This is a genomic window from Agrococcus jejuensis, assembly GCF_007679035.1.
In the GTDB taxonomy this organism is placed as follows: Bacteria; Actinomycetota; Actinomycetes; order Actinomycetales; family Microbacteriaceae; genus Agrococcus; species Agrococcus jejuensis_A.
In genome coordinates, this window is record NZ_VEFR01000001.1 from 679,141 (window position 1) to 1,011,829 (window position 332,689).

The following is a 332,689-nucleotide window of genomic DNA, read 5'->3' on the forward strand; positions in this document are numbered from 1 at the left end:
GGAAGGCCGTCGCGAGCTCGACGACCTCGAGGCCGCGCGCGACCTCGCCGAGCGCATCCGACACGACCTTGCCGTGCTCGCTCGTGATGAGCTCCGCGATCTGCTGCCGGCGAGCGGCGACGAGCTCACGGAACGCGAACATCACCTGCTGGCGCTTCGCGACCGACGTGTCGCGCCACTCGGCCGCCGCGGCCTTCGCCACCGCGACCGCCTCGCCCAGCTCGTCGGCCGTGGCGAGCGGCACCTCGCGGATCTGCCTGCCGAGCGCGGGATCGAACACGGGTGCGGTGCGCCCGCCCGTGGCGATGCGCGGCTCGCCGCCGATCCAGTGCGGGATGGGCTCGATCGTCGTCGTCGACGCCTGCGAGGGAGCGGTCTGGGTCATCGCGGATCCTTCCGTCGGTGCTCGCCAGCGTAGTGGCCGCACCGCGCCCGCGTCAGCGCCCGACGACGCCCGTCAGCGACGGAAGGCGAGCGGCTCGCCGACGAACGGGGCCCACGCGGCGCGCTCCTCGTCGGTGAGACGGCGGGGACGTCCCGACTCGACGTCCACCATCACGAACGTCGACGACGCTCGCACGGCGACGCGGCCGCCCGGCTCGTCGGTCACCTCGTAGCAGAGCTCCACGCTCGAGCCGCCGATGCGCGAGAACCACATGTCGACCTCGAGCGGCGCGCGTCGGTACGGCACGGGCGCGAGGTACTCGATGTGGTGGCTCGCGATCAGCGTGAGCGTGCCCGCGTCGAGGCCCGGATCGAGGATCGCCGTGGCCGGCGCATCCTCGTCGCCCGTGCGGAAGAACGCGCGGACGCGCGCCTCCTCGAGGATCGTGAGCATCGTCGAGTTGTTGACGTGCTGGAACGCATCCTGGTCGCGCCACCGCATCGGCACGGCGACGCGCATGCGCGCGCCGGCGGGCTCGCCCATGTCAGTCGCGCGTGAGCTTGCGGTACGTGGAGCGGTGCGGCTTCGCCGCGTCGGGGCCGAGGCGCTCGACCTTGTTCTCCTCGTACGCCTCGTAGTTGCCCTCGAACCAGTACCAGTTCGACGGGTCCTCGTCCGAGCCCTCGTACGCGAGGATGTGCGTCGCCGTGCGGTCGAGGAACCACCGGTCGTGCGTCACGACCACGGCGCAGCCGGGGAACTCGAGCAGCGCGTTCTCGAGGCTGCCGAGCGTCTCGACGTCGAGGTCGTTGGTCGGCTCGTCGAGCAGCAGGAGGTTGCCGCCCTGCTTGAGCGTGAGCGCGAGGTTCAGGCGGTTGCGCTCGCCACCCGACAGCACGCCGGCCTTCTTCTGCTGGTCGGGGCCCTTGAAGCCGAAGCGCGACACGTAGGCGCGGCTGGGGATCTCGGTCGCGCCGACCTGGATGAAGTCGAGTCCGTCGGAGACGACCTCCCACAGCGTCTTCTGCGGGTCGAGGTTCGTGCGGCCCTGGTCGACGTACGAGATCTTCACGGTCTCGCCGATCTTCAGGTCGCCGCCGTCGAGCGGCTCGAGGCCCACGATCGTCTTGAAGAGCGTGGACTTGCCGACGCCGTTCGGGCCGATGACGCCGACGATGCCGTTGCGCGGCAGCGTGAACGACAGGCCGTCGATGAGGATGCGGTCGTCGAAGCCCTTCTGCAGGCCCTTCGCCTCGAGCACGAGCGAGCCCAGTCGCGGGCCGACGGGGATCTGGATCTCCTCGAAGTCGAGCTTGCGCGTGCGCTCGGCCTCGGCAGCCATCTCCTCGTAGCGCGCGAGACGCGCCTTCGACTTGACCTGGCGGCCCTTGGCGTTGGAGCGCACCCACTCGAGCTCCTCCGAGAGGCGCTTCTGCAGCTTGGCGTCCTTCTTGCCCTGCACCTGCAGGCGCTCCTGCTTCTTCTCGAGGTACGTCGAGTAGTTGCCTTCGTAGGGGTAGAGGCGACCGCGGTCGACCTCGCAGATCCAGGTCGCGACGTGGTCGAGGAAGTACCGGTCGTGCGTGACGGCCATGACGGCGCCGGGGTACTTGGCGAGGTGCTGCTCGAGCCACTGCACGCTCTCGGCGTCGAGGTGGTTCGTGGGCTCGTCGAGCAGCAGGAGGTCGGGCTTCTCGAGCAGCAGCTTGCACAGCGCCACGCGACGGCGCTCACCACCCGAGAGGTTCTCGATCGACCAGTCGCCGGGCGGGCAGCGCAGCGCGTCCATCGCCTGCTCGAGCTGCGAGTCGAGGTCCCACGCGTCGGCGGCGTCGATCTCCTCCTGCAGCGTGCCCATCTCGGTCATGAGCGCGTCGAAGTCGGCGTCGGGGTTCGCCATCTCGGCGGAGATCTCGTTGAAGCGGTCGATCTTGCCGCGCATCTCGCCGAACGCCTCCTGGACGTTCTCGAGCACGGTCTTCGACTCGTCGAGCTCGGGCTCCTGCATGAGGATGCCGACCGAGTAGCCGGCGGAGAGCCTCGCCTCGCCGTTCGAGGGCTGGTCGAGCCCCGCGATGATCTTGAGGATCGTCGACTTTCCCGCACCATTGGGACCCACGACGCCGATCTTCGCGCCCGGCAGGATCGCCGTGGTCACGTCGTCGAGGATCACCTTGTCGCCCACCGTCTTGCGGGCGCGCACCATCGAGAACACGTACTCGGCCATGGTGTCGAGTCTACGGGCCCGCGAGGGGCTCGGATGCCGCGGCGGGCTCGCGCTCGCGTCGGTGGTCCTGGGCCGGGACCGCGCGATCAGGGCGTGAAGGGAGCGACGAGGCAGGTGCCCGTGCCGAGGACGGGCACGATCGTCGTCGTCGGCTCGCCATGGCCGACCTGGCCGAGCAGGCACTCCTGGTCCACGCGCACGGCGACGGTCATGAGCGCGACGGGGTTGCCCTGCACGTCGACGTCGTCGCTGCGCTCGATCGCGGCCTGGTCGAAGCCGGCGGCGACGAGCGCGGCGACGAGCGCCTCGCCGTCGGGGCGGCCTGCGACGTCGTTCGCGGCGAGCACGTCGGCGAACTGCTGCTGCAGGGCCGCAGCGCCCGTGAGCTCCTCGGCCGGCGCCGACTCGCTCGGCGCCGCCGACGCGCTGGGCGACGGGCTCGGTGCGGCGTCGCCGCTGCAGCCCGCGAGCGCGAGCAGCGCGGCCATCCCCGTTGCGAGCAGTGCTGCCTGGCGACGCATCGCGCTCCCCCTGAGTCCCCGTGCACGGTGCGGCATCCCGACGCCGTGCGGTCGCGATGCGACCCGCGCCAGCCTACCGACGCATCGCCACCAGGGCCCGCGCGCCGACGCGCCTGCCACGTCGGCGCGCGGGGGTCAGAAGGGGACGTCGTCGTCGACGCCGGCGAGCACGGGATGGAGGTCGGTCCGCTCGAGGTCGGGGGCCGACGCGGCCGCGCCCGGCGTGGCCCAGCCCTGCGCGTCGACGGCGGGTTCCGGAGCGCCGGTCGCGGACGACGCGGCGGTCGTGCGCTCCGACGCCGCGCGCGACGTGCGCTGGAAGGCCGTGGTGCCCCACCTCAGCGAGTGGCCGATGGCGTCGGCCTCGATCTCGACGGTCGTCGCGGGGCGGTCGTCGTCGCCCCACGTCGTGATGCGGAGCCTGCCCGTGACGAGCACGGGATCGCCCTGCCGGATCGACTGGGCGACGTGCGCCGCGAGGTCGCCCCACACGGCGACGGAGTACCAGTTCGTGCCGGCGTCGGACCACTGGCCCGTCGACGGATCCTGCTTGCGCAGGGTGGATGCGACGCGCAGGTTCGCGACCTGGCGTCCGGACGGGATGGTGCGCAGCTGCGGGCTCGAGCCTGCGGTGCCCTCGATGGTGATGCGATCGGTCATGCGAGCACCATCGCGGTCGGCGCCGACTCTCGTGCCACGGGCATCGCGCTCCTGTGGAGGGGCTTCGCCTGTGGAGCCGCGACCGGCCGGCGATGCTGCGGCCGTGCCGATCGCGACCGACGTCAGCGGTGCGCGACGGCACGCCCGACGCTCGGCGTGTCGGTGGTCGCGCCTACGTTCGAGGCATCCGGGGCCGGCCGGCGATGAAGAGGGAGGCAGGGATGTCCACCACCACCGCGTATCTGCCAGCGCGCTTCGGCATCGCCATGGCGCAGGTCAACGAGTCGATGTGGCGCGTCACGCGCCCGAGCGGCGACGTCGTCGGCCACATCGAGAGGCTCCCCGGCGCAGACGGCGATCGCTTCCGCGCGCGCCGGCTGCTGCCGAGGAGCCATCGATACCTCTCCCTGGGCGAGTTCTGGTCGATCGACGACGCGATCGACTGCTTCCGCCAGGGATGACTCGCCGCAGATCGGCGAGCGAGGGTCTCGCTACTGCTTGACCGCCGAGATCTCGACCTCGACCTTGACGTCGTCGCCCAGCATGAGGCCGCCGGTCTCGAGGGTCGTGTTGAACGAGATGCCGTACTCGTCGCGGCTGATCGTGAACGTGGCGGTGGCGCCCACGCGGGGGTTGCCGAAGCCGTCGACGCCGAAGCCACCGACCTCGAGGGCCAGGGTGATCTCGCGCTCGATGCCGCGCAGCTGGATGATGCCGTCGACGAGGTACTCGCCGTCGACGACGCGTGCGCCCGTCGAGCGGAACGTCCACTGCGGGTGCTCGTCGGTGGCGAAGAAGTCGCCCGAGCGCAGGTGGGCGTCGCGGTCGGCGTTGCGCGTGTTGATCGTCGCGGGGTCGACGGATGCCTCGACGGTCGACGCCGCCGGGTCGTCGGCGAGCACGATGGTGCCCTCGATGTGCTCGATGACGCCGCGCACCTTGGCGACGACGTGGCGCACCGAGAAGCTCACGGTGGAGTGGCTCGCGTCGATGACGTACGTGCCGGCCGTGTAGCCCGGGATCTGCGCAGCGGTGATGGTGTCGGTCATGGGAACTCCTTGAGCGGGGATCGAGGTGGAGCGGTGGCCGGCGCCGAGTGCGCCGCCATCTGCTTCGAATTCGAACAACTCAGAGCATGCCGCATCCATTCCCGATCCGATCGATGGGCCGCACGGCAGGCGTCCCGGGCGTGTCAGACGGGCGTGCCCGACTCCGGGTCGAGGCCCGCCGCGCGGCGCTTGCGGTCGTCGAGCACGCGGCGCAGCACCCACACCACCAGCACGACGACGACGGCGGCGATGACGACCCACTGCAGCACGTCGGCGTACGGCTCGACCGCGTGCCAGTTGCGGCCCAGCGTGAAGCCGGCCATGACGAAGATGGTGTTCCACACGCCCGAGCCGATGGTCGTGAGGGCCAGGAACTTCCAGACCGGCATGCGCTCGATGCCCGCAGGGATCGAGATCAGGCTGCGGAAGATGGGGAGCACGCGCCCGAGGAGCACGGCCTTGCCGCCGTGCTTGCGGAACCACGCCGTCGTCTTGTGCACGTCGTCGGCGCGCACGAGCGGCATCCTCTCGGCGACCCACACGACGCGGTCGTGGCCGAGCAGGCGGCCGACGAGGTAGAGCGCGAGCGCGCCCACGACCGAGCCGACCGTCGTCCAGATGAGCGCCTCGGCGAGCGAGAAGCCGCCCTGCGCGGCCGTGAAGCCGGCGAGCGGCAGGATGACCTCGCTCGGGATGGGCGGGAAGAGGTTCTCGGCGGCGATCGCGACCGCCGCGCCGGGTGCGCCGATGGTCTCCATGAGCCCGACGGCCCATGCGGCGACACCCGTGAGCTCGTCGGATGCGGTGGTCGAGGCGGCGGCCAGCGTCGTGATCAGCACGCGGCAACCCTAGGCGAGCGTCCTATGGAGTGCGCGGAGGGCGCGCAGGCCGCGACGGTGCCGCCCATCGGCGACTCGTAGGATCGACGCATTGCCCCCGTAGCTCAATGGATAGAGCATCGGCCTTCTAATCCGACGGTTGCGCGTTCGAGTCGCGCCGGGGGCGCATGGCACTCAGCGGCGTCTGCTTCGACATGGACGGCACCCTCGTCGACACCGAGCCCGTGTGGCACGCATCCCTCATGGCGATGTGCGCCGCCGAGGGCGTGGCGTGGACGCAGGCCGACTGCGACCGCTCCGTGGGCAAGCCCATGGAGTGGTGGTCGGCCGACATGCGCTCGCGCGGCATGCCGGGCTCCGACGCCGAGCTGCGCGCACGCGCCGTGGGCATGGTGGCGGATGCCGTGGGCGACGACGTGCCCTGGCTTCCGGGCGCGTACGAGCTGCTCGTCGCGCTCGCCGACGCGGGCATCCCGACGGCCCTCGTGACGAACGCCGGGCGGGCGAACGCCGACGCGCTCGTGCGCGCCGCACCCGCGGGGTCGCTGGAGGTCGTCGTGACGAGCGACGACGTGAGCGATCCGAAGCCGCACCCCGAGGCGTACCTCGCCGCGGCGACGCTGCTGGGCGTGGATCCCGAGCGCTCGATCGGCGTCGAGGACTCGGGTCCGGGCTCGCAGGCCGTCGTCGCGGCCGGCATGACCCTGTGGTTCGTGCGCAGCCACTCCCCCGATCCGGGGTTCGCGCCGGCGCACTCGATCGCGTCGCTCGCCGAGGTGACCGTCGACGACGTGCGGGCGGCGTTCGCGGCGCTCGACTGAGGCGCGGCGGCGGACGCCGGCCGCGGTGTCGGTGGTCGCTGCGACGATCCGCGCATGCGCAGCGCACCGAGCCCGTCCGCCGATCGCCCGACGATGCCCGAGGGCTACGGCCTGCCCGACACGACCGAGGGCGTGCTGCCATGGTCGGCCGTCGAGCAGCGCCTCGTCGCGTCGAGGCACTACTGGCTCGCGACCGTGCGGCCCGACGCGACGCCGCACGTCGTGCCTCGCTGGGGCGTGTGGGTCGACGGCGCGTTCTGGTACGACGGCGCTCCCACGACGCGGCACGCGCGCAACGCGGAGGCGAACCCCGCGGTGACGCTCACGCTCGAGTCGGGCACGGAGGTCGTGATCGTGGAGGGTCGATCGACCGCGACGCGCGCGGACGCCGACGGCCTCGGCGCACGGCTGGCCGCCGCCTTCGCGAAGTACCACGACGACGGCTACGCACCCGAGGCGGATGCCTGGTCGGGCGACGACGGCGGTGGCCTGCGCGTCGTGACGCCGCACCGGGCGCTCGCGTGGTTCGACTTCCCGAACGACTGCACGCGGTTCCGGCTGCGATGACCGCGCCCGATGCCGACGACCGCGGCCCCCGACGCGACGGATAGGCTCGACGACGTGCCTGCCGCTGACCGCATCGTCTGGATCGACTGCGAGATGACGGGCCTCGACCCGTCGATCGACGAGCTCGTCGAGGTCGCCGTCCTCGTGACCGACTTCGAGCTCGAGGTCATCGACCCCGGCATCGAGCTCGTCATCAAGGCATCGGATGCCGCCATGGCGAACATGGACGACTTCGTGCGGAACATGCACGCGACGAGCGGGCTCGACCAGCTCATCCCGCACGGCATGGCGCTCGAGGAGGCCGAGACGCAGGTGCTCGAGTACATCCAGCGGTTCGTGCCGCTCGAGCGCTCGGCGCCGCTCGGCGGCAACACGATCGGCACCGACCGCACGTTCCTGGCGCGCTACATGCCGCGCGTCGACAGGCATCTGCACTACCGCTCGATCGACGTGTCGAGCATCAAGGAGCTCTCGCGCCGCTGGTACCCGCGCGCCTACTTCCAGTCGCCCGAGAAGGCAGGCGGCCACCGTGCGCTCGCCGACATCCTCGAGTCGGTGCGCGAGCTGCAGTACTACCGCAAGGCCGTCTTCACGCAGGACGACGTGACGAGCGAGTCGGCGCGCCAGGCCTCGGAGGAGGTCGTCGCATCGTTCGCCGAGGCGCTGTCGTCGAAGGGCTCGGATCTGTCGTAGACTGTCCTGGTTGTTCCCGCGAGGGAGCGACGCATGGTGGGTATAGCTCAGCTGGTAGAGCGCCTGGTTGTGGTCTAGGAGGCCGCGGGTTCAAGCCCCGTTACTCACCCCGAATCGCGAAGGCCGTCCTCGAACGAGGGCGGCCTTCGTCGTCCCCCGTCGACGACCGCCACCCATGCATCCCCCATGCATCGTCGATGGAGTCTGCGTAGGGCATACGCAGTCGCGTACCGTGGAGTCATCGGCTCGGCAAGGATCGGATCGGTGCAACCGACCGGCGGGAGCCCACGGATGACGATCGCACTCGACGGCCTCGGGCCCGTCCGCACGACGAAGGCCAGCGGCGCCGCCCGCGGTCCCTCGACCTTCTCCTCGTTGCGCGCGAGCGTGCAGGACCGCGGCCTGCTGGGACGCACCCGCACGTTCTACGTGCTGCTGTGCGCGGGCCTCGGCCTCGCGCTCGCCGGCCTCGGCGTCGCCTTCGTGCTGCTGGGCGACTCGTGGTGGCAGCTCGCCGTCGCAGCTGCGCTCGGCATCCTGCTCACGCAGTTCGCGTTCCTCGGCCACGAGGCCTCGCACCGCCAGATCCTGGCATCGGGTCCCGCGAACGACCGGCTCGGCCGCATCCTCGCGGTCGGCATCGTCGGCATCAGCTACGCCTGGTGGATGACGAAGCACACGCGCCACCACGCGAACCCCAACCGCCGCGGCCACGACCCCGACGTCGAGTGGGACACCGTCTCGTTCCTGCCGGAGGACGCCGCCCGCCAGACGGGCCTCCTCGCTGCGATCACCCGCCGCCAGGGCGCGCTGTTCTTCCCGCTGCTGACCTTCGAGGGCGCCAACCTGCACTACCGCGGCCTGCGCCTGCTGGTCTCGCGCGAGCAGGTCTCGGGTCGCTGGATCGAGCTCGGCATGATGGCTGCTCGCTGGGCGCTGTACCTCGGTGCGCTCTTCGCGATGCTGCCGATCGGCATGGCGTTCGCGTTCCTCGGCGTGCAGCTGGCCGTCTTCGGCGTCTACATGGGCGCGTCGTTCGCGCCGAACCACAAGGGCATGCCGCTCGTGGGTGCCGACGAGCGCCTCGACTTCCTCACGAAGCAGGTGCGCACGTCCCGCGACATCCGCGGCGGCTGGTGGGCCACCGCCCTGTTCGGCGGCCTCAACCACCAGGTCGTGCACCACCTCTTCCCGAGCATGCCCCGGCCGCACCTCGCGAAGGCGCGCGACCTCGTGCGCGCGCACTGCAAGACGCACGACATCCCGTACACCGAGGCGAGCCTCGTCGCGTCGTACGTCATCGTCATCCGCTACCTCAACGAGGTGGGACTGCAGGCCCGCGACCCGTTCGACTGCCCGCTCGTGCAGAACCTCCGTCGCCGCTGACGCGGCACGCGCCGCAGACGGGTAGCGTGGCCGCGATGCCGATGCCCTCCCCCGTGAGCCCCGACGAGTTCGAGGCGATCGTCACCGACGAGCTCGACGAGCTGCCCGACGACATGGTCGACGGCCTCGACAACGTCGTGTTCCTCGTCGAGGACCGGCACGAGACCGAGGATCTGCTCGGCATCTACGAGGGCGTCGCGATCACCGAGCGCGGGAGCTACGGCTTCGGCGAGCTGCCCGACCGCATCATCGTGTTCCGCGAGGCGCATCTCGAGCGCTGCTCGACGATGGACGAGCTGCGCGACGAGGTGCACACGACGCTCGTGCACGAGATCGCGCACTTCTACGGGATCGACGACGACGAGCTGCATCGGCTCGGCTGGGCCTGACGATCCGGCCGATCGCGTCGGCGATCACATCGTCGAGGCGAGGCGACGGCGCGATCTCCCGACGAGCCCGGCGCCGGCACCTGCCGCGAGGGCACCGAGCACGAGCGCCAGCAGCGCGATCGACGCGCCGAGGCGCGGTAGCGCGGCATCGCTCCCCCCGCCAGCCGGCGCGCCGACGGCACCCGCCGACGGCGACGGGCCGACGGGCACACCGGGCTCGACGCCCGCTGCGAGCGGCATCCGCATGACGAAGACGTCGCCGCTGCCGATGGCGGTCGCCCCCGCGGGCGCCCCGTAGGTCAGGCCCGTGACGAGCATGGTCGGCCGTGCCGCGAGCGGATCCCGCACGGCGAGGAGGTTCGCGTCGTCCCACTCGTCGGAGCCGTCGCGCTGCACCGATCCGACCTGCGTCGCGACGCCCGCCGTCCCCTCGGCGTCGACGGGCAGCACCGCCACGTCGACGCCGCCGATCGGCACGCCCAGGGCGCCGCTCGTGACCGCCACGACGGCGACGCCACCGTCGTCGGTCGCGACGCCCGCGACGCCCCGGTCGTCGCCGCTCGTGCCCACCTGCGTCGTCCACAGCCCAGCCCCGAGCCCGTCGACGGCGAGCACGACCACGTCGTGGTCGCCCGACGAGGATGCCCCGAGCGTGCCGCGCGTGCTGCCGATGCCCACGAGGGATCCGTCCGTCCGTGCCACGACCCCGAGCAGCTGGTCGGTCTCGGGCGTGCCGACCTGCTGCACCCACCGCACCGTGCCATCGGCTTCGAGCAGCAGCAGGAAGCCATCCGAGCCGCCGCCCGCCGACGCAGCGCCGGGCAGCGCCCCGCCGGCGACGCCCGCGACCGCGATCGCACCGTCGGGCGTCATCGCGATGCCGTAGGCCTTGTCCTCGCCGGGACTGCCCACCTGCGCCTGCATGACGACGTCGCCGTCGGCGTCGACGTGCACGACGAGCACGTCCTTGTCGCCCGCGCTCGGCTGCGCGACCGAGCCGCTGGTGTATCCCGTCGCGACCGCGCCGCCCGCCCCGTCCGCGGCCACCGCGTAGAGCCGATCGGCTGCGTCCGCGGCGCCGAGCCGCGTCACCCAGCGCACGTCGCCGTCGGGTCCGATCGCGGCGACGAACGCGTCGTCGCGCTCGAGGGGCGCGCCGGAGCCGCCGAGCTCGCCCCGCGTGGAGCCGGCGACGATGACCCCGCCTGCCCCATCGGGCACGAGGCCGTACGCGCGCTCGTCGGCGGACGTCGCGAGCGACGTCGACCACGCCACGACGCCGGCCGCATCGCGCCGCTGCACGACGACGTCGAGGCCGCCGACGTGCGCGCCTCTGCCGGCGACCGCGTCGGCCGCGGCGAGCGCGACGATCGTGCCGCCGTCGTCGGTCGCGACGATGCCGCCGGCTCGGTCGTCGCCGCTCGATCCGACGAGCTCGGCCTCCCATGCCGTCGGCGGCGAGGTGCGCAGCCGCGCCGCCACGTCCTGCACCCCCTCGGCGAACGCGGGCTCCCACACGTCCCAGTCGTGCCCGCCGTCGAGCACGCGCAGCTCGGCCGTGACGCCGGGGACGCGGCGCGCGGCCGTGTAGAGCGACGCCGCCTCCATCGTGAGGTCGTGGATCGCCTCGGCAGGGTCGGGGTTGGCGTACTCGTCGTCGCCCACCGCGATGAAGAGATGCACCGGAAGGCTCGGATCGACGGCGGCGAGCGCCGTCGGGTACGAGAGCGCCGTGAACCGCTCCTCGTCGAAGAGCGCGTCGCCGACGCCGTAGGCGCCGTAGTCCCGCGCCGAGGAGTCGGCGGGCGGCTGCGGCACGTACACGGCGGGGCTCAGCACGATCGCGGCCGAGAACACGGCCTGGTGGGCGAGCACGAGGCGCACGGCCCCCGCGCCACCCATCGAGTAGCCGCCGACGGCGCGGGCGCCGCGATCCGCCACGGTGCGGTACGCGCCGTCGACGTGCGCGACGAGGTCCTCGACGATGGCCGTCTCGACAGGCAGGCCGGGCCCGGAGGCGGCGTCGCCCGCATAGGCGGAGTCGGCGTACCAGCTGCCGCGGTCGTTCCAGGGCGCATCGGGCATCACGACGATCATCGGCGGGATGGAGCCGTCGGCGATGAGCGCGTCGAGCGTGCCCGCGACGCGCTGCCACGCGCTGAGCGTGTCGCCGCGACCGTGGAGGAGGTACAGGCTCGGATACGCGGCAGCCGACTCGTCGTAGCCGGGCGGCAGGTACACGGCGGCGTCGATGCCCCCGACCTCGGCGGCGGGTGCGACGGTCGACTCGATGCGACTGGGCGAGGCGCTCCCGCTCGCCGCCTCCGCCGGGAGGGCGGGGATCGCGACGAGCGCGACCATCGTGGCGACTGCCGCGGCCGCCGCCGCGACGGCCCTCGAGACTGCGTGCACCATCACGACTCTCCCTCGAATCGATGGAAACGTTTACAACGCTCGATCGTCCACTCTGCCACCGCCCGATCGGCGCGTCAACGGATGCGGACGCCTCCGGCTCACTCGCCCGGCAGCACGACCCCGAGCTGCGCGCGCACGTCGTCCATGATGCGCATGACGCGCAGCGTCTCGCTCCACGGCAGCTCGGGCGTCTCCTGCTCCCCCGCCGCGATCGCCCGGGCGAGCGCGACGGCCTCGTAGCGCAGGCCGTGCTCGCGCTCGTCGGGCTCGAACACGTCGAGCACCTCGCCGTCGGGCGCGACGAGGCGGATGGTCGTGGGCCGGTAGAAGTCGCCGGCGAGCTCGAGCCGCGCCTCGGTGCCCGCGACGACGGCCGTCGTGGGGCTCTTGGCCGACATCGACGCCTGGCACGTCGCGAGCACGCCGCCGGGACCCGCGAGGGTCACGACCTCCTGCTCGTCGACGCCGAGCGGCGTGCGCGCCCCGGTGGCGTGCACGCGATCGACCTTGGGCAGCAGCATGGCCGCGAGGTGGATGGGGTAGACGCCCAGGTCGAGCAGCGCGCCGCCGGCGAGCGACGGCTCGGCGAGCCGCGCTGGTCCCTCGGGCCACAGCAGCTGCCCGTGGTCGGCCGTCACGGAGCGCAGCTCGCCGAGCACGCCCTGCTCGACCGCCTGCCGCACGACGTCGTAGCCGGGCAGGAATCGCGACCACATCGCCTCGGCCACGGCGACGCCGGCGTGCCGTGCCGCCTCGAGCACCTCGACGGCCTCGCCCGCGTTGCGCGTGAACGACTTCTCCACGAGCACGCTGCGCCCGGCGGCGATGGCGGCGAGCGCCTGCTCGTGGTGCGCCGAGTGCGGAGACGCGACGTAGATCGCATCCAGGTCCTGCGCGAGGAGCCAGTCCTGGTCGCCCGAGCCGCCGATGCCGTGCTGCGCCGCGAACGCCGCCGCACGCTCGGCCGAGCGACCGCCGACCGCGACGACCTGCTGGTCGGTGCCCTGCTGCAGCGCCGCGACCATCTCGGCGGCGATGTATCCCGGGCCGAGGATGCCCCAGCGCAGGGAGGGCGCATCGCGCGGGTCGGTCGTGCGGGCCGTCGGCAGTCGTCGCTGAGCCATGTCGCCATCGTGGCACGGCTCGCCCGGACGTCGATGCCCCCGTGCCGGTCGAGGCCGGGTCAGGGACAGCGACGCACCTCGGTCGCCAGCGCCCGCGACCCCTCGCGGGCGTAGAAGACGTCCTCCTGGGCGCGCCAGCCCTCCCACCAGTCGTCGACGCCGTCGCGGGCGAGCGCACGCGCCCGCCGCGTGCGCTCGTCGCACTCGAGCCAGATCGCTCGCTCCGCGACAGCCGCCGCAGCGCGGGACAGGGCGCCGCAGCCCTCGAGCACGAGCCCGGATCCCGCGGGCAGCCGGTGCTGCTCGGCGCGCGCATCCGCTGCCCAGTCCCACCGGCGCCACACGGCGCCCTCGCCGCGCGCCAGCGGCAGCACGATGCGCTCGAGCGCGTAGGCGGAGCCGGCGTCGAGGCCGCCCCAGCCCGGGTAGAGGTCGTCCATGTGCACGACCGTGCCGCCGTGCTCGGCGGCGAGGGCGTCGGCGAGCACGGTCTTGCCGGAGCCCGAGCGCCCGTCGAGCAGCCAGATGCGGCTCATGTGCCCACCAGCCGGAACGCGCCCGTCGCGATCGACGCGCCGAGCGCCGCGACGACGATGAGCACCGCCGAGCCGAGCAGCACGGCGTCGGCGAGACCGAGGCGAGACTCGCGCGCCCACGTGCGCTCGCCGTGGCCGAAGCCGCGCGCCTCCATCGCGGTGGCGAGCCTGCCGCCGCGGCGCACGGCGATGACGAGCACCGTGAACGCCATGCCGAGCCAGCGGCGGATGCGGCCGCCGTCGCCGAGACCCCGGGCTCGGCGGGCGGCGGCCAGCGCATCCCAGTCCTCGCGCAGCACCCCGAACAGGCGGATGCCCGCAAGCGCGGCGAGCACGAAGCGGGCGGGCAGCCGCAGCACCTGCGCGAGCCCGTCGCCGAGCCGCGTCGCGTCGACGCCGGCGAGGATCGCGAGCGTCGGCACGCCGATGGCGAGCACGCGCACGACGATCGCGACGGCGAGGGCGATGGAGTCGTCGCTGATGACGGCGAGCCACACGCGCAGGTGGATGCGCCCGGCGGGCTGCGCGTAGAGCAGCATGCTGATGCCCGACAGCGGCGCCGCGACGAGCACGGGCCACGTGCGGCGCACGATCGTCGCCGGTCGCAGGCCCGCGGCGAAGAGCCCCGCGAGGCCGAGCACGAGCGCGACGGAGGCGCTGACGACGTCGATCGTGACGAGCAGCGGCAGCGAGAGCACGACGGCGGCGAGGAAGGGCGTGACGGGGTTCACGCGGTCGAGGTGCGTCGGCGGTGCGACGCGTCGGGTGCCGATCATGCGGCGTCCAGCCGCACGACGCGATCCGACGGCGTCGACGTGCCGAGCACGCGCACGACGTCGGCGTCGTGGGTCACCGACAGCAGCGCCGCGCCGTCGGCGACGAGGTCGGCCATGAGGGTCACGAGCTCGCGCCACGTGCGACTGTCCTGCCCGAACGTCGGCTCGTCGAGCACGATGACGCGCGGACCGGTCGCGAGCACCGTCGCGACCGACAGCCGACGCTGCTCGCCGCCCGAGAGCGTGAAGGGGTGCGCGTCGGCGAGGCGATCGAGGCGCAGGCGCTGCAGCAGCGCGTCGATGCGTGCGGCGTGCTCGGCGCGGGGCACGCCGACGGCACGCAGCCCGATGCCGAGCTCCTCGCGCACCGTGCGGCCGACGAGCTGGTGCTCGGGCTCCTGGAAGACCGTGCCGATGCGCGTCGCGAGCGCGCTCGAGCGCCACCGCGCCGGGTCGGGCCCGAGCTCGCCCGCGAGGGTCGGCGACGCCGCGAGCGAGCCGCCGAGCCGCGGCAGCAGCGACGCCATCGTGAGCGCGAGCGTCGACTTGCCCGCGCCGTTCGGCCCCGTCACGACCGTCGAGGTGCCGCCGGCGAGCGCGAGGTCCACGGGCGGGCGCACGGGCGCGTCGCGGCCGACGACGAGGCCCGTCGCGCGCAGCAGCTCGTCGCCCGGGGCGACGTCTCGTCGCTCGATCGAGACGGGGTGGCCCGGCACCCACACGCCCCGGTCCGCAAGGTCGTCGCCATGGCGTGCGAACACCGCATCCGCGGGTCCGTCGGCGAGCACGCCGCCGCCAGGGTCGAGCACGACGACGCGGTCGACGACCGGCAGCCACGTGTCGACGCGATGCTCGACGACCACGAGCGTCGCGCCCGTCCCGTCGAGCATGCGCACGACGGCGTCGCGCACCTCGACGACGCCGTCGGGATCGAGGTTGGCCGTCGGCTCGTCGAGGAGCACGAGCCCGGGCCGCATCGCGAGGATGCCGGCGAGCGCGAGCCGCTGCCGTTGGCCGCCCGAGAGGGCAGCCGTGGAGCGGTCGAGGTCGACGTCGAGGCCGACGGCGTCGAGCGCGTCGCGCACGCGCGCCCAGATCTCGGCGCGCGGCACGCGCAGGTTCTCGGGTCCGAAGGCCACGTCGTCGCCCACGCGCGACAGGATCGTGTTGGCCTGCGGATCCTGCAGCACGAGCCCAGCCGTGCCGCGCGTCGTCGCGGGATGCGCGCCGTCGACGGCGAGCGACCCCGTCTCCTCGCCGTCCTCGGCATCGCCGAGCACGCCCGCGAGCCCCGCGAGCAGCGTCGACTTGCCCGCGCCCGAGGGCCCGAGCAGCAGCACGCGCTCCCCCGGCTCGACGCGCAGGTCGAGGCCCGCGACCGCCGGACGGGTGCGCGCCGCGTGGCGCCACCCCCATCCGGCGGCGCGGATCGACGCGGCGGTCACGCGCGCCGCTGCGCCTCGCGCCCGGCCGCGAACCGCGACAGCGCGCCCGTGGCGGCGAGGCCCCGCACGAGGAGCCAGCCGACGAGGCCCGCGAGCACCGCGCCCGACACGACGAGCGTGCCGAGGTAGATGCCCAGGAACTCCGGGCCCTTCGCGAGGTTGCCGGAGAGGAACAGCTCGAGCGTCCAGGCGCCGACGGCGGCACCGGCGCCGGCCGCCATGGCCGCGACGACGCCGAAGCGGCGGTACAGCAGCACGGCGAGCACGAGCTCGGCGCCGATGCCCTGCGCGAGGCCCGAGTACACGGTCTCGATGCCCCACTGGCTGCCCAGCAGCGTCGACACGTTGGCGGCGACGACCTCGACGAAGATCGCCGCGCCGGGCTTGCGGATCACGAGCCCGCCGATGACGCCGCCGAGCAGCCACGGCCCCACGGCGATGCCGCCGAAGCCGGGCGTGAACGCATCCGCGACCGCGAACCAGGCGCCGCCGACGCCGTTCCAGAGCACGAAGAGCAGGCCGCACGCGACGGCGAGCACGGATGCCGTGACGATGTCGACGACGCGCCAGCGGAAGCGCGAGACGGTGGGAGCGCCCGACGGCGCGGTGATGGTGGACATGCTGTGCCTCTCGAGGGAAGGGCACGGGTGAGATCGCTCCCTGCGCCGGCATGACCCGGATCAGGTTCGACGGTCGAAGGCTTCGGCCTTCCTCTCAGCCCGGCGCACCGGACTCCCGTGGTTTGAGGCCCATCGTACGCCCGGCCTAGCCTGGACCCGTGCATGTCTCGAGACTCGTGGCGATCGGCGACTCGTTCACGGAGGGCTACGGCGACGTCGTCGCCGGATCGGATGCCGTGCGCGGCTGGGCCGACCTCGCCGCCGTGGGGCTTGCGACGGCGCAGGGCGAGGCGATCGAGTACGCGAACCTCGCCGTGCGCGGCCGCAAGCTGGCGCCGATCCTCGACGAGCAGCTCGATGCGGCGATCGCGCTGCGCCCGAGCCATCTGTCGATCAACGGCGGCGGCAACGACATCCTGCGCCCACGCGTGACGATCGACTGGGTGAGCGGCCAGCTCGAGGCTGCCGTGCACCGCATCCTCGACGCCGGCATCGTGCCGGTCATGGTCTCGGGTGCGAACCCCTCGGCGGTCATGGCGGGCGGCGCCGTCATGCTGCGCCGCGGCGACGCGCTGCGCGACGCCGTGCGGTCGTGGGCGGATGCGCTCGACGTGCCGTTCGTCGACAACTGGACCGACGTCGAGCTGCAGCACGGTCGCTTCTGGACCGACGACCGCCTGCATCTCAACGCCGCGGGCCACGCACGGGCGGCGACCACCTTCCTGCATGCGCTCGGCTACGACGCGCCGGAGGCGTGGGAGGACCTCGTGCCCGCGACGACGGCGGAGGGACGCCGCGACGCCGTCTACTACCGCACGCACGTGCTGCCGTGGATCGGCCGACGACTCACGGGCCGCTCGTCGGGCGACGGGCGCACGGCGAAGATCGCGCTCCCCGTCGAGGTCGAGCCGCTCGCCTGACCTTCCATCGGATCGTCATCCGGCGCTATCATCGCCGCATGACGATGGATCGGATGCGTGTGGCCACGGTGCTGCACGCGCTGTCGGACCCCGGCCGCATCCGCCTGCTCACGCACCTCATGGAGGGCGAGCACCGCGTGCGCGACCTCACCGACCACCTCCACCTCGCGCAGTCGACCGTGAGCGCGCACCTCGCGTGCCTGCGCGACTGCGGACTCGTGACGTCGAGGCCCGAGGGACGCGCGTCGTGGTACTCGATCGTCGCCCCCGACGAGGTCACGGTGCTGCTCGACGCCGCCGCGGCGCTCGCCGCCCGCGTCGACGGCGACGCCGAGCACCACCACGGAGCCGCCTGATGGGCGCGGGACACGACCACGGCCACGGCCACGGTGCGCAGGGCGCCGTCGCGAACCGCCGTCGTCTCGCGATCGCGTTCGGCATCACGGCGAGCGTGCTCGTCATCCAGGCCGTCGGCGCCGTCGTCACGGGCTCGCTGTCGCTGCTCGTCGACACGGGGCACATGCTCACCGACGTCGGCGGGCTCGCGCTGTCGCTCGTCGCCGCGACCCTCGCGATGCGGCCGCCGACGACGCGACGCACGTGGGGCTTCGCGCGCGCCGAGGTGCTGAGCGCGGCCGCGCAGGCAGGCATCCTGCTCGCGATCGGCGTCTTCGCGCTCATCGAGGGCGTGCGCCGCCTGCTCGACCCGCCCGAGGTCGAGGGCGGCCCGCTGCTCGTCTTCGGCATCCTCGGCCTCGTCGCCAACGTCATCGCGATCCTCGTGCTCGTGTCGGCACGCGACGCCAACCTCAACCTGCGCGCGGCGTTCCTCGAGGTCGTCAACGACGCGCTCGGCTCGGTCGCCGTCATCGTCTCGGCCATCGTCATCGCGCTCACGGGCTTCCTGCAGGCGGATGCGCTCGCCGCGATGGTCGTCGCGTGCCTCATCATCCCCAGGGCGTTCGTGCTGCTGCGCGCCTCGAGCCGCATCCTCCTCGAGGAGACGCCCGAGGCGATCGACCTCGACGCCGTGCGCAGCCACATCCTCGAGCTCGACCACGTGACTGCCGTGCACGACCTGCACGCCTCGCAGATCGCCACGGGCCTGCCGGTGCTCACGGCGCACGTCGTCGTGGCCGACGGCTGCTTCCGCGACGGGCACGGCGCCGCGATCCTCACGCAGGTGCAGACGTGCATCGCCGAGCACTTCGACGTCGAGCACTCGACGATCCAGGTCGAGCCCGTGAGCCACCGGGAGCCCGAGGCGCACGCGTAGCGCGCAGGAGGGTGGGCCGGCGCGCTCCTCGCGATCTGCGCGATCGGCGGCGTCGCGCTCGTGCTCGTCGGACTGCTGTGGCGAGGGCGCGAGCGCCGCTAGGCCTCGCCCGCGTCCACAGGGTCGCGCCGTCGACGCGTCGCGACCACGAACGGCAGCGCGATGGCCTGCAGCACCGACGACGCGACGATCGTGACGCCGTAGCCCTGCAGATCGGCGGCGCGCCCGAACGCCGGCTGCACGAAGCCGCCGACGCTGCCGAGCAGCGAGTCGAACGACAGCACCGTCGCCCGCTGCTGCGACGGGATGCACGCGTTGAGGTAGGCGCGCCGCACGGGCATGAGCGTGGAGAGCGCGAGCCCCCACACGGCGAGGGCCGCGACGGCGATCCAGAACGACGTCGTGAGGCCCGCGACGACGAGCGCGACCGTCGAGACGACGAGCGAGGCGAGCATGAGGCTCGTGCGCAGGTGCACGACACGGCGCAGCGGCGCCGCGAGCATGCCGCCGACGATCTGCGCCGCCGCCACGAGCGCGGCGACGATGCCCGCGAGCGCGAACGCGCGCTCGTCGCCGTACAGCTCGAGCAGGTACGGCTGCGCTGCGTAGAACACGTAGCCCATCGAGCCGCCGACGAACGGGCCGGCGAGCATGAGCCACCGCAGCCTGCCGTCGCGAAGGCCCACGTCGACCGAGACGCGCAGCAGGTCGCGCATCGCGACGCTCGCCCGCGCGCGCATGGGCGCGAAGCCGAGGTCGTGCATCCAGATCGCCGCGACGACGAGGCTCACGACGAGCAGCGCGGAGCGCAGCACGAACGGCAGCCAGAGCCCCGCGACCTGCGCGAGCACGCCGCCGAGCACCGAGCCGACGAGCATCGCCGCGCCCGACGCCGCCTGGGCGCGCCCGAAGACGCCGTCGAGCGAGCCCGCGAACCCGGCGGAGCGGAGCGCATCCACGACCCACGCCTCGATCGCACCCGAGAAGAACGTGTAGCCGAAGCCGAGCAGCAGCGACGCCGCCGCCCAGCCCCAGAACGGCGACTCCCACACCCACAGCAGCACGTAGAGGCCCGTGGATGCGGCGAGCACCGCCGATCCGAGCAGGAACGACAGCCGTCGACCGCGCAGGTCGGCGACGACGCCCGTGGGTATCTCGAACAGCAGCAGCCCCACGGTGTAGAACGCGTTGGCGGCGAACGCCTCGAGGTTCGTCAGCCCCGCGTCGAGCAGGAAGATCGTGTTGATGCCCCAGATCATGCTCGTCGCGAGCGTGGTCGACGCCGTGAGCCCGAGGTAGGTCGCCTGGATCGCGCGGGGCGTCGTCGCGGCTGCTGCGGGCACGGTCACGTGCTCAGCATGCACCCATCCGCGCGCCCTCGTGCCCCGATGGGTCGCGGGCTCGGGTCAGGGGGCGGTGACGAAGTCGATGAGCTCCTCGACGCGCGCGAGCAGCGCGGGCTCGAGGTCGTTCCAGTCGCGCACGCGCGAGAGGATGCGCTGCCAGCCGCGTGCGACGTCCGCCTGGTCGTCATGGGGCAGGCCGAGGCGACGCAGCGTGCCGCGCTTCCAGTCCTCGCTGCGCGGCACGTCGGGCCAGCGCTCGAGGCCGACGCGGGCCGGCTTCACGGCCTGCCACACGTCGATGTACGGATGGCCGACGATGCGCACGTGCCGAGCGTGCGGGCCGCGCTCGACCTCCGCGGCGATGCGCGACTCCTTCGAGCCGGGCACGAGGTGGTCGACGAGGATGCCGAGGCGACGCTCGGCGCTCGGACGGTGCTCGGCGACGAGCGCTGCGAGGTCGTCGATGCCGCCGAGCGGCTCGACGGCGACGCCCTCGACGCGCAGGTCGTGGCCCCACACCCGCTCGACGAGCTCGGCGTCGTGCGTGCCCTCGACGAGGATCCGGCTCGGCAGCGCGACGCGTGCGCGGTGGTCGACGACGGCGCGCGAGCCCGAGGCGGTGCGCGTCGGCGCCTGGCTCGCGGCCGCGCGGGGCTTCACGAGCTCGATCGCCTCCCCGTCGACGAGGAAGCCGAGGCCGAGCGGGAACAGCCGCACCGTGCCGCGGCGATCCTCGAGCTGCACGTGCCCCGCCTCGATGCCGACGACGGCGCCGACGAATCCCTCCCCCGTCTCGACGACGAGGTCGCGATCGGCGGGCACCTGCCGCGGCGCCTTGGGCGCGCGGGCCGCCTTCGCCTCGGCCGAGAGCACGTCGCCGCCCCACGACCCCCAGTCCATCGTCACGAGCGCAGCTCGGCGACGGCCTCGAGCGCGGCGACGTCGCCCTGCACGAGCATGCGCGTGACGACGGTCGACTCCCAGCGCTGCAGGTCGTCGCGCAGCTTCGCCATCGGGCCGACGAGGCCGATCTCCTCGACGAGGCGGGTGGGCACGGCGGCGATGGCGCCGGCCTTGTCACCGGCGAGGTACCGCTCCTGGATGACCTCGCACTCGGCCTCGTAGCCGAGGCGCGCGACGGCGTCGAGGTGGAAGTTCTGCCCCTTGGCGCCCATGCCGCCCACGTAGAGCGCGATCATCGGTCGCACCTGATCGGCGGCGCGCTCGACGTCGTCGTCGACCACGACGGGCACGGGCAGCGAGACCTCGAAGTCGGATGCCGGCGGCAGCGCGGCGTCGCGCTTCGCGAAGCCCTCCGCGAGGTTCGCGCGCGCCTCGCCGTCGAGGGCCGGCGACAGCAGGAACGGCAGCCAGCCGTCGGCGATCTCGGCGGCGAGCGCCGTGTTCCTCGGGCCCTCGGCGGCGAGGTGGATGGGGATGTGCTCGCGCGAGGGATGCAGCGTCGACAGGAGCGGCTTGCCGAGCCCCGTCGTGCCCTCGCCGGTGCGCGGCAGCGGCAGCTGCGGACCGGGTGCCGTCACGGGCGCCTGCCTGGCCATGACGGCGCGCAGGATCGCGACGTACTCGCGCGTGCGGGCGAGCGGCCGCGGATACGGCTGTCCGTACCAGCCCTCGACGACCTGCGGCCCCGAGGCGCCGACGCCCAGGATCACGCGACCGCCCGAGAGATGGTCGAGCGTCATCGCCTGCATCGCCGTCGCCGCCGGGGTGCGCGCCGACAGCTGCGCGATGCCCGTCGCGAGGCGGATCGTCGAGGTGCCCGCGCCCCACCACGCGAGCGGGGTGAACGCATCCGAGCCGTACGCCTCCGCCGTCCACACCGAGTCGAACCCGAGCCGCTCCGCAGCCTGGATCGTCTCGAGAGCCTTGGGCGGCGGTCCTTGGCGCCAGTAGCCGATCGAGTAGCCGAACTCCATCGCTCCAGCGTATGGCCCTCGGCTCGGCGCTCGCGGGGACGCGCTTAGGCTCGAGCGCATGACCCTCCGCATCTTCACCGAACCCCAGCAGGGCGCCTCGTACGACGAGCTGCTCGCCATCGCGCTGCGTGCCGAGTCCGCCGGGTTCGACGCCTTCTTCCGCTCCGACCACTACCTGCGGATGGGCGACGGCGACCCCGGATACGGGCCGACGGATGCGTGGACGAGCCTCGCGGGCCTCGCGCGCGACACCTCCACGATCCGCCTCGGCACGCTCGTGTCGTCGGTGACGTACCGCCTGCCCGGCGTGCTGGCGATCCAGGTGGCGAACGTCGACGCCATGTCGGGCGGCCGCGTCGAGCTCGGGCTCGGCACCGGCTGGTTCGCCGAGGAGCACGCCGCGTACGGCATCCCCTTCCCGAAGCGGCGCTTCGACCTGCTCGAGGAGCAGCTCGCCGTCGTCACGGGCCTCTGGGAGACGCCGACGGGCGAGACGTTCTCGTTCGCGGGCGAGCACTACGCGCTCACCGACTCCCCCGCCCTGCCGAAGCCCGTGCAGTCGCCGGTGCCCGTGCTCGTCGGCGGCCATGGCCCCACGCGCACGCCCGCGATCGCGGCGCGGTACGCGACGGAGTTCAACGTCCCGTTCCCGGAGCTCGACGCCATCGAGGGCGCGTTCGCGCGCGTGCGGGATGCGGTCGCCGAGGCCGAGCGCACGGCGCCCATGACCTACTCGGTCGCGCTCGTGGCGTGCATCGGTCAGACGGAGGAGCAGTTCGTGCGTCGCGCCGCGGCCATCGGCCGCGAGCCCGCCGAGCTGCGCGAGCACGGCATCGCCGGCACGCCCGCCGAGGCCGCCGATCGCCTCGCGCAGGTGCGCGCGATGGGCGCGGAGCGCGTCTACCTGCAGTGCCTCGACATCACGGACCTCGACCATGTCGACGAGCTGGCGGCGCTCGCCTGAGGTGCGCGCATGACGAAGGGGGCCGGCCTCATGGCCGACCCCCTTCGAAGCTCCTGCGTCAGGCGCGCGTCTTGCCGCGGCTGCCGCGCGTGATGAGGCCGTAGATCAGCAGCACGATGATCGCGCCGCCGATGGCCAGCAGCCACGTGGTGATGTCGAAGAAGCCCTCGAGACCGACGCCGAAGACAGCGGATCCGATGAAGCCTCCGAGGAGCGCTCCGACGACGCCCAGCACGAGCGTGATGATCCAGCCACCACCCTGCTTGCCGGGGAGGATCAGCTTCGCGATGGCTCCGGCCACGAGGCCGAGCACGATCCAACCGATGATTCCCATGGTGCGTTCCTTCCGTTGGGGGCCGCGGCCTCATGAGCCGCTCGGGATGCCCCGTCTCGAGAACCTTCGCACCTTGGAGCGCCCTATGACGAAGTCCGCTCCGCCCCTTGACGAACGACGAAGAAGATGGTTCGGAGATCGAAGGAGATGCGGATGGGGCCTCGGCGTGTCGCCGAGACCCCATCGATGCGCTGGACGCGCGGCTCGCTACGACTGCGCTGCGCGCTCGAGCACGATCTCGCGGACGCGCGCGGCATCGGCCTGGCCGCGCATCGCCTTCATGACGGCGCCGATGACGGCGCCGGCGGCCTGCACCTTGCCGTCCTGGATCTTCGCGAGCACGTCCGGCTGCGCCGCGAGCGCCTCGTCGACGGCGGCGACGAGCGCACCCTCGTCGGAGACGACCTGCAGCCCGCGCGCGGCGGCGACCTCCGACGGCGACCCCTCGCCCGCGACGACGCCCTCGAGCGCCTGTCGCGCGAGGCGGTCGGTGAGCGTGCCCTCGTCGACGAGTCGCTGCAGCTCCGCCACGTGCCCCGGCGTCACGAGCGACGCGGCGTCGACGCCGCGCTCGTTGGCGACGCGAGCGAGCTCGCCCGTCCACCACTTGCGGGCCGCAGCCGGTGACGCGCCTGCGGCGACCGTCGCCTCGATCGTGTCGAGCAGGCCGGCGTTGACGACGTCCTGCAGCTCGAGGTCGGTGAAGCCCCAGTCGGACTGCAGCCGGCGCCGGCGCACGGCGGGCTGCTCGGGCAGCGCGGCGCGCAGCTGCTCGACGAGCTCGCGCGTCGGCTCCACGGGCAGCAGGTCGGGCTCGGGGAAGTACCGGTAGTCGTCGGCGTCGGACTTCGGTCGACCGGGGCTGGTCGTGCCGGTGTCCTCGTGCCAGTGGCGCGTCTCCTGGGTGATCGTGCCGCCGCCGGCGAGGATCGCCGCCTGCCGCTGGATCTCGTAGCGCACCGCGCGCTCGACCGAGCGCAGCGAGTTCACGTTCTTCGTCTCGGTGCGCGTGCCGAACCGCTCCTGGCCGCGGGGGCGCAGCGACACGTTGGCGTCGCAGCGCAGGTTGCCGCGCTCCATGCGCGCCTCGGAGATGCCGAGCGACAGCACGATGTCGCGGATCGTGGCGACGTAGGCCTTCGCGATCTCGGGTGCCGAGTGCTCGGCGCCCACGATGGGCTTCGTCACGATCTCGACGAGCGGCACGCCCGCGCGGTTGTAGTCGACGAGCGAGTACTCGGCGCCCTGGATGCGGCCGGTGGCGCCGCCGACGTGCGTGAGCTTGCCGGCGTCCTCCTCCATGTGCGCGCGCTCGATCGGGATGTCGATCCGCCGGCCGTCGGCCAGCTGCACCTCGACGGAGCCCTCGAAGGCGATGGGCTCGTCGTACTGCGAGATCTGGTAGTTCTTCGGCGTGTCCGGGTAGTAGTAGTTCTTGCGCGCGAAGCGGCTCGACTCGGCGATCTCGCAGCCGAGCGCGAGGCCCAGCGAGATCGAGTACCGGATGGCCTCGTCGTTCACGACGGGCAGGCTGCCGGGCAGGCCGAGGCTCAGCGGGTCGATGAGCGTGTTCGGCGCCGCGTCGTGGTGGTCGGGATGCGCCGGGTTGGGCGCGGCCGAGAACATCTTCGTGCGCGTGCCGAGCTCGACGTGCACCTCGAAGCCGAGCACGGGCTCGTAGCGCTCGAGGGCCTCGTCGAAGTCCATGAGGCGGTCCTTCATCGTGCTCCTCCCGTGAGTGCCGGTGCCTTGGTGGCGAGGATGCCGCCCCACTGCTCGGCGAGCAGCGCCTCGATCGTCGCGCCGGCGCGGTAGAGCCGCACGTCCTCGAAGTGCGGCGCGAGCAGCTGCAGCCCCACGGGCAGGCCGTCGTCGCCGAGGCCCATGGGGATCGACATGCCGGGGATGCCCGCGAGGTTCGCGGGGATGGTCGTGATGTCGTTGGCGTACATCGCGAGCGGATCGTCGATCTTCTCGCCGAGCCGGAACGCCGTCGTGGGCGCCGAGGGCGAGACGAGCACGTCGGCCTGCGCGAACGCGGCGTCGAAGTCGCGCTGGATGAGCGTGCGCACCTGCTGGGCCGAGCCGTAGTAGGCGTCGTAGTAGCCGGCGCTCAGCGCGTAGGTGCCGAGGATGATGCGGCGCTTCACCTCGGGGCCGAACCCGGCCTCCCGCGACGCGGCCATGACGTCCTCGACCGTGCCTCCCTGCTCGACGCGCAGGCCGAAGCGCACGGAGTCGAAGCGGGCGAGGTTCGAGGAGGCCTCGGCGGGCAGGATGAGGTAGTAGGCGGCGACGGCGTACTCGACGCTCGGCATCGACACCTCGACGACCTCGCCGCCTGCGCGCTCGATGAGCGCGACGGTCTCGTGGAAGCGCGCCGCAACGTCGGCGGCGATGCCGTCGGTGTCGAGCTCGCGGATGACGCCGACCTTCAGGCCCGCGAGCGAGCCGGATGCGGCGCCCTCGCGCGCGGCGGCGGCGAACGACGGCCACTCGCGCTGCAGCGACGTGGAGTCGTGCGGGTCGTGGCCGCCGATGACGTCGTGGATGAGCGCCGAGTCGAGCACCGTGCGCGACACGGGGCCGACCTGGTCGAGGCTCGAGGCCAGCGCGATGGCGCCGTACCTGCTGACGCCGCCGTACGTGGGCTTGACGCCGACGGAGCCGGTGACCGCCGCCGGCTGACGGATCGAGCCACCGGTGTCGGAGCCGAGGGCGAACGGCGCCTCGAAGGCCGCGACCGCCGCCGCCGAGCCACCGCCGGAGCCGCCGGGGATGCGCTCGAGGTCCCACGGGTTGCGCGTGGGGCCGTACGCCGAGTGCTCGGTCGAGGAGCCCATGGCGAACTCGTCCATGTTCGTCTTGCCGAGCGCGACGAGGCCCGCGGCCTTCAGGCGCGCGACGGGCGTCGCGTCGTAGGGCGGCACCCAGCCCTCGAGGATGCGCGAGCCCGACGTCGACGGCATGCCGATCGTGCACAGCACGTCCTTGATCGCGACGGGCGCGCCCGCGAGCTCGTGCAGCCGCTCGCCTGCGGCACGCCGATCGTCGATGGCGCGCGCCTCGTCGAGGGCGCCGGCGTTGACGTGGAGGAACGCGTGCAGCTCGCCGTCGACGGCCGCGATGCGGTCGAGGTGCGCCTGCGTCGCCTCGACGCTCGAGACGTCGCCGGCGGCGAGGAGGCCTGCGAGCTCGGCGCCGGAGCTGCGGGTGAGGTCCTGCGAGGTCACTGCTCCTCCCCCAGGATCGCGGAGACGCGGAAGCGCTCGCCGTCGTGGCTCGGCGCCCCGGCGAACGCCTCGGCGTGGCTGAGGGTCGCGCCCTCGACGTCGGGGCGCGTCACGTTCGCGAGCGGCACGGGGTGGCTCGTGGCGGGCACGTCGTCGCCGACGGCCTCCGAGACCTTCGCGATGGCGTCGACGATGGCCGAGAGCTCGGTGGTGAGGCTCTCGATCTCCTCGTCGGTGAGGGCGATGCGCGAGAGGCCGGCGAGGTGCTCGACCTGCTCGCGGGTGATGTCGGACATGCGTCTCCAGCTCGGAGGAAGGGATGCGTCCATCCTACGGAGCCGAGCGCATCCGCGGTCGCGGTGCGCTGGTGCGCGTCAGGCGCCGACGACGCGGAGCACCGTGAGCACGAGCAGCGCGGCGAACGGCACGAGCAGCACGCCCACGATCGCGGCGTGCACCCGGAGGTGGTCGCGCAGCAGCGCGACGTACTCGCGCAGCAGCGCGCTCGGCAGGTAGTAGCGGGCCGTGCGCGCACCGCGCGCGTGCCCTCGGATGCCGAGCGTGCGCAGCAGCGTCGCGGCGCGGAACGCGTGGTAGTCGCTCGTCACGACCGTCACGGGGCCGAGCACGCCGCGCTCCTCGAGGAGCGCTCGCGTCCGCTGCAGGTTCTCCTCGGTCGTGGTCGACGCCTCCTCGAGCAGCAGCCGATCGCGTGCGACGCCGAGCGACTCGGCGTGCTCGGCCATGGCCGACGCCTCGCTGCGCGGCTCGTCGGCGCCCTGCCCTCCCGAGAGCACGAGCAGCGTGCGCGGATCCTCGTCGGCGAGCGCGACGCCGCGCGCGACGCGGGCCGCGAGCAACGGCGACACGCGGCCGTCGACGAGCCCGGCGCCGAGCACGACGACCGCCGCGGCGACCGGCGCACGCGCGGCGATGCGCGCGTAGACGAGCGACCACAGCAGGTACGCGAGCAGCACGAGGCCGAGGTAGCCGATGGGCGCGGCGAGCACGAGCACGAGCACGACGACCCCGCCGAGCTCGGCGGCGATCGTGAGCCAGCCGAGCGCGTACAGCGCGAGGATCGCGACGCCGGCGAGGAGCGAGAGCAGATGCGCGGGCGAGCGCCGCTCCCGCAGCAGCATGAGCACGCCGTTCACCACGAGCGCCGAGCCGAGCACGAGGCCCGAGAGCACCGGGATGCCGACGAGCAGCGCCGCCTGCCCGAGCAGGCGCGCCTGGTCGTCGACGCCGAGCACCGCGCCGACGTCGCCGAGCGTCGTGACGAGCGACGACGCGAGGGCCGTGACGAGCGAGGTGACGGCGAGCGTCAGGAGGATGCCGGGTGCGAGGCGGCGCGGGTCGCGTGCTGCGAGGACGACGCCGACGATCGCGAGCGCCAGCGTGAGAGGCCCGGGCATCCCTCCACCCTATGCAGCCGGGCCGCCGGGATCAGCCGACGAGCCCCGCCGTGCGGACGACGCCGACGATCGTCATGGCGACGGCGAGCACGCCGAGCACGAGCAGCGTGCCGCGCGAGGGCCGCACGGTCGCGGCGAGCTCGCGCACGAGGGCGCCGGGTCGGTAGACGGGGCTCGACCACGAGTCGATCGCGTCGCCCTCGATGCCCAGGCGCTGCAGCAGCATCCGCGTGCGGGGCACGTGGTACTCGCTCGTCACGACGAGCCACGGCTCGGCCGCGCCGAGCGCGCGGGTGCGCACGAGGTTCTCCTCGGTCGAGGTCGACCGGTCCTCGAGGTCGATCGCCGCGGCGGGCACGCCGCACGCCTCCACGAGGTGCTCGGCCATCGCCGCCGCCTCGCTGCGGGGCTCGTCGCGGCCCTGCCCGCCGGACGCGACCATCCGCACGCTGGGATCGCCCGCATGCCACAGGGCCGCCGCCCGCTCGACGCGGCGGCGCAGCAAGGGGCCGACGTGCCTGCCCTTGAGCGCCCCACCGAGCACGACGATCGTGCGCGGCGTCATCCCCGGGGAGAGCGGGCGCGAGGTCGCCGCGTGCAGCAGGTACGCCGCGAAGGCGAGCCCGAGGATCCAGGCGGGCCAGCAGCAGTGCAGCAGGCCGGTCGCGAGGTCCGGCCGCGTCGGCGCGAGCACGATCGCGACGACGACGATCGCGGTGGCGACGATGCCGACGCCCGCGATCGCGAGGTCGTGCGGCTTGACCCGCTGCATGCGGCGCATCGCGATCGCATGCGCGAAGCCCGCGACGCCGAGCGTCGGCACCGTCGCGAGCGCCGCGATCCACGCCGCGGCGTCCACGACCCCGCGCCAGCCGTCGCGCACGCCGAACGCGATCGCGAGGGCGACCACGGCGAGTGCGACGGCGGCGCCCCACACCTCGAAGCGTCGCCCCAGCACCCGGTCAGCCTACGCGGCGGCTGCGTGCCGTCGGTCGTGCTGCGGGGCCAGCGCCGACGACAGCGACGCACCGAGCAGCACGGTGCGCAGGGCGCGCTCCGCGCCGTCGGCCACGAGCTCCGCGCCGCGCTCGCATGCCTCCGCGAGGTCCATCGGCGCGGGCAGGATGCCCTGCACGGCGTCGATGCCGATCGCGTGCACGCAGCTCGCGTCCGCGCCGATCGTGCCTGCGAGGGCGAGCACGGGCACGCCGGCCTCCGAGGCACGGCGCGCGACCTCGGCCGGCACCTTGCCACGCGGCGTCTGCCCGTCGATCGAGCCCTCGGCCGTGATGACGAGGTCGGCGTCCGCCATGGCCGCGTCGAGGTCGGTCTGGTCGAGCAGCACGTCGAAGCGCGGTCGCAGCGTCGCGCCGATCGCCGCGAGCCCGGCGCCGAGCCCACCCGACGCACCCGTGCCGAGCCCGTGCCGCAGGTCGATCGCCGCGGCGGCCGGCACGTCGTGCTCGAGCGTGCGCGCCCAGTGCTTCAGCGCACGTGCGAGGCGCTCGACCTGCTTGGGGCTCGCGCCCTTCTGCGGCCCGAAGACGCGGGCGACGCCGCGCGGCCCGGTGAGCACGTTCGTCGGGTTGCACGCGACCGTGATGCCCACGTCGGCCAGTCGCGGATCGAGCTGCGACAGGCCGACGCGGTCGAGGTCGCGCAGCGCCCTGGCGCCGAGGCCGAGCTCGCGACCGCGCTCGTCGAGCAGGCGAGCGCCGAGCGCCTGCAGCGCTCCGGCTCCCCCATCCGACGTGCCCGAGTCGCCGCAGCCGACGAGGATGCGCGTCGCCCCCTCGTCGAGCGCGGCGCGGATGAGCTCGCCGACGCCGTACGTCGTGGTGCGCAGCGGGTTGCGCCGGTCGCGCGGCACGAGCCGCAGCCCTGCGGCGGCAGCCATCTCGACGACGGCGGTCGTGCCGTCGCCGAGCATGCCCAGATGGCTCTTGATCGGCTCGCCGACCGGGCCGACGACCGTGCGACGCACGATGCGGCCGCCCGTCGCGGCGACGAGCGCCGCCGCCGTGCCCTCCCCGCCGTCGACGAGCGGCACGGTGCGCACCGTCGCGTGCGGCAGCACGCGGCGCACGCCCTCGGCGATGGCGTCGGCGACGACGTCGGCGTCGAGCGACTCCTTGAACCCGCTCGGGGCGACGAGCACGGTGGGGGCGGTGGACGTCATGGTGGACTCCTTCATCGGGTGCCGCGCAGGGCGACGGGGGTCTCGAGGGGCACGCCGAGCGCCGGCCACAGCCAGACGGCGGCGAGCAGCACGACGCCGACGACGATCGGGGCGGTGGCGGCGGCGAGCGCGACGAGGCTCGCGCGGTCGAACGTCGCGACGCCGGGCACCGACGCGAACATCGCCACCGGCTTCGCCGACGACGTGAGGGTGAGGCAGAAGCCGGCGGCGGCCGTCGACGCGAGGGCGGCCGACACGGGGTTGATGCCGGCGCCGAGCGCGACGACGAGCACGATGGGCAGCAGCACGGTCGCCCGCGCCGTGCGGGACTGCACCACGAGGTGCGCTGCCGCCGATGCGGCGACGATCGCGACGAGCACGAGCGCGGGATGCGCGCCGCCCAGCGCGCCGAGCGATGCCTGCGCGATGCGGTCCGCGGCACCGGTCGTGACGAGCGCCGTGCCGAGCGCGAGGGTCGCGGCGAGGAAGACGAGCAGCGACCACGGCACCGCCGCGAACGCATCCCGCGGCGTCGTCGTGCCGACGACGGGCAGCACGGCTGCGACGCCCCCGGTCATCGCGACGAGGGCGGGGTGGATGCCGTGCAGCGGCTCCGAGAGCCACAGCGCGATGACGAGGGCGAGCAGCGCGAGGGCTCGCACGCCGGCGGCGGACATCGAGCGGCCGTGCCGGTGGCTCGCGTCGCGCACGGCGGCGGCGACGTGCGCGACCGGGATCGCGCGCTCGGCGCGCGTGAGCCAGCCGAGCAGCACGATCTCCGTCGCTGCGACGCATGTGAGGATCGCGACGGGTGCGCCGAGCAGCAGCCACCAGAGGAACGAGATCGTCGTGCCCGTCGCCGCCTCCACGAGGCTCGCGGCCACGAGGTGCGCGCCGGCGCCGAGGATCGACGCGAACGCCGAGAGCAGGATGACGGCGGGGAAGAGCAACGAGAGCGCGCGCTGGTGCGCCGTCGGCAGCGCGAGGGCGATGCTGCGGAACACGGGCATCGCGAGGGCCGCGCGGCCGCTCGTCGCCGGCACGGCGAAGGTCGTGAGGACGAGCGCGATCGTCGTGCGATGCCACAGTCCGCGCACGGTGCGGGCGCGCCCCACGAGCGCGACGGCGGCGCGCTCGGCGACGCCCGACGACGTGAGCCCGGCCGCGAGCATGCACGATCCGACGAGCAGCCAGATCGTGGGGTCGCCGAGCGCGCCGAACGCCGCGTCGACGGGGATGGCGCCGACGAGCGCGAGCCCGACCATCGCCGCGAGCGCCACGACGGCGTCGTCGACGCGCGTGGCGATCCACGCGATCGTCGCGGCGGCGAGGCCAGCGACGACGAGCCGCTGGTCGAGGGTCCAGCCCGTCGTCGCGGCGAGGGCCCCGAGCCCGGCGGCAGCGACCGCCGCGGCGCGCACGATGCGGCCGACGACGATCCGCGGTGCGGCGGAGGCGATGGCGAGCGAGGTCATGCGCTCCACGGTCGGCGACGCACGCGAGATGCGCGTGAGACCCCGATGAGGGAAGTCTCATCGTCCGCGCGATGCCCTGGCTGCGTGCGCGGCTCGGCGTGGCGGGTTGCGCTGCGTTCGAACGTGTGTTCGAATCGCTGCCATGCGGTGGGAGGCTCAGCAGACGACGCACGTCGACGCCGACGCGCTGCCCGGGCTCGAGGAGCGCGGCGCGACGCTCGAGTCCTGGCCGACGCCCGGGTTCGACGGCATGGCGTTCCTGGAGGTGACGGCGCGCAGCGCCCTCAACCACGTCGCGGGCGGCGGCGTCATGGGCGGCGCGTGGACCATCAACCCGTACCGCGGCTGCCAGCACGCGTGCGTCTACTGCTTCGCTCGCGACACGCACCGATACCTCGACCTCGACGCAGGTCGGGACTTCGACTCGCGCATCGTCGTGAAGGCCAACGTCGTCGAGGTCCTCGAGCGCGAGCTGCGCACGACGCGACGCGACGTCGACCGCGTGCACCTCGGCACCAACACCGACCCGTACCAGCGGGCCGAGGGTCGCTACCGACTCATGCCCGGCATCCTGCGCGCGCTCGCGGAGCACGGCGCATCCATCGCCATCCTCACGAAGGGCACGCTGCTGCGGCGCGACGTGCCGCTGCTCGCCGAGCTCGCGAAGGAGGTGCCGGTCTCGATCGCCATGTCGATCGCGGTGTTCGACGACGCCCTGCAGCAGTCGGTCGAGCCGGGCACGCCGTCGACGGCCGCCCGACTCGCGACCGTGCGGGCCGTGCGCGAGGCGGGCCTCGACTGCGAGGTCTTCCTCATGCCGGTGCTGCCGGGGCTCACCGACACGCGCGCGCACCTCGAGCGGGCGTACGCGGCCATCGCGGAGGCGGGCGCGACGGGCGTCGCCACGTCGTCGCTGCATCTGCGGCCGGGGGCGCGCGAATGGTACCTGCAGTGGCTCGAGGCCGAGCATCCGCACCTCGTCGACCAGTACCGGCGCATCTACGGCGGCGGGGCGTACGCGTGCCACGACTACCGGGACTGGCTGCGTGCGCGCACGACGCCGCTCGCACGCCGGCACGGGCTCCTGCGCTCGCGGGTCGCCGACGGCACGGGCACGAACTTCGTCGCCAACGCACCGCGCCGCGGCGCGCAGCAGCTGCCGTCACGTCCCGTCGAGCCGGTCGACGCGCCCGCTCCCCTGTTCTGAACGGCCGCGCGCAGGTCGGCGCGGGCCGGGCGCCGCGCCGTCAGGCGGCGCGCACCGGCTGCTGCAGCTCGACGATCCAGTCGCCCTGATCGGCGGAGACGGCGCGCACGTACCGCTCCCGTGCGACGCCGCTCGGCACGAGCCCGCGCTCGGCGATCGCGTCGTGCAGCGTGCTCCATGTCGCTCGCACCCCCGCCATGGGTCCACGATGCTCGATCGTCGCCACCTGCTCCTCGGCATCGAGCTCGACGCTCTCGAGCCCCTCGGGCACGAGCATGCCGACGAGGTAGCCCGCCGCGACGCGCATGCGATCGCCCTCGCTCGCGTACGTCGCGATCGGCACGTCCTGGGCGCCCGGCGCGTGACCGAACACCGCCTGCACCTCCTGGAACAGCGCCTCCACGACCCCGGAGACCGCATCGGCGGGCACGACGTCGGTGGCGGCCGCGATGCGCATCGCGGGCAGGGGGCGGATGTCGATGTCGGTCACGCGGGCGCCTTCCGTGGGTGCGGTCAGGCTAGCGAGTCGACGCCGCCTCGCGCGCCAGGCTCTCGTTCGCCCAGCGCCCGAGGTCGTCGAGCACGGGCATGAGCCGCTCGCCCGCGTCGGTCAGCGCGTAGCGCACCGACACGGGAGGCCCGGGCTCGACGACGCGGTCGACGAGCCCCGCACCGACGAGCTCGGCCAGCCGGTCGGCGAGCATCGTGTCGCTGATGCCGGGCACGGCGCGTCGCAGCTCGGCGAACGAGCCCGCACCGAAGCCGAGCACGCGCAGCAGCATGCCGTTCCAGCGCTTGCCCAGCACCGAGAACGCGCGCGTGATCGCGGCGTCGCACACGTGCGGGTCGGCGGTCGGCTCGATCACGCCTCCATCGTACTTCTGCTACGGTCGTCCAAGTCGCTCTGCTTTTCTGAGCGACTACGGATGCGCGAGACGCGCATCCTCGCGATCCAAGGAGCAGCATGTCCCTCTTCCGTCTCGACGCGAGCATCATGCCCGCGACCTCCGCGAGCCGCGCGCTCGGCGACCTCGTCGAGTCCGCCTGGTCGACCGCGCATCCCGCCGGCGAGGTGCGTCGCCGCGACATCGGCACCGCGCCGATCGCCGCCGACCTCTGGGGCGCGGCCATCACCGAGGGCTTCACCGCCGAGTCAGACCGCACCGACCTCCAGCGCGAGGCGCGGCAGCTCGCCGCGACCCTCGCCGACGAGCTGCTCGGCGCCGACGCGATCCTGCTCACGGTGCCGCTGTACAACTACGGCGTCTCGCAGCACGCGAAGACGTGGTTCGACCTCGCCTACGCCGACCCGCGCATCGGACCCGGCGCGACGGGCCTCGCCGGCACGCCCGCGGTGCTCGTGACGGTGCTCGGCGGCTCGTACGCGCCCGGCACGCCCAAGGAGGGCTGGGACCACTCGACCGGCTGGCTCGAGCGCGCGCTGCGCGACGTGTGGGGGCTCGACCTCGAGGTCGTGCAGCGCGACCTGACGCTCGCAGGCGTCAACCCGGCGATGGACGAGCTGCGGCCGCTCGCCGACGAGCGCCGCATCGCCGCCGAGCAGCACGCGACCGCCGCCGGCGCGCGCCTCGCCGGCGCGCTCGCGGCCGCGCGCGGCTGAGCGACGCGTCGCGAACGCACGACGCCCCGCATCCACGCCGGATGCGGGGCGTCGTGCGTCGAGCCGTCGTGCGCCGCTACACGCGTCCCGTCAGGATGCCGTGCCAGTACACCTGCGGCAGCACGTGCCGGTCGAGCACGTACCAGGCACGGTGCGCGCGCAGCTGGTCGCGCGCCCGCACCGGCAGCGACCGCCGCAGCGCGCCGCTGCGGTCGTACTCCGCGAACGAGAGACGGCCCGCGCCGGTCGCGACGGGTGCGACCGTCGAGCCGTCGTACCGCTCGAGCTCCTCGCCGGCTCGCGCATGGCGGATGTTCTCGACGACGATGCGCGTCTGCGAGCGGAGCGCGCCGCCCGTGCGCGCGTCGCCGAGCGCTGCGGCGTCGCCGATGCCCCACACCCGCGGGTGCGCTCGGTGCCGCAGGGTGTCGGGGTCGACGTCGACGAAGCCGCCGGTGCCCGGGGCGTCGAGGCCCGACGCCTGCACGACGGGGGCGGCGACGTAGGGCGGCAGCAGGTGCAGCAGGTCGACGCGACGGCGCTCGTCGCCGCCGGCCCCGGCCAGCACGACGTCGTCGCCCTCGACCGCGGCGACGCGCACGCCCGTGCGCACGTCGACGCCCGCGTCGTCGAGATGGCGCCACCACTCCGCCTCGATCGCCGAGACGGGATGCAGCCGCGCCTCGTCGTGCACGAGGATGACGTCGATCGCGTCGCGCACGCCCTCGCGGCGCCACAGGTCGCAGGCGAGCAGCAGCGGCTTGAGCGCCGTCTCCCTGCCCGACGCCGGCTGTCCGTGGAGCGTGAAGATCGCCGTGCCGCGCTCGAGCGTGCGGATGCGCTCCCACGCGCGCTCGAGCAGCGCGTCGTCGAACGTCGAGATCGCCATGCCGCGCTGCACCGCGTCCGCGGCGCCCGGGATCGCATCCCAGTCGAGCCTCGCGCCCGGCGCGACCACGACGTCGCCGCCTGCGACCTCGGTGCCGTCGGCGCAGGTCACGATGCGCGTGACGGGATCGACCGCGACGGCCGCCGTGCGGTGCCACGTGACGCCGTCGGGGATGAGGTCGGCCTGCGGCCGCGACAGCTCGCGCGCATCGGCGAGCCCGAGCCCCACGTAGTTCTGCAGCGGCTTGTAGACGTGCCGCAGCGACGGCTCGACGAGCCCCACGTCGGCGCAGCCGCGCCTGCGCAACCTCGCCGCCGTCGCGAGTCCGCCGTTGCCGGCGCCGATCACCAGGACGTCGTGCCGATGCGTGGTCATTGGAGCCACGCTACGGCGGCGCCGTCCGCCGTGCTCGGGGTTGACGTCGGTCGTCGCAGACCGCGTGCACGGCGTCCCGTCAGGGCAGCGCGTACCTCGCGGGATCGAGCGTCAGCAGATCCTCGAGGTAGGCGAGGTTCGCCGGCTCCGTCTCGACGCCCTCGGTGAGATGCCACGTGCCCCACTCGAGCAGCATGTACTCGATCGCCGTCGGCCACAGCGCACGCTCGGCGTCGTCGAGCCGCTGGGCGCGCTCGAGGTAGCCGGCGAGGAAGGCGAGCCACTCGTCGCGTGCGAGCGCCCGGCCCGCGCAGCCGGCGTGCTCCAGCGGGAACAGCAGCACCGCGACCGCCAGGTCGAGGATGCGAGGCGCGAGCGCTGCGTTCTCGAGGTCGACGGCGAGCGCGCCCTCGGCGTCGAACAGCAGGTTCGACGCTCGGTGGTCGAGCGAGACGGGCATGTGCGGCAGCCGGGCGGCGCGGACCGTCGCGAGCGTCGCCGGGAAGCGCTCGAGCGCCGCGACCCACGGCTCGGCGTCTGCGCTCGGCCAGTGCTCGGCGGCCGATGCGCGCAGCGCCTCCACGTCGTCCGCGATCGAGTCCGCCGCATCCGAGCCCCACTCGAACGGCGGGAAGCCGTCGATCGCGAGGTCGGCCGAGACCGCGTGCATGGCGCCGAGCAGCCGACCCGCCGAACGGATGTCGTCGACGGAGCCGTCCCACGCGCGTCCGTGCAACCGCGGGTACGCCACCCACGACTCGACTCGCTGCTCGCCGTCGTCGTCGACGACGTCGATCGCGACGGGCGGCAGCAGCGGCTCGACGGTGCGGATGCCGTGCGCCACGAGGGCCCGCTGCCACGCCTCGAGCGCGGGCTGCGCCGATCCCCAGGTGCGCTTCACGACGGCGCGCACGTCGCCGTCCGGCCCGTGCACACGCGCCCACCAGACGAGCGAGTACGGGTGGATCGACTCGGTGCCGTCGATCGTCGCCTGGGCACCGAAGGCCGCGCTGACGCTCGCGTGGACGCTCATGCCCCAAGGCTACGAGCGTCAGCGAGTGGGCCAGTGCCACGCGGGCACGTCGAGCGGTCCCTCGCGGCCTGCGACGAGCGTCTCGCCGTCGTGCTTCTCGAGCTCGATGCGCGCGCCGCCGAGAGCGTCGGCGAGCCGCTGCTGGTGCGTGACGACCACGACCTGCGTCGCCTCCGCCGCCTGCTGCACGAGCGCGGCGAGGGGCTCGACGAGGTCAACGTGCAGGCTGCGCTCGGGCTCGTTGAGCACCACGAGCGTCGGCTTCTCCGCCGAGAGCAGCGCGGCGACGAGCAGCAGGTACTGCAGCGTGCCGTCGGAGAGCTCGGGGGCGGCGAGCGGCCGCAGGAGCCCTGGCTGCTCGAGCGCGACGCTCATGCGGCCGTCAGCCATCGGCAGCAGCAGCCGCGATCCCGGGAACGCGCGATCGACGGCGGCGTGCACCTCGCGGTCCCAGCCCGCCTCGATCGCCGTCTGCAGCACCGCCGCGAGGTTGGCGCCGTCGTCGTCGAGGCGCACGGCACGCGTCGCGACCTGCGGCTGCCGCGCGGGCGCCGACCGGTCGGTGCGCAGCGCGTCGTGGAACCGCCAGCCGCGGAGCATCCGGCGCGCGCCCGCGAGCTCTGCCGCCTCCGCGTGCCCGGCGAGCTCGTCGAGCACCGACGCCCACGGATGCATGCCGGCGGCGAGCTGCTGCCATCCGCCGTCGCCGCGCATGCGCGCGAGCCCGCGCTTGCGGTCCACGAGCACGCCGGCCGGGCGCGGATCGCTGCCCGCGAAGACGTGCTCCTGCTTCATCTCGGGATCGAGGTCGAAGGCGCTGCGCCCCGCGACCGGGATGCCCAGGTCGATCGCGTAGCCCAGCTCGTCGGTCGCGACGCCGAGGCGCAGCGAGACGGGTCCCGAGCGGACCGTGCCCTGCACGGCCCGCCCCTGCGAGGAGCCCTGCTCGGGACCGGCCCAGCGGACGGCATCCAGGCCTCCGACGGCGGCGAGCGATGCGATGACCCGCCCTTCGCCGCAGTCGGCGAGCAGGCGCAGCGACCGGTAGAGGTTCGACTTGCCGCTGCCGTTCGCACCCGTGACGACCGTGGGGGCCTCGAGGTCGACGACGAGGGATCGGATCGACCGGTACCCCTCGATCGCGAGCCTGCGGATCATGCGCCGCTGGGGGTCATGCGCCCAGCAGCCCGCGCACGTACGCCGCCTGGCCCGCGTGCTGGATGTCGTCGTCGGCGACGCTCACGAGTCGCACCGCGAGCGTGACGGGCGGGTCCCACCGCTCGTCGACGACGCGATCGAGGTCGCCGGCGCCGATCGACTCGAGGTAGCCGATCGTGCGCGCGTGCACGGCGGCGAAGTAGCCCAGCAGCGCGTCGACGGACTCGGGGCGCACGGCGGCGACGTCGTCCGCGTCGTGCCCGTAGCCCGTGTCGTCGGCGTCCGGCTCGCGACCGAAGCGGTGCGCCCAGTCGCCCGAGATCCACTCCTGCTCGGCGCCGACGCCGTCCGCGCCCGCGCCGACCTCGCCCATGAGCTCCGAGACGTGGTGGTCCTGCACGCGTGCGAGATGCCACACGAGCCAGCCGATGCTGTTCGCGCCCTCGGCGGGGCGAGCGACGAGCTGCTCGGGCGTCAGCCCTTCGACGGCACGCTGCACCTCCCCCGGGATGCGTCCGTACAGCTCCTGCAGCAGGGCGATGGCGTCCATCAGGCCTCCGTCGTCTCGGTGGTGTCGTCTTCCGCGGTCTCGTCGGCCGCGGCGTCCTCGGGCAGCGCGATGGCGCCCGGTCCCTCGGTGACGAGCAGGTGGAACTGCGCGGCGTCGATGATGCGCACGCCGAGGGCCTCGGCCTTCGTGAGCTTCGATCCCGCCCCGGGGCCGGCGGCGACGTAGTCGGTCTTCTTGGAGACGCTCGAGGCAGCCTTGCCGCCGGCGGCCATGATCGCCTCCTGCGCGCCCTCGCGGGAGTAGCCCTCGAGCGATCCGGTGGCGACGACCGTGAGGCCCGCGAGCACGCCGCCCGCTGCCGCCGCCGCGCCGGGACCGGGGTGGTCGGGCGTCGCGAAGCGCACGCCGTCGGCGCGCCACTGCTCCACGATCTCGCGGTGCCAGTCGACCTCGAGCCAGTCCTTGACGGCGTCGGCGATGATCGGGCCGACGCCCTCGACCTCGGCGAGCTGCTCGCGCGTCGCATCCTCGATCGCCTGCAGCGATCCGAACCATCCAGCGAGCGCCCGCGCGGCCACGGGGCCGACGTGGCGGATGTTGAGGCTGACGAGCTGGCGCCACAGGTCGGTGGTCTTGGCACGCTCGAGCTCTGCGAGCAGCGTCGTCGCCTGCTTCGACGGCTGCGGACCCTCGAGGCCCTCCTTGCGCTCGGCGGCGGTCGGGTTGCGCTGGAACGGCGTGCGGCGCGAGACCTCGTCGGTCTTGGGGTCGCGCTTGGGCTCGCCGGTCTCGCCGTCGCGCACGATGACCTCGATGCCGATGAGGTCGTCGAGCGCGAGGCCGAACAGCCCCGCCTCCGTCACGAGCGGCGGCTGCTCGGGCACCGACGGCTGCGTCAGCGCGGCGGCGGTCACCTCGCCGAGCGCCTCGACGTCGAGCGCGCCGCGGCTGCCGATGTGCTCGACGCGGCCCCGCACCTGCGCGGGGCACGACCGCGCGTTGGGGCACCGCAGGTCGATGTCGCCCTCCTTCATGGGGCGCAGCTCGGTGCCGCAGTCGGGGCAGTCCTTTGGCATGACGAAGGCGCGCTCCGAGCCGTCGCGCAGCTCGGCGACGGGGCCCAGCACCTCGGGGATGACGTCGCCCGCCTTGCGCAGCACGACGATGTCGCCGATGAGCACGCCCTTGGCGACGACGACGTCCTGGTTGTGCAGCGTCGCCTGGCGCACGACCGATCCCGAGACCTTGACGGGCTCCATCATCGCGAACGGCGTCGCGCGACCCGTGCGGCCCACGCTCACGACGATGTCGACGAGCCTCGTGTGCACCTCCTCGGGCGGGTACTTGTACGCGATCGCCCAGCGCGGCGCGCGGCTGGTGGCGCCGAGCTCGTCGTGCAGCGCGAGCTCGTCGACCTTGATGACGATGCCGTCGATCTCGTGCTCGACCGAGTGCCGCTCGCGGCCGTACTGCTCGACGAACTCGACGACGCCATCCACGTCGTCGACGACGCGCAGGTACGGGCTCGTCGGCAGCCCCCAGTCGGCGAGCAGGCCGTAGACCTCCGACTGCGTCGCGACGGGCGGGTCCTGCCACGCGCCGATGCCGTGCACGTAGAGGCGCAGTGCCTGCACGCGCGCGTCGCCCGCCTCGCGGTCGAGGCCGTCCTTCTTGTCGAGCTGCTGCCGCAGGCCGCCGGATGCGGCGTTGCGCGGGTTCGCGAACGCCGGGAAGCGGCGCAGCGCGGAGTCGATGGCCTTCTGCTCGTCGAACTCGCCGCGACTCGCCGCGGGCCGCGACTCCCACCGCTCGCGGGTGAGCTCCAGCTGGCGCGCGCGCAGCCGCTCCTGCAGCTCGTTGAGCGCCTCGAACTCGGCGGACGGGATGAAGACCTCGCCGCGCACCTCGACGAGCGCGGGATGCCCGGAGCCCGAGAGCTCGCGCGGGATGCCCGCGACGCGCAGGGCGTTCTCGGTCACGTCCTCGCCCACGCGGCCGTCGCCGCGCGTCGCGGCCGAGACGAGCACGCCGTGCTCGTAGCGCAGCGCGATGGCGAGGCCGTCGATCTTCAGCTCGCACAGCCACGCGCCCTCGCGGCCCGCCGACGCGACGGTCTTCGCCGCCCACTCGCGCAGCTCCTCGACCGAGAAGACGTTGTCGAGGCTCAGCATGCGCTCGGCGTGCGTGACGGGGTCGAAGAGCGCCGAGACCGTGCCGCCGACGGTCTGCGTCGGCGAGTCCTGGGACTGCAGCTCGGGGTGCTCGGCCTCGAGCGCCTCGAGCTCGTGCACGAGCGCGTCGTAGTCGGCGTCGGAGAGCACCTGGGCGTCCTGCTGGTAGTAGGCGTCGCGTGCCCGCTCGATCTGCTCGCGGAGCTGCTGTGCGCGGTCGTTGGCCGCGTCGAGCGTCGTCGTCATGCCCCCATCCTGCCGCGAACCGCCCACAGGGATCCGGCCCCTTGCCGGATCCGGCGACCGCCCTCGACCATCGACCGGTCGCTCGTGGTGACGACTGGTCGCTCGTGGCGATCGACTGGTCGCCAGTGGCGATCGACTGGTCGCCGGTGGTTGCCACGAGTGACCGATCCCGGCCACGAGCGACCAGTCGGCGATGCCTCAGACGGGCGCGGGCTCCGCGGCGACCGTGCGGTCGATCGTGCACTGGCCGAGCACGCGCGTGCCGAGGTACAGCACGGCCGACTGGCCCGTGGCGACGCCCGAGAGCGGCGCGTCGACGCGCACGACGAGCTCGTCGTCGACGAGGAACGCGGTCGCGGGCACGGGATCGGCGTGCGCGCGGATCTGCACCTCGACCGCGAGGCCCGCATCCGACGTCGCCCCATCCAGGCCCGGGTGCCGCTCCCCCGCCCACGAGACGCGACGGCCGCCGAGCTCGACGACCGCGAGCGCCTCGCGCGGACCCACGACGACCTCGCGCGTCGCCGGCTTGACCTCGAGCACGAAGCGCGGGCGTCCGTCGGGGCTCGGCACGCCGAGGTGCAGGCCGCGGCGCTGCCCGACCGTGAAGCCGTGGGCGCCGGCATGCTCGCCCACGACGGTGCCGTCGCGCTCGACGATCGCACCCGGCGCATCTCCGAGCCGCTCGGCGAGGAACCCGCGGGTGTCGCCGTCGGGGATGAAGCAGATGTCGTGGCTGTCGGGCTTGCTGGCCACGGTGAAGCCGCGGCGCTCGGCCTCGGCGCGCACCTCCGCCTTCGACGGGGTGTCGGCGAGCGGGAACATGCAGTGCGCGAGCTGGTCGGTCGTCAGCACGCCGAGCACGTACGACTGGTCCTTCGCCCAGTCGGCGGCGCGGTGCAGCTCGGGCCCGGATGCCGTGTCGACGACGCGTGCGTAGTGGCCGGTGGCGACGCGGTCGAAGCCGAGGCCGATCGCCCGGTCGAGCAGGGCTGCGAACTTGATGCGCTCGTTGCAGCGCAGGCACGGGTTCGGCGTGCGGCCCGCGGCGTACTCGCCGAGGAAGTCGTCGACGACCTCCTCCTGGAACCGCTCCGAGAAGTCCCACACGTAGAACGGGATGCCGAGCCGGTCGGCGACGCGGCGCGCATCCATCGCGTCCTCGACGGTGCAGCAGCCGCGGGATCCGGTGCGCAGCGTGCCCGCGTTGCGGTTGAGGGCGAGGTGCACGCCGACGACGTCGTGCCCAGCCTCGACGGCGCGCGCAGCGGCGACGGCGGAGTCGACGCCACCCGACATCGCTGCGAGCACCTGCATGCGTCCACGGTACCGAGCCGTGCGCGTCCCTCCGAAGCCGTGACTGGTCGCTCGTGGTCGGGAGTGGTCGCTCGTTGCGACCACCAGTGACCAGTCAGTCGTATCGAGCGACCAGTCGCCGCCACGAGCGACCAGTCATGGATGCGGATGCGCCGCCTACGCCGACGCCGCCCGCGCCGTCGCGATCGCGGCGGGCAGGGCGGCGCAGAGGGCGTCGACGTCGTCGGACGTCGTGGAGCGGCCGAGGGAGACGCGCAGCGGCGCGAGGTGCCCCAGCCCCATGGCGCGCAGCACATGCGACGGCTCCTGCACGCCGGCGGTGCAGGCGGAGCCGTTCGACACGGCGAAGCCGAGGCGGTCGAGCGCGAAGACGACGGTCTCCGCGTCGACGTCGGCGAGGGCGAGATGCGCGATGTGCGGCGCGCGTGCATCCGCGGGCGCCGTCGCCACGACCCCCGGCACTGCCACGCCCGCTGCGAGCACGCGATCGCGCATCCCCGCCAGGCGCGACGACTCCGCCTCCAGCTCCGCCACGGCCTCGGCGATCGCGATCGACGCGAGGTGGGCGCCGAGCACGTCCTGCGTGCCCGAGCGCAGCCCGCGCTGCTGCCCGCCGCCGTGCACGATCGGCGCGATCGGCGCATCCCTGGCCACGAGCAGCACGCCGACGCCCACGGGTCCGCCCACCTTGTGCGCCGAGAGCCCGATCGTCGTCGCTCCCGACGACGACAGCCCCAGCGACCGCGCCGACACCGGCACGTGCCCGAGCGCCTGCACGGCATCCACGTGCATCGGCACGCCGGCCGACCGCGCCGACGCCGCCAGCCCTGCGACGTCCTGCACGGTGCCGATCTCGTTCGACACCCACAGCGCCGTCGCGAGCGCCGCCCCGTCGAGCGCGGCGGCGAAGGCGTCGGCATCCACCACGGCGGTCGACGAGATCGGCACCCAGCGCACCTCGCGTCCGGCAGCCGCGAGCGCCTCGGCGGTGTCGAGCGTCGCGTGGTGCTCGCCATCGGGCACGACGAGCGCTCCGGGGCGCACGCGCGCGATGCCCTGCAGGGCGAGGTTCGTCGACTCCGTGCCGCCCGACGTGAGCACGACCTCCGTCGGGTGCGCGTCGAGCGCGTCGGCGATGCGCTCGCGAGCCTCCTCGAGCAGGGCCGCGGCCCGCTGCCCCGCGCGATGCGTGGAGGCGGGATTCGCGAGCGCCGGCGCGTCGGCCATGGCTGCCAGCACCGACGGCCGCAGAGGCGTCGTGGCAGCGTGGTCGAGGTACCGCATGGCGTCGCCTAGCCTATGGAGCATGGATCGGTTCGTCGGAGACCTCGGTCTCCGGCAGACCGATCGGGGCCACGGCCTGCGCGTGTGGTCGCGCAGCGCGACCGCCATGGAGCTGCGCCTCTTCGACGCGCACGACCTCGACCGCGTCACCGACCGCGTCCCCATGACCAAGGGCGACGACGACGTGTGGAGCGTGGAGTCCGACCTGCTGCAGCCGGGCGTCGCCTACGCGATCGGCGTCGACGGCCCCACCGGGCCGACGCATCGCTTCGACGCGAGCCGGCACGCCCTCCCGCCGCATGCGAAGGGCATCCAGCGCACGCGCTCCGGCGACCATCGCGCGACGGTCATCGACTCGACCTTCGACTGGGGGGACTCGAGGCGCCCGGGGACGCCGCTGGACGAGACCGTCGTGTACGAGGCGCACGTCAAGGGCCTCACGCAGCTGTCGCCGCACATGCCCGAGGAGCTGCGCGGCACGTACGCGGGCCTCGCGCATCCCAGCACCATCGCGTACCTCAAGGACCTCGGGGTGACGGCGGTGCAGCTGCTGCCCATCCACTACTTCCTCTCCGAGCAGCGACTGCTCGGCCAGGGTCGCGTCAACTACTGGGGCTACAACACGCTCTCGTGGCTCACGCCGCACAGCGACTACGCGTCGCGCGCCAACCGCCTCGACGGCACGGGCGGCGTGCTGCGCGAGGTCAAGGGCATGGTGCGCCTGCTGCACGAGGCGGGCCTCGAGGTGTACCTCGACGTCGTCTACAACCACACGGCCGAGGAGGGCCCGGGCGGCCCCGCGCAGAGCCTGCGCCTCATCGACGACGCCTCGTACTACCGGCAGACCGACGAGGGCCACTACATCGACGTCACCGGCTGCGGCAACACCGTCGACTACTCGCTGCCGGCGGCGCAGGCGCTCGTGCTCGACAGCCTGCGCTACTGGGCGCACGACGTGCAGATCGACGGCTTCCGCTTCGACCTCGCGGTCACGCTGGGGCGCGGCGAGGATGCGTCGTTCTCACCCGACCATCCGCTGCTGCGCGCGATCGCGACGGATCCGACGCTGCGCGGCGTGAAGATGATCGCCGAGCCGTGGGACGTGGGCATGGGCGGCTGGCAGGTGGGCCAGTTCGGCGACGGCTGGAGCGAGTGGAACGACGGGTACCGCGACCGCGTGCGGGAGTTCTGGCTCGCCGACCACCGCCGGCTGCGACACGGCGAGGCGGCGAGCACGTCGGTCGGCCCGATCGCGCACGCGATCTCGGGCAGCCAGGGATCGTTCACGGGTCGCCGCGGTCCGCTCGCGAGCGTCAACCTCGTCACGGCGCACGACGGCTTCACGCTCACGGACCTCGTGCGCTACGACGAGAAGCACAACCTCGCCAACGGCGAGGACAACCGCGACGGCACGAACGACAACCGCTCCTACAACCACGGCGTCGAGGGCCGCACCGAGGACGTGGACGTGCAGCTCGACCGGCGTCGGTCGATGCGCAACGTGCTCGGCACCCTGCTGGTGTCGGCGGGCATCCCCATGCTCACCGCCGGCGACGAGTTCGGGCGTACGCAGCGCGGCAACAACAACGCCTACTGCATCGACTCGGCGCTCACGTGGATGCCGTGGATGCGCAAGCCGTGGCAGGACGAGTTCCTCGAGCAGACGCGCAGGCTCATCCGCCTGCGCCGCGAGCATCCCGCGCTGCGCCCCCTCGAGTTCGGTCGCGACGACTACCGCGTCGCCGGCTCGAGCCGGATGGAGTGGTTCAACGCGTTCGGCGCGCCCATGACGATCGAGGACTGGGAGCACGCGCACGACCGCACGGTGCAGTACATGGCGGAGTCGACGCCGATCGACGAGCCGTACTCGCGCGTGCTCGTGATGCTGCACGGCTCGACGCGCGACGCGCAGGTCACGCTGCCGAACGCCGACGGCGTCGAGGCCTTCGAGCTGCTGTGGTCGAGCGCCGACGACCGCCACGACGGCGAGGTGCACGTGCCGGGCGACACCGTGACGGTGCAGCCGATGAGCCTGCGCGTCTACCGCGTGGATGGCGTGCCGGAGTCGGGCGAGCCCGAGGCCGAGCTCGTGGTCATGCGCTCGCGCTCGACGCCGCCGCCTCCCCCGCCGCCGACGATCGGCTGACGCGAGCCCGCGGCGAGCCGCGTCACTCCGCCTCGACGCTGCCCCGTGCGCGCAGCCGCACGCCCGCCCAGAGCAGCAGCGCGCCGAAGGCCACAGCGACCGACATGCTCAGCCAGATCGGGACGCTGCGGACGCCGCCGACCTCGCCGAGCCTCCCCTGCAGTCCTGCGAGCAGGAGTCCGCCGACGCCGATGATCGTCAGCAGGCTGCCGACGATGAGGAGGAGCAACGCGCGCGCACGGCGCCGCCGCGGGGTCATGGGTCGGCGATCGATGGGGCCGACGCCCTCGGGGACCATCGGACCTCAGCCCGCGACGGCGACGAGGCCGAGCTCGGCGGGCGACGCCAGCAGGTCGTGCGCCGGCACGACGCGCACGGCGTAGCCGAAGGTGCCCGCGCGCAGCACGGGCAGCGTCGCGGCGAAGCGGTCGGCCGACGCCGAGGCACCCTCGTGCGCCAGGGCGAACGTGCGCGTGTCGTGCAGCTCTCCCCCGTCGGCCATCAGCCCGCCCACGACCTCGACGCGCACGTCGTCGGGCTCCAGCGCGCCCAGCTCGACGTAGGCGCGCACGTCGATCGAGTCGCCCACGACCGGCGGGCTGTCGACGCCGTCGATCTCGACGTGGAGCACGCGCACATCTTGGAAGCCCTCGCGCACGCGCGTCGTCCACGCCGCGAGCTCGCGCGCCGGCGCGTACCCGTCGGCCGACACGGCGCGCTCGGCCAGCGCGGCGGGCGCGTAGAGGTCGCGCACGTACTGCTGCAGCATGCGCTCGGCGCTCAGCTCGGGGCTCAGCGTCTCGAGCGTGTGCCGGATCGACGCGATCCAGTCGCGCGGCAGCCCGCGCTCGTCGCGGAGGTAGAAGCGGGGAGCGACCTGATGCTCGACGAGGTCGTACAGCGCGGTCGCCTCGAGCGCGTCGCGCGTCGCGGCATCCACGCGCTCGTTGGCCGACGGGATCGCCCAGCCGTTCTGCTCGTCGTGGTGCTCGTCCCACCAGCCGTCGAGGATCGACAGGTTGAGCGAGCCGTTCAGCGCCGCCTTCATGCCGCTCGTGCCGCACGCCTCGAGCGGCCGCAGCGGGTTGTTGAGCCAGACGTCGCAGCCCGGGTACAGGGTCTTCGCCATCGAGATGTCGTAGTCCTCGAGGAAGACGATGCGCTCGCGCACCGCGGGATCCTGCGCGAACCGCACGAGCTCCTGGATGAGCTGCTTGCCCTGCTCGTCGGCGGGATGCGACTTGCCCGCGATCACGAGCTGCACGGGGCGCTCGGGATGCGTCAGCAGCGCCCGCAGGCGCTCGCGGTCGTGGAGCATGAGGGTGAGGCGCTTGTACGTCGGCACGCGGCGTGCGAAGCCGATCGTGAGCACGTCGGGGTCGAGCAGGCGGTCGATCCACGCGGGCGCGGCGCCCTGGTTGCGCTCATGCTGGCGCCGGGTGCGCGTGCGCGCCTCCGTCACGAGCTGCTGGCGCATGTCCCGCCGCACGGCCCACAGCATGTCGTCGGCGAGCGCCTCCGAGCCCCAGTCCGCCTTGGTGGTGTCGCTCGCGCCGAGCACCTCGGCCGCGAGGCGCTTGAGGTGCGGCGACGTCCACGTCGCCGCGTGCACGCCGTTCGTCACCGATCCGATCGGCACGTCGTCGGCGTCGAAGCCCGGCCAGAGCGCGCCGAACATCTCGCGCGAGACGCTGCCGTGCAGCCGCGAGACGCCGTTGGCACGCTGCGCGAGCGCGAAGCCGAGATGCGCCATGTTGAACACGCCCTCGGTCTCCTCGGCGCCGAGGGCGAGCACGTCGTCGGCGTCGATGCCCGGCACGAGCTCGCCGGTCGCGAAGTGGGCGCGCACGAGGGAGGCGTCGAAGCGGTCGATGCCGGCGGGCACGGGCGTGTGGGTCGTGAAGACCGTGCCCGCACGCACGACGCGCAGCGCCTCGGCGAACGAGAGGCCCTCGGCGACGAGCGCGCCGATGCGCTCGAGCCCGAGGAAGCCGGCGTGGCCCTCGTTCGAGTGGAAGACCTCGGGCATCTCGCCGCCCGTGCGCTCGGCGTAGGCGGCGAGGGCGCGCACGCCGCCGATGCCCAGCAGCAGCTCCTGCACGAGGCGGTGCTCGCCGCCGCCGCCATAGAGACGGTCGGCGACGCCGCGCAGCTCGGGCGCGTTCTCGCGGACGTTCGTGTCGAGCAGCAGCAGCGGCACGCGGCCGACGCGTGCCTCCCAGATGCGCGCGTGCAGCGTGCGGTCGCCCGGCAGCGCGAGCGTGACGAGCACGGGCACGCCGTCGTCGTCGCGCAGCACCGTGAGCGGCAGGCCGTCGGGGTCGAGCACCGGGTAGGACTCCTGCTGCCAGCCCTCGGCGGAGATCGCCTGGCGGAAGTAGCCCGCCTGGTAGAACAGGCCGACGCCGACGATGGGGATGCCGAGGTCGCTCGCCGCCTTCAGGTGGTCGCCCGCGAGGATGCCGAGGCCGCCCGAGTACTGGGGCAGGGCGCTGGTGATGCCGAACTCGGGCGAGAAGTAGCCGATCGACCGGGGCGCGCCGTCGAGCGACTGGTACCAGCGCGCCTGCGACAGGTAGTCGTCGAGGTCCTGCGCGAGCGCGTGCACGCGTCCGACGAAGCCCTCGTCGGCCGCGAGCTCGGCGATGCGCTCCTGGCCGACGCGGCCGAGCAGCTGGATGGGGTCGTGCCCGGCGCCGCGCCACGCGTCGAGGGAGACCTCGCGGAACAGCTCGCGGGTGGGCTCGTGCCACGACCATCGCAGGTTCGTGGCGAGCGCCTCGAGCGGGCGCAGCGACTCCGGCAGCGACGATCGGACGGTGAACGTGCGGATGGCCTTCACGTGTGCAGCGTAGCGACGCGGAGATAGCACAGGCGATGGCGACCCGCGATCCCCCGAGACGGTGATCGGACGGATGCGCGGCTTCGATAGCGTGGGCTCCGTGGCGAAGGAGAAGCGCCGAGGCGCGTTCAGCAGGAGGAAGCCCGAGGATGCGGCCGTGCCGTCTCGGGCAGCAGCACCCGAGCCCGTGACGGCGCAGGAGCCGCCGGTCGAGCCGCCGGCGCTCGTCGAGCCGCCGAGGCCGTCGCTCGTCGAGCCACCGGCGACGGACGCGGACCCCGCGCCCGCCGACCCGCCCGCGCTCGTCGAGCCGCCGAAGCCCACGCTCGGCCTGCGGCGCCCGGTCTCGGCACCGCGCCCCGCGTCGACGGCGACGACCGCCGCATCGAGCCTGCCTCCGGTGCCCGCCGAGCCCAGCGTCCCCGCCGAGCCGAGCGTGCCCGCCGAGCCGAGCACGCCGCTGCCGCCTGCGCAGCCGGCGACGCCGGCCGCGCCGCCGGCCCCGCCCGCGCCGCAGGCTCCTCCGGCGACCGACGCGACGGCCGTCCCCGCGACGTCCGCGCCCGCGGTCGAGCCCGTCTCGGCTCCGACGCCGCCCGCCTACGCGTCGACGCCGCTGCCGCCGTCGGCACCGCGCCCGGCCGCGAGCGCCACGACCGCGGCCCCCGCCGCCGCGCCCGATCCCCGCACGCAGGTGCACACCGGGCGCATCCCCGTGCGCGATCTCTTCCCCGTCGTGCCCGGCTCGCCGCATCCCGCGAAGGCCGTCGTCGGGGAGGTCGTGCCGTTCTCGGCCACCGTGTTCCGCGAGGGCCACGACCAGATCGGCGCGACCCTCGTGCTCACGGCGCCCTCGGGCGCCGTGCATCGCGAGGCCATGCGCCTCGTCGCCCCCGGCACCGACCGCTACTCGGCGCTCGCCGCGATCGACGAGCAGGGCATGTGGACCTGGCACGTCGAGGGCTGGAGCGACGACTGGGGCACGTGGCTGCACGACGCCGAGATCAAGATCGGCGCCGGCATCGACGTCGAGCTCATGCTCGAGATCGGCGCTCGCCTCATGGAGCGCTCGATCGCCGACGCGGACGGCCCCGCGAGCCTCGCCGAGGTCGCCGCCGCGCTGCGGGACGAGACGCGCACGCCCCAGGACCGCTGGGCCGCCGCGACCACGCCGACGGTGCGCGCGCAGCTGCAGGAGCATCCGCCGCGCGCGCTCGTGTCCACCTCCGACGAGGTGCCGCTGAAGGTCGAGCGCACGAAGGCGCTCGTCGGCTCCTGGTACGAGTTCTTCCCCCGATCCGAGGGCGCTCGCAAGACGGCGGACGGATGGGTGTCCGGCACCTTCCAGACCGCGAAGGAGCGCATCCCGGCCGTCGCCGCCATGGGCTTCGACGTGCTGTACCTGCCGCCGATCCACCCGATCGGCGAGGTGAACCGCAAGGGGCCGAACAACACGCTGACGCCGGCACCGGGCGACCCCGGCAGCCCATGGGCCATCGGCTCGAAGGACGGCGGGCACGACGCCATCCACCCCGACCTCGGCACGATCGACGACCTGAGGGACTTCGTGGCCGAGGCCGGCAGGCACGGCATCGAGGTGGCGCTCGACTTCGCGCTGCAGTGCGCGCCCGACCATCCGTGGGTCACCGAGCACCCCGACTGGTTCACGCAGCTGCCCGACGGCACGATCGCCTTCGCCGAGAACCCGCCGAAGAAGTACCAGGACATCTACCCGATCAACTTCGACCACGACCCCGCGGGCATCGCGCACGAGACCGTGCGGCTGCTCGAGCAGTGGGTCGACTGCGGCGTGCAGATCTTCCGCGTCGACAACCCGCACACGAAGCCCGTGTGGTTCTGGGAGTGGGTCATCGCGACGATGACCGAGCGGCACCCCGACGTGATGTTCCACGCCGAGGCGTTCACGCGCCCCGCGATGATGCAGACGCTCGCGCAGGTCGGCTTCCAGCAGTCGGTGACGTACTACGCCTGGCGCAACACGAAGGACGAGCTCGCCGAGTACCTCGCGGAGGTGTCGGGCGAGCAGGCGGCGTGGTTCCGGCCGAACTTCTGGACGAACACGCCCGACATCCTCACGGAGTTCCTGCAGTTCGGCGGCGTGCCGGCCTACAAGATCCGTGCCGCGATCGCCGCGACGGCCGTGCCGTCGTGGGCGGTCTACGCCGGCTACGAGCTCATCGAGGACGTCGCACGCCCGGGCTCCGAGGAGAACGTCGACAACGAGAAGTACGAGTACAAGGAGCGCGACTGGGCACGGGCCGAGCGCCTGGGCACCTCGATCGCGCCCTACCTCACGCGCCTCAACCGCATCCGCTCCGAGCATCCCGCGCTGCAGCAGCTGCGCAACCTCACGGTGCACTGGAGCGACGACGACGGCGTGCTCGTGTTCTCGAAGCACCTCGACGGTCGCTTCACGCCCTCGGGCGAGCCCGACACCATCGTGGTCGTCGCGAACGTCGACCCGCACTCGGTGCGGCAGACGATGGTGCACCTGGACCTCGCCGCCCTGGGCCTCGAGCCCGGCTCCACGTTCGAGGTCCACGACCTCGTCACCGACCAGGTGTGGGAATGGGGCGACGACGCGTTCGTGCGCCTCGACGCCTTCGTCGAGCCCGTCCACATCCTGCACGTGAGGCACCCATGACGACCATCGACGACGCGACCCTCGACCAGCTGGCGAGCGGCTCGCATCCCGCACCGCACGACCTGCTGGGTGCGCATCCCGACGGCGACGACCACGTCGTGCGCGTCGTGCGTCGCCTGGCGACCACCGTCGAGGCGCTGCCGGAGGGTGCGGATGCCGTGCCGCTGACGCACGTCGCCCACGGCGTCTGGGAGGGCACGGTGCCCGGCCCCGTCGCCGCCTACCGCGTGCGCACGACGTACGACGACGGCGTCGCGCACGAGGCCGAGGATCCGTACCGCTTCCTGCCGACCGTCGGCGAGCTCGACGCGCACCTGTGGCACGAGGGCAGGCACGAGCAGGCGTGGGAGATGCTCGGCAGCCATGTGCGCGAGCACCAGGGCGTCGCGGGCACGTCGTTCGCCGTCTGGGCGCCCAACGCCCGCGCCGTGCGGGTCATCGGCGATGCGAACGGCTGGGACGGCACCGGGCACGCGATGCGCTCGATGGGCGTCAGCGGCATCTGGGAGCTCTTCGTGCCCGGCGTCGGCCCCGGCGACGCGTACAAGTACGAGCTGCTCACCGCCGACGGCTGGGTGCGTCGTGCCGACCCGTTCGCGCGATTCACGGAGGTGCCGCCGGCGACGGCGTCGAAGACGGGCGTCTCGACGTTCGAGTGGAGCGACGACGAGTGGATGCGCGCACGCGCGCAGTCCGACCCGCACACGGGACCCATGTCGGTCTACGAGATGCACTTCGCCTCGTGGCGACCCGGCCTGTCGTACCGCGAGATGGCCGATCCGCTCATCGCCTACCTCGACGAGACGGGCTTCACCCACGTCGAGTTCCTGCCGCTCGCCGAGCACCCGTTCGGCGGCTCGTGGGGCTACCAGGTCACGGGCTACTACGCGCCGACGAGCCGATTCGGGCATCCCGACGACCTCAAGTACCTCATCGATCGCCTGCACGGCGCCGGGTACGGCGTCATCGTCGACTGGGTGCCCGCGCACTTCCCGAAGGACGAGTGGGCGCTCGCGCGCTTCGACGGCACGCCGCTGTTCGAGCACGGCGATCCGCGACGCGGCGAGCAGCTCGACTGGGGCACGAACGTGTTCGACTTCGGCCGCAGCGAGGTGCGCAACTTCCTCGTCGCGAACGCCGTGTTCTGGCTCGAGGAGTTCCACGTCGACGGCCTGCGCGTCGACGCCGTCGCGTCGATGCTCTACCTCGACTACTCGCGCGCCGAGGGCCAATGGCTGCCGAACGAGCACGGCGGTCGCGAGAACCTCGAGGCGATCTCGCTGCTGCAGGAGGTCAACGCCACCGCCTACCGGCGCTGCCCCGGCATCGTCATGATCGCCGAGGAGTCGACGTCGTGGCCCGGCGTCACGCGCCCCACCGACCAGGGCGGCCTCGGCTTCGGCCTGAAGTGGAACATGGGCTGGATGCACGACACGCTCCGGTACATGCAGGTCGACCCCATGTACCGGTCGCACCACCACCACGACATCACGTTCTCGTTCCTCTACGCGTTCTCGGAGGCCTTCACGCTGCCGATCAGCCACGACGAGGTCGTGCACGGCAAGGGCTCGCTGCTGGGCAAGATGCCCGGCGACCACTGGCAGCAGCTCGCGTCGGTGCGCGCCTACCTCACGTTCATGTGGGCGCATCCCGGCAAGCAGCTGCTCTTCATGGGGCAGGAGTTCGGGCAGCCGAGCGAATGGAGCGAGGCGCGCGGGCTCGACTGGTGGATCCTCGACCAGCCGGCCCACCAGGGCCTGCTGCGCCTCGTCGGCCGCCTCAACCGCGTCTACCGCGAGCACGAGGCGCTGTGGGGCCGCGACTCCGAGCCGGCGGGCTTCGAGTGGGTCGACGGCGGCAACTCGTCCGACAACGTCGTCGCGTTCCTGCGGCACGGCCACGACGGCAGGCCCATCGCGGCGATCCACAACTTCTCGGGCAAGCCCGTGCACGACTACCGCATCGGCCTGCCGGAGGCGGGCGCGTGGACGGAGATCGTGAACTCGGACGCGACGGAGTACGGCGGCTCGGGCGTCGGCAACCTCGGCACGGTGCATGCCACCGACGAGCCGTTCGGCGGCCGTCCCGCGTCGGCGACGCTCACGATCCCGCCGCTCGCCGGGCTGCTGTTGACGCCGCAGCGCTGACCCGCGACGACGAAGGCCCCCGACCAGCGGTCGGGGGCCTTCGTCGTGCTCGGGCTCAGTACAGCAGCGTCGTCAGCCGACGGCGAGCCGCGGCGACGCGTGCGTCGTCCGCACCGACGATCTCGAAGAGGTCGACGAGTCGCAGGCGCACGTCCTGCCGCTGCTCCCCCGCCGTGGCTGCCACGAGGTCGAGCAGCCGCGCGAAGGCGTCCTCGACGTGGCCGCCCGAGACGTCGAGGTCGGCGACGAGCATCTGCGCCGCGACGTCGTCGGGCGCCGCCGCGGCCGCCTCACGGATGCCGTCGGCCGTCGTGCCCTGGAGGCGCTCGAGCAGTCGCACGTTCGCGAGCCCGGCGACGGCCTCGCCGTCGCGCGGGTTCGCGACGATCGCACGCTCGTACGCGTCGATCGCGGCGACAAGGTCGCCGCGGTCGAGGGCGTCGTGCGCCTCCTGGTGCAGCGGCGGCAGCGGCGGCTCGACGGGCTCCTGGGGCTCGTCGCCGGCGTCGCCGACGGGCAGGCGTCCCGTGACGCCCTCCTGCGCAGCGAACGCGAGCACCTGCTCGAGCACGTCGGCCACCTGCGCCTCGGGGATCGCGCCCGTGAAGAGCGCTGCGGGGCGGCCGCCGATGACGGCGGCGACGGTCGGGATCGACTGCGCCTGGAAGGCCTGCACGAGCTGCGGGTTCTGGTCGGCGTCGACCTTCGCGAGCACGATGCGGCCGGCGTAGGCCGTCACGAGGCGCTCGAGGATCGGCGTGAGCTGCTTGCACGGGCCGCACCACTCGGCCCAGATGTCGATGACGACGGGCACGGTGCGCGACAGCTCGACGATCTGCGCGAAGTCGGCGTCGCCGACGTCGACGATCACGCCGACGCCGGCCTGCGGCGCCGCGGCACCGTCGACGGGCGCGGGCTGCTGCGATGCCGCCGGACGCGCATGCCGCGCGGCCAGGCCGGACAGGTCGACGGCCCCCGCCATCGACGCGGGCAGACGATCGGTCATCCCTGGACCTCCTGGACGTCGATGAGCGCGTAGGCGTAGCCGAGCAGCACGAGCGGCTGCTCGGTACCGTCGTCGGACTTCGGCGGCACGTAGAAGAGCGCCTGGATCTGGTACGAGGCCGTGAGCCCCGTCGTCGAGCTCTCGACGGGCGACAGCGCCGCCTGGGCGCCCTCGCCGGGACGCACGGTCACGCCGTCCTCGCGCGGGATCGACGTCGTGGACTCGACGAACGAGGTCGCCACGTAGGCGCCGCCGTCCGCGTCGGCCACGAGTGTGACGGGCGCCTGCTCGTCCTCGGCGTCGGCGAAGGTCACGTCGACGGTCTGGCTCGTGTCGGCCGCGAGCGTCTCCTGCTTGTCGTCGTAGCCGACCTGCTGCTGCAGCGAGTCGTTGTCGGCGGGGAACCGCGGCGACCACGACGAGTTCGAGCCGTTGATGAGCACGTCGCCGTAGGCCGACGAGATGAACTCGGGCGCGAGCTCGAGCAGCGGCGTGTTCGCCGGCAGGCCCGGCGCGCCGACGTCGGCGGAGGCGCCGGTGAGCTGATTGCCCGACTCGAGGCGGAACTGGTACACGAGCCGGTAGTCCTCGCGCGGCGCATCCTGCACGAACACGAGCGCCGACTGCGCCTGCGTCTCGTCCTGCCAGCCCACCACGGCCATGACCGACCGCGGCCACACCTCGCTCTGCTGCGGCAGCAGCAGCTGGATGTCGCCGTCGGGGATGCCCGTCGCGGCCGCGATGCTCCCGTCCGCGGCACGCACGGTGTAGTTGACGAGGCGGGCGTCGAGCTGCGGGCCGCCGAGGCGCTCGGCCGCGAGGGTGCCGTCGAGCGTCTCGTCGGCCTGCGCGACGACCTCGCGCGTGTCCTCGAGGATGCGCTCGAACTGGCGCACCGTCACGGCAGCCGGCGGCAGCGTGTCCTCCAGGCTCGTCGGCTCGGGCGAGCCCGACGGCGTCGCCGACGGCTGCGCGAGGTCGGGCCAGTACTGGGGGCCGCAGCCCGTGAGCAGCGCGGCACCCATCGCGATCGGCACCACGAGGCGGATGCGGCGCAGCGTCGCGCGGCGTCGCGGCGTCGCGCGACGCTCGGTGCGGCGGGCGTCGTCGGCGGGCGTCTCGGGCTCGTCGGCCGTCGACGTCCCGTCGGCCGGCGCCGCATCGCCGGCTGGCGCGTCGTCGGGTGCGGGGGCGGAGCCAGGCTCGATCGCCTCCGGCTCCGGTGCGATGGGCAGGCCGCGCCTCGCGCCGCGCTGGATCTCGCGACGCTCTCGACGCGAGGGCGCCGGCGACAGTCGACGCTGCGGGCCGCGGTGCTTGCGGTGCGTGCGCACCGCGAGGAGCAGCAGCAGCAGCGCGAGCGCGGCGAGCACGAACCCGGCGGTCATGAGGGGGCCGAACAGCGGCATCGAGCGCTCGTTCGGCCAGTCGACGCGCACGTCGCTCGGGGCGGCCGCCGTACCGTCGGCGACGATCGCCACCGAGTAGTCGAGCGGCGCGGCGAGCTCGAGCTCGAGCTCGCCGTCGCCCGTGACCTCCTGCACCCAGAGGTCGCTGCCCGCGATGGCGGGCACGGTCGCCTCGCCGCCGGTCGTGACGTCGAGGCCGAGCTGGCCGTCCTCGACCACGACCGTCGAGTGGTCGCCCTCGCCGATCCAGCCGAGCACGTCGCTCGTGCGGCCGACGACGGCCGTGATCGACCCGTCGCCGCTGGCGGTGATCGTCTGTCGGCCGTCGTGCGTCGCGAGCACGTCGCCGCCGAGCACGAGCACGGGGGTCTCCACCGCCTCCTGCAGCTGCTCGGTGATCGTCTGCGGCGGAGCCCAGATCGTGCGCTGCCCGATGGCGAGCGCGAAGCAGGCTACGGCGAGCACGAGGCTGACGGCCGAGAGCAGATATCGCATGCAGGTTCCCTCCGCGCGGCGACGGATTCGTCGAGCCGCGCACGTCCGACCAACCAGGGTACCCGAGCGCCACCGGCGCGTTCCAGTCGGGATGCGCCGAGCACGCGGCATGCGGCACCTATGCTGGCGGAATGAGGGTGAAGGGTGCATTCCAGATCGGCCTGCTCGGCGGGCTCGGCGTGCTGCTGGCGATCGCGATCGCGGGCGCCCTCGGTCAGATCTCCTCGGTGCTCGTGTACGCCTTCGCCGCGATCTTCCTCGCGCTCGGCATCGACCCGATCGTGCAGTTCCTCACGCGGCACCGCTTCCCCAGATGGCTCGCGGTGCTCACGGTCATCGTCGTGATCCTCGGGGCGTTCGTCGGCATCGTGCTCATCGTGGTGCCGCGCATCGTCGACCAGTTCGCGACCCTCGTGCAGGGCATCGTGACGGCCTTCCAGGACGGCCTGCTCGACGACATGCTCGACTGGGCGAAGGCGACGTTCCCAGGCGTCGACTGGCAGGGGATGATCGACGACACGCTGCAGGCGCTGCAGGATCCCGACACCTACGCATCGCTGCCCCCGCAGCTCGGCAGCGTCGTCACGACCGTGATCGGCGCCGTGGGCGCGACGGTCGCCGCGCTCTTCGGCGGCTTCATCGTGCTCGTGCTCATGCTCTACTTCATGGGCTCGCTGCCGGCGCTGAAGTCGGCCATGTACCGCCTCGTGCCGGCCTCGAAGCGCCCCACGTTCATCCGCATCGCCGAGCAGATCATGCTCGCGGTCGGCAAGTTCGTCACGGGCCAGTTCGCGCTCGGCCTCTGCAACGGCATCCTGTCGTTCGTCATGCTGTCGATCGTCGGCTCGGAGCTCGCGGTCGTCTACGCCTTCATCGCCTTCCTCGCATCGACGATCCCGCTCGTCGGCACCATCACGGCCTCGGTCACGATCTCGCTGCTCGTGCTGCTGCTCGACGGCCCGCAGACGGCGCTGCCCGTCGCGATCTACTACGCGGTCTACATGCAGGTCGAGGCGTACGTCATCAGCCCGCAGATCATGAACCGCGCCGTGAAGGTGCCGGGCGTGGTCGTGGTGCTCGCGGCCCTCACGGGCGGCACGCTGCTCGGCATCCTGGGCGCGCTCGTCGCGATCCCCGTCGCCGCCGCGATCCAACTCATCCTCAAGGAAGTGGTCATCCCACGGCAGGACGCGCTCTAGCGCTCCACCGGCCGCTCCCCCGCGCTCCGACGCCGCGTCGTCAGGCGACGCGCCAGCAGGCGCTGTGCCAGTGCCGACGATCCTCGACGGCGCGGTCGCCGAAGATGCTGTCGTCGCGCCACACGACGACGTGGGCAGTGCCCGGCTCGACGAGCTGCGCGCAGCCCGGGCATCGGTAGGCCTTCTGCGCGTTCGTCGCGCTCATGGGCTGCACCTTCCAGGCGAAGCCCATGCGGGTCTCGGTGCGCAGGGCCCCGACCAGGATGCGGTCGACGTCGAGCGGGACGTGCTCGGTCGGTCGGCGCCGTGGCCTGCGCCCGGCCACGGCCTCAGTACCAGCCGACGGACTCGGAATGCGCCCATGCGCCGCAGGGCGTGGAGTAGCGGCCGGCGATGTAGCCGAGGCCCCATGAGATCTGCGTCGCGGGGTTCGACTGCCAGTCGGCGCCCGCCGTGGCCATCTTCGAGCCGGGCAGGGCCTGCGGGATGCCGTAGGCGCCGCTCGAGACGTTGTGGGCGTAGACGTTCCAGCCCGATTCGCGCTGCCACAGGTTGAAGAGGCACGAGTACTGGTCGTCGCCCCATCCGCGGGCCAGCACCATGTCGCGCGCGACGGCCTGCGCCGAGCCCGGGTCGGGCGCAGCCGCGGCAGGCAGGGAGATCGCAGCCGCCGACGACGACGAGGAGCCCGCGGCCGCCGCGGTGGGCGTCGGGGTGGGCGTCGGCGTGGGCGTGGGGCTCTCGACCAGCAGGTCGTCGCGCTGCACGGCGTCGCCGGAGCCCGTGACCTCGCCGATGCCCTGCGCCAGCTGGTTCTCGCTCGCGAGACCGTCGTCCTGGGCGTAGGTCGCGACGTTCGGATCGACGATCGACACGGCGACGAAGGCGCTCGCGGCGACGAGGGCGGCGATCGACACGATGCCGCGCGTCCGCGTGCGTCGCGCAGGGGCATCGGTACGAGAGAACATGGCGGTCGAGACTATCACGACCAGGTAACGACGACCGAGCCCGGCCGTCGCCGACGGTCGCCCGCGAGCGGATCAGCGCACGGCGAGCATGAGCGACACGACGGAGTCGAGCACGAGGTCGACCTGGTCCTCGTCGTAGCCGCCGCGCTGCGCCGTGAACTGCACCGTGCGCACCTCGCGCGGCGTGATCTCCGGGCCATCCTCGAGGTAGTCGGCGAGGCGTGCGGCGAACGCGTCGACCTCGGCGATGCGGTAGCCCTTCGTGAGCGAGCCGACGCGGCGGAATCGCTCGCCATCGACGCGCTGCAGGCGCGCCAGCGTCTCCTCTGCCTGCGTGCGGATGCTCTCGAAGAACGCCGCCTCGCCCTGCGCGGCGATGCCCCGCTCGCGCTCGCGGTTCGCGAACGCCTCCTCGAGGCGCTCGAGCGCCGCGTCGACGTGCGCCGGCGAGTAGCCGGACTTCGCGAGGGCGAACGACGCCTGGCGGATCTGGGAGGAGTCGAGGGCGGTCGGCGAGTCGCTCGCATAGGCGCGGCGTGCGTCCTCGAGGAAGTCCTCGACCTGCTCGATGTCGTAGCCGAGCTGCCCACGGCGGACCTTCGGGAACGTGGCGCTCATGCCTCGCATCCTCTCACGCTCGTCATGCGTCGCCGACGCCCGAGCGCGTCACAGGGCTGCGAGTCGCGCGATCTCGTACAGCGCGTACATGACGACGGCGCTGGGCAGGCTCGAGTCGAGGCGGTCGAGGAAGCCGCCGTGGCCCGGCAGGAACGTGCCGATGTCCTTGATGCCCAGGTCGCGCTTGATGAGCGACTCCGCGAGATCGCCGACCGTCGCGGTCGTGAGGATCGCGAGCCCGATGATGGCGCCGTACCACCAGGGCACGTCGAGCGCGAGGATGCCGTAGCCGATCGCCGCGGCGACCACGAGCACGCCTGCGCCCGCGAAGCCCTCCCACGTCTTGCCAGGGCTGATGCGAGGGGCGAGCTTGGTGCGCCCGAACAGCACGCCCGACGCGAGCGCGCCCGTGTCGTTCACGATGGCGAGCACGAGGAACCCGAGCGTCCACCATTCGCCGTGCTCCTGCTTCGTGAGGAGCACGGAGAAGGCACCGAGCACGCCGCAGTAGGCGATGCAGAAGGCGCTCGCCGAGATGTCGGTCGCGATGGCGCGGGCGCCCGTGCGGGTCGACGGGGCGACCGCGACCTCGACGAGGCGGTAGATGGCGATGACCGCGATCGACAGCAGCGTGCCGTACCAGAGGCCCGCAGCGCCCCAGAACCACGTCGCGCCCTGCAGGCCGACGCCGAGCACGACGAGCGGGATGCGCGGCACGTCGCGCCCGGCGAAGCGCAGCGCGCTCGCGAGCTCGTACAGCGTGAACGCCACGAGCACGCTGCAGAAGACGACGTAGAGCCCCTTGAACAGCAGCAGGCTCGCGAGCAGCAGCACGCCGAGCACGACGCCCAGTCCGATCGCGACCGGCAGGTTGCGTCCGGCGCGCGCGTTGGCGCGCTCGTTCGCAGCCTCGATCTGCTCGCGGGCAGCATGGATCTGCGCCTGGATCTGGGCTTCGATCCGATGCGGGTCGCGCTCTGCCACGCGTGCCTCTCCTGGGTGCGTCGGGTCGCTCAGACCTCGAGCAGCTCGGATTCCTTCTTCTTCAGCGCCTCGTCGATCTGCTCGACCGCCGCCTTCGTCGCCGCGTCGAGCTCCTTCTCGCCGCGGGCGATCTCGTCGTCGCCCACCTCGCCCGTCAGGGCGTCGAGGTCGGTCTTGCCTGCGCGACGCACGTTGCGGATGGCGACGCGAGCGGCCTCGGCCTTGTCGCGCACAATCTTCACGTAGTCCTTGCGGCGCTCGGCCGTGAGCTCCGGCATCGTGACGCGGATGAGCTGGCCGTCGTTGTTCGGGGTCACGCCGAGGTGGGGCGCGGCGACGATGGCCTTCTCGATGTCCTTGAGCGCCGACTTGTCGAACGGCGTGATGACGAGCACGCGCGCCTCGGGCTGCTGGAAGCCCGCGAGCTGCACGAGCGGCGTCGGCGTGCCGTAGTACTCGACGAGCAGCTTCTGGAACAGCGCCGGGTTGGCGCGTCCCGCCGACACCGTCGCGAAGTCATCCTTCGCGACCTCGATCGACTGGGCCATCTTGTCCTTGGCCTCGGTGAGCACGTCGCTGATCATGGCGCCTCCAAGCGTCTCTTGCAGTCTAGGTGTGCGCGGGTCAGCCGTGGACCACGGTGCCGAGGCGCTCGCCACGGATGGCGCGCGCGATGGCGTCGCCCTCCATGCCGAACACGAGCATCGGCATGCCGTTGTCCATGCAGAGGCTGAATGCCGTCGCGTCGACGATCTTGAGGCCGCGCACGAGGGCCTCCTGGTACGTGATGTCGTCGATGCGCGTCGCCGACGGGTCCTTCTTCGGATCCGCCGTGTAGACGCCGTCGACGCCGTTCTTCGCCACGAGCACCTCGTCGGCGCCGATCTCGAGCGCACGCTGCGCCGCGACCGTGTCGGTCGAGAAGTACGGCAGGCCGGCGCCCGCGCCGAAGATCACGACGCGACCCTTCTCCATGTGCCGCTCCGCGCGCAGCGGGATGTACGGCTCGGCGACCTGCGTCATCTGGATCGCCGACTGCACGCGCGTCGCCGCGCCCGCCTGCTCGAGGAAGTCCTGCAGCGCGAGCGCGTTCATGACGGTGCCCAGCATGCCCATGTAGTCGGCGCGGCCGCGATCCATGCCGCGCTGCGACAGCTCGGCACCGCGGAAGAAGTTGCCGCCGCCGACGACGATCGCGATCTCGACGTCCTGCGCCGCGTCGGCGATCTGCGCCGCGACGCCCTGCACGACGTCGGGGTTGACGCCGAGCGAGCCGCCGCCGAACGCCTCGCCCGAGAGCTTCAGCAGGACGCGTCGGCGATTCGTGCGGGGGGCGTCGGTCATGGGTCCTCCGTCGAGTCGTGCGACCCGGCAGGTCATGCCAGGGCCGCCATCGACCCTACCGCGCCCCTGGGTGCTCGGACGCGCTCACGCGACCGGCGGCACCGGCAGCCATGCGGGCGCGTGGACCGACCGCGCGAGCTGCAGCGCGAGCTCGCCATCGATCGACACGTCGACGTGCACGAGGTGCGCGTCGAAGACGACGACGCGCGTGCCGTCGGCCAGTGCGACGATCGCGCCCGTGCCGTCGGTCGTCGAGCCCTGCAGGCGCATGCCGTCGACGCCGGCCGCCGCATCGTCGAGCAGCTGCTCCCGGTCGATGGCTGTCACCTCCTCCCACCACAGCACGCGTTCGTAGCCGCTCGCCTCAGCCGCGTGGCAGATCGTCGCGCCGTCCGACACGGTCGTGACGCCGCTCGAGAGGCTGTGCTGCCACGCCAGGTCGGTGCCCTCGGTGGGCACGGGCAGCATCGCCTCGCAGTGCTCCGTCACGGGCGCGACGGAGGCGAGCGTGCCCGTCACGGCGTTCGGCATCGGCGCGGCGACGTTCGTGGGGGTCCACGGGACGTCGACGTAGACCTCCCACCCCGACCCCACGACCCAGGTCTTCGTGCTGCCATCCGCGAACGGGATCTGCAGCTGCTGCGCCTCCGGGATGCCCGGTACGTCCGTGAGCGCGAGGTCGGTGCCCGGCGGCTGGTGGACCTCCCCCTCGTCGCCGAACGCGGCGAGCTCGGCGAGCCTCGTCTCGGTGCCCGCTGGGTCGAACTCGGAGTAGCCGATGTCGACGGCGACCAGGCCGTCGGCGCTCACGAGCGCGCAGTTGGTCGAGCGGATCGGCGCGACGGCCGACGGATCGACGGAGGCGAACGGCGACGAACCGATGCGCGCGTCGTAGCCGACGAGGTCGAACGGCGCCGCGGCGACGATGTCCTCGACGATCTCGGGAGCGAGCACGCTGAGGCAGTCGACCGAGAGCTCGGTGCGCGTCGCAGGCTCGGGCTCGGGCGGCGCGCTCGGCGAGGGCGTCGTCGGGCTCGGCGACGGCGACGGCTCGGGCGCACCGCCGGCGCAGCCCGCGAGGAGCAGCGCCGCGAGGGCGGCGGGGAGTGCGAGCATGGCGCGGGTACGGGTCACGGAGCCTCCTGGTCGTTCCGTCATGTCCAGCGAGCCCCCATGGTCACACGACGAAGGGGGCCGGATCGCTCCGGCCCCCTTCGAGGTGCTTCGTGGCTCGCGGGTCTGGCTACGCGCCGACCTTGAAGCGCGAGAACGCCGACACCGTCAGACCGGCGGCCTCGAGGACCTTGCCGACCGACTGCTTGTTGTCGCGGGCGTAGTCCTGGTCGACCAGGACGATCTGCTTGAAGAAGCCCGTGAGTCGACCCTCGATGATCTTCGGCAGGGCGGCCTCGGGCTTGCCCTCGCCGAGCGCGATCTCGGTGACGAGCGCGCGCTCCTTCTCGACCTGCTCGGCCGGCACGTCCTCGCGCGTCACGACCGTGGGGTCGAACATCGCGATGTGCTGCGCGACTGCGCGAGCCGTCTCCGCGTCGTCGCCCGAGAAGGCCACGACCACGCCGACCTGCGGGGGCAGGTCCTTGCTCGTGCGGTGCAGGTAGGTGGCGAACGCGTCGCCCGTGAGGGTCGAGACCTTCGCGAGCTCGATCTTCTCGCCGATCGTCGCAGCCTGGTCCTCGATCACCTGCTGCACGGTCGAGCCCTCGGCGGGGGCCGCGAGGGCCTCCTCGAGCGTCGACGCGCCAGCGGCGGCGACCGCGGCCACGACCTTGTCGGCCAGCGCGATGAACTTGTCGTTCTTCGCGACGAAGTCCGTCTCGCACGCGAGCTGGATCATCGTGATCGAGCCCGAGCCCTCGGCGACGGCCACGAGGCCCTCGCTCGTGGTGCGGTCGGCACGCTTCGCGTTGCCCTTCGCACCCTTGAGGCGCAGGATCTCGGTGGCCTTCTCGACGTCGCCGCCGGCCTCCTCGAGCGCTGCCTTGGTGTCGGACATGCCGGTGCCGAGCTGCTCGCGCAGCGCCTTCAGGTCAGCGATGTTGACTGCCATGTGGTGACTGGTCCTTACTGCTTGGCGGACGCGGTGGCGTCCTCGGTCTCGGTGGCTGCAGCGGCGTCGGCGGGCGTCGCCTCGGCGGCGGGCTCCTCGGCTGCAGGCTCCTCGGCGGCGGCCTCGGTGGTCTCGGCAGCAGCCTCGGCCTCCGTCGCGGCCTCCTCGGCGGCGGGCTCGGTCGCGGCGGCCTCAGCCTGCTCCGCGACGGCCTCGGTCGCCTCGGGAGCCGCGGCACCCTCGGAGAGCAGCTCGCGCTCCCACTCGGCCATCGGCTCTGCGGCCTCGTCGTCGGACGAGCCCTGGTGGCGCTCCATGAGGCCCTCGGCTGCGGCGTCGGCGATGATCTTCGTGAGCAGGCCCACCGAGCGGATCGCGTCGTCGTTGCCCGGGATCGGGTACTGCACGTCGTCGGGGTCGCAGTTCGTGTCGAGGATGGCGATGACCGGGATGCCCAGCTTCTTCGCCTCGTCGATCGCGAGGTGCTCCTTGTTCATGTCGACGACCCACAGGGCCGACGGCGTGCGCTGGAGGTTGCGGATGCCGCCGAGCGACTTCTGCAGCTTCGTCAGCTCGCGCTGCTTGAGGAGGAGCTCCTTCTTCGTGAAGCCCGAGCCCGCGACGTTCTCGTAGTCGATCTCCTCGAGCTCCTTCATCACCGCGAGGCGCTTGGAGACCGTCTGGAAGTTCGTGAGGAGGCCACCGAGCCAGCGCTGGTTCACGTAGGGCTGGTTGACGCGGGTCGCCTGCTCGGCGATCTGCTCCTGCGCCTGCTTCTTCGTGCCGACGAAGAGGATCGAGCCGCCGCGCGACACGGTCTCCTTGACGAAGTCGTACGCCTTGTCGATGTAGGCGAGCGACTGCTGGAGGTCGATGATGTAGATGCCCGAGCGCTCCGTGAAGATGAAGCGCTTCATCTTGGGGTTCCAGCGACGGGTCTGGTGCCCGAAGTGGACGCCGCTGTCGAGCAGCTGGCGAGTGGTGACGACGGCCATGAGCCATCTCCTGATCCTGTTGCGGTTGCCGGAGCGGTCGGCGACCGCTCCCCTGGCGTCCTGCGAGAGCCCCGCCGGCAGTGCCGGACCATGTGGAGGCTGTCGCGTTCGCGGACGCGCGAAGTCACCCCCGTTGGGAGGTGCTCCGGCCATGCTACACGCTCGGCAGGCTCGGATGCCCCCGCTCGCGGGCGCGCGGGGCTCGCGACTCCCTCACAGGGCCCCGCCATCCCCAGGTGCATGGACGCGAGCGCGAGCGCATCCGAGCGCCGGGCAGGGTCGACGCATGCCCGACCGCCGCATCCCCGCGCTCCGTCTCGTGCTCGCCGTCGTGTACGCAGCGCTCGTCCTGGGCGCCGGCTCCCCTGCCGCAGCCACCGGCGACCCCGACGGCGGCACGACCGCCGCCGAGGTGCCCGAGGCGCTCGAGGGCTCGCTCGCCTGGCCCGTGCCGCAGGCGACGGTGCTGCGCGCGTTCGCAGCGCCGTCGACGCGGTGGGGCGCCGGACACCGCGGCGTCGACGTCGCTGCGGCGCCCGGCGAGACGGTCGTCGCGGCGACGCCCGGCATCGTGACGTTCGCGGGCACGGTCGTCGACCGGCCCGTCGTGACGGTGCGGATGGACGGCGTGCCGTGGGAGGTGCTCGTGACGGTGGAGCCCGTCGCCCCGCTCGTCGCGACCGGGGACGCCGTCGCGGTCGGCGACCCGATCGGCACGCTCCTCGGCGGGCACCGGCCATGCGGCGCATGCATCCATCTCGGCGTGCGCATCGACGACGCGTACGCGAACCCCATGGTGCTGCTCGGCGCCGAGCGCGCCGTGCTGCTGCCGCTCGAGCGCGGTGCGGGGTGAGCGCCGTGCCGGATGCGCGAGCTACGCGCGCGGATGCGCCGTGCGGTACGACTCGGTGAGCCGCTCGAGCGACACGTGCGTGTAGATCTGCGTCGTGCCGAGGCTCGCGTGCCCGAGCAGCTCCTGCACGGCACGCAGGTCGGCGCCGCCGTCGAGCAGATGCGTCGCAGCGGTGTGGCGCAGCGCGTGCGGCCCCGCGGGCCCGGAGCCCGGCACGTCCTCGAGCAGGCGCGCGACGAGCGCGTGCACCGCGCGCTGCCCCATCCGACCGCCGCGCACGCCCAGCAGCAGCGCGCGCGACTCGCGGCCGGTGGCGAGCGCGGGCCGCCCCATGCGGATCCAGTCGTGCACGGCGTCGAGCGCCGGCACGCCGAACGGCACGACGCGCTCCTTCGCGCCCTTGCCCAGCACGCGCACCGTCAGCCGCTCGAGGTCGACGTCGTCGACGTCGAGCCCGACGAGCTCCGAGACGCGCAGGGCGCTCGCGTAGAGCAGCTCGACGATCGCCAGGTCGCGCCTGGCGATGGGATCGCCGGTCTCGGCGTCGTCCTCGAGCCGCGCGACGATGCCGTCGATCGCGCCCCGCGAGAGCACGCGCGGCAGGTGCGCGTCGCGCTTGGGCGTGCGCAGGCGCGACGCGCCGATCGCGACGCCCTCGCGGTCGAGCCATGCGCCGAGGCCGCGCACGGTCGAGCTGCGGCGCGCGAGCGTCGACTTCGCGAGGCCCTGCTCGCTCGCCGCGTACAGCCAGTCGCGCAGCACCTCGAGGTCGAGGCTGGCGACGTCGTCGATGCCTGCTGCGTCGCAGTGCGCGAGCAGGCTGCGCAGGTCGGCGCCGTACGACCGCACCGTGCGGGGGCTCGCGCCGCGCTCGCGCTCGAGGTGCGCGAGATAGGCGTCGACCGCCTCCTCGACGCGCATCGCCGCGACGGCCACCGGCGTCAGCGCTTCCGACTGAACCGGTCGGTGCGGCCCCGCGCGTCGAGCGCCGCGAGCTGCGCATGCAGGTCGGTGGGCAGCGGCGTGAGCGAGGGATGCGCGCGGCCGGGCACGACCGAGTGCGCGATCGTGCTCGGGTAGACCTCGAGCACGTTCGCCGACTGCGCGGCGTCGACGCCCTGGAAGCCCCTCGGCCCCGCGGCGAGGTCGTCGGCGTACGACGTGGCGTTCGCGAGGATCACGGGGATGCCCGCGAAGGTGCCCGAGCCGTTGACGTGCAGGTGACCCGAGAGGATGGCGCGCACGTCGGAGCCGGCGAGCACCTCGGCGAGGCGCGGCTCGTCGCGGAACTCGAGCACCTGCATGATGCGAGCGCGATACGGCAGCGGCGGGTGGTGCATCACGAGCAGCGTCCCGTGCTCGGCAGGGGTCGCGAGCGCGTCGGCGAGCCACTCCGCCTGCCCGTCGTCGAAGGCACCGTGGTGGAAGCCGGCCAGGCTCGTGTCGAGCGAGACGATGCGGAGCCCCGCGACCTCGTGCACGTGGTCGTAGGGCGCCGCGGACTCGACGTCGTGCAGCGCGCGCCACATCGGCGCTCGCTCGTCGTGGTTGCCCGCGGCGTACACGACGATCGCCCCCATGCGCGCGGCGACGGGCTCGACGAGCTCGCGCAGCAGCGCGTACGCCTCGGGCTCGCCGAGGTCGGTGCAGTCGCCCGAGATCACGAGGGCGTCGGCCGTGGGCGCTGCGAGCTCGAGGCGCGCGAGCGCGTCGCGCAGATGGCCGGCAGTGTCGATGGCGCCGCCGAGCAGCGCCCCTCCGGCGAGCAGATGCGTGTCGCTGAGGTGGGCGACGACGTGCGTCGGCGCGGGATGCTGGCCCAGTCCGTCGTGCATGGCACCAGGCTAGGACGCACCCACCGTCACGCGATCGCGGCTCGCGGTCCTCGGGCCGCCCTGCGATCGCCTTGTCCACAGGTACGGCGCGTTCGCCGAGCATCCCTCAGCGCTTGCCGCACACTGTCCCCATGGGATCTGCACTGACGACCGTCGGCCTGCCGGTCGCGCTCGGCATCATCATGTTCGGGCTCGGCCTCGGCCTCACGCTCGCCGACTTCGCTCGCGTCGCAAAGCATCCGCGCGCCGTCATCGTCGCGCTCGCCTGCCAGCTGCTCGTGCTCCCCGCCATCTGCCTGGGCCTCGTCGCCCTCTTCCAGCTGCCGCCGCTGCTCGCCGTGGGCATGATGATGCTCGCCGCGTCGCCCGGCGGCACGGTCGCGAACCTCTACAGCCACCTGTTCCGCGGCGACGTCGCGCTGAACATCTCGCTCACCGCCATCAACTCGGTGATCGCCGTCGTGTCGCTGCCGCTCATCACGAACCTCGCGATCGCGATCTTCGATCCCTTCGACGACCAGCTGGGGCTGCAGCTGTCGAAGACCGTCGAGGTCTTCCTCGTCGTGCTCGGCCCCGCGGCGCTCGGGATGCTCGTGCGACGCCTCGCGCCGCGGTTCGCCGACCGCATGGACACGCCGGTGCGCGTCGGCTCGTTCGTCGTGCTCGTCGTCGTCATCGCAGGCGCCGTGCTCTCGAACTGGGACATCCTCGTCGCGAACGTCGCGAGCCTCGCGCTCATCACGACGCTCTTCTGCATCCTGAGCCTCGCCATCGGCTTCTTCGTGCCGCGCTGGCTCGGCGTCGGCCGTCGCCAGGCCGTCGCGTCGTCGTTCGAGATCGGCATCCACAACGCAGTGCTCGCCATCGTCATCGCGCAGACGGTGCTCGGGTCGATCGAGGTGAGCCTGCCCGCAGGCGTCTACGGCGTGCTCATGCTCCTCGTCGCCGGCGGCTTCGGCTGGCTCATCCGCGATCGCCGCGCGTCGAGCGACGCCTCGGAGCGCGTCGCGGCCTAGCCGCGCCGAGGCTCGGCGCGCTGCGGCGTCGCGCCGAGCACGTCGACGACGTCCTCGACGACCCGGCACGCGTCGCGGTCGTCGCCCACGTGGAGGCGGACGGCCGCCTGCCGCACGAGACGCTCGAGCAGGGCCGCCTCCTCGCCCGTCGCGCCCTCGAGCAGCGAGCGCTCGCTCGCAGCGACGGCGTCGCGCAGCGTCGCCAGGGTCGTCGCGCCGTGCTCGGTGAGCGCGCAGAGCTGGGCCCGACGATCGCTCGGGTCGACACGGCGCTCGACGAGCCCGGCCTCGACGAGGTCGTCGACGACGTAGGTGAGCACGGTGCGGTCGATGCCGAGGTGCGCTGCGAGCGCGCCCTGCCGCGGCGTCGCACCGTCGAGCGTCTGCAGGATCTGGAAGCCCCGCGGACCGTGCGGCACCGACGCCGTCGCCTCCTGCGCGCGTCGCTGCCACTCGCGGAAGAGCACGCCGAGCGACCACCCGAGCTCGAGGTCGTCCGCCATGCCTCGATGCTATCGGGAATGCGTGGCCATACAGATAGGTTGTCCCACAACACGAATCGAGGAGGCATCCGTGGACTACGGCCACCCGCTGCAGCTGGGCACGTTCATCACCCCGAGCGCTGCGCATCCCGACCGCGTCGTCGCGCTGGCGCAGGCGAGCGAGGACGCCGGGTTCGACATGGTGACGTTCCAGGACCACCCGTACCAGCCGGCCTTCCTCGACACGTGGACGCTGCTGTCGTTCGTCGCCGCCGAGACCGAGCGCGTGCTGCTCTCCCCCAACGTGCTCAACCTGCCGCTGCGGCCGGCGCCCGTGACGGCGCGCGCCGCGGCATCGCTCGACCTGCTCTCCGGCGGTCGGTTCGAGCTCGGCATCGGCGCAGGCGGGTTCTGGGATGCGATCGCGGCGATGGGCGGTCGACGGCTCACGGCGGGTGAGTCCATCGACGCGCTGCGTGAGGGCATCGGCCTCATCCGCGAGCTCTGGGACGCCGAGGCGCGCGGCGGCGTGCGCGGCGGCGAGCACTACGCCGTCGCGGGCGCGAAGCGGGGCCCCGCACCCGCGCACCGCATCCCGATCCACGTCGGCGCGTACAAGCCGCGCATGCTGCGCCTCACGGGCGAGGTCGGCGACGGCTGGCTGCCGTCGCTGCCGTACATGCAGCCCGGCGACCTGGCCGCGGGGAACGCACGCATCGACGCCGCCGCCGAGGCGGTCGGGCGCGATCCGCGCGAGATCCGCCGCCTGCTGAACATCCGCGGCGACGAGCCAGTCGACGAGCTCGTGCGGCTCGCGCTCGAGGACGGCGTCTCGACGTTCATCGTCATGGCGGACGACGAGCGCACGATCCGCGGCTTCGCCGAGGGCACAGGCGCCGCGCTGCGCGACGTCGTCGCCGCGGCGCGCGCCGAGTCGGGCGTGCAGGCGCCGGGCCGGTCGTCGGCGGCGCTCGCCGCGCGGCGCGACGGCATCGGCTACGACGCGCTGCCTGCGTCGCTGCGCGGGCGCGCGGTCGAGCCCGGCGACTTCGCCTACGCGAGCGTGCGGTCGTCAGCGATGCGCGGCGGCTCGCCGGGGCTCGTGCTGCGTCCGAGGTCGGTGGCGGAGGTCGTGGATGCGGTGGGGTTCGCTCGTGCGCATCCCGGCGTGCCGCTCGGCATCCGCTCGGGCGGGCACGGCGTGAGCGGACGATCGACGAACGACGGCGGCATCGTGCTCGACGTCGGCGCGCTCGACGCCATCGAGGTCGTCGACGAGGGGCAGCGCATCGTGCGGCTCGGCCCGGGTGCGACGTGGGTCGACGTCGCGGCGGCGCTCGCGCCGCGCGGCTGGGCGATCTCGAGCGGCGACTACGGCGGCGTCGGCGTCGGCGGGCTCGCGACCGCGGGCGGCGTCGGCCTCCTGGGTCGGGCGCACGGCCTCACGATCGACTCGGTCGTGGGCGCCGAGGTCGTGCTCGCCGACGGCTCCGTCGTGCGCACCTCCGAGACCGAGCGCCCCGAGCTGCTGTGGGCGATCCGCGGCGCGGGCGCGAACGTGGGCGTCGTGACGTCGTTCGACGTGCGCGCCGCCGAGGTGGGCACGATCGGCCATGCGCAGCTCGCGTTCGAGGTCGAGGACGTCGCCGCCTTCGTCGAGGGCTTCGGCCGCACGATGGAGGCGACGCCACGCGACACGACGCTGTTCGTCGTGCTCGGCCGGTCCGGCCGGGAGGGCGTCGCGATGGCGCAGGTCTACGGCGTCGTCGACTCCGACGATCCCGACACGATCGTGGCTCGCCTCAACCCGTTCGCAGCGCTCGCGCCGCTCGTGGGGCAGCGCGTGACCCTCGCGACGTACGACGAGGTCATGACGGCGGGCGATCGGCAGCCGGCCGTCGGCGAGCCGATGTTCCGCTCGGGCCTCGTACGGTCGATCGACGCCGCCTTCGCCCGCCGGGCGGCGGCGCTCGTCGACTCGGGCTCCGCGCCGTGGTTCCAGATCCGTGCCATGGGCGGCGCCACTGAGGACGTCGCCCCCGACGCGACGGCGTTCGCGCACCGCGAGGCGCGGTTCTCGATCACGGCCATCGGCAGGTCCGCCAAGTTCGATGCGCTCTGGCACGCCCTCGAGGAGGTCATGGACGGCCTTTACCTCAGCTTCGATCAGCGCACCGACCCGTCCCTGCTCGAGCGCGCCTTCCCGCCTGCGACGCTCGCGCGTCTGCGTGCGATCAAGGCGGAGGTCGATCCGACGGGGCTGTTCCGCGACAACTTCTTCGTCGGCGTCGAGGCGCAGGCGGCGTCCGACGCTGCCTGAGCGCGCTCACGCCGTCGCCCCGCGACGCACCCAGCCGCTCCCCCGCTGCTCGACGACGCCCGAGAGGTCGAGCAGACCGAGCGTCGCCCGCACCTCGGCGAGCGACATGCCCGCACGGGCCGCGAGGTCGTCGGCGTCGCGAGGCTGGCGGATGCTGAGCGCGTCGAGCACGCGCGTCTCCTCGGCACCCGCACGCGTGTCCAGGCCCGTGGGCGGCGCGTCGCCGTCGACGAGCGCCCGCATCTCGTCGGCACCCTGCACGAGCTGCGCGCCGTAGTCCCGGATGAGCCGATGGCACCCCGCGCTCGCGCCGCTCGTCACGGGGCCGGGCACGGCGCCGAGCGGGCGCCCGAGCGTCGCGGCGTGCCCCGCGGTGTTGATCGAGCCCGATCGTACGCTCGCCTCGACCACGACCGTCGCCTGCGCGAGCGCGGCGATGAGCCGGTTGCGCGCGAGGAACCTCCACTTCGAAGGCGTCGACCCGCACGGCACCTCGGCCACGAGGGCGCCCTCGCGCTCCACGCGGCGCAGCAGGTCGTCGTTGCCCGGCGGGTAGAGCCGGTCGAGCCCACCCGCCATGACCGCGATCGTCGTGCCGCCGACGGCCATCGTCGCGCGGTGCACGCACGCGTCGATGCCGTACGCCGCGCCCGACACCGTCGCGAAGCCGTGCCGCACGAGCCCCTCGACGGCCTCCATCGCGACGTGCTCGCCGTAGCCGCTCGCGGCGCGCGAGCCGACGAGCGCGATCGATCGTCGCACCTCGGCGAGCGCCGGCAGCGATCCGCGCACCCACAAGGCAGCCGGCGCGTGGGGGCCGAGGTCGTCGAGCCCGGCCGGCCACTCCTCGGCGAGGGGCGACAGCAGCGTCTGGCCCCACGCGGCGCCCTGCTCGAGCGCCCGGCGCACGCGCGCGTCGTCGAGCCGCGGACGCCAGCGGTCGACCGCCGCGTCCATGTGGCGCACGAGATCGGGGGCGACGTCGCCCGCCTCGGCGAGCCACCGCGACGGCGCGGCGCCGTCGACGAGCAGCTCGAGCGCCCGCACGTCGCCCAGCGCGTCCCGCGCGGTGCCCGCGACGGCGTCGCCGGGCTCGGGGATGCACGACCACGCGGCGGCGGCGAACAGGCGTGCGGCCGTGTCGTCGTCGAGCTGCGCGAGGCTCGGCGGTGCGACGCCGGCGACGAGCTCGCGGATGGTGGCCTCTGGCAGGCGGAATCGGCTCACGAGGGCACTCCCTGTCGGTAGAAGAGCGCGCGGCCGACGTGCTCGCGCGTCACGGGTGCGTCGTCGAGGTCGGCGACGGTGCAGGCGACGCGCAGCGTGCGGTCGTAGCCGCGCATCGAGATCGCGCCGCGCGCGAGGGCGTCGTCGAGCGGGCCGACGACGGCGGGCGGCAGCGGATGCGTGCGCCGCAGCCACGGCCCGTCCACCTGTCCCATCGCGCGCCACGGCGTGCCGCGCAGACGATGCGCCGCCCGCTCGCGCGCCGCGGCGACGCGCTGCCGAGCGACGGCGGTCGATGTGCGGGGCTCGTCGGCGCGCATCGCGGCCTCGACGGGCTTCACGCGATCGACGGTCACCTGCAGGTCGACGCGGTCGAGCAGGGGCCCGGACAGCCTGCCGAGGTAGCGACGGCGCTGCTGCGGCACGCATCGGCACTGGCCGGTGCCGTGATGCCCGCACGGGCACGGGTTCGCGGCGAGCACGAGCTGGAACGCGGCGGGGAACACGGCGGTCGCCGCCGAGCGGTGGATCTCGATGACGCCCGACTCGAGCGGCTCGCGCAGCCCGTCGAGCACGACGCGCGAGAACTCGGGGCTCTCGTCGAGGAACAGCACGCCGTGCGACGCTCGCGACACGGCTCCGGGCCGGATGAGCGCCCCACCGCCGCCGACGAGCGCGCCGGCGGTCGCCGAATGGTGCGGCGCCTCGAACGGCGGCGTGCGGTCGAGGGAGGCGCAGGCGATGCCCGAGAGCGAGCGCATCGACGCCACGTCGAGGGCCTGGTCGACGTCGAGCTCGGGCAGCAGCCCGGGCAGGCGCGACGCGAGCATGGTCTTGCCGGCACCGGGCGGGCCGAGCATGAGCATGTGGTGCGCGCCCGCGGCGGCGACCTGCAGCGCCTCGACGGCGTGGAGGTTGCCGATGACGTCGGCGAGGTCGGGCACGGCCCGCGTCGTCTCGGGCGGCACGCGGAGCGTGGCCGGCTCGACGGGCACGGGCTCGACGTCGGCGCCGAGGGCGATCGCCGCCTCGCGCAGGCTCGCGACGGCGCGCACGCGCACGCCCTCGACGAGCGATGCCTCGTCGGCGTTCGCGTGCGGCACGAGCACCTCGTCTGCCCCGTCGAGCGCGGCGGCGCGCACGAGCGGCAGCACGCCGCGCAGCGGCTGCAGCCGTCCGTCGAGGCCCAGCTCGCCGAACAGCGCGGCGTCGCGCTCGGGCGGCACGACGCCGATCGCGCGCAGCACCGCGATGGCCATCGGGAGGTCGAGGTGCGTACCGGCCTTCGGCAGCGACGCGGGCGTGAGGTTGATGACGACGCGCGTGCCGGGGAACTCGAACCCCGACGTCTCGATCGCCGACTGCGTGCGGTGCTGCGCCTCGCGGATCGCCGCATCCGGCATCCCCACGACGCGCACGCTCGGCAGGCCGCTCGCCACGTCGACCTCCACGTCGACCCGCCGGCCGGCGAGCCCCTGCAGCGCGACGGTGCGCGCGGCACCGACGACGCGCACGATGGCGGTCATCGGATGCCTCGCACGTGCTCGAGGCGCATGGGCGCGTCGTGCGGGGCGTCGACGGCGATGGCGTCGAGCCGCATGGGGCCGCGCACGTCGTGCGCCTGCATCCAGAGCGTCGCGAGCGTGCGCAGCCTGCGCAGCTTCTCGCGCGTGATGGCCTCGAGCGGATGCCCGTAGCGGCGCCCGCGCCGGGTCTTCACCTCGACGAAGACCCACGTCGCGCCGTCGCGTGCGACGACGTCGAGCTCGCCGTGCCTGCAGCGCCAGTTGCGGTCGACGATGCGCATGCCGGCCCGCGTCAGCAGGTCGGCGGCGGCGTCCTCGCCCGTCCGTCCGAGTCGATCCTTGGGATGCATGCCGAGCATCCCACCGCGTGCTGCCGTCGGCAGGACCCTTGCCGCGGCCCACGTGTGCGCGGGGCGCGAGGATCAGTCGCTGTGGAACCGCGAGTGCCCAGTCCTCTCGTGGAGGAGCGAGCCCTGCGACGCGGGAGCGTCAGCCCTCGATCGCGAGGTCCTTCGGCAGCTCGAGGTCGCGGTCGGAGAGCTCCTCGACGTTGACGTCCTTGAACGTCAGCACCCGCACGTTCTTCACGAAGCGATCGGCGCGGTAGATGTCCCACACCCACACGTCGGTGAGCTCGAGCTCGAAGTAGAAGTCGTTGCCCGCGTCCTGGCGCGTCAGCTGCACGTCGTTCGCGAGGTAGAAGCGGCGCTCCGTCTCGACGACGTAGCGGAACGTGCCGACGACGTCGCGGTACTCGCGGAAGAGCTGCAGCTCGACCTCACGGTCGTAGTCGTCGATGTCCTCTGGCTCCACGGGATCGATCCTACGCGGCGGCGGAGGCGCGCACGGCACCATCGGACTTGAGCCACGTGCGGCGATGGAGGCGCGTCGCCCCGAGCGTGCGGATGGCGTCCATGTGCACGGCGGCGGCGTACCCCTTGTTCGACGCCCACCCGTAGCCGGGGTGCTCGGCGTCGTGCGCGACCATGAGCGCGTCGCGCTCGACCTTCGCGACGCACGCCGCACCCGCGACCGAGCCGCAGTCGCGGTCGGCCTTCGGCCGCAGCGTGATCGCGAGGGGACGGCGCAGGCGCGGGCTCAGCCAGTCGTGCGAGCCGTCGAGCAGCAGCGCGCTCGACACCACGTCGACGCCCGCGGCGTGCAGCTCCTCGAGCGCGCGACGGCCCGCGATCGCCAGCGCCGCCATGATGCCGACGGCGTCGATCTCGGCGGCGGATGCGTGGCCGACGGCTGCGATCCCCCACTCGCGGACGATCGGCGCCGTGCGCTCGCGCGCCTTCGCCGTCATCGCCTTCGAGTCGCGCAGCCCCTCGGGCACGACGTCGCACCGGGTGAGCGCGAACGCGCCGACGCTCACGGGGCCGGCGAGCGCGCCGCGGCCCACCTCGTCCATGCCGATCACGAGCGGGCGCCGATCCCACAGCCCCGTCTCGACCTCGAGGGTCGGGTCGACGGTCATCGGCCGCCCACGGTCACTCGCCGCCCGATCCGACGCCCGAGAACACCTCGTCGTGGTCGTCGATCCACTGCCAGCGGCCCACGGGCCACGACACGACGATCGCGCGACCGACGACGTCGGAGATCGGCACGAAGCCGCCCGTCGGCTCGTCGATGTGGGCGCGCGAGTCCGCCGAGTGGTAGCGGTTGTCGCCGAGCACCCACAGGTGACCCTCGGGCACGACGACGTCGAAGTCGGTGCCCGAGGCGGGCAGCCCCTCCTGGTCGAGCGTGATGTAGTCGGTCTCGTCGATGGGCACGCCGTTGATCGTGATCTGGCCGAAGTCGTTGCAGCAGACGACGTGGTCGCCCGGCAGGCCGATGACGCGCTTGATGAGGTAGCCGTGGCTGTCGTCGGGCGCGAGGCCCACGAAGGTCAGGAACCAGTCGACGGCACCCGCGACGCCCTCGGGCTGGTCGACCTGGGGGTCGGGCAGCCACGCATCCGGGTCCTCGAACACGACGACGTCGCCGCGCTCGAGCTGCACGAGGTCCGGCGTGAGCAGGCTCACGATGACGCGGTCGTCGACCTCGAGCGTCGTCGCCATCGACGGCGACGGGATGTAGAACGGTCGCACGAGGAACGTCTTCACGAGGAACGAGATCAGCAGCGCCGCGAGGAAGATGACCGCGAGGTCTCGAAGGAACAGGACGATCGTCCTGGATCCGCGCCTGTCGGCCGTCGTCGCCATGTCCCGCCCTTCGCCAGCGTCCAAGCCTAGGGCCGCGAACCCTGCACGATCGACGGCGCGACCGTGCTTCCGCCCACTTCGTTGCGCAACCGTGCTGTTCGAGCATCGCTCACGTGTCGTGGCGTCGAGCATGCGCCGCGGACACGACGAAGGGGGCCGGCGAACCGGCCCCCTTCGTGGATGCTGCGTCGACTCAGCGGTCGCGCTTCTCCTTGATCTTCGCTGCCTTGCCGCGCAGCTTGCGCAGGTAGTACAGCTTCGCGCGACGCACGTCGCCCTTGGTGACGACCTCGATCTTGTCGATGACGGGCGAGTGCACGGGGAACGTACGCTCGACGCCGACCTGGAACGACACCTTGCGGACCGTGAAGGTCTCGCCGACGCCGCGGCCCTGGCGCGCGATGACGTGGCCCTGGAACACCTGGACGCGCGAACGCGAGCCCTCGATGATGTTCACGTGCACCTTGACGTTGTCGCCGGGGCGGAAGTCGGGGACGTCGGAGCGCAGCGAGGCCGCGTCGACGTGGTCGAGAATGTGCATGATCGTTCGCAATCCGCGGCCGCCACAGGTCGACCGCTGAAGAGTGTGGATGTCAGTGTGCGCCTGCTCGCTCCCCCGTGGCAGAGGATGCGCATGGCACAAGAGCCCATCTTGCCATACGGCCACGCACCGTCGCCACCTACGCGGTGCCGGTCAGTCGGTCGTGGCGCGCTCGATGCGGATCGTGCGGCCGGCCTGCGGACCGTCGGCGCGCTCGAACGTCGCCTGCTCGAACACCGCGTCCTGCGCGACGATCGGCCGGTGCGCGACCTCGTCGACGTACGCCTGCATGCGCGCACGCGTCTCGAGCAGCAGCATGCGCAGCTGCACGTACGCGATGACGAGGCCGGCGAGCACCACGAGCAGGCCGAGCACGCCGGCGAGCGCGGTGGATGCCGTCAGGGCGCCGTCGCCGACGAGCGCCGTGAGCGCGCTCGCAGCGCCCGCACCCGTGCCGTCGACCACGAGCATGCCGAGCACGACGATCGCGAGCAGCCACGGGCCGATGACGCGCACGTCGTGCCACGTCACGGCCCTCGGGCCGCGCACCTCCTTGCGCGCGAAGGTCAACCCGGCGACGGCGCCGATCTGCACCGCGAGGAGGGGCGTGAGGAGGGCGAGCGGCAGGATCGCCTGCGCGAGCGGGGCGCCGAACAGCGCTCGACCCACGAGCACCCAGACGGGCAGCACGACGACCGAGGCGATCATGATCGGCAGGAACGCGCGGCGCATGGCGCGAGCGTAGCGAGTCGCACGGCGGACGCGCCCGTGCGTTCGCCCTCAGCGGCCGATGAGGCGGCGGCGGCGGGCGCGACGCTCAGGACGCGTCGGCGTCGTCGGCCAGCAGGTCGGGCCGCACGCGCCTGGTGCGCTCGACCGCCTGGGCGTGGCGCCACGCCGCCACCTTGCCGTGGTCGCCCGAGCGCAGCACGTCGGGCACGTCGAGGCCTCGCCACGACGCGGGCTTCGTGTAGATCGGGTACTCGAGCAGGCCGTCGCTGTGGCTCTCCTCGACGATCGACTCCGGGTTGCCGACCATGCCCGGCACGAGGCGCGTGATGGCCTCGAGCATCGCGACGACGGCGACCTCGCCGCCGTTGAGCACGTAGTCGCCGAGGCTCAGCTCGCGCACGGTCGCGCGGGATGCGACGTGCTCGGCGACGCGCGAGTCGATGCCCTCGTAGCGTCCGCACGCGAAGACGAGGTGGGATGCGTCCGCCAGCTCGCGCGCGACGGCCTGCGTGAAGCGCTCGCCGGCGGGCGAGGGGAACACGACGATCGCATCCGACGGCGGCGCGGCCGCGTCGTGCGGCCCGAGCACGCGGTCGAAGGCGTCGCCCCAGGGCTCGGGCTTCATGACCATGCCCGCTCCCCCGCCGTACGGGGTGTCGTCGACGGTGCGGTGCCGGTCGAAGGTGAAGTCGCGCAGGTCGTGCACGTGGGTCTCGACGAGCCCCCGCTGCCGACCGCGGCCCAGCAGCGACACGTCGAGCACCGAGAAGAACTCGGGGAAGATCGTGACGACGTCGATGCGCACGTCAGTCCTTCGCGGGTGCAGCCTCGGATGCGGGCTGCGCCTCGGCATCCGCCTCGGGTGCGGGTGCTGCGGAGTCGGGTGCGTCGCCGTCGGTCGCATCCGCGTCGGCCTGGCTCGCATCCGCGTCGGCCTCCGCCGCGTCCGCGCGACGACCGGCGCCCCTGGGCTCCGGCTCGGCGTCGGCGGGATCCGGGTCCTCGAAGAGGCCGTTCGGCGGCGTGATCTCGACGCGGCCGTTCTGCAGGTCGACCGTGGGCACGAAGGCGCGCACGAACGGCAGCAGCACCTCGGTGTCGCCGTTGGCGATCACGAGCAGGTCCTGCGCCGGCATGGGGTCGATGCGGGCGATGCGGCCCACCATGACGCCGTCGCGCCACACCTCGAGGTTCGCGAGCTGGTGCTGGTACCAGGCGTCGGGCTCGGCGGGCAGCTCGGTCGCATCCTGCTCGACCCAGAGCACGGCCTTCACGAGGGTCTCGGCCTCGGCTCGGTCGTCGATGCCCTCGAAGAATCCGACGGGGTTGCCGTTGAAGACCTTGAAGTCGGTCATCGTCAGCGTCTTGCGGTGCCACTTCGACGACGTGGGCACCTGCAGCGAGAACTCGGCGCCCGCCGTGAAGCGGCGCTCGGGCTCGTCGGTGTAGAGCTCGATCTTCAGCGCACCCTTGAGGCCGTGCGCCTTGACGAGGCGTCCGACGCGCAGCTGGGTCCGCGTGCGCTCAGGAATCGGTGTCCACCACGTCGACACGGACGCGGCGCCCCTGCGCCAGCGCACCGACGACGGTGCGCAGCGCGGTCGCGGTACGGCCTCCACGGCCGATGACGCGGCCGAGGTCCTCGGGGTGCACGCGCACCTCGAGGACCTCGCCGCGCGGGGTCTCGCGCGACGCGACGGCGACCTCGTCAGGGCGATCGACGATGCCCGAGACGAGGTGCTTCAGCGCCGCGGCGAGCATGCGCTACTCGCCCTTGGTCTCGGCGTCGGCGTCGGCCGTCGCCTCGTCGGCGGGAGCCTCCGCGGGCTCCTCGGCGGCGGGCGCCTCGGCCTTCTTCTCGGCCTTGGGCTTGAGGACCGTGGCCTTCTTCTCGTCGGCGACGAAGGCGACCTTGGCCTCCGGCTGCTGCACGGTCGAGACGGCGTTCTCGTCGCCCTGGAACTTGCCCCAGTCGCCCGTGAGCTTGAGGATGGCGGCGACCTGCTCGGTCGGCTGCGCGCCGACGCCGAGCCAGTACTGCGCACGCTCGCCGTCGACCTCGATGCGCGAGGGGTTCTCGGTCGGGTGGTACAGACCGATCTCCTCGATCACGCGGCCGTCGCGCTTGGTGCGCGAGTCGGCCACGACGATGCGGTAGTACGGGGCGCGCATCTTGCCGAGGCGCTTGAGTCGGATCTTGACAGCCACAGTTCTCCTGGTGGTTCTCGTGAGGTGTGTGCACCCCTCGGGCCACGGCGGGGACGTGGGGAGGGAAGGCGGTGGGAGCCTGCCCTTCCGGTAGAGGGTGGAAGGAGCGGACTCGACCCACCATTCTGGCACATCCGGGGCGGACCTTGCGTCGCGTGACGCGCGGCGCGCGTCGCGAGCCGCCCGCGCCCCTACGCTGGCGCCATGGACTTCGCCCCCTCGAAGCGTGGCACCCTCGGCGTCGAGTGGGAGCTGCAGCTCGTCGACCGCACCACGCGCGACCTCGCGCCGGCGGCGCCGGCCGTGCTCGCGCGCATCGACGACGAGCGCGTGAAGGGCGAGTTCCTGCAGAACACCGTCGAGCTCGTCACCGGCATCCACGACTCCACCGAGTCGGCGATCGCCGAGGTCCGCGAGCTGCGCGACCTCGTGCTCGACGCGGCGGACGCCGAGGGCGTCGACGTGATCGGCTCGGGCACGCATCCCACGGCGCAGTGGCGGGGCCAGCCCGTGTCGGACTCCCCCAGGTACCGCAGGCTCATCGAGCACGGCGGCTCGTGGGCCGAGCGACTGCTGATCTTCGGCGTGCACAACCACGTCGGCATGGATCGGCCCGAGCGGCAGGCCATCCCGGTGCTGCACGCGCTGCTCGACCATCTGCCGCTCATCCTCGCCCTGTCGGCGTCGAGCCCGTACTGGGCGGGGCACGACTCCGGCTACGCCTCGCAGCGCGCCATGCTCTTCCAGCAGATCCCGAACGCGGGCCTGCCGCCCGAGATGCCCGACTGGGCGACGTGGGAGCGCGTGGCGCACGACCTCGTGCACGTGGGTGCGGCGGATGGGCTGACGGAGCTGCGCTGGGACGTGCGGCCGTCGCCTCGGCTCGGCACGGTCGAGGCGCGCATCGCCGACGGTGCACCGTCGCTCGCCCACGTCCACGCCGTCACGGCGCTCACCCACTGCCTCGTCGAGGAGCGCATGCGCGCGCTCGACGACGGCACGGCGCCCGAGCGCATCCCGTCGTGGCTCGTGCGCGAGAACCGTTGGCGCACCGCGCGCTTCGGCCTCGACGCCGTGATGATCACGACGGCCGAGGGCGCGACGATGCGGGTCGCCGAGGTGCTGCACTCGACGCTCGAGCGCCTCGAGCCGATCGCCGAGGACCTCGGCGCGACCGAGGGCATCGCGGCGGCCGTGCAGGTGCTCGCCGACGGCGGATCCGCGGCGCAGCAGCGCGAGGCGATGATCTCGGACGGCATGGAGGGCGTGCTCGAGCACCTCGTGGCGACGATGCGGGCATAGCCCTCAGGCCGCGAACGCCGCCGCGAACGCCCGCCCCACCGACGGATCGCCCTCGACGAGCGTGAGCGTGCCGTCGATGGCCGCCGTGCCGGCGAGCGCACGCTGCAGCGCGTGCGTCGCCCGCAGCACCGCGTCCGGCTCGAGGTCGCGCAGCGCGCGCGCCGCGGCGCCGGCCTCGCCGGTCTCCGGTCGCTCGAGCGCGACCGTCGCGACGTCGAGCCGATCGCCCGCCACGCGCACGCGCAGCGCGACGCCGTCGGCGAGCACGTCGGCGACGAACGCCGCGCCGCCCGGCACGAACGCCGCGCGCAGCGCCGTCGCGAGGGCGTCCGACGTGACGACGTCGTCGGCGGCGGGCTCGGCGAGCGACCGCATGCCCCATCGCGCGAGACCCAGCACGATCGGCTCGAGCTCGCGGCCGAGGGCCGTGAGCTCGTAGACGGTGCCCATGCGCTTCACGGGCGTCTTCACGGCGACGCCCGCCTCGACCAGCTCCGCGAGGCGGGTCGCGAGGATGTTCGTGGGGATGCGCGGCAGGCCCGCCCGCAGGTCCCCGTAGCGGCGAGGGCCCACGAGCAGGTCGCGCACGACGAGCAGCGCCCATCGATCGCCGACGAGCTCGAGGGCCCTCGTGACGCCGTCGTGCTGCCCGTAGGAACGGGCGGCCATCAGGAGTCGGCGCCGCCCTCGGCCATGAACGCCTCCGGGCCCTGCTCGGCGGCCTTCGGGTCCATCCACAGGAACTCGAGGATGTTGCCATCGGGGTCCTCGACCTGCTGCTGCACCATGAAGCCGTAGTCCTGCGCGTCGCGCGAGCGCGTGCCGCCCGATGCCACGGCGGCGTCGGCGATCTCGGCGACGGCCTCGCGGGAGTCCCGGCTGATGGCGACGGCGACCGACGCCGTGGTGCTGGGGTCGCCGATGGGCTTCGACGTGAACGTCTGGAAGTACTCGCGGCGCAGGATCATGAACGCGATCGTGTCCGACACGACGACGCACGCGGCGTTCTCGTCGGTGAAGAGCGGGTTGATGCTCCAGCCGAGGCCCTCGTAGAACGCCTTGGCGCGATCGAGGTCGGTGACGGGGAGGTTGACGAACACCATCGTGGACATGGGGGCTCCGATCGAGTCGGCGACCCGTCGTCGGGCCGTCTGGCACGATGCTTGCAAAAAGCAAGTGGATCGTCAAGAGCCTGCTCGGAGGAAGGTGCGCGGATCCGGCCCCTCGCGGCGCTCAGCGCATCGAGGGGCCGGATCCGCGCACGTCTCGCCGGCGACGCGGCGCGTCAGGCGTTCTTCGCGTCGCGCCAGTCGAGGAACGGCTGGATGCCGTCGACGTCGTAGCCGTCGGGACCGTCGTCCCCCGAGATCGAGATCGTGACGAAGCGGGTGCCGAGCTCGTGCAGCGCGTCGAGGCGGTCGAGGCCGCGGCCGCCCACGCCCTGGCGGATGCTGGCGCCGTTCGACACGACCATGCCGGAGATGTCGCGACCGATCTCGTCCGCGTGCCCCTGCAGCACGTCGAGCTTGTGCTGGAGCTCGTCGGGACCCGCGAACGAGTGCCAGATGTCGGCATGCTGCGCGACGATGCGCAGCGTCTTCCGCTCGCCGCCACCGCCGATGAGCACGGGCATGTGGCGCACGGGCGCCGGGTTCAGCCTCGCGAGGCGCGCCTCGATGCGCGGCATGGCCTCGGCGAGCGCGCCGATGCGCGTGCCCGGCGTGCCGAACTCGTAGCCGTACTCGTCGTAGTCGCGCTCGAACCAGCCGGCGCCGATGCCGAGGATGAAGCGGCCGTTCGAGATGTGGTCGAGCGTGCGCGAGACGTCGGCGAGCAGGTCGGGGTTGCGGTACGAGTTGCAGAACACGAGCGGCCCGAGCTCGACGCGCTCGGTCGCCTGCGCCCAGGCAGCGAGCTGCGTCGTGCACTCGAAGTGCTCGCCGTCGGGCTCCCCCGACAGGGGGTAGAAGTGGTCCCAGTTGAACACGGCGTCGACGCCCATGTCCTCGAGGCGACGCACGGCGTCGATCGACTGCTGGAACGTGGCGTGCTGGGGCGAGACCTGCACGCCGATGCGGGTGGGGATGTCGAAGGCGACCATGGCCTCAGCCTAGGCGCGCATCCGCGTCGTGGCTCGGGGCTAGCGCCCGCCTCCGAGCATCTTCTGCAGCGCAGCCTGATCCTCGGGGCTCATGTCCGCGAGGTTCGGCGCCGCCTGGCCGCCGCCGAAGACCGAGCCCTGCTGCGCGGGTGCCTCGATGGGCTGCGCCGCACGCTTCGCCGGGTTGCCCGAGCGCTTGCCCTTCGACACCTGCTGCTTCGGCTGGCGCTTGCCCATGCCGTGCGCGCCGGGCACGGGGCCCATGCCGGGGATGTTCGGCATGCCGCCCTTCGCGACGGTCTTCATCATCTTCGCCGCCTGGTCGAACCGCTGCATGAGCTGGTTGACCTCGGTGACGGTGACGCCGGCGCCGCGCGCGATGCGCAGGCGGCGCGAGCCGTTGAGGATCTTCGACTGCTTCCGCTCGCGCGGCGTCATCGACAGGATGATCGCCTCCGTGCGGGCGAACTCGCCCTCGTCGAAGCCGTCGATCGCCTCGCGCAGGCCCTTCGCGCCCGGCAGCATGCCGAGCATCTGCTTGAAGTTGCCGGCCTTGCGCACCTGCTGCAGCTGCTTCAGGAAGTCCTCGAGCGTGAACGAGTCGGTGAGCATCGCCTCGGCGACGCGGCGCGCCTCCTCCTCGTCGAACGACTTCTGCGCCTGCTCGATGAGGGTGAGGATGTCGCCGAGGTCGAGGATGCGGCTCGCCATGCGGTCGGGGTGGAACGGCTCGAAGTCCTCGAGGCGCTCGCCCGTGGAGGCGAAGAGGATGGGGCGGCCCGTGACGCCACGGATCGACAGCGCGGCGCCACCGCGCGCGTCGCCGTCGAGCTTCGTGAGCACCACGCCCGTGAAGTCGACGCCCTCCTGGAAGGCCTTCGCGGTCGCGACGGCGTCCTGGCCGATCATCGCGTCGATGACGAACAGCACCTCGTCGGGGTCGATCGCCTTGCGGATCTTCGCGGCCTGCTGCATGAGCTCGGCGTCGACGCCGAGACGGCCGGCGGTGTCGACGATGACGATGTCGTGCTGGCGGCTCTTCGCGAGCGCGACGCCGTCGCGGGCGACCTTCACGGGGTCGCCGACGCCGTTGCCGGGCTCGGGCGCGTAGACGGCGACGCCGGCCTGGCCGGCGACGACCTCGAGCTGCGTGACGGCGTTGGGGCGCTGGAGGTCGGCCGCGACGAGGATCGGCGTATGCCCCTCGCCGGCGAGGTGCTTCGCGAGCTTGCCCGCGAGGGTCGTCTTGCCGGCACCCTGCAGGCCCGCGAGCATGATGATCGTCGGCGGCGTCTTCGCGAGCTCGAGGCGACGCTGGTCGCCGCCGAGGATCGCGACGAGCTCCTGGTTGACGATCTGCACCACCTGCTGCGCCGGGTTGAGCGACGACGCGACCTCGGCGCCGAGGGCGCGCTCGCGGATGCGGCCGCAGAAGTCCTTGACGACGTCGAGCGCGACGTCGGCGTCGAGCAGCGCGCGACGGATCTCGCGGACGGTGCCGTCGATGTCCGACGGCGTCAGCTTGCCCTTCGTGCGCAGCTTCGCGAGGGAGTCGGTGAGCCGGGTGGAGAGAGAGCCGAACGCTGCCATGGTGCCTCCGATGGTACCGGCGTCGGCCATGCGCGGTTGCTACCGTGCCCGCATGCCCACGCCCGACTTCATCCTGCGGCTGCGCGAGCACGTCGGCCACGACCTCCTGTGGCTCGCGGGCGCGACCGCCGTCATCCTCGACGACGACCGCGTGCTGCTCGTGCGGCGAGCGGACACCGGCGCGTGGACGCCCGTCACGGGCATCGTCGACCCGGGCGAGCATCCCGCGACGACCGCGGTGCGCGAGGCGCTCGAGGAGGCGGGGGTCGTCGTGGAGGTCGAGGCGCTCGTGCGCGTGCACGTCATCCCGCCGCGCACGTACGTGAACGGCGACAGCGCGCACTACCTCGACCACGTGCTGCGCTGCCGCTACGTCTCGGGCGACGCCCATGTCGCCGACGAGGAGTCGGTCGACGTCGGCTGGTTCTCCCTCGACGCGCTGCCGCCCATGAGCGACCGGATGCTCGCGCGCATCGACGCCGCCGTGTCGTTCGACGGCACCGTCGACCTGGATGGCGCGGAGGGCGTCGCGTCCCCGCGTGCACGCGACGACGTCGCCACGATCCCCCGCGACCACTACCGGCAGCTGCTGCTCGCCGCCGGGCAGGACCTCGCGGGGGCGTCGGCGATCGAGATCGCGACGACGGGTGCATTCGGCGGGCCGGGCCCGTCCACCACGATGCTCGTCGCGGACGCGTTCGCCGTCGAGCCGGTGGCTGCGACCGAGCTCGTCGAGGCGTACCTCGAGACGCTGCGTCATCGCTGCGCCGAGCGCGGCGTGAGCGCGCCGAGCCTCGACGACGTGGTGTCGGGCATCGCTCGCGACCATCACCCTCGATGCCACGCCCGCATCGACGTCGATGCGCTCGCCGAGCACCTGCGCGCCACGGTCGCGCCGCAGACGATCGCCATGCATCCGCGCCACCGCGCAGCGGTGCTCGACGGGTCGAAGACCGTCACGGTGCGCTGGCGCGAGCCGATCGCACCCGGGCCGGCGACGCTGACGTTCGACGGCGACGAGCGGGTCCGGGTTCGTGTGCGCTCCGTCGAGCGCGTGGCGCTCGCCGGTGTCTCCCCCGCAGCCGTGCACGCCGAGCCCGGCACCGACATGCGCGAGTACGTCGACCTGCTGCGCTCGCGGTACTACCCGGGGATGCCCGTCGACGCCATCCTCGACGTCGTCGTCTTCGCGCTCGACGCGGAGCCGTCTCCCTAGCCGACGAGCTGCTCGACGAACACGTGCGGCGTGAAGCCCGTGAGGTCGTCGATGCCCTCGCCCTGGCCGATGAGCTTGATCGGGATGCCCGTGCGCTCCTGCACGGCGAGCACGAAGCCGCCCTTCGCCGAGCCGTCGAGCTTCGTGATGACCAGGCCCGTGACGCCCGCGTGCTCGATGAAGGCCTGCGCCTGGGCGACGCCGTTCTGGCCCGTCGTCGCGTCGAGCACGAGCAGCACCTCCGACACGGGCGCCTGCTTCTCGACGACGCGGCGGATCTTGCCGAGCTCGTCCATGAGGCCGCCCTTCGTCTGCAGGCGGCCGGCGGTGTCGACGATGCACATCGCGATGTTCCCCGTCTTCGCCCGCTCGACCGTCTGGAAGGCGACGGATGCGGGGTCCTGCCCCTCGCGCTCGGGTCGCACGACCTCGACGCCGGCGCGCTGCGCCCACGTCGCGAGCTGCTCGACGGCGGCGGCGCGGAACGTGTCGGCCGCGCCGACGACGACCGACTGGCCGTGGCTCGAGAGCAGGCGGGCGAGCTTGCCGATCGTCGTCGTCTTGCCGACGCCGTTGACGCCGACGACGAGGATGACCGCGGGGCGCTCCTGCAGCGTGAGCGTGGGGTCGTACGCCGCGAAGCGCTCCTCGAGCCGCTCGCGCAGCATGCGCTTGAGCTCGCGCGGGTCGTCGATCATCAGCCGGGCGACGTCGGCGCGCAGCGCCTCGACGACCTCCTCGGCGATGTCGGGTCCGAAGTCGGCGGTGATGAGGGCCGTCTCGAGGTCGTCCCACGTGTCGTCGGTGATCGTCTCCCGCTGGAACATCCCGCGAAGCGCGTTCGAGATCGACCACCGCTGTGCCATGCCTCGATCGTACGGCGTCGCATCCGTGCACGGCGCGCACTGCCGAGCCGCCGACAGCGCTACGATGACCCATGCGAAGGGGAGTATCCCGGATTCGCCGTGAATCGTCAGCACGAGCCCCGGGGGCTCCGGTCACGGCGGCGTGCCTCAGCACGTGGGAGAGACGTTCGCCAGTCGAACGCACCCTCATCGCCTCTCGAAAGGCACTGCAGTGACCCCGTATCAGATCTTCGAGATCGTCTCGCTGACGCTCCTCGTCGCCATCCTCGTCGCCGACCTCCTCATCGTGGTCAAGCGCCCGCACGTGCCGTCGATGAAGGAGGCGACCGGCTGGGTCGTGCTCTACGTGTCGCTCGCGCTCGTGTTCGCGGGCGTGCTGCTGCTCATGGGCGACGCGCAGCACGCGGGCGAGTTCGTGACGGGCTGGCTGCTCGAGTACTCGCTGTCGATCGACAACCTGTTCGTCTTCATCATCATCCTGGCCCGCTTCTCGGTGCCGAAGGAGATGCAGCAGCGGGTGCTGATGATCGGCATCCTCATCGCGATCGTGCTGCGAGGCATCTTCATCCTCGTCGGCGTGCAGCTCGTCGAGCAGCTCTCGTGGGTCTTCTACATCTTCGGCGCCTACCTCGTGTACGTCGCGTACAAGCAGGCCTTCGGCGGCGAGGACGACGCGGGCGAGAAGGACAACCTCGTCACGCGCCTGCTCAAGAAGCGCGTGAACGTCACCGACACGTGGAACGGCGGCAAGGCCACGATCACGCAGAACGGCGTGAAGTACGTCACGCCCTTCCTGCTCGTGATCGTCGCGCTCGGCACGACCGACCTGCTGTTCGCGATCGACTCGATCCCCGCGATCTTCTCGGTGACGACCGATCCGTTCCTCGTCTTCGCGTGCAACATCTTCGCCCTCATGGGCCTGCGCCAGCTGTACTTCCTGCTCGGTGGCCTGCTCGACCGTCTCGTGTACCTGCACTACGGCATCGCGGCCATCCTCGGCTTCATCGGCGTCAAGCTCGTCTTCCACGCCATGGAGGCCAACGAGCTGCCGTTCATCAACGGCGGCGAGCCGATCGAGTGGGTGCCGCACATCGAGACGTGGCACTCGCTGCTCGTCATCCTCGTGTCGATGGTCGTCTCGGTCGTCGCCTCGCTCATCAAGCTCCGCATGGATGCGCGCAAGGGCGGCGACGGCTCGCTGCACCTCGGCCCCTCGGGTGCCGAGCTCGGCGAGGACGGCCACTTCCACATCGTCGACGCGACGGGCTCGTCGTTCGCGCGTCCGCTCACGATCGAGCCGCGCACGCAGGGCCTCATGGTCGTGGATGCCGAGGGCAAGCAGGCGCCCATCACAGACTTCGACCGCGACGTGCTGCGCGAGGCCGCCGTGGCGGACATGCCCGAGCACGCTCGCGACGCGATCCGCGACGACGCCCGAGCGGAGTTCGACGCCAAGGAGCGCGCCGACGGCGCCGCCGCGGCCGAGGCCGTGACCGACGACGGGCCCGACGCCCGTCGATGACGGTGCGCTCGTGACGACGCGGCTCGATCCCGCGCCGATCCTCGCGTGGCTCGCGCCGCGCGCGATCGCCGGGATCGAGCTCGTCGACGCGACGGGCTACCGACGCACCCTGACGACGCCGAGCGGCGTCGCCGTGGCCTCTGCCGCGGTCGACGCCCGCTCGGCGTTCGGCGTCTCGATGGGCGGGGGCGACGCGTCCGAGGCGGCGATGCGTGCGGTCTTCGCCGTCGACGTCGACGCCGCCGAGGCGGATGCGCGGCTCGCCTGGGCATCCGAGCGCCAGGACCTGCCGCTGCTCGCGACGTCGATCGCAGACGCTCCCCTGCTGCGCGCTCCCGGCTGCGCCGACCCGCACGAGATGGTCTTCCGCGCCGTCGTCGGCCAGCAGATCTCCGTCGCTGCGGCGACGGGGCAGCTGCGGCTCCTCGCGACGCTCGGCGACGCGCTGCCCGAGGCGCTCGACGGCCTCGAGCGGGTCTTCCCGACCGATGCGCAGGTCGCCGCGGGTGCCGTCGACGTGCTGCGCGGACCGATCGCGAAGTCGGAGGCCGTCGCCCGGGTGGCGGCGGCGCTCGACGAGGGCTCCGTCGTGGTCGAGCAGGGCGTCGATCTCGAGCGGATGCGCGCGCAGCTCGTCGCGCTCAAGGGCATCGGGCCGTGGACGGCCGGCTACGTCTCGCTGCGGCTCGGCGATCCCGACGTGCTGCTGCTCGGCGACTCGGCGGTGCGCGCAGGCGCTCGTCGGCTCGGCATCGCGGATCTGCCCGCGCTCGCAGCCGACGTCGCGCCGTGGCGCACGCAGCTCATGCTGCACTGCTGGCGCGCGTCGGCCTGACGCGCGGTCCGCGCTCCCCCGCACGAGCCGGGTGACGCTCGCGCCCCCGCTCGCCCGCGGGTACCGTGTCCGCGTGACCGCGCCGATCGACGACCGCCCGCTCTTCCACGGCACCGCCGCGGCGCTGCCGCCCGGCACGATGCTCACCGCCGGCTTCCGCTCGAACTACCGACCCGACGTCGTGATGCGGCACGTGTACGTGACGGCGCAGCGCGACGGCGCGGGCCTCGCGGCCGAGCTCGCGGCAGCGCTCGTAGGCGGCGACGCGACGCCCCACGTCTACGAGGTCGAGCCCACGGGAGCGCTCGAGGACGATCCGAACGTGACGGACAAGCGGTTCCCGGGCAACCCCACGCGGTCGTTCCGCACGACCGAGCCCGTGCGCATCGTGCGAGAGGTCGAGGACTGGACCCGGCTCACGCCCGAGGCGCTGCAGACGTGGCGCGAGCGGATCGTGGCGAAGGCGCCGGAGGATCGCGGCGAGATCCTGAACTGACGCGCGGCGGGGTTCGGGCCCGCGATGCACGCGCGCGGACATGCAGAAGCCCCGGCCGGCTCATGTCCCGGCCGGGACTGCTGCCAGCGTGCCGTGCGGGCGCGACGCGGACGTGGACGGTCGGCGGCGTGTCGGCGAACGCGCGTCAGCGGGCGTCGACGTTCGCGTCGCGACCCGCTGCATCCGCCGCATCCGGCGTGCGCGGACGGTGCACGAGGGTCACGAGCACCACCGAGATGATCATGAGCAGGAACCACGACACCACCTTCTGCGGCGATACCGGCTCCCAGCCGTCGACCTGGTTCGGGTAGGTCCATGCGCCCACGGCGGTGCCGACGTTCTCGGCGATCCAGATGAAGCCCGCGACGCCCAGGAACGGCACGAGCAGCGGCCAGCGCCACACGCGCACGTGCACGCGGAAGTGCATGACGGTGCGCGCCCACAGCACGAGCACCGCCACGACCAGCACCCACCGCGCATCCCAGACGAAGTGGTGCGTGTAGAAGTTCGCGTAGATGGCGGCGCCGAGCACGACGGTCGCCCACAGCGGCGGATAGCGCGTGAAGCGCAGGTCGAACATCCGCATCGAGCGCACCATGTACGACCCGACGGCGGCGTACATGAAGCCCGAGAACAGCGGCACGCCGCCGATGCGCAGGATGCCGTCGGCCGCGTACGTCCACGAGCCCACGTCGGTCTTGAAGAGCTCCATGATCGTGCCGACGACGTGGAACAGCACGACGACCCACAGCTCGCGCACCGTCTCGAGGCGTGCGACGAGCATCCCGACCTGGATGCCCACCGCGATGAGGACGAGCGCGTCGTTCGGGGCGACGGCGGCGTCGGCCGGCCACCACAGGCGCACGGCGACGATCGCGACGAGGATGAGGAAGCCGAAGACGCACGCCCACGCCTGCTTGAGCACGAAGACGACGGCGTCGACCGCCCAGGGGCGCCACCGACCCGAGCCGCGCGCGAGCACGGCGTTGGCTCGATCGTCGATCCACCGCTCGACGGCGGTGAACTCGCGAGCGTCGCCGCGCGCTGCGCGGTCAGGCACGCGTCGAGGCCGTGACCGTGAAGGTGGCGTCGCGGTGCACCTGCCTCGTGGGGCCGACGGCCCGCTCGAGCGCGATGCGGTAGCGCAGGTGCCCGTTCCACACGCACCACAGCTCGCCGCCGGGGCGCAGCACGCGGCCGGCCGCCTCGAACATGCGATGCGCGAGGCCCGTGTGCACGGCCGACTCGGCGTGGAACGGCGGGTTGAGCAGCACGACGTCGATCGACGCGTCGGGCACGGATGCCGCGGCGTCGTCGCGCAGCGTCAGCACCGTCGCTCCGTTGGCGGCGGCGGTCGCCGCCGTCGACCGCACCGCGGCGGCCGAGCGATCCGTCGCCGTGACCGTCGCGTGCGGCTGCGCGAGCGCGACCGCCGTCGCGAGCAGGCCAGAGCCGCAGCCGAGGTCGAGCACGGCATCCGCGCGCGGCAGGTCGCGGATGCGGTCGAGCAGCAGGCGCGTGCCGCGGTCGACCGTCGAGCCGGCGAAGACGCCGCCGTGCGCGACGACCGTGAGCGCGACGTCGTCGTGCCGCACGCTGCGAGGCCAGTCGAGCGCGGGCAGGTCGGGGCGCGGGGCGCTCGCGTGGAGCACGCGCGCCTTGCGGTGCGCGAGCGTCGCCGTGACGTCGCCGAGGTGGCGAGCGAGCACGTCGTTCTGCGTGCGGGTCATGTGCTTGACGCGCCCGCCGGCGACGATGCGCACGTCGGGCGCCGCGTGCCTGGCGACGAGGCCCGCGATCTCGTCGAGCGCGTCGAGCGAACGGGGCAGCTGCAGCAGCACCAGGTGCGCATCCGCCACGAGCGCGGCGTCGAGCCCGTGATGGTCGAAGCCGTGCAGACGCAGGCGGTCGGCGTTGGCGGCGAGCGCGCGCTCACCCGTGATGGGGTCCTGATGCACGCGCACGTGCGCCGCGCCCGCATCGAGCGCCCCGAGGGTGAGCGCGCCGTGCCGGTCGCCGATCACGACGACGTCGCGTGCGGCGAGGCCGCCCGGCAGCGCCGCGGCCTCGGCGAGGATGAGGGCGTCGGCGGCGTCGTGCGCCTGCAGGTCGGGCGACTCGACGTCGGGCCAGCGGCGCAGGGCGTCGAGGTCGAGCATCCCTCCAGCGTAGGCGTCGGGGGTGGGGTCTACCGTCGTCCGCATGGATGAGATCGCGCTCGTCGCAGCGCTGCGAGATCGGATGCGGGGAGCGGTCGTCGGCGCCGCCGACGAGGCCTGGGCCGAGGCGCGCCTGCCGTGGGCTCGCGCCGTCGACCAGCGACCGGCGGCGGTCGCGTCGCCCGTCGACGTCGACGACGTCGCGACGGCGCTCGCCGTCGCACGCGAGCACGGCGCGACGGTGGCGGTGCAGCCGACGGGCCACGGTGCCGTCGACGCACTCGAGGGCGCGATCGTGCTGCGCATGGATGCGTTCGACGCCGTCTCGGTCGACGCAGCCGCCCGCACGGCGCGCGTCGGCGCGGGCGTGCTCGTGGGCGACCTCCTCGCCGCGCTCGACGGCACGGGCCTCGTGGGACCCTCGGGGTCGAGCCGCATCGTCTCGGTCGCCGGGCTCGTGCTCGGCGGTGGTCAGGGCTGGTTCTCGCGCCTCGGCGGGCTCGGCGGCGAGTGGCTCGTGCGCGCGCACGTCGTGCTGCCCGACGGCACGACCGGATGGATCTCCGACGACGACGACGCGCTGCGACTGCTGCGGGGCGGCGCGGGGCTCGTGGCCGTGGCGACGGAGCTCGAGATCGCGCTGCACCCGGTCGTCGACCTGCGCGGCGGCACGATCGACGTCGCCATCGAGCGCTCGGCAGCGATGCTGCGCGCCGCGCGCGAGCTCGTCGACGCCGAGCCAGGCGTCGCGCTCTCGGTCGCGCTGCTCGCGATGCCCGACTCCCCCGTGCTGCCCGAGGCCATCCGCGGCCGCAGCTGGTGCAGCGTGCACGTCGTGCTCGCCGACGTCGACGCCGCCGTGCTCGCGCCGCTGCGCGCCGTCGCCGAGCCGCTGCGCGACGACGTCGGGCCCATCGCGCCCGGGGCGCTGCACACGATCGCGAACGACCCCGAGCAGCCCGGCGCCGGAGCGGGCTGGTCGGCGCTCGTGCCGCGCCTCGACGATGCGACGGTCGACGCGCTCGTCGCCGCCCGCGCCGACGCGGCGCTCGCGCCCGTCGTCGCGATCGAGGTCCGGCTGCTCGGCGGGGCGACGCCCGAGCGCCCGTCGCTCGTGCCGCAGCCGACCGAGCCGTGGATCGTGTCGTCGATCGCGCCGATGCCGCCCGGCGTCGACGGCGAGCCGCAGCGCACCGCGATCGCGAGCCTCGCCGACCGGCTCGCGCCCGTGACGAACGACCGCACGCTGCCGACGTTCCTCGCCGGCGGGCCGCTCTCGCGAGCGCTGCCGCCCGCGGCGATCGCCGAGCTGCACGCATGGCGCGACGCGCACGGGGGCGACGTGCTGCATCCCAGCCGCCTGCCGCGCTGACGCGCGCCGAACGCTCCGCGACGCGGCTGACGAACGAGTCGCGACGACGGTTGTGTCGCGCTCGCGCGACGTCGCGAGCAGGATCGAGCCATGCACCGCACGCTCCCCGTCGCTCGCACTGCAGCGCTGGCGCTCGCGGCGGTGGCGCTTGCTGCGACGAGCGGATGCGCGACGGCTGCGGGAACGCCGCCGTCGGTCACGCCGACCACCTCCCACCCGCCGACCGCGGACCCGGGAGCGTCTGACGCCACGACGGAGCTCGGCGCCGTGCCCCAGCCGCTGCCGGACGGCGAGGTGGCTGGCCAGGGCCTCGTGCTCGACGCGGGCACGCCGATCCTCTGCCTCGGCGACGTGGGGCTGTCCCTCCCGCCCGTGTGCGGCGGCGAGCCCCTCATCGGCTGGGACTGGAGCTCGCTCGACGGCTGGGAGTCGCGGGGCAGCACGCGCTGGGGCTCGTACGCGGTGCAGGGCACCTGGGACGGCGAGTCGCTCACGGTGACGAGCGACCCCATCTCGCTCGCGCTCTTCGACCCGGCGCCGATCGCCCCGCCGGCTCCGACGTCCTGCACGACCTCCGCCGACGAGCTGCAGCGCATCCAGCAGGTCGTGCACGAGGCCCTCGGGGACCGCGTGCTCGCGAGCGGGATCGCCGACGGGTGCCTCGAGGCGACCGTCGTGTTCGACGACGGCGCCGTGCAGCAGCATCTCGACGGCGTCTACGGCCCCGACGTCGTGCACGTCGTGAGCGCACTCCAGCCCATCTCCTGATCGAAGGACACCCCATGCGACGCCCTTCCCTCCTCCACGGCAGCCTCGTCGCCGTCGCCGCGCTCGCGCTCGCCGCGTGCTCGGCGACCTCGGGCGACGGCGCCGGTCAGTCGGCATCCGCCGACCCCGGCGCCGACCTCGGCACGCTGCCCGTCGCCGTGCCGCTCGGCGAGGTGCTCGGGCAGGGCACGGTCCTCGACGACGGCACGGGCCCGGAGCTGTGCCTCGAGGCCGTCGCGGAGTCGGCGCCGCCGCAGTGCGACGGACCGCCGATCGACGGCTGGGACTGGGATGCGTTCGCGGGCTGGACGGACGTGTCGGGGGTGCGCTGGGGCGCCTACGCCGTGCAGGGCACGTTCGACGGCGAGCGGATCGCGGTCACCGCCGATCCGATCGCCCTGGCGCTCTACGACCCGATGCCGATCGAGGACGAGCCGCTGCCTGCCGGCACGACCGACGAGGCCGTGCTCGGCGAGATCCAGGAGGTGCTCGCGGATGCGCTCGGCGAGCGCGCGCTCGGGAGCGGGATCGAGGAAGGCAGGCTCGAGCAGTCGGTGGTCTACGACGACGGCTCGTTGCAGGAGCACCTCGACACCGTCTACGGGCCGAACGTCGTGCACGTCGTGGGCGCGCTGCGCGACGTGGGCGATGCCGAGTCGAGCGCGACGCCGCTGCCCGAGCCCGATCCGACGGTCACGACCGACATGCTGCCTGCGCCCGCGATCCCCGCCGGCGAGGTGACGATCCGCGGCCTGGTCACGGACGACGGCACCGACGTCGGCATGTGCCTCGGCGACGTCGCGGCGGTGCACCCGAGAGCCGTCTGCGACGACCTGCTCGTCGCGGGCTTCGACCGGACGTCCGTCGCGGGAGGCGACGAGCTCGATGGCGTCTGGGCGGAGACCCTCGACCTTCGAGGCACATTCGACGGCACGACGCTCACGCTCACGCAGCCCGCCGCGCTGCCCGACCCCTTGGTTCCGCAGGGCGACGGCGGGCCGCCGCCGATCCTCGGCGCCCCGCCCACCGACGAGCTCATCGCGGTGCAGGACGCGGTCATCGCCGAGCTCGGCGATCGCGCGTTCCTCGTGATGGCGTTCGGCGACGCCGTCGTGGTGACCGTGCTCTACGAGGATGGCTCGCTGCAGGGCTACCTCGATGCGCGGTACGGCGCGGGCGTCGTCGACGTCGGGGGCCTCATGGCCGACGTCGAGGCGTAGCGCCCCGGGCGGTCAGGCGGACTCGCCGCGCCCCGTCTGCCCCTGCAGCCGGTCGATGTGCTCGGAGGCCTCCGCCTTCGTGAGGTCGGCGGAGATCTCCTCGCCTGCCTCGCGCGCGAGCGTGTCGAGGTAGCTGCGCTGCGCCGCGGTCATCGGCTCGTCGCCCGTCGCCCAGTCGCTGGGATCCTTGACGGCCGCATCCTGCGGGTCGGTCGCACCGAGCGTCTCGCCCTGCGTCGCGTCGGTCTCGTTCGTCTGCTCGTCGGTCATGCCTCGACGCTACGGCCGAGCACCCACACGCCGCGGGGGCTTGCGCGGGACCGCTAGGACGCCTGCGCCTGCTCTGCCTCGCGGGTCGTGCGCTGACCGACGACGACCGAGACGCCGTCCTGCTTCATCGAGACGCCGTAGAGTGCGTCGGCGATCTCCATCGTGCGCTTCTGATGGGTGATGACGATGAGCTGGCTCGTCTCGCGCAGCTGCTCGAACACCTGCAGCAGACGGCCGAGGTTGGCGTCGTCGAGCGCCGCCTCGACCTCGTCCATGATGTAGAACGGGCTCGGTCTCGCCTTGAAGATCGCGACCATGAGCGCGACGGCCGCGAGCGAGCGCTCGCCGCCCGACAGCAGCGACAGGCGGTCGATCTTCTTGCCTGCGGGGCGCACCGTGACCTCGATGCCCGTCTCGAGCATGTCCTCGGGGTCCGTGAGCGCGAGGCTGCCCGAGCCGCCCGGGAACAGCACGGGGAAGATCTCGGCGAACGCGGCCTTCGTGTCCTCGAACGCGGCGGCGAAGATGCCCTCCATGCGCTCGTCGAGGTCGGCGATGATCTGCTCGAGGTCCTTGCGGGTCGACGCGAGGTCGGCGAGCTGCTCGGTGAGGAACGCGTGGCGCTGCTCGAGCGCCGCGTACTCCTCGAGCGCGAGCGGATTGACGCGGCCGAGGCGGGCGAGCTTGCGCTCAGCGTCGGCGAGCTGCCGCTGCCACGACGCGCGGTCGAAGTCGTCGTCGGGCCCGTGCTCGGCCACGAGCACGTCCTCGTCGACGCCCAGCTCGGCGGCCGCGCGCTCGATGAGCGACGACAGGTGCAGGCGCTGCTCGTACGTCTCCATCTCGAGGCCGTGCACGCGCTCGGTGAGGGCGTGCAGGCGGTCGCGCAGCTCGGTCTCCTGACGGCGGAGGGTGCCGAGGGCCTCGGAGTTCTCGCGCCGCGACGTCTCGCGCTCCGCGAGCCGCAGGCGCGCCTCGGACAGCGAGCGGTCGACGGCCTCGAGCACCGGCGGCAGCGCACCGGCGACGCGCTCGGCGGCGGCGCGCTGACGCTCGCGGATCACGGCGCGGCGCGCGGCCTCCTCGGCCGCCTGCCGCTGGGCGACCATCTCGCGCTCGAGGGATGCGGCACGCTCGCGCTCGACGCGCACGCGCTCGCGCGCCGTCTCGAGCTCGATGCGCAGCTCGGTCTCCATGCCGCGCTCGGCGTCGAGCTCCTCGACGAGGCCGTCGCGCGCGGACGCGTCGAGGATCGGGCGCGGGGTCTGCTGGAAGTCGGCGAGCCGGCGCTCGGCGGCCTCGAACGCGGTGCCCGCCTCCGCGAGCCCCGCCTGCGCCTCGGCGACGGCCGCCTGCGCACGCTCGCGCTCGGCCGTCGCAGCCTCGAGCCGCGTGCGCACGCGCGAGCGCTCCTGGCCGCGGGCCGCCGACTCGGCGTCGTGGGCGCGCAGCGCCTCGAGGGCCTCCTGCGCGTCGGTGCGGCCGGCTTGCAGCGCCTGGCGCTGCTCCTCGACGACGCCCGCCTCGCGCTCGATCTCGGCGCTGAGCGCCTCGAGGCGTTCGAGGGCGGCGTCGCGGTCTGCGATGAGCTCGAGGCGCGACGCGGCATCCTTCGAGCCGCCCTGCACCCGGTGCTCGGTCATGACGTCGCCGTCGCGCGTCACGACGGTGACCGGGCCGTCGGCGCCGGCGAGGGCGGCGAGGCCGGAGGCCGCGGCCGCGAGGTCGTCGACGATCACGGTGCGCGCGAGGATCCCGAGCACGCCCGCAGGCGCCTCGACGACGTCGACCGCGGGGGTGGCGCCTGCCACGTTCGGCAGTCCGGCAGCATCGCGCGACGCGTCGCCCACGACGACGTCGACGCGGCCGTGGCCGCCGTCGCGCGCATGACCGACGGCGGCGATCGCCGCGTCGCGGCTCGACGCGAGCAGCGCCTCGCCGAGGGTGCCGAGCGCAGCGGCGATCGCGGCCTCGTAGCCGGGGCGCACGCGCACGTGGTCGGTGACGATGCCGTCGACGCCCGCGAGGCCGGCGTTCGCGAGCGCCGCCGAGGCGCTCTGCGCGTCGAGGGCGAGCGACAGCGCCGTCGAGCGAGCAGCGAGCGACTCGCGCTCCCGCTCGCGCGCGTGCAGCGCGTCACGGGCCCGCTCGAGCGCGGCCTGCAGCCCCGACACGGCCTCGTCGGCGGCACGCCAGCGCGCGCCGAGTGTCTCGGCGTCGCCGGCCTCGACGTCGTCGTCGCCCAGTGCGTCCACCGCCTGCTGCGCCTCGACGATGCGCGCCTCGGCGTTGGCGAGCGCCTCGCCGCGCCGCTCGACCTCCGTCGTGCGCGCCGTGCGCGTGGAGGCGGCGACCTCGACGCGCGAGCGGTGCGCCGCGAGCTCGAGGTCGTGCCTCGACACGAGTGCCGACTGCCGGGCGATCTCGTCGTCGAGCGCGTCGAGCGCCGCCCGCGCGAGGGCGACCTTCGCCGCCTGGCTGCCGAGCTCGCGCTCGCTCGTGCCGACGCGCTCGACGAGCGCCTGCGCCTCGGCGCGCACGGCCTCCACCTGGTCGGCGGTCACGAGCCGCGACGCATCCATCGCCTCGACCGGCTCGCCGAGCAGCGCGAGCCGCTGGTGCGCGAGCGTCGACAGGGAGTTGAGGCGCGTGCGCTCGCGCTCGAGGCCGTGCACGACCTGCCTCGCGCGGTCGACGTCGTCGCCGACCATCGTCTCCTCGAGCCGCGTCGCGCGCATGCGCGCCTGGTCGAGCTGCTCCTGCAGCACGATGCGCTCGCTCTTGCGCTCCGACTCGCTCCGCGCCGCCGACGCGAGCGAGTCGCGCAGGCGCACGACCTCGTCGGCGATCAGCCGGCCCTTCGCCTCGCGAACGGCGGCCTGGATCGACTGGGCCTCCTTCGCGATCTCGGCCTGCTGGCCCAGCGGCTTCAGCTGCCTGCGCAGCTCTCCGGCGAGGTCCGACAGGCGCGTGAGGTTCTGCTGCATCGCGTCGAGCTTGCGGAGCGTCTTCTCCTTGCGCCGACGGTGCTTGAGGATGCCGGCGGCCTCCTCGAGGAATCCGCGGCGATCGGTGGGGCTCGCCTGCAGCAGCGCATCCAGCTGCCCCTGTCCGACGATGACGTGCATCTCGCGCCCGAGGCCGGAGTCCGACAGCAGCTCCTGCACGTCGAGCAGACGGCAGGACTCGCCGTTGATGGCGTACTCGCTGCCGCCGTTGCGGAAGAGCGTGCGCGAGATCTGCACCTCGGCGTACTCGATGGGCAGCGCACCGTCGGCGTTGTCGATCGTGAGCTCGACGTGCGCACGCGACAGCGGGCCCGTCGTCGCCGTGCCGGCGAAGATGACGTCCTCCATCTTCCCGCCGCGCAGGGTCTTGGCGCCCTGCTCGCCCATGACCCACGCGAGGGCGTCGACGACGTTCGACTTGCCGGAGCCGTTCGGGCCGACGACCGCCGTGACGCCGGGCTCGAAGCGGAACGTCGTGGACCGCGCGAAGGACTTGAAGCCCTTGACGTCGAGGCTCTTGAGGTACACGCGGCTCCCGGGTGGATGGATCGCTCCCAACCTAGCGCCGACCGGGCATGTTGCCGCGCAGGCGGGCCGCGGCTACGCTGCAAGGCTGCCCTGCGACCGCGGTGCGGCGAGAGGGCACGACCATGACCGTCGAGGTGCGCACCGTCGACCTCCCCGATGCCGCCGACGAGGTCGGCGAGCGCGGCGACCGCTTCCGCCGCCATCACGCGTTCGCGACCCGCGTCTCCGACGCCCGGTACGCGCCCGGCGCCTTCGACCTGCGCCCCGACGAGCGGCTCGCCGCCTGGGCGTCGTCGCCCAGCGAGCGCCACGTGCGGCTCGAGGCCGTCGACGGCGACCGTCTGCTCGGTGCAGCCGACCTGTGGCTGCCGCTGTCGGAGTCGACCGACGTGCTCGACGTCGGCACGGCGTCCGACCCCGAGCTCGAGGCGGCGCAGGCGCGCGACGTGCATCGCGCGCTCGTCGCGCACGTGCTCGCGCTGGCGGATGCGCAGGGCCGCACGGTCGTGATGGGCGGCTCGCCCGGGCTCGCGTCCGCGCCCCCTGGCAGCGCCCTCGTCGCCGCCGCCACGGGCTTCGGCGCCGCCGATCCCTCCGACCCCGAGGCGGCGCCGCTCGTCGAGGCGGGCTTCGCCCTCGAGCAGGTGTACCGCGTCAGCCTCGTCGACCTCGACGCGCTGCCCGACCTGCCCGAACGGCTCGCGGCAGCCCGCGAGCGGTCGGCGGGCTACCGCGTGCTCGCCTGGGAGGGGCCCACGCCGCCCGAGCACCGATCTGCGATCCGCGGCCTGCACGAGCGGATGTCGACGGACGCGCCCGTCGGCGACCTCGCGCTCGAGCCCGAGACGTGGAGCGACGAGCGGCTCGCCGCGTTCGAGGAGCAGAAGGCGCGCGGCGGGCGCACGATCCGCACCGTCGCGGCGGCGACCGCCGACGGCGAGCTCGTGGGCTTCTCGCGCCTCTTCGCCGGCGACAGCGACGTCGCGCGCCAGCACGACACCCTCGTCGTGCGCGAGCATCGCGGCCACGGGCTCGGCATGCTCCTGAAGCTCGCGAACCTCGCCGAGCTCGCCGCGCACCATCCGCACCACCGCCGGGTGAGCACCTGGAACGCCGAGGAGAACCGGCCGATGCTGGCCACGAACGAGGCGGTCGGCTTCGCGCCGATCGCGTACGAGGCCGTCTGGCAGCGACGGCAGCGAGAGGAGCAGCCATGACGATCGAGGTCCGCGAGCTCGCGGTGCCCGCCGCGTACGACGACGGCACGCAAGAGTGGGCGACGTTCGCCGAGATGGTCGAGGTGCGCAACGCCGTGCTCGCGCACCGGTGGGGCGGCGATGCGTCGCACGCCATCACGGCACGCGAGGCGTACGGCACGGCATCGAGCCAGGACGACGAGCGGCTCGTGTACCTGGGCGGCTGGCTCGACGGCAGGCTCGTCGCGCGCGGCTTCGTCGAGCTGTCGCGGCACGAGGCGCTGCACATCGCCGGGGTCGACGTGCTCGTGCGGCCCGACGCCCGACGCCGCGGCGTCGGCACGGCCCTGTGGCGCACGATCGAGGGCATCCTCGACGCCGACGGCCGCACGACCGTGCAGGCGTGGGTCGACCACCGCACGGGCGACGGACCCGTGCTCGAGGCGCCCACGGGCTTCGGCAGCGTGCCGCGCGACGCATCCGAGGTGCGGTTCCTCGAGAACCTCGGCTTCCGCCTCGAGCAGGTCGAGCGCATGAGCGAGCTGCGCCTCGACGAGGCGATCGAGCAGCTCGAGCGCCTGCGCACCCAGGCGCTCCCCCACGCTCGCGGCTACGCCATCCGCACCTGGACGGGGCGCACGCCGCCCGAGCTGCTCGAGCAGCTCGCCGTGCTGCATCAGCGCATGTCGACCGACGCGCCCGCCGCCGGCCTCGATCACGAGGAGGAGGCGTGGGATGCGGGCCGCGTGGAGCGCATCGAGGAGATCGAGGAGCGGCGCGGACGCGAGATGCTGCGCGCCGTCGCGATCCACGAGGCGACCGGACGGCTCGTCGCGTTCACGACGCTCGTCGTCGCGAGCCCCGACCGCCCCGTGTACCAGCACGACACGCTCGTGCACGGCGAGCATCGCGGCCATCGGCTCGGCATGCTCGTGAAGATCGCGAACCTCCTGGCGCTCGCCGAGCGCATCCCGCGGGGCGCGCGCGTCCTCACATGGAACGCCGAGGAGAACCGGCCGATGCTCGGCGTCAACGAGTCGCTCGGCTTCCGCGCGATCGGCTACGAGGGCGCGTGGCAGCTCGTGCGAGCGGACGCGCCGTGACGGTCGAGGTGCGGCTCGACGCAATGGCCGACCTCCACGTGCTCGAGACGGCGGCGCCGCCGCGTGCCGCCGGCGACCGCGTCGCACCGACGCCCGGCGGGACACAGGCTGCACAGGGCGGCGACGCCTAGCATCGTCGCCATGCCGAAGGCTCCCGCTCCTGCCGCGTCATCCGTGTCGCCGACCCTCGCCGCCGACCTGCGCGAGGCCGTGACGAGCGGCCGCACCCGCCCGGCGGCATGGCGTCGCGCCCAGCTCGACGCCCTGGTGCGCATGCTCACGCAGAACCTGTCGCTGTGGGAGCGCGCGCTCGCCCAGGACCTGGGCAAGTCGGCCGACGAGGCGCACGTCAGCGAGGTCGCGCTCGTGCTCGACGAGGCGCGTCACGCACGCGCGAACGTCGCCAGGTGGATGCGCGCCAAGCCCGTGCTCGCGCCGCTCGCGCTGCAGCCGGCGCTCGCGCACGTGCGGTCCGAGCCGCTCGGCGTCGCCCTCGTCATCGCTCCGTGGAACTATCCGCTGCAGCTGCAGCTCGCGCCGGTCGTCGGCGCGCTCGCTGCGGGCGACGCCGTCGTGATGAAGCCGTCGGAGCTCGCGCCGGCGACGGCGCGGCTGCTCGCCGAGCTCGCGCCCGCCTACCTCGACGAGCGCGCCGTGCGCGTCGTCACGGGCGGCGCCGACGTCGCCTCCGCCCTCCTCGAGCAGCGGTGGGACCACGTCTTCTACACGGGCGGCGAGCGCGTGGGCCGCATCGTGGCGCACGCGGCGGCGGAGCACCTCACGCCGGTGGTGCTCGAGCTGGGCGGCGCGTGCCCCGTCTGGGTCGACCGCACCGCCGACCTCGCCGTCGCCGCTCGCCGCATCGTGTGGGCGAAGCTGCTCAACGCCGGCCAGACGTGCGTCGCCCCGAACCACGTCTTCGTCGACGCGTCGGTGCGCGACGCCCTCGTCGCCGAGCTGCGCGCAGCCATCGCCGAGCAGCATCCCGTGCCTCGCACCTCGCCCGACTACTCCCGCATGGTCTCGCAGGCGCACCTCGAGCGCGTCGCCGAGCGCCTCGGCGACGGCACGGCGATCGTCGGCGGCGAGGTCGACGCCGCTGCCCGCTACGTCGCGCCGACGCTGCTGGGCGACGTCGCGCTCGACGCACCAGCGGTCACGGAGGAGACGTTCGGCCCGATCCTGCCGATCGTGCCGCTGGCAGGCGCGGACGCGTTCGTCACGCTGCAGCACGAGCGCCCCAAGCCGCTCGCGCTGTACGCCTTCGGCGACCGCGCCGTGCTCGACCGTCTCGAGCGGGAGACGACGTCGGGTGCGTTCGGCCGCAACGTCGCCGTCGCGCACGTCATGGTGCGCGGCCTGCCGTTCGGCGGCGTCGGTGCGAGCGGCCACGGCTCGTACCACGGGCGCCGCTCGTTCGACCTGTTCAGCCACGCGAAGGCCGTGCTGGCGAAGCCGACGCACCCCGAGACGCTGTCGCTCGTCTTCCCTCCGATCACGGACGGGAAGCGCGAGGTCATCCGCAGGCTGCTGCTGCGCCGATGAGTCGCGCCGGCGATGGCGCTACGGTGGACGTGAGCCCTCCTCACGCATCACGATGATCCAGCACGCCGAGCACCCGCCCGCCACCGCGGCCTCCGCTGCCCCTGTCCGCGCGAGGGCCAAGCAGCGGCACCTGTGGATGGACGGCCTGCGCGGCCTCGCGATCGTGCTGATCGTCGAGCTGCACGCGTCGGCGATCATGCGCATGCACGGCATCAACCCGTCGCCGATCCTCGAGTGGTTCGACGTCGCGGTCTACCCGTTCCGCATCCCGCTGCTCATGCTGCTGTCGGGCATGCTGCTGCAGGCCTCGCTGTCGAAGGGGCCGCGCCGCTACCTCGTGGGCAAGGCGCGCACGATCCTCTGGCCGTACGCCGTGTGGTCGCTGCTGCTCGTGCTCGCGTACGACTTCGTGCCGTGGTCGACGCTGCTCGACGCCATCGTCGCGCCGTCGAGCCACCTCTGGTTCCTGCACGCGCTGCTCATCGCGTACCTCGTCGCGCTCGCCGTGCGCCGCGTGCCCACGTGGATCTCGTCGCTCGGCGCCTTCGCGGCGGCCGGCGTCGTCGCCCTCGTCGACCTGCCGATGTGGGCGATGCACCTGCAGCCCGAGCGCATGCTCATGATGCTCGGCTACTTCCTCGCCGGAGCGGCGCTGCGCGAGCGATGGGACGTCGTCGAGCGGTGGATGCGGCGGACGTGGGTGCTCGTGGCGCTGCTCGCGGCCGCGGCGACGCTCGTCGCGCTCTCGATCGCGCCGACCATCCGCGTCTCGTACACGATGGCCGAGTACGCGCCGCTCGTGCTCGCCGGGGTGCTCGCCCTCGTCGCCGTCGCGATCCGGCTGCGGTGGACGTCGCCGCCCGCGCGAGCGCTGCGCGCCATCGGCCGCGACTCGATCGTCTTCTACGTCACGCACTGGTTCGTGCTCATGGCGCTCGTGTGGCCGCTGTGGCTCGTGCCCGACTTCGTGCCGCTCGACGTGCAGGTGCTCGCCGTCGCGACGTCGCTGCTCGCCGCCGGCGCCCTCGCGTGGCTGTCGCACCGCGTGCGCGCCGTCGGGCTGCTGTTCCGCATCTGACGCGCGCCTCGCGCGATCGTGCGCGTCGGCTCAGGCGAGGCCGCGCGGACGCCGCTGGCACCGCGGGCAGCGGTACGACGAGCGGTTCGACCACGACTCGCGCACGATCGGCGTGCCGCAGCGCGCGCACGGCCGCCCCTCCTGGCCGTACGCCTGCAGGCTGCGCGAGAAGTAGCCCGACTCGCCGTTGACGTTGACGTACTGCGCGTCGAACGACGTGCCGCCCTCGGTGAGCGCACGCTCGAGCACGCCCTGCACCTCGGCGAGCAGCTCGCGCGCCCGGCCCCGCGTGAGGCGCTCCGCAGGCGTCAGGTAGTGCAGGCGGGCGCGCCACAGCGCCTCGTCGGCGTAGATGTTGCCGACGCCCGACACGAGCTGCTGGTCGAGGATCGCCGCCTTCACGCCCTGCCGACGCATGCGCAGCCGGGCGACGACCGCATCCGCGTCGAAGTCGGGATGCAGCGGGTCGAGCGCGATGTGGGTCGCGTGGTCGGGCACGCCGTCGACGAGCGGACGCACCGACATGGAGCCGAAGATGCGCTGGTCGGCGAAGTGCACCGCGAGGGTGCCGTGCAGCGGATGCTCGAGCAGCAGTCGTACGCGCGTATGCCGATCGAGCGGCGCGCCGGGCTCGCGCAGCAGCACCTGGCCGGACATGCCGAGGTGGATCGAGAGGGCGCGGTCGTCGTCGAGCGGCACCCAGAGGAACTTGCCGCGACGCTGCGGCGTCGCCATCGTGCGGCCGAGCAGCGTCGCCTCGAAGTCGCGTGCGCCGGAGTCGTGGCGGGCGACGGAGCGGTCGTCGAGCACCTCGACGCCCGCGACGGTCGCGCCGTCGACCGCGGGGGCGAGGCCGACGCGCACGACCTCGACCTCGGGCAGCTCAGGCACGGCGCACCTCAGGCACGGCGGAGGCCGCTCACGCGTCGACGGCGTCGTGCAGCTGCGTCCACGCCGTGAGCGCCGCGGACATCTCGGCGGCCTTCTTGCTCGTGCCCTCGCCCGTCGCGATCGGCTCGCCATCGAGGCTCACCGTCGCCGTGAACGTGCGGGCGTGGTCGGGGCCGGTCGCGTCGATCGCGTACTCGGGGCTGCCGCGCTCGAGGCGCGCGGCCAGCTCCTGCAGGTGCGTCTTGGGATCGAGTGCCGCGCCCGAGCGCTCGGGGTCGTCGAGCAGCGGTCCGACGAGGCGCAGCACGAGCTGCGCCGACGCCTCGTGGCCGAGGGCCAGGAACGCAGCGCCGAAGATCGCCTCGAGCGCGTCGGCGAGGATCGACGACTTGTCGCGACCGCCCGTCGTCTCCTCGCCACGGCCGAGCAGCAGGTGCTGCCCGAGTCCGATGGTGCGCGCGACGTCGGCGAGCGCGACGGTCGAGACGACGCCGGCGCGACGCTTCGCGAGCTCGCCCTCCGACACGTCGGGGTGCCGGTCGAACAGCTCGATCGTGATCGCCTGCCCGAGGATCGTGTCGCCGAGGAACTCGAGGCGCTCGTTCGTCGGGATGCCGCCGTGCTCGAACGCGTACGAGCGATGCGTCAGCGCCAACGCCAAGAGCTCGGGGTCGATGTCGACCCCGAGCTTGGCGTGCAGATCGGCGTGGGCGTCCACCCGATCAGACGTCATCAGACGTCGGCGACCTTGCGGCCCTTGTACTCCATGAAGAGCGCCGTGCCAGCCGAGTCCTCGACCACGCGTGCGCGGTGCGGGAGGCTGTAGACGGTGCGGCCGTTCTCGACGGTCTTCACGAGCGTGGGGACCGAGGCCTTCCACTGCGAACGGCGCGAGTGCGTGTTGGCACGCGACTTCTTCCGCTTGGGAACTGCCATTGCTACTCCTTCTCGGGCGCGCGCGTCTGCGCGGCCTCATCGTCATCGAGGAGTCCAGCCAGGGCAGCCCATCTCGGGTCGAGCTGCTCGGGCGGGCTCCATTCCGTCCCAGGCGCGAGTCGCTCCCCCGTGATGGGGTCGAGACCTGCGCAGTCAGGCCGGTCGACGGGGTTGAACGGCAGTGCCAGCACCACCGCATCCCGGACGACCTGCTCCAGGTCGATGGCGTCATCGACCACCTGGAACTCGGAATCCTCCGAGCGATCATACGCGAACAGCTCGATGAAGTCGACTTCGACAGGCAGGCGGAATCGCACCAGGCATCGAGAGCACTCGGCATCGGCCGTGACGCTCGCGACCCCGGTGGCGAGGATGCCCTCGTGCACGCTCTCGAGGCGCACGTCGATCGCGACGGTCTCGGAGGTCGCCACGGCGGCGAGCCCCTCTCCGACGCGGTCGTCGAATGCGGCCTCGATCGCGTGCTCGCGCATCTGGCCCGGCTTGCCGACGAGATCGCGGATCCCGATCTGGAAGGGCGTTGCATGTGCGGACACGGTCCCAGCCTACGAGGCCGCGCGCCCTTCCATGTGCACCACGGCAGCGCGTGCGAGGATGCGCGCATGGTGAGGGGCACGGCGTTGCGAGGATCGTCGCTGCGGACCGCGATCCCGGTGGCACTCGTCGGCTGGCTCGTGTGCGTCGAGCTCGTCAGCGGCATGCTGCAGGGCTACTACGTCACGATCTCGACCGAGATCGCCCGCCACCTGTCGATCGCGGATCCCGACCTCAACTGGTTCGAGGCGGGGCAGCTGCTGCTGTCGGCGCTCATGGTGCCGGTGCTCGCGAAGCTCGGCGACATGCACGGCCACAAGAAGGTGCTGCTCGGCTCGACGGTCGTCGTCGCGGGCGCGAGCTGGTGGATGGCGTTCGCCGGCGACTTCTGGAGCTACCTGATCGCGTTCTCGCTGCAGGGCATCTACGCCGTCTGGCTGCCGCTCGAGATCGCCCTGATCTTCGACCGCGGTCGCCGCACGGGTCGTGCGGCGTCGGAGACGCGGCGTGCGGCGGGCCTGCTCGTCGTGGGCCTCGAGACCGGCGCGATCCTCGGCGCGCTCGGCGCGGCGCGCGCGCACGCGGCGTTCGGCGAGGCGATGGTGCCGACGCTGCTCGTCCCCGCGGCGTTCGTGACCCTGCTGCTGCCGGCGATCTGGTTCGGCGTGCCCGAGTCCGAGCCGCTCCCCGACCGCTCGCTCGACGCCGTCGGCTTCTCGCTGCTCGCGCTCTCGCTGCTCACGGTCACGTCGGGCCTCACGTTCCTGCGCCTCATGGGCGCCGGCTCCCCCGTGCCGTGGATCCTCGTCGGCGTGGGCCTGCTGCTCGTGCTGCCGTTCGGCAGGTGGGTGCTGCGTCGCCCCGATCCCGCGATCGACCTCCGCGTGCTGCGACAGCCCGAGATGTGGCCCGTGCAGCTCACCGCCGGCCTCGTGGGCGTGAGCCTGCTCGGGGCGCAGACCCCGCTCGCGACGTACGCGGGCACGGATCCCGACGAGGTCGGCTACGGCCTCGGGCTCGACGCGGGCGGCCGGTCGATCGTCATCGGCGTGTACCTGCTCGCCCTCATCGTCGGCGCGATCCTGCTCGCCGCGCTGTCGCGCCGCATCCGCCCGCGGCTGCTGCTCATCGCGGCGGCAGCCCTCGTCGGCGTCGGCTACCTCGCGCTCGTCGCCTTCCACGGCTCGCTCGTCGAGGTGCTCGCGTGCCTCGTCGTCGCCGGCATCGGGTGCGGTGCGCTCGTCGGCGCCATGCCCGCTGCGGCGGCCGCCGCGGCGCCACGCGGCCAGACCGGCGTCGCGACGGCGCTCACGAACACGACGAAGACCATCGGCGGCTCGTTCGCGTCGTCGATCTTCGCGATCGTGCTCGCCGCAGGCGCCGTGGGCACGGCGGCGTCGATCGGCGGCTACGTGACCGTGTGGATCGTCTGCGGCGTCACGGCGCTCGTCGCGGCCGCAGCGCTCGTGGCCGTGCCGCGGCTCGCCTTCGCGGATCCCGAGCCCGTGCCGGACGCCGCGGAGGAGCCGCCCGCGGCGACGCCTGCGCGCTGACGCGCACGGCTCCTCCGACTACGGCGCGACGACCTCGCGAGCGCGACGCCGCGGGCGGATGCGCGAGATCGTCACGCCGCCGAGGGCGAGGGCGCCGCCGAGGAGCGCGAGCAGCGTCGGCACCTCGCCGAGCACGAGCCAGGCGATGAGCGTCGCGAGCGCGGGCACGACCAGCGTCGTGGCCGCGGCAGGGCCGGCGCCCGAGTGCTGCAGCACGTACGCCCAGGTCGAGAACGCGATGGCCGTCGAGCCGATGCCGAGCGCGAGCGCCGCCACGATCGCTCCCGTCGACGCCGTCTGCAGCTCGACGACCGCCTGCGGCGCGAACGGCAGCGTCGCCAGCAGCCCCGCCGCGCATCCCACCCACGTCGCCGCGACCGGCTCGACGGTGCGCAGCGCGACCTTCTGCGTGAGCACGCCCGCGGCGTAGAGCACGGCGGCGAGCAGCCCCAGCGCGATGCCGAGGCCGTCGATCGTGGGGGCGCCGCGCGAGCCGAGCGCGATGAGCACGACGCCCGCGAACGCCACGACCAGGCCGACGACGAGCGGCCGGGGGAAGCCCTCGCCGAACGTGAACCCGGCGACGACGGCCACGAGGAGCGGTGCGACGTTCACGAGCATCGCCGCCGTGCCGGCGTCGAGGTGATGCTCGGCCCAGTTCAGCACGACCGTGTAGGCCGCGAACCAGAAGACGCCGTAGGCGACCACGAGCACGAGGCCGCGCCCTCGCGGGAAGGCGGGTCGCACGACCGCGGCGATGACGAGCAGCACGGGCAGCGCCGACGCGAGGCGCACGAGCGCGAGCGGGCCGGGCGACAGCTCGTCGCCCACGGCACGGATCGCCACGAACGCGAACGCCCACAGCAGCACCGTCACCGCCGCGGCGACGAGCACGAGCGGGCGACCGGCAGCGGAGGCCGAGGAGGAGGAGGGCGACGTCACCCGCTCATCGTCCCGCGCACCACCGACGCGCGCGGGCATCCACCCGTCAGGACTTGGCCTGCAGCGGCCCCCGGTGCACCATCCACGCGTGCGTCTGCGCGACGGGCTTGATGACGACCTCGTCGATCGAGACGTGGCCGGGCAGCGCGAGCGCGTCGGTCATGACCTGGGCGACGTCGTCGGCCGTCAGCGGATCCTGCACGCCCTCGTAGACGGCGTCGGCCTTCGCCTGGTCGCCCTCGAAGCGCACGAGCGAGAACTCCTCGGTGCGCACCATGCCTGGGCGCACCTCCATCACGCGGATGGGCTCGCCGTGCACCTCGAGGCGCAGCACGTCGACGAGGGCCTTCTCGGCCGCCTTCGCCGCGTTGTAGCCCGAGCCGCCGACGTAGGGCGTCGTCGCGGCGATCGACGTCACGACCTGGATGGAGGCGTACGTGCCGCCCGCGGTCGACGCGCGCAGCTGCGGCAGCAGCCCCGTCAGCACGCGCTTCGTCGACAGCACGTTCATGTCGAACATGCCCTGCCAGTCGTCGAGCGTCGTCGCCGGGATGGGCGCGGACCCGAGCGCGCCGCCCGCGACGTGCACGAGGCCGGTGGCGCCGAAGGCCGTCGCGGCCTCGACGAGGCGCGCGACGTCGTCGTCGCTCGTGAGGTCGGCGACGAGCGTCTCGCAGCCCGTCTCGGCGGCGAGCGTCGCGAGACGCTCCTCGCGGCGCGCGACGCCCAGCACGCGCCAGCCGCGCCGTGCCGCGTGCACGGCCACCGCCCGTCCGATGCCGCTCGATGCTCCCGTGACGACGATCCGCTGCTCCATGACCCCATGCAACCACGGCGTGGCAAGCGGTCGAGCCGACGTCGCGACCGCTGCCAGGATGACTGCGTGACCGACGCCGCCCCTGCGAAGCCCAAGCGACGCGTCCCCTACTGGGACAACGCGAAGTGGCTCGCGATGATGCTCGTCGTCGTGGGGCACACGATCCAGCCGATCGCGCTCGACAACGACCTCGCGCTCGTGCCGTACCTCGTGATCTACGCGTTCCACATGCCGTTCTTCGGCGTCATCTCGGGCTACTTCACGACCGACAAGCCCGGGGCCAAGCAGTACGGCCGCGTCATCGGCGACCTGCTCGTGCCGTACCTCATCTTCGAGACCATCTGGTCGGTCATCGACTCGCTCGTCACGGGCACGCCGTCGTTCAACCCCGTGACGCCGTCGTGGACGCTGTGGTTCCTGCTGGCGCTCGCAGGCTTCCGCGTCGTGCTGCCCGTGCTCGCACGACTGCGCTGGCCGCTGCTGTGGACCGTGCTCCTCGCGATCGTCATCGGCTACTTCGACGACGTCGACCAGACCTTCTCGATGATGCGCGCGATCCAGATGCTGCCGTTCTTCGTGCTCGGCTGGGAGCTGCGCAGGCGCGACGTCATGCGCGGCTGGTTCGACCGGTCGAGCGTCGTCGGCCCGCGCGTCGCCGCCGTCGCGGTGTTCGCGATCGTCGCGGCGGTCGTGGCGCTGCTGCCCGACCTGTGGCGCGAGCTCGCCATCCGCCACTGGCTGTTCCTCGACCGCGCGTACGCCGAGGTGCCCGAGATCGGCGACGGCGGCGTCGCCTGGTACTACGGCACCGTGCGCCTCGCGATCATGGCGGTCACGACGATCCTCATCGCCGCCGCGCTCGTCCTCGTGCCGCGCCGCCGGACGTTCTTCACGGCATGGGGCGCCGCGACGATGTTCATCTACCTGCTGCACACGTTCGTGCTCTACTGGCCGCGCGAGTTCGACTGGCTGCGCGACGTGGCGAACGAGTGGTGGGCGCTGCCTGCGACGCTCGTCGCGGGCTTCGCCATCACGGTGCTGCTCTCGACGAAGCCGGTGCGCGTCGCGACGCGCTGGCTCGTCGAGCCGAACGTGCGGTGGCTCATGCGCAGGCGCGACAAGGACGACGAGGCGACGCGCACCGGCGCGATGCCGACGCAGCGCGCGGCAGCATCCGAGGCGACCGCAGCCCCAGCATCCGCCCCGACTGTGACGGATGGTGACGCGGCGCGTTGAGGCGCCGCGTGCACCATCCCTACGGTCGAAGCACGACGGCACCGAGGAGGCAGCCATGAGCGAGTGGGCATTCGAGACCAAGCAGGTCCACGCGGGCGCCCAGCCCGACCCGACGACCAACGCGCGCATCACGCCGATCTACCGCACGACGTCGTACGTCTTCAACTCCACCGAGCACGCTGCGAGCCTGTTCGGCCTGTCGGAGTTCGGCAACATCTACTCGCGCATCATGAACCCGACGCAGGACGTCGTCGAGCAGCGCGTCGCGGCGCTCGAGGGCGGCACGGCAGCGCTGCTCGTGTCGTCGGGCCAGGCCGCCGAGACGTTCGCGGTGCTGAACATCGCCCAGGCGGGCGACCACATCGTGTCGTCGACGTCGATCTACGGCGGCACGTACAACCTCTTCAAGTACACGCTCGGCAAGCTCGGCATCGAGGTGACCTTCGTCGAGGACCAGGACGACCTCGACGAGTGGCACCGCGCCGTGCGCCCGAACACGAAGCTGTTCTTCGCCGAGACGATCGGCAACCCGCGCATCAACATCCTCGACATCGCCGGCGTCTCGTCGGTCGCGCACGAGGCCGGCGTGCCGCTCATCGTCGACAACACGATCGCGACGCCCTACCTCATCCGTCCCCTCGAGCACGGTGCCGACATCGTCGTGCACTCGGCGACGAAGTTCATCGGCGGCCACGGCGCCGTCATCGGCGGCGTCATCGTCGACGGCGGCCGCTTCAGGTGGTCGGAGTCCGACCGCTTCCCCGGTCTCACCGAGCCCGACCCCAGCTACCACGGCGCCGTCTTCGCGCAGGCGGTGGGCGACGAGATCGCCTACGTCATCAAGGCCCGCGTGCAGCTGCTGCGCGACATCGGCGCATCCATCTCGCCCGACTCCGCGTGGCAGATCCTGCAGGGTCTCGAGACCCTGAGCCTGCGCATCGAGCGCCACGTCGAGAACGCCGAGCGCATCGCCGTCTTCCTCGAGCAGCACCCGGCCGTCGCGAGCGTCAACTACGCGAGCCTCGACTCGAGCCCCTACAAGGGGGCCGCCGACCGCTACGCGCCGAAGGGCGTCGGCGCCGTGCTGTCGTTCGAGCTCGTCGGCGGCGTCGCCGCGGGCCGTGCGTTCGTCGAGTCGCTGCAGCTCTTCAGCCACCTCGCGAACATCGGCGACGTGCGCAGCCTCGTCATCCACCCCGCGTCGACGACGCACTCGCAGCTCACGCCCGAGCAGCAGCTCACGACGGGCGTCACGCCCGGCCTCGTGCGCCTGTCGGTGGGCATCGAGAACGTCGACGACCTGATCGCCGACCTCGCCGCCGGCCTCGAGGCCGTGCAGGCGACGAACCGCGCCGCCGCGTAGCGCCACGACGGATGCCCCGGGCCCACGACGGGCTCGGGGCATCCGTCGTGCGCGCCGCCGACGCTCGTGAGGGATGTCGTAACACGCCCCCGCGACCGGGAAGGATGGATGCATGGACTGGCAGCTGAGCGACGACGTGCAGCCGTCGGCCCGCGTCCCCGCGCATCTGCTGCTCGATCCCACGCCCGTGCCCGTCACCGGCGCGTGGCGGCCGGGCGACGACCCCGGCGAGCGCCGGTTCGCACGCATCGGCGACCTCACGACCGAGCACGGCGCGACCATCCCGTCGACGGTCGTCGCCTACGAGACGTGGGGCAGCCTCAACGAGGCGCGCGACAACGCGATCCTCGTCAACCACGCGCTCACGGGCGACAGCCACGTCGTCGGCGCCGCAGGCCCCGGCCATGCGACGAGCGGCTGGTGGGCGGGCGTCGTCGGCGCCGGCCTGCCGCTCGACACCGATCGCTGGTTCGTCGTGGCCCCGAACATGCTCGGCGGCTGCCAGGGCTCCTCGGGACCGGCGACGATCGGTCCCGACGGTCGCGAGCTCGGCTCGCGCTTCCCCCGGGTCACGATCCGCGACCAGGTGGAGGCGCAGCGCCGCCTCGCCGACCACCTCGGCATCGACCGCTGGCACGCCGTCGTCGGCGGCTCGATGGGCGGCATGCACGTGCTCGAATGGGCGGTGACGCATCCCGAGCGCCTGGGGAAGGCCGCGGTGCTCGCTGCGCCGCCGATCTCGAGCGCCGACCAGATCGCGCTGAACGGCCTGCAGCTCGAGGCCGTGCAGGCCGACCCCCACTGGCTCGGCGGCGACTTCTACGACCAGCCCGACGGCCAGGGCCCGCACAAGGGCCTCGCGCTCGCGCGCCGCATGGCGATGGTGAACTACCGCTCCCCCGACGAGCTCAATCGCCGCTTCGGCCGCGGCTGGCAGTCGTCGGTCGACCCCGACCACGGGGGTCGCTACCAGGTGGAGTCGTACCTCGACGTGCACGGCAACCGCTTCACGCGCCGCTTCGACGCGGGCAGCTACGTGCGGCTCGTGCTCGCGATGTCGTCGCACGACCTCGGTCGCGGCCGCGGCGGCGTCGAGGCTGCGCTCGCCCGCATCACGGCGGAGACGCTCGTGGTCGGCATCGACTCCGACCGCCTCTTCCCCGTCGCCGACCAGCAGCGCATCGCCGCCGGGCTCTCGGCGTCGGTGTCCGGCGCATCGCCGGTCGTGCTCGAGAGCGAGTTCGGCCACGACGGCTTCCTCATCGAGACGGATGCCGTGGGCGCGCTGCTGCGAGCGCTCGTCGGCTGACGCGCCCACCAGCTGGTCGAGGAGCGCGCGAGCCCGTGGGCGAGCACGCGTCACGAGACCACGCGACCGCCGCTCCTGCTCGGCCGCGCGCACGGCCGCGTCGAGCGAGCAGGTCACGTGGCCTCGTGACGGCTGCAGCCTTCGGCTGCGGCCTCCTCGACCAGCTGGGGTCAGCGAGCCGGCGCGACCTGCCGCGGCAGGCGCACCAGGCGCCACGCGGCGAGCGCGAGCAGCACGACGTAGCCCGCGTTGCGCAGCGTGAGCACGAGCAGCCCGATCGCCTCCTGCCCCACGACCTCGCCGTAGAGCCACGGGTAGCAGAGCTGCGTGAGGCCGCACAGCACGACGATGACGGCCACGCCCTCCCACGCGCGGATGCCGACGAGCAGCAGGGCGGGTGCGATGAGCCAGATGGCGAACTGCGGCGAGCCGACGGGGTTCGTCACGATGAGCGCGGCGACCATCGCGGTCGCGAGCCACGCGCCCGCCGCGTCGCGATCGACGCCGCGGCGCACCGCGAGCACGCCGAGCGCCGCGACGAGCAGCGTCACGACGACGAGCACGGGGGTCGCGACGGCTGCGACGGCATCCGCCGCCTCGGTCTGCAGCTCGTACGTCAGCTGCACGTCGTCGTAGCCGAGCGGTGCGCCCGCCCAGTGGAACGGCGTCGCGAGCACGGCCTCAATCTGCAGGCCGCGCTCGCCCTGCCACGTGAGGAACGACAGCACGTTGCCGCCCGAGCCCAGCGCGAGCGCCGTGAGCATGACGACGGCGGTCACGCCCGCACCGACGGCGAGCGTCACGAGACGGCCCGGGCGCACGACGAGCTGCGCGATCCACAGCACGCCGGGCCAGATCTTCGTCCACGCGCCGACGGTGAACGCCAGCGCGGCGAGCGCGTGCCTGCCCGACCACGTCGCGACGACGCCCGCGATCGCGATCGGCATCGTGATCGAGTCGATGCGGCCGACGACGATGGGACCGAGCAGCGCCATGAGCGCGAGCCACGTCCACGCAGGCGCCACGCCCCTCGGATGCCGCAGCAGCAGCCAGAATGCGATGCCGTCGAGCACCGTCACGACGACGAGCCACGTGCCCGGCAGGGCTGCGGCGCCGGCGACCGCCGACGCCGCGATCGGCAGCCACGCGAGGATCGGGTACACCCACGGCTCGTCGATGCCCACGACGTCGCCCTGCTCGGCACGCCACACCCACCAGGGGTAGACGCCGCGCACGTCGCCGAACGCCGTCGACACCTCCGGGTGGTTCAAGGCCGCGACGAGGCCGTGGACCGCCATGAAGGCGGCCCACAGCATCCAGGGCGAGCGCAGCGGCGCGCGGACGGTCAGCTCAACCGCCTCGTGGCGTCGCGGACCTCGCCGACGAGCTCCTCGATGCAGTCCTCGAGGAACAGCACGCCCGTCGTCGCGCCCGACTGGTCGAACGCGCGCGCGACGTGGCTGCCCGACGAGCGCATCCGCTGGATCGCATCCTCGAGCTCGCCGCCCGCGTAGAGCGATGCGAGCTGGCGGATGCGCTTCGCGGGGATCTGCGCCTCGGGGTCGTCGGTCGTCAGCACGTCCTTGAGGTGGATGTAGCCGGTCGGCTCGCCCGCCTCGTCGACGATGACGTAGCGCGAGAAGCCGTGCTCGCGCACCGCCGCCTCCACGTCGTCGGTCGTCGCCTCGTCGCTGAGCGTCACGAGCCCGTCGAGCGGGATCGCGACGTCGCCGACGGTGCGCTCGGTGAACTCGAACATCTTCGAGATCGCGCCCGTCGGGTCGACGAGCAGCCCCTCGCGCTTCGACGTCTCGACGATCGTCTCGACCTCGTCGAGGGTGAACGCGCTCGCCGCCTCGTCCTTCGGCTCGACGCGGAACAGTCGCAGGATGTGGTTCGCGATCCAGTTCATCACCCAGATGACGGGCTTGAAGACGCGCGAGATGAGCACGAGCGGCGGCGCGAGCAGCAGCACGGCCGCCGTCGGCAGCGTGAACGCGGCGTTCTTCGGCACCATCTCGCCGAACACGACGTGCAGGTACGTGACGATGAGGATCGCGAGGCCCAGCGCGATGCCGTCGACGGCGATCTCGGGCAGGCCGACGGCGCCGAGCGGCACGGCGAGCAGGTGGTGGATCGCCGGCTCGCTCACGAGCAGGATGAGCAGCGAGCACACCGTGATGCCCAGCTGGCACATCGCCAGCATGAGCGAGACGTGCTCCATCGCCCACAGCGCCATCTTCGCGGCGCGCGAGCCGCGCTCGGCCCGCGGCTCGACCTGCGAGCGCTTCGCGGAGATGACGGCGAACTCGGCGCCGACGAAGAACGCGTTGACGACGAGCAGCACCACGAGCCAGATCAGGCCCACCCAGTCGGAGCTCATCGGGCCACCTCCTCGGACTCGGTCCGCACGACGTAGCGGATGCGGTCGATCCGTCGGCCGTCGAGGCGCTCGACGCGCAGCACGCCGCCGTCGATCGCGACCTCGTCGCCGACGACGGGCAGGCGGCCGAGCTCGGCGACGACGTAGCCGGCGACCGTCTCGTACGGGCCGTCGTCGGGGATCTCGACCGCGGCGCGCTCGCGCAGCTCGTCGGGTCGCAGCAGGCCGGGGAACGCGACCCATCCGGGCGCGCGCACGATCTCGGGCCGCAGTCGGTCGTGCTCGTCGCTCACCTCGCCGACCATCTCCTCGACGAGGTCCTCGAGCGTCGCGAGGCCGGCGGTGCCGCCGTACTCGTCGACGACGATCGCCATCTGGTAGCCGCGCTCCTTGAGGTCGGCGAGCAGCTGCGGCAGGCCGACGGTCTCGGGCACGCGGTGCGGCTCCTCGGCGATCGCGAGCACGGGCACGTCGGCGCGGCGGTCGCGCGGCACCGAGACGGCCTGCTTGACGTGGGCGATGCCGACGACGCGGTCGAGGTCGTCGTCGATGACGGGGAAGCGCGACAGGCCGGTCGTGCGCGAGAGCTCGAGCACGTCGGCGACCGTGCGCTCGCGGTCGATGGCCTCGACGCGCGGGCGGGGCGTCATGACGTCGCCTGCCGTGAGCTCCGAGAAGCGCAGCGTGCGCGAGAGCAGCGTCGCCTGGTCGGCGTCGAGCAGGCCCTCCATGGCCGAGCGGCGCACGAGCGACGACAGCTCGTCGGCGGTGCGGGCGCCCGAGAGCTCCTCCTTCGGCTCGATGCCGATGGAGCGCAGGATGCCGTTGGCCGAGCCGTTGAGCAGCAGCACGGCGGGCTTCATGACGAACGTGAAGGCCCGCTGGAACGGCGTGACGATCTTCGCGGTCCGCAGCGGCACCGCGAGGGCGAAGTTCTTGGGCACGAGCTCGCCGACGATCATCGACAGGAGCGTCGCGATGACGATGGCGATGGCGAGCGAGATGCCGGGCGCGATCTCGTCGGGGATCCCCCAGCCCTCGAGCACGGGCGCGAGGAGGTGCGAGATCGCCGGCTCCATCGTGTAGCCCGTGAGGAGCGTCGTGAGGGTGATGCCGAGCTGCGCGCTCGAGAGGTGGGTCGACGTCTGCTTGAGGGCCGCGATGACGCCGGGGTGGCTGCCCTCGCCGCGCTCCTGCTGCGCCTCGAGCTCGGAGCGGTCGAGGTTCACGAGCGAGAACTCGCTGGCGACGAAGTACCCGGTGCCGACCGTGAGCACGACGCCGATCAGGATGAAGAGCCAGGGCAGCTGCTCGATCATCGGAGGCGTCCGATGCGCAGCAGGGCATGGTGACAGGGGCTGGGGCGGGTGCCGCGGTGCCGGTCAGGGCTCGGGCCGGTGCCCCAAGGACTATGGTGCTCGTCGCTCACCGCAGCATCGTACAGCCGCGCGGCGCACGGATCGCCGCGCGCTCGCCGTGGGCGATCACCGCGTGGAGGGCACGCCGATCACCACGACACCGGCAGCGCCTTGCCCTCCTCGTAGCCCGCCGCCGACTGCACGCCGACGACGGCGCGCTCCCGGAACTCCGCGATCGACGACGCACCCGCGTACGTGGCCGAGGAGCGCACGCCCGACGTGATCATGTCGAGCAGGTCCTCGACGCTCGGACGGTTCGGGTCGAGCAGGATCGTCGACGACGAGATGCCCTCGGCGAAGAGGGTCTTCGTGGCGAGCTCGAAGGCGGGCAGGTCGCCGAAGCGGCCGCGCACGGCCTTCGTCGACGCCATGCCCCAGGACTCCTTGTAGAGGCGGCCCTGCTCGTCGCGCTGCAGGCGGCCGGGCGCCTCGATCGTGCCGGCGAACCACGAGCCGATCATGACGCTCGACGCGCCGGCGGCGAGCGCGAGCGCGACGTCGCGCGGGTAGCGCACGCCGCCGTCCGCCCAGACGCGTGCGCCGAGGCCGATGGCCTCCTCGGCCGTCTCGAGCACCGCGGAGAGCTGCGGACGACCGACGGCCGTCATCATGCGCGTCGTGCACATGGCGCCGGGGCCGACGCCGACCTTGAGGATGTCGGCGCCCGCCTGCACGAGGTCGCGCACGGCGGACGCCGTGACGACGTTGCCCGCGACGATCGGCACGTCGACGGCGCCGCGCACCGCCTCGATCGCGCGCAGCATGCCGCCCTGGTGACCGTGGGCCGTGTCGATGACGACGACGTCGGCGCCGGCGTCGACGAGCGCGCGCGCCTTCGCGGCAGGGTCGCCGTTGATGCCGACGGCGACGGCGACGCGCAGGCGTCCCTCGGCGTCGAGGGCCGGCTGGTAGAGCGCCGAGCGCAGCGCGGTGCGGGGGCTCACGGTGCCGAGCACGCGGCCGTCGTCGACGACGGCGGCGAAGTCGACGCCGCGCGCGTGCACGGCGTCGAACGCCGTGCGGGCGTCGACGACGTCGGCGGGAGCCAGCGGCTCGATCGTGCCGTGCAGGAGGTCGCCGATGCGGGCGTCCGGCAGCGCGTGCCCGAGTCGCCGCGCGCCGATGGCGCCGACGTAGACGCCGTCGCGCACGACGACGATGCCGTGCCCCTCGACGGCCGGCACGCGCAGCAGCACGTCGGCCACGAGCTCGTCCTCGGTCGCGAGCTGCGCCGACGCGAGGTCGACGGGCTGCTCCTTGACCCACGCGATCGCCGCGATGGTCTCGTCGAGGTCGTGGTCCTGCGTCAGCACCGCGAGGCCGCCTCGGCGCGCGAGCGTCGCCGCGAGCAGCGGGCCCGTGACGGAGTTCATGTTCGCCGCGACGATCGGCAGCGTCGCGCCCGTGCCGTCGTCGGGGGCGAGGTCGACGGCCATGCGGCTGCCGACGTCCGACCGGCTCGGCACGAGGAACACGTCGGAGTAGGTGAGGTCGTGCGGAGGCGGCGGCTGCAGGAAGCGCATGCCTCCACGCTACGCCGCGCGCCGTCGCGCGGCGGCGCATGTCCGCCACGAGCGTGGGAGGTCGGTCGTAGCGTGCACCGCATGGAGCCGTTCACCCTGCACGTGCCCGATGCCGAGCTCGCCGACCTGCATGCGCGGCTGCGCGCGACGCGGCTGCTGCCCGACCAGCAGGGCGCACCGCACGTCGGCATGACGAGCGACTACCTCGCCGAGCTCGTCGCGTCGTGGCTCGAGCTCGACTGGCGCGAGCGCGAGCGGTGGCTCGCCGCGCATCCGCAGGCGATCGCGGAGATCGACGGCGCCCGCATCCACCACGCGCATCTGCGAGCAGCCGACACCGACGCCCCGGCGCTGCTGGTCCTGCACGGCTGGCCGCACACGTTCGCGCTGCAGCTCGACCTCGCCGAGCGGCTGCCCGACATGCACGTCGTCGTGGCGAGCCTGCCCGGCTTCGGCTTCTCGACGCCGTTCGCGGAGGGTCCGATGGGCGAGCAACGGCTCGCCGACGCGATGCACGACCTCATGACGCGCGTGCTCGGCTACCGCACGTTCCTCACCTACGGCGAGGACGTGTCGGCGAACGTGAGCGACCGCATCGCGTCGTCGTACCCGGGCTCGGTCGCCGGCATCGTCGCGACGCACGCGCACTTCCCGACCGAGGCCGAGCGCACCGAGCTCGTCGACCCCGACGCTCGCGCGTTCTTCGAGCGGCTCGCCGCCGACGCACCGTTCGCCAGCGCGTACGCGCACGCGCAGGCGACGCGGCCCGACACGCTCGCGGTCGGGCTCAACGACTCGCCCGCGGGGCTGCTCTCCTGGATCGTCGAGAAGCTCGTCGAGTGGAGCGACACGCCCGCCGGCGATCCGCGGCTCGTCGAGCGACGCATCGCCAGGGAGCGACTGCTCACCGAGGCGTCCATCTACTGGTTCGGGCAGTCGATCGGCACGTCGTTCCGTCCCTACTTCGAGTCGGTCGACGACGGTCCGATCGCGCCGGTCGAGGTACCGGCCGCCGTGCACGTGCAACGCCACGAGGCCGACTACCCCGAGTCCCTGGCACGCGGCTTCTACCGCGACCTTCGCACGTTCGAACGTCTCGAGCAGGGCGGCCACTTCGCGATCGCCGAGGTACCGGATGCGATGGCCGCGCGGTTCCGCGCGTTCGCGATCGCCCTCGGGCTGCTCGCGGCTCAGTCGCCCGCGGAGCCGTAGTCGTCGACGATGCGCGCGTCGACGGGGAACGTGATGGGGAACGAGCCGAAGAGCATGCGACCCGCGCCCGTCGCTGCCGCGCGGATCTCGTCCGCGACCGCCTCCGCGCGCTCGGCGGGGGCGTGCACGATGACCTCGTCGTGGAGGAAGTAGACGAGCTCGCCGCCGCCGGCGCGCAGGCTGCGGCGCAGCAGCGCCATCCAGCACAGCGCCCACTCCGCCGCCGAGCCCTGCACGACGAAGTTGCGCGTGAAGCGGCCCCACGCCCGTTCGCGCGAGACGGCATCGCGGTCGGCGATGCCCGAGCGCGCCGGGGGCATGGGCGCGCTCGTGCGGCCGAGCCACGTGCGCACGACGCCGCCGCGCTCCCCCGTCGTCGCCGCGTCGTCGACGACGCGCATGGCCGTCGGGTACGCCCGCCGCAGCGCGGGCACGAGCCTGCCGGAGTCGCCCGAGGTGCCGCCGTAGAGGGCGCCGAGCATCGCGACCTTCGCCTTGGGGCGCGACTCGACGACCCCGTCGTCGACGAGGCCCTCGTACAGGTCGCCCACGGCGGCCTCGGCGAGGGCCTCGTCGCGCGCCATCGCGGCGAGCACGCGCGGCTCCAGCTGCGCGGCGTCGGCGACGATCAGCCGCCAGCCCGGATCGGCCACGACGGCGCCGCGCACCTGCTTCGCGATCTGCATCGCGCCGCCGCCCGCCGTCGCCCACCGGCCCGTCACGACGCCGGCGGGCACGTACTCCGCGTGGAAGCGCCCGTCGCGCACCCACTCGTCGGCCCACTGCCAGCCGTTCGCCGTCCACAGCCGATAGAGCCGCTTGTAGGCGACGAGCGGCTCGACCACGGGATGGTCGATCTCGCGCAGCTCCCACCGCGACGTCGAGCGCACGTCGAGGCCGGCGCCGCGCAGGGCCCGCAGGAGCTCGGGAGCCGAGTCGATGCTCACGTGCTGGCCGAGGATGCGGTCGACGTCGTCGGCGAGCGCCTGCAGCCGAGCGGGGCGGCCGGCGATGGGTCGAGGCCCCAGCGCGTCGGCGAGCAGCCGGTCGTGCTCGGCCGGCGACCAGGGCAGCCCGACGTGCAGCAGCTCCTCGGCGATGAGGGCGCCCGTCGACTCCGCGGCGAGCAGCATCCGCATCGACGCGTCGTCGCCGACCGCCGCCTCCTGCCGCGCGAGCTCGGCCACGAGCGCATCGACGGGCTCCGGCGCCTCGTCCATCGAGAACAGCGCGCCGTCGGGCGCGCGCAGCCGTCGCAGCCAGCGTGCGTCGAGCGGCATGCGCCCCGCGTCGGCGAGGATGCGGTGGCTCAGCCGCAGGTCGCGGGCGCGCTCGACGGCGACCCCCGCCGCGAGCAGCACGGGCGCGACGCGCGTCGAGTCCTGCCACACCCAGCGCGGGCGCTCGGGCTCGAGCGCCGCGACGGCCTCGGGCAGGGCATCGGTCGCGTGCCGGTCGCGCACGGCGCCGTCGTCGCCGACGACCGCGACCTCCCATGCCTCGCCGACCGGCGCGATCACCGCATCCACGACCCTCACGCTAGGCGGCGCCACCCACGTCTCCCGACCGCCGCGAGGGGACACGCCCGGTGAACACGCCGTGAACGCATCCGCGCAATGCCGTGATTCCGAACCCCGCGTGGTGCACGATGGGGTCAAGGAGGCGCGATGCAGGCCCAGGTGGTGGTGCTGAACGCGACGCTCGAGCCGATCGGCGTCGCTTCCCTGCAGCGCGCTGTCGCCTTCGTGGTGAAGGAGCGCGCGCAGATCATGCTCGCGTCGGAGGGCACGATCCGCTCCGAGAGCTTCGAGATGCCCGTGCCGAAGGTCGTCGTCTTCAACGACTACGTGGCGGTGCCGCACACGCGCATGTACGACCGCATGCCCTGGACGCGGCGCGGCGTGCTCGAGCGCGACCGGCGCCGGTGCGCCTACTGCGGCGGCTCCGGCTCGACGATCGACCACATCCAGCCCGCGTCGCGCGGCGGCGCGTCGACGTGGCTCAACACCATCACCGCATGCGTCGACTGCAACGGCCGCAAGGGCAATCGCACGCCTGCGGAGGCGGCGATGCCGCTGCAGTTCGAGCCGCGCGTCGTCTGGCGCCGCGAGGTCGTGATGCTCGCCGTCGAGGCGGCCGGCGTCGACCTCGTCGCGCTCGGCCTCGCTCGGTGACAGAACGTCCAGAAGGCGTCCAGCGCCATCTTCGGCGCGTAGGATGGACGGCGGTGTCGATGACCGACACGCAAGCATGCCCCCGGTGAGAAGAGGCGAAGGATCCGTGGCAGCCGCGAGCAGCGACTTCGGAGCGAACGAATGGCTGGTGGAGGAGCAGTACGAGCTCTTCAAGCAGGACAGGTCGAAGGTGGCCCAGTCCTGGTGGCCGATCCTGGAGCGCTATGCAGCGCAGCTGGGAGGCGGCACCACCACCGCGACGACCACGGCACCGCCCGTGGCTGAGACGCCCGCAGCGCCACCCGCGCAGCCGGCGACCCCGCCGCCACCGGCCGCACCGTCGGCCCCCACCGCGCCCACGGCAGCACCCGCTGCTCCGGCCAACGCGAGCGAGGCGCCCGCGCAGTCCGCCCCGCCCGCTCCCCCGGCACCGACGAAGCCGGCCCAGCGCCCCGACGGCACCATCGCCGCGCGCACGACGAAGACCCCCGCGAAGCCCGCGCCGGTGCCCGCCGACCGCGACAAGGCCGACGCGAAGGCCGAGGAGTCGAAGGCCGACGAGCCGACCGTCACGCCGCTGCGCGGCATGCCGAAGGCCCTCGCGCACAACATGGACCTCTCGCTGGCCGTGCCGACCGCCACGTCGGTGCGCACGGTGCCCGCGAAGCTCATGATCGACCAGCGCATCGTGATCAACAACCACCTGCGCAGGACGCGCGGCGGCAAGATCTCGTTCACGCACCTCATCGGCTACGCGCTCGTGCAGGCGCTCAAGGCGTTCCCGAGCCAGAACGTGTCGTACGCGGAGGTCGACGGCAAGCCGTCGCTCGTCGCGCACCCGCACGTCAACCTCGGCATCGCGATCGACCTGCCGAAGCCCGACGGCACGCGTGCCCTGCTGGTGCCGAGCATCAAGCAGGCCGACACGATGGACTTCGCGGAGTTCATCGGCGCCTACGAGCAGCTCGTGAAGAAGGCTCGCGCCAACAAGCTCGAGGCCGGCGACTTCGCCGGCACGACGATCTCGCTCACGAACCCCGGCGGCATCGGCACCGTGCACTCCGTGCCGCGCCTCATGCAGGGCCAGGGATGCATCATCGGCGCCGGCGCGCTCGACTACCCGGCCGAGTTCCAGGGTGCGAGCGTCGAGCGGCTCGCGGATGCGGGCATCGGCAAGACGATCACGCTGACGTCGACCTACGACCACCGCGTCATCCAGGGCGCCGGCTCGGGCGAGTACCTGAAGATCGTGCACGGCCTGCTGCAGGGCCAGGACGGGTTCTACGACGGCATCTTCGCCGACCTGCGCATCCCCTACAAGCCGATCGCGTGGGCGCAGGACGTCTCGGTGCACGAGTCCGACGAGCTGTCGAAGCAGACGCGCGTCGCGCAGCTCATCAACTCGTACCGCGTGCGCGGCCACCTCATGGCCGACATCGACCCGCTCGAGTACGTGCAGCGCACGCATCCCGACCTCGAGATCGAGCAGCACGGCCTGTCGTTCTGGGATCTGGACCGCGACTTCGTCACGGGCGGCTTCGGCGGCCGTCGCTCGGCGCAGCTGCGCGACGTGCTCGGCGTGCTGCGCGACACGTACTGCCGCACGATGGGCGTCGAGTACATGCACATCGCCGACCCGGCGCAGCGCAAGTGGTTCCAGGACCACCTCGAGGTGCCGTACGTCAAGCCGACGCACGACGAGCAGATGCGCATCCTGCGCAAGCTCAACGAGGCCGAGGCCTTCGAGACGTTCCTGCAGACCAAGTACGTCGGGCAGAAGCGCTTCTCGCTCGAGGGCTCCGAGTCGATGATCGCCTTCCTCGACGCCCTCATCCAGGGCGCCGCCGAGGCGAGCCTCGAGGAGGTCGTGATCGGCATGCCGCACCGCGGCCGCCTCAACGTGCTCACGAACATCGCCGGCAAGACCTACGGCCAGATCTTCCAGGAGTTCGAGGGCGCCGCCGTCATGCAGGGCTCCGGCGACGTGAAGTACCACCTCGGCACCGAGGGCACCTTCGTGGCTGCCGACGGCTCCGAGATCCCCGTCTACCTCGCCGCCAACCCGTCGCACCTCGAGGCCGTCAACGGCGTGCTCGAGGGCATCGCCCGCGCGAAGCAGGACCGCATTGGCGACGGTCGTCGCTCGGTGCTGCCCGTGCTCGTGCACGGCGACGCCGCGATGGCCGGCCAGGGCGTCGTCTTCGAGACGCTGCAGCTGTCGCAGCTGCGCGGCTACACGACCGGTGGCACGGTGCACCTCGTCGTCAACAACCAGATCGGCTTCACGACCCCGCCGTCGGAGTCGCGCTCGTCGATCTACTCGACCGACATCGCCAAGGCGATCGGCGCCCCCGTGTTCCACGTGAACGGCGACGACCCCGAGGCCGTCGTGCGCGTCGCGGAGCTGGCCTTCCAGTACCGCGAGGAGTTCAAGCGCGACGTCGTCATCGACCTCATCACGTATCGCCGCCGCGGGCACAACGAGGGCGACGACCCCACGATGACGCAGCCGCTCATGTACTCGCTCATCGAGCGCAAGCGCTCGGTGCGCACGCTGTACGCCGAGAACCTCGTGGGCCGCGGCGACATCACCGAGGACGAGTACGAGGAGGCGCAGAAGGACTTCCAGGACCGCCTCGAGCGGGCGTTCATGGAGACCCACGCCGCCGCGACGGGCTCGATGCCCATCCCGACGCAGACGCCCGAGTCGACGATGGTCGGCACGCCTGCCGACACCGGCATCTCGCGCGCCACGATCGAGGCGATCGGCGATGCGCACGCCAACGCTCCCGACGGCTTCACCGTCCACACGAAGGTGCAGCAGGTGCTCAAGAAGCGCCTCGACATGAGCCGCAACGGCGGCATCGACTGGGCGTTCGGCGAGCTGCTGGCGCTGGGCTCGCTGCTCACCGAGGGCACCGCGGTGCGCATGTCCGGCCAGGACACGCGTCGTGGCACGTTCGTGTCGCGGCACGCCGTCATGCACGACAAGGTCAACGGCCAGGAGTGGCTGCCGCTCGCGAACCTCTCCGAGGAGCAGGCGCGCCTGTCGATCTACGACTCCCTGCTGTCGGAGTACGCCGCCATGGCGTTCGAGTACGGCTACTCGGTCGAGCGCTCCGACGCGCTCGTGCTGTGGGAGGCGCAGTTCGGCGACTTCGTGAACGGCGCGCAGATCGTGCTCGACGAGTTCCTCTCGAGCGCCGAGCAGAAGTGGAACCAGTTCTCGTCACTGACGCTGCTGCTGCCGCACGGCTACGAGGGCGCGGGCCCCGACCACTCGTCGGCGCGCATCGAGCGCTTCCTGCAGCTGTCGGCCCAGCAGAACATGATCGTCGCGCGGCCGTCGACGCCGGCGTCGTACTTCCACCTGCTGCGTCGCCAGGCGTACCAGCGCCCGCGTCGTCCGCTCATCGTGTTCACGCCCAAGGCCATGCTGCGTCTGCGCGACGCGGTGAGCCCGGTCGAGGACTTCGAGACCGGCACGTTCCAGCCCGTCATCGACGACGCGAAGGTCGACTCGTCGAAGGTGCGCCGCGTGCTGCTCCACTCGGGCAAGATCCACTACGACATCGCCACCGAGATGGCGAAGCGCGAGATCGACGACGTCGCGCTCGTGCGCCTCGAGCAGCTGTACCCGCTCGACGTCGACGCCATCAACGCGGCGCTCGACCGCTACGACGGCGCCGAGCTCGTGTGGGTGCAGGAGGAGCCGCTCAACCAGGGCGCCTGGCCGTCGGTGCACTACTCGCTGCCGCGCCACCTGCACCACGGTCGCACGATCCGCGCCATCGGCCGCACGGCCTCGGCGAGCCCCGCGACGGGATCCCCGAAGCGCTCGGCTGCCGAGCTCGCGCAGATCCTCGACGAGGCGCTCGGCGCCTGACCGTGCCGCGTCGAGAGCCCGTCGTCACCGCTGGTGACGGCGGGCTCTCGCACGTGCGGGGCACGTTCCATCGCGCGATCGACCCGACGCATCGCGACTCGGCGCTCGCGGGGTCGCGCTCGGCGGGCCGGTACTCGCGCCCCGACGAGCCGACGCTGTACCTGTCGTCCTCGCGCGGGGGCGTCGCGGCGGCCATGGTCGCGCATGCCGACCACCGATCCCCCGCCGACGGCGACGCTCGCCTGAGGTGACCCCGCTCGGCGGTTGCGTCTCGCAGGCGATTCGCCGAGCCAAGGGAAGATTCCCCTCCGGTCGCGAGATCACCTGCGAAACGTGGCCACGGCCGAGTCGGATCTGCGTCTCGCGGACCGCTCCGGTCAGTCGCGCGACGCGAGGAACGTGTAGACCTCGGTCTCGTCGACGCCGGGGAAGGCACCGGGCGGCAGGGCCGCGAGCAGGTGCGAGTGGGCGCGGGCGCTCGGCCACGCCTGGCCGGCCCACGCATCCGCGAGCTCCGTCGGTGGCGTGCGGCAGCACGACGGGTCCGGGCACTGCGACGCCGAGCGCTCCTTCGTGGCCCGGCCGCGGAACCAGCGGGCCTGCGCGAACGGCACGCCGATCGACAGCGAGAACTCCCCCTGCGCGCTGCGCTCGGTCATGGCCGTGCACCAGAACGTGCCCGCAGGCGTCTCGGTGTACTGCTCGAACGCGTTGACCTTGTCGGGCACGTCGAACACCTCGCGGCTCGTCCACCGCTTGCACACCGGCTGGCCCTCGATCGCGCCGGTGTGGTCGGCGGGGAACGTCACGCCGTCGTTCTCGTACGCCTTGTAGATGATCCCCGACTCGTGCACCTTCTGGAAGTGCAGCGGGATGCCGAGGTGCACGGTGGCGAGGTTCGTGAGCCGATGCGCCGCCATCTCGTACGACACGGCGAAGGCATCCCGCAGGTCCTCGACCGCGAGCTGCCGCTCGGCCTTCGCGGCGGAGAGGAACGAGACGGCCGTCGCCTCCGGCATGAGCAGCGCGGCCGCGAAGTAGTTCGTCTCGACGCGCTGCCGCAGGAAGGCCCCGTAGTCGCTCGGCACGTCATGGCCGAGCACGTGGTGCCCGAGCGCCTGCAGCAGCACCGAGCGCGGGTCGTGGTCGCCGCGCGTCGAGCGCGAGAGGTAGATGCGGCGGCGCTTGAGGTCGGTCACCGAACGCGTGGAGTGCGGCAGGTCGCCGACGTGGTGCACCGTGAAGCCGAGGCGCTCGGTGATCGCGGCGATGAGGTGCTGCGACAACGGCCCCTGCACGTAGCCGACGTCGGCGAGGATGCCGGCCGCCTCGCGCTCGATCTCGGGGAAGTGGTTGTCGCGCGCACGCATCTCGCCGCGCAGCTGCGCGTTCGCTCGCCGCGCCTCCTCGGGCGTCGCGATGCGCTCCTCGGCCTGTCGCTCGAGCTCATCGACGAGCGCGAGCATCGTCTCGAGCACGTCGTCGGGCGTGCGCGGCCCGACGCGCATCGTGGGCAGCTGCTTCTGCACCCACAGCGGCGACCGCATGGCGCGCTCGAGCCGCAGCTCGCGCGCGGCGCGCTCGCTCGGCGGCGCCTCGCCGGTGAGCGCGTCGAGCGAGACGCCCAGCAGGCCGGCGAGGCGCTGCAGGGTCTGGAAGCGGATCTCGCGCTTGCCCGTCTCGATCGCCGAGAGCTGCGAGGGCGCGAGCCCGATGGCGTCGTGCACGGCGTCGAGCGTGAGCCCCGCGGCCTTGCGATGGTGGCGGATGGCCTTGCCGAGCTGCAGCGGATCCGTCGCGTCGGCATCCGGCGACTCGGGGGCGCTCGTCGAGCGGTTCCAGGACGACATCGTCATCGCTGCAGCATATGGCAGGAATGCAGAACTTCACACGAGGAATCGAATCCAGGAGTGCGTTCCTGCGGCGAGAGTGGAGCCAGACCCCGATGGAGGAGGCCCCCGATGACCGAGAACCAGCACCAGCAGACTCAGCAGCAGGCAGCCGAGGCACTGCAGCTCGAGTGGGACGCCGACACGCGCTGGAGCGGCGTCGCCCGGGACTACGCCGCGGCCGACGTCGTGCGCCTGCGCGGCTCGGTCGTCGAGGAGCGCACCCTCGCCCGTCGCGGTGCCGAGCGGCTCTTCGAGCGCCTGCAGCAGCCCGAGCCCGTGCGCGCCCTCGGCGCCCTCACCGGCAACCAGGCGGTGCAGCAGGTGAAGGCGGGCCTCGAGGCCATCTACCTCTCGGGCTGGCAGGTCGCCGCCGACGCGAACCTCGCGGGCCAGACCTACCCCGACCAGAGCCTGTACCCGGCGAACTCGGTGCCGAGCGTCGTGCGCCGCATCAACAACGCGCTGCTGCGCGCCGACCAGATCGAGCACGCCGAGGGCACGCGCAGCGTCGACGACTGGCTCGTGCCGATCGTCGCGGACGCCGAGGCCGGCTTCGGCGGCCCGCTCAACGCGTTCGAGCTGCAGCGCGGCATGATCGCCGCCGGCGCGGCGGGCGTGCACTGGGAGGATCAGCTCGCCTCCGAGAAGAAGTGCGGCCACCTCGGTGGCAAGGTGCTCATCCCGACGCAGCAGCACGTGCGCACGCTCAACGCCGCGCGCCTCGCCTCCGACGTCGAGGGCGTGCCGACCGTGATCGTCGCCCGCACCGACGCCGAGGCGGCGACGCTCATCACGAGCGACGTCGACGAGCGCGACCGCCCGTTCCTCACCGGCGACCGCACGGCCGAGGGCTTCTACGAGGTGCGGAACGGCATCGACCCCTGCATCGCGCGCGGCCGTGCCTACGCGCCCTACGCCGACCTGCTGTGGATGGAGACGTCGAAGCCTGACCTCGAGACCGCACGCCGCTTCGCCGAGGGCATCAAGGACGAGTTCCCCGACCAGCTGCTCGCGTACAACTGCTCGCCGTCGTTCAACTGGCGCAAGCACCTCGACGACGCGCAGATCGCATCGTTCCAGCGCGAGCTCGGCGCCATGGGATTCCGGTTCCAGTTCATCACCCTGGCCGGCTTCCACGCCCTCAACCACTCGATGTTCGACCTCGCCAAGGGCTACGCCGAGCAGCACATGACCGCCTACGTCGACCTGCAGGAGCGCGAGCTCGCCGCGGAGTCGCAGGGCTACACCGCCACGCGCCACCAGCGCGAGGTGGGCACCGGATGGTTCGACCTCGTCGCCTCCGCCCTCAACCCCGACTCGGGGACCCTCGCCCTCGCCGGCTCCACCGAGACCGCGCAGTTCCACTGACGTCGCAGGACCGCCTCGGTCCGCCCCACCCGCTTGGAGAGACTCCCATGACCGACCGCATCCGCATCACCGAGCACGCCCCCGACCAGGAGCGCGTGCTCACGCCGCAGGCCCTCGAGTTCCTGCTGTCGCTGCACGACCTCGCCGAGCGGCGCCGCCGCGAGCTGCGCCGCCTGCGCCGCACGCGTCGCGCGGCGCTCGCCGACGGCGCCACGCCCGCCTTCCTGCACGAGACCCGGCACATCCGCGACGACGCCACCTGGCAGGTCGCGCCGCCCGCGCCCGGGCTCGAGGACCGTCGCGTCGAGATCACCGGCCCCATCGAGCGCAAGATGACCATCAACGCGCTCAACTCGGGCGCACGCGTGTGGCTGGCCGACTGCGAGGACGCCTCCTCCCCCACGTGGGAGAACGTCATCGCGAGCCAGGCGAACCTGCAGGACGCCATCCGCGGCACGATCGCGCACACGAGCCCGCAGGGCAAGGAGTACCGCGTCACGGCCGAGCGCACGCCGACGATCGTCGTGCGGCCGCGCGGCTGGCACCTCGACGAGCGGCGCATCCTCGTCGACGGCGAGCCCATGAGCGCATCGCTCGTCGACTTCGGCCTGCACATGCTGCACAACGCCGACGCGCTCATCGCGTCGGGCCGCGGCCCGTACTTCTACCTGCCGAAGCTCGAGAGCCACCTCGAGGCGCGCCTGTGGAACGACGTGTTCGTCGCGGCGCAGGACATGCTGCTCATCCCGCGCGGCACCATCCGTGCCACGGTGCTCATCGAGACGATCTCGGCGGCGTTCGAGATGGAGGAGATCCTCTACGAGCTGCGCGAGCACTCGTCGGGCCTCAACGCCGGCCGCTGGGACTACCTGTTCTCGATCATCCGCGCCTTCCGCTTCCGCGGCCCGGACTTCGTGCTGCCCGACCGCTCGGCGCTCACGATGACGGCGCCGTTCATGCGGGCGTACACCGAGCAGCTCGTGCGCGCATGCCACCGTCGTGGCGCGCACGCCATCGGCGGCATGGCCGCGTTCGTGCCGAGCGCGAAGGATCCGGAGGCGACGCGAGTGGCGCTCGCGCAGGTCGCCGAGGACAAGCGGCGCGAGGCGGCCGACGGCTTCGACGGCTCGTGGGTCGCGCACCCCGGCCTCGTCGCGACGGCGCAGGCCGAGTTCGACGCCGTGCTGGCCGACGCGCCGCACCAGCTGGGCCGCAGCCGCGACGACGTCGTGCCCGACGAGGCCGCGCTCATCGACCTGTCGACGACGCCGGGCGACATCACCGAGGCGGGCCTCAGGCTCAACGTCGAGGTCGGCATCCGCTACATGGAGGCGTGGCTGCGCGGCCAGGGCGCCGTCGCGATCCACTCGCTCATGGAGGATGCGGCGACGGCCGAGATCTCGCGGTCGCAGGTGTGGCAGTGGATCCACGTCGAGGCGCGCACCGCCGAGGGCCACACGATCTCGCGCGACCGGGTGAAGGGCATCGTGCGCGAGCTGTCGGCGTCGTTCGAGCGCTTCGACGGCGACCGCTTCGACGAGGCGATCAGCCTGTTCCACGAGGTGGCGCTCCGCCCGACGTACCCGGCGTTCTTCACGCTCGCCGGCACCGAGCGGTACCTGTCGCCCCTCGCGGAGGAGGCGCCGATCGCGGCGTGATCCGCCGAGCATCGCGCATGGAGAAGGGCCCCGGTGAGCATGAGTCGCCGGGGCCCTTCGCCCCGTCTCCAGCGCCCTGGCCGAGGCCTGGGCCCTTCTGGCGAGGGGCGCCTCCTCAAGGGAGGTTCGATCATCATGGAGGCGAGCCGAGGGGCCCGCAAGCGGTCAGCGCGAAGACGTCTCGACGCTGACGTGAAGGTGGAGGGTTCGCGTGCGTCCGGCGTCAGCCGTGCGTCGCCTGCACGGCGCGCAGGCGCGCGAGCACCTGGTCCTTGAGCTGCTCGGGTGCCGTCTCCTTGCACGCCTGCTTGAGCGCCATCGTCAGCTGCACGCCCACGGTGTGCTCGTCGGCGCAGTCGGTGCAGCCGTCGAGGTGCGCGCGGATGTCCGCCGCATCCTCCTTGCACAGCTCCGCGTGCAGGTACTCCTCGAGCTCGGCCTTGGCCTTGTCGCAACCGCAGTCGCCCATCAGCGCTTCCCCCCTGCCGTCATGCCCTGCTCACGGGCGTAGTCCGCCAGCAGCTCGCGAAGCTGCCGCCTGCCACGGTGCAGGCGACTCATCACGGTGCCGACGGGCGTCTTCATGATCTCCGCCGTCTCGGCGTACGACATGCCCTCGACGTCGACCCAGTAGACGACCATGCGGAAGTCCTCGGGGATCGACTGCAGGGCGTCGCGCACGACGCCCGCGGGCATGCGGTCGATGGCCTCGGCCTCCGCCGACCGCGACCTCGTGGCCGTCGTCGACTCGCCGACGCCGATCTGCCAGTCCTCGAGATCGTCGAGCGGCGCCTCGAAGGGCTGCCGCTGCTTCTTGCGGTACTGGTTGATGTACGTGTTCGTCTGGATGCGGTACAGCCAGGCACGCAGGTTGGTGCCGGGCGTGAAGGAGTCGCGGGCGGCGTACGCCTTCGCGTACGTCTCCTGCACCAGGTCTGCCGCATCCTGCGGGTTGCGCGTCATGCGCATCGCGGCCGCGTACAGCTGGTCGGTGTACTCGAGGGCCTCGTCGATGAACGCGTCGGAGTCGTCTGCCATCGGCGACGATCCTACGCGCGTCAGCACGCTGGTCGTGGTCATGCACCCTCCCCTTCGTAGGATGGAACCGATGACTCAGGCGCCGCATTCCCGCGCGTGGGCGGCTCCGGTGGCCACCGGCCCGCTCGACGCGACCGTGCACCTGCCCGGCTCGAAGTCGCTGACGAACCGCGAGCTCGTGCTCGCGGCGCTCGCCGACGAGCCCGGCCTGCTGCGCGCTCCCCTGCATTCGCGCGACTCCGCGCTCATGGTCGACGCGCTGCGCGCGATGGGCGTGGGCGTGGAGGAGGTGGGCTCCGGACCCTTCGGACCCGACCTGCGCGTGTCCCCGGGCCCGCTCGGCGCGGCATCGGTCGACTGCGGCCTCGCCGGCACCGTCATGCGATTCCTGCCGGTCGTCGCAGCCCTCGCGACGGGCGCGGTCGACTTCGACGGCGACCCGCACGCGCGCAAGCGCCCCAACGCCACGACGATCGACGCGCTCCGCGCGCTCGGCGTGCGCGTGGAGGACGGCGGCACGGGCACGATGCCCTTCACGGTGCACGGCACGGGCTCGGTGCGCGGCGGCGAGCTCGCGATCGATGCGAGCGCGTCGAGCCAGTTCGTGTCGGCGCTGCTGCTCGCGGCGCCGCGCTTCGAGGAGGGGCTCACGCTGCGCCACACGGGCGAGCGCCTGCCGTCGCTGCCCCACATCGACATGACCATCGCGACGCTGCGCGCCCGCGGCGTGGATGCGTCGTCGCCCGAGCCGGGCGTGTGGCACGTCGCGCCGGGTCCCATCGCGGCGCTCGACGTGGCGATCGAGCCCGACCTGTCGAACGCGGCGCCGTTCCTCGCCGCCGCGCTCGTGGCGGGCGGCCGCGTCACCGTGGCCGGCTGGCCCTCGACGACGACGCAGGTCGGCGCCGAGCTGCCCGCCCTGCTCGCACGCCTCGGCGCATCCGTGACGATCGACGGCGACCGCTGCACCGTCGACGGCGGCGCAGGCGTCGCCGCCGCACCGCTCGCGGGCGGCACGATCGACATGGCGCACGCGGGCGAGCTGTCGCCGACGATCGCGGCGCTCGGCGTCTTCGCCGACGCGCCGCTGACGATCGACGGCATCGGCCACATCCGCGGCCATGAGACCGACCGCATCGACGCGCTCGTCGACGACCTCGCCCGCCTCGGCGGCGCCGCGTCGGGCGACGAGGAGTCGATCACCGTGCAGCCCGGCGCGCTGCACGGCGGCGCATGGGCTGCGTACGCCGACCACCGCATCGCGACGGCGGGCGCGCTGCTGGGCCTCGCGGTGCCCGGCATCGAGGTCGACGACATCGCCGCGACCGCCAAGACCATCCCGGAGTTCCCCGAGCTCTGGCAGCGGATGCTGGCGGGCTCCCCGTGACGGACATGCGATGAGCTGGCTGAGCGACGAGCCCGACGACCCGTACGAGGAGTACGGCGACTCGGTGCGCGAGCGTCCGAACCCCAAGGCGAATCGGCCGCGCACGAAGATCCGCCCCGAGCACGCCGACTCGGTCGACGGGTTCGTGACGGCCGTCGACCGCGGCAGGTACACCGTCGTCGTGCGCGACGGTGAGCCCGACGAGGCGATCATCACGACGACGCGCGCCCGCGAGCTGCGCAAGCAGGCGATCGTCGCGGGCGACCGCGTCGACGTCGTCGGCGACACGTCGGGCGACGAGGGCACCCTCTCGCGCATCGTGCGCATCCAACCCCGCACGACGGTGCTGCGGCGCTCGGCCGACGACTCCGACGAGTTCGAGCGCGTCATCGTCGCGAACGCCGACCTCATGCTCATGGTCGTCGCCGCGCGCGACCCCGAGCCGCGTCCCCGCCTCGTGCACCGCTACCTCGTCGCCGCCTACGACGCGGGCATCACGCCCATCCTCGTCGTGACGAAGACCGACCTCGCCGATCCCGCGACGCTGCTGGCGCACTTCGAGGGCCTCGACATCGAGACGTGGCGCTCGCGCTCCGACGACCCTCCCGCCCAGGCGCTGCGCGAGCGGCTCGACGGCCACGTCACGGTCGCCGTCGGCCACTCGGGCGTCGGCAAGTCGACGCTCGTCAACGCGCTCGTGCCCGCCGCGCATCGGGCCGTCGGCCACGTCAACGCCGTCACGGGCCGCGGCCGCCACACGTCGTCGTCGACGCAGTCGTACCGGCTCGGATCCGGATGGGTCATCGACACCCCCGGCGTGCGCTCGTTCGGCCTCGGGCACATCGACGTCGCATCGATCCTCAAGGCGTTCCCCGACATCCAGGCGGCGAGCGACGACTGCCCGCGCGGCTGCACGCACCTCGCCGACGCGCCCGACTGCGCCATCCAGGAGGCCGCCGACCGCGGCGAGCTCGACCGCACGAGGGTGGAGTCGGTGCAGGGCCTGCTGGCGACGCTCACGGTCGAGGACCGCTGGTGACCGAACGGCGTCCGAGCCCCGTCGTCGCGATGATCGCGGCGGCGGGATCGTGGGAGGCACGGCTCACGGCCGCCCTGCGCGACCTGGGCCTCACGACCCGCAGGCTCGGCCTGCTCGCGCATCTCGACGCGCTGCCCGACCTGTCGTTCTCCGAGCTCGCGCGGCGCACGGGCATCACGGTGCAGTCGGCGCACACGGCGGTGCGCCAGCTGGCGACCGACGGGCTCGTCGACGATGCGACGGCCCACGCGGGCGCGCGCTCGACGCTGCGCCTCACCGACCGCGGTCGTGCCGTGCTCGCCGCGGCCCAGGAGCGCGTCGCGGCGCTCGACGCGACGCTCGCAGCGGAGCAGCCGGCCCTGGCGACCGCGCTCGTCGAGCTGCGTCCGCAGATGGCGGACCTGCCGCCGCCCGTCGAGCACTGACCTTCAGGTAGACTGAAGGAATGACCGCCGCCGTGCCCACCGCATCCCGATCCCCGTTCGCCACCCCGCACGCGCTCTACCGCGTCGTCGCCATCGCCGAGGCGATCTCGTGGACGCTGCTGCTGGGCGGCCTGCTGCTGCGAGCCCTCACCGACGTCGGCGTCGGCGTCTCGATCGGTGGCGGCATCCACGGCTTCGTCTTCCTCGCCTACGGTGCGACCGCGGTGCTCATGACGATCCACCAGCGGTGGAGCGCAGGCACCGCGATCGTCGCGATCGTCAGCGCCGTCGTGCCCTACGCGACGATCCCGACCGAGCGCTGGCTGCGACGCAGCGGCCGGCTCGACGGCGCATGGCGCCTCGAGGCCACCGACGACCCCCGCGACCGGCGTCCGCTCGATCGCCTCGTGCGCACCCTGCTGCGCCATCCGGTCGCCTTCGGCCTCGGCGCCGTCGTGGTGGTCGCGATCGTCTTCACCGTGCTGCTCGTCGTCGGCCCTCCCGGCCGCTGACGCGCCCCACGCGCGGGTAGCGTGGATGCCGTGAGCCACGCCGACGACCTCGCCCTCGCCCTCCGCATCGCCGACGCCGCCGACGCGATCTCGATGGATCGCTTCCGCGCCAGCGACCTGCACGTGACGACGAAGCCGGATGCGACGCACGTCACCGACGCCGACCAGGCCGTCGAGGCGCGCATCCGCGAGCTCGTCGAGGCCGAGCGTCCCGGCGACGCGTTCTTCGGCGAGGAGACCGGCACGACCGGCGACAGCCCGCGCCAGTGGATCGTCGACCCCATCGACGGCACCGCGCACTTCCTGCGCGGCGCACCCGTGTGGGCGACGCTCATCGCGCTCGTCGTCGACGGCGAGGTCGTCGTGGGGGTGTGCTCGATGCCGTCGCTCGGGCGTCGCTGGTGGGCGGCGCGCGGCGAGGGCGCGTGGACGTCGCCCGGCGAGCAGCGCCTGCGGGTGTCGGCGCTCGCCACGCTGGCCGACGCCGCGATCTCGTACAACTCCATCCAGGGCTGGGACGGCGCCGGCTACCTCGACGAGCTCGTGGCGCTGCAGCGCGACGTGTGGCGCGCGCGCTCGTATGGCGACGCGTGGAGCTACATGCTGCTGGCCGAGGGCGCGCTCGACGTCGTGGGCGAGTTCGATCTCAAGCCCTACGACATGGCGGCGCTCGTGCCGATCGTCGAGGAGGCGGGCGGCCGCTTCACGTCGATCGACGGGCAGTCCGGCCCATGGCACGGCTCGGCCCTCGCGACGAACGGCGTGCTGCACGACGAGCTGCTCGGGCGTCTGGCGCGCTGACGTGGTGGGCGAGCCTCCCTGTGGGCCCGCGCTCGTCGACGACCTGCTGTCTCGGGAGCGCTCGCGCATCCTCGGGGCGACGTGGGCGATCATCCGCACGCGTGACGATGCCGCGCTGAGCGCCGTCTGGGCGAGGCTCGCCGAGATCGAGGATGCGGTCGACCTGGTCGACCTCGGCGGCATGCTCGCACTCAACGGGCGGCACGTGACGCACGCGGTCGACCGTGTGCGCATGCACTGGCTCGGCGAGTGCCTCTGCCGCGCGTACCTCGACCACGAGATGTACGACCCCGCGAAGGAGGCCGCGTACGGTCACGTGGCGATCGTCGAGGAGATCCCGGTCGTCGTGCACGGGCGCCCGTGGCGACCGCGACGCATCTGCGCATGCGCGGCCTGCGGGCAGCGCTACGACGTCACGGAGGACGAAGGGCACTACGTCTGGTGGCGGTGGCGCAGGGCCAAGGACGTCGAGGCCGAGGCGTCGGCTTCCGTGCCGACGCCGCGGAAGGTCGTCACGAACCCGCGCTCGCCCGCTCGAGCTCGCCGACGTCGATCTTCGCCATCGTCATGAGCGCCTGCGTCACGGCACCCGCGTTCGGGCCGGACATCAGCTGCCCCATCGTCGTCGGCACGATCTGCCACGACAGCCCGAACCGGTCGACGAGCCAGCCGCACTGGCTCTCGCGTCCGCCGCCCTCGAGCAGCGCATCCCACAGCCGGTCGATCTCGGCCTGGCCCTCGACCTCGAGCACGAGCGACACCGCCTCCGACAGCGGGAACTCGGGTCCGCCGTTGAGCAGCGTCACGGCGTGGCCGCCGATCGTCATGTCGACGGTGAGCGCCTGCCCGCCCTTGCCGCCGGGGAACGCCGCGTCGTCGGGATACCTGCTCGTGTGCAGGATCTCGCTGCCCGGCATGAGCGACACGTAGAGCGCCGCCGCCTCCTCGATGCCTCCGTCGAACCACAGGCTCGTCGCGACTCGCGTCATCGTGGACCCCTCTCGCATGCCGAGCGATCGCGCCCGTGCGCTCGCGAGCGTACGCCCGGCGCGCGACGCGCGGCTAGGGTCGAGGCATGCGCGAGATCTCCGTGGACGCCATCGCCGCCGACACCGCCGTGCCCGTCGTCGACGTGCGCGAGCAGGACGAATGGGATGCGGGGCACGTGCCCCACGCCATCCACATCCCGATGGGCGAGATCGTGGAGCGGATCTCGGAGGTGCCCGACGGCGTCGCCGTGATCTGCCACTCGGGCGGACGCTCGGCGCGCGTCGTGCAGTACCTCGAGTCGCAGGGCTACACGGCCGCGAACGTCGTCGGCGGCACGTCGGCGTGGATCGCCGCCGGCCACGACGTCGCCCGCTGAGCGCCGGCCCCGAGCACGACGAAGGGCCCGCGGACCGAGGTCTGCGGGCCCTTCGTGGACTCCTGCGCGTGACACGCACCGACGGTGGTGGAGATGGGGGGAATCGAACCCCCGTCCATCGCTCGGACCGTGCGGCTTCTCCGAGTGCAGTCTGAGCTTGGTCGTTCTGCTCGGCCCCTACCTTTGCCCCAGACATCTAGGTAGACGGGCCCAGTCACAGTGCAAGTCCCACGAGTCCCTGTGACGCAGGCTCGCAGCAATCCCCCTAGATGACGCCGAGGTCCAGGGCGGGGGCAGACCTGGTTCGACGGACTTCAGGCTCGCTTAGGCAGCGAGGGCGAAGTCGGTGCGCTTTGCGTTGGCACCTATGGTTTTCCAGGGATCGTTGACGAGATGACCCTGGGTCCTCGACTCGCTTCCCGCAGCGACTGAGGCGATGTCGAAACCGATCATCCCCGTGCTGCGGTGCGTGTCACGCGCTGTGGAGTTGCCAAGCCGCCTCGTTCCTCGCGGTCCGCGGCAGCCCTCCATGGTACGGCGCTCGCCGCCCGCGGGGCAACGACGGCGTGTCCGCCCTCAGCCGAAGAGCAGCTCGGCCTCGTGGTAGCGCTCCTCGGGCACGACCTTGAGGCCCACGAGGGCGTCGGCGAACGGCACGCGCACGATGTCGGTGCCGCGCAGCGACACCATCTGCCCCCACGCCTGCTGGTGCACGGCCTCGATGGCCGCGAGGCCGAAGCGGGTCGCGAGCACGCGGTCCGCACCCGTCGGGGCGCCGCCGCGCTGGATGTGGCCCAGCACGGTCGAACGCGACTCGATGCCCGTCCTGGCCTCGATCTCGGGCGTGATGAGCTCGGAGATGCCACCGAGGCGCGGCCGGTTGAACGCATCGAGGCCCTTGTGCGAGTGCGCCTCCTCCATGCCCTCGAGGCGGAAGCCCTCCGACACGACGATGAGCGGCGCACGGCGACGGTCGTACACCTGCTGCGCCCAGTCGCAGATCTCGTCGATCGACCGGGGCTGCTCGGGGATGAGGATGGCGTGGGCACCCACGGCCATGCCCGCGTGCAGCGCGATCCAGCCGACATGGCGGCCCATGACCTCCAGCACCATGCAGCGCATGTGCGAGTCGCCCGTCGTGCGCAGGCGGTCGCCCGCCTCGGTCGCGATCTGCACTGCCGTGTCGAAGCCGAACGTGTAGTCGGTGGCGTCGAGGTCGTTGTCGATCGTCTTCGGCACGCCCACGATCGGGATGCCGGCGTCGCTCAGGCGCTTGCCGGCCGCGAGCGTGCCCTCGCCGCCGATCGCGATCACGGCGTCGATGCCGAGCCGCTCCATCGTCGCCGCGATGTTCGCGGGGCCGCCCTGGTCGCCCTCGAAGGGGTTCGTGCGGCTCGTGCCGAGGATCGTGCCGCCGACGCGCGAGATGCCGCGCACCGACGAGCGGTTGAGCACGCGCACGTCACCGGCGACGAGGCCCCGCCAGCCGTCGCGGATGCCCACGAACTCGTGCCCGTGCTGCTTGATGCCGCCGAGCACGGCGGCTCGGATGACGGCGTTGAGACCCGGGCAGTCGCCGCCGGAGGTGAGGATGCCGATGCGCATGGGTCCATCCAACCCTGCGCATGCGAGCGTGTCGAACCGGCGGCGCACGGGCACTTCTCCCCATCGCGTTCGCAGCCGCCCCTGCCTAGCCTGGGAGCGAACATCGGCCGCTCCCACGGCCCTGCACCACGGATGGGACCGCATGGCAGACGATCACGCTCCAGGCCCGAGCCCGGCGTACGACCCCTGGCGCGGCCAGCAGCCACCCGCCCAGGGCGGGCCGGGCGAGGACCGACCCGCGTCGGCGCGGCCGCAGGGGCCGCAGCCCGGCGCACCCGTGCGCAACCCCGACGGCTCGTGGACGGTCGAGGTGCATCCGAGCGACGGATCCGCTCCCGGCGGGGCGTACCCCCAGCCGCGACGGCCGCTGAGCACGCCGTCGCAGCCCATGCCCGTGCAGCCGCCGCCGCCGTGGATGCAGCAGCCGCCCGCCCCGCAGCTCGCTCCGCCGCAGGGCATGCCGCAGACCGGCCAGCGCCGCGGCCCTCGTCTGGGCCTCATCCTCGGCATCTCGATCCCGGTCGCGATGCTCGCGATCGGCGGCGTCGTCGCCGCGCTCGTCGTGCCCGGCGTGCTGCGCGACCGCGATGCGCAGTCGGCAGCCGACGACTACGCGGCGCAGGTCGCCGACTGGGAGTCGGTCTACTCCGACGCGGCGCTGCAGCCGCTCGCCGAGCTCGACACCGCATCCTTCGACGCCGGCCTCGCGACGGCGGCGCCGAGCATGGGCTCGGGCTCGTACGACGACGTCGCCGCCGACGCGAGCGGCGTGCAGGGCGCGTGCGACGCCATGGCGGGCCTCTCGGGCCAGGCCGCGATGCTCACGGCGCCGGCGCCGGCCCTGCGCGTCGTCGAGGGCGGCGAGGGCAACGACGCCTACGCGCAGGCGCTCGCGGCCACGGCCGTCGACGGCCCCCGCTACGAGGCCGCCGCCGGGCTCGCCGACGCCGTCGCGGCGCCGTTCGACGTCATCGGGTCGGCCTGCGCGCTCGTGCTGGCGCAGGCCGACGCCGACGCCGCGTTCGCGACGGCCTACGCCGACTACCTCGCGACCCTCACGCTGCCGCAGGGCGGCACGGAGCGGTACGACGTCGACGCGTCGCGATGGATCGAGTTCACCTGCAACGCGGCGACGGGATGCGCGTCGTTCGTCGACCGGGCCGCACGCGCCACGGCCGCCACGGCGTGGGATGCGGCGTTCGTGACGTACAACCAGTCGATGGCGCAGTCCTACCGCGACCACTGCCCCACGGCCGACCTGCAGTCGACGTGCGACGCGTGGGCGGGGATGCACGACCAGGGCGCGCAGCTCGCCGCCGCGGTGAGCGCCGCGTACCGCGACGAGGACGTGACGGGCGGCGCTGCGTTCGGCGGCGACACGATCCCGGCGCCCGACGCCGCCGCGGCGCTGGACGCCTACGTCACGACCGACGAGTCCGCCTACGCGTCGGCCTCCGCCACGACGGCGACGGCGACGGGCGCGACGACGATGCTCGGGGCCATCAGCGCGCTCGTGCGCGGCGAGGGGCAGACGATTCGCGACGCGGCGTCGGCCGTGCGCGGCTGACGCGAGGGCGGGTCGGCTACTCGTTCATCCGGTTGCGCGTGCGCATGGCGCGGTCGGCCTCGCGCTTGTCCTGCCGCTCGCGCAGCGTCTGGCGCTTGTCGTACTCGCGCTTGCCCTTCGCGACCGCGAGCTCGACCTTCGCCCTGCCGTCGAGGAAGTACAGCGACAGCGGCACGAGCGTGTAGCCGCCCTGCGCCACGGCAGCCTGCAGCTTCTCGATCTGGTGCTTGTGCAGCAGGAGCTTGCGCTTGCGACGGGGCGGGTGGTTCGTCCAGGTGCCCTGGCCGTACTCGGGGATGTGCACGGCGTCGAGCCACGCCTCTCCCCTGTCGACGTAGGCGTAGCCGTCGACGAGCGACGCGCGGCCGGCGCGCAGCGACTTCACCTCGGTGCCGGTGAGCACGAGGCCCGCCTCGTAGCGGTCCTCGATCGTGTAGTCGTGCCGCGCCTTCTTGTTCTGGGCGACGACCTTCTGGCCCTGCTCGCGTGCCATGATCGCCTCCTCGAATCGACTGGTGCGCAGCCGGTCAGCCTAGCACGCGGACGCGCGCTCGCTGCCGGTCAGACCTTGAGGTACCGGCGGATGGCGACGGCTGCCGCGAGGCCGGCGAACAGCACGCCGAACGCCACGAGCCCCGGCGCCACGAGCAGCGCGTCGTCGAGCGAGACGACCGCGACCGTGCGCAGCGTCTGCGCGACGTAGCCCTGCAGCACGCCCTGCACGAGCGCGACGATCGCGCCGGCGGCGAGCAGCGATCCCACGAGCGCTGCGACGACGCCCTCGAGGATGAACGGCGTCTGGATGAAGCGGTTCGATGCACCCACGAGCCGCATGATGCCGAGCTCGCGACGTCTCGAGAACGCCGAGAGGCGGATGGTCGTGGCGATGAGCAGCACGGCGGCGACGAGCATGAGCACGGCGATGCCGACGGCCGCGAGGCTCGCGGTGTTGAGCACCGAGAAGATCGGCTCGAGCAGGGCTCGCTGGTCGCGCACCTCGAGCACGCCGGGCAGCCCCGCCGTCGCCTCGGCGACGACGTCGGCGTCGGCGGGCGTCACGGGGCTCACCCACAGCGCCTCGTTCATCGTGTCGGCCGTCGCGAACTCGGCGGTCGTCGTACCGCCGAACTGCTCCATGAAGCGCGCGTAGGCGGCGTCGCGATCCTCGAACTCCACGCCGTCGACGTACTGCGCGACCGCCGGACCGGCGAGGGCGTCCTCGACGGCCTGGATCTGCTCGGGCGTGGCCGCGGCCTGCGAGCACGTCTCGGTCTGGTCGATGTCGTTGCAGAAGTACACCGCGACCTGGGCCCGGTCGTACCAGAAGCCCTTCATCTGGGTGATCTGCATCTGCAGCAGCACGGCGGCGCCCACGAACGTCAGCGAGATGAACGTGACGAGCACGACGGCGACGGCCATCGACAGGTTGCGACGCAGGCCGGTCCAGACCTCCTGCAGCACGAGCGCGACCCTCATCGTGCGGCTCCCAGGCTCGTGGGCTCGTCGACGACGGGCACGGGCGACGTCGTGGTGTACGAGCCGACGAGCTCGTCGCGCATGACGCGCCCGGCGTCGAGCTCGACGACGCGCTTCTGCATGGCGTCGACGATCGACGAGTCGTGGGTGGCCATCACGACGGTCGTGCCGCTCTCGTTGATGCGGGCGAGCAGCGCCATGATGCCGGCGCTCGTCGCGGGGTCGAGGTTGCCGGTCGGCTCGTCGGCGAGCAGGATCGGCGGCTTGTTCACGACGGCGCGTGCGATGGCGACGCGCTGCTGCTCGCCGCCCGACAGCTCATGCGGCAGGCGCGACGACTTGCCCGCGAGGCCCACGACCTTCAGCACGTCGGGCACGGCCTCCGAGATGAAGCCGCGGCTCTTGCCGAGCACCTGCAGCGTGAAGGCGACGTTCTCGTAGACGGTCTTCGAGCGCAGCAGGCGGAAGTCCTGGAAGACGACGCCGAGGTTGCGGCGGAAGTAGGGCACCTTGCGGCTCGGGATGGAGCGCAGCCGCTGGCCGAGCACGTGGATCTCGCCCTTCGAGGGCTGCTCCTCGCGCAGGACCATGCGGATGAGCGTCGACTTGCCCGACCCGGAGGCGCCGACGAGGAACACGAACTCGCCCTTCGCCACCTCGAGCGAGACGTCGGTGAGCGCCGCCCGCGCAGAGCGGGGGTAGGTCTTGGAGACCGCGTCGAACCGGATCACTCGTCGAGGCTACGACCGGGGATGCGCCGTACCCCGGCACTCCCCCGGCGCGGCGCGGATGCGGTGCGTGAGCACCGCTCAGCCTCGTGCGCGCCAGTGGGCGACGCGACCGGTCGCCTGCGCGAGCCCGAGGATGCCGACGTGCGTGCGCTCGGGCTGGCCCCAATGGCTGCGCTCGTACAGCTCGTGGCGCGCCCCGAAGCCCGTGCCGATCGCATCCCACAGCGCGCCCATCACCGCGAGCCGCTCGTCGGCGTCGGCGCCGCTGGAGCCGCGCAGCAGCGGCGCGAGCTCGGGATGCGCGCCGAGGCCGTCTGCCGGGATGGGGAGGTGGGCGAGGCCCGAGGCGACGGCGGTCTCGAGCGTCACGCGCATGCGGCTGTAGGCATCAGGAGCGTAGGCCGAGAACGCGAGCGCGGGCTCGACGCCGGGACCCCACGCGCGACCGCCAGGCAGGTCCTCGTCGCCCACGGGCGCGGCCTGCTCGATCATGGCGTCGCGCATGCCGGCGACGACGTGGCGGAAGGCGATGGTCTCGCCGAGCGCGGCCTGCACGCTGCGGATCGATGCGGTGCCCATGATCTCGGTGGCGCGCACCGCGAGCCCCGCGATCCACTCGAGCTTCGCCTCGAGTCGCGTGGCGGACTGGAACGCGAGTCGCGCGTTCCAGCCGACGGCGCCGCGGTTGTGGCCGAGCATGGTCTCGGCGTCGCGGATGAGCACGTCCTCCCACGGCACGAGCACGTCGTCGAAGACGACGAGGGCGTCGTGCTCGGCGAAGCGCGTCGCGAGGGGCTGGTCGGCGCGCGTCGGCACCGTGCGGGCGTAGAGGCGCAGGCCCGGCGCACCGACCGGCACGGTGCACGCGATGGCGAAGCCGTCGGTCTGCACCTCGCCGCCGAAGTGGGAGACGAGGAGCCGCTGGGCGGTCGCCGCGCCCGTCACGACCGCCTTGGCGCCGCGCAGCACCAGGCCGTCGCCACTCTCGCGCACGACGTGCAGGAAGACGTCGCCGACCTCGTCGGGCGGCAGGTCGCGGTCGACGGGCGGGTTCACGAGCGCCTGCGCGTAGTGGGTGACGGAGCGCTGATGCGCCGCGAGCGTCGCGCGCACCGCATCCGCCTGCGGCCCGTAGAACGACGCGTGGGCGGCCATCGACGTGAGGACCGAGGCCATCATCTCGGGCGTGCGGCCCAGCCAGCCGTGGGTCTCGCGCTGCCAGGCGCGGATGGCCTCGCGCTGCGCCCGCAGGTCATCCCGCGAGCGCGGGATGGTCGAGAACGCGTGCGTGCGCACGCCCTCGGGCGTCGTCGCGAGCAGCACGTCGGCGTCGGGGCCGTGCAGGCGGTCGTACAGCGACGCGATCGTCGCCGCCGTGCCGGCGAGCGCCGGGTGCTCGGCGACCGCATCCACGCGCTCGCCGTCGAGGATGACCGCACGACCGTCTCCGAGCGACGCGAGGTACTCGGCTCCGGTCTGCGGCCCGCGCGTCACGAGTCGGCCCGCTCCTGCTGCTGCTGCTTGCGCCAGCGGATGCCTGCGGCGATGAACCCGTCGAGGTCGCCGTCGAAGACGTTCGACGGGTTGCCGACCTCGTGCTCCGTGCGCAGGTCCTTGACCATCTGGTACGGCGCGAGCACGTAGGAGCGCATCTGGTCGCCCCACGATGCGGTGATGGTGCCCGCGAGCTCCTTCTTGCGCGCGGCCTCCTCCTCGCGCTGCAGCAGCATGAGGCGCGACTGCAGCACGCGCATGGCGGCGGCGCGATTCTGGATCTGCGACTTCTCGTTCTGCATCGACACGACGAGACCGGTCGGGAGGTGCGTGATGCGAACGGCGGAGTCGGTCGTGTTGACCGACTGGCCGCCGGGGCCCGACGAGCGGAAGACGTCGACGCGGATGTCGCCCTCGGGCACCTCGACCTCGTCGACCTGGTCGAAGAGCGGCACGACCTCGACGGCGGCGAACGACGTCTGGCGCTTGCCCGCCGCGCCGAAGGGGCTCATGCGCACGAGGCGGTGGGTGCCGGCCTCGACCGACAGGTTGCCGAACGCGTAGGGCGCGTCGACCTCGAACGACGCGGACTTGATGCCCGCCTCCTCCGCGTACGACGTGTCGTAGACGCGCACGCTCATGCCGTGCTGCTCGGCGTAGCGCAGGTACATGCGCAGCAGCATCTCGGCGAAGTCGGAGGCGTCGACGCCACCGGCGCCCGCGCGGATGGTGACGACGGCGGGCAGCTCGTCGAACTCGCCGTCGAGCAGGGTGTGCACCTCCATCTCGGAGACGGTCTTCTGCAGGGCGCCGAGCTCCTTGCGGGCCTCTGCCCGCGAGTCCTCGTCGTCCTCCTCGTTGGCGAGCTGCACGAGCACCTCGAGGTCGTCGATGCGGCTCGCGACGTCGCCGATGCGCTTGAGCTGCGACTGGCGGTGGCTGAGCGCGGTCGTGACCTGCTGCGCCTTCGCCGGGTCGTCCCAGATGTCGGGCGCGCCGGCCTGCTCGCTGAGCTCGGCGATCTCGCGCTCGAGGCGCGGGAGGTCGGCGACGGCGGCGATGTCGGAATGGGTGCTGCGCAGATCGGCGATCTCGCCGGCGATGTCGAGGTCGGCCATGATCGTCCAGCCTAGCGAGCCGCGGCCGCATCCGACTCGCGCTGGCACGGGCGTGCGGCCACGGCGGTCGCGCGCACGCGCTCGCGAGGGCACGTGCTCGCCGCCGCGCGTGCGCCGCGCTCGCGCAGATCGTGGAGCGGCGCATCCTGGCACGCGTCGCACCCGCCGTGCGCACATGCGATGGGCAATGCACAGCGCGCTACCATTCGACTCGCATGGACCACCTCATCCGCGACCGCGTCGCCCTCGTCCCGGCCCTCCGGAGCACGTCGGGCGCGTCCGTCGTCGGTGCCACCGCATGACGAACGTCTCGAGCGGGGTCCGCGACACCGCCACCGCCACGGCGCACGCGAAGGCGATCCTCGTCGGCGAGCACTCGGTCGTGCACGGCGCGCCGGCCATCGCGACGCCCCTCGACGCCCTGACGATCACCGCGACCGCATCGCTGGCCGCCGATGGCACGACGACCCTGACGACCGACGACTACACGGGCTCGCTCGACGAGGCGCCCGACGGCCTCGCCCCGACCGTGGCGGCCGTGCGCCTCGCGATGGACCACGTGCACGCCGCGCCGCTCGACGTCGACGTGCGCAACGAGGTGCCGCTGTCGGCAGGGCTCGGCTCGAGCGCGGCGACGGCCGCGGCGATCGTGCGCGCCATCGCCCGCTGCGCCGACGTCGACCTCGACGACGCCACGCTGCAGTCGCTCGTGCACCAGGCCGAGCAGGTGGCGCACGGCCGCCCGTCGGGCCTCGACGCCCGCACCGTCGTGGCCGCCGGCCCCATCTGGTTCCAGTCGGGCGCATCCCGACCGCTGCCCGTCGGCGCACCTGTGACGATCGTCGTCGCCGACTCCGGCTCGCGCGGCTCGACCCGCGAGATGGTCGCGCACGTCGCCGAGCTGCGCCGCACCGATCCCGCACACCTCGACGCCGCGATCGCGACCCTCACGCAGGTCGTGCACGACTTCGCCGACGGCCTCGCCACGGGCGACGTGACGGCGCTCGGCGCCGCGATGTCGACGGCGCACGCCGAGCTGCGCGGCCTGGGCGTGAGCACGCCCCACCTCGATACCCTCGTGGAGGCCGCGATGGCTGCGGGCTCCGCTGGTGCGAAGCTCACGGGCGGAGGCGGTGGCGGATGCGTGCTCGCGCTCGCCCCCACCGTGCACGACGCTCCCGCGATCGCGGCTGCGATGCGCGCCGCCGGTGCGCGCGCGACGTGGACCGCGACCGTGGAGACGACATGACCCAGGCCACGGCCGTCGCACATCCGAACATCGCGCTCGTGAAGTACTGGGGCAAGCGCGACGCGACGATGAACCTGCCCGCGACGGGCAGCCTGTCGATGACGCTCGACGTCTTCCCCACCACGACGACCGTCACGGTCGACGAGACGCTCGCCGCCGACGCGCTCGAGCTCGACGGTCGTGCGCTCGAGGGCACGCCGCTCGATCGCGTCGCCCGCTTCCTCGACCTCGTGCGCGAGCTCGCGGGCGCGAGCGCGCAAGCGCGCGTCGTCACGACCAACGCGGTGCCCACGGGCGCGGGCCTCGCGTCGTCGGCCTCGGGCTTCGCGGCGCTCGCCGTCGCCGCATCGGCCGCGTACGGCCTCGACCTGTCGCCGCGCGAGCTCTCGCGCCTCGCCCGCCGCGGGTCGGGATCCGCATCCCGCTCGATCGTGTCGGGCGTCGCCGTATGGCACGCGGGCGACGACGACGAGACGTCGTTCGCCGAGGCCACCGCCGCCCCCGACATGGCGATGGTCATCGCGACGGTCGAGGAGCGCGAGAAGCCCGTCTCGAGCCGCGTCGCCATGGTGCGTACCGCCGAGACCTCGCCGTTCTACCCCGCATGGGTCTCGAGCACCGCCGAGACGCTCGAGCGCATGGTCGACGCGTGCGCCGCGGGCGACCTCGACCTCGTGGGGCGCATCGCCGAGACGAACGCGCTGCGCATGCACGCGCTCATCCAGTCGTGCGATCCGCCCATCCGCTACCTCACGAGCGCGAGCCTCACGGTGCTCGACCGCATCGAGGCGCTGCGCGCCGACGGCGTGCTCGCCTACGCGACCATCGACGCCGGCCCCAACGTCGTCGTGCTCTGCGATCCCGCCGCGGCGCAGCGCATCGCCGACGACCTCGCGTCCGTCGCCTCGACGGTCGTCGCGCGCCCCGGCCCCGGCGCCCATCTGGTGGAGGCGACCGCGTGATCACGACGCGCGCACCCGGCAAGCTCTTCGTCGCGGGCGAGTACGCGGTGGTGGAGCCCGGGCAGCCGTCGGTGCTCGTCGCCGTCGACCGCTTCCTCACGGTGTCGGTCGACCAGTCGGATGCGTTCGGCCAGGTGCACTCCGAGGCGTACGGCCAGCTGCCCGTGACGTGGACGCGCGACGCGACCGGCGTGCGGATCGACCGCAAGACGCCGTACGACTACGTGCTCGCCACCATCACGCTCGTCGACCGGCTGCGGGCCGAGCTCGGCAGGCGCGACTGCTTCTTCGACCTGCGCATCTCGAGCGAGCTCGACGACCGCGGCGGCCGCAAGTTCGGCCTCGGCTCGTCGGCGGCCGTGACGGTCGCGACGGTCGCGGCGCTCGACGAGTTCTACGACCTGCGCCTCACGGCCATGCAGCGCTTCCGCCTCGCGATGCTCGCGACCGTCTCGGTCGTGCCGACCGCATCGGGTGGCGACCTCGCGGCGTCGACCTTCGGCGGCTGGATCGGCTACTCCTCGCCCGACCGCGCCGCGCTCGTGCGGCGGCTGCGCAGCGGCGCCCCGATCGGCGAGCTGCTCGACGAGCCGTGGGACGGCCTCAGCGTGACGCGCATCGAGCCGCCGGCCTCGATGCGGCTGCTCGTGGGCTGGACGGGCGCGCCCGCCGCGACCGAGCGCCTCGTCGACCGCGTGCTCGTCATGCGCGAGACCGGCGCGCAGGTGCATCGCGACTTCCTCGCCGCGAGCCACGACCAGGTGAGCCTGCTCACCACGGCGCTGCAGACCGACGACGTGCCCGCCGCGCTCGACGCCATCCGCTCCTGCCGCTCCCTGCTGCGCGATCTCGGCGACGCCGCCGGCATCGACATCGAGACCGATCGCCTGCGAGCCCTCTGCGACGCCGCAGAGCGCGCGGGCGCCGCGGCGAAGCCGTCGGGCGCGGGTGGTGGCGACTGCGGCATCGCGCTCGCGCCGCTCGATGCCGACGTGCAGGCGATGCACCGAGCGTGGGAGGCCGACGACGTGCGGCACCTGACGATCTCGGTCACGCCGCCGCGGGATGACGTCGATGGGTGAGCGCAAGGACGACCATGTGCGCATCGCGCTCGAGCACGAGCGCGACCGCCGCGGCAGGCCGAGCGACCTCGACGACGTCGAGCTCGTGCACCACGCGCTCGACGGCATCGACCCGGCGCGGGTGAGCCTCGACGTCGACGTGGCAGGGCTCGCCTGGCGCTCCCCCGTCTACGTCAACGGCATGACGGGCGGCACGGCGCACACGGGCGACGTCAATCGCATCCTCGCGATCGCGGCGCGCGAGGCCGACCTGCCCATCGCGTCCGGCTCGGTGTCGATCGCGCTCGACGACCCGTCGCGTGCGCCGTACTTCCGCGTGCTGCGCGACGAGCACCCGCACGGCTTCGTGCTCGCGAACGTGGGCGCCGACCGCTCGGCCGACGACGCGCGTCGCGCCGTCGCGCTGCTGGATGCGGATGCGCTGCAGGTGCACCTGAACGCCGCGCAGGAGCTCGTGATGCCCGAGGGCTCCACGCGCTTCGACACGTGGGCGTCGTCGATCGCGGCGATCTGCGAGGCCGTCGACGTGCCCGTGATCGTGAAGGAGGTCGGTGCCGGCCTCTCGGGCCGCACCGTCGCACGCCTGCGCGACCTCGGCGTCGACGTCGCCGACGTCGGCGGCACGGGCGGCACCGACTTCGTGCGCGTCGAGAACGACCGCCGTGCCGCGCGCGACTTCGCCTACCTCGGCGGTTGGGGCCTCTCGACGCCCGCGTGCCTGCTCGACGCGCAGGACGCGGGGCTGCCGCTGCTCGCCTCCGGCGGCATCCGGCATCCGCTCGACGTCGTGCGCGCCCTCGCGCTCGGTGCGCGCGCCGTGGGCGTCGCGAGCCGCTTCCTCGCCGTGGCGGTCGAGGGCGGCGAGCAGGCGCTCGTCGACGAGATGCACCTGTGGCGCGACCACGTGCGCGCGATCCTCGCGCTCGTCGGCGCCGAATCACCCGCGGACGCGGTGCACGCCGACGTGCTCGTGCGCGGACGCCTGCGCGAGCTCGCCGAGCTGCGCGGCATCGACGTGACGACCCTGGCGCGCCGCCGCGCCGTCGACGGAAGGCTCCGATGACCGACTTCACGCCCATCCCCACGTCGTGGGTCGGGCCCATCCGCATCTCGGGCAACGCCGTGACCGACGAGGTCACCGTGCCGCTCGCGACGTACGAGTCGCCGCTGTGGCCCTCGGTGGGACGTGGCGCGCGCATCTCCCGGCAGGTCGAGGGCGGCATCCAGGTGACCGTCGTCGACGAGCGCATGACGCGCTCGATCCTGCTGCGCGCCGACGACGCCGCGACCGCCGTCGCCGCGTCGCGCTCGATCAAGGACCGCATCGACGACCTGCGCATGGTCGTGGAGGCGCAGAGCCGGTTCGCGCGGCTGCTCGACGTCGACACCGAGGTCGTGGGCAGCCTGCTGTTCGTGCGCTTCGCGTTCTCGACCGGCGACGCCTCGGGCCACAACATGGCGACCGCGGCGGCGGAGTCGCTCATCGAGGCGATCCTCGCGTTCTCGCCCGAGCTCGAGTACGGCTCGATCTCGGGCAACTGGTGCTCCGACAAGAAGGCCACGGCCGTCAACGGCATCCTCGGCCGCGGCCGCTCGGTCGTCGCCGACATCCTCATCCCCCGCGACCTCGTCGAGACGGGCCTGCGCACGACGCCCGAGCGTCTCGAGGCGCTCAACACGGGCAAGAACCTGGTGGGCTCGACGATCGCGGGCGCGCTGCGCTCGGCGAACGCGCACTACGCGAACATGCTGCTGGGCTTCTACCTCGCGACCGGCCAGGACGCCGCGAACATCGTCGAGGGCTCGCAGGGCATCACCTACGTCGAGGCCCGCGAGGCGGGCGTGTACTTCTCGTGCACGATCCCGAACCTCATCGTCGGCACCGTCGGCAACGGCAAGGGCGGCGGGCTGCCCGTCGTCGAGGACGCGCTGCAGCGCATCGGCTGCCGCTCGGGCGGCGAGCCCGGCGCCGACGCGCGACGCCTCGCCGCGCTGATCGGCGCGACCGTGCTGTGCGGCGAGCTGTCGCTGCTGGCAGCCCAGACCAATCCGGGAGAGCTCATGGCGACGCATCGCGTGCTGGAGCGTGGAGAGCGGAGGACCGCATGAGCGTCGGCATCGACGACATCCAGATCGCGACGGGGCACCATGTGCTCGACATGTCGCTGCTGGCGGAGGCGCGCGGCATCGAGCCCGCGAAGCTGTCCATCGGGCTCGGGCAGCTCGCGATGAGCGTGCTCGCCCCCGACGAGGACATCGTGACGATGGCGGCCGCGGCCGCCGCGCCGATCGTGGAGCGCATCGACGCGTCGCGCATCCGCTCGGTGCTCGTCGCGACGGAGTCGGGCGTCGACCAGTCGAAGGCGGCGGGCGTGTTCGTGCACCGTCTGCTCGACCTGCCGTCGACGACGCGCGTCGTCGAGCTGAAGCAGGCCTGCTACGGCGGCATCGCGGGCGTGCAGCTCGCCGCCGACCAGGTGGCGCGCCGCCCCGACGATCTCGCGCTCGTCATCGCGACCGACGTCGCCCGCTACGACCTCGCCTCGGCGGGCGAGCCCACCCAGGGTGCCGGCGCCGTCGCGATGCTCGTGTCGGCGAACCCCCGCCTCGTCGAGCTCGACGCGGTGAGCGGCCTGCACACGTTCGACGTCGACGACTTCTGGCGTCCGAACGACCGCACGACCGCGCTCGTCGACGGGCACCTGTCGACCTCGGCGTACCTCGACTCGCTCGAGGGCGCGTGGCGCGACCTCGTCGCACGCGGCGGCCGCTCGCTCGCCGACGTCGCGCACCTGCTGTACCACCAGCCGTTCACGAAGATGGCCCGCAAGGCGCACGCGCGCCTGAGCGACCTGCTGGACGGCGAGGTCGGCGCGCTCGACGAGGCCGCGCTCGACGTCGGCGCGCAGCTGGGCAACGCGTACTCGGCGTCGCTGCCGGGCGCGCTCGCGGGCCTGCTCGAGTCGGGCGACCGCTCGGGCGCCGGCGTGGGCATGTTCTCGTACGGCTCCGGCTCGGTCGGCGAGTGGATGACGGGCGTCGTGCGCTCGGATGCGGGCGTGCACGACGCCGGCGTGCGCCGTGCGATCGACGGCCGCGTGCCGATCGACGTCGCGACGTACGAGCGCCTGCACGCGGAGCACTCCGCGTCGAGCGAGGATCGCACGCTGCCGCGCGTCACGACGGGGCCGTTCCGCATGGCGGGCGTCGAGGGCGGCGCGCGTAAGTACGAGCGCGTCTGACCCGCGTCAAGGGGGCTGCGCGGCAGTCATGAGCATCCGTCGAGGAGGCGTAGGATGATGCAGTCACTGCAAGTTCTTCCTTCTCCTTCGAGGTGTGTCCATGAGCGATCAGGTCGTGCAGCAGAGCCAGACGAATGGATCCGTCGACTCCGTGCCCATCGAGGTGCAGCGCATCATGCGCACGGGAACGATCTGGACGGCCGCGGGCATGCTCGCTCCCGTGCTGGGTCTCGGGCCGCTCGTCGCCGCCGGCTGGCGACCCGCCGACCTCGCGGGCGGCATCGAGCTGGTGTTCTGGATCGGCACGCTCGTCGCGACGGCGGGCCTCGGCCTGCTCATGTGGGCGGGCTGCCCCGTCATGGCCTACACGGTCGACCAGGCGTACACGCAGAAGAAGCACTCCATCCGCATCGGCATCTGCATGAACCTCGCGGGCATGGCGCTCGTGGGCCTCGTCCTGCTGCTCTCCCCCGCCGTCGGCTGAGCCGGGTGACGCCGGCGTCGATCGCGCACGCCCTCGCGCAGGGCGTCGCCGCGTGACCGACGCCGAGCGCTTCCCCTTCAAGAAGGTCGCGGTCGCGGCGTACCTGCCGACCGTGCTGTTCGCGATCGGCGAGGGCGCGATCATCCCGTACATCCCCGTGATCGCGGGCGACCTCGGGGCGAGCCTCGCCGTCGCAGGCCTCGTCGCGGCGATGATGGTCGTCGGCGAGCTGCTGGGCAGCGTGCCGGGCGGCATGCTCGTGGGGCGGCTCGGCGAGCGAGCCACGATGATCTACGCCGGGCTCGCGACGATCCTCGCGCTGTCGCTCGCGTGGTTCGCGACCGAGCCGTGGATGCTCGGGCTCGCGATCCTCGTGACGGGCGTCGCGACGGCGATCTTCGCGCTCGCACGGCACGCGTTCATGACGACCTACGTGCCGTACCGGTACCGGGCGCGGGCGCTGTCGGCGCTCGGCGGCACCTTCCGCCTCGGGCTCTTCATCGGCCCGCTGCTCGCCTCCGGCATCATCGCGCTCGGCGCGCCGGTGCAGGTCACGATCTGGCTGTTCGTCGGCGGCTGCCTCGCCGCGGTCGTCGTGCTGCTCTTCCTGCCCGACCCGCAGACGACGTTCGAGTCGGGCAAGGGGCACGAAGGCGCCGAGACCGTGGAGCGCGAGACCGTGCGCCTCGGCGACACGCTGCGCCGCTACGCGAAGACGCTCGGCACGGTCGGCGTCGGGGCCGCGATGCTCGCGCTCGCGCGCAAGGGCCGCGACGTCATCATCCCGCTGTGGGCCGTGTCGATCGGCGTCGACGCCGCGACGACGGGCCTCATCGTGGGCATCGCCGGCGCGGTCGACTTCCTGCTGTTCTTCGTCTCCGGGCTCGTGATGGATCGCTTCGGCCGCCTGTGGGCGGTCGTGCCGTCGCTCATCCTCATGGCTGCCGGGTTCGCGACGCTCGCGGCGACGCACGACGGCTCGGCGGCGCTCGTGGGCCTGCTCGTGGGCGCCGGGCTGCTCGCGGTGGCGAACGGCATGTCGTCGGGCATCCTCATGACGCTGGGCGCCGACCTCGCCGACCGCCTGAACCCGGCACCGTTCCTCGGCGCGTGGCGGCTCACGACGAACGCGGGCGGCGCGATCGCGCCGCTCGGCATCGCGGCGCTCATCCAGGCGTCGTCGATCGTGACGGCCGGCTTCGCGCTCGTGGCGACGTGCGCCGTCGGCGTCGTCGTGCTCGTGAAGACACTGCCGCGCGGCAGACCTGGCGCCTGACCGACGACCGGCCGCTGCGTGCGCACGCGTCGGTCCAGAGGATGCGCCGGTCGCCTCCCAGCACCGTCCAGCCTGATCGGGCAGGCTCCTCGCATGCGTCGAAGCCTCCTGCTCCTCCCCCTCGCCGCGATCGTGGTGCTCTCCGGCTGCGTCATCGCACCGCCTGCCATCCAGGACCCCGACCCGCAGCCGAGCCCCGACGTCTCGACGCAGCCCAGCCCCGACGTGTCGACGCAGCCGAGCCCGTCGCCGACGCAGCAGCAGACCGCCGAGGCACCCGAGCCGAACGACAACCTCGGTCCGATCACGGCAGGTGGCGAGGAGGGGTCGACCGGAAACCCGTTCCCGCCAGGGGCCGACCTGACCGGCGGCGAGTGGTCGGTCGTCGTCTCGGCGGCGAACCTCGACGCCGAGGCCACCGTCGTCGCGGGCGGCGGACTGCCTGCTCCCGACGGCTGGCGGTGGATCAGCACCGTTGTGCGGGTGTCGACGACGGGCGCCGAGTCGTCGACGGGCGACGTGTGGGCGTCGTACGTCGCGCCCGACGGCGACGTCTTCTTCTCGGTGATCGACTCGTCGATCCCGGGCTCGAATCAGGTCGAGGCCATGGTGGCGGGTCAGGAGTACGCGTTCACGGAGTTCCTGCTCGCGCCCGAGGCGACGCTCGAGCAGGGGGTGCTGTCGATCACGACGGCAGGGCTCACGTCGTTCATCCGGCTGCAGTAGCCCTCGGCCGCCTGAGGCTCAGGCGACGAACACCGACCTCGCCGTCACCGTCACGTCGAGCGGGATGCCGTCGGGCAGCAGCAGCGACACGATCGGCGGGCGCCACACGGCCGCGACCGTGACCTCGGCCGTCTGCGTGTCGAGCGACTGCGCGTCGACCAGCTGCACGGCGTCGAGCTGCGTCGGCGACGCCGCGATCCAGCCGGCCGCCGCCCGCTCGACGGCGTCGTCGGCGAGCTGCGGCGACGGCTGCTCGCCGTCGAACGCGATCTGCGACAGCGCGAACGCCTCCGCAGCGTGCAGCGCCGCGCCGTCGGCGAGCGTGAACAGACGCCGCCGCTCGACGAGCAACGCCGTCGCACCCACGACCACGACGATGAGCGCCAGCGCCAGCGCGCCGTAGAAGATCGTGAGCAGCAGCGTCGAGCCCTCCTCGTCCCGGGCGAGCGAGCGCATGCGGGCGCGCACCGATCCGCCGCTCACGGTCGCAGCTCCGACACGGGCTGCGCCGCCTGCGCCGTGATCGGCACCGACAGTCCCACGTCGAGATCGAGCACGGGCGGCACGAGCGGAAGCGGCACCGTCACCTCGACGGCGACCTGCACCGTGCCACCGCGCGTCGTGCAGTCGGACGGCGTCGGTGCGCACGCGACATCGACCGCCGTCGGCTCGAGACCGAGGTCCGCGAGGGCCACCGCGATCGCCGCATCCGCCGCCGCGAGGCCCGCGCCATGCGAGTCGGCCGTGGCGACCATCCGCGCCGCCTGTCGCGCAGCACCCTCGGTCGCGAGCGTCGCCGCCTGCAGCTGCGCCATCGCGAGCACGAGGTACACGAGCGGGATGGTCAGCAGCATGCCGATCGTGAGGAACTCGATCGACGCCGAGCCATCGTCTGCCGCGAGGTCAGTCCAGCGTCTCGAGCGCGGCACTGCCCTGCACCTCCAACGTCGTCGGGCCGATGAGTCCCAGCACGGGCAGCGGCGCCTGCACCGTGAGCTGCAGCGCGGGGTGCCCGGCGACCGTCGTCGTCGCGGCGGTGACCGACTGCGCGTAGTCGCTGCCGATGGCCGTCTCGATGAGCACCTGCGCACGCTCGACACCGGCAGAGGGCGTCGACCCGACGAGCGCGCCGTAGCGCGCACCCTCGGCCGCCGCATCCTGCAGCACGTTGCGCACGTGCAGCCCGAGCGCGAGCTGCATCACCGACAGCACGACGAGCGTGAGGAGACCCACGACCATCGTGAACTCGGCGACCGCCGAGCCACGCTCGTCGCGCAACGACCGCACGGGACGCATCAGAACCCCGTCACGCGCTCCATGGCCTGCTGGAACACCTGCGTGAGCGCGGGCCCCGCGACGCCCCAGATCACGATGACCAGCCCGGCCGTCATGAGCGTGACGAGCACCCAGCCAGGCACGTCGCCGCGCTCCTCCTCCACCAGTCGGCTCCACATGCGGCGCATCGCCGCCTCCTCTCCTCGAACCTCGATCGCGCGGTCGCGCGGTCGTCAGAACCCCACCTGCAGCACATGGATGCCCGGCCACAGCGCGAACGCGACCGTCGTCGGCAGCAGGCCGAAGACGAGCGGCACGAGCATCGCGATCTCCTTCTTGCCCGCGGCCTCCAGCAGGTCGCGGCGAGCGCCGTCACGGGCGTCCTGCGCCTGCGCCTGCAGCGTCTGGGCGAGCGGCGTGCCCCGCTCGAGCGCGCCGCGCATCTGGTCGACGCAGCGCGTGACGCCTGGATGGTCGAGCTCGCCACCGAGACGCTCGAGCGCGTCGGAGAGCGACGTGCCGGATGCGGCGTCGGCGACGACGGTGCCGAGCTCGCGGGCCAGCTCGCCCGTGCCGATGCGTGCGACGCGACGCAGCGCATCCGCGAGTCCTTCTCCTGCGGCGAGGCTGAGCGCGAGGAACTCGAGCACCGTCGGCAGCTCGCTCGAGATGCGCGCCATGCGGCGTCGCACGGCGCGCTGCAGCAGCCAGTCGGCGAGCAGCGCACCGCTCGCCGCGGTCACGACGACGAGCGCGATGGGCACGATCGGCGACGCCCCGCGCACGACGGCGAGGGTGCCGACGAGGCCGCCGACGACTGCTCCGGTCGCGGCCCACACGAGCTGACGGGCGCGGAAGCGCTCCAGCGTGATCGGGCTGCGTGCACGGCGCAGGCGTGCCGCGACGGTCGCGGGCGTGCCGAGCATCGCGTGGACGAGGGGCGCGAGGCGGTCGCTCACGGGTGCCGCGACGACGCCGACGACGCGCGTCGGATCGACCGTGCGGCGGGCGACGAGATCGCGAGCGCCGGCCGAGACGTCGAGCACGTACGGCGCGACGCGATGCAGCAGGCGCGGACGGCGCAGGATGGGCACGAGGCTCACGAGCATCCACAGCCCGAGCCCGAGCGTGGCGCCGAGCACGAGCGACAGGCCGACCTCGCCGGTCATGCGAACCACCGTCCGTCCTCGGGCAGCCGGCCGAGCCGCACCATGGCGCGGTAGGCGACGACCGAGACGACGAGGCCGCCCGCGACGATCACGAGACCGCCGGCCGTGTTGTACGCCGAGGCTGCCTCGGGGCGCGACGACAGGAGCAGCAGCACGAGCCATGGCGCCACGACCCCGAGCCGCGCGGCGCTCACGACCCACGACTGCCGTGCCTCGAGCTCGCTGCGCACCGCGAGGTCCGACCGCAGGTACGCGGCGAGGTCGCGCAGCACGTGCGCGACCTCCGAGCCGCCGACGTCGCGCGCCATGCGCAGGGTCTCGAGGATGCGGTCGGCGACGGGGTCCGCGAGCCGATCCTTGAGGCGGTCGAGCGCGTACGCGAACGAGCCCGTCGCGCGGTGGTCGGCCTCGAACGCGCGGAACGCATCACGGGTCTGCGCCGGGCCCGAGGTCGCGAGCGCGGCGACGGCGTCGGGCAGCGCGAGCCCGCTGCGCACGCCGGAGACGAGATGGTCGACGACGTCGGGCCACACGAGCGATCGCGCGCGTCGGCGGCGTCGCGCACGCCAGGCGACAGCCACGAACGGCGTCGCGAGACCCGCCACCCCGGCGGCGATCGCGATCGGCACGACGGGGCTGACCGCGAGCGCGACGCCCGCGGCGACGACGGCGGCGAGCGCGGCCACGACGACGAGCGCGGCGAGCGGCACCTCGTGCAGCCCCGCCTGCGTGAGCCGATCGCGGACGCGTGACGAGCGCCGCTCCTCCGCGTCGGCGCGCTGCGTGCGCGGCCACAGCCACGGCGACGCGCAGAGCACGAGCGCGAGGCCGAGCAGCGCGCCGAGCACCCACGTCATGCGTCGTCCCTCGCCAGCAGCGCCGGCACGTCGATGCCGGCAGCCTCGTACTTCGCGAGCCGCGACGGATGCCCACCCGTGGGCCGCAGCAGCCCGCCGACGGTGTGGAAGAGCTGCGAGGCCTCGATCACGTGCCCGTGCGTCGTGCCGGTGGGCGCGAGGATCTCGGTGACGCGTCGGTTGCCGCGCGCATCCATCGCGCAGTGCACGACGAGGTCGACGCACGCCGCGACCGTGGGCACGACGAAGCCGGCGTCGATGTTGCGGCCGGCGAGCAGCGGCAGGGTCGTGAGCTTCTGCAGCGCATCCCTCGCCGTGTTCGCGTGGATGGTGCCCGCGCCTGCGACGCCCGAGTTCAGCGCGATGAGCATGTCGAGCGCCTCGGCGCCGCGCACCTCGCCGACGACCAGCCGGTCCGGCCGCATGCGCAGCGACTCCTTCACGAGCTGCCGCAGCGTGATCTCGCCCGTGCCCTCGAGCGACGGCTGCCTGCACTGCAGTGCGACGACGTCGGCGACCTGCGGGTCGAGCTCGAACGTCTCCTCCACCGTCACGACCCGGTCACGGGGTCTCCCGGCACCCATGAGCGCGCCGAGCAGCGTCGTCTTGCCCGAGTGCGTCGCACCCGAGACGAGGATGTTCGCGCCCGCGAGCACCGACCGCTGCAGGAACGTCGCCGCCTGGTGGCTGAGCGTGCCGAGCTCGACGAGGGTCTCGAGGGATGCGAGCCGACGGGAGAACTTACGGATGTTGATGCTCATCGCGCCGCGCGCGACGTCGCCCGACGCGACGTGCAGTCGGGAGCCGTCGGGCAGTGACGCGTCGACGAACGGCATCGACAGGTCGACGCGGCGGCCGGTGGTCGACAGCATCCGCTCCACGAGGTCGCGCGTCTCCTGCGGCGTGAGGCGCACGTCGAGCTCCTCGCTCGCACCGCCGCGTGCGACGAAGACGCGGGTTCCCTGGTTGACCCACAGCTCCTCGATCGCCGGGTCGTCGAGATAGGGCTGCAGCACGCCGAAGCCGGTGATGGCGGCGAGCACCGAGCGCGTCGCCGCCTGCTCGTCGTCGAGCAGCGGATGCGCGCCGCCGAGCGCCCGCTCGGAGTAGTGCCGCACGGCGTCGCGCACGTACCGATCGGCCAGGTCGCCGCACGATCGAAGGTCGACGCCATCGCGTCGCACGCGGTCGCGCACCATCTCGGTGATCGCGACCACGGCTCGACTCATGGCACGAGAGCACAGCACAGCGGCGCCGCACGCGTCACCATCTGTCCACAGGCGGGGCATGACGAAGGGCGGCGACCCGCAGGTCGCCGCCCTCCCTCGAACCGCCGTCGCTACGCGTCGACGCCGGGTGCCTCGTCGCTGACGAACGCGAGCAGTGCCGTGTTGAACTCGTCGGCGTGGCTGGCGTTGAAGCCGTGCGGGGCGTCGTCGATCACGACGAGCTCCGAGTGCGGGATCGCCTCGTGCGTGCGCTTGCCGGAGCCCTCGAAGGGCACCGTGCCGTCGCCGGCGCCGTGGATGACGAGCGTCGGCACCGTGACCTTCTCGAGGTCGGGGCGGAAGTCGGTGGTCGCCCACGCGTCCATCGCGCCCACGGCCGCGGTCTGCGACGACTGCTGGCACAGCTCGACGGCCGCCTTCAGCTCGCCGTCGCCCACCTTCACGTCGTCGCCGACCGAGAAGAAGCCGCGCACGAAGTCCTCGAAGAACGCGTCGCGATCCTCCACGAGGCCGCCGCGCAGCTGCCCGTACAGCTCGTCGTCGAGCGGGCCGTCGGGGTTGTCGTCGGTCTTGTGCATGTACGGCGTCACCGCTGCGGCGAACACGGCCGAGCGGATGCGGCTCTCGCCGTGGCGGGCGATGTAGCGCGCCACCTCGCCGCCACCCATCGAGAATCCGACGAGCGTGACGTCGACGAGGTCGAGGCTCGTGAGCACCGAGTCGAGGTCGTCGGCGAACGTGTCGTAGTCGTAGCCGTCCTCGGGCTTGTCGCTCTGGCCGAAGCCGCGGCGGTCGTAGTCGACGACGCGGTAGCCGGCCGCCGTGAGCGCGCGACGCTGCGCCTGCCAGGACTCGCCCGACAGGGGCCAGCCGTGGATCAGCACGACAGGGCGGCCCTCGCCGCCGGAGTCGGTGATGTGGAGTCGGACATCGGTCATGGTGATGCTCCTTCCGAGAGGGATGGGTCGGTGGTGGTTCGTGCCGCGCAGGCCATGGGTTTGGTCGACCCGGGGGCCTTGACCAGCCGCGGCGGGGCGGATAGGCGTCAGCGGTACTCGGGGTTCTGGAAGCCCCAGCGCGAGCCCTGCTGCCACTCCTCGGGCAGGTTGCCCTCGGCGGGGATGCCGCCCGCGTCGCGCAGGATCGCCGCCAGGTGCATGAGGTTCCACGCCATGAAGGTGATGTTCTTCTTCGTGAAGTCGTTGTCGAAGCCCGCGCGCGAGCCGTCGTCGAGCTCGTCGCCGTACGACGGGCCCGGGCCGGCCTCGCCGATCCACCCCGCCTCGGCGTTCGGCGGGATGGCGACGCCGAGGTGCTGCAGCGCATGCAGGATGACGCCGGTGCAGTGCTTCAGGCCGTCCTCGTTGCCGCCGATGAGCGCGCCGCCGACCTTGCCGTAGAACACGGCCTGGCCCTTGTCGTTCAGCTCGCCCGAGTGCGCGTAGAGCCGCTCGATCGCGAGGCGCGTCTGGCTGGAGTTGTCGCCGAGCCAGATGGGGCCGGCGAGCACGAGGATGTCGGCGGCCTGCACCCGCTGCCAGATCTGCGGCCAGTCGTCGCGCTCGGCGCCGTGCTCGGTCATGTCCGGCTGCACGCCCGGCGCCACGTGATGGTCGACGAGCCGCACGACGTCGACCTCGACGCCCTGCTCGCGCAGCACGTGCGCGCTCGCCTCGATGAGAGTGTCGGTGTGGCTCTCGGCCGGCGAGGGGGTGAGCGTGCCGTTGATGTAGAGGGCCCGCAGGCCGTCGAAGCGTGATGCCATGCCTCCACGCTGGCTGATTCGACGACCACCCCGCGCGGCCTTGACGGATCGCGCGAGATGGTTCGGTCGCGTCAGTCGCGATACGAGTTGATGAGCGAGCCCTGCCACGTGTCGGGCACGAGCTGCAGCCCCTTCGCGATCGCGGCGAAGGCGGCGTTCGAGTGCACGACCGGCTGGTTGCGGCGCAGGCCGCGCACGCCCTTGCGGGCGATGTCGTCGGCGCTCGCCCACATCCAGTCGGGGCCGTCCTCGTCGATGCCCATGCGCTCGTGGAACTCGGTGTGCACGAAGCCCGGGCACAGGGCCGTGGCACGGATGCCGTCGTGCGCGTAGCGGGAGCGGATCGAGCGCGACAGGTTCACGGCGTGGGCCTTCGACGCGGAGTACGAGCCGTACGGGATGAACGCGGCGAACGACGCGACCGTGAGGATCCAGCCGCGACCCCGCTCGCGCATGCCGGGCAGCGCCGCGTGCGCAAGACGCAACGGCACGAACGACAGCAGCTCGTGCAGCCGTCGCTCGTCCTCGATCGACGACTCGTGGAACGGCGCCGCGAGTCCGAAGCCCGCGTTCGACACGAGGATGTCGATCGGCCGATCCGGCAGCGACACGCGCTGCGCGACCGTCTCGAGCCCCTCGTGGGTCAGCAGGTCGGCCGCGAGCACCTCGGTGGCCGTGTCGAGCGACGCCGCGACCTCGCGCAGCCGCGCCTCGTCGCGGGCGACGAGCACGACGTCGACGCCCACGCGGGCGAGCTCTCGAGCGATCGCGAGCCCGATGCCCGACGACGCTCCCGTGACCAAGGCTGTGTAGCGCATCCGCCCATCGAACCAGCCCGATGCCGAGCGCGCGCCGCCATAGGGAAGGCAGAGGGATCGCCGATACGATGAGCCATCACCGCGGGAGTGGTGGAACTGGCAGACACGCAGGATTTAGGTTCCTGTGCCCGCGAGGGCGTGGGGGTTCGAGTCCCCTCTCCCGCACGGGCTGCCGCAGCACCGCCGCTCGCCCCGAGCGCGCGGACACGAAGCGCCAGCATCCAACGTCGAAGGAGTCGGGGTGCATCACCTGCCAGCCAACGCGCTGTTCGACGTCGAGGGCCTCATCACGGGCGCCGGCGGCTGGGCGCTCGTGCTCGTGTGCGCGATCGTCTTCGTCGAGACGGGCCTGCTCGTCGGCTTCCTGCTGCCCGGCGACACCCTGCTCATCATCACGGGCGTGCTGTCGTACTCGGGCGTCATCCACCAGCCCGTGTGGCTGTGCATGCTCGCGATCTGGCTGTGCGCCGTCGCCGGCGATCAGGTGGGCTACTACATCGGCTACAAGGCCGGGCCACCGATCTTCCAACGACGATCGTCGGGCCTCTTCTCGCACAAGACGATCGAACGCACGAACGGCTTCTTCGTGAAGTACGGCCCGTGGGCCGTCATCGTGGCCCGCTTCATCGGCATCGTGCGCACGTTCATGCCCGTCGCGGCAGGCGTCGGGCGCATGCCGTACCGCCGCTTCCTGCGCTACGACATCGTCGGCGGCCTGCTGTGGGGCGCGGGCCTCACGTTCCTCGGCTGGGCGATCGCCCACATCCCCGGCGTGGCCGACGTCGTGACGCAGTACATCGACCTCGTGATCCTCGGCGTGCTGGCGGTGGCGCTGTGCTTCATCGTCGTGCACGCCATCCAGTCGCGTCGCGAGGTGCAGGCGGAGCGTCGCAGCGGCACCGACTCGGGGCACGTGTCGACGCTCGACCTCAGCGACGACGTGCGCGTCGATCCGGCGCGGCGCGAGCGCGACGAGCCCGGCGACCAGCGGGCCTGACGCCCCTCCCACCCGGTCCACAGGCGCCTGCGAGCCGGGCGCTCCAGATGGTCATGCCCGCGTAACACGAGCGACACAGCCACGAGTCACAGTGACTCCATGGTGCGCATCGCCGACGTCGACCCCTTCCTCGGGACCGCGCCCACCGACCTGCCCGCGCCGTCGGGCCTCGCGGCGACGTGGTGGTGGCCGAAGCCGCAGATCGGCAACACCCACCCGGGCGCCACGGCCCCGCTCGGCATGGTGTCGGCGTGCGCCTACTCGGGCGCGTACCCGACCGGCTACGGGCGCTTCGACCTGTCGACCGAGGGCATCCCGCCCGCCATCCGGCCCGACCACGTCGCGAGCGGCTTCACGCACTTCCAGCAGTCCGGCACCGGTGCGATCCGCAAGTACTACAACTACTTCCGCGTCACGCCGCTCACCGAGCCGCTCGACGGCCTCGGCCGGCAGTTCGAGCTGCTCGACGAGCAGGCCTCCCCCGGCCGCTACTCGGCACGCCTCGACAACGGCGTGCTCGCCGAGCTCACCGCAGGGCCGAAGTCCGTCGTGCACCGGTACACGTTCCCCAGGCACAAGGATGCGCGCGTCGTCATCGACTGCTCCATCGGCGGCCTGCAGATCCCCTTCGGCGAGACCGTGCCGCTGCGCGCGCACCTGCAGCTCGTCGCGCCCGGCGTCGCGCAGGGCGAGATCGTGGTCGAGGGCGCGCCGCTCGCGGTGCACGTCGAGGTGCGCAGCCCCCGGTGGCGGCAGCTGCTCTGGTACGACCGCCGCCTCATGCCCGGCGGCTCGCGGCTCGACTTCGACTCCATCCGCCCCACGACGCTGCGGCCGTTCGGCCTGATGTGGGCCGGTCCGACGGAGCAGGGCGACCAGATCGAGGTCGCGATCGGCTTCTCGCTGCGTGGTCCCGAGCAGGCGCGCGCCAACCTCCACGCCGACTGCGGCACGACCCTCGAGGGCCGGTTCGACGAGCGGCTCGCCGCGACGGAGACGCTGTGGTCGGATGCGCTCGGCCGCATCGAGATCGATGCGGGCACGCCGCGGCGCCAGCAGATCTTCGGCACCGCGCTGTACCACTCGCTCGTGAAGCCCGCCTTCGCCGAGGACGAGAACCCGTTCTCGCCGCGCGACGGCGACTTCGTGTTCGACCTGTGCACGATGTGGGACATCTACCGCACGCAGCTGCCGCTGCTCACGGCCCTCGCACCCGACCGCGCCATCGCCCTCGCGAACTCGCTCATCGTCACCGCCGAGGAGGAGGGCAACTTCCCCATCGGCTACCGCATGGCGCGCGGCGCAGACCGCTTCGCGAGGCAGGGCTCGGCGCTCGCGCACACGTTCATCGCCGACCTCGCCCAGCTGGGCCTCGAGGGCGTCGACTGGGAGCTGGCGATCGTGCACATGCTCGCCGACCTGCGCCGCGGCTACGGCGAGGATCTCCTGCGCGGCGGCGTCGCGCATCCCATCACGCACCACCTCGACCTCGCGTTCGGCTACCACTGCACCGCCCGCGTCGCGCGCCTGCGCGGCGACCGTCGCCTCGCGAAGGAGCTCGACGACGTCGCTGCCCGTTGGGTCGACGCGTACGACCCGCAGACGGGGCTCGCCGTCGACTCGACGTACTACGAGGGCGGCAAGTGGAACTACTCGTTCCGCCTCATGCACGACATGGCCGCCCGCATCGCGATCGCCGGCGGCGACGAGCCCTTCGTCGGTCTGCTCGACCGGTTCTTCGGATTCGGTGCGGATGCCGTGCGCCAGCCGGGCGTGGCCCCTGCCGCCGACGAGCTGCTCGCCGGGTACGCGCTCGGTCGCTTCGAGGGCCTCAACAACGAGCCCGACATGGATGCGCCGTGGGCGTACCACTACGCCGGTCGCCCCGACCGCACGGCCGAGGTCGTGCACGCGGCGCTCGAGCACCAGTTCGGCACCGGCCCCGGCGGCCTGCCGGGCAACGACGACTCGGGCGGCATCTCGTCCTGGTACGTGTGGGCGACGCTCGGGCTGCTGCCCGTGGCCGGCCAGAACGTGACGCTGCTGTCGACGCCGTCGGTGCGCGAGGCCACGATGCAGATGCCGGGCGGCGCGCTGCACCTCGAGACCACCGGCTTCGTCGAGCCCACCCGCGACTCCCCCGCGCAGCACGTGCAGTCGGTGCACCTCGACGGGGTCGAGCTGCGCGGCTCGTCGATCTCCACGCGCGCCCTCCACCGCGGTGGTCGGCTGCGCCTCGACCTCGGGCCCGAGCCGAACGGCTGGGGCACCGTGCACCGGCCGCCGTCGAGACCCGACACGGCCTGACCCATCCGCTCGACCCGTCACCCGCACGTCCCGAATCCGCTCCTTCCGACCCACAGGAGGAACCCATGTCGCACCAGACCCACCGCCGCCTCGTCATCGTCGTGCGCGCCGATCCCGTGATCTGCGGCCACTCCGTCGAGGCCCGCAACCTCGCCGAGGCCGCGCTGCAGCGCGGCTTCGACGACGTGCGCATCGTCACGTGGCCCATCGAGCTGCTCGAGTCGGCGGGGCTGCCGCTCAAGCCGCTCGACACGATCTCGCCGTACTCGCCCGGCATCACGGTCGAGCGGCCCGCGCCGATCGGCGACTACAAGATCGTCGACGGCCGCTACACGTCGGGCGTCGTGGGGCGGCTCGTCGAGCTGTTCACGGATGGCGTGCCCACCGTGTGCATGTCGCTGTACCTGTCGCCGCACACGCTGTGCGTCGCCGAGGCCGTGCGCATCGCGCAGTCGACGGGCCTGCCCGTGCGGCTGGCGACGATCGCGGAGGCGGTCGGCAGCGACGTGACGAACGTCGTGCGCGCCGCCGTCGCCGACGACCGCTTCGGCGCCGCGGCGCAGGTGCTGTCGTCGTACCTCTCGCAGGACGTGCCGGTGGCCGTCTCGGAGTACACGCGCGACGTCATCATCGAGGAGGCCGCGGCGGTGGATGCGCGTCACGGCACCGACTTCGCGGACCAGTGCCGCCGCCGCATCTCGATCTCGTACCCGGCGATCGACACGACGTCGTGGCTCGCGCTCGACCCCGCCGAGACCGAGCGCGTGCTCGCGCGCCACGGGCTCACCGCCGGCCGGTACGTGCTGTCGCTCTCGCGCCTCATGCCCGCGAAGGGCATCGACGACCTCATCGCCGGCTTCTCGTCGGCGGAGGCGGCCGCAGGGCTCGACCTGGCGATCGTGGGGCGCGGACCGTCGGAGGCCGACCTGCGGGCCGTCGCGGCCGCGTCGCCGGCGGCGTCGCGCATCCACTTCCTCACCGACGTGTCGGATGCCGAGAAGCCGCACATCATGTCGGCGTCGGCCGCGTACGTGCTCGCGACGAAGCCGACGGAGCAGTTCGTCGAGACGTTCGGCATCACGCTCGTCGAGTCGATGCTCGCCGGTGGCGGACCCGTGATCACGACCGACTGCGGCGGCACGCTCGAGGCCGTGGGCGACACGGCGATCATCGTGGAGGCCGGATCGTCGGCGGCGATCGCGACGGCGCTCGACCAGGCGCTGTCGATGTCGGAGTCCGAGCTGGCGGCGCACGCGGTGCGAGCGCGCGCCTACGCGATGCGCTTCGACCGTCTGGCGGTGTTCGACCACCTGTTCGAGCGGGTGTTGCAGCCGGCGTAGCGGTCTCGAAGGGCCTCCTCGCAGCTGGTCGAGGAGGCCCCGAGCGCAGCGAGGAGCCGTCACGAGACCACGGGACGAGCCCGCTCGACGCGGCCATGCGCGTGGCTGAGCGGGAGCGGCGGTCGCGTGGTCTCGTGACGCGTGCTCGCCCTTCGGGCTCGCGCGCTCCTCGACCAGCTGCTGGGGAACCGACCGAATCCTTCCGTTCGCTTCTCTCCCTCTCGATCGCGCCTCCTCAACCGCTCCTTGCGGTGCGAGCGAAGCGAGCCTCGAAAGGGGCACCGGACCCTCCGCGACCCCGCCCGCGACCGCCGGTTTCGATGTCGGTGGTTGCTGGCAGAGTCAGGTCATGGCGCAGGAGATCGCAGGCACGGGACAGGGTCCCGACGCTGCCGCGCTCGACGCCGTCCAGGCCAACGCGCTCTCCCAGCTCGCCGCGATCCGCACCGGCAGGCAAGCCCTCGAGGCGCACGAGACGCGCGTCCTCGCCGCGCTCGGCCATCTCGCCCTGCACCGAGCCGGCGGCTCCAGCAGCGAGCGCTCCACGATGGAGATGCGCACCGTCGCCGCCGAGATCGGAGCCCAGGCCCAGGTCTCCGACCGCTCGGTCGAACGCCAGATCGGCGACGCGATGATGCTCGTCGACACCTGGCCCGTGCTGCTCGACGCGTTCGCCGAGGGGCGGATCGGTCGAGGCCACGTGCGGGCGATCACCGAGGCCGGCGGAGTCCTCGCGAGCACGGACGTCACCCCCGAGCAGCGGGCTGCGTTCGAGCAGCAGATGGTCGCGCTCGCGGAAACCACGACCCCTGCCCGGGTGTCCAAGGTCGCCCGACGTGAGGCCGACACGCATCTCGCCGAGCCGCTCGTCGTCCGCCATCGCGCGGCACGTGAGCAGCGCCGGGTGACGGTCGAGGACGTCGACGACGGCATGTCCTGGTTCGGCGCGCTCGTGCCGTCCGTGCTCGCGCACGGCATCGACCACCGCCTGCGCGCCGGTGCGCGCGGCAAGTCGAAGGACGACCCGCGCTCGATCCAGCAGTGGCGGGCCGACGCGTTCTGCGAGCTGCTGCTCGCAGGCACCGGCACACCGACGATCGAGCGCACGCCCGGCGGCGCCGAGATCGAGCACGCCGGCCTTCTGTCGACGATCACGCCGATCGTGCAGGTCACGATGCCGGTCACGACGATGACCGGCACCTCCGACGCGCCCGGCTCGCTCGACGGCGCCCAGCCCGTCGACGCGGAGACCGCCCGCATCCTCGCCGGCGCCGCCGCGACCTGGCAGCGGCTGCTGACCGACCCGGTCCGCGGCACGGTGGTCGAGGTCGACACCTACTGCCCCACCGAGGCGCAGCGTCGACTCCTGCGAGCCCGCGACCAGCACTGCCGCTTCCCCGGCTGCGGCGCCAAGGCACGCGACGACGACGCCGACCACACCATCGCCTGGGAGGACGGCGGCACCACGAGCCTGGGCAACCTCGCCCATCTCTGCCGCAGGCACCACACCCTCAAGCACGCCACCGCCTGGTCGGTGACCCAGCCGACACCGGGCGTGCTGCACTGGCGATCCCCACTGGGCGAGGCCTACCTCGACCGACCACCACCCGTCGGGCCGAGATTCATCGAGGTGCACGAGCCGCGACTCGATTCGGCGGCCGACCCACCCGACTCCGAGCTGCCCTTCTGACGCGGACGCCGCTCAGTCGTCGACGTGCTCCCGCGCGCAGGGCTCGGGTGCCGGCTTCGCGCGGTTCGCCGAGATCGCGATCCAGACGATCGACGCGATCGCGCCGCCCATGATCATCGAGACGGGGTCCATGCGGTCGACGCTACGGATGTCGGCGCTCGACCGCCTCCGTCACGCGACGGAAGCCGCCAGCGGGAGCACGAGGATGAGCGTCGGGCCGTCCCAGTCGAGGCCGTCGACCTCGCGCACGGGCAGGAAGCCGCACGAGCGGTAGAACGCCCGCGTCGCGGCGTAGCCATCGTCGTCGAACGACGGCCCGACCGTGTGCACCTCGAGCGACGACGCACCCGCGAAGCCTGCCCAGGTCGCGGCCGCGTCGACGAGTGCGCGACCGATGCCGTCGCCACGGTGGTCGGCGTGCACGGCGATGAGCACGAGCTCTGCCGTCTCCGGCGGGCGGCGCTCGACGAGCGCGACGCCGACGACCTCGCCGTCGATGCGTGCGACGAGCGACGCGTCCGCGATCGCCGTCCGCGCCACGTACGCACGCAGCGCATCCTCGATGCCGAACCACGACGGCAGCGAGCGCAGGATGCGCTCGGTCGCAGCTGCGTCCCGCCCCGCGACGATCTCCACGTCAGCCCTCGTGGTGGTGCGTCGTCTCCTGGCACGGCGCCGACAGCCAGATCGATGCCGCGACGTCGTCGCCCACCGTGTGCTCGGCGCCGTCGACCTCGATCGTGAGCCCGCCCGTGAAGCGGCCACGGCCCACGTAGCGCATGCGCTCGTCGAGCTCGACGCCCTGGTCGGCGAGGAACCGCAGCAGCTCGGGGTCGGCATCCGAGATCCGCACGACCGTGCCCACGTAGCCGTCGTGCGCATCCGCGAGCAGCGTCGCCGACGGCTGGCGGGTCGTGCCGTCGGCGGCCGGGATGGGGTCGCCGTGCGGATCGCGCTCGGGGTCGCCGAGCGCGTGCGCGATCGACTCGACGAGCCGGTCGCTCATGCCGTGCTCGAGCACCTCGGCCTCGTCGTGCACCTCGTCCCACGAGTAGCCGTGCTGCTCGACGAGCCACGTCTCGATGAGGCGGTGCCTGCGCACCTGCCGCAGCGCGAGCGCACGCCCCTCCTCGGTGAGCGCGATCGTGCCGTACGGCCGGTGGTCGACGAGCCCCTGCGCGGCTAGCTTCTTCACCATCTCCGTCACGGTCGACGCCGCGAGGCCGAGGTTCGTCGCGAGTCGCGAGGGCGTGACGGGCTCGGGCTGCCACTCCGTGTAGGCGTAGATCGCCTTCACGTAGTCCTCGACCGCGGTCGTCTGCATGGCGACAGGCTAAGCCTGGGATGCGGCGGGCGCCGCGAGCACGGCCGCGAGCGCGCGGAACGCACGACGGCGGTGGCTCAGCGCATCCTTCTGCTCGGCCGTGAGCTCCGCAGCCGACACGGGCGCGTCGTCGGGCTGGAAGATCGGGTCGTAGCCGAACCCGCCCTCGCCGGCCGCAGCCTCGAGCACCGAGCCCCGCCACACGCCCATCTCGACGAGCTCGCGCTCGCCGTCGACGTACGCGGCAGCGCACACGAAGGCTGCGCCGCGGTCGGCGACGCCCTGCATGTTCGTGAGCAGCAGCTCGAGGTTGTCGCGGTCGTCGCGCGTGCCCGCGTAGCGCGCCGAGAAGATGCCGGGTGCGCCCTGGAGGGCGTCGACGGCGATGCCGGAGTCGTCGGCGATGGCGGGCACGCCCGTCTCCTCGAACGCCTCGCGCGCCTTGATGAGCGCGTTCTCGGCGAACGTCACGCCATCCTCGACCGCCTCGGGGCCCTCGTACGCCTCGAGCACGACGCCCGGGAGGTCCTCGGCGAGGATGCGCTGCAGCTCCGCCACCTTGTGCGCGTTGTGCGTCGCCACGACGACGCGACCCAGCGCCCCGCTCATGCGAGCACCGAGCGCTGGAGGGCAGCGAGCTCGTCGCAGCCGCCCGTGGCGAGGTCGAGCAGCGCACCGAGCTCGGTGCGGTCGAACGGCGCGCCCTCGGCGGTGCCCTGCACCTCGACGAACAGGCCGCGGCCCGTCACGACGACGTTCATGTCGGTCTCGGCCTTCGAGTCCTCGACGTAGGCGAGGTCGAGCATCGGCGTGCCGTCGACGATGCCGACCGAGATCGCCGACACCGAGTCGATGAGCGGGTTCGCGGATGCGGGGATGCGCTTCTGCGCCTTCGCCCACTCGATCGCCTCGGCGAGGGCGACGTACGCACCCGTGATGGAGGCGCAGCGCGTGCCGCCGTCGGCCTGCAGCACGTCGCAGTCGACGACGATCGACAGCTCGCCGAGCGCCTTCATGTCGACGACGGCGCGCAGCGAGCGGCCGACGAGGCGCGAGATCTCGTGCGTGCGACCGCCGATGCGGCCCTTCACCGACTCGCGATCCATGCGCTCGTTCGTCGACCGGGGCAGCATCGAGTACTCGGCGGTGACCCAGCCCTTGCCCTTGCCCGCCATCCAGCGCGGCACGCTCGGCTGCACCGACGCGGTGCACAGCACCTTCGTGCTCCCGACCGAGATGAGCGCGGAGCCCTCGGCCTGCGCGGACCAGCCGCGCTCGATCGTCACGGGGCGCAGCGCGTCCACCGTCCTGCCGTCCTTGCGTGCCATGCGTCAGATCCTCTCCGGGAGCTCGATGACCCCCGTCTGCGTGAACTCGACGTGCGTCACCTCGGGGCCGAGGAAGCGGCGAGCGAGGCGCAGGAACGGCTCCTGCGCCTCGGTCGTCGCCTCGAAGGCGTAGGTCGCCTGCGTCGTCGGCGGGGCGAGCAGCCCCGTGTCGGACAGCCGGCGGTACACGTCGGATGCGGTCTCCTCGGCGCTCGAGATGAGGCGCACGTCGGGTCCCATGACGTAGCCGATCGCTCCTGCGAGCAGCGGGTAGTGGGTGCAGCCGAGCACGAGCGTGTCGATGCCGGCGCTGCGCAGCGGCTCGAGGTGCGTGCGGGCTGCGGCGAGCACGTCGTCGCCGGTCGTGACGCCCGACTCGACGAAGTCGACGAAGGGCGGGCACGCCTCGGCGTCGACGTGGTGGATGCCGGCGGTCGCGAACGCACGCTGGTACGCGTGGCTGCCGATGGTGCCGACCGTGCCGATGACGCCGATCGCGCCGGTGCGCGTCGCACGGATCGCCGCGCGCACGGCCGGCTGGATCACCTCGACGACGGGGATGCCCATCCCCTGCTCGTACCGCTCGTGCGCGACGTCGAACATCGCGGCGGATGCGGTGTTGCAGGCGATGACGAGCATCTTGACGTCCTGCTCGACGAGCGTGTCGAGCGCGGCGAGCGCGAGGCGTCGCACCTCGTCCTGCGACCGCGGACCGTAGGGGCCGTTCGCGGTGTCGCCGATGTAGGTGATCGACTCGTTCGGCAGCTGGTCGATGAGCGCACGGGCCACGGTGAGCCCCCCGAGCCCGCTGTCGAAGACTCCGATCGGGCGCTGCTGCACGTCGTCCAGCCTAGCCGCGGGCCGCGGGCGGCTCGGCTCGCAGCATCCGTCGCATCGGCACGTGGTTCCACGTCGGGCCCGTCGAGTGCTCGTCGCCCCACATCGCGAAGCCGCGGCGCTCGTAGAAGCGACGAGCGCGCTCGTTGCCCGAGATGAGCCACAGCATCGTCGGGGCGTCGTCGAGCACGAGCGTCAGCAGCCGGTCGGCGAGGCCGGATCCGTGCGCCGACGGCGCGACGTACAGGGCGTCGAGCGCGCGCTCGGCGGGTGCGGGCCCGAAGCCGAGCCCCTCCTCCCACGCCATGGGCGACGCCGTCGACGACGCCGCGCCCACGATCGCGCCGTCGCGCCATGCGACGGCGTAGCGGCCGACGCCGGAGGCGAGCTCGGCGCGGATGTCCTCCGCCTCGTCGGCGAGATGCGCGAGCAGGCCCTCGAGGAACCCGTCGTGCACGATGCCCTCGTACGTGCGGGCGCGCTCGATCGCGACGAAGCGGGCCCACGCGGCGGCGTCGGCCGGGTCGAGCGTCACGACGGAGGGGACGGCGTCGGCGGCCGGTGCGGCAGCGTCTGCGGACTCGTGGGGCGGAGCGGAGGATGCGGCGTCCATGACCGATCCAGCCTAGGCATGCATAGGCTGGCTCCGTGACCACGGCACTGCAGACCGACCGGTACGAGCTGACGATGATCGACGCGACCCTCGCCAGCGGGCGGGGGCTGCGGCCCAGCGTCTTCGAGGCGTTCGCGCGCCGCCTGCCAGGAGCACGCCGCTACGGCGTCGTCGCCGGCACGGGCAGGCTGCTGGATGCGATCGAGCGGTTCCGCTTCGACCACGCCGACCTCGCGTTCCTGCGATCCGAGCGGGTCGTGAGCGACGCGACGCTCGACTGGCTCGCCGACTACCGCTTCACGGGCGACGTGCGCGGCTACGGCGAGGGCGAGGCGTACTTCCCCGGCAGCCCGCTGCTCGTCGTCGAGGGCTCGTTCGCGGAGTGCGTCGTGCTCGAGACGGTCGCGCTGTCGGTGCTCAACTACGACTCGGCCGTCGCCAACGCGGCGACGCGCATGGTGCAAGCCGCGAAGGGCCGCCCGCTCTCCGAGATGGGCTCGCGCCGCGCCAACGAGGATGCAGCGATCGCCGCCGCACGCGCCGCGTACATCGCGGGCTTCCGCGCCACGTCGAACCTCGCGGCGGGCGCCGCGTGGGGCATCCCCACCATGGGCACCGCCGCGCACTCGTTCACGCTGCTGCACGACAGCGAGGAGGAGGCGTTCGCGGCGCAGATCGAGGCGCTCGGCGTCGGCACGACGCTGCTCGTCGACACGTACGACATCGAGCAGGGCGTCGAGACGGCCATCCGCGTCGCGGGCACGGGCCTCGGCGGCGTGCGCATCGACTCGGGCGACCTCGTCGAGACGGCGCAGCGCGTGCGTGCGCAGCTCGACGCGCTCGGCGCGAAGGACACGCGCATCACGGTCACGAGCGACCTCGACGAGTACGCCATCGCGGGCCTCGGCGCGAGCCCCGTGGATGCGTACGGCGTCGGCACGAGCGTCGTGACGGGCTCGGGCTCCCCCGCCGCAGGCATGGTCTACAAGCTCGTCGCGCACCAGGCCGACGACGGCTCGTGGGTCGACGTCGCGAAGCGCTCCGACGGCAAGGCGTCGCACGGCGGCGAGAAGACCGCCGTGCGCACGCTCGTCGGCGGCGTCGCCACCGAGGAGACCGTGTTCGTGGGCGGCGAGCCGGATGCGTCGATCGGGCGTGCGCTGCAGATGCCGCTCGTGCAGCAGGGCGCGATCGCCGAGGAGCATCGCGGTGCTGCCGGCGTGGCCGCCGCACGCGAGCGCTGCGCGGCGGCGATCGCCGAGCTGCCGGGCGACGCGACCCGTCTCGCACGAGGCGAGCCGGTCATCCCCACGGTGTTCCGCTGAGGCGGGAGGGCGCCGACGAGCCGTCGGCGTCGGGCGTCAGTCGTCGCCCTTGAGCCCCTCGTAGATCTCCTTGCAGGTGGGGCAGATCGGGAACTTCTCGGGGTCGCGCCCCGGCGTCCACTTCTTGCCGCACAGCGCCCGCACGGCCTTGCCCGTGATGGCCGACTGCAGGATCTTCTCCTTCTTCACGTAGTGCGAGAAGCGGTCGTGGTCGCCGTCGTCCACCTGCTCCTGCCGCAGCAGCTCCTCGAGCTCGCGGTCGAGCACGTCGGTGCCGCCAGGCGTTCCAGGGGTCGAGGGATCGCTCATGTGCTCAGTCTCGCATGGCCGCGGCGAGCACCTCGGGCCCGCGGCGGTCGAGGATCCAGCCGCCGAGCGCGATGCCGACCACGACGACGAGCACGCCGTAGCCCGCGCCCATCCAGCCCCACTGCGCATCCGTCGCCTGCGCGTCGATCGCCTCGAGCACGACGGGAGCGAGGATGGGCGCCGACAGCGCGACCGAGGCGACGAGCGCACCCGCCTGGGTGAGCGGTGCCGTCCACGTCTGCGCCGCGGGAGCCTGGAAGACGCTCGCCTCGGGACCCGAGACGGCGTACGGCCAGCGGGCGCTCACGACCGACGAGACGGCGAGGGCGGAGCCGAGCAGCGCGAGGGCGGCGCCGAGCACGGGAGCGAGCAGCTCGCGGTCGCCGTGCAGCCGGACGCCGACGACGGCGGCGACCGAGACGAGCGCCGCGGCGACCACGGCGAGCGGGAGCACGCGGCCGAGGCGGTCCTGCCAGCCGGGCACGCGTGCGGCGAGGTGCATCCACCATGCCGAGCCGTCGTAGGCGGTGTCGTCGTGGATCGACCAGCCTGCGAACAGCGCGAGCACGGCGACGGGCAGCAGCGTCCACGTCTCGCGCGGCAGCCCGGCGAGCCACAGCGGGATCGCGAGCAGCACGGGCAGCACGACGATGAGCACGGCGTTGGCCCGGTAGCGGCGGTCGCGCGCCCAGCCGGTGACGGTGCGAGCGACGACGACGGCCCACGGCTGCGCCGGCGACGCGCGCAGCAGCCCGAGGTGGTCGCGCAGGCGCGGGCGGCCCACGCGGATCATGCGCCACGCGACGATCGCGAGCCACGCGGCGGCGAGCGCCACGATCGTGCCGAGCGCCACGAGGATGCGCTCGGGCACCAGCAGCCATCCGGTGGCGGCGGCGAAGGGCGACGACGCCAGCACGGCGAGACCGGTGGCGATGCCGCCGAGCAACGGCGCGAGCGCGAGGAGCGCGACGACGACGAGCACGGCGCCCGCCGTCCAGGGCCACGTGTCGCGAGCGGCGCCGACGTCGGCGACGAGCCGCACGAGCGCGACGGTGATCGCGAGGAGCGGCGCGGCGATCGCGGCGAGCCCGGTGCCCTCGTCGATGCCGCACGCGATGCCGACGCCGAGCGCCACGACGGTGAGGGGCGAGACGAGCGCACCGAGCACGGTCCCGAGCGCGACGGCGCCCGGCGTCGCCATGCCGCGGAACGCGCGGGGATCGAGCGCGGCGTCCTTCGCGCCGACGAGGCCGACGCCCGCCGCGACGACGACCATCACGGTCGTCGCGAGCACGGAGGGGAACGTGCTGCGCACGGCGAGCGTGATCGCGGCGGCGGCGAGCACGAGCGCGACGAGCCACGGCAGCACGGCGCGCACGACCCCGCGAGGATCGTGCCGCAGCGCCGCGACGGCGGCGAGCCTCAGTCGAGCGACGGCGAGAGCCACGGCAGCTCCTGATGCGGCGACGCGCCGACGAGTCGGGTGAAGCGGTCCTCGAGGCTCAGGCCGTCGCGCACGTCGTCGATGGGGCCCGAGGCGCGCACGACGCCGTCCTGCAGCACGACCACGTGGTCGCACGCGCGCTCCACGAGCGCCATGTCGTGGCTCGTGAGCACCACGGCCCCGCCGCGACGGCGCAGGTCGCCGAGGATCGACAGGATCGTGTCGGTCGCGACGGGGTCGATCGACTCGAACGGCTCGTCGAGCACGACCACGCGCGGCGCGTGGATGAGCGCGGCGGCGATGCCGACGAGCTGCTGCATGCCGATCGAGTAGTCGGAGACGAGGCGATCGGCGTCGGGCGTGAGGTCGAAGCGCTCGAGCAGCGTCGCAGCGCGCACGATGGCCTCCTTGCGCGGCACGCGACGCAGCAGCGCGGCGTGCACGAGCAGCTGGCGACCCGTGAGGCGGTCGAAGAGGCGCATGCGATCGGGCACGACGCCGAGCTGCGTCTGCACGCCGCGCGAGCGCACGTCGACGCCGCCGACCTCGACCGTGCCCGACGACGGGCGCATGAGACCGCCCGCGAGCGACACGGTCGTCGACTTGCCGGCGCCGTTGGGGCCCACGATGCCGTGGCACTCCCCCGCGCGCACCTCGAGGTGCACGTCGTCGACCGCGAGGGTCGACCCGAACCGACGCGTGACGCCCGCGAGACGCAGCACGACGGCCGGATCGGCGGATGCGGTGCTCGCGGATGCGGGCTCGGAGGCCGGCTGCTCGTCGGCGGCCGACTGCACGCCCACGACCTCGACGGGCTCCTCGGTCGCGTCGTCGTCGATGGCGTGGTCGTCGACTGCGTGGTCCGAGACTGCGTCGTCGGAGACTGCGTCGTCGGAGACGTGGGCCTCGCCGTGCTCGGGCGCAGCGGGCTCCGGCTCGGGCTCGGGCTCCACGACCGGCTCCGGCTCATCGATCTGCTCGGGCTCGGGCTCCGGCTCGGGCTCGGGCTCCGGCTCGGGCTGCACGATCGGCTCGGGCTCGGGCTCGGGCTCGGGTTCGGGCGCGGGCGCCGGCTCCGGCTCGGCGGTCTGCACCTGCTCGACGACGATCTCGGACTCGGAGTCGGACTCGACGCTCGACGCTGCCTCGACGTCCGCCGCCGGCTCGACGGGGGGCTCGACGTGCTCGGGATGCTCGGGCTGGGCCTCGACGGGAGCCGGCGGGGCCTGGGCGGCGGCGTGCGCCTGCGCCTTGGCCTGCGTCGCCTGTCGCGCACGGTTGCGGGCGCGCGTCGCCGCAGCCTTGCGCGCCGCCTCGCGGCGACGTTCCGCCTGCTCCTCCGGACTCAGCTCCGCGAACGGTCGTCTCTGATCTCCGGCACCCACGCCATCCACCGTATGGGGTTCCACCTGGACGCTCGTCGACGCATCGCCGCTGCGCCCCGACACGAGCGACCGCCACGCGCCGCGCAGCCCGCGCGCGGGCGACGCGCCGTGCTGCTGCCCGTCGACCGGCTCCATGGATCGAGCGTACGCAAGGGCCCGCACGAGCGCACGGCTCGATCCACATCCGCGCACCCTGGACCTGCAGAACGAGCGTTTGGTACTCTGGAGGACGGCACAGTGAGGTGTCTCCCAGGTGTGACCTGGGTGAACGTCAGGGGAACAGGCCAGTCTGGTGCTGCCCCACCACCGCATTGGAGAAGGCAATGACCACGCAGATCGTGATCCTCGCAGCAGGCATGGGCTCGCGCCTGGGCCGTTCGCTGCCCAAGAGCCTGACGGTGCTCAACGACGGCCGCACCATCATGCAGCAGCAGGTCGAGAACGTGCGCGCCGCGTTCGACGACGCCCGCATCACGACGGTCGTCGGCTACAAGGCCGACCACATCATCGATGCGTTCCCCGAGAACACGTACGTCTACAACGACGAGTACGACGTCACGAACACGTCGAAGTCGCTGCTGCGCGCGCTGCGCGCCTCGAAGCCCGGCGGCGTGCTGTGGATGAACGGCGACGTCGTCTTCCACCCCGGCCTGCTCGCCCGCGTCGCCGACCGCGTCGTGGCCGACCAGTCGACGGTCGCCGTCGACACCTCGAAGGTCTCCGACGAGGAGGTCAAGTACACGCTCGACGCCCGCGGCGACATCAAGGAGTTGTCGAAGACCGTCAAGGGCGGTCTCGGCGAGGCGATCGGCATCAACTTCATCTCGTCGACCGACAAGGCGACGCTCATCCGTCACCTGCAGCGCTGCGACGCGCAGGACTACTTCGAGCGCGGCATCGAGACCGCGATCGCCGAGGCCGGCATCCGCGTCCAGCCGCTCGACATCTCCGACCTGTTCGCGGTGGAGGTCGACTTCGCCGAGGACCTCGACCGAGCGAACCTCTACGTCTGATCGCATCCGACGCCGGTCGCCGAAGAGGCGACCGGCGTCGCTGCATGTCCGGCGACCTAGGATGACGAGCGTGACCGCTCCGACGCACGCTCGCGACTCCTGGTCGCGGGCTCGTCGATACCGCCACAGCCTCTGGCTGCTCACCTCGCGCGACCTGCGCGTGCGGTACTCGACCTCGTTCCTCGGCTACCTGTGGTCGGTGCTCGATCCGCTCGCGATGAGCGCGATCTACTTCTTCGTCTTCACGATCGTCTTCGAGCGCCAGGTGGGCTTCCACCCGTACATCGTGTTCCTCATCGGCGGGCTCCTGCCGTGGATGTGGCTCAGCGGCGCCGTCTCCGACTCGACCCGGGCCTTCATCAAGGAGGCCAGGCTGATCCGATCGACGAAGGTGCCGCCCACGATCTGGGTCGCCCGCCTCACGCTGGCGAAGGGCATCGAGTTCCTCGCGTCGCTGCCGGTGCTCGCCCTCTTCGCGATCTTCGCCGGCGCGACGCTCGGCTGGGAGGCGCTGCTGTTCCCGCTCGGCATCGTGCTGCAGGCGGCGCTCGTGCTCGGGATCGGGCTCATCGTCGCTCCCCTCACGATGTTCTTCCGCGACCTCGAGCGCGCGGTGAAGCTCATCCTGCGGTTCGCGTTCTACGCGACGCCCATCGTCTACGGCCTCCACGACCTGCCCCCGCAGCTGCAGATCGTGGGCTCCTTCAACCCGATGGCGGGCATCCTCTCGATCTACCGCTCGGCGTTCTTCCCCGAGGCGCTCGACTGGACCGCCGTCGGCATCTCCGCGGGCATGACGGTGCTCGTGCTGGTCGTGGGCGTGCTCGTGTTCCGCAGGAGCATCCGCGCGGTGCTCAAGGAGGTCTGATGGCCGTCATCCAGGTCGACGGGCTCGGCATCCGGTTCAAGCGCACGCGGTCCGCCAGGCGCTCCTTCAAGGACCTCTTCGCAGGGCGCACGCGGCGCACGCGGCCCGGCGAGTTCTGGGCGCTGCGCGACGTGTCGTTCCGCGTCGAGGCGGGCGAGGCGATCGGCGTGGTCGGCCGCAACGGCCAAGGCAAGTCGACGCTGCTCAAGCTCGTGGCAGGCGTCGTGCTGCCCGACGAGGGCACCGTCGACGTGCACGGCGGCGTCGCTCCGCTCATCGAGATCACCGGCGGGTTCGTGCAGGACCTCACGGTGAAGGACAACGTGTACCTCACCGCGGGCCTGCACGGCATGACGAAGGCCGAGATCGATGCGGCCTTCGACGAGATCATCGGCTTCGCCGGCATCGAGGACTTCGTCGGCACGCCCTACAAGCACCTGTCGAGCGGCATGAAGGTGCGCCTGGCGTTCTCGGTCGTGTCGCGCCTCGACGAGCCGATCCTGCTCGTCGACGAGGTGCTCGCGGTCGGCGACAAGGCATTCCGAGAGCAGTGCTACCGACGCATCGAGGCATTGCTGGCCGAAGGCCGTACGCTCTTCCTCGTCTCGCACAACGAACGCGACCTGAAGCGCTTCTGCACCAGGGGGCTGTACCTCGACAAGGGGGGTCTGGTCCTGGACGGCCCCATCGAGGATGTGCTGGAGCGCTACGGACGAGAGCACGGGGGGAAGGCATGACCGAAGGACGCCACCAGGAGCCGCAGGCCCAGCAGGACATGGGATGGCTCGTGAAGACGATCGACGCGGTCGTCGAGAAGCAGCGGCCGCTCGTCGTGAACCACCTGCGCGAGGTGCGCAGGAAGAATCCGCAGCTCTCGCCAGAGCAGCTCATCGCGCGCCTCGAGAAGCAGTACCTCGCCGCCGTGTCGACGTCGGGCGCCGCCGTCGGCGCGACGGCCGTCGCACCGGGCGTCGGCACCGCCGCATCCCTCGGCCTCACGGTCGCCGAGACGGTGGCGTTCCTCGAGGCGAGCGCGTTCTTCGCGCAGGCCGTCACCGAGGTGCACGGCCTCCACGTGCGCGACCCCGAGCGCTCGAAGGCGCTCGTGATGTCGCTCATGCTCGGCTCCGAGGGCTCGTCGCTCGTGCGGCGCGTCACCGAGCAGTCGCTCGGCCGCGGCGCCGCGAACGACGCGTTCTGGGGGCAGCTCATCACGACGACGCTGCCATCGGGCTTCGTCGCGAACACGATCGTCGACTACCTCAAGCGCGCGTTCCTCAAGCGCATGACGGCGCAGACCGGCAGGTCGATGCTGGGCCGAGCCCTGCCGTTCGGCATCGGCGCGGTCGTCGGCGGCGTCGGCAACCACATCCTCGGTCGCCACATCGTGCGCAACGCGCGCGACGCCTTCGGCCCGCCGCCCGCGTGGTTCGACCCCGACCTCGAGCCGCTGCCGAAGGCGCAGCGCCCCAAGCGCCTGCCCCGCGGCGCGCGCGAGCGGATGCAGCAGGGCTACGACGCGAACCAGAGGCCCGGGTTCGGCGGTCGTGCGCTCGAGCGCCTGCGGCGGAAGCCGAAGGACGACGGCGCAGCCGACGGCGAGCAGCCGCAGGACGGCGAGCCCACCACCTAGGCCGCGAGCGGCCGGTCGGCGCTACGGCGTCGGGCCGTCCTCCTCGCCGACCGGCGGCGCGTCGTCGTCGACCTCGACCTCGAACGCGTCGGTGCGGTGGCGCGCGGCATGCTCCGCCCAGATGGCGAGCAGTCGCTCGATGGCGACGTGGAAGCGCGTCGTGGCGCTGCCGTGCGTCGTGTCGCCGAAGTAGTGCGTGCTCCACCGCTCGAGGCGGGCGAGCGCCTCGCCGTCCTCGGCGACGCGGTCGATCTCGGCGAGCGGATCGGCGATGCCGGCCTCGAGCCACTCGCACGCGCCGAGGTAGCCGCGCTCGTCGACGTCGGCCTCCTGGGAGACCGGGCGGGCGATGAGGATGGGCTTGCCGACCGCGAGGCGGTCGTAGACCATCGCCGACACGTCGGTGATGGCGACGTCGGCGTCGGCGAGCTGCCAGCCGAGCTGCGGGCCGTCGTCGTAGACGTGCTGGGCATCGGCGTCGCGGCGGTTCGCCGCCTGGATCATCGCGACGATGCGCTCGTGCGCCGCCTTGTACTCCGGATCGAGCACGCCGGAGCGCGGGTGCGGGCGGTAGACGAGTCGATGGCGCTCGCTCGCGAGCACGGCGGCCGCGAGGTCGAGGCCGTGCGACGCGATCGAGCCGTAGGCGCCTGCCGGTCGGTCGCCCTCCCACGTCGGCGCGTAGAGCACGACTCGGCGGTCGTCGTGCGGGTACGGCACGTCGCCGAGGAAGTGGTCCGCCTGCGGGCGACCGATCTCGAGCGTGCGGCGCTCGAGGTCGTAGTCCCACAGCTTCGCGCCGAGCCGGTCGCGCGCGGCCTGTCCGGCGACGAGCGCGTAGTCGTACGCCTTGAACTGGTTCGTGGTCATGTACATCTTGTCGGACTCGCCGTGGTTGATGAACACGTGCCACATGCGCCCGTAGCGCAGCATCTGGAAGTTCTTGGCGTTCTGGTTCACGTACAGCACGAGCCGCGGCCCGCGGTGCTCGAGGAACCGCTCGATGTCGCTCACCTGCGTCACCGACCACACCGGCAGGTCCGTCTCCTGCCACAGCTCCAGCGCCGCGCCGGGGCTGCGAGCGAGGATGCCGACGGGATGGGTCTTCGCGAGCTCGCGCAGCGGCTCGTACCACTGCCGCAGCTGATAGAGGTTCACGGGGCCGTCGGCGTAGTAGACGACGATCTCGACGTCGCCGGGATGCGTCGTCTCGTGCTGCGCTCGGGTGCGCGCCACCTCCGCCCGGTTCCGTCGGGAGGTGAGCCCGTTCCGGAGGAGTCGGCGGGCAGCGGCGAGGTCGCGGCGCAGCGGCATGGTCTCCAGCCTACGGCGGTCGCGCGCACGGCTTCGCGCGCGACGGTTCTGCCATGCTTGCTCGGTGAGTCTTGAGCATGCGTGGCCCGGCGTCTCCTACGTCATGCCCGTGCTCAACGAGGAGCGCTACCTGGCCGGCGCCGTCGCGACCGTCATGGCGCAGGACTACCCCGGCGAGCGCGAGCTCGTGCTGGCCCTCGGGCCCTCGACCGACGGGACGAACGCGGTCGCCGAGCGGCTCGCGTCCGAGGATGCGCGCATCCGGCTCGTGCCGAATCCGGGCATGGACATCCCCATCGGCCTGAACCTCGCGATCGCCGCGAGCCGCCACGACGTCGTCGTGCGCGTCGACGCGCATACGCAGATCCCGGCCGACTACACGCGGCTCGCGGTGCGCGCGCTCGAGACCTCGGGTGCGGCGAACGTCGGCGGCCTCATGCTCGCGACGGGCGACACGCCCCTGCAGCGCGCCGTGGCGCGCGGCTACCGGTCGCGCATCGGCCTCGGCGGCGGCTCGTACCACCTGGGCGGCGAGGCCGGCCCGACGGACTCGGCGTACCTCGGCGTCTTCCGGCGCGACGCGCTCGAGGCGGTCGGCGGCTACGACGAGTCGCTGCGTCGCGGCGAGGACTGGGAGCTCAACTACCGCCTGCGGCAGGCGGGCCACCTCGTGTGGTTCGATCCTGCGCTGCAGGTGACGTACTGGCCGCGCGAGACGTGGCCGAAGCTCGCGCGCCAGTTCCACTCGACGGGCGTGTGGCGAGGCGAGCTCGTGCGCCGCATCGGTGCGAGCAACGGCGTCCGCTTCTTCGTGCCGCCCGCGCTCGTCGTCGCCGTCGCGCTCTCGGTGCTCGTGGGCCTCGCGACCGCGGTCGTCGCGCTCGTCGCCACGGTGCCGACGTGGCTCGCCGTCGTCTCGGCGCTGCTGGGCCTCGCACCCGCCGCGTACCTCGTGCTGCTCGCCGGCGCCGTCGTCACGACGCCGGGCTCGCTCGGCGAGCGTCTGCGCTTCGCGGGCGTCGTCGCCGTCATGCACCTCGCGTGGGGTGCGGGATTCCTGCAGGGCGTCGTGCGGGGCGCGGGCACGAACCGCGACACGTCGCGCAGCGAGGGCGGGCTGCCCGGCTGACCGACCGGCACGCTGCGTCGGCCTAGAGGATGCCCTCGGCGAGCATCCGCTCGACGACCCGCTCCCCCGCGCGGCCGTCGTCGAGCGGGGCGAACCGCTCGCGCCACGCTCGTCGCCGCTCGTCCCAGCCGTCGCCCGGGCCTGCGGCGAGCACGGCGTCCACGACCTCGTCGAGCGTGCGCGCGAAGGGGCCGGGCGCGATCTCGGCGAGGTCGAACGTGAAGCCGCGCAGGCGGTCGCGGTAGTCGTCGAGGTCGGGCACGGCGAAGACCGTCGGCAGCTCGATGCCCGCGGCGTCGAACATGACCGAGGAGTAGTCGGTCACGAGCACGTCGGCGGCGACGAGCAGCTCGGCGACGTCGGGATACGTCGTGGCGTCGACGACGCCCCGACCTCGCAGCTCGAGCCCGCCGCCCGCGTGGGAGCGCGCGTGACCGCGCACGACGACGCGCCACCCCTCCCCGAGTCGTGCCGCGAGCGCCGCGACGTCGACGTGGTCGACGACGGCGACGCGATCGTCGCGCCACGTCGGCGCGTACAGCGCGACGCGAACGTCGTCGGGCACCCCGAGGCGGGCGCGGATGGCCACGCGGTCGCCTGCACGCAGCACGTCGCCGCGCGGGTAGCCGAGCTCCCAGACGTCGCCGCGGAAGGCGTAGGCCGCGCGCAGGTGCTCCGCCGCGAACGGGTTCTGCGCCAGCAGCACGTCCCACCGCCGTCCCTCCAGCATGGAGGCGATGCGCGTGCGCAGGCCCTGGCCGTCGCGCTCGAGCGCGAGGCGCTTGAGCGGCGTGCCGTGCCAGGTCTGCACGACGCGCTGGTGCGCCATGCGACGGTGCCGCTTGCGCAGCCAGTCGTTCACGACGAGCGCGCGGGCGCCGCCGCGGATGCGCCACCAGGCCTCGGTGCCCTCGACGACGCGCACGGTGCCGTCAGGGATCGGCACGGAGCCGTCGACCGTCGACCAGGCGCGCACGACGTCGGGTGCCAGCGCTGCCAGGGCGCGGTCGATGCCGGCGGGGTTGCAGGACGCCGCGGTGCCGTAGAACGCCTCGAGCATGACGGCGCGCTGCGGCTCGGGGCTGCCGAGATGCTGCCGTTGCAGCGCACGCTGCGCACCGGGCGCGCGCTCGGCGTCGGTGAGCGGCGGCGCGAGCACGATCGCGAGCGATGCCTCGCGCTGCTCGATCGCGATGCGCGCGTCGAGAGCGAGCTCGGGCCGCGGCAGCGACGCCGGCGGGGCGAGCTCGATGCGCGCGCCCGCGGCGTCGAGCACCTCGACGACGTACGCGTCGCTGGGCAGCACGAGCCGCGGACCACCCCAGCGCGAGCGCGTCAGCGGCACGGATGCCTCGACGGCGTCGCCGACGACGAGCTCGCCGTCGATCGTCTCGCGCGCACCGCGCAGGCGCACGCCCACCGGCGTCGTCGACCCGGCGTCGATGCGCAGCCGCATCCGCTCGCCGTCGCGCCACACGGCGACGACCGAGGCGGGTGCCGTCGGCTCCGCGGGCGGCTCGCCGTGGCCGAGCGCGGCGTCGATCGCCTGCAGCACGCGCTGCGTCGAGCCGCCGAACGCCGTCACGTGGTCGGCGACGAGCACGCGCGCGTGCGCGAGACGCTCGTCGCGCGCCGCACCGGGCTCCGCGACGTCGCTCGCCCACGCGAGCAGCGCATCCCACGTGCGCTCGTGCCGACCGCCCGAGAACGTCGCGTAGGCGTCGTAGAGCCCGCGCGAGACCGCGTACGCGGCGACGTCGGGGGCGAGCAGCAGCGTGGGGATGTCGAGGGTCGCGGCGTCGTAGGCGATCGACGAGAAGTCGGTGACGAGCAGGTCGACGCCCGGCAGCGCGGGCGTGACGTCGGCGAGCCGGTCGTGGCCCAGCAGCCCGATCCGGTCGCTCGACGCGGCACCCGCCGCGTAGTCGCCGAGGCCGTGCGGGTGCGAGCGCACCACGAGGCGCGCGTCGTGCGCGTCGAGCCACGTCGCGATGCGCTGCCATTCGTCGACCGTCGGCACGGCGGGGTCGGGCTTGCCGTCGCGCCACGTGGGCGCGTAGAGCACCGTCGCGCGGCCGTGCGCGCCCGAGCGGTCGAGCAGCGCGGTCGCCGCGGCGCGCACGGCGGGCTCGTCGCCGCGCGCGAGCACGTCGACGCGCGCATCCCCGAGCACGCGCACGGTCTCGGCGCCGAGACCCAGCGCCGAGCGCATGCGGCTCGCCGCACGCTCCGAGGCGACGGGCAGCAGCCGGATGCGCGAGGCCGATCGCCGATGCGCCTCGCGCAGCAGCCGGCGGACGGGCGCGACGTCGGGCACGCCCGCGATGCGCAGCCAGCCCGGCGCATCCCGGTGCAGATGCTTGAGCGGGATGCCGTGCCACAGATGCACGACGTAGGCGCCGTGCACGCCGGCCCGCGACACGTCGCCGAACCCGTGGGTGACGACGACGACGCCGGCGCGCAGCGTCGCGACGAAGGCGCCCCAGCCCCGCACCGTGCGGATGCCGTGGGCGGCGGCGTCGGCGGCGTCCCGATCGGTGCGCACGACCCACGCGACGTCGTCGCCGCGGGCCTGCGCTGCGAGCGCGAGCGGCAGCGCCCCCTCGCCGACGCCCGAGCCGCAGCCGACGACCCAGCGGCGTCGGTCCCGCGGGACGACGAGCGAGGCCGCTGCGCCGAGCGCGACGGCCGGCAGGGCGAGCAGCGTGCGCAACGTGCGCCGCGAGACCTGGAGTGCGATGTCGCAAGCATACGAGGACGCGGCGCGTCATCGCCTCAGCGATGACGCGCCGCGTCGTCTCGTGGCGCCGCCCTACGAGAGCGTGCCCAGCGTCACGTCGACGTCCTGCTCGGATCCACCGCGCAGGATCGTGAGGGTGACGGTCGAGCCGCCCGCCTCGGCGCGGATCTGCGCCGTGAGGTCGGTCGCGCTCGTGACGGGCGTGCCGTCGACGGCCGTCACGACGTCGCCGGACTGCAGACCCGCCGAGGCTGCGGCCCCATCCGCCGTGATCTCGGCGAGCTGCGCACCCGTGTGGCCGACGCTCGCATCCGTCACGTCGCTCACCGACGCGCCCAGCAGGCCGTGCGTCGCGGTGCCGGTCGAGACGATCTCGTCGACGACGCGCTGCACGAGCGACGCCTCGATCGCGAAGCCGATGCCGATCGATCCCGCCTGCGAGGACGAGTCGCTCGACGACATCGACGCGATCGCCACGTTGACGCCCATCAGCTGGCCCGCCGCGTTCAGCAGCGCGCCACCGGAGTTGCCCGGGTTGATCGACGCATCCGTCTGGATCACGGGGATCGAGATGGTCTCCTGCGCCGCCTGCGCGCCCTGCTGGCTCCAGAAGCCGAACGGCGACTGCTGCGACTGGGCCGAGTCCTGATCCTGCGTCGCGCTCGACGAGATCTGCAGGCCGCGGTCGACGGCCGACACGATGCCATCGGTCACCGAGTTCGACAGGCCGAGCGGGGCGCCGATCGCGATGGCCGTGTCGCCCACCGACACGGAGTCGGAGTCGGCGAACGTGATGACGGGCAGGTCGGCGTCGACGCGCAGCACCGCGAGGTCCACCGTGGGGTCGGTGCCGACGACCGTGGCCTGCAGCAGCTGGCCGTCGGAGGTCTCGACCGTGATCGTCGCGTCGGAGGCCGCCCCGTCGAGCGTGACGACGTGGTTGTTCGTGACGATGATGCCGCCCTCGCCCACGACGACGCCCGAGCCCGTGCCGGAGCCGGCGGACGAGACGGCCGAGATCGTGACGACCGACTGCGATGCCGTCTGCGCGACGTCGGCGATCGTCTGCGGGTCGGTCGCCGAGGCGCCCGTGATCGTGACGTCGCTCGCAGCCGACGAGGACGACGTGCCGCCGTGCTGCGCGACGAGCGTCGCGGCAGTGGCGCCCGCGGCGCCGCCGAGCACCGTGCCGCCGAGCAGGCCCGCGAGCGCGAGCGCCGCGATGGGGCGGCGGCGCCTGCGGCGCGTGGTCGGTGCCGTGCCGCCCGTGCCGGGCGCGTGTGCGAAGGCAGACGACTGCGGACCCTGGGGGCCGAAGGCGCTGGTGGACGCCGGCTGCTGCCAGGTCGACTGCGGCGCGGTCGGGTGGTGCACCGGCTGGTGCTGCTGCGCGCCGGCCGGGTTCGGCACGTGCTGCCCGGTGGCCTGCTGCGGCGCGGCGGCCGACTGCTGCCACGGGTTCGACGGCTGCTGCGGCGCACGGGGCACCGGCGGCACGGAGGCAGCGGGCTGCGCCGGCTGCTGGGGTGCTGCCGCGGACTGCTGCGCCGGCGGCGGCGGGGGCACCTCGCGCGAGGCCTGCCCCCAGGCGGCCTCCTGCTGAGGCTCGTGCGGCCAACCGGTCGCGTGGTCCGGCGGCACCTGGCCGCGCTCGTCGTTCGTCATGTGCACCATGTCACGCCTCGAGTCAGTGCGATCCCTATGCGGAGTCCAAGACGCGGATTCGGAACCTGGGCGCCGCCTGCACGTCGGCTACCGTGGGGGCATGACCGATGCACCGTGGCGGAGGACGGCGGCAGCCGCAGGGCTGCTGGGATCGACGGGTGAGATCGCGCCGACGATCTTCGCCGAGATGACGGCGCTCGCGACGCGCACGGGCGCGATCAACCTCGGCCAGGGCTTCCCCGACTTCGACGGACCCGCCGTCGTGCTCGATGCGGCGCAGCGCGCCATCCGCGACGGCGTCAACCAGTACTCGCCCGGACGCGGCCACCCCGAGCTGCTCGAGGCCGTCGCCGAGCATCAGCGACGGTGGTACGGGCTCGGCACGACGACGGCCGAGGTGCTCGTGACCGCGGGCGCCACCGAGGCCCTGGCCGCGACGATGCTCGCCTACCTCGAGCCGGGCGACGAGGTCGTCGTCTTCGAGCCGTACTACGACGCCTACGCGGCGATCGCGGGGCTCGCGGGCGCGCGCCTCGTGCCCATCCCTCTCTCGCCGCCGACCTTCGAGCCCGAGATCGATCGGATCGAGCGCGCGTTCACCGCGCGCACGCGCATGGTCATCGTGAACTCGCCCCACAACCCCACCGGCGTCGTCTTCGACGAGGACGTGCTGCGAGAGATCGTGCGCTGCGCCGAGCGCCGCGATGCGCTCATCGTGACGGACGAGGTCTACGAGCACCTCGTGTACGACGGTCGGCACGTGCCCATCGCAGCCATCGAGGGCGCGCGCGACCGGCTCGTGTCCATCGGCTCGGGCGGCAAGACGTTCTCGACGACCGGGTGGAAGGTCGGCTGGCTCGTGTCGACGCCCGAGCGCGTCACGCAGATCCTGTCGGTGAAGCAGTACCTGACGTTCGTGAACGGCGCGCCCTTCCAGCCGGCGATCGCCGCGGGGCTGCGCATGGACGACGAGGCGTTCGACACGCTCGCCGCCACGTTCGCCCGCAAGCGAGACCTGCTGACGCGCGGGCTGCGCTCGGTGGGCTTCACGGTGCCGGACGCGCAGGCCGGGTACTTCGTGCTCGCCGACGGGACGGGCCTCGGATTCGCGAACGCCACCGACCTCGCCAGGCGCCTGCCGGAGCTCGCGGGCGTCGTGGGCGTGCCGCTCGCGCCGTTCGCCCGCGCCTCGCGGCACGACCTGAGGCCGTGGATGCGGTTCGCGTTCTGCAAGCGCGACGAGGTGCTGCGCGACGCCGTCGACCGGCTCGGCGCGCTGCGCGGGCTCGCGCAGGCGCCCTCGTCGTAGCCGGTCGGGTCGTCGGGGCTCAGCCGCCGACGACGCGATGGCGGCGGTTCGCGAGCGACGGGTTGCGTTCGCGCACGCTCGCCGTGCGGGCGGCATCGATGGGCGCCACGGCGATGCCCTCGGCCTCGCCGAGCTGCGCGAGCGCGACGCCCATCGGATCGACGACGAGCGTGCGCCCCGCCCCGATCGGCGGCGCGTGGTCGGCGGCGATCACGTGCACGGTGCTCTCGATCGCGCGCGCCGTCACGAGCGTCACCCAGTGGTGCTCCTTGAGCGGCCCGCGCACCCACTCGGCGGGGATCGCGAGCACGTCGGCGCCCGCATCCACCAGCAGCCTCGACTGCTCGGGGAACCGCACGTCGTAGCAGGTCTGGATGCCGACGCCGTGGCCGTCGACGTCGATCACGGGACGTTGCGCGGGGTCGCCGGGCGTGAGCCAGTCGGACTCGCGTGCGCCGAACGCGTCGTAGAGGTGCACCTTGCGGTACGCGGCGAGCACGCGCTCGCCGTCGACCGCGACGACCGTGTTCGCGACGCGCGGCGTGCCGTCGTCGGCATCGTCGAGGCGCTCGACCATGCCCGCCACCACGACGGCGCCCGCCGTGGCCGCCGCCTCCTGCAGCGTCACGACGAACGGGCCGTCGAGCGGCTCGGCGACCGCCGGCGCGAGGGCCGCCATGTCGGCGTCGAACGCCTGCGAGTACTCCGGCAGCACGACGAGTCGCGCGCCGCGCTGCGCCGCGGCGGCGACGAGCCGCGTCACCTCCGCACGGTTCGCTGCGGGGTCTGCGCCGGGCGCCCACTGGACGGCGGCGGCGAGGAGGATCGACGGCGTGGCCATGCGTCCCAGCCTATGCAGCGCGCGTCCAGCGCTCGCCGCGAGAGGATGAGCGCGAACCAGACGAAGGGAGCGACATGCTCGTCGCATTCTCGGTCGCGCCAGGCACGGCGGGACCCGACGGATCCGTCCACGACGCCGTGGCGAAGGCGGTGCGCATCGTGCGCGAGTCGGGCCTGCCCAACCGCACCGACGCCATGTTCACGACCATCGAGGGCGAGTGGGACGAGGTCATGGCGGTCGTCAAGGCCGCGACCGACGCGATCCTCGAGGCCTCGCCCCGCGCATCGCTGGTGCTGAAGGCCGACATCCGGCCAGGATGGGCCGGAGAGCTCGACGGCAAGGTCGACCGGCTCGAGCAGGCGCTCGAGGAGCCCGCACACGAGGAGGACCGATGAAGAGCGAGCTCTTCGCGCAGGCGTACCACGAGAAGCAGACCCAGGAGCGCTGGGTCAAGCAGTCCGACCGCATGATGCGCGTCAACGTCACGGGCACCGACGTCATCGCCGCCAAGGGCTCGATGGTCGCGTACCAGGGGCAGATCCAGTTCCACCACGAGGGTGCGGGCTCGGTCGAGAAGTTCCTGAAGAAGGCGCTCACGGGCGAGGGCGCGCCGCTCATGCGCATGCAGGGCCAGGGCGAGGTGTTCCTCGCGCGCGACGCGCAGAACATCTTCACCGTCACGCTCGAGAACGAGGGCCTCACGGTCAACGGCGAGAGCCTGCTCGCGTTCGACCATTCGCTGCAATGGGACATCAAGATGCTGCGCGGCGGCGGCTTCATGGCCGGCGGCCTCTTCAACCTCGAGATCGGCGGCAGCGGCACCGTGGCCGTCACGTGCGACGGCGAGCCGCTGCTGCTCGACTGCTCGCAGCAGCCCACGTTCGTCGACCCCCAGGCCGCCGTGTGCTGGTCGGCCAACCTGCAGCCGCAGGTCGTGAACTCGATGAACATGCGCTCGCTGCTGCGCGGCGGCACGGGCGAGGCCTTCCAGCTGGCCTTCCACGGCCCCGGCTTCGTCGTCGTGCAGCCCTCCGAGGGCCGCCCGCAGACGACGGGTCAGAACGGCGGAGGCTCGAGCGGCGTCAGCCTGTTCGGCTGAGTCGACCGAGCACGATCGACGGCCCGTCTCCCCCGCTCACGCGGCGGGAGGCGGGCCGTCGAAGTATCGGTGCCAGTGCAGGGCGCAGCCCGGGTTGAACGGGGCTGCGCAGGCCGGACAGGCCGCTGCGACGCCGTACTCGGCGATCGTCAGCTCGTGCCCGCACACGCCGCACATCGCGCCGCGCTCGTCGCGCGCATCCGCCGGCCATGTCGCGATGCGGTGGCCGGCAGCCTCCTCGTGGCACGCATCGCACGGGTAGTACGCGCCGCAGCACGCGAAGCGCATCGCGACGACGTCGAGCGGCGAAGACCAGTGGATGCAGCGGGTCTCGTCATCGACCGCAGGGCCGAGCACGGGCGGGCGGTGGTCGCTCATCCGCTCCCCCCTTTCGACCGCGATCCGAGACCCACGAGGGTCCCTCCGCCAATGCAGAAGGCCCGCCATCTGGCGGGCCTTCTGATTCACATGGTTGCGGGGACAGGATTTGAACCTGCGACCTCCGGGTTATGAGCCCGGCGAGCTACCGAACTGCTCCACCCCGCGGCACGAGATATGACTCTAGCACGGCTTCGAGGCCCTCTCGAACCACGGGGTGGATGTTCGCCTAGGGCGATGCCTCCTCGCCCTCGGCAGGCAGTCCGGAGAGCTGCTCGATGAGCGAGTTCGCCTCGGTCACGGCCTCCTGCAGCCGCTCGTCGGCCTCCGCGGCGCCGACGAGGTCGTTCTCCGCGTAGGCAGCCTCGCGCTCCTCGAGCGCGGTGGCGGCCTCCTGCAGCGCCGTCTGCAGCTGGGTCTGGAGGTCGCCGGTCGGAGCCGTGCCGCCATCGCCGCCGCCGGTGCCCTCGACGGGCTCGCCCGTCTCGGGATCGATCTCGACCGGGTCGATGCCCGAGTCGCCGGTCTGAGCGCCCGAGTCGCCGCCGAACAGGGCGTCGAGCGCCGCATCCAGCGTCTCCTCGAAGGCGATCTCGTTGCCGAACGACACCAGCACGCGCTGGAGCACCGGGTACGACGTCGATCCCGTCGACTGCAGGTACACCGGCTGCACGTAGAGCATGCCGCCGCCGACCGGCAGGGTCAGCAGGTTGCCGTAGACGACGCGCGACTGGCCCTGCTGCAGGATGTTCAGCAGGTTTCCGACCGTGGCATCCGTGTCGAAGTTGTTCTGCGCCTGGCCCGGGCCGGGGATCTGCTGATCCTCCGGGATGTTCTGCAACGTGAGCTGGCCGTAGTTCTCGGCCACCTCGCCGTCGGTCGATCCCGCGTCGGAGTTCACCGACAGGTACCCGTAGAGCAGCTCGCGATCGCTCGAGGGCGGGATGAACGTCGTGTAGAGCGAGTACGCGGGGTCCTCGCCGTTGACGGCCATCGTGAGGTAGTACGGCGGCTGGTTCGAGTCGTCGCCGTCGCCGTTCGTCGGGTTCTCCGGCGTCGTCCAGACGTCGTTGCCCGAGTAGAAGGCGCTCGCGTTCGTCACGTGGAACTCGCCGAGGATGGCGCGCTGCACCTTGAACAGGTCGGCCGGGTAGCGCACGTGCGCGAGCAGGTCGCCCGACATCTCGCTGATCGGCTGGAGCGTGCCGGGGTAGATCTGGTCGTACGCCTGGAGGATCGGGTCCTCGGGATCCCACGCGTACAGCGTGACCGATCCGTCGAACGCGTTCACGACCGCCTTCACCGAGTTGCGGATGTAGTTGATCGTGTCGCCGGCGCCCTGCGTCGGGTTCGTGTTGGACGAGTCCTGGATCGCCGCCGCCACCGACGTCTGCGACGAGTACGGGAACTGCGCCGTCGTCGTGTAGCCGTCGACGATCCATACGAGGTCGCCGTCGACGACCGTCGGGTAGGGATCCTGGTCGAGCGTCAGGTACGGAGCGACCTGCTGCACGCGATCGAGCGGATTGCGGTTGTAGAGGATCTGCGAGTCGTCGGCGACCGCGTTCGAGAACAGGATCTGCTCGGACTGGAACTTGATCGCGTAGACGAGCCGCGACAGGAATCCGCCGACCTCCGGCCCGCCCTGCCCCTGGTACGGGGTGACGGTGCCGGCGCCGATGTTGCCGTCGGCGCCGTCGGGCGCCTGCGACGCCGCCGGGTCCTCGGTGGCTGCCGGATCCTCCGACGCTGCCGGATCCTCGGACGCGGCAGGGTCCTCGGACGCTGCAGGGTCCTCGGACGCCGCGGCGCCGTCGGACGGCACGGGCTCGTCGGAGGGGATCACGGCCTCCGCCGTCTCGTCCTCCTGCGTGCCGCCACCGACGATCGAGTACTCCGGGCTGTTCTCGCCGAAGTAGATGCGCGGCTCGAAGTCGCCGAGCTCGCCCGTCTGCGGGATGCCCGACTGCAGGAACACCGGTCGCCCGTCCGCCGCACGCTGGTTGCCGTACGCACCCACGAGGCCGTAGCCGTAGGTGTAGATGATGTGCTGGTTGTACCAGTCCTGCTCGCTGAGGAACTCGGGGTTCAGCTCGCGCAGCGCCACGACGGCATCCTGCGTCTCGCCACCGATCTCGTACCGGTCGACGTCGAGCGACTCCTCGAAGGCGTAGTACTGGCGCAGACCCTGCAGCGCCGAGAACGCGACGCCGACGACCTCGGGGTCCTGGAGGCGGATGTTCGCGGTCGTGGCCTGGTCCTGCGCGAGCGCGCCGGCCTCGGGGTTCGTCTCGATGTCGACGTCGACCTCGGTGATCTCGTCGACGCCGTAGGCGAAGCGCGTCGAGTCGATGCTCGCCTGGATGTACGGCTGCTCGAGCGTGCCGGCCGACGGGTCGACCTGGATGCGCTGGATGATCGCCGGGTAGCCGAAGCCGATGATGATCGAGGCGACGACGAGCAGCGCCGTGCCGACGATCGAATGACGCCAGCGACCGATGATCGCCGTCACGACGAAGAAGATCGCGACGAGCGCCGCGATGCCCGCGAGGATCTGCATGCCGGGGATGCCGGCGTTCGCCTCGGTGAAGCCGGGGCCGGTGTAGACCTCGCCGCCGAGCGACGGCGACGTGAGCGTCTGGTACTGGCTGAGCCACTGGCTCACGGCGAAGACCGCCATCCACAGCGCCACGACGACGCCGATCTGGATGCGCGCGCTGCGCGAGATGCGCAGCTCACGGCCCGTGACCCGCACGGCGCCGTAGAGGTACGCCGTGGCGACCGTCGCGAGGCCGCACGCGAAGAGCACCGCGAGCGCGAACGACACGACCTCCTGGTACAGCGGCAGCTCGAACACGTAGAAGCCGGCGTCGAGGCCGAACTGCGCGTCGGTCTCGCCGAACGGCTGCCGGTTGAGCCACAGCAGCGCCGTGTCCCAGCGCGACGCGGCCGCGAGGCCCGCGAAGAGGCCGAACACGGCGGGCACGACCCACATGGCCAGGCGGCGCAGCGGCGCGACGAGCTCCTGGTAGCGGTCGAGCTGGCTCGAGAGCTGCGCGTACATGGGGCGCGAGCGGAACGCGATCTGCATCGCGAGCGCCAGCGGCACCGCCATGGCGAAGAACCCGATGGCGAACATCGTCGCCATCGCGACCCAGCGCACCTGCAGCACCTGCACGAAGCCGAGCTGGTCGAACCAGAGGATGTCGGCGTAGAAGCCGGAGAAGAGCATGAAGCCCACCACGATGGCCGCGACGACCGCGAGCGTGATGATGAGGGGCGAGCGGCGCAGAGCGGTCTGCGCAGGACGAGCGGTGTCGGACACGAGTCTCCAGGGTCGACGGGGGGTCCACGCATCCTACCCGCGAGGGCTATGGCCTCCCCCGGTGCGTCCGCCCACGGCGCATCCGAGTGCGACGCAGGGCCCTCGTCGACCGTGCGGAGCCGGCGTCAGTCGGCCGTGCAGGTGGGCAGCGCGCTCGTGTCGCCGCCGGATGCGACGGTCTCGATGGCCGCCATGGCGTCGTCGAGCGTGTCGACGGCGACCACCTGCAGGCCGTCGGGCACGTTGCCCACGACCTCGCCGCAGTTCTCGACCGGTGCGAGGAACCAGTCGGCCCCCGCGGCGAGGGCGCCGTGCATCTTCTGCTCGATGCCGCCGATCGGACCGACGTCGCCCGTCGCCGAGATCGTGCCGGTGCCCGCCCAGTCGACGCCGCCCGTGAGCGATCCCTCGGTGAGACGGTCGACGATGCCGAGGGCGAACATCATGCCCGCGCTGGGGCCACCGACGTTCGGCAGCTCGATCGACACGTCGATCGGGAAGGTGAACGAGTTCTGCGGCACGATGCCCACGAGGCGCTGCCCCTGCGTCTCGATCGGCTCGACGGCGACCGTCATCGGCTGACCGTCGCGCTCGATGTCGAACGTCGTCTCACCGTCCACCGCGGCGATCGACTCGCGGATCGAGTACACGTCGTAGGCGGGGTCGCCGTTGACGGCGAGGATGCGGTCGCCCTCTTCGAGCACGCCATCGGCGGGGCTGTCGGCGAGCACCTCCGCGATCGTGACCTCCGCGTCGATCTCGTAGCCCTCGTGCAGCAGCGCCGCGGCGATCGCGGCCGCCTGCGACGACTCCATCTCGATGCGCCCGGCCTCGTTCGACTGCTCGATCGTCTCCTCGGGCGCGTACACGCTCTCCATCGGCAGGATCTCGTCGGCGGGGTCGAGGAAGGCGCCCGCGACGTCGACCCACGTGAGCGGGCGCTGCGGGTTGCCCGCGATCGAGACCGTGAGCAGCGTGAGCGAGCCGTCGGCGTCGGGGTGGTCCAGGTCGGCGGGCACGCTGATGAGCGGACCCGCATCGGTCTCGCCGAGGGTGTCGAAGGTCGGACCCGGCTGCTCCACGACGTACGGCGAGGGCAGGAACGCCATGCCCAGCAGCGCCCCGAGTGCCACGAACACGGCCGCCCAGCCGGCGATGGCACCGCGGTCGCGTCGACGTGGGAAGAGCATCGCGTCGTCTCCTGTTCGCCGTCGGCGCAGGCTCCGATGCCCACGATCGGCCCGCCCGGCGCGAGCCCGGCGCTAGCGTAGTCGCATGGCCGATCAGTCCCCCGACCAGGACCCGGACCGCGACGACGACCGCGATCCCGAGGCCGAGCTGCGCGACATGCTGCAGCAGTTCCTCGGCGGGCAGATCGACCCGCAGCAGCTCGGTGCCGCCGCGGGCATCCCCGCCGATCCGGCCCTCCTCCAGCAGCTCATGGCGCAGCTGCAGAGCGCCCTGCAGCGCACGGGCGACGGCATCGACTGGTCCGTCGCACGCCAGCAGGCGCTGCAGGTCATCAGCCGCGACCCCGGCTCGGTCTCGACCGAGGAGCGCGACGCCGTGCAGCAGGCCGCCCGCCTCGGCGCCATCTGGCTCGACGAGGCCACCGACATCGGCACGATCTCCGACATCACGCTCCTCTCCCGGCAGCAGTGGGCCGAGGCGACCATGCCGGTCTGGCAGGAGATGAGCGAGCCAGTCGCGTCGTCGATCGCCGACGCGCTCACCGACGCCATGCGGCAGCAGGCGCCCGAGGAGGCGCAGGAGATGATCGCGGGCGCGAGCAGGCTGCTGCGCAACGTCGGCGGCACGCTCTTCGCCATGCAGCTCGGCCAGGTCGTCGGCCGACTCTCGAGCGAGGTGCTCTCGGGCGGCGACGTGGGCTTCCCGCTGCTCGACGAGCAGGCGGCGATGCTGCCGGTCAACCTCCAGGGCCTCGCCGAGGGACTCGAGATCCCCGCCGACCAGGTGCACATCTGGCTCGCCGTGCGCGAGCTCGGCCACGCGCGCCTCTTCCACCACGCCAAGTGGCTGCGCCTGCACGTGCTGTCGCAGGTGCGCGAGTACGCCGAGGGCATCCGCATCGACGTCGAGCGGCTCGAGGAGCTCGCCGCCGACCTCGACATGTCCGACCTGCAGAACCCCGAGGCTCTGCGCGAGGCGCTGTCGTCGGGCTCGCTCATCCCGCCGAAGACGGAGGAGCAGCTGCAGAGCCTCGCCCGTCTCGAGACGACGATCGCACTCGTCGAGGGATGGGTCGACGCCGTCACGACCGAGGCGACCGCCCGACTCCCGCGACGCGACGCCATCGCCGAGGCCGTGCGCCGTCGCCGTGCGACCGGCGGTCCCGCCGAGCGCGCGTTCGGCACGCTCGTGGGCCTCGAGATCCGTCCGCGCCGTCTCCGCGAGGCATCCGCCTTCTGGCATCGGGTGACGGAGGCCGTGGGCGCCGAGGCACGGGACTCGCTGTGGGCGCACCCCGACCTGCTGCCCACCGGCGACGACATCGACGACCCGTCGCGCGTCATCGCCGCGCTGCAGGGCGGCACGCCCGAGCCCGACGAGGTCGACCGCGCGCTCGAGGACCTGCTCGCCGACGACCGCGACGACCGTCCGCACGAGCGCGAGGACGGCACCGCGAGCTGATCGCAGCCTGCGCGGCTGTGGACAGTCGCGCGCTGCCGCCCTCGGGCGACGGCATCCTCTCGGTCATGCTGCGCCTCGACCCCGCCCTGCCCATCATCTGGACCTCCCCCAGGAGCGTGCGCCTCGGGGCGCAGCGGGCGATCGCGACGCTCGACGACGTCGACGACGACACGGCGGCGCTGCTCGATCGCATGCGACGCGGCGTCGTGCCGACCGAGCCCGCCGTCGTGCTGGGCGACGAGCGCGCGGCGACGCTGCTCGCAGTGCTCGCCCCGGCGCTCGACCACCGCGAGCGCCCGCGGATGCGCGTCGAGGTGCGCGGCGCCGGCCCCGTCGCCGCGACCGTGCGACGCGTGCTCGAGGAGGACGGCCACCGCATGGCGCAGCGCAGCCTCGACGTGTCGGTCTCGGTCGCCGACTGGCGGCTGCCCGACCTCGAGCGCCAGCGCCTGCTGCGACGCGACCGCGTCCACGTGCCCGTGATCGTCGGCGATCAGCGCATCGTCGTCGGTCCGTGGACCGTGCCGGGCGAGGGGGCGTGCCCGCGCTGCGCCGATCTCGCCGAGACCCACGCTGCCGTGCCGCAGGGGCTGCCGCCGATCCGCGAGGTGCCCGCCGCCGCGGTGGCGCAGACCGTCGCGCACGTCGCGGTGCTCGTGAACCTGCACGCGCTCGGCCTGGCCGAGGCGGGCGTCGGCGCGAGCATCGCGCTCGACTCGGGGGCGCTCAGCGTCGAGCGGTGGACGCCGCACCCCGGGTGCGGCTGTCGAGCTCTGCCAGGAACCGCGACGGCGTCCGCGGCATCCGGCCCGACGCGGCAGCGTGCGACAGGTGCAGCGTCGTGCGCGCCCGCGTGATGCCGACGTAGCAGAGGCGTCGCTCCTCGTCGATCGCATCGAGGCTCGTCGCATACGAGATCGGCAGCAGCCCCTCCGAGAGCCCCACCATGTGCACGTGCTCCCACTCGAGGCCCTTGGCGGCGTGCAGCGTCGCGATCGTCACGGCCTCGACGCCCGGCTCGTGGTCGCTCGCCGCACGGCGCGCGAGCTCGCCGGCGAAGCCCGCGGCCGTCGCACCCGCCGGCGCCTCCTCCGCGAGCGTCACGAGCGCGTGCAGCGCATCCCAGCGTGCGCGCTCCTCCCCCTGCGTCGCGGGCGGCTCGTGCGAGTAGCCGATGGGATGCACGACGTCGATGACCGCCTGGAAGAGCGGGCGGCCGTCGTCGGGCGTCTGCTGCAGCATGAGCATCGCCTGCCGCACGGCGGGCAGCTCGAAGAAGCGCTGCGAGCCCGCGAGGCGCACCGAGAGGCCCGCGTCGGCGAGCGCCTGCTCGATGCCGGCCGACTGCGCGTGGAAGCGCACGAGCACCGCCATGTCCGACGCCTTCGCACCGCGCGCGACCAGCGCACGGCACCGCTCGGCGACCGCGCGCGCCTCCGCCGCGTCCGACGGATGCATCGACACCTCGACCTCGGGCCCCGTGCGCTCGGCGCGCAGGTGGATGGCGTCGCGGCCTCGCATGAGACGGTTCGCCGCGCCCACGACCTGCGCCGTCGAGCGATGCGACTGCTCGAGCCGCACGACCGTCGCGTCGGGATGCCTGCCGATGAACTCGGGGAGGCTGCGCGCGTTCGCGCCCGCGAACGCGAAGACCGTCTGGCTCGGGTCGCCGACGACGCACACCTCCTCGCGCCCACCGAGCCACGCATCCAGCAGCCGCTGCTGCAGCGGCGAGACGTCCTGGTACTCGTCGACCGTCAGGTGCCGGTACTGGCCGCGCACGGTGTCGGCCGCGATCGGCTCGCGCTCGAGCATGCCCGTCGTCGCGAGGATGACGTCCTCGAAGTCGATCTGCCGCCGGTCGTCCTTGAGCCGCTCGTAGGTCTCGTGCAGCTCGACCATCGTCGAGACCGGCATGCCGCCCGGCAGCGCCCGGCCGTGCGCGCCCGCGGCGTACTGCTCGAGCGTGAGCGCCCGCGCCTTGCGCCACTCGACCTCGGCGGCGAGGTCGCGCAGCTGCGCCGTGTCGACCTTGAGGCGCAGCTGCAGCGCGGCGTCGGCGATCGTGCGCGCCTTCGTCGGCAGCACCTCCGGCATCCGCCCGCCCGCGAGCCGCGGCCAGAAGTGCGCGAGCTGCGCGAGGGCCGCCGAGTGGAACGTGCGCGCCTGCACCTCGGCCCCGAGCGCTCGCAGACGCGTGCGCATCTCCCCCGCCGCCTTCGTCGTGAACGTCACGGCCATGACGCGGCGCGGGTCGTAGACGCCGACGGCGACGCCGTACGCGATGCGGTGCGTGATCGCGCGCGTCTTGCCGGTGCCGGCGCCGGCGAGCACGCACACCGCGCCCTGCACGGCGAGCGCGACCTCGCGCTGCTGCTCGTCGAGGCGGTCGAGGATCGCGTCGGGCGTCACCGTTCCAGCCACCGCTGGATGAGGTACGCCGCGATCGACGCGTTGCCCGGCAGGCCCACGACGCCGTTGCGCACGTCATCGCGGGTGAGCCAGCGCACCTCGACGATCTCCTCGCCGTCGGGCCTCGCGGCCTCCGGGTCGAGCGCGACGGCCTCGAAGCCCACCATGATGCTGCGCGGGAACGGCCACGGCTGGCTCGCGACGTACGTCGGATCCTCGACCGTGACGCCCGACTCCTCGGCGACCTCGCGCACGACCGTCGCCTCGAACGACTCGCCGAGGTCGACGAAGCCCGCGAAGAGCGAGAAGCGGTCGGTCCAGGCCGCGTTCCGCCCCAGCAGGATGCGCTCGTCGGTCGCGTCCGTCACGAGCACGATGACGGCGGGATCCATGCGCGGGAAGTGCTGCGCGCCGGCACCGTCGATGCCGACCCAGCCGCCCTGCTCGAACGCGACGGGCGAGCCGTCGATGCCCGAGAACGCCGTCTGCGCCTGCCACCTGGCGAGCGCGACCGCCTGCGTGAGGATGCCGGCGTCCTCGGCGTCGAGCTCGGCGCCGATCTCGCGCAGGCTGCGCCAGTCGCCCAGCTCGCGGCCGTCGCCGGCGCCGTCGACGACCGTGCCGTCGACCGTCGCGGCGAGCACGACCGCGCCCTCCTGCTGATCGAGGTGCCCCGCGGAGCGGCCGAGCCACGCGAGGCGGGCGCCGTGCGGCACGCGCGCGACCGGCACGCGCACGATGGCGCCGTCGGCGACGAGCGTGCGATCGCCGTCGACGAGCACGACGCGCGTCGTCGGGTCGGCGAGCGCCGCGTCGAGCGAGCCCTCGCGCATGCGCGCCGCATGGTCGCGGTCGAGCGATGCGCGCGAGAGGGGCGGGATGGCGGGCGAGTCGGTCACGAGCGTCCTTCCCGTCGCAGCGCGTGGCGACGCGGGACGCGGCGATGCCCGCCGTACCCTCGCATCATGGCTGCGAACCCGTTCACTCTAGCCGCGCTGGCGACGTCCGCCGTGCCCGGCATCGAGGTCGTGGGGGCCGTCGACGACGGCTCGGGCGACGATCTCGAGGCCATCGCGGCACGCACCTCCGAGGGCCGCGTCGTGCGCGTCGTCGTGCCCCGCACGCCCGACGCCCTGCGACGCCTGCGCGACCAGGCGGTCACGCTGCACGTCTTCACGCATGCCGTGCGCGACCGCCTGCCGTTCGAGGTCCCCGAGACCCTCGGCACCGCCCCGCTGCAGCGCACGGCCGTCGTCGTGTCGACGAGGCTCGGCGGCGCGACGCTGCGACTCGGCGACGTGTCGCCGGCGCACGTCGGCCTCGCAGCATCCATCGGCGAGGCCATCGCCGCGCTGCACGACCTGCCCACGAGCATCGTGCTCGACGCGGGCCTGCCGCACCGCTCGACCGCCGAGATCCGCGACTCGCTCACGGCCGTCTTCGACCGCGTCGCCGCCACGGGTCGCGTGCCCGCACCGCTGCTCGCCCGCTGGGAGGTCGCGCTCGAGGACGACGCGCTGTGGCAGTTCCAGCCGCGCGTCGTGCACGGCGACCTGCAGTCGCCCGCGTTCCGCCGCGAGCACGCCACGATCACGGGCATCGACGGCTGGCACGCGCTCGGGCTGGGCGACCCCGCCGTCGACCTCGCATGGCTGCTCGGCAGCGAGCACGGCTCGTCGGTCGACGAGGCGTTCGTCGCCTACGCCGGCGTGCGCGGCGCCGACCGTCAGCTGCGCCGTCGCGCGATGCTGCACGCCGAGCTCGACGTCGCCCGCTGGCTGCTGCACGGCGTCGACGCAGGTGACGACACGGTCGTGGCGGATGCCGAGGGCATGCTCGCGCGGCTCGCCGACCGCGTCGCCGACGACGACTCGACGACGGCGCTGCAGCCCGAGCGCCTCCACACGATGGACCTCGCCGACGTGCAGCACATGCTCGACGAGCGCGGCACCTCGGTCGCACGCGAGGAGTCGCCGCGTCGTGGCCAGTCGGCGTTCGACGACGAGACCGTCGAGATCGACGCCGACCTGCCGTCGACGGCACGCCCGTAGGTCGCGGGCGGGCCGGCCCGAGCCCTCAGCCCTGCTCGAGCGTCGCCCGGGCGGCCTCCCACGCGTCGCGCAGCTCGCCGAGGCTCAGCACGTGCTCGGGCCGCACCACCTCGTCGTGCTCGACGAAGTACAGCTCGGCGCGCACGCTCTCGGGGTCGACGCCCGCGTGCAGGGCGTACGCGGCGCGGTAGAGCGCGAGCTGCAGCCCTCGCTCCGCGACGTCGGCGCGCGAGCGCGGCAGCGCACCGGTCTTCCAGTCGACCAGCACGAGCTCGTCGCCGTCGCGCAGCACGGCGTCGATGCGGCACACCACCGACGTCGAGCCGAGCGGCAGGTGCACCTCGAGCTCGGTGGCCACGTGCTCCATGCGCGCGTACGGCGAGGCGAGGAACGTCTGCTGCAGCCGCTCGAGCCGCTCGACGTCGACGGCCACGAGGTCGCCGCCCAGCTCGTCGTCGAGGTCGCCGTCGACGAGATCCGCGAGTCCCGTGCCGCCGCGGCGCTCGACCCACTGGTGGAAGAGCGTGCCGAGCCTCGTCGCGCGGAACGGGCGGCGAGGCATGGGGCGGACGCGCGCGAGCGCCTGCGCCCCGGGGTCGGCGAGCCAGTCCTTCGCCGTCGACGCCGAGATGCGGCTCGGCGCGACCGCGTGGGCGGGCGCGTCGCGCTCGGCGAGCAGCAGCGCGATCTCGTCGTCGAAGCGCGTGGGGACGCGCGCGTCTGCTGCACGCACGGCGTCGGCCGCGCGCTGGACGGCCCCGCGTCGGCCGCCGAGGGGATCGGGCGGCCACACGGACTGCTCGAGCTCGAGCACCGTGGGATTCTCGGCGTGCTCGGGCGCCTCGGGCAGCTCGACCCCGAGCACGTCGGCGCCATCGCGCAGGAACCGCGAGGGCTTCGCGATGCGCTTGTTGCGGCCGATCCACCACGCACCCGACATCCACAGCGACGCGCGGGCCCTCGTGACGGCGACGTAGGCCAGCCTGCGCTCCTCCGCGTGGAACTGGTCGGCGAGGCCGTCGACGTACGCGGCGCGCTCGATGCCGTACTCGCGCAGGTCGGCGACGCCGCGCGGGTCGAAGCGCGGCAGCTCGCTCGCGTCGCCGCGCAGCGCGTACGGCACGGCACCCACCGAGAGCCAGCCGCGCGCATCCTGCCGCTGCATCGGCAGCGTGCCCTCCGTGAGCGACGGCACGGCCACGAGATCCCACTCGAGGCCCTTCGACGCGTGGATCGTGAGCAGCTGCACGAGGCCGGGCTCGGGCTCGGGCGCCGGTGCGTCGAGCGTGTCGTCGCGGGCGGCGCGCTCGAGCCAGCCGACGAGCGCCTCGAGCGTCGCGGCCGGGTCGGTGAGCGCGAACTGCTGCACCTCGGCCACGAACGCGTCGAGCGAGCGCCGCGGCGCGCGGGCGGGGTTCGCGAGCACCTCGACGTCGAGGCGCAGCTGGCGCTCGACGAGTCGCACGAGCTCGGGGAGCGGCAGCGCACGCTGCGACCGCAGGCGTCGGAACGTGCGTGCGGCCGCGAGCAGTCGCTCCGCACCCGCCTCCGACAGCGCCTGCCAGACGGCCGCGTCGGCGCCGAGGTCGAGCAGGTCGTCGAGCGCGTCGACGAGCGACGCCGCCGCGTCGTCATCGGTCGACTCGCGATCGGCCTGGCGCGCGCGCTCGGCGACGTACCGCGTCGAGACGACGCGCGCGTGGTCGCGCAGCGCCGCGAGGTCACGCGGGCCGATGCGCCAGTGCGCACCCGCGAGCAGCCGCAGCAGGTGGCCGCCCGCACGCGGGTCGGCGAGCACCGAGAGCGCCGAGCGCATGTCGACGATCTCGGGCTCGGCGAGCAGTCCCCCGGTGCCGACGACGTGGCATGGGATGCCGCGCCTCGTGAGCGCGTCGGCGAAGGTCCACATGCGGCCGCGCACGCGCAGCAGCACGGCCGCGGTCGTGGGCACACGACCCGCGCCGCGCTCGGCCATCCACGTCGCGAGCGCCTCGGCCTCGTCGTGCTGCGTCTCGAAGAGCTCGAGCGCGACCTCCCCGGCCGCGGCACCGGGACGCGGCGCGAGCCGCTCGACGCCGTGCGCCGGCAGCGGCGCCGCGATGCGGTTCGCGACGTCGAGCACGCCCGCGGCGTTGCGCCAGCTCGTCGACAGCGCGAAGCGCTCCGTGCCGCCGAAGTCCTCGTGGAACCGGGCGAGCGTGCCGGCGCTCGCGCCGCGCCAGCCGTAGATCGACTGGTTCGGGTCGCCGACCGCCATGACGGGGTCGCCGCGGAACAGCGTCGTGAGCAGCCGCACCTGCGACACCGACGTGTCCTGGTACTCGTCGAGCAGCACGACGCCGTGGCGTGCGCGCACCTCGTCGACGAGCCGCGGAGCCGCCTGCAGCGCCTGCAGCGCGAAGCGCACCTGATCGCTGAACTCGATGACGCCGAGCTCGCGCTTGCGGCGGTCGTACGTGCCGGCGAGCGCCGCGAGCGGCTCGAGCGCGCGCATCGCCAGCACGTCCTTGTCGCGCTCGCGGCCGACGCCGATCTGGCCCTTGCCGACCGGCAGCTGCGCGATGCGCTCGAACGCGTGCGCGAAGCCGTCGAGCACGCTCGGCTCGAGCGCGTTGTCGCCGAGCTCCGACGCGAGCCTGCGCAGGCCGTCGACGACGACGTCGCTCGACCGCAGGGCCGCGAGGCGCAGGTCGTCGCTCGCGAGCGCGACGTCGCTCGCGAGCAGCCAGGCGGCGGTGTCGCCCAGCAGGTCGGCATCGGGATCGCGACCGAGCACGAGCGCATGCTCGCGGTACAGCTGGCTCGCGAAGGCGTTGTACGTCGACACCGTCGGCTCGACCGCCGCGGCCGCCTCGTCGACGAGCCCGGCACGCACGAGCTGCTGGATCCGCTCGACGAGGCGCACGCGCAGCTCGCTCGCCGCCTTGCGCGTGAACGTGAGGCCCAGGATGCGCTCGGGCTCGACCATGCCGTTCGCGAGCAGCCACAGCACGCGCATCGACATCGTCTCGGTCTTGCCCGATCCCGCACCGGCGACGACGAGCGCGGGCTCGAGCGGCGCCGTGATGACGGCGGCCTGCTCGTCGGTGGGGATGCGCGCGCCACCCTCTGCGCCCGACGCCTCGTGCAGGCGCTCGGCGATCTCGGCGGGGGTGATGAGGTCGTGGGTCACTCGGTCACCTGCCGTCGTACGTGGATCTCGCACTGGCCGTGCGCGAACTCGTTGAGGCAGTGCTCGAGCGGCACCGCCGTGAAGGTCGCCGCGGCCATGCGCGCCGCGACGTCGACGACGCGCGCCTCGAACTCGGCGAGCTCCTCGGCCCCGAGCGCCGCCTGGTCGCCGATGGGCTTCGGATCGCGCGGGTACAGCAGGCGCGCACCTGCCGACGTCGTCTCGGGCGCCACGGTCGCGATCGCGCCGCGATCGGCGGCGAGCTGATAGGCGCGCAGCTGCGCGTGCTCGGCGATCGCGGGACCGCTGGGCTTCGCCCTGCCGGTCTTGAGGTCGACGATGCGCACCTCGTCGCCACGCCGCTCGATCCAGTCGATGGAGCCCGACAGCACGACGTCGCCGATCGCGAGCTCGAACCTGCGCTCGTGGTCGCCGACGTCGATGCGCCAGCCGAGGTCGCGCTCGGTGCGCACGTAGTCGGCGATCGCGACGACGATCTGCTCGACGATCGCGCGCTCGCGCGCCGACTCCCACGGCGAGCGGAAGGCGAGCTCGGCCCATCGGGCCTCGACGGCCGCGAGCAGCGCGACGGGATCGGCGGCATCCGTGTGCTCGACGGCGGCGTGCACGATCGTGCCGATCGCCTGCGGCGTCGCGGATCCCGTGGGCGCGAGCCTGCTGACGGCCCAGTCGACCGCGCACGACTCGAAGCCCTCGAGCGCCGACGGCGAGACGCGCATCGGCTCGCCCTCGTCGACGAGGGGCGCATCGGTCGTCGCGTCGGCGAGGCCCGCCCACTGCGCAGGATCGGCACCGGGCACGCCCTCGTCCGCGAGGCGTGCGAGCGCGGCCGCCGCATCGGCGCGGATCGCCGACGACGCCTGGTCGTCGACGAGGAGGCGCCGCAGCGTGCCGACGAGCTCGCGCAGCGTCCGGCCGCGCGCATCGACCTCCGGCGGTGCGTCGGGCAGCACGGCGAGCCAACGGGCCGGCCTCTCCTCCTCCGTCTCGATCGCCACGACGTGCACGACCGACCGTGCGCGGGAGACGGCGTGCACGAGCATGCGCAGCTCGTCGTCGGCGACGTCGGTCACGGTCGTGACGCCGCCGATGGCGTGCGCGCCCAGCAGCTGCGCACCCAGGAGCGAGCCGCGCGGCCGCAGGTTGGGCCACGCCCCCTCCTGCACACCCGCGACGACGACGGTGTCGAGCTCGACCGACACGAGCTGCGACGGCGTGCCGATGCGCACCGACGCCGCGACCTGACGGCCGGCGAGCGAGTCGAGCTCGAGCGCCGCCGACCGCCACGACCGCACGAACTCGTCGGCGCGCACGTCTGCGTGCCGCTCGGCGTGCCTGGCGGCGTGGTCGAGCAGCGCGACCACGGAGTCGAGCCTGCGGTGCGCCCACGCGGCGTCGCTGCCGCCGCCGAGCGCCGCCTCGCGCCACGCATCCGCGACCCCTGCGCCGTCCCACAGCCGCCACAGCAGCTCGACGGCGGTGTCGGGATCGTCGGAGCCCGCGAGCTCCGCGGCGTACCGCAGCCGCGAGCCGACGGCGCGTGCGATGCGCGCCTCGGGGCCACCGACGCCGTCGAGGGCCGCGTCGTCGGCGAGCGCCTCGGCGAGCAGCTCGTCGCCCGAGCCCGGCAGGCGCTCCTCGGCGATCGCCCGGTGCCGCACGGCTCGGCGGAGCCTGCGCAGGCCCACGGCGTCGAGCCCGACGAGTGGCGACGAGAGGATGCGCCTGGCGTGCTCCGACCCGATGGGCTCGACGCCCGTGACGATCGCGAGCATCGCCACGAGGTCGTCGGCGACGCTCGAGCCGCGGACGGCGGAGCCGCCGCCCTCGCGCAGCGTGGGCACCTCGAGGTCGGCGAGCGAGCGCTCGAGCTCGGCCGCGAGCCTGCCCGAGCGCGTCACGACGGCCATCTCGCCCCACGGCACGCCGTCGACGAGGTGCCTACGGCGCAGGATGCGCGCGATGCGCCGCGCCTGCTCGACGGCGCCGTCGACGCGATGCACCGCGATCGACCCCTCGCCGCCCGCGGGCTCGGCTGCGCGGTGCGTGCCGCCGAGCGCCGTGCCGATGCGTGCGGAGAGGTCGCCGATCGCCGTCCGCAGCGCGGCGCCGTGCCGGTGGTCGATCGCGAGGTCGATGCGACGCGTGAAGCCGAGGCGAGCGCCGAGCGAGCCGACGATCGACGGGTCGGCGCCCCGGAACATGTCGGTGGCCGTGTCGGGGTCGCCGAACGCGATCACGGCCGTGCCCGTCGCGTGCAGCGCCGCGACGAGCCGCGTCGCGCCCTCGGTGAGCTCCTGCGCGTCGTCGACGACGAGCAGCCGCAGCCGCCGCTCCCCTGCCGCGACGATCTCGGCGGCGCGCGCGAGCAGGCTCGCGGCATCGACCGCGCCGACGCCGTCGCGGTGCGCGAGCGCGAGCACCTGGTCGAGCTCGTGCTGCATCGCACCCGCCGCGGCCCATTCGGGACGGTCGTGCTCGCGCGCGAGCGCCTCGAGCGCCGCACGGTCGAGGCCCTGCTCGCTCGCCCTGGCGAGCACGTCGCGCAGCTCGGTGCGGAAGCCCTGCTGCTCGCGCACGCCCGGGCCGAGGTGCTCGGGCCACTCCGGGCCCGAGCCGAGGTCGACGTGCCCCTCGAGCAGGTCGGCGAGCATGCCGTCCTGCTCCGCGCCCGACAGCAGCTGCGGCCGATCGACGCCGAGCGCGAGCGCCTGCTCGCCCAGCAGCGCGTAGGCGAACGACGCCGCCGTGCGCGCGAGCGGCCCGGGCGTCACGACGTCGACGCGCGCCGCGAGCCGATCGCGCAGTCGCGTCGCCGCCGCACGGGATCCCGCGAGCACGAGCACGTCGCCGCCCGACCATCCCGGCCGCGCGATCCGCTCGGCGACGAGCTCGACGACCGTCGTCGTCTTGCCGGCGCCCGCGACGCCCAGCACGATCGCGCTCGCGTCGTCGGGCACGTCGAGCACGGCGCGCTGGGAGGCGTCGAGGGTCATGGGCACCCCTCGACCGTAGGACGCTCCGCCGACATGGCCAGGACGCGCGCCGGGCTCGCGGAGCACGCGTCGCAGGCCGCTCGGCGCTGTCGGCGAACGCGCACGAACGGCGCGAGCCGATCCCATATCCTTCTCGACATGGACATCCGCATCGGCATCAAGGACACCGCGCGCGAGATCGCGTTCGACTCCGCGCAGACGGTCGCCGAGGTCGAGCAGGCCGTCACGACGGCCTTCGACGGCGGGCACCTCACGCTCGACGACGCCAAGGGCCGCCGCTACCTCGTGCCGAGCGCGCAGATCGCCTACGTCGAGATCGGCTCGGAGACCACGCGGCGCGTCGGTTTCGTGGCCTGATGGAGCTCATCTGGATGCCGGTGCTGGGCGCCGCCATCGGTGCGCTCCTGCGCTACGTCATCCCCGGCCGCGAGACGCACGGCCTGCTGCTGCTCCCCGCGCTCGGTGCCGTCACGACCGCGACCGCCTGGGTCGTCATGGTCGTCACCGGCTGGAGCCTCGGCGAGCCGTGGATCTGGACCCTCGCGCTCGTCGCTCCGCTCGTGACGTGCACGATCGCGGCCCTCGTGCTCGCTCGCGTGCGCCCGGCGCGCGACGAGCAGCGCCTGCACCAGCTGCTCGCGACGCGCTGATCGCAGCGGATCGCCCGAGGGCGATCGGTGCGGCGGACCGCTAGGCCGTCAGGCCCAGCGCATCCATGCGGCGCGTGTGCGCCGCCACGATGTCGTTGAACGCCGGCTCCAGCCGCTGCGCAGGCGCCGGCGAGGCGTCCTCGGGGCCGTGCACCGCGAGGTACATCTGCAGCAGCGTGTCGCCCACGAGACGCCGCCCCCACAGCGCCATGCGCGACGCGAGGCGCGGGTTGTGCTGGATGGCGCGCTGCAGCTCGCGCGCGAGCAGCGGCTGCCCGGTCTCGCGCGTGAGCACGCGCAGCACGGCGTCGCGGTCGTCGTCGGGCAGGCCGCCGCCGTACGCGGCGAAGAAGTCGGAGAGCAGACCCGTCGTGACGTGCAGCGACAGCACCTGCTCGTACCAGTCGGCGCCCGCGACCTCCTTGGCGAACCGCTCGCTCGACGCGTAGAACGGCTCCATGGCGACGAGCGGCTCGACGTCGCGCGGCAGCAGCTCGACGAGGTCGCGGTAGCGGGTCGACACGATGCGCAGCGCCTCGACGAGGTTCGCCTTCGCGGCGAGCGTCGGCGCCTCGGCGACGGCCTGGCCGGCCTGCTGCAGCACGACGAGCTGCAGCGCGAGCAGCTGTCCGAGGTACTGGTCGAGGCGCGGCTCGAGGTCCTGCAGCAGCACGCGATCGCCCTCGGCGACCACCTTGCGGGGTCGCAGCAACGACCTCGTCACCTCGCGCGGCGTGCGATCGAACCATCGGACCACGGCGACGAGCCTAGCCATCCCGGGCGCCGCCGACGGGCATCCAGGCGACCCGCCGGTAGACTGGCGCGGAATACGACGCTTCCCGACAGACGGACCAGACTTGACGTTCGCAGAATTGAACATCGATGCCGATATGGTCGAGGCCCTCGCCTCCCACGGCATCCACGACCCCTTCCCGATCCAGCAGCAGACCATCCCCCTCGGTCTGTCGGGTCAGGACATCATCGGCCAGGCCAAGACCGGCACGGGCAAGACCTTCGCGTTCGGCCTGCCGATCGCGCAGCGCATCGGGGCGACCCCCGAGCCCGGCGTGAAGGTGCTCGTCGTCGTGCCGACGCGCGAGCTCGCCGTGCAGGTGACCGAGGACATGGTGCTCATCACCGCCAACCGCCCCACGCAGATCGCATCGATCTACGGCGGCAAGGCCTACGAGGGCCAGGTGGAGCAGCTGAAGGCCGGCGCGCAGATCGTCGTCGGCACGCCCGGCCGTCTGCTCGACCTCGCCAACCAGCGCATCCTCGACCTCTCGAAGGTGCAGGAGATCGTGCTCGACGAGGCCGACAAGATGCTCGACCTCGGCTTCCTGCCCGACATCGAGCGCATCTTCTCGCTCGTGCCGCCCGTGCGCCACACGATGCTGTTCTCGGCCACGATGCCGGGGCCAATCGTCGCGCTCGCGCGCCGCTTCATGTCGCGCCCCATCCACATCCGCGCGACCGACCCCGACGACACGATCGCGCAGGCGAACATCCGCCACCTCGTCTACCGGGCGCACTCGCTCGACAAGGACGAGGTCATCGGCCGCATCCTGCAGGCCGAGGGCCGCGGCAAGACCGTGGTGTTCACGCGCACGAAGCGCGCCGCGTCGCGCCTGTGCGAGGAGCTCATCGACCGCGGCTTCGAGGCCGCGGCGGTGCACGGCGACATGAGCCAGGAGGCGCGCGAGCGCGCCATGGCTGCGTTCAAGGCCGGCAAGAAGGACGTGCTCATCGCCACCGACGTCGCCGCGCGCGGCATCGACGTCGACGACGTGACGCACGTCATCAACCACACGATCCCCGAGGACGAGAAGACGTACCTCCACCGCGTGGGTCGCACGGGCCGCGCCGGGCGCACGGGCATCGCCGTGACGTTCGTCGACTGGGAGGACCTGCACAAGTGGGTCTTCATCGACCGTGCGCTCGAGCTGAACATCCCCGAGCCCGCCGAGACCTACTCGTCGTCGCCGCACCTGTTCGAGGACCTGGCCATCCCGGCCGGCTCGAAGGGTCGCCTGCGCGCGACGCCGCCCGACCGCATCGCCAAGCGCGAGGTCGAGCGCGACCGCGAGCGTGCGAAGCGCGACGGCGGACGCGGCGGCTCGAGCCGCGGCGGCGGCCGTGACGGCGGACGCGGTGGTCGCGACGGCGGCCGCGGAGGTCGCGACGGCGGCGAGCGCCGCGAGGCCGCGCCCCGCGCCGAGGCTCCCGCACGCGAGGCGCAGCCCGCCGAGGGTCGCGGCACGCACGACGGCGGTGGCGCCGAGCACCACGACGGCAACGCGGCGCCTGCGCGCCGCAGGCGTCGTCGTCGTCGCTCCGGCGGCTCGGGCGGCGCAGGCGCCGCAGCGGCACCGCAGGCCTGACGCTCCAGCGACGAGACCCCCTCGACCATCGGTCGAGGGGGTCTCGTGCGTGCTGCGGGCTCGCGCGCCGGGGCGTCAGGCGACGGAGGCTCGCTCCGGGTCGACGGCGATCGTCACGCCCGCCGCCTCCAGGCGGTCGATGAGCTCGTCGGAGCCGCGCGGCGTGGACTTCGCCACCTGCGTCTCGGCATCCGTGATCGGCACGACCGCGAGGTACGAGACGCGGCCGGCGGGCGTGTGCGCCGCCATGACCGCGGGCGGCAGCCCGAGCGGCGGAGCGACGAGCGCCGTCGAGAACGGCACGTCGTCGTGGAAGCGTGCGCCGCTGGGGATCGTGTGGCCCCACGACACCCATGTGCTGCTGCGACGCGGGTAGCGCGCGAGGCCCTTGAGCAGACGGATGGGCCAGTATGCGCCCTCGTCCTGCAAGGCGCCCTCGATGTCGGCGACGCCGTCGGCGAGCCCCGGCCAATCGGCGGGCACGCCGATGAGCAGCTCCTGCAGCGCACGATCCTCGAGCTCCGACGGCACGTGCATCGGCAGCGCCGACATGCCGACGGTCGCGAGCGTCACGAACGGCCGATCCTCGGCAGGCGGGAAGACGACGAGGTCGATGCGCAGCTCGTCGGGCACGGCCTCGGCGAGCACCGTCGACGGCTCGCCCAGATGCTGCGCGAGGTGGCGCATGAGCGCCTGCGCGTGGATGTCGCCCGCTCGGAGGTCGTCCATGTGCGAATGCGGTCCTCTCGGTGGGTGGGTGCTCGCAAGGCTATCGAGCGATGCGTCGGGCTCGTCCCCCGCGCGCGCTGTCGTGCCCTCAGGCCGGCAGGATCGGCTCGGCGCCCGTCGCGGCCTCGACGATGGCGTCGAGCGCCTCGGCGCTCGTCGTGTGCTCCCCGAAGAGGTTGGGCTTGCCGCGGCCGTGCCAGTCGCTCGAGCCGGTCGTGATGAGGCCGTGGATGCGCGCCTGCCTGCGCAGCCACTCCTGCGCCTCGGGCGGGTTGTCGCGATGCTCGACCTCGAGGCCCATGAGGCCGGCGTCGACGAGCTGCGCGATGACGCGCTCGTCCATCGTCGCCTGGCCGCGGGCGGCGGGGTGCGCGATGACGGGCACGCCGCCGGCGGCGCGGATGATGCGCACCGCCTCGGTCGGCGCCGGCGCTCGGTGCGGCTGGTAGTAGCCGCCGCGCCAGTGCAGGATGCCGTCGAACGCCGCCGAGCGGTCGGCGACGATGCCGAGCGACACGAGCGCGTCGGCGATGTGCGGGCGACCGATCGTCGCCCCCGGTGCTGCGTGGTCCTGCACGATCGCCCACGTCAGCGGGTAGTCGGCGCCGATGCGCTCGACCATGCGCTGCGCGCGCTCGACGCGCTCGACGCGGATGCGCTCGCGCTCCGTGAGGAACGCCGGCGCCGCGGGGTCGAGCAGGTAGCCGAGCACGTGCACGCTCGCCCACTGCTGCTGCGACGAGAACTCGACGCCGGGCACGAGCCCGATGCCGACCTCGCGCGCGGCGTCGGCGGCGTCCGCCCAGCCCGCCGTGGTGTCGTGGTCGGTGATCGCGACGGTGCCGATGCCGGCGGCGTGCGCCTGGAGCACGAGCTCGCGCGGCGACTCGGTGCCGTCGGACTCCGTCGAGTGGGCGTGGAGGTCGATGCGGCCCCACTGCGTCCCGGATCGGGGCGTGTCGGCGGCGCTCATCCCTCCATCGTAGGAGCCGGGGATCCATAGGAGCGCCACCTACCCTGGAGGGCATGAAGGTGCTCGGCTGGCTGCTCGGCATCGCGGTTGCCGCCGCGTTGCTCGTCGCGGCATGGCCGCAGACGTTCGGGCTCGAGCAGGCGCCGATCGTGGCGCAGGTCGTGTCGCTGCGCATGGGCGTCGTCGGCATCGCCGCCGTGCTCGCCCTCGTCTTCCTGCTCATGCTCGGCGCGAGGCGCATCCGTCGCTTCGCGGGCGCCGTCGTCGTGCTGCTGCTCGTCTTCATGGTCGCCTCGTCGGGCATCCACCTGAGCCGCGGCGTCGACGACTCGACGGCGGTGGCCGAGGAGGGCGACGTCGTCGTGCTGACGTGGAACACCCTCGGGGATGCGCCGGGCGCCGAGGCGATCGCCGGGGTCGTGCGCGACACGGGCGCCGACGTCGTGATGCTGCCGGAGACCACCATTGAGATGGGCACGGAGGTCGCCGTGCTGCTGGGCGCGGAGGGCAATCCCTTCTTCGCGCTCACGACCGACTTCGCGAACGCCGAGTACGGCGCGCTCAACACGACGATGCTCGTGTCGACGTCGATGGGCACCTACACGGCGCAGCCGTCGGTCGACGTCGGCCAGACGAACACGCTGCCGACCGTCGTCGCGACCCCCGACGACGGCGACGGGCCGATCCTCGTGGCGACGCATCCCGTCGCCCCCATCCCGGCGCAGATGCGCAACTGGCGCGACGACCTCGCGTTCGTCGCGAGCCTGTGCACGCAGGGGCAGTCGATCATCGTGGGCGGCGACTTCAACTCGACGCTCGACCACTGGACGTCGCTCGGCGTCGGCTCGGGCGACCTGGGCACGTGCGTGGATGCGGCGGGCGCCGCGGGCTCGGGGGCGATCGGCACGTGGCCGACGTGGGCGCCGGCGTGGCTGGGCGCGCAGATCGACCACGTCGTGGCCTCCCCCGACTGGCGCGCGGTCGACGCGCAGGTGCTCACGGGCTACGACGACCTGGGCACCGACCACCGCCCGGTCGTCGCGGTGCTCCGCCAGCGCTAGTCGCCGGCGACGGCGGCGAGGCGGTCGACGAGGTCGCGTGCGACGTCGTCCGGCCACGGGAAGAGCGTGGCGGTGCGACGCAGCTCCGCCAGCCCGTGGAGTCCCGCCCACAGCGACGCTGCGGCAGCGCGCGCATCCGCACGGCTGGATGCGCCTGCATCGATGCACTCCTGCACGGCATCCACGACGACCTGGAACGCGTCGAGCCCGAGCTCGCGCAGGCCGGTCGGGTCTCCCTCCCGCATCGCGGCGGCCGCATCCCAGACGCCGCCGAGCATGAGCCGGTACTGCTGCGGGTGCTCGGCGGCGAAGGCCAGGTAGGCGTCGCATGCGCCGCGGAGCCTGCCGAGCGGCTCGTCTCGCGATGCGCGGCCGGCCTCGAGCGCGGCGCGCAGGTCGGCGAACGCGACGTCGACGACCGCGCGAACGATCGCGTCGCGGTCGGCGAAGTGACGATAGATGGCAGGGGCCGTGATGCCCGCCTGCCGCGCGATGGCGCGGAGCGTCACCTGCTCGGCGGCGCGATCGACGAGCAGGGCGTCGGTGGCTCGCAGGATCTCGTCACGCAGGCGCGCACCCTCACCGCGCGGGTTGACGGATCGAGGCGTCGAGGCGGAGGGCATGCCGATCACTATACAAGCGTTCACCGATGAGCTACGCTCGCATCGACAAACACTTGTTTACCGAGAGAGGGGTGCGCCGTGCTCGCCACCGAAGGATCCGACCGCTGCCGTCAGGAGATCGTGCTGCCCGGCGCCGTCCCGCCCCGCGATCTGGTCGTCCGCACGACGTCCCTCGGCGGTGTCGTGGCCGGGCGTGCTCGGCTGCGGATGGAAGCCACGGGAGTGTCGTTCGCCGAGCAGCAGATGCGGCGCGGTCGCTACTACGACCAGCCGCCGTTCCCCTTCGTGCCGGGCTACGACCTGGTCGGCACCGTCGTCGCCGTCGGCGGCGGCGTCGACCCCGCGCTCGTGGGACGGCGAGTCGCTGCCGTCACCAAGGTCGGCGCGTGGGCGAGCATCGTCGACGTGGATGCGCGTGCGCTCCTGCCCGTGCCCGCCGGGCTCGACGCCGCCGAGGTCGAGACGCTCGTCGTGAACGGCATCACCGCGTGGCAGATGCTGCACGAACTCGCGCGCGTGCGCCGCGGCGACACCATCGTGGTGCTCGGCGCGAACGGAGGAGTCGGCTCGACGCTCGTGCAGCTCGCGCGGCACGCCGGCGTGCGCGTGCTCGGCACCGCGGCACCCAGGCATCACGAGCGCGTCGCGAGCCTGGGTGCCGAGCCGGTCGATGCGAACGACCCCGACGCGACGGGTGCCGCCCACGCACGCATCCGCGAGCTCGCCCCCGGGGGCGTGGACGCCGTGCTCGACCACGTCGGCGGCCCGGGGCTCGCTCGCTCGTTCGCGCTGCTCCGCCACGGCGGCACGCTCGTGTCGTATGGCACCGCATCGACGCGCGACGACGTCGGCGGATCCCGCGGACCCGTCCTGCGACTCTTCGCACGCCTCGCAGCGTGGAACGCGTTGCCGAACGGGCGCCGAGCGCGGTTCTACGACCTGTGGGCGGGCAGCAGGCTGCGACCGGGTGCGTTCCATCGCGCCCAGCGCACGGCGTTCGCCGCCGTCGTCGACCTGCTCGCCTCGGGTGCGCTCGCGCCGCAGGTCGCCGCCCGCATCCCGCTGCGCGACGCGGCGACCGCGGTCGAGCTCGCGGAGTCGCGCACGGTCGCAGGCAAGGTGGTCATCGTGCCCGACGAGGCGCGGGACGCATGACGCGCGAGCGTCGTGGCGTCGCGCGCGGAAGGCGCGTCACGCCGGAACGCCTCGCGCGTCCATGGCCTTCTCGACGATCTGCAGGCCCTCGAGGCCCGGGAGCGCCGAGATCTTCGTGTCGAGGTCGCGGATGATCTTGCGGCCGTCGGGGCCGCGGAAGAGATGGGTCATCACGTGCGTGACCTCGTCGTCGGAGTTGATGCCGGAGCCGACGGGCTGCCACACCTTCGACATGACGAAGCGCGTGATGACGCGCGCCTTCTTCGACGCCTCGAGGCGCTTGCGGGCCTGCGTGGCGTAGAAGGCGATGTGCTTCGACTCCTGGATCGCGATGCGCTTCAGCAGCGGCGTGAGCACGGGGTGCGTGACCATCTTCGCGAGGCGGTGGTAGGCGGCGTTCGCCGAGTACTCGTTGGCGGCGCCGTACGTCATGTGCACGGCGACGAAGTCGTGGCCGACGACGTTGCCGAGCAGCGACTGCTTGATGGGGTCGAGGCGGTCCTTCCACCCGAGCTTCACGCGGCGAGCCTTGAGCACGTCGTAGTCGACCGTGATGTCGTGCTTCGCGAGCACGGCGGCGAGCGCCTCGCCGTGCCAGAACTCCTCGCGGTTCCACATCGTCATGAAGGCGCCCACCTCGGGCTCCTTGTGCGACGGCGTCGTGAGCAGGTCTCGCAGATAGCAGACCGTGTGGTACTCGACGTCGCACATGTAGCGCAGCGTGCGCAGCGTCGGCTCGTCGAGCGGCTGCTCGTCGAACACGTCGAGATCGAGGTCGCCCCATTCGACGCCCTCGGACTGCTTCGTGTACCTGTCGATGTCGAAGGCCATGTGCGGTCTCGCCCGTTCCCCTCTAGATGATGCGGTGCCCGCGCTACGCGGACGCCTCCGGGATGGTTCGGAGCAGCGACCGCGAACGGACTGCCGGACCTCGACGCCAGCGTACCGACGTCCACCCACGACGATCCGCCTCGGTGGCGAGCCGCGAGTCCGGGTTGACGGCCGTCGGCGAGCCGACGAGCTGCAGCCACTCCAGGTCGGCGTGGCTGTCGCCGTAGCCGTACGACGCCGACAGGTCGGCGCCGTGCTCGTCGGCGTACTGCGCGAGCCACGACGCGCGCGCCTCGTCGACGAGCGGCGGCGTCGCGAGGTAGCCGGTGAGGCGACCGTCGCGCTCGTGCATGCTGCCGGCGACGACCTCGTCGAACAGCGCTGCGACAGGGGCGGCGAGGCGGTCGAACGAGCCGGTGACGAGCACGGTGCGGTGGCCGGCGGCGCGGTGCTGCAGCACGCGCTCGATCGCGTCCGCGCTCGCGTGCGACAGCATCCGGTCGCGGTAGCCGCTGCCCTGCACGATGCGCTCGAGGCGCTCGACCGACACGCCCTCGTAGCGGCGCATGAACTCGCGGATGAACTCGCCGCGGTCGCGGCGCTCGGCCGCGAGGTAGCGGGGCACGTCGCGCAGCATGCGCACGACCTCGGCCGGGTACGCGGTGCGGCGCACGCCGTTCGTGCGCACCCAGAGGTACTGCTCGACGATGTTGGAGTCGACGAGCGTGCCCTCGAGGTCGAACACGGCGAGCACGTCGGAGCGCTGCGGCAGGCCGGCGGCCGCCTGGACGATCGCAGCCTTCGCCTGCTCGCGGCGGCGGGCCGAGAACGAGGTCGCGAGCTCGGTCACGGCGGGCAGGTGCACGTCCTGCAGGTAGTGGTCCCAGTCGATCGCCGTGATGTCGAACCCGCGGTCGGCGGCGATCTCGGCGGGCAGGGAGGCGTGCAGCGCCTTGGTGTTGGCGTCGTCGAAGATGATCTCCGACTGCACGTAGACCTTGTAGAGCGCGATGAACTGGCGCAGGCGACCGATGTCGCGCACGGCCTTGTCGGTCGACGTCTTCCAGCGACGCGTCTGGTCGGTGGTCGGGAGCACGCCGAGGGCGCTCTGGGCTGCCGTCACGAGGCGCTGCTGCTGCGCGAGACGGCGGTCGACCCGCATGCCGCCCGGGAACGTCCAGTCGGGCACGATCACGGGAGCGTCGCCCTGCTGCATGGGGTGCGCCGTGAAGTAGGTCCGCACGGCCTCGAAGATCTCGTGGTACGGCAGCGGATTCGAACGGCCCGACGCCACCTGGTAGTAGGCGGGGCTGCCGGCGGGCGGCGGCTGCGTCGCCGCCGCGATCGCCGCGTTCACGACGTGGTCGACGGGGATGACGTCGAGCACCGAGTCGGGCGAGCCGGGGAACTCGGGCAGCTGGCCCTTGCCGTAGGCGACGATGAGCGGGTCGGCGACCTTGAAGCCGTCGATCCAGCCCGGGTACGGGTGCTGCGCGGCCGACTCGATGATCGACGGGCGCACGATCGACAGGCGGCGCTGGGCGCCCCACAGCTGCTCGGCGGCCCGCTCCGCGAAGGCCTTCGTGAGCGTGTAGACGTCGGTCCAGCCGAGGCTCTGCGCGCGGGTGCGACCGGCCTCGACGAGCTGCTCGGTGACCCAGGCGCGTCGCGCCTCCTCGCTCGCGGAGGCGACGGCGAGCGGACCGGCCTTGCCGTGCTCGGCGCGCGCCGCGTCGAGGAAGCCCGTGAGCAGCTCGGGCATGCGCGACTGCAGCTCGACGCGTTCGCGCGCCTGCCGAGCCGCCTTGTGCTCGAGACGCCAGTCGACGTCGTGCTCGAGGCTCTGCTCGAGCGCGACGCCCTTGCGCAGGCCGCCGACGTAGCAGGTGGAGATGTGCACGACGTGCGGGTCGGCGCCCGTGGCCAGCACGGCCTCGTACAGGCCCACGGCGCCGCCGAGGTTCGTGTCGAACGACTCGTCGATCGGCGGGTCGAACGAGACGCTCGCCGCGGAGTGGATGACGACGTCGAGCCCCGCGGGCAGCGGCGCGACCTCGTCGAGCCCCGAGTCGATGACCGTGATGCGCGTGCCGATCGCGGCATCCGCGACCTCGTCGCCGACCTTCGCACGCCAGGCGTCGAAGACGGGCTTGCGCAGCAGCGCTGCCGCGCGGTCCTCGGCGGTCTCGGCGCCCTTGCCGCGCACGAGGATCGCGATCGTCGTGTCGGGGAACGTGCTCAGCAGTCGCTCGAGGATGGCCTGGCCGACGAATCCCGTCGCTCCGGTCAGGAGGACGTGGGCGTCACCGAGGTCGTGCGGCTTCGTGGTGGTCATGCGACCAGCCTGGCAGCCAGACGGTCCGCTGTCGCATCCATGCCCGGCAGGGCGGCGACGCGGTCGCGGACGCGCTCGAGCGCGAGGCGTCCCTGGGCGCCGGCGAAGGTGAGGCGCTCGAGCAGGTGCCGGGCGCGCGCGGGCACGTGGATGGCGCCGATGGGCCATGCGCCGCCGAGGATCGCGCGCCGCGAGAGGCGGCGAGCGCGCGCCGACTCGGCGAGGCGGCGCTCGGCCTCCTGGCCGAGGAAGTCGAGGTGGCGCGACTGCACGTCGTCGACGATGCCGGCGAGCACGTCGATCGTCGCGTGCCTCGCGTGGCGCGCCAGGGCGCCGAAGGCTTCGCCGATGATCCACTCGTCGACGAGCCCGGTGGATGCGTGCACCGCGATGACGTCGGTGCCCGTGAGGTTCGCGATGATCGCTCGGCGCACGGGACCCCGACGCTCGGCGAGCTCGCGCGGACGGAAGCGCGCTCTGCCGTGCAGCTCGGTCGGGTGGTCGTGGGCGTCGAGGATCGCGCGCAGCGCGTCGGCGATCCAGAAGCGCTCGTACGCCCACGTCACGAGGAACGCCGTCACGCGAGCGTCCTTGTGGGTCGCGGTCACGAGCATGTCGCGCAGCCGGCCCATCGTCGCGGCCTCGACGTGGTGCAGCACGGCGACGAGGCGCAGGGAGACGTCGTCGAGGGGTGCGTCGACGAAGGCGGCGAGGTCGAGGGCGTCGCGGTGGCTGCCGCGCGCGTCGCGCGCGAAGGCACGGACGTCGAAGGCCCGCTCGGGGGCGGTGGTGCGGCTCATCGTCTCGACGATACCGGCGTGCGCATGGCCCGTCGGTGCTGCGCCGCGCCGCGCGTCGCCGCGGATATGGTGGGGCGCATGCGTGCGCTCGTCACCGGTGCGTCCTCCGGCATCGGAGCCGCCTTCGCGCGTGCCCTCGCCGCCCGAGGTCACGATCTCGTCCTCGTCGCTCGCGACCGATCGCGGCTCGAGGCCATGGCGGCCGAGCTGCCCGTCGACGTCGAGGTGCTGCCCGCCGACCTCGCGCTGCGCGACGAGCAGGAGCGCGTCGCCGATCGCATCGCCTCCGAGGCCTCCCCCATCGGCATGGTCGTGACGTGTGCCGGATTCGGCATGCACGCGCAGATCCTCAGCGAGGACCCCGCCGAGCACGACCGCGCGTGGGAGGTCATGGGGCGCGCGACGCAGCGGCTCGCCGCCGCGGCGGCGCGCACGATGCGACCGCGCGGCGAGGGCGCGATCGTCACGGTCTCCTCGACCGCCGGCCTCACGGCCATGGGCGCGTACGCCGCGATCAAGGCCTGGGTCACGACGATGACCGAGGGCCTCGCGAACGAGCTGCACGGCTCGGGCGTCACCGTCACGGCGCTGCTGCCGGGCTGGGTGCGCACCGAGTTCCACCAGCGCGCGGGCATGGCCGCCTCCGGCCTGCCCGACGTGCTGTGGCTCGAGCCCGACGCCGTCGTGGCCGCATGTCTGCGCGACGTCGATCGCGGCAAGGTGCTCTCCATACCCAGCGTTCGGTACAAGGCCTTCGCGGGATTGCTGCGGATCATGCCGAGGTCCGGCGTGCGGGCAGTGTCGCGTGCTTTGCGATCCCGGCGCGATCGGTAGGGTCGACGGGTGGCAGACGCCCCGCACCATCGCGACCGCTTCGACTCGAAGGCGCATGAGGTCGCTCGCTTCGGCGCGCAACGCGGCGTCCTGAAGTCCGCCGTGCACGCCACCGTGACGCTCACGGCCGTCGACGCGGAGAAGGCCGCAGCCCTCGAGGGCAAGCCCTTCATCCTCGTCGCCAACCACTCGAGCCATCTCGACGCGCCGTCGATCCTCTCGGCGCTGCCCTGGCGCATCGCCAAGACGCTCGCGATCGGCGCCGCCGCCGACTACTTCTTCGACGTGTGGTGGCGCCGCGGCCTCACCGCGCTGTTCTTCAACGCGTTCCCCGTGCAGCGCTCCGGCCGCCGCAAGCAGGTCGTCTCGGCGCGCAGCCTGCTCGAGCGCGGGATCCCCGTGCTGCTGTTCCCCGAGGGCACGCGCTCGAAGTCGGGCCGCATGGCGCACTTCCGCCCCGGCTCCGCCGCGCTCGCGACGACCCTCGGCGTGCCGATCCTGCCGGTGGCGCTCATCGGCGCGCATCACGCGCATCCCCGCGGCTCGTCGTGGCCGAAGCCGGGGCGCCTGCCCGTGACGGTCGTCTTCGGCGACCCGATCGCACCCATCGAGGGCGAGAACGCCCGTGACCTCACCGCCCGCGTGCAGGCGGAGGTCGTGAGACTCGTGACCGTCCATGGCGGTCCTGACGCGAAGGAGCTGCCCGCATGACCGTCGAGCACATGAAGTGGTGGGGCTGGGGCCGTGAGGGCGTCGGATTCCACTTCGAGGACAAGCCCGCGTTCGCGCCGTTCGTCGAGCACGCCGTCGGCCTCGACCTGCACTCGGCGCCCGCCGTCGACGTGCCGTCGTTCGAGGACATCGACGTGCCCGCGTCGCAGGCGCCCGACGCGCTCCTGGGCGAGCTGCGCGGCGCGATCGGCGACGAGCACGTCGTGCTCGACGACCTCGACCGCGTCGTGCACACCTACGGCAAGTCGATCCGCGACCTCATCCGCGTGCGCGCCGGCATCCTGCCCCGCATCCCCGACGTCGTCGCCTACCCGGGCGACGAGGACGACGTGACGCGCATCGTGCAGGTGGCGAGCGCCGCGAACGCCGTGCTCATCCCCTTCGGCGGCGGCTCGAACATCGCGGGCAGCCTCGAGCCGACCGCGTCCGAGACGCGCCCGATCATCTCGGTCGACATGGGGCGCATGCGCCTGCTCGTCGACATCGACGAGCCCGCGCAGATCGCCCGCATCCAGGCGGGCGCGCTCGGGCCCGACCTCGAGGCGCAGCTCAACGCCAAGGGCTGGACGCTCGGCCACTTCCCCGACTCGTTCACGCACTCGACGCTCGGCGGCTGGGTCGCGACGCGCTCGAGCGGCATGCAGTCCGACAAGTACGGCGACATCGCCGAGATCACGCGCGGCCTGCGCGTCGTGCGCCCCGACGGCACCCTCGTCATCCGTGCGATGCCCAACGCATCCACGGGTCCGAGCGTGCGCGAGATGGTGCTCGGCTCCGAGGGCCGCCTCGGCATCATCACCGAGGTGTCGGTGCAGGTGCACCGCGTGCCCGAGGAGCGCGTCATCCACGCGTACTTCTTCCCCAGGTGGAACGTGGCGCTCGGCGCGATGCAGGCCATCGCGGCGTCCGACGCGGCACCGTCGATCACGCGCGTGTCGGATGCGCGCGAGACGGCGTTCTCGATGTCGACGAGCAAGGTGCGCACGGGCACGTCGCGCATCCTCGCCGAGGAGGTGCTGCCCAGGATCATGAAGTCCAAGGGCTGGGACCTCGACGAGATCTGCATGTCGTTCATCGGCTACGAGGGCTCCCCCGCCCACGTGCGCAGGCAGCGCGCCGCGGTCGAGAAGATCGTCAAGGCGTACGGCGGCATGGGCGTGGGCACCGGCCCCGGCGTCCTCTACGACCAGAAGAAGTTCGACACGCCCTACCTGCGCGACTTCCTGCTCGACCGAGGTGCCGTCGCCGACGTCTCCGAGACCGTCGCGCCCTGGTCGCGCCTGCTCGAGCTCTACGACGCGACGGTCGCGTCGGCGAACGCCGCCTACGAGCGGATCGGCCAGCCCGGCTGGATCATGTGCCACCTGTCGCACTCGTACCACTCGGGCGCGTGCCTGTACTTCACGTTCGCGTGGGTCGCGGGCGGCGACGAGATCACCGAGTACGAGACGGTGAAGTCGGCCATCCAGCAGTCGTTCGTCGACCACGGCGGCGCGATCTCGCATCACCACGGCGTCGGCTTCGAGCACGCGCCGTGGCTCGAGCAGGACATCTCGGCGGAGGGCGTCACGGTCATGCGCGGCCTCTTCGCCGCCTCCGACCCGCAGCGCATCCTCAACCCGGGCGCGATCGTCGCCGACTGAGGGCTCGGCCTGCGCGTCCGGTCAGCGGGCGCGCAGGCGGTCGATCGCCGCGAGCACCTCGTCGAGGGTCTCGCGGGACTCGAGGCTCGAGAAGTGGCCGGCGGCGCGCAGCCGCACGACCTCCGAGCCCACGAGCGGCGCGTGCGCCGGCACGTGGGGGTCCCATGCGGGCACGAGCTCGACGATGCTCGCGTTCGCCGCCGTCTCGGCCGCGAGCGCCACGAGCGCGGGCGAGCCGTCGCGCAGCTCGGTCAGCGACCGCCACCACGGCACGAGCCGAGCCCTCGTGGTGCCCTCGAAGGGCGTCGCGATCGCCACGAGCCCCACGAGCCGCGCGCCGGCGGGCGTCGTGCCTGCGATGGCGTCGCGCGCCCAGTCGACGACCACCTGCTTGCCCGTGAGCCCGCCCTTCGAGTGGGCGACGAGCACGACGTCGCCGTGGAGGTCGTCGATCGCCGCCCGCACGAGCGGCACGGCGTCGACGAAGGGCGCGAGGTTCCATCCGAGCGCGGGCACGGCGCGCACGCCGAGGCCGCGCGCCGCGAGTCGGCGCGCGAGCGGCTCGAGGTAGCGCCACGGCTCCCACACGCCGGGGAGCAGCACGACGGTGACCCCGCCGGAGGGCGCCGGCACGTCGAACGGCGTCGTGCGGCGCACGAACGCCCGTGCCTGTCCGCGCGTCGCATCCAGGTAGTCCCGCGCCCACGTCGCAGCACGACCGAGCAGACGACGCATCAGGCGTCCGACCGGGTCGTGACGAGCTCGGCGGCGACCTGCGTGCGCATGGAGTGGCCGACCGCGACGACCGACGCGATGCCGAGGTCGCGCACGACCGCCGCGACGTGATCGGCGCACTCGGGCATCGACGCCTGTCGCGTCGGATCCGGCGACCCCCCGAAGCCGGGCACGTCGATCGCGACGGCGTCGTCCTCGCCGCGGCGATGCTCGCTGCGGGTCGCGCCCCGTCGGCCACGACTCTCGGCGCGCCACGCACGCCTGCCCGCCCGCAGTCGATCCCCCACGCCCCGATCGTAGATGGGCGTCGCGCACGATGCGGTGCGAGGATGGATGCCATGAGCGAGACGCAGACGACCGCAGCCGAGACCACCGCGGAGCCGCAGGCCGGCGAGCGCAACGCCGGCCGGTCGACGACGCCGCTGTCGAGCCGATTCGTCGAGCACGTGCAGCAGGGCTGGGCCGACCGCGAGGAGGTACTGCCCGAGCCGCGTGCCGCCGCCGCCGAGGCCGCCGCCCGCCGAGCCGCCCTCTCGGCGAAGCACGCGGGCGCCCGCATCGTCGTGCCAGCGGGCCCGCGCAAGCAGCGCTCGAACGACACCGACTACCCGTACCGCGCAGCCCCGGACTTCGCGATCCTCACGGGCTGGGGCGCCGACGCCGAGCCCGACTCGGTGCTCGTGCTCGAGCCGACGGACGATGGCCACGAGGCGACGCTGTACTTCCGGCAGCCCGCCGGCCGCGACACGACGGAGTTCTTCGCGGACGCCGAGATCGGCGAGTTCTGGATCGGCGCACGCCCGTCGCTCGCGCACGTCGCCGCCGACCTCGGCGTCGCGACGAAGGACCTCGCCGACCTCGACGCCGTGCTCGACGACGCCTCCGTGCCCGTGCTCGTGACGAGCGAGGGCGACCCCGAGGTGGCGGGGAGGCTCGGCGAGTACGCCAACGCCTCCGCGGACGGCATCGACGTCGTCGGCCGCGACCTCGCGGAGCTGCGCCTGGTGAAGAGCGCGTGGGAGATCGCCGAGGTGCAGCGCGCCGTCGACGCCACGAAGGCCGGCTTCGAGGACGTCATCCGCGACCTCGACGCCGCCCGCGCCCACGCGCGCGGCGAGCGCGTCGTCGAGGGCACGTTCCACCGCCGCGCGCGCATCGACGGCAACGCCGTCGGCTACGACACGATCGCGGCGTCGGGCGCGCACGCGTGCATCCTGCACTGGACGCGCAACGACGGCGCCGTGCGCGACGGCGACCTCATCCTGCTCGACGCCGGCGTCGAGGTCGACAGCCTCTACACGGCCGACATCACCCGCACGCTGCCGATCTCGGGCACCTTCACGCCCGTGCAGCGCAAGGTCTACGAGGCCGTGCTCGAGGCCGCCGACGCCGCCTTCGCCGTCGCCCGGCCCGGCATCGTCTTCAAGGAGATCCACGCCGCGGCCATGGAGGTCATCGCACGCCGCAGCGCCGAGTGGGGCCTGCTGCCGATGAGCGCCGAGGAGTCGCTCGAGCCCGAGAACCAGCTGCACCGCCGCTGGATGGTGCACGGCACGAGCCACCACCTCGGCCTCGACGTGCACGACTGCGCCCAGGCGCGTCGCGACTTCTACCACGACGGCATCGTCGAGGAGGGGATGGTCTTCACGATCGAGCCCGGCCTCTACTTCCAGCCCGACGATCTCACGGTGCCCGAGGAGCTGCGCGGCATCGGCGTGCGCATCGAGGACGACGTCGTCGTGACCGCCGACGGCGTGCGCAACCTCTCGGGCAGCATCCCGCGCACGGTCGACGAGGTCGAGGCGTGGATGGCGTCGCTGCGCGCGTGACCCGCGACCGCTAGAGCGTCACGAGCGCGACGGCGATCACGAGCATGACCACGGCGATGCCGGCGTCGAGGATGCGCCAGGCGCGCTCGGTGCGCATGATCGGCGCGAGGAACCTGGCGCCGTAGCCGAAGCCGACGAACCAGATGGCGGACGCGACGAGGCCGCCGACGAGGAACGACCATCGCGCGTCGCCGTGCGTCGCGGCGATCGACCCCATGACGAGCGTCGTCTCGATGAGCGCGTGCGGGTTGAGCCACGTGAGCGCGAGGATCGTGAGCACGGCCGTGCGGCGCGACGTGCGCTGCCGCACGGCGACGCCGCCCGCGCCCGCTGCCGTCTCGTCGGGTGCCGCGACGAGCGAGCCCCCTCCCCGCCACGCGCGACGCGCGCAGACGAACGCGTAGCCGACGAGGAAGATCGCGCCCGCCCAGCGGGCGACGCCGTCGAGCCACGGCACGTGCGTCACGAGCACGCCCACGCCCGCGACGCCCGCCGTCTGCAGCACGATCTCGCTCGCGATGCATGCGATGACGATGGCGCCGACATGCTCGCGGCGGATGCCCTGGCGCAGCACGTAGGAGTTCTGCGCCCCGATCGAGATGATGAGCCCGAGGCAGATGGCGAGTCCGGCGAGGAAGGCGGCGAAGGAGAGCACGCGTCGACGCTACGGCCGCTCGACCTGCAGCACCAGCGCACGTTCCTGCATGACCTGAAGCGGCGCTTCAGGTAGCGTCGAGCCATGGAGCTGCCTCGCGATCTGCTGCGCACCCTCGTCGCGGCCGTCGACGCCGGCACGCTCGACGGCGCCGCGCACGCGCTCGCCCTCACGCCCTCCGCGGTCAGCCAGCGCATCCGCGCCCTCGAGCGCCAGCTCGGCCGCGTGCTGCTCACCCGCACGCGCCCCGTGCGGCCCACGCCCGACGGCACCGTGCTGCTCCGGCTCGGCAGGCAGCTCGCGCTGCTCGAGCACGAGGCGCTCGCCGAGCTCGGCGCCGAGCAGGGCACGGCCACCATGCGGCTCGGCGTCAACGCCGACTCGCTCGCGAGCTGGTTCCTGCCCGCCGTCGCGGCAGTCGCATCCGACCACGACGTCGTCGTCGAGCTGCACCGCGAGGACCAGGAGCGCACGGCGGCCCTGCTCGAGTCCGGCACCGTCATGGGTGCCGTGACGGCGCAGCGCGAGCCCGTGCCCGGCTGCGTCTCCTCCCCCATCGGCGGCATGCGCTACGTCGCCGCCGCGAGCCCTGCGTTCGCCGAGCGCTGGCTGCCCGACGGCGGCACGGCCGCCGAGCTCGCGCGCGCGCCCTACGTCGACTTCGACGACTCCGACGTGCTGCAGGCGCGGCACCTCGCCGCGCGCGGCGTCACGGGCACGCCGCCGCGCCACCTCGTGTCGGCATCGGCCGAGTTCGGTCACGCGATCGAGCTGGGCCTCGGCTGGGGCATGCTGCTGCCGTCGCAGCTCGAGTCGGGCGCGTTCGTCGCGCTCGACGGCGATCCCATCGACGTGCCGCTGCACTGGCAGCGGTGGAACCTGTCGTCGACGCTGCTCGACGCCATCACGGACGCCGTCGTCGCGGCCGCCAAGGAGGCGACCGACATCGTCGCTACGCCTGCGGCGACTCGGGCGCCGGGGCCACGGGCACCTCGGCGGGCGTCGTGACCGGCGCAGCCGCGGCGCGCTGGCCGATGACGTGCATCGTCTTGCCCGCGATCTCCTGCGGCGCGACGATGTCGTAGCGCGTCGCCATGACCTGCTGCACGCTCGAGAACTCGCGGCGCTTGCGCGTCATCGCGTGCGTCACGATCGCGAGGATGATGCCCATCGCGGCGCCCAGCAGCGGCAGGATGAACGCCGACTGCAACGACTCCGGCATGAGCAGGTAGATCGCCAGCCCGAAGAAGACGCCGAACATGAGCCCGCGCACCATGCCGTTGAACGCGACCTTGCCCCACGTGAGGCGCCCCATGACGCGCTCGACGAGCTTGAGGTCGTTGCCGACGATCGCGAGCCCGCGGATCTCCGCCTCAGCCTCCGAAACCTTGTTCACCGCAGCCTGCGCCTCGGCGTAGGTGGGGAACGACGCCACGACGACGCCATCGGGCAGACGCTGCTCGCCGCGATCGGAGGGCTGGAGGATGCTCACGCTTCCATCGTCCCACGTCGACCCTCGTCCGCGTGGGGCGTTCGCGACCCGCGAAGCCCACAGGTAGCGTTGGACCGTGAGCAGCAAGGCGTTCGTCGCACGGCTCGTGGGCTGCCCCGTCTTCGACCCCCAGGGCGACAAGGTGGGCAGGGTCCGCGACGTCGTCATGGTGCCTCGGGAGAGCGCCGCGCCCCGCATCGTCGGCTTCGTCGTCGAGGTGACGGGCAAGCGCCGGGTCTTCCTGTCGATCGGGCGCGTCATGGCGATCGGCGGCGGCCAGCTCATCACCACGGGACTCATCAACCTGCGCCGCTTCGAGCAGCGCGGTGGCGAGCAGCTCGTGCTCGCCCAGGTGCTCGGTCGCAGCGTCACGCTGCGCGACGGCACCGAGGCGCGCCTCGAGGACCTGTCGGTCGTCGAGCAGGCGCCCGGCGAGTGGCTCGTCGACCAGGTCTTCCTGCGCAAGCCCCGCACGTCGCCCTTCGGCAAGGGCCCCACGACCCTCGCCCGGTGGACCGATGTCGTGCACGACCCCGCAGGCGAGCAGGAGTCCGACCACATCCTCGCGCAGCTGCAGGACCTCAACGCGGCCGATGCGGCGACCGCGCTGCTCGACCTGCCCTCGCAGCGCATGCTCGAGGTCGCGGAGGACCTGCCGGACGACCGGCTCGCCGACGTGCTCGAGGAGATGGGCGAGGACGACCAGGTCGCGATCCTCGACGCGCTCGGCGACGACCGCGCCGCCGACGTGCTCGATCAGATGCAGCCCGACGACGCCGCCGACCTCATCGCACAGCTGCCCGCCGAGCGCGGCGAGGCGCTGCTCGAGCTCATGGAGCCAGAGGAGGCCGAGGACGTGCGCATGCTGCTCGCGTACGGCCAGGACACCGCGGGCGGCCTCATGACGACGGAGCCCGTGATCCTCGCGTCGGACGCGACGGTCGCCGAGGCCCTCGCGACCATCCGCAAGCACGAGATCGCGCCGGCGCTCGCTGCCGCCGTCTTCGTGACGCTGCCGCCGTACGAGGCCCCGACGGGCGCCTTCCTCGGCGTCGTGCACTTCCAGCGCCTGCTGCGCTACCCGCCGAACGAGCGCCTCGGCACGCTGCTCGACCCCGCGATCGAGCCGGTGCGCGTCGACGAGTCGGCCGCGGCGCTCACGCGCACGATGGCGACCTACAACCTCGTGTCGGTGCCCGTCGTCGACGATGCCTCGCGGCTCGTAGGCGTCGTGACCGTCGACGACGTGCTCGACCACATCCTCCCCGACGACTGGCGCCGCGACGAGGACGAGGTGCGCCGTGGCTGATCGCCGGGACGACCGCGACGACCGCCAGGACCGTCTCGCGACCCCGAAGGGCGCAGGGCGCGGCCTGCTGGGCGCCCGTCGCGGCAAGCGCGAGTCGAAGGATCGCTTCGGCGGCTTCAGCGAGGCGATGGCGCGCGGCATGGGCACGCCATGGTTCCTCGTCGGCATGACGATCTTCGTCGGCATCTGGCTCGGCTACAACTCGATCGCGCCGCACGACGCGCAGTTCGATCCGCAGGACCAGGGCTTCCCGCTGCTGACGCTCGCGCTGTCGCTGCAGGCGTCCTATGCGGCGCCGATGATCCTGCTCGCGCAGAACCGCCAGGACGACCGCGACCGCGTGCAGATCGAGCAGGATCGGGTGCGCGCCGAGCGCAACCTCAACGACACCGAGTACCTCGCCCGCGAGGTCGTCGCGCTGCGCCTCGCGATCAAGGACATGGCGACGAAGGACTTCATCCGCGCCGAGCTCAAGAGCCTGCTCGACGACATCGAGGACCAGCGCAGGGCCGAGGCGCAGACGGCGGCCGGCGAGCCCGACGCCGCGACCGAGCCGAGGCCGTGACCGCCGACGCGATCCGCGCGGCGCTCGCGCGCGTCGTCGACCCCGAGATCCGCAGGCCCATCACCGAGCTCGACATGATCGGCGACGTGACGCTCGTCGACGGCGCGGCGCATGTCGATCTCCGCCTCACGATCGTCGGATGCCCCGCCGCCGACCGCATCGAGGCCGACGTGCGCGCCGCGACGCTCTCGGTCGCCGGCGTCGACGCCGTCGACGTCGCCGTCGGCGTCATGACCCCGTCGGAGCGGCAGGCGCTCGTCGAGCGGCTGCGTGGCAGGCGCACCATGGCGTTCGGCCCCGACTCCCTCACCCGCATCCTCGCGATCACGAGCGGCAAGGGCGGCGTCGGCAAGTCGACGCTCACCGCGAACCTCGCCGTCGCGCTCGCGCGGTCGGGCCTGCGCGTGGGGCTCGTCGACGCCGACGTGCACGGCTACTCGATCCCCGGCATCCTCGGCGTCGCCGACGTGCCCACGCGCGTCGGCGACCTCATGATGCCGCCGACGAAGCACGGCGTGCACGTCGTGTCGATCGGCATGCTCGTCGAGGGCAACCGCGCGGTGTCGTGGCGCGGGCCCATGTTGCACCGCACGCTGCAGCAGTTCCTCACCGACGTGTGGTGGGGCGACCTCGACGTGCTGCTCGTCGACATGCCGCCGGGCACCGGCGACGTCGCGATCTCGCTGGGCCAGCTGCTCCCCCACGCCGAGGTCGTCGTCGTGACGACCCCGCAGCGCGCGGCGGCAGATGTCGCCGAGCGCTCTGCGGAGGTCGCTCGGCAGACGGGGCAGCGCGTCGTCGGCGTCGTCGAGAACATGGCCGGGCTCGTGCAGCCCGACGGCTCGGTGCTCGAGCTGTTCGGCTCGGGCGGCGGAGCGGAGGCTGCCGCACGGCTCGAGGTCGACCTGCTCGCGAGCGTGCCGCTGTCGATGGCGCTGCGCGAGGACGGGGATGCCGGCAGCCCCGTCGTGGTCGCGCATCCCGAGGACCCCGCGGCGCAGGCGATCACGGCGCTCGCGCAGCGACTGCGCGGCGGGCGGGGCCTCGCGGGCCGCTCGCTGCCGTTCTCGACGCCCTGACGCGGCGCGGCGTCAGTCGCCGAGCTCGCGCGCGAGCAGCTCCACGAGCAGACGGTGGATGACGCTGCGGGGCGTCGCCTCGATGACCGCGATGAGCTCGGCGCGCTCGGCACCGAGGTCCTCGGCGCCGACCTGCGCGAGGATCGCGCCCGCGGTCGCCGAGTCGAGCGGCACGCCGTCGAGCGCCTGCAGCGGCGCCGCAGCCTCGCCCGTCGCCTTCGGCACGCCGCGCACCTCCTCCGCCGCCTCGACGAGTGCCTCGAGCAGCGCGTCGAGATGCTGGCCGAGCGCGGGCGTCACCGTGAGGTGGAGCGTCGTGGGCAGGTCGGGCTGGCCGTGCTGCACGAGCCCGGGCTGCGCCTGCGCGAGGAAGCCGCGCGAGATGAGCGCGTCCCCGAGCCGCAGCGGGTCGACGACCGTCGACGAGGCGGCGTCGGACGCGATCGCGAGGGCGACCCCCACCGGGTCGCCGACGACGCGCAGGCCGTCGATGCCCTCGACGGTCGCGCGGATCGCGTCGCAGATGCGCTTGCACTGCGACTGCAGCTCGCCGAAGCCCGCGGTGCCGAGCGCCTGCAGCACGGCCCACGCGGCCACGAGGCCGGCGGCCTGGCGGGAGCCGAGCAGCGTCGACGTCGCGACGGGGTAGCCGGGCCAGTCGGCATCGGCGAACATCATGCCGCGCTGCCGGTCCGGGCCCCGCTGCAGCAGCACCGAGGCGCCCTTGGGGCCGTAGCCGTACTTGTGGAGGTCGGCCGACACCGACGTCACGCCGGGCACCGCGAGGTCCCACGCGGGCACGTCGGGCAGGAACGGCAGCACCATGCCGCCGAAGCACGCGTCGACGTGCACGTCGATGCCGCGCTCGGCGCACGCGGCGGCGACGTCGGCGATGGGGTCGACGACGCCGTGGGGGTAGCTGGGAGCCGACACGACCGCGAGGGCGACGTCGGGCCCGAGCGCCGCGACGAACGCCTCCACGTCGGCACGCCCGTCGGGCGTCACCGGCACGACCTCGAGCTCCATGCCCAGCAGGTGCGCGGCCTTCGCGAACGCAGGGTGCCGCGTCGTGGGCGCGACGATGCGGCGCCTGCCGGGATTCGCCTCGCGGGCGGCGAGCACGGCGAGGATCACGGACTCCGTGCCGCCCGACGTGCAGGTGGCCACGACGTCGTCGCCGCCGTGCAGCAGCTGCTTCATCGTCGCGCCGATCTCGCGCTCGACGACGGCGAGCGAGCCGTACACGAAGGGGTCGAGCCCGTTGAGGTGCAGCACCTCGAGCGCCGCCTCCTCGACGAGACGGTGCAGCTCGGGCACGCCGGGGTCGTAGACGTACGACAGCACGCGGCCCCCCTTGGTGGGCGCGTCGCGTTCGGCACGCAGCGAGCGCAGCCGCGCGAGCACCTCCTCGGGCTGGGTGGCGAAGATCATGCCTGCGTCTCCTGTCGGGGTGCGACGTCGGCGTCGACGACCGCTCGGGTGAGGCGGTAGCCGCGCAACGGCACGAGGGACACGAGCACGACGAGGGCCGGGAGCACGCTGAACGCGACGGCGATGCCCACGAGCACGCCCTCGGGCTGCTCCGCGCCGCCGCGGCTCGCGACGTAGCCGGTCGCGGCGAGCACGAGCGAGAGCACGAGGCCGCCGAGCGCGAAGCCCGTCGTCTCCATCGCGGTCCACACGCCGCCGATGACGCCCGAGCGGTCGACGCCCGTGCGCCTGCGGTCGTGCGCCATCGCATCCGGCAGCATCGCCATCGGCAGCGACTGCATGCCGGCGTAGCCGAGGCCGGCGAGCGCGACGGGTGCGTAGACGAGGCCGTCGGGCACGAGCAGCGCAGGCACGAGCAGCACGCCGCCGACGATGAACACGATCGACGAGAGCTGGAACGCGAATCGCTTCGACGTGCGTGCCGAGAGCCACTGCCAGCCCGGCGCCGCGACGATCGCGGGCGCGATGAGCGCGACGAACAGGAACGTGATGGCGTCCTCGTCCTGCAGGATGTACGTCGCGACGTACTGGCCGCCCGCGAGCATGAGGCCCGTCGCGAGCGCCTGCAGGAAGAACGGCACGACGAGCGCGCGCAGGCTGGGTCCGTGCGCGAGCACGTCCCACGTCTCGCGGTAGATCGCGGCGATGGAGCGGCGCGGCGCGGCGAACGGCGCGTGGCGCGGTGCGCTCGGCACGGCGACGAGGCAGCCGATCGCGAGCAGCACGGCGCACACGACGCCCATGAGCAGGTAGCCCAGGTGCGCGTCGTCGACGATGCCGCGCAGCGCGGGACCGCCGCCGCCGAACGCGAGGATCGCGATCGTGAGCACGATGACGCGGGCCGTGAGCAGGCGCGTGCGCTCGTCGTAGTCGTGGGAGATCGCGGCGGGCAGCGCCATGTACGGCACCTGGAAGACGCTGAACGCGGTCGCGGCCCCGAGGTAGGCGATGCCGACCCACAGCACGGATGCGATGGGCGGCAGATCCGCGGGCACCGCGAACATGAGCACGAAGAGCACGGGCAGGGCGATGCCGCCGACGAGCATCCATCGCCGGCGCGAGCCCGTGCGGGCGTCGTCGTCGTCGGAGAGCGCACCGATCACGGGGTCGGCGACGACGTCCCACACGCGCACGACGCCGATCACGAGGCCGGCCCAGAGCGCGGCGATGCCGAGCGTGTCGGTCATGAAGTAGAGCAGCACGAGCCCGGGGAGCGTGCTGAAGCCCCCCGTGCCGAGCGCTCCCGTGGAGTAGCGCACGACCGTGGAGGTGGGGATCCGGTCCTGCGGCATGGAGGTGACTCTACGGCAAAAGGTGAGACATCGTCACGACATCGAGTCGCTGTGGACGATCCGTGATGCGCGGGGCGCCCCGGTCAGGTCGCCTCGGCGTCGTACGGCGCCCCGTCGAGCAGCGGATCGCGCGGCGCCGCGCGCCTCCGCGCGCGGCCCGCCGCAGCGGTCGCCGCGACCGTGCTCGCCGCCGCCGCAGCCTTCGGCGCGTCGTCCTGCAGCGCCTCGCGCACGATGCGTCGCGGGTCGTACTGCCGCGGGTCGAGCTTGCGCCAGTCGACCTCGTCGAACTCCGGCCCCATCTCCTCGCGCATGCGGTCCTTCGCGCCGTTCGCGAGGTCGCGCACGCTGCGCACGAGGCCCGCGAGGCGCTCGGCCGCGGCCGGCAGGCGCTCGGGACCGAGGATGATCGCCGCGATGACGCCGATGACGATGAGCTTGTCGAGGGTCAACCCGAGGAACGTCACGAACCTCTCCTCTCGACGGGCCTCCAGCGTACCTGCGCCCGCGGGGTGCGCGGCGCGGCGCGACGCCCGGCGTCATGCGCGCGGCTAGCCTCGGACCCGGAGGGCCCACGTGGAGACTGCACTGACGTCGAAGTACATCGACGAGCTCGCGATCGAGGACGCGATCGTCGCCGGCGCGCGCGACGCCGCCGACGAGCTCGGCGTGACGTGCGTGGCCCCCTCGGTCGGTGCGCTGCTCGCGCTCACCACCGCGACGCTCGGCGCATCCGCGATCCTCGAGATCGGCACGGGCACGGGCGTGAGCGGGCTCTGGCTGCTCGCGGGCGCCCCCGCCGCGACCCTCACGTCGATCGACACCGAGCTCGACCACCACCAGCACGCGCGCGCCGCCTTCACGCGCGCCGGCTACGCGCAGGCGAAGGTGCGCCTCATCACCGGCTCGGCGAACGAGATCCTGCCGCGCATGAACGAGGCCAGCTACGACGTCGTGCTCGTCGACGCCGATCCCGCCGACCGCATCGAGCACGTCGAGCACGCCCTGCGCCTCGTGCGCGTCGGCGGCACGGTGCTCGTCGCCCATGCCCTGCTCGGTGGCCGCGTCGCCGACCCCGCCCAGCGCGGCGACGTCGTCGCCGACGCTCGCGCGCTGCTCAAGGAGCTCAGCCAGTCCGACGCCGTCGCGATGGCCGTCAGCCCTGCGAGCGACGGCCTGCTGCACGTCACGCGGTTGCCCGAGCCGTAGGCGGCGTGCGGCCGTGCCGCACCCTGGACGAACGACGAAGGGCGGGCCCGCAGGCCCGCCCTTCCTCGCGTTCGACGCGTCACGCCGAGACGACGACTCCGCTCAGCGCAGCGTGCAGCTCCGCCGCCTCGGCATCGTTCACGGACACGACCAGTCGACCGCCGCCCTCGAGGGGGACGCGCACGACGATGAGCCGTCCCTCCCTCACTGCCTCCAGCGGACCGTCACCAGTGCGAGGCTTCATCGCAGCCATCAGGGGTTCCCCTCTCGTTCCCAAGATCCCCAGTATCCCATGTCCCGAGGAACGGACCCTGGGTTCGCAACATGATCGTCACGGAATCGATGGCGGACCGTGACCAGCGAGGCCCCCGACGGACCTACGGGATCGTCCAGTCGACCCCCATGAGCCACCAGCACGCCCACAGCCACGCCACCTGCCCGGCGACGCCGAGGGCGAGCGCCAGCGGTCGCCACCAGCGCCCGGGCAGCACCGCGATCACCGCGACGAGGGCGAAGGCCGGCAGCAGGATGCGGAACGTCGACGACTGCGGGAACCACACCGCGAGCAGGTAGAGCAGGTACGCGATCGTCCACGCCCATGCCTCGAGGCCCATCGCCTCCCGGCTCGCGCGACGCGCGAGCACCCAGACGAGCCCGCCGACGACGAGCACGAGCAGCCCGAGGCCGACGCCGCCGAGCCACCACTGCGCGCCCGCGACCCAGCCCGTGCCGGGCACGAGCTGCATCCGGCCGACGTACGGCGCGCGCCAGCCGAGCTCGGTCGCGACGTACGCGCCGGGCTCGCCGGTGCGGATCGCGGCATACGCCGGCCACGCCAGCCCCCACGCGAGCGCCCACGCCGCCGTCGCGACGAGGATGCGCAGGTCGCGCGCCGACCACGCCGGCCGATCGCGCCACCAGGCCCACGCGACGACGATGCCGAGCGCGAGCGCGAACGCGAGGCCCGACGGCCGCGTGAGGGCCATGAGGGGCACGAGCGCCGCGAGCATCCCCCACCGTCGGCGTCGCAGCGCGAGCAGGGCGCCCGCGAGCAGCGCGAGATGCAGCGACTCGGCGTACCCGACCTGGAGCAGCGGCGAGAGGGGCCCGAGCAGCACGAGCGCGAGCGCGAAGGACGCGTGCTGCGGGATCGTCTCGCGCAGCAGTCGGTACGCGAGCACCGCGAGGACCGCCGACGCGACCCATGCGATGGCGAGCGCCGCCGTCTGCCAGTCGAGCCCGACGCGCACGAGCGCGCGCACGAGCATCGGGTACACGGGCATGAACGCCCACGCGTTGTCGTCGATCGCGCCCGACGCGTCCCGGGGCAGCGCGTCGGGGTAGCCGTGCGTGGCGACGTGCTCGTACCAGCGCGCATCCCACATCGTCGAGAAGTCGACGAGGGAGGGTGCGGCGTCAGTGTAGACGTTCGCGGGCTGGGCGGCGGCGAACCCGACGAGCAGCGCCGTCGACACGACGCGGCTCGCCGCCCAGATCGCCAGCGCGCGCCCCCACCACGGCAGGCGCGCCCATAGGGCGCGCGCGGTGCGGCTCCGTCGCGCGGTGCGACCGGCCGTCACGGCGCGCCCCGGGGCCACGAGTCGCTCAGCCGGTGGCGCCCGTGAGCCACGCCCGCAGGCCGCGCTCGACGTCGACGATCTGCTGCAGCTCGACGCGCTCGTCGTCGGCGTGCGCCTTGAGCGGGTCGCCGGGGCCGTAGTTCACGGCGGGGATGCCGAGGCTCCAGAAGCGCGCGACGTCGGTCCAGCCGTACTTGGGTCGCGGCTCGACACCCACGGCCTCCACGAACTCCCTCGCGAGCGCGGCGTCGAGGCCGGGGCGGGCGCCCTCGGCGGAGTCGAGCACCTCGACGTCGAAGCCCTCGAAGAGCTCGGTGACGTGCTCGACCGCCTCCGCGACGGTGCGCGACGGCGCGAAGCGGTAGTTCACGTGCACGCGGCACTCGTCGGGGATGACGTTGCCGGCGACGCCGCCGGCGATGCCCACGGCGTTGAGGCCCTCGCGGTAGACGAGGCCGTCGACGTCGACATCGCGCGCCCGGTAGTCCTGCAGCACCTGCAGCACCTGCGCGGCGTCGTGGATGGCGTTGTGGCCCACCCACGACCGGGCCGAGTGCGCACGCACGCCGCGGGTGCGCACCTCGACGCGCAGGTTGCCGTTGCAGCCGCCCTCGATGTGCCCGTTCGACGGCTCGCCCAGGATCGCGAAGTCGCCCTGCATGAGGTCGGGGCGCTCTGCGGCGAGGCGGCGCAGGCCGTTCTGGTCCTCCCCCACCTCCTCGTGGTCGTACCAGATCCACGTCACGTCGAGCGCGGGCTCCGCGAGCTGCGCCGCCAGCAGCAGCTGCACGGCGACGCCCGACTTCATGTCGACGGCGCCGCGGCCCCACAGGTACTCGACGGCGCCGAGCGTCTCGAACCGCGACGGCACGTTGTCGTTGATCGGCACGGTGTCGATGTGGCCCGCGATGACGACGCGGCGATCGCGCCCGAGCTCGGTGCGGGCGACGACCGTGTCGCCCACGCGCGTGACGTGCAGGTGCGGCACGTCGCGCATCGCCGCCTCGATCGCATCGGCGAGCGGTCCCTCGTCGTCGGAGACGGAGGGGATGTCGAGCAGCTGCCGTGTGAGATCCACGGCGGATGCGGAGAGGTCGAGCGTCAGGGCAGCCATGGCTCCCAGCCTAGGCTGGAGGGCATGACCCGCCTCGCCCACGGCCATGCCCTCGCGACGTTCGCCGGCGACCAGCTGCTCGACGCCTGGTTCCCCGCACCCGCCCTCGGAGCAGCCCCCGAGGGGGACGCCCGCTGGCTCGCAGCGCGCACGCTCGACGAGCACGCGGGCCCCGTCGCCGAGCTCGGCGTCGAGCGTCGCGTCGTCACGTGCGAGATCGACCTCGATGCCGCCCCCGCCGACGCGCTCGACGTGCACCTGCGCCTCCACCTGCTGAGCCACCGTCTGGTGCAGCCGAACACGATCGTGCTCGACGGCGTCTTCGGCCTGCTGCCCGTCGTGGCGTGGACGACGCACGGCCCCACGACGCCCGAGCACGCCCGCGCCAACGTGCCCGCGCTGCGCGCCGCCGGCGTGCAGGTGCAGCTGATCGACCGCTTCCCCCGCATGACCGACTACGTGCTGCCCGAGGGCGTGCGCATCGGCGACGCGTCGCGCGTGCGGCTCGGCGCCCACCTCGCGCCGGGCACCGTCGTGATGCACGAGGGCTTCGTGAACTACAACGCCGGCACGCTCGGCACGTCGATGGTCGAGGGACGCATCTCGCAGGGGGTCGTCGTGGGCGACGGCTCCGACGTCGGCGGCGGCGCATCCATCATGGGCACCCTCTCGGGCGGCGGCACGGAGCGCGTGACGATCGGCGAGCGCGTGCTGCTCGGTGCGAACGCGGGCGTCGGCATCTCGATCGGCGACGACTCGATCGTCGAGGCCGGCCTCTACGTGACGGCGGGCACGAAGGTCACCGTGCTGGGCACGGGCCCGGATGGCGCCGACGAGCAGGTGAAGGCGGCGCAGCTCTCGGGCGTGCCCGGTCTGCTCTTCCGCCGCAACTCCGTGACGGGCGCCGTCGAGGTGCTGCCGCGCTCGGGTGCGGGCGTCGCGCTGAACGCCGCGCTGCACTAGGGCCGCCCTCCCCCGCACGGCGTCCCCCTGGCGACGGATGACTCGTCCAGGGTGTCGCTGATGGGATGGATGCATGACCGAACCCGTGCTGTCCCTGCGATCCCTGCACAAGCGATTCGGGCCGAAGGTGGCCGTCGAGGCGCTCTCGCTCGACGTGCCGGCCGGCTCGATGCTCGGCCTCCTCGGCCCCAACGGCGCGGGCAAGACGACGACGCTGTCGATGGCGACGGGCCTGCTGCGCCCCGACGGCGGCTCGGCGCACGTGCTCGGTGCCGACGTGTGGCGCGACCCCGTCGCTGCGAAGGCGCGCATGGGCGTGCTGCCCGACGGCGTGCGGATGTTCGACCGTCTGACGGGCGCCGAGCTGCTGCGCTACACGGGCCTCCTGCGCGGCATGGCCGAGGCCGACGTCACCGCCCGCGCAGGCGAGCTGCTCGCCGCCCTCGGCCTCGACACCGCCGCCTCGACGCTCGTCGTCGACTACTCCGCGGGCATGCGCAAGAAGATCGGGCTCGCGTGCGCCCTCATCCACGCCCCGCGCCTGCTCGTGCTCGACGAGCCGTTCGAGGCCGTCGACCCCGTGTCCGGCGAGGCGATCCGCTCGATCCTGCGCGGCTTCGTGGGCTCGGGCGGCACCGTCGTGCTGTCGAGCCACGTCATGGAGCTCGTCGAGTCGATCTGCGACCGCGTCGCGATCGTGGCCGAGGGCCGCATCCTCGCCGACGGCACGCTCGACGAGGTGCGCGCCGGCGAGTCGCTGCAGCAGCGGTTCCTGCAGCTCGTCGGCGTCCACGAGCTCGGAGAGGGGACGCTGTCGTGGCTGCGCTCCTCGTAGGCCTCCGGCTCAAGCAGCTGGGGCGGTCGCTGACCCGCAGCCCCTGGCACATCGTCGGACTCGTCTTCGGCGTCCTCGGCGCCCTGTCGATCCTCGCGCTCGTCGCCGTCGCCGCCATCGGGCTGCGCGTCGGCGCACCGCAGGCCGTGCCCCTCGTGCTCGTGCTCGTCACGAGCGTGCTCGTCGTCGGCTGGGTCGTCGGCGCCATCCTCACGAGCGCCGACGAGTCGCTCGCACCCGAGCGCTTCGCGCTGCTGCCCGTCCGCGCCCGGCAGCTGCTGCCCGGGCTCGCCCTCGCGCAGCTGCTCGGCATCGGCGGCATCGCCACGGCGCTCTCGCTCGCGCTGCTCCTCATCGCCTGGAGCACGTCGGTCGCGACGCTCGTCGCCGCGATCGCCATGCTGCCCGTCGCGCTGCTCACGTGCATGCTCGCCGCACGCGTCGTCGCCGGGCTGCTCGCCCGCACGCTCGCATCGCGTCGCTCGCGCGACGTCACGGCGGTCGTGCTCATGCTGCTGCTCATCTCGTCGGGCCTCATCCTCAACCTCGGCGTGCAGGCCGTCGCGTCGTCCGCATCGCTGCAGGGCGTGCTCGAGTCGGTCTCGGGCGTGCTGGCGTGGACGCCGATCGGCGCGACCGCGGGCGTGCCGGCCGCGGTCGCAGGCGGCGACTGGCTCGCGGCGGGCATCCGCCTCGTCGTGGCGCTCGGCACCGTCGCACTGCTGTGGTGGGCGTGGGGGGCGCAGCTCTCCGCGCGCCTCGTCGCGCCCGTGCAGGCATCGGGCGGCGGGCGCGTGCACTCCGGTGGGCTCGTCGACCGCATCCTGCCCGCGAGCCCCGTCGGCGCGATCGCCGCGCGCGGCCTGCGGTTCCAGCGCCGCGACCCGCGGCATCTGCTCAACGCGATCGCGACGCTCGTGCTGCCGCTCATCCTCGTCGGCACGCAGCTCGCCTCCGGAGGACTCGCGCCCGGGCTCGCGCTGTTCCTCCCGCTGATCATGGCGCTCATGGTGCTGCAGATCGCGCAGCTCTCGCTCGCCTACGACAAGGACGCGCTGGCGCTCCACGTGCTCACGGGCGTCTCCGGTCGTGCCGACCGGGCGGGGCGCCTGCTGGGCGTCGGCATCGTCATCGCCCCCATGGTCGTGCTGGCGAGCGTGCTCGTCGCCGCGTTCACCGACGGCTGGGCGCTGCTGCCCGCCGGTCTCGGCGCGGCGCTCGGCACGTCGCTCGTCGCGGCGGGCACCGGCATCGCCGTGGGCGCGTTCCTGCCCGGCCGCGCACCCTCGCCGGAGCAGGGGCCCTTCGGTCGCGGGTCGTCGGGCGGCGCGCAGTCGCTCGCCGCGCTCGCCATCATGGCCCCCATCGTGCTCGTCGCCTCCGCTCCCGCCATCGCCCTCGCGATCGCGGCGGTCGTGTGGATGCCGTGGCTCGGCTGGGTCGCGCTGCCCGTCGGCCTCGCGGTGGGCGCGCTCGCCGTCTGGCTCGGCATCCGCATCGGCGGCGATCGCCTCGACCGCGCATGGCCGGAGGTGCTCGCGGCGATCTCGAGCGACGACTGAGCCCGGCGCGCCTCAGCGGGCGGCGTCGGCCCAGCGCAGCACGCGCAGGGCGCGCAGCGTGGTCCAGCGGCTCGGCTCGCCGAACGGCGCGTCGAGCCGCAGCGTCTCGGCGCCGGGATCGTCGTCCTCGGCGAGCCACCGCCCATCGTCCTGCCGCTTCGCGCGCACGACGTCGATCGCCTCGGCCATGCGCGGCTCGGGGGCCATGCCCGCGAGCCGGAGGTGGTCGAGCGCGCGCAGCACGTCGTAGCGGAAGCGCGGGGGGAACGGGAAGCGCAGGTAGCGCTCGTCGACGATCTCGCCGGAGCGCAGCCCGCGCATGAGCGAGCGCTCGAGCAGGTACTCGACGCCGCGCGCACGCATGTCGGCGGAGGAGACGCCCGTGCGCTGCTCATGCTCGAGGAGCCCCTCGAGCACCGAGAGCGTGCTCGCGAACGACGAGCGCGACGAGCCCTCGTCCTCGAGGCGGAAGCAGTTCCAGCCGCCGTCGGGCTGCTGATCCTCGGCGCAGTAGGCGACGATCGCCGACACGTCGGCGCCGAAGCGCGCGCCGGCGCGGATCGTGCGGCCGTTGATGCACGAGTCGACCTCGCCCTGCCAGAACGGCCCGTCGTGGTACTCCCAGCGACCGTTCGCGGCGATGAGCGCCACGGTCTCGGCCATGATCGGCGCGTCGGCGGGCATGCCGACGTCGCACAGCGACTCGAGCACCCACGACGTCGCCGTCCACGGCTGCGGCGCGCCATCGTCCCACGACCAGCCCTTCGGCGCCCACGCACCGCCCGCCCAGAGCCCGTCGTCGCCGCGGGCGGCGAGCAGCGCGGCCCCCACGCCCTCGTGCTCGACCCGTGCGCGCTCGGCCGCGACCTCGTCGGCAGGGGCGTCGAGGAGGTCCTGGAGCACCTGCCAGCGGATGGCCGGGTCCGCGTCGAGGAGCCAGTCGGTCACGCGCGCGTCCATGTCCATGCCCGAAGGGTACGACGCCCCACCGACGACGCCGACGGCGGTGCCCGATAGCGTGCCGGGCATGCGGTTCCTCCTCACCTCCGGCGGCGTCACGACCCCGAGCATCCACGACGCGCTCGAGCGGCTGCTCCCCCGACCGATCGCCGAGTGCTCGGCCCTCGTCATCCCCACCGCGGGCCACTGGTTCGATGCGAGCATCGCGGCGAACCTGCTGACGGATGCGCGCGGCGGGCGCATGACGACGCTCGGCTGGCGGTCGATCGGCGTGCTCGAGCTCACGGCGCTGCCGACGATCCCCGAGGACGCGTGGCTCCCGCGGCTGCGCGAGACCGACGTGCTGCTCGTCGGCGGCGGCGACCCGACCTACCTCGCGGGATGGATGCGCCGCTCGGGGTTCGCCGCCGCCCTGCCGAGCCTCGGCGACGCCGTCGTCTACGTGGGCCTCTCCGCCGGCAGCCAGGCGGTGGGCGCGAGCCTGGGCTCGGCGTACAACGACCGGGATCTCGACCCAGCGGGACCCGAGGCTCCGCTGGGCCTCGTCGACCTCGCGGTGTACCCGCACCTCGAGGACCCCGACATGGACGACACCCGCATCGACGCGATCCGCGCCTGGGCGCAGCACGTGCCGTGCGACGCCTACGCGATCGACGACGCGACCGCGGTCGTCGTGGCCGACGGCGCCGTGGAGGTCGTGTCGGAGGGGCGCTGGGAGCGCATCCCCGCCTGACGCGCCGGGAACGCCTGTCGCCGGGCGACCTGACGCGTCGGGCGTGCCCTACAGGCCCAGCAGCGCCTCGATGGGACCGCGCACGAAGAACACGACGAAGAGGCCTGCGACGACCCACAGCAGCGGGCTGATCGTCCTCGCCCGGCCCGAGACGGCGTGCACGAGCACCCATGCGATGAAGCCCACGCCGATGCCGTTGGCGATGTTGTACGTCAGCGGCATGACGACGATCGTGAGGAACGCCGGCAGCGCCACGCGGAAGTCGGAGAAGTCGATCTCGCGGATCTGGCTCATCATGAGCGCACCCACGATCACGAGCGTCGCCGCGGCGACCTCGAGCGGCACGATCTGCGTGAGCGGCGTCAGGAACATCGCCGCGAGGAACAGCACGCCCGTCACGACCGACGCGAGGCCCGTGCGGGCGCCCTCGCCGATGCCGGCGGCGGAGTCGATGAAGACGGTGTTCGACGAGGCGCTCGCGCCACCACCGGCGACGGCGCCGACGCCCTCGACGATGAGCGCGCGCTTGAGGCCCGGGAACGTGCCGTCGGGCGCCGCGATGCCCGCCTGCTTCGCCAGTCCCGTCATCGAGCCCATGGCGTCGAAGAAGTTGAGGAAGAACAGCGTGAAGACGAGCATCGACGCCGCGACCGGACCGATGCGCGCGAACGCGCCGAACGGGTCCACCTGGCCCACGAGCGACAGGTCGGGCAGCGACACGAGCGCGGACGGCAGCGCGGGCGGGTTGAGGTTCCACGCGTTCGGGTTCGTGCCGAGCGACGGCCCGACCTGGAAGATCGCCTCGAGCACGATCGCGATGACGGTCGTCGCGACGATGCCGATGAGCAGCGCGCCGCGCACCTTGCGGGCGACGAGGATGCCCATGAGCACGACGCCAAGCAGGAAGACGCCGGTGGGCAGCGACACGATCGAGCCGCCCTCGCCCAGCTGCAGCGGCGGCGAGGCGTTGCCCGTCGCACGCACGAAGCCCGAGTCGACGAAGCCGATGAACGCGATGAAGAGGCCGACGCCCACGGCGATGGCGCTCTTGAGCTCCGCGGGGATCGCGTCGAAGATGCGCTGTCGCAGCCCCGTGACGCTCAGCAGGACGATGAGGACGCCGTTGATGACGACGAGTCCCATCGCCTCGGGCCACGTAAGCTCGCCGACAAGCGTGAACGCGAGGAACGAGTTGATGCCGAGGCCGGCCGCGAGGCCGAACGGCACGTTGGCGACGACGCCCATCGCGATCGTCATGAGACCGCCGACGAGGGCAGTCACGGCCGCGACCTGCGAGTTCGGCAGCCAGCCGCCCTCGACGTCGACCGCCGCCTGGTCGGCGGAGAAGCCGCCGATGATGAGCGGGTTCAGCACGATGATGTACGCCATCGCGAAGAACGTCACGAGGCCGCCGCGGACCTCCTGCGGAATCGTCGAGCCGCGCTCGGCGACCTTGAAGTAGCCGTCGAGCCTCGCAGCGATCGCGGTGCGCGCCATGGTGTCTCTCCTCGGAACGGACCGCGTCGCTGCGGTGGGTGGTCGCTAGATGTGGCGCTCGCCCGGGCCCACGTACAGCTGCTGCGGGCGACCGATCTTCGTCTGCGGGTCGTCGATCATCTCGCGCCAGTGCGCGATCCAGCCCGGCAGGCGTCCGATCGCGAACAGCACCGTGAACATCCGCTCGGGGAAGCCCATCGCCTTGTAGATGACGCCCGTGTAGAAGTCGACGTTCGGGTAGAGCTTGCGCTCGATGAAGTAGTCGTCCTCGAGCGCGACCTGCTCGAGCTCCTTCGCGATGTCGAGCAGCGGGTCGGAGACGCCGAGCGCCTCGAGCACCTCGTCGGCCGACGACTTCACGAGCTTCGCGCGCGGGTCGTAGTTCTTGTACACCCGGTGGCCGAAGCCCATGAGGCGCACGCCCTGCTCCTTGCGCTTCACGCGCTCGACGAAGCGCTGCACGCCCTCGCCCGACTCCTGGATCGAGCGGAGCATCGACAGCACGGCCTCGTTGGCGCCGCCGTGCAGCGGACCCGAGAGCGCGTGGATGCCCGCCGACACCGACGCGAACAGGTTCGCCTCGGTCGAGCCCACGAGGCGCACGGTCGAGGTCGACGCGTTCTGCTCGTGGTCGGCGTGCAGGATGAGCAGGCGCTCGAGCGCCTTCACCATGACGGGGTTCGTCTGGTGCTCCTCGGCCATGAGGCCGAAGTTCAGCTTGAGGTAGTTCTCGACGAACGACAGCGAGTTGTCGGGGTAGAGGAACGCCTGGCCGATGGACTTCTTGTGCGCGTACGCCGCGATCACCGGCAGCTTCGCGAGCAGACGGATGGTCTGCAGCTCGACGCGACGCGGGTCGTGCGGGTCGTGGTCGGCGGCGTAGTACGTGGACAGCGCCGAGACCGCCGACGAGAGCGCGCTCATCGGGTGCGCGTCGCGCGGCAGCGAGTCGAAGAACCGTCGCAGGTCCTCGTGCAGCAGCGTGTGGCGACGGATGCGCGTGTCGAACTCGCCGAGCTCGTCGGCGCTCGGCAGCTCGCCGTAGATCAGCAGGTAGGCGACGTCGAGGAACGTCTTCTGCTCCGCCAGCTCCTCGATCGGGTAGCCGCGGTAGCGCAGGATGCCTGCGTCTCCGTCGATGTACGTGATCGCACTCCGCGTCGCCGCCGTGTTCACGAAGCCGTAGTCGAGGGTGGTGTGGCCCGTCTCACGCATCAGCTTCGACACGTCGATGCTCGACCGTCCCTCGGTGGAGGGCAGGATCGGCAGTTCGACAGTGCGACCATCGACCGTCAGGTTCGCCGTCTTGGGCGTCTCGTCAGCGTGGGTCACCCTCACACCCTATGGCGTACGCAGTCAGCGTCGAAAACCGGCGAGACGTCGTGCGGCCTCGGCGATGCGATCGTCGGATGCCGTGAGCGCGACGCGCACGTGGTCGGGGTCGCCGTAGAAGTCGCCGGGGGCGACGAGGATGCCGTGCTGGGCGAGCGCATCCACCTGCGCGCGCGCGTCGCGGCCGTCGGTCGACCACAGGTAGAGGCCCGCCTCGCCGCGCACCGTGAAGCCGGCGGCCTCGAGCGCGGGCTTGAGCATGGCGCGGCGGGCGCGGTAGCGCTCGCGCTGCTCGGCGACGTGCGCGTCGTCGGCGAGGCCGACGGTCATGGCGTGCTGCACGGGCGCCGGCGGGATGAGGCCGACGTGCTTGCGCACCTCGAGCACGCGAGCGACGACGTCCGCGCATCCCGCGACGAACGCGGCGCGGTAGCCGGCGATCGACGACTGCTTCGACATCGAGTGCACGACGAGGAGGTTCGCGCGGGTGTCGCCGGCGACGCGCGGGTCGAGGATCGACGGCACGTCGTCGACGTCCCACGGCAGCAGCGCGTAGCACTCGTCGCTCGCGACGACGGCGCCGATCGCACGGGCACGCTCGACGATGCGACGCAGCGCGTCCACGCCGGCGACGTCGCCCGTCGGGTTCGACGGCGAGTTCACCCACACGAGGCGCGTGCCCTCCGGCCAGTCGTCGGGGTCGTCGGCCGGGACGGGCGTGGCGCCCGCGACGCGCGCGCCGATGTCGTACGTCGGGTAGGCGACGGTCGGGTGCACGACGACGTCGCCGGGCCCGAGACCCAGCCACAGCGGCAGGCCCGCGACGGTCTCCTTCGACCCGACGGTCGGCATGACGTTGGCGTGGCCGAGGCCGGGCACGCCGCGCACGCGCGCGAACCAGTCGACGATCGCGTCGCGCAGCGCCGGGGTGCCCCAGCACGTCGGATAGGTCGGGGCGTCCGTCGCGTCGGCGAGCGCGTCCTGGATCAGCTGCGGCGTCGGGTCGACGGGCGAGCCGACCGACAGGTCGACGATGCCGCCCGGATGCGCGGAGGCGACGGCCTTCGCGCCGGCGAGCGAGTCCCAGGGGAAGGCGGGCAGCTGGTCCACGAGGTCCTTCGGTGCGGGGTCAGGCCTGCGGCGGCAGCGCCTTGACGACGGCGTGGTCGTCGGCGATCACGCCGACCTTCGCTGCGCCACCGGGCGATCCGTGCGTCTCGAAGAACTGCACGTTGACGTCGTAGTACTCGGCCCACTCCTCGGGGACGTCGTCCTCGTAGTAGATGGCCTCGACGGGGCACACGGGCTCGCACGCGCCGCAGTCGACGCACTCGTCGGGGTGGATGTACAGCATCCGCTCGCCCTCGTAGATGCAGTCGACGGGGCATTCGTCGACGCACGCGCGGTCCTTCACGTCGACGCATGGGAGCGCGATCACGTAGGTCACGAGGGGGTCCTTCCGACCATCCAAGACTACCCGCGACGCATGCCCTCGCCGACCATGCCCGTCGCGACGCACCGTGTCGCGGCCGGTGGCGGGATCTCAGCCGCGCGCGGCCTCGCGGATGCGCGCCATGCCGGCCTTCGTGGGCCAGGCCATCGCGACGAGCGCCGCGGCGGCGGGCACGAGCACCCACAGCCAGCCGGCGAGACCCGCCTCGAGCAGCCCGGCGCTGCCCGCCGTGCGGAACGGATCCAGCGCCACGACCACGATCGGCAGGAGCACGCCGAACGACGACGCGATCGATGCGACGCGCGAGCCGAGCAGGCGCGGACCCACGACGATGCCGACCGCAGCCGCGAGCGCGAGCACGAGCCCCCACGGCTCGACGGCGCGGAACGCGAACGTGCCCACGGTGCCGATCACGAGGCCGACGAGCCCCACCACGATCGTCGAGCCCCAGCCGAGGGGTGTCGAGGCGCGCACGGCGCGGTAGTGCTCGACCTGCGCGATCGCCTCCCGCTGGCCGCCCACGTGCACGACGGCGTCGCCGTCGACGGCGAGCTGGCTCGCATGCGCCGCGAGCGCGGCGTGCACGCGATCCGCGACCGGCGCGAGCGGCACGGCGACGTCGGCCGGCTCCTGCGAGCGGACGTACACGGGGATGCGCAGGTCGCGCCCGACCGCGACGACCGCGCGATGCACGGCGCGGTGGTCGGGATGCCCGTAGCCGCCGTCCTCGTCGTACGTGACGAGCGCATCCGGGCGCACGCGCTGCACGGCGTCGAGCACGAGCAGCTCGACGTCGCTCTCGCGCTGCGACGTGAGCGCGCGCACCGTGACGTCGGCGGCCGGCGCCGCGACGCCGTCGACCCACGCCATGCCAGAGTCCTCGAAGCGCGCATCCGGCTCGACGCGGGTGGCGCCGAGCGCCACGATCGCGCGGTCGAGCTCGACGCTGCGCAGCGCCGCGAGGCTGCCCGCCTCCACGAGCGCTGCGTCGCGCTCGGGTCGCACCTCGCCGCGCTCCCCCAACGTGAGGGTCAGCACGGATGCGATGCCGGCCTGCGCGATCGTCGCGATCGCCGCGCCGGTCGAGAGCGTCTCGTCGTCGGGGTGCGCATGCACGAAGAGCACGTGCTCGCCGAGGTCCATCGCACCATCCTCGCATCCGGGCGGGATGCGATCGCGCACGCCTACCAGCGCGCGGGCACCGTGGGCCGCACCCGCTGCAGCACGAACGGCAGCGAGCGGTCGACCGCCGCGTCGATGCGCGCGAGGAGGTCGCGCGAGGCGACGCGGCCCTCGGCGAAGTCCGCCGACGAGCCGTAGACGCCCGTCGGCAGCGTCAGCGCCTGGAAGAACCCGAACAGCGGCCGCAGCTGGTGCTCGATCGTGAGCGTGTGCCGCTCGCTGCCGCCCGTCGCCGTGAGCAGCACGGGGGTGTCGACGAGCGCGCGCTGCTCGACGAAGTCGAAGAAGTGCTTGAACAGCCCCGTGAACGACGCCCGGTACACCGGCGTGCCGACCACGAGCACGTCGGCCTGCTCGACCGCGGCGAGCGCATCCTCGACCTCCACCGACAGCTGCGTGCGATCCACGGCGCCCGCGAAGCCCGACGCGATCGTCGCGAGGTCGATGCGGTGCAGCTCCGCAGGCGTGCGGTCGCCGATCGTCGCGAGCACGGCGTCGAGCAGCGCACCGGTCTTCGACGCGGTCTGCAGGCTGCCGTTCACGCCGACGACGCGCAGCGGGGTCTCGGGGAGGTCGCTCATGCAGGCAGGCTAGGTCGGCGCACCGCTCGGATGCGCGCGCGTTGCGTCGTGTGACGACGCATTGCGTCGTGCGTCGGCCGGGGCTCGACAGGCGAGCGGCACCTGGATTGCATGCCTGCATGACCAGGCAGATCCGCTTCAACGCGTTCGACATGAACTGCGTCGCCCACCAGTCCTCCGGCCTGTGGCGCCACCCCGACGACCGCTCGCGGCAGTACAACACCCTCGAGTACTGGACGGACCTCGCGCGCCTGCTCGAGTCGGGCACGTTCGACGGCATCTTCATCGCCGACGTGCTCGGCACCTACGACGTGTACGGCGGCACGAACGAGGCCGCGATCCGCAACGGCGCCCAGGTGCCCGTGAACGATCCGATCCTGCTCGTGTCGGCGATGGCCGCCGTGACCGAGCACCTCGGGTTCGGCATCACCGCCGGCACCGCCTTCGAGCACCCCTACCCGTTCGCGCGTCGGCTCACGACGCTCGACCACCTCACGCGCGGCCGTGTCGGCTGGAACGTCGTCACCGGCTACCTGCCGTCGGCGGCGCGCAACATGGGCCAGGAGGACCAGCTCGCGCACGACGACCGCTACGACCACGCTGACGAGTACCTCGAGGTGCTCTACAAGCTGTGGGAGGGGTCGTGGGAGGACGACGCCGTCGTCGAGGACCGCGAGCGCGGCATCTTCACCGACCCGGCGAAGGTGCACCCCATCGCGCACGAGGGCACGCACTTCCGCGTGCCGGGGATCCACATCTCCGAGCCGTCGCCGCAGCGCACGCCCGTGATCTACCAGGCGGGCGCGTCGCCGCGCGGCATCCGGTTCGCGGCCGGCAACGCCGAGGCGATCTTCGTCGCCGCCCGCTCGAAGGAGGTGCTCGCATCGACGGTGTCGCGCATCCGCGACGCGCTCGAGGCCGAGGGACGCGACCGGTACTCGGCGAGGATCTACACGCTGCTGACGGTCATCACCGCCGCGACGCACGACGAGGCGGTGGCGAAGGAGGCCGACTACCGCTCGTACGCGTCGGAGGAGGGTGCGCTGACGTTCCTGTCGGGCTGGATGGGGGTCGACCTCGCCGCCTACGAGTCCGACCAGCCCGTCGGCGACGTCGAGTCGAACGCCATCCAGTCGACCGTGCAGCACCTGCAGGAGGAGGCGGCGCTCGGCCGCGAGTGGACGGTCGGCGACCTCGGCCGGCACGCGGCGATCGGCGGCCTCGGCCCCACGATCGTCGGCTCGGGCGAGGAGATCGCCGACGAGCTGCAGTCGTGGGTCGACGAGACCGACGTCGACGGCTTCAACCTGGCGTACGCCGTCACCCCCGGCACCTGGCAGGACGTCATCGAGCACGTCATCCCCGTCCTCCGCGCCCGAGGCGCCTACCCCGAGGCCTACGCCCCCGGCACCCTCCGCGAGAAGCTGCACGGCGCCGGCCCCCGCGTCCCGGCCACCCACCGCGCGGCCCGCTACCGCCTCGCCCCTGCCGCCACCGGCTCCTCCCCCACCTGATTGGTCACTTCTGCCGCCCGATTGGGCAGTAGTGGTTCGCGACACGCCGTGGGACGAACCACTACTGCCCAATCGATCGTCTGCGAGCCGCGCGGATGAGCGGGAGGATGCGGCGACCACCATCGAGGATGTCGGCGTGCGCGATGCGGATGATGCGCCAGCCGAGCGCGTCGAGAGCCGCGGTACGGCGGATGTCGTAGCCGAACTGCTCCGCGTCGAGACGGTGGTAGGCACCGTCGTACTCCATCCCGACGAGCAGCTCCGGGTAGGCCAGGTCGAGCGTCGCGATCGCACGCGCTCCACCGTCGCGAACCTGATGCTGCAGCACGGGCTCCGGCAATCCGGCTCGGCGGAGGAGCAGCCTGGTACGGGTCTCGCCAGGAGAGTCGGCACCCACGCGGATGAGCGGGATGGCCTTGTGCACCCTCGCGATGCCGCGCGCACCCGTGAAGTCGCGTGCGTGCTCCCGCAGGTCGCTCGGCGAGCATCGCACGTCGCGCCGTCGGCTCACGATCCAGTCGCCGACCTCGACGAGCTCGTCGAGCGAGAGCGACGACGTGCCCAGATGCACGAAGGTGTCCGGCACGCTCTCGACGCGGTGGCCGGCGACCTCGACGACCGTCGCCTTGATGCGGTGCCCGACCACGCCCTCTCGCCGCATCCGACTCGTGAAGGACGGCGAGGCCAGATGGACGGGGCCGTCGTCGAGCCGCGCCGGCAACGGCATCCCGTGGATGCGGGCGGCCGTGACGTGGGAGAAGAACTGATCGCCTCGCGCGAGCTCCTCGAGCGAGCCGAGGAACGCGGCGCGCGGATCCACGGCGTGCTGCGCGACGCCGACGCGGGCGCCGCGCGTCGGGGCGATCAGGTCGGGCGAGCGCAGGTCGCCGCGCGTGCTGCCCGCAGCGATCGCGTCCGCGACGGAGAACGGGTCAGAGGTGTGATCGAGGTCCATCGGCGGACCATCCACGTCGCATCCGACGTCAGGGACCCGTGACCTCGGCGCCTGTGGAGCGTCATCGGATGTGGAACCTGCGCGACCGCGTCACGGCGCGAACGCCGATTGGGCAGCAGTGGTTCGCAGCACGGCGTGTCGCGAACCACTACTGCCCAATCAAGCGACAGAAGTGACCAATCGGGTCAGGACTGGGACTGCTTCTTCAGGCGGGAGGCCGCACGCGCGCGCAGCGTCGCATCGAGCTCGACCTTGCGGATGCGCACCGCCGTCGGCGTCACCTCGACGCACTCGTCGTCGCGGGCGAACTCCAGCGACTCCTCGAGGGAGAGCTGGCGGGGAGGCGTGAGGCGCTCGAGCTCGTCACCGGTCGCCGACCGGATGTTGTTGAGCTTCTTCTCCTTGGTGATGTTGACGTCCATGTCGTCGGCACGCGACGACTCGCCCACGACCATGCCCTCGTAGACATCGTCGCCGGGCTGGATGAAGAACTCGCCACGGTCCTGCAGCGACATGAGCGCGAACGTGGTCGAGACGCCCGAGCGGTCGGAGACGAGCGAGCCCGAGCTGCGCACGACGATCGGCCCTGCCCAGCGCTCGTAGCCCGCCGAGATGGCGTTCGCGATGCCCGTGCCGCGCGTGATCGTGAGGAACTCGGTGCGGAAGCCGATGAGGCCACGGCTCGGCACGAGGAACTCGAGGCGCACCCAGCCGGTGCCGTGGTTCGACATCGTGATCATGCGGCCCTTGCGCGCGGCGAGCAGCTGCGTCACGGCGCCGAGGTACTCCTCGGGCACGTCGATCGTGAGGTCCTCGAAGGGCTCGTGCGTGTGGCCGTCGACCTGGCGCGTGACGACCTGCGGCTTGCCGACCGTGAGCTCGTAGCCCTCGCGGCGCATCTGCTCGACGAGGATGGCGAGGGCCAGCTCGCCGCGGCCCTGCACCTCCCACGCGTCGGGCTCGCCGATGTCGAGCACGCGCAGCGACACGTTGCCGATGAGCTCGCGGTCGAGGCGGTCCTTCACCATGCGCGAGGTGAGCTTGGAGCCCTTGACCTTGCCGACGAGCGGCGACGTGTTCGTGCCGATCGTCATCGAGATCGCGGGGTCGTCGACCGAGATGGGCGGCAGCGGACGCACGTCCTCCGGGTCGGCGAGCGTCTCGCCGATCGTGATGTCGGCGAAGCCCGCGACGGCGACGATCTCGCCGGCCGACGCCGACTCGGCGGGCACGCGGTCGAGCGCCTTCGTCACGAGCAGCTCGGTGATGCGCGCCGACTGCACGGAGCCGTCGTGACGCACCCACGCGACCGTCTGGCCCTTGCGCATCGTGCCGTTGAAGATGCGCAGCAGCGCGATGCGGCCGAGGAACGGCGATGCGTCGAGGTTCGTCACGTGCGCCTGCAGCGGCGCCTCGTCGTCGTACGTCGGCGCCGGGATGTGCTCGAGGATCGACGCGAACAGCGGCTCGAGGTCCTCGCTCTCGGGCAGGTTGCCGTTGCCGGGCGACTCGATCGACGCACGGCCGGCCTTGCCCGACGCGTACACGACGGGCACGTCGAGCACGGCGTCGAGGTCGAGGTCCGCACGGTCCTCGGCGAGGTCGGATGCGAGGCCCAGCAGCAGGTCCTGGCTGTCGGAGACGACCTCGTCGATGCGCGCATCGGGACGGTCGGTCTTGTTGACGAGCAGGATGACCGGCAGCGACGCCTCGAGCGCCTTGCGCAGCACGAAGCGCGTCTGCGGCAGCGGACCCTCGGAGGCGTCGACGAGCAGCACGACGCCGTCGACCATCGACAGGCCGCGCTCGACCTCGCCGCCGAAGTCGGCGTGGCCGGGGGTGTCGATGACGTTGATCGTCACGGGCGAGCCGTCCGACGACGGGCCCGCGTAGCGGACCGCCGTGTTCTTGGCGAGGATCGTGATGCCCTTCTCGCGCTCGAGCTCGTTCGAGTCCATGACGCGGTCGTCGACCGTGCCGTGAGCGGCGAAGGAGTTCGTCTGCTTGAGCATGGCGTCGACGAGGGTCGTCTTGCCGTGGTCGACGTGCGCCACGATGGCGACGTTGCGGATGTCTGGACGCGTGGCAGTGGCCATGCTCAGCCTCTCGGGCTCGGGATGCGGCTCGCAGGGCACCGTCGCGACGCAGGTCGCGAGCGGCACCGCCGCGCGGAAGTCGCTGCGGGACGGATGTCGGGACGGCGCGCCGACGCACGCATCCCTGCCTCGATGCTACCGCGTCGAGGCAGGGATGCAGGGCATGGCCGCGCGGGGCGTCAGCCCTTGGCGCGGATGCGGTCCTCGCGGCGGGCGCGCTGGGCGATGGGATCGGGCAGCGGCACGGCCGAGATGAGGCGCTGCGTGTAGGGGTCCTGCGGGCGACGCAGGATGTCGTCGCGCGTGCCCTGCTCGACGATGCGGCCCTTGCGCATCACCGCGATGCGGTGCGCGAGCGAGTCGACGACGGCGAGGTCGTGCGTCACGAAGAGGCAGGCGAACTGCAGCTCCTGCTGGATGCCGGTGAGCAGCTCGAGGAAGCGCGCCTGCACCGACACGTCGAGCGCCGAGGTGGGCTCGTCGGCGATGAGCAGCTCGGGTGCGAGCGCGAGCGCGCGGGCGATGCCGACGCGCTGCTTCTGGCCTCCGGAGAGCTCATGCGGGTAGCGGTTGCGGTACGAGCGGGGCAGCTCCACCGATGCGAGCAGCTCCTCCACGCGCGTGGAGAGCGCCTTGCCCTTCAGCTCGCCGGCGAGCAGCAGCGGCTCGCCGATCGACTCGCCGATGGGCATGCGGGGGTTGAGCGACGACGACGGGTCCTGGAAGACGATGCCGGTGCGGCGCCGCAGCGGGCGCAGCTCCTTCATCGTCGCGGCCGAGATGTCGACGCCGGCGGCGACGAGGCGACCCGACGTGATCGGCAGCAGGCCGATCGCGGCACGGCCGAGCGTCGTCTTGCCCGAGCCCGACTCGCCGACGAGGCCGACGATCTCGCCGGGGAAGACCTTGAGGTCGATGTCCTCGGCGGCGCGGAACGCGGGCACGCGGCCGCGCTTGGGGTACTCGATGACGACGTTGTCGAAGTGCAGCACGGGCTCGACGCCCTCGACCTCCTTCGTCGCCTCGACGACGCGGCCGGTGCGGTCCTCGTCGATGCCGAGGTACGGCACCGAGGCGAGCAGCTCCTTCGTGTACTCGTGCGTCGGGCGCTGGAAGATGTCGAGCGACGTGCCGCGATCGACGACGGCGCCGTTCTTCATGACGATCATGTGGTCGGAGAGGTCGGCGACCACGCCCATGTCGTGCGTGATGAGGATCACGGCGGAGCCGAAGTCGTCCTTCAGCTTGCGCATGAGCTCGAGGATCTCGGCCTGCACCGTCACGTCGAGCGCCGTCGTCGGCTCGTCGGCGATGAGCAGCACGGGGTCGCACGCGAGCGACTGCGCGATCATGGCGCGCTGCCGCTGGCCACCCGAGAGCTGGTGCGGGTACTTGTTGAACGCCGTCGGCGGGTCCGGGATCTCGACGGCCGTGATGAGCTCGATCGCCTTCTCCTTGGCCTGCGCCTGGTTCAGGTCGAAGTGGCTCCGCAGCGCCTCGACGATCTGGAAGCCGATCGTGTAGACGGGGTTGAGCGCCGTCATGGGCTCCTGGAAGATGACGGCGATCTCGTTGCCGCGCACCTTGCGGAGCTCCTTGGGGTCGATGCCCTGGATCTCGCGGCCGAGCAGCCGCACGGAGCCCGAGACGCGCGCGTTGTACGGCAGCAGGCCGAGCAGCGCCATCGCCGTCGTCGACTTGCCGGAGCCGGACTCGCCGACGATCGCGAGCACCTCGCCGCGGCGCACCTCGAAGGAGACGTCCTTCACAGCCGGGTAGAAGGTGCCGTCGACCCAGAAGTCGACGTTGACGTTCGACGCCTCGAGCACGACCTCGGTCGGCGTCGGTGCGGATGCGGTGGGGACGGACTGGGTCACAGCCGTGCTCCTTCCATGCCTGGCAGGCGGGTCGTCGCGACTCTGGGAGACTCGACGGCATGGCCTACTCGAGAGCGGTGTTCCGCTCGGTGTTCGGACGTGTGATGACGGTCGTGATGGCCGTGCTCATGGCAGCGGCGGTCGGCGCGATCGTCGCGACCAACGACCTGTGGGGCATCGTGTGCCTCGTCTGGACGCCCATCCTCGCGGCGGTCCTGACGTGGGCGATCATGTGGCGTCCGCACGTGGTCGTCGACCACGGCGGCGTGGATGTCGTGAACCTGGTGTCCACGTGGCATGTGCCGTGGGGCGCCATCCAGCGCATCGACACGAAGTGGGCGCTCGAGCTCACGACCGAGCAGGGCCGCGTCACGGCCTTCGCCGCGCCCGCCCCGAGCCGCTACGGCGTCGCCAAGGTCACGCGCGACGACATCCGACTCGCGCGCGAGTCGTCGCTCGTCGGCGAGTCGATCCGCCCCGGCGACTCCGTGGAGTCGATCTCCGGCGCGGCCGCGCACGTGACGCGCACCCACTGGGAGGAGCTGCGCGACGCGGGCGAGCTCGCCGAGGGCGAGCGGGCGACGCGCACGTGGCATCCGCGCATCATCGCCGCGCTCGCCGGTCTCGGCGTGCTCGCGCTCGTCGGTCAGCTGGTCCACTGATCCGCTCCTAGCGACCCGTCGCGGGGTCGTCGCCGCGCACGATCGGCGGCTCGCCGTCGTCGCCGCCAGCCTCGGCAGGCGTCTCGTCGACGACCGACTCCGCGACCGAGGCGTGCGCCGGGTCGTCGGACTCGTGACCGCGCAGCACCGCGGCGTCGGCCGCGACCTTCGCGCGACGACGCATCGCCCGCTCGGAGGGCATGCGCTTCTGACGCGGGTCGAACGCGTCGCGCAGGCCGTCGCCGATGAAGTTGATGCACAGGGCGATGATGATGATGAACAGGCCGGGCCACCAGAACAGCCAGGGGCGCGTCTGGAACGCGGTCTGGTTGTCGGAGATGACGAGGCCGAGCGACGTGTCGGGTGCGCGCACGCCGTAGCCGAGGTACGACAGGGCGGTCTCGGCGAGGATGGCGCCGGCCATGAGCAGCGTCGTGTTGACGATGATCACGCCGATGGCGTTCGGCAGGATGTGCTTGAAGATGATCCGGCCGTTCGAGGCGCCGGCGACGCGCGCGGCGTCGACGAACTCCCGCTCGCGCAGCGTCAGGAACTCGCCACGCACGAGCCTCGCGAGACCCGTCCACGAGAACAGTCCGAGCACGAGGCCGAGGATCGCGGCGCCCAGGTTGCCGAACGTGGCACCGATGACCGCGCCCGCGATGATGAACGGGATCGTGATGATCACGTCGGTGAACCGCATGATGAGCGAGTCCACCCAGCCGCGGAAGAAGCCGGACAGCGAGCCGAGCACGATGCCGATCGTGGCGCCGATGATGCCGACGATCACCATGATCATGAGCGACTGCTGCGTGCCGCGCATGACGACCGCGAAGATGTCGTGGCCGACGGTGTCCTGACCGAAGGGGTGCTGCGCGGACGGACGACCGCCGTCGACGACGGGCGGGATGTCGTTCCAGCTGTACTGCCACCAGCCGGGGATGCGGATGCCCCACAGCGAGATGCCGACGGACGTGAAGGCGAGCACGATGATGAGCGCGAGCACGACCATGGCCGCGACGGCGCCGAAGTGGCGGAAGAACCGCTTGCGGACGATCTGCCCCTGGCTGAGGCCCTCGACCTCCTTCAGCTCGAGGTTCGACTCGGCGTCGGTGGCGTGGGGCTCGTTGGGCTGGGTCTGGAGTGTCATGGCTCAGCTCACCCGGATCCGGGGGTCGAGGGCCGCGTAGGCCAGGTCGGCGATGAGGTTGAAGAGGAGCGCGAGCGCACCCGTGACGATGAAGAACGCCATCACGGGGTTCGGATCCGTCCTGTCCAACCCTGTCTGGAAGAGGGTGCCCATGCCGTTCCATCCGAAGACGCGCTCGGTGATGACGGCGCCGCCGATGAGGCCGGCGATGTCGAACGCGATGATCGTCGCGATGGGGATGAGCGCGTTGCGGAAGGCGTGGCGCACGACGACGGTGCGCTCGGTGAGGCCCTTGGCGCGCGCCGTGCGGATGTAGTCCTGGTTCAGCACCTCGAGCAGCGACGCGCGCGTGTAGCGCGTGAAGCCGGCGAACGAGATGAGCAGGAGCGCGATCGACGGCAGCAGCAGGTGCGTGAGCGTGTCGAGGCTGAGCACCCAGAACGAGCCGTCGAGGTTCGGGGTCGTGGCGCCGATCGTCGCGATCGGGCGTCCGCGGATGCGGCCCGACTCGGAGTACGGCATCCAGACCTGCTGGATGCGGTCGACGATGATGACGAATCCCGAGAGGAACGCGACCCAGCCACCGATCTTCATCGCCTGCGAGCGCTGCTCGCCGCCGAAGAGCCATCCGATGCCGACGCCGACGAGCACCGTGACGACCGCGAGGAGCAGCAGGAACGGGATCGACATGACGAAGGCCGACGGGTTGAGCAGCGTGTACTGCAGCGGGACGTAGAGCACGATGCCCAGCAGGGCCACCGCGAGGCCGATGATGAGCGGCCGCTTGCGCTTGAAGCCCGACAGGATCGCGGTGACGCCGACGGCCGCGGCGATCATGAACGCGCCGACGATCACGATCGACAGGTCGGCCCCGCCGATGCGGAAGCGCGGGTCGAGGAACCAGCCGGTGCTGCTCATGTACACGAGCACGCCGGCGGTCGCGACGCCCGAGATGGCGAAGGTCGCCGCCTTGCGCTTGAGGTCGCCGCCGATGAGCGAGGCCCAGATCAGTCCGGTGATCACCGTGAACACCACGATGAACACGGGCGAGACCGTGCCGCCGTCCTGCAGGAAGTCGTTCAGGCCGATGGCGCCGAACTCCTTGAGCAGCACCGCGACCCAGAAGATCGGGAGCGAGAAGAACAGGAACGACACGAACGTGATGCCGTAGTCGTACGCGCTGTACTGACGCAGGGCGGTCGTGATGCCGATCACGATGCCGAGGATGATCGCGACGACGTTCGAGATGGTCACGAGCTGGATGGTCTGCCCCATCGCAGCCTCGAGCAGCACGACGACGGGCTGCTGCTGGATCGTGAATCCGAAGTCGCACTGGCCGATGAAGCATCCACCGATGCCGCTGAGCCAGATGAAGTATCGAAGGGGCGGCGGGACGTCGAGATGCAGGAGGCGGATGCGCGCCTCGATGAGCTGCTGGACGTTCGGCGCCTGGCTGCCTCGCAGGTCCTCGAGGGGGTCTCCCGAGAGGGCGACCATGTTGTACACGAGGAACGTTGCAGCGAGCAGGATGAGGATCGCTGCGATGAGGCGCCGGATGATGAAGGTCGCCATGAAGGCCTCTCTGTTGGAGAGATTTCGGGTAGTTCACGCGAGAAGGCGCCGGGCTGCGGGATAGCAGCCCGGCGCCTCCCCTGTAGGCGTCAGACCCTAGCAGGGCCGTTCGCCGGTGGTGTTACGTGGGTCAGGACTCCGTGACGTTCGTCTCGGTCGGCTCCCAGTCCCAGATGTTCCAGAAGATCGTCGGGGCGAGCGGCGACGGGTCGAGACCCGTGATGCGGTCGCTCCAGGCCGAGACTGCCGGGAACTGGAAGATGGTGATGCCGAACGCGTCCTCGATGAGGATGCGGTCGATCTCCTGCTGCAGGCGGAGCTGCTCGGCGGGGTCCGCCTCGCCGTTCAGCTGCGTGATGACCTCGTCCATCTCGGGGTTCGAGTAGAACGACATGTTGTTGATGCCATCGGTGGAGAAGTTCGGGCCTGCTGCGGCGACGCCGAGCGACGTCGACTGCCAGCCGAAGAGCGACGCGTCGTACGCGCCGGGCGTACCGAGGAGGCCGCCCCACTCCGGGCTCGAGCAGTCGGTCAGGTTCCAGCCGGCGAGCGCAGCGGACTGCTGCATGAGCTGGAACTCCTGCACGCGGCGGGGGTTCGTCGATGCGAACAGGAGGCAGACCTCCGTGCCCTCGGCGAGACCGGCCTGCTCGCGCAGCGCGATCGCCTGCTCGATGTCGACCTCCGCGTAGGCGTCGACGCCCGATGCTGCGACCGAGTCGTCGTAGCCCTCTGCGCCCGGCAGGAAGACCGCGGAGTCACGCGTGGTGGCCTCGGGGTTCAGCGGGACGATGAGGGTGTCGACGATCTCCTGACGCGGGATCGTGTGCAGGAACGACTGACGCGCCTCGAGGGTCGAGAAGACGCCCGGGTTGCGGCTCTGGTCGAACTGCAGGTCGACGTGCTCGTAGGTCGCGTCATCGCCGTACTGCACGGTGATGCCGTCGAGCGAGTCGAGCTGCTGGCGCACGTCGGCCGTGGCCTGCGGTGCGATGACGTCGACGTCGCCGTTCTGGAGCGCCTGCACGGCGGCGAGCGGGTCGGTGATGAAGCGCACCGTGACCTGCTCGACCTGCGGCTGGTGGTCGCCCACGTAGTTCTCGTTGGCCGAGAGCGTGATGTAGTCGTTCAGCACGAAGTCCGTGATCTGGTACGGGCCGCTCGAGACGAGGATCGACTCGTCCTCGGGCATCTCCGTGAAGTTGAAGCCGTTGTTCCAGAAGGCGGAGATCGCCGAGAGCGCCTCGGTGTCGCCGTCCTGGATCGCCGTCACGACGGCGTCCTTGGCCTCCTGCGGGTCCTCGATGCCGAGTGCCTGCTGGCCGATGACGTGCGCGGGCAGGCCGGCCTGGAAGGCGAGCTCCCAGTCGACGTAGAACGAGGAGTAGTTCAGCTGCACGCCGCGGCCGTCCTCGTTGACCTCGGGGACCTCCTGGACGAGGCCGAGACCCTCGGTCGGCGAGGCGCCGGAGTCGAAGAAGACCGTGTTCTCGGGGAACTCGGTGGTGAACTCGCCGGTCTCGGGGTCCTGGAACTCCGCGGCGTCGAAGTCCTCGGTGTTGTAGAAGCCCGACAGCGCGGCCCAGTTGAGCAGCATGTCGGCCGAGTCGACGGCGACGCCGTCGGACCACTGCACGCCCTCGTTGATCGTGTACTGCACCTGGAGCGGGTCGTCGGACAGCAGCTCGTACGTGCCGAAGGACTCGTCCTGCTGCAGCTCGGGGGTCGAGTCGTAGAAGTTGAACCCCCCGTACGTCATGTAGTTGATGTTGTTGTTGGCGGTGGCGTTGCCGAACGACGTGTTGCCGTTCGCCGAGTAGAACGGCTGGTTCCACGCCACGGTGATCGACGAGCCCTCGACGATCTCCTCGCCCGAACCCCCGGGAGTGGGGGTGCAGGCGGAGAGCGCCAGTGCGCCGACGGCCAGTGCGGCACCGCCCACTGCGAATCGGTTGATTCTCACTGTTCCTCCTGTGCAGGGTGGGCGCACGACCGGGGCCGTGCGTCCATGAATGCCCCAAGCGTAGGGATGGGTGACTGACCGCTGCGTCACAGTCGCGCGATCGTTACCAAGGCGTATCCGAACGGGTGCAGCCTTTCCAGCGACTATGCACGATCGTTGCGAAGCACGCAGTCTTCACGCGCGTTTCTCGCATTCGCGATGCTTGGATGCATCAGGGTGCGCGCGTAGGGACGCGCCTAGACTGGCCATCGTGACCCCGGCCCTGCTCGTGTTCGATGGCGACTGCGGCTTCTGCACGACCGCGGTGGACCGCCTGCGGGCCGTGCTCCCCCGCTTCCCCGAGGCGCAGCCCTGGCAGCGGCTCGACCTCGCGTCGCTCGACCTCACGATCGACGACGTCACGACGTACGCGTGGCTCATCGACCGCGCATCCGGCCGTCGGTGGCATGGCGCGCAGACGTTCGCGGCGCTGCTGCTCGGGCAGCGCGGCGTGCTCCCCCGGCTCGCGGGCGCCGCGCTGGCAGCGCCGGGCGTGCGCGTGCTCGCGGGCCTCGGCTACGACTGGGTCGCGACGCACCGGCACCGGCTGCCGGGAGGCACCCCCGCGTGCGCCCTCCCCGCACCCGGCGCGATCGGGGATGACGCGTGACCACGACGGCCGCGCGCACGTGGTTCCCCGCCGTCGACCCGCTCGTCGGCTCGCGTCGCTCGCGCTGGGTCGAGATCGGTTGCGTGCTGCTCGTGTCGCTCGGCGCGAGCGCCATCTACGCCATCATCCAGATCGCCGACCTCGCGACGAGGCCCGATCCGATCGGCGAGCAGGTCGTCGCGCTCAACCCCTCGCGCAGCGATCGTGCGTGGCTCGACCTGGCGTACCAGCTCACTGGCCACCTGCTCGACCTCGTGCCGGTCGTGCTCGTGTGCTGGCTGCTGTGGCGTGCGCGTCGCCCGCACCTCGCGCGTCTCGGCATCACGTTCGACCGCCCGGGCCGCGACCTCGGCTGGGCCGCGGTGCTGCTGCTCGTCGTGGGCATCCCGGGCCTGGCGATCTTCGCAGCCGGGCGCGCGCTCGGCGTCACGGCCGCCCTCGCGCCGAGCCCCCTCGACGCGCAGTGGTTCACGGTGCCGATCCTGCTGATCGCCGCGTTCCGCGCCGGCGTGACGGAGGAGGTCATCGTGATCGGCTATCTCTTCGAGCGGCTGCGGAGCCTCGGATGGGGCAGGTACCAGATCATCGTCGGCGCCGCCGTGCTGCGCGCGACCTACCACCTGTACCAGGGCGTGGGCGGGTTCTTCTCGAACCTGCTGCTCGGCCTGCTGTTCGGATGGCTCTACACGCGCTTCGGCCGCCTGCTGCCGCTCGTGATCGCGCACATCCTCATCGACGTCGTCGCGTTCGTCGGCTACCCGCTCGCCGCTGGGGCGTGGCCGGCGCTCTTCGGGCTCGACTGAGCCGACCTACTCCTCCGGCAGCGCCCAGGCCGGCAGCTGCCACGTGAGGCGCGCGTCGGGCCCGTTGCGCGGCTGCACGCCATCGATGCCGGGGGCGACGACGTCGGCGACGACCACGGTCGACAGCGGCAGCACGACGCCCTGCGCGACGATCGACGTCTCGGCGATCACGAGCTGGTCGCGGACGTCGTTCGCCTCCACCGCAGCGCCGGAGGCCGCGATGGCCTCGTCGCGCGCCGCATCGCCGATGCCCGTGAGGTTCGCCGCGCCACCCGTGCCCCATTGCGCAGCGGCCTCGGCGGCGCTCGTCGGCAGCGCGACCTGGGTGATGACGGCATCCCAGCCGCCCTCCGCGATCCGCGCGTCGAGATCGTCGGTGCCGCAGTCGGTCACGGCCCAGCCGGACTCGGCGACGCCCGTCGCGAGCGCCTGGAACGCGCGCACCGCGTACGGCTCGCCCCGGTCGTAGACGACGCACACCGCCGTGCCCGCCGCGACGCCCGCCTGCTCACGCTCGACCGCCGCGAGCTCCGCGTCGGGCGAGCCCCACAGCGCGTTGAAGCCGGCGTCCTGCAGCGAGATCGCGTACCCGTCGCTGCTCGTCGGGAAGAGCACCGAGTCGGTCGACGACATCTCGGCGCTCCACGCGCCCGTCGCGGCCGCCACGACGTCGGAGCGCGGGATCGCGTGCAGCAGCGACTGCCGTGCCAGCGTCGACTGCAGCACGCCCCGATCGCCGCGGAACTGCATCGTCCAGATGCTGCCGGTCTGCGTCGCCGTCATGACGAAGTCGTCGCGCGTGAGGTCGCGGACGACCTCCCAGTTCTCCTCCGTCGGCACGACCTCGACGACCTCCACGTCGGAGCCGACAGCCGTGAGCAGGCGATCGGCGGGCAGCGCCGCGAGCTCGACGGTCTCGATCGTCGGCGTCGCGCCCGAGTAGCGCCGGTTGACGACGAGCGTCACCCCGCCCTCGTCGGCGGCGTCGACGACGTACGGGCCGCTCGACACCAGCAGCGACGCATCCGTCGATCCCGACACCGCGAAGCCCGTGCTCCACGCATCGGCGATCGCGGCGAGGCGCTCGGGGTCGCCGATGCGGATGGCCTCGAGCACCGCCTGCTTCGCCTCCATGGGGTCCTCGATGCCGAGCGCGAGGCGTCCGACGACGTGCGCGGGCACCGCGACGTCGAGCATGGTCTGCCAGTCGGCGACGGATGCCGACAGCGGCACCTCGATCGCCCGAGCGAACTCGTCGACGCTGGGCAGGCCGTCGGCGAGCGCGAGGCCGCCGGGGTCGGCGACGTCGAACCATGCGACGCCGTCGGGCACGGCGAGCTCGCCCGCGTCGTCGAGGGCCGCGTCGGCGTCGAAGCCCTCGGGCGCGAGCGCGTTCGAGCCGGCCGCCCACGCGAGCAGCAGGTCGGCGGCATCGAGCGGCACGGAGTCCGACCACATGACGTCGTCGGCCAGGTCGTAGCGCACGGTGAACGGCTCGTCGTCGACGATCTCGACCTCGCCGAGGTCGCGGTTCGGCGCGAGCGTGCCGTCGTTCCCGATCGAGGCGAACTGCGACCGCGTCGCGGCGGCGACGTCGAGGTTCGCCGCGGTCGCGCCCTCGCGCGATGCCGCGTTGACGCTCGTGAGCTCGCCCTGCCAGCCGATGGAGATCTCGGAGCCTGCGATCACCGACGGCGGCAGCGACGCGCCGCATCCCGTGAGCAGCAGGGACGCCGCCACGACGGCGACGAGCGGGCGCGCACGGCGCATGGCCACCTCCGGATCGTCCGATGGCACCTCGGGCATGCGGAGCCGGGGTGCGCCGACGATCCTACGGACGCACCCTGACGGTCGCTGCCAGTTGGCGCGCAGCCGGCCGGCGTGCATCCGCGATGCGGCGGACGCACCCCGGCCGGGCGCGCTGCGCGTCAGTCGGCGAACGCCTCCGGCGGCGGGCACGCGCACACGAGGTTGCGGTCGCCGAAGGCCTGGTCGATGCGCGACACCGGCGGCCAGTACTTGGCGTGCTCGACGCCCGGCACGGGGAAGACCGCCTGCTCGCGCGTGTACGGACGGTCCCAGTCGCGCACGATCGAGCCCGCCGTGTGCGGCGCACGGCGCAGCGGGCTCGACTCGAGGTCCCACTCGCCCGCCGCGACGCGCTCGGCCTCGGCCTTGATCGCGATCATGGCGTCGCAGAACCGGTCGAGCTCGCCGATGTCCTCCGACTCCGTCGGCTCGACCATGAGCGTGCCCGCGACGGGGAACGACATCGTCGGCGCGTGGAAGCCGTAGTCGACGAGGCGCTTCGCGACGTCGTCGTTCGTGACCCCCGTCGCCTCCTTGAGCGGACGCAGGTCGAGGATGCACTCGTGCGCCACGAGCCCGCCGGGGCCCGCGTAGAGCACCGGGAAGTGGTCGCGCAGACGTGCGGCGACGTAGTTGGCCGCGAGCACCGCCGCGCCCGTCGCCGCCGTGAGACCCTCGGTGCCCATCATCCGCACGTAGCTCCACGAGATCGGCAGGATCGACGCCGAGCCCCACGGCGCCGCCGACACCGGCTGCGCACCGAGCGTCAGGCCGTCGACCGTGATCGGCGCCTCGCGCGGGTCGCGCGGCAGGAACTCCGCGAGGTGCTGCTTCGCCGCGACGGGGCCCACGCCCGGGCCGCCGCCGCCGTGCGGGATGCAGAACGTCTTGTGCAGGTTGAGGTGGCTCACGTCGCCGCCCACGTCGCCGAACGACGCGTGGCCGAGCAGCGCGTTGAGGTTGGCGCCGTCGATGTAGACCTGGCCGCCCGCCTCGTGCACGAGATCGCACACGCGCCGCACGCTCGCCTCGTAGACGCCGTGCGTCGACGGGTACGTGATCATGAGCGCCGACAGATGCTCGGCGTGGGCCTGGACCTTCGCCTCGAGGTCGGCGAGGTCGACGTCGCCCGCCTCGTCGGTCGCCACGACCACGACGCGCATGCCCGCGAGCACCGCCGAGGCGGCGTTCGTGCCGTGCGCCGACGCCGGGATGAGGCACACGTCGCGCGCCTCGTCGCCCCGCGAGCGGTGGTAGCCGCGGATCGCCAGCAATCCGGCGAGCTCGCCCTGGCTGCCCGCGTTGGGCTGCAGCGAGACGACGTCGTAGCCCGTGAGCGACGCGAGCCACGACGAGAGCTCGTCGATCATCGCGAGCGTGCCCGCGGCATCCCCGACGGGCGCATACGGGTGCAGCTCGGCGAATGCCGGCCACGTCACGGGCTCCATCTCGGTGGCCGCGTTGAGCTTCATCGTGCACGAGCCCAGCGGGATCATGCCGCGGTCGAGCGCGTAGTCCTTGTCGGCGAGGCGCTTGGCGTAGCGCATGAGCGACGTCTCGGACCGGTGCGTCGCGAAGACCTCGTGCGTCATGTACTCGGTCGTGCGCGGCATGGCGATCGACGGCGCGACGGCCCCCGCGTCCTCGAGGTCGAGGGCGGCGAGCAGGTCGCCGATGCCCGTCTCGGCCCACACCTCGTCGACCGACGCCTGCAGCGTGTCCTCGTCGACGACGTGCACGAGCACGCCGCGGGCGCGCGCCTGCTCGCCCATCTGGCGCGCGCGGCCGGGGACGCGCAGCCGCACGGTGTCGAAGACGTCGTCGTGCACGACCTCGACGCCCGCGGCACGGGCCGCGGCCTGCAGGCGCAGGGCCGCCAGGTGCACGTCCTCGGCGATCCGTCGGATCCCCTCCGGACCGTGGTAGACGGCGTACATCGACGCCATGACCGCGAGCAGCACCTGCGCGGTGCAGATGTTGCTCGTGGCCTTCTCGCGGCGGATGTGCTGCTCGCGCGTCTGCAGCGTGAGGCGGTAGGCGGGGTAGCCGTCGGCGTCCTTCGAGACGCCGACGAGACGACCGGGCATCTGGCGCTCGAGACCCGAGCGCACCGCGAGGTAGCCGGCGTGCGGGCCGCCGAAGCCCATCGGCACGCCGAAGCGCTGCGTCGAGCCCACGGCGATGTCCGCGCCGAGCTCGCCGGGCGACTCGATGAGGGCGAGCGCCAGCAGGTCCGCCCCGGCGACGACGACGCCACCCGAGGCCTTGACCTCGTCGATGACGGGTCGCGGGTCCCACACGCGCCCCGAGGCGCCCGGGTACTGCACGAACGCACCGAAGCACTCCGGCACGTCGTCGCCGAACGCGGTGACGTGCAGCTCGATGCCGACGGCCTCGGCACGATGCGCGAGCAGCGCCTTCGTCTGCGGCAGCGCATCCGCGTCGACGAGGAAGACGTTCGACCTCGACTTCGACACGCGGCGGGCGAGGAGCATGCCCTCGACGACCGCCGTCGACTCGTCGAGCATCGACGCGTTCGCCGTGTCGAGGCCCGTGAGGTCGGAGACCATCGTCTGGAAGTTGATGAGCGCTTCGAGGCGCCCCTGCGAGATCTCGGGCTGGTACGGCGTGTACGCCGTGTACCAGGACGGGTTCTCGAGGATGTTGCGGCGGATCGGCGCGGGCGTGATCGTGCCGTGGTAGCCGAGGCCGAGCGCGCTGCGGCGCACGGTGTTGCGGCTCGCGAGCTCCTTGAGCCGCTCGGTCGCCTCGCGCTCGGTGAGCGCCGCACCGATGCCCTCGGGCGTCGAGCGGATGCCTGCAGGCACCGCCGCGTCCATGAGCGCCTCGAGCGAGTCGTGGCCGAGCAGCTGCAGCATCGTCTGCTGCGCCGCCGCTCCCGTGCCGATGTGGCGGTCGCGGAACGCCCGCATCAGCCGAGCGTCGCCTGGTAGGCGGCGGCGTCGAGCAGCTCGGGCTCCGACGTGAAGCGCACCTTCACGAGCCAGCCCGTGCCCTCGGCGTCCTGGTTGACGAGCGTGGGGTCGTCGGACACCGAGTCGTTGGCCTCGACGACCTCGCCGTCGGCGGGGGCGAAGAGCTCGCCGACCGACTTCGTCGACTCGATCTCGCCGATCGCCTCGCCCGCCGCGAACGTGCGGCCGGCCTCGGGCAGGTCGACGTAGACGACGTCGCCCAGCTGCTGCTGCGCGTGCTCGGTGATGCCGATGACGTGGACGTCGCCCTCGGCGCGCACCCACTCGTGGTCTGCGGTGTACTGCGTGGTCATGCTCGCTCCTGACGGCGGTAGAAGGGGAGGTCGACGATGGTGACGGGGATGCGCGTGCCGCGCACGTCGATCGCGAGGGACCCCGAGTGGCCGGGGGTCACGAGCGCCATGGCGATGGGGTGGCCGAGCGTGGGCGACAGCGCACCCGACGTGACGACGCCCACCTCGGCGTCGCCGTCGACCACGGCGTAGCCCGCACGGCCGGCGCGGCGCCCCTCGGCGACGAGGCCCACGAGCACGGGGGCGTCGGCGGCGGGCCCTGCCTCGACGGCGGCGCGGCCGACGAAGTCGCCCTTGGTCTTCAGCGCGACGGAGCGGCCGACGCCGACCTGCGCGGGCAGCGTCTCGGTCGACAGCTCGTGGCCGTACAGCGGCATGCCCGCCTCGAGGCGCAGCGTGTCGCGGGCGGCGAGGCCGGCGTGGACGAGGCCGAGCGGCGTGCCGACGCGTACGAGCGCATCCCACAGGTCCTCCGCGGCGTGGTTCGGCACGTAGAGCTCGAAGCCGTCCTCGCCCGTGTAGCCCGTGCGGGCCACGAGCACGTCCTCGCCCTCGAAGATCGCCTCGAGGATGCGGTAGTAGCCGAGGTCGTCGAGCGGCTCGGACTCGAGGCCGATGGCCTCGACGATCGCCTGCGACGCCGGCCCCTGCACGGCGATGAGCGCCGTGTCGTCGGTCTCGTCGACGACGGTGGCGTCGAATCCGGTGACCCGGTCGGCGAGCGCCTCGACGACGACCGCGCGGTTGCCGGCGTTCGCCACGACGAGCCACTCGGTGGTGCCGAGGCGGTAGACGATGAGGTCGTCGAGGATGCCGCCCGAGGCGGCGAGCAGCAGCGTGTAGCGCGCCTGGCCCAGCTCGAGCGCCGAGAGGCGACCGGCGAGCGCGTGGTCGAGGAACGCCCCGGCCTCGGCGCCGCGCACGCGCAGCTCGGCCATGTGGCTGAGGTCGAAGAGGCCGGCGCGCTCGCGCACGGCGGCGTGCTCGGCGAGGTCGGAGCCGTAGCGCAGCGGCATCATCCAGCCACCGAACTCGGTGAGCTGCGCGCCGGCGGCCGCGTGTCGGGCCTCGAGCGGGGTGTGCAAGATCTCGGGCATGAGTCCTCGGGTCGTGAAGGGTCGGGACTCCCCCTCAGTCGCATCGTTCGACGATGCTCCTGAGCGGCCTGCGCATGCGGTCTTCGGACCTGAGAGGTTGGCGGGGAGTGCTTGCTCCTTCGGTGTCGCGCGAGGCGACTCTTCCGCATGGGCTGCGACGGCCGGTTCTGCAGTTGTGCTCCGATCGTAGCCGACGGAGACGGCGGGACGCCGCCGTGTCGGCTCGACGAGGAGTCAGCGCTCGTCGTCGGTCTCGTCCTCGACGAGGAGGTCCTTGCGGTACTGGCCCGCGAGGTACGCCGAGCGCGACATCATCTGGCTCGCGACCGGGGCCGTGAGCAGCTGCAGCAGCGCCACGAGCAGCAGCATCCCCGTCGCGAGCGGGTCCCGCAGCTCGAGGGCGAGGCCGATGGCGATGAGGGCGATGCCGAGGGTCTGCGGCTTCGACGCCGTGTGCATGCGACCGAGGGCGTCGGGCAGCCGCAGGAGACCGAAGGCCGCGACGACGGTGAGCACGGCGCCGAGCAGGATGAGCACGGCACCGGCGACGGTGAGGACGGTGTCGAGCGGGCTCATGCGTCGTCCTCCTCGTGGCCGCGCACGGCAGCCGCCCGACCGGCGACGAACCGCGCCATCGCCACCGTGCCCGCGAAGGCGACGAGCGAGAGCACGAGCATGACCGGCACGGTGTACGAGTGCTGCGACACGGCGGCCTCGATGGCGAGCACGCCGACGACGACGGCGATGAGCACGTCGGTCGCGAGGACGCGGTCGATGGGCGACGGACCGCGCACGAGACGGATGATGGCCATGACGGCCGCGATGGCGAGCAGCACGCCCGCGACGACGAGCACCCATGTGCTCATGCGGTCACCTCCTCGTAGCGTGCGCGCTCCTCGCGCGAGGCGAACGCGCGCACGAGCAGCCGCTCGGCCTCGTGCACCTCGTCGCGAGCCCGCTGGATCGACTCGGGGGTCGACGCGTCGAACACGTGCATGACGAGCTCGTGGCGATCGAGGTCGACGATGACCGAGCCGGGGATGAGCGTGACGACCTCGACGGTCATGGCCTTCACGAAGGGGCTGTCGCTGCGCAGCGCCACGCGGATCAGCGCGTGCTGCACGGGTCGCCGCACCGCGAGCACGCCGATCGACACGACGACGCTCGCGCGCACCAGCCCCCAGCCGGCCCACGCGATGAGCCGCAGCAGCGCGAACGGACGGAACCGCTCCATCTCGGGCACGTCGGGCAGCGGGAACGCGATCTGCACGACGAGCGCGACGACGAGCCCGAGCACGGCGGCGGCGATCGACAGGTCGCCCCACAGCACCATCCACACGATCGTGAGGCCGATCGTGGCGGTCCACGACAGTCGCGCCTTCAGGCGCCGGTGCACGCGTCGCATCAGGGCATCGCCTCCTCGACGGCGGTGACGTAGGTGCGGTCGCGGAGGTCGTGGGCCGCATCCGTCGCGAACGTCGACAGCGGGCCGGCGACGACCGAGATCGCGCAGGTGATGGCGACGAGCGCACCGGCCGTCACGAGCCACGACGCGGGCAGCCTGCGATGCTCCGGGTGCTCCTCGCGCTCCGGCTCCCAGAACGCGCGGTGCCACACGCGGATGATCGCGAGCAGCGTCAGCAGGCTCGTCGCGATGCCGCCGAACACGAGCGCGTACGCGAGCGGCGTGCCCTCGGCGATGCCCGCCTGGAAGAGCGCGACCTTGCCGAGGAAGCCCGAGAACGGCGGCAGGCCGGCCAGGTTGATCGCCGGCACGAAGAACAGCACCGCGAGCACCGGCACGGCTGCCAGGCCGCCGATCTTCGACATCGACGTCGACCCACCCGCGCGCTCGATGAGGCCGACGACGAGGAACAGCGCCGTCTGGATGAGGATGTGGTGGGCGACGTAGAAGATCGAGCCCGCGAGCCCGGCCTCGCTGGCGAGGCCGATGCCGAGCACCATGTAGCCGATGTGGCTCACGAGCGTGAACGACAGCAGTCGCTTGATCTCGTTCTGCGCGAGCGCGCCGAGGATGCCGACGATCATCGTGGCGAGCGCGGCCCACAGCAGCAGGTCGGTGAGCGGACTGTCGGGGAACAGCAGCGTCTGCAGTCGGATGATCGCGTAGACGCCGACCTTCGTCAGCAGGCCCGCGAACACCGCCGTGACCGAGGCCGGCGCGGTCGGGTACGAGTCGGGCAGCCACGACGACAGCGGGAAGATGGCCGCCTTGATCGCGAAGACCGTGAGCAGCAGCAGCTGGATCGTGAGCTGGATGCCCTCGCCGAGCTGCGGCAGCCGCTCGGACATCTGCGCGAAGTTCACGGTGCCGACCGCCGCGTAGACCACGGCGATCGCGATGAGGAAGAGCGTCGACGAGACGATGCTCACGACGATGTAGGTGCTGCCGGCCCGCACGCGCTCTCGGGGCGCGCCGAGCGTCAGCAGCACGTACGAGGCGAACAGCAGCATCTCGAAGCCGACGAACAGGTTGAAGAGGTCGCCGGAGAGGAAGGCGTTCGCGACGCCCGCCGAGAGCACGAGGTACGTGGGGTGGAAGATCGACACGGGCGCCTGCGACGTGCCCGCATCCTGGTCCTGCCGCGTCGCGAACACGAGCACCGTGATCGTCACGATGCTCGACACGAGCACCATGAGCGACGACAGCCGATCGGCGACGAGCACGATGCCGAGCCCCTCGGGCCATGCCCCGACCCAGAGCGCCTGCGGGCCCTCGGTGGACTGCCACACGAGCAGCGCGGCCACGACGAGCACGAGCGTCAGCGACGTCGCCGACACGATGCGCTGCACGCGCGGGCTGCGCGGGAAGCACATGGCGATGCCTGCGCCGATGAGCGGCAGCAGCACCGGCAGCGGGATGAGGTTCACGGCGTCCATCAGCCTCTCCCCTCCGGATCGATCGTCTGCTCGCTGTCGCTGTGGTCGGCGCCGGGCGCCGGCAGATGCTCGTGCGCGGCGTCGTCGGGCAGGGCGGCCTCCGGCACGGCGTCGGGCGCCTGCACGCCGCCGGACTCGGTGTCGTCGTCGACGCCCGGCCGCTCCGCGAACGATGCCGACGTCATGTCCGCCTCGGCGCGACGGCGCACGAGCGCGTCCTCGACGTCGTCGGCGACCTCGTCGTGCCCGTCGAGCTGGAACGAGCGGTACGACAGCGCGAGCATGAAGGCGCTCGCGGCGAGCGAGATGACGATGGCGGTGAGCACGAACGCCTGCGGCAGCGGGTCGGCGATCTCCTCGCGGCCCTCGCCGATGATCGGCGCGCGCCCCGCGGCACCGCTGGCGACGAGGAACAGCAGGTTGACGCCGTTCGACGCGAGGATCACGCCGGCCATGATGCGCAGGATCGATCGCTCGAGGATGAGGTAGACGCCGCAGGCGATGAGGATGCCGCCTGCGACGACGAGGGCGAGGCTCGGGATCACGACGACTCCCCCGTCCGGGCTCGGTCGGACGATGCGACGGGCACGGGTGCGACGCCCTGGCGCACCTGCACGTCGATGCCGGCGCCGAGGCTGCGCACGAAGTCGAGCATGGCGCCGACGACGATGAGGTAGACGCCGACGTCGAACACGACGGTCGTCACGAGGTAGGACTCGCCCAGCACGGGCAGGTCGAGGTCGATGCGGTACGACTCGCCGATGCGTCCGCCGACCAGCACGGGCCAGAGCATGCTCGCGGCAGCGGTCGCGATGCCGACGCCCAGCAGGCGGCCCGCGTCGAACGGCGCGGCGTTCGCGAGCTCGTCGCGGCCGGCCGCGAGGTACCGCAGCGCGATGGCAAGACCGCCCACGAGGCCGCCTGCGAAGCCGCCGCCGGGCAGGTTGTGGCCGACGAGCAGCAGGTAGATCGAGACGACGATCATGACCGGGAACATGAGGCGCGTCATCATCTCGAGCACGGGCGCGGCCTCGGGCGCGTCGATGCCGCGTCCGCCGCGCAGGAAGGCGCTGGATCGGCCGCCGCTCGCGTCCGGTCGGCCGCGGTCGCCGCGCAGCGTGCCGCGCGGATCGGCGGAGCGCGTGCGGATGAAGATGAGGCTCGCGACGCCCGTGGCGGCGACGAGCAGCACGGCGATCTCGCCGAGCGTGTCCCAGGCGCGGATGTCGACGAGGGTGACGTTGACGATGTTCGAGCCGTAGCCGAAGTCGTAGGCGCGCTCGTAGAAGCGGTCGGAGATCGGGGTGTCGATGCGCGAGCCTGCGGCCGCGACGGCGATGAGCGACGCGACGGCGCCCACGCCGACGGCGAGCGCGGCGCGGAGCCAGCGCCCGGACTTCAGCGGACGGTTCGTGAAGTACTTCGGCTGCCTGCGCAGCACGAGCACGAGCAGCACGAGCAGCACGGTCTCGCACAGCACCTGCGTGAGCGCGAGGTCGGGGGCGCCGTGGAGCAGGAAGAGCAGCGCGACGCCGTAGCCGACGACCGACAGCAGCATGAACGTCTTGAGGCGACCGCGGGTGTTGGCGGCGAAGATCGCCGCGACGGCGACGGCGGCGACGACGACGAGCTGCGCCGGGCTGTCGGCGAGCCGCACGGGCTGGATGAAGGAGCCCGTGGCGAGCACGACCACGCCGGGCAGCGCGACGACGGCGGCGAGGATCGTGGAGACGTGCAGGGGCAGCGAGCCCGTCTGCGTGCGGCCCGTCACCTCGACGGCGAGGCGGTCGATGCCGCGGATCAGCCCGCGGAAGCCGCGCTCGAACGGGTCGACGAGCTCGTGGTCGCGGAGGCGACGACCGAGGCTGAGCCAGACGAGGGTGCCGACGACGAGCGCGGCGAGCGTGAGCAGCAGCGGCACGGTGACGCCGTGCCAGAGCGCGAGGCGCTCGATGTCGTCGGCGCCGAGCGCCGGCTGGAACGCGGGCTCGAGCACGCGGGTCACGGCCTCGCCCGCGAAGCCGAGCCCGAGGCCCGCGGCCGCGAGGGCAGCGGGGAACGCGACCATCGGCCACGCGAGGTCGCCCGACGCGGTGGCCTCGTCGCGGCGGCGGCCGAGGAAGACCGTGACGGTGAGGCGCAGCGTGTACGCGACCGTCATCGCGGCGCCGACGGCGAGCGCGACGAGCGCGACGTAGCCGACCCACGGGTCGAGCCCGTCCATGTGCGCCGCGTGCTCGGCGGCGGCGAGGCCCGACTCCTTCGCGACGAACGCGAAGGCCGGGGGCACGCCCGCCATCGCCGCGGCCGCGACGAACGCCGCGATGGCGAGCACCGGATGCTCGCGACCGACGCCACCGAGCCTGCGCAGGTCGCGCGTGCCGTACGTGCGGTCGACGGCGCCGACGACCATGAAGAGCGCCGCCTTGAACATCGCGTGCGCCGCGAGCATCGCGAGACCCGCGAGCATCGCCTGCGCGGTGCCGATGCCGAGGATCGTGATGAGCAGGCCGAGCTGGCTGACGGTGCCGTGGGCGAGCAGCACCTTCGCATCCGTCTGCTTCAACGCCCGCGCGGCGCCGAGCAGCATGGTCACGGCGCCGAGCACGATGAGCGAGGGACGCCACCACGGCAGGTCCGCGAAGGCGGGCGTGAGCACGGCGACGAGGAAGACGCCGGCCTTCACCATCGCGGCGGCGTGCAGGAAGGCGGAGACGGGCGTCGGCGCCGCCATGGCGCCCGGCAGCCAGAACTGGAAGGGCACGATCGCCGACTTCGCGAGCGCGCCGACGACGGCGAGGGCGATGCCGATCGATGCGACGGCGGTCTGCGGCGCGTCCGCGAGCACGGCGGCGAGCGAGAGCGACCCGGCCTCGTGGCCGACCATGAGCACGCCGACGAGCAGCGAGAGTCCGCCGATCGTCGTGACCACGAGGGCCGAGTGGGCGGCGATGCGCGTCTTGCGCACGTGGTGGTTGAGGCCCACGAGCAGGTAGCTGAAGACCGTCGTGAGCTCCCAGAACACCACGAGCAGCACGAGGTCGTCGGAGAGGACGAGACCGAGCATGCTGCCTGCGAACCCGGTGAGCAGGCCGACGGTGCGCGGTGCGAGCGACCTCGAGCGGAAGTACCACGCGCAGTAGGCGAAGATCAGGGCGCCGACGCCCGTCACGACCATCGCGAGCAGCCACGCGGGAGGCGTGAGTCGCAGGTCGAGCGCGACGCCGAGCGTCGGCATCCACTCGAGCCGCTCCTGCAGCAGCTGCCCGTCGGCGACGGCGGGCGCCTGGAGCGCGAACCAGACGGCGCCGACCGCGCTGAGCGCGGCGGGGATGAGGAAGACCCGTCGACCGAGACGTGCGCTGAGCACGCTGGAGAGCAACGCCACGATGGCGTAGGCGGCGACGAGTGCGAGCACGGCGGCCTCTCTCGCGTCTGCACGACACGGATGGGGTCGGAGTGTCCTCCCAGCATACCGTCAGCGGCATGCAAGTGCGTCGACAGCCGGGGCATCGGTGCTCGCCGACGGCGAACGCCGCCTTCGTGTGCGATCGGCGCCGGGGGACGTGCTGCTCCGCCACCCCTTGTGCGACCGGCGCACCGCGGTCCTACGCTTCGCTCATCCGCGTGGAAGGAGGCGCCATGTCCCAGCGCCGTGTCCTCGCCGTCGGCCTCGCAGCCGTGCTCGCTGCGGCGCTCGCCGGCTGCATCCAGCTGCCGACGGTCGCGCCCGTCGCGTCATCGCCGGCACCGACCTCGGCCGCGCCGACGTCGAGCGCGCCCGAGACCTCCGCCGCGCCCACGCCGACCGAGACCGAGACCGAGGAGCCCGATCCCGGCGCAGGCGGCCTCGGTCCCTTCACCGTCGACGACGGCGCCGGCGACACGTGGACCTACACGGTCACGGGCTACGAGCTGCCGACGCAGATCGAGTCGGGATCCGTGCCGGCGGGCATGGAGGCGGTGTCGCTCATCATCGACGCGACGCACGACGCGGGCTCCGCGTCGTTCAACACGTGCTTCGAGGTGCAGGTCGTCACGGCGTCGGGCACGTACAGCTCGGGCGACGAGGCCTCGGCCGGCGTCACCGCCGTCAACGACACCTACTTCCTCAGCGAGTCGTTCACCGAGGGCCGCGCGATCGTCGCAGTGCCCACGGGCACGACGAGCGGGTCGTTCGTCGTGATCTCGCGCTTCGGCGACGACGTGCGGGAGTTCCCCTTCTCGGAGTGAAGGTCGGGCGCGCGTCAGGCCGCGAGCGCGCGCTCGACGTCGGCCGCGATGTCCTTGGGCTCGACCGTGGGCGCGTAGCGCTTCACGACCGCGCCATCGCGTCCGACGAGGAACTTCGTGAAGTTCCACTTGATCGCGTCGCCGAGGATGCCGCCCTTCTCCTTGCGGAGCCACTGGAACAGCGGGTCGGCGTCCTTGCCGTTCACCGCGACCTTCGTCGAGAGCGGGAACGTGACGCCGTAGTTCACCTGGCAGAACTCGGCGATCGCGGAGTCGTCGCCCGTCTCCTGCTTGAACTGGTCGGACGGGAAGCCGAGCACGACGAGGCCCTGCTCGCCGTACGTGCGGTAGAGCTCCTCGAGGCCCTCGTACTGGGGCGTGAAGCCGCACGACGACGCGGTGTTCACGACGAGCACCACCTGCCCTGCGTAGTCGGCGAGCGACTGCTCGGCGCCGTCGTTCCTGGTCATGCTGAAGTCGGCGATCGTCGTCATGGCGCCAGCCTGCTCCCGCTTCCTCTGCGTCGCCTATGCGCGATCGCGCGTGGCAGGCACGGCGAGCTCGATGGGACCGAGCGCGGCGGTCGCGACCTCCTGCGACACCGCCTCCCCTCCCCTGCGCGCGAAGAACGCGCGGCCCTCGGTGAGGTACCAGACGATCATGAGCACGATGCCGACGAGGAAGAGCCCGATCGCGATCGCGAGCGGCGCGCCGACGCCGAGGATGGGGGTGCCCGAGTAGGACGCCTCGGGATCGGCCTGCTCGATCGCGGCGGCGACGAGCAGCACGAGCAGCACGACCGACCCGACCGCGGGGCCGACCCCCACCAGCAGGAAGCCGCGCACGCTCTTCAGCAACGCGTGCCGCCAGTAGATGACGCAGGCGATGCCCGTGAGCGCGTAGTAGAACGCGACGACGATCGACAGCGCCGTGAGCGAGTCGAACAGGAAGTTCTCGCTCACGATCGACGCGACGACGTACCAGACAATGGCGACGACGCCAATGACCCACGTGCCGAACGCGGGCGTCTCGAAGCGCTCGTGCACCTTCGCGAAGGCCTTCGGGAACGCGCCCGCGACGGCCATCGACAGCGAGGTGCGGGATGCGGGCAGGATCGTCGTCTGCGTCGACGCGAGGCCCGAGATGATGATCGACAGCACGAGGATCCAGCCGAACGGGCCCATGACCTGGCTGGCGACGGCGCCGAAGAGACCCGCGTCGTCGTCGTACGCCTCGACCGCCGAGAGGCCCGCGACGCCGATGATCGCGATGGCGGTCGTGAGGTAGGTCACGAGCAGCAGCACCGTCGAGACGATGCCGGCGAGGCCCGGCGCCGTGGCGGAGTCCTTCGACTCCTCCGACAGGTTGACCGCCGACTCCCAGCCCCAGTAGATGAAGACGCCCAGCAGCATGCCGGCGATGAGCGCGCTCGGCTCGACGCCGACGGGGTTGAGCCAGTCGAGCGAGAACGTGGGCGCGTCGGCGGCGACGTTCCCCGTCGCCATCGCCGCGATGCCGAGGCCGGCGAACAGCAGCACGGCGCCGACCTGCGCGAGCACCATGACGCGCTGCACCATCGCCGACAGCTCGGTGCCGATGACGCAGATGAGCGTCATGACGACGATGATCACCACCGCGAGCGCCACGACGATCCACCGCGTGTCGCGCAGGTCGTGGAGGCCGACGATGTCGAGCAGGTAGTACGCCGAGACGTCGGCCTGCGCGCCGATCACGAGCACGCCGGTCGTGAAGATGGCCCAGCCGCCCATCCAGCCGACCCACGGACCCATGGCCCTCGTGACCCACGAGAACGTCGTGCCGCAGTCCTGGTCGGCGCGGTTCATGTACGAGAACGCCCCGGCGATGAGGAACATGGGGATGAACGACACGAGCAGCACCGCGGGGGCCTTGACGCCGACGATGACGACGATCGAGCCGAGCACCGCCGCGAGCGAGTAGGCGGGCGCCGTGGAGTCGAGCCCGATGGCGAGGCCGTCCCAGAAGCCGATGGCGTTGGCCTTGAGGCCCTTGCCGCTGCGCTCGGGCTGCGTGGCCGGGGCCGCTGCGCTCGTGGCCTCGTCGGATGCCGACATGGCGCCTCCTTCGCTCGTGGTGCGATTCTGCACCCTCGACCGCCCCGCGCACGCTCGGCTCGTGCGCGGTCCCCCATCGCTAGGCTCGCGCCCATGCGCGCCGAGCACGGACGGATCGTCGACGTCGACTCCCTCGACCAGCTGGATCGGCTGCTCGTGCGCGGGGCCCGCGCCATGACGGGATGGCGGCTGCAGGACCTCGACCTGCGCGAGCGGGACGAGCAGCTGCGGCAGCTCGATCCGCAGGGCGCCGTGCTGCTGGGGTGCGACCTGACGCCCGAGCAGGAGGCCTGGCTCGTCACGGGCGGCGCGCTCGTGTTCCGCGACGTGCCCGAGACCCCGTTCAACGCGTACCGGTCGACGCTGTACTCGCCCGACGAGCTGCTCGACGTGCCGCCGGAGCAGCACGAGCGCAGCCTGGACGCGCGCGTGTACGTGTGGTCGCGGCAGCGGTCGCGCGACGTGGCGCACACGCTCGCGGCGGCGATGCACGACCACGCGATCGACGACGCGCTCGCGGCGTGGGTGCGCGGTCGCCGCGTCGTCGGCGTCATGGGCGGGCATCGCGTGCAGCGCGACGAGCCCGCCTACGCGGATGCGGCGCGCATGGGGCGGGCGCTCACGCTCGCCGGGCGCACGGTCGCGACCGGCGGCGGGCCCGGCGCGATGGAGGCGGCGAACCTCGGCGCCCGCGCCGCGGGCGTCTCCGCTGCGGTGCTCGCCGAGGCGCTCGGCATCGTGGCGACCGTGCCGACGTACGCGGGGGCGATGGCGGCCTGGCTGCGCACGGGCCTCGAGGCGCGAGCGCTGCTCGAGCCCGCATCCGACACGCTCGGCGTGCCGACGTGGCACTACGGCCACGAGCCGCCCAACGTCTTCCAGACGGCGGCGGCGAAGTACTTCCAGAACTCGGTGCGCGAGGACCTGCTGCTGCGCGTCGCGACCGCGGGCGTCGTCGTGCTGCCCGGCGAGGGCGGCACGGTGCAGGAGATCTTCCAGGATGCGTGCGAGGTGTCGTACGCCGACGAGGCCGGCTGGACGCCCATCGTGCTCGTGGGCCGCGCGTACTGGACCGAGCGCTACCCCGCGTGGCAGCTGCTCGAGGCCGTCATGCGCGGCCGCCCGGGGGCGCAGGGCATCGCGCTCGTCGACACGGTCGACGAGGCCGTCGAGACGCTGCTGCGCCTGGAGCGCTGAGGCTGGACGTCAGGCGGTCGTCGTGCCGCGCTCGATCGAGCCTGCGATGCGCTGCTCGATGTCGGCCGCCGTCGCGTCGGGCAGCACGATGAGGCCGTCGAGCTCCGCTCGAGCGCGGCGGTAGGCGCTCTGCCGCTCGGCAGACGACGCAGCCTCGTCGATCGCGATGCCCACGAGCATCCGCGCGGTCTGCAGCCGCTTGCGCTCGACGTCGGTGAAGTCGTGCTGGGCGCGCCTGCGCGCTTCGGCGAGCGCGACCTCGAACGCATCCTCGAACCGCTCGACGGCGTCGCGGTACTCGGCCACCTGCGTGGGGTCGAGCGCGTCGCCCTCCTCGGGGCGCAGCGCATCCGCCTTGCGCTTCGCGCGATGGAAGTCGCGCGTGAGCGGCTCGCGCATGTCGGTCATGAGCGGGAAGTCGATGACCTTCGCGGCGTCGAGCTCGTGGTCGAGCCAGCGGCGCGAGACGGCGTCGTGCTGCGCCACCACGCGCTCGAGCTCGCGCGCCGCACCGTCCGGCGCTGGCGCGGACGCGCTCGCGACCCCGACGGTGGGCACGGGCGCGCCCGGGGCGACGCCGTGCCGCAGGCGCAGCCGCTCCATGCGCAGCTCGTGGCGCTCGCGACGCCCGCGCTCGAGGTAGTGGCCGACGCCGCCGATGCCCGCCCAGATGAACCCGCCGAACGGGAACACGAGCCACCAGTAGTTCCCGAGGAAGTCGAAGAAGCCATCCACGCCGCCGACCCTAGCCCCGCAGCCTCCACGGATGCCCCGGCGCTACGCCCGCACGGGCTCCTCGGCGGGATGGTCGAGGTCGACGACGACGTCGTCGGGTCGGCGCACGGTCGTCGCGAGCAGCACGCCCACGACCCACAGCACCGCGGCGCCGAGGAACGCCATGCGCGCACCGGCGACGAACGACTCGTCGAACGGCGTGCCGGTCGACTGCAGCGCGGCGGACTGGCTCGCGAGCACCGTCACGAACAGGGCGGTGCCCGCCGCGCCCGCGACCTGCTGCAACGTCGAGACCATCGCGGACCCGTAGCCGTAGAGGCGGCGCGGCACCGCGCCGAGCGACACCGTGAACAGCACGGGGAACGTCGCCGCGAAGCCGAGGCTCATCGTGACGTGCAGCGCGGGCACCATCCACAGCGGCATGTCGACCGACAGGAGCATCGCGAAGCCCACGAGGGCCGCGAGCACGACGAGCGAGCCGGGCACGAGCAGCACGCGCGGGCCGCGTCGGTCGTAGATGCGGCCGACGATCGGTCCCAGCAGACCCATGAGCAGGGCGCCCGGCAGCGTCATGAGGCCGACGAGCAGCGGATCGAAGCCCAGCGCGCGCTGCAGCACGAGCGGCAGGGCGATGATCGCGCCGAACATCGCCATCATCGCGATCGCCATGACGAGCAGGGCGCGGGTGAACAGCGGGTAGCGGAAGGTGCGCAGGTCGAGCAGCGCCTCGTCGGTGCGCTGCAGCGCACGCTGACGCAGCACGAACGCCACGAGCGACGCGACGCCCACCACGACCGCGACCGGCAGCTCCCACGCGGGCGCCTCGGCGTCGCCGATGAGCGCGAGCGCGTACACCGTGCCGCCGAAGCCGAGCGCCGCGAGCGGCACCGACGGCCAGTCGAGCCGAGCCGCACGCACCTCGTTGACGTCGCGCAGGCGCGCGAGGCCGGCGATGGCGAACCCGATCGCGATCGGCAGCACGACGATGAAGACGAAGCGCCAGTGCAGGTGCTGCAGGATGACGCCCGACAGCGTCGGGCCGAGCGCGGGCGCGCACGCGATGACCATCGACACGTTGCCCATCACGAGGCCGCGCAGGCCGGGCGGCACGAGGTCCATGACGGTCTTCATCATGAGCGGGAAGACGATCGCCGTGCCCGCGGCCTGCACGACACGGCCCGCGAGCAGCATCCAGAAGCCGAACGACGACGCGGCGATCATCGTGCCGAGCACGAACAGGCCCATCGCGAGCGCGTACGTCTGCCGCGTCGTGAGCCGCTGCTGCAGCCATCCCGTGATGGGGATCACGACGGCCATCGTGAGCAGGAAGCCCGTCGTGAGCCACTGCGCGAGGCGCTCGGTGATGCCGAGGTCGTCGATGATCGCGTCGAGGGCGACGTTCATCGCCGTCTCGTTGAGGATCACGACGAACGCCGACAGCAGCAGCACCGTGATGGTGACCTTGTCGCGGGGGTCGAGCCGCGTCTGCGTCGACTGCGAGCCGATGACGGGGGCGTCGGTGGATGCCATGGATGCTCCGCGGGGCCGGGCGACGACGTGCGTCGGATGCGTGGGGTCGGCGCACCGGGACGCGGGCGGCGACGGGTGGGGCAACGCGCCGTCGACGGCGAGCATTCCCCTGTCGCACGGATCGGGCGACACGGTCCGCGGCGCGTGCCGCAGGCAGGTGCCCCATGCTGCCAGACTGACCGCATGGAGTCGACGCCGCGCGATGCAGGCTGGGCCACGATCCCGAACCTCGTCACGGTGCTGCGGTTCCTGCTCATCGTGCCGGTGGTCGTCGTGCTGCTGCAGGGCGGCGAGGGCGACTGGCTGCCGGTCGTGCTGCTGGGCGTGTGGGCGTCGACCGACTGGATCGACGGCCAGCTCGCCCGCAGGCTCGACCAGGTCTCGGTCATCGGCGCGAAGCTCGACCCGTTCGTCGACCGGCTCGGCACGGCCGTCATCGCCGTGACGCTCGCCGTCGTCGGCGCGCTGCCGTGGTGGATGCTCGCCGTGCTCATCGCCTTCGACCTGCTCGCGACCGTCCTCGGCGTCAAGGCCGCCGCGGAGGGCCGCCTGCCGGTGACGTGGATCGGCAAGGTGCGCACAGCCGTGCTGTTCTTCGGCCTCGTGCTGCTCGTCGCGGCCGTGACGGTGCTGCCGTGGCTGCTGCTCCCCGCGTACGTGCTGCTCGTCGTGGGCCTCGTGCTGCACGTCATCTCGACGGTCGGCTACAGCATCTCGGCCGTGCGGCAGGGCAAGGCCCGCCGCGCCGCGACGCACTGACCCTCAGTCCTCGAGCGCGCGCGCGACGCGCTGCAGCCGTCGCCTGGTCGTGCGGCGCATGTGCCTGCCGAACCTCGCGACGACGTCCTCGATGATCTCGGCGTTCGGGTTCGCGGGATCCCAGCCCGCGAAGAGCGGGAACGTGAGCGGCTCGCGCTCCACGACGATCGGCACGGCGACGCAGCCGGGGAACGGATCGTCGGTGAGCGCCGCGACGCCGTGCCCCGTGCGCACGAGGACGCGTGCGATCGAGGGATGCCGCACGACGACGTGCTCACCGTAGGTCGCGCCGCGCGCATGCACGGCCTCGTCGAGCACGCGGCGCGCCGCGCTGTTGGGCGTGAGCAGCACGAGGTGCTCGGCAAGGAGGTCGTCGAGCTCGACGCCCGCCCTGCCCGCGAGCGGGTGCGCCGCGGGCATGTGCGCCCGCACGATGCCGTCGGCGAAGCGCCGATGCACCCAGCCCGGCGCGGGCGGCCTCGTCGAGACGCCGAGGTCGGCGCCGCGCGCGCGGGCGTCGTCGAAGACGCGGAACGGGTCGGCGACCTCGCAGTCGAGCACGGGCAGCCCGTCGCCGTCGGCGGCGAGGAACGGCACGAGGGCGGAGTCGATCGTCGCGGACGGCGCGACGACGTGCAGGCTCGTGCGACGCTGCTCCGCCTCCTGCTTCGTGCGGCCGATCACCTGCTCCGCCTGCGCGAGCAGATCGGAGACGCGATCGTAAAATCTCGCGCCGTCGGGGGTCGTGCGCAGCGCGCCCGCGCCCCGCACGAGCAGGGCGACGCCGAGCTCGTCCTCGAGCGATCGCATCTGCCGCGACATCGCGGGCTGCGTGATGCCCACGCGGCGGGCGCCTCCCGACACCGACCCCTCCTGCACGACGGCGACGAAGGAGGCGAGCACGCGCAGGTCCGGCATGCCTCCAGAGCATAGAACCGTTCCCAGAATGCATTCGACAACCGAACGGACCCGCCGCACCATGGCAGGACGCATCCCTTGCGTCATCGAGAGGACTCCCATGACCACGACGGCAGCAGCCACCGACCCGCAGACGCGGGCTCGCCGTGCGCGCTTCGGCTCCTTCGTCGGCACCGCGATCGAGTGGTACGACTTCTACCTCTTCGGCACCGCCGCTGCGCTCGTGCTGCCCCAGGTGTTCTTCCCGAACGCCGACGCCGCCACGGGCCTGCTCGCGTCGTTCGCGACGTTCTGGGCGGGCTTCCTCGCCCGCCCGATCGGCGGCCTCGTCTTCGGCCACTTCGGCGACCGTCTCGGCCGCAAGCACACCCTCGTCATCACGCTCATGATCATGGGCGTCGCGACCTTCTGCATCGGCCTGCTGCCCGGCGCCGACCAGTGGGGCATGGCCGCACCCGTGCTGCTCATCGTGCTGCGCGCCGCGCAGGGCATCGCGGTGGGCGGCGAGTGGGGCGGCGCCGTGCTCATGGCGTCCGAGAGCTCCGAGAAGGGCTCGGGCGTGCGCTCGGGCATGTGGGTGCAGCAGGGCTCCCCCGTCGGCAACATCCTCGCGACGCTCGCGTTCCTCGCCGTCGGCACGCTCGACATGGATGCGTTCCTGTCGTGGGGCTGGCGCATCCCCTTCCTGCTCTCGGCCGTGCTCGTGGTCGTGGGCCTGCTCATCCGCCTCAAGGTCGAGGAGTCGCCCGAGTTCGAGGAGCGTGCAGCGGAGCACGTCGTGCCGCGCCTGCCGCTCGGCGAGCTGCTGCGGCACCACTGGCGCATGCTCGTCGTCGGCACGCTCGCGTGCGGCCTCGGCATCGGCGGCGCGTACTTCACGTCGACGTTCATGCTGTCGTACACGACGACCGAGCTCGGCGTCGACCGCCAGACGATGCTCATGATCCTGCTCGGGACCGTCTTCGTGCAGTTCGCGTGGCAGCCGATCGCGGCCCGCCTCGCGGAGCGCTTCGGCACGACGCGCTTCATGGTCGCCGTGCTGCTCATCGCCATCGCGATCGCCTTCCCGGCCTTCCTGCTCATCTCGACCGGTCAGACGTGGGCGATCCTCGTCGTGCTGTGCGCCGTCATGCTGCCGACGTCCGGCTACTACGCCGTGCTCGCCGGCTTCCTCGCGCAGGCCTTCCCCGTGCAGATCCGCTACACCGGCATCTCGGCCTCGTACCAGCTGTGCGCGACGCTCATCGGCGGCACGACGCCGCTGCTCGCGCAGCTCTCGCTCAACCTCGCGGGTGGCAGCTGGGTCGGCATCGCGATCTTCTACGTCGTGCTCATCTCGGTGACGCTCGTCGGCGTCGTCGGCGTCGGCCGCCTGTCGGGATTCTCGGCGGCGTCCGAGCGCGCCGAGCGCGCGGAGGTCGCAGCATGAGGCTCGACGCCATCCTCGAGCACGGACGCATCTGGACCGGCGACGCCGACCGCCCCACCGCGTCGCGCATCGGCGTGATCGGCGGCCGCGTCGTCGGCCTCGACGAGGAGCTCGACGGGCTCACGGCCGACACCGTCGTCGACCTCGGCGGCGCCCCCGTCGTGCCCGGATTCCACGACGCGCATCTGCACTTCTCGCTCTACGGCCAGAAGCTGCTGCGCCTCGACCTGTCGGCACCCGCCTGCCCGACGCTCGACGACGTCTACGAGACCGTCCGCACCGCCGTCGCAGCCGCGCCGGCCGGCACGTGGATCCTCGGCCGCGGCCACGACCAGAACAAGCTCGGCGGCCACCCGACGCTCGCGGTGCTCGACAGCATCGCGCCCGAGCACCCCGTGTACCTCGAGCACACGTCGGGCCACATGGGCGTCACGAACTCCGCCGGCCTCCGCGACGCCGGGCACGCGGACCTGCTGCGCGTGCCCGACCTCGAGGGCGGGCACGTGGAGCGGGATGCGGCCGGCATGCCGACGGGGCTGCTGCAGGAGCGCGCGCAGGAGCTCGTGAACCACCGGTTCCTGCCGGTGGACCTCGACACGCATCGCGCGGGCTCTCGCCTCGCCTCCGCATCCCTGCTGTCGATGGGCATCACGTCGGTGACCGAGCCCGGCATCGGCGCACCCGGTCAGGTGGGGCAGACGCCGGTCGAGCTGCGCGCCTACCAGGACGGCATCGACGCGGGCGACATCCGCCTGCGCATCGACGCCATGCCGTACCACCGCGTGCTGCACGACCTCGGCCCCATCGGCGGCGGCGACTCGGGCTTCGGGCTCGACCTCGGCATCCGCTCGGGCTTCGGCGGGGATCGGCTGCGCATCGCGGGCGTCAAGGTGCTCTCCGACGGCTCGCTCATCGGTCGCACCGCGGCGATGTGCTGCGACTTCGACGACGATCCGGGCAACAGGGGCTTCCTGATCGACGAGGTGCCCGACCTCACGCGCACGATCGTCGCAGCGCACGCGAACGGCTGGCAGGTCGCGACGCACGCGATCGGCGACCGCGCGCTCGACGCCGTGCTCGACGCCGTCGCCGAGGCGCAGCGCGTCGCCCCCAGGCACGATCCGCGCCACCGCATCGAGCACTGCGGCATCTCGCGCCCCGACCAGCTGAGCCGCGTCGTCGATCTCGGGCTCATCCCGTCGCCGCAGGGCCGCTTCGTGTCCGAGACGGGTGACGGCCTGCTCGCCGCCGTCGGCCCCGAGCGCATGGCCTGGGTGTACCGCATGCGCTCCTGGCTCGACCGCGGCGTCGTGCTGCCCGGCTCGACCGACGCGCCCGTCGTGCACCCCGACCCGATCTGGAGCATCCAGGACATGGTCGCGCGCCGCACGGCGCAGGGCTCGCCGCTCGCGCCCGACGAGGCCGTGACGCCCGAGCAGGCGCTGCGCGCGTACACGTACGGCTCGGCCTACGCGACGCGCGACGAGGCCAACCGCGGCACGATCGCGCGCGGCCGCCTCGCGGACCTCGCGGTGCTGAGCGACGATCTGCTCGCCGTCGACCCCGCTCGCCTCTCCGAGGTGCGTGTGGGCGCGACGATCGTGGGCGGCGAGGTCGTGCACGACGCGGGGGCCGTCTCGATTCGCTGACTGGTGCGCAGGATGCGTCACCCAGTCGAGGCCGCGACGCATCCTGCGCACTGCGGCGCGCCTCGATTGCGCGCATGGCGCGGCGGGCGCACCATGGGTGCACGCCGCGCGATCCGCGGCGACCCGAAGCACCAGGAGCGAACGCCATGAGCGCCATCCCCGAGCTCGCCCACGAGCACGTCGTCACCGCATCCGGATCGAGGTCGGGCCTGGCCATCACGGTCGCCCTCCACTCCTCGGTCCTCGGCCCCGCCCTCGGCGGCTGCCGCATGTGGACCTACCCGACGTGGGCCGACGGGCAGGCGGATGCGCTGCGGCTGTCGGCCGCGATGACGCTGAAGAACGCCGCGGCGGGCCTCGATGCCGGCGGCGGCAAGTCGGTGATCGCGCTGCCCATGGGCACGGTGCTGGGCGACGACCTGCGCCGTGCGGCACTGCTCGACCTCGGCGACCTCGTCGAGACGCTCGACGGCCGCTACCGCACGGCCGAGGACGTCGGCACGACCGAGCACGACATGCTCGTGGTGCGCGAGCGCACCGCGCACGTCGTGGGCCTGCCCGCCGAGGCGGGCGGCGTCGGCGAGCCCGCCGTCGGCACGGCGCTCGGCGTGCTCGCATCGGTCGCGCCCACGCTCGAGGAGGCGTTCGGCGACGCGACGATCGCGGGCCGCTCGTTCGTCGTCTCGGGCCTCGGCCAGGTCGGCGGCCGCCTCGCACGGATGCTCGCCGACGCCGGCGCCGACCTGATCGTCACCGACGTCGTGCCGACGAAGCGTGCGCTCGCCGACGAGCTCGGCGCCCGCTGGATCGCGCCGGAGGACGCCCTCACGACGCCGGCCGACGTCTTCGTGCCCGCCGGCCTCGGCGGCGTGCTCACGGCCTCGGCCATCCGCACGCTGCCCGTGCGCGCCGTCGTGGGCCCCGCGAACAACCCGCTCGACGAGCGCGTCGGCGCGCTGGAGCTCGCCGAGCGCGGCATCGCCTACGCCCCCGACTTCGTCGTGAACGCGGGCGGCGTCATCCACCTCACCCTGCTCGACGCGGGCGCACCGGCAGCCGAGGTCGAGCAGCGGCTGCTCGGCATCGGCGACACGACGCGGCGCGTCTTCGCGACGGCGCGCGAGCGCGGCATCACGCCGCTCGAGGCCGCCGAGACCATCGCGCGCGAGCGCATCGAGGCCGCGCGCCTCGTGCACGCCTGACGCTCGCTACGCGCGGGGCCGCTCGGGCGCAGCCTCGGCGAGCTCGCGCAGGCGGGCGACGTAGCCGATCCACCAGTCGGCGCCCTCGCCGGGCAGGTTGGGGGCGTCGACGCGGAAGCCGGCAGCGCCATCGATCTCCTCGCGCAGGATGTCCATGTGGCCCGCATGCCGCGCCAGCTCGCACGTGAGGTGCACGAGGATGCGGTGCAGCGTCACGTCCATGCCGCCGTCGCCCCACCAGGGCACGTGGCCGACCGCGTCGAGCGGCAGGGCGTCGATCGTGGCGTCCGCGTGCGCGTGGATGCGACGCCAGCGCTCGACGACGACGTCGATCGTCTCCTCGGCCGTCGCCCACATGTCCTCGTTGGGCCCGCCGTCCATCCAGGGCATGGGCTCGGGCCACGCCCGGTCGAACACGAGCCCGAGGTACTCGGCCTCGACCGACGCCGCGTGCTTCACGATGCCGAGCAGGTTCGAGCCCGTCGCCGTGCGGGGCATGCGGGCGTCGCGCTCCGACACGCCCTCGAGCTTCCACTGCATCGCGTCGCGATGGGTGCGCAGGTAGCGGTGCAGCGTGGCCTTCTCGTCGTCCATGCGTCGAGGATGCCGCATGCCGCCCACGACGGCGGCTCGTCACGCGGCGCAACGCACGAGACCGCGCGCCCATGCGTGCGTCAGACTGCGAGCACAGCACCCTGGAGGCCCTCGTGTCCGCATCCCGCGCCATCCGCGCCGCAGCCCTCGCCGCTCCCCTGCTCCTGCTCGCCGCGTGCGCCTCGGCGACCGACGCCGGCGGCGACGCCTCGGGCGGCGGCGACTACGTCACCGACGGCGTCCTCACGGTCGCGACGGGCGAGCCCGCCTACTTCCCGTACGTCATCGACGACGACCCCGAGTCGGGCGAGGGCTTCGAGGCCGCCGTCGCCTACGCCGTCGCCGCCGAGCTCGGCTTCGACGCCGACGAGGTCGTGTGGGTGCGATCGACGTTCGAGTCCGCCATCGCACCGGGCGCGAAGGACTTCGACGTCAACCTGCAGCAGTTCACGATCACCGAGGACCGCGCCGAGAGCGTCGACTTCTCGTCGCCGTACTACGCGACGCCGCAGGCCGTCGTGACGATCGCGGGCTCCCCCGCCGCCGACGCCGCGAGCATCGCCGACCTGCAGGACGTCGTGCTCGGCGCGCAGGTGGGCACGACGAGCCTCAGCACCGTCGAGTCGGTCATCGCGCCGACGCAGCCCGTGCAGCCGTACACGACGAACGACGACGCCGTGCTCGCGCTGCAGAGCGGCCAGGTCGACGCGATCGTCGTCGACCTGCCCACGGCCTTCTACCTCTCGGGCGTGCAGCTCGACGACGGCGTGCTCGTGGGGCAGCTGCCCGCCGACGCCGGCATCAGCGACGAGTGGGGCTTCGTGCTCGAGCTCGACAGCCCGCTGACCGACGAGGTGTCGGCGGCCGTCGACGCGCTGCGCGAGGACGGCACGCTCGACGCGATCGCCGCCGAGTGGCTGGGCGCCGACGCCGGCGCGCCTGTGCTCGAATAGCGAGGTGACCCGCACCCCCAGCGCCATCGAGCTCGATCGGCGCGCGTTCCGGCGACGGCAGACGGCGAGATCCGTCGCCGTCGCCGCGGCGTCGACCGTCGTGTTCGCGGTCGTCGTCTGGCTCACGATCGTGAACACGCCGGGCTGGGCGCGCGTGCAGGAGACGTTCTTCGACCTCGACACCGCCGCGGCGGCGCTGCCGCGCGTGTGGGAGGGCTTCCTCGTCAACCTGCGCGTGCTCGTCGTCGCCGCCGTGTGCGTGCTGCTCGTCGGCCTGCTCGTCGCGACCCTGCGCACGCTGCGCGGCGCGGTGTTCTTCCCGCTGCGCGCCCTCGCCGCCGGCTACACCGACCTGTTCCGCGGCATGCCGCTCATCATCGTGCTGTACCTCGTGGGCTTCGGCATCCCGGGCCTGCGGTTCACGGAGGGGCGCATCCCGTTCGAGGTGCTCGGCACGATCGCGCTCGTGCTCGTGTACGGCGCGTACGTGTCGGAGGTGCTGCGCGCCGGCATCGAGGCCGTGCATCCCTCGCAGCAGCTCGCGGCGCGCTCGCTCGGCCTGCGCCGCGGGCAGGCGCTGCGCATCGTCGTGCTGCCGCAGGCCGTGCGCAAGGTGACGCCCGCGCTCATGAACGACTTCGTGGCGATGCAGAAGGACGTCGGCCTCATCTCGGTGCTCGGCGGCGTCGACGCCGTGCGGGCGGCGCAGATCGAGACGGCCGCGGCGTTCGACTTCACGCCGTACGTCGTCGCGGGCCTGCTGTTCGTGCTGCTGGCGCTGCCGATGATCCGCCTGACCGACTGGTACGCGGCCCGCCTGCGGGCGCGCGAGCAGATCGGGGTGCTCGCATGACCGCCGAGCGCGCGGAGGCGGGCGTGCCGGCGCTCGCGCTCGAGGACGTGCACAAGTCGTACGGCAGCACCGAGGTGCTCGCGGGCGTCTCGATCGACCTCGCGGCCCATGAGGTCGTGGCGCTCATCGGCGCGAGCGGCTCGGGCAAGTCGACGCTGCTGCGCTGCGCGAACCTGCTCGAGCGCATCGACGACGGCCGCATCCTGCTGGGCGGCACCGACATCAGCGACCCGCGCGTCGACGCCGACCGTGCGCGGGCGCGCTTCGGCGTCGTCTTCCAGCACTTCAACCTCTTCCCCCATCTCTCGGTGCTCGACAACGTGACGCTCGCGGCGCGGCGCGTGCATCGCACGCCGCGCGCCGAGGCTGAGCGACGCGGGCTCGAGGTGCTCGACCGCGTCGGGCTCGCCGACCGCGCCCGCGACCATCCCGACCGGCTCTCCGGCGGCCAGCAGCAGCGCGTCGCCATCGCCCGCGCCATCGCGACGAGCCCCGAGGTGCTGCTGCTCGACGAGATCACGAGCGCCCTCGACCCGTGGCTCGTCGGCGAGGTGCTCGACCTCGTGCGCGACCTCGCGCATGGTGGCTCGACCATCCTCATGGCGACGCACGAGATGGCGTTCGCGCGCGACGTCGCCGACCGCGTCGTCTTCCTCGACCGCGGCGTCGTCGTGGAGCAGGGCCCGCCCGCGCAGGTGCTCGGCGCCCCGCGCGAGGCGCGCACGCGCGAGTTCCTCGCTCGCATGCCCTGACGCGAGCCCTCGCTGCCACCCGTTCTGCTCTGAGCGGATGCACTGGTCGAGCACGCACGCGCGCTGGTGGGATGAGCGCATGAGCGCGCACCTCCTCCCGCGGACCGCGACCGACGACGCTCCCAGGCAGGAGCAGCTCTGGCGCGAGGTGCTCGGCGCGCGTCTGCGAGCGCTGCGCATCCGCCGCGGCGCGACGCTCGCCGACGTCGCCGCCCGCGCGGGCATCGCACCGCAGTACCTCTCGGAGGTCGAGCGCGGCCGCAAGGACCCGTCGAGCGAGATGGTCGCGGCGATCGCGGGCGCGCTCGGCGTCACGCTGCTCGATCTCACGGTGCAGGTCGCGAGGAGCCTCGAGGCGGATCGGGCGGGCGCCGTCGTGCTCGACCTCGCCGCCCGCCCCGTGCGCGCGCTGCCGCCGATCGCGGCGCCGCCGCAGGCGAGAGGCGGTGCGGTGCTGGCGCTCGCCGCCTGACGACGGCCGGCTCGAGCGCTACCCCTCGAGCCCGCGCACGGGCTGCCGCTCGACGACGCGGTCGAGCACGCCGTATGCGACGGCCTGCTCGGCCGTGAGCACGCGGTCGCGGTCGGTGTCGTGCCGCAGCGCCGCCGCATCCCGACCCGTGTGCTCGGCGAGGATCGCCTCGAGGTCGCCGCGCACTCGGCCGAGCTCGTCGGCCTCGAGGATGAGGTCGGGGATCGTGCCGCGTGCGCTCGTCGCCGGCTGGTGCAGCACGATGCGCGCATGCGGCAGGGCCGCGCGCCGGCCGGGCGTGCCGGCCGCGAGCAGCACGGCCGCGGGGCCGACGGCCTGACCGACGCATGTCGTCGCGATCGGCGAGCGCACGAAGCGCATGGTGTCGTACACGGCGAGGGCCGCCTGGGGGTCGCCGCCCTCGCTGTTCACGTACAGCTGGATCTCGCGCTCGGCGCCCACGGCATCCAGGTGCAGCAGCTGCGCGATGAGCGCGTTCGCGACGCCCGCGTCGATGCCGGTGCCGAGGTAGACGATGCGCTCGGCGAGCAGGTGCGAGTAGACGTCGAGCACGCGGTCGCCGCGCGGGCTCTCGGCGATGACGTTGGGGATCGCGGAGGAGCTCATCGAGCGCCTCCGATGCCCATGGGCGCGCGATCGGGTCGCAGCTCGTCGATCGAGGTCACGATGCGGTCGACGAGGCCGTAGTCGAGCGCCTGCTGCGCCGTGTACCAGCGGTCGTGCAGCGAGTCCTCGAAGATGCGCTCGATCGGCTGGCCCGTGTCGTCGGCGATGCACGCGAGCACGGTGTCGCGGATGTGCCGCAGGTCGTCGGCCTGCACGTCGACCTCGGCCGCCGAGCCGCCGATGCCCGACGAGCCCTGATGCATGAGGATGCGCGCGTGCGGCAGCGCCATGCGCTTGCCCGGCGCACCGGCGGACAGCAGGAACTGCCCGGCCGAGCATGCGAGGCCGAGCGCGACGGTCGCGACGTCGTTGGGCACGAGCCGCATGAGGTCGCGGATCGCGAGCATCGACGGCACGGAGCCGCCCGGCGAGTGGATCCACAGGGCGATGTCGGCGCGGGCGTCGTCGAACGCCAGCTGCAGGAGCTGCGCCTGCAGCGCCGTGCCGTCGTCGTCGTCGAGCGCGCCGTCGAGCACGAGCACGCGGCGCGAGAGCAGCTGCGCGCGCAGCTGCGGCGAGAATGCGGGATTGGATGCGTCTGCCATGCGTCCACGCTCGCGCGGGCCGATCGGGCGCATCCAGCCGGCGCTGCTCAGGGCTGCGGTGCGCAGCCCTGAGCAGCGAGGCGGCTGCGGCTAGGCGTCGCCGCGCTCGCGCAGCGACTGCTCGAGCAGGCCCACGAGCGTCTCGAGGCGCATGTCGACGCTCGTCGCGTCCTGCTCGATGCCATCGAGGGCCGCCTGCGCGAGGCCGGCCTTCGAGTCGAGCAGCTCGGCGATGCGGGTGTCGACCGTGTGCGCGGCGACGATGCGCCACACCGTGACGGGCATCGACTGGCCGATGCGGTGGATGCGGTCGATCGCCTGCGTCTGCTCGGCATCGGTCCACGACAGCTCGGCGAGCACCATGTTCGACGCGACCTGCAGGTTGATGCCGATGCCGGCGGCCGTGAGCGAGCAGACCGCGACCGAGACCGAGTCGTCGTTCACGAACGCGTCGATCGCCGCCTGGCGGGCCGTCGGCGTCTGGTCGCCGCGGATCGACACGGTCTTGAGGCCGCGCTCGGCGAGCGTGCGCTCGGCGATGTCCATGGCATCCACGTGCTTCGCGAACAGCACGACCTTGCCGGCGCTGCGCGCGAGCTGCGCGGCGTAGTCGGCCGCGAGGGCCGCCTTCGCCGTGCCGATCTGGCGCACGAGGCGGAAGACGTTCTCGCCGGTGCCCGCGCCGTCGTCGCCATCGACCTCGCTCGTCGCGATGCGGCGCACGAGGTCGTGGTCGATCCCCAAGGTCGGCTCGGTGCGGTTCGCCACCGCGCGGTCGTAGCGCTGCACGAGGCGCGCGGCGAGCTCGCGCTCGGCCTCGCGGATCGAGCGCGCGGCCGCGGCGTCGAGCTCGACGGGCAGGTCGGCGATCGTGCGGGCGGGGATGTCGGAGGCGACGTCGACCTTGCGGCGACGCACGATGCCCATGTCGACGACCGCGTGGCGCGCCGCGCGGTAGAAGGCCGAGTCCATCGGCGTGAGGTGCGTGGCCTCGAGCGCGTCGGTGAGCTGCGCGTTCGGCTGGCGACCGTCGATCCAGCCGAGCAGCTGCCAGATGGCGCGGAAGTCCTCGATGTCGTTGATGAGCGGCGTGCCCGTGAGCGCCATGAGCAGCGGGTTCGCGTGCCGGGCGCGGATCGACGACGCGACGTCGAGGACGTGCCGCGAGCGCTTGGAGGTCGTGTTCTTGATGAAGTGCGCCTCGTCGACGACGAGGCCGCGGAAGCCGTGCTTGCGCAGCCAGCCGACGTGGCGGTCGAGCACCTCGTAGTTGATGACGATGACGTCGGCGAAGCCGTCGAGCGCTCGCCCGTCGCCCTGCACGATCGACACGGAGCGGCCGGGGATCCAGCGCTCCGCCTCGCGCGCCCAGTTCATCTTCACCACGGCGGGGCTCACGACGAGCAGCGGGAACGCGTTCGCCGCCTCCGCCGCGAGCAGCGCCTGGGCGGTCTTGCCGAGGCCGGGCTCGTCGGCGAGCAGGAACGAGCGGTGCCCGTCGGACACGGCGCCGATGAGCTGCGCCTGGTGCTGCATGAGCTCGAGGCCGCGGGGCGTGAAGCGGTCGACGCGGTCGGGCAGCTCCATCGTCGCGGCCGTGCCGTCGGCGCCGTACTCGAACGAGTGGAACAGCGGGTCGAGCAGGTCGAAGCCCGCGAGGCGATCGGGCTTCGGCGCCCGACGCGGCGAGTCGAGGTCAGGGGCGAGGAACGGGTTCGCGAGCTGCTGCGCCGTCACCGACGCCGGCACCACCTGGCGCTCGAGCTCGATCGTGACGACGGGGTCGGGCTCGGGCTGCGGCTCGGGCTCGACCTCGATGCCTGCGGCCTGCAGCATCGTGCGGCGGGCGTCCTGCGCAGCGGCCGAGGGCGGGGCGCCCTCGCCGAGCAGGGGCAGCAGGGAGGGGTCGCGCGAGGCGGCCTTGCCGAGGATGAGCGCGACGCCGTCGAGGCGCTTGAGCTCCTCCGCCCGACGCTCGTGGCCGAGCGTGGCATCCGCCTTGACCCGGGCGCGCTCCTCGCGCACGAGCATCGCGGCGGCCTGGAGCTTCGCGCGAGCGCTGCGGCTGGCCGCGCCGCGCTGCACGCTGCCCTCGACCTCGCGCGCGGCGCGCGCGAGCCTGGGGATGATGCCGCCCTCGCGGCGCTGCTGCTGCTGCTGACGCTGCTCCGGCCGCTCGGCCGTCGCAGTGCCTGCGCCCTGGCTGTCTGCCACTGCTCTCCTCTCGACGCGCGTGCGTCGTCGTGATCCGCACTGGGCGTCGAGATCGCCGTCGGCGCCCGGCGGATCCGCGAGGAGCGGATCGGCGAGTGCTGCGACGGACGAGGGGCGGGATCGGTCGTGCCAGAGATGACGGCGACGACCGGCCGGACGCCGGTGCTGCCGCCCATGCTAGCGCCTCGCGGCGCCGAATGCCCGCAGCCGTCGGTCAGGAGTCGCGCGAGCGCATGCGTCCGGCGACGCGGATCGCGTCGAGCCCGAGCGCCGTCGCCGTCATGACGATGCCGACGACCGCGAGCGTCGCGGCGACGACGACGCCGTGCAGCACCCCGAGCCCGATGATCGCGGGCACGACGAGCGCGAGGCCGAGCAGCACGCCGGCGACGAGCACCGCGACGCCGACCGCGGCGACGCTGCGCAGCACGCGCCGGTCGAGCAGGCCCAGCACGACGCGGTCGTGCCACTCGTGCCAGCCGTCGACGACGCCGTCGAACGCGCCGGCGCCCCGATCCTCGACGTCGACGCTCGCGACCGCGAGGCCCAGCGAGGCGGCGACGACGGGGATGCGTCCGACGCCGCCCGAGACGCGGCTCGCGATCGCAGCGGCCGCCGGCGCTCGCATCGCCACGTAGCCGGGCGCGGCCGCGCGCGCCAGGCCGCGACCCACGACCACGTCGACGTCGCCCTCGTCGAGCCGCACGAGCAGCGCGGGCAGCTCGGCGGGATCGTTGCGGCCGTGGGCGCCGACCGTCACGACCACGTCGGCTCGCGGCGCCGCCTCGCGCAGCGCACGAGCGAGGGTCGACGCCGCGACCGACGCGACCGGCACGGGTGCCACGTCGACGCGCTCATCGTCGGCCGCGTACGCGCTCGCCGCCGCGGAGACGATCGACGACGACGGCACCACGACGATCTCGAGGTCGAGCTCGGCGCCCTCGGCCGTGCCGAGCAGCTCGGGCACGAGCACGTCGACCATGTCGGCGTCGTGCGCGGGCACGAGCACGACGATGCGGGCGAGCGTCGCGGGGCCGCTCGAGGCGCCGTCCGTCCACGCCGAGGCGTCCGCATCCGCGATCGACTCCGCGAGCGCCGCGAGCCGCTCGATCGACGCGAGCAGACGCTCGCTCGTCGTCGCCTCCGCCCGAGGGATGCGCTGCTCGTCGTGCAGGTCCGTCCAGTCGTACGCGTGGGAGACGAGGCACGTGCCGTCGCCGAGATCCTCGACGTCCCATCGCCACTCGTGCCCGGGCTGCGCGGCGCCCGGCTCGGACGGCCGCCAGGCGATCGTGCGCCCCTCCTCGAACGCGACGACGTGGTTCTCGCGCTCGGCACCGTTCGTGATCGTCATGACGAACACGTCGCCGACCGCGTGCACGCGCTGGCCCGGCGCCGCGACGGCGAGGTTGTCGTTGCCATCCCACCCCGGCTGGCGCGCGGGATCCGCGATGAGCTCGAAGATCGTCGCCGCCGGTGCGTGCACCACGCGCGACGCGTGCACGATGCGCTCGTCCATGCGTGCGAGCCTACGCAGCGCCGCGGCGGCGCAGGGCGCGATCAGTCTCGGCTGGGGACGAGCATCGCGTCGGCGTTGTCGCCGATCCACGCGAGCAGCGGCAGCATGCGATCGACGAGCTCGCGCCCGAGCGGCGTGAGTCGGTAGTCGACGTGCGGTGGCACCGTGGGCCGCGACTCGCGCTCGACGAGCCCGTCGGCGACGAGGACGCGCAGGGTCTGGCCCAGCATCTTCTCGCTGATGCCGTCGACCTCGCGGCGCAGCTCGCTCCAGCGTCGCGTGCCCTCGCCGAGCTCGCACAGCACGAGCACGCCCCACCGGCTCATGACGTGGTCGAGCACCGTCCGCGTCGGGCACGCATGCGTGAACGCGCCCGGCCGCTCGGCCCGGATCTCCGCAAGACTCACCATCAGGTCAGTACCGTACCAGAAGGTGGGTACCGACGATCGGGAATGCTGATCGCCGTCACGTCGCTGCACGTCGATGACCGCACGCGGACCGCGCGATCGCCTCATCGAAGGGACTTCCCATGACCATCCTCGTCACCGGCTCCACCGGACATCTCGGCCACCTCATCGTCGAGCGGCTCGTCGCACGCGGAGCCGCCCCCGCCGACGTCGTCGCCGGCGCACGCTCCCCCGAGCGCGTCGAGGCACCCGAGGGGGTGCGCACCGCGGTGGTCGACTACGACCGCCCCGAGACGATCGCTCCGGCGCTCGAGGGCGTCGACACCGTCGTGCTCGTGTCCGCCTCCGAGCCCGGCAAGCGCGTCCCCCAGCACCGCGCCGTCATCGACGCCGCCGTCGCCGCAGGCGTGGGCCGCATCGTCTACACGAGCATCTTCGGCGGCGACGCCTCGCCGCTGCCCCTCGCGCCCGAGCACGTCGAGACCGAGGCGCTGCTCGCCGCCTCCGGCATCCCCGCCACGATCCTGCGCAACGACTGGTACACCGAGAACTACGCCGCCGACGTCGCCCGCGCCCGTGAGACGGGCGAGATCGCCGGCTCGGCAGGCACGGGTCGCGTCGCGAGCGCGAGCCGCGTCGACTACGCGGACGCCGCGGCCGTCGTGGCGCTCGACGACGCGCACGCCGGTCGCACCTACGAGCTCGCCGGCGACGTCGCCTGGACGTTCGACGAGCTCGCCGTCGCGATCGGCGAGGTCGTGGGCCGCGACGTGACGTACGTGCACCTCACGACCGACGAGCACGTCGCCTCGCTGCAGGCCGCGGGCCTGGATGCCGGCACGGCCGGCTTCGTCGCAGCGCTCGACGCGGGGATCGCGCAGGGCGGGCTCGACTCGTCCGATCGCACGCTCTCGCAGCTCATCGGTCGCCCGACCACGCCCCTCGTCGAGGGCCTGCGCGCGATCGCCTGACGCCGTTCGGCAGCGACCCCGGATGCGGGATGCGCGCGACGCGCATCCCGCACCCGATCGTGCGATCGCCGGGCCTCCGGCCATGTCGAGGGTTGCACCTACGCTCGCGGCCATGACGATGCGGCCCGTCGAATGGGAGATCCGGCACCCGGTCTCCGGCGACCTCATCGCCATCCTCCGCGTCGTCGCGCTCGGGCCTCGACGCGAGTGGTACGCACGGGCCGTCACCCCCGAGCCCGACCGGTCGCGCCGCACGCTCATCGGCTACTGGGCGTCGCCCGACGAGGCGCATCGCGGCGTGCTCGCGCTGTTCGAGCGCCGCACCGGTCGATCGCTCGGCACCGAGGCGCCCGCACCGATCGTGCCGATGAAGCCGCCGCCGGCCGCGGGCGAGCCGGAGACGGTCGCGCGCACACGTCGCCAGGCGTCCCGGGCATGACATGGCCATACACCACGACACGCGCTGCGAGAACTGGTAGCGGGCCTCTCACCCCTGTGCTCCTACGATCACCTCAGGCAGGGCGAATGGTCCACGTGAGGAGACGAAGTGTCCACGGCGAAGAAGCTGCAGGCGATCCGTGAGGAGACGGCTGCACGCGCGCTGCGCGGCGAGGCATCCGACGAGATGACCGAGGCGATGCGCGGCATCTGGGCCGCGCTCGACGAGATCGCGATCGCCGTCGACTCGCGCGGACGCGCATCCTCCGGCGACGGCATCACGCCTCGCGAGCTCGGACGCGAGCTCGGCCAGCCCGACCGTCGCATCCGCGCCTTCCTGCGGGAGCCCGACGACGGCGGCCCCTCCTTCGGCCACACGAAGCACAAGCACTGGAGCCTCGGTCCCGAGGATGCCGACCGCGTGCGCAAGCGCTTCGCGGCCTGACCCGCCTTCCGACGACGCCCGGACCCTCGCGGTCCGGGCGTCGTCGCGTCTGCGACCGGGTCGGGATCCTCGCGCCTGGACGTGCGCCGAATGCCCTGACGGAGGGAGGGGCGTAGCATCGAGCGCAACGGAAAACCCTATGTCGCAGGAGGTATTCCGATGAGCACCCGGCTGACCGTTCGCGAGATCCGCGAGCGCTCGATGGGGCGCATGCGTGCGGAGCGCGACCCCGACAAGGCCGTCGCGTACGCCCTCGCAGGGCTCTGGGACGCTGTGGAGCTGCTCTCGCGAGCGCTCGACGACGATGACGTCGACCCGGCGGCCCGCGAGGATCTCGAGCGTCTCGTCCGCTCCCTGCCCGTGCGCCTGGCGAGCGTCGAGCACGATGCCGTCGCCACCGCCGCCGTGGCCGGGCACCTCGCCGAGGTGCTGCATCTGCCGCGGGAGCCGCGACGGGTGCGGCCGAGCGCCGGCGCCGAACGGGCGATCCGGCGGCGCTGCGGCGCCTGACCCCTCCGAGCCTCCGCGAACGCACGAGGGAGCCCGCCTCGCGGCGGACTCCCCCCGACTCGACGCGTCGTGCGTCAGCCGCGCGCACCCCTGCGGCGGATGACGACGATCACGATCGCCGCGATCGCGGCGAGCGCCGCGACGATCGCAACGATGATCCCGATCGGCGCACCGGCGGCGTCGGCGTCGGCACCGGCAGCCTCGTCGAGCGCGTCCTCGGCCTCGGACGGCGCGGGCGCCGCCTCCTCGAGGTCCACTTCGGCGAGCTGACCCCGCACGACGCCCGGCACGAAGTCGACCGTGTGCGAGTCGCCGGTGAAGCCGGCCGGATCGGCCTCGATCTGCGCGAGCGAGAAGCCCGTGCCGGTGTCGACGCCCTCGGGGCTCAGCACGCCCGTGGCGAAGGGGCCCTGCAGGCAGCCCTCGCTCGTGCGCGTGTCGCCCGAGCCCTCGGGGTTCGGGAAGGCGATGCGCGGCGGACCCGAGGCGCCCTCGGCGGCCTCGTGGATGTGCGTCGCCGTGATCGCGGGGCTCTGGTAGTCGCCGGTCACGCCCGTGAGGGTGATGGCGTAGCAGATGATCTCCTCGTCGGCGTTGACGCGGAACTGGAAGTCGCCCGTCGCACCGGGCTCGCCCGGCGCGGCCGTGCCGTCGTTCGCGATCACCGCATCCGGCGTCGCGGAGACCGAGAACGCGCTCGTGAACGCATCGGGCTCCGCGACCTCGAGCGCGCCCTGCGCGAGCTGGCCGCGCACGACGCCCGCGGGGAAGTCGACCGTGTGCGAGTCGCTCGTGAAGCCAGCGGGGTTCGCCTCGAGCTCGGCGAGCGAGAAGCCCTCGCCGGTGTCGACGCCCGCGTGGTCGAGCACGCCGGTCTCGAACGGGCCCTGCAGGCATCCCTCGCTCACGCGCACGCCCGTGCCATCGTCGACCGGGTCGGGGAAGGCGATGCGCGGCGGACCGGGCTGCCCCGCCTCGGCCTCGTGGATGTGCGTCGCCGTGAGCGCGGGGCTCTGGTAGTCGCCCGTGACGCCCGTGAGGCGGATCGCGAAGCAGATGATCTCCTCGTCGGCGTTGACGCGGTACTCGAACCTGCCCGTCGCGCCCTCCTGGCCGGGCGTGGGCGTACCGTCGTTCGCGATGACGGTCGCGGGCGTCGCGGTGACGACGAACGCGCTCGTGAACTCGCTCGGCTCGTCGACGTCGGTCGCCGCCTGCGCCACGACGGGCGTCGTCATGGCGAGCGCGGCGGCGGCGATGCCGCCGATCGCGATCGCGCGGATGGGTCTGCGGTCGGACATGCCGTGCTCCCTCGACTCGGGGCCGCCGGATGCGGCCCTCGCGAGGGGATACGACGGCGGATGCGCATGCGTTCATCGCGATCTCGGATCCGTCGTGAACGCGCGCGGTGCGCGCGTCGTATCCCCCTGCGGACGTGCTGCACGGCGTGGCACCCTGTGAGGAGGCGGCGATGACGATCGCGATGCCGCGACGGACGGTCGGATGGGGGCGCATGCGCGAGCGACCCGCCGACGCCGTGCCCGCGGACGCTGCTGCCGGCGCCGGGTTCGACGCCCGCGAGGCGTTCGCGGCGCATGGCGGCGCGCTGCTCGGCTTCGCCGTGAACGCGCTGCAGGATCGCCCGCTCGCCGAGGACTGCGTGCAGGAGACGTTCCTGCGCGCGTGGCGTGCGCGGGCGTCGTTCGACGGCGCGCGCGGCAGCGAGCGCACGTGGCTGTTCGCGATCGCGCGCCGCGTCGTCATCGACGTGCACCGCGCCCGCGCTCGCACGCCGCGGCTCGTGCCGCACGACGAGCATCCCGAGCCGATCGCCGAGACGACCGACCCGCTCGAGCGGCTCGGCATGGTCGAGGCGCTCGCGCGACTGAGCGCGCCGCAGCGGGAGGCCATCGTGGCCATCCACCTGCACGGCGTCTCGTACGCCGAGCACGCAGCCGCGACGGGCGTCGCCGTGGGCACGCTGCGCACGCGCGTCTTCTACGCACTCCGCGCGCTGCGCGGCATCCTGGACGAGGTGGACACGACCGATGCATGACGACACCGCAGACCGGCACGCCGAGCTCGTCGCCGCAGCCCTCGCCGGCGATCTGACGGCCGCCGAGGAGGCCGAGCTCGCGGCGCTCGACGCCGCGCATCCCGACATGGTCGCCGAGCGCGCCGAGATGGAGGCGCTCGTCGCGCGCCTCGAGGGCGTGGACGCCTGGGACGACGTGCAGCCGTCCGACGAGCTCGCGGCGCGGATCGCCGACGCGGAGGCGGACGGCGCGCCCGTGCCTGCGCCGGCAGCGCCCGCGCCGGTCGTCTCGAGCGTGCATGACGCAGGGCTCGGCGGTGCTCCCGCGCCGGCCACGGCGGCTGCGCCCGCGTCGCTCGATGCCCGTCGCCGTCGGCGCCGCCTGCTGCTCCCGCTCGCTGCGGGTGCTGCCGCGTGCCTCGCGATCGGGGTCGGCATCGGCGCCGCGGCGTTCGGCGAGCGCCCCGTGCCCGTCGTGCAGGGCCCGCCCGGCACGCTCGGCGCCGTCGAGGACGTCGCATTCGTCGACGCCCCCGCCGGGCTCGCGATCACCGGGGCGCTCGTGGCGCACACGTGGGGCACGGAGACGGTGCTGACGATCGACGGCCTGCCGACGGGCGAGGCCTTCACGGTCGTGGTCGTGGGCGAGGACGGCACGGAGTACGCGTCGGGCGCGATGCTCGGCAGCGACGTGACGATCGACTGCCGCCTCAACGCGGCGGTGCTGCGCGAGGACGTCGCCGCCGTCGAGATCCGCGCCGCGTCGGGTGCGGAGATCGCGCACGCCGACGTCGTCGACGTCTGACGGGTCGACGGATGTCGGCGGTGCGTGGTTCGCTGCCGTGATGGAGCCGACGCACGCCGAGCGCATCGCCGCCGTGCGCGTCGCGGCGGCCGAGCGACTCGCGTCGCTCGAGCAGCAGCTCGTCGACCTGCGCGCGCTGCGGTCGGGCGAGTCCGACGACGACGAGCACGACCCCGACGGCGTGCCGCTGTCGGAGGAGTGGTCGCGACTCGAGGGGCTGCGCGAGGCGGCGGTCCGCACGCTCGCCGAGCTGGATGCCGCCGCCGGTGCCGCCGCACGTGGCGAGGTGCCGACGTGCGTGCGCTGCGGTGCCGTGATCCCCGCGGGTCGGCTCGCGGCGCGTCCGCATGCGCGCACGTGCGTCGCATGCGCCTCGTGAGGGCGCATCCGCTGCCTGTCCACCCCGCGCGCAGGGCGTCGCGACTCCCCTACGGTCGTCGCATGTCCACCGATGCACGACCGACCGAGCCCGAGCACGACCCCGACGACGCGCGACTCGGCGGCGCCGAGGATGCCGCGGTCGACGAGCGCGCCGAGGCGCTGCGAGCCCAGGGCATCATGCCCGACCTCGAGGCGATGCGCGAGGACGATCGCGAGGGCCGAGGCGACTGAGCCGCGCGGCGCGCGTCAGCGTCGGTGCCGGTGCCGATCGGCGACGCGGCGCAGCGGCTCGCCGCGCGTCGGGTCGAACGTCCACCCCGGCGTGCGAGCCGGGCGTCGCACGTCGGTGCGCAGCACCTCCGACTCCAGCGCGGTCAGGTCGATGCGTGCGTGGTCGAAGCCCAGACGGGCGAGCTGCCGGTGGAGCGCCTCGACTGCCTGCTCGCGTGTGTCGTAGTGGTCGCCCATCTGCGAAGCATGACAGGTCGCGACGGTGGCGCCGACCGCGTCCCCGTCCCCCGCCGTCAGCGAGACGACGCGGGCGCGAGGTCCGCCGTCTGCTCGTTCGCAGGGATGCCGGTGCCGCGGATGGTCCAGGGCAGCCCGAGCGCGCGCGACGTGCTCACGACGTCCTGCCGCTGGCAGTGCACGTGCGGCTCGGTCGAGCTCCCCGAGTTGCCGCAGGCGGCGAGCACGGCTCCCGCGACCACGAAGTCGCCCACGTGAACGACCGCGCTGCCCCGTCGGAGGTGGGCGATGGCGAAGTGCGTGCCATCGCCGAGCCGCAGCACGACGTGGTTGCCGAGCATGCCGCGCGCGCCACGCAGCTCGCGCGGGATCGACTCGAGCACGAACCACGCGAAGCCGAGCCACGACGAGCGGCTGCGGTGGTCGCGGATGTCGTCGACCACGCGGACGACCTCGCCGGCGGCGGGCGCGTGCACCGGCTCGCCGAACGCGGGGAACCGCTCCGGCCGCAGGAACGCCCCGCCCGCCTGGCCGAACACCGGGCGCTCGACGCCCTCGGGCACCGCGACGAGATCGACGGCGTACGTCTGCCCGTAGCCGTGCGTGCCATGGCTCGGCACCGTCGACGTCGGCGAGTTGATCGCCATCCACGCCCCCGCGACGGGGCTGTCGAGCTCGAGCGGCTCGCCGCCCGCGGCCGGCGCGGCGAGCGTCATGGCGTACGCGATCGCGAGCAGCGCCACGGCCGCGATGGCCAGGGCGGCACCCCCGAACCCGAGGTCGGGGCCGATGCCGAGCACGTCGAGCGCGATCCCCACGATCGCGAGCGCCGCGACGATGGCGCCCATCGTCTGGATCGCCATCCTCCACCGCGCGCACAGCATCGCCATGCGCCGAGCATCCCAGCCGCACCTGACCGGCCGCCCACCGACGCCCTCGGGCGTACGCTGCAGACAGGAGCTGGTCCACGAGGTTCCCCGACGATGGGAGCCCGGATGCCCGGCTCGACCCGATCCGCCTCCGCCCTGCGCACCCTCGGGCTGCTCGCGACGTCGTCGATGGAGCACGAGCGGCGGCTGCCCATCCACCCGCAGCATCTCGACCGCATCGACGCCGACGTGCGCGCGGCCATGATCGTCGAGCACGGCTACGGCGCGGACTTCCAGCTCGCCGACGACCACGTCGCGTCGCGCGTCGGCCGCATGGGCACGCGCGCCGAGGTGCTCGAGGCCGCCGACGTGCTGCTGCTGCCGAAGCCGCAGGCCGCCGACGTCGCCGCGCTGCCCGAGGGCCGCGTGCTGTGGGGCTGGCCGCACTGCGTGCAGGACGCCGTGGTGACGCAGACGGCGATCGACCGCAGGCTCACGCTCATCGCGTTCGAGGCGATGCAGCACTGGACTCGGCGCGGCGAGTTCGGCCTGCACGTGTTCCACAAGAACAACGAGCTCGCCGGCTACTGCTCGGTGCTGCACGCCATGCAGCTCGTCGGCGCGACAGGCGACTACGGCCCGCGCCTCAGCGCCGTCGTGATCGGCTTCGGCGCGACGGCTCGCGGGGCGGTCACGGCCCTGCGCGCGAGCGGCGTGCACGACGTGCAGGTGCTGACGCAGCGCGAGATCGCGGCGGTGAGCTCGCCCATCCACGCCGCGAACATCGTGCAGCTGCACGCCGACGACGGCCCGCTGCATCGCAGCTCGGTGCTGACGCCCGACGGGCAGGTGCTGCTGCCCGAGTTCCTCGCGTCGCACGACATCGTCGTGCACTGCACGCTGCAGGACGTCGCCGCACCCCTCACCTACCTGCGCACCGAGGATCTCGCGGGATTCGCGCCCGGCAGCCTCATCGTCGACGTGTCGTGCGACGAGGGCATGGGGTTCGAGTGGGCGACGCCCACGACGTTCGATGCACCGATGCTCACCGTCGGCCACGGCGTGCACTACTACGCGGTCGACCACAGCCCGTCGTACCTGTGGAGCTCGGCGACGTGGGAGATCAGCGAGGCGCTGCTGCCGTTCCTGCGCACGGTGCTCGAGGGTCCGGAGGGGTGGGCGGAGGATCGCACGATCGCGCGGGCGATCGAGATCCGCGACGGCGTGGTCGTGAACCCCAGCATCCTCGACTTCCAGGGGCGCCGAGCCGCCTACCCGCACGAGCTCGTCGGCGCCGTCTAGCGGACCGCACGGTGCGCGCCGGCGGGCCGCGGCGCGCGTGGTGCATGCTCGAACCATGGACGATCTGCACGTGCCGCCCGGCCCGGGCGCACCGCACGGCCTGCGCATCGCCTCGGCCGAGCTGCGCGAGCAGTTCTCCCACGCGTCCGGCCCGGGCGGGCAGGGCGTGAACACGACCGACTCGCGCGTGCAGCTCTCGATCGACCTCGCCACGACGGAGGCGCTCACCGACACGCAGCGAGCCCGCGCCCTCGCGCGGCTCGCACCGCGACTGGCGGGCACGGTGCTCACGATCGCGGCCGCCGAGCAGCGGTCGCAGCGCCAGAACCGCGTCGCCGCGCGCGAGCGCCTCGCGACGCTGCTGCGCGAGGCGATCATGCCCGCGACGCCTCGGCGAGCGACGCGGCCGACGAGGGGCTCCCAGCGCCGCAGGCTCGAGGAGAAGCGGCAGCGTTCCGAGACGAAGCGCGGTCGCGGCCGACCGACGTTGGACTAGCGTCTCAGTCCCTCGCCTGCTGACTCCCCCAGATGGCTCCGCCCTGCGCGAGGTCGTCGATGCTCGCGGTGATCACGGGCGCAGCCTCCTCGTCGATCGTGAAGGCGATGGTGACGTCGGCGCCGTGCTCGACGCCGCCGAGCGTCGCGTCGCACGCGTCCAGCTCGCGCCGCACCGCGCCCTCGAGCGCGTAGGGCACCGTCACGGCGAGATCGACCGTGCGCCGCATCGGCACGAGCGTCGCCTGCTGCAGCGCCGTCGACACCGCCGTCGAGTACGCGCGCACCAGGCCGCCCGCGCCCAGCTTGATGCCGCCGTAGTACCGCACGACGGTGGCGAGGACGCCCTCGAGGTCGTTGTGCCGCAGCACGTCCATCATCGGCCGCGCGGCCGTGCCCGACGGCTCGCCATCGTCGACCGCCGCCGACTCGCCACCGGCGACGAGCGCCCAGCACACGTGCGCCGCATCCGGATGCTGCGCCCGCAGCTCGGCGACGATCCGCACGGCCTCGTCGCGCCCGGCGACGGGCTCGATGCGCCCGAGGAAGCGGCTGCGCTTGACGACGAGCTCGCTGTCGGCGGCGGCGAGGAGGCTGGATGGCATGGCGGGCTCGGACGGGGACGGCTCCCCGCTGCGACGCTACCGGAGGGTCGCGACGTTCCTAGGTGGTCCACAGGCGCATCGGGTGGTCGACCGAGACTCGCCGGGGAGGCTGGAGGCTTGGCGTGCCGCCGCCCTGCAGACTCGGCGCACGACCACGGAGCGCGAACGCGAAGGAATGGATGCATGCCGATGGACCTCGACCAGCTCGACGCCCTGCTCGACACCCGCACCGGCCCGCTGACGGTCGGCGCGGAGCCGCCCACCGAGACGATCTGCATCCCGGGCTACAACTGACGCCCGCGCTGGGGCGGCCGAGGCCGAGGACGCGTACGTCCAGTGGCGCGCGGGCGACCCCGCGCCCGTGCGCGCGTTCCTCGTCGGCCGCGCAGGCCTCGCCGAGCCGAGCGCGGACGCCATCGTCCGCGTGCTCGAGGCGCAGCGCCCCGGCACCGGGAGCGCAGCATGAGCCGCGACGACGATGGCCGCACGCCCAGCGCTGCCCGCGCCGCAGCCGACGACGCGTCGCTGCCGGATCCCGAGACCATCGATCCCGAGACCGGGACCGACGACGACGACGCTCCGGTCGAGAACCCCTCCGGCTAGCCGATTCGACTGACGCCCTCCGCACCGATGAGGGCGGGTGGCGGAGCCTCTCAGCCGGACGCGCGACCCCGGCGGAGGGCAGCGGCGAGATACGGCGCCGTCGCGCTCGTCGTCGACGTCGCGACGTGCTCGGGCACGCCCTCGGCGACGACGGTGCCGCCCGCCTCGCCGGCGCCCGGCCCGAGGTCGATCACCCAGTCCGCCTGGGCCACGACGCGCATGTCGTGCTCGACGAGGATCACGGTGTTGCCGCCGTCCACGAGCCGCTGCAGGTGCTCGAGCAGGCGATCGGCGTCGGCCGGATGCAGGCCCGACGTCGGCTCGTCGAGCAGGTAGAGCGTGTCGCCGCTGGGAGCGCGACGCAGCTCGGCTGCGAGCTTCACACGCTGCGCCTCGCCGCCCGACAGCTCGGTCGCCGGCTGCCCGAGGGCGACGTAGCCGAGGCCGACGTCGAGCAGCGCATCGAGGTGCCGTACCACCTCGGGATCGTCGAACGCCGCGCGCGCGTCGACGACGCTCAGCGCGAGCACGTCGGCGATCGACCGTCCGTCGAGCTGGACCTCGAGGGTCTCGGGGTCGTAGCGGGTGCCACCGCACGCCGAGCACGGCGCGTGCACCGTCGGCAGGAACAGCAGCTCGACCTCCATCGTGCCCTCGCCCTTGCAGGTCGAGCAGCGACCCTCGGGCCGATTGAACGAGAAGCGTCCGGCGCCGTAGCGCCGCCTGCGAGCCTCCGGCGTCGCGGCGAACAGCGTGCGGACGCGGTCGAACAGCCCCGTGTAGGTCGCGACGTTGGATCGCGGCGTGCGACCGATGGGGCGCTGGCTCACCTGCACGACGCGCCGCAGCCGCCCCTCCGGACCCGTCGCACGCCCCGTCGTCGACGACGGTGGCGGCCCGAGGATGAGGTCGCCACCCTCCTCCGCATCGGCCTCGTCCTCGTCGTCGGCACCGAGCAGGTCGGGGATCGCCTGCGTCACGAGCGACGACTTGCCGGAGCCGGAGACGCCGGTGACGGCGGTGAGCGCGCCGAGCGGGATGTCGACCGACAGGCCGCGCACGGTGTGCCGGTGCACGTCGACGAGCTCGAGATGCTCGGTCGCGGTCCGCCGGGTCCGGGGCGATGGCGCCTCGGCGTCGCCGACGAGGTAGCGACGCGTGACCGACTCCTCGACGTCGTGCAGCCCGTCGAGCGGCCCCGAGTACACGACCCTGCCACCGGCCGAGCCGGCACCGGGGCCGATGTCGACGATCCAGTCGGCCGCGCGGATCACGTCGAGCGAGTGCTCGACGGTGAAGACCGAGTTGCCGGCGTCGCGCAGGCCGGCGAGGATGCCGAGCAGCGCCTCGGTGTCGGCGGGGTGGAGGCCGGCCGAGGGCTCGTCGAGCACGTAGACGACGCCGAAGAGGCGCGAGAGCACCTGGGTCGCGAGCCGCATGCGCTGCAGCTCGCCCGACGAGAGCGTGGGCGTCGCCCGGTCGAGCGACAGGTAGCCGAGGCCGAGGTCGACGATCGGCGCGATGCGCGCGAGCGCCTCCCCCGCCAGCCGCTGCGCCGCGAGCCGGCGCTCGGGCGCCATCGGGCCGCGCTCGTCCGACGGCGTCCAGTCGGGGTCGAGCGCTCGCTCCACGAGCCCGGCGACGTCGTCGAGGGGCATCGCGGCGATCTGCGTGATGTCGTGGCCCTCGAACGAGACCGCGAGCGCCTCCTGTCGCAGACGCCGCCCGCCGCACTCGGGGCAGACCACGCTCACCATGAAGCCCGCCGCCTTCTCGCGCATCCGCGCGCTCTTCGACCCCGCGAAGGTGTCGAGCACGTAGCGGCGCACGCCGACGAACGAGCTCATGTACGACGGCTCGTCGCCTGCCTCGACCGCAGCCCACACCTGCCGCGGCGTGAGGCCGCGGTAGACGGGCACCTGCGGCGTCTCCTGCGTGTGGAGCGCCCACTCGCGCCGCTCGGCCGGGATGTCGCGCCACGGCACGTCGGGGTCGTAGCCAAGCGAGACGAGGCTGTCGCGCAGCTGCTGCCCGTGCCAGGCCGTCGGCCAGGCGGCGAGCGCCCCCTCGGCGATCGTGAGGGCGTCGTCGGGCACCATGCGCGACTCGGGCACGTCGTAGACCCGGCCGATGCCGTGGCAGGTGGGGCATGCGCCCTGCACCGTGTTCGCCGAGAAGTCCTCGGCGAGCAGCATCGGCGCGCCCTCGGGATAGGTGCCGACGCGCGACAGCAGCATGCGCACGACGTTGCCGATCGTCGTCGCGCTGCCGACCGTGGACCTCGCGCTGCCCGCCGACCGCTGCTGCGGCAGCGCGACGGCCGGGGGCAGCCCCTCGATGCCGTCGACGTCGGGCACGCTCGCCTGGCTCATGAGGCGCCTGGCGTAGGGCGCGACCGACTCGAAGTAGCGGCGCTGCGACTCCGCGTAGATCGTGCCGAAGGCGAGCGAGCTCTTGCCGGACCCGGAGACGCCCGTGAACACGACCACCGCGTCGCGCGGGATGTCGACGGCGACGTCGACGAGGTTGTGCGTCCTGGCGCCGCGCACCGCGACGTGGTCGGGGACGGTCCTGCGTCGCGCCTGCTGCTCCACGGTGTCCCTCGCCCCTCGTCGCGGCGGTCGGCTCGTGGCCGGCACGCCACCTCCAGCCTGACAGCCGCCGCCGCCCACCGGTTCCGCGGCGAGCGACGGCGTAGGCTGCGCACGCTCGCGCGGCGCCGATGGCTAGCTCGGCTCGAGCAGCGCCAGGCGCGTGCGCGCGAGCAGGAAGGCGCCGAAGGTCGCGAGCCCGACGGCGATGAGCACGAGCAGCACGACGCCCAGCGGCACGTCGAGCAGCGAGCGCAGCGCGCCGTCGAGCCCGGTGGCGCGATGCGTGTCGCCGGTCACGACCGCCGTCACCACGACGACGCCGACGATGCCGAGCGCGACGCCCTTCGCGACGTAGCCGATCGTGCCGAGCACGAGCACGAGCCGTCGCCAGGCGCCCGTGGGCACGCGGATGAGCTTCGTGAAGGTGCCGCGGATGCCGATGCTCGCGAAGCCGATGCCGAAGCCGAGCACGGTGAGCCCGATCGCGAGCAGGATGAGGACGCCCGTCTGCGTGCGCAGCAGCGCGTCGGCGATGCGCGCGACGTCGTCGCCGCTCGGGCCGGTGGCACCGAGCGCGACGAGCAGCGCGCTGCCGCCGAGCGCGAGGTACACGACGCCCTTGGCGGCCTCGACGACGCGCCTCCCCCACCGCACGAGTCGGCGCGGCGCATCGATGAGCACGAGCGCCTGCGTCAGCTGCCATGCGGCGAGGGTCAGCAGCCCGACGACCGCCGCCCACAGCAGCACGCGGCCGAGCGTCGTGCTCGCGAGCTGGTGCAGCACCCCCGACTGCGAGACGGAGGTGCCGTCGGCGTCGCCGAACGCGAGGCGCAGGGCGATGCCGGCGAGCAGCAGGTGGATGAGGCCGTTGAGGGCGAAGCCCGAGCGTGCGACGCGACGGAATCGGCGGATGCTGCGCGCACCCCTCGCCGAGGACGTGTCGCTCGTGCGTGCCGCGGTCATCCCCACCCTTCCCCGTCGGCGGCTGCGGCGCGGGATCGAGCGATCGCGCGACGGCCGAAGGCCGAGACTACGCGGCGCGTGGCCCATCCCGCGCAGCTGCCGTGCTGCGACGCAACGGGTCGCGGAGACGACGCGGGCCGAGGATCGTGGAGGGCATGAGCGACACCATCAGCGGCAGCATCGGCGATCCCACCGGCGCCGACCCCGACTTCGTCACCGATCCCGAGACGGAGGAGCCGGTGACCGACGGGTCCGCGCCGGCCGAGCGCGACGGCGACGACGGCGTCGAGCCTGAGGAGTACGCCTCGCCGACGTAGCGGATCGCCCGCCAGTCGGGCGCCGGTCGCCGCATCCAGGAGGATGGGCAGGTGACCGACGCGGAGGAGACGATGGTGCGACGATCGATGGCCCTGGCCGCCAGGGCGTGCCGAGCGCGCTGCCTCGACCGCGCAGGGGCGCCCTCGTGCTGAGGCTGCTGCGTCGCGCAGCCGCCACTCGCGACTCGACGGCCGCCGCGCCCGACGCGTCGCCGCGCGAGGCCGCTGCGGCGCTCGACGCACCGCGACGACGGAACCCCGTCATGATCGGCTTCCTCGCCACGATCGGCGGCCTCCTCGCGATCCTGCTCGGCATCGCCGCCCAGTCGCTGTCGTCGGTGCTCGTCGTCGTCGCGCTCGGCCTGTTCCTGGCGCTCGGGCTCGACCCGGTCGTGCAGCGACTGTGCGGGCTCGGGATGCGCAGAGGATGGGCGACGCTCATCACGGCAGCGGCCTTCGCAGGCGTCGTGGCGGGCATCGTCGCGCTCGTCGTGCCGACCGTCGTCGACCAGGTCGGCCGATTCGTGCGCGCACTGCCTGCGGAGTTCGAGGACTTCCGCGACTCCGCCGTCTACGACTGGGCGACGGAGACGTTCGGCACGAGCATCTCCGACATCACGGCCCAGGCGCAGGACTTCCTCGGCGACCCGCAGCGCCTCGCGGAGATCGGCGGCGGCATCCTCGACGTCGGCGCGACGATCGTGTCCGGGGTGTCGAACACGCTCATCGCGGTGGTGCTCACCCTGTACTTCCTCGCGACGCTGCCGACCGTGAAGCGCGCGTTCGTCGGCATGATGCCCGCCCGCGACCGACCGCGCGTCGCCGAGCTCACGGAGGACGTCGCGGGCTCCGTGGGCGGCTTCCTGAGCGGCATGGTGGTGCTCGCCGCGGCGAACGCCGTCGCCTCGTTCCTGCTGCTGCTCGCGCTGGGCTCGCCGTTCGCGGCGCTGCTCGCGGCGCTCGCGTTCTTCGTGACCCTCATCCCCCTCGTCGGCACCGTGCTCTTCTGGGTCGTCGGGTCGCTCGCCGCGCTGACCATCAGCCCGTTCGCCGGCATCGCGTTCGCGGTCGTCTACCTCGTGTACATGCAGGTCGAGGCGTACCTGCTCACGCCGCGGGTGATGAACAAGACGGTCGCTGTGCCCGGGGTGCTCGTCATCATCGGCGCCCTCGTGGGCGGCACGCTGCTCGGCCTGCTGGGCGCGCTCGTCGCGGTGCCCGTCACGGCTGCGCTGCTGATCATCTACCGCAAGGTGCTGAAGCCCATCCAGGACGCGAAGGTCTGAGGCCGGGCGCGCGCCGGGTCCGGATCGACGGATCCATCGGGGCCGTCGGGGTCGGGTCATCGCGGAGGCGCGACCTCCAGGACGACCTTCCCGTAGTGACCGCCGTCGCGCAGGATCGCGTGACCCCGTGCCGCGTCGGCGAGCGGCATGCGGGCGTGGATGGGCACGGCGATGCGGCCGGACTCGAGCAGCGGCCATGCGAGCCGCTGCACGGCCTCGAGGATGCGGCCCTTGTCGGCGACCGACCGCGAGCGCACCGTCGTGCCGATGATGCGCGCCCGCTTCGCCATGAGGGCGCCGAGGTCGAGGGAGCCCGAGGAGCCGCGCATCGTGCCGATCACCACGACGCGACCGAACTCGCGCAGCATGCGCACGTTGTCGTCGAGCGCGTCGCCGCCGAGCACGTCGAGCACGATGTCGGCGCCGCCCTCGTCGCCGACGGCCCGCACGAGGTCGACGGCGTGGCGATCCCACGCGGCGGCCGCGCCGAGGCCGCGCAGGCGCTCGGCACCCTCCGCGGAGCCCGCGACCGCGAGCACCCGGGCACCGGCAGCGGCCGCGAACTGCGTCGCGAAGGTGCCCACGCCGCCGGTCGCGCCGTGGATCAGCACCGTCTGCGCCTCCTCGGCGTCGTCGTCTGCCGTTCCGATGCGCATGCCGCCCTCGAGCACGAGGTTCGAGACGACCGTGGCCGCGACCTCGATGACGCCTGCCGCGTCGACGAGGTCGACGCCGTGGGGCACGGGCAGCAGCTGGGCCGTCGGCACGGCCACGACGTCGGCGTAGCCGCCGCCTGCGAGCAGCGCGACGACGGGCTCGCCGGTGTCGCGGCGGTAGCCGGACACCTCGAGGCCCGGCACCTCGGAGGCGCCTGCGGGCGGCGGGTAGTGGCCGGCGACCTGCGCGAGGTCGGCACGGTTGACGCCGGCCGCGACGACGTCGACCAGCACCTCGCCGGCCGCGGCCGTCGGCTCGTCGACCTCGACGAGCGTCATGCGGTGATCGTCGGTCACGGTGATGGCGCGCATGCACCGAACCTAGCCGCCAGTCTCGCGGCGCCGAGGCTGCGACGACCGCGCTGGACCTCGACGCGGCAAAGAGCATGCGCGCGGGGATGCCAGGATCGACACGACGATGCCTGCGACTCCAGCACCTCCGGCGGCCCGCCCCGCGCCCGCCCGCATCCCGTTGCTGCGCGCGCTGCACGACGCGTTGCTCGCCCGCATGGGCCCGCAGGGGTGGTGGCCCGCCGAGACCCGGTTCGAGATGATGCTCGGCGCCGTGCTCGTGCAGCACACCCGATGGGAGAACGCCGCGCTCAGCCTCGGTCGACTGGGTGAGAAGGGACTGCTCGATGCCGCCGCCCTCGCCGCGGCGTCGCCGGAGGACCTCGTGCCGATGCTGCGGCGCAGCGGCTTCATGATGGCGAAGGGCCGCGCGATCATCGCGCTCGCGCAGTGGACGGTGCGTGAGGGCGGCGAGCACGGCCTGCTCGAGCATCACGACGACGCGGCGTTGCGCGCCTCGCTGCTGCAGGTGACGGGGGTCGGCCCCGAGACCGCCGACGTCATCGCCCTGTACGCGTTCGAACGGCCCGCGTTCGTCGCGGATGCCTACGCGTGGCGGTTGCTCAGCGGGCTCGGGCTCGAGCTGCCGCGCCCCTACGAGGCGCTACGACGCCGGCTCGCCCCGCTCGTCGACGAGACCGACCTCACGGTCACCGAGCTGCAGGAGCTGCACGCGCTCATCGACGAGTTCGGCAGGCTCGCCGCCCGAGACGCGTCGCTCGTCGAGTCGCTGCGCGGCGAGATCGTGGCGATGGGCGCCTCGGTCAGACGTTGAAGCGGAACTCCACCACGTCGCCGTCGACCATCGTGTAGTCCTTGCCCTCGATGCGCACGCGGCCCTTGGCCTTCGCGTCGGCCATCGTGCCGGCGGCGTCGAGGTCGTCGAACGAGACGACCTCAGCCTTGATGAAGCCCTTCTCGAAGTCCGTGTGGATGACGCCGGCCGCCTGCGGCGCGGTCCATCCCTTGCGGATCGTCCAGGCGCGCGACTCCTTCGGTCCCGCGGTCAGGTAGGTCTGCAGGCCGAGCGTGTCGAAGCCGATGCGGGCGAGCTGGTCGAGGCCCGACTCGTCCTGGCCGAGCGACTGCAGCAGCTCGAGCGCCTCGTCGGGCTCCAGGTCGACGAGCTCCGACTCGACCTTCGCGTCGAGGAACACGGCCTTCGCGGGCGCGACGAGCGCCGAGAGCTCGGCCTTGCGCGCGTCGTCGGTGAGCACCGCCTCGTCGACGTTGAACACGAACAGCATGGGCTTGGCGGTCATGAGGCCGAACTCGCGCAGCAGCGTCAGGTCGACGTCGGATGCCGACAGCAGCTCGCCGGCGTCGAGCACGGCCTTCGCCTGCTGGGCGGCGGCGAGCACGGCGGGGTCCGCCTTCTTGCCGCGCACCTCCTTCTCGAGGCGCGTGATCGCCTTCTCGAGCGTCTGCATGTCGGCGAGCGCGAGCTCGGTGTTGATCGTCTCGAGGTCGCTCGCCGGGTTCACCGCACCGGCGACGTGCACGACGTCGCCATCGGCGAAGCCGCGCACGACCTGCGCGATCGCGTCGGCCTCGCGGATGTTCGCGAGGAACTGGTTGCCGAGGCCCTCGCCCTCGCTGGCGCCGGCGACGATGCCTGCGATGTCGACGAACGACACCGTGGCGGGCAGGATCTTCGCGGATCCGTGGATCTCGGCGAGGCGCTCGAGGCGCGGGTCGGGCAGCTCCACCACGCCGACGTTGGGCTCGATGGTGGCGAACGGGTAGTTCGCCGCCAGCACCGAGTTCTTGGTCAGTGCGTTGAAGAGGGTCGACTTGCCCACGTTGGGGAGTCCGACGATGCCGATCGTGAGTGCCACGAGGAACGAGCCTACCGGCGGTGCCGCGGCGGCCCGGCCAGTCGCGCCTCGACGCCGACCGCGGTCGGCGCGAGAGGATGGCGCGATGAGCGCCGCACCCGGTCCCCCGACCCTGCCCGACGACTGGACGTCGCGAGCGCCGGAGCCCGGCGACGTCGATGCGCTCGTGCGTCTGCACGACGACGCGCTCGCAGCAGCCGGCCGCCCCGCGCCGGCCGATCGCGCGCACGAGACGGCACGCGTCGAGGAGCTCGTCGCGGGGCCGAGCTCGTGGACGAGACGCCAGCTCGTCGCCGGCCCCGAGGGCGAGGCGCCCGCAGCGTGGGCGACCGTGCACGACCGCGCGGCCGGACGCACGACCGTCGCGCTCGAGGTCGCGGGTCCCGACCGCGTCGCCGCCGACGTCGCCGACGCAGCGGCCGCCGCGATGCTCGCCTGGGCTGCGGACGCGGCCATCGGCATCGCGCGGCTGCGCGGCGTCGAGCGGACGCAGCTCGACGCGAGCGCCCACAGCGCCGACGCACGCAGCCACCGGTGGCTCGAGCGCGCCGGCTACCGGCACGTGCGCACCTGGCTGCAGATGTCGAGGCCCGTGACGCCCACCGACGCACCCGCGCCCGAGCCGCGGCCGGGCGTCACGGTGCGGCGCGTCGCGACCTCGGCATCCGGCATCCCCGTCGCCGCCGACCTGCAGGCCGTGCACCTCGTGCTCGAGCAGTCGTTCGCTGACCACTTCAACTCCTATCGCGAGTCGTTCCCCGAGTTCATCGCCCGGCTCCGCGAGGACCAGGGCCACCGCTGGGACCACTGGTGGATCGCGGAGGTCGCGATGGACGACGGCGCCGTGCTGCCGGGCGGCGCGCTCGTCGCCTCGGCGATGGCGGCCGACGCGAGCGGTGCACGCGGCACGTACGTCGAGTACATCGGCGTGCACCGCCGCGCGCGGGGCCGCGGCGTGGCGAAGGCGCTGCTCGCAGCCGTGGTCGCGGATGCCGCCGATCGCGACCGCGCGCACGTCGCGCTCGAGGTCGACCGCGACTCCCCCACGGGCGCCGACGGCCTGTACCGCGCGCTGGGCTGGACGACGGCGCACGAGACGGAGTCGTGGCACGCCGACGTCGCCGTCGAGCCCGGCGAGGACGCCTGATCGAGGACGCCCTGCGACATCGGATCGCGAGGAATGCTCGCAGGTGGACGCGAGTTGACTGTCGGCATGCAGGTTGAGATCTGGTCCGACATCGCGTGCCCCTGGTGCTACATCGGCAAGCGTCGCTTCGAGGAGGCGCTCGCGCAGTTCCCCCACCGCGACGACGTCGAGGTGTCGTACCGGTCGTACCAGCTCGACCCCACGCTCCCCGAGCACTACGACGGCACCGAGGCCGAGTACCTCGCCAGCCGCAAGGGCATCCCGGTCGAGCAGGCCGAGCAGATGTTCGCCCACGTCGCGCAGCAGGCCCGCACCGTCGGCCTCGCCTACGACTTCGAGGCGCTCGTCGTCGCCAACAGCATGAAGGCGCACCAGATCCTGCATCTCGCCAAGGAGCACGGCGTGCAGTCCGAGGTGAAGGAGGCGCTCCTCGCCGCCCACTTCGAGCAGGGCCGCGACATCGGCGACGAGCGGATGCTCGAGTGCGTCGCATCCGCCGAGGGCGTGCCCGCCGACGCCATCACGCAGGAGCTCCAGACCGGCTCGCGCATCCCCGCCGTGCAGCAGGACATCGCCGAGGCTCGTGCGCTCGGCATCCAGGGCGTGCCGATGGTCGTGCTGGACCGGAAGTTCGGCGTCTCGGGCGCGCAGCCGACGGAGGTCTTCCTCAACGCCCTCACGCAGGCGTACGCCGCGAGCACGCCGCTGCAGACCGTCGGCGCCGCCGACGGCGAGGTGTGCGGCCCCGACGGCTGCGCCTGATCGCTGCCGCGATGTGACGCGCAGCGGGCCGCCGAGGGAGATCTTCCCTCTGCGGCCCGCTGCGCATCATCCCGCGACCATCCTCGACTGACCCGCGCGCGAATCCGCACGTGAGCGAGACCTCAGACGCATCCTGCGCTCGAGGCCCTGCTCACGTGCGGATTCGACGCGCTATCCCACCCGCACGCGCGTCGGCGTGACGCGCGCGATCATGCGCAGGTGCCCCTCGTCGTCGGGCGGCAGCGGCTCGCCGTCGTACTTCACGGCCAGCTGCGTCGCGAGCGACGACGTGGGGTCGTCGGCGAGCTCGACCGTGCCGCGCACCTCGAGGAAGTGCTCGGGGTCGACGCGCGACGTGATGAGCAGGCTCACGCGATGGTCGCGGCGGATGTTCTGCGTCTTGCGCAGGTGACGCTTCATGGGGATGAGCAGCGTGTCCCCGTCGCGACCCACCCACACGGCCGTCACCTGCGGCGAGCCGTCGGGCTCGATGGTCGCGAGCGCCGCGACGTTGGGCTCGTCGAGCAGGTCGGCCGCCTGATCCGGGATGCGGATGCTGCTCACGCCGCACCCTCGGGCTCCTGCGAGCCCTCCATGACGGCGATGACGTTGCCGGCCGGATCGGTCGTCCACGCGATGTCGGGACCTCGACCGCCGCCGTGCACGATGCCGCGCTCGTCGTGGTGGAACCCGTCGTACCGCAGGAACTCGGCGCCCCTGCCGACGAGATCGTCGATCGCGGCGGGCAGGTCGGGCACGACGAGGTTGAGGATCGTGAACGCGGCGGGCGCATGGTCGGGCTTCGGGTAGGCGAGCACGTGCCCGCCGCCGGGCAGCGCGAGCGTGAGCATGCCGCGCTCCTCCTTGACGACGAGGCCGAGCACGTCGCGGTAGAACGTCGCAGCGGCGTCGATGTCGGGCACGGCGAAGCCGCTGAAGCCTTCGATGTAGTCGGGCATGGGAGCCACCTCCTGGCTCGACTCTCGTGCAGCGGCGGCCGGTCCGCAACGGGGCCGTGCACCGCTCGCGGCCGCCCGCCAGCGGTGGCAGGATGCGAACGTGACCGCCCTCGAGCCGCTCGGCGTCAGCACGCACGCGCCGTCGCTGGGTGGGCGCAGCGTGCTCAGCCAACGGTGGAGCGACGTCGTCTTCCTGCACTGGCGCATCGCACCCGAGCTCGTGGCGCCGCACCTCCCGCCCGGCTGCGTGCCCGACGTCCACGACGGCACGTCGTGGATCGGCCTCATCGCCTTCCGCATGTCGCGCAGCGCGTTCCTCGGCGGCCCACCTGTGCCGTGGCTCGGCGACTTCCCCGAGGTCAACGTGCGCCTCTACGCCGTCGACGGCCTCGGCCGCCGCAGCGTCGTCTTCGCCAGCCTCGATGCCGCGCACCTCGTGCCCGTGCTCGCCGCGCAGGCGCTCTTCGGGCTGCCCTACCGATGGGCGTCGATGCGCCACGGTCGCAGGGGCGACCTCGTCGCCTACCGCACGCGTCGCCACGGGGCGTCGGCGGCCGCATCGCATCTCATCGTGCGCCCCGATCCGACCGCCGACGCGGATGCGTCGTTGCGGGACGACCCGCTCGCGACGTTCCTCACCGGTCGCTGGGCGTTCCACGAGCGCCACCTCGGCCGCACCATCCTGTGCCGCAGCGAGCACGAGCCGTGGCCGCTGCAGCACGCGCGCCTCGAGCACCTCGACGACGCCTTGCTCGCGACCGCGGGGTTCCCCGGCATCGCCGAGCGACCGCCGGAGAGCGTGCTGTTCGCGCCGACGGTCGCGACGCGCTTCGGCACGCCGCACGCCCTCGGAGCCCCCACGACCCCCTCGCCCCCGTCCCCGGTCGGGGAGTAGCGTCGCGCCATGGCGAAGCGCGCGGTGGTCCGGGTGCACGGCACCGTGCAGGGCGTCGGATTCCGCTGGGCTGCGAGGGACGAGGCGCAGCGCCTCGGCGTCGCGGGCTCGGCCCGCAACCTGCTCGACGGCTCGGTCGAGGTGGTCGTCGAGGGCGACGACGCTGCCGTCGACGACATGCTCGGCTGGCTGCGGCAGGGACCACCCTCGGCGTCGGTCACGGGCATCGACGCCGTCGCGGAGGAACCGCACGGAGCCTCGGGATTCGTCATCCGCTGATCCACCGAAGGAGGACGCGCATGGACGCGTGGCGCACGATCGACGACCGGCTGCACGCGTGGTTCGCGGCGCCGTCGCACGCTGCAGGCGCGGCGCTGCTGCCACGCATCGTCGCGATCGCGGGGCGCGTCGTCGACGTCGACGTGCGCGCCGGCGGCGTGCGCGTGCGGCTCGATCGGGAGGATGCGAGCCTCTCGCCCGCCATCTCGGCCGCCGCCGACGAGCTGGGCCTCTCCCCCGCGCCGCACGCGCTGCAGGCCATGCGCGTCGTGCTCGAGACGCCCGACCCGGACCGCGTCGCGCCGTTCTGGGCGCTCGCGCTCGGCTACGACCGCGAGGGCGCCGTGCTGCGCGATCCCTGGCGCCGCGACCTGCCGCTCGTGCTCGAGCACGACCGCGAGGCGCGCCCGCTGCGCGATCGCATCCACGTCGACGTCGTGCGGCCGAGCGCCGCGATCCAGTCGATCGTCGACGCCGTCGGCCCCGCGACCGGCCCGTACGGGCTGCGGCACGCGGATCCCGACGGCATCGAGGTCGACGCCGTGCCCGGCGACCCGCTCGCGGGCGCGGAGGACTGGTGGACGCTGTTCGCCGCCGTCGCCCGCTACGCCACGACGCCCGAGCAGGCCGTCGTGCTCGCCGAGCGCGCTGCATCCCTCGCCGACGAGGCGGGCGAGCGGCTCGGCATCGACGTGCGCCCGGGGTCGGTGACGCTCGACGGGGGCAAGGACGTCTGGGAGGACGACGACGGCGCCCGCCCCGCCTTCGTCGCGCTCGCCGCCGCCGTGCAGCGGGCGGCGCGGGACCTCGGCGCGACGCCGCTGCCCGCGGACCTGCGCTTCGTGCAGCTGGGCTTCGACGCCGTCGACGTCGCGGGATCGCGATCGATCTGGCGAGCGCTGCTCGCCGCGGAGCGCGACCCGCGCGAGCACGTCACCGACCTCGTCGACCCGCTCGGCCTCGGGCACGTGCTCTTCCTGCAGGACCTGGATGCGGACGAGACCGAGCGTCGAGCGCAGCGCCCGCGCGTGCGCGTGGAGGTGCTGGTGCCAGCCGACGCGCTCGACGCGCGACTCGACGCGATCGTCGCAGCTGGCGGACGCGTGCTCGAGCACCGCGACGGACGCGCGACGATCGCCGACGCCGACGGGCCGATCGCCGTGCTCGTGGCGGGCTAGGCGCCTGCTGCTCGCGTCGCCCGGCGCCGCTGCGCCGACCGGAACATCAGCAGCCACACGACCGCCACCACGACGGAGGCGCCCGCGAGCACGAGCGCACGCGGCCCCGTGACGTCGGCCCCGGCGATCGCGACCGACAGCACCGCCTGGGCGACGCCCGCCGTGATCCACCGCTGCCACCAGGCGCCGGTGCCGAGGTAGCCGAGCAGCACCGACAGCGCGAGCGAGAGCACGAGCGTGGCGACGATCGTCGCGCCATCGTCGAGCTCGAGGCGCCACGCCGCCCAGACGAGGCCGACGCCGAGGCTCGCACCCATGCGTCCCAGTCGCGGCTCGACGAGCGGCTGCAGCGTGCCGCGCCAGCCGAGCTCGAGCGCGAACGCGAGCGGGATCGCGGCGAGCCAGAGCGGCAGCACGTCGACGGGCGCCGACGACGGCGCCGGCACGAGCAGCCACCCGATCCACGTGAGCGCGGCGAGCGCCGCCGCGGCGACGGCGCCGAGGATCGTGTGGGCGACGAGCTGCCGGCGCGGCACGGGCGCCGGGAGCATGATCGCGAGGGTGCGACGGCCGACGAGCCAGGTCACGCCTGCGGCGAAGGCCGGCACGAGCCACACGAGCGACGCCTGCAGCACCGTCGCGTCGGGCACGAACGCCCGCATGGCGCCGCCGGCGGAGAACGCGGCGACCACGTAGGCCGCCACCGCCCACCAGGGGCTCATCGCTCCTCCGCGAGCCCCAGCTCGACGAGCTCGGTGATGAGGTCGCCGTAGCCGATGCCCGTCGCGCCCCACGCGAGGGGGAACATCGAGATCGTGGTGAAGCCGGGCATGGTGTTGATCTCGTTCACGACGACGCCGTGCTCGTCGGAGACGAAGAAGTCGACGCGCGCCAGCCCGGAGCCCTCGATGGCCTCGAACGCTCGGATCGCCGTCTGCTGCACCGCGGCGAGCATGCGCTCGTCGAGGTCGGCCGGGCAGACGACCTTCGCGCGGTCGGGGTCGACGTACTTCGCGTCGAAGTCGTAGAACTCGCCCGGCCGCAGCACGATCTCGCCGGGCAGCGACGCGCGGGGCATCGCCCCGTCACGGCCCTGCAGCACGGCCACCTCGACCTCGCGGCCCGGGCATCCCGCCTCGATGAGCACGCGGGAGTCCTCGGCGAACGCCTCGCGCATGGCGCCGTCGAGGTCGATGAGCGACGTGACGCGCGAGACGCCCACGCTCGAGCCGGCGCGTGCCGGCTTCACGAACAGCGGCAGCGTGAGGTCGCCCAGGCGCGTGCGGATCGACTCGGGGTCGGACTCCCACTCGCGCCGCTGCACCGTGATCCACGGCGCGACCGTGATGCCCGCGTGCGCGAGCACGGTCTTCGTGAAGTGCTTGTCCATGCCGACGGCGCTCGCGAGCACGCCGTTGCCGACGTACGGGATGCCGGCGAGCTCGAGCATGCCCTGCACGGTGCCGTCCTCGCCGAAGCGGCCGTGGAGGATCGGGAACACGACGTCGACGTCGCCGAGCGAGCGCAGCGCACCCTCGGCATCGACGGCGACGAGCTCGCGCGAGTCGGTCGTGGCGGGCAGCAGCACGCGGTCGCCGTCGCCCACCTCGGGCATGCGGTCGAGCGTCATCGACTCGGGGTCGTCGGGCTGCAGCACGAGCGCGCCCGAGCGGGTGATGCCGATCGGCACCACGTCGAAGCGGTCGCGGTCGATGTGGGCGAGCACGCTGCCTGCGGTGGCGCACGAGATCGCGTGCTCGCTCGAACGGCCGCCGAAGAGCAGGGCGACGCGGATGCGGTCGGTCACGAGAGCATCTCCAGGGTGGGCTCGGCGTCGTCGGTCGTGAGGTGCGGGGCGATGTCCTTCGGATCCATCGCCTCGTCGATCACGAGCCGCACCTGCTCGAGGATGGGCATCGGGATGCCGCGGGCGGCGGCGAGCTCGGCGACGGGCGCGATCGACGACAGGCCCTCGGCGACCTGGTTCATGCGCGCGACGACGTCCTGCCGCGAGTAGCCGAGGCCGAGCAGTCGGCCCGCGGTGAAGTTGCGCGACAGGGGCGACGCGCAGGTGGCGATGAGGTCGCCGAGGCCCGCGAGCCCCTGCATCGTCTCGGGCTTCGCGCCGTGCGCGACGGCGAAGGCCGTGAGCTCCGCGAGGCCGCGGGTGATGATCGACGCCTTCGTGTTCTCGCCGTAGCCGACGCCGTCGACGATGCCGATCGCCACGGCGACGAGGTTCTTCAGCACGCCGCCGAACTCGGTGCCGATGACGTCGTCGTTGACGAACGAGTGGAAGTAGTCGTTGCGGGCGACGCGGGCGACGGCCTTCGCCGTCTCGATGTCGCTGCACGAGACGACGGCCGCGGTGGGATGCTCCTGCGCGATCTCGAGCGCGAGGTTCGGGCCCGACACGACGGCGACGCGCTCGGGGCCGACGTGCGCGGCCTCGGCGATGACCTCGCTCATGCGCAGGCGCGAGCCCGCCTCGACGCCCTTCATGAGGCTCACGAGCGGCACGCCCTCCGGCAGCACGGGCAGCAGGCTCGCGAGCGTGGCGCGCAGCTGCTGGCTCGGCACGGCGAGGTAGACCTGCTGCGCCCCCGCGACCGCGGCGGCCGCATCCGACGTCGCCGTGAGCGAGTCCGGCAGCGTGATGCCGGGCAGGTAGCGCGTGTTGCGCCGCGACTCCGCGATCTCGCGCGCCGCCTCGGGCCTGCGCGCCCACATCGTCACGCGGTTGCCGCCGTCGGCGAGCACCTTCGCGAACGTCGTGCCCCACGATCCGGCTCCGAGCACCGCGACGTCAGCCATCGAACCGTCCCGTCTCGCTCTGCCCGCGCTTCGCGGGATCCCAGCGCTCGGCGGGCGGCTCGGCGCCGCGCAGCTCGCCGAGCATGCCCGTGATCGTCTGCATGACGGCCTCGGTCGCACCCAGCAGCGTGGCCTGGTCGAGAGATCCCCTGCGGTACGCGTCGAGGTCGACGGGCTCGCCGAAGACCACGTCGATGCGCTTGCGCGGGAACGGCCGGATGCCCTTGGCGTACCGGGGCATGAGCTCCTGGGCACCCCAGTGGGCGACGGGGATGACGGGCACGCCGGCCTGCAGCGCCATGCGCACGGCACCCGTCTTGCCCCGCATGGGCCACAGCTCGGGGTCGCGGGTGAGCGTGCCCTCCGGGTAGATGATGACGGCGAGCTCGTCGGCGACGAGGGCTCGCGCGGCCGCCATCGGGTCGGCGCCGCGGGCGATGCCGCCGCGGTCGACCGGGATCTGGCCCGTCGCGCGCATGATCCGGCCGAGCAGAGGCACGCGGAACAGGCTCTCCTTGGCCAGGAACCGCGGCGCCCGTCCCGCCTTCCACACGGCGGTGCCGACCACGAGCGGGTCGATCTCGCTGTAGTGGTTCGGGGCGAGCACGAACGCGCCGCGCTGCGGCAGTCGCTCCGCGTGATGCAGGCGCACGTCGGCGACGGCCGTGATGAACGGCACGACCGCGCCGGCGAGCACCCGGAACGCGGGCGTGCGCTCGCTGCGGCGGGGCATGGTCATCCGTCGACGCGGAAGTCGGCTCCGAGCACCTGCAGCTTCTCGATGAAGCGCTCGTAGCCGCGCGCGATGATGCCGACGTTCGAGATGCGCGACTCGCCCTCGGCCGTCAGCGCGGCCACGAGGTGGCTGAAGCCGCCGCGCAGGTCGGGCACCACGATGTCGGCGCCGCGCAGCGAGACCGGCCCTGCGATGACCGCGGAGTGCTGGTAGTTGCGCTGGCCGAAGCGGCACGCGTGGCTGCCGAGGCACTCGGTGTGGATCTGGATCGTCGCGCCCATGTCGACGAGCGCCTCCGTGAAGCCGAAGCGCTGCTCGTAGACCGTCTCGTGCACGATCGAGATGCCCTTGGCCTTCGCGAGCGCCACGACGAGCGGCTGCTGCCAGTCGGTCATGAAGCCGGGGTGCACGTCGGTCTCGACGACGACGGGCTTGAGGTCGCCGCCCGGGTGCCAGAAGCGGATGCCGTCGTCCTCGATCTCGAACGCACCGCCGACCTTGCGGTAGACGTTGAGGAACGTCGTCATCTCCTGCTGGCGGGCGCCGCCGACGAAGATGTCGCCGCCGGTGGCGAGCGCCGCGCAGGCCCACGATGCGGCCTCGTTGCGGTCGAACAGCGCGGTGTGGCTGTAGCCGACGAGGTGGTCGACGCCCTCGATGCGGATCGTGCGGTCGGTGTCGACCTGGATCTCGGCACCCATCTTCTGCAGGATCGCGATGAGGTCGAGGATCTCGGGCTCGACGGCGGCGTTCGACAGCTCGGTGCGGCCCTTGGCGCGCGTCGCGGTCAGCAGCACCTGCTCGGTCGCGCCGACCGACGGGTACGGCAGCGTCACCTTGGCGCCGTGCAGGCCGTCGGGCGCCGTCATGCGGATGCCGGTGGGCAGCTTGTCGACGACGGCACCGAAGTTGCGCAGCACCTCGAGGTGGTAGTCGATGGGGCGATCGCCGATGTGGCAGCCGCCGAGGTCGGGGATGAACGCCTCGCCGAGCCGGTGCAGCAGCGGTCCGCAGAAGAGGATCGGGATGCGGCTCGAGCCGGCGTGCGCGTTGATCGAGGTCTCGTGCGCGCTCTCGACGTTCGCAGGGTCGAGGCGCATGGTGTCGCCGAGGGTCTCGACGGCCACGCCGTGGATCTCGAGCAGGCCGCGCACGACGCGCACGTCGCTGATCTCGGGCACCGAGCGGAGCTCGGAGGGGGTGTCTGCGAGCAGGGCCGCGACCATCGCCTTCGTGACGAGGTTCTTCGCGCCCTTCATCTCGATGCGTCCCTGCAGCGGCTTGCCGCCGCGCACCGTGAGGGCGTCGACGTCGAGGCCGATGGTCCGCGCAGCGGTCGCGGAGAGCTGGTCGGCGTTCACTTGGTTCCCGTCTGCACCGGCAGCGTCCTCGGCATCCACGCGGGACGCGTGGCCTCGAAGGCGGTGATCCGCTCCTCGTCGCGCAGCGTGAGCGCGATGTCGTCGAGGCCCTCGAGGAGGCGCCAGCGCGTGTAGTCGTCGATCTGGAAGTCGATCGTCTCGTCGCCGATCGTCACGGTACGAGCAACGAGATCGACGGTGGTCTGCATTCCCGGGCTCGCCTCCGCGGCAGCCCAGAGGCGCTCGACGGCCTCCTCGGGGATGACGCCGGTGAGCAGGCCCTGCTTGCCCGAGTTGCCGCGGAAGATCTCGCCGAAGCGGGGGCTGAGCACGGCGGTGATGCCGAAGTCGCGCAGCGCCCACACGGCGTGCTCGCGACTGGAGCCCGTGCCGAAGTCGGGACCCGTCACGAGGATGCCGCCGTGGCGGTAGGGCTCCTGGTTGAGCACGAACGAGGGGTCCTGGCGCCAGTGGTGGAAGAGCGCGTCGTCGTAGCCCGTCTTCGTGACGCGCTTGAGGAACACGGCCGGGATGATCTGGTCGGTGTCGGTGTTCGACGACCGCAGCGGGATGATCGGGCCGGTCAGGGTCGAGATCTGCTCCATCAGGCCACCGCCTCCTCTGCGGCGCGCAGGTCGTCCTGCGCGAGGTCCCACGGGCTCGAGAGCGTGCCGCGGATCGCGGTCGCCGCGGCGACGAGCGGCGACACGAGATGCGTGCGCCCGCCCTTGCCCTGCCGGCCCTCGAAGTTGCGGTTCGACGTCGATGCGCACCGCTCGCCGGGAGCGAGCTGGTCGGGGTTCATGCCGAGGCACATCGAGCAGCCTGCGAAGCGCCACTCGGCGCCGAAGTCCGTGAAGACCCGGTCGAGCCCCTCGGCCTCGGCCTCGAGGCGCACGCGTGCCGAGCCCGGCACGACCATGACGCGCAGGCCCTCGGCCTTGTGCTTGCCGCGCAGGATGTCGGCGGCGGCGCGCAGGTCCTCCATGCGGGAGTTCGTGCACGAGCCGATGAACACCGTGTCGACCTTGACGTCCTTGAGGGGCGTGCCGGGTGCGAGGTCCATGTAGGCGAGCGCCTTCTCGGCGGCGGCGCGATCCTGCGGGTCCGAGAACGACGCGGGATCCGGCACGGCCTCCGACAGCGGCGAGCCCTGGCCGGGGTTGGTGCCCCAGGTCACGAACGGCTCGAGCTCGTTCGCGTCGATGACGATCTCGGCGTCGAAGACGGCGTCGTCGTCGGTGGGCAGCGTCTTCCAGTACTCGACCGCCGCATCCCAGTCGGCGCCCTTCGGCGCGTGGTCGCGGCCCTCGATGTAGTCGAACGTCGTCTGGTCGGGCGCGACCATGCCGGCGCGAGCACCGGCCTCGATCGACATGTTGCAGATCGTCATGCGGCCCTCGATCGAGAGCGCGCGGATCGCCGAGCCGCGGTACTCGAACACGTAGCCGGCGCCGCCGCCCGTGCCGATCCGCGCGATGACGGCCAGGATGATGTCCTTCGCCGTCACGCCGGGGCGCAGCTCGCCCTCGACCGTGATCGCCATGGTCTTGAACGGCTTGAGCGGGAGCGTCTGCGTGGCCATGACGTGCTCGACCTCGCTCGTGCCGATGCCGAACGCCATCGCGCCGAACGCGCCGTGCGTCGAGGTGTGCGAGTCGCCGCAGACGACGGTGATGCCCGGCATCGTGAGCCCCAGCTGGGGGCCGACGATGTGCACGATGCCCTGCTCCTTGTCGCCGAGCGAGTGGATGCGCACGCCGAACTCGGCGGCGTTGTCGCGCAGCGTCGAGATCTGCTTCGCGCTCGTCGGATCCTGGATCGGCTTGTCGATGTCGATCGTCGGGGTGTTGTGATCCTCGGTCGCGACCGTGAGGTCGAGGCGGCGCAGGGGACGGTCCGCCTGGCGAAGGCCGTCGAAGGCCTGCGGGCTCGTGACCTCGTGCACGAGGTGGAGGTCGATGTAGATGAGGTCGGGCGAGCCGTCCTCCCCCTTGACGACGACGTGGTCGTCCCAGACCTTCTCAGCCAGCGTCCTGCCCATCGACCCTTCCCTCCTGCTCCAGTCCGCCAGTCTACGCCCGCACCCCATCGGGCCCCGTCGGGGTCCGCCGTGCGACGCCTGCCGTGGGCGCGGCTCGCGTCGCAGGCGGTGACCGGCGGTCGTTCGCGGCTGCGCTGCCGCCGAGACGGCGTGGGCCGGCGGACGCGACGGGCCTCGGCGCGCGCGACGATGGGTCGCGCCGAGGCCGCGCCGTCTCACAGGAGTCCCGCACTCGACCCGGCGAGGATGGACGGCATGCACGCGCCGGCTCCGAACGCCCTCGTCGTCCGCACCGATCGCAACGCGATCGACCGCTTCTTCCGCCCCCGCGTCATCGCCATCGCGATCTGCCTCGGCGTCATCGGCCTCTGCCTCGTGGGGCTCGTCGCCCTGCTGGTCTCGACGTCGACGTCGGGCGCGGGCCTCCCGTCGTCCTCGGCGACGATCGTGGTCATCGCGATCGCCGTGTCGACCACGTCGACGCTGCAGCTCGTGACGTTCGTGCGCCAGTGGCGTCGCATGCGTGCGATCGAGGTGCGCGTCGTCGCCGACGACGGCGGCCTGCGCGCGATCCTGCCCGGCCTCGACGCGCACGTGCCGTGGCACGCGGTGCATCACGCGCGCATCCAGGGCACCGGACCCCGTCATCGCATGACGGTCGACGTCGACGCCGGCGCGATCGTCGGCGTGCTGCCGGACTCGCAGCGCCGCCGCATCGCGAGGCGCGGGCTCTCGCTGAGCGCCCTCGGCATGCAGCCCGGGCTCGATGCCGTCGCGCACGCCGTCGTCGTCGGCACGCGCGGCCGCGTGCAGCCCGTCGCGGTCTGACGCGCGACGACGCACGCTGGCGCGGGGCACGACGCCGGTGCGAGGCTGGCGGGGATGACCGACATCCTCACGACCCACGCGGGCTCGCTCCCGCGCACGCCTGCGCTGCTCGCCGCGAACGCCGCCCGCCGCGTCGCCGACGACGGCTTCACGCTCGAGCGCTCCGACGAGCACGACGCCCTCGTGGCGGCCGCCGTCGCCGACGTCGTGGTGCGGCAGCGCGACGCCGGCATCCGGCTCGTGAACGACGGCGAGTACGGCAAGGCCATGTCGACGGCCGTCGACTACGGCGCGTGGTGGTCGTACGCGTTCCAGCGCGTCGCAGGGCTCTCGCTCACCGACGACGACGTGTACCGATCGGCGCACGTCGAGAGCGAGCCGGGCCGCATCCGCCTCACGTCCTTCCCGCACCGCCGCGACCGCGTCGCGTTCCCGGGCGCCTACGGCGACCCCGACGGCGTGCTCGCCGGCCGTCGAGCCGTGCAGTTCCCCGCGACGATGGGACCGCTGCGGTACGTCGGGCAGGATGCGGTGGCCGCCGACGCGCGCGCCCTGCGCGCAGCGGTCGACGCCGCGGGCGTCGAGGGCGGCTTCCTCACGGCTCTCTCCCCCGGCTCCGGCGCTCGCGTCGCGAACGACCACTACGCGACCGACGCGGAGCACGTGTGGGCATGGGCGGACGTGCTGCGCGAGGAGTACCTCGCGATCGTCGACGCCGGCCTCACGGTGCAGGTCGACGACCCGTCGCTCGCCGAGAGCTGGGATCAGATCTCGCCAGAGCCGTCGGTCGACGACTACCGCGCGTGGCTGCAGGTGCGCGTGGATGCGCTGCGGCACGCGCTGCGCGGCATCCCTGCCGAGCGCGTGCGCCTGCACGTGTGCTGGGGCTCGTGGCACGGGCCGCACGTCACCGACCTGGGGCTCGAGCACATCGTCGACCAGGTGCTCGAGATCGGCGCGGGCGCGATCTCGTTCGAGGCGGCGAACGTGCGGCACGAGCACGAGTGGCGCGTGTGGGAGCGCGTGTCGCTGCCCGACCACGTGCGGCTGCTGCCCGGGGTCGTGAGCCACGCGACGAACGTCGTCGAGCATCCGCGACTCGTCGCGGACCGCATCGAGCGCCTCGCCGGCATCGTCGGCCCCGAGCGGGTCGTCGCCTCGACGGACTGCGGCCTCGGCGGCCGCGTGCATCCGGAGATCGCCTGGGCGAAGCTCGCGGCGATCGGCGAGGGCGCGGCGCTCGCCCGCCCCTGACGCAGAATTGAGGTCTTCGGCCGCTTTCGATGTCAAAAGCGGCCGAAAACCTCACTTGGCTTCGTGGCCGGTCAGCGCAGGATGTCGCCGAGCCAGCTGCGGCGACCCTGCTGCTGGCCGTAGCCCTGCTGGTTGCCGTAGCCCTGCTGCTGGCCGCCCGAGCGCTTCTGCACCTGCTTCATCACCTGGTCGGCGACCTTGCCCACCATGGCCGCGGTGCCGCCCTGGCCGCCGCCCTGCTGGCCGTAGCCCTGCTGACCGTAGCCCTGCTGGCCGTAGCCCTGCTGGCCGCCGTGCCCGTGCTGCTGGCCGCCCATGACGGGCTGGCCGGGCCACTGCTGCTGCGTCTGGCGCTGCTGCCCCGCGTCTGCAGGGGCAGCCATGCCGGGCTCGCCGTACGAGCGCTCGATGAGCTTGTCGAGCTCGCCACGGTCGAGCCAGATGCCTCGGCAGTCGGGGCAGTAGTCGATCTCGATGCCGCTGCGCTCGCTCATGACCAGCGTCGCGCCGTCGGTGGGGCACTGCATGAGGGTCTCCTCTCGGGGCCCGGATGCGGACCATCGGCCATCGTGACGGGGCATCCCATGCACGACCTATGTCGACGGGGGCACCTGACGCATGCGTGCACCCCGGACACGACGAAGGCCCGGGCATGGGAGCCCGGGCCTTCGGATGTGTTGGTGACCCCAGCGGGATTCGAACCCGCGTTACCGCCGTGAGAGGGCGACGTACTAGGCCGCTATACGATGGGGCCGCATTGCAACCTGACAAGGATGCCACACGCCTCGGCTGCGATGCAAAACGAGGCATGCTCGGCGGCCGACTCGGCGTGTCGCCCCGGGATGACGGGGTCTCGCGCGCCCGACGAGCCGCGCTCAGCGAGGCGTGCCGAACACGCGCAGCGCCCCCACCGCGACGCTGCACTCGATCGGCAGCCTGCCCACGATCTCCCCGTCGGCGCACGCGAGCACCGCCGGGTCGTCGCTCGCGATCGTCACGGTGCCGATGTCCTCGACGTGCACGCGCGGGTCGCCGATGTGCCGCCCCTTGAGCGCGTTCGCGAGCAGCGCGAGGAACTGCGGCCGCGACAGCTCGTCGGCGAGGATGCCGGTGAGTCGTCCGTCGATCGTCGACGCCGTCGGCGCGATGGGGATGCCGCCGCCGAACACGCGATGGTTCGCGATCGCCGCGATGACCGTGCGCCAGGTGCGCTCCTCGCCCCCGTCGATGCGGATGCGGAACGTGCGGTGCTGGAGCCTTGCGAGCGTCGCGAGGATCGCCGCCTGGTACCGCAGGCGCGCCGGCACGCGCGTCATGCGGAAGGAGCGCACGTTGACGTCGGCGTCGAACCCCACCGAGACGATGCCGGCCGCGAACGCCTCGCCGTCGGGATGGCGGATGCGGATGAGGTCGCAGCGCGCCGGCTCGGTCTCGAGCAGCGCGGGAAGTCCCGCGATCGCCTCCTCGATGCCCGACATGCCGATCTCGGTGGCGAAGTCGTTGCCGCTGCCCGCCGGCACGATCGCGAGCGGCGTCGACGAGCCGCCGACGGCGTTGACCCCGAGGTGCACCATGCCGTCGCCGCCGACGACGACGAGCGCGTCAGCCCGTTGTGCTGCAGCACGCGTCGCGCGCTGCAGCGCCGCGAAGTCGGGTGCCGTGCGGTGCACGACCTCGTGCCCGGCGGCGCGCAGCGCCTGCACGACGCGCTCCCCCACGGGCCCGGAGCGGCCGAAGCGAGCCCGGGGGTTGGAGGCGACGACGACGAGCACGGCCAGAGCCTATGCGGCGGGACATGACGCAGGCGTAGCGTGACGAGCATGGAGATCACGAAGCACGTGCACGCCTGCCTCACGATCCGCAAGGGCGCCGAGACGCTCGTGATCGATCCGGGCGTGCTGACGCCCGACTTCGACGCCGAGGGGCTCGTCGGCATCGTGCTGACGCACGAGCATGCCGACCACTGGATCCCCGAGCACCTGCGGCGGCTGCTCGACGCCTCCGGGGGCGTGCCGATCGTCGGCCCGGCCGGGGTCGCGGCAGCCGCATCCGACTTCGACGTCGACGTCGTCGACGCGGGCGACGAGCGCACGCTCGGGTCGTTCGCGCTGCGGTTCTTCGGCGGCACGCACGCCGAGATCCACTCGTCGATCCCGCTCGTCGACAACGTGGGCGTCATGGTCGACGACGCCCTCTACTACCCGGGCGACTCGTACGCGATGCCCGACCGGCCCGTCGCGCTGCTCGCGACGCCCTGCGGAGCGCCGTGGCTGAAGATCGGCGAGGCGATGGACTTCGTGCTCGAGGTCGCCCCGCGTGCCACGTTCGCGACGCACGAGCAGACGATCTCGGACTTCGGCCGCCAGATGGCGAACGACCGCATCCGCTGGGCCGTCGAGCAGGGTGGCGGCACGCACCACGTGGTGGAGCCCGGCTCGGTGCTCACCGTCTGACGGCTCGCCGATCGGTCACTTCTGTCGCTCGATTGGGCAGCAGTGGCAGACGACACGCCGTGCGGCGAACCACTGCTGCGCGATCGACGCCTCAGCGACGACGCTCGAGCTCGAGGATCGTGACGCCCGACTCGAAGGGGCGCACCGCGGTGCGCACGAACGCCGTGGGGTCGTAGCCGGCGTCGCCGAAGAGGCGGATGCCCGAGCCGAAGGCGAGCGGATGCACCTTCAGCACGAGCCGGTCGATCTCGGGCAGCAGCGCGCCCGCGAGCTCGCCGCCGCCCGCCAGCCAGATGCCGCTGCCCGGCTCGCGCTTGAGCGCGCGCACGGTGGCGACGGGATCCGCGGTCCGCTCGATCGACGCATCGACCTCGCGCTCGTGCCTGGTCGCGACGATCTGGCGCAGATGCGCGTACGGGCTCGGGATGCCGACGTCGAGCGCGGGCGTGAGCGTGCGCCAGCCCATGACGACGGTGTCGAAGCGCGAGCGATCGGCCTCGACGCCCACCGCCTGCTGCACGTGCACGGGGATGGCGTCGGCGTACTCGTGCATGAGCACGTGCATGTGGTCTCCCTCGATCGGGAAGGCGTCGAACGCCCCGTCGGGTGCGGCGATGCACCCGTCGAGGGTCGTGGCGACGTAGTAGGTGACCTCGCGCATGGTCGCTCCATTCACTATGGCTGTCGTGGTTGGAGATGAGACTACGACAGGAGTCGTGGATGCGCTAGCCTCGCGACATGGCACGCAACGACGACCGCCGCCGCGCGCTCGGCGACGCCGGGCTCGCGATCCTCGCCCGCGAGGGCGCGCGCGGCCTCACGCACCGCGCCGTCGACGCCGAGGCCGGCGTGCCCGCCGGCACGACCTCCAACTACTGCCGCACGCGCGCCGACCTCGTGGCGCTGCTCGTCGCCCGCATCGGCGAGCGCCTCGCGCCCGACCCGGCAGTGCAGGCCGAGCTCGCGACGCGCGTGCCCGATCGCGAGCGCTTCGCCGCGCACATCCGCGAGATCGTCGCGCGACTCACGGCATCCCGCGACATCACGCTCGCGCTGCTCGAGCTGCGGCTCGAGGCCGCCCGCCGCCCCGAGGTCGCCGAGACGCTCGGCGCATGGATGCGCGAGGGCTTCGCGGGCGACGTCGCGTTCAACGAGGCCGCGGGGCTGCCGGGCGGCGCGTTCGAGATCGCGCTGCTGCACTACGCGGTCGACGGCCTCATGCTCGACCGGCTCACGACCTCCATCGACCCGACGATCTCCATCGACGCGGCGGTCGACGCCCTCGTCGAGCGCCTGCTGCCCGCCACTTGAGGCGGCGATCGGGCAGTAGTGGTTCACCGCACGGCGTGTCGCGCGCCACTGCCGCCCACTCGAGCGACCGTCGTGACTACTCGGCACGTTCGCCATGTGAACGTCGCGTCCTATGCTCGAGCGGGACGATCGACGGAGGATTCGTGGCCGAGCAGCTCGCAGGAGCCCAGACCCTGTCGCGCGGCATCCGCGCGCTCGAGATCCTCGCCGAGCACTCGCCGCTGACGATCCAGCAGCTCGCCGACGAGCTGAGCGTGCACCGATCGATCGCGTACCGCATCGTGCGCACGCTCGAGGCGCACCGGCTCGTGGTGCGGGATGCCGGCGGCCGGCTCGAGCTCGGCGCGCAGCTCGCGGTGCTCGCGCAGTCGGTCGACCGCGACCTGCGGGGCGCGGCGCTCCCCCACCTCACGGCGCTCGCGCAGGCGACGGGATGCACGGCGTTCGTCGCGGTCCAGGACGGCGACGACGTCGTGACGCTCGTGAGCGTCGAGTCGCGCGGCGCCCGAGCATCCGTGGCGCAGCGACCCGGCACGCGGCACCCGCTCGCGCTCGGCGCGCCCGGGATCGCACTGCAGACGCTGCTCTCGGCGCGCGAGTGGGCGGCGCTCGGCCACGACGACGCCATGCGCGCCGAGGTCGCCGTCGCCGCCGAGCGCGGCTACGCCACCAGCACCGACGAGGTCGTGCCCGGCCTCTCTGGCGTCGCCGCGCCCATCCGGCATCCGCTGCCGCCGCGCGCCGCCGTCGGCGTCGTCACGGTCGGCGCCGCCGACCTCGACGCCCTGGGCGCTGCGTCCGCCGACGCGGCTCGCGCCATCGCCGCGGACCTGGGCTGAGCCGCGCGTGGAGTGGTCGTTCGTCGTCGCACTCGTCGCCCTCGCGATCGGGGCGCTCGCGCAGCGCACCGTCGGCATGGGCTTCGGGCTCGTCGTCACGCCCACGATGGTGCTCGCCGTCGGGCCGGTCGAGGCCGTGCTCGTCGTCAACGTCTTCGGCGTCGTCGCGTGCGCGATGATCATCGGTCGCGTCTGGCGCGACATCGACTGGCGCGGCCTCGCCTGGCTCGTGCTGCCGGCCATCGCGCTCACGATCCCCGGCATCCTGCTGGCGCAGGCGGCGGACTCGGATGCGCTCAAGGTCGCCGTCGGCGTGCTGGCGCTCGTCGGCGTGGTGGTGTCGGCGGGCTTCGCGAGGACCGAGCGGTCGCTCGACGGCCCGCCGCTGCGCATGGCGTCGGGCGCGCTCGTCGGTGCGCTCAACTCGTCGGTCGGCCTCGGCGCCCCCGTCATCGGCATGTTCGCGATCCTGTCGAAGTGGGACCACCGCGTCTTCGCCGCGACGATGCAGCCGTTCTGGATCCTGCTGAGCCTCTCGACCGTCGTCTCGCGCCAGGTGGTCGCCCCCGGCGGCGCACCGCCGTGGGAGTGGTGGATGTGGCTCGTCGCCATCGCGCCCGTGCTCGTCGGGGTGCTCGCAGGCGAGCGCATCGCCGCGCGCATCGACCAGGTGGTGGCCCGCCGCGCCGTCATCGTGTTCTCGCTGCTGTCGGGCATCGCCGTGCTCGTGACCGGCATCGTCGGCCTCGCGTCCTGACGCGCCTCGCGCCGCGCCCAGCGAGCGCGGCGGCGCCGCTGCTACCGTCGGCGCCGTGGGCGTGAACCTGGCGGTGATGGTGGTGCGCGGCGCGCGCATCGCCGACCTTGCGCCCCTCGGCTACCGCCCCACGGGCATGCCCATCCCCGGCGACGTCGCCGCGTCGTCGCGCGCCGAGCTCTCGGCGCTGCAGCACGACGCCCACGCGGTGCTGCTCGATGCCGGCTACGCGTGGATCGACCTCGGCGAGCGCGTCGCGAGCGGCATCGGCCGCCCGGTCGCGACGGCGCTGTTCGGATCGACGAGCGACACGTGGCTCTTCCAGCTCGACATGCCCGGCTCGGCCCAGCGACGCATCGTGTGGAGCCAGGGGCAGGTCGCCGACGAGACGGGCGCGCCGCTGCCCGAGGAGGTCGCCGGCCCGCTCGACGAGGAGCGCCTCGGACGGCTGCTCGCGCGCGTCACCGGCTTCCCGGGCGACCTCGACTGGCTGCGCGCGTCGTGGCAGCCGCTGACGTTCCCCGAGCCGTCGGCGTGACGGCGACGCCGCCGCTGGCCGACGACCTCGCGGTGGCGTGGCTGTCGTCGACCGTCTCGACGGTGGATGCGCTGCGCGCCGCGGGCGCGGATGCCGCCGGCCACGCGTGCCCGCGCTGCGGCGGCGCGGACCACGGACGGCCATGGGCGCGCCGCGGCGGCGCGGCGGTGGCCGCGTCGGCGTCGCGTGCCGGCTCGCACCTCGTGCTCGCGACTCGCCCCGGATCGGCGCCGATCGGCGTCGACGTCGAGGCGGTGGGCTCGCCCGTCGACGCCTCGGTCGTGCTGCACCCCTGGGAGGCGGACCTCGATCCTCTCTGGGCGTGGGTCGCGAAGGAGGCGATCCTCAAGCACCTCGGCACCGGCCTGCGCACCGACCCCGCGACCATCCGCGTCACCGACTTCGCGGTGCACCGCATCCCCGCCCCCGCCGGCCTCGTGGCGGCGGTCTGCACGGGGCGCACCGCCTCCTGAGGCCCGCCACTCGCGTTTCGCAGGCGATTCCGCCTCCGAAGGGAGCATTCCCCTCAGGACCCGGAATCGCCTGCGAAACGCAACCACTGCACCCCGACACTGTGCGTATTGCAGG

323 protein-coding genes, 5 tRNA genes, 1 other RNA gene, 1 pseudogene and 1 riboswitch (1 of these 331 cut by a window edge) are annotated in these 332,689 nt (G+C 73.0%); of the genes and pseudogenes, 135 read left to right on the top strand and 195 right to left on the bottom strand.

Features of this window, described 5'->3' with window-relative positions; genetic code table 11:
* From FS793_RS03245 to FS793_RS03265, 5 genes are all read right to left on the bottom strand, one after another.
* Nucleotides 1-385: the 5' end (the start) of a CoA-acylating methylmalonate-semialdehyde dehydrogenase gene (locus FS793_RS03245; RefSeq protein ID WP_144718440.1), read on the bottom strand. The gene continues 1,142 nt to the left of window position 1, outside the view; the window shows 385 of its 1,527 coding nt (coding positions 1-385); its start codon is at nt 383-385; its stop codon lies beyond the left edge, outside the window.
* Nucleotides 386-457: 72 nt separating this feature from the next.
* On the bottom strand, nt 458-928 hold the full coding sequence (locus FS793_RS03250; protein WP_144718443.1) for an acyl-CoA thioesterase: 471 nt from the start codon (nt 926-928) through the stop codon (nt 458-460).
* A gap of 1 nt (nt 929) precedes the next feature.
* Nucleotides 930-2,612, bottom strand: coding sequence for an energy-dependent translational throttle protein EttA (ettA, locus tag FS793_RS03255; protein WP_144718445.1), 1,683 nt, complete (start codon nt 2,610-2,612; stop codon nt 930-932).
* An 86-nt stretch (nt 2,613-2,698) separates the two neighbouring features.
* Nucleotides 2,699-3,133, bottom strand: coding sequence for a DUF6993 domain-containing protein (locus FS793_RS03260; protein WP_144718447.1), 435 nt, complete (start codon nt 3,131-3,133; stop codon nt 2,699-2,701).
* Nucleotides 3,134-3,268: 135 nt separating this feature from the next.
* On the bottom strand, nt 3,269-3,793 hold the full coding sequence (locus FS793_RS03265) for a single-stranded DNA-binding protein (protein ID WP_144718449.1): 525 nt from the start codon (nt 3,791-3,793) through the stop codon (nt 3,269-3,271).
* Between the two features lie 221 nt (nt 3,794-4,014).
* Here FS793_RS03265 and FS793_RS03270 point away from each other — a divergent pair, with 221 nt between their 5' ends.
* Nucleotides 4,015-4,254, top strand: coding sequence for a hypothetical protein (locus FS793_RS03270; protein WP_144718451.1), 240 nt, complete (start codon nt 4,015-4,017; stop codon nt 4,252-4,254).
* A 30-nt stretch (nt 4,255-4,284) separates the two neighbouring features.
* Here FS793_RS03270 and FS793_RS03275 read toward each other — a convergent pair whose 3' ends face one another.
* Both FS793_RS03275 and FS793_RS03280 read right to left on the bottom strand, forming a co-directional pair.
* A complete protein-coding gene (locus FS793_RS03275) occupies nt 4,285-4,842 on the bottom strand; it encodes a YceI family protein (RefSeq protein ID WP_144718452.1) in 558 nt (185 codons plus the stop codon).
* 143 nt (nt 4,843-4,985) lie between these two features.
* The gene (locus FS793_RS03280) at nt 4,986-5,681 is read right to left on the bottom strand and encodes a DedA family protein (RefSeq protein WP_260979996.1); all 696 of its coding nucleotides are present in this window, start codon (nt 5,679-5,681) and stop codon (nt 4,986-4,988) included.
* 93 nt (nt 5,682-5,774) lie between these two features.
* Here FS793_RS03280 and FS793_RS03285 point away from each other — a divergent pair.
* The 7 genes from FS793_RS03285 (at nt 5,775) to FS793_RS03315 (ending at nt 9,537) form a co-directional block, all read left to right on the top strand.
* Nucleotides 5,775-5,847: transfer RNA gene (locus tag FS793_RS03285), tRNA-Arg, on the top strand.
* A gap of 1 nt (nt 5,848) precedes the next feature.
* Nucleotides 5,849-6,502, top strand: a complete 654-nt coding sequence (locus FS793_RS03290; protein ID WP_144718454.1) for an HAD family hydrolase — start codon at nt 5,849-5,851, stop codon at nt 6,500-6,502.
* 54 nt (nt 6,503-6,556) lie between these two features.
* Complete coding sequence (locus tag FS793_RS03295) at nt 6,557-7,069, top strand: pyridoxamine 5'-phosphate oxidase family protein (protein ID WP_144718456.1); 513 nt, start codon at nt 6,557-6,559, stop codon at nt 7,067-7,069.
* Between the two features lie 9 nt (nt 7,070-7,078).
* Nucleotides 7,079-7,762 (top strand): oligoribonuclease, encoded by a 684-nt coding sequence (gene orn / locus FS793_RS03300; RefSeq protein ID WP_144718458.1) that lies wholly within the window; start codon nt 7,079-7,081, stop codon nt 7,760-7,762.
* A 36-nt stretch (nt 7,763-7,798) separates the two neighbouring features.
* Nucleotides 7,799-7,871: transfer RNA gene (locus FS793_RS03305), tRNA-His, on the top strand.
* A gap of 182 nt (nt 7,872-8,053) precedes the next feature.
* The gene (locus tag FS793_RS03310; protein WP_144718460.1) at nt 8,054-9,148 is read left to right on the top strand and encodes a fatty acid desaturase family protein; all 1,095 of its coding nucleotides are present in this window, start codon (nt 8,054-8,056) and stop codon (nt 9,146-9,148) included.
* A gap of 41 nt (nt 9,149-9,189) precedes the next feature.
* Nucleotides 9,190-9,537: a metallopeptidase family protein gene (locus FS793_RS03315; protein WP_144719747.1), complete on the top strand. Its 348-nt coding sequence runs from the start codon at nt 9,190-9,192 to the stop codon at nt 9,535-9,537.
* Nucleotides 9,538-9,561: 24 nt separating this feature from the next.
* Here the strand turns inward: FS793_RS03315 and FS793_RS03320 are convergent, their stop codons facing one another.
* The 6 genes from FS793_RS03320 to FS793_RS16525 form a co-directional block, all read right to left on the bottom strand.
* The gene (locus FS793_RS03320) at nt 9,562-11,952 is read right to left on the bottom strand and encodes an alpha/beta hydrolase (RefSeq protein ID WP_144718462.1); all 2,391 of its coding nucleotides are present in this window, start codon (nt 11,950-11,952) and stop codon (nt 9,562-9,564) included.
* Nucleotides 11,953-12,050: 98 nt separating this feature from the next.
* Nucleotides 12,051-13,076: a Gfo/Idh/MocA family protein gene (locus tag FS793_RS03325; protein WP_144718464.1), complete on the bottom strand. Its 1,026-nt coding sequence runs from the start codon at nt 13,074-13,076 to the stop codon at nt 12,051-12,053.
* A gap of 59 nt (nt 13,077-13,135) precedes the next feature.
* The gene (locus tag FS793_RS03330; RefSeq protein WP_144718466.1) at nt 13,136-13,612 is read right to left on the bottom strand and encodes an ATP-binding protein; all 477 of its coding nucleotides are present in this window, start codon (nt 13,610-13,612) and stop codon (nt 13,136-13,138) included.
* Nucleotides 13,609-14,388: an energy-coupling factor transporter transmembrane component T family protein gene (locus FS793_RS03335; protein WP_144718468.1), complete on the bottom strand. Its 780-nt coding sequence runs from the start codon at nt 14,386-14,388 to the stop codon at nt 13,609-13,611. The genes FS793_RS03330 and FS793_RS03335 overlap by 4 nt, the downstream gene beginning before the upstream one ends.
* Entirely contained in the window at nt 14,385-15,833 is a 1,449-nt protein-coding gene (locus FS793_RS03340; RefSeq protein WP_260979998.1) for an ABC transporter ATP-binding protein, read from the bottom strand. Before FS793_RS03340 ends, FS793_RS03335 begins: the two co-directional genes overlap by 4 nt.
* Nucleotides 15,830-16,453 (bottom strand): ECF transporter S component, encoded by a 624-nt coding sequence (locus FS793_RS16525; RefSeq protein ID WP_144718470.1) that lies wholly within the window; start codon nt 16,451-16,453, stop codon nt 15,830-15,832. The genes FS793_RS03340 and FS793_RS16525 overlap by 4 nt, the downstream gene beginning before the upstream one ends.
* A 158-nt stretch (nt 16,454-16,611) precedes the next feature.
* Between FS793_RS16525 and FS793_RS03350 the strand changes: the two genes are divergently transcribed.
* The 3 genes from FS793_RS03350 to FS793_RS03360 are packed head-to-tail and all read left to right on the top strand — an operon-like array spanning nt 16,612 to nt 18,649.
* Entirely contained in the window at nt 16,612-17,373 is a 762-nt protein-coding gene (locus FS793_RS03350) for an SGNH/GDSL hydrolase family protein (protein WP_144718472.1), read from the top strand.
* 38 nt (nt 17,374-17,411) lie between these two features.
* A complete protein-coding gene (locus FS793_RS03355; RefSeq protein ID WP_144718474.1) occupies nt 17,412-17,729 on the top strand; it encodes an ArsR/SmtB family transcription factor in 318 nt (105 codons plus the stop codon).
* Nucleotides 17,729-18,649 carry a cation diffusion facilitator family transporter gene (locus FS793_RS03360; protein ID WP_144718476.1) on the top strand — a complete coding sequence of 307 codons (921 nt, stop codon included), beginning with the start codon at nt 17,729-17,731 and terminating at the stop codon, nt 18,647-18,649. The genes FS793_RS03355 and FS793_RS03360 overlap by 1 nt, the downstream gene beginning before the upstream one ends.
* A 98-nt stretch (nt 18,650-18,747) precedes the next feature.
* Here FS793_RS03360 and FS793_RS03365 read toward each other — a convergent pair whose 3' ends face one another.
* Genes FS793_RS03365 through FS793_RS03375 form a run of 3 tightly spaced genes read right to left on the bottom strand, consistent with a single transcriptional unit; the run spans nt 18,748 to nt 21,932 of the window.
* Nucleotides 18,748-19,998 (bottom strand): MFS transporter, encoded by a 1,251-nt coding sequence (locus FS793_RS03365; protein WP_260979999.1) that lies wholly within the window; start codon nt 19,996-19,998, stop codon nt 18,748-18,750.
* 57 nt (nt 19,999-20,055) lie between these two features.
* On the bottom strand, nt 20,056-20,895 hold the full coding sequence (locus FS793_RS03370) for a DUF3097 family protein (RefSeq protein ID WP_144719750.1): 840 nt from the start codon (nt 20,893-20,895) through the stop codon (nt 20,056-20,058).
* 2 nt (nt 20,896-20,897) lie between these two features.
* Entirely contained in the window at nt 20,898-21,932 is a 1,035-nt protein-coding gene (locus tag FS793_RS03375; RefSeq protein WP_144718478.1) for an LLM class F420-dependent oxidoreductase, read from the bottom strand.
* A gap of 58 nt (nt 21,933-21,990) precedes the next feature.
* Here FS793_RS03375 and FS793_RS03380 point away from each other — a divergent pair, with 58 nt between their 5' ends.
* Nucleotides 21,991-22,896 carry an LLM class F420-dependent oxidoreductase gene (locus FS793_RS03380; RefSeq protein ID WP_144718480.1) on the top strand — a complete coding sequence of 302 codons (906 nt, stop codon included), beginning with the start codon at nt 21,991-21,993 and terminating at the stop codon, nt 22,894-22,896.
* A 58-nt stretch (nt 22,897-22,954) separates the two neighbouring features.
* On the opposite strand, the gene FS793_RS03385 is transcribed toward FS793_RS03380, so the two are convergent.
* The 8 genes from FS793_RS03385 to FS793_RS03420 form a co-directional block, all read right to left on the bottom strand.
* Nucleotides 22,955-23,230: a GlsB/YeaQ/YmgE family stress response membrane protein gene (locus FS793_RS03385; RefSeq protein ID WP_144718482.1), complete on the bottom strand. Its 276-nt coding sequence runs from the start codon at nt 23,228-23,230 to the stop codon at nt 22,955-22,957.
* A 207-nt stretch (nt 23,231-23,437) separates the two neighbouring features.
* On the bottom strand, nt 23,438-24,952 hold the full coding sequence (gene gatB, locus FS793_RS03390) for an Asp-tRNA(Asn)/Glu-tRNA(Gln) amidotransferase subunit GatB (protein ID WP_144718484.1): 1,515 nt from the start codon (nt 24,950-24,952) through the stop codon (nt 23,438-23,440).
* Nucleotides 24,949-26,463: an Asp-tRNA(Asn)/Glu-tRNA(Gln) amidotransferase subunit GatA gene (gene gatA, locus FS793_RS03395; RefSeq protein WP_144718486.1), complete on the bottom strand. Its 1,515-nt coding sequence runs from the start codon at nt 26,461-26,463 to the stop codon at nt 24,949-24,951. The genes gatB and gatA overlap by 4 nt, the downstream gene beginning before the upstream one ends.
* Nucleotides 26,460-26,759 (bottom strand): Asp-tRNA(Asn)/Glu-tRNA(Gln) amidotransferase subunit GatC, encoded by a 300-nt coding sequence (gene gatC, locus FS793_RS03400; RefSeq protein WP_144718488.1) that lies wholly within the window; start codon nt 26,757-26,759, stop codon nt 26,460-26,462. Before gatC ends, gatA begins: the two co-directional genes overlap by 4 nt.
* A 78-nt stretch (nt 26,760-26,837) precedes the next feature.
* On the bottom strand, nt 26,838-27,881 hold the full coding sequence (locus FS793_RS03405) for a YdcF family protein (protein WP_144718489.1): 1,044 nt from the start codon (nt 27,879-27,881) through the stop codon (nt 26,838-26,840).
* A 31-nt stretch (nt 27,882-27,912) separates the two neighbouring features.
* Entirely contained in the window at nt 27,913-28,839 is a 927-nt protein-coding gene (locus tag FS793_RS03410) for a YdcF family protein (protein WP_144718490.1), read from the bottom strand.
* A gap of 9 nt (nt 28,840-28,848) precedes the next feature.
* Nucleotides 28,849-30,060 (bottom strand): glycerate kinase family protein, encoded by a 1,212-nt coding sequence (locus FS793_RS03415; RefSeq protein ID WP_144718491.1) that lies wholly within the window; start codon nt 30,058-30,060, stop codon nt 28,849-28,851.
* A gap of 11 nt (nt 30,061-30,071) precedes the next feature.
* Nucleotides 30,072-31,535, bottom strand: coding sequence for an SLC13 family permease (locus FS793_RS03420; RefSeq protein WP_144718492.1), 1,464 nt, complete (start codon nt 31,533-31,535; stop codon nt 30,072-30,074).
* A gap of 142 nt (nt 31,536-31,677) precedes the next feature.
* Between FS793_RS03420 and FS793_RS03425 the strand changes: the two genes are divergently transcribed.
* Entirely contained in the window at nt 31,678-32,742 is a 1,065-nt protein-coding gene (locus tag FS793_RS03425; protein WP_144718493.1) for an Rv2578c family radical SAM protein, read from the top strand.
* Nucleotides 32,743-32,782: 40 nt separating this feature from the next.
* On the opposite strand, the gene FS793_RS03430 is transcribed toward FS793_RS03425, so the two are convergent.
* Both FS793_RS03430 and FS793_RS03435 read right to left on the bottom strand, forming a co-directional pair.
* A complete protein-coding gene (locus FS793_RS03430; RefSeq protein ID WP_144718494.1) occupies nt 32,783-33,232 on the bottom strand; it encodes a GyrI-like domain-containing protein in 450 nt (149 codons plus the stop codon).
* A 28-nt stretch (nt 33,233-33,260) separates the two neighbouring features.
* Complete coding sequence (locus FS793_RS03435; protein ID WP_260980000.1) at nt 33,261-33,608, bottom strand: winged helix-turn-helix transcriptional regulator; 348 nt, start codon at nt 33,606-33,608, stop codon at nt 33,261-33,263.
* A gap of 98 nt (nt 33,609-33,706) precedes the next feature.
* On the opposite strand from FS793_RS03435, the gene FS793_RS03440 reads away from it, so the two are divergent.
* Nucleotides 33,707-34,363 (top strand): FMN-dependent NADH-azoreductase, encoded by a 657-nt coding sequence (locus FS793_RS03440; protein WP_144718496.1) that lies wholly within the window; start codon nt 33,707-33,709, stop codon nt 34,361-34,363.
* Nucleotides 34,364-34,439: 76 nt separating this feature from the next.
* On the opposite strand, the gene FS793_RS03445 is transcribed toward FS793_RS03440, so the two are convergent.
* The 7 genes from FS793_RS03445 to FS793_RS03475 all read right to left on the bottom strand — a co-directional run bounded on the left by FS793_RS03445 (nt 34,440) and on the right by FS793_RS03475 (nt 43,347).
* Nucleotides 34,440-35,627, bottom strand: a complete 1,188-nt coding sequence (locus FS793_RS03445; protein WP_144718498.1) for an NAD(P)/FAD-dependent oxidoreductase — start codon at nt 35,625-35,627, stop codon at nt 34,440-34,442.
* A 79-nt stretch (nt 35,628-35,706) separates the two neighbouring features.
* Nucleotides 35,707-36,660: a phosphotransferase enzyme family protein gene (locus FS793_RS03450; protein WP_144718500.1), complete on the bottom strand. Its 954-nt coding sequence runs from the start codon at nt 36,658-36,660 to the stop codon at nt 35,707-35,709.
* Between the two features lie 18 nt (nt 36,661-36,678).
* Entirely contained in the window at nt 36,679-37,818 is a 1,140-nt protein-coding gene (locus FS793_RS03455) for an AAA family ATPase (protein ID WP_144718502.1), read from the bottom strand.
* Between the two features lie 13 nt (nt 37,819-37,831).
* A complete protein-coding gene (locus tag FS793_RS03460) occupies nt 37,832-38,368 on the bottom strand; it encodes a mycothiol transferase (RefSeq protein ID WP_144718504.1) in 537 nt (178 codons plus the stop codon).
* Nucleotides 38,368-40,746 (bottom strand): NAD-dependent DNA ligase LigA, encoded by a 2,379-nt coding sequence (ligA, locus tag FS793_RS03465; protein WP_144718506.1) that lies wholly within the window; start codon nt 40,744-40,746, stop codon nt 38,368-38,370. Before ligA ends, FS793_RS03460 begins: the two co-directional genes overlap by 1 nt.
* Nucleotides 40,747-40,944: 198 nt before the next feature.
* A complete protein-coding gene (mnmA, locus tag FS793_RS03470) occupies nt 40,945-42,063 on the bottom strand; it encodes a tRNA 2-thiouridine(34) synthase MnmA (protein ID WP_144718509.1) in 1,119 nt (372 codons plus the stop codon).
* 156 nt (nt 42,064-42,219) lie between these two features.
* On the bottom strand, nt 42,220-43,347 hold the full coding sequence (locus tag FS793_RS03475; RefSeq protein WP_144718512.1) for a cysteine desulfurase family protein: 1,128 nt from the start codon (nt 43,345-43,347) through the stop codon (nt 42,220-42,222).
* 22 nt (nt 43,348-43,369) lie between these two features.
* On the opposite strand from FS793_RS03475, the gene glgX reads away from it, so the two are divergent.
* Nucleotides 43,370-45,493: a glycogen debranching protein GlgX gene (glgX, locus tag FS793_RS03480; RefSeq protein ID WP_144718515.1), complete on the top strand. Its 2,124-nt coding sequence runs from the start codon at nt 43,370-43,372 to the stop codon at nt 45,491-45,493.
* Between the two features lie 22 nt (nt 45,494-45,515).
* Here the strand turns inward: glgX and FS793_RS03485 are convergent, their stop codons facing one another.
* Nucleotides 45,516-45,752, bottom strand: a complete 237-nt coding sequence (locus tag FS793_RS03485; RefSeq protein WP_144718518.1) for a hypothetical protein — start codon at nt 45,750-45,752, stop codon at nt 45,516-45,518.
* Between the two features lie 45 nt (nt 45,753-45,797).
* Entirely contained in the window at nt 45,798-48,335 is a 2,538-nt protein-coding gene (gene glgP / locus FS793_RS03490) for an alpha-glucan family phosphorylase (RefSeq protein ID WP_144718521.1), read from the bottom strand.
* A 616-nt stretch (nt 48,336-48,951) separates the two neighbouring features.
* Between glgP and FS793_RS03495 the strand changes: the two genes are divergently transcribed.
* Nucleotides 48,952-51,000, top strand: a complete 2,049-nt coding sequence (locus FS793_RS03495) for an alpha-1,4-glucan--maltose-1-phosphate maltosyltransferase (protein ID WP_440130455.1) — start codon at nt 48,952-48,954, stop codon at nt 50,998-51,000.
* Nucleotides 50,997-53,147: a 1,4-alpha-glucan branching protein GlgB gene (glgB, locus tag FS793_RS03500; RefSeq protein ID WP_144718526.1), complete on the top strand. Its 2,151-nt coding sequence runs from the start codon at nt 50,997-50,999 to the stop codon at nt 53,145-53,147. The genes FS793_RS03495 and glgB overlap by 4 nt, the downstream gene beginning before the upstream one ends.
* A 55-nt stretch (nt 53,148-53,202) precedes the next feature.
* Here glgB and FS793_RS03505 read toward each other — a convergent pair whose 3' ends face one another.
* Both FS793_RS03505 and FS793_RS03510 read right to left on the bottom strand, forming a co-directional pair.
* Entirely contained in the window at nt 53,203-54,153 is a 951-nt protein-coding gene (locus tag FS793_RS03505) for a tetratricopeptide repeat protein (protein ID WP_144718529.1), read from the bottom strand.
* Nucleotides 54,150-56,057 (bottom strand): hypothetical protein, encoded by a 1,908-nt coding sequence (locus tag FS793_RS03510; protein WP_144718532.1) that lies wholly within the window; start codon nt 56,055-56,057, stop codon nt 54,150-54,152. Before FS793_RS03510 ends, FS793_RS03505 begins: the two co-directional genes overlap by 4 nt.
* Before the next feature lie 131 nt (nt 56,058-56,188).
* On the opposite strand from FS793_RS03510, the gene FS793_RS03515 reads away from it, so the two are divergent.
* On the top strand, nt 56,189-57,256 hold the full coding sequence (locus FS793_RS03515) for an AI-2E family transporter (RefSeq protein WP_144718535.1): 1,068 nt from the start codon (nt 56,189-56,191) through the stop codon (nt 57,254-57,256).
* A gap of 40 nt (nt 57,257-57,296) precedes the next feature.
* Here the strand turns inward: FS793_RS03515 and FS793_RS16720 are convergent, their stop codons facing one another.
* From FS793_RS16720 to rpsB, 9 genes are all read right to left on the bottom strand, one after another.
* Nucleotides 57,297-57,461, bottom strand: coding sequence for a hypothetical protein (locus FS793_RS16720; protein ID WP_313959360.1), 165 nt, complete (start codon nt 57,459-57,461; stop codon nt 57,297-57,299).
* 124 nt (nt 57,462-57,585) lie between these two features.
* On the bottom strand, nt 57,586-58,224 hold the full coding sequence (locus tag FS793_RS03525) for a lytic transglycosylase domain-containing protein (protein WP_144718541.1): 639 nt from the start codon (nt 58,222-58,224) through the stop codon (nt 57,586-57,588).
* A gap of 72 nt (nt 58,225-58,296) precedes the next feature.
* Nucleotides 58,297-58,842, bottom strand: coding sequence for a DivIVA domain-containing protein (locus FS793_RS03530; RefSeq protein ID WP_144718544.1), 546 nt, complete (start codon nt 58,840-58,842; stop codon nt 58,297-58,299).
* A 48-nt stretch (nt 58,843-58,890) separates the two neighbouring features.
* A complete protein-coding gene (locus tag FS793_RS03535; RefSeq protein ID WP_260980001.1) occupies nt 58,891-59,826 on the bottom strand; it encodes a phosphatidate cytidylyltransferase in 936 nt (311 codons plus the stop codon).
* 29 nt (nt 59,827-59,855) lie between these two features.
* The gene (gene frr, locus FS793_RS03540; RefSeq protein WP_144718547.1) at nt 59,856-60,410 is read right to left on the bottom strand and encodes a ribosome recycling factor; all 555 of its coding nucleotides are present in this window, start codon (nt 60,408-60,410) and stop codon (nt 59,856-59,858) included.
* 40 nt (nt 60,411-60,450) lie between these two features.
* Entirely contained in the window at nt 60,451-61,170 is a 720-nt protein-coding gene (gene pyrH, locus FS793_RS03545) for a UMP kinase (RefSeq protein ID WP_144718550.1), read from the bottom strand.
* Between the two features lie 84 nt (nt 61,171-61,254).
* Nucleotides 61,255-62,304: a hypothetical protein gene (locus FS793_RS03550; protein ID WP_144718553.1), complete on the bottom strand. Its 1,050-nt coding sequence runs from the start codon at nt 62,302-62,304 to the stop codon at nt 61,255-61,257.
* A 109-nt stretch (nt 62,305-62,413) separates the two neighbouring features.
* The gene (tsf, locus tag FS793_RS03555; RefSeq protein ID WP_144718556.1) at nt 62,414-63,238 is read right to left on the bottom strand and encodes a translation elongation factor Ts; all 825 of its coding nucleotides are present in this window, start codon (nt 63,236-63,238) and stop codon (nt 62,414-62,416) included.
* A 14-nt stretch (nt 63,239-63,252) separates the two neighbouring features.
* A complete protein-coding gene (rpsB, locus tag FS793_RS03560) occupies nt 63,253-64,233 on the bottom strand; it encodes a 30S ribosomal protein S2 (protein WP_144718559.1) in 981 nt (326 codons plus the stop codon).
* Between the two features lie 286 nt (nt 64,234-64,519).
* Between rpsB and FS793_RS16090 the strand changes: the two genes are divergently transcribed.
* Entirely contained in the window at nt 64,520-65,086 is a 567-nt protein-coding gene (locus FS793_RS16090; protein WP_186329298.1) for a peptidoglycan DD-metalloendopeptidase family protein, read from the top strand.
* A 21-nt stretch (nt 65,087-65,107) separates the two neighbouring features.
* On the opposite strand, the gene FS793_RS03570 is transcribed toward FS793_RS16090, so the two are convergent.
* Both FS793_RS03570 and FS793_RS03575 read right to left on the bottom strand, forming a co-directional pair.
* Nucleotides 65,108-66,007, bottom strand: a complete 900-nt coding sequence (locus FS793_RS03570; protein WP_144719753.1) for a tyrosine recombinase XerC — start codon at nt 66,005-66,007, stop codon at nt 65,108-65,110.
* Between the two features lie 20 nt (nt 66,008-66,027).
* Nucleotides 66,028-66,921, bottom strand: coding sequence for a metallophosphoesterase (locus tag FS793_RS03575; RefSeq protein WP_144718565.1), 894 nt, complete (start codon nt 66,919-66,921; stop codon nt 66,028-66,030).
* Nucleotides 66,922-67,052: 131 nt separating this feature from the next.
* On the opposite strand from FS793_RS03575, the gene FS793_RS03580 reads away from it, so the two are divergent.
* Nucleotides 67,053-67,937 (top strand): bile acid:sodium symporter family protein, encoded by an 885-nt coding sequence (locus FS793_RS03580; RefSeq protein ID WP_144718568.1) that lies wholly within the window; start codon nt 67,053-67,055, stop codon nt 67,935-67,937.
* On the opposite strand, the gene FS793_RS03585 is transcribed toward FS793_RS03580, so the two are convergent.
* Nucleotides 67,934-68,440, bottom strand: a complete 507-nt coding sequence (locus tag FS793_RS03585; RefSeq protein WP_144718571.1) for a MarR family winged helix-turn-helix transcriptional regulator — start codon at nt 68,438-68,440, stop codon at nt 67,934-67,936. The two genes, FS793_RS03580 and FS793_RS03585, sit on opposite strands and share 4 nt — an antisense overlap.
* Before the next feature lie 70 nt (nt 68,441-68,510).
* Between FS793_RS03585 and FS793_RS03590 the strand changes: the two genes are divergently transcribed.
* The gene (locus tag FS793_RS03590; RefSeq protein WP_260980002.1) at nt 68,511-70,739 is read left to right on the top strand and encodes an LLM class flavin-dependent oxidoreductase; all 2,229 of its coding nucleotides are present in this window, start codon (nt 68,511-68,513) and stop codon (nt 70,737-70,739) included.
* Nucleotides 70,740-70,745: 6 nt separating this feature from the next.
* On the opposite strand, the gene dprA is transcribed toward FS793_RS03590, so the two are convergent.
* From dprA to rpsP, 12 genes are all read right to left on the bottom strand, one after another.
* Nucleotides 70,746-71,966, bottom strand: a complete 1,221-nt coding sequence (gene dprA / locus FS793_RS03595) for a DNA-processing protein DprA (RefSeq protein ID WP_144718577.1) — start codon at nt 71,964-71,966, stop codon at nt 70,746-70,748.
* On the bottom strand, nt 71,963-73,492 hold the full coding sequence (locus FS793_RS03600; RefSeq protein WP_144718580.1) for a YifB family Mg chelatase-like AAA ATPase: 1,530 nt from the start codon (nt 73,490-73,492) through the stop codon (nt 71,963-71,965). The genes dprA and FS793_RS03600 overlap by 4 nt, the downstream gene beginning before the upstream one ends.
* Entirely contained in the window at nt 73,489-73,851 is a 363-nt protein-coding gene (locus FS793_RS03605; RefSeq protein ID WP_144718583.1) for a YraN family protein, read from the bottom strand. The genes FS793_RS03600 and FS793_RS03605 overlap by 4 nt, the downstream gene beginning before the upstream one ends.
* A 130-nt stretch (nt 73,852-73,981) precedes the next feature.
* Nucleotides 73,982-74,347 (bottom strand): DUF2469 domain-containing protein, encoded by a 366-nt coding sequence (locus tag FS793_RS03610; RefSeq protein WP_440130440.1) that lies wholly within the window; start codon nt 74,345-74,347, stop codon nt 73,982-73,984.
* Entirely contained in the window at nt 74,316-74,972 is a 657-nt protein-coding gene (locus tag FS793_RS03615) for a ribonuclease HII (RefSeq protein ID WP_144718589.1), read from the bottom strand. The genes FS793_RS03610 and FS793_RS03615 overlap by 32 nt, the downstream gene beginning before the upstream one ends.
* 13 nt (nt 74,973-74,985) lie before the next feature.
* A complete protein-coding gene (gene lepB / locus FS793_RS03620) occupies nt 74,986-75,702 on the bottom strand; it encodes a signal peptidase I (RefSeq protein ID WP_144718591.1) in 717 nt (238 codons plus the stop codon).
* Between the two features lie 193 nt (nt 75,703-75,895).
* Nucleotides 75,896-76,243 (bottom strand): 50S ribosomal protein L19, encoded by a 348-nt coding sequence (gene rplS / locus FS793_RS03625; protein WP_092506223.1) that lies wholly within the window; start codon nt 76,241-76,243, stop codon nt 75,896-75,898.
* A 153-nt stretch (nt 76,244-76,396) separates the two neighbouring features.
* A complete protein-coding gene (locus FS793_RS03630) occupies nt 76,397-76,975 on the bottom strand; it encodes a hypothetical protein (RefSeq protein WP_144718594.1) in 579 nt (192 codons plus the stop codon).
* 85 nt (nt 76,976-77,060) lie between these two features.
* Complete coding sequence (gene trmD / locus FS793_RS03635) at nt 77,061-77,780, bottom strand: tRNA (guanosine(37)-N1)-methyltransferase TrmD (protein ID WP_144718597.1); 720 nt, start codon at nt 77,778-77,780, stop codon at nt 77,061-77,063.
* 1 nt (nt 77,781) lies between these two features.
* On the bottom strand, nt 77,782-78,528 hold the full coding sequence (gene rimM / locus FS793_RS03640) for a ribosome maturation factor RimM (RefSeq protein ID WP_186329299.1): 747 nt from the start codon (nt 78,526-78,528) through the stop codon (nt 77,782-77,784).
* Nucleotides 78,500-78,736 carry an RNA-binding protein gene (locus FS793_RS03645; protein WP_092506217.1) on the bottom strand — a complete coding sequence of 79 codons (237 nt, stop codon included), beginning with the start codon at nt 78,734-78,736 and terminating at the stop codon, nt 78,500-78,502. Before FS793_RS03645 ends, rimM begins: the two co-directional genes overlap by 29 nt.
* A gap of 3 nt (nt 78,737-78,739) precedes the next feature.
* A complete protein-coding gene (gene rpsP, locus FS793_RS03650) occupies nt 78,740-79,183 on the bottom strand; it encodes a 30S ribosomal protein S16 (RefSeq protein WP_144718600.1) in 444 nt (147 codons plus the stop codon).
* A gap of 204 nt (nt 79,184-79,387) precedes the next feature.
* Between rpsP and FS793_RS03655 the strand changes: the two genes are divergently transcribed.
* Nucleotides 79,388-80,485: a YbdK family carboxylate-amine ligase gene (locus tag FS793_RS03655; protein ID WP_144718603.1), complete on the top strand. Its 1,098-nt coding sequence runs from the start codon at nt 79,388-79,390 to the stop codon at nt 80,483-80,485.
* A 3-nt stretch (nt 80,486-80,488) separates the two neighbouring features.
* Here the strand turns inward: FS793_RS03655 and FS793_RS03660 are convergent, their stop codons facing one another.
* The 4 genes from FS793_RS03660 to ffh all read right to left on the bottom strand — a co-directional run bounded on the left by FS793_RS03660 (nt 80,489) and on the right by ffh (nt 84,176).
* Nucleotides 80,489-81,154, bottom strand: coding sequence for a winged helix-turn-helix transcriptional regulator (locus FS793_RS03660; protein WP_144718606.1), 666 nt, complete (start codon nt 81,152-81,154; stop codon nt 80,489-80,491).
* Nucleotides 81,154-81,597, bottom strand: a complete 444-nt coding sequence (locus FS793_RS03665) for a VOC family protein (protein ID WP_144718610.1) — start codon at nt 81,595-81,597, stop codon at nt 81,154-81,156. The genes FS793_RS03660 and FS793_RS03665 overlap by 1 nt, the downstream gene beginning before the upstream one ends.
* 173 nt (nt 81,598-81,770) lie before the next feature.
* On the bottom strand, nt 81,771-82,586 hold the full coding sequence (locus tag FS793_RS03670) for an LLM class F420-dependent oxidoreductase (protein WP_144718613.1): 816 nt from the start codon (nt 82,584-82,586) through the stop codon (nt 81,771-81,773).
* A gap of 39 nt (nt 82,587-82,625) precedes the next feature.
* Nucleotides 82,626-84,176 (bottom strand): signal recognition particle protein, encoded by a 1,551-nt coding sequence (gene ffh, locus FS793_RS03675; protein WP_144719755.1) that lies wholly within the window; start codon nt 84,174-84,176, stop codon nt 82,626-82,628.
* Nucleotides 84,177-84,228: 52 nt separating this feature from the next.
* Here ffh and FS793_RS16725 point away from each other — a divergent pair, with 52 nt between their 5' ends.
* Nucleotides 84,229-85,392, top strand: coding sequence for an NUDIX domain-containing protein (locus FS793_RS16725; RefSeq protein ID WP_144718616.1), 1,164 nt, complete (start codon nt 84,229-84,231; stop codon nt 85,390-85,392).
* On the opposite strand, the gene ftsY is transcribed toward FS793_RS16725, so the two are convergent.
* Nucleotides 85,389-86,258 (bottom strand): signal recognition particle-docking protein FtsY, encoded by an 870-nt coding sequence (gene ftsY / locus FS793_RS03685; protein WP_144718619.1) that lies wholly within the window; start codon nt 86,256-86,258, stop codon nt 85,389-85,391. The genes FS793_RS16725 and ftsY overlap by 4 nt on opposite strands.
* A gap of 211 nt (nt 86,259-86,469) precedes the next feature.
* On the opposite strand from ftsY, the pseudogene FS793_RS03690 reads away from it, so the two are divergent.
* The 3 genes and pseudogenes from FS793_RS03690 to FS793_RS03700 form a co-directional block, all read left to right on the top strand.
* Nucleotides 86,470-87,432, top strand: a pseudogene (locus tag FS793_RS03690) (TerC/Alx family metal homeostasis membrane protein); the annotation flags it as partial.
* Between the two features lie 358 nt (nt 87,433-87,790).
* The gene (locus tag FS793_RS03695; protein ID WP_144718622.1) at nt 87,791-88,615 is read left to right on the top strand and encodes a DNA-3-methyladenine glycosylase 2; all 825 of its coding nucleotides are present in this window, start codon (nt 87,791-87,793) and stop codon (nt 88,613-88,615) included.
* A 73-nt stretch (nt 88,616-88,688) separates the two neighbouring features.
* A complete protein-coding gene (locus tag FS793_RS03700) occupies nt 88,689-89,111 on the top strand; it encodes an NAD(+)--rifampin ADP-ribosyltransferase (RefSeq protein ID WP_144718625.1) in 423 nt (140 codons plus the stop codon).
* Nucleotides 89,112-89,256: 145 nt separating this feature from the next.
* On the opposite strand, the gene FS793_RS03705 is transcribed toward FS793_RS03700, so the two are convergent.
* Together FS793_RS03705 and FS793_RS03710 are read right to left on the bottom strand one after the other, a co-directional pair.
* Nucleotides 89,257-90,171 carry a DUF817 domain-containing protein gene (locus FS793_RS03705; protein WP_144718628.1) on the bottom strand — a complete coding sequence of 305 codons (915 nt, stop codon included), beginning with the start codon at nt 90,169-90,171 and terminating at the stop codon, nt 89,257-89,259.
* On the bottom strand, nt 90,164-91,270 hold the full coding sequence (locus FS793_RS03710; RefSeq protein ID WP_144718631.1) for a class I SAM-dependent methyltransferase: 1,107 nt from the start codon (nt 91,268-91,270) through the stop codon (nt 90,164-90,166). Before FS793_RS03710 ends, FS793_RS03705 begins: the two co-directional genes overlap by 8 nt.
* Nucleotides 91,271-91,313: 43 nt before the next feature.
* Here FS793_RS03710 and FS793_RS03715 point away from each other — a divergent pair, with 43 nt between their 5' ends.
* The 3 genes from FS793_RS03715 to FS793_RS03730 all read left to right on the top strand — a co-directional run bounded on the left by FS793_RS03715 (nt 91,314) and on the right by FS793_RS03730 (nt 94,630).
* Nucleotides 91,314-92,642: an FAD-binding oxidoreductase gene (locus tag FS793_RS03715; protein WP_144718634.1), complete on the top strand. Its 1,329-nt coding sequence runs from the start codon at nt 91,314-91,316 to the stop codon at nt 92,640-92,642.
* A gap of 90 nt (nt 92,643-92,732) precedes the next feature.
* A complete protein-coding gene (locus FS793_RS16095; protein ID WP_186329300.1) occupies nt 92,733-93,410 on the top strand; it encodes a hypothetical protein in 678 nt (225 codons plus the stop codon).
* A 14-nt stretch (nt 93,411-93,424) separates the two neighbouring features.
* Nucleotides 93,425-94,630 carry a hypothetical protein gene (locus tag FS793_RS03730; RefSeq protein ID WP_144718645.1) on the top strand — a complete coding sequence of 402 codons (1,206 nt, stop codon included), beginning with the start codon at nt 93,425-93,427 and terminating at the stop codon, nt 94,628-94,630.
* A 12-nt stretch (nt 94,631-94,642) separates the two neighbouring features.
* Here the strand turns inward: FS793_RS03730 and FS793_RS03735 are convergent, their stop codons facing one another.
* Together FS793_RS03735 and smc are read right to left on the bottom strand one after the other, a co-directional pair.
* On the bottom strand, nt 94,643-94,900 hold the full coding sequence (locus tag FS793_RS03735) for a DUF3072 domain-containing protein (protein ID WP_144718648.1): 258 nt from the start codon (nt 94,898-94,900) through the stop codon (nt 94,643-94,645).
* A 53-nt stretch (nt 94,901-94,953) separates the two neighbouring features.
* Nucleotides 94,954-98,436 carry a chromosome segregation protein SMC gene (gene smc, locus FS793_RS03740; protein ID WP_144718651.1) on the bottom strand — a complete coding sequence of 1,161 codons (3,483 nt, stop codon included), beginning with the start codon at nt 98,434-98,436 and terminating at the stop codon, nt 94,954-94,956.
* 122 nt (nt 98,437-98,558) lie between these two features.
* On the opposite strand from smc, the gene FS793_RS03745 reads away from it, so the two are divergent.
* From FS793_RS03745 to FS793_RS03760, 4 genes are all read left to right on the top strand, one after another.
* On the top strand, nt 98,559-99,653 hold the full coding sequence (locus FS793_RS03745) for a GNAT family N-acetyltransferase (RefSeq protein ID WP_186329301.1): 1,095 nt from the start codon (nt 98,559-98,561) through the stop codon (nt 99,651-99,653).
* Complete coding sequence (locus FS793_RS03750; protein ID WP_144718657.1) at nt 99,650-100,735, top strand: GNAT family N-acetyltransferase; 1,086 nt, start codon at nt 99,650-99,652, stop codon at nt 100,733-100,735. The genes FS793_RS03745 and FS793_RS03750 overlap by 4 nt, the downstream gene beginning before the upstream one ends.
* Nucleotides 100,736-100,876: 141 nt before the next feature.
* Entirely contained in the window at nt 100,877-102,280 is a 1,404-nt protein-coding gene (locus FS793_RS03755) for an aldehyde dehydrogenase family protein (protein WP_144718660.1), read from the top strand.
* A gap of 52 nt (nt 102,281-102,332) precedes the next feature.
* A complete protein-coding gene (locus FS793_RS03760) occupies nt 102,333-103,358 on the top strand; it encodes an acyltransferase family protein (RefSeq protein WP_144718663.1) in 1,026 nt (341 codons plus the stop codon).
* Nucleotides 103,359-103,388: 30 nt separating this feature from the next.
* Here the strand turns inward: FS793_RS03760 and mutM are convergent, their stop codons facing one another.
* From mutM to FS793_RS03780, 4 genes are read right to left on the bottom strand one after another with little or no spacing between them, the layout of a single operon-like run.
* A complete protein-coding gene (gene mutM, locus FS793_RS03765; protein ID WP_144718666.1) occupies nt 103,389-104,249 on the bottom strand; it encodes a bifunctional DNA-formamidopyrimidine glycosylase/DNA-(apurinic or apyrimidinic site) lyase in 861 nt (286 codons plus the stop codon).
* A gap of 28 nt (nt 104,250-104,277) precedes the next feature.
* Complete coding sequence (rnc, locus tag FS793_RS03770; protein ID WP_144718669.1) at nt 104,278-104,982, bottom strand: ribonuclease III; 705 nt, start codon at nt 104,980-104,982, stop codon at nt 104,278-104,280.
* The gene (rpmF, locus tag FS793_RS03775; RefSeq protein ID WP_144718672.1) at nt 104,982-105,185 is read right to left on the bottom strand and encodes a 50S ribosomal protein L32; all 204 of its coding nucleotides are present in this window, start codon (nt 105,183-105,185) and stop codon (nt 104,982-104,984) included. Before rpmF ends, rnc begins: the two co-directional genes overlap by 1 nt.
* Before the next feature lie 2 nt (nt 105,186-105,187).
* Nucleotides 105,188-105,676, bottom strand: coding sequence for a YceD family protein (locus tag FS793_RS03780; RefSeq protein WP_144718675.1), 489 nt, complete (start codon nt 105,674-105,676; stop codon nt 105,188-105,190).
* Nucleotides 105,677-105,805: 129 nt separating this feature from the next.
* Between FS793_RS03780 and FS793_RS03785 the strand changes: the two genes are divergently transcribed.
* A complete protein-coding gene (locus FS793_RS03785; protein WP_144718678.1) occupies nt 105,806-107,290 on the top strand; it encodes an MFS transporter in 1,485 nt (494 codons plus the stop codon).
* 18 nt (nt 107,291-107,308) lie between these two features.
* Here FS793_RS03785 and FS793_RS03790 read toward each other — a convergent pair whose 3' ends face one another.
* Nucleotides 107,309-108,232, bottom strand: a complete 924-nt coding sequence (locus tag FS793_RS03790) for a DMT family transporter (RefSeq protein ID WP_260980003.1) — start codon at nt 108,230-108,232, stop codon at nt 107,309-107,311.
* 46 nt (nt 108,233-108,278) lie between these two features.
* Complete coding sequence (locus FS793_RS03795) at nt 108,279-109,049, bottom strand: SDR family NAD(P)-dependent oxidoreductase (RefSeq protein WP_186329302.1); 771 nt, start codon at nt 109,047-109,049, stop codon at nt 108,279-108,281.
* A gap of 66 nt (nt 109,050-109,115) precedes the next feature.
* Here FS793_RS03795 and FS793_RS03800 point away from each other — a divergent pair, with 66 nt between their 5' ends.
* From FS793_RS03800 to metX, 3 genes are all read left to right on the top strand, one after another.
* Entirely contained in the window at nt 109,116-110,285 is a 1,170-nt protein-coding gene (locus tag FS793_RS03800; RefSeq protein WP_186329303.1) for an acyltransferase family protein, read from the top strand.
* Complete coding sequence (locus tag FS793_RS03805) at nt 110,266-111,648, top strand: bifunctional o-acetylhomoserine/o-acetylserine sulfhydrylase (protein WP_144718687.1); 1,383 nt, start codon at nt 110,266-110,268, stop codon at nt 111,646-111,648. The genes FS793_RS03800 and FS793_RS03805 overlap by 20 nt, the downstream gene beginning before the upstream one ends.
* A gap of 112 nt (nt 111,649-111,760) precedes the next feature.
* Nucleotides 111,761-112,957 carry a homoserine O-acetyltransferase MetX gene (metX, locus tag FS793_RS03810; protein WP_144718690.1) on the top strand — a complete coding sequence of 399 codons (1,197 nt, stop codon included), beginning with the start codon at nt 111,761-111,763 and terminating at the stop codon, nt 112,955-112,957.
* A 170-nt stretch (nt 112,958-113,127) separates the two neighbouring features.
* Here the strand turns inward: metX and FS793_RS03815 are convergent, their stop codons facing one another.
* The 4 genes from FS793_RS03815 to FS793_RS03830 form a co-directional block, all read right to left on the bottom strand.
* Entirely contained in the window at nt 113,128-114,273 is a 1,146-nt protein-coding gene (locus tag FS793_RS03815; RefSeq protein ID WP_144718693.1) for a glycosyltransferase 87 family protein, read from the bottom strand.
* Between the two features lie 29 nt (nt 114,274-114,302).
* Entirely contained in the window at nt 114,303-115,340 is a 1,038-nt protein-coding gene (locus FS793_RS03820; protein ID WP_144718696.1) for a hemolysin family protein, read from the bottom strand.
* Complete coding sequence (locus tag FS793_RS03825; protein WP_144718699.1) at nt 115,337-116,659, bottom strand: hemolysin family protein; 1,323 nt, start codon at nt 116,657-116,659, stop codon at nt 115,337-115,339. Before FS793_RS03825 ends, FS793_RS03820 begins: the two co-directional genes overlap by 4 nt.
* 188 nt (nt 116,660-116,847) lie before the next feature.
* Nucleotides 116,848-118,281: a GuaB1 family IMP dehydrogenase-related protein gene (locus tag FS793_RS03830; protein ID WP_144718702.1), complete on the bottom strand. Its 1,434-nt coding sequence runs from the start codon at nt 118,279-118,281 to the stop codon at nt 116,848-116,850.
* Nucleotides 118,282-118,362: 81 nt separating this feature from the next.
* Between FS793_RS03830 and FS793_RS03835 the strand changes: the two genes are divergently transcribed.
* Nucleotides 118,363-119,493, top strand: coding sequence for an epoxide hydrolase family protein (locus FS793_RS03835; protein ID WP_144718705.1), 1,131 nt, complete (start codon nt 118,363-118,365; stop codon nt 119,491-119,493).
* Here FS793_RS03835 and FS793_RS03840 read toward each other — a convergent pair.
* Nucleotides 119,472-121,022 carry a bifunctional 3'-5' exonuclease/DNA polymerase gene (locus FS793_RS03840; RefSeq protein ID WP_186329304.1) on the bottom strand — a complete coding sequence of 517 codons (1,551 nt, stop codon included), beginning with the start codon at nt 121,020-121,022 and terminating at the stop codon, nt 119,472-119,474. The genes FS793_RS03835 and FS793_RS03840 overlap by 22 nt on opposite strands.
* Nucleotides 121,023-121,160: 138 nt before the next feature.
* Between FS793_RS03840 and FS793_RS03845 the strand changes: the two genes are divergently transcribed.
* The 3 genes from FS793_RS03845 (at nt 121,161) to FS793_RS03855 (ending at nt 125,804) form a co-directional block, all read left to right on the top strand.
* Nucleotides 121,161-121,667 (top strand): HNH endonuclease, encoded by a 507-nt coding sequence (locus FS793_RS03845; RefSeq protein ID WP_144718711.1) that lies wholly within the window; start codon nt 121,161-121,163, stop codon nt 121,665-121,667.
* Between the two features lie 76 nt (nt 121,668-121,743).
* On the top strand, nt 121,744-125,553 hold the full coding sequence (locus tag FS793_RS03850) for a multifunctional oxoglutarate decarboxylase/oxoglutarate dehydrogenase thiamine pyrophosphate-binding subunit/dihydrolipoyllysine-residue succinyltransferase subunit (protein ID WP_144718714.1): 3,810 nt from the start codon (nt 121,744-121,746) through the stop codon (nt 125,551-125,553).
* Nucleotides 125,554-125,555: 2 nt separating this feature from the next.
* Nucleotides 125,556-125,804, top strand: coding sequence for a hypothetical protein (locus FS793_RS03855; RefSeq protein ID WP_186329305.1), 249 nt, complete (start codon nt 125,556-125,558; stop codon nt 125,802-125,804).
* Between the two features lie 126 nt (nt 125,805-125,930).
* Here the strand turns inward: FS793_RS03855 and FS793_RS03860 are convergent, their stop codons facing one another.
* Complete coding sequence (locus FS793_RS03860; RefSeq protein WP_144718717.1) at nt 125,931-127,409, bottom strand: XRE family transcriptional regulator; 1,479 nt, start codon at nt 127,407-127,409, stop codon at nt 125,931-125,933.
* Between the two features lie 105 nt (nt 127,410-127,514).
* On the opposite strand from FS793_RS03860, the gene aceA reads away from it, so the two are divergent.
* Both aceA and aceB read left to right on the top strand, forming a co-directional pair.
* Nucleotides 127,515-128,813: an isocitrate lyase gene (gene aceA, locus FS793_RS03865; protein WP_144718720.1), complete on the top strand. Its 1,299-nt coding sequence runs from the start codon at nt 127,515-127,517 to the stop codon at nt 128,811-128,813.
* Between the two features lie 47 nt (nt 128,814-128,860).
* Nucleotides 128,861-130,471, top strand: a complete 1,611-nt coding sequence (gene aceB / locus FS793_RS03870) for a malate synthase A (protein WP_144718724.1) — start codon at nt 128,861-128,863, stop codon at nt 130,469-130,471.
* Between the two features lie 223 nt (nt 130,472-130,694).
* Here aceB and FS793_RS03875 read toward each other — a convergent pair whose 3' ends face one another.
* Nucleotides 130,695-130,940 (bottom strand): zf-HC2 domain-containing protein, encoded by a 246-nt coding sequence (locus FS793_RS03875; protein WP_092506133.1) that lies wholly within the window; start codon nt 130,938-130,940, stop codon nt 130,695-130,697.
* Nucleotides 130,940-131,509, bottom strand: coding sequence for a sigma-70 family RNA polymerase sigma factor (locus FS793_RS03880; protein ID WP_260980004.1), 570 nt, complete (start codon nt 131,507-131,509; stop codon nt 130,940-130,942). The genes FS793_RS03875 and FS793_RS03880 overlap by 1 nt, the downstream gene beginning before the upstream one ends.
* 70 nt (nt 131,510-131,579) lie before the next feature.
* Here FS793_RS03880 and aroA point away from each other — a divergent pair, with 70 nt between their 5' ends.
* From aroA to FS793_RS03910, 6 genes are read left to right on the top strand one after another with little or no spacing between them, the layout of a single operon-like run.
* Complete coding sequence (aroA, locus tag FS793_RS03885; protein WP_260980005.1) at nt 131,580-132,896, top strand: 3-phosphoshikimate 1-carboxyvinyltransferase; 1,317 nt, start codon at nt 131,580-131,582, stop codon at nt 132,894-132,896.
* A 10-nt stretch (nt 132,897-132,906) separates the two neighbouring features.
* Nucleotides 132,907-133,935 (top strand): ribosome small subunit-dependent GTPase A, encoded by a 1,029-nt coding sequence (gene rsgA, locus FS793_RS03890; RefSeq protein WP_144718733.1) that lies wholly within the window; start codon nt 132,907-132,909, stop codon nt 133,933-133,935.
* Nucleotides 133,932-134,360 carry a MarR family winged helix-turn-helix transcriptional regulator gene (locus FS793_RS03895; RefSeq protein ID WP_260980006.1) on the top strand — a complete coding sequence of 143 codons (429 nt, stop codon included), beginning with the start codon at nt 133,932-133,934 and terminating at the stop codon, nt 134,358-134,360. Before rsgA ends, FS793_RS03895 begins: the two co-directional genes overlap by 4 nt.
* Before the next feature lie 20 nt (nt 134,361-134,380).
* Nucleotides 134,381-134,872: a DUF3817 domain-containing protein gene (locus tag FS793_RS03900; protein WP_144718736.1), complete on the top strand. Its 492-nt coding sequence runs from the start codon at nt 134,381-134,383 to the stop codon at nt 134,870-134,872.
* Between the two features lie 30 nt (nt 134,873-134,902).
* Complete coding sequence (locus FS793_RS03905) at nt 134,903-135,673, top strand: inositol monophosphatase family protein (protein ID WP_260980007.1); 771 nt, start codon at nt 134,903-134,905, stop codon at nt 135,671-135,673.
* 4 nt (nt 135,674-135,677) lie between these two features.
* Nucleotides 135,678-136,244, top strand: a complete 567-nt coding sequence (locus FS793_RS03910; protein ID WP_144718742.1) for a hypothetical protein — start codon at nt 135,678-135,680, stop codon at nt 136,242-136,244.
* Here FS793_RS03910 and FS793_RS03915 read toward each other — a convergent pair.
* The gene (locus tag FS793_RS03915) at nt 136,186-136,662 is read right to left on the bottom strand and encodes a VOC family protein (RefSeq protein WP_144718745.1); all 477 of its coding nucleotides are present in this window, start codon (nt 136,660-136,662) and stop codon (nt 136,186-136,188) included. The two genes, FS793_RS03910 and FS793_RS03915, sit on opposite strands and share 59 nt — an antisense overlap.
* An 86-nt stretch (nt 136,663-136,748) precedes the next feature.
* Here FS793_RS03915 and FS793_RS03920 point away from each other — a divergent pair, with 86 nt between their 5' ends.
* On the top strand, nt 136,749-137,039 hold the full coding sequence (locus tag FS793_RS03920) for a rhodanese-like domain-containing protein (protein ID WP_144718748.1): 291 nt from the start codon (nt 136,749-136,751) through the stop codon (nt 137,037-137,039).
* 85 nt (nt 137,040-137,124) lie between these two features.
* Here FS793_RS03920 and ssrA read toward each other — a convergent pair.
* Nucleotides 137,125-137,496: a transfer-messenger RNA gene (ssrA, locus tag FS793_RS03925) on the bottom strand.
* A 119-nt stretch (nt 137,497-137,615) separates the two neighbouring features.
* Complete coding sequence (locus FS793_RS03930) at nt 137,616-138,644, bottom strand: 6-phosphofructokinase (RefSeq protein ID WP_144718751.1); 1,029 nt, start codon at nt 138,642-138,644, stop codon at nt 137,616-137,618.
* A 142-nt stretch (nt 138,645-138,786) separates the two neighbouring features.
* On the opposite strand from FS793_RS03930, the gene FS793_RS03935 reads away from it, so the two are divergent.
* Entirely contained in the window at nt 138,787-140,211 is a 1,425-nt protein-coding gene (locus FS793_RS03935) for a hypothetical protein (RefSeq protein ID WP_144718754.1), read from the top strand.
* A gap of 16 nt (nt 140,212-140,227) precedes the next feature.
* On the opposite strand, the gene smpB is transcribed toward FS793_RS03935, so the two are convergent.
* The 5 genes from smpB to prfB form a co-directional block, all read right to left on the bottom strand.
* Entirely contained in the window at nt 140,228-140,704 is a 477-nt protein-coding gene (smpB, locus tag FS793_RS03940) for an SsrA-binding protein SmpB (protein WP_144718757.1), read from the bottom strand.
* 68 nt (nt 140,705-140,772) lie between these two features.
* Nucleotides 140,773-141,687 carry a permease-like cell division protein FtsX gene (gene ftsX / locus FS793_RS03945; RefSeq protein WP_144718760.1) on the bottom strand — a complete coding sequence of 305 codons (915 nt, stop codon included), beginning with the start codon at nt 141,685-141,687 and terminating at the stop codon, nt 140,773-140,775.
* Nucleotides 141,684-142,418, bottom strand: coding sequence for a cell division ATP-binding protein FtsE (gene ftsE, locus FS793_RS03950; protein WP_144718763.1), 735 nt, complete (start codon nt 142,416-142,418; stop codon nt 141,684-141,686). The genes ftsX and ftsE overlap by 4 nt, the downstream gene beginning before the upstream one ends.
* A 78-nt stretch (nt 142,419-142,496) precedes the next feature.
* The gene (locus tag FS793_RS03955; protein WP_186329306.1) at nt 142,497-143,912 is read right to left on the bottom strand and encodes a 4-hydroxyphenylacetate 3-hydroxylase N-terminal domain-containing protein; all 1,416 of its coding nucleotides are present in this window, start codon (nt 143,910-143,912) and stop codon (nt 142,497-142,499) included.
* Nucleotides 143,909-145,030 carry a peptide chain release factor 2 gene (gene prfB / locus FS793_RS03960; protein WP_144718769.1) on the bottom strand — a complete coding sequence of 374 codons (1,122 nt, stop codon included), beginning with the start codon at nt 145,028-145,030 and terminating at the stop codon, nt 143,909-143,911. The genes FS793_RS03955 and prfB overlap by 4 nt, the downstream gene beginning before the upstream one ends.
* Nucleotides 145,031-145,328: 298 nt before the next feature.
* Here prfB and mvk point away from each other — a divergent pair, with 298 nt between their 5' ends.
* The 9 genes from mvk (at nt 145,329) to FS793_RS04005 (ending at nt 154,051) form a co-directional block, all read left to right on the top strand.
* Nucleotides 145,329-146,279, top strand: a complete 951-nt coding sequence (gene mvk, locus FS793_RS03965) for a mevalonate kinase (protein WP_186329307.1) — start codon at nt 145,329-145,331, stop codon at nt 146,277-146,279.
* Entirely contained in the window at nt 146,276-147,241 is a 966-nt protein-coding gene (gene mvaD, locus FS793_RS03970) for a diphosphomevalonate decarboxylase (RefSeq protein ID WP_144718775.1), read from the top strand. Before mvk ends, mvaD begins: the two co-directional genes overlap by 4 nt.
* Entirely contained in the window at nt 147,238-148,323 is a 1,086-nt protein-coding gene (locus FS793_RS03975) for a phosphomevalonate kinase (RefSeq protein ID WP_144718779.1), read from the top strand. Before mvaD ends, FS793_RS03975 begins: the two co-directional genes overlap by 4 nt.
* On the top strand, nt 148,316-149,386 hold the full coding sequence (gene fni, locus FS793_RS03980; RefSeq protein ID WP_186329308.1) for a type 2 isopentenyl-diphosphate Delta-isomerase: 1,071 nt from the start codon (nt 148,316-148,318) through the stop codon (nt 149,384-149,386). Before FS793_RS03975 ends, fni begins: the two co-directional genes overlap by 8 nt.
* Nucleotides 149,383-150,432 carry a hydroxymethylglutaryl-CoA reductase gene (locus FS793_RS03985; RefSeq protein ID WP_144718785.1) on the top strand — a complete coding sequence of 350 codons (1,050 nt, stop codon included), beginning with the start codon at nt 149,383-149,385 and terminating at the stop codon, nt 150,430-150,432. The genes fni and FS793_RS03985 overlap by 4 nt, the downstream gene beginning before the upstream one ends.
* Nucleotides 150,429-151,565, top strand: coding sequence for a hydroxymethylglutaryl-CoA synthase (locus FS793_RS03990; protein ID WP_144718789.1), 1,137 nt, complete (start codon nt 150,429-150,431; stop codon nt 151,563-151,565). Before FS793_RS03985 ends, FS793_RS03990 begins: the two co-directional genes overlap by 4 nt.
* 100 nt (nt 151,566-151,665) lie before the next feature.
* The gene (locus FS793_RS03995) at nt 151,666-152,049 is read left to right on the top strand and encodes a hypothetical protein (RefSeq protein ID WP_144718792.1); all 384 of its coding nucleotides are present in this window, start codon (nt 151,666-151,668) and stop codon (nt 152,047-152,049) included.
* A 52-nt stretch (nt 152,050-152,101) separates the two neighbouring features.
* Nucleotides 152,102-153,325 carry an MFS transporter gene (locus tag FS793_RS04000; RefSeq protein WP_144718794.1) on the top strand — a complete coding sequence of 408 codons (1,224 nt, stop codon included), beginning with the start codon at nt 152,102-152,104 and terminating at the stop codon, nt 153,323-153,325.
* A 93-nt stretch (nt 153,326-153,418) separates the two neighbouring features.
* Nucleotides 153,419-154,051, top strand: a complete 633-nt coding sequence (locus FS793_RS04005) for a hypothetical protein (RefSeq protein WP_144718797.1) — start codon at nt 153,419-153,421, stop codon at nt 154,049-154,051.
* Between the two features lie 18 nt (nt 154,052-154,069).
* On the opposite strand, the gene FS793_RS04010 is transcribed toward FS793_RS04005, so the two are convergent.
* From FS793_RS04010 to FS793_RS04050, 10 genes are all read right to left on the bottom strand, one after another.
* Nucleotides 154,070-154,534, bottom strand: a complete 465-nt coding sequence (locus tag FS793_RS04010) for a pilus assembly protein TadG-related protein (RefSeq protein ID WP_144718800.1) — start codon at nt 154,532-154,534, stop codon at nt 154,070-154,072.
* Nucleotides 154,531-154,980: a hypothetical protein gene (locus tag FS793_RS04015; protein WP_144718803.1), complete on the bottom strand. Its 450-nt coding sequence runs from the start codon at nt 154,978-154,980 to the stop codon at nt 154,531-154,533. The genes FS793_RS04010 and FS793_RS04015 overlap by 4 nt, the downstream gene beginning before the upstream one ends.
* On the bottom strand, nt 154,955-155,347 hold the full coding sequence (locus FS793_RS04020; RefSeq protein WP_186329309.1) for a TadE/TadG family type IV pilus assembly protein: 393 nt from the start codon (nt 155,345-155,347) through the stop codon (nt 154,955-154,957). The genes FS793_RS04015 and FS793_RS04020 overlap by 26 nt, the downstream gene beginning before the upstream one ends.
* Complete coding sequence (locus FS793_RS16100; protein ID WP_172802341.1) at nt 155,347-155,514, bottom strand: hypothetical protein; 168 nt, start codon at nt 155,512-155,514, stop codon at nt 155,347-155,349. The genes FS793_RS04020 and FS793_RS16100 overlap by 1 nt, the downstream gene beginning before the upstream one ends.
* 45 nt (nt 155,515-155,559) lie before the next feature.
* Nucleotides 155,560-156,495, bottom strand: a complete 936-nt coding sequence (locus tag FS793_RS04025) for a type II secretion system F family protein (protein ID WP_144718805.1) — start codon at nt 156,493-156,495, stop codon at nt 155,560-155,562.
* Nucleotides 156,492-157,352 (bottom strand): type II secretion system F family protein, encoded by an 861-nt coding sequence (locus tag FS793_RS04030; protein WP_144718808.1) that lies wholly within the window; start codon nt 157,350-157,352, stop codon nt 156,492-156,494. Before FS793_RS04030 ends, FS793_RS04025 begins: the two co-directional genes overlap by 4 nt.
* A complete protein-coding gene (locus FS793_RS04035; RefSeq protein WP_144718811.1) occupies nt 157,349-158,581 on the bottom strand; it encodes a CpaF family protein in 1,233 nt (410 codons plus the stop codon). Before FS793_RS04035 ends, FS793_RS04030 begins: the two co-directional genes overlap by 4 nt.
* A gap of 110 nt (nt 158,582-158,691) precedes the next feature.
* The gene (locus FS793_RS04040; protein WP_144718814.1) at nt 158,692-159,519 is read right to left on the bottom strand and encodes an alpha/beta fold hydrolase; all 828 of its coding nucleotides are present in this window, start codon (nt 159,517-159,519) and stop codon (nt 158,692-158,694) included.
* A 107-nt stretch (nt 159,520-159,626) separates the two neighbouring features.
* Nucleotides 159,627-160,346, bottom strand: a complete 720-nt coding sequence (locus tag FS793_RS04045) for a flavodoxin family protein (protein ID WP_144718817.1) — start codon at nt 160,344-160,346, stop codon at nt 159,627-159,629.
* A 71-nt stretch (nt 160,347-160,417) separates the two neighbouring features.
* Complete coding sequence (locus FS793_RS04050) at nt 160,418-161,164, bottom strand: SDR family NAD(P)-dependent oxidoreductase (protein ID WP_144718820.1); 747 nt, start codon at nt 161,162-161,164, stop codon at nt 160,418-160,420.
* Between the two features lie 81 nt (nt 161,165-161,245).
* Between FS793_RS04050 and FS793_RS04055 the strand changes: the two genes are divergently transcribed.
* From FS793_RS04055 to FS793_RS04075, 5 genes are all read left to right on the top strand, one after another.
* A tRNA-Leu gene (locus FS793_RS04055) sits at nt 161,246-161,329 on the top strand.
* Between the two features lie 76 nt (nt 161,330-161,405).
* Nucleotides 161,406-162,161 (top strand): DedA family protein, encoded by a 756-nt coding sequence (locus tag FS793_RS04060; protein WP_186329310.1) that lies wholly within the window; start codon nt 161,406-161,408, stop codon nt 162,159-162,161.
* Nucleotides 162,162-162,260: 99 nt separating this feature from the next.
* Nucleotides 162,261-164,468 carry a glycoside hydrolase domain-containing protein gene (locus FS793_RS04065; protein ID WP_144718826.1) on the top strand — a complete coding sequence of 736 codons (2,208 nt, stop codon included), beginning with the start codon at nt 162,261-162,263 and terminating at the stop codon, nt 164,466-164,468.
* A 65-nt stretch (nt 164,469-164,533) separates the two neighbouring features.
* A complete protein-coding gene (locus FS793_RS04070) occupies nt 164,534-165,808 on the top strand; it encodes a glycosyltransferase (protein WP_144718829.1) in 1,275 nt (424 codons plus the stop codon).
* 349 nt (nt 165,809-166,157) lie between these two features.
* Nucleotides 166,158-167,498 carry an HNH endonuclease signature motif containing protein gene (locus FS793_RS04075; protein WP_144718832.1) on the top strand — a complete coding sequence of 447 codons (1,341 nt, stop codon included), beginning with the start codon at nt 166,158-166,160 and terminating at the stop codon, nt 167,496-167,498.
* Nucleotides 167,499-167,669: 171 nt separating this feature from the next.
* On the opposite strand, the gene FS793_RS04080 is transcribed toward FS793_RS04075, so the two are convergent.
* From FS793_RS04080 to FS793_RS04105, 6 genes are read right to left on the bottom strand one after another with little or no spacing between them, the layout of a single operon-like run.
* Nucleotides 167,670-168,134, bottom strand: a complete 465-nt coding sequence (locus tag FS793_RS04080; RefSeq protein ID WP_144718834.1) for a GNAT family N-acetyltransferase — start codon at nt 168,132-168,134, stop codon at nt 167,670-167,672.
* Between the two features lies 1 nt (nt 168,135).
* Nucleotides 168,136-168,822 carry a metal-dependent transcriptional regulator gene (locus FS793_RS04085; RefSeq protein WP_144718837.1) on the bottom strand — a complete coding sequence of 229 codons (687 nt, stop codon included), beginning with the start codon at nt 168,820-168,822 and terminating at the stop codon, nt 168,136-168,138.
* A 9-nt stretch (nt 168,823-168,831) separates the two neighbouring features.
* Nucleotides 168,832-169,431 (bottom strand): RdgB/HAM1 family non-canonical purine NTP pyrophosphatase, encoded by a 600-nt coding sequence (gene rdgB, locus FS793_RS04090; protein ID WP_144718839.1) that lies wholly within the window; start codon nt 169,429-169,431, stop codon nt 168,832-168,834.
* The gene (gene rph, locus FS793_RS04095) at nt 169,428-170,150 is read right to left on the bottom strand and encodes a ribonuclease PH (protein WP_144718841.1); all 723 of its coding nucleotides are present in this window, start codon (nt 170,148-170,150) and stop codon (nt 169,428-169,430) included. The genes rdgB and rph overlap by 4 nt, the downstream gene beginning before the upstream one ends.
* A 3-nt stretch (nt 170,151-170,153) precedes the next feature.
* On the bottom strand, nt 170,154-170,990 hold the full coding sequence (gene murI, locus FS793_RS04100; RefSeq protein WP_144718843.1) for a glutamate racemase: 837 nt from the start codon (nt 170,988-170,990) through the stop codon (nt 170,154-170,156).
* A gap of 10 nt (nt 170,991-171,000) precedes the next feature.
* Entirely contained in the window at nt 171,001-171,600 is a 600-nt protein-coding gene (locus tag FS793_RS04105; RefSeq protein ID WP_144718845.1) for a GNAT family N-acetyltransferase, read from the bottom strand.
* A 35-nt stretch (nt 171,601-171,635) separates the two neighbouring features.
* Between FS793_RS04105 and FS793_RS04110 the strand changes: the two genes are divergently transcribed.
* Nucleotides 171,636-172,925 (top strand): nicotinate phosphoribosyltransferase, encoded by a 1,290-nt coding sequence (locus tag FS793_RS04110; RefSeq protein WP_260980008.1) that lies wholly within the window; start codon nt 171,636-171,638, stop codon nt 172,923-172,925.
* A gap of 36 nt (nt 172,926-172,961) precedes the next feature.
* Here the strand turns inward: FS793_RS04110 and FS793_RS04115 are convergent, their stop codons facing one another.
* Genes FS793_RS04115 through FS793_RS04125 form a run of 3 tightly spaced genes read right to left on the bottom strand, consistent with a single transcriptional unit; the run spans nt 172,962 to nt 176,198 of the window.
* Nucleotides 172,962-173,234: a DUF3039 domain-containing protein gene (locus FS793_RS04115; RefSeq protein WP_144718847.1), complete on the bottom strand. Its 273-nt coding sequence runs from the start codon at nt 173,232-173,234 to the stop codon at nt 172,962-172,964.
* 4 nt (nt 173,235-173,238) lie between these two features.
* A complete protein-coding gene (locus FS793_RS04120; RefSeq protein ID WP_144718849.1) occupies nt 173,239-174,681 on the bottom strand; it encodes a hypothetical protein in 1,443 nt (480 codons plus the stop codon).
* Nucleotides 174,657-176,198 carry an ABC transporter ATP-binding protein gene (locus tag FS793_RS04125; RefSeq protein WP_144718851.1) on the bottom strand — a complete coding sequence of 514 codons (1,542 nt, stop codon included), beginning with the start codon at nt 176,196-176,198 and terminating at the stop codon, nt 174,657-174,659. Before FS793_RS04125 ends, FS793_RS04120 begins: the two co-directional genes overlap by 25 nt.
* A 188-nt stretch (nt 176,199-176,386) precedes the next feature.
* Between FS793_RS04125 and FS793_RS04130 the strand changes: the two genes are divergently transcribed.
* From FS793_RS04130 to FS793_RS04145, 4 genes are all read left to right on the top strand, one after another.
* The gene (locus FS793_RS04130) at nt 176,387-177,076 is read left to right on the top strand and encodes an NTP transferase domain-containing protein (RefSeq protein ID WP_144718852.1); all 690 of its coding nucleotides are present in this window, start codon (nt 176,387-176,389) and stop codon (nt 177,074-177,076) included.
* Between the two features lie 61 nt (nt 177,077-177,137).
* Nucleotides 177,138-177,944 (top strand): ABC transporter permease, encoded by an 807-nt coding sequence (locus tag FS793_RS04135; RefSeq protein ID WP_144718854.1) that lies wholly within the window; start codon nt 177,138-177,140, stop codon nt 177,942-177,944.
* Nucleotides 177,944-178,681, top strand: a complete 738-nt coding sequence (locus tag FS793_RS04140) for an ABC transporter ATP-binding protein (protein WP_186329311.1) — start codon at nt 177,944-177,946, stop codon at nt 178,679-178,681. Before FS793_RS04135 ends, FS793_RS04140 begins: the two co-directional genes overlap by 1 nt.
* Nucleotides 178,678-179,577, top strand: coding sequence for a hypothetical protein (locus tag FS793_RS04145; protein ID WP_144718856.1), 900 nt, complete (start codon nt 178,678-178,680; stop codon nt 179,575-179,577). Before FS793_RS04140 ends, FS793_RS04145 begins: the two co-directional genes overlap by 4 nt.
* 21 nt (nt 179,578-179,598) lie before the next feature.
* Here FS793_RS04145 and FS793_RS04150 read toward each other — a convergent pair whose 3' ends face one another.
* On the bottom strand, nt 179,599-180,891 hold the full coding sequence (locus tag FS793_RS04150) for a CDP-glycerol glycerophosphotransferase family protein (protein WP_144718858.1): 1,293 nt from the start codon (nt 180,889-180,891) through the stop codon (nt 179,599-179,601).
* A gap of 64 nt (nt 180,892-180,955) precedes the next feature.
* On the opposite strand from FS793_RS04150, the gene FS793_RS04155 reads away from it, so the two are divergent.
* Nucleotides 180,956-182,020: a glycosyltransferase family 2 protein gene (locus FS793_RS04155; RefSeq protein WP_260980010.1), complete on the top strand. Its 1,065-nt coding sequence runs from the start codon at nt 180,956-180,958 to the stop codon at nt 182,018-182,020.
* Between the two features lie 22 nt (nt 182,021-182,042).
* Here the strand turns inward: FS793_RS04155 and FS793_RS04160 are convergent, their stop codons facing one another.
* On the bottom strand, nt 182,043-184,733 hold the full coding sequence (locus FS793_RS04160) for a CDP-glycerol glycerophosphotransferase family protein (RefSeq protein ID WP_144718862.1): 2,691 nt from the start codon (nt 184,731-184,733) through the stop codon (nt 182,043-182,045).
* 99 nt (nt 184,734-184,832) lie between these two features.
* Entirely contained in the window at nt 184,833-186,434 is a 1,602-nt protein-coding gene (locus tag FS793_RS04165) for a S1C family serine protease (protein WP_144718864.1), read from the bottom strand.
* A 91-nt stretch (nt 186,435-186,525) separates the two neighbouring features.
* Between FS793_RS04165 and FS793_RS04170 the strand changes: the two genes are divergently transcribed.
* Nucleotides 186,526-187,734 carry an aminotransferase class I/II-fold pyridoxal phosphate-dependent enzyme gene (locus FS793_RS04170; RefSeq protein WP_144718866.1) on the top strand — a complete coding sequence of 403 codons (1,209 nt, stop codon included), beginning with the start codon at nt 186,526-186,528 and terminating at the stop codon, nt 187,732-187,734.
* 19 nt (nt 187,735-187,753) lie between these two features.
* Here FS793_RS04170 and FS793_RS04175 read toward each other — a convergent pair whose 3' ends face one another.
* Entirely contained in the window at nt 187,754-188,575 is an 822-nt protein-coding gene (locus FS793_RS04175; protein ID WP_144718868.1) for a carbon-nitrogen hydrolase family protein, read from the bottom strand.
* Between the two features lie 74 nt (nt 188,576-188,649).
* Here FS793_RS04175 and FS793_RS04180 point away from each other — a divergent pair, with 74 nt between their 5' ends.
* Together FS793_RS04180 and FS793_RS04185 are read left to right on the top strand one after the other, a co-directional pair.
* Complete coding sequence (locus FS793_RS04180; protein ID WP_092506019.1) at nt 188,650-188,970, top strand: thiamine-binding protein; 321 nt, start codon at nt 188,650-188,652, stop codon at nt 188,968-188,970.
* Nucleotides 188,967-189,674 (top strand): AIM24 family protein, encoded by a 708-nt coding sequence (locus FS793_RS04185; RefSeq protein ID WP_144718870.1) that lies wholly within the window; start codon nt 188,967-188,969, stop codon nt 189,672-189,674. The genes FS793_RS04180 and FS793_RS04185 overlap by 4 nt, the downstream gene beginning before the upstream one ends.
* A 36-nt stretch (nt 189,675-189,710) precedes the next feature.
* On the opposite strand, the gene FS793_RS04190 is transcribed toward FS793_RS04185, so the two are convergent.
* The 4 genes from FS793_RS04190 to FS793_RS04205 form a co-directional block, all read right to left on the bottom strand.
* Nucleotides 189,711-190,052 carry a CHY zinc finger protein gene (locus tag FS793_RS04190; RefSeq protein ID WP_144718872.1) on the bottom strand — a complete coding sequence of 114 codons (342 nt, stop codon included), beginning with the start codon at nt 190,050-190,052 and terminating at the stop codon, nt 189,711-189,713.
* A 91-nt stretch (nt 190,053-190,143) separates the two neighbouring features.
* Nucleotides 190,144-190,220: transfer RNA gene (locus FS793_RS04195), tRNA-Met, on the bottom strand.
* Between the two features lie 61 nt (nt 190,221-190,281).
* Nucleotides 190,282-193,377 (bottom strand): UPF0182 family protein, encoded by a 3,096-nt coding sequence (locus FS793_RS04200; protein ID WP_260980011.1) that lies wholly within the window; start codon nt 193,375-193,377, stop codon nt 190,282-190,284.
* Nucleotides 193,378-193,502: 125 nt separating this feature from the next.
* On the bottom strand, nt 193,503-194,567 hold the full coding sequence (locus FS793_RS04205; protein ID WP_144718874.1) for a YlbL family protein: 1,065 nt from the start codon (nt 194,565-194,567) through the stop codon (nt 193,503-193,505).
* 85 nt (nt 194,568-194,652) lie between these two features.
* Between FS793_RS04205 and FS793_RS04210 the strand changes: the two genes are divergently transcribed.
* Nucleotides 194,653-196,029 carry a zinc-dependent metalloprotease gene (locus FS793_RS04210; RefSeq protein WP_144718876.1) on the top strand — a complete coding sequence of 459 codons (1,377 nt, stop codon included), beginning with the start codon at nt 194,653-194,655 and terminating at the stop codon, nt 196,027-196,029.
* A 726-nt stretch (nt 196,030-196,755) separates the two neighbouring features.
* Here the strand turns inward: FS793_RS04210 and FS793_RS04215 are convergent.
* Together FS793_RS04215 and nudC are read right to left on the bottom strand one after the other, a co-directional pair.
* Nucleotides 196,756-198,441, bottom strand: coding sequence for an ATP-dependent helicase (locus tag FS793_RS04215; protein ID WP_144718878.1), 1,686 nt, complete (start codon nt 198,439-198,441; stop codon nt 196,756-196,758).
* Nucleotides 198,438-199,340 (bottom strand): NAD(+) diphosphatase, encoded by a 903-nt coding sequence (gene nudC, locus FS793_RS04220; protein ID WP_260980012.1) that lies wholly within the window; start codon nt 199,338-199,340, stop codon nt 198,438-198,440. The genes FS793_RS04215 and nudC overlap by 4 nt, the downstream gene beginning before the upstream one ends.
* A 66-nt stretch (nt 199,341-199,406) precedes the next feature.
* On the opposite strand from nudC, the gene FS793_RS04225 reads away from it, so the two are divergent.
* Entirely contained in the window at nt 199,407-200,492 is a 1,086-nt protein-coding gene (locus FS793_RS04225) for a macrolide 2'-phosphotransferase (protein ID WP_144718880.1), read from the top strand.
* Nucleotides 200,493-200,517: 25 nt separating this feature from the next.
* Here the strand turns inward: FS793_RS04225 and FS793_RS04230 are convergent, their stop codons facing one another.
* Both FS793_RS04230 and FS793_RS04235 read right to left on the bottom strand, forming a co-directional pair.
* A complete protein-coding gene (locus FS793_RS04230; RefSeq protein ID WP_186329312.1) occupies nt 200,518-203,664 on the bottom strand; it encodes an ATP-dependent helicase in 3,147 nt (1,048 codons plus the stop codon).
* Nucleotides 203,661-206,681 carry a UrvD/REP family ATP-dependent DNA helicase gene (locus tag FS793_RS04235; RefSeq protein ID WP_186329313.1) on the bottom strand — a complete coding sequence of 1,007 codons (3,021 nt, stop codon included), beginning with the start codon at nt 206,679-206,681 and terminating at the stop codon, nt 203,661-203,663. Before FS793_RS04235 ends, FS793_RS04230 begins: the two co-directional genes overlap by 4 nt.
* Before the next feature lie 138 nt (nt 206,682-206,819).
* On the opposite strand from FS793_RS04235, the gene FS793_RS04240 reads away from it, so the two are divergent.
* Nucleotides 206,820-207,038 (top strand): DUF3107 domain-containing protein, encoded by a 219-nt coding sequence (locus FS793_RS04240; RefSeq protein ID WP_144718886.1) that lies wholly within the window; start codon nt 206,820-206,822, stop codon nt 207,036-207,038.
* A complete protein-coding gene (locus FS793_RS04245; RefSeq protein ID WP_144718888.1) occupies nt 207,038-207,331 on the top strand; it encodes a hypothetical protein in 294 nt (97 codons plus the stop codon). Before FS793_RS04240 ends, FS793_RS04245 begins: the two co-directional genes overlap by 1 nt.
* A 40-nt stretch (nt 207,332-207,371) precedes the next feature.
* On the opposite strand, the gene FS793_RS04250 is transcribed toward FS793_RS04245, so the two are convergent.
* Complete coding sequence (locus FS793_RS04250; RefSeq protein ID WP_186329314.1) at nt 207,372-208,088, bottom strand: ferritin-like fold-containing protein; 717 nt, start codon at nt 208,086-208,088, stop codon at nt 207,372-207,374.
* Between the two features lie 133 nt (nt 208,089-208,221).
* Here FS793_RS04250 and FS793_RS04255 point away from each other — a divergent pair, with 133 nt between their 5' ends.
* Nucleotides 208,222-209,712 (top strand): DEAD/DEAH box helicase, encoded by a 1,491-nt coding sequence (locus tag FS793_RS04255; RefSeq protein ID WP_144718893.1) that lies wholly within the window; start codon nt 208,222-208,224, stop codon nt 209,710-209,712.
* A gap of 75 nt (nt 209,713-209,787) precedes the next feature.
* Here the strand turns inward: FS793_RS04255 and FS793_RS04260 are convergent, their stop codons facing one another.
* A complete protein-coding gene (locus FS793_RS04260; RefSeq protein WP_144718895.1) occupies nt 209,788-210,441 on the bottom strand; it encodes a suppressor of fused domain protein in 654 nt (217 codons plus the stop codon).
* Nucleotides 210,442-210,529: 88 nt separating this feature from the next.
* Complete coding sequence (locus FS793_RS04265; RefSeq protein WP_144718897.1) at nt 210,530-211,414, bottom strand: PHP domain-containing protein; 885 nt, start codon at nt 211,412-211,414, stop codon at nt 210,530-210,532.
* A 53-nt stretch (nt 211,415-211,467) separates the two neighbouring features.
* Between FS793_RS04265 and FS793_RS04270 the strand changes: the two genes are divergently transcribed.
* Nucleotides 211,468-212,475, top strand: a complete 1,008-nt coding sequence (locus FS793_RS04270) for an endonuclease/exonuclease/phosphatase family protein (protein WP_144718899.1) — start codon at nt 211,468-211,470, stop codon at nt 212,473-212,475.
* Here FS793_RS04270 and FS793_RS04275 read toward each other — a convergent pair.
* Nucleotides 212,472-213,098: a TetR/AcrR family transcriptional regulator gene (locus tag FS793_RS04275; RefSeq protein ID WP_144718901.1), complete on the bottom strand. Its 627-nt coding sequence runs from the start codon at nt 213,096-213,098 to the stop codon at nt 212,472-212,474. The genes FS793_RS04270 and FS793_RS04275 overlap by 4 nt on opposite strands.
* 183 nt (nt 213,099-213,281) lie before the next feature.
* On the opposite strand from FS793_RS04275, the gene FS793_RS04280 reads away from it, so the two are divergent.
* A complete protein-coding gene (locus tag FS793_RS04280; protein WP_260980068.1) occupies nt 213,282-214,253 on the top strand; it encodes a zinc-binding dehydrogenase in 972 nt (323 codons plus the stop codon).
* A gap of 36 nt (nt 214,254-214,289) precedes the next feature.
* On the opposite strand, the gene FS793_RS04285 is transcribed toward FS793_RS04280, so the two are convergent.
* From FS793_RS04285 to FS793_RS04295, 3 genes are read right to left on the bottom strand one after another with little or no spacing between them, the layout of a single operon-like run.
* Nucleotides 214,290-215,084, bottom strand: a complete 795-nt coding sequence (locus FS793_RS04285; protein WP_144718905.1) for a ferritin-like domain-containing protein — start codon at nt 215,082-215,084, stop codon at nt 214,290-214,292.
* A 43-nt stretch (nt 215,085-215,127) separates the two neighbouring features.
* A complete protein-coding gene (locus FS793_RS04290; RefSeq protein ID WP_144718907.1) occupies nt 215,128-217,419 on the bottom strand; it encodes an HAD-IB family hydrolase in 2,292 nt (763 codons plus the stop codon).
* Nucleotides 217,416-218,219, bottom strand: a complete 804-nt coding sequence (locus FS793_RS04295) for a glutaminyl-peptide cyclotransferase (protein ID WP_144718909.1) — start codon at nt 218,217-218,219, stop codon at nt 217,416-217,418. The genes FS793_RS04290 and FS793_RS04295 overlap by 4 nt, the downstream gene beginning before the upstream one ends.
* A gap of 78 nt (nt 218,220-218,297) precedes the next feature.
* On the opposite strand from FS793_RS04295, the gene FS793_RS04300 reads away from it, so the two are divergent.
* From FS793_RS04300 to FS793_RS04310, 3 genes are read left to right on the top strand one after another with little or no spacing between them, the layout of a single operon-like run.
* Nucleotides 218,298-219,053: an SDR family NAD(P)-dependent oxidoreductase gene (locus FS793_RS04300; protein WP_144718911.1), complete on the top strand. Its 756-nt coding sequence runs from the start codon at nt 218,298-218,300 to the stop codon at nt 219,051-219,053.
* A 9-nt stretch (nt 219,054-219,062) separates the two neighbouring features.
* Nucleotides 219,063-219,764: a lysophospholipid acyltransferase family protein gene (locus FS793_RS04305; RefSeq protein WP_144718913.1), complete on the top strand. Its 702-nt coding sequence runs from the start codon at nt 219,063-219,065 to the stop codon at nt 219,762-219,764.
* Nucleotides 219,761-221,428 carry an FAD-binding oxidoreductase gene (locus tag FS793_RS04310; RefSeq protein WP_144718915.1) on the top strand — a complete coding sequence of 556 codons (1,668 nt, stop codon included), beginning with the start codon at nt 219,761-219,763 and terminating at the stop codon, nt 221,426-221,428. Before FS793_RS04305 ends, FS793_RS04310 begins: the two co-directional genes overlap by 4 nt.
* A 21-nt stretch (nt 221,429-221,449) precedes the next feature.
* Here the strand turns inward: FS793_RS04310 and FS793_RS04315 are convergent, their stop codons facing one another.
* Together FS793_RS04315 and FS793_RS04320 are read right to left on the bottom strand one after the other, a co-directional pair.
* The gene (locus FS793_RS04315) at nt 221,450-222,163 is read right to left on the bottom strand and encodes an esterase/lipase family protein (RefSeq protein WP_144718917.1); all 714 of its coding nucleotides are present in this window, start codon (nt 222,161-222,163) and stop codon (nt 221,450-221,452) included.
* Nucleotides 222,163-222,450, bottom strand: coding sequence for an alpha/beta fold hydrolase (locus tag FS793_RS04320; protein ID WP_144718919.1), 288 nt, complete (start codon nt 222,448-222,450; stop codon nt 222,163-222,165). Before FS793_RS04320 ends, FS793_RS04315 begins: the two co-directional genes overlap by 1 nt.
* Before the next feature lie 51 nt (nt 222,451-222,501).
* Between FS793_RS04320 and FS793_RS04325 the strand changes: the two genes are divergently transcribed.
* Nucleotides 222,502-223,992, top strand: coding sequence for an aminopeptidase P family protein (locus tag FS793_RS04325; RefSeq protein ID WP_186329315.1), 1,491 nt, complete (start codon nt 222,502-222,504; stop codon nt 223,990-223,992).
* Between the two features lie 10 nt (nt 223,993-224,002).
* Here the strand turns inward: FS793_RS04325 and FS793_RS04330 are convergent, their stop codons facing one another.
* The gene (locus tag FS793_RS04330; protein ID WP_144718923.1) at nt 224,003-224,647 is read right to left on the bottom strand and encodes a LysE/ArgO family amino acid transporter; all 645 of its coding nucleotides are present in this window, start codon (nt 224,645-224,647) and stop codon (nt 224,003-224,005) included.
* Between the two features lie 84 nt (nt 224,648-224,731).
* Here FS793_RS04330 and FS793_RS04335 point away from each other — a divergent pair, with 84 nt between their 5' ends.
* The gene (locus FS793_RS04335) at nt 224,732-225,655 is read left to right on the top strand and encodes a LysR family transcriptional regulator ArgP (RefSeq protein WP_144718925.1); all 924 of its coding nucleotides are present in this window, start codon (nt 224,732-224,734) and stop codon (nt 225,653-225,655) included.
* Here FS793_RS04335 and FS793_RS04340 read toward each other — a convergent pair.
* Complete coding sequence (locus FS793_RS04340; RefSeq protein ID WP_144718927.1) at nt 225,600-226,139, bottom strand: general stress protein; 540 nt, start codon at nt 226,137-226,139, stop codon at nt 225,600-225,602. The two genes, FS793_RS04335 and FS793_RS04340, sit on opposite strands and share 56 nt — an antisense overlap.
* Nucleotides 226,140-226,215: 76 nt before the next feature.
* Here FS793_RS04340 and FS793_RS04345 point away from each other — a divergent pair, with 76 nt between their 5' ends.
* From FS793_RS04345 to FS793_RS04355, 3 genes are read left to right on the top strand one after another with little or no spacing between them, the layout of a single operon-like run.
* The gene (locus tag FS793_RS04345; RefSeq protein ID WP_260980013.1) at nt 226,216-227,448 is read left to right on the top strand and encodes a magnesium transporter MgtE N-terminal domain-containing protein; all 1,233 of its coding nucleotides are present in this window, start codon (nt 226,216-226,218) and stop codon (nt 227,446-227,448) included.
* On the top strand, nt 227,441-228,013 hold the full coding sequence (locus tag FS793_RS04350; RefSeq protein WP_440130441.1) for a DUF1003 domain-containing protein: 573 nt from the start codon (nt 227,441-227,443) through the stop codon (nt 228,011-228,013). The genes FS793_RS04345 and FS793_RS04350 overlap by 8 nt, the downstream gene beginning before the upstream one ends.
* The gene (locus FS793_RS04355) at nt 228,010-229,092 is read left to right on the top strand and encodes an Mrp/NBP35 family ATP-binding protein (protein ID WP_144718929.1); all 1,083 of its coding nucleotides are present in this window, start codon (nt 228,010-228,012) and stop codon (nt 229,090-229,092) included. The genes FS793_RS04350 and FS793_RS04355 overlap by 4 nt, the downstream gene beginning before the upstream one ends.
* Before the next feature lie 12 nt (nt 229,093-229,104).
* Here FS793_RS04355 and FS793_RS04360 read toward each other — a convergent pair whose 3' ends face one another.
* From FS793_RS04360 to FS793_RS04370, 3 genes are all read right to left on the bottom strand, one after another.
* On the bottom strand, nt 229,105-230,523 hold the full coding sequence (locus tag FS793_RS04360) for a pyridoxal phosphate-dependent decarboxylase family protein (RefSeq protein ID WP_186329316.1): 1,419 nt from the start codon (nt 230,521-230,523) through the stop codon (nt 229,105-229,107).
* Nucleotides 230,520-231,875 (bottom strand): MFS transporter, encoded by a 1,356-nt coding sequence (locus FS793_RS04365; RefSeq protein ID WP_144718931.1) that lies wholly within the window; start codon nt 231,873-231,875, stop codon nt 230,520-230,522. Before FS793_RS04365 ends, FS793_RS04360 begins: the two co-directional genes overlap by 4 nt.
* An 83-nt stretch (nt 231,876-231,958) precedes the next feature.
* Complete coding sequence (locus tag FS793_RS04370) at nt 231,959-232,342, bottom strand: Sec-independent protein translocase TatB (protein WP_144718933.1); 384 nt, start codon at nt 232,340-232,342, stop codon at nt 231,959-231,961.
* A 109-nt stretch (nt 232,343-232,451) separates the two neighbouring features.
* Here FS793_RS04370 and FS793_RS04375 point away from each other — a divergent pair, with 109 nt between their 5' ends.
* Complete coding sequence (locus FS793_RS04375; protein ID WP_144718935.1) at nt 232,452-233,084, top strand: O-methyltransferase; 633 nt, start codon at nt 232,452-232,454, stop codon at nt 233,082-233,084.
* A 79-nt stretch (nt 233,085-233,163) separates the two neighbouring features.
* Here the strand turns inward: FS793_RS04375 and FS793_RS04380 are convergent, their stop codons facing one another.
* From FS793_RS04380 to dapE, 3 genes are all read right to left on the bottom strand, one after another.
* The gene (locus tag FS793_RS04380; RefSeq protein ID WP_144718937.1) at nt 233,164-233,337 is read right to left on the bottom strand and encodes a DUF3117 domain-containing protein; all 174 of its coding nucleotides are present in this window, start codon (nt 233,335-233,337) and stop codon (nt 233,164-233,166) included.
* A 124-nt stretch (nt 233,338-233,461) separates the two neighbouring features.
* A complete protein-coding gene (locus tag FS793_RS04385; protein ID WP_144718939.1) occupies nt 233,462-234,682 on the bottom strand; it encodes a hypothetical protein in 1,221 nt (406 codons plus the stop codon).
* 7 nt (nt 234,683-234,689) lie between these two features.
* Nucleotides 234,690-235,778, bottom strand: a complete 1,089-nt coding sequence (gene dapE, locus FS793_RS04390; protein WP_144718941.1) for a succinyl-diaminopimelate desuccinylase — start codon at nt 235,776-235,778, stop codon at nt 234,690-234,692.
* Between the two features lie 24 nt (nt 235,779-235,802).
* On the opposite strand from dapE, the gene FS793_RS04395 reads away from it, so the two are divergent.
* The 3 genes from FS793_RS04395 to FS793_RS04405 all read left to right on the top strand — a co-directional run bounded on the left by FS793_RS04395 (nt 235,803) and on the right by FS793_RS04405 (nt 239,138).
* The gene (locus FS793_RS04395; protein WP_144718943.1) at nt 235,803-236,741 is read left to right on the top strand and encodes a DapH/DapD/GlmU-related protein; all 939 of its coding nucleotides are present in this window, start codon (nt 235,803-235,805) and stop codon (nt 236,739-236,741) included.
* A gap of 73 nt (nt 236,742-236,814) precedes the next feature.
* Nucleotides 236,815-237,576 carry an ABC transporter ATP-binding protein gene (locus FS793_RS04400; protein ID WP_144718945.1) on the top strand — a complete coding sequence of 254 codons (762 nt, stop codon included), beginning with the start codon at nt 236,815-236,817 and terminating at the stop codon, nt 237,574-237,576.
* Entirely contained in the window at nt 237,558-239,138 is a 1,581-nt protein-coding gene (locus tag FS793_RS04405) for a hypothetical protein (protein WP_144718947.1), read from the top strand. The genes FS793_RS04400 and FS793_RS04405 overlap by 19 nt, the downstream gene beginning before the upstream one ends.
* Before the next feature lie 12 nt (nt 239,139-239,150).
* On the opposite strand, the gene FS793_RS04410 is transcribed toward FS793_RS04405, so the two are convergent.
* Nucleotides 239,151-240,167, bottom strand: coding sequence for a hypothetical protein (locus FS793_RS04410; protein WP_313959361.1), 1,017 nt, complete (start codon nt 240,165-240,167; stop codon nt 239,151-239,153).
* On the opposite strand from FS793_RS04410, the gene FS793_RS04415 reads away from it, so the two are divergent.
* Nucleotides 240,166-240,831 (top strand): Type 1 glutamine amidotransferase-like domain-containing protein, encoded by a 666-nt coding sequence (locus FS793_RS04415; RefSeq protein WP_144718949.1) that lies wholly within the window; start codon nt 240,166-240,168, stop codon nt 240,829-240,831. The two genes, FS793_RS04410 and FS793_RS04415, sit on opposite strands and share 2 nt — an antisense overlap.
* A 48-nt stretch (nt 240,832-240,879) precedes the next feature.
* On the opposite strand, the gene FS793_RS04420 is transcribed toward FS793_RS04415, so the two are convergent.
* The 6 genes from FS793_RS04420 to msuE all read right to left on the bottom strand — a co-directional run bounded on the left by FS793_RS04420 (nt 240,880) and on the right by msuE (nt 246,876).
* Entirely contained in the window at nt 240,880-242,328 is a 1,449-nt protein-coding gene (locus FS793_RS04420) for an NCS2 family permease (RefSeq protein ID WP_144718951.1), read from the bottom strand.
* Nucleotides 242,329-242,373: 45 nt separating this feature from the next.
* Nucleotides 242,374-243,660 (bottom strand): citrate synthase, encoded by a 1,287-nt coding sequence (locus FS793_RS04425; RefSeq protein WP_144718953.1) that lies wholly within the window; start codon nt 243,658-243,660, stop codon nt 242,374-242,376.
* Between the two features lie 24 nt (nt 243,661-243,684).
* Nucleotides 243,685-244,770, bottom strand: coding sequence for a succinyldiaminopimelate transaminase (gene dapC / locus FS793_RS04430; protein WP_144718955.1), 1,086 nt, complete (start codon nt 244,768-244,770; stop codon nt 243,685-243,687).
* A gap of 19 nt (nt 244,771-244,789) precedes the next feature.
* Nucleotides 244,790-245,107 carry a ferredoxin gene (gene fdxA / locus FS793_RS04435; RefSeq protein ID WP_092505928.1) on the bottom strand — a complete coding sequence of 106 codons (318 nt, stop codon included), beginning with the start codon at nt 245,105-245,107 and terminating at the stop codon, nt 244,790-244,792.
* Nucleotides 245,108-245,203: 96 nt separating this feature from the next.
* Nucleotides 245,204-246,256: a PIG-L deacetylase family protein gene (locus tag FS793_RS04440; protein ID WP_144718958.1), complete on the bottom strand. Its 1,053-nt coding sequence runs from the start codon at nt 246,254-246,256 to the stop codon at nt 245,204-245,206.
* 41 nt (nt 246,257-246,297) lie between these two features.
* Entirely contained in the window at nt 246,298-246,876 is a 579-nt protein-coding gene (gene msuE / locus FS793_RS04445) for an FMN reductase (RefSeq protein WP_144718960.1), read from the bottom strand.
* A 119-nt stretch (nt 246,877-246,995) separates the two neighbouring features.
* Here msuE and FS793_RS04450 point away from each other — a divergent pair, with 119 nt between their 5' ends.
* Complete coding sequence (locus FS793_RS04450) at nt 246,996-248,390, top strand: LLM class flavin-dependent oxidoreductase (protein ID WP_144718962.1); 1,395 nt, start codon at nt 246,996-246,998, stop codon at nt 248,388-248,390.
* Between the two features lie 61 nt (nt 248,391-248,451).
* Here the strand turns inward: FS793_RS04450 and FS793_RS04455 are convergent, their stop codons facing one another.
* From FS793_RS04455 to FS793_RS04465, 3 genes are all read right to left on the bottom strand, one after another.
* Nucleotides 248,452-249,345 carry an endonuclease domain-containing protein gene (locus FS793_RS04455; protein WP_144718964.1) on the bottom strand — a complete coding sequence of 298 codons (894 nt, stop codon included), beginning with the start codon at nt 249,343-249,345 and terminating at the stop codon, nt 248,452-248,454.
* 185 nt (nt 249,346-249,530) lie between these two features.
* On the bottom strand, nt 249,531-251,441 hold the full coding sequence (gene typA, locus FS793_RS04460; RefSeq protein WP_144718966.1) for a translational GTPase TypA: 1,911 nt from the start codon (nt 251,439-251,441) through the stop codon (nt 249,531-249,533).
* Nucleotides 251,442-251,620: 179 nt separating this feature from the next.
* Nucleotides 251,621-253,318 (bottom strand): ABC transporter ATP-binding protein, encoded by a 1,698-nt coding sequence (locus FS793_RS04465; RefSeq protein WP_260980014.1) that lies wholly within the window; start codon nt 253,316-253,318, stop codon nt 251,621-251,623.
* A gap of 59 nt (nt 253,319-253,377) precedes the next feature.
* Here FS793_RS04465 and FS793_RS04470 point away from each other — a divergent pair, with 59 nt between their 5' ends.
* A complete protein-coding gene (locus FS793_RS04470) occupies nt 253,378-253,980 on the top strand; it encodes a PH domain-containing protein (protein ID WP_186329317.1) in 603 nt (200 codons plus the stop codon).
* Between the two features lie 7 nt (nt 253,981-253,987).
* Here the strand turns inward: FS793_RS04470 and FS793_RS04475 are convergent, their stop codons facing one another.
* The 3 genes from FS793_RS04475 to FS793_RS04485 all read right to left on the bottom strand — a co-directional run bounded on the left by FS793_RS04475 (nt 253,988) and on the right by FS793_RS04485 (nt 258,665).
* On the bottom strand, nt 253,988-255,130 hold the full coding sequence (locus FS793_RS04475; protein ID WP_186329318.1) for an ABC transporter permease: 1,143 nt from the start codon (nt 255,128-255,130) through the stop codon (nt 253,988-253,990).
* A 3-nt stretch (nt 255,131-255,133) separates the two neighbouring features.
* Nucleotides 255,134-256,702 carry an ABC transporter permease gene (locus tag FS793_RS04480; RefSeq protein WP_144718970.1) on the bottom strand — a complete coding sequence of 523 codons (1,569 nt, stop codon included), beginning with the start codon at nt 256,700-256,702 and terminating at the stop codon, nt 255,134-255,136.
* Nucleotides 256,703-256,832: 130 nt separating this feature from the next.
* Complete coding sequence (locus FS793_RS04485; protein ID WP_260980015.1) at nt 256,833-258,665, bottom strand: ABC transporter family substrate-binding protein; 1,833 nt, start codon at nt 258,663-258,665, stop codon at nt 256,833-256,835.
* A gap of 250 nt (nt 258,666-258,915) precedes the next feature.
* On the opposite strand from FS793_RS04485, the gene FS793_RS04490 reads away from it, so the two are divergent.
* Both FS793_RS04490 and FS793_RS04495 read left to right on the top strand, forming a co-directional pair.
* Nucleotides 258,916-259,314 (top strand): thiol-disulfide oxidoreductase DCC family protein, encoded by a 399-nt coding sequence (locus FS793_RS04490; RefSeq protein WP_222123690.1) that lies wholly within the window; start codon nt 258,916-258,918, stop codon nt 259,312-259,314.
* The gene (locus FS793_RS04495) at nt 259,311-260,117 is read left to right on the top strand and encodes a CPBP family intramembrane glutamic endopeptidase (protein WP_144718972.1); all 807 of its coding nucleotides are present in this window, start codon (nt 259,311-259,313) and stop codon (nt 260,115-260,117) included. Before FS793_RS04490 ends, FS793_RS04495 begins: the two co-directional genes overlap by 4 nt.
* Nucleotides 260,118-260,123: 6 nt before the next feature.
* Here FS793_RS04495 and FS793_RS04500 read toward each other — a convergent pair whose 3' ends face one another.
* The 10 genes from FS793_RS04500 to FS793_RS04545 all read right to left on the bottom strand — a co-directional run bounded on the left by FS793_RS04500 (nt 260,124) and on the right by FS793_RS04545 (nt 272,631).
* Nucleotides 260,124-261,887 (bottom strand): ABC transporter substrate-binding protein, encoded by a 1,764-nt coding sequence (locus tag FS793_RS04500; RefSeq protein ID WP_186329319.1) that lies wholly within the window; start codon nt 261,885-261,887, stop codon nt 260,124-260,126.
* 158 nt (nt 261,888-262,045) lie between these two features.
* A complete protein-coding gene (gcvP, locus tag FS793_RS04505) occupies nt 262,046-264,859 on the bottom strand; it encodes an aminomethyl-transferring glycine dehydrogenase (RefSeq protein ID WP_144718976.1) in 2,814 nt (937 codons plus the stop codon).
* Nucleotides 264,859-265,215 (bottom strand): glycine cleavage system protein GcvH, encoded by a 357-nt coding sequence (gene gcvH / locus FS793_RS04510; protein WP_144718978.1) that lies wholly within the window; start codon nt 265,213-265,215, stop codon nt 264,859-264,861. Before gcvH ends, gcvP begins: the two co-directional genes overlap by 1 nt.
* Complete coding sequence (gene gcvT / locus FS793_RS04515; RefSeq protein WP_144718980.1) at nt 265,212-266,312, bottom strand: glycine cleavage system aminomethyltransferase GcvT; 1,101 nt, start codon at nt 266,310-266,312, stop codon at nt 265,212-265,214. Before gcvT ends, gcvH begins: the two co-directional genes overlap by 4 nt.
* A gap of 67 nt (nt 266,313-266,379) precedes the next feature.
* Nucleotides 266,380-266,468: riboswitch (glycine riboswitch) on the bottom strand.
* Between the two features lie 78 nt (nt 266,469-266,546).
* Complete coding sequence (mnhG, locus tag FS793_RS04520; protein ID WP_144718982.1) at nt 266,547-266,888, bottom strand: monovalent cation/H(+) antiporter subunit G; 342 nt, start codon at nt 266,886-266,888, stop codon at nt 266,547-266,549.
* Complete coding sequence (locus FS793_RS04525) at nt 266,885-267,178, bottom strand: monovalent cation/H+ antiporter complex subunit F (RefSeq protein ID WP_144718984.1); 294 nt, start codon at nt 267,176-267,178, stop codon at nt 266,885-266,887. Before FS793_RS04525 ends, mnhG begins: the two co-directional genes overlap by 4 nt.
* Entirely contained in the window at nt 267,175-267,717 is a 543-nt protein-coding gene (locus tag FS793_RS04530) for a Na+/H+ antiporter subunit E (protein WP_144718986.1), read from the bottom strand. Before FS793_RS04530 ends, FS793_RS04525 begins: the two co-directional genes overlap by 4 nt.
* Nucleotides 267,717-269,213: a Na+/H+ antiporter subunit D gene (locus FS793_RS04535; protein WP_144718988.1), complete on the bottom strand. Its 1,497-nt coding sequence runs from the start codon at nt 269,211-269,213 to the stop codon at nt 267,717-267,719. The genes FS793_RS04530 and FS793_RS04535 overlap by 1 nt, the downstream gene beginning before the upstream one ends.
* Nucleotides 269,213-269,758: a Na(+)/H(+) antiporter subunit C gene (locus FS793_RS04540; RefSeq protein WP_144718990.1), complete on the bottom strand. Its 546-nt coding sequence runs from the start codon at nt 269,756-269,758 to the stop codon at nt 269,213-269,215. Before FS793_RS04540 ends, FS793_RS04535 begins: the two co-directional genes overlap by 1 nt.
* A complete protein-coding gene (locus FS793_RS04545; protein ID WP_144718992.1) occupies nt 269,755-272,631 on the bottom strand; it encodes a Na+/H+ antiporter subunit A in 2,877 nt (958 codons plus the stop codon). Before FS793_RS04545 ends, FS793_RS04540 begins: the two co-directional genes overlap by 4 nt.
* Nucleotides 272,632-272,855: 224 nt before the next feature.
* Between FS793_RS04545 and FS793_RS04550 the strand changes: the two genes are divergently transcribed.
* The gene (locus FS793_RS04550; protein ID WP_144718994.1) at nt 272,856-273,446 is read left to right on the top strand and encodes a hypothetical protein; all 591 of its coding nucleotides are present in this window, start codon (nt 272,856-272,858) and stop codon (nt 273,444-273,446) included.
* Between the two features lie 14 nt (nt 273,447-273,460).
* Here FS793_RS04550 and FS793_RS04555 read toward each other — a convergent pair whose 3' ends face one another.
* Both FS793_RS04555 and FS793_RS04560 read right to left on the bottom strand, forming a co-directional pair.
* Nucleotides 273,461-273,940, bottom strand: coding sequence for a glutathione peroxidase (locus FS793_RS04555; protein WP_144718996.1), 480 nt, complete (start codon nt 273,938-273,940; stop codon nt 273,461-273,463).
* Between the two features lie 33 nt (nt 273,941-273,973).
* Entirely contained in the window at nt 273,974-275,539 is a 1,566-nt protein-coding gene (locus FS793_RS04560) for an APC family permease (protein WP_144718998.1), read from the bottom strand.
* Between the two features lie 93 nt (nt 275,540-275,632).
* Here FS793_RS04560 and FS793_RS04565 point away from each other — a divergent pair, with 93 nt between their 5' ends.
* Nucleotides 275,633-276,736, top strand: a complete 1,104-nt coding sequence (locus tag FS793_RS04565; protein ID WP_144719000.1) for an LOG family protein — start codon at nt 275,633-275,635, stop codon at nt 276,734-276,736.
* 9 nt (nt 276,737-276,745) lie between these two features.
* Here FS793_RS04565 and FS793_RS04570 read toward each other — a convergent pair whose 3' ends face one another.
* Nucleotides 276,746-277,471, bottom strand: a complete 726-nt coding sequence (locus tag FS793_RS04570) for a hypothetical protein (RefSeq protein ID WP_144719002.1) — start codon at nt 277,469-277,471, stop codon at nt 276,746-276,748.
* 42 nt (nt 277,472-277,513) lie between these two features.
* Nucleotides 277,514-279,001, bottom strand: coding sequence for an MDR family MFS transporter (locus tag FS793_RS04575; RefSeq protein ID WP_144719004.1), 1,488 nt, complete (start codon nt 278,999-279,001; stop codon nt 277,514-277,516).
* A gap of 183 nt (nt 279,002-279,184) precedes the next feature.
* Here FS793_RS04575 and FS793_RS04580 point away from each other — a divergent pair, with 183 nt between their 5' ends.
* A complete protein-coding gene (locus FS793_RS04580) occupies nt 279,185-279,760 on the top strand; it encodes a CDP-alcohol phosphatidyltransferase family protein (protein WP_144719006.1) in 576 nt (191 codons plus the stop codon).
* A 3-nt stretch (nt 279,761-279,763) separates the two neighbouring features.
* On the opposite strand, the gene FS793_RS04585 is transcribed toward FS793_RS04580, so the two are convergent.
* Nucleotides 279,764-280,678: a LysR family transcriptional regulator gene (locus FS793_RS04585; protein ID WP_186329320.1), complete on the bottom strand. Its 915-nt coding sequence runs from the start codon at nt 280,676-280,678 to the stop codon at nt 279,764-279,766.
* Nucleotides 280,679-280,778: 100 nt separating this feature from the next.
* On the opposite strand from FS793_RS04585, the gene FS793_RS04590 reads away from it, so the two are divergent.
* The 3 genes from FS793_RS04590 to FS793_RS04600 all read left to right on the top strand — a co-directional run bounded on the left by FS793_RS04590 (nt 280,779) and on the right by FS793_RS04600 (nt 284,958).
* On the top strand, nt 280,779-282,107 hold the full coding sequence (locus FS793_RS04590; protein ID WP_222123691.1) for an MFS transporter: 1,329 nt from the start codon (nt 280,779-280,781) through the stop codon (nt 282,105-282,107).
* Nucleotides 282,104-283,756 (top strand): amidohydrolase, encoded by a 1,653-nt coding sequence (locus FS793_RS04595; protein ID WP_144719011.1) that lies wholly within the window; start codon nt 282,104-282,106, stop codon nt 283,754-283,756. The genes FS793_RS04590 and FS793_RS04595 overlap by 4 nt, the downstream gene beginning before the upstream one ends.
* Nucleotides 283,757-283,902: 146 nt before the next feature.
* A complete protein-coding gene (locus FS793_RS04600; RefSeq protein WP_144719013.1) occupies nt 283,903-284,958 on the top strand; it encodes a Glu/Leu/Phe/Val dehydrogenase family protein in 1,056 nt (351 codons plus the stop codon).
* 6 nt (nt 284,959-284,964) lie between these two features.
* Here FS793_RS04600 and FS793_RS04605 read toward each other — a convergent pair whose 3' ends face one another.
* A complete protein-coding gene (locus tag FS793_RS04605) occupies nt 284,965-285,552 on the bottom strand; it encodes a DinB family protein (protein WP_144719015.1) in 588 nt (195 codons plus the stop codon).
* A 113-nt stretch (nt 285,553-285,665) separates the two neighbouring features.
* On the opposite strand from FS793_RS04605, the gene FS793_RS04610 reads away from it, so the two are divergent.
* The 4 genes from FS793_RS04610 (at nt 285,666) to FS793_RS04625 (ending at nt 288,582) form a co-directional block, all read left to right on the top strand.
* Nucleotides 285,666-286,505, top strand: a complete 840-nt coding sequence (locus tag FS793_RS04610) for an ABC transporter substrate-binding protein (RefSeq protein WP_260980016.1) — start codon at nt 285,666-285,668, stop codon at nt 286,503-286,505.
* A 4-nt stretch (nt 286,506-286,509) separates the two neighbouring features.
* The gene (locus tag FS793_RS04615; RefSeq protein WP_144719018.1) at nt 286,510-287,358 is read left to right on the top strand and encodes an amino acid ABC transporter permease; all 849 of its coding nucleotides are present in this window, start codon (nt 286,510-286,512) and stop codon (nt 287,356-287,358) included.
* Nucleotides 287,355-288,110: an amino acid ABC transporter ATP-binding protein gene (locus FS793_RS04620; protein ID WP_144719021.1), complete on the top strand. Its 756-nt coding sequence runs from the start codon at nt 287,355-287,357 to the stop codon at nt 288,108-288,110. Before FS793_RS04615 ends, FS793_RS04620 begins: the two co-directional genes overlap by 4 nt.
* 79 nt (nt 288,111-288,189) lie before the next feature.
* On the top strand, nt 288,190-288,582 hold the full coding sequence (locus FS793_RS04625; RefSeq protein ID WP_144719023.1) for a helix-turn-helix domain-containing protein: 393 nt from the start codon (nt 288,190-288,192) through the stop codon (nt 288,580-288,582).
* 18 nt (nt 288,583-288,600) lie between these two features.
* On the opposite strand, the gene FS793_RS04630 is transcribed toward FS793_RS04625, so the two are convergent.
* The 5 genes from FS793_RS04630 to FS793_RS04650 all read right to left on the bottom strand — a co-directional run bounded on the left by FS793_RS04630 (nt 288,601) and on the right by FS793_RS04650 (nt 293,960).
* A complete protein-coding gene (locus tag FS793_RS04630) occupies nt 288,601-289,209 on the bottom strand; it encodes a ClpP family protease (protein ID WP_144719025.1) in 609 nt (202 codons plus the stop codon).
* Nucleotides 289,206-289,814 carry a ClpP family protease gene (locus FS793_RS04635; RefSeq protein WP_144719027.1) on the bottom strand — a complete coding sequence of 203 codons (609 nt, stop codon included), beginning with the start codon at nt 289,812-289,814 and terminating at the stop codon, nt 289,206-289,208. Before FS793_RS04635 ends, FS793_RS04630 begins: the two co-directional genes overlap by 4 nt.
* A gap of 90 nt (nt 289,815-289,904) precedes the next feature.
* Nucleotides 289,905-292,028 carry a DEAD/DEAH box helicase gene (locus FS793_RS04640; RefSeq protein ID WP_144719029.1) on the bottom strand — a complete coding sequence of 708 codons (2,124 nt, stop codon included), beginning with the start codon at nt 292,026-292,028 and terminating at the stop codon, nt 289,905-289,907.
* A 214-nt stretch (nt 292,029-292,242) separates the two neighbouring features.
* Nucleotides 292,243-293,547, bottom strand: coding sequence for an SRPBCC family protein (locus tag FS793_RS16730; RefSeq protein WP_186329321.1), 1,305 nt, complete (start codon nt 293,545-293,547; stop codon nt 292,243-292,245).
* Nucleotides 293,548-293,588: 41 nt separating this feature from the next.
* Nucleotides 293,589-293,960 (bottom strand): winged helix-turn-helix transcriptional regulator, encoded by a 372-nt coding sequence (locus FS793_RS04650; protein ID WP_144719770.1) that lies wholly within the window; start codon nt 293,958-293,960, stop codon nt 293,589-293,591.
* A 116-nt stretch (nt 293,961-294,076) separates the two neighbouring features.
* On the opposite strand from FS793_RS04650, the gene FS793_RS04655 reads away from it, so the two are divergent.
* The 4 genes from FS793_RS04655 to FS793_RS04670 all read left to right on the top strand — a co-directional run bounded on the left by FS793_RS04655 (nt 294,077) and on the right by FS793_RS04670 (nt 296,318).
* Nucleotides 294,077-294,925 carry an SDR family oxidoreductase gene (locus tag FS793_RS04655; protein ID WP_144719031.1) on the top strand — a complete coding sequence of 283 codons (849 nt, stop codon included), beginning with the start codon at nt 294,077-294,079 and terminating at the stop codon, nt 294,923-294,925.
* A gap of 112 nt (nt 294,926-295,037) precedes the next feature.
* Nucleotides 295,038-295,364 (top strand): hypothetical protein, encoded by a 327-nt coding sequence (locus FS793_RS04660; protein WP_144719033.1) that lies wholly within the window; start codon nt 295,038-295,040, stop codon nt 295,362-295,364.
* Nucleotides 295,365-295,472: 108 nt separating this feature from the next.
* Entirely contained in the window at nt 295,473-295,808 is a 336-nt protein-coding gene (locus tag FS793_RS04665) for a hypothetical protein (RefSeq protein WP_144719035.1), read from the top strand.
* Nucleotides 295,809-295,967: 159 nt separating this feature from the next.
* Nucleotides 295,968-296,318, top strand: a complete 351-nt coding sequence (locus tag FS793_RS04670) for a hypothetical protein (RefSeq protein WP_144719037.1) — start codon at nt 295,968-295,970, stop codon at nt 296,316-296,318.
* 74 nt (nt 296,319-296,392) lie between these two features.
* Here FS793_RS04670 and FS793_RS16535 read toward each other — a convergent pair whose 3' ends face one another.
* Nucleotides 296,393-297,619: a CHRD domain-containing protein gene (locus FS793_RS16535; RefSeq protein WP_260980017.1), complete on the bottom strand. Its 1,227-nt coding sequence runs from the start codon at nt 297,617-297,619 to the stop codon at nt 296,393-296,395.
* Nucleotides 297,620-297,789: 170 nt separating this feature from the next.
* Between FS793_RS16535 and FS793_RS04680 the strand changes: the two genes are divergently transcribed.
* The 4 genes from FS793_RS04680 to FS793_RS16120 all read left to right on the top strand — a co-directional run bounded on the left by FS793_RS04680 (nt 297,790) and on the right by FS793_RS16120 (nt 299,770).
* Nucleotides 297,790-298,374, top strand: coding sequence for an RNA polymerase sigma factor (locus tag FS793_RS04680; protein WP_186329323.1), 585 nt, complete (start codon nt 297,790-297,792; stop codon nt 298,372-298,374).
* Nucleotides 298,367-299,158, top strand: coding sequence for a hypothetical protein (locus FS793_RS04685; RefSeq protein ID WP_144719041.1), 792 nt, complete (start codon nt 298,367-298,369; stop codon nt 299,156-299,158). The genes FS793_RS04680 and FS793_RS04685 overlap by 8 nt, the downstream gene beginning before the upstream one ends.
* Nucleotides 299,159-299,198: 40 nt before the next feature.
* Nucleotides 299,199-299,537, top strand: a complete 339-nt coding sequence (locus tag FS793_RS04690) for a TraR/DksA family transcriptional regulator (protein WP_144719043.1) — start codon at nt 299,199-299,201, stop codon at nt 299,535-299,537.
* Between the two features lie 62 nt (nt 299,538-299,599).
* The gene (locus FS793_RS16120) at nt 299,600-299,770 is read left to right on the top strand and encodes a hypothetical protein (RefSeq protein ID WP_186329324.1); all 171 of its coding nucleotides are present in this window, start codon (nt 299,600-299,602) and stop codon (nt 299,768-299,770) included.
* Between the two features lie 15 nt (nt 299,771-299,785).
* On the opposite strand, the gene FS793_RS04695 is transcribed toward FS793_RS16120, so the two are convergent.
* Together FS793_RS04695 and FS793_RS04700 are read right to left on the bottom strand one after the other, a co-directional pair.
* Entirely contained in the window at nt 299,786-300,007 is a 222-nt protein-coding gene (locus FS793_RS04695; RefSeq protein WP_144719045.1) for a hypothetical protein, read from the bottom strand.
* A 56-nt stretch (nt 300,008-300,063) separates the two neighbouring features.
* Nucleotides 300,064-300,897, bottom strand: coding sequence for a peptidoglycan DD-metalloendopeptidase family protein (locus tag FS793_RS04700; RefSeq protein WP_186329325.1), 834 nt, complete (start codon nt 300,895-300,897; stop codon nt 300,064-300,066).
* Nucleotides 300,898-301,002: 105 nt separating this feature from the next.
* On the opposite strand from FS793_RS04700, the gene FS793_RS04705 reads away from it, so the two are divergent.
* Together FS793_RS04705 and arfB are read left to right on the top strand one after the other, a co-directional pair.
* The gene (locus FS793_RS04705) at nt 301,003-302,178 is read left to right on the top strand and encodes a N(5)-(carboxyethyl)ornithine synthase (protein ID WP_144719049.1); all 1,176 of its coding nucleotides are present in this window, start codon (nt 301,003-301,005) and stop codon (nt 302,176-302,178) included.
* Nucleotides 302,179-302,233: 55 nt separating this feature from the next.
* Nucleotides 302,234-302,674 carry an alternative ribosome rescue aminoacyl-tRNA hydrolase ArfB gene (arfB, locus tag FS793_RS04710; RefSeq protein ID WP_144719051.1) on the top strand — a complete coding sequence of 147 codons (441 nt, stop codon included), beginning with the start codon at nt 302,234-302,236 and terminating at the stop codon, nt 302,672-302,674.
* A gap of 4 nt (nt 302,675-302,678) precedes the next feature.
* On the opposite strand, the gene FS793_RS04715 is transcribed toward arfB, so the two are convergent.
* On the bottom strand, nt 302,679-303,278 hold the full coding sequence (locus tag FS793_RS04715; RefSeq protein ID WP_144719053.1) for an IMPACT family protein: 600 nt from the start codon (nt 303,276-303,278) through the stop codon (nt 302,679-302,681).
* Between the two features lie 462 nt (nt 303,279-303,740).
* On the opposite strand from FS793_RS04715, the gene FS793_RS16125 reads away from it, so the two are divergent.
* A complete protein-coding gene (locus tag FS793_RS16125; protein WP_186329326.1) occupies nt 303,741-303,881 on the top strand; it encodes a hypothetical protein in 141 nt (46 codons plus the stop codon).
* Nucleotides 303,882-303,931: 50 nt separating this feature from the next.
* Here the strand turns inward: FS793_RS16125 and FS793_RS04720 are convergent, their stop codons facing one another.
* Nucleotides 303,932-306,475: an excinuclease ABC subunit UvrA gene (locus tag FS793_RS04720; protein WP_260980018.1), complete on the bottom strand. Its 2,544-nt coding sequence runs from the start codon at nt 306,473-306,475 to the stop codon at nt 303,932-303,934.
* A gap of 132 nt (nt 306,476-306,607) precedes the next feature.
* Nucleotides 306,608-307,438 carry a DUF1206 domain-containing protein gene (locus FS793_RS04725; protein WP_186329327.1) on the bottom strand — a complete coding sequence of 277 codons (831 nt, stop codon included), beginning with the start codon at nt 307,436-307,438 and terminating at the stop codon, nt 306,608-306,610.
* Between the two features lie 155 nt (nt 307,439-307,593).
* Here FS793_RS04725 and FS793_RS16130 point away from each other — a divergent pair, with 155 nt between their 5' ends.
* Nucleotides 307,594-307,755, top strand: coding sequence for a hypothetical protein (locus tag FS793_RS16130; protein ID WP_186329328.1), 162 nt, complete (start codon nt 307,594-307,596; stop codon nt 307,753-307,755).
* Between the two features lie 146 nt (nt 307,756-307,901).
* Nucleotides 307,902-309,041 carry an AI-2E family transporter gene (locus tag FS793_RS04730; RefSeq protein ID WP_260980019.1) on the top strand — a complete coding sequence of 380 codons (1,140 nt, stop codon included), beginning with the start codon at nt 307,902-307,904 and terminating at the stop codon, nt 309,039-309,041.
* A 56-nt stretch (nt 309,042-309,097) separates the two neighbouring features.
* Here the strand turns inward: FS793_RS04730 and FS793_RS04735 are convergent, their stop codons facing one another.
* Nucleotides 309,098-310,069, bottom strand: a complete 972-nt coding sequence (locus tag FS793_RS04735) for a zinc-binding dehydrogenase (RefSeq protein ID WP_144719057.1) — start codon at nt 310,067-310,069, stop codon at nt 309,098-309,100.
* Nucleotides 310,070-310,175: 106 nt separating this feature from the next.
* Between FS793_RS04735 and FS793_RS04740 the strand changes: the two genes are divergently transcribed.
* The gene (locus FS793_RS04740; protein ID WP_144719059.1) at nt 310,176-310,883 is read left to right on the top strand and encodes an endonuclease III domain-containing protein; all 708 of its coding nucleotides are present in this window, start codon (nt 310,176-310,178) and stop codon (nt 310,881-310,883) included.
* On the opposite strand, the gene ychF is transcribed toward FS793_RS04740, so the two are convergent.
* A complete protein-coding gene (gene ychF, locus FS793_RS04745) occupies nt 310,873-311,946 on the bottom strand; it encodes a redox-regulated ATPase YchF (protein WP_144719061.1) in 1,074 nt (357 codons plus the stop codon). The two genes, FS793_RS04740 and ychF, sit on opposite strands and share 11 nt — an antisense overlap.
* Nucleotides 311,947-312,031: 85 nt before the next feature.
* Between ychF and FS793_RS04750 the strand changes: the two genes are divergently transcribed.
* Complete coding sequence (locus FS793_RS04750; RefSeq protein ID WP_144719063.1) at nt 312,032-313,093, top strand: GNAT family N-acetyltransferase; 1,062 nt, start codon at nt 312,032-312,034, stop codon at nt 313,091-313,093.
* Nucleotides 313,094-313,159: 66 nt separating this feature from the next.
* Nucleotides 313,160-313,855: a DsbA family oxidoreductase gene (locus FS793_RS04755; protein ID WP_144719068.1), complete on the top strand. Its 696-nt coding sequence runs from the start codon at nt 313,160-313,162 to the stop codon at nt 313,853-313,855.
* A 171-nt stretch (nt 313,856-314,026) separates the two neighbouring features.
* On the opposite strand, the gene FS793_RS04760 is transcribed toward FS793_RS04755, so the two are convergent.
* Entirely contained in the window at nt 314,027-314,419 is a 393-nt protein-coding gene (locus FS793_RS04760) for a PPOX class F420-dependent oxidoreductase (RefSeq protein ID WP_222123692.1), read from the bottom strand.
* Nucleotides 314,416-314,814: a VOC family protein gene (locus tag FS793_RS04765; RefSeq protein ID WP_144719069.1), complete on the bottom strand. Its 399-nt coding sequence runs from the start codon at nt 314,812-314,814 to the stop codon at nt 314,416-314,418. Before FS793_RS04765 ends, FS793_RS04760 begins: the two co-directional genes overlap by 4 nt.
* Before the next feature lie 100 nt (nt 314,815-314,914).
* On the opposite strand from FS793_RS04765, the gene FS793_RS04770 reads away from it, so the two are divergent.
* Genes FS793_RS04770 through FS793_RS04780 form a run of 3 tightly spaced genes read left to right on the top strand, consistent with a single transcriptional unit; the run spans nt 314,915 to nt 317,166 of the window.
* Complete coding sequence (locus FS793_RS04770) at nt 314,915-315,709, top strand: YqjF family protein (protein WP_260980020.1); 795 nt, start codon at nt 314,915-314,917, stop codon at nt 315,707-315,709.
* A 9-nt stretch (nt 315,710-315,718) separates the two neighbouring features.
* Nucleotides 315,719-315,988 carry an acylphosphatase gene (locus FS793_RS04775; RefSeq protein ID WP_144719073.1) on the top strand — a complete coding sequence of 90 codons (270 nt, stop codon included), beginning with the start codon at nt 315,719-315,721 and terminating at the stop codon, nt 315,986-315,988.
* Nucleotides 315,989-316,008: 20 nt separating this feature from the next.
* Nucleotides 316,009-317,166 carry a VOC family protein gene (locus tag FS793_RS04780; protein WP_144719075.1) on the top strand — a complete coding sequence of 386 codons (1,158 nt, stop codon included), beginning with the start codon at nt 316,009-316,011 and terminating at the stop codon, nt 317,164-317,166.
* Here FS793_RS04780 and FS793_RS04785 read toward each other — a convergent pair.
* From FS793_RS04785 to leuC, 7 genes are all read right to left on the bottom strand, one after another.
* Nucleotides 317,163-317,888, bottom strand: coding sequence for a hypothetical protein (locus tag FS793_RS04785; protein ID WP_144719077.1), 726 nt, complete (start codon nt 317,886-317,888; stop codon nt 317,163-317,165). The genes FS793_RS04780 and FS793_RS04785 overlap by 4 nt on opposite strands.
* Complete coding sequence (locus FS793_RS04790) at nt 317,885-318,973, bottom strand: D-alanine--D-alanine ligase family protein (RefSeq protein WP_144719079.1); 1,089 nt, start codon at nt 318,971-318,973, stop codon at nt 317,885-317,887. The genes FS793_RS04785 and FS793_RS04790 overlap by 4 nt, the downstream gene beginning before the upstream one ends.
* Nucleotides 318,970-319,980 carry an NAD(P)H-dependent glycerol-3-phosphate dehydrogenase gene (locus tag FS793_RS04795; RefSeq protein WP_144719081.1) on the bottom strand — a complete coding sequence of 337 codons (1,011 nt, stop codon included), beginning with the start codon at nt 319,978-319,980 and terminating at the stop codon, nt 318,970-318,972. Before FS793_RS04795 ends, FS793_RS04790 begins: the two co-directional genes overlap by 4 nt.
* Nucleotides 319,973-320,719, bottom strand: coding sequence for a lysophospholipid acyltransferase family protein (locus FS793_RS04800; protein WP_440130442.1), 747 nt, complete (start codon nt 320,717-320,719; stop codon nt 319,973-319,975). Before FS793_RS04800 ends, FS793_RS04795 begins: the two co-directional genes overlap by 8 nt.
* Nucleotides 320,716-321,975 (bottom strand): UDP-N-acetylglucosamine 1-carboxyvinyltransferase, encoded by a 1,260-nt coding sequence (gene murA / locus FS793_RS04805; RefSeq protein WP_440130456.1) that lies wholly within the window; start codon nt 321,973-321,975, stop codon nt 320,716-320,718. The genes FS793_RS04800 and murA overlap by 4 nt, the downstream gene beginning before the upstream one ends.
* 98 nt (nt 321,976-322,073) lie before the next feature.
* A complete protein-coding gene (gene leuD, locus FS793_RS04810) occupies nt 322,074-322,682 on the bottom strand; it encodes a 3-isopropylmalate dehydratase small subunit (protein WP_144719083.1) in 609 nt (202 codons plus the stop codon).
* Nucleotides 322,682-324,121, bottom strand: a complete 1,440-nt coding sequence (gene leuC / locus FS793_RS04815) for a 3-isopropylmalate dehydratase large subunit (protein ID WP_144719085.1) — start codon at nt 324,119-324,121, stop codon at nt 322,682-322,684. The genes leuD and leuC overlap by 1 nt, the downstream gene beginning before the upstream one ends.
* Nucleotides 324,122-324,376: 255 nt before the next feature.
* Here leuC and FS793_RS04820 point away from each other — a divergent pair, with 255 nt between their 5' ends.
* Nucleotides 324,377-324,949: a hypothetical protein gene (locus FS793_RS04820; RefSeq protein WP_144719087.1), complete on the top strand. Its 573-nt coding sequence runs from the start codon at nt 324,377-324,379 to the stop codon at nt 324,947-324,949.
* 54 nt (nt 324,950-325,003) lie between these two features.
* Entirely contained in the window at nt 325,004-326,203 is a 1,200-nt protein-coding gene (locus FS793_RS04825) for an epoxyalkane--coenzyme M transferase (RefSeq protein WP_144719089.1), read from the top strand.
* A gap of 71 nt (nt 326,204-326,274) precedes the next feature.
* On the opposite strand, the gene FS793_RS16540 is transcribed toward FS793_RS04825, so the two are convergent.
* The 3 genes from FS793_RS16540 to FS793_RS04840 all read right to left on the bottom strand — a co-directional run bounded on the left by FS793_RS16540 (nt 326,275) and on the right by FS793_RS04840 (nt 327,975).
* Nucleotides 326,275-326,730: a zf-TFIIB domain-containing protein gene (locus FS793_RS16540; RefSeq protein WP_260980021.1), complete on the bottom strand. Its 456-nt coding sequence runs from the start codon at nt 326,728-326,730 to the stop codon at nt 326,275-326,277.
* A 151-nt stretch (nt 326,731-326,881) separates the two neighbouring features.
* Nucleotides 326,882-326,957, bottom strand: a tRNA-Glu gene (locus FS793_RS04835).
* 121 nt (nt 326,958-327,078) lie between these two features.
* A complete protein-coding gene (locus FS793_RS04840) occupies nt 327,079-327,975 on the bottom strand; it encodes a diacylglycerol/lipid kinase family protein (RefSeq protein ID WP_186329329.1) in 897 nt (298 codons plus the stop codon).
* A gap of 48 nt (nt 327,976-328,023) precedes the next feature.
* Between FS793_RS04840 and FS793_RS04845 the strand changes: the two genes are divergently transcribed.
* Nucleotides 328,024-328,656 (top strand): MBL fold metallo-hydrolase, encoded by a 633-nt coding sequence (locus FS793_RS04845; protein WP_144719093.1) that lies wholly within the window; start codon nt 328,024-328,026, stop codon nt 328,654-328,656.
* A gap of 91 nt (nt 328,657-328,747) precedes the next feature.
* Here the strand turns inward: FS793_RS04845 and FS793_RS04850 are convergent, their stop codons facing one another.
* Nucleotides 328,748-329,317, bottom strand: coding sequence for a dihydrofolate reductase family protein (locus FS793_RS04850; RefSeq protein ID WP_144719095.1), 570 nt, complete (start codon nt 329,315-329,317; stop codon nt 328,748-328,750).
* 77 nt (nt 329,318-329,394) lie between these two features.
* On the opposite strand from FS793_RS04850, the gene FS793_RS04855 reads away from it, so the two are divergent.
* The 5 genes from FS793_RS04855 (at nt 329,395) to FS793_RS04875 (ending at nt 332,574) form a co-directional block, all read left to right on the top strand.
* Nucleotides 329,395-329,967, top strand: coding sequence for a TetR/AcrR family transcriptional regulator (locus tag FS793_RS04855; RefSeq protein WP_144719097.1), 573 nt, complete (start codon nt 329,395-329,397; stop codon nt 329,965-329,967).
* Between the two features lie 143 nt (nt 329,968-330,110).
* Complete coding sequence (locus tag FS793_RS04860) at nt 330,111-330,806, top strand: IclR family transcriptional regulator (protein ID WP_260980022.1); 696 nt, start codon at nt 330,111-330,113, stop codon at nt 330,804-330,806.
* A 7-nt stretch (nt 330,807-330,813) separates the two neighbouring features.
* Entirely contained in the window at nt 330,814-331,563 is a 750-nt protein-coding gene (locus tag FS793_RS04865) for a sulfite exporter TauE/SafE family protein (RefSeq protein WP_186329330.1), read from the top strand.
* A 55-nt stretch (nt 331,564-331,618) separates the two neighbouring features.
* Nucleotides 331,619-332,101, top strand: a complete 483-nt coding sequence (locus tag FS793_RS04870) for a hypothetical protein (RefSeq protein WP_144719100.1) — start codon at nt 331,619-331,621, stop codon at nt 332,099-332,101.
* Nucleotides 332,098-332,574, top strand: coding sequence for a 4'-phosphopantetheinyl transferase superfamily protein (locus tag FS793_RS04875; RefSeq protein WP_144719102.1), 477 nt, complete (start codon nt 332,098-332,100; stop codon nt 332,572-332,574). Before FS793_RS04870 ends, FS793_RS04875 begins: the two co-directional genes overlap by 4 nt.
* Nucleotides 332,575-332,689 lie beyond the last annotated feature (115 nt).

Bases quoted from the DNA above. Each gene is read 5' to 3' on its own strand.
- FS793_RS03250 (WP_144718443.1), bottom strand. From the start codon at position 928: ATGGGCGAGCCCGCCGGCGCGCGCATGCGCGTCGCCGTGCCGATGCGG.
- ettA (WP_144718445.1), bottom strand. From the start codon at position 2,612: ATGGCCGAGTACGTGTTCTCGATGGTGCGCGCCCGCAAGACGGTGGGC.
- FS793_RS03260 (WP_144718447.1), bottom strand. From the start codon at position 3,133: ATGCGTCGCCAGGCAGCACTGCTCGCAACGGGGATGGCCGCGCTGCTC.
- FS793_RS03265 (WP_144718449.1), bottom strand. From the start codon at position 3,793: ATGACCGATCGCATCACCATCGAGGGCACCGCAGGCTCGAGCCCGCAG.
- FS793_RS03270 (WP_144718451.1), top strand. From the start codon at position 4,015: ATGTCCACCACCACCGCGTATCTGCCAGCGCGCTTCGGCATCGCCATG.
- FS793_RS03275 (WP_144718452.1), bottom strand. From the start codon at position 4,842: ATGACCGACACCATCACCGCTGCGCAGATCCCGGGCTACACGGCCGGC.
- FS793_RS03290 (WP_144718454.1), top strand. From the start codon at position 5,849: ATGGCACTCAGCGGCGTCTGCTTCGACATGGACGGCACCCTCGTCGAC.
- FS793_RS03295 (WP_144718456.1), top strand. From the start codon at position 6,557: ATGCGCAGCGCACCGAGCCCGTCCGCCGATCGCCCGACGATGCCCGAG.
- orn (WP_144718458.1), top strand. From the start codon at position 7,079: ATGCCGACGACCGCGGCCCCCGACGCGACGGATAGGCTCGACGACGTG.
- FS793_RS03310 (WP_144718460.1), top strand. From the start codon at position 8,054: ATGACGATCGCACTCGACGGCCTCGGGCCCGTCCGCACGACGAAGGCC.
- FS793_RS03315 (WP_144719747.1), top strand. From the start codon at position 9,190: ATGCCCTCCCCCGTGAGCCCCGACGAGTTCGAGGCGATCGTCACCGAC.
- FS793_RS03320 (WP_144718462.1), bottom strand. From the start codon at position 11,952: ATGGTGCACGCAGTCTCGAGGGCCGTCGCGGCGGCGGCCGCGGCAGTC.
- FS793_RS03325 (WP_144718464.1), bottom strand. From the start codon at position 13,076: ATGGCTCAGCGACGACTGCCGACGGCCCGCACGACCGACCCGCGCGAT.
- FS793_RS03330 (WP_144718466.1), bottom strand. From the start codon at position 13,612: ATGAGCCGCATCTGGCTGCTCGACGGGCGCTCGGGCTCCGGCAAGACC.
- FS793_RS03335 (WP_144718468.1), bottom strand. From the start codon at position 14,388: ATGATCGGCACCCGACGCGTCGCACCGCCGACGCACCTCGACCGCGTG.
- FS793_RS16525 (WP_144718470.1), bottom strand. From the start codon at position 16,453: ATGTCCACCATCACCGCGCCGTCGGGCGCTCCCACCGTCTCGCGCTTC.
- FS793_RS03355 (WP_144718474.1), top strand. From the start codon at position 17,412: ATGACGATGGATCGGATGCGTGTGGCCACGGTGCTGCACGCGCTGTCG.
- FS793_RS03360 (WP_144718476.1), top strand. From the start codon at position 17,729: ATGGGCGCGGGACACGACCACGGCCACGGCCACGGTGCGCAGGGCGCC.
- FS793_RS03370 (WP_144719750.1), bottom strand. From the start codon at position 20,895: ATGGACTGGGGGTCGTGGGGCGGCGACGTGCTCTCGGCCGAGGCGAAG.
- FS793_RS03375 (WP_144718478.1), bottom strand. From the start codon at position 21,932: ATGGAGTTCGGCTACTCGATCGGCTACTGGCGCCAAGGACCGCCGCCC.
- FS793_RS03380 (WP_144718480.1), top strand. From the start codon at position 21,991: ATGACCCTCCGCATCTTCACCGAACCCCAGCAGGGCGCCTCGTACGAC.
- FS793_RS03385 (WP_144718482.1), bottom strand. From the start codon at position 23,230: ATGGGAATCATCGGTTGGATCGTGCTCGGCCTCGTGGCCGGAGCCATC.
- gatB (WP_144718484.1), bottom strand. From the start codon at position 24,952: ATGAAGGACCGCCTCATGGACTTCGACGAGGCCCTCGAGCGCTACGAG.
- gatC (WP_144718488.1), bottom strand. From the start codon at position 26,759: ATGTCCGACATCACCCGCGAGCAGGTCGAGCACCTCGCCGGCCTCTCG.
- FS793_RS03405 (WP_144718489.1), bottom strand. From the start codon at position 27,881: ATGCCCGGGCCTCTCACGCTGGCGCTCGCGATCGTCGGCGTCGTCCTC.
- FS793_RS03415 (WP_144718491.1), bottom strand. From the start codon at position 30,060: ATGACGTCCACCGCCCCCACCGTGCTCGTCGCCCCGAGCGGGTTCAAG.
- FS793_RS03420 (WP_144718492.1), bottom strand. From the start codon at position 31,535: ATGACCTCGCTCGCCATCGCCTCCGCCGCACCGCGGATCGTCGTCGGC.
- FS793_RS03425 (WP_144718493.1), top strand. From the start codon at position 31,678: ATGCGGTGGGAGGCTCAGCAGACGACGCACGTCGACGCCGACGCGCTG.
- FS793_RS03440 (WP_144718496.1), top strand. From the start codon at position 33,707: ATGTCCCTCTTCCGTCTCGACGCGAGCATCATGCCCGCGACCTCCGCG.
- FS793_RS03445 (WP_144718498.1), bottom strand. From the start codon at position 35,627: ATGACCACGCATCGGCACGACGTCCTGGTGATCGGCGCCGGCAACGGC.
- FS793_RS03450 (WP_144718500.1), bottom strand. From the start codon at position 36,660: ATGAGCGTCCACGCGAGCGTCAGCGCGGCCTTCGGTGCCCAGGCGACG.
- FS793_RS03455 (WP_144718502.1), bottom strand. From the start codon at position 37,818: ATGATCCGCAGGCTCGCGATCGAGGGGTACCGGTCGATCCGATCCCTC.
- FS793_RS03460 (WP_144718504.1), bottom strand. From the start codon at position 38,368: ATGGACGCCATCGCCCTGCTGCAGGAGCTGTACGGACGCATCCCGGGG.
- ligA (WP_144718506.1), bottom strand. From the start codon at position 40,746: ATGACGACGACGCTCGACGCGGCCAACGACCGCGCACAGCAGCTCCGC.
- mnmA (WP_144718509.1), bottom strand. From the start codon at position 42,063: ATGCAGGTGCTCGCAGCGATGTCGGGTGGCGTCGACTCCGCCGTCGCC.
- FS793_RS03475 (WP_144718512.1), bottom strand. From the start codon at position 43,347: ATGCGGTACCTCGACCACGCTGCCACGACGCCTCTGCGGCCGTCGGTG.
- glgX (WP_144718515.1), top strand. From the start codon at position 43,370: ATGGATCGGTTCGTCGGAGACCTCGGTCTCCGGCAGACCGATCGGGGC.
- FS793_RS03485 (WP_144718518.1), bottom strand. From the start codon at position 45,752: ATGACCCCGCGGCGGCGCCGTGCGCGCGCGTTGCTCCTCCTCATCGTC.
- glgB (WP_144718526.1), top strand. From the start codon at position 50,997: ATGACGACCATCGACGACGCGACCCTCGACCAGCTGGCGAGCGGCTCG.
- FS793_RS03505 (WP_144718529.1), bottom strand. From the start codon at position 54,153: ATGACCGATCGTCTGCCCGCGTCGATGGCGGGGGCCGTCGACCTGTCC.
- FS793_RS03510 (WP_144718532.1), bottom strand. From the start codon at position 56,057: ATGCGATATCTGCTCTCGGCCGTCAGCCTCGTGCTCGCCGTAGCCTGC.
- FS793_RS03515 (WP_144718535.1), top strand. From the start codon at position 56,189: ATGAGGGTGAAGGGTGCATTCCAGATCGGCCTGCTCGGCGGGCTCGGC.
- FS793_RS16720 (WP_313959360.1), bottom strand. From the start codon at position 57,461: ATGAGCGCGACGAACGCGCAGAAGGCCTACCGATGCCCGGGCTGCGCG.
- FS793_RS03525 (WP_144718541.1), bottom strand. From the start codon at position 58,224: ATGTTCTCTCGTACCGATGCCCCTGCGCGACGCACGCGGACGCGCGGC.
- FS793_RS03530 (WP_144718544.1), bottom strand. From the start codon at position 58,842: ATGAGCGCCACGTTCCCGAAGGTCCGCCGTGGGCAGCTCGGCTACGAC.
- frr (WP_144718547.1), bottom strand. From the start codon at position 60,410: ATGATCAGCGACGTGCTCACCGAGGCCAAGGACAAGATGGCCCAGTCG.
- pyrH (WP_144718550.1), bottom strand. From the start codon at position 61,170: ATGACCGACGCCCCCCGCACGAATCGCCGACGCGTCCTGCTGAAGCTC.
- tsf (WP_144718556.1), bottom strand. From the start codon at position 63,238: ATGGCAGTCAACATCGCTGACCTGAAGGCGCTGCGCGAGCAGCTCGGC.
- rpsB (WP_144718559.1), bottom strand. From the start codon at position 64,233: ATGGCCGTCGTCACCACTCGCCAGCTGCTCGACAGCGGCGTCCACTTC.
- FS793_RS16090 (WP_186329298.1), top strand. From the start codon at position 64,520: ATGCCCGACCGCCGCATCCCCGCGCTCCGTCTCGTGCTCGCCGTCGTG.
- FS793_RS03570 (WP_144719753.1), bottom strand. From the start codon at position 66,007: ATGCGCGTCGAGGAGGCGGTCGACGCCTATCTCGCGCACCTCGAGCGC.
- FS793_RS03575 (WP_144718565.1), bottom strand. From the start codon at position 66,921: ATGCACGACGGACTGGGCCAGCATCCCGCGCCGACGCACGTCGTCGCC.
- FS793_RS03580 (WP_144718568.1), top strand. From the start codon at position 67,053: ATGGGATCTGCACTGACGACCGTCGGCCTGCCGGTCGCGCTCGGCATC.
- FS793_RS03585 (WP_144718571.1), bottom strand. From the start codon at position 68,440: ATGGCGGACGACCTCGAGCTCGGGTGGTCGCTCGGCGTGCTCTTCCGC.
- FS793_RS03600 (WP_144718580.1), bottom strand. From the start codon at position 73,492: ATGACCGCCATCGTGCGCGTCGTCGGTGCCGCGCGCACCGTCGCGCTG.
- FS793_RS03605 (WP_144718583.1), bottom strand. From the start codon at position 73,851: ATGCTCGGCATGCATCCCAAGGATCGACTCGGACGGACGGGCGAGGAC.
- FS793_RS03610 (WP_440130440.1), bottom strand. From the start codon at position 74,347: ATGGTGCCGTGCGCGCCTCCGCCGCCGCGTAGGATCGATCCCGTGGAG.
- FS793_RS03615 (WP_144718589.1), bottom strand. From the start codon at position 74,972: ATGACCGTCGACCCGACCCTCGAGGTCGAGACGGGGCTGTGGGATCGG.
- lepB (WP_144718591.1), bottom strand. From the start codon at position 75,702: ATGGCGACGACGGCCGACAGGCGCGGATCCAGGACGATCGTCCTGTTC.
- rplS (WP_092506223.1), bottom strand. From the start codon at position 76,243: ATGCACATTCTCGACCACGTCGACGCGGCCTCGCTGCGCTCCGACGTC.
- FS793_RS03630 (WP_144718594.1), bottom strand. From the start codon at position 76,975: ATGCGCCGCGCGTTCCTGCCGATCATGATCGCCTCGGTCGTCGTGCTG.
- FS793_RS03645 (WP_092506217.1), bottom strand. From the start codon at position 78,736: ATGCTCGCCGCGGCGCTGAAGCACCTCGTCTCGGGCATCGTCGATCGC.
- FS793_RS03655 (WP_144718603.1), top strand. From the start codon at position 79,388: ATGGACTTCGCCCCCTCGAAGCGTGGCACCCTCGGCGTCGAGTGGGAG.
- FS793_RS03660 (WP_144718606.1), bottom strand. From the start codon at position 81,154: ATGGCCGCCCGTTCCTACGGGCAGCACGACGGCGTCACGAGGGCCCTC.
- FS793_RS03665 (WP_144718610.1), bottom strand. From the start codon at position 81,597: ATGTCCACGATGGTGTTCGTCAACCTCCCCGTCACCGACCTCGATCGC.
- FS793_RS03670 (WP_144718613.1), bottom strand. From the start codon at position 82,586: ATGGTCGCCTTCGACATCCCCACCCGCATCGGCGTGCAGGTCTCGCCC.
- ffh (WP_144719755.1), bottom strand. From the start codon at position 84,176: ATGGCAGCGTTCGGCTCTCTCTCCACCCGGCTCACCGACTCCCTCGCG.
- FS793_RS16725 (WP_144718616.1), top strand. From the start codon at position 84,229: ATGCCCACGCCCGACTTCATCCTGCGGCTGCGCGAGCACGTCGGCCAC.
- ftsY (WP_144718619.1), bottom strand. From the start codon at position 86,258: ATGGCACAGCGGTGGTCGATCTCGAACGCGCTTCGCGGGATGTTCCAG.
- FS793_RS03710 (WP_144718631.1), bottom strand. From the start codon at position 91,270: ATGCTCGACCTCGACGCCCTGCGCCGCTGGCCCGACGTCGAGTCGCCC.
- FS793_RS03715 (WP_144718634.1), top strand. From the start codon at position 91,314: ATGGATGAGATCGCGCTCGTCGCAGCGCTGCGAGATCGGATGCGGGGA.
- FS793_RS16095 (WP_186329300.1), top strand. From the start codon at position 92,733: ATGCACCGCACGCTCCCCGTCGCTCGCACTGCAGCGCTGGCGCTCGCG.
- FS793_RS03730 (WP_144718645.1), top strand. From the start codon at position 93,425: ATGCGACGCCCTTCCCTCCTCCACGGCAGCCTCGTCGCCGTCGCCGCG.
- FS793_RS03735 (WP_144718648.1), bottom strand. From the start codon at position 94,900: ATGACCGACGAGCAGACGAACGAGACCGACGCGACGCAGGGCGAGACG.
- FS793_RS03745 (WP_186329301.1), top strand. From the start codon at position 98,559: ATGACCGTCGAGGTGCGCACCGTCGACCTCCCCGATGCCGCCGACGAG.
- FS793_RS03750 (WP_144718657.1), top strand. From the start codon at position 99,650: ATGACGATCGAGGTCCGCGAGCTCGCGGTGCCCGCCGCGTACGACGAC.
- FS793_RS03755 (WP_144718660.1), top strand. From the start codon at position 100,877: ATGCCGAAGGCTCCCGCTCCTGCCGCGTCATCCGTGTCGCCGACCCTC.
- FS793_RS03760 (WP_144718663.1), top strand. From the start codon at position 102,333: ATGATCCAGCACGCCGAGCACCCGCCCGCCACCGCGGCCTCCGCTGCC.
- rnc (WP_144718669.1), bottom strand. From the start codon at position 104,982: ATGACGTCTGATCGGGTGGACGCCCACGCCGATCTGCACGCCAAGCTC.
- rpmF (WP_144718672.1), bottom strand. From the start codon at position 105,185: ATGGCAGTTCCCAAGCGGAAGAAGTCGCGTGCCAACACGCACTCGCGC.
- FS793_RS03780 (WP_144718675.1), bottom strand. From the start codon at position 105,676: ATGCGCGAGCACGCGATCGAGGCCGCATTCGACGACCGCGTCGGAGAG.
- FS793_RS03785 (WP_144718678.1), top strand. From the start codon at position 105,806: ATGGTGAGGGGCACGGCGTTGCGAGGATCGTCGCTGCGGACCGCGATC.
- FS793_RS03795 (WP_186329302.1), bottom strand. From the start codon at position 109,049: ATGGAGCAGCGGATCGTCGTCACGGGAGCATCGAGCGGCATCGGACGG.
- FS793_RS03805 (WP_144718687.1), top strand. From the start codon at position 110,266: ATGGTGACGCGGCGCGTTGAGGCGCCGCGTGCACCATCCCTACGGTCG.
- metX (WP_144718690.1), top strand. From the start codon at position 111,761: ATGGACTGGCAGCTGAGCGACGACGTGCAGCCGTCGGCCCGCGTCCCC.
- FS793_RS03815 (WP_144718693.1), bottom strand. From the start codon at position 114,273: ATGCTGTGGGCCGCCTTCATGGCGGTCCACGGCCTCGTCGCGGCCTTG.
- FS793_RS03820 (WP_144718696.1), bottom strand. From the start codon at position 115,340: ATGAGCTCCGACTGGGTGGGCCTGATCTGGCTCGTGGTGCTGCTCGTC.
- FS793_RS03825 (WP_144718699.1), bottom strand. From the start codon at position 116,659: ATGATCGAGCAGCTGCCCTGGCTCTTCATCCTGATCGGCGTCGTGCTC.
- FS793_RS03830 (WP_144718702.1), bottom strand. From the start codon at position 118,281: ATGCGCTTCCTGCAGCCGCCGCCTCCGCACGACCTCACCTACTCCGAC.
- FS793_RS03835 (WP_144718705.1), top strand. From the start codon at position 118,363: ATGGAGCCGTTCACCCTGCACGTGCCCGATGCCGAGCTCGCCGACCTG.
- FS793_RS03845 (WP_144718711.1), top strand. From the start codon at position 121,161: ATGCAGGCCCAGGTGGTGGTGCTGAACGCGACGCTCGAGCCGATCGGC.
- FS793_RS03850 (WP_144718714.1), top strand. From the start codon at position 121,744: ATGCCCCCGGTGAGAAGAGGCGAAGGATCCGTGGCAGCCGCGAGCAGC.
- FS793_RS03860 (WP_144718717.1), bottom strand. From the start codon at position 127,409: ATGACGATGTCGTCCTGGAACCGCTCGACGAGCGCCCCCGAGTCGCCG.
- aceA (WP_144718720.1), top strand. From the start codon at position 127,515: ATGACCGAGAACCAGCACCAGCAGACTCAGCAGCAGGCAGCCGAGGCA.
- aceB (WP_144718724.1), top strand. From the start codon at position 128,861: ATGACCGACCGCATCCGCATCACCGAGCACGCCCCCGACCAGGAGCGC.
- FS793_RS03875 (WP_092506133.1), bottom strand. From the start codon at position 130,940: ATGGGCGACTGCGGTTGCGACAAGGCCAAGGCCGAGCTCGAGGAGTAC.
- FS793_RS03880 (WP_260980004.1), bottom strand. From the start codon at position 131,509: ATGGCAGACGACTCCGACGCGTTCATCGACGAGGCCCTCGAGTACACC.
- aroA (WP_260980005.1), top strand. From the start codon at position 131,580: ATGACTCAGGCGCCGCATTCCCGCGCGTGGGCGGCTCCGGTGGCCACC.
- rsgA (WP_144718733.1), top strand. From the start codon at position 132,907: ATGAGCTGGCTGAGCGACGAGCCCGACGACCCGTACGAGGAGTACGGC.
- FS793_RS03900 (WP_144718736.1), top strand. From the start codon at position 134,381: ATGACCGCCGCCGTGCCCACCGCATCCCGATCCCCGTTCGCCACCCCG.
- FS793_RS03915 (WP_144718745.1), bottom strand. From the start codon at position 136,662: ATGACGCGAGTCGCGACGAGCCTGTGGTTCGACGGAGGCATCGAGGAG.
- FS793_RS03920 (WP_144718748.1), top strand. From the start codon at position 136,749: ATGCGCGAGATCTCCGTGGACGCCATCGCCGCCGACACCGCCGTGCCC.
- FS793_RS03930 (WP_144718751.1), bottom strand. From the start codon at position 138,644: ATGCGCATCGGCATCCTCACCTCCGGCGGCGACTGCCCGGGTCTCAAC.
- FS793_RS03935 (WP_144718754.1), top strand. From the start codon at position 138,787: ATGGCAGACGATCACGCTCCAGGCCCGAGCCCGGCGTACGACCCCTGG.
- smpB (WP_144718757.1), bottom strand. From the start codon at position 140,704: ATGGCACGCGAGCAGGGCCAGAAGGTCGTCGCCCAGAACAAGAAGGCG.
- ftsX (WP_144718760.1), bottom strand. From the start codon at position 141,687: ATGAGGGTCGCGCTCGTGCTGCAGGAGGTCTGGACCGGCCTGCGTCGC.
- prfB (WP_144718769.1), bottom strand. From the start codon at position 145,030: ATGGCCGACCTCGACATCGCCGGCGAGATCGCCGATCTGCGCAGCACC.
- mvk (WP_186329307.1), top strand. From the start codon at position 145,329: ATGACGAACGTCTCGAGCGGGGTCCGCGACACCGCCACCGCCACGGCG.
- mvaD (WP_144718775.1), top strand. From the start codon at position 146,276: ATGACCCAGGCCACGGCCGTCGCACATCCGAACATCGCGCTCGTGAAG.
- fni (WP_186329308.1), top strand. From the start codon at position 148,316: ATGGGTGAGCGCAAGGACGACCATGTGCGCATCGCGCTCGAGCACGAG.
- FS793_RS03985 (WP_144718785.1), top strand. From the start codon at position 149,383: ATGACCGACTTCACGCCCATCCCCACGTCGTGGGTCGGGCCCATCCGC.
- FS793_RS03990 (WP_144718789.1), top strand. From the start codon at position 150,429: ATGAGCGTCGGCATCGACGACATCCAGATCGCGACGGGGCACCATGTG.
- FS793_RS03995 (WP_144718792.1), top strand. From the start codon at position 151,666: ATGAGCGATCAGGTCGTGCAGCAGAGCCAGACGAATGGATCCGTCGAC.
- FS793_RS04005 (WP_144718797.1), top strand. From the start codon at position 153,419: ATGCGTCGAAGCCTCCTGCTCCTCCCCCTCGCCGCGATCGTGGTGCTC.
- FS793_RS04020 (WP_186329309.1), bottom strand. From the start codon at position 155,347: ATGCGTCCCGTGCGGTCGTTGCGCGACGAGCGTGGCTCGGCGGTCGCC.
- FS793_RS16100 (WP_172802341.1), bottom strand. From the start codon at position 155,514: ATGCGCCGCATGTGGAGCCGACTGGTGGAGGAGGAGCGCGGCGACGTG.
- FS793_RS04025 (WP_144718805.1), bottom strand. From the start codon at position 156,495: ATGACCGGCGAGGTCGGCCTGTCGCTCGTGCTCGGCGCCACGCTCGGG.
- FS793_RS04030 (WP_144718808.1), bottom strand. From the start codon at position 157,352: ATGACGTGGGTGCTCGGCGCGCTGCTCGGCCTCGCGCTCGTGCTCTGC.
- FS793_RS04035 (WP_144718811.1), bottom strand. From the start codon at position 158,581: ATGAGTCGAGCCGTGGTCGCGATCACCGAGATGGTGCGCGACCGCGTG.
- FS793_RS04040 (WP_144718814.1), bottom strand. From the start codon at position 159,519: ATGACCGATGTCCGACTCCACATCACCGACTCCGGCGGCGAGGGCCGC.
- FS793_RS04045 (WP_144718817.1), bottom strand. From the start codon at position 160,346: ATGGCATCACGCTTCGACGGCCTGCGGGCCCTCTACATCAACGGCACG.
- FS793_RS04050 (WP_144718820.1), bottom strand. From the start codon at position 161,164: ATGCGCTACACAGCCTTGGTCACGGGAGCGTCGTCGGGCATCGGGCTC.
- FS793_RS04065 (WP_144718826.1), top strand. From the start codon at position 162,261: ATGGTGCGCATCGCCGACGTCGACCCCTTCCTCGGGACCGCGCCCACC.
- FS793_RS04070 (WP_144718829.1), top strand. From the start codon at position 164,534: ATGTCGCACCAGACCCACCGCCGCCTCGTCATCGTCGTGCGCGCCGAT.
- FS793_RS04075 (WP_144718832.1), top strand. From the start codon at position 166,158: ATGGCGCAGGAGATCGCAGGCACGGGACAGGGTCCCGACGCTGCCGCG.
- FS793_RS04085 (WP_144718837.1), bottom strand. From the start codon at position 168,822: ATGCAGACGACCGCGGTCGAGGACTACGTGAAGGCGATCTACGCCTAC.
- rdgB (WP_144718839.1), bottom strand. From the start codon at position 169,431: ATGAGCGGGGCGCTGGGTCGCGTCGTCGTGGCGACGCACAACGCGCAC.
- rph (WP_144718841.1), bottom strand. From the start codon at position 170,150: ATGGCACGCAAGGACGGCAGGACGGTGGACGCGCTGCGCCCCGTGACG.
- FS793_RS04105 (WP_144718845.1), bottom strand. From the start codon at position 171,600: ATGGACGCCGCATCCTCCGCTCCGCCCCACGAGTCCGCAGACGCTGCC.
- FS793_RS04115 (WP_144718847.1), bottom strand. From the start codon at position 173,234: ATGAGCGATCCCTCGACCCCTGGAACGCCTGGCGGCACCGACGTGCTC.
- FS793_RS04125 (WP_144718851.1), bottom strand. From the start codon at position 176,198: ATGGAGCCGGTCGACGGGCAGCAGCACGGCGCGTCGCCCGCGCGCGGG.
- FS793_RS04130 (WP_144718852.1), top strand. From the start codon at position 176,387: ATGACCACGCAGATCGTGATCCTCGCAGCAGGCATGGGCTCGCGCCTG.
- FS793_RS04135 (WP_144718854.1), top strand. From the start codon at position 177,138: ATGACGAGCGTGACCGCTCCGACGCACGCTCGCGACTCCTGGTCGCGG.
- FS793_RS04140 (WP_186329311.1), top strand. From the start codon at position 177,944: ATGGCCGTCATCCAGGTCGACGGGCTCGGCATCCGGTTCAAGCGCACG.
- FS793_RS04145 (WP_144718856.1), top strand. From the start codon at position 178,678: ATGACCGAAGGACGCCACCAGGAGCCGCAGGCCCAGCAGGACATGGGA.
- FS793_RS04150 (WP_144718858.1), bottom strand. From the start codon at position 180,891: ATGCCGCTGCGCCGCGACCTCGCCGCTGCCCGCCGACTCCTCCGGAAC.
- FS793_RS04165 (WP_144718864.1), bottom strand. From the start codon at position 186,434: ATGGTGCACATGACGAACGACGAGCGCGGCCAGGTGCCGCCGGACCAC.
- FS793_RS04170 (WP_144718866.1), top strand. From the start codon at position 186,526: ATGACCGATGCACCGTGGCGGAGGACGGCGGCAGCCGCAGGGCTGCTG.
- FS793_RS04175 (WP_144718868.1), bottom strand. From the start codon at position 188,575: ATGGCCACGCCGTCGATCCTCCTCGCCGCCGCCGTCCAGTGGGCGCCC.
- FS793_RS04180 (WP_092506019.1), top strand. From the start codon at position 188,650: ATGCTCGTCGCATTCTCGGTCGCGCCAGGCACGGCGGGACCCGACGGA.
- FS793_RS04185 (WP_144718870.1), top strand. From the start codon at position 188,967: ATGAAGAGCGAGCTCTTCGCGCAGGCGTACCACGAGAAGCAGACCCAG.
- FS793_RS04190 (WP_144718872.1), bottom strand. From the start codon at position 190,052: ATGAGCGACCACCGCCCGCCCGTGCTCGGCCCTGCGGTCGATGACGAG.
- FS793_RS04205 (WP_144718874.1), bottom strand. From the start codon at position 194,567: ATGCTCTTCCCACGTCGACGCGACCGCGGTGCCATCGCCGGCTGGGCG.
- FS793_RS04210 (WP_144718876.1), top strand. From the start codon at position 194,653: ATGGCCGATCAGTCCCCCGACCAGGACCCGGACCGCGACGACGACCGC.
- FS793_RS04225 (WP_144718880.1), top strand. From the start codon at position 199,407: ATGGCTGCGAACCCGTTCACTCTAGCCGCGCTGGCGACGTCCGCCGTG.
- FS793_RS04235 (WP_186329313.1), bottom strand. From the start codon at position 206,681: ATGACCCTCGACGCCTCCCAGCGCGCCGTGCTCGACGTGCCCGACGAC.
- FS793_RS04240 (WP_144718886.1), top strand. From the start codon at position 206,820: ATGGACATCCGCATCGGCATCAAGGACACCGCGCGCGAGATCGCGTTC.
- FS793_RS04245 (WP_144718888.1), top strand. From the start codon at position 207,038: ATGGAGCTCATCTGGATGCCGGTGCTGGGCGCCGCCATCGGTGCGCTC.
- FS793_RS04255 (WP_144718893.1), top strand. From the start codon at position 208,222: ATGGTCGAGGCCCTCGCCTCCCACGGCATCCACGACCCCTTCCCGATC.
- FS793_RS04260 (WP_144718895.1), bottom strand. From the start codon at position 210,441: ATGGACGACCTCCGAGCGGGCGACATCCACGCGCAGGCGCTCATGCGC.
- FS793_RS04265 (WP_144718897.1), bottom strand. From the start codon at position 211,414: ATGAGCGCCGCCGACACGCCCCGATCCGGGACGCAGTGGGGCCGCATC.
- FS793_RS04270 (WP_144718899.1), top strand. From the start codon at position 211,468: ATGAAGGTGCTCGGCTGGCTGCTCGGCATCGCGGTTGCCGCCGCGTTG.
- FS793_RS04275 (WP_144718901.1), bottom strand. From the start codon at position 213,098: ATGCCCTCCGCCTCGACGCCTCGATCCGTCAACCCGCGCGGTGAGGGT.
- FS793_RS04285 (WP_144718905.1), bottom strand. From the start codon at position 215,084: ATGGCCTTCGACATCGACAGGTACACGAAGCAGTCCGAGGGCGTCGAA.
- FS793_RS04290 (WP_144718907.1), bottom strand. From the start codon at position 217,419: ATGACCACCACGAAGCCGCACGACCTCGGTGACGCCCACGTCCTCCTG.
- FS793_RS04295 (WP_144718909.1), bottom strand. From the start codon at position 218,219: ATGAGCCGCACCACCGCCCCCGAGCGGGCCTTCGACGTCCGTGCCTTC.
- FS793_RS04300 (WP_144718911.1), top strand. From the start codon at position 218,298: ATGCGTGCGCTCGTCACCGGTGCGTCCTCCGGCATCGGAGCCGCCTTC.
- FS793_RS04310 (WP_144718915.1), top strand. From the start codon at position 219,761: ATGACCGTCGAGCACATGAAGTGGTGGGGCTGGGGCCGTGAGGGCGTC.
- FS793_RS04315 (WP_144718917.1), bottom strand. From the start codon at position 222,163: ATGCGTCGTCTGCTCGGTCGTGCTGCGACGTGGGCGCGGGACTACCTG.
- FS793_RS04325 (WP_186329315.1), top strand. From the start codon at position 222,502: ATGAGCGAGACGCAGACGACCGCAGCCGAGACCACCGCGGAGCCGCAG.
- FS793_RS04335 (WP_144718925.1), top strand. From the start codon at position 224,732: ATGGAGCTGCCTCGCGATCTGCTGCGCACCCTCGTCGCGGCCGTCGAC.
- FS793_RS04360 (WP_186329316.1), bottom strand. From the start codon at position 230,523: ATGATCTTCGCCACCCAGCCCGAGGAGGTGCTCGCGCGGCTGCGCTCG.
- FS793_RS04365 (WP_144718931.1), bottom strand. From the start codon at position 231,875: ATGCCGCAGGACCGGATCCCCACCTCCACGGTCGTGCGCTACTCCACG.
- FS793_RS04380 (WP_144718937.1), bottom strand. From the start codon at position 233,337: ATGGCTGCGATGAAGCCTCGCACTGGTGACGGTCCGCTGGAGGCAGTG.
- dapE (WP_144718941.1), bottom strand. From the start codon at position 235,778: ATGGCTGCCCTGACGCTCGACCTCTCCGCATCCGCCGTGGATCTCACA.
- FS793_RS04395 (WP_144718943.1), top strand. From the start codon at position 235,803: ATGACCCGCCTCGCCCACGGCCATGCCCTCGCGACGTTCGCCGGCGAC.
- FS793_RS04400 (WP_144718945.1), top strand. From the start codon at position 236,815: ATGACCGAACCCGTGCTGTCCCTGCGATCCCTGCACAAGCGATTCGGG.
- FS793_RS04415 (WP_144718949.1), top strand. From the start codon at position 240,166: ATGCGGTTCCTCCTCACCTCCGGCGGCGTCACGACCCCGAGCATCCAC.
- FS793_RS04410 (WP_313959361.1), bottom strand. From the start codon at position 240,167: ATGCCCGGCACGCTATCGGGCACCGCCGTCGGCGTCGTCGGTGGGGCG.
- FS793_RS04420 (WP_144718951.1), bottom strand. From the start codon at position 242,328: ATGGCGCGCACCGCGATCGCTGCGAGGCTCGACGGCTACTTCAAGGTC.
- FS793_RS04440 (WP_144718958.1), bottom strand. From the start codon at position 246,256: ATGGACCTCGGCGAGCACGTGCTCTTCGTGCATGCGCACCCCGACGAC.
- msuE (WP_144718960.1), bottom strand. From the start codon at position 246,876: ATGAGCGACCTCCCCGAGACCCCGCTGCGCGTCGTCGGCGTGAACGGC.
- FS793_RS04450 (WP_144718962.1), top strand. From the start codon at position 246,996: ATGACCAGGCAGATCCGCTTCAACGCGTTCGACATGAACTGCGTCGCC.
- FS793_RS04455 (WP_144718964.1), bottom strand. From the start codon at position 249,345: ATGGACCTCGATCACACCTCTGACCCGTTCTCCGTCGCGGACGCGATC.
- typA (WP_144718966.1), bottom strand. From the start codon at position 251,441: ATGGCCACTGCCACGCGTCCAGACATCCGCAACGTCGCCATCGTGGCG.
- FS793_RS04470 (WP_186329317.1), top strand. From the start codon at position 253,378: ATGGCCTACTCGAGAGCGGTGTTCCGCTCGGTGTTCGGACGTGTGATG.
- FS793_RS04475 (WP_186329318.1), bottom strand. From the start codon at position 255,130: ATGACACTCCAGACCCAGCCCAACGAGCCCCACGCCACCGACGCCGAG.
- FS793_RS04480 (WP_144718970.1), bottom strand. From the start codon at position 256,702: ATGGCGACCTTCATCATCCGGCGCCTCATCGCAGCGATCCTCATCCTG.
- FS793_RS04500 (WP_186329319.1), bottom strand. From the start codon at position 261,887: ATGCGCCGTGCGCGCCCGCTCGTCGCCGTCGTGGCGGCGTCCCTGCTG.
- gcvP (WP_144718976.1), bottom strand. From the start codon at position 264,859: ATGCGGGCGTTCCGCGACCGCCACATCGGCACGGGAGCGGCGGCGCAG.
- gcvH (WP_144718978.1), bottom strand. From the start codon at position 265,215: ATGACCACGCAGTACACCGCAGACCACGAGTGGGTGCGCGCCGAGGGC.
- gcvT (WP_144718980.1), bottom strand. From the start codon at position 266,312: ATGCCCGAGATCTTGCACACCCCGCTCGAGGCCCGACACGCGGCCGCC.
- mnhG (WP_144718982.1), bottom strand. From the start codon at position 266,888: ATGAGCCCGCTCGACACCGTCCTCACCGTCGCCGGTGCCGTGCTCATC.
- FS793_RS04525 (WP_144718984.1), bottom strand. From the start codon at position 267,178: ATGAGCACATGGGTGCTCGTCGTCGCGGGCGTGCTGCTCGCCATCGCG.
- FS793_RS04530 (WP_144718986.1), bottom strand. From the start codon at position 267,717: ATGCGACGCGTGCACCGGCGCCTGAAGGCGCGACTGTCGTGGACCGCC.
- FS793_RS04535 (WP_144718988.1), bottom strand. From the start codon at position 269,213: ATGGACGCCGTGAACCTCATCCCGCTGCCGGTGCTGCTGCCGCTCATC.
- FS793_RS04550 (WP_144718994.1), top strand. From the start codon at position 272,856: ATGTCCCAGCGCCGTGTCCTCGCCGTCGGCCTCGCAGCCGTGCTCGCT.
- FS793_RS04555 (WP_144718996.1), bottom strand. From the start codon at position 273,940: ATGACGACGATCGCCGACTTCAGCATGACCAGGAACGACGGCGCCGAG.
- FS793_RS04560 (WP_144718998.1), bottom strand. From the start codon at position 275,539: ATGTCGGCATCCGACGAGGCCACGAGCGCAGCGGCCCCGGCCACGCAG.
- FS793_RS04565 (WP_144719000.1), top strand. From the start codon at position 275,633: ATGCGCGCCGAGCACGGACGGATCGTCGACGTCGACTCCCTCGACCAG.
- FS793_RS04575 (WP_144719004.1), bottom strand. From the start codon at position 279,001: ATGGCATCCACCGACGCCCCCGTCATCGGCTCGCAGTCGACGCAGACG.
- FS793_RS04580 (WP_144719006.1), top strand. From the start codon at position 279,185: ATGGAGTCGACGCCGCGCGATGCAGGCTGGGCCACGATCCCGAACCTC.
- FS793_RS04585 (WP_186329320.1), bottom strand. From the start codon at position 280,678: ATGCCGGACCTGCGCGTGCTCGCCTCCTTCGTCGCCGTCGTGCAGGAG.
- FS793_RS04590 (WP_222123691.1), top strand. From the start codon at position 280,779: ATGACCACGACGGCAGCAGCCACCGACCCGCAGACGCGGGCTCGCCGT.
- FS793_RS04595 (WP_144719011.1), top strand. From the start codon at position 282,104: ATGAGGCTCGACGCCATCCTCGAGCACGGACGCATCTGGACCGGCGAC.
- FS793_RS04600 (WP_144719013.1), top strand. From the start codon at position 283,903: ATGAGCGCCATCCCCGAGCTCGCCCACGAGCACGTCGTCACCGCATCC.
- FS793_RS04605 (WP_144719015.1), bottom strand. From the start codon at position 285,552: ATGGACGACGAGAAGGCCACGCTGCACCGCTACCTGCGCACCCATCGC.
- FS793_RS04620 (WP_144719021.1), top strand. From the start codon at position 287,355: ATGACCGCCGAGCGCGCGGAGGCGGGCGTGCCGGCGCTCGCGCTCGAG.
- FS793_RS04625 (WP_144719023.1), top strand. From the start codon at position 288,190: ATGAGCGCGCACCTCCTCCCGCGGACCGCGACCGACGACGCTCCCAGG.
- FS793_RS04630 (WP_144719025.1), bottom strand. From the start codon at position 289,209: ATGAGCTCCTCCGCGATCCCCAACGTCATCGCCGAGAGCCCGCGCGGC.
- FS793_RS04635 (WP_144719027.1), bottom strand. From the start codon at position 289,814: ATGGCAGACGCATCCAATCCCGCATTCTCGCCGCAGCTGCGCGCGCAG.
- FS793_RS16730 (WP_186329321.1), bottom strand. From the start codon at position 293,547: ATGGACGAGCGCATCGTGCACGCGTCGCGCGTGGTGCACGCACCGGCG.
- FS793_RS04655 (WP_144719031.1), top strand. From the start codon at position 294,077: ATGACCATCCTCGTCACCGGCTCCACCGGACATCTCGGCCACCTCATC.
- FS793_RS04660 (WP_144719033.1), top strand. From the start codon at position 295,038: ATGACGATGCGGCCCGTCGAATGGGAGATCCGGCACCCGGTCTCCGGC.
- FS793_RS04670 (WP_144719037.1), top strand. From the start codon at position 295,968: ATGAGCACCCGGCTGACCGTTCGCGAGATCCGCGAGCGCTCGATGGGG.
- FS793_RS16535 (WP_260980017.1), bottom strand. From the start codon at position 297,619: ATGTCCGACCGCAGACCCATCCGCGCGATCGCGATCGGCGGCATCGCC.
- FS793_RS04680 (WP_186329323.1), top strand. From the start codon at position 297,790: ATGACGATCGCGATGCCGCGACGGACGGTCGGATGGGGGCGCATGCGC.
- FS793_RS04685 (WP_144719041.1), top strand. From the start codon at position 298,367: ATGCATGACGACACCGCAGACCGGCACGCCGAGCTCGTCGCCGCAGCC.
- FS793_RS04690 (WP_144719043.1), top strand. From the start codon at position 299,199: ATGGAGCCGACGCACGCCGAGCGCATCGCCGCCGTGCGCGTCGCGGCG.
- FS793_RS16120 (WP_186329324.1), top strand. From the start codon at position 299,600: ATGTCCACCGATGCACGACCGACCGAGCCCGAGCACGACCCCGACGAC.
- FS793_RS04695 (WP_144719045.1), bottom strand. From the start codon at position 300,007: ATGGGCGACCACTACGACACACGCGAGCAGGCAGTCGAGGCGCTCCAC.
- FS793_RS04700 (WP_186329325.1), bottom strand. From the start codon at position 300,897: ATGGCGATGCTGTGCGCGCGGTGGAGGATGGCGATCCAGACGATGGGC.
- FS793_RS04705 (WP_144719049.1), top strand. From the start codon at position 301,003: ATGCCCGGCTCGACCCGATCCGCCTCCGCCCTGCGCACCCTCGGGCTG.
- arfB (WP_144719051.1), top strand. From the start codon at position 302,234: ATGGACGATCTGCACGTGCCGCCCGGCCCGGGCGCACCGCACGGCCTG.
- FS793_RS04715 (WP_144719053.1), bottom strand. From the start codon at position 303,278: ATGCCATCCAGCCTCCTCGCCGCCGCCGACAGCGAGCTCGTCGTCAAG.
- FS793_RS16125 (WP_186329326.1), top strand. From the start codon at position 303,741: ATGAGCCGCGACGACGATGGCCGCACGCCCAGCGCTGCCCGCGCCGCA.
- FS793_RS04725 (WP_186329327.1), bottom strand. From the start codon at position 307,438: ATGACCGCGGCACGCACGAGCGACACGTCCTCGGCGAGGGGTGCGCGC.
- FS793_RS16130 (WP_186329328.1), top strand. From the start codon at position 307,594: ATGAGCGACACCATCAGCGGCAGCATCGGCGATCCCACCGGCGCCGAC.
- FS793_RS04735 (WP_144719057.1), bottom strand. From the start codon at position 310,069: ATGCGCGCCATCACCGTGACCGACGATCACCGCATGACGCTCGTCGAG.
- FS793_RS04740 (WP_144719059.1), top strand. From the start codon at position 310,176: ATGCCTGCGACTCCAGCACCTCCGGCGGCCCGCCCCGCGCCCGCCCGC.
- FS793_RS04750 (WP_144719063.1), top strand. From the start codon at position 312,032: ATGAGCGCCGCACCCGGTCCCCCGACCCTGCCCGACGACTGGACGTCG.
- FS793_RS04755 (WP_144719068.1), top strand. From the start codon at position 313,160: ATGCAGGTTGAGATCTGGTCCGACATCGCGTGCCCCTGGTGCTACATC.
- FS793_RS04765 (WP_144719069.1), bottom strand. From the start codon at position 314,814: ATGCCCGACTACATCGAAGGCTTCAGCGGCTTCGCCGTGCCCGACATC.
- FS793_RS04775 (WP_144719073.1), top strand. From the start codon at position 315,719: ATGGCGAAGCGCGCGGTGGTCCGGGTGCACGGCACCGTGCAGGGCGTC.
- FS793_RS04780 (WP_144719075.1), top strand. From the start codon at position 316,009: ATGGACGCGTGGCGCACGATCGACGACCGGCTGCACGCGTGGTTCGCG.
- FS793_RS04785 (WP_144719077.1), bottom strand. From the start codon at position 317,888: ATGAGCCCCTGGTGGGCGGTGGCGGCCTACGTGGTCGCCGCGTTCTCC.
- FS793_RS04795 (WP_144719081.1), bottom strand. From the start codon at position 319,980: ATGGCTGACGTCGCGGTGCTCGGAGCCGGATCGTGGGGCACGACGTTC.
- FS793_RS04800 (WP_440130442.1), bottom strand. From the start codon at position 320,719: ATGACCATGCCCCGCCGCAGCGAGCGCACGCCCGCGTTCCGGGTGCTC.
- murA (WP_440130456.1), bottom strand. From the start codon at position 321,975: ATGAAGGGCGCGAAGAACCTCGTCACGAAGGCGATGGTCGCGGCCCTG.
- leuD (WP_144719083.1), bottom strand. From the start codon at position 322,682: ATGGAGCAGATCTCGACCCTGACCGGCCCGATCATCCCGCTGCGGTCG.
- leuC (WP_144719085.1), bottom strand. From the start codon at position 324,121: ATGGGCAGGACGCTGGCTGAGAAGGTCTGGGACGACCACGTCGTCGTC.
- FS793_RS04820 (WP_144719087.1), top strand. From the start codon at position 324,377: ATGCACGCGCCGGCTCCGAACGCCCTCGTCGTCCGCACCGATCGCAAC.
- FS793_RS04825 (WP_144719089.1), top strand. From the start codon at position 325,004: ATGACCGACATCCTCACGACCCACGCGGGCTCGCTCCCGCGCACGCCT.
- FS793_RS16540 (WP_260980021.1), bottom strand. From the start codon at position 326,730: ATGCAGTGCCCCACCGACGGCGCGACGCTGGTCATGAGCGAGCGCAGC.
- FS793_RS04845 (WP_144719093.1), top strand. From the start codon at position 328,024: ATGGAGATCACGAAGCACGTGCACGCCTGCCTCACGATCCGCAAGGGC.
- FS793_RS04850 (WP_144719095.1), bottom strand. From the start codon at position 329,317: ATGCGCGAGGTCACCTACTACGTCGCCACGACCCTCGACGGGTGCATC.
- FS793_RS04855 (WP_144719097.1), top strand. From the start codon at position 329,395: ATGGCACGCAACGACGACCGCCGCCGCGCGCTCGGCGACGCCGGGCTC.